Below are 442679 nucleotides of genomic sequence, written 5' to 3'. Positions count from 1 at the left end.
ACTCAGGGAACTTATGTGCGATAAAATAGTTCCGGGGGGAACTCCCAAAAGTTGCGCAAGGAGGGTACACTTTGGCCGAGATATCGCTTGATCCTTCGATCATCCCCCACATCATGGAGGGGGGACTGTCCATCGCGCGCACCCGCACAGTCGACCAGCTCGACCGCAGCGCCCCGTACGACGGCGCCTGGAACGGGCTCAACAACTGCGGGCCTGCCTGCGTGGCGATGGTGCTCTATTATACACACGGACGCATGTTCTATCCAGATGCGATCGTCGACGAGATGCGCGGCGAGGATCACCTGGGCTACACCTCCGTGGCCGACATAGTCCGCTACCTCGACGGCCATGGCGTGCCGGCCTCCGCCGCCTGGGTCGACACCTTCGACCGCTTCCGCCAGGTCCTCAGGCAGCAGGTCGCCCTGGGCCACCTGACGATCGCGCTGTTCTACGCCGACTTCGCCCACGATCAGGGAGGCCACTTCATGGTCTGCTACGGCGTGGACGATCCCGGGGCGGACACCCGCTGGCTGAACCCCTGGAAGGGGGTGAGGCTATCGCTCGGCTGGCTGGAGGCTTGGGAGAACTTCCGCAGCTGGATGGTGCTCACCCACAGGGGCTACCACGCCGGCTACAGGGTCTTCGCAGAGCGCTGGCAGGCGCGTACCATCTCGGCCCGCGTCAACCTGCGCACGGGCCCCTGCAGGTCCCACAAGGTGATAGACGTCCTGCCGCCGGGCACGGCGATCCACCTCATGCAGTACACAGACGACGGCGAGGCGATCGAAGGGGGCTATCCCCCTACGCGCTGGCACTTCGGCACCCCGCTCATCGGCAACAGGGCCCTGCGGGGCTGGGTGGCCGATGCCGTCCTCGAGCAGCAAAGCTTTATTTCCACCAGGGAGGGTCAAAGATGAGCATCAAGGTCACCCAGAAGGTATGGCGAGCCGCCGACAGGCTCAGAGGCAACGACATGCTCCTGCTGCTGGCGCTGGCCGACTATGCCAACGACCACGGCGAGTGCTGGCCAAGCGTGCGCACGCTCGCCGCCCGCATGGGCCTCTGCGAGCGCACCATCTACAAGCTCATCTCCCGCGCCGTCCGGGCGGGCTACATCACCGTCGTGTCCGGGGGAGGCAAGGGCCGCAGCAACCGCTACAGGCTCATGCTGGAGGTCATCGCCGGTGAGCACGAGGCACAGGCCACAAACCCTGAACGCTCAGACAGGGTTTCCGGCGTCCAAACCCTGAACGCCCAGACAGGGTTTACCTCTCCAAACCCTGAACACTCGGACAGGGTTTGCAGTCCTCAAACCCTGAACGCTGGGACACCAAACCCTGAACGATCGGACACTCAAACCCTGAACGCGTGTGCAGGGAAACCGTCAAATATTAACCGTCAAAATAACCGTCAAGATATTAACCCCCCTTACCCCCCACAGCAAGCTGTGAGGGCTACCACCTCCTCCCAGCAACAGGTCGGCAGACCCACCCAGTTGGAGGCAGCCCGTAACCAGGAAAATATGCCCGCCGGCCGGCGCGAGCACGGGCCGCTGGTGGTGGCGCTGCACAACCTGCTGGAGGAGCACCTGCCGCGGATCGCCCAGCACCTGCACGGCCGGCCCGCTTGGTGGCGCGACGACCACACGCTCGTCCTGGAGGTGGCCACAACCTGGGCGGCAAGCCTGGTCACCAGCGACATCCGCCGCGAGCTCGCCGCGCTCGTCAGCTGGCACTCAGGCAGGCAGGTCCAGGTGGAGGTGACGAGTCCCGGTGGGGGCATGGAGCTGGCTCCCGCGGAGTACCTGCGGATGCGCGTGCAGCAGCGGTGGCGCGAGCTGGGGCTCGCCCCCGCCTAGGGGCGCCCATCCCGGAGAGCCGACGCCGGGACACTCCCCGCAGGCACCGAGATAGGCTCTCAGGTGCCGGCCAGCCGGGGCAACAGGCCCGCCAGGCAGGCTGAGCCCACAGGGCGGGGCCCCGCACGACCCGCGGGAAAGTGCCCTCCCGAGATGCGCACCCGCACGAGGCGGCTCCGACGCCCCTCTGCCGCCAGCGTGGGCCGGGAGCGCTCCTTCCAGGGTCTCCGGGCTCGGGCAGATATTCCCGAATTCCCGACTCTTAAGCAATCGGGAATTCGGGAATTGGGGGCGGGGCCTTCCTGAGACCTCGGAGGTTCCCAGGGTAGGGGCTATACATGCTCACCACTGCATAGTGGGGGCGCTTCCCTGAGGAGCGTCACCTCGGGGCCTTCCCCGGTGCGTGGAGAGGGTGACATACTTCCATATCCAGGGGAGACGGGCATATGGTGAGGGCGATCCCTTTGGGAAGGGAGGTTGGGAGTGGCTATTGATTTGCGCTTTTGGTCTGCGCGGCAGGCTGTGTGGCCTCCCTGGGAGCATCGGGCATGAGGGCTGCCAGGAGCAGGAGAACGATCGCCACGGTCGCCAGCAGGGCTGCACCCAAGCGGGAGTAGTCCCACAGGTTGCGGTAGAAGGTCCAGTCATCGGGGATGGTGGTGGGCGTCCACGAGGCGATGCGGGAGTTGATCGGCCGGTTCACGAAGAAGTAGATGAGCAACATGCCGAGGAAGCAGAGCGCGCCGATCACCGTCTGCACGAGGGCGCGTGGGCGCTTGCGCAGCGGCAGCAGGAGCAGCAGGCAGGTGATCAGGCCGAGCAGCTCGGCGGTCACTCCTACCAGGGCAAAACCACCATAGAACGATTGTTGTACGGCCAGCCACTGGGTGCTATCTAACCCTCTCTTGCCGGGGATCTCCAGCGTGTGGGCGAGCGCGAGGCCGAAGGCGATCGCGGCGGATAGGAGGTTAATGAAACGGATCCAGTTGACGAAGCGCAGCAGGTTCTCTCTCAATCGATAGTCCCTCCAGGTAGTAGCTGTATAGCAGAGATTATACGCTTGATGGTGGTTTTTTGCAGCAGGTGAGGGGTGGCCGGCACCAGCCGGCCACGCTGTTGAGGGGTAATGGTGTGGTTGTGGGGGGTTACTTCACGCTAGGTGTTGGGTCAGGGCCGGGTCGGCGCAGCATTGACTTCACCTCCGACCATGAACCTGATGCGCTCGCAGATGTTGGTGACTCGATCGGCTATCCTCTCCAGGTTGTGGCTCACCCACAGCAGGCGGGTGGCCCGCTGGATCGTCCGGGGATCGGCCAGCATGAACGCCAGCAGCTCGTGGTACACCTGATCGTACAGGCGGTCGATCTCGTCGTCTTCTCCCCATATCTCCTGTGCCTGCGTGAGGTCTTGATTGACGAACGCCTCCAGGCTGCGGCGGAGCATGCTGCAGGCCTGCTCGGCCATCTTCGGAATGGTGACCAGTGGCTTGAGCGGAGGCTCGCTGGCTATGTCGATGCTGATCTTGGCGATGCCCTCGGCGTAGTCGCCCATCCTCTCCAGCTCGGAGGAGATGTTGAGGACGGCAGCTATCTTGCGGAGGTCGCCTGCCAGGGGCTGCTGGGTGGCAATGAGCAGCAGGGCGTCCCGCTCGACCGCCTCCCGCTGGGCGTCCAGCAGGTCATCCTCCTCTATCACCTGGCGGGCGAGCTGGACGTCTCCCGTCTTGAGGGCCTCCACAGAGCGGGTGATCGCCTTCTCGACCATGCTGCCGAGGGTCAGCATGGAGTCCTGCAGGGCGTTGAGTTCGCGTTCAAAGTGCTCTCTGGGCATGTCGTCTCCTCAGCTGGCTTAGCCTTTCTCTCAGGATAGCACCCTGCCTTAATGGCTACCTGATGCGGTCATTAAGATTGCATAAAGCTCCTACCACACCAGCGAGTAGGTGGAGAAACTGCGGGTGCGGGCACCGCTCCGCCTCTCGAACGGCCCCCATATGGCGTAGGTGACCGCCCGGGCGCCCGCGGGTCCGTTGGGCAGGTCGCCCCTCTCCCCCTGCTGGTTGACGAAGAGCACGCGCCCGCTGGGATCGAAGCAGGCGCCGCAGAACTCCGAGTCGTTGGTGAGCGTGCGTGCGAAGTCGTAGATCTCGCCGTAGGGAGTGAGCCCGCGGATGTACTGCTCCCCAGGGCTGTCCTCGCAGAGGAAGATATCTCCCGTCTGGGGGACGACCACCATGTTGTCGGGGTTCTCCAGCGTCTCCGGTCGGGTGGACTCGTAGATCAGGGTGAGCTTCTCCCTGCGGGGATCGTACTCCCACACCTGGCCCAGGTTCTGGCTGCCGCCGGTGGTGCAGTCGAAGTAGATCTTGCCGTCGCCCACCCACATGCCCTCCTGGCGGTCGAAGTAGGCCGCCCCCTTGTCCTGGGCCTGTATGCGGGTGGGGATGAAGCCCGGCATGCGATCCTTGCGGCTGTCGGTGTCGTCCTCATGGTCGGGGTCGTCGATCGGCACCCACTCGACGTCGTAGGGCACGCCCACGATCCTGCCGGTGTCCATGTTGGCGTGGTGCTCTCCCTTGATCTTGAGCGCCTCCAGGCGGCCACAGCTGCTGGCGAGGTCGCCCGGCCTGCGCGGCCTCCTGCTGGGGATGTAGCGGTAGAAGCAGGCACCTATCTCGCCCAGCACAGGGTCAGGCTCAATGCTGCGGTCCTCGGTGAGGTAGAGGATGCCCGCGTGCCAGGCGGCAGCCTCATGCACCAGCCTGCCGGCGGCGGGTATGGGGACCGCCTCGACGGGCCCGCTGGCGCGCGCATCTATCTCGAAGATATAGCCATGCTTCCTGCCGCCCGCGCCTCGCTTGACGACCTCCTCGCAGGTGATCCAGCTGCCCCAGGGGGTGACGCCTCCCGCGCAGTTGGTGGAGGTGCCGCCGAGCACCGCGAAGCTCTCCACGACTCGGGGCTCCCTGCGACCATCCAGCTCCACCACCAGCTTGGTGCAGCCGCCGTACATCTGGGCGTCGTACTCCAGCTCCGGTGGCACCACTACTTTCGCTTCTCCGGGCCTCTCTCGATTCTCATGGTTGCGTATCAGGGCGATTCTTCTGCCGCCGTGCCCCCTCAGCGGGAAGGCTCCCATCGCATCGAAGATGCCAGGGGTCAGGCGGCCATCGGACATGGGCATCCCCTGCCAGGATATGATGGCGTAGTCGAATCCCCTCGGCAGCGCGAGGTCTCCCCTGGGCTCCAGAGGACCGTAGCCGGTCACCCTGGGCGGCGTCTGCCCGAGCGCGACGCGGAGGCCGAACGCCCCTATGGGGCTGGACATAGCGAGCGCTGCTGCGCCCGCGAGACCTGCTCCCAGGAACTCTCTACGGTTGATCCGCCTGCGCTCACGACCTTCGGTATGCTTCTCAATGGCCATTTGGCTAACTCCTCCCCCGTAACTTCAGGCTTGCTCCCTGCTGGATCGGAGGCAGATCCCTCGAGGTAGGGCAGAGTGCGCTGCAACAGCTTGCAGGTCCCCTGTAGCGTGGTCACGTTCCCGTTCTGCCGCATCCTCGGGCTCCTCCTTTCTCCGTCACCCTCATGATAGCCGGCATCCCTAAATGGGAGTACAGCCGGAGTTAACGGCAGCTTAAGGGTAACATTAACGCTCGCATCACGCAGCCCCGACGGCCGGCAGGGTGAAGGTGAACCTGGCGCCCTTGCCCATGCCCTCGGACTCCGCCCAGATGCGCCCTCTGTGAGCGAGCACCAGGTGCTTGGCGATGGCCAGCCCCAGGCCGGTGCCACCCGCGGACCGGGCGCGGTCGACCTTGAAGAAGCGTTCGAAAAGCCTGTCCAGCAGCTCGGGCTCTATCCCCACACCCGTGTCCTGCACCGTCACTGCCACCTCTCTGTCAAGGGAATAGACGCGGACGGTGATCCTGCCGCCGGGCGGTGTGAACTTGATGGCGTTGTGCACGAGGTTGATCACCACCTGCTGGATGCGCTCAGGGTCAGCCAGTGCGAGGATCTCAGGCTGCTCCACGGTGACCTCTAGGTCTACGCCTTGTCGTTCCGCCTGGGGCCGCAGCCTCTCGGCGCCCGCGCGCACCACCTCCACCAGGTTGACGGGGTGTATCCTGAGCTCCACCTTGCCGGATTCTATCCTAGAGAGCTCCAGCAGCTCCTCGATCAGCTGTGCGAGCTTGTCGACCTCGACGTGCATCCTTGCGAGGAAGTCCCGCGCCACCTCCTCATCCTCCAGCGCGCCTTCCTCGAGCGTCTCCACCAGCGACTTGAGCGCCGCCACCGGCGTGCGCAGCTCGTGGGAGACGTTGGCCACGAACTCCTGGCGGATCGTCTCCGCCCTTCGCAGCTCGGTGACGTCCCTCAGCAGCAGGAGCACCTGGGAGCCCGTACCGTTCTCTCCGGGGATGGGCGACGCCAGCGCATCTATCAGGCGCCTGTTGCCGTCGCTTCCCAGCTCTAGCAGGCGGGGCAGCCTGACCGGTCCCTGCATCTCCAGCGCCCTGCGGACGAGCCCCGCCAGCTCGTGGTCGCGGATCACCGCCATCACCGACCTGCCGCGGACGTCCTGTTCGCGCACGTCCAGCAGCTGCTCGGCCGCCCTGTTCATCGCCTGCACCTCCCCGCGGGCGTTGGTAATCAGGAGGCTGTCGGCCATGTAGCTGAGGACCGCGGACATCCTCTCCCTCTCACGATTGATCGTGCTGATGTAGGAGTCGAGGCTCTGAGCCATCTCGTTGAAGGCGCTGGCCAGCTCGGAGGTCTCATCGCGGCCATCGATCTCGATACGCTGGTGCAGCTGGCCTGCGGCCATGGAGCGCGCGGCGCTCGTCAGCCGCGCGATGTTGGAGGTGGTCGCCCTGGCCACCACGAGCGCCAGGAGGATCGCCAGCACGATCGCGATCGCCGTGGCTGCCCCCACCACCGTCACCACCCGGTTGAGGGATGCCTGCACGTCGCTGGTGGGCATCGCGACCCGGGCCACCCCCAGGGTGTCCCCGCCGCTCCCGATGGGGACCGCCACGTAGAGCAGGTCCCTGTCGAGCGTCCGGCTATGGCGCATGCTCTCCCCGAAGCCGCTGGCGAGCGCCTGCCGCACCTCAGGACGGGACAGGTGGTTGTCCATGGTGTTGGGGTCGTGGTCGGTATCCCCGAGCACGCGGCCGGTGCGATCGATGATGGTGATCCTGACGTCGGCGGCCCTGCCGACCCGCTTGGCGAAGGCGTCGATCTGGGAGGCGTCACCGCGCTGCAGCTGCGGGGCCACCTGCTGGGCGATGATGAGCGCCTGGCTGCGCAGGTCCATCTCCAGCTGGTGGAGCTGCTCCTGCCGCAGGTAGTACGCCAGGTAGACGCCCAGCGCCAGCAGCGCCACGGCGATCAGCAGGACGTAGCTTGCGGCGATCCGCCACTGGATGCGCGTGAACACGCGGGGCCTCCGGCGCTACCCTGAGAACCGATAGCCCACCCCGCGCACGGTCTCTATGCGCTTGGGGTCGGAGGGGTCGTCCTCGATCTTCTCCCGCAGGTTGCGGATGTGCACCGGCACAGTGCGCACATCCAGCGCCTCATCGTACCCCCACACCTCCTCCAGTAGCCGCTCGGCGGAGAAGACTATCCCCTTGTTCATCACCAGGAAGGTCAGCAGATCGAACTCCCGTGGAGTCAGCTGAATCACCTTGCCCCCGCGCTTGACCTGGTGCATCGCGGGGTCGATCTCCAGGTCGCCGGACACCAGCTTCTGGCGCCTGCTCTCCTGCTGCTGGCTGGAGATCTCGGCCATGATGAGACTGCGACGCCGCAGCAGCGCCTTGATACGCGCCAGCAGCTCTCGCATGCTAAAGGGCTTCGTGAGGTAGTCATCAGCCCCCAGCTCCAGCCCGACGATGCGGTCCACCTCATCGGTCTTGGCCGTCAGCATGATGATCGGCACCGAGCTGCGCTGCCGCAGCCGCCTGCACACCTCCAGGCCGTCTATCTCCGGCAGGAGGATATCCAGCACCACGATGTCGGGGTTCTCCTCGGCCAGCTCCAACGCCCTCTTGCCGTTCTCGGCGGTCAGCACCTTGTAGCCTTCGCGGCGGAGGTTGTAGGCGATCGTCGTCAGGAGGGTGGACTCGTCCTCCACAAGCAGCACTGTCGTCACTTCCCGCTCCTCTCAGAGCTGTTCTCACGAACATATTAGCATGTAAACGTTCTATAAGCGAGAATCTTGATCCCACCCCCATCCAGCTAGGAGCCAGCTAGGAGCGTACTAGGCGGCGGGGGTGATGATATCCACGACACATAGTACGGAGAACACATCGATGACAGCCATACTCTCTCACATCCTTCGGGCCCACAGGGGCCGCTGGCTGCTGCTGGCGACCATGTGGATGGTGCTCATGCTGGCCCTACCCGCAAGCGGCCAGGCCGCCATCTCCACAGGCAGATACGCCAGCACCACGGCAGCGCTCAACCTCCGGTCGGGCCCCAGCACATCCTACCCAGTACTGCAGTTGATCCCCTGTGGCATGGAGCCATACGTCCTCTCGGGGCCCTACAACACCTACTGGTACAAGGTGCGCTACACGGGTCTGATCGGCTACGTCCACGGCAACTACCTCGCACAGGGCAGCGCCGTAAGCACCCACCTCTGCGAGGGGGCGAACGCCGTGGCCGCCTTCACCGCCAGGGTGAGGACCGGCCCGTCGACAGGCTACCCCGTCAGGATATCTGTGCCCCAGGGGAAGCAGGTACGGGTGATCTCCGGCCCCTACAGCGGCGGATGGTACAGAGTAAGCTATCAGGGCGTGACGGGCTATGCCTACGGTGGTCTGCTCCGCCAGGGGGAAGCCGTCAGCGTGACGAAGCTTGCCACCTCTCGCAAGGTGGTGGCACTCACCTTCGATGCCGGCTCCGATCGCGGGTACGCCGCCCAGATACTGAACACGCTGAAGTCCTATGGCGTGAAGGCCAGCTTCGGCGTCACTGGCAAGTGGGCGCAGGCCAATCCCGACCTCATCAAGCGCATGGTCAACGAGGGGCACACAGTCTTCAACCACACCTACAGCCACGGGTCGCTCACCGGCTACTCCACGGGCGCCGCACCCCTGACGTACTCCCAGCGTGCAAGTGAGATCCAGAGGACCGAGAGGATAATCAATGAGATATCCGGCAGGAGCACCCGACCCTTCTTCCGCCCACCCTACGGCGACTACGATCGATCTGTCCTAGTCGACCTCCGCACCCTGGGCTACAAGCTCAATCTCATGTGGACGGTGGACTCCCTGGGATGGAAAGGACTCAGCAAGCAGGAGATAGTCCAGAGGGTGCTGGACGGCACCGAGCCCGGGGCCATCTACCTCTTCCACGTAGGATCCCAGTCGCAGGACGCCGCAGCGCTCCCGGCGATCATCCAGAACCTGCAAGCAAGAGGCTACACCTTCACCACCTTCGACGCCTTCTATCGCTAGGCAACACCATCAGCGCACCACACGCCCAACGGGCGGGCAGCTCCTGAAGATACAGGAGCTGCCCGCCCCATCCAGCTCCACTCCCACCTATTCGGTCCCTCAGCCCCCACGCACCCCGCATCAACCCTCTGGCCCCCGCCTCCCTGGAGCACCCCCACCCCATACCCATAACCCTGCTCCCAGAAGACCCAAACATCCCACCTCCACGGTGAGTGCTCCTTACACCTCTTTACGCCACCCATCTCCACGCCACACACCGCGGCGCGCTCCACCACATACCACCCCACCTTCCTAACCTCCCATTCTCACGCCACATCTCCCAAAGCCTCCTGCTAACCCCTCATGGATCCACTCCGCAGCTGCAATCCCACAACCTCACTGCCCCCTGCAAGCGTGGAGAGTGCGTCTGGGGCAATCAAGCCCTTTGGAGAGCTGTCCACTGCCCCGTGCAAGTGTGGAGAGAACCTTTCCAGGGCAGCGCCCTTCTTCCCGAATTCCCGATCTCTTAACAATCGGGAAATCGGGAATTCGCAGGGCAGGGGTTAGCTTGAAGGGGCCTGGGGTGGATGGCCTGTCAGGACTATTTGTAAGGGGCTCTGGAGGAATGCAGGTGGTGCCAATGGTGCCTACTGGGAAGGGAGCAGCTGCGTCCTCTGATGCATGGTGGCATGCGGTCCTGAGGCTTGAAGCCCCTGTGTGTGCACAGATAGAGATTTATGGTAAATTCCCGATTTCCCGATTGCTTAAGAACCGGGAAATCGGGAATTGGGTGGTGTGGGGTTGGTGAGTCAGGTGAGGGGAGTGCCTTGTGCCTGCGAAAGGGCTGGGTGGAAGGGGGTGTCTATCAGGGGAGGCCAGGCTGGCTCTTCTTGAGGGCTTTCCCGTCCAGGGGTTATCTGCCGGTGGGTGGTGACGTTGGGTGCCAGGGGTGGATTTATGCCTGTTCGACAGGGTACGGGCACGCAAGAGTGCTGTATGTAGAGGCTAGCTGTGCGTCACAGGCTCAAAGGGTTTGTTCTCGGGGTGCATCAGGGCGCTGTACGTAGGGCCTTTGTGGTGGGGTGAGTGGTGGCTTACTGCACCTGCTATGGCCTGGCATGTGTGGCCCGCCTCCCCGCGTGGACACATGCAGAGTGCGGCGGGCTGTTATCTGAGTGGCTGGTGGGGTGGTTGTCCCGTCCTTCTGGGGCTATGGTGTGTAGCCCGGGGTGGTACCTTCGCGCTCGTCGGGCACCTCCTGCGGGGCCTCTTCCTGCTCCTCCCGGACCTCCTTCTCCTCGGCCACTCGGTCGGCTATCCCACGGTTGGGATCCTCCGGTGGTTGATGGGGGTCTATGCCCCGGTCGTCTCCCAGGCCGGTGCCAGGGTCGTCGCCAGGACTGCTGCTGGCGGCTCCTGGGGATTCCCCTCTGCGGCCCACGTCGGCGTCGCTGCCCCTGCCATAGCCGGAGATCTGGCCGGAGTGTGGTCCTGTGCCAGGACTGCTGCCCCTGCCCGCTTCGCCCAGTCCGCTGGATGTGTCGTCCGTCATCTTCGTCCTCCTTCGATCTGTGCCCCTGTAGTTGGCAAGAAGGATGCCAGCGTCGACAGTCTGCCAGTGGTGTACGAGAGTATGGCCGTGGCGACGAACGCCGCTAGGGTACGTATGGCGCTCGGATCCTGCTGAAACACGGCTACTTACCTCCTTCCTGTCTACTGCGTTTGGCAAATATCTCCTGTTCCAGTCGACAGTTCTTCCCCTGATCATTCGAAGTGCCTGCGCGCCAGTGGAAGGAATCCAGCTCTACCCTGCTGAATATCCAGAGGGTGAGGCTGCCTCATCTTCCCGGTTGCGCTCCGGGCGATCTCACCGCCGACTTGGCGCACAAACGGACCAGTGCCAGGTCGAACGCCATACATTGATCCTGGGATAGCAGAACCTCAAGGTGACGCTGAACTCTTCCCGGTGCCGGCCAATTGGGTCCTCTGTGAGCGTGGGGGTATGATCCACTCACTCTCGATAACTCCCCCTAGAGCACCCAGCCAAAATGCCATTCTCAGGGGATTCTGCGCTTGACCCGCCTGCCTAGTCGTAGTAGATCACTCGAGGGCCCAGCTACCCGAGGACACCCCAGCTCGATCCGGATCTGCGCCGTGAATCCTGGGGTCTTGAGCTGCGGCATTCTCACCACCCCTAATGCCTGTCATCTCTTCTTATCTACCGTGTAGTGCAGGTGTGTAACTCCGACACCTGGCGTCACTCTCGGGGTGCCCAGGCTGATTGGAGCGTTGGCGAGGTGGTCAAAGAGCCGTACTCCGGCGCCAAGCAGCACTGCCACAAGATCGATGTGGATCTCGTCGAGCAGGCCAGCGTTCAACAGCTGTTGAATAGTATCAGCGCCGTGGACCCCCACGGACTTCCCATCGGCAGCCGCTTTGGCTTGCTTCACGGCGCTCTCGAGGCCGTCGGTCACGAAGTGCACCGTGGAGTTGGGGCGTGGCCATCCGGCAGGGATGTGGTGGGTCAGGACGAACGCTGGCCCCCAGGCGTGATTCCCACCCCAGCCGTCAGCAGTCTCGAATGTACGCCGCCCTGTGAGCACGGCACCAAGTTCCGATGTGAGATCGAGGTACTGCCCGGCACTTGCCTCAGACATCTTGAGCCTCATGGGATCCGAACCCCCGGTTTGAACTTCGGTATCTCCCGAGGCCGTGTACCATCCCATCACCTCCGCCACGCTACCGTTGCAGTCGGCGACGTAGCCATCCAGCGACATGGACATGATTGCGATCAACTTTGACATTGTAACCTCCTTGCTGGCTGAGGGGTATAACCTGCTATGACAGGGCGCTCCCTGCCAGCTACCGGAGCTGTTCAGCCAGCGCAACGATGATGCCCTCGGGGCCGCGGATGTAGCAGAGCCTGTACATGTCCTCGTACTGCACGATTTCGCCGATGAGCTCGGCACCGAGTGCGCGCAGGCGAGCGAGGACACCCTCGAGGTCGTCGACGGCGAACATGATGCGATGGAGCCCCAGCGTGTTCACAGGTAAGTTGGCGGGGCCGTTGCTAACCGCCTCTGGCGTGTGGAACTTGTCCAGCTCGATCCTTCCGTGGCCGTCGGGCGTTCGCAGCATCACGATGTCACAGCGGACGTTCTCAAGTCCCACGACGCGGTCCACCCAGGGTCCCCCGACCGAGGTCTCGCCCTCCAGCTCCATGCCAAGCGCGATGAAGAAGTTCTTTGCCGCCTCGAGGTCATCGACCACTATAAGAACGTTATCCATCCGGAGGAGTGCCATAACTTTTCTCTCCCTTGCTCTGGACAGGCACGGTATCGATTACCGCTTGCAGAGCGGATAGTCCCTGGGGCTAGGGGTTCCGGGGAACACCGTCTGCCACGGGCTGCCATGAAGTATACCGTCCGTGCCCTTCACTATCCAGCCCGAGCAGGGCTGCTTCCAGGGGCTGCAAGATTCTCCAGAGGTGAGCTTATCCTGTGATGGTGGGTGGGGCTTCGAGCTCCAGGTTGGCCAGCCTGCAGAGGTGCATCTGGAAGGCTTCCCTGCCCCGTGCGACGGTGACAGGCGGGGCAAGGATGATGGCTGCCAGGCGGGAGAGGGTGGGATGCGAAGCGCCCTGCGGGGTTGTCCTTGTGCCCTTCGTGCCGCAGGTTTCACCACCTCCCCGTGTGGCCTGTGTGCGGGGAGGCTGCGGATCGTGGCCGCTCGGGATCACGGCTGCCTGGGTGGGGAGCTGCCGGCTTGTTGCGATGGCGTAACCGGATGGTGCGAAAACGCATATAATGATATCAGGGGAGGTCCATGGAGGATGCAGATAGCGGGACATTAGCGGGGACGGAGGGGGCTGGGGCCCTGTACGTCCAGCTGCTCGGCGAGTTCCGGGTGGCGGTGGGTTCGAGGGTGATCGAGCGCTCGGCATGGAGGCTGCGGAAGGCCTCGGCGCTCATCAAGCTGCTGGCGATTGCCCGGGGGCAACGCCTGCACCGCGAGCAGGTGGTGGACCTGCTGTGGCCCGACCTGGACCTTGAGGCGGGGATGAATAACCTGCACTACGTGCTCGGGAAGGCGCGGCGGGTCCTGGAGCCCGATGCCGGGGACTTCCACTTCCTGCGTTTCGATGGCGAGTGGCTGGTGCTGTCGCCCCTGGCTCCCGTGAGGGTGGACGTGGGGGAGTTCGAGCGCGCAGCGAGGCTCGCCCACAGCAGCGGTGATCCCGCGAGCTACTTCTCCGCGATAGCGCTGTACACGGGCGAGCTCCTCCCTGAGGACCGCTACGAGGAATGGGTGGAGGAGCGTCGGCGGGCGCTGCAGGAGGTGTACCTGCGGCTGCATATGGAGCTTGCGGGGCTGTATGAGTCCCGCGGGGAGTACGCCCACGCGCTGGATGTGCTGAGGCGGGCGGTGGAGCTGGAGCCCACGTTGGAGGCTGCGCACGCGGGGATCATGCGGCTGCTGGCTCTGCTAGGGCGCCCGCAGGAGGCGCTGCGGCAGTACGAGGCGCTGCGGGCTGCCCTCGCGCGCGAGCTGGACGCATCTCCACAGCCCTCCACGACCCGCCTTCGAGAGGAGATTCTCCAGGGGCACCTGGAGAGGGAGTTGCCATCAGTGGTATTGGCGCCAACGCACAACCTGCCCTCGCAGCTTGCCAGCTTCGTCGGCAGGACGCGCGAGATCGAGGAGCTGGAGAGACTGCTTGCCGGTGCTCGCCTGCTGACGCTGACGGGCGTGGGCGGCAGTGGGAAGACCCGGCTGGCCGTGGAGGTCTCCAGGCGCCTCGTGGGGACCTATCCCGACGGCGTGTGGCTGGTGGAGCTGGCGGGGGTCGCCTCCCCTGAGCTGGTGCCCAACGCTGTGGCCTCCGTACTCGGGGTGAGGGAGCTGTACACGACGCCGATGGAAGCCCTGATCGAGGCGCTGCGATCGCATGTCCTGCTGCTCGTGCTGGATAACTGTGAGCACCTGGTGGAGGCGTGTGCCGAGCTGGTGAGGGAGCTGCTGGTGGCATGCGGCGGCGTCAGGGTGCTGGCCACCAGTCGGCAGGCGCTGAGGGTGGAGGGAGAGGTCGTGTGGAGGGTGCCCGCGATGTCTCTGCCGGCCACGGGGAAGGACTCCCCACCGGAGGAGATGCTCGCATCGGAGGCGGTGCAGCTGTTCGTCCAGAGGGCACGTACGAGGGCTCCCGACTTTGAGCTGACGGAGGCCAATGCCGCCGGGGTGCTCGAGATCTGCCAACGCCTGGAGGGACTGCCCCTGGCGCTGGAGATCGCCGCGGCGCAGGTGAGTTTCCTCTCGGTGGAGCAGCTTGCTGAGCACCTGGACGAGGCGCTGGGGACGCTCTCGGGGGAGAGCAGGACCCCCCGCCACGAGACGATTAGGGCGGCGATGGACTGGAGCTACGAGCGCCTGGGTCCCGCCGAGCGCGCCCTTTTCCAGCAGATGGCCGTCTTCGCCGGCGGTGCCACGCTGCAGGCCATCAGCTCCGTGGCGGGAATGCCCCTGCCGGTGGTCATCTCCCTGCTGGCCTCGCTGGTCGACAGGTCGATGGTGGCTGCCGAGTCCGTGGGCACGAGGATGCGCTACAGGCTGATTGAGCCGGTGCGCCGGTACGCCCTGCGCCTCCTGCAGGATGCGGGCGGGGCAGAGGCGGTGCGCCGAAGCCACGCGCAGTACTACCTCTCGCTCGCCGAGAGGGCTTGCGGGGAGCTCGGAGGGCAGCAACAGGTGAGCGCTCTCACGGAGCTGGACAGGGAGTACACCAACCTGCAGGCGGTGCTGTCCTGGGCACTGGATGGCTCAAGTTCCGAGGATGTCTCCCTGGGGGCGGTGCTTGCGGGCTGCCTGTGGCCGTTCTGGGACACCCGTGGCCGCCTGCAGGAGGCGCAGAGGTGGCTGAGCGCCGCGCTGGCGATCGATGGTCTGCCGCCTGCGGTGCGGGCGCGCCTGCTTGCCGGCGCTGGCATGATCTCCCGGAGCCGGGGGGAGTACGACGTCGCCATGAGGTACTTCGAAGAGGAGCTGGCGCTGTCCAGAGACACGGGAGATGCTCCCGGGGTGGCGCTGGCGCTCAACAACCTCGGGCTCATCGCCCTCGACCAGGGGCGCTACGATGATGCCAGGGCAGCGCTGCTGGAGGGGCTTGCAGGCTGGCGGATGGTGGGCGACCCGCGGGGCTCGTCCATCTCCCTCAACAGGCTGGGGCTGGTGGCGCTGTATCAGGAGGAGTACCAGCAGGCAGAGATATGCCTGACGGAGTGCCTTCGCCTGCGCCGGGCTCACGGCAGCGTGGAGGGGATGGCCGTGACGATGAACAACCTGGGGCTGGTCGCGCTGCACGCGGGGGCACACGAGCGCGCCGCCCAGCTGCTGGGGCAGGCGCTGACCCTCTACCAGCAGCTGGGTAACTCCTCGGGGATAGCCGTGGTACTAAACAACCTCGGGCGCCTGGCTGTCACCAAAAATGCCAGCGACAGGGCCGTGCAGCTGTGCCGCGACAGCCTGCGCCTGCTCCAGGAGATGGGCGACCTGCACGATATCGCGGAATGCCTCGAGGTGATGGCCGCCGCGGAGGCTCGCCGACAAGAGATCACCCGAGCAGCCCGGCTGCTCGGGGCTGCCTCTGCCCTGCGCAAGTCCATCGGTGCACCCTTGCCTCCTGTGGAGCACCCCATGCACGACAGCACTCTCCTGGAGGTTTCCAATGCGTTGGGGGAGACACGTACCCTGCTGGAATGTACGATAGGGCAGGAGATGACCTTAGGAGAGGTGCTTGCGTACGCGCTGGAGAGCGCCCCCTCCCGCTGACTACCGCCTATGCGCTAGCGACTTCCAGCCCCCTCGGAGAGCCGTTACGAAGCGCCTGCGCCTCGGATGCGCCAAGGATCTTTGTCGTGCCGCCCAGCTCAGACTGCGAGCCCTTCGTCCCAAGGCACAAGGCTGCCATGGTCCAAGGGCTCCCCCAGGCTAACCCCGCTCAACACCACGGGCTAGAGCCCTCTCCACGAGACGAAGAGGACATGCAGCCCCTGGCGCAGCTTGCACTTGTCTGGCAGGTGCCAGGAGTTGCCTTGTCCGGCGGCCGGCTTGACATCCACCTCGAGCTCGCCATCCGGGGGCGAGCTGCCGGAGTCTCCGGAGCACCTACAGACGAGAGTCCCGCAAGGAGGGTATAATTGCCTTGTGGCACAAGCTTGACCTGCCACGTTCCTGGGTGCTACCTTTACTTGATATGCAGTTTCCAGAGTTCGTCTACCGACTTCACAAGCAGTTTACCGAGGCAGGACATGAGCTGTACGCCGTTGGCGGGTGCGTGCGCGACTCCCTCCTGGGAAAGGAAGTCCAGGAGCTGGACTTCGCCACTTCCGCGCATCCCGAGGAGATAAAGCGCCTGCTTGCGCCCCTCCGCCCGGACAGCGTCTACACCGTGGGGGAGCGCTTCGGCACGATCGGCGCCATATTCGGTCCTTACAGGGTGGAGATCACCACCTACAGGGGGGAGTGGTACTCGCCCGACTCCCGCAAGCCCGAGGTAACCTTCGGCATCTCGCTGGAGGAGGACCTGTCGCGCAGGGACTTCACCGTCAACGCCATCGCCATGGACATCCCCAGCGGGAGGTTGATCGACCCCTTCGGCGGCGTAGAGGACCTGCATTCCAAGGTAATCCGCGCCGTGGGCGATCCCGATGCCCGCTTCCGGGACGACCCTCTGCGGCTGATGCGGGCCGTGCGCTTCGCCGCCAACCTGGGCTTCAAGATAGAGCCCCGCACCGCCGAGGCCATCCGCAGGCACGCCGCACAGATCTGCAAGATCAGCATCGAGAGGGTGCGCGACGAGCTCACCCGCATGCTCACCGGCCCCGCACCGGACGTGGCCATTGCCGCGCTCGTCGACCTGGGCCTCATGCAGTACATAGTCCCGGAGGTGGTGGAGCTCAAGCAGGTATCCACCGGCGGCGGCAAGCACAAGGACATCTTCATCCACACCCTCAAGGTGGTCAGGAACACGCCACCGGACCTAGTCATCCGCTGGGCAGCACTGCTGCACGACATCGCCAAGCCCCGCACGTTCGGCATCCGTGACGGCAAGGTACACTTCGACCACCACGAGACGATCGGGGCAAAGATGGCCGAGGAGATCCTCTCGCGCCTGCACTACGACAGGCAGACGATCGAGGCCGTCGCCAAGGTGGTCAGGATGCACACCCAGGCCAACAGCTACGACCCCGAGGTATGGACCGACGGGGCGGTGCGCCGGCTGGTGCGCGAGGCGGGTGATGAGCTGGAGCCGCTGTTGGCGCTCTCCCAGGCCGACATCACATCCTACAGGCGCCAGAAGGTGGAGGCGGGAGTCCAGCGCGTGCGGGAGCTGCGGGAGCGCATCCAGCGCCTCGAGGAGGAGGCCGCCATCCGCGAGCTGCGACCACCCCTGGACGGCAACGACCTCATGCGCATCTTCGGCCGAGGCCCCGGCCCATGGATCAAGCCGCTGAAGAACTACCTGCTGGACCTCGTCATCGACGGCCAGCTGGCCCCGGACGACCGGCAGACCGCCGAGCGCCTCGTGCGCGAGAAGTACCAGGAGCTGTACGGCAGCGAGACCCTGACATCAACTTCGGAGACCAGGCAGACATGACGACAGAGCTCATCTTTGGCGAACGCATCGGCAGAACCGCAAGCATCCGGCTGACAGTGTCCGGCGTGCTGTTCGACTCCCAGGGGCGCATCCTCCTCATCCGCAGGGCGGACAACGGCTGGTGGGCGCTCCCCGGGGGAGGGATGGAGCCCGGCGAGAGGGTGGTCGAGGCCGTGGTGCGAGAGCTCGAGGAGGAGATAGGTGTCCACGTGCGCCCCGTCAACCTCTTCGGCATCTACTCCGACCCCAACGTCATCATCTCCTACGACAACGGCGCCAGGAAGTACCACGTCGTCAGTATAGGCTTCCTCTGCGAGCCGATGTATGGCCAGCTCAGTCCTGGCCCCGAGGTGCTGGAGATCGCCTACTTCGACCCCGAGCAGCTGCCGGAGAACACCGCGCAGACCCACATCGAGCGCATCCGCGATGCCGTGGCCTTTGGCGGCAGCATCTTCGTGCGCTAGCTTGCAGCCCGCCCGCAGAGGGTCTATAATTACCCCAGATATTTCGGTGTTCGCCGAAATAGTGCAGGGACAGGCAGGGATGCAGGCACATGCCTATAGATGCAGTCTTCAAGGCACTAGCAGATCCCACGCGTCGGGAGATCCTGAGGCTGCTGGGGCAACGGGACATGACCGCCGGGGAGATCGCCGCGGCGTTCGACCGCTCGCCCTCCACGATCTCCGAGCACCTTGGCGTGCTGCGCGACGCAGGCCTGGTGGTCACCGAGCGCAGCGGCACCAGCATCGTCTACAGCCTCAACACGGCGGCCCACGAGGAGCTTCTGGCGGCGGTGATGCGCCTGCTGCACATCGGCGAGCAGGTCGAGGAGTCAAGAGATGGTAGTACCCCTTAGAAAGGACTGGCCACACCTGACGATCATAGCGCTCATGCTCGTGGGCTCCCTCATCGTGTGGCCCTTCGCCCCACAGCGCGTGCCCATCCACTGGGACATCTCGGGCAGGCCGGACGAGTACGCGAGCAAGCTCCCGGGACTATTCCTCCTGCCGGCGGTAGCGCTGGGCATCTACCTGCTGATGGTGCTGCTGCCCAACATCGATCCTGGCAGGGCCAACTACAGGCAGTTCACCACGCCGTACTACATCATCCGTCTGGTGATCCTCCTGATGATGGGGGTAGTCCACGCCATCGTCCTGCTGTGGGCGCTGGGACTGGAGGTCAACATGGTGCGGGTGCTGGCGATCGCCCTCGGGCTGGCGATGGCGCTGCTGGGCAACCTCATGGGGAAGATCCGCCCCAACTGGTTCGTGGGGGTACGTACGCCCTGGACGCTAGCCAGCAAACGCTCCTGGGTGAGGACCCACAGGATGGCGGGTCTCACGATGACCCCGCTGGGCCTGCTGATAGCCCTTGCGGGTGTGATAGCTCCCTATGGCTGGCTCGTGCTTGGGGCGATCCTCCTGCTGGTGGCGGACGTCATCTGGCTGACGCTCTACTCCTACCTGGTGTGGCGAAGCGACCCCGAGAGGATCTCCTCCATCCACACCACACCAGAGTAGCCCGTCCCGAACAGCGCCAGATTCTAGCGAATCGCTCTACGCATATCAGCGGCGGAGGCCAACCCTGCAGGAGCACCCAGCCCCCGCATATAGAGCTTCAGTAGGCGCGGCCCTGCACAGCTAGCACATCGTGCCCCTCGATGCGCCTCCCAAGGGCCCTTCAGAGAAGTCCGCACCCAAGACTCTCAGCATCAAACTCCACCATCAGGCCGTCCGGCGCGCTCGCGACACTTGCTAGCCGGTCACGGGACAAGCCAAACTCCCTCACCCAATGCACCTGCAGCTGTAAGAACTCCACCTCCGGACATGCAGGGCACACAGTCCTCATTTATTTGTTTCAATCCCTTATAGGTAGGCTACGAACTGAGTCGTTTTTCTCCGAAATAGATTTTCATAGGTCGTTTCAATGTCCTCATGTCCACTCCCTGCCTCCTCCCCTTGCCGCACATCAGCTCCAGGAGTCTTCCCCTCAAGTCGGTGGTGGGGCAAGGAGGGAGGTGCGACCTCGTGAGCCGGCAGCCGGGAAGGCACTCCACAGACGTGACCTGCGAGGACAGTACTTATGTGCAATTCCCGATTTCCCGATTACTTAAGAACCGGGAATTCGGGAATTTACCATAATGCTGTAGATGAGTGATACCCCGCACCATGGTGGTAGCATCGCCTGAGGGAAGTCCTCATGATCCTGCGCTCAGGCATCCGTCTGTGGCGTTGTTTCCTGCGGAGCAATCCCAGGGTGTAGTTGCGGGCAAGGGGCACCTCTGGTCCTGCCAGGCTTCCGTCCATCGTGGGACAGGCGGCCTCCTCTGGCCCCGATACCTCACTCCCGGGCCACACGCAGGCCTTGATATATCTACTTCTAATTACTCCTCAGCGCAGGGTCACCTCCAGCCCCCAGGCCCCATGCATCCCTCTCACGACGGACCCCTCCGAAGTAATTCCCGATTTCCCGATTGTTAAGGGACCGGGAAATCGGGAATTTACCATAAATGCTACCCTCTTCAACCACCCCAACTCCATCCCCAAACCCTCCAGGCCCACTCCCCTCCCCAACCGGTCCCTCTCCAGCAGGGGGGTGGCCCTTGTCCTCCCACTACCTCAGTCGGCCACCCTCCCTCATCCTCTCCAACTCCATCCCCAACCCACCTCTCTAAATCCCTCCATGACCCAACCCATATCCAAGTTCCCTGGACACCACCCAGCGTTCCCCTCTCCAGTGGTGGGAGAGGGGCCAGGGGAGAGGGGGCCTTAGGACATGTCAGGACACCTCAGAGCTCCCATATGTTCTCCACAACCTCCCTGGATGGCACCATGGTGCAGCTTTGTGGGGGTGGTGAGGTCATGGAGAGGCAGGAACACCCTAGACGATCATGGATCGTCTGGGGACCCAGGAGGAGGGGATACCCCTTACACCACTGCGTGGTGGAAGAGGAGTGGGGAGGGGGCAGTGTGTCGACCTCCAATCCTGTAGTACCCCCGGGAGGTCGACACACCCCCTGCCTGCCCCTAACTCCGCATAATACCTGCACTTACCTCCACCACCCCCCTCACATCCCCTCTTTTTCCCCTTATTACCCTCTTGCATTTTCCCCGCATCCCGCTTATACTTTCCTTAGTTCGTAGCCTACCTATAAGGGATTGAAACTAGAAATTCGCTTGCTAAACTATTGACAAACTATTTGTTCGTAGCCTACCTATAAGGGATTGAAACCCAACCAAAACTGAATAGGGAATATCCTTGGAAACGGTTCGTAGCCTACCTATAAGGGATTGAAACTATCGTGATAGGTATCCTATCAAGCAGTCTTGTTCGGTTCGTAGCCTACCTATAAGGGATTGAAACATTCCTGCCCATGCTGCCACAGATTGGTACAGTGTTCGTTCGTAGCCTACCTATAAGGGATTGAAACCTGGTACGGGTATCGCGTGTTGGCTATTCAGTTTTGAGTTCGTAGCCTACCTATAAGGGATTGAAACACAGCCTGCGCTCGATCTCCTGGAAAATACGGTCGGGTTCGTAGCCTACCTATAAGGGATTGAAACGGTACTCCGCTATCCACTCCTGCACCCGGCGAGCCTGTTCGTAGCCTACCTATAAGGGATTGAAACGCCAGCATGTCCCCGAGCTCCTGCAGCCGCTGCGCCGTTCGTAGCCTACCTATAAGGGATTGAAACCCGGCCAGGTGGCGCAGCTGCTCGGCGTGCACGAGTCGTTCGTAGCCTACCTATAAGGGATTGAAACCGGTGGCGGTCTTCCCTGTGCCTGGCGGGCCCCAGAGGTTCGTAGCCTACCTATAAGGGATTGAAACATAGGTAGAGATCCCCAATATTGGAGAGCGCCCTGGGTTCGTAGCCTACCTATAAGGGATTGAAACTCCTGCACGGACAGCAGAGCGGAATAGAGGGAATACGTTCGTAGCCTACCTATAAGGGATTGAAACTTTCTGACCACTGTCGGACATCTGAGGAGGTGAAGCGTTCGTAGCCTACCTATAAGGGATTGAAACGCGTAACTAGTGCCTCTCCGCATATATCACAACGAGTTCGTAGCCTACCTATAAGGGATTGAAACCAAGGGAAAGGGTCCGTGAACTTCTACGGACCCAGGAGGTTCGTAGCCTACCTATAAGGGATTGAAACTTTTGAGCCTCCTGATTGTGTGATACCTCTATGATAGTTCGTAGCCTACCTATAAGGGATTGAAACAGGGGAACTAGCACATATGTACTAGGGGCTATTTTGTTCGTAGCCTACCTATAAGGGATTGAAACGGCTCCACCGACCTTCGGGAACTCCCTGAGGTCGGTGGTTCGTAGCCTACCTATAAGGGATTGAAACAGGGGAACTAGCACATATGTACTAGGGGCTATTTTGTTCGTAGCCTACCTATAAGGGATTGAAACAGGGGTACCCTACAACCACTTGTATATTGTGCTGAGGGTTCGTAGCCTACCTATAAGGGATTGAAACGATTTTTTTCCAAAAAATTCTCCAAAATTCGCTCGAGTTCGTAGCCTACCTATAAGGGATTGAAACTTCCGGCATCTGTCGCAGCGGGCGCAGCTCGAACTCCAGTTCGTAGCCTACCTATAAGGGATTGAAACGGTCCAGGATGGAATCTTCCGGGTTGTATTTGCGGGGAGTTCGTAGCCTACCTATAAGGGATTGAAACGAAGCCAGCACCACGTCCCAAGCCGCCTCCACCTCGGGTTCGTAGCCTACCTATAAGGGATTGAAACTACTCGACATAACCGTACTCCCCGCGCGTGAAATATGGTTCGTAGCCTACCTATAAGGGATTGAAACCTGATAGCCTACCGTAGAATCCCGAGACAAAAAATTAGTTCGTAGCCTACCTATAAGGGATTGAAACATGGAGCGAGCCCTATGGATCGACTGAGCACCAGTAGCGTTCGTAGCCTACCTATAAGGGATTGAAACTTTGCCCACTCCTTTCTTTTTATGTGCATTTAGGAAAGTTCGTAGCCTACCTATAAGGGATTGAAACTACCTATCACAAATACTTTCGGTACCCTTATCTCACTGTTCGTAGCCTACCTATAAGGGATTGAAACTTTTTCTGCTCCTTTGTAACTATATAATGTCCGGATGTTCGTAGCCTACCTATAAGGGATTGAAACTGGGGCTCACCTCCTTCTCCCGCGAGATTTGCCAACCTGGTTCGTAGCCTACCTATAAGGGATTGAAACTAGTTGGGGTCGACTGTTTCTAGGTCTGTGATAAACGTTCGTAGCCTACCTATAAGGGATTGAAACACGAAAATTTTCTGTCGCGGGGTAATTTCCATTTGCCGTTCGTAGCCTACCTATAAGGGATTGAAACTCGATGATCGATGGCCTCCACGGCGATGAAGGGTCTTGTTCGTAGCCTACCTATAAGGGATTGAAACCTTTATCTTCGACTGTGAACATTGGGATGAGTGGGAAGTTCGTAGCCTACCTATAAGGGATTGAAACGTCGCGCGTAGTTTGCGCGCACAAGGTATACCATTTGGTTCGTAGCCTACCTATAAGGGATTGAAACCACGAAGAGCGCTTTGAGGTCTCCTACTCTGATGAAGGTTCGTAGCCTACCTATAAGGGATTGAAACGCCTATCAAGCCGGGCCCTCCGAGATGTACCAGATACCAGTTCGTAGCCTACCTATAAGGGATTGAAACGGGTTCAAGGTTGCCAGGGGGACGACGTCCCCGAGGTTCGTAGCCTACCTATAAGGGATTGAAACCTCCTTTCACGGTGCGCCAACTCGTGCGCGAGACCAGTTCGTAGCCTACCTATAAGGGATTGAAACCAGGTACCGAATTCAGCCCCTCGTGTGACACGAGTTGTTCGTAGCCTACCTATAAGGGATTGAAACTCTCACACCTCCCGTCTGTATGTGATGCTATAATCCGTTCGTAGCCTACCTATAAGGGATTGAAACCCGAACGGGGCGAAGTATACTACAGCCCCGACGGTCGGTTCGTAGCCTACCTATAAGGGATTGAAACCCACCCACGTGCATATCGTAACGCTTGCCGGTCACGTTCGTAGCCTACCTATAAGGGATTGAAACTACAGAGGCCTCCTCGAGGGGCTCGACACGGATAAAGGTTCGTAGCCTACCTATAAGGGATTGAAACGCCTACCATCAACCGTAACCGCCATTATGTTTTCTGGTTCGTAGCCTACCTATAAGGGATTGAAACTTACTTAACAAGCAATAAAAGTGCAAGTGTTCTAAAGTTCGTAGCCTACCTATAAGGGATTGAAACTGCCTAGCTTTTCTTTAGCAGCTTCTCCGGGGGTGCGTTCGTAGCCTACCTATAAGGGATTGAAACTGCAACATGACGGATGGATACATACTATTGGCATCAAGTTCGTAGCCTACCTATAAGGGATTGAAACCTCGGGGTCGAAACCCCCCTCGGCGCATATGTGGATGTTCGTAGCCTACCTATAAGGGATTGAAACGTGATTCCAGCAATTGCAAGAAGCGTTCCGATTGGTAGTTCGTAGCCTACCTATAAGGGATTGAAACTGATTGTTTCAACGCTTAGTGGAAAGGAGGTTCGTGTTCGTAGCCTACCTATAAGGGATTGAAACCTGACCGGGGCGAAGTATACTACAGCCCCGATGGTAGTTCGTAGCCTACCTATAAGGGATTGAAACGCAGCTGTTCGCTGAGAACCTCTACCACGTACTGAGGTTCGTAGCCTACCTATAAGGGATTGAAACCCACGTCCGCCTGCACGCCTCCATCCAGAGGCGTGTAGTTCGTAGCCTACCTATAAGGGATTGAAACTTCTCCTTCTCCTGTAATGTTCTAGATCCCCATTTTGTTCGTAGCCTACCTATAAGGGATTGAAACGGCGCTCTCCGTGTCCGGGTCCACGAACACATAATTCGAGTTCGTAGCCTACCTATAAGGGATTGAAACGAAACAATGATGGAAGCAACAACGCCCTTGTGTACAGTTCGTAGCCTACCTATAAGGGATTGAAACAAAGCCTTGGCGAAACTCTGTGCATCGATTCTGATCCGTTCGTAGCCTACCTATAAGGGATTGAAACACAGGTGCGTGCGTGCGGCCCAGAGGGGATAGCGCGTTCGTAGCCTACCTATAAGGGATTGAAACGTTAGATTTCGACGTCTATATCGTAGCATGCTACCAGTTCGTAGCCTACCTATAAGGGATTGAAACCATGCTGGAAGACGCGTGAGTGTAGAACATGTGTTCGTTCGTAGCCTACCTATAAGGGATTGAAACCCGTGACCACATAGAGGTCACCCACCCGCTCCTGGGACGTTCGTAGCCTACCTATAAGGGATTGAAACCGGGCATAGCGTAGGAGGTGAGGTAGATGCCGGTCATGGTTCGTAGCCTACCTATAAGGGATTGAAACTGAAAGCGAGACGTTTGACCCTGCCAATCCAGAGCACGTTCGTAGCCTACCTATAAGGGGTGTTCGTAGCCTACCTATAAGGGATTGAAACACGGCTGCAGGGTCGTCATAGTCGAGATCAACGCCAAGTTCGTAGCCTACCTATAAGGGATTGAAACGGCGCTCTCCGTGTCCGTCTCCGGGTCCACGAATTCGTTCGTAGCCTACCTATAAGGGATTGAAACGCGGTCTGTATGAGCACAAAATAATCGGCGTTGGCTGTTCGTAGCCTACCTATAAGGGATTGAAACATAGGTTGCCAAGGAATTTTCCATGCCAATAGGTTGGTTCGTAGCCTACCTATAAGGGATTGAAACCTCTTATCTTGCGGATTGTACGCAGCCACCAAACCAGGTTCGTAGCCTACCTATAAGGGATTGAAACTTTTTAGCCTCCTGATTGTGTGATACCTCTATGATAGTTCGTAGCCTACCTATAAGGGATTGAAACGGGTTGTGGCGATGGACATTCGTTCGTAGCCTACCTAGTTCGTAGCCTACCTATAAGGGATTGAAACGGATGACGCCGGTGGTCTGTATATCACTGATCTTGAGTTCGTAGCCTACCTATAAGGGATTGAAACCTCCGATACATCACCGGCGCGCGTGTATCCGGCATCGTTCGTAGCCTACCTATAAGGGATTGAAACCAAGGTTGCGGGCACAAAAAAAGAGGGAGTAGGTAACGTTCGTAGCCTACCTATAAGGGATTGAAACGGGAGACGTCGTCTCCCTGGTAGCCCTGAACCCTGAAGTTCGTAGCCTACCTATAAGGGATTGAAACCCAGGTGCAGCAGCACCGTGCTGTCCTTGCCCCAGGGTTCGTAGCCTACCTATAAGGGATTGAAACCCATCCCTACAGCCGAGACCAATCACAAGCCCACACGTTCGTAGCCTACCTATAAGGGATTGAAACGGGGTGTGCAGAGATGGTCAACACCGAGCGTAGGCCGGTTCGTAGCCTACCTATAAGGGATTGAAACGCCGCACCCTGTGCATGTTGCAATCCACGTGGACCCGTTCGTAGCCTACCTATAAGGGATTGAAACGGGGTGGGGCTACAACCCCCCTGAGGCCAGCACTAGGGTTCGTAGCCTACCTATAAGGGATTGAAACCCTCCTGTGAAATTCATGATAGCCTACCGTAGAATCGTTCGTAGCCTACCTATAAGGGATTGAAACCCTCCTCGCACCGCGGGCAGGGCACATCGCCTCCCAGGTTCGTAGCCTACCTATAAGGGATTGAAACCGGAAGGAGGTAACGATGACGACCGACACACACCCGGTTCGTAGCCTACCTATAAGGGATTGAAACTGTTCGATTACTATGCTGTTGTAAACGAAACGGGAGGTTCGTAGCCTACCTATAAGGGATTGAAACGGTTGCCACCTGAAAACAACAGGTTGGTGAGGCTCTGGTTCGTAGCCTACCTATAAGGGATTGAAACTGATCGCGCTCAATTCCGCCACGCCGGACCGTCCCTGTTCGTAGCCTACCTATAAGGGATTGAAACGCCCTTCTCGAGGTGCGTGACGAGCACGGCGTTATACAGTTCGTAGCCTACCTATAAGGGATTGAAACAAAGCCTTGGCGAAACTCTGTGCATCGATTCTGATCCGTTCGTAGCCTACCTATAAGGGATTGAAACCGCTGCTGCTGGACTACCACATGTGCCTCGTGATCGTTCGTAGCCTACCTATAAGGGATTGAAACGGAGCTCCACTGGATCAGGCAGGTCCAGGGAGCGGACCGTTCGTAGCCTACCTATAAGGGATTGAAACCCCGGCAATTTACCGTGAGAAAAAGGGCGGTTTACCGTTCGTAGCCTACCTATAAGGGATTGAAACGCAGCAGGCGGAGTTGGAAAGCATCTATTTTTCCGAGTTCGTAGCCTACCTATAAGGGATTGAAACAGGCCCCCTGGCGGCTATTCTTCTTCGAGGAACAGCCGTTCGTAGCCTACCTATAAGGGATTGAAACGGGAGAGGTTGCAGTTTGAGGCACTGAATGCGGTCAGTTCGTAGCCTACCTATAAGGGATTGAAACTTGGCTGGTACTATGATGCCAAGTCCGGCAAGTGCGGTTCGTAGCCTACCTATAAGGGATTGAAACGCCTGCACGAAGTAGGTGGGATTATCCTGTGCCCCTGTTCGTAGCCTACCTATAAGGGATTGAAACTCCCCTTCGTGCTTGGTCTGGACTGGCCTGATTAGGGTTCGTAGCCTACCTATAAGGGATTGAAACGGTACTGGCGGGCCTGGTGCTCGCGCCACCGCTCAGGTTCGTAGCCTACCTATAAGGGATTGAAACCTGGATATGCCGGTAATAGATCCCTACATGGTAGTCCCGTTCGTAGCCTACCTATAAGGGATTGAAACCCGCCTCCACGGCCTTCTTGGGTACCTCAACCACAGGTTCGTAGCCTACCTATAAGGGATTGAAACCCTGCCAAGCCGGCACCCAAGCTGCCGCTTCCTCCCGTTCGTAGCCTACCTATAAGGGATTGAAACCAGCATGGTAGCCAATGCCGATTATTTTGTGCTCATAGTTCGTAGCCTACCTATAAGGGATTGAAACGGGAGTGGGGAATTAGATGGCTACTATGGAGTTTACGTTCGTAGCCTACCTATAAGGGATTGAAACTAGAAATAGGGGCACAGGATAATCCCGCCTACTTCGGTTCGTAGCCTACCTATAAGGGATTGAAACTCCGGTGCACCGGATATCGCTTGTGCCAGTACTCCGGTTCGTAGCCTACCTATAAGGGATTGAAACTCTGTCTACCTCCATTCAGTGTGTTGTTGTTGCATTGGTTCGTAGCCTACCTATAAGGGATTGAAACAAATTGGCAAAACACATCTGGACATTATATAGTTACAGTTCGTAGCCTACCTATAAGGGATTGAAACTGTTCGATTACTATGCTGTTGTAAACGAAACGGGAGGTTCGTAGCCTACCTATAAGGGATTGAAACGGTTGCCACCTGAAAACAACAGGTTGGTGAGGCTCTGGTTCGTAGCCTACCTATAAGGGATTGAAACTGATCGCGCTCAATTCCGCCACGCCGGACCGTCCCTGTTCGTAGCCTACCTATAAGGGATTGAAACTTGTCCCGTGAGCCCCCGTCGAACCCACTTCTCGATGCGTTCGTAGCCTACCTATAAGGGATTGAAACCCGTACACATACAGCACGTCGTCAGGAGAGCGCGCAGGTTCGTAGCCTACCTATAAGGGATTGAAACATCGCCTTCTGGATGGCCTCCCGAGCATTCGAGATGCGTTCGTAGCCTACCTATAAGGGATTGAAACCGCTGCTGCTGGACTACCACATGTGCCTCGTGATCGTTCGTAGCCTACCTATAAGGGATTGAAACGGAGCTCCACTGGATCAGGCAGGTCCAGGGAGCGGACCGTTCGTAGCCTACCTATAAGGGATTGAAACCCCGGCAATTTACCGTGAGAAAAAGGGCGGTTTACCGTTCGTAGCCTACCTATAAGGGATTGAAACTCCGGTGCACCGGATATCGCTTGTGCCAGTACTCCGGTTCGTAGCCTACCTATAAGGGATTGAAACTCTGTCTACCTCCATTCAGTGTGTTGTTGTTGCATTGGTTCGTAGCCTACCTATAAGGGATTGAAACAAATTGGCAAAACACATCTGGACATTATATAGTTACAGTTCGTAGCCTACCTATAAGGGATTGAAACTAGTATCGCGGCATCCTGCTGCGATAGCTTTCATTCGGTTCGTAGCCTACCTATAAGGGATTGAAACCCCACTATGAGGAGGTGTGAGATGGACCGTGAGCAGAGTTCGTAGCCTACCTATAAGGGATTGAAACGCCGCGAAAACATTTCGGGCAAGGCGCAGGTCGTACCTGTTCGTAGCCTACCTATAAGGGATTGAAACTTGTTGGGATCGACCGTGATATGGTCAGTAAGGAACAAAGTTCGTAGCCTACCTATAAGGGATTGAAACCTCCTTCCAAAAGGTGTTCAGGAAAGCGCCACTTAGGGTTCGTAGCCTACCTATAAGGGATTGAAACTCAGTGACCGTACCAGCGTTAGCACCGCTGAACGTGGTTCGTAGCCTACCTATAAGGGATTGAAACCCGTAAACGCCCCACTGCCTGCCCACATACTCGACCAGTTCGTAGCCTACCTATAAGGGATTGAAACTTCAAACTTATGTTTCTCTGCGGCAGCACGCTGATAGTTCGTAGCCTACCTATAAGGGATTGAAACGCGCCCAGGCCGGCACCAGCGTCAGTGATGGCGTCTGTTCGTAGCCTACCTATAAGGGATTGAAACCATAACTGCTCATAGGCTTCCTTCAATGCCAGTACGTGTTCGTAGCCTACCTATAAGGGATTGAAACGGAACCGCCCGGACCAGTACCATAGTTCCAGACAGCAGGTTCGTAGCCTACCTATAAGGGATTGAAACCCAATTTCGACACTAATCTAGTCCCACTTCATCTTGCGTTCGTAGCCTACCTATAAGGGATTGAAACTGGATGTTGGGAGTCTGCGCAGAGTACCAGAGCGATGTTCGTAGCCTACCTATAAGGGATTGAAACCAAATTCCACGTCCTGCATGCCTTCTGCCAAATATGCGTTCGTAGCCTACCTATAAGGGATTGAAACCCATTTCTCTACCTCCTTCGTGTTCTGGGTATAGTGGTTCGTAGCCTACCTATAAGGGATTGAAACGCATGCAGCAGCCAAGGCAACATGCCGACACTAACAAGTTCGTAGCCTACCTATAAGGGATTGAAACGGTTAAAATTTGGTTAGAATTTCTCTATCCCTTGCGCGTTCGTAGCCTACCTATAAGGGATTGAAACCACGTACATTCCGGACGTGGGTGACTGGCGCGGGCTGTTCGTAGCCTACCTATAAGGGATTGAAACCCGATGCGGGATTATCTTATTGATGATCCTTTTCTGCGTTCGTAGCCTACCTATAAGGGATTGAAACAAGGCGGAGTCGACGTAGAGCTCGGCGCGCAGCAGCTGGTTCGTAGCCTACCTATAAGGGATTGAAACTACCACTGCCGGCGCACCACCATCGTGCGCCTCGCCGTTCGTAGCCTACCTATAAGGGATTGAAACCGATCCCGATGCTCCGAGGTGGACCCTGTTCTGGCAGGTTCGTAGCCTACCTATAAGGGATTGAAACCGCCGTACAGACGGAAAAAGGCGTCAGATTTGTCCCAGTTCGTAGCCTACCTATAAGGGATTGAAACGGGTCTCAGGTTCGATGACCATAGCGTATCTCCTCGAGTTCGTAGCCTACCTATAAGGGATTGAAACCGCCCGCCCCGCCATCCGTGATCGCGCCGAACGCCGTTCGTAGCCTACCTATAAGGGATTGAAACGTATTCCAGCCAGCTGGCTGGCACGCCATATCGGCGGTTCGTAGCCTACCTATAAGGGATTGAAACTACTCCTCCCGAATATGCTCCCAACACTCAGGGCATAGTTCATAGCCTGCATATAAGGGGTCGAGGCATGTATCCGAGCTATCCCCGCCCTTCGGGGTGTAGGGTGTCAGTTCGTGGCCTACCTGTGGAGGTGTTTGCGGGTGGGCCGGTGTGTCTCCCATGCTTGGAGAAGGTGGTGGCCTGAGATGGAGGGGATAACACCGTGCCTGCCTGCGCACCTGCGGGAGCGTGGCAGCCGCATCTCCCATAACCAGCCATTACGGCCTGGTCGGGACCGAGGGTTGCTGTACTAGTGGGCAAAGACCGCAAGCTGCCAGCGAGAGATGAGGCGCTTGAAGCACGGATTCGCCGCACCGGTGACAAAAAGTCCCGCTGCAAAGAGCGTCGTCGCCACCTATTTCAGGTAGAAGCTCGCGGTGGCCCAGGGCCCCATCCCGTAGCGGTCCTTGGCCCTGACCCTCCAGTAGTAGCGCATGCCCCTCGTCAGCGGCCGGGAAGAGGGCGTCGTCCAGTTAGTGGAGGTGATCTCCCTCGAGAGCAGTACCGTTCCGAAGCCTGAGGATCTCGACACCTGCACCTCGTAGGTCGTGGCCGAAGGCGAGTCTCCCCAGCGCAGGGTGGGCGTGGGGTCGGTGATGGTGGTGGCCGATGGCCAGAGACTCGTGGGCCTGCCCGGTAGTTGCGCAAGGGGGGCATACAGCGTCCATCGCCTCACCTCGGTGGCGGTGCCAGCAGCACTGCGGATGGTGATGTGCCTGAGTGTCCCTTCGGCGCTGCTGCCGCCCGACAGGGAGGCTCCCAGGTAGATGTACTCCCCTACCCCCGAGAGCTGACCTGTGCCATTGCCCCCGGAGAGTCCCCCGCGGACGCCATCCAGGTAGATCGCCATCGCGCCGTTGCTCCAGGTGGCTGCGATCTCGCTATAGCCTGGCCAATAGCGCTTGCCTGGCATGTTGGCATCACCGACGTTCATCCCCACCCACTTGGTGCGACCGTAGCGATCAGTGATCACCAGACGCAGTACGTTGGTCGAAGTCTTCTCGATACGCAGCCGGTTGCGGGTCGATGAGCCCCCGGTATCGAGCAGGACGTGGGCACGACCGTCGTTGCCGGGCCATTGGTGGCCGATCGCCAGGGTTATGGTGCCGGCGGAGAGGTTTATATGCCCACTGCTGCGCACCCGCAGGTACTTCCCTGGTTCCACCATAAGCTCAGAAGAGTAGGGCAGGTCGTGGGTGACGAAGCGACTGGCCTTCAGCTGCTGACCTATCAACCTGGCCATCTCCCTGTTTGCGGGCACGTCCTCCAGGTCCACGTGCGACTGCTCCCGCCCGGATGTGAAGTGCCAGGCGTACCAGATGAGCCCGTCCACCCCGCGAAGCCCTGCCTCCGGGCCTGCCCTCAGCCAGTCGTTCACCTGCCGATACAGCTGGTGGGGCTCGGGCCGGTCGTTGGGGTCGATGTTCAGGGCGTGGGCCTGCGCGAAGGCCCAGATCGGCGTCCGCTTGCCCGTCTGGGCGTCCACTCGGTCGACCACTCGGCGGGCGTGCACATACTGCCTGCTGATGGTGTCGTAGCCATAGGAGTCCGGCAGGACGGGGTATACATCCAGCGCGACGATGTCCGCCACGTTCGGGCCATAGGGGTTGAGGGGCTGGCCCAGCGCACCATCGCTTATCCCATCGTGGTTGCTGTCGGCCACGTTGAACCTCTGGTTGAAGACCGCCATCACGGGGATATTGGGGAACACCGATTTATGTAACCTGTAGGCCGCCTGCAGCTCCGTCAGGGGCACTCGATCCCCCATCGGCTCAAGGTAGGTGATGAAGGCGTACACCTGCGCTCGCAGCTCGGGGTGCTCCCTGAAGACCTGCTGGAAGCGCGCCAGCGACTCCCGTGTGCGGGTGGTGTCCATCTCGCCAGTGGTGTCTACCGCCAGCGAGCGCACGATGAGCTTCAGGCCATATTTACGGGCATAAGTCAGGTTGCGGGTGATCTTGTCCACACCCACCTTGCCGGTGCTCAGCGATACCCCTACGTTATACACCCCCTCGCTGGCGATGTCGGCCATGAGCGCCGCGGGGTCGACGTCCCCCGCGTCCGTGTAGTTCATGTCACGGTCGGCATCCGTCTCGTCGATGCCGTACACCCCGTAGGGGAAGCCACCGAGCCTTGGATCGCTCCTGCCCTCAACAGAGGTGAGGACCCTGCGCCCGAACGCTACCGCCCACTTGCTGGTGAGCTCCACATCACCCAGGAGGTAGCCCAAGCCCCGGGAATCAACATAGTGCTTGCTGCCGCCATCCACTACAAGGAGCACCTCTCCGGACGCCGCGGACGCTCTCCCACTCCACATGGGCAAGCACAGCAGCGCAAGCAGCAACACCAATACAGACCTGCGGATGTTCAGAAAACTACCTCCGGAAGATATAGCCAGTCAGGTACTATCTTAAGGGAAGCGCACAGGAGCGACCATAGCCAATAGGTACTACCAGGAGCCTGCAACGGTACCATAGACCTTATGTCGAGTTGCTCCCAGGATGTTGAGGCGGGAATGTTTCCCGCCTCTAAGATTACTTTCCAACCATCCCACCACCACCCGCATTGGGCATGCGGGGAAGACTCTCCTGATCAGCGCCTTTGTAGATTATAATCACGGTTCTAATATCAGGCGGCTCATCTCTCAGTACGTGCCTGTAAGCTTCTACCCATCCATCTGCGTAAGAATCAATATTCCTTGCAGTAGCATCCACAATGGACAGACGCTTATTCAAAAGATCGTAGTGCATATGATACCCACTATACCTTGTGCTACAGTACTGCTCCCAAGTAGCAACCCTACGACCTATAGATGGCCACATAGCTTGACGCTTATAGTCAAAGGCTTTAGGGTTGTCAGCGCAATGTAAATCTATCACTTGCTTCTTACCGGTGTACAAATCCATAATTACTACCCTGCCGTAGTACAGAAAACCACTAGATCTAATCCAAATCACATATCTTCCAGAAATATCAGGCATCCATTCATAACCAGTAATCGTGAGCAATCTGCCCCTGCCAGTTCTAAGATCATAGTAATATATCTCACCTGAGGTGTTTTTATGATTAGCATGAGGAGCCATAATCAGGGACCATACAGCCCGATTATCATCTATAGCAACACCATGGGCATATCGAGGCCAAGTGTAGCTTCTAATAAGTTGGTCCTTGCCACTTGCCAGGTCCACTATATGGATCTCACTACTGGGGGCATTTGGGTCGCCTTTGACTATCCTATATATCGCTTTGCCCTGAGATATGTCGTACAACGGGGACACGATTTGAGGGTATCCAGGGACGTGGCTAGCTGCAAGGAGGCGTTTGCTTCCCGTTAGGAGATCAACTACAAATATCCGTGGTTTTTTCGGATTGCCTTCACCCGATTGGTGGGGATTCAGTAACTCTTCTCTATATATGACCCATCTACCATCTGACTTAGGAGTGGATATAACATCATACTTTTGCTCACGCCTCGCAATCACGTATTCTCTCTGAGTGCGAAGATCGTATAGCTTAACAGTTCCATCCTCGTTGCTCGGATAAAGAATAAAAGGTCCAAATATCGAGAAATGCGAATTGTTAACACTGGACCATAGAACTACGTGGTCGCAAGTAGTTCTTCTCACTTCTACTATATGCTTGACTACCGAAGGAAACTTTGAGGAAGGTCGTACACCTGGGAGCTTAGAGATATACAGGTGATCGCCCCTGACATGGGGCGCTCTTAGCTATGCTTGTGCTGGGTGCCAGCGCCCCAGCCCCCAGCACAAGCACCATCAGTATCACGATTAACCTGTTCATAATGTCACCTACCATATGAGGTCATAATTATTCGATGAGCAGCTACCAACCCCATTCTTGTAACGTATCAGGTAGGCAAATCCCCGGAGGTAATAGCTGAACTGCTTTGTGTTGTCTGGTAACATGTGAAACGTATCCCTGTAGTATAGAGAAGCTGAGACATCGGTGCCGTCAAATGTCCCATCATAGCCGTTGATGGTGATGTAATGGCCAGTAGAATAATAGCCTTTCCAGGAAGGTAGTTGGTAAGAATCCTCCTCCCCATTGCCATCGGGGTCCAGCAGCACCATGACGGGCAGATTGTGGCCCGCGATATCGTACTTCACCCGCGGCCCAGGTCTCGCGCGGTGGCGTTGATGGTATCATCATCCAGGTGATAGGCAACATAGTAATTAGCATAAGGTAGATTGGGCAAGTGGTCGTTGAGCACGTCACGTATGGGTACCAGACATGTGCCCGAACTGCTGCCACATGCACCGGTGCCCTCCCAATCAGCAATGGTGTATTGGCTTACGTTCACACCCTTGTATCGCAGGATCTCCTGTGTAGCAGCTGGGCCACAGTAGTTACTACAGACTTGCCTGATGCCAGGCACACCACTAAGGATCTTGCTCGAGGGGTAGCCTCCACCGCCGCCTCCTCCCACTGCCTGCAGGTCAACCTCTTTCCTACTAGCTACCTGCTGCTGGATTGATTCTCTAGGGTCAGGGATGCTTATCTTGCCCCCGTCGCCCGAGAAATCTTCACCCGCTGCACGTGCGCCGAACACGAAGCCTGCTCCCAGCCACAGACTGAGGACCAAAAGGGTCGCAAAGAAACCTTTCAGAAGGGGGGTAGAACCTACTCATCATTTTATCCTCCTTGTTAGATATCTTGGTTTTAGAGTAAATATAGCTCGAGTATATGCTCGCCAGGAACGCTTGTCAATACCTATTTATCTTAAGTAACAAAGCCATTTATTGATCTTTGACCTATTACTATGACAATAGTTGTCCAGACAAAGTGTCTCCCCCCCCCCTGCTATCCCAAGGCATTACGTGTGTCTTGAAGCTCACTTGCATGTGCACGAGCACTAACTCCCGGCCGTCCGCTTTGCAGGTCACGAGATCGCACACATGCATCCCGCCAAACCGATCCCACCATCTCAATCTGGGAACTATACGAGCTTCGGACGCATTAAAGAGCTGGAAGGCGCTTTCTGGCCGAGGCGATGTTGTGCTGGGTGGTGGCATATGAGGATCTGGCGATGGTTGCTTGTGGCTTGCGTGGTGGTGGTTGGCGCGGTGGCGTCCCTCTGGCTGCTGTGGCCAGGCCAGGAGAAGGTGCTGGCGTGGGTTAATCCCTCGGCGGGGAGGTACCTCGAGGGCGCCCCGCTGGAGGTGAGGGCGCCACAGGGCACGTACGAGGTGCGCTTCGAGGTGGACGGGCGCACGGTCGGCGTGTCGGACCAGAGGGATCCAGAGGGCAGGTTCATCCTGTGCTGGCACCCGGAGGGGGCCTTGGGCGGGGAGCATCGCTTCGCGGCGGTGGCGATACGCGCCGACGGTTGGGAGATAGGCTATGACGCCGCAAGGGCTGAGGTCGTCCCACGCCCCGGAGGCCACATCCCCCGCTTCAGCCACGTGTACCTGATAGTCTTCGAGAACAGGAACCTCCACGATATCATCGGGAACCCCAAGCTGCCGTACCTCAACTCGCTGGCGGCCCACTACGGCCTCGCGGTGAACTACTACGCCGTGGCCCACCCCTCGGAGCCCAACTACCTGGCGCTGTGGTCGGGCTCCACCCAGGGGGTGCATAACGACCTCGACTACACGTTCCAGGCTCCCCACCTGGGGGATGAGCTGGAGGCCTCTGGCAGGACGTGGCGCGTGTTCGCCGAGAACGTGCGAGTGCGCGACCCCAGGACGGGCGCTCCCGTCTGCGGCAGGGCGCCCTTCTATCACGATCCGGATGATGAGCCGGGGCTGTACGTGCGCTCGCATGAGCCTGCCATCTCGTTTGCGGACGTCTCCGGAGATAGGTCCAGCTGCCTCCAGCACATCACGGACTTCCGAAGCTTTGACCCCTCGGCAGCGAGCTTCGAGCTCATCGTGCCCAACATGTGCAACGACATGCACAGCTGCTCCGAGATGCACGGCGATGCCTGGCTGCGAGGGTGGTTGCCCTCCCACATCCTCAATACACCCACTTGGCAGAGGACGAACTCCGTGATCTTCATCACCTGGGACGAGGGTACGACGCCCGCGCACGGGGGCGGACAGGTCCCATTGATCGTGATCTCCCACCGCACACCCGCTGGGTACGAGTCGTGCAGGCTCTACGACCACTACGCGTTGCTCAGGACGATAGAGCAGTCCTGGCGACTGCCCTGCCTTGGGGAGTCCTGCAGGGCCCGGGGACTTGCGGAGTTCTTCCGGTAGGGGGTTCCCGGGCGCCGATCTCACCTGCCGGCACGCGGCCGCAGCTACCGCCCAGGATGCCGGCCACCGCGCCGGGGAGTTGCCCCCGCCTCAGGATCCAAGCCAGTCTTGCAGGCGGGCGCGCAGCTGGCCCGATAGCTGCGACTCCCTGACCTTGCCGCGCTCCAGGAGGCTGAGGTAGCCCTGGGAGATGCCGAGCTCCTCGGCAGCCTGCATCTGCGACAGGCCCTTGGCCTTCCTGGCGCGCTTGATGCGCTCTCCCAGGGAGTCCGGCAGCGGCTCCTGCTCGATCACGCGCCTGCGCTCCAGGGGCTGATAGGTATCCTTGACCGGGTCAGGGGGCTCGATGAGGACGGTCGCCTGCAGCCAGTCGAGGATCCAGCCCTTTCTGCCCGCAAGCTGCTCGTCCCAGCGGTCGTACTGCCAGGCGGCGATGACGCCATCCCGCTGGAGGGTGTCCAGGCACTTCTCCAGGCGATCCCGGGTCCTGGCGGGGTTGCGCGTGTCCACCCGCTCGCCCACGGCCTCGATGAGCGTCTCCACCCTGTAGGGCCTGAGGTAGTCGGCGTTGCGGGCCTTCACCCTCCACTGCCAGGAGAGGTAGCGCGCCAGCCTCTTCTCCCAGCGCTGCCTGTAGGGATCGTACTTCAGCGCCTTGGCCGACAGCAGCGCCGTCTGCTGGCCGGGACCCATCAGGAAGTGGGCGAACACCTTCCCCGGGCGGAAGATGAACTTGCGCACTTGCATGTAGCCGTCCAGACGCACCTGCCCCATCCTGTCGGTGATGACGAAGGGCCGACTCTGGACCGTCTGCTTGATGGTGCGGCTGCGACCTCCCCTGGCGCCCTCCTCGTACACCTCGATCTCTGCCATGTCCAGCCAGAGGTTCTGGATGTGAGAAAGTGCCTTGAGCATCTCGGCGCGCTGCTCGGGCTCGTAGCCCCCGCGCCGGCCCTGCCCGCCCCGCTTGGGCTTGATGCCCCGCATCGCCAGCAAGCCGTCGATATCGGCCACAGCATCGTCCTGCGGGGACCGCGCCTGATATAGCCAGAGCGCCGAGAGCGCGTCCAGCACGTCGGCGTCGAGGTCCGACAGCTCTTCGCGCTGCCTCCACATAGCCTTCGTCCAGGCCTCCTCTTCCTCGGGCGGCAGCAGCGGCTGCTGGTCGATCACCGTGGGCCGGAGCTGCGCAAGGCCACGAGCGTTGCCCTTCTCCAGTGCGGCCGTTGGCCAGGGCGTGCCTTCGGCACGGCGGAAGGTGTTCTTGTAGAGCGCCTCGCGCAGCGCGTGGTAGTGCGCCGCGCTCAGGACGGTAAGGTGGCCGTCCTTGAGCATCGGCGCGAGCGCCTCCCTCAGCTCCCTGCCCGAAGCCTCGATGCGCACTACCCTCTCCGAATCGTCTCGCACGGGATCCTCGCTCATGCTCGCTCCTTATTAACCTTATTAAAAGGTAAGCCGGGCAGCGCCAAGTAGCAAGCGTCGCCCCAAACCAGGACTCCGGCCGCCATGAGCCCACAAGCAAGCATGCATGCAAGCATGCTAGATATCACCCCGGCGCAGCTGCTGCTTGCGCAGCGCGTACCGCGCCAGGAGGCTATCCGGCCCCTCGCGCTCGTACTCCAGCAGCAGCGCGCGCAGCGCCAGGCGCACCACCTCCTGCTTTGAGACCTTGATCCCGAACTCCTTCCCGAGCGCATAGGTCGCGTCCGTCAGAAGGCGCATGTCGGTGTCGGTGAACCTGAAGGCGTTCGTGATGGTCGCCGCCTCCGAGAGGTCCTTCCACAGGGCGTGCAGCACATCCGCGTGGTCGGTACGAGGCAGCTTGCTCCCATGCACGCTTGAGGGCAAGCCGTCCTCCGCATCCTCACCGCCCCGTGAGCCACCGAGGCGGTCTCCAGACTCCACCCCCCTCTCGCTCCAAGGCTCCCCCTGGCCAGCGGCAGGATGATGCCCCTCATCACGGACAGGGGCGGGCGAGGTAGCGGCGACAATCCCCTGGGACGCATCGGACGGAGGCTGGGAGCCCACCGCTCCATCGCGCGACCCAGCATCCTGCTTGCTTGCAAGCATGCTTGCATACTCGCCTGCTTGCGCGCTTGCTTGGTCGCCAGCATGCATGCCAGCATCCCTGCTAGCTTGTAGGCTTTCGCCCGCGCCCGGCACAGCGCCCCGAGTGGCAGCATCGGAGCGAGCAGCCGGCTCAAGCTTGCTTGCATACTCGGGAGCATACCCGCTTGCATGCTCCCCTTCACGCTCGCTAGCAGGCTTATCTGCTTGCTTGCTAGCATGCTTGCTTGCGAGCTCACGAGCAAGCCCGCTTGCCTGCTTGCTATCAGGTAGAGCTGTGCTTTCATCTCGAGCATCGGTGGCGCTTTCATCTCCCTGGGAAGGTTGGCGGGCCTCCAGAACCGGCGCCCTGCCGCCTCCCTCCAGCGCTTCCGTCCCCTCAGTCGTCTCCGTAAGCTGGTCTGCCTGATCGCTTGGCTGCTTCTGTGCTTGCTTGTGAGTTTGCGCGCTTGCTTCCTTGGCTGCTTGCATGCTAGCATGCTTGCTTGCTGGTTCGGTTGGCTCGGTCCCGTCCTCGGGCCTGGGCCTTATCTCGGATGGGTTCAGGTGCTCGAAGAAGATGTCTGAGCCCTTGCCCCTGATGGATACTCGCTGGTTTCTAGGCATCGGCTATCTCCTTTGCTAGCTTCATATATGATTGCGCGGCGTCGTGTGAGGGGTCGTAGTCCACCACCGAGAGCCCGGCTGCGGGCGACTCCTTTAGGCGGACGCTGTCCTTGATCGTGATGTCGAACACCTGCCCAGGGAAGTTGTCCTGGAGCTCGGCCAGCACCTCCCGCGCGTGCAGCGTGCGCGCGTCGTACATCGTGGGCAGGATCCCCGTGATCCTCAGCCCCGGGTTGAGCCTCTCCTGGACCCTCGACAGGGTGCGCAGCAGCAGCGCCAGCCCCCTGGTGGCCAGGTACTCGCACTGCAGGGGGATCAGCACCTCGTCGGCAGCGGCGAGCGCGTTGATCGTGAGCAGCCCCAGGCTAGGGGGGCAGTCTATGAGGATGTACCCATAGCGCTCGCGCAGGGGAGTAAGGATATCCCTGAGGATGAGCTCGCGGAGGGTCATGTTCACCAGCTCGATCTCGGCCGCCGAGAGGTCTATGTTGGCCGGCAGCAGGTCCACCCCCGAGCGGGTGTGCTGCAGCACGCTGTCGGGGTCGAGCTTGGGGTCCAGCAGCAGGTCGTAGATGCTGGCCTCCAGCTGCGCCACGGGCACCCCCGTGCTCGCGGTGAGCGCCGCCTGCGGGTCCATATCCACCAGCAGCACCCGGTGGCCCAGCCGAGCGAGGGCTACCCCCAGGTTGAAGGTCGTGGTGGTCTTGCCGACCCCTCCCTTCTGGTTGGCCACGGCGATCACCCTGGCCAGAGCCTGCGGGGGAGGGGCTGCCTTGCCTGCGGTCATGGTCACTGTCATGCAAGCCTCCTGTGTTGCCTGTGTATAAGGGCGTCAGATGTAAGTCTGCTTACAGGCAACACAGAATGCAAGCATGCAAGCATGCTTGTAAAACAGCTTTAACCCCCAGTGGCGCTCTGCCTAGGAGAGGATCGTCCTGAGGGACTCCGCGAAGGAGCTCAGGCCGTTGAGGATGTACTGGATGGCGATGGCGGCCAGCAGCATGCCCAGCACTCGGGAGAGCACGAGCGTGCCGGTGGTGCCCATGCGCTTCTGTATGGGGAACGCCAGGCTCATCGATACCCAGGTGCAGAACATGACGATCGCCACGGCGGCGGCCACCGCCAGCTGCCTGGAGGCGTGACCCTGGGCGCTGTCCATCAGCAGGATCACCGTGGTGATCGTCCCGGGGCCGGCTATCAGGGGGATCGCCAGGGGGAAGACGCTGATGTCCTCGCGCGTCCTGGCCTCCCGCGCCTCGCGACCGGTCTCCCTGGCGCCCGACTCCCGCCCGAAGAGCATGTCTATCGACACCAGGAACAGCAGGGCACCCCCGGCGATGCTGAAGGCCTCAGGCGTTATCCCCAGGAACTCCAGCAGCGGCTTGCCGAACAGCGCGAACACGGCCACCACGCCGGTGGCTATCAGGGTGGCCCTCGTCACCACCCTGCGCCTGACCGCCGGGCTCAGGTGGGCCGTCAGCCCCACCACGATGGGCGCCATGCCTATCGGGTCAACTATGGTGAACAGCGCTACCAGCGCCTTGAGAAAGAAGTTCATAGCCCTCCAGCTCGGTCGATCTCATCCTACAAAGTATACAGGCTGATCACACCCCCGCGGGAAATTATTAAGAGGTGAAACTTTTTAGCCACTGAAGTGTTATTCTTTATGTAGCACTAGATAGCTTACGAGATCGGAGGGCACCGTTGAGAGTCACCAGCATAGGCCACGCAGGCTTCTTCATAGAGACCAGGCACGGGACCATCCTGACCGACCCGTGGTTCAACCCGGCGTACTTCGCCTCGTGGTTTCCTTTCCCCAGCAACGAGCACATAGATCCTGCTGCCATCGGCAGCCCGGACTACCTATATATCTCGCACATGCACCACGACCACATGGACCCGGAGTTCCTTCGACGGCACGTCTCCAAGGACGCCGTGGTGCTCCTGCCGGACTACCCGCTGGACCTGCTGGAGAGGGAGCTGAGGGCGATGGGCTTTCGGCACTTCGTGCGCACACGGAACTACGAGCCGGTAGAGCTGGATGGCCTGCGGATCATGATAGCCGCCGCCGTGGCGCCCACCGACGGCCCGCTGGGAGACTCGGCCCTCATGGTCGACGACGGCGAGGTGCGCATCCTGGACCAGAACGACTCCCGCCCGCTGGACCTCGAGAGGCTGGCCAGCTTCGGCCCCTACGACCTGCACATGCTGCAGTTCTCGGGCGCCATATGGTACCCTATGGTGTACAAGCTGCCTCAGAAGATGAAGGAGGCGCTGGGACGGAAGAAGCGCATCAACGGCATGGACAGGGCACTGCGGTACATCGAGCTGCTCGGCGCCCGATGGGTGGTGCCGTCCGCGGGGCCACCGTGCTTCCTGGACGATGACCTGTTCGGCCTCAACGACTTCGACCGCGACCCCGCCAACACCTTCCCCGACGCGGCGGTCTTCCTCGACTACATGGCGGAGCACGGGCACGGCAACGGCCTGCTGGTGATCCCCGGCAGCACGGTCGAGATCTCGCCCGCGAGCTGCACCCTGACGCACCCGTTTCCAGAGGACGAGGTGAGGGCGATCTTCGAGGACAAGCGGTTGTACCTGGAGGCGTACAAGGCCCGGCAGCAGCCCAGGATCGACGCCATCAAGTCCTCCTGGAGGAGGGGAGAGGTGGACCTCGTGGCGGCGCTGCGGGAGTGGTTTGAGCCGCTGCTCGAGCAGGCCGACATGACCTGCGTGGGCGTCAACGGCCGCGTGCTGCTCGACTGCGGCGACGAGGGCATCGTGCTGGACTTCCAGCACCGGAAGGTCTACAGGTGGCAGGGAGAGGAGTGGGAGTACCGCATGGCGTTCGATCGGGCCCTGCTGGAAGAGTGCGTGCGCCAGCACTACGAGGACTGGGTCAACGAGCTGTTCCTCTCCTGCAGGTTCGAGGCCGAGCGCAAGGGCCCGTACAACGAGTACGTCTACAACTTCTTCAAATGCCTCAGCCAAGAGAGGTTGCAGTACGCCGAGGGCTGGTACGCTGAGCAGACCCAGGACCAGCAGCTGTGGGAGTGCGAGGGCTACCTCGTGCAGCGTCGTTGTCCCCACCTGAAGGCCGATCTCACCAGGTTCGGCGAGGTCCACGACGGCATCCTCACCTGCAGGCTCCACGGCTGGCAGTTCGACCTGGCGACCGGCCGGTGCCTGACATCCCCCGACAGACACCTCTTCACACAGCCGGTCGAGAGGGAGGAGGTAGCCCAGGGTGGAGTGCAGCGACCAGCTGAACATAAAGCTAGCTGAGTGGGTGATAGCCTCCCTGCGACCCCTCAGGGAGCCCAACGCGATCTCGGCCATCTCCGTGCAAGCCTTCTGGTGCAGGCGCAGGTTCGAGCTCACCGTTCGCAGGCGTGGCCCACGGGACCACACCATCTACACCTGGAGCGTGGTGGAGGTGGACGCTGAGGGCAACCCCCTGGAGCAGGGGCTCATGGCCGATTCCGCCTCACGGACCTTCAACTCGCCGGAAGACGCCTACTGGGACGCCTCGGAGACCGTGCAGGTTGCGATCTCCCAGCCGTGACGAAAACTACACCTTCGGGGAGTACACTTCTCCACCTCATACCCCTATAGTGGTGGCAGGGAACAGAGGGAGGTGGAGCTACGTGTACCGGTGCGAGCTGTGCCGCGATCGCGGCCTCATAGGCGGGGACATCCCCTGCACGTGCGAGCAGGGCAGAAGATACCTCGGGAAAGGCGAGGATCAGCCATCGGCCACCGAGGATGACCCGCAGCCTATCAACCACATGGAAGACCCCAACACCCTACTGGGGAGGGTAGGGGGTTGGAGTAGCTAGGTCGATCTGGGAGGCGAACTTGTTGTCTATCGCCAGGCGTATCTGCCTGGGGGTCATCCCCTGATCAAGCATCTGCATCACGTCACGCGTGACCTCGAGGCACACCCCTCAGGTGGGAGCCATGCTGTCGAACACCACGGTGCCGTCGGGATTGACCGCCTGGATGTAGCAGTCGCGGTTGTTCCTGTGGCCATCCGACTGACCGCAGCCACAGAAGCAGGGCATGTAGCGCATGATCTCCCCGTGCTGTACCTGGAACTCGTACAGCTTGCGGACCTCGGGCCCCGCCGCGAGCACGAAGTCGGGCCACACCACCTTGGAGAGATCGCCGTTGGGCTCGTTCGCCGGCTGGTAGGCGGCAAAGCGGGAGGAGAAATCCTTCTGGCCTCCGCCCCCGCAGGCGGCAAGCCCAAGGCCGACCGCCCCCGCTAGCATCACCTTTATAGCTTGCCTTCTACTTATCCGACCCTCTATCTTCACCTTGCAGCATCACCATTAATTACTCCAGCATGTACCGATTAAGGCTACCAGCCCGGGACCGGATCCGCAAGCAATCCAGACACAGCCCTCAAATATAGTCCAGCCAGACTGTAAATGACCCAAATAGTCCACTCGGACTATAAATAGACTCCGAAGGATTGCATAAACAGTCTGATTGGACTATATTTGAGGCATGAGAGGCACGCGATCTGAGCAGACCCGCCACAGGATACTGGCAGCCGCCAGGGAGTTCGTGCTCCTGGAAGGTGCCCACAAGCTCACACTGGACGCCGTGGTCCAGCAGGCAGGGGTGAGCAAGGGCAGCTTGCTGTACCACTTCCCCACAAAAGAATCCCTGATACAAGCCATGCTGGAGGAGATGCTTGAGGAGCTGGATAGAGAGGTGACCTCCAGGGCGGGCCAGCAGCCTACACGCAGAGAGCTGCTGCTGGCTTACATGGACGCGCTGTTCGAGGCCTCTACCCCGCAGCGCCGGGAGCACACTACCCCGATGTTGGCCGCGGCGGCCAACGCCCCCCAGCTACTGGGGCTGGTGACCGAATGGCTACGACGATGGGAGGAGCGGTTGACGTCGGCGGGCGCGCTCCCGCCGGCAGCCAGGCTGGCCCTGCGAGCCGCCCACGGTTGCTGGCTGGCCGCGACCCTCGGCCTGCAGGATGCAGGGCGCGCAGAGGACCTGCCGGAGGTAGCCAGGGCCCTTCTGGCCCTAGCGATGGAGGGCTGAGTTTCACATGAAACCACACGACATAAAGGGCATCGCCCACCCGGTAATTATTAGTAATAACCTGTTGTCGGGGTTATATTGTGCATGTATCGGGGTTATGACGTGCACAAGTCGAGGTGATCGGGTGTGTAACTGTGGGCAGGGCGACTTTCGTCCAGATGCCGTCAGGGCTTGCGAGGCAGGTGGTGCTCAGCGCACCCTAACTATTAATAAGTTAACCCCGCACCAGCAGCCCGGGCAGGCAGGCGCCCGATGGTAACATCTAAGTTGAAGTAGAGTAAGCTGCAGGAGCGCACGAAGGGGGTCCAATGCCAAAAAGACAAGACAACAACGGCCTGCCCGAGATAGATTGGTCCAGGTTCGAGGGGATAACCGCGCCCACCTATACCCAGACGCCCGACGCGGTGTTCGATTGGATCATGCCCTACCTGACGGGGGCGGAGCTCAAGGTGTTGCTGTACATAATCAGGCGCACCTTCGGCTTCAAGAAGGAGGCCGATGCCATCAGCATCGAGCAGCTCTGCAACGGCATAGTCACGCGCGACGGCAGGCGGCTGGACCTGGGCACAGGGCTCAAGAGGGCCACCGTGCTGGAGGCATTGCGCTCCCTGCGAGAGAAGAACCTGATAATAGCCCAGCAGCAGCGCGACCCCCTCACAGGCTCCAAGCCCACCGTGTACAGCCTGAACCTGCGGCAGGACTACTCCCACTCCGGGGTGTACTCCAGCATACCCCGGAGTATGGAAGAACATACTCCCCAGGATGCTCCACCGTACCCCGGAGTTCAAAAGGGTGCACCCCAGGGTCTGCCAGAGCAGGATAGGGGAGTATGCCAGGAGGAGCCAAACGGGTATGCTCAGGCATACCCACAACAAACAGCACAAGAAACAGTTAAACAAAAGACAGCAGAGGAATTAAAGCTCATATCCGAGCTCATTAAATACGGGGTGTCCCCGTCCACCGCTCAGGAGCTCGTGGAGGAGTTCGATGCCGAGCACATCTCCCAACAGATAGAGATGCTGCCCCACAGGCGCCCCAAGGATCCCGCGGCCGTGCTGGTGAAGGCCATCAGACAGTCTTGGGGCCCGCCCTCCGGCTACCGGCGATCTGCCCCCGCGGACGCCTCCAGTGGGGAGGCGGGCATCACGGGAGAGGCTCCTGCCGGCGAAGCTGACCAGTACGCGGCCCTCTGGGCCAGGGTGACGGACCTGCTGGCGCAGCACCTCGGCAGGCCTACCTGCAACATGCTGTTCTCGAGGGCACGGATCCTCTCGGCGGAGGGGGATAGGATCTGCGTCCTGTTGGCCGAGCCGTGGCACCGAACGCAGATCAAGCCCGAGCATGTGATGGCCGTGGAGACGGTGCTCGCGATGCTGCTGGGCAGGAGGGTGAAGGTGGAGTTCACGGCCTAGGCTCCCATGTGGGCGGCGCTTCCCAGCCAACGCGCGGGCGCTCGGCCGTGAGTTGCTATATTGCTAGCTTGCAAGCTAGCGCATCCAGGTGCAAGACACGCCGACAGGGAGGCTTTGGGGTGTGCCTCCCTGTCGTGCTCGTGGTGCTCTCTGCTGGTTGGTCTGCCCTAGTCGCCCACCGCCCAGACGCCGTTCTGCAGCGTGTGGTCCCTGTCCTGCACCTTCTCGCGGTACATGTGCAGGTCGGCCCTGCGGACGAGCTCCTCTGCTGACACCTCCGCGGGCGAGCCCAGCGCGTAGCCTATGCTTGCGCTGAGCGCTACGTCCCGGTCGTGCAGCCTGATGGGAGCGCTGAGCCTGCGCACCAGCCTCTGGGCGATCTCCGCCAGCTGCTCCTCGCTCGTGATGTCGCTGAGCAGGATGGCGAACTCATCGCCACCGTACCTGGAGACCATGTCCTCCGGGCGCACCGACAGCCTCAGCCTCTCCGCGGCCACCCTCAGTACCTGGTCGCCGGTCTCGTGCCCGTACATGTCGTTGACCTGCTTGAAGCCGTTGAGGTCCAGGAAGAGGATACCGACCGGGTGGCCGTGCCTGCGCCCGTGGGAGAGCGCCCTGTTGAGGCTGTCCATGAACATGGCCCTGTTGGGCAGGTCCGTCAGGGGATCGTGCAGCGCCTGGTGCTCCAGGATGTGCTCCGACTCCCTGAGGGCCTGCACTTCCCGCCGGAGCTTGAGGTTATCCCTCCACATGAAAGCGCATCCCGCAAGCGACAGCGCCGCCATGAGCGTGCGGGCGTTCTCCGAGGGCGTCTTGCCCAGAACCAGCTCTCTGAGATGTCTCAATTCCTTGCTCATTTCCATAGCCTAAATGATACTCCTTGCGATCCTGTTTTGTAAGAGTTGACCATTCGTGGATCTCCTATAGGCTTTCTCAACCTTCCACACACATCATAAACACTGCCCGTTGCGAGAATGTTATCAGCAAATTGTTGGAGGATAGAGCTTTGCGCGTGCTCGTTACAGGTTGTGCCGGTTTCGTGGGTTCCCACCTCGCCCGCAGGCTGCTCGCCGAGGGACACCACGTGGTGGGGGTGGACAACTTCACCAACTACTACCCTCGCCATATCAAGGCATCCAACATAGCTGATATGTTGGCCGATCCCCGATTCGAGTTCCACGAGCTCGACCTGGTCACAGCGAACCTCCTGCCTCTGCTTGCAGATGTTGAGATAGTCTACCATCAGGCGGCCCAGGCCGGGGTGCGCGCCAGCTGGGGCGCGCAGTTTGAATCTTACCTCAGGAACAACGTGTTGGCTACCCAGCGGCTGCTGGAGCTGCTGAAGGCTCTGCCCATCAGGAAGTTCGTCTACGCCTCATCGTCGTCCGTGTACGGCGACGCCGAGTCCTACCCCACGCACGAGGATATGGTCCCCAGGCCGGTGTCTCCCTACGGAGTCACGAAGCTCGCGGCGGAACAGCTGACCTACCTCTATTGGAAGAACTACGGCGTGCCCACCATAGCCCTGAGGTACTTCACCGTCTATGGCCCTGGCCAGCGCCCCGACATGGCCTTCCATAAATTCATCGCCTCGGCGCTGCACGGCAGGCCAATCCAGGTGTACGGCGACGGCCACCAGACGAGGGATTTCACCTTCATCTCCGACGTGGTCGAGGCCAACATCGCCGCTGGCCTGTGCGAGGCTGCGGGGATAGCGGTCAACGTCGGTGGCGGCAGCAGGGTGACCGTCAGGCAGGTGCTGGCGATCCTGCAGGAGATCCTCGGCAGGGAGCTGCTGGTCGAGTACACAGCTCCCCAACACGGTGATGTGCGCCACACCGCCGCGGACATCGCCCTGGCCAACAGGGTGCTGGGCTACGAGCCCAGGGTGTCCCTGAGGGAGGGCCTCGAGGCGGAGGTCCGCTGGCTGGAGGCGCAGCTAGCCCTGGTGAGGGTGGCCTAGCATGAAGCCAGACGTAGAGCACATGAGCGATGGCAGGCCTGCCTATGAGCTGCCCAAGCCCAGTTGGATCAAGGCCAGGATACCCAGTGGCCCCAACTACCAGGAGCTCAAGGGGTTGATGAGGGGTTTGGGGCTGCACACGGTGTGCGAGGAGGCGCACTGTCCCAACATAGGGGACTGCTGGGAGAGGCGCACAGCCACCTTCATGATCCTGGGCAGGGTGTGCACACGCTCCTGTGGGTTCTGTGCGGTGGAGACTGGCAGGCCTCCAGAGTACGACCTGCTGGAGCCTGGCAGGGTGGCGATGGCCGTCTCCAGATTGGGGCTCAGGCATGTGGTGGTGACCTCCGTGGCCAGGGATGAGCTACCTGATGGGGGAGCTGAGATCTTTGCTCGCACCATCAGGGCCATCCACAGGAGGGTACCTGGTTGCTCGGTGGAGGTGCTGATCCCGGACTTTCGGGGGCAGGAGGATGCGATCAGGAAGGTGGTGGAGGCAGGGCCAGAGATCATCAACCACAACGTGGAGACTGTGCCGAGGTTGCACAGGCGTGTGAGGCCACAGGCCAAGTACGAGCGGAGTCTGAGGGTGTTGGAGCTGGCAGGGGAGCTTGGGGGAGAGGTGTTGACCAAGAGTGGGTTGATGGTGGGTTTGGGGGAGAGCAGGCAGGAGCTGAGGGATGTGATGAGGGATCTCAGGAGTGTGGGAGTGGAGATATTGACGGTGGGGCAGTATCTGAGACCTTCCAGGGAGCATCTGCCTGTGGAGAAGTACTACACTCCCCAGGAGTTTGAGGAGCTCAAGCAGGAGGCTTTGGAGCTGGGGTTCAAGCATGTGGAGTCAGGTCCCCTGGTGCGCTCCTCCTACCACGCCGATCAGCAGGTATCCTCCCTCCTGCAAAAAGCCGTCTGATCTTCACAATGGGCCAGCGGGTGTGCGAGCGGTAGGCCGCGGGGCGGCACGGCGCCGAGCCACCTTTCTCAACACCAACTCAACGCGAGCGCAATCTTTCCCGAATTGGTGGAGATTACCTTCTAAGCATGGAATCATCCCAGAACATCCCAAGAACGAGGTGCACGAGGTGAAGATAAGTGATGCGGTGGTGTCAGCCCACATAGATGATGAGGTGGTGTTGCTGCACCTGCAGACCGGCACGTACTTTGGCCTGGACGCTGTGGGCAGCAGGATATGGTCCCTCCTGGAGGAGGGTAAGCGCCCCGAGGAGATCGTGGACGCTATCTGCGCCGAGTACTCGGTGGACCGCCCCACAGTGGAGAGAGACCTGCGGGACTTCCTGCGCGCGCTGGCCAACAAGGAGCTGCTGGAGGGCTACGCTGATGAAGCTTAGGCTTGCAGACCTGCAGCTGATAGCCAAAGCTTGGAGCGACCTGATCCTCATCGACCGGCGGCTCAGCCACGAAGGGCTGGACCCTATACTGATCAAGATCGAGAGCGAGGCTGCTCCTCCTCAAGACGTGTCACGGGAGCACCTGCGGCTGGCTCGCAGGTACGCTAGAAGGATCGCCCTCGCCGCTCACATCTGCCCGGTGGGCGCAAGGTGCCTGCACCGGTCGCTGGTGCTGCATATGTGGCTGCGGAGGCAGGGCCTGCCCAGCCGCCTGCGCTTTGGGGTGTGGAAGGCGGAGGAAGATCTCCGCGCCCATGCGTGGGTGGAGCTGGCGGGCGTGCCCGTCAACGACGACAGGAGGTCCTTGCAGGGCATAAGCCCGATGACGAGCCCCAGGCGGGTCGACCGGGAGGCGGCGTATGATCTCTGATACCGGCGTCGTCACCCTGTATCGCCCGTACGTGGTGCACGGCCTGCGGGTGCGCAGCCAGCTGGAGCTGCCCATTCCCGAGGCGGTGGGCGGCCTCGAGGAGCCCGATCTCACCGTGCGCCTGCAGCCCGCGCCCGCGCCGGAGCACGGTGAGCGCATGGTAGCCTGGGCCCCCTGCGAGATCCACGGCGTAGACACTACCGTGCACAGGGGCGACTCGGGCACCTGGATCTGGCAGCGCTCGGTGGCCACCTGCCACGTGCACCCCGACCTGCGGGTGGTCGACATCTACCCCGAGGAGGGAGCGGATCTCGAGGCCATGGCCCTGCTGGCTATGGGCCCTGTGTGCACATACATCCTGCTGCGCATGGGCGTCCCAGTGCTGCACGCCACGGCCGTAGTGATCGGGGGGCGCGCCCTGGCCTTCGCAGGCTCCCAGGGGCAGGGGAAGTCCACTATGGCCTCCTTCCTGCTTGCGAGGGGCGCTCAGCTCCTTACCGACGACAGTCTGCCGCTGCGGCAGGTGGATGGGCGGGTGTTGGGGGAGCCCAGCATGCCCTTGATGAAGCTCTGGCCGGAGACCGCCCGCTATGCCCTGGGACTCTTCGCGGAGCTTCCCCACCTGCTGTGTGGCTACGAGAAGCGGAGGCTGCTGCTGACTGATCGCTGGGAGTTGGTGGATCGCGCCGTGCCGATCGACGTCGTCTACCTGCTGCGCAGGTGCGACGTGAGCACTTGTCATAATGTGCAGATATCCGTCCTGCCACCTCAAGAGGCCTTCACGGAGATCCTGAGGCACGTAGCCAACAGGGCTTACCTGCTGCCGGCGGAGGAGGCCAGGCTGGTGCCCACCCTGGCGGCCCTGAGCTCCCACGGGCGGGTGAGGTGGCTGACCTACCCCAGCGGCTTCGAGCATGCCGACCTGGTCTACCGTTCGATAGTGAACGATGCGGAGGTGGAGGGGTGAGCGGCATCGCCGTGGCATTAGATCTTCGTGGCGGACTCAGGGCATCGGCTGCGGTGGGCGTGATGCTGGGCGCTATGCGCTACCGGGCGCTGGACGGCGTAGCCTCGGCCTCCCGCGGGGAAGTGGCGATGGGCATAGCCAGGCTGATAGTCACCCCCCAGGAAGCGGTGGAGTCTCAGCCGCTTGCCAGCCCCCGCACAGGCTGCATGCTGGTCGCGGACGCCAGGCTGGACGCCCGGCGCGAGCTGATGGCCCTGTTGGGCGTGCCGCCCTCGCAGGACCCGTCCGACGCCGAGCTGGTACTGCTGGCCTACGAGGAGTGGGGGTTGGAGGCCTTCCCCAAGCTGCTGGGGGACTTCGCGGTGGTCATCTGGGACCCGCGCGAGCGCAGGCTGCTGTGCGCCCGCGACACCAGCGGGCAGAGGCAGCTGTTCTACGCCCTGCACGACGGCGTGTTCTACGCCGCCTCCGAGATCCACCCCATCATCCGGGCCTCCGATATACCCGTGGAGCCCAACGAGGACCGCATCAGGAACTTCCTCTCCCCCATGGAGATGTTCACCAACGAGAAGCAGTACGCCGACACCTTCTATAAGGGCGTTCACTCGGTGGAGGCTGGGGGCGTGGTGGTGGTGATGTCCTCGGGGGTGCGCGGGGAGCGCTACTGGGAGCTTGGGGGTGTGAGGGAGATCCGGTACAGGCGGGAGGAGGAGTATGCGGAGCACTTGTGGGAGGTGTTCTCGCGGTGTGTGGGGGACAGGCTGAGGTGCGTAGGGCCCGTGGGGGTGCTGCTCAGCGGTGGCCTGGACTCCTCCTCCATCGCCTGCACCGCGCAGGCCCTCGCCACGAGGGGCGAGCTCCCCGCGTTCCCCGGCATCCGGGGCTTCACTTCCCTCTTTGAGGGCATGTCCTGCGACGAGAGGGAGTTCGTCGAGGTGATCAGGGATACTTGTGGCGTGCCCGTGGATTTCGTGCGCAGCGACAGCTACGCCGGCAGGCTGGATCTGGCCCCCACAGGCTTCAGGGAGTCACCCAACATGAGCATATCCGAGCCGAGGAACCAGCTGTTCGGGCGGATCACCCGTGCGGGGGTGCGCCTGCTGCTCAGTGGGCAGGTGGGAGATAGCATAGTGTACGGGAGCCATCTGGTGTTCGACTCGCTGCTGCGCAAGGGGCAGTGGCGTGAGATGCTCTTCCGGATGCGGACCTACCGTCGCCTCTCGCAGGATTCCTGGCGGAACATCCTGGTGCTGCACACGCTCCTGCCGCTCCTGCCGCTGAGGCTGCACAGGAGGTTGCTGGCCGTGCACGTGCGTCGGCAGTACCTCCGCAGGTGGGACAGGTTCCTGCCGACATGGATCCACCCCGTGATCAGGGATGACCTGGTGTCGAGGTCACTCGACAGGTCCCTGCAGCTGACGGCGACCCGCCTCTTCTCCTCCCCCGCGCGGGAAGAGGAGCGGCGGCTGCTGTACCCACCGGAGGTGCTGCGCTTCCCGTCGCCCTGGCCGGTGGAGCAGTCCCTGCCCTACGCGGACAGGCGGCTGCACGAGTACCTGCTGGGGGTGCCCCCGGAGGTGAAGTACCGACCGCATCCCGAGACGGACGAGTTCTACGCGGGCTCCAAGCGGCTGCTGCGGCAGGCGATGCGGGGCATCCTGCCGGAGCCCATCCGCACCCGCACCTCCAAGACGGTGTTTGCCGACGTGCTGCCGGCGGAGCTCGCCTCGAGCTGGCGCTCGTACGAGGCCGCGTTCGGTCCCGGCGGCACCCCCAGGATCGCCGAGCGCGGGTACGTGGATCCACGGCTCTTCTGGGAGAGGCTCGTGGCGCTGCGGGACGGCCGCAGTGGAACCGATGCGGTCTACCTCATGCAGCTCGTGGGGCTAGAGACGTGGCTGCGATCGCTGGAGCAGCCACGAGAGAGGCTTACCGTCGTGCAGGAGGTGGCGGTCACATGAACCTCACGCCGATCTTTGGCCCAGCTATCCGCACCGGACAGGGGCAAGGATCGTTTCTTCCCTGGTGTCGAGCGTGCCGCGGCACCGGACCAAGCATATCTGGCACGGAAGGGAGGTGAGCAGGATGAAGGAGTACAGGAGCCCCGAGCTCAAGGAGTACGGCAGGGTAGAAGATAGAACCGCTGGCGCAACCGGCAACAAGCCCGATTACGTCGTCTCCAACAATCAGTTGGTCATAGACAACAACAACCCTACGTGCACCAACAACGTGCCGTACGGCGCGTGCGTGCGCTTCTAAGCGTAACTACTGGCGTCCGGTGCGGGTGACTCGGCAAGGTCAACCGGCCTTGCCGAGGTCTCATCTTTGGGTGCTGGCATCGCCGGGGGGAGGCTGAGCACTGGGGCGGGTGCTCGCGCGCATGGCCTGGCACCTCTACGGCATCCAAAGGAGCTCTGTCCATCCCTGCCGTCCGACACCTTACCTCAACTGCTGCTCCACCTATCCTGCAGGTACGCCCACTATGCTTGCTCTCAAGAGCCTATAGCAGGAGAATTCTTATTGATTAGATACCACGCCCGTGATGACCAACCCGGAAGCTTCCCCCAGGGGTCGGACCTGTACGCCATGTACGGTCTCCTGGTACGCAGCGACGTGCCCTTGCCCATAGCTCCCGTTCGAGGGGAGCCCCGACCGGAGCCGGAGCTGGAGATGGTCCTTGCGAGCGACGGCGGAGGGCTAGCTCCCCTCGAGGGCCCAGTGCTCGCCGAGATGCGCTGCTATGGCCGTTGTCACGAGGGCCGCGTGGCCACGCGCCTGCACCAGGGCGAGGATGGCCTCTGGCTCTGGCATGACACGGTCGGGACGTTCCACCTGCTCCCCGAGCGGAGACGAGTAGAGGTCTACCCCGAGAGGGATGTCCCCGCCGATATCCTGGGGCACGTCCTGCTTGGCCAGGTCGGGGTGTTCGCCGTCCAGAGGCTGGGGCGTCCGGTGCTCCACGCGGGCGCGGTCATCACCGATCGGGGCGCGGCGGTGTTCCTGGGGGACAAGGGGCAGGGGAAGACGACCATGCTCAGCGCCTTCATGGTCAGGGGGCACGCTGTGCTCACCGACGACGCCCTGCCCTTGGGGGTCTCGTCCTCCGGGGTCCTGGGTTTCCCGGGCGTACCGGTAGTCAGGCTCTGGCGGCACACTGCCGTCAGGGTGCTCGGCGGGGAGGAGGGCCTGCACGCGCTGATACCTGGCTACGATAAGCACCTGCTCAGCCTGGAAGGTACAGGAGCATTCAGCGAGCTCCCCACGAGCGTAAGGGCCATCTATCTGCTCGACAGGTACGATCCAGGGCGATGGCGCAGCGACGATGTGGTGATCACGCCCCTGCAGGGCAGGGCGGCTCTGGTTGCACTCACCCAGCACACGGCGCTGCGAGCGCTCCTGCAGCCCGAGGATGCGGCCCAGTTGTTGCCTGTCTACAGCGAGGTCGTCCGCCGGGTGCCAGTGAGGCTGCTCAGCTATCCCAGCGGGTTCGAGCATCAGGACAAAGTGTACGCAGCGCTCCTACGGGATCTGGAGGGTGAGGCATGAGCGGCGTGGTAGCGATCTTCCGACGCGATGGTGGGGCTCCAGACCATTTGGAGGCGTGCGCGATGCTTGCCGCTGCGCCCTATAGAGGACCAGATGGCGTGCAGATCAGGTTCCTTGGAGAGGTAGTGCTGGGACACGCGAGAATGGTAGTGACTCCCGAAGATCAGCTGGATCTGCAGCCCCTGGTGAGTCCTCGCACTGGGTGTGCGATCTCGGCCGACCTGCGGTTGGATAACAGGCGGGAGCTGCTTGACATGCTATCCGTGCTCACGCCGACCGCGATCAGCGATGCCGAGCTGGTCCTGCTAGCCTATGAGGAGTGGGGGTTGGAGGCCTTCCCCAGGCTGCTGGGCGACTTCGCGGTAGTCATCTGGGACCCGCGCGAGCGCAGGCTGCTGTGCGCCCGCGACACCAGTGGGCGCAGGGAACTGTACTACAGGGTGGATGGCAGCGTATTCTATGCCGCCTCTGAGATCCAGCAGCTGCTGCAGGCCCCGCGAGTGCCCGTGCTGCCCAACGAGGAGAAGATCCGCACCTTCCTGTTGCCATCCAGCGTGCTCTCCAGCGAGAAGCAGGAGGCTGCAACTTATTATCAGGATGTGTGGTCCGTAGAGGCGGGATGTGTGTTAGTGGTGACGCCCTCCGAGGTACGCAGGGAGCGCTACTGGGAGCTTGGGGGTGTGAGGGAGATCCGGTACAGGCGGGAGGAGGAGTATGCGGAGCACTTGTGGGAGGTGTTCTCGCGGTGTGTGGGGGACAGGTTGAGGTCTGTGGGGCCTGTGGGGGTGCTGCTCAGTGGTGGCCTGGACTCCTCCTCCATCGCCTGCACCGCACAGACGCTGTACACGGCGGGCAGAGTGCAGGGCGGGGGTATAGCGACCTTCAGCACGGTCTATGACGATCTGGAGTGCGACGAGAGGCCTCTTATCGAGGCTATACAGAAGATGTATGGCATAGATGCCCACTATGTCCCGCCCGGTGGTTATGCCGGCAGGCTGCAGCCCCAGCCGATGGGCTTTCAGGTGGCGCCGAACATGGGCATGAGCGAGGGTTGGGACCTTATCATGGGGACCGTCACCTCGGCAGGGGTGCGGCTGCTCCTGACCGGAGATATAGCCGATGCTTGCATTGCGGGCTCTCCTTTGGTGTTCGACTCCCTCATCCGCCATGGGAAGGTAGGAGACCTGCTGCTGTACCTGCGGACCTATAGAAGGACACATAGTGATCCTTGGCGCCGTATCCTGCTACTATACTGCCTGGCGCCTCTGCTCCCGATGTCCCTCCAGCGACGGATCATATTGGGGCACCTGCGTCGCTCCGCTCCCAAGTCGCCGGAGAGGCTGCTGCCTGACTGGATGCCGCAGGCGCTAAGGGTTGAGCTAGGTACCAGGCAGATCGAGGCAATGTTCGAATCTGAACGCCGCAGGCATTTCTCCTCGCCCGCTAGGCAGGAGGAATATGACCTGCTGTACCCGCCACCGCTAGAGGTACATCCTGTACCTTGGAGCGTGCAGGTAGCACAGCCCTATGCGGACAGGCGGCTGCACGAGTATCTGTTGAGGGTGCCGCCGGAGGTGAAGTATCGGCCGCATCCCGAGACGGACGAGTTCTACGCGGGCTCCAAGCGGCTGCTGCGGGGGGCGATGCGGGGCATCCTGCCGGAGACCATCCGCACCCGCACCTCCAAGACTCACTTTGCCTCAGCCTTTGAGCGAGAGCTGGAGCTCAACTGGCATCACTACAAGGCAGTGTTCGGTCCCGGTGGCACCCCCAGGATCGCCGAGCGCGGGTACGTGGTACAGGAGAGGTTCTGGCAGAGGCTCCAAGCGATGAGGGCGGGCGAGCGAGGCCCCGACTTCCTCTACGTGATGTACATCATAGGGCTGGAAACATGGCTGCGAGCCCTTGAGCTCCCAAGACCGCAGTTGGTGACGGTCCCTCCACCTTGGCAGGACCGAGCCATGCTGGGGGCTGGGCCGAGGTGAGCCTGTGGAGGACGGTGTGATGTGTACGAGGCCAGAGTTAGACGAGCTCGATGAGGCCCGCAGGCTGTACGGGGAGCACAGGTACGTCGAAGCTGAGGAAGCCTGTCGCCGCGCCCTGCTGCACCGAGGTTCCAGGCCGCAGGCACTGCACCTGCTGGGGCGCATCATGCACAGGACGGGTAAACTGGAGCTTGCGGAGGGCTTCCTCCGAGAGGCGTTGAGCTGCGATCCGGGTAGCCCTTCCATACACTGCAGCCTGGGGAAGGTGCTGTACGACTTGGGTAGGCTCCCAGATTCCCTGGCATCGTTTGAGCAGGCGATAGCGCTAGACCCAGAGTGTGGCGAGGCCCACTGCGCACTGGGAGGCGCCTTGCAGGAGGTGGGAAGATTCGCTGAGGCCGAGCAACACTGTCGCAGATCCTTGGCGCTCGAATTCGAACGCCCCAGGTCGTACTTCTTCCTGGCGAACGCCCTATGCTCACTGGGCAGGCTACTGGAGGCCAGAGAGTGTTTCCGAGCCGCCCTGGCGCTCGATCCGAGCTACTCCGACGCTCACTGGACGCTGGCGACCGTGTACCGTGTCAAGGGCAGAACCGCGGAGGCGCTGAGAGTGCTGGAGTGCGGCAGCGCCCTCGCCCCCGACAACCCCGAGATCCCCTTTATCCTCGAGGCACTAAAGGGGAGCTACGCCCCGTCGCGGGCGCCGGACGGCTTCATCGTCCATCACTTCGACAGGTTCGCCTCCAGCTTTGATGCCCAGCTGCGCGAGGTGCTGAGGTACCGCGCGCCCGAGCTGGTGGTCGGTGTGGCGACGCGCTGGCTCGGCGCGAGGGCATGGCAGCTGGATGTGCTGGATGCTGGCTGTGGCACGGGGCTCTGTGGACCTCTACTGCGCCCTGTTGCCCGCAGGCTGGTGGGAGTTGATCTGTCCAGGGGTATGCTGGAGAGGGCCAGGGAGCGTGGGGTCTACGACGAGCTGATATGCGCCGAGCTCACGCAGTGCCTCGCCGGCACGTACGAGCTCTACGACCTGATAGTAATGGCAGACGTGCTGGTCTACTTCGGTGATCTCCTGCCCGTACTCAGCAGCGCATCCAGGGCTATCAGGGCTGGAGGTGTGGTGGCTGCGTCCTTCGAGCGCGCCGACTCCGGCAACTACGTCCTCCACGCGGCAGGCAGGTATGCGCACAGCGAGGGCTACCTGCGGGAGGCCTCCACCCGGGCTGGATTGGTGCTGCTCGAGCTGGAGGCGTGCACGCTTCGGCTGGAGAGGGGCGAGCCCGTACGAGGGTACATCGCTGTCCTGCGAAAGCCCTCTTTGGAGGCTTGAGGCAGGAGTTCTCAGATCGCATGCGGCTGCTATCAACTCTCAACTTAACCTCAATATTAAGGATACGCCACGGGCATATCCTGCTGATAACCTGTATCAGGTACATCCTCACAATGTCTTGCGCCAGTTGATGCACGATATTGGGGGTGAATGTGGATCTGGGCGGGCGAGGCTCCGCTGCTGCGCACCCGGCAGGCAGCTCGCCCTTCTGACTGGCATCCTTCCTTGAGCGGGAGGGATGCCATAGAAACGTCGCTCAAAAGGAGACAAAGTAGATGACCAAGACGTATACAGCACCCACACTAGTGGAGTACGGCGGCCTAACGAGGTTGACGCTGGGCCAGCACGGTAACCTTCCTGACTACAACGTCAAAGGACAGGTTGTTGCCAACAATAACTGCTCCCTGCCAGAGGAAGGCCCAGGGAGCAGCGGCAACTCTAATCCTTTCGTCTGCCTGACCGGCTCGGTGTAAGTTGGTCCCGGGGATCTGGTGCGCGTTGGCGGGGATATGACTCCCCGTCAATGATCCCTTAACTGGACAGTAAGCATGGGAGTTTGAGTCTGGATGAGATACCTGCTTCGATATCTGTCGGAGAACCGCAAACTGTGGAGGGTGTGGCTGCCACTACTCGTGCTCTCGGCGTGCACACCGCTGCTTGCCATCTCCATCCCAGTCGTGGAGAAGCGGCTGATCGACGGCGTGCTCCTGGCGCGCAGGATGGATCTCCTGCCGGGCACGCTGGCCCTCTACGGTCTGCTGTGGCTGCTCACATCGGTCATCGGGCTGATCGCCGGCCCCATGCAGGTGTACCTGAACGAGCGCCTGAGCATGGATCTGCGCCAGAGGCTGTTCGCGCAGTGCGAGAGGCTCTCCCTGGCGTTCGCCCGGAGGGAGCACACCGGTCGCACGCTGGCGCTCTTCGTCAACGATGCCCCCAGTCTCGCCTCCCTGTTCAGCAGCACCCTGCTGGGTGGGGTCTCCAGCCTGATAGCGATAGTCGTGGGCATATTTGTGATGTTCCGCCTGAACTGGCAGCTCTCTTTGGCAGCCGGGATCATCCCGCCGATAGTGGCGATCCTGGCCGCGATCGTTACCCGCCCGCTGCGGCCCGCGGCCAGGCGGGCGCAGGAGAAGGCTGCGGAGCTCACCGAACGGCTGCAGGAGAACCTAGCGGGGCTGCGCGAGGTGGTGGCGTTCGGGCGCGGGAGGCTGCAACATACGCTGTTGAGCACCACCCTCATGGAGCTGCTGCGGCTGCGCATGCGCGTGGCCTATATAGACACGGCCATAGGGGCTGGGCAGAGCGTCTTCTCCCTCACGGTGTCGCTCGTCATCGTGGGCTACGGCGGCTACCTGGTGCTGCGTGGCGAGACGACCATCGGCACGCTCGTGGCGATCCGCACGCTCTTCACCTACGTCTTCCAGCCAGCGGGACAGCTCGTGGGCCTCGCGAGCAGCATCCAGAAGGGGTTGGGGTCGGCTGACCGCATCTATGCCTTCCTGGACCGCGAGCCACAGGTGAAGGATCTGGCGGGCAGCCGGGCGAGCTGTGAGATGGTGGGCGAGGTGGCCTTCGAAGGCGTGAGCTTCGGGTACAGCTCCGACAGTCGAGTCCTGCACGACGTGTCGTTCGTGGCTCGGGCCGGGGAGACCGTCGCCCTGGTCGGGCCCAGCGGGGCCGGCAAGAGCACGCTGGTGAGCCTCATCGCGCGCTTCTACGACCCTCAGGAGGGGCGCGTGCTGATCGACGGTCGAGACATCCGAGAACTCCCGCTGGACGAGCTGCGCTCCAGGATAGCTATAGTCTTCCAGGATACGTTCCTGTTCGCCACCACGGTGCGCGAGAACATAGCCTTCGGGAGGGAGGGAGCTACGGAGGAGGAGATCATCGCCGCGGCGAAGGCCGCCAATGCCTGGGAGTTCATCCAGCAGCTACCTGACGGGCTGGATACCCTCGTGGGGGAGCGCGGCGTGCGATTCTCGGAGGGCCAGAAGCAGCGGCTGGCGATCGCCCGCGCCCTGCTGCGCAAGCCGCTCATCCTGATCCTCGACGAGCCCACCTCGGCGCTGGATGCCCGCTCGGAGCATCTGCTGCAGGAGGCTCTGGAGAACCTGATGCGCGGGTGCACCGCGTTCGTGATAGCTCACCGCCTGGCGACCGTCCAGCGGGCGGACAGGATCCTCGTGATGGAGGGAGGGCGCATCGTCGAGCAAGGCACCCATCACGAGCTGCTCGAGCAGGGAGGCCTCTACCAAGAGCTGTTCGACCTGCAGTTCGCCCCGCGAGTGGACGGGCAACGTCTGCCCGCCGCGCTAACTTGAGCCGGGGCCACGGATGACGACCCGGGACGCAGCCACGATCAAGGCACTGCTCTCGCATGCCCACGAAGCGCAGCGGTCGGGGGATGTCCTGGCATCCGAGCGGGCCTGCTGGCGCGTGCTGCAGATCGCCCCGGACAACTCCGAGGCCCTGCACCTGCTTGGGCTGTTGCACGGCGAGTGCGGCAATTACGGGCTGGCCGCTACCCTCCTGAGGAGGGCCGTCGCCCTGGACCCGGGCGAGGCCAGCTATCATTACAACCTGGGCAACGTGCTCGTCGCCTCGGGACAGGTAGAGCGGGGGATAACCAGCTTACACCACGCGCTCGAGCTGCGTCCCGACTACCACAGGGCACACAGTGGGCTGTACGTAGCCCTCCATTACAGCGCGCTCTATGATCCTCGGGCCCGCCACATCCTGGCTCTCGACTGGGCCCGCAGGTACGCCGATCCCCTTACTCCCGTCCCTGCCACGCCTGTCGACCCTGACCCCCACAGAAGGCTGCGCATAGGGTACGTGTCGGGTGAGCTGCGCTGCCATCCGGTTGGCTACTTCCTCGAGCCGGTGATCGAGGCGCACGATCGTACGGCTTACGAGGTGTATTGCTACAGCAACGATCCCCGGTCGGATGCTCTCACGGACAGGCTGCGCGCGTTGTCGGATAGGTGGCGAGACGTGTGGCCCCTGACGGACGCAGAGCTCTGCGAGCTGGTTCGGCGTGATGGCATCGACATCCTGGTCGACCTCAGCTGGCACCTGGGGATGCATCGCCTGTTCGCCTTCGCGCGGCGGCCTGCGCCGGTACAGGTGACCTGGCTGGCGGCCATCAACACGACGGGGATGAGGGCCATGGACTACCTAGTAGGCGATCAGCACCTGTGCCCTCCAGGTAGCGACGAGCTCTACACGGAAAGGTTAGTCAGGCTCTCGCGCTTCTACCTGCCCTGCAACCCACCGCCCGATCTCCCGGGATGGGCACCCGCCGATCCGTTGGGGAGGGGATTCCCCGTATTTGGCTGCTTCAACAGGCTGTCCAAGATCGGCCCGGAGGTGCTTGACCTCTGGGCGAAGATCTTGCTCGCTCTGCCCCGCGCTCGCCTGCGCCTGATAGCCACAGGCTTACAAGATCCCGTGACCAGCTCGCGCCTCATGAGGGCTCTGGAAGGTCGTGGTGTGGCTGGCGAGCGCCTGGAGCTGCTTAGTCCGATGCCAAGGACCGACCTACTGGCTACCTACAACGACATAGACGTTGCCCTGGACACCCTGCCGTACAGCGGCTGCACGACGAGCCTCGAGGCTCTCTGGATGGGGGTACCGGTCGTCACCCTGGAGGGAGCGGACATGGCGGGCCGCGCCACCTCCTCCCTGCTGAGGTGGGCTGGGCTGCAAGAGCTTGTGTCCAGGACTCAGGAGGAGTATATAGATATAGCGCTGGGGCTCGGGAGGGACCTGGGCACCCTGGCGCGCCTGAGGGAGCATCTACGAAGGTGGCTGAGGTCTGTGAGCATGAGCGACCAGGGGTCGTTCACTGCGGAGCTGGAGGATGCGTACCGGCGCATGTGGCGAGACGCATGCCAGACCGCGGCTGGGAGGCAAGGAGCCTGATGAGCTGGTGGCCGCGGGCTGCAAAGGTCGCGCTCGCCTGCGTGCTGCTGCTCCTGACTGTCGTGGGCATCACCGGCCCGGGCAAATTCCTCCCCCAGTACGCGGAGGGGAGGCTCCTGCTCTCGCTCTCCCCCACGCACGGCCTGACCGAGCTGGACGTCCTGGCGTTCGAGCTAGCGATGGGGGCGACTTACCTACTCTATAGCGCTCTCTTTCCCCTTAGGTTGAAGGATACCTCCCAGGCAGATCGCCAGCCCCACCACCGCTACCCACCCAAGGTAGAGGTCGAAGGCGATCACGCCCGCCTTGGAGGGGAACGTCAGCCTCGAGGCGATCAGGAGGAGCGCTACCAGCGCCCCCACAGCCCCCAGTAGGCGGGATGCTCCCCGCTCGCCCAGCATCAGGAGGGCCAGCGCGCCCGTGAACAGGCCGTACAGCGGCCAGCTGGTGGCCCACAGCAGGTAGGCCTCCCACAGGAGCGTGCGGGCGACCTCCACCTGTATGCCCCGCTCGGAGCGGGCCACGACGGCCGCCGTTACCCAGGCAGCTTCGCCCACCAGATGGATGCAGGTCGCTACCAGCGCGCTCGCCATGCCCACCCACAGGAGGGCCGTCCTCGGAGGGGGCTCCTGCCTGTACGCGTGCCAGAGCCCGGCAAGGAAAGGTGGGAAGAGCAGGTAACTTAGGAGGGAGAGGTAGCTCCCAAGGGTGCTCAGCTTGCTGAGGCTGGCGTAGAAGAAAGCGATCTGCACTGCCGTCGCCTGTAGCGAGGGCTCCTGTCTGGGTCCAGCGCGCTCCAGGATGCTCCCGACAAACAACAACAGGGCATAGGCGGTACCACAGCCAGCTGCCCATCGCGCCCATCTTGGGGGCATACCTCACCCCTGCTAGGTATTAGGAGGTGCTTCGCCTCTCCGCAAGGGCATTATAGCCCAAAGCGCGGCAGCGGGACCACGAGAGGCTACCTAACGCGATGCGCAGTTGCATAGAGGATAATCTCAACGAAACATCAACCTGGGCTAAACCCATTCGGCCGACTCGCGCATTATCATGAATGCAACAACTTGAATAAGCTCTTGGAGAAGGCACATGGAGTACAGGGACGAGGATAAAGCCACAGGATTAAGTCGCAGGCGCTTCCTGCGTGGGGCTGCAGCCGCCACCGGCGCTACGATGGCTGGTGCCTATATCAAGCCGGCGATAACGGGGATACGCATGCCCTCAGCGCTGGCGGTATCGCCTCTGCCGAGCCCGTCGCCCAGTGGGTCGGCCCCGCCGTCACCCAGCCCCAGCGGCTCGCCATCACCGTCACCGAGTCCCTCGGTGTCGCCCAGCCCGTCACCCTCGCCGAGTGCTAGCCCCAGCCCCTCGCCGAGTCCGTCGACCTCGCCATCGCCCAGTCCATCACCCAGCCCGTCGGTGAGTCCTTCTCCAAGCCCATCACCGTCGCCGAGCTCGTCGCCTAGTCCATCGCCGTCGCCGAGCGGCTCGCCGAGCCCCTCGCCTTCGGTGACGCCATCGCCCAGCCCATCTGTAAGTCCATCGCCTTCGCCATCGGGCAGTCCAAGTCCGATGCCGTCACCGAGCCCGTCGGGCAGCCCATTCCCGTCCCCCAGTCCTTCCGTGGGACCATCGCCCAGCCCGTCGGGCTCACCCAGTCCGTCACCGAGCGTGAGTCCTCTGCCGAGTCCCTCACCGAGGCCATCGGCGAGCCCCTCGCCTAGTCCTTCAGGGTCTCCGCTGCCCTCGCCGCTACCCAGCGTCAGCCCGTCGCCCTCACCAGGAGGTGGTGCGCCGCCGGGCGGTGGGATCGGAGTGCCCTCACCCAAGCCATCGCCCAGCCCGTCACCGATCATCCCGAGGCTGCCCAGTGCCGGTGCCGGCGGGGCGCTGGTCTTCCCGGCGCTCGTCTATTACATACTTGCGACCGGCAAGGGGATAGACATGCTGCTGCAGCGCAGATCCCAGCGAGATCAGCATCAGACGGAGGGTGCACCTGAGCAGGATTCTCAACAAAACCTCAACGAGGATTAAACTCCCCTGCCGGGCGATTGCTCTACCATAGTGTAATGCCTGGATGATCACTTATCTAAGGAGGAAGACATGGAGGATAAACCTGGCATCAACGACGTCAACTTGACTCGTAGGCGGTTCCTGAGGGGCACCGCCGTGGCCACGGGCATAGTGACGGCCGGCGTCTACGTCAAGCCAAGCGTTAAGGGGGTGAGGCTGCCCTCGGTGCTGGCGGTATCGCCTCTGCCGAGCCCGTCGCCCAGTGGGTCGGCCCCGCCGTCACCCAGCCCCAGCGGCTCGCCATCACCGTCACCGAGTCCCTCGGTGTCGCCCAGCCCGTCACCCTCGCCGAGTGCTAGCCCCAGCCCCTCGCCTTCAGTGACGCCCTCACCCAGCCCGTCGGTGAGTCCTTCTCCAAGCCCATCACCGTCACCTAGTCCATCACCTTCGCCGAGTCCTAGCGCCAGCCCCAGCCCCTCGCCTGGGAACGCCTGTAGCCTCTCGCTCTCGGCCGAGGCTTCCTGCTCGCAGGGGACCATCACCGGCAGCGTGTGCGTGACGAACGACAGCGATGATGATGGCTCCTGCAAGATCAAGGGTGTGACGGTGTACGTGGAGGAGAAGCCGAAGAAGGGTGGCTTTGGCTCCTGCGGCGAACCTAACAACTCGGTCGTCACCCTGAACGGCACGACCGGAGGAAACAACCCCTTGGTGCCGGGGACTATCATTCCTGGACCTCAAGGAGCCACTACCTGCTTCACGCTGTCGATAAGCAGCTCGAGCATCAAGGCCAAGAACAAGTACAAGGTGCACATAGTAGTCAGCTACGGCGAGCACCACAACTTCCCTGGTGGGAGGACAACCCAGACATGCGTCTCGGTCGAGTGCTAGCCGTGACCCCTGATGCCGTGCCGACGCGCCGCGAGGGCGTGTCGGCACACAGCCTCGATGAGGACCTGGTGCTCTATCCAGACGGGGGAGATCAGGCATTCCTGCTCAACGCCACCGCCGCCCGGGTGTGGCAGCTGCTGGACGGGCGGACATCGCTGCTGGCAGCGTCCACGCGGATAGCGGACGAGTACGGTGTCGATCCGGATGAGGCCCTGGGCGATGTCCTCGAGCTGGCGGAGTACCTCCGGGATGCCGGCCTGATACTCACGGACGGATGCGTGCGGGGGGCGGAGGGATGACTTCTCATGCAAGCCAGGTTAGCTGCAGGCCCTCCACCATCGAGCTCGAGTACGACGCCTGTGGCTTCCACGCCAGGATAGCCGGCCCCTGGGAGTTGCTCTCCCCTCTGCGCGGGATCCTGCCCGTGCGGGCTACCCGCCAGCTCAGTGGCACCCTGCCCCACGCCAGTTACGAGATAGGTTGCGCAGATGGAGATGGGCTCTGTCTGATCTTCAGAGATGGCGCGTTGCTGCAGCGCCTCGAGCTCGAAGACTTGTCGGCCTTCATGGAATGGCAGGTGGTGAACGATGCCGTGGAGCATGTAGGCCGTTGGAAGCTCCTCCTGCACGCGGGGGCGCTCGCCAGGGGTGATATGGGGCTGCTCCTGCCGGCGCCCTCCGGAGGTGGCAAGAGCACGCTGACGGTCGCCCTGCTCGAGGAGGGCTTCCGCCTGTGCTCCGATGAGCTGGCGGTGGTGGACCCCTGCACCCTGGAGCTCGCAGCCTTCCCCCGCAACCCGTGCATCAAGACGGGCTCCTGGGACCTCCTGAGGTCACGTGTGCCGTGGGCGGAAGGCGCAGCCGTCACGACGCAGCTCTGGGGCCGGACGCTCAGGTACCTGGACGTGCCCGAGCCCCTGTGGGCCAGCACCCCCGTGGTGGTGAGGCACGTGGTGGTACCGCGCTACGTGCCGATGGCCTCTCCCAGCCTCGAGAGCGCCAGCAAGAGCGAGGTGCTCAGCCTGCTGCTCTCGCAGTCCTTCAGTGCTCGTGCCCTGGGGGCGATCGGCGTGGCCGCGGCCGCCAGGTTGCTTGAGGGCACGGAGTGCTACACGCTGCGCTACAGCGACCTGCGCGATGCTGTTGCATTGATAAGAATCATCGGCGGGTGCTAACTCAACCTCTTCGTAACCTTCTCGCAATAGAGGCTTCACACCCTGCCTCTAACATCATCCTTAGTTCACACAACCCCTTGCTGTTGTGCAGGGTCCCGAGGAGATCTGATATGCAGGAAGCATTGGAGCTGCCCTTACTCGAGCGGAGTGACCTGAGGCTTTACGCCATCTGCAAGCGCGCGCTTGACCTGGTGGGCGCGGTCCTGATGCTCGTGCTGCTGTCGCCGGTGATGTTCATCTGCGCCGTCCTCATCAAGCTGGACTCTCCTGGGCCCGTGCTCTTTCGCCAGCAGCGCGTCGGCCAGGGCGGCAGGCTCTTCACCTGCCTCAAGTTCCGCACGATGTACGTGGACGCCGACCAGTCCCTGCACAAGCAATACGTGCTGGCGCTGATGGCTGCCGAGGGGGATGATAGCCTGCGCGATGAGCATGGCCTCTACAAGCTGCCTAACGACCCCAGGGTCACCAGGATCGGCAGGTGGCTGCGACGCACCAGCCTCGATGAGCTACCCCAGCTGTGGAACGTGCTGCGAGGGGAGATGAGCCTCGTGGGGCCAAGGCCCCCCATCCCATACGAGGTGGAGCAGTACAAGCCGGAACAGCTTGGAAGGCTTACCGTCAAGCCGGGCATCACCGGCCTATGGCAGGTCAAGGGCCGCAACAGGACTACCTTCGAGCAGATGGTGGCCCTGGACCTAGAGTACGTACGCAGGCGAGGGCTCATGCTGGACCTGTGGATCCTGCTCATGACCCTGCCGGTGGTCCTGCTGGCCAGGGATTGCAGGTAGCTTGGATTCTGTCCGAAGGGAGAGAGGTTATGGAGGGAGACCTGAAAGTTGGTATCGTAGGCTTCGGTTACTGGGGGCCCAAACTCGTTAGAAACTTCGCTGAGATGTCCGGGGTCATCCTGGAGTGGGTAGTGGATCTGGATGAGGCCAAGTTGGGCAAGGTGCACAGGGACTACCCAGGCGTCAAGGTCACGACAAGCGTGGGCGAGATGCTCGCCTCAGATGTCGATGCCGTGGTGATCGCCACCCCCATACGTACCCACTACAAGTTGGCCAGGCAGTCCCTGCTCGTCGGCAAGCACGTCATGGTGGAGAAGCCCCTGACCGATAGGTCCGAGCACGCCGAGGAACTGGTGTCCATCGCCGATCGCCTGGGCCTGGTCCTCATGGTGGGCCACACCTTCGTGTACAACGGGGCCATCCAGGCGCTGCGGGAGATCATCGCCAGTGGCGAGCTGGGCGACATCTACTACGTGGATTCCGCCAGGCTCAACCTGGGGCTGTTCCAGCCCGACATCAACGTGCTGTGGGACCTGGCGCCTCATGACGTGTCCATCCTGCGGTACATCCTGGGCATGGAGCCGCTGTCGGTGAGCGCCCACGGCAGCGCCCACGTGCGCCCCGGGGTGCACGACGTGGTGTACGCGGAGTTCGCTTTCCCGCACAACATACTGGCCCACGTGCACCTGAGCTGGCTGGACCCCTGCAAGGTAAGGCGCGTCACCGTGGTCGGTAGCAGGAAGATGGTCGTGTGCAACGACGTAGCGGACGTAGAGAAGATACGCATCTACGACAAGGGCGTCGAGCGTACCTACGTGACCGACAAGTTCAGCGACTTCCACTTGGAGTACAGGTACGGGGGCGTGCACATCCCGTACGTGCCCTTCCGAGAGCCGCTGGCCGTGCAGTGCGAGCACTTCGTGAGCTCCATCCGCCACGGTACCACCCCCACGACGGACGGCAGGGAGGGCCTGCAGGTGGTCCGCATCCTCGAGCAGGCCGATCGCTCCCTGCAGGAGGGGGGCGTCAGGAAGCCCCTGATGGGCCTCCTCGATGGCTCGCGCCTAGTGGGAGCCGGCAAGGACGGCATGGCCGTATCGGGGGTGGCACATGGCCACTGAGGTGATCCTGCCCAAGCTCGGCATGAACATGGAGTCGGCCAGGATACTGCGCTGGCTCAAGCGCGAGGGCGACCACGTGGTGACGGGTGAGCCTCTGGCCGAGATCGAGACCGACAAGGTCAACGTCGAGCTGGAGGCGGAGGCGGCAGGTGTCCTGCGCAAGATCCTGGTACCGGAAGGCGAATACGCCGACGTCAACCAGATCGTGGCCGTCATAGCCGCCCCGGAAGAGGATATCTCCGAGATCCTGGCGCGCGCCACCATCTCCCCGCAGGGCGCAGGGGCCCACGTGGAGCAGGTGTACGAGTCCTGGCACCACGCTCCACAGGACAGTCCCTCGGAGGAGGCCCCGCGCAAGCTGGACCCTCGCGCCATAAGGGAGAGGTTGAGGCAGCGGGGAGCCCTCCCCGCCACGCCCGCGCCGGAACCCTCGCGCACCCGCATCGTCATCTACGGTGCTGGCCTGGGGGCCAAGCAGCTGCTCGAGGTCACCCGCCACCTGGACACCATCGAGGTCGTGGGGCTCATAGACGATAACCCGGACATGCGGGGCGGGGAAGCTGGAGGCTACAGGGTGCTCGGTGGGTTCGATGAGCTGGCCCGCATAGCCGCTTCGGGTGAGGTGGATGGCGTGGCCCTGTCCTTCCATTCCGAGGTGAGGCGCAGGGTGCACAGGCGCATCGCCCAGGAGATAGGTCTGCGGATCATCCCCCTGGTGGATCCCAGGGCCATAGTCGGCATGGGCGTGACCATAGGGGACGGTGCGCTGGTGGAGGCCGGCGCAGTGGTGGGCCCCGGGACGACGATAGGCGAGGGGGTGATAGTCGACGTGGGGGCGGTGGTGGCCCACGACTGCTACCTGGGGGACTTCTCCCACCTCTCCCCGGGCTGCGTGCTCTCCGGAGTGGTCTCCCTGAGGGAGAACGTCCTGGTGGGGGTGGGAGCGGCCATCAACTCCACCGTGAACGTTGGGCGCAACGTGATCATAGCTCCCGGCGCTGCGGTGATGAACGACGTGCCGGACGACGTGGTGGTCAGCGGGGTGCCGGCCAAAGTGATCGGCGAGAGCCGTAGAGGAGAAGCGTGATGAAGGACGAACTTATCGGCTACTACCAGCAGATGCTGCGCATCAGGAAGTGTGAGGAGAAGATCGGCTGGCTGTTCAGCCGCGGCCTGACCATGGGCACCGCCCACCTCTCCATAGGGCAGGAGGCGAGCGCCGTGGGCGTGATCGCGGCCTCCCGGCCCGAGGACTACGTGGTGAGCACCCACCGAGGCCATGGCCACCTGATAGCCAAGGGGGCCGACCCAGCCAGGCTCATCGCCGAGATATGCGGGCGCGAGACGGGCTTCTGCCGTGGCAAGGGAGGCTCCCAGCACATCGCGGTGAAGGAGATCAACTTCCTGGGCACCAACGGTATAACCGGGGGAGGCATCCCCGTGGCGACGGGCGCGGCCCTCACCGCCAAGTACAGGCGCACCGGGCAGGTGGTGCTGTGCTTCTTCGGCGACGGCGCAGCCAACCAAGGCACCTTCCACGAGTCGCTCAACATGGCCTCCGTGTGGAAGCTCCCGATAGTCTACGTGTGCGAGAACAACGGCTACGCGATGTTCACTCCCAGCTGTGACGTCACGAGCGTGCGGGACGTAGCGGTCAGGGCGGCAGCCTACAACATACCGGGCGTCACGGCCGACGGCATGGACGTGAGGGTCGTCCGGGACGTGGCCGCGGTCGCCATCAACCGAGCGCGCTCCGGCGGGGGGCCCACGCTCCTGGAGCTGAAGACCTACAGGTTCTGCGGTCACTCCAAGAGCGACAACGGCACCAAGTACCGCCCTCGTGAGGAGATCGAGGAGTGGTCCAGGCGCGACCCGATAGCTAACCTCCGGCGCGACCTGCTGGAGATGGGCGTGCCCGAGATGCTGCTGATCGATATCGAACGGGAGGTGCAACAGGAGATGGATCTCGCGGTGGAGCACGCCCTCGCGGCGCGCTACGCCGAGGAGGAGGCCCTCGAGGGAGTGTACGCTGCAGCCGAGCCCGCGACCTCAGCTCGCAGGGTCGGCGTGCTGACGGGAGCGGCCCGATGGTAGCCCCGGCCACCATGGAGATGTCCTATAAGGATGCGCTGTACGAGGTGCTGCGCAGCGAGATGGAGGCCGACGACTCGGTCGTCCTCATAGGCGAGGACTTCGCCAACGGCGGTGCCTTCGGGGTAGCCGGCGACCTCCTGGAGAGGTTCGGCCCCGAGAGGGTCATCCGCACGCCCATCTCCGAGAACTCCTACGTGGGCGTCGGGGTGGGCGCGGCCATGACGGGCCTCCGCCCGGTGGTGGAGATCATGTTCATGGACTTCATCACCCTGGCGATGGACCAGCTGGTCAACCACGCGGCCAAGATCCACTACATGTACGCCGGCCAGTACTCGGTGCCCATAGTCGTGCGCACGCCGGCCGGCGCGGGTAGGGGCTACGGCGCCAGCCACTCGCAGAGCCTGGAGTCCTGGCTCATCCAGGTGCCCGGGCTGAAGGTGGTGGCTCCCAGCAGCCCGGCGGATGCCGGCGGCCTGCTCCGCAGCGCCATATGGGATCCCAACCCGGTCGTGTTCATAGAGAACAAGCTGCTGTACCCCAAGAAGGGTCCTGTGCCCGAGGGCATACCGCCGGTGCCGCTGGGCACCGCCAAGGTGCTCAGGAAGGGCGAGGACGTGACGATCGCGACCTATGGTCGGATGGTAGAGCACGCCCTCGAGGCCGCGGCTGTCCTCGAGCCCGAGGGCGTGAGCTGCGAGGTGATCGACCTGCGCACCCTCAAACCCCTGGACGTCACCACGCTGTCCCGCTCCTTTGGGCGCACCCACCGGCTCGTGTGCGTGGAGGAAGGCACGGGCGGGGTGGGCGCTGAGGTGTGCTCCCGCCTGGCGGAGACCGCCGGGGCGCTTGGGGGGAGGATGATCCGCGTGGCCGCCAAGGACAGCCCCATACCGTCCGCGGGACCGCTGGAGGCGCGGGTCGTGCCGCAGCTTGAGGACATCATTGAGGGCTGCCTGAGCAGCCTAGAGGGTTAGCCAGAAAGGAAGGAATTATATGGAGCTTGATACAGTGATAGCAGTACCATTCGTTGATCTGCGAGCTCAATACCAGTCCCTAGAGGCAGAGGTCCTGGAGGCGATCAGGGACGCCCTGGAGAGCATGGAGCTGCTCCTGGGGCCGAACGTGCACGCCTTCGAGCAGGAGTTCGCCGACTACTGCGGTGTCAGGCACGCTATCGGCGTCGCCAACGGCACGGATGCGCTCTATCTGGCGCTGAGAGCCTGTGGCGTGGGCCCGGGAGACGAGGTGATCACCGTCTCCCACACCTTCATAGCCACCGTCGAGGCCATAGTCAACGTGGGCGCGATCCCGGTGTTCGTGGACGTGGATCCGGACACCTACACCATGGACCCCTCCAAGATCGAGGCCGCCATCACGCCACGCACGCGGGCGATACTGCCCGTACACCTCTACGGCCAACCGGCGGACATGGACGCCATCCTGCCCATAGCCCATCGGCACGGCCTGGCGGTGATCGAGGACGCGTGCCAGGCCCACGGCGCCACCATCAGGGGGCGCAGGGTCGGCAGCTTCGGTGACGCCGCGGCCTTCAGCTTCTACATGGGGAAGAACCTCGGCGCCTACGGCGATGCGGGTGCCGTCACCACCAACTCGCAGGCGCTGGCTGAGTGCGTGCGCAGGCTACGGGACCACGGGTCGGTGCGCAAGTACGAGCACGTGGAGATGGGGGTCAACTCCCGCCTGGACGAGATCCAGGCGGCCGTGCTCAGGGTAAAGCTCAAATACCTCGATGACTGGAACGCGCGCAGGCGCGCCCACGCGGAGGCGTACGCGCGCGTGCTGAGCGAACTGCCAGTGGTCCTGCCGACGGTGCGTCCCGGTGTGGAGCATGTCTGGCACCTCTACGTGATCCAGGTCGATGAGCGGGACAGGGTGCGCGAGGTGCTCGCTCGCAGGGGGGTGTCCACCGGCATCCACTACCCCATCCCCGTGCACCTCCAGAAGGCCGCCAAGGGCGTGGGGAGGCTGGCCGGCGACCTGGCAGTGACCGAGCAGGTGGCCAGGAGGATACTCTCCCTGCCGATGTTTCCAGAGATGAGTGGAGTGCAGGTGGCCTACGTTGCGGACTGCCTGCGCAGAGTTGTAGCCCAGGAGGTAAGCACAGTTGTCCAGTAGTACCTATCCCTATGATTACATACCCCTCATGCCTCCCACTAACCAGGGAAGGGACCCGTACGTGGAGTTCATCACCAGGTGGTGGTGGCTGCTGCTTATAGGAGCCATCCTCGGGGGGCTGGCGGCTATGGCCTACCTGCGTTACGGCCCTGTGCCCTACCAGAGCACGGCCTACATCCAAGTGCAGCAGACTGGTGCTACCCTCACCAGCGATGTCAACCAGAGCCAGCAGGCGGCCGAGAACTTCGCGGCCGAGTTGTCCTCCCCCTACGTCCTTGAGCAGGTCAGCAAGGACCTGGGAGTCAAGGGGATCGCGATGTCGCAGGCGCGGCTCCAGGTGGCTCTGCAGAGCGGTAAGGTCGACGTATCGACCGTGCGCAACTCCAACTTCGTACGCGTCGTCGTGAAGGACCCCGACCCCAACAGGGCCAGGACGATCGCCAACTCCTTCAGCGCGGTGGCCGTCAGGGTCGTGAACGAGCGCGCCAGGGAGAACCTCGACTCCAGGATGCAGGAGCTGCAGGACCAGATCAACTTCACCCGGGACAAGCTGCTCAACGCCCAGCTGCAGAGGAAGCAGCAGGACCTGCAGCAGCAGATAGCCGATGCACAGAGCAGGCTGCTGCAGCTACAGATGTCCTACCAGGAAGAGTTGCAAAGGCAGCGCGAGGCCGACAGAGGCAACCCCTCCGCTGGGACGGACACCACTCTGCAGCAGCTCAGGCAACAGTGGCAGCACACGTTGATCCAGCAGATAACGAGCATCCAGAAGAACATCGATGACCTGAACACGCAGCTGCGAGACGTGCAGGTGCAGATCCAGAAACTACCTAGCAACACGGATCCTACCGTGTCCACAGCCCTGGCCGACGCTTACAGCCAGCAGCTGCAGAGCCTGACTAACCAGTATGCTCAGCTGCAGCTTGACGCACACAACGCCGTCTCACCCCTCGTGCAGTACGGCGACGCCTCGACGCCAATAGTCGCCACGAGCAAGAAGAAAATGCTTCTCTTGGGCCTGGCCGGAGGCGTATTACTCATGGCGGGGCTAGCGTTCCTGATAGACAGCATCAGGCGTAGGCGCAAGCGGCAGCATGGGGACGAGGACGACGTGGACGTCGACAAGCTGATCCAGGCGCTAGAGAGGGCCGGCGTGCCTCGTGAGGCGCTCAACGGCAGCGCCGCCGTGAAGGCGGAGGAAAGATGACCCTGGCGACCGAAGCCCTCAGGGGGCGCCGAGCCTCAGGAATGAACCTGAGGCTGATCCTGCTGATGGTCGTCCTGGCGGCGATGGCCATCAGCCTGGTGCTGCCCATCCCCGGCAAGCAGCAGGGCAGCCTGGTGCTTGGCCTGTGCCTAGCCTCCATCCTGCTGGTTCTCAATTCCCCCGCGTGGGCGGCCATGCCCGTACTGCTCACGGAGATGACCCTCTCCTCCTACTACGTAGGTGATCTGGGCATGAGCCTCAGGCTGCTAGTGGTGCTGCTGGGGTTCATCGTGTCGCTGCCCATGCTCAGGCGAGTGTCTCTCTCGGATCCCCTCTGCCGCAGGGTGCTGCTGCCGGCGCTGCTGCTGCTCGTGATCGCCACTGCGGTCAATGCCCTCTACTCCGAGTCCGACTACGTGATCAAGTACGCCCGCTACCAGACGACCCAGCTCCTGGCGATGGTGCTGATCATAGCGGTTGTCGCCACCGTGCGGGACGTGAAGAAGCTGGCGACGGCGCTCTGCCTCATCACGGTGGTGGTCTCGATAGCCTCTATCTTGCAGCACTACGCACCCAGCATTGCTCCCTACGGCTTGGGTGATGCCAACACCGTGCGGGATTGGAAAGGTAGATCGATCGGGTTCAGCTCCAGCCCCGTGACGCTGGCCAACCAGATAGCCTTTGTCGTCATGCCTCTCATGGGTGTGTTCTTCTCGAGCGCGGTTGGAGTCGGCAGGAGGAGGATCCTCGCCCTGTTTGGGATACTGCTGCTGGTAGGAGGACTGAACTTCTCGTACACCCGCTCGGCCTTCTTCGCGCTCGCGCCCGCCACGGTCGCTCTGGCACTGTGCCTGAAGGGCAGGGTTCGGATAGCGCTCCTGGCGATGGTGCTGCTGGCGGTGGTGGCATTCCAGCTGCTGAGGGGCACAGGACTGATAGGTTCCAGGTACTACAAGACGGCCGAGGACGATCGCAGCGCCGCCTCCCATCAGGCGCTCTGGGACGTGGGCTTCGCCATAGCGATGGACCACCCGATACTCGGCATAGGGCACGAGCACTTCGAGGAGGTCTCGGCCCAGTACGTCGATGAGCTCAACACTAGCGCCGACGCTGCCGGGGGGACCAGCGCCGTGGGCAAGGAGAGACCTCACAACGACTTCCTCAGCGTGTGGACCTCCTGGGGCATATTCGCCCTGCTGGCCTACCTGGCGCTCTTCTGGGGGATGATCCGGAACTACATGTCAGCCCTGGGCCACTCCGACAGGCTGATCAGCGGCCTGGCTGCGGGCTGCGTAGGGGGAGTCGTGCTCTATGCCGTCAACTCCGCCTACCATAACTACATGGACAGCAGCTCGGTGCTCTGGATCTATGCGGGCTTCTCTGTGGTGCTGGCGCGTCTTGCGCGCCTGGACAGCCTGTCGAGGCTGTACGCCGCCTACCTGGCCAGGCAGCGCAGCCAGCAAGAACCCTTGGGGAGGTGAAGATGTACACGATCCTGTATCCCGTCAACGAGCTGAAGATAGGCGGGGCGGAACAGCAGCTGCTGGAGCTGGTGAGGGGGCTCGATAAGTCCAGGTTCCATCCCATAGTCGCTCCCCTCTACCCGGGAGGAGCACTGGAGCCGGAATTCAGGGCGGTCGAGGGGGCGGAGGTGATCGACCTCCACCGCGGAGGCAAGTACGACCTGTCCCCCCTGTGGCGTATAGCCAGGATATTGGTGGAGCGCAGGGTGGATATCGTGCAGCCCTTCCTGACTCCCTCCACCTTCTTCGGGTTGTTGCCCGCCTTCCTCGTGGGCGTCAGGGTAAAGATCGTTACCGAGAGGTGCGGAGTCCGCCGGCGACGGGGAGCGGGCTACAGGACCTACCGCGCGCTCGAGGACGCTATGAGCCGTTACGCCGACGTGCTGATCCCCAACAGCGAGGCGGGCAGGCAACTGCTGATCGAGCGAGGGCTGCCCGCCTCCCGCATCAGGGTGATCTACAACGGCATCAACCTCGAACGCCTCTCCCCCAACCCATCCGAGGTCGCCGCCATAAGGCGGCAGCTAGGGGCCGGCCCGGGCTCCAAGGTGGTGGGGATGCTGGCCAGCCTCACGCCGGCCAAGGGGCAAGATGTTCTCCTGCGGGCCGCCGGCGCCCTCTCGGAGGGCCGTCCGGAGCTCAGGTACGCCCTGGTGGGCGATGGCCCCCTGCGTGGTGAGCTCGAGGCGCTCGCCCACAGGCTAGGGCTGTCCGATCGGGTGGTCTTCTTTGGGTACCGCCGTAACGTGGCGGACTTCCTGGGAGCCTTTGACCTGCTGGTATCCGCCTCCAGGGACAACGAGGGCTGCTCCAACTCCGTGCTAGAGGCGATGGCGCTGGGGCGACCCGTCGTGGCCACCGACGTCGGCGGGAACAGGGAGCTGATCCGCGACGGGGTGACGGGCTACCTGGTGGAGCCCGACGATCCCGCGTCCCTGGCCGCGAAGCTGTCGTGGCTCCTGGGGCACTGGGCGGAGGCCACCGAGCTGGCCGAACGGACGCAGCGGATGGTGAGGGAGTCCTTCAGCCTCCAGCACATGGTCAGGCAGTACGAGGAGATCTACATGCAGCTCATGGCGCGCAAGGGGGCGCCCACGGCTGCGACTTTCGCCCGCAACCTGAGCGTCGGGGACGATGCGTAAGCTGCTGCTCGTCGCCCTGGCCGGCTGTGTCGCGCAGCTCATAGATGGTTCCCTGGGCATGGCGTACGGAGTGACGTCCACCACCCTGCTGCTGGTGGTGGGGATGTCGCCCGTCCTGGCCAGCGCCAGCGTCCATCTGGCCGAGATCGGCACCACCCTGATCTCCGGGCTGTCCCATGCCAAGTTCGGCAACGTCGACTGGCACGTGGCCAGGAGGATAGCCCTGCCAGGGGCGGTGGGGGCTTTGTCGGGCGCCCTGCTGCTTGGCAGGCTGCCTGTACACCTAGCCAAGATCTGGGTGTCCGCTTTCCTGTTCTGCCTGGGATGCTATCTAATTCTCAGGTTCCTGCTGGGCAGGGGTATCCCGCACGGGGCTGATCCCTCCACCAGGACCCTGGTGGTCACAGGCGGCGTGGCGGGGTTCCTGGACGCCATGGGGGGAGGTGGGTGGGGTCCGGTGGCCACCCCCACCCTGATGGTGGCCTCCCGCATGCACCCCAGCAAGGTGGTGGGGACGGTGGACACGAGCGAGTTCCTGGTGTCCTGTGCTGCCAGCCTGGGATTTCTGCTGACCATTAGCTCAGGAGGCATAGCCTTCCCCATCGTTGCCTGCTTGCTCCTGGGCGGGGCGATCGCCGCCCCCGTCGCGGCCTGGCTCGTGAGGCATATGCATCCCAGCTTGTTGGGGGTAGCTGTAGGGGGCCTGATCCTGCTATCCAATGCCCATACGATGCTCGAGACCTTCAGGCTGCCTGGTGTTGCCGCCCTGACCGCCTACCTGCTGGTAGGGGGCTTGTGGCTGGTCGCCCTGGCCGTGGCGTCTTGCGCTGTGCTGGTGGAGAGGTTCTACTCCAACCTGCAGCGAGGCCTCGAGATCTGAACGCGAGCTCAGCTTACCATCAGGTGGGCGGCTGGCATGGGCTCTCCCGGGGAGTACGCGTCCAGCTCGAACTCCTCCAGCAGGCTCATTACTCGCATCTCATCCTCCGGAGATACCTTCTCTCGCCACTTGCGCACCAGCCAGTGACGCCTCTCGGCATCTCGGCTCTCCAGCACCTGTTGCGTCGCCTGGTCTGACTTGTACTTCACGTGTGAGGGCTTGTCGATCCACCTCAGCATCCGATCTGGATAGGGGAGCCCCAGTCGGGAGCAGACATACTCCACGATCCTCTGGGGCTCCTCCACCATCTGCTCGTAGGAGATGACCACCCAGTCATCCTGCCTGTGGCGCAGCGGCACGCTCGTCTGCAGGCACCATGAGAGCACCCCGCACTCGAGCTTATCGCCGTGCCTGATGACCTTCTCGGCCGCCGCAAGCTGCCTGGCAGTGAAGTGGTCGGCGTACTCCGTGCGCAGCATGGGCAGCAGCGTGGGATAGGACTCTCTGGATAGCGCGACCGCTATGGGGTGCCGGATGAGGTAAATTATCCTGCCGTTGAATTTGTCCGCAAACCAACGCAGCCTGTGCTCGCAGCCATGAATCATCTTGAACACTATGCGACGCGTCACCGGCCGGTAGTACCTGGATACAGGGTTGGGGTCCATGAAGTGCAGAGACCCCCGACAGAAGCCATCGAAATACGCCGCGATGGTCGGCATGTCGGCCGACCTGTAGAGCTGCACCCACTCGGTCAACCCCGAATGGGCACGCACGAACGGGTTGCGCAGGTCCAGGGGTTCATCACAGGTCTTGAACCCGGGTTGGGTCTGCACCAGCTCCATCAACCAGGTGGAGCCGCTGCGGGGCAGCGAGAACAGGAATATGTTGTGGCTGCCGTCCGGTCGGTGGATGCTCAGGAAGCTCTTGGCCACCTTCCGCGCCCTCGAGCGCAGGTTCGGTGATCCACGATCTGGATGGATAGTCGATTGCAGGTACGGCCTATCGGCCGCGGCCGTCCTCAGGTCCGTGCTGGTCAACTTGCATACCCCCTTGTGAGCTGTCTTCCTTAGGGTATGCCCTTGCTGTTGAGGATAAGGTAGGTTTTGGTGGTTAAAACCCTGAGATCTGGGCTCCCGCCTCCTCCACGGGCGCGAGCTCCTGCAGGAGCACCTCCTTCAGCTTGCGCCTGTCCCTGAGCACCTCCTCCGGGTATCGGCAGCATCGGCCCAGGGCGCGCTCGATGTACTCGTCCGTGCTGCATATGTGCCGCGCTGGTAAGCCCGCCACCACGGTGTTGGGCGGTACGGATCGCGTGACGGCGGCTCCCGCGCCCACTATGGCCCTCCTGCCTATGCGTATCCCAGGCATGAGGATGGCCCTGGCGCCGATGAAGCAGTCGTCCTCTATATCTATCCGCCCAAAGCGCATCAAGCCCCTGTACTCGGGTTGCCTTCTGAACACCCAGGTGGCGCCGTCGTGCGTGAGGAAAGCCACATCGTGGGAGATGGTGACGTTGTTCCCTATGCTTATCAGGTAGGGCTCGCTGCCGAACCTGGGCTTCCCCATGATGCGCACGTTCTTGCCCATCCGCAGTCCCTGCCTGACGGCGCTGCTACCATCCACCTGTTCCTTAGGGATGCAAGCCTCCGAAGCACGGCCACACCTCCGCTGTCCGTACCTGTGTATGATCTTTCAGTCTAGTAATGTGTGGTTTACAAAAGGTATAGATAGTTGTGGGGGTTGGTTGCGATCGATTGCCGGTGGGTGGGCCCTGACACGGTGGTGGCTGAACCCTTTCTCAACCTGTCGTAGACCTCTGGATAACTGGCTGCAACTAATATGACACTGGATTGTGGAAAACTCGCAGCAAGGAGTGCAAATGGCTGTTGATGAGCTCGTGCCTGTGTCGGTTGCGGAGGCGGCAAAGGGTAGGTCCCCCAGAATGGTGATGATCAAGCCCACCAGTGGTTGGCACCTGATCGACCTGCGGGAGATGTGGAACTACAGGGAACTCATATATTTCCTGACCTGGCGAGAGGTCAAGGTCAGGTACAAGCAGACGGCGATCGGCGCCGCCTGGGCGGTGTTGCAGCCCCTGGCGATGATGATCGTGTTCCTGCTGTTCTTCAATAAGCTGGCGAAAGTGGATTCGGGGAACGTGCCCTATCCGGTGTTCGCCTACGCGGGACTCATGCCATGGCAGCTGTTCTCCAGGGCGATCACCAGCGCGGCCTCCAGCCTGGTCAACGATCGGCGCTTGATCACCAAGGTCTACTTCCCTCGCATCATCGTGCCCTCCGCCACGGTGCTCGCGGGCATGGTGGACTTCGCGGTCTCCACCGGCTTGCTAGTGGTGCTCATGGTCATCTACGGGGTGACTCCGGGCACTAGCCTGCTGCTGGTCCCGCTTGTGCTGGTGCTCATGCTGGTCACGGCTCTGGGGGTGGGCTTCTGGCTGTCGGCGCTCAACGCGGAGTACCGCGATGTGGCCTACACGATGCCCTTCCTCAATCAGTTCTGGCTGTTCATCACGCCGGTGGTTTACCCCACCAGCCTAGTACCCGAGCAGTGGCGCCTGCTGTATGGGCTCAACCCCATGGCTGGGGTCGTGGAGGGGTTCCGTTGGGCGGTCACGGGCGTCGGTCCATTGCCCTGGCAGTTGATGGCGATGTCGGCCGTCGTGGGTGGAGCGATCTTCCTGAGCGGCATGGCATGGTTTCGCCGGTGCGAGCGCACCTTCGTTGATGTTATAGGATCTGGAGGTTAGATCAGGTGGGAGAGTTGGCTATTCAGGCCCATGGACTGGGCAAGAGGTACTTTATAGGTGAGAGGCAGCGGTACAAAGCCCTAAGGGATACCCTTGCGCAGAGTATGTCTATTCCCATCAGGGCCATCGGCACCCTCGCTGGTCGAGCTCGAGGCTCCGTTGGGAGCAAGTATCGCCCGGAGTTCTGGGCCATAAGGGATGTATCGTTCGAGATCAAACAAGGCGAGGTTGTCGGTATAGTCGGCCGCAACGGTGCGGGCAAGAGCACGCTGCTCAAAGTGCTCTCCAGGATCACGGAGCCCACGGCGGGCTATGCCATGATCCACGGGCGCGTGGGCTCATTGCTCGAGGTGGGCACGGGCTTCCATCCCGAGCTCACCGGCAGGGAGAACATATACCTCAACGGGGCGGTCCTGGGCATGCCGAAGTCCGAGATCGAGCGGAAGTTCGATGAGATCGTGGAGTTCGCCGAGGTCTCCAAGTTCCTGGATACTCCTGTCAAGCACTACTCCAGCGGCATGTACCTGCGGCTGGCGTTCGCGGTGGCTGCTCACCTAGAGCCTGAGATCCTGCTGGTGGATGAGGTATTGGCCGTGGGTGATGCGGCCTTCCAGAAGAAGTGCCTCGGCAAGATGAGCGATGTGGCGAGGGCAGGGCGTACCGTGCTCTTCGTCAGCCACAACATGGAGGCGATACTCAACCTCTGCCAGCGCACCATCCTGCTGGAGAGTGGCACGGTGTCCGCCGATGGTGACACCCGGCAGGTGATAGAAGGTTATCTAAAGGCCGTTATGGAGAGCGCGTCCATCCCGCTTGCGGAGCGCACGGATCGCAAGGGCAACCAGAGGCTGAAGTTCACCGGAGTTACCGTGGTGGACGCGGTCACCGGGGAACCTCTCCCCCAGCCCATGACCGGCCAGGCCATCAAGCTGCTGCTGCACTACCGATCCTCGGATGGCAGGCCGCTGCGCAACGTGCACGTCTCGATGCCCATCCACGGCATGTACGACGAGAAGCTGTTCCACCTGGCCTCCAACACCAGCGGGAGCGACTTCGAAGAGGTACCACCGGAAGGGACATTCGAGTGCTTCATCCCCCGTCTGCCGCTTCAGCCCGGCAGGTACACCTTCAACGTGTACTCAAGGGTGGGGTCAGACTTGGCCGACTGGGTGCAGGGGGCTGGCATCCTCGACGTCGCGCCGGGAGATTTCTTTGGATCCGGGCGCCTCCCACCGGCCAATCAGGGGTCGGTGCTGGTCGAGCATCGTTGGCAGGTGTCCGCGCCGGAGCGGCTGTTCGTGCTCAGCGGCGATCCCGGCCTGTAGGCTCTGCCGCCGCTAGCTGCCGTGGATCTGCCTGTACTCCTCGTACCCGATACCCAGGAAGCCCGTGATTATCTCACAGGCCGTGGCCATCCACGTCAGCCTCTTGATCGCCCTGACCTTGCCCTGCAGCAGCAGCGATGGCGCTAGCTTGAGGCTCTCCCTCAGCAAAGTGAAGCCCGCTCCCATCACCAGGCTGCGCATGCTCCGCCTGAGGTTGGGGGGCAGCGCCTTCTCGCACCGTACCCTCGTGTTGCCTATGCGGTAGGCCCTCCTGATCACCCAGGAAAAGTTGCTCCGGCTTGGAGGTATGGACTCCCAGACCACGCTGCGCTCGCACCATACGATCTTGGATCCAGTCCTCTTCAGCCTCAGAGAGAGCAGGGTATCGGAGCCTCCGGTCAGGGCGAAACGAGGATCGAACGGCCCCTCCACTCCCGCGAGCACTTGCCTCCTGATGAGCACGTTGGCGGTGTGCGCCGAGCGGATCTCCTCCCCGGTTTTGGCCCACCTCTTCTCAAAGAACCCGCCGTCGACGACCCAGGCAGGCGGCTTGCCCTCGAACTCTGGGATGACGGAGCCTGCGACGACGTCGGCGTTGTGGAGTCTCTGGGTTTCCAGCAGCTCATCCAGCCAGAAGGGGTCGGCGTACTCGTCGTCATCGATGAAGGCGATGAAGTCACAGTCTTTGGCCAGGGAGACTGCGCGGTTGCGGGCGTAGGAGATGCCTCTGATGGGCTCGACGTCGTAGGTGATGGGCCATTTGGAGAGGGTTTGGAGTTGTTGGACGATGGGTTGAGCGGAGGCTGAGGGGTCGTTATCGACGACGAAGATGGAGATGTGGGGTGTGGAGGAGAGTCTGAACTGGAGGAGTTGGAGGGACTGGAGGCATCTGTGGAGGCCTTTGGGTCTCTTGTAGGTGATCACGCACACCCCAACGGTAGCAGCAGCGGCTGCTCGCCCGGTGTCAAGAAGCATCTTGCAACTTGCATTAGCCGACATATGTACACCTTCGAACATAATATCATGCTTCTGTGTACGATATCAGTGTACATGTAGACGGTTAAGATTGTGTTGAGATATATATTAATACAGAGTGGTATTTACTTACTGCTACGGTGTGTTGTTGGGCGGCTGCCTATCGTATTCGCGATATCTATGGCCCAGGAGTCCCGCTAGGATACCAATGCTCGTGAGAAGCCTGCCAAGGATCTTGAGCCTGGTTGCAGTATCTGGAACGATCAGCCGAGGTGTATGCGGTAGGGTCAGTACTAGGGAAAGCAGTGCTTTGGCTGCAACTCTGTGCATTCCTTTACGTATGTTGGGGGGAAGCAGGGCCTCGCACACGGCTATAGTATTGCCCTCTCTGTACTTTCTTTGCAGGTACCACTTAGCAGTCGTGCGTTCCAAGGGGATGTGATCCATCACCAGGGCTTCATCACACCATACAAGCTTGCACCCTCGTCTGGATAGCTGCAAAGTCAATAATCGATCTGAACCACCGGTGTTTGCTAGCCTTTGGTCGAAAGGACCTGGGATCTCGAACAGCTTTGAGGTACGCACCAGGCAGTTGCAGGTGCTCGCCCAATCTATGCGCTCGCCTGTAGGCATCCTGCGTTTATGGAACAGCCTGCTCGTCAAGGCCCACTCAGGAGCCTGAGGATCGAGCACCGGCAATGCAGGCCCGGCCACAAGATCCGCCTCGAATCTCCTCTGCGCCTCCAGCAGATGTACTAGCCAATCCCTGTGAACGGTCTCGTCGTCGTCGATGAAGGCTATAAAGGTGCAGCTTGCCGCTAATCGTGCTGCCTTGTTGCGGGCAAAGGGTATGCCCTTCCTGGGTTCGATGCAGTAATGGAGGGGGAAGGTTAGGATTGGGCTTAGGGTTTCCACTACGCGCTTTGCTGATGCAGTTGGGTCGTTGTCCACCACGAATACCTCTATCTCCGCATCTTGGGGGATGCGGGCTTCTCCTAAGCTCCGGAGGCATCTCTCCAGAGCTTGAGGGCGCCTATACGTTGCTATGCAGATCCCTACCTTCATCTCCTTGTGGTTATCTCAGGTAGCTTGCTCGTTCGGAAACTTAAGCCGTTTGTCAAGGACCTTAGTCTCCTGGTGACCCCCAAAGGAGAGATGCTGATAGCCAGCATCCTGAGAGATGGTGCTAGGTATCCCCACTTGTGTGCAGTCAGTACTAGGCGCAATGCATCTATGGCGTACGCTCTGCTCTCAGCGTTTTGCCCGCTTATCCAGGCCATGTGCGATGCACGCAACTGCAGGTTGACTCTTATGCTGGGGTGCAGCTTGCCATGTCTTCGTGCTACCTCTGGATCACTGAGTAGCTCTCTTAACACCTGAGTATGTGTTGCTAGCATAGTCTTGGCTAATTTCTTACCTGTGATGCTGTCTGCATGCACTCTGTAGATAGCTATGGGTGTGTCGACGTAGCCGACCTTGTAATGCCTGGCTATCCGAAGCCACAGCTCCCAATCTTGTCCGGTCGGCAGGTCCGCCCTGAAAGCTCCCACCGTCTCCAGAGCCGCTCTCCTCACCAGGGTGGTGGATGTGGTCATATAGCTGTAGAACAGCAGCTTGGCCATCTCGTCCAACCCGGCGCGCACGTAGTCTCCCCCTGGCCAGGGGGATCTGCGCACCCCTATGGGGTTGCCTCCCTCGTCCACCTTGATCGCCTGCCCGTACACCAGCCCGATGTCCGGGTCGGCATCCATGATCTCCGCCTGCAGCCTTAGCCCCTCCCCCGCTATCAGGCAGTCGTCGGAGTCCAGGAACCTCAGATACCTCCCGTTGGCGGCCATTATGCCCGTGTTCCTTGCGGCACCAGCACCCTGGTTCTCCTGCCTGATGTAGCGTGCTGAGGGAAGCGCGGACTCCACCACAGCCCTTATGTCCTCGGTGGAACCGTCATCGACTACTATGACCTCCCAGTCCTCCTCCATGATGTCTCCTAGCGACTCCAGGCATGCCCGAAGGTAGCGAGCGCGATTGAAGCACGGGATTATTACCGATATAGATGGTGCAATGGGCATTGAGCGGTTGTTCCACCTCCTCGCACGTGTTCCCTGGGCTATTCTCGGCACTCGGCATTGAGCATAGGTTGAGATTTGGTTCACTTTGGGGGTTGCGGGAAAGCGATGGTGCTCAACGCGATCTTTACTTGGACTCAACGGGCCCTAGACTGCCGAGGACTAAACTGACCGTGTAATCCCCAAAGGGAGGCTGAGTTGACCGTAACTAACACAGGCAAGCCCAAGGTGTGCGTGATCAGCGAGGATCTGTCCGGCCCACCGGACGAGGGCGTGAAGAAGTTCACCTGGGAGATCAGCAGGGCGCTGGCGGAGATGACCGAGATCAGGGTGATATCCACGAAGGGTCCCGTCCAGCTGCCGGGAGTGCGGCTTGTGCCCACGAGCAAGACCTTCCTGAGCTATCGACTGCGGAGGGAGCTGGCTGCCTTCGGGCCCGACCTCATCCTGTACGCTGCCAGGGGATCGGCCACCTTCTTCTCGATACTCAGGGCCAGGTTGCTGCAGACCTACAGCCCCCGGGCCAGGGTAGCGATGCTCGCCCTGCAGACCAGGTACCACAGACCATGGCAGCGACCGGTGCTCAGGCTGCTGGCGCCGGGGCCGCTTTGCGCCCAATCGCAACCCAACAAGATCTATCTCGAGGGGCTGGGACTCGATTGCATGCTGCTGCCCAGCGGCATCGACACCCACACCTTCGCCCCCCTGCCGGAGCCTGCCAGGTCGGAGCTAAGGGGCATCTACGGCCTGGACGCGTCCAGGCCGGTCGTGCTCCACGTGGGCCACCTGGTGAGGGGAAGAAGGGTGGAGGTGCTCGGGGATCTGGCGCGCCGGGGGTTGCAGGCGGTGCTGGTGGTCAGCTCCAGCATGGCCCAGGACGATGAGCTGGGCAGGGAGCTGGAGGCGGCGGGCGTAAAGCTGATAAGGGACTACGTGCCTCGGGTCGAGAGCCTCTACCAGATGGCCGACTGCTACCTCTTCCCCGTGGAGTCGACGGACAACGCTATAGAGGTGCCGCTGTCGGTGCTGGAGGCCATGTCGTGCGACCTGCCCGTGGCCACCACCAAGTTCGGCGGCCTGGTGGAGCTGTTCGGCGAAGGCCCCCACCAGGCACTGAGGTTCTGCAGCTCCAGGGAGGAGCTGCTGCAGGCGACGATCCAGCTCGCGGCCGAGAGGCCGGGGGGCAACAGGGCGCTGGTGGACAGGTACTCTTGGTCCCGCATAGCGGAGATGTTGCTGGAGCGCTGCCTGCACCGGGGCGCCGAGGCAGGCGTTCAAAATCGATCAGGGCAAGCATTGCAGGAGGTGAGAGAAGCATGAGCGGTGGAACCGCGTTGGTCACAGGTGGCTGTGGGTTCGTGGGCCGGCACGTGGTAAGCCGGCTGCTAGCTGAGGGATGGGATGTGTGGGTGATCGATAACACCTCCACGGGCAAGCCTCCGGAAGGGTGGGTCCCGGCGGTGCGCACGATCCGTCGGACCGATGGCGCTGCGACCTACGTCTGTCCGGGCGGTGCCAGCTTGACCTTCATCCCGGGCGATGTCCGACAGGTGCTGAGGGCAGCGATCGATGCCCGTATGCTGCCTCCCTTTAACCTGGTGTGCCATCTGGCCGCCGTGGTGGGAGGCAGGATGAAGATAGATGGAGACCCGCTCGCGGTGGCCACCGACCTCTCCATAGACGCCGAGTTCTTCAACTGGGCGATAAGGGCCAATCCCGATCGGGTGCTGTACGCCAGCTCGAGCGCGGCCTACCCTGTAGACCTGCAGGAGAGCGAGGGGCACGTGGCCCTGAGGGAGGACATGATCGACTTCGAGCGGGGGCGCCTGGGCATGCCCGACATGACCTATGGCTGGGCCAAGCTCACGGGTGAGTACCTCGCCAGGATCGCAGCCCAGAAGTACGGCCTGCATGTGGCCTGCGTCAGGCCGTTCTCGGGGTACGGCGAGGATCAGGATGAGTCCTACCCTGTGCCCGCCATCGCCGCGAGGGCAGCCCGCAGGGAGGATCCACTGACCGTGTGGGGCTCCGGCCAACAGGGCAGGGACTTCGTGCACATCGATGACTGCGTGGAGGCCATGCTCAGGGCCGTGGAGGTCATAAGCGACGGCAGCGCGGTGAACATAGGCTCCGGCAAGCTCACCACTTTCCTGGAGGTTGCCGCGATGTTCGCGCGCCTGGAAGGCTACGAGCCCGAGATCAAGCCCCTGGTGGACAAGCCCGTGGGGGTGCAGGCGCGCTACGCCGACCCGTCCCGGGCAAGGCAGCTGTTGGGCTGGGCTCCCTCCATCAGCCTTGAAGAGGGCTTTAGGAGGGTGCTCGAGGCCGCAAGGCGGCGCCATGCCTCCCCCCTGGAGGTCGTCTAGATGATCGCGCTGACCCTCCCGAGCAGCAAGCTATCGAGAGAGCTGGAGGTGTTCGCCAGCCTGCACGCCCACGGAGAGCTGGCCCCACCCCCGGATGATCTCTCGGTGCAGCCCCTGGTGCGGTGGCTGCGCAGGAACAAGTACCCGCTGCTGGCCCTGTCCCACCGTGCCCCCAGCTGGTTGCGCGAGGATCCCGACTTCCTGGATGCCCTCTGTGAGGAGAGGGCCTGGTACGATACCCAGCGCGGGGAGTTCGAGCTCGCGCGCCTCGCCTGGCTGGAGCGGGGCGTCAGCTGCCTGATGATCAAGTCGGCCGGTAGCTACCCGTCCTTCCCGCACACCAGCGACAACATAGACGTCCTGTTCAGGCCGGAGGAGGCCTACGTCGCCCGAGAGGTGCTCAGGCAGATGGGGTACGTGGAGGTGCGCAACGTCGAGGAGCCCGGCAAGTACCTATTCCGCAGGTTTCACGACGGCAGGTGCGTCTCGGCCATACACGTGCACGAGCGCATAGCCTGGTTCGTGGGCTTCCTCGATGACGCCCTCGTCTGGGAGAGGATGAGGCCCACGACGGATGATCCCGGCGTGAACGTGCCTTCCCCCGAGGACGCCATCCTGATCAACCTGGCCCACGCCTGTTACGAGAACAAGGAGCTGCGCCTGGTGGATGTGATGAGGGTGCGGCACGCCCTCGAGTCCGCGCCTCAGATCGACTGGGGCTACATGCTGGACGTGGCGGGCCGCCGCGGCTGGAAGGAAGGCCTGGCCTTCATGCTACTGGTGTCCTCCTGGGTGGAGCACGCCATGTTCGGTCACAGCTTGGTGCCCCCTGGCCAGCTCGAGCGGTTCGAGCAGGTAGCACGGGCGCGCCCGCTCGTCTGGAGGCGGCTGGAGGCGATCAGGTCCTCGGCGAGCGTCGATCTGCCCCTGGATCTCTCCTACCCGTTCTGCAAGGTGCTGTACTACGGCAAGATAATGTCCGATCTCGAACGCTCCCCCAGGGAGAAGGTCGGAGACACCCTGCTCACGCTCCTGTGGGGACTCAAGCTGAAGTCCGGCATAAGGCCACAGGCGGGGATGGTGGTCAGCTTCAGCGGGATCGATGGCTCCGGCAAGACGGCCCACGCCAGGGCTCTGGCCGAGGCGTTCTCCCTGTGCGAGCTGCAGGCCAGGTACTTCTGGTGCCGGGGAGGTTCCACCGGCCTGCTGGCCCTGGCCTCCCGGGCCAGGGCGCTGCTCCGCAGGAATCGGCGCGCCTCCAACCCGGACGCCGTGCTCCGCAGGCGCAGGGAGCTGGCCCACCCGCTGCTTAGATGGGGGTGGACCTGGGGGGTGGCGCTGGACCAGGTACTCAGCTACCTGGTGGGCGTGCACCTGCGGGCCAGGACTGGCAAGATAGTGGTGTGCGATCGCTACATCTACGATGCTGCCGTGGAGGTGCTCGCCTCCCTGCCCAAGGAGGACCGCATGACCAGGGCCGCGATCGCCTTCATGCTCAGGGTCGTCCCCAGGCCTGATCTGGGCTACCTGCTCGACCTGGAACCCTCCGATGCCCGGGCACGTAAGCCCGAAGAACCCTGGCACAGCGAGCTGGATGCGGAGCGCCGGCTGTATCTGGAGCTGGCGGACAGGTTCGGCCTGCGGGTAGTGCCGGGCCGCGGGGATTTCGCCGACCTGAACGATCCCATCATCCGGGAGGCTTTCCAGATCTACATGGGCAGGTTCGAGACCTGGCTCAACGCCCTGTTCGTATCCAACCCCAGTCAGAGGAACGTGCCCGACCCAGTGTGGCGGAGGAGGAATGCTCGATGAGAGTGCTGGTGGTGACCAACATGTACCCCACGGAGGACATGCCCTCCTTCGGCACCTTCGTGCACGACCAGGTGGAGTCGCTCAGGGAACTGGGCGTGGACGTGGACGTCCTGTACTTCAACGGGCGCAAGAGCACCTGGAATTACCTGTGGGCTTTCCCCAGGTTCTGGTACAGGCTGCTGCGGCGCAGATACGATCTCATCCACGCGCACTACGTCCTGGCAGGCGTGGTGGCCCGCGCGCAGTGGGGATACAAGGTGGTGCTCACCCACCACGGTCCGGAGGTGCTGGGTCAACCCCCCTGGCAGGCGCCGCTGTGCAGGATCATGACGCCGCTCTTCGATGAGGTCATCCACGTTACCGAGGAGGTGAGGAGCACCCTTGGGGACGCGGACGGGTGGGTCATCCCCTGTGGCGTGGACCTGAAGGTCTTCCACCCCATGCCCAGGAGCGAGGCGCGGGAGCGTGCGGGCCTGCCACAGGGTGTGCCGCTCGTGCTGTGGGCCGGGGACTACTGGCGCCCCGAGAAGAGGTTCGACCTCGTGGAGAGGTCCATGGAGCACGTCAAGACCTACCTGCCGGAGGCCGAGCTCGTGCTGCTCACCGGCAAGCCCCACGATCTGGTGCCGATCTACATGAACGCCTGCGATGCGCTGGTGCTCACCTCAGACCTGGAGGGCTCCCCCATGGTCGTCAAGGAGGCGATGGCGTGCAACCTGCCAGTGGTCTCCGTGAGGGTCGGAGACGTGCCCGAGGTGGTCAGCGGGACCGAGGGCTGCTACCTGGTGGAGCGCGACCCGCAGCTCATAGCGGATGCGCTGGTGAAGGTGCTCGTAAGTCCAAGGCGTACCAATGGCAGGGAGCACATAGGGCACCTGTCGCGGGAGCACGTGGCCCTGCAGGTGCTGCAGGTGTACAGGCACGCCCTGGGCGTGAGAGAAACCGTTGAGAGGTATCCAGTACATGAGAGGTAGAGCTCGCAGGTCGATCTGCATAGTGCGCCACAACTACTATCCCGACACGCACGTGCGCAGGGATGCTGAGGCCCTGGCCCAGGCCGGGTATGAGGTGACGGTCATAGTCCTCCGACGCAAGGGGCAGCCGGCCAGGGAGGAGATCAACGGGGTGCGGGTGCTCCGCATGCCGGTCGAGCACCGTAGGGGCTCTCCCCTGCGCTACTTATGGGAGTACACCTCGTTCGCGCTGCTGGCCTTCCTGCAGGTGTCTTGGCTGCACCTCATCAAGGGGTTCGACGTGGTCGAGGTGGACAACATGCCCGACATCCTGATCTTCACCGCGCTCGTGCCCAAGCTCACCGGCACGCCGATCGTGTTCTACGTGTTCGACAACATGCCCGAGTTGCTGGCTTACCTGAAGGGACTGCCCGCCGACCACCCGGTGGTGCGGGCGCTCGGGGCCCTGGAGAGCGTGACCTACAAGCTCGCGGATCAGGTGATAGTTACCCAGGAGCTGCCCAGGAGGCTGGCGCTCTCGCGGGGAGCCGACCCCTCCAGGCTCACGGTCGTGCTGAACTCCGCCGACGATGCGGTGTTCAAGCCTCCCGAGGCCGCGAGGAAGGACCGGGACGTCTTTCGTATCGTGACCCATGGTTCCATCCTGGAGAGGTACGGCATCCAGACCCTGATCGATGCGTTGCCCATCTTCCTGGAGAGCGTGCCGAACGCCGAGCTCCAGATCTTTGGCAAGGGGGAGTACGAGCACCGCCTGCGGGAGCAGGTGGCCGGGCTGGGGCTGGAGGGCAGGGTTATCTTCCGCGGCTTCGTCGAGCTGGAAGAGCTGCTGTCCACGTTGGCGACGGCCGATGTGGGGTACGTGGGCATGCTGAACGACCTCGTGCTGCCCAACAAGCTGATGGAGTACGTGGCGCTGGGCGTGCCGGTCGTGATATCCCGCTGGGAGACCTTCGAGCGCTACTTCCCGGAGGGTGCTGTGGCGTACTTCCGACCCGGCGATCCCCAGGATCTGGCCCGGGTGCTGGTGGGGCTGCATCGTGACCCCGAGCGCAGGGCGAGCATGGTCAAGCGGGCTTCTGAGCTATATGCCCGCTACAGATGGTCGGAGCAGAAGAAGGTCTACCTGGGCGTGTACGAGGGGCTGCTGGCGGGTAGTGAGAGCGCCCCGGCCCTGGACGTGGCGAGGGAGGTCGATGCCAGCTGACTCCTACAAGTTGACCCCCGAGGAGCGCCTGCTGCTCCTGCTGGCCAGCGCCGAGCCCGGCAGCCGGGCCGATGAGCAGGCAGCCCACCTGCTGTCGCAGCCTTTCGACTGGCCGCGCCTGCTCGCCATAGCCCACAGCCAGGATGTGGTCCCGGTCCTGCCGTACAGCCCGCTGTGGAGCGCGGTGAGAGCCTGCGCGCCCCCGGAGGTGCTGTCCAACATCCAGGAGCGCAGGCTGCTGGTGATGATGGCCAACATGTCCGCGGCCGCCGAGCTGGACAGGATAGAGCGAGCGCTGCAGGATGAGGGGGTGGCGGTGATCCCGCTCAAGGGCGTGAGCCTGCTCAGGCGGCTCTACCCGGGGCTGGATGCCCGCAGGTGCGGGGATATAGACCTCCTGGTGAAGCCGGGGGACAGGGAGAGGGCCTGCGAGATCCTGCGCGCCATGGGATACTCTCCTCTCGGAGAACCCAGGCCTGGCCAGCTCTCGCATCCCTTCCACGGTGTGCCGCTAGCCAGGGCATCGGCACACGGCGGACATGTGGTGGAGCTGCACTGGAACCTCACAGACCCAAGCTTCGTGCCCGTGGACCTGGAGAGACTGTGGGCGAGGGCCCAGCAGACCCGCGAGCCTCGCGGCGAGATGAGCCTGCCATCGGAGGAGCTGCTCGTCTTCCTGGCGTTGCACCTGCCAAAGCACGACACGGGGCTCCTCAGGCTGCTGGTGGATATCGACCGGCTGGTCAGGCAGGAGCGTCCCGACTGGCAGCTGGTGGAGCGCATAGCCCGGCGCTGGCGAGCCCAGACCCTCCTGTTCTTCGCCCTGTCCCATGCCAGGGAACTCCTGGGTACGCCCGTGCCGGACGGGGTCACGCGCTCCCTGTCTCCGGGGACTTTCAGGAGGGCGGTGGTGCGCGGGCTCGCGGGGCCCCTATGGGTCCTGCGACCTCCAGCCGTGGACAACCTCCGAGCCAACCAGTTTCGCCTGGCCTACTGCCTCATGCTGCAGCCCGCGGGCAGGGTCCTGAGGGCCTACCGCACCTACCTGTGTGCCGGCGGAGGAGGCGCTGGCGGCGCGCTGCTGGGCCTTGCCCGGGGGCTCGCCTGGCCACTGGTCATAGGGTACAGCTGCCTCAGGCGCGGGCCAGGCCATGAGGGAGCCTCTCCCTGAACCGCGGGGGCGGAGCTCAGCTCGCCCGGGTGCCACCTTCGCTCAACCTTCCCTATCCCCAAAATCAACATCGGGGACACGCCCCCAAGGTACAATCGGGAGATGGAGGCGGTCAAAAGCTAGGAGGTCGATGTTTGAGCTACTATCGCCCACGAGGGTTCCGCTTGCTCGCGATCCTGGTGCTGGGCCTTGTATTGGCCCTGACGGGATGTTCGCTGGGCAGGCACGGGGAACCTCGCAGCCGCCCCACGCCCACGGTACGGGCGAGCACGCAGGCGGCAGCTACCCCGACCGCTGCCCAGCCTCTGCCCACCCCCACACCCTCCGGGGGGCCTTCATCTAGCAGCTCCACAGGCTCCATCCGGTTGCAGGGGATGAGGCTCCAGCCCACCTACAACAGCGTGGCGGTGGAGCTGCCTTTTGATGGGGATGCCGACGGCAACGCGCGTGTGCAGCTGCAGTTCCGGAGCGGCGACTCGCCTTGGCGGGATGCCCTGCCCCCCTGGCGCGTGCAGGGTGAGGCTTTCTATGGATCCATCCTCCTGCTGGCCCCCGGGACCAAGTACGAGATCAAGGCTTCCGTGGAGGACCCCGACGGGGTGGTGGGGCGGGCGGTCGTCTCTCAGGAGGTGACCACCTGGCCGGAGGACAACCCTGCGCCCGCGGACCTCAGGCCGACCTACTTCGTGCGCGCCGACGGCAGCGACGAGGCCGATGGCCGATCGCCCACCTCCGCCTGGCGCACCCTGGAGAAGGCCTTCGAGGACGCCCCACCAGGAGCTGTGGTGCAGGTGGGGCCCGGATCGTACGCCCCTCCGGCTGTGGAGAGGGACAAGCCCCTGACGCTTGTGGCGCAGTATCCCGCGGTGGACGATGACCGCAATCCGATCAACGAGGGCAAGCGCGCGATCATAGAGCCCGCGGTGATAGCCTTCCCCCGAGGGAGCGGGGGTGAGCATGAGGCCCCCTGGCGCAGAGTGACCCTTAAAGGCCCCGCGACCGGGCAGTCATTCTCCATATGGGCCTGGAAGGGCGCGCCGGTGGAGGGCGTGGTCCAGATGGCCTTTGCCCCCTCGCGCGACTCCCCCCTGCGCCGGGTGGCCAAGTGGGATATCAAGGACGGCGCCTCCGAGGGCTTCACGATGGAGGCTCCTGAGGGCTGGACGGAGATCCTCTACACCAACCGCTCTTACAACTACGGGTTCGCGGCCTTCGGGAGTGACGTCTACCTGCGGTTGCCCGGCGACGTGGACCCTAACACGCAGTATGTGTGGCTCAAGGGCTCCACGGGCGAGCTCAATGGCGACACGGTGTTCGATGCCGACAACGTGCACCTGTCAGGGTTCGAGGTCAGGCTCTCCGATGTGGTGTTCGACCCCAACGCCGACCACGGCATGGTGGATCACAACCTGTTCCAGGGCGCCAGCGTGGTCTACCGAGCGGCTCAGAAGCCTCGCTACAGGTATCCCACTCACCACGTGGTCGAGCGTAACCTCTTCGAGGACCAGGGCACCTGGTCCGACGATCCCTCGATGCCCGCCATCCCCTGGCCCTTCATCAAGGGGGCCCTGCTGCTCAGGGACGGCAAGAGTAGTTGGAGCAGGATAGGGGCCGAGGCCGAGACGACCGCCGTGTGGGGGAGGGGTGGCGCCAATGCCCTGGTCGTCCGGTACAACACCATCAGGGGCTACTTTAACGGCGTCTCCCCCGGCTACCAGAAGGACTACGACCGCTACGCCGGCTACAACCAGGACGTCCACGATAACCTCATCTCCCAGATAGCGGACGATGCGATCGAGATCGACGGGCCATCCATCAACTTCAAGGCTTGGCGCAACAGGATAGAGCACGCCTCGGTGGCGCTCTCCACAGCTCCGCTGAGCGATGGCCCGGCCTACTTCTTCCGTAACCAGGTGTGGCAGCTGGGCAACGATGGCGTGGGGGCCGACCTCACCGGCAACAAGGGGGTCGGCGTCACGGGGTTCAAGTACTCCGGCACCAGCTCCGGTCCGGGCCTGATATACGTGGTGCACAACACCTTTTGGACGAACAGGCCGGAGGCCAACGGTGGGGCCCAGTTCGGAAGCGGCGGGGGCAGCCAGGAGCACTTCTGGCTGCGCAACAACCTGTTCGTGGCCACCAGGTACGCCTTCTCGGCGCCCGGCAACTCCAGCACCTCCATGGCGGGCAAGATCACCAAGGGCACCACGAGCGATATCAAGGGCACGCGGGACGACGAGATCTATCAGCAAGGGAGGTACGGGGATTTCGACTACCACATCCCAGTGCCCAACGGCGAGTACAAGGTGGTGCTGAAGTTCGCCGAGACCTTCCACTCAGAGCCCGGGCAGAGGCTCTTCGACGTGTACCTGGAAGGGGAACGGGTGCTGCACCGCTTCGACATAGCGCAGGTAGCGGGACCCCTGACGGCAGTCGACCGCAGCTTTGAGACCGAGGTGAAGGATAAGTCGCTCGACATAACTTTCAAGAGCCTGGTGGACAACGCCCTCCTGTCGGGTCTGGAAGCTATCGGTGAGGGCGGCAGGGTGATCAGGATAGATGCCGGTAGCGAGAGCCCTCACAAGGATGCATTGGGAGCGATCTGGTCGCCGGACGAGTACTACGGAGAGCATGAGCAGACCGGGAAGTGGAACGAGGACTACGACTACTTCGCGACCACCGATACCACTCGGGGGCTGGGGTACGGAGGCAACCGGTACACGAAGGATGTGGGCGCCTACAGGCGGGACAGCGGTCAGGGGGAACACACCAACCTCTCGGGCAGCTTCATCCAGCTGCCAGACATCCCGGGAGCCCCAAGGGGCGACCTCTCTCTCCCGGATGATTCCCCCCTGGTCGACGCCGGGGTTCCCGTCCCCAACATCTCTGACCTGCGGGGCAGGACCTATCTGGGAAGTGCGCCCGATATAGGCGCCCTGGAGAAGCGGTAGCTAGGGTATAACCGGCCTCGAGGGTGCTACCAGGGGGCTGCTTGACAATAAGTGGAACGGTGTCACAATCCACTTGACGGAACGACAAGTACGGGTTTGGCAGGTAGAGCCAGGCATGGTGGGCGTCGAGGTGGAGAGATGAGGGTCAACCCGAGAGCTATCGAAGCATCCCATCATTTGGGCCTAAGGCGAGTGTCGTGGCGCGCGTGGCTCCTCCTGGCTCTGGCGGTGGTGCTGGCTGCTCTGGCGATGTTGGCTGCCAGAGATCTGTACTCCAGGGGCGAAGGCACCCGGCAGCCAGCGACGATATATCAGTCCGGCTCCCTTGCTGCCTCCACCCCCGAGGAGAGGGTGGCCCTTGCGGATCTGATCGTCCTGGGAGTGGTGGGAGAGCCCTACGCCAGCAGATGGAACACCCCTGACGGCCAGTTCCCGAATGGGATAGCAAGCGTACAGGATTTGCCTGCCGGGCAGTACACCATCTTCACCGACTATCCGGTGAGGGTCGAGAGTGTGCTCTATGGGCAGGAGTCCGCCGCAACCGTGAGGGTGCGCGTCAGCGGTGGGCAGGTGGGCGGCGATAGGATGCTGTCCGCTGAGGGGCCCGATCTGCGGGCTGGAGAGAGGGTGGTGTTGTTGCTTGCGCAAGATGAAAACCCGATGACGAGGGACGTAGGTCCCGGGCACTACATCGTGCTCTGGGGGGCCTTGGGTAAATATCAAGTGGAAGGAGGGGAGGCGGTGTCGCCCGACCACAGGCTGCCCCTCTCGGAGATGGCCGAGTTTATCAGGGAGGCCAAGCGCTAGAGCGCCCTGCGATGGATCTGAGGCAGTCGCCTCGGTGCCTGGGGCGACGCCTCCCAGCTCCCTGTGGGTGATGCTGAAGGATCATGCCTGACAGCGAGCGTGTTATCCGTCAGCCCGTCCGCCCGCCTGAGAGGAGCGGCCCGTCGACAGCGTAATCAAGCCCCACAGGCTCACGATCGCCCACACCCCCTCCAGCAGGATGAAGCCGTACTGCCTCTCGGCCACGGCCACGACCGTGAGCAGCAGAGATCCCAGGAGGTTGAGCCCCTGATAGGCGACGCTCGTCCTGTCCAGCCACCGGAACTGGTTGGCGGCAAAGGCCAGGAGTATAGCTACGGCGCCGACCACGGAAACGACCTGCAGCATGATGCCTCCTTATCGTCGATGCCTCGGATGCAGCATTGATGACAGCCGATCGGATAGACGTTGATAATCGATCACCACAACCCCCATAATACCAGCTGGTAGGTTAGCATGATGGCCAATGTGCCAGGGAGGAGGAGATTACTTGGAAGCTGTCGTAGGAGCCTTGAGAGCCGTTCCAGCCCTGCCCGTCAGGGCCGTTGAGCCCAGCGTGTCCTTTTACCGCGATGTGCTGGGCTTTGCATGCCCTCACTCCGAGGAGGGGTTTGCCATACTGCGATGGGGCGACGTCGAGATACATCTGTGGGCTGCCACCGACGAGAGCTGGCGAGCTCGCACCGACGGCTACCCAGTCCTGTCGGGCGCGGAGTCGTTCATCGCCGGGACGGCCAGCTGCAGGGTCGAGGTAACAGGGGTCGATGCGCTCTATGATCGCCTGCTACCTCTGGGCGTCGTGCACCCCAACGGCCGTCTCGAAGACAAGCCCTGGGGGACGCGCGAGTTCGCGGTGCTCGACCCAGATAACAACCTCCTGACCTTCTTCGAGCGTCGATAAGCGCAGCTGCTTGCGCGTCGATCGCAGCGATCGCGTCAGGTCACCCCGCCCCCATCTCTGCAGCAGCGGGTATCACCTCGCGCCCCATGATCTCGATCGGCCTGATCCGATCCACCCCTACGACCCAACCGAACACCATCTCGATCCCCATGCCGGCCAGCCAGCGAAGCTGAGCCAGCAGCTCGTCTACCTTTGAGCCATCTGGGCCGACGTCGAACCGGAAGGGAGCTGTCTTCTCGATCGCGCTGTAGTCCCGCCCTTCCCGCTCGCAGAGGCGGCGCAGCAGGTCCAGCTTGCGGGGGACATCAGGGGATGGCGGCAGGTTGCAGGCATCGGCGTACCTGGCAACGAGGGGCAGCGTCCTCCGTTCCCCACCGCCAGCAATCATGATCGGTGGGTGGGGCCTGCTGAGGCTCTGCGGTGCGTTGATGGCGCGCCCGAGCTGCACGTGCCTGCCCTGGAAGGGCCTCCCGTCACCGCGCTCGCCCTCCCACATCCTCAGGCACACCTGCACAGTCTCCTCCAGCAGCTCGAACCGCTCGGGGAGAGATGGGAAGGGCAGTCCCAACCCCAAAGCCTCCTGTGGATAGTTCCCCACGCCTATACCAAGCATGGCCCTCCCTCCTGAGAGCACGTCGAGCGTCGTCACCATCTTGGCGAGCAAGCCAGGATGCCTGTACGTAGCAGCAGTCACCAGGGTCAGGAGCCGCACGCGGTGTGTATGGGCGGCGATGAACCCAAGCGTGGTGTAGGCCTCGATCTGGCTGGCCTCGATGCCACCGGTATATTGGCTGCCCCACACGTGATCCGATACGCTGATGGCTTCAAAGCCGGCGGCCTCCGCCGCTGCCACTATCTCCGCCAGCCTCGATCCCAGTTGGGCAGCCCCTCCCTCCCAATCGGTTGCTGGTATGTGTAGCCCCAGCTTCATGGCGAGACCTCCAGACTGTTGTCTCTGGCCCGCAAGGCCAAACCTAGCCCCCAGGCTAGCACGACCAGAATCGCTACGTGATAGGCCACATCCGGTACGGTGCGTGGGCCCACACCCATGGCGATCATGGACATGCCGATAAGCGTCCCGAGTAGCGCAAAACCCTGGGCAGCGATCGCTGCCTGCCGAGCTAGCGCAGGTTGGAGCCAGGTGATCAATAGCCCGAGCAGGAGCACGGCGCCTATTATGCTCTCGGCAACGGGGGCTCTTGGATGCTCGTAGCCTGGAAATATCGCCCCGAAGTGGACGAGCGCGGCAAGCAGGAAGCTCACCCCCTCGACTAGTAGGAACCTCCGGATCCTCTTCCTCAATGATAGGTCCCTCCTTTGCATCTTGGTGTGGAGCATTATACCATATAAACGGATAAATTTTCTCCATTTATGGCCTGTGAATCCGCTGAGTATTGTGCTATGTTGCTGGAGATGTTAGGTATCCATGGAGGTAGGAATGAGCGGCGAATCTCATAGGGGCCACAGGGCCGAACCCGCGGGGACTTGGGAGCGTGCTCGCAGGTTGCGCGCGGATGCGCGCCGCAACCTGGAGCGCATCCTCGATGCGGCGAGGGAGGTGTTTGCCGAGCTAGGGCCTTATGCACCACTGGATGAGGTGGTGCGACGTGCTGGGGTAGGGGCAGGTACTCTCTACCGGAGGTTTCCGGACCGCCAGTCGCTGTTGCGCGCGGTTGCCATGGACACCTGGGCCCGCCTGATCGATGAGGCTGATCGAGCTCTGGCCGAAGAGGTCAACGCCTTTGATGCCCTCTCGCGCTACATGCATCGCGCGGTCGACCTACGCGTTGGTGCGGTAATGCCTTCCCTAATGGGTGCGATGCCTATGGATGGTGAGATGCAGTCAGCGGCATCACGGTCGGCGGAAGCCGCCCAGCAACTGCTGACTGCAGCCTGGGAGGAGGGATCGCTGCGCAGGGACGTCACCTTTGGAGACATCGGCCTGTTGCTCATCCGCATGAGCCGCCCTATGCCTAGCCCCTTTCCACGCGAGCTGGACAACGCCCTTGCCCACCGACACCTAGAGCTATGTATCGAAGGTCTGCGAGCTATCAACGCCAACCGCCCTCTGGCAGGCCCCACTATGACATTGGAGGATCTGCGCTCTCTGCCTTCCGACGCATCGCGCACCTCCCCGGAGATCGAACACCCCCATCGTCAACAGCAATAGCGCTCCCCAGTAGACTAGAATGAAAGGCAGGAGTTATGACCTCATTGTCCTGTTCCCAACACTAAAGTGCAGGAATTAGTGAGCTACCACACCTTACATCCGGCGAAATCACCGCTAATATACACTGCGTTCATTCCCGTGGTAGATCTGTAGTAAGGTGGCCAGCAACTGTTTGTTATAAGCGTCTTTTGAGTACAGGTATTGACAAGTGGGGGGTAGATATATACTTAGAATGCCCAGTTATATTGCGGGCCGACGCACAGGATTAGGTAAGCAACTGGTTACTGCAGCGGAGGGCCAACATGTGTCAGTTAACATGCGTACTGACACATATCGAGCTCAAACATGTGTGGCTTGCCCCCTACATATGGTGGCGTTTTCGACGTATACACCGCCTGCTCACAGATACTCCTGGGCTGATTCGATCCACTATACTCTTCCAGTCGCCGCGTTGTATCTTCTTTATGTCCTTTCGAGAATTCGCGTGGATTAACTTCCGGCTGCCTGAGGCTCCCAGGAGCGTGCCCAAGATTATGGTGGGTTAAGTTAGATCACCGCCTCGCCGCGGGATTATATGGGGCTGTGTTGGGGTTGGGAGTTACTACACGGGTTCTGTTCGCAACGTTTCCGGTCCTGATAGCATGGCTGCTGCTCTATAGCACGTCTTCAGACGGCCTCCTGGTTCTTGGGACCTACGGGACAGCCAGATCGCTTGCCGTGCTCGCCACAGCACTACCAGCCATACTTGATGCGAACGCTTGGCAGGTAGATGCCTGGATCGAGGAATACATTACATACTATCACGCACGCACGTCCTAAAACTGACCAGTGGATGCAGCTTGATAATGTTGCTGGCATTATGGCTGCTCTGGCAGCATAGCTGAGGGAGCTGAGGGAATGCGAGTGACCAACACGTCGCGCGATCGTCCCATCGGTGGTGTGTTACGTCTCCTCGTCCTTGTTGTGTGCCTGCTGGCCGCCTGCCGAGGATCTCCCGTCACCACCGGGAAGACCACGCCGCTCACCCCGTCCCCCACCGCTTCAATCAGTCCCCAGCCTGTCCCGGCAGCTACCCCAACCTCTTATCTCCCTGCCGAGGGCACGGTGACCGCATCCGCTACCCAGGAAAGTCAGGCAAGGACCCGCCAGATACAGAGGGTGAGGATGGTTTTGCCCCCTGCAGGGGATGGTTCGCTCCCACCGCAATGCGGCCCGGAGCGAATCGTGCACACGGTCACCGGCTTTCTCGACGCCGTCAATACCGGCAATCAGGCGGGGATACGGCGGTTCCTGGACCTGCGGGGCCTGGAGACCTATGTGGTAGTAGGGATAGTTGAGACCGGAAGGAGCAGAGGCAAGCAGGCCACGGAGATCAACCCCCGCGATGCCAGCAAGGTAGTCGCCTACCTCGAGCACAGGCATGAGCGCAAGGAGGAGATGCATCTGCACTACCTTGCCATTACGCACTCTATTATGAAAAGGCAGCCATCCGTGGCGATTACCTACGATCTCACCCGCACGGCCAACGACCTCAAGCTCAAAGGGAACTCCTCTGCCGGGAAGGGCCTGGTGGATTGCAAGGAGGAGAAGATCTTCAGGTGGGTGCAGGACGGCAACTCTTATCTCGACCTGCCGGCTGGAGCAGTGTACGGCTGCTGCTTTGAATACCCCCATACAGGCACGCCAGAGGCGACCTTGCGCGTCCAGCGCTAGCAACTCCCGCCAACCCCCGCGGCCCCGATACCCTCCCAGCATAGGACTGGTCGCACGATGACATCAGGCTGGTGGAGCCCATAGAGCGGGTGGTGGCAGCCTCCAGGAGCGCTACGACGTGGGCGGCACCTGGCAGCATACCCTCTACCTCGGCGGCAGGGAGGCGTAGACCTGATGAGCCATGGGGCACGAGTTCGCGCCTAGGGCTGTTATGAAGCTTGGGCATGCATGGCCACCTGTTATCCCTGACTTATACGGAGATGCCGAAGGCTCCCAGGAGGGTGATCAGCAGGTAGGCACAGGATAGGAGGATCACGAAGAAAACCGTAGCCCAGGCCAGGAGGTTGTAGAAGGTGCCGTTCACGTACTCCCCCCATCACGTGGCGATTGTTGACCAGTCTGGGCAGGGAGACGAGCACCACGGGCAGGAGCAGGCCGTTGAGCACCTGTGTGAACACGAGCAGGCCTATCACGTTCAGCCCAGGAACGAGTGCCACGATCACCCCCACGACCAGCAGCGCAGTGAACAGGCCATGGAACACGGGAGCCTCCTGGAACGTCCTGGAGATGCCCCTGTAGTGGACGGGGGGAGGTGCTGAGGCTAAATCGGCGGCAGATGGCGCAAAGACTGCTCAGTCTGCCCTCTCCCGCTATCTGGGAGAGGGCAGGGGGTGAGAGTATCCCCTACATGCGGGAAGGACTGATGAGGGGGTAGACGATACGGGACCATGCCCCTACGCTCGCCCGAGAATGTGTTGCGTGGCCTCGGCAGCCCACTGATCGAATATTGGTCCCTGGAAGTCTGGAAAGATCCGGCATTGTGCCTCCACCGCCCAGTGCAGCCGCAGGAACCAGAAGATGCCTATGGTGGTCCTATCTACATAGGGACGGGCATCTATGCCTTACCCTGTCAGGAGCGCGACCAGGTCAACGTCGGCAGGAGCAACTACTGGGCGCTGCCAGTCCACGACCCGATAGCCGATGGGAGTGACGAACACCTGCTCTCCGTCCAGGTCTCCGTGAACCACGCGAGGCTCATCGCTGACGGTAGCCAGCACGACAGAGCTCTCGGCCCAAGCGCGCAGGGCGTTTACGGCCTCTGTATCCACCCTGGAGAACCGTCCCGCGGCCACGAGTCGATCGAGGTCTCGGAGGGTGCCCTCCGCCACGACCTGCCAGCGGTCGGGAGAGCCTATATCCAGGTATACCGGCAGGTCACCCTTGATCTGGCCTATCTGCTCGACCAGGCGCCTGCCATGCTCGACGAGCTCGGGCTCGCTGCTGGCTACATCGCCCAGCAATGGGGCATCGATCCATTCGATGACGATGGTCGTGCACCCGCGCAGGGTGCCCAGCATCCGGCAGGCAGGGAGCAGAGGAGAGACGTGCGAGCGTAAAACTCTGGCTCGACGGTGGGAGGCAGCTGGGACTTGTAGAGCAGCCGCATCCCATCCTCAAGGATCAGGCGCTGTACCCAGGAGAGGGGCCACTCATGAATGGTCGTGCGCTCGGTGATGCTACTGCCTATGAGCGTGACCAGTTCGTCATCGGAATGCGCCAGAAGATCATCAAAGAACGGGTGGGTGATCATGGCGTCATTGTAGCATCACAGGTGAACACCTGATAGGAGGCTCTGATTGGGGCGCGCAGAGCTCACCCTCGTGACTGTTGGCAGGAGTTCTACTGAGCTCCTGTGCAGCGTTCCTGACTGGAAGGCGGTGACCCAGCAGCCTGCTGGCGACGCTTGAGTAGCATATGGCACTGGGCGGAACGGCCCTACCGCTCCTTTATCGGATCGGGTAGAGAGTTCATAACGAATTCTAAACCCATTCGATGTTGACTTATCGTATACTCTATGCAATTCAAGGTAGGAGTTGCCATGATGAAGGTTTACCTAGTCATTATCGCCATGTTGGTAGTGGCAGCCCTTGGTGGCGCTCGCCCCGCTGCGGCACAGGGGCCGTGCACGGATATAGGCGCTCCGGGCCACTCGGATTACGCGATGGCTCACATCGTGCCGCTTGCACACGAGGGCATGCTTGGCGCCGGTGGCCACATACCGGGAGAGCACCACGGCTACAGCCTCTGCAATCCTTCCGGCAAGTAGAGAACTCACCACCTTGCCCAGTAACCCTATGCCGAATCTGCCCACCCCGGCGCTGCTGAAGTCCGGGTGGGCAGATCGTAGTTACCTGTTGGGCCACAGGGAGCTCCTCTATGGTCCGTTGCATGTCCCCCGATCACAGCACAGGGTGAGGGCTATCCATGCTGTCCGAACGCCTGCTAGCTTCCTGCCCTGCTGATCCCTGTGCATTGAACATCAGAGACGGAATGGACTTGTGCCCGAAGGATTTGACCGCTGGCTGGTGGTGTATGCCCAACCTCAAGGCCTGTACCTGCACGTAAATCCTGGAGTTACTCCCAAGAATCGTCCCGGCTTAGTGGCTAATCACGGTGTTCTCAGGTGGTCGCTCGGGATGATCTGCTTGGGCGTGCTCGGTGAGGAGTACAGCAGCCTGATGATCGATCTCCCTGTGCCCTCGTAGTACTCCAGCCTGATCTGGTACCAGGTGCCCGCAGTGAGGCTGATGCTCCCCTTGTTCTCCGTCTCGGCGTGGTTCGTCCAGTTGTTGACCAGCAGCTTGCCGTTCACCCACAGCCTGACGCCGTCGTTGCTCCGAGTGTAGAAGGTGTAGGTTTCTGAACGATCGGCCTTCACCATGCCCGTCCAGCGCACGGAGTAAGTATCAGGGTCTATGGAGGGGTCTGGCGAGCCATAGTCCCAGTTGAAGTCCACCACAGGGTCCACCCGCGTCAGTACCAGATCGGTCAGGTCGCTGTTGTTGAAGTACTCGCCAAGCAGTCCACCAGCGGAAGGATTCGAGGACACCGTGAAAGCCCACGAATAGTCGGCACCCAGCCTGTTGCCCGCCAGGTCCCTGATGTCGCCCGTGGCCCTGGCTGTATAGGTGCTGCCGGCTTCCAGCGGCGCATCTGGCTGCAGGGCGGCGATCTTGAGGGCATCGTCGTAGCTCACTTGGGCGGGAACGGGCAGGCTGCTTCCCGATTTCATCAGGTAGAACGTGCTGCCATTTATGCTCGCGGGATCTGCCCTCTCGGAGAGGGCGATAGAGACCTTCGTGTTCGTGGGCACTTCGTTGGCTCCGTTGACAGGCGTGGTACCCGTGATGGTGGGAGGGGTAGCATCGATGGTCCAGGACCTGGAGGCGGGAGATGGATCCTGATTGCCTGCCTGGTCCACTGCCTTGACCTGGAAGGTGTGGCTGCCATCCTGCAGGCCAGAGTAAGCCACAGGGGATGAGCAGGGGGAGAAGGCCGAGCCATCCAGGGAGCACAGGAAGGAGGAGTTGTCCTCGGAGGATGTGAACTGGAATGTGGCCGAAGTCTGGTTGGTCAGCCCTGTTGGCCCAGCCGTGATCGTCGTCTCGGGCCCTGCGCTGCCGCAGCTACCAGTTGTGTACATAAAGCTGTCCTGCAGGACTGGTGGGCTGCCATCACCCCTTACGCCGTAGCCTTCGACCCTCATGGTACCGTCTGCCGAGAAGCGTATTCGCAGGAAGTGGTGCATCGTGTTGTCGCGGTAGGCTGTCCACGACGGCGGAGGGTTGGTGCCGAACTGGGAGAAGGAGCCGTTCTTGTTGCTCTCCTTGCCTCCGGGGCTGGATTTCACCCAGGTCACGCCATCCGACATCGTGTAGCAATCCTTGGCCATGGACGTCGGGGTGTTCGAATTTGGAACATCGACCAAAGGGTAGGTCCGCTCGTAGGCCTGGTCGTGCGAGCTCACGGCGATCTTGACTACTAGCCTCTCGAACAGTGGTCCCAACTGTGCTCTCAGTGCGAGGTTCGAGGGGTGGTTGCGCCCATCGGCGAAGGGCGATACGTGGTAGAACGGCACGATCCACCTCTGCCCCGCGGCCTTTGCTGCCAGGATATCCTGTTCGATCCACTGCAGCTGCCCGTCGGACAGCCCATTAGAGTTCTCGACCGCGTATATCGACACGAAATGTACGTCCCCTATATCGAAGGAGTAGTTCTGCCTGTTGCTGTAGCCGTTTGGGGTAGCGAACCTGGCAGCCCAGTAGGAGTAACCCTCCCCCAGGAGGGTCTCATGGTTGCCATAAGTGGGCATCATTGGTATCTTGGCGCCTATGCGCTGCATCTGATTGAACCATGCATCTATGGAATTATCCAGGGAGCCGAACCTATTGTCAGTGCTGTAGTAAGCGTAGTCACCACCAAGCAATACCACGTCGGGATGCATCCTCGCTATCTCGTCTATTACCTGCTGCGTGCCGCTGGCGAGCCCATCCTCCCTGCCTATCAGCCCGGTATCGGCAACGTAGATCACGTCCAGGTCCGCTGGTCCCCTGAGTGGGGCAGTGTGGGTGGTGTAGGTCTCGCTCCAGGTGGAGCCGTCCAGCATTACCCTGTATTCGTAGCTCGTCGAAGGCGTGAGCAAGGATAGCGTTACCTCGTGCAGGGTGCCGCGTGTCCCTGAGGTACGGAGCGATCCGGAGGCTTGCTGCCAGGTGGTGGTTCCGGCCTGCCTGTACTGCACCAGCGAGGGTATGGACGTGTCGAAGGTGCGCCATACAATCGTCATAGTTCTGGAGGGATCACCCATCCAGGAGAGGTGTATCTGCTCCCCTACTGTAATGGTTACCCTAAGGGACGCGGGTTTATAGTTTGGGGCAGTTGCTAGTACCGTGGACGTATATATGCCTGGCTGCAGCCCTTGCGTGTTGGCCGCCAGGGAGATAGTTGCCAGAGTCGTGCCAGTGGTCGGCTGGAGGCTAAGCCAGAAGGCATCATAGGATAGCGTGTAGCTGGCCGGTGGGTTCCCACCTGTGAGGGCTACCTGCTGTGTTGCCGTGCCGCCACTGCCCACGGACCAGACGACGGCGCTCCTGTCGAACTGCAGCTGTGGGGCGGAGTTTATCACGTTGAAGGTCGCTGTGATCTTCTGGGTGCTGCCGTTGCTGAGCTTGATGAGGGCGGTAACGGAGTGCTGCCCGTCGGCAAGCAGCGTCGTGTTGTAGGGAGAGGCGGTGGATACCGTTCCCCCGTTGAGGTCGTAGGGCGCGGTCTTCTCTACTCGATAGGGTGTCCCGAGAGCGTCGGGGTCATCTATGTAGAAGCTGACCGTGGAGACCCCATCGCTCGGGGACGTGAAGATGTATGTGTTCCCGTACACGCTCTGTCCCTGCAGCGGTTGTGCGTTGGATCTATCGCTGCTGGAGCTGAAGAGCAGCACGTAGGTCGTGGCGGACAGCGTGCCGCTCCCGCCCCCAGCTATGTAAGCGCTGGCGAGCGCCAGCATCACGGCGATGAGCATCCACCACAGGGATCTTGTGCGTTGCACTTCGGCGCCTCCAGCTACTCAGTGATCTCCAGCGCGGATACCAATGGATAGTTCACCACGCTTGTCAGGTCTACGTCCAACCTCCCGTCGGACACCTCCACCTTGAACGTCCTGTCCAGAGCGGTCTTGGGGGCCACTGTCTGCAATATGTCGAAGTTGCTCAGGACCCTGCTCCCCTCGATGTTGACGTTGAACACCCGCTGACCTGCTCTGGTCCAGTACGTCTCTGCGAACTTCAACCTCACTGTGTATGTACCATTGGGCACTTGGAACCGGTAGCTAAACGGTGCCCCGCTCCTGCCCTTCTGGTAGAGCCTGTCGTCGTTTGTGCCAGCTATGTCAGAGGTGGTGCCCTTCGTGACGCTCCCGCCGGTGTACCCGGTGTCTGCCGACCAGACGTTGCCGCCCGTGTCCGTGTAGCTCGATGTATTGCCCGAGTCCACACGTATGGGCACAAAGGCGGTGGCCGATGCCGTCGTGAAGCTCCACGTCCTGTCGGTGGCCAGCGGGTTGCCTATCGCGTCCGTTATCCCACCTGCGCCTCCCTTGACCGTCACCACGTAGGTCGTGTTCGGCTCCAGGTTGGCCGTCGGATCGAGAGTGACCTTGAAGCTATCGTTATCGTAGGATAGGGTCCCCTGCACCTTGTTGGTCTCTCCTTGCTTGGTCAGGTAGACGCTGGTATCCTGCACGCTGCCTGGGGCCAGGGCTTCCGAGAAGCTGATCACCACGTTGGTGTGCACCGCTACTCCGTTTGGTCCATCGACCGGCGTGGTACCCGTGATGGTGGGAGGGGTAGCATCGATGATCCAGGCCCTAGAGGCGGGAGATGGATCCTGATTGCCTGCCTGGTCCACTGCCTTGACCTGGAAGGTGTGGCTGCCATCCTGCAGGCCAGAATAGGCCACAGGGGATGAGCATGGGGAGAAGGGGGAGCCGTCCAGGGAGCACAGGAAGGAGGAGTTGTCCTCGGAGGATGTGAACTGGAATGTGGCCGAAGTCTGGTTGGTCAGACCTGTTGGCCCAGCCGTGATCGTCGTCTCGGGCGGAGTGTTGTCTACCGATGTAACGGTGAAGCTCCAGCTATAGTTAGCAGCCAGGCTGTTGCCTGCCATGTCCTTCACGGTTGCCATGATCGTTGCTGTGTAGATAGCTCCTTCCTTCAGGTTAGATGCTGGGACAAGCGTGGCACGTGCGTTGGCCTGGTCGTAGCTCACGGTCGCACTCAGGTGCGTGGTTGTGCCCTCTTTGACTAGATAGAAAGAGTTGGCGTTGATCGTGACGGGGTCCATGGGTTCCGAGAAGACGGCCTGTACGTTGGTCGTTACCGGCACGTCAGTGGTACCATGTGCAGGACTCGTGCTTGCTACCTGTGGTCTGGTGGTATCCACGACCCAGGTGCGGCCGGCGGGAGTCTGGTCCGTGCCATTGGTTGGGCTTATGGCCCTCACCTCGAAGGTATGCGAGCCGTCCGCCAGCCCTGACAAGGTCACCGGAGAACTGCACGCCGTAAAGGGCGCACCGTCCAGTCTGCATTCGAAGGTTGCACTCGGGTCGTTGCTGGAGAACGAGAAGGTCGCAGAGCTGTTCGCTACGATCCCCGTTGGGCCAGCATTTATGGAGGTATCCACGTTAGTGTTGATCGTGTTGAACGCGAACGCCTCGTTCACGTTGGTGAAAGCCGCGCCGCCCTGGGGTCCTCCACCGGCCACGTAGATGGTGTTGTTGATGGTGCCGGCGACAGCACCGTGCCTCGGAGTGAGCATGGGCGTGAGCGTGAGCCAGGTGTTGGTAGCAGGATCGTACTCCTCGTTCTGTGGGAAGGCACCGCCCGTGCTCGTTATCTCGCCTCCCATCACCTGGATGCGGCCCTTGAGGATGCCCGTCACCATCGTCCTGCGTGCGGTGGGCATGGGTGCTATGGCTGCCCATGTATTTGTGGCAGGGTCGTATACCTCTGCTGACGCCAGGATGTTCGCGGGAGTACTGCCGTCCGCATTTCTGGTGCGCCCTCCGAAGACGTACAGCTTACCGCCCAGCGTGGCCGTGCCGGGGTTGTCTCGCCGCGTGCTCATCGGAGCGCCCGTGCTCCAGGTGTTGGTGGCTGGGTCGTAGATCTCGAGGGTGGCGAGTGACGCGCCGTTGGAGTCCATCCCACCTACCACGTAGATCTTGCCGTTGATCTGCTGGGCTCCTGCTCCACCTCTTGCCGTGGGCATGGACGCAATAGTAGACCAGGTGTTCGTATTAGGGTTGTACATGTACGAGAAGTTTACCGCCCCGGAGAACGGATCTGTTGAGCCTCCGAAGACGTACATTTTGCCGTTGTATGCCGCTACCCCAGGGTTCTCCACTCCTGGCCCTGGCATGTCTTGGCCTGTGGTCCAACTATCGGTGATGGGATCGTAGATGTACAGTTTGGTTTGGTGGCCACCGGAAGAGGTCTTGCCTCCAACCACGTACAGCTTGCCGTTTATGACCGTGCCTCCAGCATCCAGCAGGGACACGGGCAGTGGCTGCCTCGTGGTCCATGACCCCGGGTTGGATGGTATGAGGGCCGTGACCTTGCTGCCGCCGAACTCGCCCACATATATCGTGCCGTCAGGTCCCTGGGTGATCGGTAGCGGGTCATCAAAGCCCGCTGCAAGCTGCTTCTTCTCGACGACGGACAGGCCATCGGAGCTCAGCCTTACTCTGGTTATATCGTCTCCCACGGAGTAGTTGGTGATGAGTAACTCTCCTTTGAGAGCCCCGTTGAAAGCTTCTCCCCTGTACTCGATGATGCCGTCGGCAGACTTGTTCTTGCCCAGCACGTAGAACGGTTGGGCGTAGTTTGGCAGTGGGGCTACCCCTTGATAGGAGCCATCCTTGAAGACACACTCGTTCCTGTAGGGATTGGGGTGGCCATAGTACTTGCCAGGTAGTAGCCTCTGCAGATTATCTGGCTGTTCCCCTGGGTTGTTCGTTTGCGGGTTACCGAACCCCTCACACGGTGGCGTGGGGGATGGTGGGTAGGTGCCCACCACACCGAGCCCGTTATCGGGCCCGTATATGGATCCATTGGAGTGGAACGTGAAGTCGTACATGTTCCTTAGCCCGCTGGAGTACAGGAACACATCACAGGGTGATGGCCCGTAGGTGTTTTCTGGTGTGGCACACGTGCCGTCGAACCCTGGGGCCTTCACGTCGGCCACGAGGAAAGCGGCCGAGAGCGGCTGCTCCGCTCTGGTGCCGAACTCGGTGTTGGCCGTGTTGGGAGCGCCAGCCCCAGTGTTGCCGCCCTGTGCTATGTACAGCTTACCGTCAGGTCCGAAGTGTATCGAGTTCACCGCGTGGTTGGCTATGGCTCGCGGTAGCCCCGTGATGACGTCCTGCCTGTTCGTGAACCCTGGACCCCAGAGCTTGGTCACCATGCTCGAGTTGAGCACGCCGTTGTTCAAGTCTGGGCTCGAGTGGGAGACCCACAGGATCACGTTATCTGGGGTTGAGGCGGGATCTACCGTTATGCCGAGCGTGAGCCTGGAACCGAGAGTGGTTATTACCTGGTCTGACACCACGTGCTTGTCGTCATCCAGCGTGATGGCATGTATCTTCCCAAGCAGTTCCGTCACGTACAGGCGATTATCCGGCCCCCATACCATCGATGTCGGGAAGGGCACTGGGAAGGATACCCGATCGAAGGTTAGGTTGCTATCGGGTGGGCTCCCGATCCCATCCGCGGTTACCGAGAAGTCATCGAATTTGTAGGTGAGTGGGGATGGCCCCTTGCGGTGTGTGGCGTATATCCCACCGAAGCTCCTGGTACCGATCCGTGGGTCGATGCCGGCAGCATCGAAGCTGAAGAACTCAGCGGGCGCCGTAAACGTGCCAAACAGCACCTGCGAGTTGTTGTTGATCTGGTAGTAGGCCTTCACGGTCTGGTCGCCGGGGTTGGCCCGCAGGGTAAACGTGATCTTTGCGTTCGCCAGGCTCATGGCGCTGGTGGTCTTGGAGGATTGAGTAGTGCCGCCTACCTCTATCAGGTACTGGATGCGCAGACCCTTGGGTGTGGACAGAACTCCCAGCTTGAGGTAGTTGTCCTCGTTGTTGCCGAACCACAATCCCGCCTGCTCGTAATTTCCGCTCCCAAGAGGAGGATTAATTACGGTGGTCTTGAGGACAGATATCTGGCTGGGCGCATCTATGCCCACGCCGAGGGCATTGTCCTGGGAGTTGGCTGTCCCGGAGTTGATACCCTTGGTCGTGAGGATATTGAGCGTCCCCGTGCCGCTGGTATCTACGGTCAGGTTCTGGGGTATATACCCCGTGCCCTTGCTAGGCTGGTCCACGTAGGTGAAGCCTGTGCCCACGCCGTTCTTGTCCAGTATCTTGCCCTCGTCCCCACTGAAGTCCAGGTTATAGGGCAGCTCTACGAGTATCTGTGAGCAGTCGAGGGGGTAGCAGCTGGAGCTGGATGTGACCGCTTGTGTGGATGCCTGGAGTGCTTTGATCTGTCGGGACGAGGCGTTCCCCTTGGTAACCGTTAGCTCGATACTCACCTCCCCAGCTCTGTATCCGGGCGCGGTGGCCCTCAGCGTCGCCCTGTAGTTGCCGGGAGCTAGCTTGCCCGCGTTCAGGGAGATCACCCTCTCCTGCGGGGCCTTCCCCCTCAGCCTCTGTGGGTCCGGGAATGCTGGTTCAAGCCGCATCCAGTCAACGCTCTTGCTCAAGGAGTATCTGACGGGCCTGTTATCTGATGAGAGCACGTTCAGTGGTATCGATGTCTTACCTCCCTTGGGAAGCTCCAGGCTTATCCGCTGGGGTGTGATCAGGAGGGCTCGCGGGCCGTTGTACACTACAAAGGACTTGGTCATAGTTTGTACCGAGCCGTCCTTGCCTTCGAACGCCGCGGTGATGGTGTGTGTACCGTTGGCCAGCTTGCTCGTGTCCAGGGGCAAGGCTTTGTTGCCGTTGTCGCCTACGAGGTCGTAGGGAGGACGCGCGTCCACGCGCAGGGGGCGTACTCCCCACGGGACCAGGTCGCTCGATCGGCTGGGCACGTCGAGGAAGAAGTAGGCTCTGTTGACGTTGCGAGCTTGGGCAAATACGTAGACCTTGCCTGATAGCACCGAGCCTTCCTCGAGCGGTGCTGAGCGCCTGCGGTCACCCCTGTGGCCGAAGAACAAGGCGGGTGAAGATGCACGCACACCCAGGGTCTCCGTGGGCTTGTTCCCCGCTGCGTAGGAATGGCTCGACATAACATATGGTGCCAAACCACTAGTTAAGATTATTAGCGCTACGATCAAGGATCTTAGGACCTTCATTCCCACTCTCCGCTTTTCTATAAGGAAATCCCCGTTGTTCAATCGATATAGCCTAGCCCCTCCAAGTGTTAGAAGCATTACTCAAAGGTTGAGGGAGGGTATCGATATGGTCTAGTAGTAATTTCCTATTGTGACACCTGATGACGAGGCATATACTCGTGAGAGCTACAAGTTATGTTTATAGGGCCTCTCACCACATCTAGGCCCTTATATGGAGGGATGTCTATGTCTAGGATAATCCGTGTGCTCTTGCTGCCCTTGGTGCTGGTCATGGCCTCGGCGCAGCTGCCCGCCAACCCTGGCGGAGCGCAGGCCGCCGGGACGGTGACGGGCACCATGCGCAAGTGGCAGCCGGTGACCGTGAGCTTTAGCGGCCCCTATGCCTACGAGCTGGATAGCTCCCCGAATCCGTTTCTGGACTACAGGCTCCAGGTGACTTTTCGCGGCCCCTCGGGGCAGACTTACAACGTCCCTGGATACTTCGATGGGGACGGCAAAGGTGGAGGCAGGGGAAGCATCTGGCGGGTCAAGTTCCTGCCAGATCAGGCCGGTACGTGGTACTACAAGGCCTCGTTCAGAAAGGGCACAAACATAGCTATCGACCTGAATCCCTCGTCCGGGACCCCCACAGGTTTCGATGGGGCTTCAGGGTCGTTCGTTGTAGGCGACGTGGATGCCTCTGCCCCGGCCTTCTTCAGGTGGGGTAGGTTGCAGTACGTTGGGGGTTATTACCTCAAGTTCAAAGAAGGCCCTTACTGGATCAAGGGAGGTACCGACAGCCCTGAGACCTTCCTGGGATACGATGGCTTCGACAACACCCCATCAGGCCCCTACGGGATATTGGATTTTGCTGCCCATGTTCGAGATTGGACGACCGGCGATCCCGTCCTCAACACCGATGGGGCGGATGCTGGGAAGGGGGTGATAGGCGCCTTGAACTACCTGGGGAACCAACATGTCAACTCAGTGTACTTCCTGGTGATGAACATCGGTGGCGATGGGAGGAACGTTTGGCCTTACGCTGGCAAGGTCAATCCCGCCGGTAGCTCATCTGACGATAACACCCATATCGATATCAGCAAGATGAGGCAATGGGATACGGTCTTCCTGCATGCACAGAAGAAGGGGATCTACCTGCACTTCGTCCTCAACGAGGCGGAGACGGCCAACAAGAAGGAGCTGGATGGGGCTACCCTCGGAGTGGAGAGGAAGCTCTTCTACCGCGAGCTGGTCGCCAGGTTCGGCTACCTGCCCGCTATCCAATGGAACATCTCAGAGGAGTACAACCTCGACTACAACCTGGGGGCCACCCGGGTCAAGGAGTTCGCCGGATACATACAGCAGGTGGACCCTTACGATCACCCCATCACTGTGCATAACTACGGCACCGATCTGGACTCGGTGTGGGGGCCGTTTCTGGACGACTCCCGCTTTAGCGTGACATCCTTCCAGCTGGAATCGGGTCCCGGCACGTACGATGAGGTGGTGGAGTCCTGGAGGCGAAAGTCCAGGGATGCTGGCAGGCCGATCCCGATAGCTCTCGACGAGTTGAACGCGGTCTCCACTTCCTCGAGCTCGATAGCTACCCAGCGCAAAGCCGTTATCTGGCCGGTGTACCTCTCCGGCGGGAACCTGGAGCATTATCTGGGAGGTCCCACCACGGACAAGACCTTGGACGACTTCAGGCAGTACGAGACCCTCTGGAGGTACACCTGGTACGCCCGCAAGTTCATGCAGGACAATCTGCCTTTCTGGCAGATGGAGCCTGCGGACGGGCTTCTGAGCAGCGAATCCACGTCCTACGGTGGGGGGCAGGTGCTGGCCAAGAAGGGCGAGGTGTACGCCATATACCTGCCCGATGCCAACCCCAGCGGCAAGCTGGACCTCTCTGGTGCTTCGGGAACGTTCGTACAGCGCTGGTATAACCCACGCACGGGAAGCTTCGAGGGTACTGCCAGGACGCTGACCGCTGGGAGCGCAGTGAGCCTTGGTGCTCCCCCTAGCTCTCCGGATGACGACTGGGTGGTGCTCATCCAGAAGGCGCAGGCGGGGACCGATACGCAGCCCCCTTCAGCTCCCAGCAATCTTACGGTTACCTCTAAGACCTCTAGCTCCGTGTCCCTCAAGTGGGATGCCTCAACGGACAACGTAGCGGTTGGGGGCTACGCGATATACGCCAACGGCTCCCAGGTCGGTACCACCAGCAGCACCAGCTACACGGTGACGAATCTGTCTCCGTCCACGACCTATACCTTTGTGGTAAAGGCTTACGATGCTGCTGGCAACCTGTCCGCGGGGAGCAATCAGGTGAGTGTTCAGACCTTGTCTGCTAGCACCACCCCTTCGTTAGCCGTCACCAAGTTCGTGCTGATCAACGCCGATACGGATCAGCCCATAACGGAGCTGAAGGATGGCATGACGCTCTCTCTGTCGCAGCTACCGACTAGGCACCTCAACATCAGGGCGGATACCAGCCCATCGGTGGTGGGGAGCGTGAGGTTTGGGCTGAACTCGAACCTGGATTACAGGTTGGAGAGGAATCCTCCGTATGCGCTGGCCGGGGATTCGTCCGGGGACTACCGTTCGTGGACGCCTGCGACCGGAACGTACCAGGTGACCGCCACGCCCTACACAAGCTCTGATGGTTCGGGCACGCCGGGCAGCGCCTTGACGATCAAGATCAACGTGATCAATTAGGGGCTAACCTGGATGTAGTACCTAATATCTAATCGCGTTGGTACTAAATTGCTATTATGTTAGCTGCTTGAATGCAATAAACTTGTCGTAACTTTACAGGCCCAGAAAAAGGCAAACCTGTCGCGAGGCAGGGGCGCAAAGCCACGGAGCTCTCGAAGCTAGCCGGGCTGCCTGGGAGGCCTCCAAGCGGATCTGCCGCACCTTCTTCCATGGCCCTCCCAGAGCGCGCAAGAACTGTGAGTGAGGTGATGTATGAGAAGGTATATCTGTGCTTTCTTGGCTGTGATCCTGCTCCTCTGGCCCGTGGCTACCAGGCATGCCACGGTGCAGAGCGCGGACGGAGATGCGGTGTCGGTGCAGTCCATGCGCCTCACCGCCACATACAACAGCATAGGCGTAGAGGTGAAGTTCAGCGGCGACAACAACGGCAACTCCACGGCCGAGGTGTACTATCGACGAGCCGGCTCGGACGCCTGGCTGAGGGCTCTGCCCCTCTGGAGGACCGCCGCGAGCTCCGGCAGCGCCTTCTATGGCTCCGTGGTGCTGCTCGAGCCGGGCACTGGCTATCAGGTAAAGGTCGATGTCGCGGACCCCGATGGCGTGTTGGGTACCGACCCTCTGGTGGATAGCGTAACCACCAGCCCCGACAACGTAAGGCCGGCATCGGAGCTGTCTCCTAGCTACTTCGTACGGGCCGATGGCAACGACGCCAACGATGGCCGGAGCAGGTCCACCGCCTGGAGGACCCTGAGCAAGGCGTTCGCGAGCGCGCCAGCCGGGGCGGTGGTCGAGGTTGGGCCGGGCACCTATCCTACCCCCTCGCTCACGCGGAGCCAGCCGATCACCCTCGTGGCGCAGTACCCAGCGGTGGATGACTCCGGCCAGCCCATCAACGCCGGGCAGAGAACGGCCATCTCGGCACAGGCGGTGGCATTGCCAGCGGGCAGTGCCGGCCCCTGGCAATCAGCACCATGGAAGGAAGTCAGCTTGACCGGTCCCGTGACCGGCAAGACCTTCAAGGTATGGAAGTGGGCCGGGGCCCCGGTCAGCGGGGCTGACTACCTGGCGATAGCTCAGCGCCCCGGGGATGTGCCCTTCTTGGTGGCCTACTGGAGCAAGAAGAGTGGTACCTACAACGGTTACTCTATGTCCACCCCTGAGGGCTGGGCCGAGGTGCTGTACCAGAACCTGTCTTACAACTACGGGTTCACCAGCTTTGGCGACGACGTCTACCTCCGCCTGCCGGGAGATGCCAACCCCAACAACTACTGGGCTTGGCTGGGCACTACTACCCTGACTTTCTCGGGCCCAGACATCAGGTTGTCCGGCTTCGAGCTCAGGATACCCGAGGTCAAGTTCTTCACGGACGCCGCACGCAACGGCGTTTTCGATCACAACCTGGTGCTCGGTGGCCAGTTGAGATATCAAGGGGAGCAGGGTACCCCCTCTCAGTACCCGCAGGACCACACCGTGCAATACAATCGCTTTGAGGTCAAGGGCCTGTGGGGGCAGGACGCGGTCCCCTGGAACTTCATCAAGGGAGTGCTCAAGATGCCTTTCGGCTCCGCCTGGGGTCGAGTAGGTGAGGTTATGGAGATCACGGCCATCTGGGGACGTGGCGGTGCTCAGCGGTTGGTGGTCCGACATAACGTGATCGATGGTTACTTCAACGGGGTGGGAGATTACAACGCCGACTACGATCGCTACGGCATGCAGGACACGGATATACATGACAACCTCGTCAGGCACATATCGGACGATGCGTTCGAGCCCGAACAGAGCGTGATCAACTGGAGGATATGGAACAACAGGGTGGAGTACGCTTCCGTGGCCCTGTCCACGGGCCCGGTGAACTACGGCCCTATATACTTGTTCCGCAACCAGGTATGGCAGCTGGGCAACGATGGCGTGGGCGCCGATAACTCTGGCAGCAAGGGCGTGGGTGTAACGGGCTTCAAATACTCTGGGGAGGACAGTGTGCCCTCCAGGGTGTGGGTGGTGAACAACACCTTCTGGACGAGCAGGCCCGATGCCAACGGCGGCGCTCAGTTCGCGGGAGGTGGCAGCTCCCCGGAGCGCTTCTGGCTACGCAACAACATCTTCAGGACGACGCGATATGCCTGGAGCGCGCCGTGCCTCAGCGCTTGGAACGAGGACTACGACCACTTCGCCACCACCGACACCTCTCGCGGCGTGGCCTTCTGCGGCACCAGGTACACCACCAACCTGTCGGCCTACAGGTCGGCAACGGGGGCGGACCACACCAACGTCGCGGGCAACTTCGTCACCGCTTCGGTGGTGGACGATGCGCTGGTGGATCCCTATGCTGGGGACCTCGCGCTGAGGCAGGGGGCACCATTCATCGACGCCGGCGTGGTGGTCCCCAACATCACCGAGCGTTACTCCGGCGATGCTCCGGACCTGGGAGCGGTGGAGTACGGCTCAGGTGGGGACGCTCCCCCGGTGCCCTCGCCCACCCCTACTCAGGAGCCGTCGCCTTCCCCCACGGCTACTCCCACCCCCACAAGCAGCCCCACGCCCTCGCCCGACGGCAGCAGGACCATGCCTGCCGGGAGCGTCAGCATCGAGGGCGGCGCTCAGTACACGAGCTCTCCCACGGTGAGCGTGGCCCTGGCCGATACTGGGGCGGCTGTTGTCCGGCTATCCAACTCGCCTGAGACCATCGGTGGGGTGCTTGTGGCTGGCAAGACCGTCTCCTATGCCCCGACCGTCACCTGGTCCCTGGTGGACTCGGCCTATGGGGGCGCCTCTGGAGATGGCGTGCATAAGGTGTACGCGCAGTGGGGCGACGGCAACGGCCACTGGTCGAGCGTGGCGAGCGACGACATACTCCTGGACACCACCAGCCCCTCAGGCTCGGTGACGATAGCCCCTGACGGTACCTCGGATGGCGCGGACTACGTCAATAGCAGGAGCGTCAAGCTGGCGATCTCGGCCAGCGACCCATCACCGGCTTCTGGCGTCAAGCTCATGCGCTTCAGCAACGATGGCAGCAGCTGGTCCTCCTGGGAGCCCTACGCTTCTACCAAGTCCTGGACCCTCTCGAGCAAGAACGGCACCAAGACCGTGTACGCCCAGTTCCGGGACGCCGCGGGTAACGTGAGCGCCTCAGCAAGGGACAGCGTGATGCTGGATACGTCAGCCCCCAAGGTCAGAGGGCACGTTGGCGCACTCTTCACAGGCACGACGGTACGCCTTAATACTGCTTCCGGCCAGACTGACTACTCAGTAATGGGCAAGCTGAGCGTGGTCTTTCAGGACGACGCCAGCGGCGTGGCCCACTTCTCGGTGGCGCGCAAGGTGGGTAGGGGGGCCTACGTGACCCTCTCTCAGGCGCGCGTGCGAGGCCTCAAGATCCCTCTCGTGCTGAGCGACAGGCTAGCCCTGGTACCGGGCAAAACTTATCGCTTCCGCGTCATCGTCCGCGACAGGGCGGGCAACACCACCACCAAGTACCTCGGGCCCATCACCTGCACGGCGTTCCAGGAGAGCAGCTGGCGCGTGGGGATCAGGGGATCGTCCGAGATCAACAGGGACCGGAGGGCGTACGCCCTCCGCCTCAAGAACGTGCGATCCGAGGGCGCTGGCATAAGGTTCGTGTTCAGCGGACGCAAGGTGGCGTGGGTGGCTACCCGCGGTCCCAGCTACGGTACTGCCAGAGTCTTCCTAGATGGAGCCCAGGTGGGCAGAGTCAACCTCAGGTCGGAGCGGACCGCTCGCAGGTATATCGTGTTCGCGCGCTCGGTGACACCCGGCAGGCAGCACGTGTTGGAGGTGCGGCCACTGCCGGGCAGGTCCCTGCGCGCGAACGTGGACGCCTTCGTCGTGTACAGGTAGACCGGCGCCTGGGTGCTGTGGGGCACCCAGGCGTCATCGCCCCAGCTAGGGAGCGACTTCTCGCCTCCCTGGCTTGACGCCCATGAGGTCGTACCTCGTGCTTCTCATGAGCGATTGCAAATGGTTGCACGAGTCGCGAAGGAACCTCTATATTAAATGAAAACGACGAAAACGCTCAGGGCTATGCAGGGGGTTAGGAGGTACTTGTTTGAACTATCCGCTGACGCTCTCCTTTAAGCTACTATCTATAGGCCCTCAGGTGAGGGTGACTGACGCTACCGGATCCCTCGTGGCGTACGTCAAGCAGAAGGCGTTCAAGTTGAAGGAGGACATCACGATCTTCGCCGACGAGGGGCAGTCCCTCCCCCTTTACAGGGTACAGGCCGACCGCATCCTGGACTTCAACGCCGTCTACAGCATAACCGACCTCAGGAGCGGCAGGCAGTTGGGCGCAGTGCAGAGAGAAGGCGGCAGGTCCATCTGGAGGGCCACATACAGGATCCTGGATGCCAACGGTGTGCAGGTGGGGGAGATCCACGAGCAGAACCCTTGGGTGAAGCTGCTTGATGGCCTGCTCGAGGAGGTGCCGGTGATAGGGATGTTCACGGGCTACTTCCTCAATCCATCGTATGTGCTGGAGGTCTCGGGACGGCCCGCGCTGAGGATACGGAAGAGGCCGGCTCTCTTTGAGGGGAGGTTCCTTGTGGAGGCCGTAGATGGCCTGCCCAGGGAGTACGATGAGCTGCTGCTGCCCAGCCTCGTGACGACGGTGCTGCTCGAGAGGAGCAGGGGGTAGACCCCCTGCTCTATTCACAGTCCTACAGCACGGTCCACCCGCCATCGGCGACGATGATCGCGCCGTTGATGAAGCTGGCCTCGTCGGAGGCGAGGAAGAGCGCCAGGTTGGCTATCTCCTCCGGCTGCCCGATCTTGCCGTGGGCTGCCGAGAGCTTCTGCACCATCTCGGTGACCTTGAGGTTGGGCGTGGCGCTGCCCATGCCGATCGCCGTGGCCACCGCCCCCGGGCATATGGCGTTGCACCTGATCCCCTGATCCCAGTACTCTGCCGCCACGCTCCTGGTGAGCCCCACCAGCCCGTGCTTGGATATGGTGTAGGCGGCGCCAGCTCGGCCTCCGAACAGCCCTGCCACAGAGGCGGTGTTGACTATGGAGCCTCCACCCCTCTCCAGCATGCTCGGCAGCACGGCCCGGGTGAGGTAGATGGGTCCGAAGAGGTTAACCCCCAGCACCCTGTGCAGGAGCTCGTCGGAGGTATCGCCCAGGGGCTGCATGCCGTCCATGATACCGGCGTTGTTGCACAGCACATCTATGCGCCCCTCCTGGCTCAGCACCTCCTGCACCATGTGGGCGACCTGCTCCTCGTTGGAGACATCGACCACTACGCCCCTGGCGCTATGCCCCTTCGCATTGATGCCCTCGACGGTGGAGGTCACCCGCTCCTCGATCACATCCGAGACTATGACATGGGCTCCCTCGGCGGCGAACCTCTCGGCCATGGCTTTGCCCATGCCCGAGCCAGCCCCCGTGATGAGTGCTATCTTGTCCTGTAAGCGCGACATCTATATACCTCCTTATAGCATTCGAGACGGAATGTAGCACAAAATCAGCGGCCCGACAATACTCTTAAGTAGTATTATTGTTAGCCTTTCTAAGTAAAGAGATGTAGACCTCGTCGCTGACGCGTTGCGGGGGCGACGCGACCTGCCCGGGCAAGCCCGCGCACGCTGCGGCATGGGCGCTGCCAGCCCGGAAGGGTGTGACCGTATCGGCTGCCTACTGATCGACCATCTCCAAGAGCCTGCAGACCGTGCGCCAGTTGCGCGCCGTGCCGGGTACGCCGAGCGCCCTCTCGATGCTCGCGAAGAGCTTGGACCTCCCCACGCCGTTGGGGGCGTGGAAGTAGAAGGTCCTCCCTCTGAGGGTGAAGCGCTCGCCAGCCTGTCGGAGGCGTTCGAGCTTGACCAAGTCCGGGTGCTCGGGCACTGAGCTCAGGAAGGTCAGGTGTAGCGTCGTGGGTGCTGACTCGGCCTCAGGATATGGATTGGAGGCCACCGCTTCCCTGAGCTCTTCCGGTGTCAGGATGATCACCCTGGGCGCAAAGCCGTATCGCTCGTTGATGGCGCTGCTGATCTCCTCGGCGATCTCACCGGTGGAGGCCCGGTCGCTTCGGAAGATGGCGTTGCCGCTCTGGATGTAGGTCCTTACGTCCCGCAGCCCCAGCTCCAACATGATCTCTGCCAGCCCCTGCATTGGTAGCGTGTACTTGCCTCCAAGCCCTCTCAGAAGTGCGATGTACGTGCGCATGGGTCGATACTCCCTATCCTTCATTAGAACGTCTTGGTGTGTGGTCCCACCTGCAATCGCATGACATGGCGACGTGTGCCCGCGCGTCCCACCTCCTGGAACCCCGCGTCCTTGAACACCGACACGCCCCCATGAAGCGGTAGCTTGGGGAGTCGGGGTCCACGGGATAGGCTTCCGCGATCGAGGCCCCACGTGCGCGGGCGTGCTCGACGGCTGCCTCGATCATCCGGTGCGTGATGCCTCGGCCGCGCAATCGCCTGACGGCGAAGAAGCAGGTGATGGACCATATGCCTCGTCCAGGGCGCTATCGCCAACCAGCCAGCGGAAGGTCGTTCTGGGGGCTACCGAGTACCAAGCCACCGGCACACCATCCAGGTACCCCAGCAAGCCCACAGGCACGCCGGAGGCCACTCGTTGGGCCATCGCCGCCTTGCGGCTTGGACCATCGGTGCGCCGGGCTTCATCGCGATTCGCCCTCCAGGCCATGCACCAGCAGTATTTGGGTCCTCCACGGTTCTCGAACAAGCGCTCGAAGTCACTCCACCGGCTGGCATCCACCTCATAAAACTCGATGCAGGCTATGTCGTCTCCGTCGCTCATCTCTCCCCCTGGGGCTTGGTGGGCGCACCTGGTTATATGGGTGAAATTATACCCTCCAGAGCTGCGAAGGCATAGCCCCTTGGCCTGCCGGCTCCACCCCGATGCTGCCCCTGGCCGGGGTGCGCCGGCGCGTGGGGCAGATCCCCGGCCAGGGCTGTGCACGAAGGGATGTTGGCGAACGATACTTATGATGCCCATCAGGGCTATACCTGATGGGCATCGCAGGCTGCACCGCCAGTTGGGCGTTTCTTCCGCACCAGGGCCGTATCGCTTGTTGCCGAGGCCGAGCCCACACCTGGGCGAGGGGGCTCAGCTCTGCCCCGTCGGGTTCGTCGAGACCTGCCAGAGCACGCCGAACTTGTCCGTCACCATGCCGTACAGCGGGCTCCAGAAGGTCTCCTGCAGGGGCATCTCCACCTGACCACCCTCCTGCAGCCTCCCGAACACCTCCCTGGCCGTCTGAGCATCGCTCACGCTGATGACTATGGTCACCTGTGATCCGAGCTGGTACGGCATACCCGGGAAGTTATCGGAGAGCATGAGGTCCGAGTTGCCTACTCTCAGGTGGGCGTGCAGCAGGCGGCCCTTTGCGTCCTCAGGCACTCGATGCGCCGGATCTTCGGGCTCGGGCATATCTCCGAAATTCGAAACACTAACGACCTCCGCGCCCAGCGCGTGCTTGTAGGACTCCACCGCCTCGTGTCCGTTACCGTTCAGAACGAGGTAAGGGTTGATATCCTGGATTACGGCAGATACCTCCTGTGATTTCTTTGGCCCTGATCATACCTGATAGGTGAGAACGACCACGCCTGAGCTAAAGCTCTTGACCTCCCTGAGCCTCAGGGACTTAGTCCCGCTTCCGCCCTGGAAGAGCTGTTTCCCGCTCCCTACGACGATCGGAAAGACCATCAGCCGGTACTCATCGATGAGGTCTTGCTGCATCAGCGTGCGCACGAGCTCGCCGCTGCCGTAGATCAGCACATCCTGCCCGGGCTGCTGCTTCAGCTTCTGCACCTCTGCCGATATGTTCTCCCTGATCAGCCTGGAGTTGTTCCACTCAAGTGGTTCCTCCAGGGTCGTCGAGACGACGTACTTGGGCAGGCTGTTCATCCTGTCAGCGAAGCCCGCCTCATCGGTCATGGATGGCCAGGCGGCCGCAAAGCCCTGATAGGTCACCCTGCCCAGCAGGAGGGCATCGCTTGAGAACAGCTCATCCAGCTTGAACCTGGCTGATTCCTCGCTCCAGAACTGGAAGGACCATTTATCTGGGGATTCCATGACCCCATCCAGCGTCAGGTACATCGATGCTATCACTCTTCTCATCAATCGCTCCAATTTTTGGGGTCTCAGGCTAAGCCCCTGAGTCCTCGGTCGGCTGCAGGGGACCAGCGAGTTCTCCCTGTTATATCGGGTCTTCCCGTCGCTGCGCTCACGCCATCTAGGGTCGCTGTCGGAAGCACCCTGTTCGAGCGCTTTGATCTCCACCACTCATGAGTGATCAAGTGGCTCTATCCTAGCATGCCGATGTGCCGGTATGCAAGATATCTCCGTGGATGGCTGTTTGGGGTGCGCACGCCAAGGCGTGGTCTCCCCCGGCACCTGATCACCCCGCCGACCTCGGCCTATCCCCAGCATCTGGTGGGAGATAGGGTGCGCCTGCACGGCAGGTGGTAACCCTTGCTGCGACCGGTAGCCTCCGGTGATCCCTGCTCTGCGCGTCGGGACGCCCGTTGGCCACCGAGCGGCTGCTCCGCTGATAGGAGGGCCCTAGCCGATGGATGCCATCAGGTTAGCCATCTCGAGTGCGGATACCGCCGCCTCGTAGCCTTTGTTCCCTGCCTTGCCGCCGGCTCTATCCAGCGCCTGCTCGAGGCTGTCCGTGGTGAGCACGCCGAATATGGTCGGCACCCCGGTGTCCAGCCCTACCCTCGACACCCCCGAGGTCACCGCGGACACCACCGCCTCGTAGTGGCTCGTCTCGCCGCGTATGACGGCTCCAAGGCAGATCACCGCCGCGAAATCCCCTGTGCGCGCGAGCCTGCTCGCGGTGATCGGGATCTCGAATGCCCCAGGCACCCAGGCCACGCTTATCCTCTGCGCCTCCACGCCGTGCTGCCGAAGGGCGTCCAGGGCGCCCTCCAGCAGCCTCCGGGTCACGAGCTCGTTGAACTTGGAGACCACTACGGCAAACCTATAGCCTCTGTCGACTCTCCGGATGTCGTAAGTATGGGTCATCGCTGCTCTCCGATGGGGGGATGTAGCTGTAGCCAGTGCCCCAGCTTCAGCTTCTTCGTCTGCAGGTACCTCAGGTTGTGCCTCCGAGGGGGTACCTCCAGGGGTACCCTCTCTACCACCTCGATGCCGTGGGCGCGCAGGCCCTCGATCTTGCGTGGGTTGTTCGTCAGTAGCCTGACGGAGCTCACCCCCAGATCTCGCAGGATCTCCGCGGCCACGGCGTAGTCCCGCTCGTCGGGCTGGAATCCCAGGTGCTCGTTGGCCTCCACGGTATCCAGCCCCTCGTCCTGGAGGGCGTAAGCCCTCAGCTTGTTCAGCAGCCCTATGCCCCGACCCTCCTGCCGCAGGTACAGCAGGATGCCGCCCTGGGCAGCTATCATCTGCAGGGCCCGATCGAGCTGGGGGCCACAGTCGCACCTCTCGGAGCCCAGCACGTCGCCGGTGAAGCATTCGGAGTGCAGGCGGACCAGGGGGGAGCTTCCTGGGTCGCCGTGGATGAGCGCCAGGTGGGGCTCCCTGGAATCCGGCGCCGTGTAGGCCACAAGGGTGAACTCACCGTGGCTCGTGGGCAGCTTCACCGGGCGCACTTTTCCCAGCGTGCCCTCGCTCTCGGCCGCCCGGGCGTCGGCCACCTCCTGAACCGTCACCAGCATCAGGTTGTGCCTGTGGGCGAACTCCTCCAGCTCTTCTCCCCACGCCATCCTGCCGTTGGGAGCCATGATCTCGCAGATCGCGGCCACCGGCTGCAGCCCAGCCATGACCATCAGGTCCACGGCGGCCTCGGTGTGTCCCCGTCGCTCCAGCACTCCTCCCTCCCTGGCTCTCAAGGGGAACACGTGCCCCGGCATGATGAAGTCGCCGGGCGTGGAGCTCGGATCCGCCAGGAGCCTTATGGTGTGGGCTCGGTCGTAGGCCGAGATGCCCGTGGTGATGCCGCTGGCGGCGTCCACGGGCACGCCGAAAGCGGTGCCGTGCGCCGAGGTGTTATTCTCGGGCGAGACCATCGGGGGGATACCTAGCTGGTCCATCCTCCTGCCGTGCATGGCCACGCAGATCAACCCACACGCCTCGCGGGCCATGAAGTTGATCGCCGCGGGTGTGGCATGCTGTGCCGCGAGCACGAGGTCGGCCTCGCGCTCGCGCGATTCGTCGTCCACTACGACCACGAACCTGCCCGCGCGCAGCTCATCGAGTGCCTGCTGGATCTTGCTGCCCGTCATGCCCTTGCCTCCGACCACTGGTGCTGCAGCAGTCGCTCGACGTACTTGCCGAGCATGTCCACCTCCAGGTTGACCAGTTCTCCCACCTGCTTGCGGGCAAGCGTGACCTTCTGCTGGGTGTGGTACACGAGCGAGACGGTGAAGGCATCCTTCAGTGCGTCCACGACCGTCAGGCTTACGCCGTCTACCGCGATGCACCCCTTGGGCACGACGTAGCGGGCGAGATCCCTGGGGAGCCCGATCTTCAGCCAGAGCGCGCCCCCATCGGGACACCTATCCAGGATGGTGCCCGTGGCGTCGACGTGGCCCTGGACGAAGTGGCCTCCCACCCGGCCGTCGAAGCGGAGCGAGCGCTCGAGGTTCACCTCATCGCCCAACTGCAAGCCGCCCAGGTTGGTGCGCCGCAGCGTCTCGGGCATGAGACCCACGGTGAAGGAGCCCTCGTCCAGAGCGTCGACCGTCAGGCAGACGCCGTTGACCGCGATGCTGTCTCCCAACTGGGTGCCCTCCAGCACTCGCTGGCAGGCCACACGCAGCCGGAGGGGCTCCTTCAGGTGCAGCTCCAACACCCTGCCAGTTTCCTCCACTATGCCTGAGAACATGTTGCCTCCTTATGCATGGCCTGTGGGCATAGGGGGCTATAAAAAGGAGTCCCGAGAACCTGATGGCTCCCGGGACATGGATATGCGACTCAAAGCCCCTCATGAGGGGGAGCGAGTCGGACCTTCTCCCATCCGGACTCTTACCGTCGGCCCTGGAATCTCACCAGGTCCACCCCTGTTGCAGGGGGTCGCGGGCTCTACCGCCGGTCGGGAATTGCACCCTGCCCCGAAGGCCGTATATGTTTTTCTGTATTATAGACGAAAGCTGGCTGTACAGCCTAATGCGCCGATAAGGACTCCTGCACCCTCCCGGGGCATGCTACCTGGCCACATGGGAAAGGGTTCTCATCCCTCCCGCTCCCGTCTGCGGCATATTGGGCAGCTGCTCGCCGTTGGGTGGTCCGAAGCTGTACCACGCGCTGAACAGGGGGTTGTCGCCAGGCAGTCGCTTGCCCTTGTAGAAGAACTGGGCATTGCCCGAAGGCTTTATGCGCGCGAACCCAAAGCCGACCGGGGTATCGGCCTCCAGCTTGTGCCTGGCCACGTAGACGGTGCCGTTGCCCTTACACGGCTGCGCGGATCCTCCGCTCCCCACAGCCCGGAGCCTCCTCTGGGCTCTACTTTGCCGCAGAGCAGGATTTCCAGCGACTCGCCGAAGCCAAACCCGTAGCTCACGTAGAAAGCCTCACCTGGGGGCACTCTGCCGTACAGCGTCAGCTTGAACGTCACGGGCACCAGGGAGAAGTCGTACTCAGCCCATATGGTGACGTCATTGTTGATGGTTTGAGTGCCGGTGTGAAAGGTGTAGGTTCCCCCACCGGGCAATATGCGCTGGAAGCTGAAGCCAATCCTTGAGCCGGCTGGGACCGTAAGGCCGACCCGGTAGCTAGCACCACCCTCGCACGCAGCGGCCCTCCTCCGGTTGTAACTGCCACAGAGCATCAGCGTGCGGGTTGTCTAGGGGCCTGATCCCCGTACGAGCACGCGGAAAGCCTCGTGCTCCCGATCCATAACCCTGCCATGTATGGTAAGTTGGAAGGTGACTTTGGCTTCCCCCTGGGTCTGGGCGCGTGTCGTGATCCGGGGAGCGAGCAACGTCCCCAGCGCTATGGCCATCAGGCAGATCGTTGCCAGCATGAATTTAGACATAAGCTCCTCCTAATGATCTTTATAGAGAAAACGTCTTATGGCCACAATGGTTACAGCTGACGATGCGTGCCAGCTCTTGGAAGTGCTCCGCCTGCTCTGGCCCTGTGAGCACCCCACCCATCGGGAGCGTGACAAAGGCCAGGAGCGCCTGGGGCTTCTCAGGTAGATGAGGGGGGCGTCCGCCTCCCGGGAGCTCGGGCGGCAAGCATGGCTGGATTGTGCTGGTGGACTCTTGCCGGAGATGAAGGGCAGCTCTGGACCTGCTAGGGGCCGGATGAGGTCTGGTGGGCGGGAGTTGGGAGGCTCCCGCCCGGGTACGAGGGGATGTGGGGTAAAGGGAGGTTGGTATTCTTGGTTAGAACCTTCCGGACTGGACGAACGGGATGATGCCGCCGGCACGCACGATCTCCAGCACGAACTCCGGCAGCGGCTCCACCTGGAAGGTGCGTCCATCCGCAAGGGTGATCTGGCCGGTGGCGAGGTCGACGTCTATCTCGTCACCGTCCTCGACCGCCCCATGTAGCTCGTCGCACACGAGTATGGGGAGGCCGATGTTGATGGCGTTACGGAAGAATATACGGGCAAAGGAACGCGCGATCACCGCCTTGGCGCCGGAGGCCTGGATGGCGATGGGGGCGTGCTCGCGCGAAGACCCCATCCCGAAGTTCTTGCCGGCGACTATCACATCGCCTGGGCGGACGTTCTCTGCGTAGTCCGGCCTGTACTCGATGAACGCGGCCTTCGCCAGCTGCTGGCGGTCGGTCGTCACGTTGTACCTGCCGGGGATGATCTCGTCCGTGGATACGTTGTCGCCTACTTTCCATACTCTGCTCATCAGTCCAGGCTCCTCGGGTCAGTGATGTAGCCGGTGATGGCTGAAGCCGCCGCCGTCGCGGGGCTCGCCAGGTAGATCTCGGCGGTGGGGTCGCCCATCCTGCCGGAGAAGTTACGGTTCTGCGTCGTGATGGCCCGCTCGCCCGCGGCCAGCACTCCCTGGTGGCGGCCTATGCATGGGCCACAGCCGGTGTTGGTGACGACAGCGCCGGCCTCGATCAGCGTCTGGATGTAGCCCCTGGCCATGGCCTCCAGCGCCACCCTGGTGGAGGCCGGAGTGACGACCATGCGGGTGCTGGGGTGGATCTTCCTGCCCTTGAGGATGCGGGCGGCTATCTCGATGTCGTCCAGCCTGCCGTTGGTGCAGGTGCCTATGAACACCTGGTCGATCTTCACCTTGCGCATCTCAGCCGCGGGGGCAAGGTGCTCCGGATCTGGTGGCACGGCCACCATCGGCTCTATGGACGAGGCGTCTATCTCCACCACGCGGCTGTAGACTGGATCGCGTGGGGTGATGCGCTCGTAGGGATCCCGGGCGCGACCTCGCAGGTACTCATCCACCGTATCGTCGGGCTCCACGAGGCCGGTCTTCCCGCCCATCTCCACCGCCATGTTGGCCAGCGTCATGCGCTCGGAGATGCTCATCCTGCGCACCGCAGGGCCGCCGTACTCCACGGCCATGTAGGTGGCGCCGTCCACGCCTATCGTGCCCACCATCGCCAACGCGAGGTCCTTGGCGTAGACGTGATGGCCCAGCTCGCCCTTGACCTCGAAGCGGATCGTCTCGGGCACCCGCAGCCAGGTCTTGCCGGTCGCCAGGGCCACGGCGATATCGGTGGAGCCCATGCCCGTGCCGAAGGCTCCCAGGGCCCCGTAGGTGCAGGTGTGGGAGTCGGCGCCAACTATCACGGCTCCGGGGGTAACGAACCCGCGCTCGACCATCACCTGGTGACAGATGCCCTCCTGCAGGAAGTTGGTGATGCCCTGCTCGCGCACCCACTCGCGGATCATCTTCTGGAGGGTGGCGGCCTGCACGGTGGCCGCGGGGATGATGTGGTCGAACACGATCACCGTACGGTTGGGATCGAATAGTGGCCGGCCGATCTTGCGAAAGCTCTCGATCGCCAGCGGAGCCGTCTGGTCGTGCGCCAGCACGTAGTCCACCGGCACGATGACTATCTCGCCGGCGCGCACCTGCCTGCCGACCTTGCGGCTGAGGATCTCTTCGCTTAGAGTGCCCATGCACGCACACCTCCCTGGTTAGTTGCACAGGAGCGCGAGCGCTCTGCCCACTCGCGCAGTATCTGGTCTACTTGCTCGGTAGTTAGTGGGGCCTCGTCCGCCAACCTCTTGATCTCCCTTGTCGCGGCCCTCAGCTCCGCCTCGGAGAGGGAGAGCCCCAAGGTACGGGCCCTGTGGGCTATAGCGTTCCAGCCCGTAAGCCTGTGGCCCAGCTCCACACGGCGGGTGAGGCCGAAGTCCTCGGGGTTGATCGCCTCGTAGGATGAGGGGTTGGAGAGGACGGCCTTGGTGTGTATGCCCGCCTTGTGAGCGAAAGCCGTCTCGCCCGTCAGGTAGTTGTTGAATGGGATCTGCACGCCCGTGTACTGGGAGATCAGGCTATCCAGCTGGGGCAGCATGCGCAGGTTGTACCTGCTGACCAGGCCGCGGTCGGTGGCGTACAGCCTGGCTATGAAGCCTCCCAGGGGGGTGATGCCGTTGCGCTCGCCTATGCCCAGCACGGTGGTGTCGATGTGGGTGGCTCCTGCCTGGAGCGCTGCGTAGGCGTTGGCGATCGCGCAGCCGGAGTCGTTGTGCCCGTGGAACTCGATGTCCGCGCTCACCACGCCCCGCACGCGGCTGACCAGCTCGTGCACTCCCAGCGGGTCGGCCACCCCGACGGTATCGGCGATACCCACCCGGTCGACGCCCATGGCGTCCACAGCGGCGTACACCCTCAGCAGGATGTCTATGGGGGTGCGGAAGGCGTCCTCGCAGGAGAAGCGCACCTCCAGGCCGTGATCTTGCAGGAAGGAGATGACGCCTCTTGCCGACTCTATGATCTCGTCGATGGATTTGCCGTGGGAGTGGGTCCTCAGCTGCTCGGAGGTCGCGAACAGCAGGTTGACCCCGTCCACGCCGGTTTCCACGGCCTGTTGGACGTCCGCCATGGTGCAGCGGCAGTGGACCAGTATGCGCGCCCGCAAACCCAGGTTGGCGATCCTGCGGGCATCCTCAAAGGACGCCGGCGAGGCCGCGGGGTTGGTGAGCTCGATGTACTCCACGCCGAAGGCATCCAGGGCGCGCGCTATCTCTATCTTCTGCTCGGTGGTGAAGTGGGCGTGCACGAATTGCTCGCCCTCGCGCAACGTCGAATCTACTATGTAGAAGTTGTCCAACGGCATATGCTTGCCTCCTTCCTGAGTACCTGACTCGTACGCGGGGACGAGGCCTATAAAAAATCTCCCGTCCCCGACGGATCTGCCGGGGACGGGAGATCGTTGCTTCCCGTGGTACCACCCCTGTTCGTCGCCACCTCACGATGACGACCTCACGAAGTACTCCACCCTAGAGCAGGGCTTCATACTCCCAGCCTGGTAACGGTGGCTGACACCGGCTCGGCCTACTGACGCCTGGGCATTCTGGCCCATCGAGGTTCAGCCTGCAGCTCCGGGGGCTTTTTCACCGAGGTTCGAGCACCGCATCCCAGCAACGCGGCTCTCTGTAGCCCTACATCTCGGCTACTCGTCCCCATCGACGCTTTTAGGGTCGATGTGTTTGTTGACTTGAATATAGCAAGGTTGAAAGGGGAAGTCAAGCCCCAAAACGCAAATTCGTGAAGAAATTCGCCCATCTGCCTGCGTTTTTGGGTCGGATTCTGTCCCTCTCCTCGCCACCGACCGCCTGTTGCACTATATTATAGGTATGAGCTCGAGAGATCCCGCAGAGTCTGGCAGGGGCAGGCCCAGGGCTCCCCTCTCACGCATTTGGGAGGATTGGACCTGCCTGATATGGATGGTAGTGTTCAGCGTGATCATCATCGTCATCCTGACGATTAACGACTACTGCACGCGCAGGGAGTTGGAGAACCTGTTCCCTGTGCAGCGCACGCCCACGCAGGAGAGCTCTTTCGTACGATACAGCTACGACCTGTGGAGGTAAGCTTCGTGTATAAATGTGATCGTTGTGACCAGCCCCTGACAAAGGCAAACCTCAGGGCAGGGGGCTTCTACGTCCTTCTCGAGAAGTCTCAGAAGGGGGTATTCGCCTCTCCGCCCCAGTCCGACGTGTCGGCCTATGTATGCCCCAGCTGCGGCAGGGTGCAGCTGTACGCCGACAGCCCAGAAGCCTTTCGTTCCAGCTGAGGAGTTATACGTTGGACACCTGGGAGGATGCCGAAGCGTACGAGCGCTATATGGGCAGGTGGAGTCGCAGGATCGCCCGGGAGTTCGTGCGTTGGCTTCGCCCTCCCAGCGGCGCCCGCTGGCTGGATGTGGGCTGTGGGACCGGCGCCCTCTCGGAAGCGATCGTCCAGATTGCCGCACCCTCTTACCTGGTGGGGGTGGACCCATCGCCGGGGTTGTTAGAGCACGCGCGCAAGAGCCTGCATGCTCCCATGGTTACCTTCGAGCTCGCATCGGCGGAAGACTTGCCATTTGAGGATGGGACCTTCGATGTGGCAGTGTCCGGCCTGGTGATCAACCTGCTGGCCGACCCGCTGCAGGGCGTGCGCGAGATGGCGCGAGTCGTCAGCAAAGGGGGATTGGTGGGATTGTATGTGTGGGACTATGCTGAGGGCATGCAGTTCCTGCGGTACTTCTGGGATGCTGCCAGGACAGTTGATCCCTCTGCGCGGGAGCTGGATGAGGCTGTACGCTTTCCGGTATGCGATCCAGTTGCCCTTCAGGAGCTGTTGAGAGGAGCCCATCTCCAGGAGTTGCTGGTGGACTCGTTGGAGATAGAGACCACCTTCTCGAGTTTTGACGACTACTGGCAGCCGTTTCTGGGAGGGCAGGGCCCAGCTCCAGGCTATGTGCGCTCCCTGGAGGCTGGGATCAGGGAGGAGCTGAGGCTGCGGCTGCTGAACACCCTGCCGATAGCTGCTGATGGATCCATCCCGCTGCGTGCCAGGGCTTGGTGTGCTAGAGGGCTCGTCCAGGCTTCTTAGCCTGCCATGAGACTGGGAGCCTGGTGGGGCTTCCGCTTCCGGGTGATCTACTGTCAAGTATCCTCCAGCTAGGTTGTTACAGGGCAGGGAGCTCTCCCCCTGCCCTGCTGCATCCGAGGGCGTCACCTACCTATGGGCCATGCCCCCTGCACCCGTCTGGGGCATCCTGGGCACAGCCTGCTCGGCCTCCGGGAACCTGTACCAGGCGCTGAGGGTGGTATCGCCAGTGATGGTCTTTTCCCCCATGGCGAACGTTTGCCAGTCGTCACGATCGTTGTAGTTCTCTGGGTCCCTTACGAAGTAATACCGTATCTTGCTCCATCTCTCGAACACGCTGGCAAACACCCTGTGGGTAGATCTGTACACTGTGCCGTGGCCCCGACACTCCACACCACTGTCCCCTCCACAAAGCACAATGGGAACAGGAGTATCTCCTGGCCTGCCAGGATAGTCGTAGATGAAGAGGAAGGTCTCTCCGGGGGGCACATCTCCATAGAGGGTGAGTTCGCGAGTGATCTTGTAGCGTGCCTCCTCCTGCTGAGCGGTGGCTGGAGCGAACACCACCAGTGCCATGAACAGTGCTAACCATATGCTGATGAGCCTCATCTTGTATCCTCCTTAGCTATTGGACTTTGCATCTGCCTGGTATGCCAGTCGACCCATAACCCCACAGCATGGGCCAGTCGTAGGGAAGCCAGCTCCAGATCAGCCAGCTCCTCTGGTACTATGTAGAGAGCCGTAGTGACCTCTCCACATCTGCCCTCGTAGCAGTAGAGCTCCTGAGGTGTGCTCCAGAAAGAGTGGCCGTTGGGCAAGGCAACCTTGTCACTAGAAACAACGAAGACGAAGACTCGATAGTTACTGGGGGAAGTCACAAGGGCAGAGGAGGCCGGGGCCATACCGTCCTGCCAATCGAAGCCAGGCATACCTGCCCTGGGTGGGCCAGGACAACCTACATCCACCACTGGGGCATGCGTCCCAAGCCCTGACCTATAGAAGTCTGGATGGTCCTGGATGCGTGCCAGCGACTTGCGAACGAAGGAGCTTAGTTGATCGTTAGTCACCTGCGGATGGTAGGATTGCACGCATATGCGGAGCCTGTCTCTATTGGATGTAAGCAGGATAGAATTTGTCCTGGATACTTCAGTATGTCCAATGCCCATCCTATGTATCGCTAACGTCCATACGAGCGCTGCGATTATAGACAGCATGATGGTTACCCAGATGCCTGATCTGTTGTATGAAGCCGTAGCCTGCATCTTGATCCCCCTAAGGTTTATTGATTAGTTCCCACACGGTATCTCTATCCCAGTCAGAAGGGTACCTGTAGGCGTAGTTGCCGGGGCAGTAGGGGTAGGGTGTGTGCATCACGCTACGGTCCGTACATGGTTCATATCTACCTGTGTATGTATTATAGATGGGGTCCATTAGTCCTAGGGCATGGCCGGTCTCATGGCTTACCATGTGCCGCCGCTTCCACTCTGTCCCGTCGTTATCGTAGATGCTGTCTCTGGAGTGGATGATTCTATAAGCTCGACTATCTACATGGTTGCCTATGTATACTGGCCCAAGATCGATTGCGCATTCAGTAGCGTCGTCGTAGCCATAGGAATAACAAGTGCTTTGGGCGTTAGCATCGGTCTTGACCCTATACCTAAGCTCAATGTCTTGCATCTCGGTAGAGCTGAGCTGGTCGCAGTATCTATCCTCCATCTGGAAGTGGAGGTGGTTAGTACCTGTTCTCTGGTGCCAATCGAGTTCGGGTTTATCGTAGCGTAGGGTATTGATAATCCGCGCTTGCACGTAGTTATGGGTGACTATGCCGTCGCCGACATCGCTTTGGGCGCACGCGTGTTCACCCCCCCCCGACTCCGTCATAATGAATAGACCATAGGTGATATTGGCCACCGGGATAGGGGTGGTCGGCATTGGCCTTGCCCACAGCCGACAGTGATAACCCCAGGATAATTAGGAATCCCAAGAGAGCATTAGAAGTGGACAGCCATGATCTGGGTAAGTACCTGCTCATAAATCCCCCTCCTGTGTGAAGTTAGTAAAGAATAACGACCATGGCTCAGATTATATACAGCACGCCGCTGGATTGCAACACTTATTTACAAGTAATATAGCGAGCATTATGGTCTTCATAGGGAAGTCCTGTAGACAAGCCTGGTAGCTGGATGAGGTCTGGATGGTCCTGGAGGGACTCAAAGGGCTTCGCCCTACGCTTAGGGGAGCGGTATGGTCCTGAAGGATCCCAGGGGTCGAGCTGTGGTGGTGTATCTGGCGGGCAAGAAGCCCTTGGCCATGTATTGGCGTGCCGGAGGTGAGAGGGTCGTGCTAGTGGTCAGGGGAGGCCAGATAGAGCGCGTACCTGATAGGTATCTCAAGCGCACCGGTGCGGATTACTCCGTGCTCACAGAGGTGGAACACCGCTCTGACCCTCGGTGGTTGAGGCCCATGGACTACTGTATCTCGTGCAGGCAATGCCTTGCAGGCGACCTGCTCTGTGTGCTGTTTGCTGCCTGTTGCTTCGGAGGTTTTGCATTCTGTTGCCCTGTGGGCCTGGGGCAATGCGCGTCGGCGGCTATATGCTCGGTAGCCTCTGGGTGTGATTGTGCCAGTTGCTTCTAAGTGGCCAGGCTATAGGGGGCGCATACGGGCCGCGGTCACCGAATAGCTGGGAGGGTTTCTCTATGACCAGCGGAGACCTGCTGTTTATTCTTCCGATCCTGTTGTTGCTGGGGATGGCGGCCTTCCTGCTGCTTACGCGTGTGGGTAGGCGGTGATCAGCCTCCGGCGGCCTGGCCACGCACCTTCTTGTACACCAGCTCCGCGGCGGTTACATCCTCTACCGCCAGCCCAAGCGACTTGAACAGGGTGATCTCATCCCGGGACTGCCTGCCCGGCTTGCTACCGGCGATCACCTCCCCGAGCTCGGCGAAGAAGTGTCCGGCGGCTATCACGTCGCCTGATTCCCGCATGGCGGCCTCGGATGAGTCTACGTAGATGCACGCCCTGCGGAGCAGCTCGTCGTCGAGCTCTCGCCAGTCCGGCCTGGGTGCTCCCACGGCGTTGATGTGGGTGCCGGGGGACAGCCACTCGCCGCGGAGCACGGGCGTGCGTGAGGTCGTGGCGGTCACCACCACGTCGGCCCCGCGGACCGCCTCCTCCGCGGATGCCGCGGCGGTCACGCCGTGCCGTCGCGCGAACTCCGGGGCGCTCCTTGGGCTCCACACCCGCACCTCTCGGAAGTGGCGTACCAACCTGAGAGCTTCCAGGTGGCTGCGGGCCTGCACCCCCGCGCCGATCAGCGCCAGCACGGAGGCATCCTCCCGCGCCAGGTAGTGCGTGGCCACCGCCGAGACCGCTGCCGTCCGGGCCTCGGTGATGTACGTGCCATCCATGCTGAGAAGCGGCTCGCCTGTCTCGGGGCGGAACAGTATGACTACCGCGTGATGAGTAGGTAGATCCTTGTTCTGAGGGTAGAGGGTGACCAGCTTGACGCCGAGGGCCGATCCCGTGTAGGCGGGCATCACCCCCAGGAAGCCCTCGTGGTCGGTTACCGGCAGCATCAGGCGGGTGGGCTGCACGACCCTGCCGGCGGAGAAGGCAGCCAACGCCCTCTCCATGGCGGGGATGAGCTCCTGCATGCTCAGCAGTTGCCTGACCTCGCTTTCGGTGACATCCAGCTGCATCCTGCTCCCTCCACAGTCCTCGTGCTAGCCGCCGGAGTAGGCCCTCCGCAGCTCTTCGATATCCAGCTTGGACATGCTTAGGAAGGCTTGCGTAACCCTCGCTACCTTCTCCTCGTCGGGGTCCTCCAGCATCCCGAACAGCTCCGCGGGCACTACCTGCCAGCATAGGCCGTACCTGTCCTTGAGCCAGCCGCAAGGCCCCTTCTCGCCCCCATCTGCCGAGAGCCCCTCCCAGTAGTGGTCAACCTCCTGTTGGGACCGGCACTCTACGATGAAGGAGATGGCTTCGTTGAACCCAAACCCATGCTCTATGGGGCTGTCCATGGCCGCAAACCAGGTGTCCCCAAGGCGAAAATCGGAGAACATCACCAGCTCATCGGCTCCTCCGCCGGTCTCCTCCGGAGGCGAGAACTCTAGCTGGCCCACCTCCGAGTCGGGGAACACGGACCTGTAGAACTCTCCTGCCTCCAGTGCTCTGCCCTTGTTCACGTCGGTGAACAACAGGCTGGGCACCAGGAATGGCCTGGGATCGCCCTCCGGGTTGGAGAGTATCAGCTGCCAGGATACTCCGTAGCGATCCTGTACCCAACCGTAGCGCTTGCTGAAGGGGTACTCATCCAAAGGCATTAGTATCTGGCCACCATCCTGCAACGCCTGCCAAGTCTCGTCGAGCCGGGCGCGGGCCTGCTCGTCCCGGGACGGGTCGAAGTTTACTATGAAGGATACCGAGGGGTTGAACTTGAACAAGGGACCTGCGCTGATTGCCTGGAAGGTCTGCCCAGCGAGCTCGAACATGACGGTGTCGGTATCTCCAGAGGGCGTATCATGGATGGTGCCCACGTGCAGCGTGCGCGACTGCGGGAACAGAGAGGTGTAGAACTCCGCCGCCTCCAAAGCCTCTTTGTCGAACCATAGATGAGGAATGATCCTAGGTCTTGCCTGCATATTCCTATCCCCAACTCCCGATACGGGACATATTTGTGGTCATATTACCAGGGGGCGAGCAGGATGTACAGCTCTCTGGTCCAGGGCTCACACACCCTTAGGGGCTGTGCCGATGATCTTCACTGCCGACTTCTCGTTGGCGGAGATCTCCACCGGCAGCACCACGTACCTGAACTGGCGATGTTCCTGGGGCTCCCTGAGCCTTTCTATGAGGATCTCCGCCGCCGAGATACCCATCTCCCTGGAGGGCAGGATAGCATTGGTTGACATAATAGGCATAGGGGTGTAGGGCCCAACGTGGTCCATGCCAGCTATCTCCACCTCCTCGCCCACGTGGACGCCGATCGCGGCCAGGTCGGTGGCCACCATCGTGGCTACGTAGCCGTTGACGCCCACGAACACCGTAGGGTGATAGGGGGCATTGAGCCATGTACGTAGCAGGTCGTAGCGCTCCTCGGGCCGTAGGCGCTCGTAGCAGAAGAGACGGGATATCTCTGGTACAATTGGTACGTTGTGGCGCAGCAGGGCCTCCTTGTACCCCGCCATGCGGTCGCGGACGCTGGTACAGTTCGTCTCACCCCAGATGGTGGCGATGTGCTTGTGACCTCGGTCTATCAGGTGCTTTGTCAGGCGGTAGCCTATGCCGAAGTTGTCGGGCACCACGATGTCAGTGGCCACCGCCGGGTAGTATCTGTCGACCATGACGACTGGGAACCCCTGGCGGACGTACTCCTCTACGATCCCCTGGTTCTGATCACCGTCGGTTGGGAACAGGATGATGCCTCCCGCACCTGCCTCCCTGGCTCTCCGGAGGTTCATCGCTTCCCTCTCTGACGATCCGGAGGAGTCGAAGAGGATCATGTGGTAGTTGGAGCGATGACATACGGCCTCAACGCCTCGGATGACCTCCACGACGTGACCGCCCCCAATCTGCGAGAAGACGCAGGCAATGAGCCTACCATTGGGCGTGACCTGTGGGAGGGGTGTGGGCTCGGCTTTAGGCTCCTGCCTCTCGGCGACGAAGGTGCCCTTACCTTGTTTGCGCACCAGGTAGCCCTCACGCTCGAGGTCATTGAGGACCCTGACGGCAGTGGTGGCGCTGACCTTGAAGCGCTCCCTCAGCTCCTTCTCCGTTAGAAACCTATCGCCGGGCTTGAAGCGTCCACTCTCTAACTCTTCAAGGAGGATCTTCTTTATCTTGTAGTATCTTGGGGTCCCATCTTCCATATAATATGTGCTCCATCCGAACGCTTTATTAACACAGATTATACTATCCCAGTTAGCAACTTATTAGTGTTAACCTATCACCCCGCCAGTATATGTGTTAACTCTATCATTAACCTAGGTATTATACGCCTCTGGCAACATATAACTTAATATATTGACACTGAAAATAATCTGCTCTAATATAATGCCACATCGCTAAAACGATGCCTTAAATTTCCGATGAGTAGGAGAGTGTGGCTTATGTCCAACGCAGACGAAGTCCGAAGTCCCAATGATCCCAGGCTGACCCGCCGGCAGCTCATAGAAGCGATGCTGGCCTCCGGTGGCGTGCTGGCCGCTGGCCCTCTGCTGGCCGCCTGCGGTGGGGGCACCCAGGCTACCCCGACACCCCCAAGTGGTCAAGCTCCTGCAGCGAGCGCCCCGCCTGCTTCGGCCAGCAGCCCGAGCCCAAGCCCGACCGCCTGCGCTACCTGTCCCTCCCCTGGAGCCTCCCCAGGCGTGACTCCCACCGCTGGGGAGAAGCAGGCTGAGGAGGTGCCGCCCCAGCAGCCACAGAGGGGAGGCACCATTCCTACCCCCAGGGAGCAGACGGTCGTCGTAGACCAGGCTCCATTCACCATCTTCGACAGCTTCAACCCATTCATTCCCAACGGTTGGCAGTACAACGGAGGGGCGCAGCAGATCCTCGTGGAAAACCTCTTCTACTGGTTGCCTACTGGCGAGATCAAGCCCTGGCTGGGCAAGGAGTGGAAGTACAACTCCGACTACTCCGAGCTGACCCTTACCCTCAACCCCAAGGTGAAGTGGAACGATGGTCAACCCTTCACATCGGAGGACGTCAAATACAGCCTGGAGATCCAGCAGGATCCGGCGTTATTCGGTAGCGGCATCAAGGAGTTTGATAGCGTTGAGACTCCTGACGAGCATACAGTGGTGATCAAGCTCACCAAGCCGAATCCTCGCTACCACCAGCGTTTCATCTGTGGTATTATCGGCTCCTTCATCGTGGTGCCCAAGCATATATGGTTCAAGCACAATCCCAAGACCTTCAAGAACAACCCGCCGGTCTTCACTGGCCCCTACGTTCTGGACAGGGCTATACCATCGCAGCTGATGTTCGTGTGGAAGAAGAACCCCAACTACTGGAACAAGGACGAGTTTGATCCCGCTCCTCAGTACGTGGTGTACCGCACAGCGCCCGTGCCGGACTCGGAGGTCCAGGAGTTCAAGCGGGGCACGGTGGATGTGGCTTCGTTCGACTACACGCACGCGATGGCCGTCAAGAACGGCGGCTACCAGAACATCATCATTACCACGAAGTTCAGGGATCCATGCCCGCGCGGCATTCACGTCAACTGCGATCCCTCCAAGCCGCTGCTGTCGGACCCGCGGGCGCGCTGGGCAATCTCCTACCTCATAGACAGGCAGAAGATAGGTACGGCCGTGTGGTTCGTGCCCACCCCGCCCGCGCAGTATCCTTGGGCGGACTACGAGTCCAACAAGAAGTGGTCCAACGACTCTATAGCTTCCAAGTATCAGCTGACCTACGATCCCAAGAAGGCGGAGCAGCTGTTCGATGAGCTGGGTGCGAAGAAGGACTCCAGCGGCAGGCGTATGTACAAGGGCAAGCAGGTAGAGATCAACATCATCACCCCGGTAGCCGTAGGGCAGCCCGAGTACGTGATCGGCCAACTGCTCTCGCAGGAGCTACAGAAGATCGGGATCAAGTCGAGCGTGAGGGCGCTCTCTGGCAGCGTGTTCAGTGACAAGCAGAGCAAGGGACAGTACGACCTGCTCTCGCTATGGATCTGCGGAGAGCTGTTTGATCCCGCCCAGTTCTACTCCCAGTTCGACAACCGACAGTATAAGCCGATCGGCAAGGATGCCTCTTCGGATCAGGTGAGGCTCAAGGACCAGAAGTTTCAGGAGCTGATCCTCAAGCTCAACAACGCTAATCCCGACGATCCGAAGAACAAGCCGCTATACGACCAGGCGCTGGAGCGGTTCTACCAGCTCCTGCCGGTCATCCCGATCATCCAGACCACTTATCCGAAGGTGTACAACACCACCTACTGGACAGGCTGGCCCACCGATGACAACGTGTACACGGTGCCCCTGGAGTGGTGGGGCCAGTTCATGTTCGTGATCGGCAACCTGAAGCCGGCCAAGAGTTCGTAGGGGTTATCCGGGGAGCGACGACGGTCGCTCCCTGCACCTAAAGAGCAAGGAGTAGTGTATATGGCACAGGCAGCTTCCCATGGAGGAACGGGAATAATCTCCTTCTGCCGTAGCTTTGTTGTAAATCATCCACTGGCGGCCTACGCGGTGCGCAGGTTCGGGGTGTACCTGCTGACGCTCTGGGGCTCCATCACGATCACCTTCTTCTTCTTCAGGCTGATCCCCGGCAACCCCATCGACGCCTACATCCAGAACCTGCAGACGATGCAGCAGAACTACAGCGTGCAGGCCAGCGAAGCTACCGTGCAGTACTACAAGGAGGCGTTCGGCCTCAACGGCAGCCTCCTGGAGCAGTACGTGCGTTATATGAACCAGCTGGTGTTGCATCAGAACTTCGGCCCCTCTTTGATCAACTATCCCAACCCTGCTCAGGTGGTGATCGCCCGTGCTCTACCCTGGACGATAGGGTTGCTGGGGATCTCGACCGTGATCATGTGGATCATAGGGGTGGTGCTGGGGGCGATACTCGGCTGGAAGCGCGACAAGCCGATCTCGGGCTTCGTGACCTACCTGGCGATCGCCTTCTCGCACATCCCATACTACTTCATCGCGCTGATCCTGGTGTTCCTGCTTTCCTACAGGCTGGGTTGGCTGCCATCCACCGCAGCCTACGACCCCGGCTACAGGATAGGCTTCACACCTGAGTTCATCACCAGCGTGATCAAGCACGCCATACTCCCCTCGCTATCCATCATTGTGATAGGTGTGGCCAACTGGATGGTGAGCACGCGCATGCTCATCGTGCCGATGCTGGGGGAGGACTTCCTGACGTTCGCCGAGGCCAAGGGGCTCAGGCCGGGATACATTCTGACAAGGTACGCGCTGCGCAACTGCTGGCTCCCACAGGTGATCGGCCTTGGCATCGGCCTGGGCAGCATCTTCAACGGGAACGTGCTCGTCGAGCAGCTGTTCAACTACCCAGGAGTGGGCAACCTGTTCGTCCAGGCCACTGCCCAGCTCGACTACAACACGATGATGGGGGTAGTGATCCTGGCTATATTTGGGGTGCTCACCGCCAACCTCATACTGGACCTGTTGCTGCCGGCGATAGACCCCAGAGTGAAGTACTGGAGGTAGTGGGATGCGCGGTGTGAGAGGCATATGGAACAGCAGCAACAAGCTCAAGATAGGGCTGCTGATCATCCTGTTCTTCGTGGTCGTGGCGGTGCTCAACGAGCCCATCGTACGCATGATAGGCCGAGGTAAGGACCCGATAGAGACCGCGGCGTATATACCCTGGCAGCTACCTAACAGGACGAACTGGCTGGGCACAGATCGCTACGGTCGCGACATCTTGGCGCTTGCGGTCAAGGGCCTGGCGGCGTCGCTGCAGGTAGGCGCGGTGGCGGGCCTGATCTCGACTTTCATAGGGGTGTTGGTGGCGTTCCTTGCGGGCTACAAAGGAGGTAGGGTGGACAGCATCCTCTCGGGGGTGGCGGACATGTTCCTGGTGGTGCCCAGCCTTCCCATCCTGATAGTGCTCTCGGCCTACGCGACCAACCTCAACCTGTTCACTATAGGCCTGATCCTGGCGATATTCAGCTGGGCGCTGGCGGCGCGCGTCATCCGCTCGCAGGTGCTCAGCCTGCGCACCAGGCCCTATGTGGAGCTGGCGAAGGTCAACAACATGGGTGATCTGGAGATCATCTTCCAGGAGCTCGTGCCCAACCTGTTGCCGTTCATCGCCGTGGGCTTCGCCAATGCGGTGCTCGGCTCGATCTTCGCCCTGGTTGGGCTGGAGGTGATAGGTCTGGGCCCCAGCAACGTCATAGACCTGGGACTAATGCTCAACTGGGCGATAGGCTGGGGCACGCTGAGCCTGGGGATGTGGCCGCTGTTCGTCACCCCTATCTTCATCCTTGGCATGCTGTTCTTCGCGGTGAACTTGATCAACATAGGACTCGAGGAGACTTACAACCCGCGCCTGCGGAAGGTGGCGGGAGCTTAGAGGGAGAGGTAGTTTGCATGACGCAGGAATCCATAGCTAGAGAAAGGGCCAGGAGCGCGGAGGGCGAACCGCTGCTGGAGGTGCGCGACCTGCGGGTCTATTACCGCACCGTCGCAGGGTTATCCAAGGCGGTGGACGGCGTGGACCTGGAGGTGCGCAGAGGCGAGATCCTGGGGATAGCGGGCGAGTCGGGCTCGGGCAAGAGCACGCTCACCACCGCGCTGCTGCGATTGACGAAGCCCCCTGGCTTCATAGCTGGGGGCAGCGTGATCTTCCACCCCAGAGAAGGGGCACCGGTGGACCTCATGAAGCTGAGCGACTCGCAGGTGAGGGAGTACCGTTGGCGGAACCTCTCCTACCTGCCCCAGGGCTCGATGAACTCGCTCAACCCGGTGATGAAGATCGAGGACCAGTTCGTCGACGTTATCACCCAGCACAGCGACATCCCCGCCAGGAAGGCCAGGGAGATGGTACCGAGCCTGCTCGAGCAGGTGGGATTGGATCTCCACGTGGCGCGCATGTACCCCCACGAGCTCTCGGGTGGCATGAAACAGAGGGTGATCATCGCGATGTCGGTGGCGCTCAACTCGGACCTCGTGGTCGCCGACGAGCCCACGACGGCGCTCGACGTGCACATCCAGCGGGTGGTGATCCAGACGCTGGCATCGCTGCGCGACGAGTTCGGCATGACGGTGATCCTGGTGACGCACGACATGGCCGTGCACGCTGAGCTGGCGGACAGGGTCGCTGTGATGTACGCGGGTAAGATCGTGGAGGTGAGCGACGTCCACCAGATATTCAAGGATCCCAAGCATCCTTACACCCAGGGGCTCATCGCCTCGATCCCCAAGATCGGTGGCGAGCGCAGGCGGCTGTCCGGCATAGGGGGTAACGCCCCCAGCCCGCTCAACTGGCCACCTGGGTGCCGGTTCCACCCCAGATGCCCCTATGTGATGGACGCCTGCCGCCAGCAGGAACCCCCTCTGCTCCCGTTGGTGAACGGGCACCAGCGTCCTCCGGTGGTTGCCTGCCACCTGTACACCCAGCAGCAAGTATCAGGAGGTAGCGATGACAGACGGTCGTGAGCACAGGATAGAGGTGCAGCACGTGACTCAGGAGTTCAGGGGCGCGGCCTTCCGATCAACCGGTGGGAAGCTGATCGCGGTCAACGACGTGACGTTCGCGCTCACGGACAACCCGCCGCAGATCATCAACCTTGTGGGGCAGAGCGGCAGCGGCAAGAGCACGCTGGCGCGGATCATTCTGGGATTGCAGAAGCCCACCAGCGGCACCGTCACATTCAACGGCAAGGACATCTATCGGCTGAGCAGGCGCGATCGCGCGGAGTTCCTGCGCATGGTGCAGCCAGTCTTTCAGGACCCTTACGGCATCTTCAACCCCTTCTACAGGGTGGACAGGGTGCTGTGGAAGCCGATCAAGAAGTTTGGATTGGCCAAGAGCAGGTCACAGGGTTTGGAGCTCATAGAGCGCTCGCTGCGAGCTGTCGACCTGCGCCCGGAGGACGTGCTTGGGAGGTATCCTCACCAGCTATCTGGGGGACAGCGCCAGAGGGTGATGCTGGCGCGCATCCACATGCTGCAGCCGCGCTTCATAATTGCCGACGAGCCGGTGTCGATGCTGGATGCGGCGGTGAGGGTAGCGTTCCTCAACCTGCTGATAGACTTCCGAGACAAGTACGGCATGACCACGCTCTTCATCACGCACGATCTCTCGACCTCGTACTACGTCGGCGGTGAGATCATGGTGATGCACAAGGGCCGCATCGTTGAGAGCGGCCGGGTGGATGACGTGCTGCTCCACCCGCAGCACCCGTACACCCGTACGCTGCTGGCCTCCGTCCCCGTGCCTGATCCCGATGCTCGGTGGCGGGACAAGGCAGAGGTCGCGATCGAGGAGGAAGAGGTCGTAGTCGAGTCCCCCAACATGGAGGTACCTAACCCGTGAGAGGTACGAGGATCTACCAAGATTGGTCCCCCTAGAGCTTATAAGGAGTTGACACATGCCTTACGAGATGAGCCGAAGAGAGTTCCTGCAGATAGGTAGCCTACTCGGGGCGTCGTTGTTGGCTTCGTCCTATTGGCAAGCTGCCGGCGCCTCTTACAGAGGTGGGCAACCCCACCGATGGGTGCGCTCACGAGAGCTACCTTCCTTCAAGCGGCCCCATCACCTGGACTACATAGATGCGACCGACGTTGACCCCGATGTGCAGCTCGTGCTCACGACGATGCAGGGGGCGGTCGCACAGGAGAGGCCAGCTATCTACGTGTGGTTCCCCACCAACGAACCCAATCACGCTTGGATCGACACTTTGGGAGTGCCCTATACGGAACACACGGATCCTTGGGAGGTCATTCGCAAGCACAGCTCGAAGGTCAAAGGGGTCATAGTCTACGATCCAGGGCTGATGGACACGATCAACGTGGCCACTACGCTCGCCGGCCTGCAGCGTGCAGTGGTGGCTTCTCCCCAGATCGCTCAGGAGCTCTCCGGTGAGCCCTACAACCTGCCGATCATCGACGACCTCAGGGGGAGGTTCACAAGCAAGCTCGAGGCCTACCAATGGCAGTACGACCACCTTTGGCCACGGTGCAACCACGACGTGCTGACGGGTATAAGCCCGTCCCAGAGAAGGAGCCTGCCGCCAGGGATACCTCCCTACTACACAACCCTGGCGCAGGTAACGACTCACGTCCACGACTCATCCAACCGCGGGGTGTACGAGTTTGATCTCACCCCATTCCTGGGGGGTGAAGCGGTATACCTGCGCTTCGACGACGCCTTCACGGACGATGGCTGGGGGCCCTCGGTCCAGCACGTCACGGTCATAGCCGACGGCCAGACGATAGCCGACTTCCAGCCGTTTACCGATGCTGAGGCGCAGTACCTGTACGACTCTGATGGCTCCTCACGCGACGGTAGTCACCGCTTCGCGGACGGCAACCGCTACTTCGTGTACCGATTCGTGCCACCGCAAGGCACCACATCGCTCACCGCGCGCGTGGAGATGTGGAACGAGTACAAGGTATCCGCCACGAGCACTACTCCACCCACCTCGGATGTGCTCCTGCCGTTCCCGCGGTTCAGGGACTACATCGTGGCCGCACGCACCATGGTGTTCTGGCTCGATCCGAACGTGGACGCGGAGCGCGAGCTGTTCGTGCGCATCATGAGCGAGGTCGATCCCTACACCCCGTACATGGGGTGGTTCGCCCAGGACGTCGCGGGCGAGTTCAGTGGTACCCAGCTCTGCTCGGAGCACAGCGTGTACGTGCTCGCCGCCGACTTCTTCGACAACGGCACGGTGTTTGGTGCCGTGAGGGCCCCTATGCCCCCACGCCGACCGCCCACCAAGCCCACGCTGGAGAATAAGATCTACGTCGCGCTCGTGATGTCCGAGGGCGACAATATCCAGTACGACCAGCACAGGATGCGCCAGCTATGGGATGACCCCAACAGGGGTAAGATCCCCATCAACTGGACGGTCAACCCTATACTGTTCGAGGCCGCGCCGACGATCATCGGCTATTACCTGCGCACGGCCACCGATAACGATCTCCTCATGGCCGGACCCTCTGGTGCGGGCTACATCAATCCCACCCCTTGGCCAGATGATACCTTCCGGATATACACCCACGCGACCTATCGGTACATGCATCGCCTGGGGATGAACACCGTGTACGTGCTCAACAGAGTGAACGGCAGGTCGGTGGAGCTATCGGCCTCCGAGCGGCGGGCGTACATCGAGGACGTTAAGCCCGAGGGCATCATGCTCAACTGGGACGCGCGCACGGCGATGCAGCTACTCGATGGCACGACGCCCCAGGGCACGGTCCGCGGCACGGGCAATGCAGCGGACGTGCTGCGGGCGATAACGGAAGAGTCTCAGGGTTGGGACGGTAGCTCTCCCCTGTTCCTCTCAATAGGCGTGCTAGCATGGAACGTCACACCCACGGACCTGGTGAACACGCTCTCGACGCTTGGTCCTGAGTACCAGATAGTGCGAGCGGACCACTTCTTCGAGCTCGCCAGGCAGTACTACCAGTCAAGGGGCTAAACCTCCCCTCCTGCATCTCTACTGGGCACAGGCCACGGCCTGTGCCCAGTAGCTTAATCTCCCCTTAATGTTCGCCTACGCAAGGGCCCGGGCTGGTGGGCAAATTCAGATCCCGTTTAGCGCTGCTTCAGATCTCCTTAATCTTCCCATTAACGTCGGCCTGTACATTGGGTGTGGGTAAAGGGAGGTGATTCTCCCGAGCAGAAAACATGTGTGGAGGTAATATGTTAGCTGGTCTCTATAAGCGTCTGTCCTTCATTGGTGTGGTTTTGACCTTCATCCTGCTGTTCACCGTGGCTTGTGGCTCCCAGAACAGCACCCCGACGCAGGGGACGAGCAGCCCAAGCCCATCACCCAGTACGGGCGCAAGCAGCCCTAGCCCGTCACCCAGCGCTGCGGGTAGCCCAAGTCCGAGTCCCACGCAGGCAGCTGCCAGTCCATCGGCGTCGCCCACGACCGCAGCCAGCCCGTCAGCGTCTCCTGTCGCTAGCCCAACCCCGGAGATGATGCCGACGCCGACGGAGACCTCCGGCTCGGGTGGCGTCAGCGGGAATGTGTCGCTCACCGGCGCGGGCTCAACCTTCGTAGCCCCGTTCTTCTCGAACGCCTTTCAGGAGTATTCCAAGCAGCATCCCAACATCAAGGTGAACTACCAGGCGATCGGTAGCGGCGGGGGCATCGAACAGTTCACGGCGCAGACCGTGGACTTCGCCGCCAGCGACGTGCCTATGAACGAGGACGAGCTCGCCGCCGCCAAGCAGGCCAACGGCGAGGTGATAGAGTTCCCGGTCGCGCTGGGGGCGATCACGCTGGCGTACAACATCCCGGGCGTGGACAAGGGGCTCAAGCTCACCCCCGAAGCGGTCGCCGGCATCTTCCTGGGCAAGATCACCAAGTGGAACGACCCGGCCATAGCTAAGGCCAACCCTGGTGTCAAGTTGCCCGACAGGGACATAGTGGTGGTACACAGGGCCGATAGCAGCGGCACGACGTACATCTTCACCGACTACCTGTCGCACATCAGCAGCGAGTGGAAGAACGGGCCAGGCACAAGCAAGGAGGTCGACTGGCCAGTGGGTCTGGGTGCTCAGGGCAACTCGGGTGTGGCCTCGCAGATCCGCAACACGCCGGGCTCCATAGGCTATGTTGAGCTAGCGTACGTGCTGGAGAGCAAGATGGACTACGCTTACATCCAGAACAAGGCAGGAAAGTTCGTGGAGCCCACTCTGGAGGCCACGACTGCCGCAGCCAGCCAGTTCCCACAGGTGAGTCCAGAGAAGTTCTCCATAGTGAACGCTCCAGGCGCCAAGAGCTACCCGATAGCGGGCTACACCTGGGCGATAGTCTGGCAGCAGTACTCCGATGCCAACAAGGCCGCCGCTATCAAGGAGCTGATGGGTTGGGTGGTGACGGACGCGCAGGAGTCGGTCGCCAAGAAGCTGAACTATGCGCCGCTGCCTCAGAACGCGCAGCAGCTGGCTCAGCAGAGCCTGGACAAGGTCAAGTAGCGCAAGCAAACGCATATCGAGGACGGGAGGTGCGTCGCCGACGTACTTCCCGCTCGGTGTTTGTGGAGGTAATGGAGTGGCTGTAGGAGTTCGTAAAGAGGCAAGAAGTATAACCAGGACCAGGAGCTGGAGGCCCTCGGGAGACGCCTGTTTCCAGGCACTGGTGCTCGCGGCAGCGATGACCATCCTGGTGATCACCATGCTCTTCCTGTTGGAGCTCGCCCGCCAGGCGTATCCTGCTTTCGCCACCTACGGCTGGGGTTTCCTGTTTGGCACCGAGTGGAGCCGTGGGAGGCGGGAGTTCGGTGCCCTGCCGTTCATCTACGGCACGGTGGTCAGCTCGGCCATAGCTTTGGCGGTGGGAGGGCTAGTGGGCCTGGGGATGGCTATATTTCTAACAGAGCTCGCGCCGAGGTGGCTGCGTGCGCCGCTGTCGTACATGGCAGAGCTCCTGGCGGCCATCCCCAGCGTGGTGTATGGCTTCTGGGGGCTCCAGGTGGTGGTGCCCTGGATGGCCCACACGGTGCAGCCCAGGCTGCAGGAATCGCTCGGCTTCATCCCGCTCTTCGAGGGCGCTCCCTACGGAGTAGGGATGTTGACCGCCGGGCTCGTGCTCGGGGTCATGATACTGCCCACCGTGGCGGCGGTCTCCAAGGACGTGATCTCTGCCGTGCCGCAGTCCCAGCGAGAGGGTATGCTGGCCCTCGGGGCGACCAGGTGGGAGACGATCAGCCGGGTGGTGCTGCCCTACGCCCGAGCCGGTATCACGGGTGCCCTCATCCTGGGCCTTGGCAGGGCTTTCGGGGAGACGATAGCTACCACTATGCTCATAGGCAACAACCCGCAGATACGGGGCTCCCTGTTCGCGCCCGCGTCCACCATGGCCTCGATAATAGCCAGCCAGTTCAACGAGTCCACCGGGGCCCTGCGAGCGGCGCTGGTCGCCATAGCCCTGCTGCTGTTTGCCCTCACTCTTCTGGTGAACATGGGGGCGCAGCTGCTGATCCACAGGATGAACAAGGCCAGGGAGGTGTAGGATGGTCTTCAGGGTACCTCTCAGGCGCAAGCTCACGGACACCGCTGCGCGGGGTCTGATATGTATCTCGGCGTTTGTGGCCGTCCTGCCGCTGGTGCTCATCCTAGCGTACCTGGCGGTCAGGGGTGTGCCGGCGTTGAGCTGGGAGTTCTTCGCTCGCAACCCTATGCCCCTGGGATCCCCCGGAGGGGGCATGCTAAACGCGATCGTCGGGACTTTGATCATAGTCGGACTGGCATCGCTAATGTCCGTGCCCCTTGGGGTGCTTACCGGGATGTACCTTGGGGAGTACGGTGTGGGCACCTTCGCGCGCACCGTGCGTTTCCTAAGTGACAGCCTGGCGGGCATCCCATCTATAGCCGCTGGCATATTTGCTTACTCATTCATCGTCACGGCCATGGGGCACTTCTCGGCCCTGGCCGGTAGCGTCGCCCTGGCCATACTCATCCTGCCGGTGGTGATCAGGACGACCGAGGATGCGCTGCGGATGGTGCCGGGGGATATCAGGGAGGCGGCGTACGCCTTGGGGATAACCCGCTGGCGGAGCACTCTGAGGATCGTCTTGCCGGCCGCCAGGGCACCGATCGTGACCGGCGCGCTGCTGGGGATAGCCAGGGCCAGCGGCGAGACGGCGCCGCTGCTCTTTACGGCCTTCGGTACCCCGTTCCTCACCTTCGATCCCTCTCAGCCGATGAGCGCGCTCCCCCTCCAGATATACGTGTACGCCACCTCGCCCTACGAGGTGAACTGGAACCTGGCGTGGGCGGCAGCGCTGACGCTGGTGACGATCGTGTTGATCCTGAACGTGTTAGCCAGGGTGATCTCAGCAAAGTCAAGGTCTCTGTAGGAGGAAAGAGTTGGAAGAGCAAGCACGCAGTAGGACGATGAGCTTATGGCACAGGGAAGCGGGCGTGACCGAGGAGCCCACTCAGGCGGTGATGGTCGCCGAGAAGGTCTCCGCGTGGTACGGCTCCCGGCTAGCTATCAAGGACGTGACACTGACCATATGGAAGCACCGGGTGACGGCCTTCATAGGCCCCAGCGGCTGTGGGAAGAGCACCTTCCTGCGCACCCTTAACAGGATGCATGAGCTCCTGCCGGGCGCGCGCGTCGAGGGGCGGATACTATTCGGCGACCAGGACATCTACGACCCGGATGTGGACCCGGTGGCGCTGCGGCGCCGGGTCGGCATGGTGTTCCAGCGGCCCAATCCATTTCCCACGATGTCGATCTTCGACAACGTGGCCGCTGGCCTCAGGTTGACGGGCTTAAGGAACAGGGCGATCCTAGAGGAGCGCGTGGAGAACAGCCTGCGGCAGGCGGCGCTGTGGGAGGAGGTGAAGGACAGCCTGCGCAAGCCAGCCACGGCCCTCTCCGGCGGTCAGCAGCAAAGGCTCTGCATCGCCCGGGCGCTTGCCGTCGAACCCGACGTGATCCTGATGGACGAGCCCACGAGCTCTCTGGACCCCATATCTACCCAGAAGATCGAGGACACCATAACGGAGCTCAAGGAGCACTACACCATCGTGATAGTCACGCACAACCTTCAGCAGGCGGCCCGCATCTCGGACTACACGGGGCTGTTCCTGATCCGCAGACAGGGGGATCCTGGCGAGCTGTGGGAGATGGCCCCCACCGAGAAGCTGTTCTCGATGCCCTCCCGTCCCGAGACCGAGAGCTACATAACCGGCCGTTTCGGGTGATTATATTCCAGGCCCTGCACCCATCGCCGTGACGTACCTAATGGGCATTGCCATCTCCTGGCAATCTTCGGGATGGCATGCATCCGTTTTGCCTCCTGAGCTCGTATGCTAGGGTGAAGAATTAGGGAGGAGGTTATCCTATGTTACGGTCTTTAGCGATGCTGCTTGGTCTATGCTTGGTGCTGGTTTTCTCGACGTACGCTGGGGCGCAATCCGGGGTGACGGTGAAGGTCGTGCACAACGAGGAGTACGGTGATATCCTGGCGGACTCCAAGGGCATGACCCTCTATATGTTCGTGCCCGACAAGCCCAACGAGAGCGTCTGCTACGGCTCGTGCGCCCAGGCCTGGCCGCCGTTGATCCTGGAGTCCGGCCAGCCGGTTGCGGGCGAGGGGGTCATCGCCAGGCTAGGCATAACCACCCGCAGGGATGGTAGCAGGCAGGTGACTGTCAACGGTATGCCGCTGTACTACTTCGCCGGTGACAAGAAGCCCGGCGATGCCAACGGCCAGGGCCTGAACAACGTGTGGTGGGTCCTGTCCGCCTCGGGCCAGCCGATCAAGGCTGAAGAACAGGCTCCGAGCCAGGCTCCTGCCGCGGGTGGCGGTGGGATGTCCGGTTACGGCTCGACGTCCAAGGCTCCGATGGCGGCCCTGGCGCTCCTGGGGCTCGCAACTGTCGGGCTGGCGTATAGGGCTCGCCGCTGGGCCCGCTGAGCATGTATCTTAGACTCCGTTGAGATCCAAGGGGTGGCAGGACCGGGTGTGCCGGTCCTGCTATGACCGGGTAACCTGCGAAGTCACCACGCAGGCGCCGACCTGCCTGCTTCTTCGGTCCCTGGGCGGCTGCCTCGCCGTGGATGGTGCTTGCTCTCGATGTGCTGGCGGTGTATCCTTTAGCCAATAAGTCAGGGCGCGACTGCGAGCAGCAAGGAGGCTTCGGCATGGAAGAAGTAGTGTACGACAAGCGAGAGCAGCTGGAGAAGATATCGCCCTTCGTGCGTCCCCAGGAGCAGCTGCGGGCGGTGTTTGACATGAAGGGGGGAGGCACAGGCTTCCTCGCCATCACCGACAAGAGGCTGATATTCTACGACAAGGCTTTCCTTGGCAGACGCAAGGCCGTGGTCACGATCCCCCTCTCCAAGGTTACTCGAGTGGCATCCGAGGACGACAGGGGCACGTTCCTGTCGCCCAAGCTTTTTGTGAGCAGCCGGCTGACGGTGTGCGTGGGCAGTGAGTGCTACGAGTTCGAGTTCAGGGGCGCGGACAAGGCCCACCTGGCGTACGAGTTGATCATCGACGGCCTGCTGTAGGTTTCACCTTTGACCCGTAGCCCTCATAGTGGTATCCTGCGACTACCCTAAGTTCTTTCCAGTCAGGAGGTAGTCCGTTGACCAGAGAGCGCAGAGGGCTGCAGACCCGCCTGATACACGCTGATGAGGAGTTGAACGACAGCTCCGCCATCTCCCCGCCCATCTACCAGACCAGCACCTATAGACTCTCGTCGCCTGAGGAGGGCGCAAGGTTGGGGGCAGAGATCGCTCCCGCCAAGTTCTACACCCGCTACGGCTCCCCAAACACCAAGCAGGTGGAGAGGGTACTTGCCGATCTAGAGGGGGCCGAGGCCGCGCTAGCGACGGGCAGCGGGATGGCCGCCATCACCGTGGCCCTAATGTCCAACCTGCAGGCTGGCGATCACGTCGTTGCCCAGCGCACACACTACACAGCTACGATCACCCTCCTGGCGGAGGTGCTGCCTCGGTACGGGGTGGAGGTTACACAGGTGGACCAGCGCCGCCCGGAGGAGTTCGAGCGGGCGATACGCCATAACACTCGCGTGGTATACACCGAGAGCCCGACCAATCCCACGCTGGATGTAACGGACCTGCGGTTCGCTGCCGAGCTGGCGCACGCCCACGGTGCGATAGCGATCACCGACAACACGTTCGCGTCTTCTTACAACCAGCAACCGATAGCCTTGGGGTACGACCTGGTGGTGCACTCCGCTACGAAGTACCTGGGAGGACACTCCGACGTCACGGCTGGGGTGGTGGCCGGCAGGAGGGATCTGGTGGAGCGAGCCTGGGAGTACCTGAGGGTGTACGGCCCCGTGCTGCATCCCTTCGAGGCTTGGCTGCTGCTCAGGGGGCTGCGCACGTACGGCCTGCGCATGCGCGAGCACAACCGCAACGCCATGGAGGTGGCGCGCTTCCTGGAGGGGCATCCTGCAGTGGAGAGGGTCTACTACCCGGGGCTGCCCTCACACCCGCAGCACGAGCTGGCTCGCAGGCAGATGCCTGGCGGGTTCGGCGGCATGCTCTCCTTCGAGCTCAAGGGGGGCTACGATGCCGCTTACAGAGCTATTGGGCGCACCAGGGTGTGCGCTTTGGGAGTCAGCCTGGGTGGTGTAGAGACGCTGATCACCCATCCAGCCTCGATGGTCTACGCCCACAACTCCGAGGCGGAGCTCAGAGCAGCCGGCATATCGCCCGGCCTCGTGCGCCTCTCTGTGGGGCTGGAGGACGTGGAGGACATCATCGAGGACCTGGAGCAGGCGCTGTCATAGCTCGGAGGCCAAGCCCAGCCCCACCTACAGCGTGGGTTCTATGTCTGGTTAGATGCCCCGTTAGTTGAGCACCAGCTGTGTGGTCCCTCTGATGCTGCGTCTCGTATCGATCTTTGTTCATAGGCTCGGCTAGGTGCTTCCGAGAGCGTGGGGATCTGCTCTGCGGATCTCATGCGCTGACAGGTGAGGGCAGGTTGGGGCTTGATCTCAGAGCATGTCCCACAAGCCCGCTTCCATAGAGGGCGAGGTGGTCGTCGAGCGGCCAGAGGGGCGCCGGCGTTGGGGCCACATGGCCGCTGGTCCCGGAGGCCGGGCGATCGGTGTCGCCGTTGCAGGTGTGTGGAGACCACAGCCCCACGTCGTGGGTGCGAGCGTACCGCTCGGCGGCGCGGAACTCATCCCTGTATTTGTAGGGCTCGTCGTAGGTGTACTCGTGGGCGTACCCTTGGCGGATCATCCAGAGGTTGAAGAGGGTGTGGTCGACCCACACGTAGGCCAGCAGCCTGCCGTAGCGATCGCGCTTGCCCTGCGTGGGGTCTTCTTCTAGGTACACCTGCTTGCCCTCGAGCATCCTCTTGGCAGCAGCGCTGGCCTCGCGCCCGAAGCACTCCACTGGTTTCCTGGGGTCCACCGTCTCCGGCGTATCGATACCGATCAGGCGGACGGTCTCCTCCTCCCCGTTGATGATTACCCGGATGGTGTCGCCGTCCACGACCCTAGCGACCTTATATGGGCCTTCCAGATTCTTGAATGGTGTGCTAGTTTGCATGGGGGAAAACGAGGGTGTTGAGTGCGTTGCTACGCCAACGACCGCTGTCCTGCTTGTGACCTGTTTAGCCTGTTCAGATGTCGGTGTCAGCATTAAGCCTATCACAATGCCTACCAGTAGGCAGAGGCATGAGAACAGGAGGATAGCGCCGCCGGCGAGCAAGAAGCGTCTGTCCATGGCCCTCCTTCCTTATGGGAACTTATCGCATAGCAATGTGGTCAGTCTACATAAAATGTGTCTGTTGGCGCTTTGTGCGTGTACAATAGCAACAACAGTAGAAGTGTAGCATGAACTTAGATCGACGCCAACAACCGTATCACACTGTTCACAGTGATCGTGGATGCGCCCCCGGCAAGTGCTGGTGGGTGTGGTGGCTGTGCCTCTCGATCCTACTGGTGGCCTGCTCCATAGGCCGTGGGGAGCAGGCTTCAAGGGATCGACCTCAGAGGGCTGCCACAGCGAGTGCTGGCCTGATCGAGGCCTCTGCGCTTGCCACGCAGACGCCAGCACCCAGCGGGAAGTACTATCCAGTGGTCGATGTGCTGAAGGGAGATGCCCTCCGTGTGCGGGTTGATGGCCGGGTGGAAGTGGTGCATCTGATAGGGGTGCAGGCGCCATCTCCCGACCAGTGCTATGGCGACAAGGCGCAGGAGGCCCTCCGGAGCGCAGCAGGCGAGGAGGTCAAGCTTGAGACCGACTCGTCCCTGGGAGTGCGCGACAGCTTAGGAGAGATGATGGCCTACGTGTGGAACTCTAGGGGGGAGATGGTGAACGTGTGGATGCTCAGCCATGGCTACGCGCGTGTCAAGGATGAGGGCAGCAGCATGCTGACCTTTGGTCAGGAGCTGCAAGCCGCCATGGATGGGGCGCGCGAGAACAGGGTGGGTATATGGGACAAAGGAGCCTGTCCCACTCCAGGAGCACGCCTGCCGTACGACTACTCTGGAGAGAACGTGCAGAGCAGGCCCGTGCCAGCGACTATGATGTACGTGGACGGGACCTCTGGGGGCTACGTGGGAGCGAACCTCAGGCTGGAGCCTACGACCAGGTCCAAGCTGCTGATGCTGATCCCCAACGGTGAGGCGGTCTCGGTACTCAGCAACAAGATCCCTGGCCCCGATGGCGATAGGTGGTACAAGGTGCGCTACGGCAATCTGAAGGGCTGGATAAGGAGCGACCTGTTGGTGCGGGACGTCCCAGGAGGGCCCCCCTCCAGGCGGATGCTGGTGGATGCCTCTCCGCAGGGGTACGCTGGGGCCAATCTGCGGGCGAAGCCCTCGATGCAGGCGCCGGTGATCACCCTGATACCGAACAGGAAGCTCGTGTTGGCCTCGCCGAGAACGGTGCTGGGCATAGACGGCTACTACTGGTACGGCGTGCGCTATGGGCGATTTACTGGATGGGTAAGATCCGACCTCCTGCTTCCGCCCCCTAACTAGATCCGATGGCCACCCTGGTATGCTCACGCCTGCCGTGTACCTCTAGCATGGCCTGGAGAGAGTCGTAGATGCTCAGCCCCTTGGGATGCTCCTCCCACTCGATGACCACCCTGCCGGAGGGCAGCACTACCCCCAAAGCCACTATGGTCTCCTCTCCGTCTGGTTGCTGGCGCACTAGCGCGATGGGCGTAATCCCTTCCACCCTGATCTCAGCCACTGGCAGAGCCTCGCCCGCGGCCTGGACCAGCTCCACCCTGGTGCCTCCACCTAGGGTTCTGCGGATGGAGCTCATGTGGTTGTAGACGGTATGGGTACTTATCCCTAAGCGCTTGGCGATCTCTTTGTCCGTCAGCCCCTGGGCCACCAGGCTCAGCACTTGTCTCTGTCTGCGTGTGAGGGCCATCAGGAAGCCCTACACCGCACTAGGCGGTGCGGCTCCTCTTATGGTAGCGCTATGTTCAGCCACGGCTCTTACTCCTCGTGTCGCACCCCACGACACTACCACAGGGTAATACTTCCGTATGTGTTTGAGGATGTGAGAAGATGTAGAAATGTTTGAGGATCCTGCAGCAGGATATCCCCCCGTAGGTATCATGGTACAGGGACAACACCCTACCTCTTGTGCTGCACCCTGCAAGCTCAACTACCTGCCTGCCATGCCTCCGGCGCCTGTTTGGGGCATCTTGGGCATGAACTCTTCATGCGCCTCGGGGAACCTGTACCAGGCCCTGACCCTGGTATCATGCGTTAATCGCATCGTCTTGCTGAAGAAAGCTCCAAAGCTATCGTTCAAATTACCTTTTCGAGCCCTCCAGAAGCCGAAAATTATCGTTCTGCCCCTTGGGATTTCGGTCTTGTATCGATAGGTGGTCCCATGTCCCTTACAGGGTCGGACTGGGAAAGATTGTACATTATCGCCACACAGGCCGTAGGGCCAGGGAGTAATACCTAGTGGGCGCACGTAGTCCCATCCTATCCAGAAGGCTGAATCTTTCTGGGCATCGCCGTAGATGGTAAGCTCGAAGGTGATGTTTACGTAGTTGTCTTTATGCTCTTTGGCCTGTGCTGGCACTGCCATGACTAGCACCAGTAGCAATGCTGTCCAGATTCTAAGCGCCTTCATGACTATACCTCCTACTTGAAAGGATTGGGCGTGCTGGGATCAGGATCCAACCCCACAGCTAGAGTCAACAATCTCTCCAGACGCGCTGGCAAGGTAAGATCCTCCGGTGTCAGGTATAGAGCTGTAGTGACCTCCCCACAGGCATCGCCTCCCTGTGGGCACCACGTCTCCTGTGGATATTCTCGATATCCATTGGCCTTTGCTACCACCTCCTTTTCAACCAGGAACACGAACACCCTATATTGACTGGGATCTGTCACCACATCGGACTGACCTGGTATCATGCCGGTCTCCAGGTCGAAGTTGGGATCAAGCATTCTGGCCGGCCCCGGGCAGCTGATATCGATTCTGGGTTCGGCTACTGCCAATCCAGCGCTAACGAAGTGTGGATGGGCCTTCAACTGCATCATGGCATCCTGGATGTCGCGCCTAAGGTCATCATCGCTTATAGCCGCGGTCTTTGAATCTACACATATCGCTAGACCCGACCGATTAGAGCTCAAGAGCAACGAATCCACGCTCGTGGGAGAAGCCCCCTGACTTATCCTATGGACTGCAAGACCCCAAGAAGCTGCGGCCAGCACGCCCAGTACCAGGGCTATCAGCGATCTCATCTTGAAGCTACTTATGGAGCGCATCACCTATCTCCTTTACGGCGTGCTGTCGTTGATCGATATCCAGTTGACCTTCCTGCGGTCGGCCTCCTGGGGCTGGCGAAACCATGAATTGTTGGGGCAATACGGGGCCGGGAAGTGCATGATGCTATCGTTTGAACAGGGAGCGTAGCTACCGTCAGGCTGCCTGAGCGGGTCGGCGAGGCCAAGGGCGTGACCGGTCTCGTGGTTAACGAATGCTCTGCGGACGGTTACGCCGTCTGGGCTGCCGTAGTATGGAGCATCATTGGCATCGTCCAGGAGCTCGCTCCACATCCAGATATCGAAGTAGCGGTAGTCGGTGTGGGCGGTGCCGGGCGTCTGGTTGTTGTAGACCCAGACCGGATCTCTCCACAAAGCACATGCGTAGACTGATCCAACAGAACGACATGCGTCCCTAACATCATCCAGGCTGCGGCTGCGATATCTAAAGGGGGTATTTTCGTAAGCAATAGGATCGTTGGTAGCTAACCAACTGCAGCTCTGCGGCCACATGTAAAACGAGATCAAATCGTTGCCTTGGGGAAACCATGTATCGTCCTTAGGGAGATGCCAATCTAGGTCTGGATTGTCGTACTTGAGAGCGTTGATTATCCTTCTGCGCACGGCGGTGTCATCTAGTTCGGTCGTATCTCCGGCACAAGCGTATTCCAGGACACCAACTGGTCTGTGAATGGACTCCACGTGTTTCCAGGGATCAAAAGCATGGTTGGCTTGGGCTGGGCGGTCTAGTGCTATCCAAAGTCCTGCGCACGCTAGCAATATAAGCCCTAAGTATACCCCCCCCCATAATCCAGGCAAGTGCTCGCTCATACTCCCCCCTTAGGAAGCGATTGATATATGAGCTTATTATACACATCGCGTCCTACGATTACAATAGCTATGTGTGCATTGAATATGGCTAGCATTGTGTTCGGGATAGCGAGCGTTGGGAATGAGCGGTAGGAGTTTGCAGGTTGCCGCTATGGGAAGGGGTCCTTAGTCCCTGCAGGCGGATACCACTTGGGACGCCGCCCTGGTTATACCCTCCCAATCGCCCTCGGAGACCTTCCTAGGGTTCACTAGGTTGCTACCGAGCGCGACGGTGTAAGCGCCGGCCTCCAGGTACTGCCGGCAGTTGTGGGCGTCTACGCCGCCCGTGGGTACCAATCGCAGCATCGGCAGTGGGGCGAGCACATCCTTGATGTAGGCGGGGCCGAAGGTGCGTGCCGGGAAGACCTTGATGAAGTCCGCTCCCGCCTGCCAGGCTGAGAGGATCTCGGTAGGAGTGAGCGCGCCGCACATCACCGGCACGCCGTACCTGCGGCCACAGTCGATTACCTCCGGTGCAAGCACGGGCGTGACGAGGAACTGCGCGCCTGCAAGGATGGCGCTGCGGGCGCTCTCGGCGTCGAGCACGGTGCCGGCACCCACGATCATGTGGTCGCCTAGGTGCTCCCGCACATTCTCCACGGCATCGAGCGCCTTGCGGTTGGTGAGGGTGAACTCGACGATCCCAACGCCTCCCGCGAGCAGCGCCCTGCTCAGCTCGACGCTCGCGGAGAGATCGTCCAGCCTGACGATCGCTATGGGCTCCCTGGGAGGTATGAGCGTCACGAGGCCTCCTCCTCGGCCTGAGGTAGGCGCTCCCTGATGCGCCTGCAGAGCAGGACTGGGTTATCGCTGATGATGCCATCCACCTCGCGGCTCACCATGCGGGACATCTCGCGCTCGGAGTTGACGGTGTAGGTGGTAACTGCTAGCCCCAGCGAGTGGGCGATAGCTACTATCCTCCGGCTTACGGTGACATGGTGCATGCAGATTCCCCCAGCGTACTCCGTGACCTCCTCGAACCTGCGCCTCCAGAGGGGAGCTCGGGGTCCCCACAGTTGGAAGCAGCGCTGCCTGCCCACCAGGGAGGCCATGCGGCGCACGCAGCCGACGTCGAAGGACTGAAAGATCGCGTCTTCGGGCGCCACCTTGGCCACCTGCTCCTCTATGCCCGGGTAGAGCTCGGGGTTCTTGAGTTCGATGATCAGCCTGCATCTCTCGCGGGTGATCTCGATCGCCTCCTCCAGGGTGGGCACCTCGAAGTAGTACCTAGGCCAGGTTGGGCGCACCTCCGGTGAGTAGAACCATGAACCGGCGTCCAACAGCTTGATCTGCCTGAGAGTACGGTCGCCCACCATGCCTTCGCCATCTGTGGTCCTCTCCAAATGGGCGTCGTGGATGCATACCAGCTGGCCGTCCTTCGTGCGCTGCACGTCCAGCTCGATGGCATCCACACCGATCTCGACGGCGGTGATGAAGGCCGCCAACGTGTTCTCCGGGGCCAGCGCCGACGCACCCCTGTGGGCGATGGCCATCGTGCTGGAGAGGGTGAGCTCCTGCTCCTGCCCTACTACAAAGCCCCTCTCCCACCAGCTGCCGGGATTCCATAGGTACATCGTGATCTCTCCAGCTCGTACTACCTTTATTATGGATGCTGCGGGGAAAATAAGCTAGCCCCTTTTGATAAGCACCTCCGTGTGTCGTGCCTCGGGATAAAGGTCCTGCAGTAGCCGCCAGGCCTCGGCTTCGAGCTCGAGATGCGTCCCTTCGGGCACAGGGGCAAACAGGGTGACCTCGAGGCGAACGCGCTTGCTGCTGGCTGTGATCTGCCACGTGCCCGCGACGAAGCCATCCACCAGCACGCTAGGCATAATCCTGCCCACGGTCCGCACTATCGCCTTCCTGTAGCTCTCAGGCAGTATCCTGCTCCGGTCGACATGCCCTAGCAGGGCGCTGTCCCACTCCGGTAGCAGCCGCAACGGGGCAGGGACGTCGCCAGGCAAGATCTCCGCCTCCTCAAGATCCATCAGCTTTTTGCCTGATTTGTCCACGTACTCAACCAGTTCGGGCCGAAGCTTCTCCAGCACCCCCCTCATACCTGTCATGCCCGTCCAGTACTCGAGATCCTGCCGTGAGGCCGGTCCGTACGCCTGCAGGTAGCGCCTCGCTAGGGAGGCCAAGGCCCCGTCATCTTCCTGGGGGGACCTGCCCAACCACTCGGAGGCCAATACGTACTTGGGGTTATTGGAATAGCCCCAGAGCTTGTCCTCGGGGATCTGCACCAGTGGTAGGTGAGTGCGGGCTGCGTAGGTAGCAGCTTCGGGTGAGCAGGAGAGGGGGTGTTGGCCGAAGTGGGCCTTGAGCTCGGCGAAGGTGTGTGGGACAGCCATGAACTCCTCGCCGAGTAGACGGATACCTTCGAGATTTATCTCCTTCCAGCTACTGCTGAAGAACCCTCGTAATGCTTTACTCATGGCCGGCTGGAGGGCAGAACGGAACCGTAGGTAGTCCTCCGACAGCAGCGTGTGCAGGGTGGCCCTCATCGCCGTGGCCCGGACCACCCTGTGGTTCTTCGCCAGGGAGTTGAGACTATCTGGAGTATAGTCCGCGACCCTGCTCCAGAGCGCTAGGTGGGGAGATTGGGGCACCTGCGATTGGAGGGCCACCAACCTCCGGAGAACTCTATCCACCGAGTCGCTCGAGCGTGCGAGCAGGAGCTGCCTGGCGAGCAGCGTGCGGTTGAGTTCGCGGGTCGATAGCTTCCTATTGGCCAACGATGGCTCCTTGGTGCTGTGCTTACAGGATGCCAGAACCAGAGGGCAGCTTTCAACCCTGCTGTTCCTCCTGCTGCACGGCGCTCAGCACCCGCTCCACGAACTGCTTCTCAGGCAGGGCTCCCTCGAACTCCACCTGGTCGTTGATCACTATCTTGGGTACACCGCGAATGTTGTACTTGTTGATGAGCTCTGGGTATTCGCTCACCTCCACGGCATCGGCGGTGATGCGCTCGCTCGCCATCGCCAACCTGTGGGCCAAACTGGCCGCTCTTGGACAGTAGGGTCAAGTGGGGGTGGTGAACACCTGTATGTGCAGGTCTTCCTGCAGCTCCCCCAGCTTCCGCAGGGTGTCCTCGGAGAGCCCTAGCTCGCCGCTGGAGGCGTCCACGATATCCTGCAGGAGGACCGAGAACTCATAGCCGGATGGCGCACCAAAGAACCGCACCCTCCCCTTTACTTTGCCGTCCAGCAGGATCGCCGGGATGCGCTCGATCCCCATGCTCTCGGCCTCCTGCCTGTCGGTCAGGAAGTCCTTGACCTCCAGCGAGATCTTGTCGCTGAGGCTGGCCACCTCTTCTAGGAGCTCACGTGTCTCCCGGCAGGTGGCGCATTCGTGTCCCGGCAGCACGAGAGGCGACTCGTGCTGGGTGAAGAGCTGTATGCTGACTGGCTCCTTGAGCCTCTCCTCGAAGGTCTTGCGCACCTTCTCCTTGTCTCTGTCCGATAGCACTGCCATAGGTACCTCCTAACGATGGTTGTAGAACTCCAGCTGCCAGCGCCATTCCGAACGGTCATCGGCGTGCCACCAACTGACCAGCTTGCCGATCTCTCCCCCAGGAAGGATCACCAGCCTGCCAAGGTCCTCTTCGCTGGGCCATACGTCTTCCCTGCGGACGTCCTGGCCCTGGATCGTGAGGCGCGCCATGGGGGAGTCGTCGGTAGCCGGTAGATCCTGCCCTCGCGCTACGAGCTTACCTGAGTCGGTGAACATCTCGACAGTGAGGACTTCTGGTGGAGAGTGCACTACTATTGCGAGAGTTCCACCGAGGTAGAGGTCTTGAGCCCTGAATCTGCCGCGGGCGAAGTACAGTCCCCTAGCCCCAGCCGATGGGTACCACAAGTTGACCACGTAGTGCTCATCAGAGTGCATCGGTCACCTCCACTCTCTACTGTAAACGTACTGTAGTGTCCTGATCGTGCCAGGGCTGTAGGTCCTTGAGCATGCGCTCATATTCCTCGCGGCTGATCTCCCCGCGAGCGTACCTGAGGCGGAGGATGCGCAGCGCCTCGTCCTCCTGATGCTCGGGCCTGCTGCCCAGCGACCTCCCCAGCCATATCACTAGGAGGAACGCTCCCAAGATCACCAGTACCAAGATCACCGCGTACAGCAACATCACCCAGGGAGAGAACCTGCCCCCGGGGGCAGTCGCGGGCATGCCGGTCCCCCACATCATACCTGCCATAGTGAGCATGGGCAGCAGGAAGAGCAGCACCAACAGGAGCAAACCTATCATGGCGGCTATAAGTACGGCCCTAACGGTCTCGTTCATTCCGCTTCCTCCGAACGTTCCTGGGAGCATCTCCAGCAAAGCTCGGGCCACGACGGCCCGCTAGATCGCCTCCAGCGCCCGCTGCAGTCTCTCCCTCACCTCGCTGGCTATGGCCTCGAGGCTGGGGTTGTGGACCAAGCCCAGGACAGCCTCTGGGTCCATGGCCTCCACCACGCTCCCGCCGTCGCTCTGGTAGACGACGACGTTGCAGGGCAGCAGCAGTCCCAGATCGATCTCGGCCTCGAGCGCCCTCTCCGCCATCTCGGGGTTGCAGGCTCCCAGGATGACGTAGGGTCGGAAGTCCACACCTCGCTTCTCCTTCATCGTCTGTCGCACGTCTATCTCGCTGATCACGCCGAAGCCCTGTTCCTTGAGGGCCTCCCTCGTCCTGGCGACGGCCTCTTCGTAGGGCATATCCAACTTGCGTCCGAAGCCATAGCTCAGTGTCCTCTCCATCTTGCACACCTCCTTACACGGTCGTAGTGCTCTTGGGCTCCTCCACGGGATTGCCCGTGGCCTTCCAGGCATCGAAACCCCCTTTGATGTCCATCACGGGCGCGCGCGTCCTCCCAGCGAGGATGCTGGACGCTATCGCCGAGCGGGTACCGCTGGCACAGTACACGAGGAGGGGTTTGTCCGTGGGTATCTCTTCGAGATGCTCCTCCAGGTAGCCCAGCGGTAAGTGGATGCTGCCCGGCACGTACCCCTTCTCTCGCTCGCTGTCCCAGCGCACGTCGACCACGCACACGCCGTCCCCGAGGAGCTGCCCAGCCTCCTCGGGCGTGAGACGCCTGTAGGTGGCCAACTTCCTACCCTCGCCTGCCCAACGGTCTATCACGGCTGGAGTCCAGTAGCCCCGCAGGTTGTCCAGTCCGATCAGCCTCAGGAGCTGCGTGGCGTGCTCCAGCTTCTCCCTGTCGATCACGAGCGCTATGGGCCGATCGTATGGGAGAAGCCACCCCGCCCAGGTGAGGAAAGATGCCCCCAGGGGGATGTTGATCGTGCCGGGGATGAACCCCTGACTGTAGACGTCTGCCGGCCGGGTGTCCACAACCAATCCCTGACGGAGCATTACCTCGATGTCGCCGTAGGCCAGAGGCGCAGGCGCTGGTAGCTTGCTGGCTATCGCCGGGCCTTCCTTGTTGACCCGCTTCATCTGCGCGAAGTAGCGCGGCGGATCGGGCTGCCCCTCGAGCACCCGGCGGATGAACTCCTCAGGGTCTTGGGTGCTGAAAGCCCAGTTGTACAGCTTCTCGTAGCCCAGCGTGCTCTGGGGCACTCCCCCCAGTGCCCTACCACAGGCGCTGCCCGCACCGTGCGCAGGCCATATCTGCAGGTGGTCGGGCAGGGTCCTGAAGCGCTGGATGGAGTCGAAAAGCTGCCTAGCGCCCTGCTCCATGGTGCCGGTTATGCCGGCTGCCTTCTCCAGCAGGTCGGGCCTGCCGACGTCCCCCACGAATAGGAAGTCCCCAGTGAACGCACCCAGCGGCTCGCTCCCGCGTGCCTTGTCCGTAACGATGAAGCTGATATGCTCGGGGGTGTGCCCCGGCGTATGCATCACCTCGACTCGCACGCTGCCCAGCTCAAAGGCGTCGCCCTCGCGCACCAGCACCGCGCCCGCCTCCGCGGCGTAGGGGTATTTCCACTCGCTGGGCCCCTCATCCGAGAGATACAGACGTGCCCCCGTGACCTCGGCCAGCTCTCGTGAGCCCGACACAAAGTCCGCGTGGATGTGCGTCTCGGTGACGGCGGTGATGCGCAGCCCCAGCCTCTCGGCCAGCTCTAGGTATTGCTCCACGTGCCTGTTGGGGTCCACGATGAGCGCCTCTCCAGACTCGGGGCACCCCACCAGGTAGCTGGCCTGCGCCAGCTGGTCGTTGTATAGCATTCTCAGGATCATGATCTACCTCCTCTTGTCCCCATATCCCCGTCGTTGTGGGTAAATGATACTGCTTTCGTCGGCTCTTGAGAGGGCCACCCTGTTCCCGAGAGGGTGGACAGTACCCTCTCACGGCGGAGCCTCTCCAACAGGATCTCCCGCGTCAGCTTGCAGGCTTCCAGGATCTTGCGGTTCGCCAGCGAGTAGTAGACGCTGTTGCCGCTACGCCGGGCGACCACTAACCCCCGTTCCCGCATGAGCGCCAGGTGCTGGGAGATGTTGCTCTGGCGCAGCCCCGTCAGCTCCACGAGGTCCTTCACGCTGCGCTCACCCTCGCCCAATAGGTAGAGCAGCTCAAGGCGCGTGGGATCGGCCAGCGTCTGACAGATCTGTGCCTGCATCTGCAGCAGGAGCTTTCTAAGCTCTTCTCCTTCTATCTCCATAAGACCTCCTTCCAGGGAATCATATAAATGCTGCGCAGTTTCGGTACAGCAGGTACACAGCCAGCAGTGCTAGCAGCAGCGCAAATCCCCTTGTGGCGAGTCTCGGGGGTATGAGTGCTGCGAGCCTGCCCCCGACCAATCCTCCGGCGATGCTGCCCACAAGGAAAGGTAATGTCACTCCCCAGGCCACCGTACCCAAGCCCAGGTGCCCCACCACGCCCCAAGCAGCCTGCAACGCTATCGCCAGGAGGGATGTCCCCACGGCGAGCTTCATCGGCAGATCCGCGGCGAGCACCATTGCTGGCAGGATCACGAAACCTCCGCCCACCCCAAAGAACCCGGTTAGCACCCCCACAGCCCCACCGGTCACGCCCAGCCTCACAGCTCGATCCTGGCACTTGAATTCGTTCTCTTTGTCTACTGGCAGCCGCTTGCGGGACATGCCGAAGGCGGCCGCCAGCATCAGCAGCGCGAACAGGCACATCAAAGCCTGACCCGATACCAGCCTGTTGAGCCAGGCCCCTAGGAGGGCGCTGGCCCCTCCGATGCCGCCGAAGATCAGCCCCGCACAGGGGCTCGTCCTGCCCATGCGCAACTGCTGGACGGCTGCTACCGCTGCCGTCCATCCCACTACCAGCAGGGAAGTGGTGGTGGCACTGTGCGGGTCCTCCCCAAGCACGTAGACCAACAGCGGTACGGCCAAGATGGAGCCTCCCCCGCCCATAGCGCCAAGCATCAATCCGACGCCGCCTCCCAAAACTATCGCCAGCAGGGTGGTATGCACGGCCTACCTCCCTGAGACCACGCTGTAGCCATTCGCTTTCCAAGCCTTGATTCCTCCCCTGATGCTCGCTACTTGCTCATAGCCTGCTCGCTGCAAGATCTCAGCAGCTACCTTGCTCCTGCGGCCGCTGGCGCAAAGGGTGAACACCGGCAGCTTTGGGGAGAGCTCGTGAGCTCGGCTGGCGAGCTCTCCCAGCGGGATGTGCCTTGACCCCGGCACGTGCTCCTGCAGCCATTCGTGGGGCTCCCTCACATCCACGACCTGCGCCTCTCCGACCCTCAGCTTGACCGCGGCCTCACTTGCCTCTACCTCATCTACATTCGATCTCCACCACTGCCAGGGCATAGGCACCTCCTATCAGATATGACTATTATCAGTATATACGAATATACGAATATTGCAAATTCTTTAGCGATTATTGGATTGTAAAAAATAGTAAATTATAGTTGTAATTAGTTTAGAATAATGCTAAATTAGAAGCGTGAGATATGATGAGGAGGGAAAGGTTGGCAACTGGAGTACTAAGCAAGCTTGGGCTGAGCGGCACCGAGGTCACCCACTCGGGCTACAGCAAGGACTTCGTGCTGAAGGTGGTGCAGCCCAGCCTCGTGGGGTTGATGGACGGCGCCGTCTCGACGCTCGCACCCATCTTCGCCACCGCCTTCGCGACCCGCAGCCCGCACGTCACGTTCCTCGTGGGAGCCGCGGCGGCGGTGGGTGCCGGCATCAGCATGGGCTTCTCTGAAGGTTTGTCTGATGATGGTACGCTCACCGGCAGGGGGCACCCCTTCGTAAGGGGCTTGATAACGGGTGTGGCCACCTTCCTGGGGGGTATCCTGCATACGCTACCGTTCCTTATACCCCACGTATGGGCGGCACTTTATCTGGCGTTCTTGGTGGTAGGCCTGGAGCTGATTGCTATCGCCTACATCCGCTACCGATACTTCCAGATGAGCTTCTGGAAGTCGGTGCTGCAGGTGGTGTTGGGCGGAGCTCTGGTGTTCGCCTCCGGCGTGCTCATAGGCAGCTCGTAGCGGTTGGGCCTCGCGCTAGCGCGAGGCCCAACTTTTCTTTAGCTCCCGTTAATGCAGGGCTAATCGGGCCCTTAAGTCATGCTGGTATGCTGCCCCTGGAGGCACGCAGCATGGTGGAGAACGGCAAGACGCTGATCCTGGGGCTGGTGGATGAGGTCCTCAACCGCAGGCGCATAGATCGGCTCGAGCGCTACTTCTCGCCCGATGTAGTGCAGAGGGACCTGCCGCCCGGGCAGCCCGAGGGCCTGGAGGGCGTGAGGGAGGCTATCACCCGCGCCTTCAGATCCTTCCCCGTGCTGAGGGTGGAGGTCGTGGATCTGCTGGAGGACGGGGACACCGTGTCCTACAGGACGCTGATCCGGGCTGTGACGCCAGCTGGCAGGAGGGTGCAGCTGCGGGGGTACGCGGTCGACAGGATAAGCAGCGGCAGGATAGTTGAGCACTGGGAGTCGGTGACCCTGGATCCTTAGCAAGGGTGGACGCGCGCTGAGGGGAGAGACCGTGAGGTCTCTCCCCTCAGCTGTAGGGAGGGGGTATGTCTCTAGCTCTCTTGCCTACGTTCGGTGAGCTTTTTGGTCGCGAGGGCCACGGCCGCCGCGGCAGTGCCCACGCCCAGCGCGCTCAGCAGTCCCCTGGATTCATCGCCTGCCATGCCGCCGGCACCGGTGTTGGGCATGCCCGACAGCAGCGGTGACACGACCTTGAGCACCTGCTCCTTCGTGCGCACGCCGCCGTTATCGTAGGTGGCGAAGGCGAAGGGCACGGCGTATTCATAGGATTCGCTCTCTATGCCCATCTTGAGCTCCACCAACCGCCAGGCGGTGGCATGGTAGGCCTCCACGGAGTGGATCTGCACCGCGGCGGTGAGGTAGGGGCTACCCTGCAGGTTGGTCACCTGGCCGATGTAGGCCGATACTCCTACGTCCTCCACGGTGCGCAGGAAGGATATGGCCTCGGCCTCGCTCTTGAACTTGGGCCAGTTGTAGCTGGGCTGCCTCTTGACCGGCGTGCCGCCCGCGTCCATGATCACTTTCTCCAGCAGCACCACGTGTTGGTGCTCATGGTAGGCGTACTCCTCGGCGTAGGCCTGCGCCTGACCGGTGAGGATGCCGGCCTTGACTATGTCGTGGTAGAGCGCGTCCTCCAGGTGCTCGAGGGTGAGTGCGTAGTTGAGTACGTCCAGGTACTTGTCGCTCATCTTCTTCCTCCTAGCTGATAATGGGGGCTATCTGCTTCTTGACTGTGGGCACGTCGTAGGACGGACCCAGGAAGTCCTGATAGCCTCCCGCGGGGTTGGTGTCGTTGAACCAGCGGAACGCACCGTGGTGGCGAGCCTCCACCTGCTCTATCTGGGCGGCCGCGAACAGGTAGTCGGCGTTCTTGATCAGGTGAGCCGCCCCTGTGTAGGCCCCCACGCCGACTCCCTCGAGGGTCTCGGCGATCTTGAGGATGCCGGCTGCGCTGCTGGTATCGCCCACCGCCTCGAACTTGTAGTTGGACAGCGGCCCCACCGGCTTGCCGCCCGCAGCTTTGATCGCCTTGGTGAGGAAGTCCACGTGTGCTATCTCGTGGTCGCGTACGGCCGTGGCCACCACCAGGGAGTCCCCGGACAGGCGGGCGTACTTGCCGCTGACCACCCACTTGTAGAAGGTCGCCTCGAGGTGCTCGAGGGTAAGTGCGAAGTTGAGTATGTCCAGGTCGCTCGCGCCCTGCAGCAGGTTCATCGCGTAAGCTCTGCCGTTGGCGATCGGGCTGCCACCCGCAGCCATGACGGCCACCAGCCCCGCGGCCACGGCGCCGCTGGTCTTGAGGAAGTCGCGTCGCGAGAAACCTCTGCGCTCGGTCTCCATGTTGCCCATGGTCTGTTCTCCTTTCCCGATGATGTGTAGGTTGCGTCGTTGTGGGGATTGGGCCCTTTCCCTCGACACTAGCTATACGCACAAGGTGGGAGCGCAGATTTAGTTATCTGCAAATTCTCTCAACTTGCCCCTCAGTGCCTGGGCGAACCTCTCGGGCTCGTCCACGCTGAGGTGGAGCGTCTCGACCGGGGGAGTCCGGCGCAGGGCTCGTCGGAAGCTGGTCGGGGAGGCTAGCCTCAGCCTGACGTCCGCCCTGCCCCCCAGCAGCTGCCAGGCGGAGCGCCCGGAGGGGTCCACGTAGAGGCCCTCTCGCCTCCCCTTGACCTCGAACCTGCCGACCTCCAACTGCGCCACGTCGTCGTACCGCACGGCGCCCTCGAGGAAGATGCCGGACCTGACGAGGAGTCGGTCGTCCTCGAGCACATGAGGCAGCATCACGAGGGAGGCGTGCAAGCCCAGCACCCATATCAGGCCGTAGATGCTCAGCAACAGGAGCGTCCAGCGCAGCCACCCCCGGGGTACGAATAGCTCGGCTAACACCACCTCCACCGGCAGCTCGATCACGACCAGGAGGAGCAACCATGGGATGAAGGACCTGCGATGGTAGCTGAAGTACTGAGGTCCCCTGGGGCGTCGGCCCAGCAGCCAGCCCAGCAGGTGGGCCCACATCCTGATCTCCAGCACGATCGCTCTGGCCGCGAGGTCCGGCATAGCTATCCCCAGGGTCTCCTCCAGGGCTACCCACCAGGGGGTGCCCAAGGCCCTGCTGCGGAACCTGCGTATCCCGGCCCATAACCCATACAGAGCCAGTAGGCTCGCCGCAAGCTCCACAGCCACCACCACGGCTACGGCCTGCTCGAGCTGCAGCACGTCGAGGCTCACGAGCGCGAGCTCCACGAGGATCAGCATCGGCAGCAACAGCTTGTGTGCCTGCTTCAAGCTCATCTCCGGATGCCGCAATTATACCGCGTCCTCGCCTTTGGCCTTGACAGATGGTGAAGGGCTGGCGTACAATGCGGCACTTGCTCTGCATGAGAAGATACTTCAGGTTGCACCCTCCATGTCCTTCCGGGGGCAGGCTTCGTCCTGCGCGTTTCTATCCATCCTAGATTGCTAGCTCTAAATACGATGTCTGATGGAGGGGATCGTTGTCTGCTTACAGGTTGTACCTAATCTACAGCGGCGCTCTCGCCCTGCTGATTACGGGGATCTACTCGCTGTCCAACGTGTACAGGCTAGAGGTGGCGCACCTGAACCCGCTCCAGCTCGTGCTAGTGGGCACCGCCCTGGAGGGCACCTACTTCGCCCTCAATCTCCCCACCGGCGTGATTGCCGACACCTACAGCCGGAAGCTATCGGTCATCCTGGGCCCCTGCCTGTTCGGCGTGGGTGCGGTCCTGGAGGGGCTGCTGCCCGTGTTCGGGTGGATCATCGTCTGCCAGGTGGTACAGGGTGCCGCCTACACCTTCATAGAGGGCGCGCTCGAGTCCTGGGTGACGGACGAGGTGGGTGAGGAGATGTCCGGACACGCCTTCCTGCACGCCGGCCAGGTGGAGGCTGCCGCGTCCTTCGTGGGCATACTGCTGGGCGTGGGGCTATCGAGCCTGGAGCTGCGCCTGCCGTTCCTGCTCGGGGGCGCGCTCTTGCTATCGCTGGGGGTGGCCTTGGTCTGGCTGATGCGTGAGAGCTCGCCTCCCTACAGCACCAGGCGGGCACAGGTAGGGCTCCAAGGCTATCTAGGGGCGGGGCTTCGAGATATGTCGGATACGCTGCACGGCGGCATGAGGGTGGTGCGCACCCGGGCGCTGGCGGGCACTATACTGCTGGTGGCGGCCATGATGGGGGGCTTCAGCGAGGGCTTCGATCGGTTATGGCAGCCACACTTCATCCAGGACATAGGGCTGCCCTCCGTGGGAGGCCTCGATAGGCTGGTGTGGCTGGGGCTGGCGATGGCCGTCAACCCGCTGCTGGCCTCCCTGGTGCTCCGCAGCGTGCGCTCGAGCCTCTCGGATACATCGCCCAGGACCATCATAGGGCTGCTCATGGGCACCGATGTCGTGGTCATGCTGGGCGCTCTGGCCTTCGCGCTGGCGCCGAACTTCACGGTGGGGCTGTTGGCCTACTGGGTGATGACCGTTGCCAGGAGGGTGCATCAGCCACTGTACCTTGCGTGGATCAACCAGGGCATCGAGGGCAGGGTGAGGGCCACGGTGATCTCGGTCAGCGGGCAGGTGGACTCTCTGGGGCAGTTCGTGCTGGGGCCGCTGGTGGGCGGTCTGGCGACGCTGCTCTCCCTGCGGGTTGGGCTGGCGCTGTCGAGCTGCTTCCTCGCTCCATTGGTCGCGCTGTACGCTCGCTCCCTTGGCAAGGTCAGGGTCGATGTGGCGAGCACCGTGGAGTAGCCGTTGTGACAGACTAGCTGTCACAAACCTCTGGTAGGGTGATGAGAGATCTTGGAAAGGAGGTCGTTATGGGGGCCGTCCTTACCGTTGGGGTGCCGGCCGCGCTGGAGCCGGCACAGCGATCCGAGCTGGTGGCGCGCCTGCGACCCATGCTCGGGGGCATCCCCTGCCGGGTGGAGGTGCGTTGCGACCCCTACAGCTGGCGGGTGGAGGTGGAGGGTTTCGGTGCCCCGAGGCTGGAGCGACCGGTCTTCCTGGCCAGGATCGCCATCGAGGTCCGCAAGTACCTGAGGGAGCTGGGCGCCCATCCAGCCTGCAGGGGCGACCCTCGTGACCTGCCCGAGCCGGAGTCCGCCTACCTGCTGTTGCTGTCGGGTCGCGGTCGCTTTAGATCCCGCTACGCGGAGTACAGCCTGCTCACGAAGACTTTGCACGTCTACAGGCCCCTCTCCCCAGGCGAGGAGGCGCAGCTGAGGGCCGCGCTCACGGAGTCCCACAACAGGGGGCTGGCCCTCAGGACCGTCGAGGAGCTGGGGGCGCGCAGGTACGACGAGTCTCCGCCTGCTCGGAGGGAGCTGGAGGGCATCCTGGCCGAGGTGTACGCCGTGGTGGGGGAGCATCCGGAGGTCGTCGTCTGGGGCGACGAGCTGATGACGCTGGGGGGAGAGTACCTATCGGATGGTGCGTACTAGGAGAGCGCCGCCAGCGCCCTTATGGCCTCCAGGTGCTCGGCGTAGTGGTCGCAGGTGTTGCCCAGTACGTACTCCGCCAGGCAGGCGTCGCTGTCCTCGTACGGGCGATACTCGAACAGATCCTCCTCCGTGAGCTCGCTCAGTCTGTCCATCAGCCGGGCGTGGGTGTGCCGGAAGTCCTGCAGGACCTCCGCCAGCGGGCGATCCTTGTTGGCGGCGTAGATGGCCCTGTTGGCGGCGTCCGTACCGCTCTCGTAGTCCTGCTCGTCTATTCCCATGGCTTGGTGCCGGGGCGCGCCCTCGATCAGGGCGATGAGGCTCTTCTCCCAGGCGCAGATGTGCGCGATGTGGTCCTTGATGCTCCATGCGCCGTAGGCTGGGGGCATCACCAAGCTCTCGTAAGGCAGGCTGTCCACCAGCTTGTGCAGGGACTCCCAGCCCACCTGTACTTGCTCCAGGATGATCTCCTTACGACCCATCGGTCCCTCCTTCGGTCGCCGGTGTTGTGGGCGCCGGCAACAAGTATATACTTATATTACTATGGATGCACTGGCTCGGCTGCACTCCGAGATCCTGGCCTGCAGGCGCTGCGAGCTCGAGGGGCTGCTGCCCCACCCTCGGCCGGTGGCTTATGGCCACATGGGAGCACGCGTGATGGTCATAGGGCAGGCCCCGGGGGTGCGCACGATGATCGCCGGGAGGCCGTTCTCCGGCCCTGGGGGTAAGCTACTGCGCGGCTGGATAGCCAGGGCCGGCATACCGCTGGAGGAGCAGGACAGGCGGGTGTACTTCACCTCCCTTACTCGCTGCTACCCCGGGAAGGCCCCCAAAGGCAAGGGCGACAGGAAGCCCTCGGCTCGGGAGGTGGAGCTGTGCTCACCGTTCCTCCAAAGGGAGATCGAGCTGATAGACCCCGTGTTGGTCCTGCTGGTGGGCTCGATGGCGATAGAGCGCTTCCTGGGCAGGATGCCTCTGGCGGAGGCCGTGGGGCAGCTGTTCTCCCGAGACGGCAGGTGGTGGCTCCCGCTGCCACATCCCTCGGGCGTCAGCAGGTGGCTGAACCATCCCGAGCATCGCGCGCTGGTGGAGGAAGCTCTGGAGAGGATGAGGGAGCTGCTGTCCTCCCTCGGGCTGTAGGGGCGACCCATGGTCAAGAAGTTGCTCCCAGCCCTGCTGGTGATCCTGGTGCTGGCGCTGTGGACTCGCCCCGGCCGGGTGGCGCTCAAAACCACCGGCATAGCCTTCGAGGTCTTCCCCAACTCGCCCGTGTACCCCATGCGCACCTTCACTCGGCCCCCTACCGTGGTGCGGACGAAGTTCCCTGTGGGCAGCGCCTCCTGGGACGCCTGGGTATACCGCCCGGCTGGACACGGTCGCTTCGGGGCGCTGGTATTCTATATAGGCATCGGGCCGGAGCACCAGAACCCACATGTGGTGCGCCTATCCAGGGCGCTGGCGCGGGCAGGCGTGGTGGTGATGGTGCCGGTGTCGCCCAACCTCTCCGCGTTCAGGGTCCGCCCGGGCGAGGAGGAGGGAGCGGTGGCGGCCTTCGAATGGCTCAGGAAGCGGCCCTACGTCGACCCCGACAGGGTAGGGTTCTTCGGCATCAGCGTAGGGGGCTCGATGACGGCCATAGCGGCCTCCGACCCGCGCATCTCCCGGGACGTGCGCCTGATCGATCTGTTCGGGGCCTACTACGACGCCCGCACGCTGCTCGCGGCGCTGGTCACCCACAGGATCGAGGTCGGCGGCCAGTGGCGTGAGTGGCAGCCCTCGCCGGTGCCGCTGCAGGTGCTGAGGACCGAGCTGCTGTCCTACCTCTCGGAGGGGGACAGACGGGCCATCCAGCCTCTGCTGGACGGCAAGGTGCGCACGGTGCCGCCCGGGCTAAGTCCCGAGGGCAGGGCTACCGCGCTCATGTTGCTGGAGCGGGACCCCTCCAGGATGCCCAACAGGATAGCCGCCCTCCCCCCTGCCATGCGGGATTATCTGAGACGGATCTCTCCCTCCACCTACGTGGGCGGCCTGAGGGCCGAACTCTTCCTGATGCACGACCGCCGAGACAACATCATCCCCTGGACGGAGACCCTGGAGTTCTGGGAGGCGGCCCGCCCCGCTCGGGGCAAGCACCTGACCATCCTGGACATCTTCAGGCACGTGGAGCCCCAGGGAGGCAATCCCCTCAGGCTGGTGTGGGAGGGCGGCAAGCTGTGGTGGCACATCTACCGGGTGATCTACATCCTGGGGTGACAAGCTTCGAGAGATGTGCATAATAATGTAGTTGGCGGCTGTTAGTGGGAGCTGGCGGATGAGCAGGCCCAAGATCCTCATCGTGGACGACAACCCCGTCGCCCTGAGCCTGATGCGGGACACGCTGGAGCTCGAGGAGTCCTACGAGGTGCTCACGACGAGCGACCCGCGAGAGGTCCTGCAGCTCTGTCGAGAGCAACTTCCAGATCTAGTGCTGATGGACCTGCAGATGCCCAAGATGGACGGCTACGAGGTCACCCGCCGCCTCAAAGCCGACGCCCGCACCCGCGATATCCCGGTGGTGGCCCTGACGGCCTCGCGGCTGAGCGTGGAGGATATGGGCCGTGCCATGGAGGCAGGCTGCGCCGGCTACCTGCAGAAGCCCGTGCCCAGGTCCCTGCTGCTCGAGGCCGTGCAGAGGTACCTGCGCAGGCAAACCACCAGGTAGTTCCTCAACCCCTCAATTGTGTGCATGCTATTGTACGCATTTATGGTATTAGGTTAGAATATTGGACAAAAAGTCACAGGCTTTTGCACAGGAGGGAGAGAGGTGTTGAGGATAGAGAGGGTAAGGTTTGAGAGGAGTCTGGGAGGTTTTGGGCTTGGGAGCAGTAGGCCCAGGTTGTCGTGGAGGGTGGAGACGGATCTCAGGGACTGGATGCAGGCGGGGTATGAGGTGGAGCTGTACGATGGGGATGGGGAGCTGGTGGGGAGCACCGGCAGGGTGGAGTCTGGGGAGTCGGTGTGGGTGGCTTGGCCTTTTGAGCCCCTGGAGTCCAGGCAGAGGGCCGGGGTGAGGGTCAGGGTGTGGGGAGAGGATGGTTCGGAGTCGGACTGGAGCGAGCTGGCGTGGCTGGAGGTGGGGCTGCTTGCCCGTGAGGATTGGCAGGGGGTGTTCATCACTCCCGACTGGGAGGAGGACACGAGCGTGGCCAATCCCTGTCCCTACCTGCGCAAGACCTTCCAGGTGGCAGGGGATGTCAGGCGAGCCAGGCTGTACGTGACGGGGCTTGGGGTGTACGAGGTGGAGCTCAACGGGCGGCGTGTGGGGGATCACGTGCTGTCTCCTGGATGGACGAGCTACAGGCACAGGATGCTGTACGAGACGTTCGACGTCACGGGGCTGTTGCGCGAGGGTGCCAACTGCATGGGAGCGATATTGGGGGATGGCTGGTACCGAGGCAGGCTGGGTTTTGGGGGAGGCAGGCGGAACCTGTATGGGGAGAGGTTGGGGTTGTTGGCGCAGCTGGAGGTGGAGTATGGGGATGGGAGCAGGCAGGTGGTGGTCACGGATGGTTCGTGGCGTGCCAGCAGGGGGCCCATCCTGGAGTCCGGCATCTACGATGGGGAGGTGTACGATGCCCGGTTGGAGATGGATGGGTGGTCGACCGCGGAGTACGATGACTCCGGGTGGGCCGGCACGAGGGAGCTGGCGTGGCCGACGGAGGTTTTGGAGCCTTTGGAGGTGCCCGTGCGGCGGACGCAGGAGGTGGGCTCGCGGGAGATAATGCGGTCGCCCTCAGGCAAGACGATCGTGGACTTTGGGCAGAACCTGGTGGGGCGGGTGAGGCTGAGGGTGAGAGGGCCCAGGGGGCAGAGGGTGAGGTTGAGGCATGCGGAGGTGTTGGAGGGAGGGGAGCTGTGCACGCGGACGCTGCGGACGGCCCGTGCCACGGACGAGTACGTGCTGCGTGGGGAGGGGGAGGAGGAGTGGGAGCCGCGGTTCACCTTTCACGGTTTTCGGTATGTGGAGGTGGAGGGGTGGCCTGGGGAGCTGAGGGCTGAGGATCTGGTGGCGGTGGTGTGCCACTCGGACATGGAGCGGATAGGGTGGTTTGGGTGCTCGGATCCGCTGGTGGAGCGGCTGCACGAGAACGTGGTGTGGAGCATGCGGGGCAACTTCCTGCACATCCCGACGGACTGTCCACAGAGGGACGAGCGGCTGGGGTGGACAGGGGACATCCAGGTGTTCTCGCCGACGGCGTGTTTTCTGTACGACACGGCTGGTTTTCTGGCGTCGTGGCTGAGGGACGTGGCGTTGGATCAGGACGAGAGCGGGGCGGTGCCGTTTGTGGTGCCGAATGCGCTTGGGGGGCAGGTGATACCCGCTGCCGCGTGGGGGGATGCGGCGGTGGTGGTGCCGTGGGTGCTGTACCAGCGGTACGGGGACGTGGGGGTGTTGGAGGCGCAGTGGGAGAGCATGCGTGGGTGGGTGGACTGTGTGGAGAGGTTGGCTGGGGAAAAGAGGCTGTGGGATAGGGGCTTCCAGTTTGGGGACTGGCTGGATCCTGCGGCTCCCCCGGAGGATCCGGCGGCGGCCAGGACGGCGGCGGAGATCGTGGCGACGGCGTACTTTGCGCGGTCGGCGGAGCTGGTGGGGCGAGCTGGGGAGGTGCTGGGCAAGTGGGAGGAGAGCCGGAGGTATCTGGGTTTGGCGCAGGAGGTGAGGGAGGCGTTTGCTGGGGAGTACGTGACGCCGCATGGGCGTGTGATGAGCGATGCGCAGACGGCGTACTCGCTGGCGATCTGCTTTGGGCTGTTGCCGGAGGCCGAGCAGCGGCGGCGAGCTGGGGAGAGGCTGGCGGAGCTGGTGAGAAGGGAGGGGTACAGGATAGGGACTGGTTTTGTGGGCACGCCGCTGATCTGCGATGCGTTGTGTGAGAGTGGGCACGTGGAGGAGGCGTACAGGCTGCTGCTGAGTCGGGAGTGTCCGTCGTGGCTGTATCCTGTGACGATGGGTGCGACGACGATCTGGGAGAGGTGGGACAGCCTGAGGCCTGATGGGAGTGTCAATCCTGGGGAGATGACGTCGTTCAACCACTACGCGTTGGGTGCGGTGGCGGACTGGCTGCACAGGCGGGTGTGTGGGCTGGCGGCTGGGGAGGCTGGGTACCGTGTGCTGGAGGTGAGGCCGGTGGTGTGGAGGGGCTTGGAGTACGCGTGGGCCCGGCACATGACGCCGTACGGGCTGGCGGAGAGCGGGTGGAAGTTGGAGGGGGAGGAGCTGGAGGTGAGGGTGGTGGTGCCTGCCGGGTGCAGGGCGAGGGTGAGCCTGCCCGGGGGAGGGGAGCAGGAGGTGGGCAGCGGGGAGCATGTGTGGAGGTACAGCTACCGGTTGCCTCGTGGGCCCAGGGTGACGCTGGACAGTGCTGTGAGGGAGGTGAGGGAGGACGAGGAGGCCTGGGAGGTGGTCACTCGATACCTGCCCGAGCTGCTGTCGATGCCCGCCAGGAGGCTGGAGAGGATGGGGAGCTTGAGGGACTTGCTGGCCAGTGCCCTGGCGTTCGGCGACAGGCTCCAGCGCCTGGAGAGGGAGCTGGCCAGGCTCAACAGCGAGCGCGGCTACTAGAGGGGCTGCCTAGGAGAACAGCCAGACCGCAAGCAGCCCCCCAATCAGCACGTTGGCCAGTACGGTGACCGTGAAGATGCGGATGGCGGGCCCACCCACCTCTCGCATCTCCTGGAAGCGGGTGCCCAGCCCTATACCCAGGAACGTCAAGGTGAATAGCCAGGTACGGGCGGCGTTGAGGTTGCCTGTGAAGTCGGCGGCGAACTCCTGCCCGTACCTGCCCTGCCACCAAGTGGACAGCAGGGAGGCCACCAGGAACGCCAGCACGAACTTGGGGAACCTGGCCCACAGCCTGGAGAAAGCCGAGCCTCCCTGCTCCTCGGCGCTCCAGCGGGTCACAGCTATCCCGCCCAGCAGGAGGCAGACCACGCTGATGAGCACATCCCTGCTGAGCTTCACCAGGGAGAAAGCCTTCACGGCCTCCTCGCCCAGGATCGCTGCCGCGGCTGCGCCCGAAGCATCAGCCAGCTCCGAGCCCCCTATCCACGCGCCGCCCACGGTCTGCGAGAGCCCCAAGAAGTGCACCAGCAGGGGCAGCACGAAGATCAGCACCAGGCCGTACAGCACCACGAGCGACACCACATATCCCACCTGTCGTGATTTCGCCCGCACGGTGTTGCCCACCGCTATCGCCGCGGAAACCCCGCACACGGATGCCCCCGCGCCGATCACCGACAAGTATATGGGATCGACCCCCAGGCGCGACCCCACCAGGAAGGTCACCAGGAAGCCGGCAGCTACTATCAGCAGCGCCTCCAGGAAAGCCTTGGGCCCGCTCTTGGCGACGATCGAGAAGGGCAGGTTGGCGCCGAGCAGCACGATCGAGGTCTTGATGAACAGCTCGGTGCGCCCCGATGCCGCCCGCAGCCAGCCCGGCAGCTGCAGGACGTTGCCCAGGACAAGTCCTATCACGAGCGCCCAGAATGGATACTCGAGCCCATATTTCTTGAGCGCTTGCTGGCTGCCCACCACCAGCACGATGAGGGCCAGCAGGAACAGCAGCGTGAAGCCAGCGATGTAGCGACCTAGATCCCCTCCCAAGCTGTGCACAGCTATCCCGGTAAGCACTAATAATGACGCCCACAGCAGCAGGTACTCCCCCCAGTGGCTTGCCAGGTTCGACAGCAGCGGGTTTTGTGGCCAAGGCTGTGGGATAGCGTGCTGCAGGAAGTCCAGTGGCCGGCCTAAGACGTACGCTAGCCACACGATCACCACCAGGAATAACCCCAGGATAACGGACCACCAGTCCTCGGAAAGCCCCTTACGCGCCAGAGTTGACATGCCGTGCCTCCTTGTCAAATACACTAGAGATTAGATAATTACTACTAAAAAAGTAGACAATCGCAGGTTAGCACCCGCCTCGTAGCCGAAGCAACGGCTTCTGCCGTGCTTTGCCTTATACATGTCCCGAGGTTTATGAGAATTCGTGATAGCCGAGTATGGTAGCGGCCTGGCGGGGGTGGTATACTCGAACTGTCCCCTAAAGCTACGGAGGGCCCTATGAGGTACTCTATAGAATCCAGCGGCGAGGCGATAATCCTGCGGGTGCATCCGGACGAGTGGGCGCCAGGGCCCGAGCAGAGGGAGATCCCGGAGGAGCTGGCAGCCCGCTACGTGGACCTGGAGAAGCTGGTGACCTGCTGGCACTGGGTGTACTTCTCCCCGCAGCGCCAGGTGCTAGCTTACCGGGAGCTACAGGAGCTGCTTGCGAGCGACCCCGACCCCACCATCGACTACTACCCGGCGGCGTATCAGCACCTGCACACGTAGGAGGCTAGCTGAGCACTCCCAGCTCCCGCAGGCGTATGCGCGTCGTGGACAGGGATGTCCCGAAGATGTCGGTCAGCACCCCGAGATCTGGGCCGTGCTCCCTCACGGCAAGCAGGAAGGCGCGCGTGGGCATGAGCAGTCTGGAGGCGAACACGTCCGCCTGCCTCTCGGCCGACCGATAGGGCTCCAGCCGCATCCTCCTGGTCAGCACGTTGCCGAGCCGTCGGTAGTCCGCCAGGTGCATCACAGCGTGACCTATCTCGTGGGCGGTGGTGAATCGCGCCCTCGGGCCCTCCTCCAACAGGCTGGCGTACGTCTTGGGGGAGAGCACCAGCCTGGGCGGAGACAGGGGGGTGTCGAACAGCACGTAGGCCTCGATCCCGGGAGGGGTGTCCCCCACGGCGAAGAGCACGCCCTGAGCTCGGGGCAGGTACTCCTGCGCTATCTTGAGCACGTTCACCCTGCCCGGGACGACGAGCCTCTCTGGGCAACACTCGCGCAGGATCTGCGTGGCTATCCCCTCTATCTCTTGCCAGGAACGGGGCGAAGCCCCCAATAGCCTCATGTTCACCGCCTGTAGACAGGTTTACTCCATATTATAAACCAGCTTATGTTAGCTGTGGACCAGGGTCGCCACGCACTCGATGTGGTGGGTCTGGGGGAACATGTCCACCGGGGTGACCTCTACCAGCTGGTAGCCACCATCGCACAGCTTGCGCAGGTCGCGCGCCAGGCTGCCCGGATCGCAGGAGACGTAGACCACCCTAGCTGGGGCCAGCGACACCACGGCCTGGAGAGCCTTGGGGTGGCACCCCACTCTGGGGGGGTCCAGGATCAGCACCTCCGGCTGCTCGGCCATCTCCCCGAGCACCTCCTCGGTCTTGCCCCGGACGTACTCTATGTTGGGCACGCCCTCGATGTTGACCATGGCGTCCGCCACGGCCGCGGCCGACTCCTCTATGGCGATCACCCGGCGCGCCCTGGGTGCGAGCAGCACGGCGAACGTGCCCACGCCGGCATAGGCATCCACCACGACCTCTTCTCCCCTCAGCTGGCACCTCTCGATCACTAGCTGGGCCATCCTCTCCGCCTGCAGCGTGTTGGTCTGGAAGAAGGAGGAGTCGGATATGCGGAACCTGTGCCCCAGCAGCTCCTCGTGGTAGAACCGCTGGCCGGAGGGGATGGAGGGCTCCACGGCGTTGAGGTCGGGGAACACCAGGTATTCGCCCGTGTGGACTCCGTAGCGCACCTGCACCTGATGGTGCCCCGCCGCCTTGCCCTGGAAGGTTCGGAGCGCCTCGTTGATCCAGGGGTGCAGGATGAGGCACCGCTCTATCTGCATGAACCTTCGACCGCTACCGGGCCTGGACACATAGCCCAGCCTGCCCTCCTCATCGATCGAGAAGCGCGCGTGGTTCCTGTAGCCGTAGGGCTGGGGCGAGGGCAATGTGGCCGTCACTGGGGGAGATTCGAACCCACCGCGCTTGGCGAGCTGGTCGATGACCAACTTCCTCTTGAGCTCCAGCTGGTGCTCGTAAGCTATATGCTGCCATTGGCATCCACCGCAGGTGCCGAAGTAGGGGCATGGAGGGTCCACCCTGTTGGGGGAGGCCGTGAGCACCTCCCGCACGCTGCCGGTGGAGTACCTGCGCTTCTTCTGCTCCGGCTGGACCAGCACCTCCTCGCCGGGGATGCCGAAGTCCACGAACCACGTGCGGGAGTCCTGGTGGCCCACCGCGGACCCCTCGGCGCCCATATCCGTCAGCGTCAGCTGCAACAGGTCTTGTCGTGCTTGCTCCGATACCATGGCCTTCAAGTTTATCCGCGCCCGCAAGGCAGCGTCAAGATCGCAGCAAAAAGGTATTGACAAGGGCGAGCAGAGTGGTTATTATCTGTGTAAACCTTTTCATGAAAACGTTTACAGTGCAGGAGGAAAGGTAGATGTCGACGTACAATGGTGTCTCGCGCAGGAAGTTTCTCAAGATGTCCTCGGCCGTAGGGTTGGCGATCGCCTTGGGCGGTGGGTTGTCAGCCTGTGGATCTCCGAGCGCGCCCACTCCCAGCGCCACACAGGTGGGTGGAGGGGCTACCTCGGGTGGATCCAGCCCCGTCAGGCTCGACTTCTGGGACATGGTCTGGGGACCGCCCGAGTACATCCAGACGGCGAAGGATCTCGTCAAGCAGTTCAACGATGAACACAAGAGCATCCAGGTAAATTACCGCTCGATCCCCTGGAACAACTGGTATCAGACCTTTACCACTGCCATCGGTGCTGGCACAGCCCCGGATATCAGCACCGGCGCTGGTTATCAGGCAGTGCAGTTCTATGACTCGGGAGCTATTCTCCCCGTGGATGAGGTGATCGAGGAGTGGCGCAAGAGCGGTGAGCTTGAGGACTTCGTTCCCGGCTCCGTGGATATCCTCAAGTACGATGGCCACTACGTGGCGTTGCCTTGGGCGATCGATATCCGTATCCCTTGGTACCGCACGGATATGTTTGAGAAAGCTGGCGTGAAGGAGCCCACTAACTGGGATGAGCTCCGCGCCGCTCTCAAGCAGCTTACCGGTAACGGCAAGTACGGCATGGTGGCATCCAACGATACAGGCGGCACGCATTACCTGTACTTCTTCATCCTGAACAATGGGGGTGGGATATTCACGAAGGACAGGAAGCTAGACTGGATGAACCCCCGCAACGTGGAGGCGATCAAGTATCTGTCATCGCTTGTCAAGGATGGCTCGGTGTCGCCTGCGAGTGCGGGCTACTCCGGAGACGATGCCAGTAAGGCGTTCGGTAGGGGGGAGGCCGCTCTCAAGATCGATGGTCCGGGCTTTGACCAGGGGTTCCCAGCCGACACCGCTAAGAAGATGGCCATCCTACCTCCTATCAAGGGTCCTCACGGTGACCTGGGTACGGTTTACTGGATCAACAACATCATGCTGTACAAGCAAACTAAGGATCCAGAGGCCACCATGGAGTTCCTCAAGTGGTGGTCCAAGAATCAGAAGCCGCTGTGGACTAAGGGCCACAACGGACAGCTGCCGGCCCGCAAGTCGTTTGCCTCGGATCCCTACTTCAAGAACGATCCCAGGCTTAGCTTCATCAACGATAAATGGGTGCCGGTCGGCAAGACCGTCGCCACCCATGCTCCTTCCATCTTCCCCCAGCTCAACGCTGTGGAGGGTCAGGGGGTCATGCAGACGCTGATACAGGACATCTTGCAGGGGAAGGACCCCGTCGAGTCCATGCAGAAAGCCGAGCCTCAGCTCAAGGCGATAATGGGAGAGTCCTAGCTCAGCAGGGGAGGGGCAACCTTGCCCCTCCCTACAGGTTACTAGAGCTTCAGGGGAGTGCAGGCTATGAGTACCTCAGTTACCAAGCAGGAGGTTTCCACCCTCCTATCTTCCAGAAGGCGAGGCAGGTTGGAGTCTTTGCCCTACCTGCTGGTGTTGCCTTCGTTAGCTCTGATCTGCCTTATAGAGCTATACCCGTTCGTCACCGGGTTCTACTACAGCTTGAAGAGCGGCTCTTTGTTGAACACCGGTGAGTTCGTTGGGCTAGGAAACTACATCAGGCTGTGGTCCATGCCCGACTTCATACACGCTTTGTACTTCAGCGCCCTGTTTGCTTTCTTTGCGGTCTTCGGTAGCTACCTGGTGGGCCTGGGCCTGGCGCTGGTGCTTGCTCGCGACGTGCCCGGTAAGGGCTTCTTCAGGGTGGCCTTGCTCATACCATGGATCATCCCATCGATAGTATCGATCACGAGCTGGCGCTGGCTAATACAGGACCAGCATGGGTCCGTGAACGTCTTCTTGTTGTGGTTTGGTCTGGGCCCCTACTACTTCCTGAGCTCTGAGCACCTGGCGATGCTCTCGGTGATCGTCATCAAGATCTGGCGGAGCTTTCCTTTCATGATGGTGTCACTGATAGCTGCTCTGCAGACGATAGATCAATCTCTGTACGAGGCCGCGGCGATAGACGGTGCAGGTAGGTGGGCCACCTTCAGGTACGTCACTCTGCCGCACATCAAGACCATATCCGTCGTGATGTGGATCCTCATGACCATCTGGAGCGTGAACGACTTCGATACCCCCTGGCTGCTCACTCAGGGAGGTCCTTCCAACGCGACAGAGAACTTGATAGTCCTGGCCTATCGCTATACGTTCGCGGGCAATATGGTGGGTATAGGCACAGCGATAGCGTTCACCATGCTGGTGATATTGGCTGTACTATCCATCCTGATACTGAGATATCAGGAGAGGGAGGATTGATGATGAGGCACAAGAACCGCAGCAGGTGGCTTACGGTAGCCTTGCTGGTGTTGATAACGTTCGTGGTGAACTATCCGATCATCACTATGGTGCTGAACTCGCTGCGAACAACGGACGAGATCCTGTCCTCAAGCAGCATAATACCGGAGCACGTAACGCTACAGAACTACATCAACCTGAACTCCCGTACCAGTTACTGGACGTTCTTCCGGAACAGCCTGATTGTGGCGGGCGTGCAGACCGTGCTGAGCATCATTTTGGCCTCCATGGCCGGCTACGCCCTGTCCAGGTTTCGCTCTCCCATCCTCCGGGGGTATTCTCGCTTGTTGCTGATGGCCCAGATGTTTCCCCTCATTATGGCCCTTATCCCCCTCTTCATACTGTTTCGAAACCTGGGGTTGGTAGATACCTACTGGTCGGTGATTCTGTTGTATACTACAGCCAACCTGCCGTTCGCTACTTGGATGTTCAGAGCGTTCTTTGATTCGATTCCTAGGGAGCTCGAGGAAGCCGCACAGGTGGACGGCTGCTCGAGGATGGGGGTGTTTACCAGGGTGGTGCTGCCGCTCTCGGGACCTGGGACGGCTGCGGTGGCTATATTCACGTTCCTGTTCTCTTATAACGAGTACCTTATAGCCAGTATATTCCTCCGGGACACGTCGAAGATGACCATCCCGGTCGGCATCCAGCTGTTCCAGCAGCAGTATACTTCTGACTGGGGGAGCCTGATGGCGTCGGCCACCCTGGCCATGCTGCCCACCCTCGTGCTCTTCCCGTTCGTGCAGAGGTATATGATATACGGGGCGGTGGCTGGCTCCGTGAAGGGGTGATCCGAAGTCTACGTAGAAAGGAGATGAGTTGGGTATGAGCAAGGTGAGGGTTGGTTTGATAGGCCTGGGGGAGGTGGCCCAGATCATCCACCTGCCCGTGCTGGAGAGCCTGGCGGACAGGTACGAGGTGCGGGCGATCTGCGATGTGTCCCAGGGCTTGGTGAAGGCTATGGGAGACAGGTACGGCGTGGAGGGGAGGTACACCGACTACAGAGAGCTGGTGCGGCGGGATGACCTGGATGCGGTGATGGTGCTCAGCAGCGATGAGTACCACACGGATGCGGTGCTCGCGGCGCTGCGCGAGGGCAAGCACGTGTTCGTGGAGAAGCCGATGTGCCTGACGCTGCGGGAGGCTGAGCAGATCATCCAGGAGAGGGACCGCAGCAGCAGGCAGGTCATGGTGGGGTACATGCGCAGGTACGCCCCGGCCTTCCTGGAGGGCTGCCAGAGGGTGAGGCAGCTGGATAGCATAGAGTACGTACGGGTGAGGGACATCATAGGTGAGAACAGGTTGATCATCGAGCAGTCCTCCAGGGTCCTCAGGTACGATGACGTGCCCCGCGAGCTGGTGGAGGATCGGAGACGCAGGGGCGAGGAGATGGTGAGCGAGGCCGTGGGCGAGGGCTGGCGGGAGCTGTACGGCACCTACAGGCTGCTCTGCGGGCTGTCCAGCCACGATCTCTCGGCGATGAGGGAGCTGGTGGGGATGCCCAAGAGGGTCGTTGGCGCCGCCAGCTGGAGAGGCGGCCGGAGGATAGTGGCGACGCTGGAGTTCGAGGGCTACGTGGGCATGTTCGAGACCATGGTGGACGAGCAGAGGAGGTTCGACGCCCACCTCGAGGTGTACGGGCCAAGGGAGAGCATCAGGGTGCAGTACGACACGCCCTACATCCGTCACCTGCCCACCAGGCTGATCCTCTGCAAGACGGAGGGGGATGAGTACAGGGAGGAGGTGGTAAGGCCCACCTTCAAGGACCCTTACACCTGTGAGATGGAGTACTTCTATGAGGTGGTCAGGCGCAACGAGACCCCCAAGACCTCTCCAGAGGACTTCTGCCAGGACCTGCAACTCTTCCAGCAGATCATCCAGGCCATAAGGCAGGGAGGCGCTTGCTAGCTCCACATCCTGTATATTTGCTAGAGATCATATATGCGGGGTGTGGGCTTTGACTACGATTCACGACGTCGCCCGAAGGGCAGGAGTATCGATAGCTACCGTCTCCAGGGTCATCAATAATGTGCAGCCGATAGATCCCGAGACGGCACAGAGGGTGAGGGCAGCGATCGAGGAGCTGGACTACCACCCGAACTACGTGGCGCGGGGCCTGCGGAGGAGGAGCACCCGCAGCCTCGGCCTCATCGTGTCGGACAACTCCAACCCGTTCTTCGCCGAGGTCGCCCGCGCCGTGGAGGATGCGGGCTACGAGGCGGGCTACAGCGTGATCCTGTGTAACTCCGACCTGTCAACCGAGAAGCAGGAGAGGTACATAGACGTGCTGATCTCCAGGCGGGTGGACGGCATAGTGCTGATGTCGGCTCCCGGTTCCGACGTGAAGGCGCTGGTGGAGCGCATCTCCCACGCCGACATCCCCCTGGTGATCGCCAACAACGAGGTGCCCGACCTGGGAGTGGATGAGGTGCAGGTCGCCTTCCACGAGGGCGGCTACACCGCCGGCAGGTACCTGCTGGATCTTGGTCACAGGTCGATAGCTTACATAGGGTTCTTCTCCGAGCAGGTAAGGGGGCACACCGCGAGGGCTCAGGGGTTCATGCGTGCCCTGTCGGAGGCGGGGATCGAGCTGGCCTCCTCGCGCATCGCCTACGGCAGGGGCAGGTACCAGGACGGCAGGGCTGCGGCGGCGGAGCTCCTGGGCAGGGGAGTGCAGATGACCGCGGTGTTCGTGTTCGACGACCTGATGGCGATGGGGGTGATCAAGGAGCTGCAGGCCAGGGGGCTGTCGGTTCCTGGGGATGTATCGGTGGTGGGCTTCGACAACATCGTGTACTCGGAGGCCACCACCCCGGCCATCACGACGGTAGCCCAGCCCATAGCTCGGATAGGACACGAATGCGTGCGCCTGTTGCTGGAGAGGATAGAGCATCCGGAGATGGAGCCTCGCCAGGTCCTGCTACCCACCGAGCTGGTGGAGCGCGAGAGCTGCCGGCGGCTCGACTAAGGGAGGCGTCCCCTCGCCCGCATCGCCCGGGCGTGCTCGGACAGGACCGCCGCGGTGCTGCTGGGGTAGACCACCCTGAAGCCGTCGTAGTCGGGGTACAGGGTGCCGTCGTCCTGGATGCCCGTGAGCAGCCAGAACTGATCGCCGCTGCCCGCTTCCTCGTACACTATCTGGGTCCATGTGCGGTACACCTCGTCGCGCGTGGCCTTGTCGCGGTAGCCGAACTCCTCCAGCACCACCGGCTTCCTGCCGCGCGCGTCCCTGATGTGGTCGCGTATCCAGTCGGAGCACCAGTCTAGGTCCTTCCCCCAGTGGTCGGGGTAGAGGTGGAACGTGGCGTAGTCCACGTTCGGCAGCTCCAGGAGGGACTCCCAGTCTACTCCCTGGGAGCCGTTGCGCGTCCAGTCCGTCCTGCCGGTCTGCCGGTAGAAGCCCTCATCGCCTACCGCCACTAGGTGGTGCCTGTCCAGGCGCTTGATGAAGGTGCTCATCTCATCGACCCACTTGCGGAGAGTCAGCCCTGAGACGTCGGACTGGCAGCGCGGCTCGTTGGCCAGCTCCCAGGCCATGATCGTAGGGTCGTCCATGTAGCGCACGCCCGTGTAGCGGTTGCGCCTCCGCAGGAAGTGCTCGACGTAGGCCTTGTAGGCTATCCTGATCTCTGGGTTGGTGTAGAACTCGTCGTGGCTGGAGCCACCGAACCATCGTACGTACTGCTCCATGCCCCCGAAGTCGGGCCAGTTGTTGGTGAGGGCTATCACCAGCTTGAGGCCATAGCGCCGCGCCCGCCACACCGTGTAGTCTATGCGCTCGTAGCCTTCCTCCGGGTAGGTGTAGGGCTCGGGTTGCAGGACGAAGCCGTCCGCGGGCTGGCCGTCGATGAACCCCCAGCACCTCAGCAAGCTGAGCCCCATGGCGGCGGCATCGTGCAGGACGTCGTCTATCATCCGGTGGCTCTTGTAATGCATGTAGTAGTTGTTGGTGCCGGCGAAGTAGAAGGGCCTGCCTCCAAGGAAGAAGCGGTCGCCAACCACCCGCACGAAGCCTCTACCCCTACCCAGTTGGTGGCCTCGCCTGGCCCGGCCGCTCCCGACCGGGAGCAGCGCGCCGGCTCCCAGGAACGCAGCTCCCGCGATGAACTCTCTCCTGCCGATCTTCCTGTTCATCATCGCCTTGCCTCCCTTGGGTTCGCGGTTGACTGGCAGCAATTATCGCGCCAACGTCTGCTCGCTGCTCCTATCTGTTGCAGGCAATTATCTTGGGGTCGCCGTGCACGAGCTCTCCACCCTTGATCGTGGCCAACACCCGGAGGCCTTCGCTCCCCTCGCGCAGCACCACCAGGTCGGCAGGAGCTCCCGGGCGCAGCGTGCCCAGGGGCCAGAGGCCGAGCAGCTCGGCGGGCAGGGTGGAGGCCCTGCGCCAGGCGTCCGCACGGGCGCACAGGCCGACGGCCACCAGGTGGTTGATCGCCTGCAGCTGCGTGCGGGTCGCCCCCGCCAGGAGCGAGGGGTTGCTCGCCAGCTGCAGCCTCCCGTCGGGCGTCAGGAGCACATCTCCTCCCACGCTGCTCGTGTACCTGCCGGGCGGCAGGCCGGCCAGCGGGGCGAGGTCGCTCACGAGCACGGCCCTGCGGCCCTTCGCCCTCAGCAACACCTTGATGAAGGCGTCCGGCAGGTGGAGGCCATCTGCTATGAAGCTGGCCCACAGCTCGTCGCAGGCCAGCTGCTCCCAGATGTAGTTCGGGTGCCTAGGGAGCATCGGGTGAGCGCCGTTGCCCAGGTGGGTCGACAGGCGAGCGCCAGCCGCGACCGCCCGCTGGATCTGCTCGGGGGAGGCCGAGGTGTGCCCTATGGCCACGATTACCCCATCAGCGGCGCACCTGGCTATGAACTCCTGGGAGCCCGGCCACTCCGGGGAGAGGGTGTGGAGCCTGATGGCTCCCTCGGCGGCCCGCTGCCAGCGGGCGAACGCCTCCCAGTCGGGAGGGCGGACCCAGCGAGGGTCGTGGGCCCCCCTTGGTCCCTCCTCGGGAGATATGAACGGGCCCTCCAGGTGCACCCCGATGAGGGCTCCCGCGAACGGCCCGGGAGTCGCCCTGGCCCTGGCTATCACCGCCAGCAGTTGCTCCAGCGCGTCGTCCGAGTTCGTGATGACCGTGGGCAGGAAGGACGTTACGCCCCAAGCCGCCAGCTGCCCAGCCAGGGCGTGCAGGTCGTCGGGGGTGAGGTCGGGGGAGTTGAGGTCGATCCCCCCGTAGCCGTTGACCTGCAGGTCCACCAGCCCGGGCGCGATGAGCAGCTCCTCGGGCGCCCCCTCCGTGGGGGAGAGGGCAACGATCCTGCCATGCGCGATCTCGAGCTCCACTCCCCGTCCCCACAGCAGGTGCACACCGCGCAGCCTGTCTACCCGCATCCCCTCAGCCTCCCCACGAGCCTGTGTCCAGGTACAGGATGCTGTTCGGATGCCGCCGCAGGATCGATGCGGGGCAGCTGGGAGACACCTCCCCCCACAGCGCCCTCTGGACCGCTTGCCTCTTCCTGTGGCCCGGCACCACGCAGAAGATCCTGCGGGCGGCCATCAGCGCCGGTACCGTGAGCGTGAGCGCCCTCTCGGGGACCTCCGGGAGGCTGGCGAACGTGCCGTCGTTGACCTGCTGCTGCCTGCTCTCGGGGTCGAGACGCACCACCTTCATCAGCCGCGAGTCCTGGAAGTCGGCCTCGCCCGGCTCGTTGAAGGCGATGTGCCCGTTCTCCCCTATCCCCATGCAGGCTATATCTATGGGGGACTCGGCGATGAGCTGGGAGTAGCGGCGGCATTCCTCCGCGGGGTGAGCTGAGCCGTCTATCAGGTGGACCTCGCCGGGCCGCACGATCGCCAGCAGCTCCCGGCACAGCAGCCCTCCGAGGCTGCCCGGCGATCCCGCGGACAGCCCCACGTACTCGTCCATGTGGAAGGCCACCACCCTGTCCCAGTCTATCCCCTGGGCCCGCGAGAGCTCCCTCCACATCTCCCGCTGCGACGGGGCGGACGCGAACACCACCCTCGCCCTGGCCTGGCGGGCGAGCAGCGCTCTCAGCTCGCTCGCCACCGCCCTGCCGGCCGCTATCCCCAGCTGCCTCTCGTCCTTGTACACCAGGACCCGCAGGGCGTCCACGGTCAGCGACCTGATGGGCCTGGGATCCTCACCGATGACCATAAGACCTCCAGCTCGCCTCGTACGCCCTTAGTATAACCCCACCGACGGCGTGACGTATAATGGAGGGACCATGGAAGACCCCTGCAAATCCCTGCCAGCTGAGTTCCTGCGCAGGCTCGAGCGGATAGTGCCCGACCACCGATACCCGGAGGTGCTGGAGGCCCTGTGCGAGCCCAGGGTGGTTGCCCTGCGAGTCAATCCTCTCAGGGCGGATCGACGGGAAGTGGTGGCGGAGCTTGAGGCCGAGGGATTCGCCCTCGAGCCGGTGAGCTGGTACGCGGACGCCTTCATCCTCAGGACCGGGACTAAGCGCGAGCTGATGGCCACCGCGGCCTACGCCGAGGGGAAGATCTACCTGCAGGACCTCGCGAGCATGGTGCCCGTGCTGGTGCTCGCTCCCAGGCCAGGGGAAAGGGTGCTGGATCTGGCTGCGGCTCCCGGGAGCAAGACCACCCAGATGGCCGCGCTGATGGGCAACTCTGGGGAGATCGTGGCCAACGACGTGAGCCCCGCTCGGAGGTTCAAGCTGGTGGCCAACCTGCGGCAACAGGGCGTGAGCATAGCCAGGGTGACAGCCATCCGGGGGGAGGTGCTGTGGCGGTCGTATCCCGAGGAGTTCGATCGCACGCTGCTCGATGCTCCCTGCAGCATGGAGGGGATGTTCAATTGCTCGGATCCTGCCACCTACGAGCACTGGTCGCCCCGCAAGGTCAAGGTGCTGGCCCGAAGGCAGGCGCACCTGCTCAGGTCCGCCGTCTCTGCCACCAGGGTGGGAGGGGTGATAGTCTACTCCACCTGCACCCTCTCCCCGGAGGAGAACGAGGGGGTAGTGGATTGGCTGCTCCACAAGGAGGGAGACGCGGTCGAGCTGGAGCCCGTGGAGCTGCCGGGGCTGGAGCTGTGGCCGGGGCTGGCGAGTTGGCAGGGGAGAAGCTTCGATCCCAGGGTGTCTCTCACCGCCAGGATATTGCCCTCGCGCCTCATGGAGGGATTCTTCGTAGCCAGGATCAGGAAGGTGAGGTCGAACCTGCCAGCTCGGGGGGCCTAGGAGCGCCAGACGAGGTAGTCCCTCACAACCTCCCCAATGACCCTCATCGACTCGGTGGCCCACGGGTGCCGTGGGCTGGGGCTGCCCTCTATGGTGATGAGGGCCTTCCACAGCGTCCATCCCATGCCCCTTAGCCAGGTGCCGTCGTCCAACCCCATGGCGGAGACAAAGGCCTCCCGGCTGTCCCCGGAGAATAAGGTCCAGGCTACGGCCAGGTCGCAGGCCGGATCCCCTACCGCTGAGCAGCCGAAGTCTATGACGGCGTGCAGCACGCCGTGCCTGACGATCAGGTTCTGGGCCGTCACGTCGCCGTGCACCCATACCGGCTCGTGTGGCCAGCGGGTAGCGACCGCTGCCTCCCAGATCTCGGTCACTAGTTGGCCCTCCACCAAGTTGCCCAGGGCGGCTACTGCCCGCCGTGTCTCGTGACCGTACACCTCCAGGTGTCCGCCCCGATACCAGCTATGGGGTCCGGCCAGCGGGCCGCCGGTGGTGTCCGCCGCCTGCAGCGCTCGGAGGAAACCGGCCAGGTCGAGCGCGAGCTGCGCCATGCTCGCTACCTTCCCAGTGGTGGCGGGCTCGCCCGCTATCCAGCGGTAGATTGACCAGTGCCAGGGGTAGCCCTCGCCGGGCGCGCCCATGGCCACGGGCTGAGGTATCTCCAGCGGCAGCTGGGGTGCCAGCTTGGGCAACCACTCCTGCTCCTTGGGCACCTGGGGTGCGTAGCCCTCGCCGCTGGGCATGCGGATGAGTAGGTCATCTCCCAGCCGGAACGTGCGGTTGTCCCAGCCACTCTGCCTCACCGGCCGCACCGGTAGCTCCGCCCACTGCGGGAACTGTGAGCGCACCAGCTTCTGAGCCAGCTCCGGGGTGATGTCCTCTCTAGATATGGTGAGATCCTGCGCCCTGCCTAGCTGCATATGTAGCATTGTAGCAGCCTGCGGGGATGCGGCGCATCACGACCCCAACCAACGCTTACAGTAGCTATCCAGGTCGTACTTCCTGCGTATACCCTCGGCGCTCATGTAGCGTATCTTCCCAAAGACCGGACGCTCCTTCCATGGGTGGTCGTGCAGGCCGCCGATGGACCAGAGTATGCCCGCGTAGCCGTTGGGGTCCCCGCCGTCCACGGAGTACTTATCGTTGAGGTACACGCACATCTCCACCGCCTCCTCAGGGGAGCGGGACCACTCTAGCATCTTCTTCGCCCAGTACATGCGCATGTAGCCGTGGATCTTGCCGACCCTTCGAAGCTGCGTCTGGGCTGCGTTCCATGCCCGATCGTGTGTCCTGGCCTCCTCCCATTCCTGGAGGCTGTAGGTGAACTCTCTGGGATCTTCCCTATGCGCCTCCAGCGTCTGCCGCCCCCATTCCGGAGCCCCTTGCAGGCTCTTGTAGTGGGGGTTGTGCAGGCAGAAGTTGTCCGAGAGCTCCTTGCGGACTATCATCTCTTCCAGCAGCGCGTTCATGCCATCGTAGGCCGAGGGCTGGCCCGAGTGCTCGGCCAGCTTGGCCCTCTCCAGCAACAGGGGTGGCCGTCCAACGGCCTCGATCACCTGCAGCGCCACCCGTAGGCTGGAGATATGCCCGAGGTGCAGCCAGGGACTGAGGTCGCTCTGGAAATCCCGCCCGACGTCGTTGCGCAGCAGCGCGTAGTACTCCAGCTTCTCGTCGATGAACTTCTGCAGGTGTCGCCGGGCGGCCTTCTCTCCAGGGGGGTGTGCTATCCGGATGCCGCAGGCCGGCAAGCCGTGCACTATGTCCCTAGCCTGCTCGAAGCTCAGCGTCTCCAGGTGATCGGCGAGGCTGTAGGGGTGGCGGACGATTCGGGGAGGAGCCTCTAGGTATCGCCCCAGCAGCTTGTGCACCTTGGACCTCATGGTGTGGGCGGCCACCTCCTGCTTGTCGGACACCTCCCAGGCGGGGATCACGTTGTGGGCGTCTACGACGTGTGTGGACCCCTCGAACTCCCTTGCCAGCAGCTCGGCACGGGCGCGTGCCCCGCGCAGGGGGCTGAAGTCCAGGTAGACGCTGGCGGCATCCAGCTCTCGCAGAGTTGCCAGGGTGGTTCTGGAGGGCGAACCCTGCCGCAGTACCCAAGCTATGCCCAGCTCCTGCAGCCTGCGAGATACCTCCTCCAGCCCGTCCAGCATGAACAGGAAGTGCTCGCGAGACCTGCCACCGGGGCGTTCCCGCAGGACGAACAGCACCACGAGCGGTAGCCTGCGCTCCAGGGCCTCCCGCTGCGCCAGCAGGAGCGCGAAGTTGTCATCCACCCTCTGGTCGCGGCTCATCACGTAGACCATGCAAGAGCCCTTCCTGGGCTTTTGAGCGAGCGTCATGCACCTGGTAGCAAGTGTTGCGTCATCCACTACCTAGAGGTTATACGAGCCGGCTCAGGATAGCAAATGCCCGCCTACTGCTGCAAGCTCCTGAGGCGCTCCAGCTCAGCGCTCACGCGCGCCATCTCCTCGCCGCCGGACATCATGGCCTCGAGCTGTGCTGGGTCTACCTCTCGCCGTGTGTACGTCCCCATGCTCCGACCCCGGTTGAGGATGGTGAAGCGGTCCCCAACCGCGTAGGCGTGGTGCACGTTGTGGGTGATGAACACTATCCCCACCCCTCGTTGCCTGGCCTGGACTATGTAGCGGAGCACGATCTCCGCCTCGCGCACGCCCAGCGCCGAGGTGGGCTCGTCCAGCAGGAGCACCCGAGCTCCGAAGTGTATGGCTCGGGCTATCGCAAGTGATTGCCGCTCTCCGCCAGAGAGCGTGCCCACCGGCTGGGACGGGTCTCTGATGCTTATGCCTATCTTCTCCAGCTCCTCCCGGGCGACCCTGTCGGCGTACCTGAAGTCGAACCATCTGATCGGCCCGAAGCCCTTGGTGGGCTCCCTACCCAGGAAGAAGTTGCGCGTGATGCTCATCAGGGGCACCACCGCGAGGTCCTGGTACACGGTGGCTATGCCCTTGGACAGGGCATCTCGGGGCGAGCCCAGGCGCACTTCCTGCCCGTCGAGCAGCAGCCTGCCCTCGTCGGGTTGGTGCACTCCCGAGAGGATCTTGATCAGGGTGGACTTGCCTGCGCCGTTGTCTCCCAGTAGGCACATCACCTCTCCAGCCGCGACCTGCATCGAGACCTCCTGCAGTGCCGTCACGGATCCGAAGTACTTGGATACCCTGTCGACCTCCATGATGGCTTGCGAGCTCATCAGTGTGCCTCCGAAGCTGCCCATCTGCGCACGAACCGGTTGAACAGCACGGCCCCAACGAGCATGGCCCCTAGGAACACCTGGAACCAGTCGGTGTTGATGCCGGTGAAGAATATCCCCTGGCTGACCATCCCGAAGATGAGGGCTCCCAGCGCCGCTCCCACCGCGGATCCATAACCCCCCGTCAGGAGGGTACCTCCTATCACGCTGGCGGCTATCGCCTGGAACTCCAGGCTGGTGCCCCGTAGGACGTCGGCCGACCCGTACCTCAGCACCTGGATAATAGCCAGCAGCGCCGCGGACGTCGAGGTGGCCATGAACAGAGCGATCTTGACCCTGGCCACGGGCACGCCCACGTTGCGGGCAGCCACGGGGTCGCCACCGGAGCCGAATATCCAGTTACCGAAGGGGGTGCGTTGTAGCACCCAGGTGGCGGCGAGGGTCACGATCAGCCACCAGAAGATCGAGGCGGGTACACCCCAGGGCGTGCCGGTGAAAGCTTTGACCAGGGAGTTGCTTCCCACCTCCGCAGACACGCCGGAGACGACGGTCACGCCCGTCAGCAGCCTGGTGAAGCCCAGGGTAGCTCCCCTCAGCACGAACATGGTGCCCAGGGTTATGATGAAGGACGGCAGGCCGGTCCTGATCACCAGGTAGCCGTTGATGTAGCCGAGGAGCATGGCCACTCCCAGGGTGACGAGCAGCGCCGCCCACAGAGGCCAGCCGTACTTGGTGACGAGGATGGCCAGCAGCACGCCGGATGCGCCCACCATAGCCCCCACGGACAGGTCGAACTCCCCTGCGATCATCAGCAGCGCCACGGGCACGGTCACCAGCCCCAGTTGTGCTGCCACCTCCAGGTAGTTGAGGGTGCCCTCTCTGGTGAGGAACCCCCTGTTGCCCGCCACCAGCGAGAAGATGGCGAACACGAGCACGAGGCCGGCCACCGCTCCCAGCTCCGGCCTGGCCATGACCCTGCGAGCGATGCGTAGCCCGTGAGCGTATCTCTCGACCTGCTTGGTGGTTGCCTCCATGCCCCTACCTTATGCCCTGCTTGCTGAGCTCGATGACTCTTGCGGCGTTCTCCTTCGTGACGAACGCCGGGCCGGTCATCACCTGCCCCGTGGGGATTACCTGGTACTCGGCGTACTTGGTAAGGAACACGATCGGCAGGTACCCCTGCAGGTACTGCTGCTGATCTATCGCGAACAGCATCTTGCCGTCGGCTATCGCTTGCAGCACATCCGGTGACAGGTCGAAGGTGGCCAGCTTGATCTTGTCGTTGGGCCCGCCGGAGCCCAGCGCGGCCAGGGTGGGCGTGGATCCCAGCGGTCCCAGCGTCAGGATGCCGTTGATGCCCGGGTTCTGGGCTATGGCGGTCTTGATCTTGTTCTGGGCATCGGTGGGGTTGGACACCTCCACCCCGACGACCTTGACGTTGCCTCCGAGCCCTTTCTTGAAGCCGTCGCAGCGCTGGTCAAGGCCCACGTTGCCTACCTCGTGGTTGATGCAGAGCGCGGATGTAACCCCTGCCTTCTTCATCTGCTCGCCGGCGCCTACCCCCGCCTCGAACTCCGACTGCCCTATATGCACCAGCGCTCCGAACTGTTTGCTGACGTCGGCTCCGGAGTTGATGGACACCACGGGTATGCCGGCCTGGACGGCCTTGGTGATGGAGTCCCGCAGCGCGTCAGCGTCGGGGATGGACACCACCAGCCCGTCGGGCTTGGAAGCCACCACGGCGTCTATGAGCTGGCTCATCTTGACCATGTCGAAGGTCTCGGGAGCCCTGTACTCCACCTTCACGCCCATCTCCTTGGCGGCGTCGTCCACTCCTCGCTTCACCACCGACCAAAACGGGTCCGCGGCCGTGCCGTGTGTGACCACCACTATGCGTATGTTGCTGCGGCTCTTCCCCGTGCTGGGTTGGCTGGCCGGGGTGTTGGTGCTGGAGGTGATCGTGGTCGAGATCGCGGATGGTGTCCCGCTCACCCCTCCTCCGCAGCCGGCCAGCACGAGCATGGCGATCAGACATAGGATGCCGTATAGCTTGCGCTTCTTCAATGCCTTACCTCCCTCTGCGTCCGAAGTTATAACCCCTCGCGGCGGGTATGATAACACCTCACGGGATATTGTCAATAGCCGTAGCGTCTGTACCTTCCCAGGGGTAGCCGTTGCAAAAACCCGCCCCTTTGATCCATACTTTTGGAGGGATTCATCGTCTCTCATCATCAATCTCTAGGAGGTGTGCATGTTGTCTCAAGCTATAGCACCCAGAAGGACCCTCGTGGACGCCCTGCTCCAGGGCAGCAGCCTCCTCTATCACCTGTTGGTGGTGGTGGCCGGCAGCCTGTTGATGGCGGCGCTCGCGCAGGTCTCGATCCCGCTGCCCTTCACGCCCGTGCCCATAACGGGGCAGACGTACGGCGTGCTGTTGATAGGTACGCTGCTGGGCAGCCGCAGGGGAGCCCTGAGCATGCTGCTCTACATAATAGAGGGAGGCATGGGCCTGCCCTTCTTTGCTCAGGGGGCTTCGGGCTGGGCGAAGCTGCTGGGGCCGACCGGGGGCTACCTGGTGGGCTTCGTCCTGGCGGCCTACGTCATCGGCTGGATGGCCGAGCGTGGGATGGACCGCAGGATGTGGACCGCGCTGGTGCCGATGTTGGTCGGCGAGGTGATCATCTTCGCCTGCGGTGTGTCCTGGCTGGCGCACTTCGTGGGCTGGGATAAGGCCCTGCCGCTGGGGCTCTACCCGTTCATCCCGGGCGATGTCATCAAGACCCTGTTGGCGGCGCTGACCCTGCCAGCGGGCTGGAAGCTGCTTGGTCTCTGGGGGCGGGAGTAGCTCCCGCCCTACCTCTTGCTGGGGTCGTACCTCTCGCCGCGGGCGTTGACCCTCACGAACGGGGGCTCGACCCCCTGCTCCACCAGCTTGCCGTACCTGTGGGGGCGGCGGAAGGCGTTGTTCCACACCTCGCGCTCCCGATACTCCCGGATCTCGTCCAGGTCGAACTGCGCCAGGTACACCCCCTCGGCCTCGCCCGCCAGGACCACCGTCGTGTCCTGGGATCGCCCATGCGCATCGAAGGCCACAGGATGGTAGGCACACGAGTGCCCGTTCATCTGCGGGGCCGCGTAGTTGGCCATCGCCACGGCGACCGAGTTCTCGAACGCCCTCACCTTGAACTGTGACAGCCTGTGCTCCTCCAGGTCGCAGGCGTTGGGGGTGAGGATCACCTCGGCGCCCTCGATCATCAGGATGCGCGCGCTCTCGGGAAACTCCCGGTCGTAGCAGATCATGGCTCCCAGCCTGACCTCACCCTCCCTCGTCTCGAGGTCGCATGCGTAGAAGCCCTCGCCAGGGGTGGTGCACCACTCGGGGAGCCCGAAGTCGCAGGTGTGCACCTTCGCGTAGGTCATCAGGATCTCGCCTCGTCGGTCTATGATCGACACGACGTTGCGGGGGGCGGGCTCCCATGCCTGCAGGTAGGTGAGCGCTATCGCCATGTCGAGCTCCTTGGCCAACTGCCTGAAGTGCCGCACGAAGGGGGAGTCCTCCGTCACCGCCAGCGACTGCCAGCGCCTTATGTGCTCCGCCAGCGCCTCCTCGGGATCCTGGCTGCCCGCCGTCCAATAGCGGGGTGCCCTCCACACGTCGTGCATGACGTTGACCTGCTGCTGGCCTTGGGGCAGCGGGGGACGGCTGAAGGTGTAGCCGATGTTCCACATCTCGGGGAAGAGGGCCAGGTCTGCTCCCATGGCCGCGGCCCGTCGGCAGAAATCCTCGCCCTTGCGCAGGTTGCCCTCCTGGTCCTCCCCGCAGGATGCCATCTGCAGCAGCGCTACTCTCAGGTACATAGCTTCTTCACCATCCTCTCGCGATCCATTCCTCCAGGTAGGGGCGCTCGTTGCCTATGGTGGTGGGGTCGCCGTGGCCAGGCAGCACCTGCGTATCGTCGGGCAGCACGAACAGCTTGTCCTGGATGGAAGCGATGATCTGGTCGAACCTGCGCCTGTCCCCGTAGGTGTTGCCGGGACCTCCGGGGAATAGGGTGTCGCCGGAGAGCAGGTAGCCCGGCGCGTAGAAGCAGACGCTGCCCGGGGTGTGCCCCGGGGTGTGGATCACCCTGAGCGAGAGCGCCCCCACCTCGATCTCCATGCCGTCCTGCAGCTCGATGTCCGGCTTCACCGGCAGCCGGGAGGCGTCCAAGGGGTGCGCGGCCACGGGCACGCCCAGCAGGCGAGCCAGGTCCTCGAGCGCGTCCACGTGGTCCTGGTCGCCGTGGGTGATGAGGATGGAGGACACCTGTACGCCGGTAGCCTCCCGGGCTATGCGGGAGGCGTCGTCCGAGGCGTCCACTACGACGCCCCTGCGCGTCTCCCGGTCCACCACGATGTACACGTTGTTGTCCAGCGGTCCTAGGCGGATGCACCTCACGTCGATCTCCGGCATACAGGTTCCTCTCAGTGCGTGTTTGTGTGTAGTATAGATTATCTCTTTGTCGGAGGTGCAAGAGTCATGCCCACCAACACCTTCCTGGAGGAGGAGATCTACAGCCAGCCCAAGGTGCTCTCCTCACTGCTGGAGTGGGAGCTGGAGAGGGTCGAGGGGATCACGGGCGAGATACCCGAGTTCAACTACGTGGTCATAGCCGCCAGGGGATCGTCCGACCACGCCGCCACGTACGCACAGTACGTGTGGAGCTCGCTCGCGGGCTTCCCCGTGGCCCTGGCCACCCCATCCCTGTACACGCTGTACCAGACGCCCCCCAGGCTGGACGGCGCGCTGGTGGTGGGGGTGTCGCAATCCGGGCAGTCGCCTGACATAGTGGCGGTGCTCGAGGAGGGCAGGCGGCAGGGCCGCCCCACGCTGGCGATCACCAACGCCCCGGACTCGCCGCTGGCGAACACTGCCGACTGGGTGATCCCCATCCACGCCGGACCCGAGAGGAGCGTGGCGGCGACCAAGACCTACACGGCCCAACTGCTGGTGATGGCGCTGCTGGGGGCGCTCTGGAGCGGCAGCCGGACGCACCTGGAGGAGGTCAAGCAGATACCGGCCGCTGTGGCGAGAGCGCTGGAGATCTCCGACGAGGTGTCGCGCCGTGCCGAGCGCTACAGGTTCATGGAGCAGTGCGTGGTGATCGGCAGGGGCTTCAACTACGCTACGGCGTTCGAGCTCGCCCTCAAGCTCAAGGAGCTGACCTACGTGATGGCCACGGCTTACTCCTCGGCAGACTTCCGCCACGGCCCGATAGCGACCGTCCACCAGGGTCTGCCGGTGATAATGATCATGCCCTCTGGCCGGGCGTTCGGCGATGTGCTGGAGCTGGCGCGGGACCTGCACTCCTACGGCGCCGAGCTGCTGGTGATCTCGGACTCGAAGGACGCCAAGGGGTTGGCCAACGTGTACTGCCCGCTGCCCGAAGGCGTGCCCGAGTGGCTGAGCCCGATAGTCTCCATCCTGCCGGGGCAGCTGCTGTCGCTGCACCTGGCACAGGTGAAGGGTCTGGACCCGGACTCCCCAAGGGGCCTGACCAAGGTCACGCGCACCAGGTGATCAGCCCTGCTGGCGGGATCGCATCTCCAGCTCGCGCAGGTAGAAGATCACCTCCTCTATGGCTCCCAGGGGGTCGAAGCGCGCGGTGCCGCCGTCGTCCGTGCTCACCTCCCCGGAGTGCAGCGCTCCCTGGCGGATGGCCCTCACGGCGAACTCTAAGGTGTCGGCGAGCTCCCATAGCTCGGGCAGTTGGTCTCTGGCCATCTTCTTGCTCCATGTAGCTGTTACAGCTTCATGATACTACAGGCGTGCTTTTTGAGGTATCATGGAATAGTAACTATAAATTAGTGACTAATATATAAGAAGTGAGTGTTGGCATGGAGATAGGGATATACACTTTTGGCGAGCGGACCGTTGACCCCGAGACGGGCCAGCTTATATCTCCCCAGGAGCGCATGCGGCGCCTGCTGGAGGAGGTGGAGCTGGCTGACCAGGTGGGTTTGGACGTGTTCGGGGTGGGGGAGCACCATCGGCCGGACTACATCGTCTCCGCGCCCGCGGTGGTGCTGGCGGCCGCGGCGGCCCGCACCCGGCGCATCCGGCTGACCAGCGCCGTGAACGTCCTGAGCTCGGACGATCCGGTGAGGGTGTTCGAGCAGTTCGCGACGCTTGACCTGGTGTCTGGAGGCAGGGCCGAGATCATGGTGGGTAGGGGTTCGTTCGTGGAGTCCTTCCCCCTGTTTGGGTACGACCTGCGGGACTACGATGCCCTGTTTGAGGAGAAGCTGGACCTGCTGCTGCGCCTTCGGAGCTCCGAGAGGGTCACCTGGCGCGGGAAGTTCAGGCCACCCCTGGAGGACCTGGGGGTGTACCCGAGGCCGGTGCAGGATCCTATCCCCGTGTGGGTCGCGGTGGGTGGCACCCCCCAATCGGCCGTGAGGGCGGGCATGCTGGGGCTGCCGATGGCGCTGGGGATCATCGGGGGCATGCCGGAGAGGTTCGCGCCCCTGGTGGAGCTGCACAGGATGGCCGCCAGGCGCGCTGGGCACCCGACGCCCAGGCTCAGCATCAACTCCCACGGCTTCCTGGCGGATAGCTCGCAGGCCGCGGCGGAGATAGCCTTCCCCGCCTTCAAGGCCCAGATGGACCGCATAGGCCGTGAGAGGGGATGGCCGCCGATGACCCGCGAGCAGTTCGAGTTCTCGCGGTCCCTGCGCGGGGCGGACTTCGTGGGGAGCCCCCAGGAGGTGGCCGAGAAGATCCTCTTCCAGCACGAGATCTTCGGGCACGATCGCTTTCTCCTGCAGCTCACGGTGGGCACCCTGCCTCACAGGCAGGTGCTGCGGGCGATCGAGCTGCTGGGCACCGAGGTGGCTCCGGTGGTGCGCCGTGAGCTGGCGGGGAAGAGCCCTGCCCAGCCCTCCGGCGTCCCAGGGGAGGGCTAGGAGTAGATCGCGCCGATCACGTAGGGCACTACCTCGGGCACGCCGTGGGCTATGATGGGCGCGAGCACTCCGCCGGAGAGCTCGCGCAGGTACCCCAGCAGCAGCCCCGCCGCGAAGGTCCAGAGCGCCCAGGCCCATCGCGATGGGTCCGCGGCGACCAGGGGGTGAGCTAGCCCAAACAGCAGCGCGGCGGCGAGCAGCCCCGGGCCAAAGCTGACCTTCCCCAGGCACCAGGGCCTGCCCCAGATCTCGTTCAACCTGCCCTGGACGTAGCCCCTGAAGAACACCTCCTCGCCGATCCCCACGAACGCCAGGGGGTAGAGCACCGCTCCTGCCAGGGGGGTGAAGCGCCACGCCAGCGCCATGACCCCTGCTGAGGTCAGCATGACGCCGACCACGAGCAGCAGGGCCCGAGCGCTCCCTGCCAGCGGAGGCTGGGGACTGTATACCCTCAGAAGCAGCCACAGGAGCGGGGCGCTGACCGCGTACGTGACGCATAGGATCAGCGATCCGAGCAACGCCTGGGGTGATGATCCCAGGAGTATGATGATCGGGAAGGCCACCCCGTAGGCTGGGCCAAAGATGAGCAGCGAGGTGAGCCCCAGGTCCAACTGAGGCATCGGCCGGGAGAGCGAGACGCCAGGGACCCGGAAACCCCTCCCCATGAGCACGCCCGCCAACCCCGGCAGGAGCACCAGCAGCAGGAGCTGCGGCAGTACCGGATATCCCAGCGTGCGTACCTGCCAAAGGTTGATCCCCTCCCAGCGCCTCATAAGCCACGCTAGCGCCACCACCAGGGCGAAGAGCAGGGCCACCTCGGCGGTGGCCAACCACCTCTCCCCTCCTCTCGCCATGCAAGCACCTCCCAGCAGGATTCATTGCATGATAGCAGAAGCCTGTTTCTAACGGAATTCTTACCTTCTAGGATGGAACCTTCAGCCTCGTTTCGAGTCGTATCTATCGGTGACATTTTTCGCTGGAGGTTGTATGCATGCGGCGAATGGTTTTGCTGTTGTTGGTCGTCTCGATGCTCATCACCGGCTGCAGCGGTCCCTGGCACCACGTCAGCCGCAACAACGGCAGGTCCCGGAAGGAGGGCGAGGTCGAGCAGGAGGAGCCCCAGGCTATCTCCACCGGCATAGCCGCGGGGTCGGGCAGGAGAGGTAAGCTGAAGAGGGAGCCGGTATTCGCGCGTCCCACCGAGCAGCCTCCCACCGCCGTGGCTTCTGCCCCCAGTAATCCCATAGTGCGGGAGAACAGGCTGCCCGGCACTCAGAGCTGGAAGCTCTCGCACCTGGACGCCGTCAGCGAGCGCGAGCTGGGTATAGGTCCCTCCGTGAGTGCCAAGGTGGCCGACGACGTCCACAAGCAGATCAAGGGCTACGCCTCCGCCACCAGCGTCAACCTGGGACAGGACATCACCTTCTACGTCACCACCAACCCGCCGCAGCCCTTCACCATCACGGTGTACAGGATCGGCTGGTACGACGGCAAGGGGGGCAGGTTGGTAGCTCACTCGGGCAAGCTGCAGGGGAGGTCACAGCCTGAGTGCCCCTTGGATGCTCGCACCGGGCTGATCGAGTGCCACTGGCAGCCTTCGTGGAGGCTTCACGTGCCCACCAGCTGGGTGAGCGGCTACTACCTGGCCAAGCTCACCAACTCCCAGGGCTACGATAACTACGTACCGTTCGTGGTGCGGGATGACGCCAGCCACTCCGATCTGCTGGTGCAGGCGCCCTTCACCACTTACGAGGCGTACAACGACTACCCTCGCGACCATCGCACCGGCAAGAGCCTCTACGAGTTCAACAGCTACGGCCCCAACACCATCTCCGGCACCACCAGGGCCGTGGAGGTGTCTTTCGACAGGCCGTTCGATTCCACGGGCGCCGACCACTTCCTGCAGTGGGACGTGTACTTCATCACCTGGGTCGAGAGGATGGGATACGACGTCACCTACTCCACAGACGTGGACACCCAGGAGAGGGGCGACCTGCTGGAGCACCACAAAGCCTTCATCAGCATAGGGCACGACGAGTACTGGTCCCGCCGGATGCGGGAGAACGTGCAGAGGGCCAGGGATGCGGGCGTGAACCTGGCGTTCTTCGGAGGCAACGACGTCTTCAGGCACATCCGCTTTGCTCCCTCCAGCTCCGGCGTGCTCGACAGGATAATCGTGTGCTACAAGAGCGCCAGGCTAGATCCCGTCAAGGGCAAGGGCAGCACGGTCAACTGGCCCAACCCGCCGGTCAGCGAGCCCGAGCAGACGCTCATAGGGCTCAACTACGGTGGTATGGACAAAGGGGGAGCGGACTACGTGGTAACTCATGCTGACGACTGGGTTTACGCCGGCACCGGCTTGCACGACGGGGACAGGGTGCGCGGCCTCGTGGGCTACGAGTACGACACCTTCGACCCCCATGCGCCCATGCCGCCTCATCGCTCGTACACCCTGCTGGCGGACTCTCCCATAGTCAAAGATGGGAAGGTGGTGGGGCACGGCAACACCAGCATCTACCAGGCGCCCAGCGGTGCGTGGGTGTTCGATGCCGGCTCCATATGGTGGGGTTGGGGACTGGACAAGCCCGGGGTGGCCGATCCCCGCATCGAGCGCATGACGGCCAACATCCTCAACCGTTTCGCCGCCTCTCGCGCACGCTGAGGGCTGGTATAATGGCATCTCAATCTGACGGGAGGTACGATATGCCGATCAAGCTGGGGTGGTGGGGATAGCCACCCGGGATATGGCTGCTTCTCTGGCTTTCTACCGCTTGCTGGGGCTACCCCTGCCCGAGGGGCAGCCCCTGGAGCCGCACGTGGAGCTGGACCTAGGGGGTGTATACCTCTGCTGGGACTCGATCGAGCTCCTGCGGGAGGTCTACCAGGGCTGGGAGGAGCCTCGAGGCCACAGGATAGAGTTGGCCTTCGAGTGCTCCTCCCCGGACGAGGTCGATCAGCTCTACGAGCGCGTCGTCTCCGGCGGCTATGAGGGTCACAGGGAGCCATGGGATGCCTTCTGGGGCCAGAGGTACGCCGTGCTCCGGGACCCGGACGGCAACCTGATCAGCCTGTACGCTGCAATGTAAAACACCTCACCTACCGGTGGTGAAGCGCACCTGCCCCCTGACGGGCCTGCCCCACCGATCGTACACCTGGTAGTACAGGGTGTACCAGGTGTTGGGGCTAAGAGCGTTGACCGGTCGCAACGAGACGCTGGTGGTGTAGGGATCGGTGGGCTCCACCACGTCTATCGCCACGTTGGTGCCGTCGGATCTCCTCAGGCCGAGCCCCACGGCCTGCCAGTAGCTGCCAACGGCGCTGTTGGGGACCAGGGTGTAGCTCCGCAGCCCCCTCTCGAAGTAGAGCTTGATGGTGGGGGTGAGCGCCACACCAGTGCTGCCGTTGGCTGGGGAGCTGCTCCTCAGGTTGCCCTGAGGGGGCTGGGTGGTGAACGACCAGGTGTAGCTGAAGCTGCGCTCGTCGCTGGTGCTGCCGGTGGGCGAGTAGAAGCCTCTGAAGGTCACGCGGTAGGTGGTGCTGTGGTCGAGCGGGTCCTTGGGGATGAAGCTCAGGCTGGTAGACCACCTGTGGAAGTCGTCGTTCTGCGGGCTCAGCCTGTAGCCTGGGATGGCCTTGCCGTCGCTGACGCGCACCATCTGGATGGAGGTGTAGCGCACCGTGCCCCTGTACCAGGTGATCGACACGGGGTAGCCGGTGGGGAAATCTCCCCCAAACTGTGCCACCGGGTTGGGGGACTCGCCGTTCAAGTAGGTGCCCACCCCCCGCTGGTTGGGCCTTGGCCATCGCACCATTGGTCCCGTCCGCGAGTAGTCGGTGCCGAAGTCCATCACCTGCGCGGATTCGCCAGCCTTGTAGTACACGCCGTAGCCTATGTTCTCCGTGCGGGGGCTGATGATCGCGAAGCGGTGGTAGATCGCTGCCATCCACCACTGTACGGCGTTGTCCACCCCCACGTACGTGCGCGTGCCCACAGCTCCCTCGGAGCTCCAGCGGATGTTCTCGGAGATGGACGAGTTGCTGTAGCCGAACAGCCTGGCTCGGCCGTAAGGGCTGTAGGCCACGTAGTAAGGGCTGTTCTTTTGGGTCTCGTAGTGGTCCATCTCGCCGGTCTCCAGCATGTACACCGCGTGCTTGCGGGCGGCGGTGTTGAGGGCGGTAGTGGCGGTGACTGCTGGCAACCCCACGGATTGCCTGTAGCGGTTGACCTCGCTCACAGCCCGAGCCTGCTCGTCAGCTATCGATACCCCGGCGAGGGCGGCGCGGGGTGCCAGGAGAGCCAGGAGCGCCAGGCAGAGCGACAAGCACAGATATACCCTGTTGATCATCAGACATCCCTCCATGTATAACGAGCCTCTTAGGTGCATCGAGGCACAAATAAAAACTTATATATCGCATTATCGCACAAACTGCACATAACTACTATACGTAAACATCATGAAACTTGACTTAATATCTCGTATCGAAGGATGAAGGAATGTTAATGCTGTCGTAGGGTGTTGAGCTCCCGCTCAGGCGTTGGGATATAATGGTGCTATGTCTGCGCACAGTCAACGATCCAGCCGCGCCGGCAGCGATGGGGACTTAGCGGCCCTGGAGCAGGCTCCCTACGCGGAGCCCGCGATTGCCTCCCCCTCGCTCGAGGAGCGCAGCACGGTACAGGCCCCGCAGGGGACTTTTGCTTCGCTGCATCTGCCCGAATATCGCTTGTTCTTCTTCGCCGCGCTCATCAGCAACTCGGGGATGTGGATGCAGTCGGTGGCCCAGGGCTGGCTGGTGGTGACGCTCTCGAGGTCCGAGTTCTACGTGGGCCTGGTGGGCTTCTGCGCCACGGTACCCAACCTCTTCCTGTCGCTGCTTGGGGGTGTGCTGGCGGACAGGGTGGACAAGCGCTGGCTGCTGATCGTTAGCCAGGTGCTGTTGGGGGTGATTGCGGGGGCGTTGGGCCTGCTGATATTCGTGGGGCGCATCCAGCTATGGCACCTGATGCTGCTGTCCTTCCTGTCGGGGGTGGTGGGGGCGCTGACCAATCCCGCATTTCAGGCGATAGTGCCCGAGATCGTGGGCAAGCGGTACCTGATGAACGCCATAGCCTTGAACTCGGCGCAGTTCAACCTCACGAGGATCCTGGGCCCCACTATAGGGGGAGCCCTTCTGAACCTGCTGGGCACGGCCGCGATGTACTTCGCCAACGCCCTCAGCTACTTTGTGTTCGCCCTGGCCATGTACGTCATCCGCCCGAAGTACCCACCGCAGCACCGGGCGGCGTACTCCGATGGGATCGTCAACTCCCTCCTGGCTGCGTGGAGGTACGTGTGGTCCCACGGGCTGATGCGCGTGGTGGTGCTGCTGGCTGTGGTGCAGACCGTATTCCTCTTCCCATACACCACGCTGCTGCCGGTGTTCGCCAAGGAGGTGCTGCACGCGGGTGCGATGGGCTACAGCATGTTCCTGACGGCGATGGGGGTGGGGGCGTTCATCGCCGCGCTGATGCTGGCCAGCATCGGGGACACCCCCCACAAGGGCAGGTTGATGATCACGGCGCAGCTGGTGTTCGCCGCCGCGGTGACGGTGTTTGCTGTCTCCAGGTGGCTACCGCTCTCGATGCTGGCGCTGCCCTTCGCTGGCTGGGGCATGGTGACCTACATGGCCACGGGCAACACCCTGCTGCAGGCGATAGTCACCGACGACATGCGGGGCAGGGTGATGAGCATCTGGGTGCTGGCGGGCCTGGGGATGATGCCGGTGGGGAACCTGCTAGCCGGAGCGCTGGCGGCGTGGCTCACCCCCACCATCGCGCTCGTGCTCGGGGCGATAGTCACGGTGATCCTGACGCTCCTTGCCGTCCGGTGGGAGCCTTCTATGATGCGCCCTCAGGTGTTCACTCCTGAGAGCTAGCTGCCTCCTGGCCCCTGGAGAGCTGCAGGTACTTCTGTATCTGGGAGAGCAGCGAGTCCAGGTCGAAGGGCTTGGGGATCACGCCGGCGCAGCCCATCTCCAGAGCCTGCTCCTTGCTGACCGTGTAGGCGGTGAACACTACGGTGGTGACCCTCGGCCCCGCGCGCTCACATCCCAGGCGCAGGCTGTCGATCGCCGCCTGGGGGTCGTCTCCCTCGGAATCCAGCAGGAAGAGGTCGGCGCCGTGGAGCTCGATGTGCTCCAGCGCCTCGGTTAGGCTCTCCGGGACCACGACCTCGTAGCCCTCCTCCCGGAGCACCATGCTCACGAACTCCCGAATATCGGGGTTGTCCTCAAACAGCACTATCTTCGCGGACAAAACCTTCCCCCAGCACGGCCCTCGCGGAAAAACAGCAAATCCTATATCATGGAGAAAGCAACACCAACAAACACAGCTTGATGGCTATGTTCTTGCTGTGTAATCTCGAGTAGCCTGGTATTAGAGATACTCAATGTATAAAAAAGTACACTCTAGTTCTAAATAGTACAGGAAAGGCCGCGGCCTGTCAATACGCTTTGGTCACGATTAGTTGGAAGTGAGCTGATGGAGAGTCCGGAGAAGGATCTGCTAGGGGTAGAAGAGGTGGCCCAGTACCTGGGGGTGCGCCCTGTGACCATCTACCGGTGGTGCAGGGAGGGGCGGCTGCCGTGCGTGAAGCTGGGGAAGGTGTGGCGCATACGCCGCTCCTCCCTCGAGGAGTTCATCCGCGGCAGGGAGCAGGCGCGCACGCTCACGGGATTCCTCAACTCCTTCATCCGCACCCCCGATAGGCTGGTCGCGGTGGTGGGCAGCCAGGAGCTGATGCACAGGGTCGACGCTGCCTTCTTCCAGGTGGGGGAGGCTCGGGGGGCGTTCCTAGCCAAGTTCTACGTAGGTGAGGACATCAACGCCGACCAGCTCCGTGCCGCCTATACGCGCTTCGGCCTGGACGTCCGTCGGCTCGAGCATGAGGGCAGGATGATCTTCGTGCGGGAGCTCGACCCGCTGCACGGACGGGCCAGCACGCTCAAGCGCGTGATAGACGAGAAGAGCGAGCTGGGCATGCCCATCTGGGGCAGCTTTGACTGGACGGAGGATGTGGACCTCGACACCGCCCTCAGGCAGCAGGAGGACCTGTCCAGGTCCACCGGCAACAGGGAGCTGGTGCTCAAGACCGCCGTGCTGTCGGAGGTGGTGGAGTCCTGGCCGGCTCGGGACAGGCTGCGCATGGAGGAGGCTTTCGACGGGGTGATATGGGCCACCGATGATCATGTCCACCTCACGCGCATAGTGCCCCTACCCCATGAGTAAATATCCTCGTCAGGCACCAATAGATCTTATGGAGCGTGACAGGGTACGGGGTGATGTCGAGGCATTGCTGCTGCATGCTTGCAAAGGCTCCGAAGTAAGACTACGTGGCTCTCTTGCCCAGGGCGTGGCCGATGCGTATAGCGACATAGACCTACTGTGGGTGGTGCCTGATGAAAGATTCGATCAATGCTTGGCTATGCTCCCATCTATCCTGTGGCGCGTTCATCCGGTCGAATCCCTGAGATATGATCCTGACTTGCAGCGCTCGCGCAAGCGCCGGTTAGTATTCGTTCGCTTTGCAGGCTTGCCGCTCTTCTGGAGGCTGGACCTCGAGGTGCGAGCGACCTCTGTTGCGGGCGATGAGAGTTACGACCTGGGAAACCCCGAGGCTAGGGGAGAAGACTGGGACTATGTCGAGAGTGCACTAGCCAACGCTGTGGCGGCTATAAAGGCAGAGCTGAGAGGTAGACATTCCGAGGCAGCCCATCTATTGGCCAATGGATTTCAGAAGGTGGGCCTGACCCCTCCCCAGGAGGCGGACTTGGGCCCTGCGCTGCGCACACTACTTGACCATGTGGAACGGACATCACCTAGGCACACGGCGCTTACGCGTGCCGTACGCATCCTGGCAGAGGATAGGTGCTGGTGAGAGCCCTGTGAGGACTGCCGAGACATATAATTGCTTGCTAAGTATCTTGTGGATCTCCCCGCATAATGCCTTCTACCAGGTGTGACCTTGGCGTCTAGCTGTGTACATCTGCCCATCTTGTGGCAAGGTCCTCACGCTAGACATCCAGCAGCATGTACCAGGTGTACTTAGTCCTGTCTATAAAGGGATGGACGAACTGATTTTGGTAGTTGCCCCTGATCTAGGCACAAAGGTGTTCATCCGGCTCCAGTTTGACTATTCCAAGAATTCTCTAGTCCTTGCCAAGGAAGGATGTATCTAAGGCATTCCGAGATCCTAAAAAGTTAACTTCTGACATATAGATCAGGGACTTTTTTCGTATGTTGCGTGGAAGGGTTTAAGTAAGTATGTTGGCCAACACATAGCTGGGGATTAGAGCATCTAATCCCCAGCTATGTAGGTCTAGTTAGTGGCCTCGGAAGGCCTCCTCGAGCCATTCGGCGACCACATCGGGGACGACCTTGGCGTCCACCAGCATGGCTCCCTCGGCCTCCGCTTCCAGCCACTGCCCGACGGCCTCCAGGTCCTCGAGCTTGCGCACGGTCACGCCTCGGATGCCCACGGCCTCGGCCAACGGCGCGAAGTCGAAGTCCGGGAAGCGGACGATGTCCAGCGGCGCGCCCTCGGGACCGAAGTGGTGCACCTCGGCGCCGTAGGCGGAGTCGTTGTAGATCACGATCAACATGTGCAGCCCCAGGCGCGCGACGGTCTCCAGCTCGGAGAGCCCCATCAGCGCGCCGCCGTCCCCCAGAGCGGCCACGGTGAGCCTGTCGGGACGGGCGATGGCGGCGCCTATCGCCGTAGCCAGGCCCAGGCCGACGGATTGGTAGGCTTGGGTGAACACGAAGCCCTGGGCGTCCGGCACCCGGATGTACATCGCGGGGTAGCCCATGAAGTGGCCGGAGTCGGTGACCAGCACCTTCTCCTCGGGCAGCATCTCGTCGAGCGCGCGGGATAGGGTGCGAGGGTCGATCTGCAGCTCGCTGCTGCGGTCCTCGTACGGGGCCCGCTGCCAGCAGCCCTCGGCCAGCTTCCTGGCGACCTCATCGGTCCTCCATCCCTGGCGAGAGATGTCGTGCCCCAGGAGCTCTCGCAGGAGCTCGAGGGCGGTCTGGCGGGCGTCGCCCAGCACTGCGATGTCCACCCTGTGGTGGTAGCCCAGTGCCTGGGGTTCATGGTCGACCTGCACGACCGTAGCTCCCGGGTTGATGAGCTTGCCGTGCCGGGTGGTCCACATGTTGAGCGAGGCGCCGAAGGCCAGCACGAGGTCGGCGCTAGCGATGAGCTCGGCGGCAGCTGGCGAGGCGAAGCCTCCCGAGATGCCCACGTACCAGGGGTTGCCGGCGAACAGGCCGTTGGCCGCCGCGGACGTAGCCATTAATGCCCCCACCTGCTCTCCAAGCGCCTCCAGCGCGTCCCTCGCTCCGGAGATCACGGCCCCTCGGCCGGCGATGATCAGCGGCCTCTGGGCGGCCTCCAGCGCGTAGAGGGTCCTCGTCACGGCCTCCCCTGAGGGTCGGGCCGGATAGATCGGCGCGATCGGTGGGATGCTCACCTTCCCCTCGAAGGGGGCTGACTGCACGTCCAGGGGCAGCATGAGCACCACAGGGCGCCTCTCCACCTGTGCCCTCCACCAGGCGCGCACCGTGTCCTCCACCACCGTGGCGGGGCCGTGCACCCGCTCAGCGATGGCGCCCACGGAGCGCACGAGACCCTCCTGATCTATCTTGAAATTCGAGTGGACGGCCGCTCCCGCCGTGTCCGCCGCGAGCAGCAGCAGGGGGGTGCGGCTCTTGACGGCCTCGGTCAGGCCCGTCATCGTGTTGGTCAGCCCGGGACCCTGGTGGACGGTGCACACTCCCACCAGTCCTGTGAGGCGGGCCCAGGCGTCGGCCATGGTGATGGCGCCACCCTCGTGGCGGGCCGGGATGAACTGGGCACCCCACTCGCAGAGGGCGTTGCTCACGTGGAAGTTCCCGCTGCCGATGAGACCGAAAAAGACCTTCACTCCTAGATAGGTCAGTGTCTCAGCTACCGCGTCGTAGATCTTTCTCTCCACCTGACTACCTCTCCACCAGCGCAAGCACTCGAGCAGGGCTTCCGGTCCCACCTACTATCGGCAGCGGTGCGACGATCAGCAGCGCGCCCTTCGGGGGCAGCTTGGACAGGTTGGCCAGCTGTGTGAGGCCGTACTTGCCCGCGCCCAACAGGAAGGCGTGGCAGGGGAAAGGCGGGTCGAACGACCCCGCCAGGCCCGCGTCGGTGCCCACGGTCTCCACGCCTATGCCCACGATCGGCACCTCCTCCGCGAGCCACTTGGCGCACTCCACCGATACCCCGGGGGTGTGGGAGCCGCTCTCATCGACGTTGAGGAACGCCTTGGGGTCTCCTGCCCTGGCGTCCCAGCCGGTGCGGAACAGTAACCAGGAGCCCCGGGGTATGGGGCCGTGCTCCTGCTGCCACTGTTGGATGTGCTCTACCTCAAGGAGGAAGTCGGGGTTCTCGGCGCACTCCTTGCTCTTATCTATCACCACGGCAGGAGCCACCAGGTGGTGTACCGGCACCTGCGACACGTCCAGGCCGTCCTTGCCGGTGATCCAGTGTATGGGCGCGTCGAAGTGCGTGCCCACGTGCTCCCCCAGCGAGAGGTCGTGCCAGAACCATGCCGGGCCCTTGTCATCGTACCTGCTGACCACCCGTCGTGTGAAGCTCTGGGTGTTGGCAAAAGGTGGGGGCAGCTGGATGACCGGTGTGTTCTCCGAGAGGGGCGAGGTGAGATCGATCACCTCCACGCTCCCCCCTGACAGGCTATCGACAAGCTGTTGCAGTAAGGACATACCATCCTCCTAGAAGGTGTTGATGCTAGAGGGCATGATAGAGATGCATCGGTATGGTGTCAAGAGCTGTCCAGGATGGCGGAGGCTAGTACCCCAGGAGATCCTGTAGCTCCCTCTCGGACTGCTTGCTGAGGGGCACCATCGTGCCCGCCGGGTCGTCCAGCTGCAGGGTGAAGCTGTTGCGGGTGTACTGCACGACGGACCTGACCCGCTGCAGGTTCACCAGGTAGGCCCTGTGGGCCCTGAAGAAGCCTCTGCCGGCCAGGCGCCGCTCCAGCTCCTGCAGCGTCATCTGGGTGTACGCCTCGTCGGTGTCCGTGCGCAGGATGGTCTGCCCCTCCTGCGTGGTGATGTACAGCACGTCCGCGGGGTCCAAGAAGACGATGTGGTCGCCCCTGCGCCCAGGTATCCTGTAGGGGACGTGCTGCTCACCGACCGCGTTCGAGGCGTTGGCTCGGGCCACCACCCTGCCGCCCGCGAGCTCCACCACCTGGGTGCAGAGCTTGCCCGCCCAGGAGACGTCCTCCTCCGCTATGACCGTTATGCCCCCCTCTGCGGCTCGCTGCCTCAGCAGCTGGGACAGCAACTCCCTGGTGTCGAAGTCGGTGCGCAGCGAGGGCTGGTCCAGGAGCAGCAGCTTCGGCCTTATCGACAGGGCGCGGGCGATCGCCACGCGCCGCCTGCGGCTGGCGGGGAGTTTGCCCACCTGTGTGTTGGCCTGGTCGTCCAGCCCCAGCAGCCCTATGGCCTCCATCGCCTGCCGGGGCGGGGCAGCGTGCAGCCTGCAGGTCATGAGCACGTTGGCCCTCACGCTCAGGCGATCGTACAGGAGGTCTTCCTCGAACACGATGCCGATCTTGGACCGGGCGCTCGGGGAGCGGTGCACGTCCTCGCCATCGAGCAATACCTTGCCCCTGCTGGGGGGCACCAGCCCCCCCAGCAGGTGTATGAGCAGGGTCTTGCCGCTGCCTCCGGGCCCGGTCACGGCCAGCACCTCACCGTCGGCGAGCTGCAGGGAGTCGATCGCCAGCACGGTGCGGCCTCCATCTATCTTCTCGAGCTGTGCCACGCAGAGCATCTGCTTCCCCAGGGCGTTAGTGCATTATTCTAGCACAGCCTCGGAGCCGCTCCTCTCACCGTCCTACGTGAGCCTCTCGTGCCCCGGATAGAGCCTTTCGGCGCTCCTTTGTGGCTCCAGCATCTTGGGAGTCCTACACTAGCGGTAGTAACAGCGTTGGGAGGTGGCTAATGGAGGCAGATCTCGCTATACGTGTAAGGGGCGTGGTGCGCTGCTTCGGCACAAATCGCGCCCTGGACGGCGTCAGCTTCGAGGTGCGTCGGGGGGAGATATTCGGTCTATTGGGCCCGAACGGGGCCGGCAAGACCACCACCATCCGGGTGCTCACCGGCCAGATAGCTCCGCAAGCCGGGGAGGCGCTGGTGGCCGGTTGTGACGTAGTGCGCGACCGGACACTGCTGCAGCGTCGGATAGGGGTGGTGTTCGAGGAGCAGCTGCTCTACGAGCGCCTGTCGGCTCGGATGAACCTCGAGTTCGCCTGCGGCCTGTACGGGGTCGATCCCAGCAGGGTGGACGAGGTGCTGGAGCTGGTGGGCCTGAGGGACCGCGCCAAGGATAAGGTCTCGAGCTTCTCCAGCGGCATGAGGCAGAGGCTGATGATAGCGCGGGCGCTGATCCATCGTCCGGAGGTACTCTTCCTGGACGAGCCCAGCAGGGGTTTGGATCCAGCTGCGGCCGCGGTGGTGCACGCAGCCGTGCTCGAGCTCAAAAGGTCGGGCACCACCATCCTGCTCACCACTCACTACATGGAGGAAGCCGAGAAGCTGTGCGATCGCCTGGGGTTCATAGTGAGGGGGCGCGTGGTGGCCGTCGGCACGCCCCTCGAGCTGCGCCTGCGGCACGCACAGCCTCGGATGCGGGTGCTGCTGGACGAGGACCTCAAGGAGCGGGTGTTGGACCTGGACAATCCAGGGCAGGTGGGCCAGCTGATGAGCTGGATAGCTGGGGGGCGCGTGCGGTCGGCGCACACGATGGAGGACTCCATGGCGGATGTGTTCCTGCGGGTGGCTGGTGCTAAGCTAGAATGATCGATCCGGAGGTGTGGGTATGAACTCGCGCGCGATCCTGGCGATAGCCAGAAAGGACGTCCTGGAGGTGCTGCTCAACAAGCAGCTGCTGATAGTGGTGCTGATGATACCGATCATGTCGGCCTTCTTCCTGTTCATGGGCAGGATTATAGGTCGGGAGACTGTGACTAACTTGCTGGTGTACGACCCGGATTACAAGGGTGCCGATGCGGGCCTCGTGGGCGTGGTGTCTCAGGGGTTTGGCGACGTCAAGGTGACGCTCGCGGACTCGCCAGAGGATGTCGCCAGGGCGTTTGGCCCGGACCGCGACGGCTCCTACGCGGTCGGCCTGGTGGTGCCAGGGGGCTTTGAGGAGTCCCTGCGCGCCGGAGAGCGCCCGATCGTCCGTCTCTACCTGAACGGGGATGAGGTGGGGGAGTCCCGGGCACAGCTCCTGCAGGCCGCCCTAGTGAACTACGCGAGGGGTCTGCTGGCGCCGGATCCCGTCCGGATAGAGGCTCAGGTGGTCAACCCTCCGCGCTCCAGCCCCGTGGCGGACATCAACAAGTTCTACCTGGTCACCGCCCTTGCCTTCTCCTTCGTGCTGGGGTCCATGCTGGCGCCCTGGCTGCTGGTGGAGGAGGTCGAGAAGAAGACCATCAAGGTGCTGATGGTATCACCGGCTTCGTGGTGGGATATAGTGCTGGCCAAGGCGCTCGTGGCGGGCACCTACCAGTTGGCCATGTCCCTCCTGGTGCCGGTCATCATGTGGCAGGAGGTCGCGCACCTGCCGTGGTTGCTGCTGTTCATCCTGGGTGGCACGCTCTTCAGCGTGGCCCTTGGGCTGCTGATAGGCGGCATCCTGCGCTCGCAAGGGGCGGTGCAGGCGTTCTCCGGGATGAGCGTCTTCGCCTACATGCTACCGGTGTTCCTGGCCAACCCGCTGCTACCCACAGCTCAGGGGGACCTCGGGCGCTGGATCCGGGTACTGCCAACCTACTGGCTGACGGACGGCATCTCGGCCTCCGTGCTGCAGAGTCCGTCGGGGGGCGCCCGCCTGGTGGTGGATCTCCTGATCTCGCTGGGGTTTGCCCTATTGTTCGGGGTGGCCGCCGTGCGCTACATGAGGCGACAGGCGGAGGTGGCCGCTGCGCTGTAAGCGGCCACCTACAAGACGGCCTCGGCATCGCGCGCCAATATATTGACAAACGTCGATATTTGGGCTAGCATGACCTAAGCGAGGACGTTATGGAGCACGCGGCTACTGGGCAGGACGATCGGGAGTGCATCTGCGTGGGGGGTGATCCCCAGAGCTTGCTGGAGCGGGAGGAGCTCGAGCAGGAGGCATCCCTGCTGCGCGCCCTGGCCGACCCCACCCGCCTGGGCATACTCAAGCTCTTGGCGGCAAGCGACCGACCGGTGTGCGTCTGCGAGCTGGTCGACAGGTTCCCCTTAGGGCAGCCCACCATCTCGCACCACCTGGGCGTGCTGCGCAAGGCCGGGCTCGTGAGCGCCTACAGGCAGGGCACGTGGATGTACTACCAGATCCAGCGGTCCAGGGTGAGGGACGCCCTCGCATGCCTGGGGGAGCTCGTATCCGTGGACGAGTGAGGCGCATTTTGTGGCTCCCTATATCGATGTTTATCGATATAGTGTCCGTGTTTGGAGCTCCCGTGACTACTACTGAAAGGAGGTGCGCCATGTACGATAGCTGTTGTGACGACGGCTGTTGCGGCGGATGCTGCCCGCCCTGCTGCTAGGCACGCGCTCGCTGCCGGGCCCGCGGACGCGCGCCATTAGAGGAAAAGCGTCCGCGGGCCTTAGCTGCTGGACGGGGGGTTTTCCTGCTATCATCTAGAGAAGGTGCGTCCTGTGATAGGAGGGTCGTTGGATGGATCCTGGCTTCATAGACCGGTTGGGAGGGCTGAGGGGGGCGATCGGACTCCTGGTCCTGATAGTGGGCCTTGGAGCCCTGCTGGGGATAACCATCTCTCTAGGGCTCAGCAAGTGGTATCCGGGCATCAGGTCCGGGGGAGGGGAGCTCGTGACCGTCATCATCACCTGCTTGCTGGTGACCCTGTGGGTGCTGGGAGCAGTGAGAAGATAGATTAGGAGGGTGCTCTTGGGCGAAGGTGTAGTACTATTTCTGCTTGCGATGTTCCTGGGTTACGTGTATGCCTTCGTCGGGGGGTTCACCGATGCCGCCAACGCGATCGCGACGTCGGTGGGCACCAGGGTGCTCTCTCCCAGGGCCGCGGTCATCATGGCTGGCGTCTGCAACCTGCTGGGAGGCATGACCGGCACGGCCGTGGCGGTGACTATAGGTAGGGGTATAGTGGATCCGGACGTGCTGACGCTGCTGACGGTGGTGGCCGCGTTGGGAGGGGCTATGTCCTGGAGCCTCATCACCTATCGCTTCGGGATACCCGTGAGCGAGACGCACGGCCTGGTTGGCGGGTTGGTGGGGGCCGGCGTGGCGACCGCTGGGCTGGACGTGGTGCAGTGGCAGGGGGTGACGAAGGTGCTGCTGGCCATCTTCACCTCCCCCAGCCTGGGTTTCATCGGCGGGATGCTGCTCATCACGCTGATCTACTGGCTCTGCAGGGGCATGGGAAGAAGGCAGGCCAACAGGCTCTTTGGCCATCTGCAGAGGCTATCGGCGGCGTACATGGCCTTCAGCCATGGGAGGAACGATGCGCAGAAGCCCATGGGCGTGCTCGCGCTGGCGATGACGTTGCACTTCGGCTGGGAGGAGCTGGTCGTGCCGCTGTGGGTGGCGGCGTCCGCCGCCACGGTGGCTGCGATAGGTACGGCTTATGGCGGCTGGCGCATCATACGCACCATCGGTATCAAGATGGTGGACCTCAAACCAGTTGAGGGCTTCGCCGCGGAGGTGTCCGGGGCTTCCGTCATCCAGGTGGCCTCGGAGCTGGGCATCCCCATCAGCACCACGCACGCGATCACCTCGTCGATAGTCGGCGTGGGCGTCACGCGCAGGACCACCGCGGTCAGTTGGGGGCTCGCGGGCAATATCATGCTCTCCTGGATGCTGACCGTGCCGGCCACGATGGTGCTAGGGTGGCTGTACCTGGTGGTGTTGCGATCGCTGCTGAGCTAAGGAGGAGAGACATGTCTGAACGTCGATCTAGGGTCCTGTTCCTGTGCACTCACAACTCGGCGCGCTCCCAGATGGCCGAGGGTTGGCTGCGCCATCTGGCTGGAGACAGGTTCGAGGTCCACAGTGCCGGCACGCAGGCGACCCGCGTGCAGCCCCTGGCGATAGAGGCCATGAGGGAGGTGGGAGTGGACATATCGGGACAAGAGAGCAAGACGCTGGATCGCTACCTAGGGGAGAGGTGGGACTACGTGATCACGGTGTGCGATCGAGCCAGGGAGGCATGTCCCTTCTTTCCGGGGGCTGCGCGGAGGCTGCACTGGTCCATCCCCGATCCCTCGCAAGCTGGTGGGAGCCAGCAGGAGAGGATGAGGGCCTACAGGCTGGCCAGGGACATGCTCAGGGAGAAGATAGAGTCCGAGCTCCTGGCTGGGTCGGAGGGCTAGGAGCCCACCTCCCAGCCCTGCCGGGGAGCCTGGGGTGGGAGGTGGGCTGCCTGTGGGGTCATCCTCTTTCCGGGGAGTCCTCAGCTGTCAGCCTGGGTTGTCCGGGGCGTGGGAAGTGGGCATCGGCGTCGTCCAGCACCAGCACCCAGTCGGGCCCCCCTCCTGGTGGGGAGAAGGCCACGTGGGGGCCCTTGGGCATGACGCCTATGTGCTGGGCGGTGCCCCTGCGGGGGTCATACCACCAGGCGCTCACCCTCTCCCCTTGCAGGGGGCTCAGATCGATGTCCACGGTCCTGCCGGAGGGGATGTACACCATGAGGTAGGAGCCGTGGGCATCGCGGGTGGCCCTGACATGGTGGGTGCCCTCGCCCACCTCCGAGAGGATGACGGACTGGTCCGGGATGCGTGAGAGGTAGGGTCTGGACAGCATGAGCCAGCGGGCATGTTGCACCTGGGAGGCTCCCGGCAGGTGGAGGGCCTCGTACCAGGAGCGTCTGGTCGCCAGCATGGGGTTTCTTCCCGGCAGCCACATCTGCCACACGGGGTTGCAGCCGTAGGTGTGGCCGTGAGCTCCTGCAAACAGCGCCCAGTAGAGGGACTTGCGCACATCGTAGTCGTCCAGGTAGCCCTCCTCCAGCTTGAACTGGGAGGCCATGTCCTCGTAGCCTGGCTCGGCATCCATGCAGGGTCTGGTGGGGGAGAGGGCGTAGTCGCGCTCGATCCAGCGCCAGTTGCCGATGTTGCGGATGTGGCCGCTCTGGCACATGTGCAGGTCGAGCCACTCTTCCTCGTGCAGGTAGTCGGAGGAGGAGTGCTGTCCCCAGGTGTGGAAGCCCATCAGGTGGTTGCCCCCATCGCCCTCCCGCAGCCCCTGCGCCATGGCGCGCAGGATCAGCCTGTGAGTCTCCGACTCCACGGGGCGATCGCCTCCCAGGATCCAGATGATGGGGGCGTCCTTGTAGCGCTGTCCGAGCCACTTGCCATAATTGCGCGCGTTCTCTGGGGTAAAGATCTCCGGGCCTACCCCCCACTTCCTGTTCCACTTATCTCCCCAGGTGGGCAACATGCCTATATGGATGCCCAGCGAGGCGGCCAGGTCTACTATCGCGTCCACGTGCTTGAAGTAGGCCTCGTTAGGGCGTGAGGGATCGTGATCGATCAGGGGCAGGTCGCCGTTGGGGTTGGGGACGGTGAGTCCATCCAGCTCGGCGAGGACCACTGCCTGGATGACGGTGAAGCCCTTGGCCGCTCGGTCCCGTAGGTACATCTCGGCCTCATGCAGTGTGCAGCGGTGGAAGAGTTCCCAGGCGGTATCTCCCAGGTAGAAGAAGGGTGTGCTGTCTGGGTGCACCAGGAACCTGTGGTTGTGACTTACTCTGATCAACAGCTTGACCTCCCAAGGTGTTTATTGTCTGCCGAGCAGCTCTGCGTAGCAACTGAGCTGCTGCTCGAGGGGACGATCGTACCTGATGGTCACCACTGCGTAGCCCAGGTCCCGCAGCTGGGCCCTTACTTGGGCGTCCTTGTGGGCCTGCTGGGGCTCGTCATGATGTGGCCCATCAACGAACACGCATATCCCAGGTATCCCCTCGCGGTCGTAGTAGAAGTCCGCCTGGACGTAGACGTCGCCGGGAGGCCTGTACTGCGCGTGGTTGGGCAGCCTGAAGCCATGTTCGTACAGGTAGGTAAGGAACTCCTCCTCCAGCTCGGAGTCCGCTACCTGCAGCAGCTGCCTGTACTGCTCTTCCCGGGACACGGCGCCCACGGGCTCGACCGTGCTGCCCGCGAGCGCCAGGAGGGTCTGGCGCACCTCCCTACGGTCCAGCAGGTGGTGATACTGCTGGTTGCCGTAGCTCAGCAGGCAGTCGTAGCACGCCAGGGCACAGCGCTCGACCCACTCCGGCTTCTCATCTCCCGTATCTGGGTCGTAGTGGCATATCTCCAGCGCCAGCCTGGCAACCGCTTGCAGATCCTCCTGCGAGCTCAGCAGGCGCTCCCACACACATGCTCCAACGTCGGAGGGGTCGTACAGCAGGATCTTGGAGTGCTCCTGCTGCCCAATGAAGCTCAGCCCTAGCTCGTCCTCCTCCAGCTCGTAGTGGATCTGTATGGCTCGGTGAAGGACCGTGCCCAGCGTGTACATCCAGACCTCGTTCGCGTCCTCCTGTGCCGAGGGAGCCACCAGGAGGATGTCGCTGGTGCTGCGCACATACGGGTGCACGCCGGTGATCAAGTTGCCCCTCTGCTTGCTCTGGTGACCGTTGTCGTCGGGTGGCTGCCACTCACCGGAGAGGCTATCTATCCTGAAGCCCTGCTCCCTTCTCCGCGGGGTGGATCCCATATTGACTCTGTAGATCTCGCCCTGCGGGATGTGCTGTAGCTCCAGGAGGGTATTGCCGTCCCTGTCCTTCACGATGAACCTCTGCGGTCGTTTGCCCTCGGCGACCTGGTAGTAGGTCTCCATGTGGAAGTTTCGCCTGACCCTGTACTCCTCTGAGGAGCTTATGCGGCCCTCGGGCACCGTGCGCACGGCGGGCTGCTCCATGAAGCGATCGATGAGCTGCGAGCTGGTGCCGTCCAGGAGGTTGTCGCATTGCTGGCACACCTGCCTGGTTTCCACCTCCGTGTCGTACAGGTAGCCACAGGCCTTGCAGACCAGGGCCCTGCTGATGTACCTCTCTATGCCTCCTGCAGGTACAAAGCAGTATCTCACCCTGTGCTTCTTCCCCTCATGGTAGATGAAGGTGAGCGGTCCAAACTCGGTGATCCCCAGGCTCTTGCGCCTCTCTATGACCTGGACCTTGTCCTCGGTGCGTACGATGGCCCGCAGCGGCAGGTTGGGGAAGCTGTAGGATGGGATGAAGCCCTCGGAGGCCAGGTATCTGTAGGGGTAGAACTCGGACATGCCTTCCTCTTCGGTCTCCCCGAGCAGTAGGTCGATCTCGCGAGCGGCCTCGGTCTGCTGCCTGGTCAGCTTATCCCTCTCCTCCTTGCTGAGCCTTGGGACGCTTTGTTTGGTGAGAGCCTCCTGCAGCTGTCTCTGGGCCGCGCCGTACAGCTCCCTCCAGCGGTCGAAAGCCCTGTCGAACGCCTGGGGGGAGTTGATCACGATGTTCCGTATCCAGTCCTCTCCGAACCACTCCGGAGGTGCATCCGGAGTGCGCTCCACCACGTCCTTGGCTGTGCGCACTATCTCCTCCAGGAGGTTCCTCGTGAGACGCTCTATGTCCGCCCACAGCTGCGCTTGGATGGGATAACCCTCCTGCTCTATACTGAGCACGTCGCCTATGCTCCTGCCCAAGCCCACCTGTATCGTGCTCAGCCATATGGAATGGATGTGCGCCTCGATAAGCTTCTGGTTCGAGAGGTCGATCCTCGGGGGCAGCACCGCGCCGTGGATCATCCTGTCCTTCCTACGGAAGAAGAAGGCATCGTGCGGATTGCCCTCGCTGCTGAACGTGAGGATGAGGGCTGGCTTGCCGCCCCGACCGGCGCGTCCGCTGCGCTGGGCGTAGTTGGCGGGGGTGGGGGGCACGTTGCGCATGTGCACCGCCGACAGGTCCGCTATATCTATACCCAGCTCCATGGTGGGCGAGCAGTACAGGATGGGCAGCTCTCCCTTCCGGAACTGGTCCTCCCTCTGGCGCCTCCGCTCCAGATCCACCTGGCCGGTATGTTCGCCGGCACGGATGTTCTTCATGTGCCTGGCGCGCTGCCTGTACATGTAGGTGAAGTAGTCGGAGGAGCGCTCCTTGAGGTGCTCCGTGCGCACCTTGTGCACGGATTTCTGGTTGATGGGATTGGGTGCCGGTGGGGTGCCATCGCCGGGCTCCCACACGAGCTGGTCTAGGTTGAGCATGATGCCCCAGGGCTCACCCCCTGACTTGAGGACGTAAAACAGGCTGCCGTCCAGCCGGAGGCACAGCTGTTTGATTATCTCATCGAGCTCCCCGATCCCCAGGTGATTGCCCAGCGTGCTGCGGAGGTACCTGCCCACCTTAGAGCGCGCGCCCAGGCCTATGGTTGTCCTGCCGTCTTCCTCGAACCTGGGTACCTGGGCCCCTGGCAGCAGGGCAGTCCTGGATGTAAGGTAAATATCCTCGGGGGTCAGCGCCCAGTTGTCCTTGAGGTACTCCGCGGTGCGGCGGCAGAGATTGCTGCGCAGCCATTCACGTTGGAGGTGTTCGGAGCGGATGACCAACCTCTGGCGCAGGTAATCCAGGACGTGGCGCAGCACCTCCTGCCGGCGCTCGGGTGTCGCTTCCTCGAAGAAGGGTAGACCCTTCCAAGTTGGTTCATCCAAGCTGAGGGCCTCGAGGTCTCTGTAGGTGACCTTAGCTAGCCCGCACTGCTCCAGGTTGGGCAGGGACAAGCGCCAACCTGATCGCAGGTCGGTGAGCGCCAGGTACTGCAGCAGGTCGGTCATCGCCTCGCGAGCCCTGTAGTAGGGAACCGTCGTTTGGGTCTCGCTCCTCATGAACTCCTCCGGCTGGAGGTCCAGGGCCTCGAAGATCTGCTTACCAAGCTCCCAAGCCTCCAGACGCCCATGCTGCTCCAGCGCCCTCAGCAAGGCCCCGCGCACTGTGACCAGCTGGGCGAAGTCGTTGAGGTGACCTGCCTGCAGCGAAGCATCCTGACGGACGTCTGTGAAGCTGAGGATCTTGCGAGCCTCTGGAGCCTCTCCCAGGTCGGCCATGTCGAGCACGGCGTCGCTCGTGAGGATGGTGGTGGCTGTGGACCTCCCCACCTGGCTCAGGGTGGACAGCTTCGCGAAGTCGCCCTCCCTGGGGTCGAACGTGGTCATGCAGCGCAGGCACAGGACGAATGGTCTGGGCACGTACCAGCAGGCTATAGCATCATCGATCCTTTCCCACTCGTGGGCCATGCCGCTGGGGTGCACCCATATCTCCCGAGGCCGGTATTTTTTGTAGCTGGGTTTGAGCCGTACCCCGCGGGTCTCTTCCTCGAGCCACTCATCGGGCAGATCCTCCTCACGCCCGTTCCACAGCTCTGCATCCGCTATGGCGACATAACCTTCCTCGCTGTCCTCTTCCTCCTCGCTGGTGATCGGCAGCAGCCTCGGCGAGCGCTGCCTGAGCTCGAGCTCACCATCGGCGCTCGAGGACAGCTTGGTGACCATGTAGTACTCCTGGCCGCACTCCCGGCAGAAGACCATGGGGAACAGGGCCACCTGCGGGTCCCTCGGGGATCTTTGCTGGCCATCGAAAGTGAGGTGCTGCAGCCTGGTGCTGGGAGGCATTATAGGGCCGTAGAGCGTCTTGCCGGATGATATGAACTGGTGTAGGCGAAACGCGAGCACGGGGTCGCCCGACGGGGTCTGCGCGCTGCTGCCGGCGTCCAGCAGCGCCTTGAGCTGCCTGTTGCACTGATCTTCGGGCAGCCCCGAGCTCCTGCTCAGCTCCTGTAGGCCATCCTGATAGCTCCTGGGCTCGCGCCGTACGAGCCAGCCGTCCTCTTCCTCCCTGATGCCGAAGGCGTGCTCCACCCAGGCGGTGAGGGGATGGGCGCGCACGGCGCTCTCTTCCGCCGAGGGGGTGGGGGACAGCACCGCATCTGCCAGCTCCTGCTGGGTGCGAGGTACCGAAGAGAGGGCTATGCGCTGCAGCCTCTCTTCTATCACCGCGTCCTGCCCTAGTTCGACGCCGAAGATGCGGGCCCCTGTCCTGGCTATCTGTTCCCTGCGCTCGGCGCGGCTGCCGCTGGTGGTCAGCGTGGCGGAGGTGCCTATGAACGTGATGTCCCTCGCGCTCTTGGACCTCAGCCGTCGCAGCAGCATAGCCACGTCCGCCCCCTGTCTACCGCGGTAGTAGTGGAGCTCATCCACCACTATAAACCGCAATCGAGATGTGGCTTGCTTGAGCATGGGCCTCTCCTGCGGCCGCAGCAGCATGTACTCCAGCATCACGTAGTTGGTCAGCAGGATGTGGGGCGGGTCGTTGATGATGTTGTTGCGGTCCTCATCGCTCTCCTGCCCCGTATACCTGGCGAAGGTCACGGGGCATCCTTGCCAACGCTCCTGGAAGCGCCTGAGAGCCTCCAGCTGGCTGTTCACCAGGGCGTTTATGGGATAGACGATCACGGCTCTCACCGAGCGCTCCTGGGGATCGTGCCTGAAGATGTGGTCCACTATGGGCACGAGGTAGGTCATGGACTTCCCGGAGCCCGTGCCGGTGCTCACCACGTAGGACTCCCCCCTGGCTGCTTTGTGGACCGCTGCCTCCTGATGGTGATACAGCCTGAGTTGGGGACCAAAGAATCGTGCCGTCTCCCAGGTGATGACCCCCTGCTGGGCCAGCTCCTCCAGGGTGTGGGCAGGCTCGTACGAGGGATTGAGCTGCAGGACCGCATCGGGCCACACCAGTCCCTTGTCGAGCTCCTGCTGGACGAACTGCTCGATCCCCGCGTCGTGGATCTTGATCAGGCTTCTGTAGTAGCGCTGGTAGTCATCGACTATCTGGTCCCTTAGCGCAAAGATGTCCATGCACCTTCCCCCAAGCTTAGAGCAGATGATTACTCATTATAAGACCTCTATTGGGATCAAAGAAGTACGTTGGGGAAGGAACTACTTCAATGTCAGCAGGGCATCGATATCCACCCTGTTCCCCTTAGAGCGTATATCATGTGTTCCAAGTACCCTGATCTCGATCGAATGGCTGCCTAGTTCGTCCCAGCTCCATGCGTAGACTATAGAAGGGCCACGCAGCTGGCTTGAGTAGAGGTTCACAACTGCTACTCTTACTCCGTCCAGGTACACAGCCGCCTTCCCCCTGTTTGGCCCCTTAGTTGCTATCCAGGCAACATCCGTACCCCAAAAGCGCATCACCATAGCAGCACCTCTAGTGCTCGCATATCTCGAGGTGCTGCCCTTGCTCCAGGTTCGGATATATCTGATGTTGGCACTGCCATCCTCTATCCTTCGTGCCATAAACGTAGTGCCGTAGGCATAAGCTCCTGCGTTGCCTGCGTGATCTATAGCCCGTACTCTAAACCTGTAGTGCTTTCCGCTGGACCCGGTAAATGGTAGGCTCCGGCCACTGGTTGTGTCCACGCTCTGCCACTTACCGTCGTTGACGCTCACCTGCACGATGTATCTATCGACCCCGCTTGCGGGTGCAGGGTCGGTAGCCTCTCTCCATCCAACCTTGAACGGCACGCCACTGGCAGCTGGCGTGTTGCGCACAAATCCCACCCACGGACGATAGGTATAGGGAGGCATGCTGTCTAGGAGTATACTGTCCTTGGTTGTAAGGACATTACCCGCACGATCCCGATACTGGACGTAGACAGTCCTAGTCCCCTGCCCCTTGATAAGTGTCCACTTAATGCTCATTGATCCTGAGAACTGCCTCCACTTGGACCATGTGCGTGCGTTGTTGGAGAAGCGTACTCTGTATGCTCCAGATCCTGGGGAGGGATCTCGGGCAGTAGCTGATAAGAGGACATACCTGCTCTTGGTGTACTTATCTCCCGAGTTGATATGGATAGCGCCGATGGGCGCCTTTGTGTCCAGGAATATCTGATCACTGTAAATGTTGGACCAATTGCCTAGTTTGTCCATCCATTGCACGTACACTGTACGCTTACCATTGATATTGGACCCTCCATAAGCTGTATTGGTCAATGACCATTGCATGTTGGGAGAGTACCCAGAGGTTTTGGCATAGGCAAGCAAGCCGTTCTTGGAGTCTGGGATATTAGAGACCCTGACAAGCGCCACTCCTGCTGGGTCAGTGGCGGCCAGGGCGATGGATACGGTTGTAAATTTGGTGTAACCTCGTCCGTCGGCTATAACTACTCGCCCTATGGGAGCAGTTCTGTCTGGAGGGGCAGGAATGTGAGCGCTGTCGAGCACTTGTGCTTTCTCGCTATCGGACATGTATCTGGCACTTTCCTCGCCGGGGGTACGATTGTAGCTTGCCAGCGTGGCCAGAGGTGCCTTCCATGCGAACCTGGGTCCTAGACCTTCCCGGGTGGGGTACCAGTAGAGGTTGTGGTAGCCACGGTTGTTGTTGGCTGGGTTGAATAGGTCGCCATCGAAGGAATCGCTCCATCCCGAGGCTGTGGGATTGTTCTTGTTGGAGTCTGATATGATCCAGTTGTCGTGGATGTATATGTCGAACATATGGTTCCAGTTGGGATCGTGCCATGCGGAGCCTCGACGATCCTGCCGCTTTACCCATATACCAGCCCTGTTCCACGCCACGGTATTGTGGTATACCTCCACCCGCTTGCTGTTATGTACCAATATGCCTGCTCCCCATCCCCACCCTATGTGGCTCCAGCCATTGCTCCACACCACGTTGTCGTAGATCTTGGCCGAGGAACTCAGCTCATACCATATACCTTGCCACTTATTATCGTGCACGCGATTGCCGACTATAGTCACGTTCTGGCAGTCCAGATCACACCATATACCAGGGGAGTTGTTGGAGTACACGTTGTTGTTACGGATGACTGAGTTCAACAGGATCACCGTCTTCATCCCAGCAGCGACCTGTTGAGGATGGAACATCTCGGTGTTATTGTCGTGGATGCGGTTACCCTCTATTGTCGAGTTAGAGATCTGTCTGGCTCCCAGTCCCATCTTGCCACAGAAGGCGATCTCGTTGTTCACCACCCTGTGGCCCGAGCCCCTATATAGCATGACGGCTGCATTGTGGGCATACAGCAGCTTATTGTTCTCTAGGGTCCACCAAGAGTGTGAGTTGTTGGCTATTGCCCCCAGACCATCGTTTGAGGCAGAGTGGCGCATTACGAACCCACGGATGGTGACATGATCGGCCTTACCCACGACCCACTGTGTGCGTGTGGTTACCTCTATCGTGTGTCCTACTGGATCATCCGCTATGAATATCTTGCCACCGCTGACCTTGAACTGCCCCTTCTGAGGAGTCTGCGTTGGTGCTACTTGAAGGAGAGGCTTGCCGTCATAGAATACCTGGTGTGGCCAGGCGCATCTTTGGTAGCCGGGACTGCACCAGCCTTCCTGTGGAAAATCTGGGGCCCCACCGTGTACCCATAGTGAGCCTACCCTCTGCCATCCAGTCCAGACATCGCTACCCCTGATCTCGGCCCCAGGCTCTGCCTCTAGAGTTAAAGGTTTATCGATCACCACAGTCTCCCGGTAGATGCACGGGGGTACGTGTACTACAGCTCCTGGCGCGGCACGATCTATCAGCTCTTGTAGGGGCTGGCTGCAGTCCGCAGCATGCGTTACCTGGTGGTTGCTGAGGAGCGCTAAGAGCACGATCGCAGCTAAAAGTAATCCCCCAGCTAACACATAGGGCAAACGACCATGACAATAGCGGTACAAGAGTATCTGTTCTCCTATCAGGGCAATAATAAATGTCTGTCTATTGGCATAGACGATACTATTATCTACAGTAGCGTCCAAGATGTCAAGCTGTTGCGATGGTTTTCGGGCTAAATAGACAGAGACTTGATTCCCACCATCAGCATGTACCTTATTAGGGTTTAGTATGCACAGCATGACATAGCATTGTGCTCAAGAGTGAAGTTCACGGGATGTAATTTACGGGTTGCCATGGCCCTGCAAAGACACTGAGATTTGTGGATTGAGTACTCCTTATGGGATAATCAATGTAATCCTCTTGTTGAGATGTTTGGAGGCGTGCGGTGGGTATGACCGAGGTGATGAGCGGCCGGCGGGGGCACCTGCGGGAGGTCGCCCGCCTGTTCTTCAAGCTGGGGTGCATCGCGTTCGGGGGGCCTGCGGCCCACATAGCGATGATGCGGGACGAGGTGGTGGTGCGGCGAAGGTGGCTGACCGATCAAGAGTTCTTGGACCTGCTGGGGGCCACCAACCTCATACCTGGCCCCAACTCCACGGAGATGGCGATCCACCTGGGGTACAGGCGAGCCGGCTGGCCGGGGCTGATAGTAGGGGGAGCGGCCTTCATACTCCCGGCGATGCTGATGGTGCTGGCGATAGCCTGGGCCTACGTGCGCTGGGGCAGCACCCCGCAAGCAACATGGTTGCTGTACGGCATCAAGCCGGTGATCATCGCTGTGGTGCTGCAGGCGCTGTGGGGGCTCGCACGTACAGCAATCAGGAGCCCTCTGCTGGCAGTGTTGGGCGCCGCGGTGGTAGCGCTGTACATGCTGGGGGGCAACGAGATAGCCCTCATGTTTGGCGCGGGCTTGCTCGTGATGGTGATCGAGAACTCCCGGCGGCTGTGGAGCATGCGCGGGGCGACGCTCGGGGTGATACCTCTCGTCTGGCTGCCAACGGTTGCCTCCCAGGCAACGGCCTTCAGCTTGGCGGGATTGTTCCTCACCTTCCTCAAGATAGGTGCTGTGCTCTACGGCAGCGGCTACGTGCTGCTGGCTTTCCTGCGTAACGACTTCGTGGAGCGCCTGGGTTGGCTCACCAACGCTCAGCTGCTGGATGCCGTGGCCGTGGGACAGGTAACTCCAGGCCCGGTGTTCACCACCGCCACCTTCATCGGCTACGTGCTGGGAGGAGTGCCTGGGGCGTTGTTGGCCACCGTGGGCATATTCCTACCGGGGTTCGTGTTCGTGGCCCTGACCAACCCGGTCATTCCCAAGCTGCGCAGCTCTCCTTGGATGCAGGGGCTGCTCGATGGGGTGAACGTAGCTGCCGTGGGCTTGATGGCGGCCGTTGCCTGGGAGCTTGGGAGGTCCGCCGTGATCGACCCCTTGACTGCCTTGCTGGCGCTGGTGGCCGCGCTGCTGCTGATCCGCTGGCGGGTGAACTCCGCGTGGCTGGTGTTGGGTGGTGGCTTGGTGGGGCTGGCCACCCACTTGCTGGGTGTGTCCTAGCTTGTCCCCCGTAGCCGCTGCACCTATGCGCTATATCCTGCCGGCATCGACGTCCAGGATGAACGCTATCAGCCCGTAGCAGTAGGTCTCCTGATCGTCGTACATCGCCATGTGGCTGCCGTTAGGGCAGTGCAGGTACCGTGCGCGGGGGATTTGGTCGGCCATCCACCTCATGTGCTTGGGATCCATCGTGTCGTGCTCGGCGCCTATGACGAGCGTGGGCACCTCTATCCTCCCCAGATCCGCCGTGCGGTCCCACCTCTCGAGCTTGCCGCTAGCCCCCAGCTCGCTCGGGCCCTGCATAGGCACGTATATCTTGGGGTTGATGTGCGCGAACGCCCGGTTGACAGGGTCGGGCCAATCCTCCAGGGGCATGCGGAGGATGTGGTACACGTAGTGATGCTGCATCAACAGCTCCATGTACCGCGGGTTCTCGTAGTCTCCCTCCGACTCGTAACGTTGGATCTCTGCCAGCGCCTCCTGATCCATCGCCGGCATGAGCACGTTGTGGGCGTAATCGTTGTACGCAGGGATGGAGGCCATCATGTTGGAGATGATGAGCCCTTTGATGTGTTGCTGGTAGCGGAGGGCGTACTCCATAGCGAGGATGCCTCCCCAGGAGTGCCCCAAAAGGTAGAAGTTGTCCCTGTCCAGCCCGAGGGCCCTCCTCACCTGCTCCACCTCCTCCACGAAGCGAGGGATCTCCCACAGATCGGGGTCGTCCGGCTGGTCGCTGTAGAAAGATCCCAGTTGATCGTAGTAGTAGTACTCGATGCCGGCGGCGGGCAGGTAGGAGTCGAAAGCCTCGAAGTACTCGTGCGTAGCTCCTGGCCCCCCGTGGAGCAGGAGCAGGCGCATCGAGGGGGAGTTGCCGACCCGCTTGGTCCAGACCTTGAAGCTGCCCTTGGGGGTGTCTATGGGAATCAACCTGACGCCCCCGGAGAGGACGTCGTCCCTGCCTCTGTAGTCCAGGTATGGGGTTATGGGCTGGATATCTGCCATCTGCCTAGGTCTCCTTACCGATGAAGATTGTAGGTCATGATATCATGGAATCGTGGGAGTTGTAAGCTGTGAAGGGGGTTGCGTATGGCGATAGGTGAGGAGAGAGTCCGAGTGCTTGGATGGGAGGGTTGCCTCAACGTCAGGGATCTGGGAGGTTACGCCAGCCGCTATGGCGGGGAGACCCGTTGGGGAGCCGTGATCAGGGCGGACAACCTCGCTCGCCTGACGGAGGCGGGCAGGAGGGACCTGCTAGCACACGGGGTGCGCACGGTGATAGATCTGCGCATGCCCGAGGAGGTCAGGCTACACCCCAACCCGTTCGCCAAGGAAGGCGAGCACGGGGTGAGGTACCACAACATATCCTTCCTGGATCCCGCGGTGCCCAAGGAGGACTTCACCACGTTAGCCAACGACTACAAGTGGATGCTGGACACCTTCAGCGCCTCGGTCGCCGAGGTGATGAGGGTGATCGCCTCTGCGCCCGAAGGGGCCGTGCTGTTCCACTGCATGGGCGGTAAGGACCGCACAGGCCTGATCTCCGCGCTCCTGCTGGAGGTGGCGGGCGTGGACCGAGAGACGATAGCCGCCGACTACGCACTCACGCAGGAGTGCCTCAGGCCGGAGTGGGAGGCGTGGCTGGAGAGCGAGCCCGACAAGCGGGAGGAGCGGGAGCGCGAGCTGGCCAAGTACATGCCCACCAAGGAGGTCATGCTCGAGGTCCTGGAGTATCTGGACGAGCGCTACGGCGGGCCGATAGAGTACCTGCGGCGTGCGGGCGTCTCCGAAGAGGAGCTCGAGCGCATCCGCGCCAGGCTCGTGCCGATCGAGGATTGAGTTCTTTCATTTATGGCTATTCTTTACCTGATCCGCCACGGCCATACAGAGCCCTCTGGCCCTGATGCCGCTACCTGGGGTCTATCGGCGAGAGGGCGGGATCAGGCTGGGCGGCTCGCCCTTGCTCCGTTCTGGGAGTCGGTAGGCTGCGTCTGGTCCAGCCCGGAGGAGAAGGCGCTGTGGACGGTGCAGCCAGCGGTCGAGCGCTACGGACTCAAGCTCCACACAGACCCGCGGCTTGCAGAGGTCCGGCGTGGCTCTGAGTGGATCGAGGACTACGAAGGTGCCGTGCGGGAGTACCTTTCAGGAAATGGTCCGGAGCGGTGGGAGCCCGTGGAGGCTGCCAGAGAGAGGGTGCTTGAGTGTATCCAGGAGATCGAGTGCTCGGGGCAGCGCGTGGCCGTGGTCTCCCACGGGCTGCTCCTGACGCTGTATCTTGCGGCCCTGGACGGGACAGACCCTTTCGAGCTGTGGCGCGGGATAGGCTTCGGGAGAGTAGCTGTCGTCGAGGACGGCCGCCTCATCACCCACTTCTCCGACCCGCTCGAGGTGAGTTAACCATGACTATACCGTAACTGCTTCTACATTTAGGGAACGTAACAACTAAGTGCCAAATCCTGGCAACAGTAGCCTTTACTCCTGTCACCACGCAGATAGATTTTGCTGGCAGGCCCAAGTAAGCCCGTAGGGTTTTCTCTCCTATATGCCAAGTTGTTGCTGGGTTTTGGGTGGTCTATGCCTTGCGTCCTGGGTGCGTGCTCCAAGGCATAGCGATTTATGACTGGTTTTTGCCTTGTAGGCAGAGACACTTTCCAGAAACGGTGGGGACGGAGAACTAAGGCTTTGCATAAAACATAATAGATAGGCGAGCAGGCTATGTTCGAGCTTGTCTGTGGTGCTTGTCCAGGTAAGGATTGGGGTTTCCTCTACTGGGTTGTCACTTAATGTCACAAAATACCAGCCTGCTGATGGCGTGGATGCGGCTCGTAGATGTAAGACACAAGGATTTTGGGTATTGACAATCCCGTAGGGGTAGATATAATTCTCCACGTAAATTGTTTGTTGCATAACCAAACAAATAGCGTTTTCCTCACTAACTTATTAATAGTGATTAACTTATTCACATAAGGGAGGTGGTGACTAGGGGCTGTCGTGGCTCGGCTTTGTACCCGGTAGCTTTGAGATAGATACGATCAGCAAACAGGAGGTAGATATAGATGCAGGAGGATAATAGAAATCCCAAGCTAACTAGACGGGAGCTGCTACGTAGAGCTTCCGTGGCGGCGGTCGTAGCGGGGCCCCTGGCCAGCGTGCTGGCTGCATGTGGGCAGTCCGCTGGCTCCACCCCCACGGCTGCCGTGGGTGGAGCCTCACCCTCACCATCGCCCTCCCAGGCGGCGGCATCAGCTAGCCCGTCACCTACGCAAGCGGCGGCATCAGCCAGCCCCTCGCCTTCACCATCCAAGCCAGCTGCCTCGCCGACGCCTGCTGAGATCACTACAGGTAGTGGCTCAGTGCAGATCGACTGGTGGCATATCACGACCTCTGGCGAGGGCAAGGATAACTGGACCAAGCAGGCGCAGCTGTTTACCAAGCAGCATCCCAACGTCTCCATCAAGATCACGATCCTCGAGAACCAGGCCTTCAAGAACAAGTTGGCCACCGTGATGCAGTCCGGCAGCCCGCCAGACGTCTTCCAGAGCTGGGGTGGTGGAGTGCTGGGCGAGTATGCTCGCGCTGGCCTCGTCAAGGACATCACCGCCGATCTCCAGCAAAATGGCTGGGGCGACTCCTTCCTGCAGGGGCCGCTGGACCTGTACAAGATCGATGGCAAGTACTACGGCGTCCCCTGGCAGGCTGGCATGGTGGGCTTCTGGTACAACAAGGAGCTGTTCGACAAGGCGGGTATCAAGCAGCTGCCCACCACCTGGGACGAGCTCCTGGACGTGGTCAAGCAGCTGAAGGCTGCGGGCATTACGCCGATAGCTTTGGGCGAGAAGGATAGCTGGACTGGTGCCTTCTGGTGGGAGTACCTGGCACTGCGCGTGGGTGGTAAGGAAGCGTTCGAGAAGGCATATAACCGCCAGGGGTCGTTTGCCGATGAGCCGTTCGTTGAGGCGGGCAAGTTGCTCAAGCAGCTGGTCGACCTCAAGCCGTTCCAGACGGGCTTCCTGGGTGCTAGCTACAGCGACCATCAGGCGTTGATGGCCAACGAAAAGGCCGCAATGGAGCTGATGGGGCAGTGGGCTTTGATAGTCGACTCAGGGCTGGCGAAGAAGCCGGAGGAGTTCGAGAAGAAGCTGGATTGGTTCCCGTTCCCGGAGGTCAAGGGAGGCGCTGGCAAACCCACCGATGCGCTGGGAGGGGCCGATGGCTTCGCTATTGGCAAGGATGCTCCTCCGGAGACGATCGATTTCGTTCGTTTCCTGACCAGGCCTGAGCTGCAGAAGCAGATGGGTGCTACCGGTCTGGCCTCGCTTCCCACGGTCAAAGCGGCGGCATCGTCTGTCAAGCAGCCGGCTCTGAGGAAGATCCAGCAGGCCCTGAGCAAGGCTACCTACTACCAGCTGTACTACGATCAGTTCCTGCCGCCAGCTACCGGAGCGGCGGTTAACGATAACACGCAGCGGTTGTTCGCTGGCACAGCCTCTCCGGAGGACGTGGCCAAGGCCATAGAGCAGGTCGCTGCCACGGAGCTGGGTTAGATCTTAAGATAGGCGCCCGGGAACTCCCGGGCGCCCTTTTGGGAGGAGATTACATGAGCTCAGGAGCTACCAAGTCCGCTGTGGCCTACGGTGTGCGTGCTAGGAGTATTCGGTGGAGCAAGCTGTTAGTAGTGCTGGGTTTTCTGGTGCCACCGGCCGTTATATACATCTGGCTGGTTCTTTTGCCCATGGCCCAGGCGGTGTTCTATAGCCTGTACAGGTGGAACGGCCTGGGCCCTTTGCAACACTTCGTGGGGCTGGGCAACTATGAGCTTATCCTGCGGGACAGGGTATTCATATCTGCCTTGGGGCATAACCTGATCATAGTCGCGCTATCGATATGTATCCAGCTGCCCTTGGCGCTGGCGCTGGCGCTGCTGCTCCGGGGTGGGGTGCCAGGTAGGGCAGCCTTCCGAATGATATTCTTCCTGCCTTACGTCCTCTCGGAGGTCGTCACCGGCGTGATATGGTCCTTCATCTATAACCCTCAGAACGGGTTGATGAACGCCCTGCTAGGGGCGGTGATCCCGGGCTTCAAGCCCATAGGATGGTTAGGAGATCCAGGTATCGTCCTCTACGCCCTGTTCGTGGTGATCACCTGGAAGTACTTTGGTCTGCACTTCATCCTGTACACGGCCGGACTGCAGGACATACCCTCGGAGCTGGAGGAGGCAGCTGAGATCGATGGCGCCAGCACCTGGCGGAAGCTGCGCTATGTCACCATCCCGCTGCTGGGTAGGACGATCCGCCTGAGCGTTTTCCTCTCGGTGCTGGGCTCGCTGCAGATATTCGACCTTATATGGGTGATGACGACAGGCGGTCCCGTCAACGCCAGCGAGACGATGGCCACTTATCTATATAAGTTTGGCTTCCAGAGATTTGCCATAGGTTACGGCTCGGCTGTGGCCGTGGTGCTGTTCGTGATCTGTCTGGCGTTCGCGATCTTCTATCAGCGCCAGATAATGAGCAGGGATTACTCCTAAGGAGGTGTGTGGTGGCAAGTGTTAGCTATTCCCCGCCTGCTTCCAGGCAGGCGCTCAAGTTCATCAGGTTCGGGCTCTGCTTGTTCGTTGCATTACTGGTGCTGGTCCCGCTGGTGACCGCGGCACTAGGGGGTCTCAAGACGAACGCTGAGTTGTTCGCCAACCCGTTCGGGCTACCGTCCACTCCCCAATGGTCCAACTACCGTTCGGTGCTTTCCGAGCCCACCTTCTGGCAGGAGCTGCGCAATAGCACGATCGTCATGCTGCTGACGGCCATCGGTGTGCTGGTGCTGTCCAGCATGCCAGCTTTCGTCTTCTCGCGTCTCCAGTTTCCAGGCAGGGAGCTGCTGTTTGGGTTCTTCACCTTGGGCTTGCTCTTCCCTATAGCCGTGGCGATCCTGCCTCTCTACATCACCCTTCGTCAGTTTCACTTGATAGACACCCTGTGGGCGGTGGTGTTGCCCCAGGTAGCGTTCGGGTTGCCCAGCAACATAGTCATCCTGCGAGGGTTTTTTGCCGCTGTACCCAAGGAGCTCGAGGAGGCGGCCTTTATCGACGGTGTGGGGTATGTAGGCTTCTTCTTGCGCATCCTCCTCCCGCTGGTGCGGCCGGCCCTGGCTGCAGTGTTCGTGCTGACGTTGGTTGCTAGCTGGAACAACTTCTTCCTGCCTCTGCTCGTGCTCAACAGCCAGCAGAACTACACCCTGCCGCTGGGGATCATGCAGTTCCAGGGCCAGCACAGCACAGATTGGGCGATGGTGCTGGCTTTCGTGACTCTGTCGCTAGTGCCTACGATCATCTTCTACCTATTCGCCGAGCGGCACATAGTCTCTGGGCTGACAGCTGGGGCTGTCAAGGGATGATGACTTGCGGTAGGCAGGCATTATAATTGTCCTAAGCTGCTCGCAGGAGTGCAGACTCAACACAGCGAAGGGGGTGGAGGATATTGCCTACGGGTAAGCATACGGGTGATCAGGCCCTGGTGAGGGAGCTGAACCTCTCGATAGTCCTCAACGTCCTACGGGAGCATTCACCCCTCTCCAGGGCATCCTTGGCGGCCATTACCGGCCTCAACAGGGCCACCGTATCCAGCCTCATCAACGAGCTCACCCGCGCAGGACTTGTGTGGGAGGTGGGCATAGAGGCCACGGATGATGTGGGACGGCCGGGCAGGCTGCTGGAGCTGGATCCGCATGCTGGACGGATCATTGGGATGGAAGTGGGGGTGGATTTCATAGCTTTGGCCATTGCTGACTTCAGCTCACAAATCATATGGAAGCGCTGGGTTGAGCTCACAGATGGCAAGTCGCCGGAGGAGGTGCTCGGGCTAGCTGCGGACCTCATACAAGAGGGTGTAGAGCTTACCGACAAGGAATACGGGCAGGTGCTCGGGCTGGGCGTGGGTGTGCCCGGGCTGGTGGATGTGCCCAGAGGCCACCTGTTATTTGCGCCCAACTTGGGATGGCGGGACGTACCTGTTCGATCGATGTTCGAGGAGCGCTTCCCGTTCACCGTGTACGTGGAGAACGAGGCGAACATGGCGGCACTGGGTGAGAGCTACTTCGGGGTCGCTCGCGGCTACAACTGCGTGCTCTACATAAGCGCTGGAGTAGGGGTGGGCGGGGGGATCGTGCTTGGCGGCCAGATCATGCGCGGTGCGATGGGCTTCTCGGGCGAGGTCGGCCATATGACGATGGTCGAAGACGGTCCCATATGTGGGTGCGGTAACAGGGGTTGCTGGGAGACCCTGGCTAGCGAGAGTGCTCTCGTGCGCCGGATGCTTGAGGCGCTGCGGCGTGCAGGCGAGACCCCGAGTTGGGCTCGGGATGATCACCTCACGGTGCCTACGGTGCTCGAGGCCGCCCGCGCAGGCGATCGCCTGGCGCGGGGGGTGCTCAACGAGGTCGCTCGGGACGTGGGGCTTGGTATAGCCAACCTGGTGAACGTGCTCAATCCTGAGATCGTAGTGCTGGGTGGGATGCTGAGCATGGGGGGAGATCTCATGCTCCCGACCATACGGGAGACCTTGGAGCATCGCGGGCTCAGGTGGCTGGTGCAGCCCCTGCGCTTGGAGCTGGCAGCGCTGGGCAGGGAGTCTTGCGTCCTCGGAGGCATCGCTACCGTGTACGACAGGGTCCTCAGCCAGCCTGTGGAAGCTATTCCCAAGGTAGCTCAGGGACGCCGCCGTACTTCTATTCCCTAGCTTCCACGAGGTGAGCCTTCGCGCCTCTATTGCCCCATTGACATAATAGCTGTCACGGGGGTGGTGGACAATAGAAATTAGGGTAGGGGTTACTCCACCCAGGGCTTTATAGGGAGGTGTGTTATGTGGGGGCGCGAGGACGATCTAGTGATCATGCACGAGCCTCAGGGCGTGTTGACGCTTACCTTGATCGGAGGCATAACCGATGACTTCCAGCTCCTGCTGCTCCAGCACATGGTGATAGATTACCTGAAGGACTACAACATCCGCGTTAAGGTGAACGTCGATCGTAACTACAGCGTGCTCCAGCAGGTAGCCATAGAGACCCAGGGCTTTGATTTTGTGGACACGGACGAGTTTTGGTGGTACTTGCGCGATGTGCTGTGTGACCTGGGCGTGGTCCCGCCTTACTGGGGCAGGCCTCTCATGTAGGCTATTCCCCCTGGGATGTCGCCGGTGAAGTGCGATGGTGCAGCCCCATCTATCGGGCTGCACCATCCTCTAGGTTATGCCGATAGCGGTTTTTACCAAATCCTTGAAGAAGCCTATATCTTGATCCTCGGGCGTGCCCACCACAAGGGCGCGATCCAGCAGGTGGTTCATCTCCTGGCAAGAGGTCTCCGGCAGGAGGGCGCATGCGTGGCAGGCCGCCAGGTTGAAGCTAGGCAGCCCCAAGACGTCGCCACCTACCGACTCCATGCATACAGGATCTGAGGAGCACCATGTGGCCTCCTCCAGCGCGCGCAGGAATATTCCCTCGAGCTTCTGGGGAAGTCCCATGCGCACCAATCCTCCCAACGTTCCCTTGACATCCCCCTCAGAGGTATATATGAGTATGCCAGCCATGTCACCCTCGCTGTATATCCTCTCGTGCAGGGATGTGAGGCTGTAGCCGGATTCGAATGCCAGGCGGCGCATGAGCAGATGGGCCAGGGTGTGCAGGAGCACGTGCCTGGGATGGGCGTGTCGTTTGAGGAAGGACATGCCTCGGAATCTGCGGAGGTTAGCCTTGATCCGCTCTACCCTCTGACCGACAGTCTCTGCCGACTCCCACTGTTGCAACCTGCCGCTGTTGAGCGCGAGGAATATGCCCTCACCGTAGCTGACGTCGGCCGGCAGCCACCTATTCTCTGGATCAGGGGGGTTGCGCCAGAGCATGCTGGGGTCGAATTCGATCTCCAAGGACTCGTAGCGGCTGAAGCCTACGAACACTCGGGTGACCCTGAGCTTCTTGACCAACACCACGCTCTCGAGGTACTCGGCTACCTTCGCATCGTAGGCGTCCAGATCCATCTTTTCGGTGATGAGCTCCTGAGCCTTTGCTGATGGGTTTTTCCTGCTCTTGGCGCTGCTGAGGACCTGGTACTCAGACTGCAGCAGGCTTGCCTCTCCACTGGGCTCGGGCTTGGTGTCCGGCTGCCCAGTGTTCATCTCCTGAATGATCTGCTCAAGGACTGCGTCTATATCCTCGTCCGTGTATGGTTCGAGGGGATCAGGTCGGTGATGCCTTCTCAGCAGCTGCGCGCTGGGTCTCAGATTCGCACGCAGCAGGGTCTCTATGGTCCTTATATAAGAGGGGGATTCCAGCAGCCGGCGTAGATGGTCTGTATCCGTGTCCTTGGGGATGAAGAGCGAGGCGATGGTGTTAGGAAAGTAGACGTTGGTGGAGGTGCGCATGGAAAGGGACATGTCTTCGCCACACCCACTGGTAGGGACTCCATCCCCCAGCCATGGCTTGTGACCCCGGCACGTGTAGCCTTTACCAGGTTCCACGTCCATGTCGCTTGTGTCCTGTATATCCTGCTTACTGCCCAAGATGCTTATACTACGACGGGTGACGTCTGATCCCACCAGCCCATAGAGGGTGCGTTTCTTGCCGCACCCCTCGCAACTGATCTCTATGGAACCTAGAGAGAACCCCGTGCCAGTGGCGTACATCTTAAGCGGCCCTTGGCAGGTGGGATGCAAAGTCCTGTGCACCCACTCCACGAAAGGGAAGTCCTCCATATGTCCTTTGGGGCACACGGCGACCATTGGCACCTGGTAAAGCCGGCATGGACCGTAATTGTTCTTTGGACATTTGTGATCCCTGTCCCGTGAGGAGTCGGTTAGTTTGCGCTTGACCAGCTTATTGCATAGGATGCATCTATGCCACCTTGGGAAGCGCAGCGCCGGTATGCTGATGTATAGGTTGTCACCCCCTCCCTTGCGAAAATCGGGGGGCAGACGGAAGTGGCTGACCCCTAACAAGCGCTCCAGCCTCCACTCCCGGACCACGAACTCATCCTCTTTGAGCTCGCCGTCTCGGCTCTCGTACCAGTGGTCCAGGCCGGCGATCAGCAGGGATGTACCGTCCGGGGCTGTGATCATACCGCCCACGCCAGAAGTCGTGATGAGTTGTCTTCTTCGTATGGGTGCCTCGTTCACTGGTTGACCTCCAAGATGTTCGATCCACTGAGCTCTTAGTCTTTGATGTAGCTGTATGTGATCTTTAATCTACACTCAGCATCAACGCTGCGCATCGACTGCTGTACCTCCCAGGAGATGCTGGCTATCTCGGGATCGATGTACTCTCCGGCACGGTACATGAGTCCCAGATCGTCCTTCTTTACCTCCCAGTGCTCGGGTTCCCAGGCCCGCCACTGCCTGAGGCGCATCTCCAGGATCTTCTCCAGGGCAGGCAGCTCATCTGGGTCCACCGACCTAACCCGCTCCCGCACAAGTGACCGGAAGCTGGCTATGAGGTCCTCAGGCACAGGCGAAGGAGGCTGGTCGATCCTGCTGTACTGCCGCACATAGGCCACGAGTGCGGCGTGAAGCGACCGCTCCATCGCCGGCTGGGAGAACGGCGTGAGCGTCATCGGCTCTATCTGGGCGTACAGGCGCTCGTGGTAGGCACGGAAGTGCTCGAAGTGCGAGCGATCCCTCGGACGTGCCTGATTATATAAGATCACGACCAGGCCTGGTTGGTCTCGCCAGCGGCGCCCCACACGTCCGGTCACCTGAATGTACTGGGCCGTGGCCTTGGGTTGGCAGACCACTGCCATGAGCGACAGCCGCTCTACGTCGATCCCCACCTCGATTATGTTGGAGGCCAGGCAGGCATCCAGGGCACGGACCCCATCGCTCCTCTCGTCCGCAGGACTGTATCTTCTGGCCAGCTCCTCGAGCGCTTGAGGGACCTGGTCGTTACGGATGCGGCTGGTGAGCTCGATGACTCTGTTGCGGTAGATGAACCGTGTGCTGTTTTCCCGGCCGCGGCGCCTGTTCATCGCCCTCATGTACTCTCCGATCCTGTAGTCGAACAGGGACAGACCGGTTCCCAGCTCCCTTAGGCTGTTGTAGAAGATCATCAGGGTCCACCAGGGATCTCGCTTGTCTTCAGGCAGTTCGTAACTTGCCTGCAGCAGCGAGCCAAAGGTTCGCACGCTGGTGGTGACCAGGGACCTGGTGCCTGGGGAGAACACTCCCACGTACATCCTGCCGGGGGCCAGGCTGCCATCATCCATTCTATCTATGCTGCTGAAGAATGACTCGTTCACCTCCAGCCCGGGTGACGGAAACAGGGTCACCCGATCGCGGTTGTACAGCGCTTTGATCTGCTCCTTGTGGCGGCGTACCGTCGCTGTGGAGCTTATGATCTTGGGCTTGATGGGTTGGGCGCCGCGCCTGTCGGTGCAGAGGTCTTCTATCACGGCCTCGAAGAGTCCCACCATGGACCCGAGGGGACCGGATATGAGGTGGAGCTCGTCCTGGATGATAAGCCCTGGTGGAGATAGAATCCTCTGGCCTTGATCGTCCAACCCAAATAGGGTCCTGGCTTCTGGGCGCCAAGCCAGCATGGCGAACTTATCTACTGTGCCTATCACGAGCGATGGGCGAAACTCGTAGATGTCCTCATCGATGACGTAGATTGGCAGCCTGTCCGAGAACTCGCAGCTCTTATCTGGACAGCAGAAGGCTACGGTATTGCCTATCCTCTCGTAACCCAGCACTCGCCTGGTGTTATTCCCTCTCCTCCTGCTGGAGTTACCTCGATCTATGGGCCCCATTTGTGCGCCGCACCAGGGGCATTTCTGCAGGAGGAAGGGATTCTCGGTGCTTTTGTCAGATCTTTGCAGTTGACCTAAGCTACTAACGGCGTCCTTACGGGTGTTGGGGGTTGTGCTTTGGCCAAGCCAGATACCTATGGAGAAGGGTTCTTGCCCCAGCTCTGCGGGGTTCTCCCTGCGGATCTTCTCCATGGCGAGGATGAGGCTCGAAGCACGCTGGAACTGCTGAGTGGTGAGCAGCCTCAGGGTATAGCGCATGATCACGTGCACCCCACAATCCTCTGGGTCCCTGAGCCGGCGTAGGAAGAGCGAGAACGCCGTCAGCCCGAGGTAAGCTTCGGTCTTGCCTCCGCCAGTGGGGAACCATATCAGCTCCACCGTCTCGCGATCGGGGTGGTTCCCCTCGGCGATGGAGCGCAGATTCATCAGGATAAAAGCTGCCTGGAAGGGGCGCCACCTCCCTATACCCCTTCCTGGCGATGCGGGATCCGGGGGGACGTACTCACCCCTGAATTGCAGGCGGTTATCCTCGGTGATGGTGGCCGCGCGAGTCGGCCTGCGGGACGTTATCTGCTGGAGGAGCATGGCGCGGTTGGCGAGCTGGAAGGCCCTTCTGGCCATGGTGTTCTCCTGCAGGTAGCGTAGACCTTCTCGCATGCGAGCCAGGCAGCGCTCGCATTCCTCCATGTGCCTGTAGGCTGCCTCCTGGTATGTGTCCTCCAGCGTCTCGATCTCCCGCTTGCGATCTGCGATCCATCTGGCGTAGAGGTCGAGCATCCTCTCCAGCGAGCGCAGCCCGTCGTCGCCTGGTACCAGTCCCGCCAGCGGCGCCATAGGTATCTCCAGCAGCGAGCCGTCTTCCAGCCGGATGTCGGGGGTGACGCTCGGCACCTCCACCTTGGGCATGCACTCGGCCATGACCTTGCGCGCTCGCTCGCCTGAGGGGTCCAGCTCCCAGTCGGCAGCGCAGCCGTGCCCCACACCGAAGATTTGGTGCTTGCGGTACAGTAGCCTAATGGACTCCTCCTCATCGTCGACCATCGATTGCAGCTCTCTGGAGGGGTAGGGCAGTATGCCCGAATCACCATCTCCCCGCACCTCGACCTCTAAGCTTGACTGGAAGAGGCACCTCTCGGACTTGTAGCGCCTGTATTCATCGCTGCCGGGGTGATCGTAAGGAGTGTTATTGACTAGCGACACGGTCAGCAGGTACTGGTCGTCCCGCATAGGGCGCGAGGTAACGAGCACCTCGAGCTCGAGGCCATGGGTCTCGCTTGCGGCTGGTACCAATTTGTGGATACCCCTTTGAGCTATGTCCTCAGGTCCGGCCTCGGCCAACAGCGTGACCGGTCGCCTGAGGTACATGGCACGTTGTTGGCCCATCACTTGGGCTTCCAGGAAGGAGTACTGCCCCCCGGTAACAGTGACCACCAGGCGGGAGCCGCGGCGGAGCCTCGCCAGTAAGCTGATGCCCATGCTCGAGGGTTGTCTGTATCTCGAGAGAGATATATCGCCTTCTTCATCCTCTTCGAGGGGGTCGCTCGACACCTGGTCCATATCTCCCCTGCTACTGCTGTCATGGTTCCGGCTCTGTGGAGGAGTTGCCTCCGAAGTAGCCCACTCCTCCGCAGCTTCCTCCAGCTCCTGCTCTACTTCATCCCTGGGCATGTCCCTTGGGAAGAGCACTCCCACGCTGTAGCGTACCAGTGGCGGGTCGCGCCACAGGATCTCCTCGCCGGTGCCCTGCTGTACCCAGGGCCCAGCGGCTTCCTCCCAGGACTGAAAGGAGATCGGCTGGTTGATGTCCAGAGGAGCACCATAGGGGGCAGGTCCCATTAGCCCTCTGCGCAGGAAGTCGTACAGCTTGTCCCTGGCTTCCCTGCCGGTCATCTGCCGGTTGCGTGTGGGATCATACAGTTGATATGGCTCCATCGCTCCCTCCAGCTAGTTTACTCGAGATCTATCAACCTGCCGATCTGTGCTTCAGGCACCTCCTCGGATCTCCGGTCTACCTCTATCACCCGGAAGGCGCCCATCCGGAAGTCCTGGTACTCCGGCAGATTGAACTCCATGTAGCCCTTGTCCAGCAGGGCGGACAGGTCCATCGATGCCACATGCTGAAGCAGCATCTTGCGCAGCTTGTGCCCGGCCTCCTGGTGAGCGTGCCTGATCCTGGTCATCATCTCCCACAGCTCATCGGCCTCAGGCCCGAACCCCAGGTATCGCATCACGCTTACAAAGTGCTGCTTGTCGTTGTGACGTATGAAACGTTCGGAAGCCCAGTTGCGGACGTTCGTGGGGGTGGATATCTCGCATCCCGACTCCTTAATTCTTTCGGCGACCCAAGTGTGCCCGTACACTTTGATCCGTTCGCGCAGCTTCTCCTTCCACCTGCGCTGTGCCTGCCGCAGCACCTCGGCGTCCGAGCCGAGCAGCTCATTGGCGACGGGCAAGATATAATCCCTCTCTTTAGAGTCGATGCGTAGCAAGAGAAAAGTTCCTGGCTCTACGCTCGTGGATGGAATCCTTTGGACGCGTTCATCCCCTTCTTCCCTGGGATCGATGATGAACACCCTGGCGTTGTCGTCGTCCTCCAGAAGAGTTGCCCGCTCCCCTTCAAGGTATACTGCGAACGCGGGCACCTCTTGTTCGTATCGCTCGTCGGTGCCCGACCTTCGTGCTATTTCCACGACGCTTCTGCTGGGGAGCTCAGGCTCGATCTCCACGTACTCCTCCTGGGGCTCATCCGGCAGCAGTTGAGGCTTCTCCCTGCTGCCTCTGCTGAGCCGCGTGAACGATCGGTCTTCCTCCCAACTATCTCTTTGGAAGGTGTAGCGCAGTAGATGGATCTCCCTGGCTCTCGGAGCCGTGAATATATAATCCTGCTCCCTCAGCTCATACCAGGATGCCGTGCCCAGCACGCACAGGACATCGAAGGCTGTGGGATCTCGAAGCCTCTCCGGGGATACGACCCTTATCTCGGATGTTTGTTGATATCTGCGCAGCTCCTCAGCGATAGAGTCCTGCATCTTTGTCTCGCTTGTAACCAGGGCGATATCCCCCTGTTCCCGCTCGGCTATCTCCAGGATCTTCTCCAGCAGGGGGTTATCCCTGCGGGCTACCAGATCTTCCAGATGTTGTATCACCTCCAGCGCCATATCAGCGGGAGTAGAGTAGCGGATCTCGGGGGACTCGAATGCCTCTTGCAAGGCTGCAAGCGTCGCACGCCCACCCAGGGCCTCGTGGTGGAACGGCAGGGGTAAGGCGAGGCACCTGTGGTAGTAGCCTCTTGCCCGGCGCACGAATTCCCTCCATGCCAAGCTGTCATACTGGTCACCCACAGCGCGCATCAACCGCCTCAAGCTGCGTGCGTAGTCCCGTAGCGGCTGGTAGGCGATCCGGTAGCGATGTATCCTGGCTTGTCCCGCCAGCTCGTAGACGCGGTTAACATCTGTAAGCCTTGCTATCATCTTCGCACCTCGAAAGCGACTAGCTCCACGCCCTGAGGTATGTGTGGTATCCTTAGCTTCTCCGCGTCGCCCACGCGGGTGCTGTCCAGGGCATCTACCTCTTGGGCGGCGTCTCTGTACCCTCGTTCTGTGCGATCCAGGAGGATCAGCCATGGTAGCCCGGTAAACTCTCCCCTGCGCTGGATGAACCCCTTGGCACCGTCAAAGATCACGACTGGAGCGTGTCGCAAGCTCTCCTGAGGAACCCTGCCGTTATCCCTCAACCTCTCAGAGACTATGTGCGTGCGATAGGCACCCCAGTCTACTAACCACTCCTTTACCCTCAGGATGTCGTTGACCTCTACCTCAATATTCGCTGACTGGTAGGGGCGTATGCGGAGTCCGGATTCTGGCCGGATCTCGTTCTTCTGAGCAACGATGATGCAGTCCAGGCGAGCGCGCCCAAGGAAGTCTGTCAGGTCCGGCAGATCGAGTACTGCGCTCAGAGCTGGGTTACGGTTAGCTTTGCCCCGACCCTGCTTGCCTATCTTCTCCTTGAGGACGATCCTGGAGGCTATCTGGGGGGTGATCTTGCGCACGCCTTCCTTGCCGAGGTCGATGTGCAGCCGGCGCACCTCTCCGTCCTGGCTACGCCCGGTCAGGTAGCCCTGGATGCGCTTCCCGGCCTCCCTGTACTCCACAGGTATCCGGTCGCCTTTGCCGGCCAGGGCCCACAGCTGCTCGAAGTACTCTTCGTTGTCGGCGATGGTGTTGATCCTGGCGCGCGAACGCACCACCCCAACGGCCGCAAACATCGCCGCGTAGCTTCTGGCAGGCAGAGAGACCGCGACTACCGGTACGCGGTCCCGGACTTCGTAACAAGCGATCTCTTGCCCCAGCTCCAGGAAGAACTGTGCCCATTCCGGCATGTGCACACATACACCGTCTTCCAACAGCTGCCAGGAACCGGGATCAGCACCCTTGATAACGATTTCACTCTGAGCTGCTTTCCTTCCCCCTCCTGCAATCCTCATGGCTGCACCCCGTGACCATTGAGCTGGATTGTAGCACGATTTATAAAGCATGCAAATACCTGCCCTTGCATTTTGCTCCCAGATGTAGTCGGGACCTCTATATACCATAATAGGTTGACACTATGACAGCTATCCTGTCACTTCCTGACAAGGGTTCGGTAAAATCTCCTCCGCGGACGGGCGAGGGGTGGTGAGTGCAGGCCGGATGTGGTCTAAGGTGCCCTGATTGCCGAATGCGGTAGGGGCAGGGTCCAGGCCTCGCGGCTGACCCGCCCATCCGCGAAGCCTGGTGGCCAACTGCCCTGGAGAGGTGATCTGCCCGCGCCCTCGAGACCCCAGCTCCCGACCGCCTGCTCCCACCTGCTACACGTAAGCCAGGGCAGATACGGAGCGCCCCGCGATCGCTCAAGGGGCTAGATGAGAGATTTTCCACGAATTTTGACGTGTTGTGACACGGTAGCTGACAACGTCCATCCCTATAGTTGTTACTGGGACTGGGTGAGGGGTCCGCGGCGGGCTCGATCCCCTGGCCGGCCATCGGGTACCGTCGCGGCCCCTATCCCCGGCCCTTGTATCCCGGATGGGTCACATCGAGCGTTTGGAAGGAGTGCAATCATGAAGAAGATCGTATCAGCTCTGGCCATACTCCTAGTGCTGCTGTGTATGGTGGTCGTGGGGATATCTGCCCTGGCGACCGGTGGCACAGGGGGCAACGACGGCACCAAGGAGACCAACACCAACGGAGACAGTAACCCCTTGGTGGACGTCCCTTCGGACAAGCACACGGTCAAGTACGTGGCGAAGTCCAACAAGCCCGCGAGCGTGCTCTACACCAACCCCACAGGTGGCGATTCCGAGGAGGACTTCACCGACTCCTGGACGAAGGAGATCACCATCGACGCCAACGATACCGATAATATGCTCAGCCTGAGCGTCACCTCCATGGCGAACGGCAGAGCGACGGTGTCCTGCGAGCTGTGGGTGGACGGCAAGAAGGTGGACAGCAAGACCTCTACCGGCAAGGACTTCGTGCAGGCGGTGTGCGTCGAGCCTTTCCTGCCGTAGCTGTGGCCCCGGTGCTCTAGGGCTTCCCCAAGCGCCGGGGCCAAGTCGATACTCATCTGCTAATTGCACATTATTTCTAATGCCATATACTGCAATACTATGCTAATATAAGTCGTGTTGAGGGAAAGGGGCACCACTTCTACGTTGCGCTCGTAACCCTCCTGGAGGGGACGTAGTTAACGCTATGAAGGGTGGCATCCCCGCACCCGACGGAGAGCCCGGCGTCTATCCTCCCCGCAACAGATTTCAAACATCCCTGAGCCGGGCTTCTCTGTGCCCAAAAGGGGGCGGCCACCTTCGGTGGATCTCTTTTTTCGGGACTGGGCGTGAAGGTGGCCGCCCCCATGGCAGACTAGCACACCTGTGGTGCTGTTCTCAAGCGCCTTCCCGGACTGCGCGCCGATCCCAGGGGTGGGTGAGGGAGGGGTCGGCGGGTGGCGGATGGAGGCGGGTGGTGTAGGGTGCGTCCGTCTGCATGCAGCGCTCCATCTCGTCATAGATCTCCAGGATGACGCGCTTCGTGCGGTACTCGCCGTGCTGCTCCATGTCCCTGCGCCTGACGATCGGGAAGGTCTCCATAATGTAGTCGACGTCCTCGCGCCGGATGCCGTAGAGGTGGAAGTAGGCGGCGTCGAGCTCGCACCGCAGGATGAAGCGCCGCTCCTTGTCCCACCGGAAGGGTGGGCAGTCGTACCCCATGTCCTGGGCGAACGGTCGCAGGTCCCACGCCGTGTACACCAGCTCCATCACCCTGGGGGTGATCCACTCGGCCAGCGTGACCCCCCCGTCCCACGGCGCCTGCCTCTCATAGGTAGAGGGCGGCAGCACGGGGAATTGATTTAGCAAAGTAAAAGTCAAATGTGTACCGCCAACTTTCTGTCGAGCAACGTAATCAAACAGGAAGCTGTTCGTGTTAGCAAGGTAAGAGGTTAGTTTGGTGGTGTTTTCAGTTTTTGAAGTCATAACTAAGGGAGCTGTGTTCCCCACTGCGACCCGGGGGATGAAGCTGAAGATGGCGGTGCGCTCGTTAGTAGAGTTAGTGATATCTCGAAATGCTACCAGCCAGCGGTAAGGCCAGCGGCCGGAGAGCCGCTTGGATACCTCGGAGGCGGCGACCCAGTATTGAGGTATGACGACGAAGTTGGGGTCAGCCAGCTCATCAGGTGTAGAGTTTCGTTCGGCGCCATCCTTTTTAGTCTTGGCCATACGCTTAGAGTGAGCACTAGCGGGCATGGGCTGGTAGGTGGCCCAGCGGTGGTTGAACTGTTGTAACATCTTGCCCTCGTAGAGCGGCAGGTAGACATCGTCGCTCTCCCAGTTCTCGGCAGGGCGGGCGGGTGTTGCCTCCTCTTCTTGCCCGCCCTCCTCCGAGGTGAGGGGGGCGTGTGGGCTGTTGTCAGCCTGTGTGGTCCCGGTGGTGCTTGCCTGGGCGGATAGGGCGGGCTCGTTACCGGCGGCGCTCATCGTGGCCGTACTGCCTGGTTCGGTGCCGCTGTTGCTTCCGACATGCTGGGTTGGCCTGTTGTTGGTCGATGCGTTCCCGATATCCTCGGTGTCCGGGCCTGCACTCCTCGCGGCTGTGTTGGCCGCTATTGGTCGGCTGGGGGTGTGACCGTCCTCACTTCGGCCAGGCAGAGGTGCGGCCTGTGAGAGGCGTTGAGACAGCTTTGCCCTTATCTTCCTGACCACCGTGGGCAGGGAGTGCTCGACCTCTTCGGGGGAGACCCGAATCACCTGCAGCCCGTGGCGCTCCAGCCAGCGTTGGCGCTCCAGTGCCACCTCACGTCGCTCCCCAGGTATTGGCCCATCGACCTCGATAGCTAGCCTGGCCTCGGGGCAGTAGAACTCCAGGATAAACGGTCCAAAGGGGTGCTGGCGACGGAACCTGTAGCCGTCTACCTGCAGGCCGCGCAGCACATGCCAAAGGAGCTCCTTGCTGCGGGTAGAAGCTCGGCGGAATTCGCGGGCGCGAGGCGTGGGCACACCCTCTCTCCCCAGCCACATCGGATGAGAAGAGCTGTGGGAGGACCGATCGCCTCTTCTCCCGAGGGACGGAGGTGCGATTTGACCCTCAAATCCCCCGTTGCGGGCGGAGATGTAGCCGTGCGAGCTATGGTTGTGGGGCTCATGTCCGCTTCTGGGCTCGGGGGACGTTTGGTTTTTACCTTCCTCCCCCATGGGTTGCGTGGCGGCTGTCGGGCGAGCGGGATCCCCGTGTCCTGATGGGGAGGCGGGTGCCGGGCCATCGCTGCCATCACCCTCAGGGCGAGGGGTCGGGTGCGAGGCCCTTCTCACGAACACGTTGCCCACGAGGGTGTACCCCGCGGCCTCCAGCTCCCCCCGCGTGCGGAAGAGGTGGGAGTCGTTGGACATGTCGAACATGCGCAGGAAGCTAACTCCCCATGGATTCTCCTCCGGGGGGCCTTCTCTGACGAGCACGGGCACGCGCCTGTAGATATCGAGTGTGAGCTCGGCGTCGCGACGGGAGCGGAAGATAGGGCAGGTGCGGGTGTTGGGGTTGATCAGCGAGATCTCCTCGGGCGTGAGGATGAAGCGCTTGTCGGCCGCCGGGGCCGCCGGTGCGCCGCTGGCCCCTTGCGAGGGTGTGCCCCTTGCGGCCAGGACCTCGGGCGACCCGCCCTCCAGCTCCTCGACGCTGTGCAGGAAGAAGGCGAACTCCGCGGCGCTCGACCGCTGCCCGTCACCCCCGAGCGTGAGCAGGCAGAACTTGTAGCGATCATCTACGGCAGGGAATATGCCCTTGTTCTCGAAGTCGTACAGGCTGGCGAGGCGGCCGGTGCGCACGAGCTCCGCGAAGAAGTGCTTGTTGGTGTCGTCGGTGGCGATGCCCGTGGGCACGATCAGTCCGGCTCTACCCTTTGGCGACATTAGTTGCAGGAAGTTTTCGGCGAAGACGCTGTAGGTGTTGACGTCGCCGCGCCCACAGAGGGGGAAGCGCCCGCTTAGGCGCACGAATTTGCTCTGTGCCTCGGAGGCATGCAATGCCCGATCGTACTCCCTGGCCAGCTCGGGGTTGGTCTGCGGCAGCTGCTTGATGAGCTTATTGCGCTCGGCCTTGTTGCGCGCCTTGGCTATTTGAAGGTCGCGGGAGGCGAAGAACTCCTGCTGCTGGAGCTTGAGGCGCTCCCACGGGGGGTTACCGAGGACGACGTCGAAGCCGCCGCGGTCGAACACCTCTGGGAACTCGAGCGGCCAGTGGAAGAAAGGGTGCTCCTGCGAGTACGCGATGGCCTGCCCCTCCACCTGCGGATCCTTGCCGGACCTCTCCAGCGCCGCCCAGACGTTTGTGGTGGTGGACACGGGCTCGCCGCTGCGCAGGGGCGCGAAGAAGGCGTAGGTCCACAGGTCGCACGCCACTTTCAGGTCCCACCACCTGGTGCTGGGCTTGCGGAGGTTGCTGTAGCACTGCTCCTTGCGGCGCACTTCCTCAGGCGTACTCTCGGCAAGGGTCGACAGCTGCGCAAAATCCCTGGCGATATCGGTGATGTCCGGCACGCTGCTCGCCCCCCACAGGGTAGACTGGAGCCTCTCCTCCTTGTTGCGCTTCCTGATGGCGGAGGCGATGGCCTTGCTGTCGCCCTCCACGGCCTCGTAGGCTCCGTCGGGCACGCCCTCGACCAGCGCCTGAATGTCGAAGATGCCCACGAGGGAGTCGCCGCACTTGATGTGGTTGTCCAGGAAGCTGAGGGGCATGCCGGTGTTGTAGCCCTCGATCCACAGCGCGACCTTGCAGAGGTCCACCGCCAGGGGGTTCTTATCGACGGCGTAGATGCACTCGCGGATCACGTCGCGCAGGGCCTGGCGGTAGGCCTGTGGCGAGGGCTCTTCCTCGCCGGTACGGACGCGCGCGAGCTCCCGGGCGATGCGCCTGGCGGCCGCTAGCAGGAAGTGTCCCGAGCCCGAGGCAGGGTCGCACACGCGTAAGTTGAGCAGCGCCTCTTCCTGCCTCTGCCTGTCATGCCCAGCTTCCTTCAGTCGCTGCTCTATGACCGGCTCGAGGGCTGTCTTGATGAGCTGGCGCACTAGAGAGGGCGGTGTGTAGTAAGAGCCGGTCTGCTTGCGCTCGGAGCCCATCACCAGCTCGAAGCTACAGATGACGCCTGCGCTGGCCTCGATCCTCGCGGGGGAGGACTCGCCTGCTTTGCGCTCCGGGGGCGTCACGGCGCCCTGCGCGTCCGTGCCGGCGGGCGTGATCTCCACCCTGGGGTGGTAGTCCAGCAGGCTCTCGTAGACGGAGCCCAGCTCCTCGACGTCCAGCCAAGCGAAGTTGACCCTGCGGTAGGTGCCCTCGTCCTGGAAGAGGGTGAGGCTGGCGATGGCATCCAGCAGGTCCTGGTTGGTGCAGACCGCCCGCTCGATGTGGGCACAGGCGTTGGGACCGAAGAGCTCGCCGTTGAGGGCGGACATGCCCAGCTTGCGCGCCCGCTCGTCGTCGCGCAGGAGCTCGAAGGTCCGCATGAGGCCGTGCCAGAGGTCGCAGTAGGTATCGCCGGCGTGGTGCGCCTCGCTGCGGGCGCGCAGGCGGGAGGCGCTGTAGTGCTGGAGGTACACCTCGTGGAGGCGCCGGGTGCGCTCGTCCTCGGCCGGCGGCAGCAGGAGCCTCCTCTCCTCCACCACGAAGAGGAAGAGCAGCCGGTAGATCAGCCTGAGCAGCTCGCGGTAGTAGCCCACGGGGGAGAGCTCTCCGGAGACCATGGCCTCTCGCAGGGCAACGCTCTCGGGGTGTGCCAGGAGCGCACGCCCCAGGATGCCCAGGGCGCGCTCCACCCCCTCTCGCAGGCGCTCGCGGACCCTGCCGCCCTCCTCTATGCCCTGCTGGTAGTAGCGCTCCAGCAGGCACTCGTTGGGAGGCGAGCCCGGCCTTGGGAAGCGCGTGCTGTGGAGCAGCCTGTACAGCAGGACGAACTCGCTGTACAGCTCTCCACGGACCATCGCCTCCAGGTCGAACTCCAGGTACACGGGGTGCGATACGAGCGCGGAGTCGCGCAGCAGGCGGAGCCTGAGGCCGTTGGTCACGATGCCCCAGAGGGCGTCCGAGCGGTTGAGGTACTCCTGCACGGTGGAGTGGGGGCTACGGCGCTCGCGGCCGACGAGGCGCTGGTCCAGCTGCTGGTGGCAGCCCACTATATGGATGGGGACGTCGCCGTAGAAGTGGGAGATGTTGTACGTCTCCTGCCCGACGGCCGTGGCGGCCTGCACGTACCTGACCTCTGCAAACCCCAGCAGCTCCAGGACGGGCAGCACCCAGCTCTCGCGGGTCACGCTGGTGTGGCTCGTGCCGGAGGCGTGCTGGAGCCTGCGCTGGAAGGACTCCCAGTAGGTACGCATGTCGTTGAACGCGGCCTGCATGTCGGCCAGCAGCGCCGACAGGTCTTGGCAGCCGAAGTCGGCCGGCTTCTGGCCCTCGAGCGTCGCGCCGGCCTGCGGCACGAGCCGGTCCAGCAGGTCGGATGGGAAGAGTCCGCCCTCGATCGTGATCGTGGTGTAGGCCATCAGGCATCACCTCCTGGTACCAGTGCGTAGATCGCAAGGACGTCCGGCGGCTCCTGGGGCTCCACCTGCAGCTCGGTGTCGCCACCCACCAGGCTGTTCAGCCGCCTGTTCGACCGGATGATCTCCTCGCGCCGGCCCTCGAGCACCTCGCGGTACCAGTCCGGGTGGGCCCGGAAGCCCTCGAGCAGCTCGTCGATGTGTTCCTGGCGCTCGACAAGGGGCATCTCCCGGCGGGTGAAGTTCTCGGGGTCGGCGAAGGCCTCGAGCAGCCGCCTGCCCTCCACCACGTGTGGGGATAAGGGCGAGGGGCGCCCCCCCTGCAGCCGGATCGCCAGCGGCAGCACCTCCTCGGCGTACTGCTCGACCACGTCCCGCATGAGGTAGCGGACCCTGAGGATCACCAGGAAGGTGCGGCGCTCCACCAGCCGGGTGTAGGCGGCGGAGGTGCGCGCGAAGTCGTGGTCGTCCTGCATGGCGCGGCCCAGCACCTCGCGGCAGAGGGTCTCGATGATGGGGTGGGTGCGCCCGATGTACTCGGCGGTGCTGTCCCGCTGGCGGTCGAACACGACCCGCAGCGGCCACTTGGAGTACCCCAGCGGCGTCAGCCTGTCGCGGAGCTCCCCGGGGTCGAGCTCGAAGGCGCCGGCCCTGCCCCTGGGGTGGAGGTAGCCGCGGAAGCGCGGGGCCACCGTCTGGAGAAACCGCTCGAGCGTCTTGGGAGTGCCCAGGACGGAGTCCACAGCCTCCAGCTGCTGCTGGATCTCGTCGGGCTGGATCGTCTCCTGGCTGAACAGGGGACGCTGGCTCTCGGCGGAGCGGTCCCACGCCTGGTGGAAGCTCTGCACGTCGTCCGACTCCAGGCTGAGGGGCAGCTGCCCGGGGCTGCGGCGGTTGAGCCTGGTGAACATCAGCTGCGAGATGAGCGACTCCAGCAGGCGCTCGGAGTAGGCGGGGGCGGGCACCGAGATGCCCAGCTGCTCCCGGATCTTCCGCGCCTTGCGGACGAGCACCCTCATGACGGTGAGGTCGACGGGGTTGTTCTCGCCGCTGATCGTCACCGCGCGCACCTCGTCGCGCTGCTGGCCGAAGCGGTCGACCCTGCCCTCCCGCTGCTCGAGGCGGTTGGGGTTCCAGGGCAGGTCGTAGTGCACGACGGCGTCGAAGTGGTCCTGCAGGTTGATGCCCTCGCTGAGGCAGTCGGTGGCGACGAGCACCCTGCGGGGGGCCTGCGCCAGCTGGGCGATCCTCTCCTTGCGCTGGTCCTCGCTGAGCTCGCCGGTGACCGCCTCCACCTGCAGGTCCTCGAACTCCCCCCGGAGCAGGGGCTCCAGGTGCTCCTTGAGGTAGTTGGCGGTGTGGATGAAGTAGCAGAACACGATGGGCTGGAAGCCGTCGCGCAGGAGCTCGCGCAGGGTGTCCGCCAGGCAGGCGAGCTTGGCATCGGCTTCGGGACCCTCGAGCCTCCGGGCCCTGTCGATGAAGCGGCTCACCCTTTGCCGGAGGGTGCTGTCCTGGGCCGTGCCCATGTCACCGCCGGCGACCGTGAGGTAGTCGCTGGCCTCCTCCTGCTCGAGGCTCTCGAACACGGCGGGCCGGTACGACTGGTCCACCGCCTCCACGAGCTGGTCCTCGGCCTGGTTCATGAGCTGCCCGAGCCTGTTCTCCCGGTGTGCCTCCAGCGCGGCGACCGCCGCCCTGGGGCTGGATAGGATGCAGCGCAGCAGGGAGAGAGCCCCCCAGTAGCGCATCCTCTGCTGGTACCTGCCGAGGGCCGGCTGCTCGGAGAGGAGCTCCCGGCAGTAGCTCCACACCTCGTCGAAGAACCCCAGGTACCTTTCGGTGAGCAGGTAGGTCTTCTCGATGCTCTGCCGCTGCGGGAAGCGGGTCTCCGTGCCCAGCCACTGCCTGAGGTCCGCCCGACGGCGCTGAATGAAGTGGCGGTGGAGCGCGTCGTACGGCAGGGGCTGGTCGAGCTCGGCGTCGAACCTGGGGTCCAGCAGGCCCAGCAGCGACCTGAAGCTGCCCTCTATGCCGCTGTGCGGCGTCGCGGTCACCAGCACCAGGTGGCGGTCGGCCCGCCTGGCCAGCGCCGACAGCAGGCTGTAGCGCTGTTGCTGCTGGGAGGAGCCCCGCTCCCCCGGGCGGGTGGCGATGTGCGCCTCGTCGACGATGATCAGCTCCGGGGCATCGCGCACGAAGGTCTCCCTGTACCGGTCGCCCTTGAGGAAGTCGATGCTCGCTACCAGGAAGGGGTAGTGCTTGAAGATCGACACGTCCGTGCGCGGCAGGTTGCGCTCCAGCCTGCCGATCGTCGAGGGCTGCACGACCTCGGCGTGGATGGAGAACTTCTCTGCGAGCTCGGTCTGCCACTGGCTGCAGAGGTGCGCGGGGCACAGCACCGCCAGGCGCCGTATGATGCCCCTGTCGAGGAGCTCGCGGGCGATGAGCGCGGCCTCGATCGTCTTGCCCACGCCCACGTCGTCAGCTATCAGGAGGCGCACCACCCGCTGGCGGAGCGCCATCACCAGCGGTACGAACTGGTAGGGCCTGGGGACGAACGACAACCTGCCGAGCGACCGGAACGGCACGGCGCCCGAGCGGATGATCATCCGGGCGGCGTCGGCGATCGCCAGCGCCGCGAAGACGTTGCCCGGGCGCTCCGGGCTGGGGGCGGGGAAGCTGGACTGCCTGACATCATCCCCCTCCAGCGGCAGGAACACCCCGATGGACTCCTCATCGCTGCCCACCAGCGGCCTGAGCATCAGCAGGTCGTCGTGGTCGCTGGGCAGGACTATCCAGTCGCGGTCCCTGGCGCGCACGATGGTGCCTACGGGGTACGCCGAGCTCGACATAACAATACCTCCGCCTGTACATCATGTAGAGTGTGGTACACAATATACCACACTCAGCTGTGGGGTATGGCGGCGGGGCTCACCATTCGGAGCTGGGCTGGAAGCGCACGGGGATGACCTGCACGTCCATCCGCCCGAAGCGCTCCACCAGCCTGGGGAGCGCGCCCTCCTGGCAGAGGAAGAGCATGCAGCCGCCCCCTCCGGCGCCGCAAGCCTTCCAGCCGATCGCGCCGGCGTGGTGGGCGGCCTCGGCGAGGCGGTCCATCTCGGGCGTCACGAGCCCCCTGTCGAGGCGGAGCGAGAGCTCGTACGTCTCGGTCATCACGCGCGCCAGCTCCTCGAACCGGGCGTCCAGGAGCGCCTGGCGGGCGACGGGCACCAGGTCGCGCATGCGGCAGAGCACCTCGTGCTTGTCGCGGTCGCCGCTGCGGAAGGCCTCCCACACCCGCTCGTGGAGGTCGCCCGAGGCGTGGGCCTGACCCGTGTAGGCCAGCAGGAGCCTTCCCTCCAGCTCGGCCCTGACCTCCAGCGGGATGTCCAGCTGCTCCACCTCCGCCGGCTCGTCCTCGGGCCCGAAGCGCAGGTAGTTGAAGCCTCCCAGGGCGGCGGCGTACTGGTCCTGCTTGCCGCCCTCCACGCCGAGCAGCTTCTCGAGCCGGTAAGCGTCCTCGGCCAGCTGGACGGCGGTGAGCTCGCGCCCCATCAGCCGGTAGGTCATCGCCAGCCAGGCCACGTCCACCGATGCCGAAGTCCCCAGCCCCGTGCCGGGCGGCAGGTCCAGGCTGTACCGCAGGTCCAGCTGCGTGCCCCGCCACCTGGCCTCGCCCTCCACGCAGGGGAGCACGGCGGCGTTGAGCACCTCGCCCCCCTCCTGGCTGGAGAAGTAGTGGACGTCGGTCCACCCGCCCGCGAAGTCCACCCGCACTGGGATCCTCACCCTGATAGCTTCATCCTCTGACATCCTCTTATCCTCCGGAAGGTTCTGACTCGCCATTAGCAGGAGTCGCGCCAAGCCCGCGGGCATGAGAAAGGGCCCCCTTGCGGGAGGCCCTTGAGCGGGGAGGTAGTAGCCATGCGGGCTTGGTGCCCACGGTTGGTGTTCTCTATTCCCTCACGGCACCTGCCGTTAGGTCGGATATGAACTGCTGGCTGCCCAGCAGGAATATCACGATCAGGGGTAAGGTAGCAAGTAGCGTGCCCGCCATCACCATGCTGTAGTCGGTGTTGTAGATGCCGTTGAGCTGCGAGAGCGCCACCTGCAGGGTGATGTGCTCGGGGTTGATCAGCACCACCAGGGGCCAGAAGTAGTCGTTCCAGGTGTAGATGAAGCTGAAGATGCCCAGGAAAGCCAGCGCCGGCCGCAGCGCCGGCAGGCCCACGTGCCACCACAGGCGGAAGTGCCCGCAGCCGTCCAGCCTGCCCGCCTCTAGCAGCTCGTCGTGCACGGCCTCCTGCGCGTACTGGCGGATCCAGAAGATGCCGAAGGCGTTGGCCGCCCCCGGGATGATCAGCGCCTTGAGGGAACCCACCCAGCCCAGGGTCGCCATGATGGCGAACATCGGCACCGTGGAGAGCTGGCCGGGCACCATGAACGTCGCCAGCAGGATGAGGAACAGGATGTTCTTGCCCGGGAAGTCGAACTTCGCGAAGGTGAAGCCGGCGAGCGAGTCGAACACCAGCAGCAGGATGGTGGTGACCACCGACACGATCAGAGTATTAATGAAGGAGTCCAGGAAGTTGATGCTCTGGAACACGTGCTGGACGTTGGTCACCAGCTGGTCCCCGAAGGTGAGCTTCGGGGGGTAGCGGAAGATGTCGCCCGTGGTGTTGGTCGACATGACCACCAGCCAGTAGAACGGGAATATGGAGATCACCACCCCCAGCAGGAGGAGGATGTGGATGATCGAGCTCGTGAAGTAGCGCTTTGCCATGGCCGCCTCCTATCTCAGACCTACCGTGCCGGCCCTCTGGACCACCCGCCAGTTGAAGGCCGAGAAGAGCACGATGATGACGAACAGCCCCCAGCCGATCGCCGCGCCGTAGCCGAACATGTTCTGGGTGAACGCCTGCTGGTAGAGGTACAGCACCATCGTCAGTCCCGACTGGCCGGGACCACCGCCGTTGCCCACCAGCACCTGAGGCTCAGTGAAGAGCTGCATGCCGCCGATGGTGGAGGTGATCACCGTGAAGAGGATCACCGGCCGCAGCATCGGCAGGGTGATGTGGTAGAAGATCTGTGGACCAGTAGCGCCGTCGACCCTGGCGGCCTCGTACAGCGCTGAGGGGATGGCCTGCAGCCCTGCTAGATAGATGATCGCATTGTAGCCGGTCCATCTCCAGATTACCATGGAGGCTATCGCGATCTTGATGCCCCAGGCGTTGTTCAGCCACTGCACCGTGGGCAGCCCCACGGCCTGCAGCGCGGCGTTGAGGAGGCCGGCGTTGTTGCCGAAGATCGAGCCGAAGATGATCGCGATCGCGACGATCGAGGTCACGTTCGGGATGAAGTACGCCGCCCGGTAGAAGCCCTTGCCCCTGATCGGCCAGTTGAGCAGGAACGCCAGGACCAGGGCGAGCACGAGCATCGGGATCGTCGAGATGATCCAGATGACGAAGGTGTTGACTATCGACTGCCAGAAGTTGGGGTCAGTCACGAGGTAGCGGAAGTTCTCCAGCCCCACGAACCGCATCTCCCCTATGCCGTCCCAGCTGTGGAAGGACAGGTAGAGGGAGAAGAATATCGGGAACAGCCCGAACACCGCGAACAGGATGTAGAAGGGGGCGATGGCGATGTACATCGGCACGTACGTGCTCCAGGTCCGCCAGGACTTCCTGCCCGCCTCCTTCTCCTTGGTGGCCACTCCTACTGTGCTCATTTCCATGCACCTCTCAGCTGTAGTCTCTTCTGTATCTCGTGCAGGGCGTCCTCCCAGGCCCGCTCGGGGTCTTTCCCCTGGGTGGCGACGTTGGTGAGCTCCTTGGCGTAGATGGGGTTGATGATGTTGTACTCCGTCCCCAGGTAGAAGGGCTTCACCTGGCGGGCGGACTCGCTGAAGATGGGGTTCGTGTTCTGCCCGCCGAAGAACTCCTCTGGGTGGTTCATCTCGGGGCGGTTGTAGATGCTGGGTGTGGAGGGGTAGAGGTCTATCTCCACGTAAGCCTTGAGCTGGTTCTCGGGGTTCTGCACCCAGCTGATGATGTCGAACGCCAGCTGCGGATCTTTGCAGTAGCGGGTGATCGACAGGAAGGAGCCACCGCTGTTGCCCGCTCCGCCCGGCGCGGGGCACACCCGCCACAGACCGGTGGTGTCTGGAGCAGCGTCCTTGAGGATGAGCTTCATCCACACCGCACCGTGGAAGGTGATGAACCTGCCGGTGTCGGCGGAGGCGTTCCAGTCGGTGGAGTAGCGGGCTGAGTTGGCCAGGAGCCCCTTCCTGTGGGCGGTGACCGCCAGGTCCCAGGCGCGCTTGACGTGGGCCTGGTCGCCGATGAAGTGCCCGCTCTTGTCTTGGTACCAATCGGCACCCTGAGCCATCACGTGCTGGAAGATCTGCGTGATCTCGTCGGCGAGGGACACCCTCTGGGGCAGCTTGGACTTGAGGAACTCGCCCAGCTCGAAGTACTCCTCCCAGGTCTTGATCCGCTCGTAGAGCTGGTCAGGATCGGTGGGTACTCCGGCCTTCCGCAGGATGTCCTCGCGGTAGAAGAGCGCTATGGGGCCGATGTCCATCGGGAAGCCTATCATCTTGCCCTCAGGGGTGATGCCCTGCAACCACTTCCACTCCAGGTAATCGGACTTCACCTCGTTGGCCCCCACGCTCTGGAGGTCCACGAACTGGTCGGCGTCCGGGAAGTAGGTCGCGATGTCCACGTTGATGCCGGCGATGTCGGGGACGTACGACTTGCCGGCGAAGGTGATCAGCAGCTTCGATCGGTAGTCGCCGCCGATCTTCTGCGGCACGAGGTTGGCCTTGGGGAAGCGCTTGTTCACCTGCTCGAGGATGTTGTCGTCGATCGAGCGGTTCCAGTACCACAGGTTGAGGGTGGTACGGCCGCCTCCCGTGCCTCCCTGCGTCTGGGTGCCGCAGCCCATCGACGCCAGCGCGCACCCCACCAGGCCGGCAGCGGCCCTGGCCAGGAAGTCGCGCCGTGATAGGACCTTCGGCATCTCAACACTCCTTTCTCTGCATATATCCTATATACAGGTAACGCGGAGTTTAGTGTATATCTACTTTAGTTTTGAGTCAACACGTGTCGTGGTGCTGGCTAGATATTTGACCTGCTGGCCGGGATGGGAGTAACATGCGAGTACGATGAGGGACAGGCTGCTGGTGACAGTCTACAGACCACTGGCCGTGGCCGTGCTGTTCGGCTGCATAGTGGTCTCCATAGTGCAGCTCATCGAGCTGCTCCAGCCCCAGTGGCGCGGGGGCTACCTGGTGGTGATCTCGGCGCTGGCGGCGCTGGAGGCGCAGGTCTCCTATCGGCTGATAAGGGAGCGGCTCCCCCGGAGCTACCCCACCCTGCGCTATCGCCTGATGGAGCTGGTGGGACTGTTCCTCGTGCTGCAGCTGGCGGAGGGCCTCAACGAGGGTAGCGCCAACCCCTTGGCGGGCATCCCCGACTTCAGCCCCCCGGCGCTGGTGGCTTACGGGGTGGTCGTGGCGTGCTGGCTCGGGGGCACGCTCACCGCCAGGGATCTGGAGGCGTTGGGGGAGACGCCCGAGAGGTCCGCCACCTACGTGCCCCCGGAGGAGCGGCTGGCCTCGCGCTTCCTCTTCGGGGCGGTCATCCTGCTCATCTTCGCCGGGATGACCCATCTGGGGCTGCGCAGCCTGTTCCAGCTCTCGCGGCCGCCGGTGGGCGGGGTCATCCTGAACGTGCTGGTGTACTTCCTGTTGGGCTTCCTGATGCTGGGGCAGATCAGGTACTCCACGCTGCGCGCCCACTGGGAACAGGTGGGCGCCAGGGTCCAGCCGGCGCTGGGCTCCCGCTGGCTGCGGTACAGCCTGCTCTTCCTGGTGTCGGTGCTCCTGTTGGTGGCCCTGCTGCCGACCACCTACACGATGGGGCTGCTGGAGACGCTCGCCCTCGTCCTCAATGCCATCATCTGGACGATAGGCGCCATCTGGTTCCTGATATCGCTGCCCTTCCTATGGGTGATAGCGCACCTCTTCGGCGGCGGGCGGACGGGAGATAATCCCCCTCCCCCGCGCGAGCTGCCCGAGTTCATGCGCCGGCCTCAGGACGGGGGCTTCAGCTGGCCCGGTTTCCTGAACTCCCTGATCTTCTGGGCGATAGTGGCGGCGATCCTGGTCTACGTGCTGCGGGCGTACCTGCGCACTCGCCCGGACCTGCTGGCGCCGCTGGCCCGCCTGCGCCTCCTCGAGGTGCTGCGCGCCTGGTGGCGGTCGCTGTGGGCCCGGATCACCGGCGCAGCGTCCAGCGCTTCCCGACGGCTCGCCGAGCGGTTCAGGGCCGCGGGCCGCACCCTCGGAGGCGTTGCCCGCGGCGAGAGGATAGACCCCAGCAGGTTGGACCCCAGGGGGAGGGTGAGGTACTACTACCTGCGGATGCTGGAGGTGGCCGAGGGCGCGGGGCATCCCCGCCGGCGCTCGCAGACGCCCTACGACTTCGAGCGCACCCTCAGGCCGGAGGTGCCCGAGGCCGAGCCCGCGCTGGACGACCTCACCTCGGAGTTCGTGCGCGCTCGCTACAGCCGGCAACCCCTCTCCGAGGAGGAGGCCGAGCGCGCCAGGGCCGATGTAGAACGCATCCAGGAGGAGCTCAGACGCAAGCAGGAAGCCCGTGATACCGATCAAAGCTCTCCAAGGAGGTGAAGTTGTACGGTCCCATAAACCCCAAAGCTCCCTTCATCTGGCACGGCGGTGACTACAACCCCGAGCAATGGCCCCCTGAGGTGTGGGTGGAGGATGTGCGTCTCATGCAGGAGGCCCACTACAACGTCCCCACCGTCGGGGTGTTCAGCTGGGTGTCCCTCCAGCCCGACGAGCACACCTGGGACTTCGAGTGGCTGGATAGGGTGCTGGAGATGCTGCACGCCTCGGGCAGGTACTTCGTGCTGGCGACGCCCACGGCGGCGCAGCCCGCCTGGATGTCGCAGCGCTACCCCGACGTGCTGCGCGCGGACAACACCGGCCGCAGGCACCACCACGGCCGCAGGGTCAACTACTGCCCCAACTCCCCCAACTACCGGCGGTTCATCCGCGAGGTGGCGAGCCGGCTCGCGCAGCGCTACGGTGGGCATCCCGGCCTGCTGGCCTGGCACGTCTCCAACGAGTACGGCGGCACCTGCATGTGCGAAGTGTGCGCGGAGGCGTTCAGGGCCTGGCTGCGGAGGCGCTACGGCAGCCTCGAGGAGGTCAACCGCAGCTGGTGGACCCGGTTCTGGGGACATACCTACACCGACTGGTCGCAGATCACACCGCCTTACGCCAACGGCGAGAACCTGACGCACGGCCTGACGATCGACTACAAGCGTTTCCAGAGCGAGGCTATGCTCGAGTGCTTCAAGATCGAGCGCGACGCCATCCGGGAGCATTCCCCGGACGTGCCCGTCACCACCAACCTCATGGGCACCTACCCGCTGCTGGACTACCGCGAGTGGGCTAAGGAGATGGACGTGGTCTCCTGGGACTGCTACCCATGGCCCACGGCCGATCCCGGCGACATCGCCTTCCTGCACGACCTCAACAGGGGGTTGAAGGACGGCAGGCCCTTCATCCTCATGGAGCAGACGCCCAGTAGCCAGAACTGGCAGCCGGTCAACCAGCTCAAGCGGCCGGGAGTCCTCAGGCTGTGGAGCTACCTGGCGGTGGCCCACGGGGCGGAGACGGTGATGTACTTCCAATGGCGCCGCGGCAGGGGTGGTTGCGAGAAGTTCCATGGGGCCGTGGTGGAGCACCACGGCAGGACGGACGCCCGCGTGTTCCGGGAGGTCTCGGAGCTGGGCGCCGAGCTCGAGCGCCTAGGTGATGCGACCATCGGGGCCGCCACGCCCGCCAGGGTGGCCGTGATGTTCGACTGGAACAACTGGTGGGCGATAGACGACGCTGTGGGGCCCGTCCGGGAGAAGAGGTACGTCGAGACCGTGCGCCAGCACTACCGGGCGATCTGGCGGAAGAACGTGCCCGTGGACGTGGTCTTCAGCGACTCGGACCTGTCCCGCTACGACCTGGTGATAGCCCCGATGCTGTACATGGTGAAGCCCGGCGTGGCCGAGCGGATAGAGGGCTTCGTGCGCGGCGGGGGCGTGTTCGTGGCCACCCAGTTCTCGGGCGTGGCCGACGAGCACGACCTGGCGTTCGAGGGCTATCCCGGGCCGCTGCGGAGGGTGCTGGGCATCTGGGTGGAGGAGATAGATGCCCTGTATGAGGGTCAGGTCAACCACATCGTGATGGCCGACGGCACGGGCACCTACGAGTGTGGCCGCATGTGCGACATCGTGCGGACGGAGACCGCCAGGGTCGTGGCCACCTACGGCGAGGACTTCTACGCCGGCACGCCGGTGGTGACCGAGAACCGCTTCGGCGAGGGGAGGGCCTACTACATCGCCAGCCACCCGGAGGACCGCTTCCTGGACGAGTTCTACGGCCTGCTGCTGCTCGAGCAGGGAGTCCAGCCCGTGATGGAGACCCCCGCAGGGGTGGAGGCGGCGCTGCGGGAGAAGGACGGCGCGCGCCTGGTGTTCCTGCTCAACCACAACCCGGAGGAGGTGACCGTTCGCCTGCCCGAGGGCGAGGCCTTCCTGGAGCTGTTGAGCGGCGAGGAGCTCCGGGGAGAGATCGTGATGGCCGCCTACGACGTGCGGATCCTCCGGGCCGACGCCTGAGGGCGGGGCCGTGGGCACCCCTTACGTGGGCACCTCCGGCTACGTGTACAGGGATTGGCGCGGCAGGTTCTATCCGCAGTCCCTGCCGCAGCGGGAGTGGCTCGGGTTCTACGCCGAGCGCTTCGACACCGTGGAGATCAACGCCACCTTCTACGGCAGGTTCTCGCGCGGGGTGTTCGAGCGCTGGGGCGAGTCCACCCCCGAGCGCTTTCGCTTCGCGCTCAAGGGCCCGAGGCTGATCACGCACGTGCGGCGCCTGCGGGAGGTGGAGGCTCCCCTGGAGGCTTTTCTCTTCGGAGCCAGGGGTTTGGGAAGCAAGCTGGGGGTGGTCCTGTGGCAGTTCCCGGCCTCCATGCGCGCCGACGAGGAGCACGTGGAGAGGCTCGCGGCCTTCTGTCGGCTGCTGCCGAGGGGTCTGAGGTACGCTTTTGAGTTTCGACACGATTCCTGGCTCGCGGAGGGGGCCCTCGAGCCGCTGCGGGCGCTGGAGGCGTCGCTGGTGCTCAACGACTCCCCTCACCTCCCATCCTGGCGGATCGAGATGGGCGGCTTTACCTACATCAGGATGCACGGCCCGGGAGAGCTGTACGCTTCGCGGTACACCGAGGAGCAGCTGCGGTCCTGGGCTGACTGGATCAGGGAGCGCCTCCGCGAGCGGGATGTCTACGTCTACTTCAACAACGACGTGCGCGCCTACGCGGTCGAGAACGCCGCGACCCTGCGGGGCCTGCTCTAGCGTATCCGGAGGTCCTCGGCGGAGTACTCTATGCCCTTGGGCTGGATCACCACCCTGCGCGGCCCCTCGATCACCCTGCCCGCCACCAGGGCATCAACGCCCTGCTGGGAGGCCAGGCGCACCAGCTCGTCGGCCTGCGCCGGCGGCAGGAAGATCGCAAAGCCAGCTCCCATGTTGAACAGCGCGTAGGCCTCGGCCTCCGGGATGCGTCCCTCGCGACAGATGAACTCAAGTACTGGGGGTACCGTGGGCACCTCTTCCAGGAGGTAGGTCAGGTCCTGGGGGGCGCGCATCAGCTTGCGCCAGCCGTGGCCGGTGATGTGCACCATGTAGTGGATCTCTAGCCCTGCCTGCTGGGCGCCCTCTACCACGCGCGAGTAGAGGGGGGCGGGGTCCAGGAGGGCGTCACCGAAGTACCTGCCGTCTTCCATGGGGGTGAGGTAGCCGTCGGGCAGCTCGGCGGCGAGCTTGCGCGCCAGGCTCAGCCCGTTGGTGTGTATCCCCGTGCTGGCCAGCAGCACGATCGCGTCTCCCTCCCGCAGCTTGTCCGAGGTCACCAGCCGGCTCTTGGGGCGCACGATCCCCACCGCCGAGCCCGCGAGGTCTATCGCGTCCGTGCGGATGATGCCCCCGAGGGCCGGCGACTCCCCGCCACCCCAGGAGGCCCCGGCCTCCAAGCAGGCCCGCGCCCAGCCGCGCACCAGGTCCGAGGCCCTCTCCTCGTCCGCGAACCACTCCGAGGCCCCCACCGCGAAGTAGGCGTGCACCACCAGCGGGGTGGCGCCGACGGCGACGAGGTCGTTGACGATCGCGGCCACGGCGTCCTGAGCGATGCGGTCGTAGGAGGACCTGCCTAGGTGGGGCCTCATCGCGTCCGCTACGAGGCTCTTCGTGCCCAGGCACTCCAGCACCGTGGCGATGTAGTGGTCTCCGGCATCCACTACGTAGGCGGTCTCCCCTCGACTCTCGGGGATCTCGCTCATGCCCAACCGTGACAGAAGCCCGCCCGTGCGGCCGGCCTCCGCGAGCGCCAACCGCTTCACCCTGTCCAGCACATCGTAGTCCACGCCAGCGGAGGCGTACCTGTCTTGCTTGTCCACTCTTTCCTACCCCTTTCGCGGTCTCTCCTAGAGATGATACACGATAGGGGTAGCAGGTGGGGGGCGACGTAAAACCTTTCATCTCTGGGGATAGCTTGCCCCTTGAGCCTACAATGGGAGAAAATCGTTGCCAGATCTAGACATGGGAAACGATTTCAGAGATAATTGTACTTGGCGGGGAGATCCCTTCTACCTGCCGTGCGGGGGGCGGTGCCCAGGTGCCCAGCATCGCCCCCCTATCCAGCGATCACATCCTCTCGGAGGGATCGTGGCCGGCCTCCGGGTGGTCCTGTATGGTGCCCCTCCAGCCACCGGTCTCCACGCCGCGGCTCTCTATGAACTCCTTGAAGCGCTTGAGATCGCCTTCCACCCTGCGGTCCACCGCGCCGACCATGCTGCCTATGTTCTCCACCAAGCCCTCGGGCTCGTACTCCAGCTGCAGAGTCACTCGGGTGGTGTTGTCGTCAATGTAGTGGAAGGTCACCACGCCGGCGTTGCGCGCGCCCGTGGTGCTGGTCCAGGCCACGCGCTCGTCCGGAATCTGCTCGGTGATCTCGGCGTCCCACTCCTCCTCCTTGCCGCCTATCTCGGCGCGCCAGTGGAGGCGCTTGTCATCCAGCTGCCTCACTTCCTTGACGCCCTCCATGAACCTGGGGAACTCCTCGAACTGGGTCCACTGATTGTAGGCGGTGCGCACCGGCACGTTCACGTCTATGCTCTTGATTACGGTAGCCATCTTTACTGCCTCCTATATAACGTCACGGCTTGCTATCGCAAGACCCGTTCCACCCTGCTCACTTACATCCCCTCGCCAGCAGGTCGCTCACATCTCGCACCAAGTCAGCGATCTCGAACGGCTTCGGTAGGACGTGTAGGCATGGGTCCGCGATCGGCTCAACCTCCTCCAGGTCCAGGATGGCCGCGGTGCAGATGATGACCGGTAGCTGCCGGGTCTCCGCGTTGGCCCTGATTGTGCGTACCAGCCCCAAACCGTTCTCGTTCCCCAGCCTTATGTCGGTTATGAGCAGGTCAGGTGCCTGGGCCTGCAGCGCTGCCAGGGCATCGGCTGCTCGCTCGAAGCTCAGCACCTCGTACCCCTGCTCCGACAGCACATCCTCCAGCAGCTGCCTGAAGTCCTCCAGGTCGTCCACCACGAATATCTTTCCCCTGTGCATGCTACCCCCTGGTCGCGCTCCCGGCGCAGATAGAGTCTGAGACATTATATCTACAGCGCGATAGTCCTTCCATCCGTGCCAGTTTTCCTGCATCCTCTTATTAGATATCTCTGATGGGGGCATAGAGGTTATGGAGAGGGTGGACGGCCTAGAGCTGGAGCAGGACCTGCGGTTTCAGCGGCGAGAGTGGCTGGTGGAGTACGCTGGGAGGCTGCTGTTGCTCGTGGCCTTCCTGGCGGGGCTGCTCGGTATCCTGGGCGGAGGGCCGCTGAGCTGGGGGCAGGCCAGGTCCGCTGACGGCCGGCTGCTGGTCCGCTACCCTCGTTTCGCTCGGTTGGAGACGCCCGCGCGGATGTCCCTTGAGGTGGACGGCAGCGCCACGCGGGATGGGCGATTCAGCCTGGCGCTGCCGCGCTCCTACCTGGACGAGGTGGACATCTCCAACATAGTGCCCCTGCCGTCCAGCGCCAGGAGCGAGGAGGGCTACACGGTCTTCGAGTTCCAGGTGGGCAGAGGCGTGACGCGCCCCGAGGTGATCTTCAGCTTCCAGTTCGACAGGGCGGGGGTAGCTTCGGGTGAGGTGCTCCTCAATGAGGGCAGCCGCGTGAGCCTCAAGCAGATAGTATGGCCATAGTGGGAGGGTAGTATGAACTCTATACTCAGGGGACTGGCGGTGTACCTCTTCCTGCTGGTGATCTTTCGGATCAACGGCAAGCGATCGCTCGCGCAGATCACCACCTTCGACGCGGTGCTCCTGCTGATCATCTCCGAAGCGATCCAGCAGGCGATGATCGACGGGGACAACTCCTTGACCAACGCCTTCCTCATCGTGCTGACGCTGGTGGGCACGGATCTCGTGCTCTCCTTCCTCACCCTGCGCTTTCGCGCCCTGGATAAGCTGGTGAACGATGTGCCCCTCGTGCTGGTGGAGAACGGAGTGGTGCACCACGACCGGCTGAGGCGCGCCAGGGTCAGCCTGGATGACGTGCTGGAGAACGCCCGCACCATCCACGGGCTGGAGCGGATGGAGCAGATCAAGTACGCGGTGCTCGAGAGGGACGGTCACATATCCATCATCCCCAGCTGGGTGCCCTGGGTCACCGCCAGGGCCACGACGGAGGGCTCGCGATAGGGGTCAGTCCCTTGAGGGCAGCAGACACCGCAGCAGGGCGGCCGCCACGACCATCACCCCCAGGCCAGCTATCGCCAGCCCCATACCCAGCCACCACTTGCCCCAGAGCGACCTGCCGATGTAGGTGATGAAGAAGGCCTCGGCCAACATCCCCGACCTCCAGATAGTGCCCCAAGGGCTCACCCCCAGCCGCCGTCCGAGGAGCGCACCTAGCCCTATGCTGACCAGGGAGATCGCGAACGCCATGCTGGCCACCGATGCCGGCAGCTCCAGCCCCACCAACCAGAGCAGCACCGGCAGATAGGCCACGAGCAGGACGACCCTGAGGTCGCTGGCCCCCTCCAGGGGGAAGAGCTGCCGGTGGAGACCCGCTCGAAAGCACCCCTTGCGCATCCTAGCCTCCCAAGATGCTATAAGAAAGTTTTATAGCCTGCCTAAGTTTCAATACTAATACTTTAGCGTTTGATCTTCCATCTTTGGAGGCCAGGTTGTAAACTCTCAACTAAGTTGACTGACACAGTAGAGAATCTCGCGATCTGGAGGTTGTAAGTTGCGCAAGTTGTTGATACTGGCCATAGTGGGGTTGGCCGCGCAGTTGGTCGACGGCTCCCTGGGTATGGCCTACGGTGTGACCTCGACCACGTTGCTGGTGCTGGCTGGGATAGCGCCAGCCTTTGCCTCCGCCAGCGTGCACCTTGCGGAGGTGGGGACTACGCTGGTGTCGGGCCTCTCGCACTGGAAGCTGGGCAACGTCAGCTGGTCGGCAGTAGGCTGGCTAGCTGTGCCGGGGGCCGTAGGGGCCTTCTGCGGGGCTGTGGTGCTCAGCTCGGTGTCTGCTGAGGCCGCCAAGCCCTGGATAGCTTTGTTCCTTTTCCTCCTGGGGACCTATATCCTGATCCGTTTTGCCTTCCTGGGCCAGAGCACTCCTCAGATAAAGAAGCAGCTCACCCCGAAGTTCCTGGTCCCCCTTGGGGCGTTGGCCGGCTTCCTGGATGCGGCCGGTGGCGGTGGCTGGGGACCAATATCCACCCCCACCATATTGGCCTCAGGTAGGCTCGATCCCCGCCGCACTGTGGGCACGGTGGACACGAGCGAGTTTCTGGTGGCGATAGCCGCCAGCGCCGGCTTCCTAGTGTCCCTGGATCGCAGCCAGATAGCCCTGCAGCTCGTGCTGGCGCTGCTGATAGGGGGTATGATCGCCGCTCCGATCGCGGCCTGGCTGGTGCGAAAGATGCACCCGCGCGTGCTCGGGTCCGCAGTGGGAGGGCTCATCCTGCTGACCAACGCCCGCACGCTGCTGACATCCTTGGATGCCAGCCAATCCATCGCCGCCACCGCCTACGGCGTGATCGGCGTGGTGTGGTTGGCAGCATGTGTCACAGCCTTCGTTGCCTCTCGTCAGGAGTCGGGTGAGAGGCACGTGGAGATCTCGAGAGAGTACGAGTACTCGAGCTAGGTAGAGGATCCATCGAGTGGGTCGGGGGATATCCCCCGACCCACTTGTCCCTGTTAGAGCTTTATCCCAGGGTCGCCGTCCTCGCTAGTCAGGGTGATCAAGGTGGATATGGGAGATTCCGGCCTGCTTACGGTATCCACCACCCTGTAGTCCGCTTGCCATACTTCTCTGGTGATCCTGCAACGCACGTAGCCTCTGGAGTTGTTGTACATTACCTGGTGTGGATCGTCCTGCGTACCGCCCAGCACCATCTCCCGCTTGGTGGGGGTACCTCCAGAACTGATGGACGTACCCACGTACTCCGCTCCCAGTGTCTGGGAGTTGGGGTCGGCGAAGTCGGCCTTGACCTCATAGGCGTAGTTGCGGTGCACGTCCCCGGTGATGATTATCGGATTAGATGGCCTGCGCGTTCGGAGGAAATCCAGCAGCCTGTCGCGGTCTGACTTGTAGCCATCCCACTGATCTCCGTTGCCCACGTAGTTCATCCCCGGTCCTGGTAGGTTGTCCCGCTGCGAGAAGATGATCTGCTGAGCGAGGACGTTCCAGGTCGCTCGGGAGCTGTCCAGTGATTGCATTAGCCATTGCAGCTGCTCCTCCCCTAGGATGGTTCTTGTTGGGTCGGTCGCGGATCGACAGTAGCCTTCGACCATTGCTTCGCCTGCGCAGCTAGTCTGCCTGTCCCTGTACTGGCGCGTGTCCAGCACATGCAGCTTCAACAAGTCTCCAAAGGATAGCTGCCTGTACAGCCTTAGACTGGGACCCTCTGGAGAGGGTACCCGTAGCGGCATATGTTCCCAGTAGGCTCTATAGGCAGCGGCCCTGCGGACCAGGAACTCCTCTGGAGACACGCTTGGATAGTCCTCGGAGTACTCGCTGGCGTAGTTGTTCTCTACCTCGTGGTCGTCCCAGGTCACTATCCATGGGAAGGCAGCATGAGCCGCCTGTAGCTGGGGATCTGACTTGTACAATGCGTGCCTTATCCTGTAGGATGCCAGTTCCTGGGGCTCGAGAGCGACTTCCGCCGGCAGGCTCAAACCCCTTGGGGCGCGCAGTACGTTCTCGTAGATGTAGTCGCCCAAATGCACCACGAAGTGCAGATCCTCCCTGGCCATGTGGCCGTATGCAGGATAGTACGAGTGAAACTCCTGGCAGGAGGCAAAGGCGAAAGCTAAGCGATTGATCTGCGATCCACGAGAAGGAGCGGTACGCGTCCTGCCTAGGGGGCTCTCCTCCTTGCCTGCCATAAAGCGATAGTAATACTCGCGGTCGGGACTGAGACCCTGCACGTCAACGTGCACCGAGTGGGCATACTCCGGCCTGGCGATGGCAGTACCTCTCCTGACCACTCTCTGCATATGGGCATCTGCATACACCTCCCACCTGACAGGTATTGGGCGAGGGGGCATGCCTCCGTCGGGTGCCAGGGGATCTGGGGCCAGCCTGGTCCACAAGACGACCGAGCTCTCCAAAGGGTCTCCTGAGGCTATCCCCAGAGTGAACGGGTAGCTGCCACGTGGGGGTTGTACCGGTCGTGTTTGGGAGATGGGACCGGCGGAGAGGGCTATCCCTGCTAACCACCCCGTGGAAAGCAAGAACCGGCGCCTGCTTGTGGCCAGCCTGATCGTATGCGCTACCTCTCTAGCGAACACCACGTTACCTCCTAAGAGCTTGCTCTACTTGGGAGGATAGAGCGGGTGCATTAAGATCGGCTTAAGGCCAGGCAATCGCGTGACTAGCTTTGCCTATAGATTGTCCTGTGTGGTATCTTGGCCGGGACTCCTCTTCTCCACTACGTGCCGCATGAGGTAGGCATTGGGTACTATGTACGTCCTACCATCGCGCGCGCTGATAACTGTGAATGTGTAGCTGATCTTTTGCACGCGACCCACGTATCCCTCTACGGCTATCTCATCGCCCTTGGATACCTCCTGAGAGATGTACCTTCCGGCGGCTATATTCTCCGACATGGTGCGCAGGCCCAGCCCTAGCGCCAGGGCTACCGTGAGCACGACTCCGCCCAGTGCTACCACCATCAGCACGACGATGACGGTGACATCTATCCCGAGCATCGTGGCAGCCAGCAGGGCAGCTACGAACAACACAAAACCCTGTACGGCCCCTTGCAGCCACCTACTGCCTGATACTCCGAACCCTAGCAGGGTTCTGTCTGCCATCTCGGCAAGGACTCGCGCGATGGCGATCCCCAGCACCAATAGTAGCGCTGCGGCCAGCACCCTGGGTACGTAGAGCAGCAGCTGGCTCAGGGTATCTGATATAAACTGCGCGCCCAGAGGCCCCAGAGCTAGCAGGAAAGCCAGCCCCAACAGGAGGTAAAAGGCGATCGCCCCCACCGTGCTGGAGGGGCTACGCCCCACAACGCCCAGTACCTCCGCGATGCCCAGGCGCTGACATAGACGGTCGAACTGCGCTCGCCGCAGCATGAACACGAGTAGCCGTCGGATGACCAGGGCGACGATCACCCCGATGATGAACACCAGGAGCGCTACGGTCACCCGTGGGATGTAGTTTACGAGGACCTCCCTCAGGTCTGCCATGGTGATCATCGGCTCAACCCCAGCATGGCGAGGATAGCCCTTGCGTAGGAGGCTACTACCCCCCCACACAGCTGCAGCATGCCGCGTAAGTACGATGCCAACTGTACCCTCCTCTCGATTGATCTGCTCAGGTCGGGGGCTGTCACCCCCTGTTTGGAGATATCCTCCAGGGCAGAGTGCAGGCGGACATAAGCCTCCAGCGTGGCCCTCAGCTCAGGGCTGTGCTCCAGCTCGAGCTCAAGCGAAGCCCTCTCCTCCTCGCTTAGCTCTCCCCAGACGTATCTTTGGAGGATCATGTCCCATTCCATCGCTCTATGATCTCCTTCAGCTTCTGTCTGCCCCTGTAGACCCACACGCGGGCTGTGCCCTCCTGCACCTCCAGATAGTCTGCGATCTGCGCGTAATCTACCCCTTCCAGATCCTTGAGCACCAATGCTATTCTATGGTTTCTTGGCAGCTCCTGAATAGCCCTCTCTACTAGCTGTAGTCTCTCCGAGCGGAGCGTGTTGGTCTCTGGATCCTGTGTATCGGGATGGTGCCACTCCTCTATCTCTGTGATAGGGTGGCGACGTCGACGCTCGTTTAGGCAGATGTTGACCGCGATGCGCATTAGCCAGCTGCGAAACTTATCGTTGCTTTCTAGCTGTTTGAGACGATCGTACGCCCGCAGGAACACCTCCTGGGATGCGTCTTCGGCATTGTGGTGGTTGCCCAGCACACGGTAGCAGAGACGGTACACGTCCTGCTGGTAGAGCCGTACGAGCGCCGAGAAGGCTTCCTTGTCGCCATCACGTGCTGCTCTCACCAGCTCCATCTCTGCCAAGAGTTCTCTGGTACCCTCAGGATTCTCCAACTGTGAGGTGCCTTCCTCCCCAACAATAGATCACACCGATTCTTAGCAAGAAGTGCACCAGCATGGCACATTACCTGCTATATAGCGGGTGGTCGCTGGAGCGGCCGGAGATAAAGTCTAGAGGCTGTAACAAACAGCCCGTAGCATTGTCTTATATATCGGAACAATAAGGAGGCGAAAGGAATGGGAATCATATCTTGGATCGTTATAGGGCTTATTGCAGGCGTACTCGCCAAGTGGATCATGCCAGGTGACGACCCGGGCGGCATTATAGTCACGATCATTATCGGCATCATAGGAGCGGTGATCGGTGGCTGGATAGCCAACCTATTCGGCCAGGAGGGCGTGACCGGCATTAACCTCTGGTCCATTCTTGTAGCTGTCGTGGGGTCGATAGTACTCCTCGCGCTCTACAGATTGGTAGTTCGTGGCCGTAGCGTCTAGACAAATAAACATCACGTGTTGTAAGGAAAGGAGATTATAGATGTCCAACACACAGGAGAGGTCTATCACGGAGAGCACCAGCCCGCTGCAGACCGAGCGCGGCAAGACCACCATTGAAGACGTGGTGGTGGCCAAGATAGCCGGCATGGCCGCGCAGGAGGTAGAGGGCGTGCATATGGGAGGCGGCGCCTCCAGGGCCATAGGTGGCTTGGTTGAAAGGGCTACCGGCTCCCCCAGCGTGACCAGGGGTGTGCACGTCGAGGTGGGCGAGCAGGAAGCCGCCATAGACCTGAACCTCGCCGTCGACTACGGGATAGCTATCCCCGCCGTAGCGGAGGCGGTGCGCAGGAACATCATCAACCGCGTGGAGAACCTTGTGGGACTGAAGGTGACCGAGGTCAACATAACCGTCAACGATGTGATCCTGCCACAGCCTCAGCAGTCAGAGGAGGAAGCAGAGACGCAGAGAGTGCGGTAAGGAGAGCCCAAGTTGGATGAGATAACTTTGGCGAGGGCGGTGGCTGAAGCCGCCCTCGCGGTCCATGGGGTTAGTTCGCTTGGAAAGGGCACCTACGCCGAGGCCGCCACGTACGGGGCCGGAGAGAAGGTCCAGGGTGTGGTGGTGACTCCCTCGGACGTGAGGGTGCACGTCATAGCTGCCTACCCGGATGGCGTGCCCGTGCCCCTATTGGTGGAGCGGGTAAGGGCGGCGGTCACCCCCTTGGTGGGCGATCGTCGGCTGACCATCGTGGTGGAGGACCTGGAGGGGGTACCTGAAGTTGAACGCTCTCAATAGACTGCTTATGGTGCTGCTGTCGGCGGCACTGCTTGTGGGGGGTATCATAGTATTTATCTATAGCTTGGGGCTCTTCGGCTACGACCTGCAATCGCTGTGGGAGGGAGCCCAGCTGAGTGCATGGCGCGACTCCATCGTGCAGCTGGTATCCCAGCTGGAGCAGGGCAGGGCTCCCGCGGCCACCGTGGCGGTGCTCGTGCTGGTGTTGCTGGTGTGCCTGGTGCTGCTCGTGCTCGAGCTGCGGCCGGCTCGCCCTGCCTGTGCGAGGCTGACCGAGGACGTCTGCCTCCATCCCAGGGTGGTGGATGCTGGCGCTGAGCAGGTGTTGGAGTCCGATGCCGCGGTGCTGGACTCCAGACGCGGGGTCAAGCTCTACCGGCGGGGGGGAGTGGGGCTAAGGGCCTTGGCGCTGGTCAGGCGGGGTGAGGACCTATCGCAGGTGAGGGCCAGGCTGGATGCAAACCTGCGCAGGTCGCTCGTGGAGTCCTGGGGCGTGCCCTTGCGGAAGATGTCCTTGGATTGCAGGGAGATAGATCCCAGAAGGGCGAAGGTGAGGGTAAAGTGAACGCTTTCAATAGAGTAGTCATCCTGCTCCTCGCGCTGCTCGTGGGCGCGGCGTCCCTGTTGCTGCTGCTGGTGAACTTCGGGGTTATCTCCCCGTCGGATCTCAATTACTACACAGGCTACAGATCGGCCGTGGATGCGTTCTCTCGCCTATCCCCTCAGGGCGTGTCACCGGCGAGCAGGGCCATCATCGCGATCGTGGCGCTGGTGGTGGCTGTGATAGGCCTGGCCCTGCTGCTGCGTGAGCTGTCCGTGGTGCGTAACCCACGTGAAGTGGTCGTGGACGACACTCCTGGGCGGGAGTTGAGGATATCCTCGGGCGCTGTGGCCAAACTGGCGGGTCAAGCGGCGCGCGCTGCCGGGGCGAGTTCGCCGCGCGTGAGCCTGCGGTGGCACCGAGGAGCTTTTGAAGTCCGCTGTGATGTGGCCTGCCCTATGGGCATCAAGCTTGCGGACTACGGTGAGGGGATCAAGACGCGCGTCACACAGGAGCTGCAGCTGCAGCGAGTGCCTGTGCGGCGAGTGCTTGTCGTGCTGTCGGAAGTTAGCAAGAAGCGATAAGGAGTACCAGATGGTGATCAATGCGAAGTACTTGGGAGCCTTGGTGGGCGCCCTGATCGTCCTGCTCATACTGTGGCTGGGCTGGGGGGCCACCGCGCTCATCATCCTCGGCGGTATAGTGGGCTACCTGGTGGGGATGTATATCGAGGGCGAGCTCGACCTCTCCAGCCTCCAGCGCCGTAGACAGTACTAGGCTTGCACAGCTGCCAGCGCGTGTGCTAACCTAGAGCCCAGATACGTTAACCCAGCCAACAACTCAATAGAGGCGCGGCTGCTGCGTGGGGCGCCGCGCCTCCGCGGGCAAACCGCAGGCACCGTACCCGCAACGGGTGAGCCTTGCCCTTCTCCCACGATCCCCAAGCCCTGTGTACAGCTACATATCTGCCTGCGCGCGAGGTGGTGCAAAGCTCTCGCGGACGCTTCATACTGCCGTATTTGATGCACGCATATTTGGGAAAGGAGGGCTTACGAGTGACCGTTGTGCACCAAGTACTCGAGCGGGCGCTGGATGGGAGCCTGCCGTCTACGGAGGAGGCGCTGCTGCTGGCCGACTATGACAACCTGGTGACCCTCATGCAGGTCGCGGCGGCGATGAGGGATTCCACCCACGCCAACAGGGTCTCCTACTCCCGCAAGGTGTTCATCCCGCTAACCCACCTCTGTCGAGATGTCTGTCACTACTGCACCTTTGCCTGGTCCCCCCGCAGGGTGGAGAGGGCCTACATGACCCCCGAGGAGGTGCTGGAGGTGGCCAGGGCCGGCGCCAGGGCCGGCTGCAAGGAGGCGCTGTTTACCTTGGGGGATAAACCCGAGCTGCGCTACAGAGTTGCCCGCGAGGAGCTGGATAGGCTCGGGTACTCAAGCACCATCGACTACCTGGCGGCGATGTGCGATCTCGTGCTGCGCGAGACGGGCTTGCTGCCGCACGCCAACCCCGGGGTGATGACCCGGGAGGAGATCGCCCTGCTCCGGGGCGTGACCGTGTCCCAGGGCATCATGCTGGAGACCGTCTCCGAGCGCCTGTCCCGCAAGGGCGGCCCTCACTACGGCTCGCCGGACAAGCACCCACAGGTGCGCCTGGCGACGATCGAGGCCGCTGGCGAGCTGGCCGTGCCCTTCACCTCCGGCATCCTGATAGGGATAGGTGAGACTCGCAGGGAGAGGATAGAGTCGCTGTTGGCGCTGCGCGCTCTGCACCAGCGCTACGGGCACATCCAGGAGGTGATAGTGCAGAACTTCAGGGCCAAGCCGGGCACGCGGATGGCTAACGCGCCCGAGCCATCCCTGGAGGATCTGCTGTGGACGGTGGCCGTCGCTCGCATCCTCCTGGGGCCGGAGATGAACGTGCAGGCGCCGCCCAACCTGAGCCCTGGTACCTACGGCCGGCTGATCGAGGCCGGCATCAACGACTGGGGAGGGGTATCGCCCGTGACGCCCGATCACGTCAACCCGGAGGCTCCCTGGCCGCACCTGCGGGAGCTGGCCCAGAGGACGGAGGAGGCGGGCAAGGAGCTCGTGGAGAGGTTGGCGATCTATCCCGAATATGTGCGCGAGTCCTCCAGGTGGGTGGATCCAAGGGTGCTGCCCAAGCTCCTGCACCACGCCGACAGCGAGGGTTATGCCCGGACTGATGACTGGTCACCCGGCAGCTCGGGCGACCTGCCCGTGGTGCACGGCGGAGGCGAGGTGTCGGGAGAGCTCCTGGCGATCATCGACGACGCCATGGCCGGTCGAGACCTGGGGGAGCAGGAGTTGGTGCGTCTCTTTGGCGCCAGGGGCAAGGAGTTCCGTGTGGTGTGCGAGGCCGCCGACGAGCTGCGGCGCCGGGCGTCCGGTGACGTGGTGACCTACGTCGTCAATCGGAACATCAACTACACCAACATCTGCTACTTCCGGTGCAAGTTCTGCGCCTTCTCCAAGGGGAAGCTCTCGGAGAACCTGCGGGGTGCACCCTACGACCTGCCACTGGAGGAGATCGTGCGGCGGGCCCGCGAGGCCTGGGACAGGGGGGCCACCGAGGTGTGCATGCAGGGGGGCATCCATCCCGAGTACACGGGTGATACCTACCTGCGCATATGCCGGGCGGTGAAGGAGGCCGTGCCCGGCATACACATCCACGCCTTCTCCCCACTGGAGGTGTGGCAGGGGGCACAGACCCTGGGGATGGGAGTGCGGGAGTTTCTATCCGAGCTGAGGGCCGCCGGCCTGGGTACCCTGCCGGGCACGGCTGCCGAGATCCTCGACGACGAGATCAGGGCGATCATCTGCCCGGACAAGATCCGGACGGAGCAGTGGCTGGAGGTGATACGTCAGGCGCACTCGCTCGGCATCCGCACCACCGCCACCATCATGTACGGGCACGTGGAGAGCCCGGTGCACTGGGCGCGGCACCTCCTGCGGATCAAGGGGTTGCAGAGGGAGACCGGGGGCTTCACCGAGTTCGTGCCGCTGCCCTTCGTCCACATGGAGGCTCCGATGTTCTGGAAGGGGATGGCCCGGCGTGGGCCGACCTTCAGGGAGGCTGTGCTCATGCACGCGGTCGCCCGCCTCGTGCTCTATCCCGAGATCACGAACATCCAGACCTCCTGGGTGAAGATGGGGGTTGAGGGGGTGAAGCTCTGCCTGCGGTCGGGAGCCAACGACCTGGGGGGCACGCTCATGAACGAGAGCATCACCCGCGCCGCCGGTGGCGAGAACGGGCAGGAGCTGCCGCCGGAGAGGATGGAGGAGATCATAACCTCCATAGGGAGGGAGCCCAGGCAGAGGACTACGCTGTACGGCGATGTGCCTGAGGAGCGGCGCAGGGCGTCGTTCGGCGCTCCTCCACTGCTGCCGCTCGTGCAGCCTCCCGTCAAGCGGTACGCGCGCAGATGAAGAAGCTGGTGTGGGAGCTAGTCCCACACCAGCGTGCCGGCGTTCTGGTACTCGGTGACGCGGGTCTCGAAGAAGTTCTTCTCCTTGGGCAGGTCCATCGTCTCGCTCATCCAGGGGAACGGGTTGCGGGAGCGGTACTGCACCGGCAGCTCGATGCGCTCCAGCCTCCTGTCGGCGATGTACTGCACGTACTCGCGGAAGAGGTCCGCGTTGAGCCCCAACACGCCGTTGGGCAGGCACTCGCGGGCGTAGGCGATCTCGTACTCGACCGCCTGACGGATCATCCCCACGAGGTCGCGGCGCAGCTCCTCCGTCCAGGCTTCGGGATTCTCCTCCTTGATAGTGTTGATGAGGTCGATGCCGAAGTTGAGGTGCACGGTCTCGTCCCGCAGGATGTACTGGAACTGCTCGCCGATGCCCGTCATGCGGTTCTGGCGGTGGAAGGACAGGATCATGACGAAGCCGCTGTAGAAGAAGATGCCCTCCATGATCACGTAGAAGCCCACGAGGTTGCGGATGAAGTCCTGGATGCCCTCGAGGGTCTCCGTGGTGAAGTCGGGATCGAGCACCCGCTCTGTGAGGGACATCACGAACTCGTCCTTTCCTTTGATGGAGTCCACTTCGCGGTACATGTTGAACACCTCGCGGCCGTCCAGGCCCAGCGACTCCACTATATAGTGGAAGGCATGGGTGTGGATGGCCTCCTCGAAGGCCTGGCGCAGCAGGTACTGCCGGGCCTCAGGGTTGGTAATATGCTTGAAGATCGCCAGGACGATGTTGTTGCCGACCAGGCTCTCACCGGTGCTGAAGAAGCCCAGGTTGCGCATGATCACCAGTCTCTCGTCCGGCGTGAGGGCGTTGGAGCGCCACAGCTCGATGTCCTTGTGCATCGGCACCTCGGTGGGCATCCAGTGGTTGGCGCAGCCATTGAGATAGTGCTCCCAAGCCCAGGCGTACTTGAGGGGCCAAAGCTGGTTGACGTCCACGGCCTTGCAGTTGATCAGCCTCTTGTCCTCCACGCGTATCCTCTGGCTCAGGTCGTACATGCCTCCTCTGTCTGGTGTGCAGCAAGCGCTCATCTAGATATCCTCCTTCTCTGTAGTTATGTTCCCTGTGGATTACTGACAGGCCTCGCAGTCCTCGCCCAGCTGGCAGGTGCTCCCCTCGCGCACGATCCGCACGCGGCTGGAGGCCGATCGGGATCTCATCCAGCGGGGCTGCACCCCGAAGCGGTTGATATCCATGCTGGCCTTCTCCACGTTGGTGGCGCCGACGGCCCGCAGGTAGTAGGTGGTCTTGAGCCCCTTCCTCCAGGCGGCGAAGTAGATCTCGTGGAGCTTCTTGCCGCTGGGCTCCGCAACGTAGATGTTGAGGGATTGCCCCATATCCACCCACTTCTGCCTGCGGCTGGCGCACTCGATGAGCCACAGCGGGTCGATCTCGTGCGCCGTCAGGTAGAGGTGCTTGACCTCGTCCGGGATCTCCTCTATCGGCAGGATGGAGCCGTCGTAGTACTTGATCCTGTCGAGCATCTCCTGGCTCCACAGCCCCAGCCGCTTGAGGTCCTCCACCAGGTACGGGTTGACGATGGTGAAGTCCCCGGATAGGTTCGACTTGACGAACAGGTTGCGGTAGTGGGGCTCGATCGACTGGGAGACGCCGGCGATGTTGGAGATGGTGGCGGTGGGAGCTATTGCCATGATCTGCGAGTTCCGCACGCCCCATCGGGCCACCGCCTCGCGCACCGGCCCCCAGTCTAGCCTGGCCGTGCGGTCCATCTCGAGATCGCCCCCGCGCTCGCGCTCCAGCAACTCGATCGTGTCGATCGGCAGCAGACCGCGACTCCACTTGGAGCCCTGATAGGATGGGTATCGGCCGCGCTCGGCCGCAAGCTCGCTCGAGGCCATGATGGCGTGCCAGGAGATCAGCTCCATCGTCTGGTCGGAGAACTCCACGGCCTGCGGGCTGGCGTAGGGGATGCGCAGCGCGAGCAGCGCGTCGTGGAATCCCATGATGCCCAGCCCGATCGGTCGATGCCTGAGGTTGGACCTCCTGGCCTCGGGCGTGGGGTAGAAGTTGATGTCTATCACGTTGTCCAGCATGCGCACGGCGGTCCTGACCGTCTCCGCCAGCTTCGCCTCGTCCAGGCCGTCGCCCGACAGATGCTCCACCAGGTTGATCGACCCCAGGTTGCATACCGCCGTCTCCTCGCGGCTGGTGGGCAGGAGGATCTCGGTGCACAGGTTGGAGGAGTGGATCACCCCGACGTGGTCCTGCGCCGACCGGATGTTGGAGGGGTCCTTGAAAGCTATCCAGGGGTGTCCGGTCTCCCATAGCATGGAGAGCATCTTCCGCCAGAGCATCTTGGCGTCCACCCTCTTGTGTTGCCGGAGCTTGCCCTCCTCTGCCATGCGCTCGTATTCCACGTACCGTCGCTCGAACGCCCTCCCGTACAGCTCATGGAGGTCTGGCACCTCGTTGGGGGAGAAGAGGGTCCAGGTACCTCCCTCCTGGACGCGCCGCATGAAGAGGTCGGGCACCCAGCTGGCGGTGTGCATATCGTGCGTGCGCCGACGCTCATCGCCCGTGTTCTTGCGCAGCTCGAGAAACTCCTCGAAGTCCAGATGCCAGGGCTCGAGGTAGCAGCACACCGCGCCCTTGCGCTTGCCTCCCTGGTTGACGGCCACGGCCGTATCGTTGACGATCTTGAGGAAGGGGATGACCCCCTGGCTCTTGCCGTGCGTGCCCCTGATGAGGGCGCCCGTGGCCCGCACTCGCGTCCAGTCGTTGCCCAGGCCACCGGCCCACTTGGAGAGCTTGGCGTTGTCCCCTATGACCTTGAAGATGTGCTCCAGGTCGTCCTCCACGGTGGACAGGTAGCATGAGCTGAGCTGTGGATGAGGCGTACCGCTGTTGAACAGGGTGGGCGTGGCGCTGACGAAGCGCAGCGAGGACAGCAGGTCGTAGAACTGGGCCGCGCGGGCGTTGGGATCGTCCTCCCGCAGCGCCAGCCCCATCGCGACCCTCATCCAGAAGTACTGCGGGGCTTCCAGGCGCCTGCCCTCGACATCCAGCAGGTAGCGATCGTACAGGGTCTGCAGCCCTATGTAGCGCAGCTTCTCGTCCCTCTCGGGCCTGAGGGCGGAGGCCAAGCGCGCCAGATCGAACCTGGCCAGCTCCTCCGAGAGCCTGCCAGCGGAGATGCAGGCGTGCACGTATCGCGGGAACATCTCCCTGTACGTGGCCGCCAGCTCCGCCTCCGAGGGTACCCACCCCCAGGACTCCTGGTAGATCTGCTCCAGCATCAGGCGCGATGCCACCTTGTCGTATGCGGGATCGCGCTCGATGCGCGCCCGGGCCGCCAGGATCATCGCGGACCTGATCTGCTCGGGGGTCACGCGGTCGTACAAGGATCGCACCACCTCGTTCGCCAGCTCATCGGGATCGCATTCCGGTAGTCCCCGGCAGGCATGCTGTAGGTGTCGTCGTACGCGATCCGGATCCAGCGGCACCAGGCCGCCTTCCGGAGATACCACCCTGACTCGTTGAGTCTCCAGCTCCCTGATTGCAGTCGACATCTCCTTACTCCTTGCTAGATTTGTGGGAGAGCCGACCCGGGGGCCTGGAGAGGTAGGACGAGGCAAGAGCAGCGGGAGAGAACAGCACCAGGCATGCTGCTCCACCATGGCATCTTTCCTCGGTCCGCCTCACCCTCGAAGGTCGGCACCGCAACCACGCACCGCGTGGACCGTCGGCAGGTCTTCGGACTTGCGGGCCGATGGCCTACTCGCCGCGGCTTCCCAGGAGGACCTCCCAGTGCCGTACTGCGGCTTTCGTTCCCGCTCACCGCTGCGGGGCAGTCCCGGATTCTCACCGGATTCCCTCTTGCCTCGCTGGCCGTACCAGCGAACCGACGGTAATTACAATATATTGAGGTATGTGACAGTTGTCAATACTACATATGGGATTTTTATATCCGGAGGTACCCCTCGATGAGGAGGTCACGCCCGACCTGGGTCACGCGGACATCGGCCAGCTCGAGAGCGGAGGCCATGTCGGCCACGCCGCGACCACCCACCGGCGCGGGGGCGCCCTCGCCACCGATCAGCTTGGGAGCTACGAACGCCACTATCTTGTCGGCCAGGCCCACATCCAGCAGGGCGCCGTGCAGCGTTCCCCCGCCTTCGACCAGCGCGGTGTTGACTCCCGTGTCCCCCAGGTACCTCAGGAGCGCCTCCAGGGGCACCCTGCCGTCCTCCGGGGCGAACACCGCCACCTCCGCGCCAGCATCCTGCCAGGCCAGCCTCCTGTCCTCGGGGGCCAGGGTGGTGCAAGCTACGAGCGTCCTCCCCGGGGTGTCCCGCCGGAGCATGGCGGCCCTGGCGGGAGTCCTGCCGCGGCTGTCGACCACCACACGCAGGGGGTGGTGCGGGCCGCCGTAGCCGCACAGCTCGGGTGGGAGGCGGGTGGTGAGCAGCGGGTCGTCGGCGAGGACCGTGCCCACGCCCACCATGATGGCGTCCGCCCTGTCCCGCAGCCTGTGCGCGCAAGTCCGGGCCTCCTCGCCGGTGATCCACTTGGAGCTGCCGGTGCGGGTGGCTATGCGCCCGTCGAGCGTCATGGCGTACTTGAGGGTCACAAACGGCAGGCCGGTCCTCACCCTCTTGAAGAAGCCCTCGTTGATCCGCGTGGCCTCGCGCTCGCAAAGCCCGAGGTGCACCTCTATGCCGGCCTCCCTGAGCTGCGCCACACCCCTGCCGTGCACCTTGGGGTTGGGATCGAGGGTGGCGGCATGCACCTCCCGCACGCCCGCCCGGATGATCGCCTCCGTGCAGGGAGGGGTTCTTCCCCAGTGAGAGCAAGGCTCGAGGGTGACGTAGAGGATGGCTCCCCTGGCTGCTTCCCCAGCCTCTGCCAGCGCCACCACCTCGGCGTGGGGCCCGCCGGGCGGCTGGGTGGCGCCCTTGCCGATCACCAGGCCGTCCCTCACGACCACGGCGCCCACCGCCGGGTTGGGCCAAGTGCGCCCGAGGGCGCTCTCGGCGAGCTCCAGCGCCCTGCGCATGGCCTCCTCGTGCGTGCTCGTGGTTGCCAGCTTCTCCTGCATGCTACATAATGGTAACATGTAAGCTGTACAACTTTCCCGAAGGAGCAAGGCATGAAGGCGTTCTTGGGTTCGATCATCGGTGGCGTGTTGCTGATAGTCCTCACCCTGGTGGTGGGGTTCGCGACGGGCAGGGACCTGCATACTCTAGCGGGCGTGGTGATGCTTGTGGGCACGCTGGGGTTCTACTACGGAGGAGTCTTCGGCAGCCTCTTCGAGGAACCCACCAACTGATCCTTGCTTTCGTTGACGTTTGGGTGTAACCTTGTGTAACAAACGTCAACGTCTTTTGTGGAAGGGGAACGCCTCTTGAGGATCAGGGTCAAGCTCTACCCCGAAGAGCACGATGAGCTTGTGTTGCCCCTGCACTACAACCACGCGGTGCAGGGGTTCGTCTACAGCAACCTGGATGCCGGTCTGGCGCGCTGGGTGCACGACGAGGGCCACGCCTATTTCCGCCGCAACTTCAAGATGTTCACCTTCGCGCGCCTCGGGGGCAGGTACCGCATACACCAGGGCCGCATCAGCTTCCTAGAGGGGGTGACGATCCGCATAGCTGCGGTGGACGCGGACCTGCTCGCCTCCATCGCCGAGCACCTGCTCAAGCGGCCGCAGGTACGCCTGGGCAACGAGGTCTGCCGGGTGGACGAGGTGGCGGTGGAGCCCAAGCCCGAGGTGGGTCAGGAGGACAGGTTGGTGGTGAGGGCAGCCTCCCCCATCACCGTGTACAGCACCCTTACAACCATCAGGGGTAGCAGGAAGACCTACTATTACTCGCCCTATGAGGACGAGTGGAGCCAGGGCATCATCTCCAACCTGGCCAGGAAGGCCAAGTCCCTGTGCTGGCAGACCGACCCGGAGCGGGACCTCGAGGGCTCGTATCTCAAGCCCCTGCGCGTGACCACCCGCGACATGAGCGTGGTCAACTACAAGGGCAACATCATCAAGGGATGGCTGGGCATCTACGAGCTCCGGCTCCCGGAGCCCTACTTCTGGCTGGCCTACGATGCCGGCCTGGGCGCCAAGAACGCCCAGGGCTTCGGCATGTTCGACGTCCTACGGCCGCGGCAGGTGATGGAGGAGCCGGAGGTATGTTCTCACAATGCAAACTGAGGCAGGTATCTGGCATGGGTCTCGAGCAGCTCGTCCAACATGGCGCGGGCTGCCTCCACGTCCTGCACTAGTGGGTCGGCTAGCATAGCCTGCAACGCCAGCTCCCGGTCTCCCGTAAGGGCGGCATCCACGGTGAGCTCCTGTTGATGGATGCGCGCGCTCAGCACCGCGGCGATGCCCTCCGGCAGCTCCCCCACGGCCACGCCGCGCACCCCGTAGCCGCTGACGACCCCCGGTACCTCCACGATCCCCTCCGGCGGCAGGTTGGGTATCAGCCCCTCGTTGGGCACGTTCACCGCGAGCTCGTGCTGCGGCCGATCGCGCAGGATGGCCTCCATGATGCTGACGGCCCTCTCGCCCTCCCGAGCCTCGTCCAGGAGGGAAGGGTCTATGGGCGCGGTGCCCTCCGCCTCGGCGCGTAGGTGGTCCCACAGAGAGCCCTTGCCCGCGAGGATGTCGTTGGTCAGGTCCAGCCCAGGCTGGAGGCCGTAGGCCAGCTGCCCGCCCTCCACGCGCAGGAAGTAGGGGAAGAACTCCGCCACGTGGCGATCCCCCGGCGACGGGTACAGCCCGTAGACCTCCATCAGGGTGGCGCTCACGCGCTGCAGGCCGCCGTAGGGGTCACGGCTTGCCCAGCGCTCGGGCTCGCGCAGCCTCTGAGCGACCAGGTGCCGAAAGCGGGGGTACACGTCCTCCCCTCGGTAGCGCATGTCCAGCACCCACGACAGATGGTTCACCCCGGCGGCCACGAGGTGCAGCTCGTCCGGGGGCACTCCCAGATCCTGGGCGATGGCCCGGCGGGTGTGCAGGATGCCGTGGCAGAGCCCCACGCACCTGATGGACGTGGCCTTGCGCACGGCGCGGACGTTGACGCTCAGGGGGTTGGTGTAGTTCAGGAGCCACGCTTGGGGGCACAGCTCCTCCATGTCGCGCGCGATGGCCACCAACTCCGGTACGTGGCGCAGCGCTCGCGACACCCCTCCAGGCCCCACGGAGTCGCCCACCGTCTGGTAGATGCCGTACCGCTCGGGGATGCGCAGGTCCCGCTCCCACGCCCGCGCGCCCCCAACGGCGATAGTCGTGGTCACGAAGTCCGCCCCCGGCAGCGCCTGGCGGCGGTCCGTGGTGCCCTCGACCCGCAGCGCCACCCCTTTCTGGTCTGCCAGGCGGCGGGCGAGCTTCACCATCACCTCCACGGCGCGCGGGTCGATGTCCACCAGCACCACCTCGGCATCGTGCAACGACTCCGAGCGGGTCAGGTCAGCGATTAGCCCGGGTGTGAACACCGTGCTGCCCGCGCCTATGATGACTATCTTGGGTTTGGCCATGCATCTCCTCCTCTCACTTTATGCCCGTCAGCACAAAGGCGTTGACGATGTATCTCTGAAAGATGCCGAAGACGACGAACACCGGCAGCACCATCATCGTCGCCGAGGCCATCACCAGGTCGTACCGCTGCGCGTGGGCGCTGTTGAAGAAGCTCAACGCCAGGGGCAGCGTCATCTTGTTCAGGTCGTTGACCACCACCAACGGCCACAGGTAGTCGTTCCAGGATCCCAGGAAGGTGAATATGCCCAGCGCGGCCAGCGGCGGGCCCACCAGCGGCACGATCACCCGGGAGTAGATGGAGAACTCGGAGGCGCCGTCCATCCGCGCCGCCTCGATCAGGTCGTTGGGGATGTTGGCTATGAACTGGCGCAGCAGGAACACCCCAAAGGCGCTCACCATCCCGGGCACTATCAGGGCCCACAGGGTGTTGAGCAGGTGCAGGTAGTCCGCTATGAGGTACATGGGGATGAGCAGCACCGAGAACGGCACCATCATTGTGCTCAGCAGGAGCACGAACAGCAGCCCCTTGCCAGGGAAGTCGAACTTGGCGAAGATGTAGCCGGCGATCGAGCTCGTGAACAGCGTGATCAGGGTGACCGACGAGGCCACGACGATGCTGTTGCGGAACCAGGTGAGGTAGGGTGCCGATCGCAGCACCTCGCGGAAGCTGTCCAGCGAGGGGTGCTCGGGGATGAGCGTCGGCGGTATCTGGATGATCTCGGCGGAGGTCTTGAAGGCGTTGGAGAGCATGAGGAAGAAGGGCATGGCGAACACCAGGGCCAACAGGGTGAGCACCAGGTACAGCGCGAGGTCGCCGGCCTTGAGGCGCCTGCGGGCCCGGGCGACGACGTGCTCTCGCTCCGCCAGCGCCGCGGTCTGAGTGGTTCTAACCGTCATATCAGTACTCCCATCTCGCGCGCAGCAGCCTGAGCTGCACGAGCGTGATCAGCAGGATGATGAGCATCAATACCACGGACATGGCCGAGGCGTAGCCCATCTGGAAGTCCTGGAAGCCCTTGAGGTAGATGTAGAGCACCAGCGTCTCGCTGGCGTGGATGGGCCCGCCGCCGGTCATGACCTGGACGTGTGTGAACTCCTGCAGGTAGGAGATCATCGTCAGCACGAGCACGAAGGCCAGCGTGCGCTGCAGCAGCGGCAGGGTGATGTACCGGAAGCGCGCCCAGGCGCCGGCGCCGTCCACCTTGGCGGCGTCGTAGAACTCCTCGGGTATGCCCTGCAGGCCGGCGAGGAACACGATGATGTTGTACCCCAGGTCCTGCCACAGCGCCGCCACCATCACTGCCCACAGCGCCGTGCTCGGGTCCGCTAGCCAGGCCCTCGTGGGCAGCCCGAGGGCGCTCAGGAAGGTGTTGAGCCACCCCGCCATGGGGTCGTAGATGGGCTGCCAGATAAGGGACACGATCACCGCCGAGGTGATCGTGGGCATGAAGAAGGAGGCTCGAAAGAGCGCTCGCAGCCTGGAGATCCTGTTGAGCCCTATGGCGATCGGCAGCGAGGTCACGATGTTGAGGGGCACTGCCACCAGGGCGAACTTCAGCGTGTTCCCCAGGGCGTTGAGGAAGAACGGGTCCTTGGTGAAGGCGAAGGTGTAGTTGCGCAGCCCCACGAACGGCACCGTGGGCGACAGCTGGTTGTACCTGTGCAGGCTGAGCCATATCACCATCGCTATGGGCAGGAACGAGAAGACCACGAACAGCAGCATGATCGGGGTCAGCCAGGTGGCGACGAACACCATCCGCCTGGAGTGACCGGGCGGCCGGCTGCGGACCCTTCTGGCGCCGAGTTGTCTAGTGATCACCATGGCTCCACCTCCCCTAGGGCCCCACGTGCTCATCGATCATGGCGTTGATCTTCTTCTCGGCGTCCTTGAGGGCGTCCTCCGGCGACATCTTGCCCAGCTCGACGGAGGTGAAGGCGTCGTGCACGTACTGCCAGAAGCGATCCCTGTCCTGCACGGGCCCCACCCACTGGCCATACTGCAGCACCTCGAAGGAGGTCTTCATCTGGGGAGCGTTCTGCAGGATCTTCTTGTCGTCCTTGAGCTCCTTGAGGGAGGGGATCGTGAACGTCAGGATGTTCCAGTCGCGCAGGTTCTCCGGCTGGTGGATGAACTCGATGAACTTCCAGGCGGCCTCCTTGATCTCGGGCTTGGCCTTGGCGTTGACCACCTCTCCCCAGCCGGACTCGGCCGCGAACTTGGGCTCGGTGCCGGCGTAGGGGGGCATGGGCACGTAGTCGAACTTGAACTGGGGGAACTGCTCCTTCGCCACCGCTATGACCCAGGGGCCCCGCATGGCCATCCCTGCCTTGCCGCGGAAGAAGATCTCGTAGGAGTCGCCCGTGTAGGCCTGCTCGCTGTCCACCTTGTACTTGGTGACGAGGGCCGTCTCGTCGGCCCAGGCCTTCTTGGCGGCCTCCGTGGAGAAGTCGACGTGCACGCCGTCCTTGGCCCAGTAGGTCGCTCCCTGCTGCAGGATCATCGACAGGAACAGGAAGGTGATGCTGTCGTTGTTGGTGAAGGCGAAGCCCACCTGCTGGATCTTCCCCTTCTGGTCCCTCTTCGTCAGGCGCTGGGCGTCCGAGATGAGCTCCGCCCAGGTCTGCGGGTAGGCCTTGATGTTGGCCTCCTGGAACAGCTTGGGGTTGGCCAGCATGCCGCCGTTCTCCAGGTTGTACTCGTTGGGCATGCCGTAGTACTTGCCCTCCCACTTGTAGGCGCCCAGCGCCGCGGGCCAGAACCTGTCCTCCATCGAGCCCGCGATGTCGGGCGGCACGGGCTCCAGGAGGCCGTTCTTGGCGTAGTCCGTCACCCAGGTGCCGAACATCTGCTGCATATCTGCCACGGTACCGGATCTATAACCCGCCTGCAGCTTGCGGATGAACACGTCGTACGGAAAATACTGATACACGATGTGGATGTTGGAATTTGCCTGCTCGAATCTGCGGATCATCTCCTTATTAGCGGCGACGAACGCCGGGTTGTTGTGGGTCCACCACGTGACGTTGGTCTTGCCGGCGATGGGGGTGGACACCGACACCCCTTTGGCCTCGACCGTAGCGGTCAGGCTGGCCGGGGGCAGCGTGGGCTGGGCGCCTCCCCCGGGCGCGCCGCAGCCCGCCAGCGACAGCCCCGCCAGCGCCGCGGCCTGTAGGAACCGCCTCCGGGTTAGGACTTGCTTGGGAATGCGTCCCTGTGACATCTTGCTCCTCCTGCACTTTATAGTCTCTAGGTTCTGCCAAGACGGTCCTCGTGCCCTATAGACATCACCTCCGTGCCTAGACGACGTCGACCTTTATGCCCTGCTCCCGCAGCGCGGCGATGTCGTCCTGCGGGGCGGCCTTGTCCGTGATCACCCTGCGTATCCTCCTGATCGGGGCTACCCGGATGGTGGCCACCCTGCCGAACTTGGTGTGATCGGCCAACACGATCACCTCCCGGGAGGCGTCCATCAGCGCCCTATCCACCTGCACCTCGGCCATGTCGTCCGCCGAGAGGCCGTAGTCGGCGTGGATGGCGGGGGTGCCCATGAAGAGCTTATCCGCCCGTATGTTCTCCAGCGCCTCCTCCGTCAGCACGCCCAGCAGGCTGAGGTGGCCGTGCCGCAGGACGCCCCCCAGGACGATCACGGTGATGTTGGGGTAGGAGGCCAGCAGAGTGGCTATGTTGAGCGCGCTGGTGATCACCGTAAGGTCCCGCTTGTCCGCCAGGTAGGGGATCATCTCGGCGGTGGTCGTGCCGCCCGATACCATGATGGAGTCGCCGTCATCGACGTACTGCGCGGCGGCCCTCCCGATGCGCCTCTTCTCCTCCACCTGCAGGGCGGCGCGGCTGAGGAGAGGGGGCTCCGGGAAGCCTTGGGTGTGCCTCATCCTGCGGGGCACGCCCCCGCCGTGGGCCCGCTCGATCAGCCCCTTCCTGCTGAGTAGCAGGAGGTCGCGCCGGATGGTCGCCTCGCTCACGCCGAACTGCCTGCTCAGCTCGGCCACGGTGGCGCCGTTGTTCTCCTCGATGAAGCTGACTATCTGTTGCCGTCGCTCCGCATCCAGCATCCTGGCCCCACCTCTCATCCTGAGGTGAGGTAATACTACTACTGCCAAGCGCAAATGTCAATATTTGATCGCTCGAATATGATCGTAGATGCTCTTTTATGATCGTTTGTGGTGCGCGGGCCAAAATATGTGGGGGGAGGCGATCGCCTCCCCCCACGCGCAGGGGGTAGGAGTAGTGGGTGATGTCAAGATACCTCATAGGAGGGGCTGCGCTTGGGCCGCTCCTCCTCTTCCTCCTCGTCGGAGTAGTAGAATTCCCCGGTCTCGACCACGGGCGCGGCCTGGTGGCTGCGCCGGAGCGGGAGCTCGGGCAGGAAGAGGGTAACTACGGTGGATACGAGCACCGCGACTGCGGCCACCAGGAATATGCCGGTGATCGCCGAGGAGAGCGATACCTTGATCGACTCCATCAGCTGCCGCAGGATCGCCTCGCCCTGCGGGCCCAGCTGCGCGAACGCTCGCTGCATCGCCTGCCTAGCCTCGGGGCTGACCAGCACCTGCGGGTTGTCCAGCGCCTTCAGCCTGTCGGCGGGCACGATCTGGGTCAGCTGCCTAGGCAGGTTGGTCTGCAGGGCGTCCTGGAACCGGTTGTTGAGCAGCGAGCCGTAGATCGCCACGCCTATCGTGCCGCCTATGGCCCGGAAGAACTGGAGCGAGCTGGTGCCCACGCCCAGCATCTTGTAGGGCAGGGCGTTCTGCACCGCCATGGTGAACACGGGCATCGTGACGCCCAGCCCGAGGCCCGTGATGACCATGTTGCGGACCACCAGGGCGTTGGTGGCGGAGGCATCCATCCTCGATAGCAGGTAGAGGCCTCCGGTCATGACCAGCAGCCCCACGATGGTGATCACCTTGTACTTGCCGGTGCGCGATATGATCTGCCCGGACACGATGCTGGAGAAGATGAGCGCGAACATCATCGGCATCAGGATCGTGCCGCTGCTGGTGGCGGAGGTCCCGATGACTCCCTGCACGAACAGGGGGATGTACATGATGGCGCCGAACATCCCCGCGGAGGTGATGAAGGTCGAGATGACCGAGACCGTGAATGTGCGGTTGCGGAACAGGGAGAGCGGTATCACCGGCTCCTGGGCCCTGGTCTCAAGCCAGATGAACCCCAGGATCATGACCGCGGAGAACGCCAGCAGCCCGATTATCCGGCTGGAGCCCCAGGGGTACTCCGTGCCCGCCCAGGAGAACGCGATCAGCATCGGCACCACGCCGAAGATCAGCGCCAGCACTCCCCAGTAGTCGATCGAGCGCTCGTGACCGTGGGGCCTGATGTTGGGGAAGAACAGGAACAGCGTGCCCAGCGCCAGCACCCCTATCGGCACGTTCACGTAGAACACCCAGCGCCAATTCAGGTTATCGGTGATCCAGCCGCCGAGCGTCGGCCCCACTATGCTGGCCAGGCCGAACACGGCGCTGAACACTCCCTGGATCTTGCCTCTCTCCGCGGGCGGGAACAGGTCCCCCACCACCGTGAAGGCTATGGCCTGCATCACGCCTGCCCCCACTCCCTGCAGTCCCCGGAACAGGATGAGCTGGGTCATGGTCTGGCTGAGGCCGCAGAGCCAGGAGGCGACCAGGAACAGCGCCACTCCCCCCAGGTAGAACCACTTGCGGCCGTAGATATCCGACAGCTTGCCGAATATCGGCACCATCGTGGTGGAGGTCACCATGTAGGCGGTGAACACCCAGGCGTAGTGGTTGAAGCCCCTCAGCTCGGCTATCACCCTGGGCATCGCGGTGCCGACGACCGTCTGGTCCAACGCCGACAGCAGCATCGCCAGCAGCAGCCCCGCTAGGGTGAGGTAGACCTGCCTGCGCGGCAGCTCGCTCAGGCTTGTGGCCTTGGGTGCAGCAACGGTGGTTTGCGCCATGTATCTATCCCTCCTTCTTACTCAACTGATCGATCCGGTTCGCGGTGCGTCAGGTAAGCCTCCTTGAGGCCCGCCGCGCACTCGTCCATCTTCTGCAGTATGCGCCTAAGCTCCTCCTGCTCGTCCGCCTCCAGGCAGGCGATCACGTCGCCTATGGCGCCCAACACCCTCTCCCTGCCCGACTCCAGGAGCCGTTGACCCTTGTCGGTCAGCGACAGGTAGACCGCCCTGCGGTCGTCGCTGCCCCTCTCGCGGTGCACTAGCCCATGCTCCACCAGGGTGTCCACCATGCTGGTGGCAGCTGGCAGGGAGACGAACATCTTGCGCGCTAGGTCGCTGGGCTGCCTGCAACCATAGGCTATGGCCCCCAACGCGAACAGCTGCTGGATGCTCAACCCCAGCTGCTGGCTCTCCTGCCTCAGCGTGTGGGAGAGCACCCACCGGAGGTGGAACAGCAGCGAGAAGAGCAGCTCGGCGCATTGCTGTTGTGTCGCATGCATCCTTATCACCTTTCGTTCCCGGTAATTAAGATATTTTAATTATTAACTACGTTTAGTATATTACATCCTAATTGTTTGTCAAGGAACTTTTGCCCACATCATAGGGTTTTATCCTTGGAGGTGGCTAGATGGGGAAATACTTGGCGTCTCCTGGCTGGCGCAGGGCGTTGATATCCGGGCTGTTGGCCCTGATGGTGGTGTTGGGGCTGCACCTCGACGCTCGGCGGGTCCACAGCATGCACCCTCGCCCCAACGTCGTGCTGATCGTCACGGACGATCAGCGGGTGGGCACGCTGGGGGTTATGCCTCGTACTCGCTACTGGCTGGTGCGCGGGGGCACGTACTTCAGCCACGCCTACGTCACCACGCCGCTGTGCTGTCCTTCCCGGAGCTCGATCTTCACCGGCCTCTACGCCCACAACCACCACGTCGTGCAGAACGTGTACGGCGACAGGCTCCCTCAGCAGCTCACGATCCAGCACTACCTCCAGCGCGCCGGCTACGTGACGGCGATCTTCGGCAAGTACCTCAACTACTGGGACGTGTACCGGGCTCCTCCCTACTTCGACCGATGGGGGATACAGGAGCCCGTACATGTCAACGCGCTCTTCAACGAGCAGGGCAGGGTGGAGCGCGTGCCGGGGTACTCCACGGACCACGTCGCGGACGACGCCGTGGAGTTCATCCGCGAGAGGGCAGCAGCCGGCAACGGGCGCCCATTCTTCCTATACGTTGCCCCCCACGTGCCGCACGCCCCGTTCCAACCTCCGGAGAGGTACGCGGACGCGCCTGTGCCTCCCTTCCGTGGTGATCCTGCCACATGTGAGCGGGACATATCCGACAAGCCTCCCTTCGTGCGCAGGTTGGAGCGTACCCACCGCGTGGAGCACTACCAGCTGCCTCCGGACGACCGAGGGCGCATGCGTTGGTCGAGTGCGCAGCGGCAGCGCTACTTCACACAGATCATCCCCACCCAGCAGGAGAGGATGCTCATGGCCGCCGATGACCTAGTGAACAGGGTGATGAGCACGCTGCACAGCACGGGGCTGGACCGCAACACCCTGGTGATCTACATCTCGGACAACGGCTTCCTCTGGGGCGAGCACGGGCTGGTGTCCAAGTCCTGGCCCTACACGCAGTCCGTGCAGGTGCCCATGATGATGCGCTGGCCCGGGCACGTGCCCGCCGGTGCGGTGGACGATCGCCTAGTGGCCAACATAGACATAGCTCCCACGATAGCGCAGGCCACCGGCGTCCAGATTGATGCGCCGATGGACGGCCACTCCCTGCTGGACAGGCGCTTCCGTCGGTCGGCGCTGCTTCTGGAGCACTGGTCCCCCACCTGGTCGTCGCTGATCACCCCCGGCTACCAGTACGTGGAGTACTACCACGACTGGGGACTGCGGCACATGACGTTCAGGGAGTACTACGACCTGCGTAGAGATCCCTGGGAGCTGCACAACCTGCTGAGCGGGATAGCCACTAGCCAGGGCTTACCCCTGGAGAGGCTCCACCAGCAGCTGCGGGAGTACGAGGGCTGTCGGGCCTTCACCTGCCCATAGGGGTGGAAATCCTCGGCCGATTGTGACATATTTGTACTCGAATCCATACGACGCGTCGTGATGGCGCATGGGAGGGAGGCATGGATGCTAGGCTGGTAGGCGACGAGGACGCCGGGGTGGGGTCCCCGGTGGTGACCATGAGGGGGGTGCGCAAGCTCTACGGCAGCGTGGAGGCGCTGCGTGGGATCGACCTCGACGTGCGTCCCGGGGAGCTCCTGGCGATGCTGGGCCCCAACGGTGCGGGCAAGACGACCGCGATCAACATCATGCTCGGTCTGCGGAGGGCGACCGAGGGCGAGGTCAGGTTGTTCGGTGGTGATCCCCGGGACTGGAGGTGCCGGCTGCGGGTGGGGGCGACCCCTCAGAACATAGGCTTCCCAGGGGAGCTGAAGGTGAGGGAAGTATTGGAGCTCGTGCGGGCGCACTACCCCAGGCCTATGACCGCTGAGGAGGCCATGGCCAGGTTCGGGCTGGAGGACGTGGCGGGCAGGCGCACGAGCGCCCTCAGCGGCGGCCAGCGGCGCAGGTTGGCGGTGGCGCTGGCCTTCGTGGGCAACCCGGAGGTGGTCTTTCTGGACGAGCCCACGACCGGGCTGGACGTCGAGTCCCGGCGATCTCTGTGGGACGCCACCCGCGAGTTCGTCTCCCAGGGGAGGACGGTGGTGCTCACCACCCACTACCTGGAGGAGGCCGAGGCGTTGGCCACCCGGGTGGTGGTGATCAACGAGGGCAAGGTGGTGGCGGAGGGCCGGGTCGACGAGATCAAGGCGATCGTTGGCGTGCGCCGGGTGCGCTTCGAGGCTCCCTCGCTGCCGGCGCTGCCGGAGGTCGTCAGCGTCCACCAGGAGGGCTGCACCTACACCGTCTACACGAAGGACTCGGATGCCCTGGTGAGGGCGCTGGTCACCTCGGGCGTGAGCTTCGCCAACCTGGAGGTGCTGGCTGTTAGCCTCGAGGAGGCATTCATCGCGATCACGGAGGGTAGCAGATGAGGTTGCTGTGGGCGCACACTCGATCGATGGTCCTGCTGTACCTGCGGACGCCGGAGTACATCACCGGTACCTTGCTCCTGCCGCTGGTGCTGTTCCTCTTCTTCGCGGTGCCTAACGCCGATAGCTCCAGCGCGGCCAACTTCGTCCTGGGCTCCTTCATGGTGTTCGCCGTGCTGGGGGTAGCGATCTTCCAGTTCGGGGTGGGGATCGCTACCGAGCGCAGCACGCCCTGGGAGGTCTACCTGCGCACCCTGCCTTTGCCCATGAGCGTGCGCACGGCCGCCCGCTTCCTCAACTCCTTCCTGTTCGCGCTGCTGACCGGGCTGGCGGTGCTCGTGCTCGCTCTCCTCACCACGCCGGTGTCGATGGGGGCAGGGCAGTGGGCGCGCTTCGCGGTCGCGATCCTGCTGGGGCTGGTGCCGTTCACGCTGCTCGGCATAGCCATAGGGTACTCCACGGGGCCCAGGGCCGCGATAGCGGTCGCCAACATGCTTTGGCTGCCGCTGTCCTTCCTGGGCGGGCTGTGGGTGCCCCCGGACGCGCTGCCGAGCGCTGCCGCCAAGGTGTCGCCCTACCTGCCGACCAGGCGCTGGGGCAACATCGTGTGGGACGTGGTGCGGGGTGATCCCTGGAGGCTCCAGGACTGGCTGTGGCTGCTGGGTTACACCCTGCTGTTCCTCGTCGTGGCGCTCTGGTTCTACCGTCGGGACGAGGGCCAGAACTACGTGTAGGAGGGGAGCATGCCTAGGCTCAGGGTGCTGGTTACGGGCGCCACAGGCTACATAGCCAAGCAGCTGCTGCCGGCCTTCAGGGAGAGGTACGAGCTGACCTTGATCGATCTGCGCACGCACGACGCCGAGGGCCGCCCGGTCAAAGGCGTCCAGGTAGTGGACCTGCTGCGCGAGAGGGAGGAGGCGCTGGCCCTGCTCTTCCAGAGCGTGGACGTGGTGGTGCACCTGGCCTACGTCCGCCCGGAGGGCTCGGATCCCCGGGTCCAGTACGAGGTCGAGCGCACGAACGTGGACATGATGCAGAGGGTGTACCAGCTGTCTCTGGACAACGGTGTCCGCAGAGTCGTGGCTGCCAGTACCAACCAGGCCGCCAAGTGGTACGAACAGCCCTGGTCGCGCGGCCTACGCGACACGGTCAGCCCAGAGGACTACCCTAGGCCGGACAGCTTCTATGGTTGGGCCAAGGCTGCCTACGAGTCGCTGGGCTTCGTGTACGCGTGTGGGGCCCTAGGTAGGAAGTTGGAGGTGGTGCAGATCCGCATAGTGGCCCCTAGGGAGATCCGTGCGCGGGACTACGCCGACAAGCCGCTGTTCCGGTACCTGCGCGACCTGGCGGGCTACGTCTCCCCGCGGGACCTCCAGCAGCTCTTCTGCAGGTCCATAGAGACCCCCAACATAGAGGACGAGCACGGCGTGCCCTTCCACATCTTCTACGGCGTCTCCAACAACGCCCGCAAGTTCTGGAGCATAGTCAACGCCCGCAGGGTGGTCGGCTACGACCCCCAGGACGACTCCGAGGTGCTGTACGCCGACGAGATCAGGCAGATGCTGGGCTCGGGCGAGCGTGCGGGCGGACAGTAGCGGATGCCTGGGGTTGAGCTCTGCCCGGAGGGGAGCGGGATCAAGTGCTGGTGCGGGGCCTCGATGGCCCGCGGCCGCCATCGGGCTAGGACGGGGCCATCCGGCGGGCTTCTCTGTGGGTAGAGGGGCCCGCCTCGGCTCTACCCCCGGTTACGCCGCTCTCGTGATCGTGGGCGTGTGCGCCCGCAACGTGGGGGCCCCGTGCGCTACATCTTGACCCTGAGGACCGGGGGTGAGCTTGTGGTGCGCGTGGAGCGCCCACCCTCCCTGGCGGGAGGGAGAGCGACGTGGGCGTCGAGCTCATGAGGGGCTGCCTCTCGAGGTAGCGCATCTTGGGTGCGTACTCTGTGGGAGGTTGCTCGGCGCGTTGGCCTCGGCCTCTGGCACCGAGCCCGCCTCGTATGTATGATAGAGAGCTAGTGGGAGGCGGGGTGACGGTTTGTGCCGCCGAGTGCCCTGGGCTATCCTAACTTAGATATCTTTGTGAAGGGGGTGGTACATTGCCTGATAAGATCAAAGCTGTGCTTGTGGGTTGTGGAGGGATAAGCCGGGCTTGGCTGGGCGCCCTGTCCCAGATGCCCGAGGTGGAGGTGGTGGGGCTGGTGGACGTCGTGGAGGAGGCCGCGCACAACAGGGCGGAGGAGTTCAACTTGGGGTCGGCCTTCATCGGCAGCAACCTGGAGTCCGTGCTGGCGGCCACGGCGCCCGACGTGGTGTTCAACTGCACGATCCCCGAGGCACACGTGGAGGTGACGCTGGAGGCCCTGAGCCATGGCTGCCACGTTCTCACCGAGAAGCCCCTGGCGGACACGCTGCAGGGGGCGCGGAGGCTGGTGGAGGCGGCGGCGTCCTCCGGCAAGATGCTGGCGGTGATGCAGAACTACAGGTACAACCGCGGCGTGCGTGCCCTCAAGGGCTTCCTGGATGAGGGCGTCATAGGCAGTCCTCACACCGTGAACGTAGACTTCTACATAGGCGCCCACTTCGGGGGCTTTCGCGACCACATGCGTCACGTGCTGCTGGTGGACATGGCGATCCACATCTTCGACATGGCGCGCTTCATCACGGGCGCCGACCCTGTGTCGGTCTACTGCAAGGAGTGGAACCCGGAGGGCTCATGGTACGACCACGGTGCCTCGGCGGTGGCGGTGTTCGAGCTCTCGGGTGGCCTCGTGTTCAACTTCAGGGGCAGCTGGTGCGCGGAGGGCCTCAACACCTCATGGTCGGGCCAATGGCGGGTGATAGGGCCCAAGGGCAGCGTGTCTTGGGACGGCGAGGACGGCTTCCGCGCCCAGGTGGTGAAGGCCACGGGCGGATTCCTCTCAGAGCTGGAGGACGTGCAGGTGCCCCCGTACGAGGGCGACAAGGTAGGGGGGCATGCAGGACTCATCCGCGACTTCGTGCAGGCGGTGCTCTCCGGCGGGCAGGTGGACACCGTGGCCTCGGACAACATCCGCAGCCTGGCGATGGTGTTCGCGGCCGTCGACAGCGCCGAGCGACGCCTGCCGGTGGACATAACTATCTAGAGTGGAGGTGACGTCTTGCCTGAAGATCTGAGGATAGAGGACCTAGTGGGACAGGTGGTGGCGGTGGGCTTCCCGGGGCACGCACCCACGCCCGAGGTGCTGCAGCTCATCCAGCGCTACCGGGTGGGCAACGTGATCCTGTTCTCGCGGAACGTGCGGGACGTCCAGCAGCTGAGGGAGCTGACGGCCACCCTCCAGCGCGCGGCGTTCGATGCAGGGCACAGGCAGCCCCTGCTGATCATGATCGACCAGGAGAACGGCGTGGTGCGACGCCTGGGCCAGGGGGCCAGCGTCCTGCCCGGCAGCATGGCGCTCGGGGCCGCTGGGGATCCCGAGTGCGCCCGGCAGGTGGCGCTCACCACTGGCAGGGAGCTGCGCGCGCTCGGCGTCAACATGAACCTGGCGCCCGTGGCGGACGTCAACAACAACCCGGCCAACCCCGTCATAGGTGTGAGGTCCTTTGGGGAGGACCCACAGGCCGTGGGCGACATGGTCGCGGCCGCGGTTGAGGGCTACGCGGAGGCGGGCGTGATCTCCTGCCTCAAGCACTTCCCAGGGCACGGGGACACCGCGGTGGACTCGCACCTGGCGCTGCCCGTAGTGCCCCACGACAGGGCCAGGCTGGAGAGCGTGGAGCTGCCCCCGTTCAGGAGGGGCATAGAGGCCGGTACGGACTCGATCATGGTGGCACACTTGCACCTGCCGGCGATCATGGCGAACGAGGCGCCCTCCACGGTATCGCCCGAGGTCATAGATGGCCTCCTGCGGGGGGAGCTGGGCTTCGGTGGGCTGGTGATCACCGACTGCCTGGAGATGAGGGCCGTGTCGGAGACCATAGGCACTGAGAGGTCGGCCGTCCTGGCGATCGCCTCCGGGGCCGACGTCGCGCTCGTCTCCCACCGGCACGACAGGCAGGTGGGCGCGGTGCGCGCCCTGTACGCTGCGCTGCGGGAGGGCGCGCTCTCCGAGGACAGGCTGCAAGAGGCCGCCGACAGGGTGATGTGCCTCAAGGAGCGCCTCTCGTGGCGGGAGGCCCTGGGGGGCGGCGTCCCGGACTGGGTGGGAGGTGAGGAGCACGCTCGCCTCGCGCAGCGGGTCTACGAGGCTAGTGTGACGCTGGTCAGGGACGACTGGGGGCTGCTGCCCCTGGATGCCTCCGCTCTCGAGAGGGTGGCCGTGCTGTACCCTGCCAGGGAGGAGGTCACCTGGGCTGAGGACAACAGGTTCCCCCAGGGCTTCGCGGCGGCCGCGGTGGCCAGGAGGGGAGTCTCGGTGGAGGGCATGCCCGTGCCCGCCGCCCACGACGCAGAGACGCGGGCGGCCATCCTGCGGCAGGTGGAGGGCGCGGACCTGGTGATCTACGCCACGCTCAACGCCCACCTCTACCCCGACCAGGCGGCGCTCATGAGGGAGCTGCTGGAGGCGCAGGTGAGGGTGATAGGCATCGCCGTCCGCAACCCCTACGACCTGCTGGCGTTCCCCGCCCTGGGGACCTACCTGGCCACCTACGAGTACACGCCCGGCGCGGTGGAGGCGGCCGTGCGGGTGATGTTCGGGGAGGTGGAGCCCAGGGGCAGGCTGCCGGTCAGCTTGCCCGGCCTGTACCCCCGCGGGCACGGCCTCAAGCGCGGGGGGCGCGGGAGGTGAACCCAGGGTTGGTCAGGAGCGGCATCGAGAGGGCCTACGCCATCCTGGACGAGGCCGTGGCGGCCGGGCTGATCCCAGGAGCCGTGGCGCTGGTGGGGGTGGACCGGGGCTGGCTGGAGCCGCACGTCGTGGGCCATGCGGTCGACCTGCCGCACGAGCGCGTGCCGATGCGCGCGGACACGATCTTCGACCTGGCGTCCCTCACCAAGGTGGTGGCCACCCTGCCGGCCATGCTCCTGCTGGTCAGTGAGGGCGTGGCCGACCTGCAGGCTCCCGCGGCGGAGGTGTTCGAGGAGTGGGCCGACGACCCCAGCAAGGGGGGGATAACGCTCCTGCACCTGCTGACGCACACCTCGGGGCTGCCGGCCCACGTCAAGCTGTACGAGCACGGTTGGCCTCCCCAGGAGATCCTCCAGCAGGTGCTCGCCACCCCGTTGGTGCACCCGCCCGGCGTCAAGGTGATCTACAGCGACCTGGGATACATCCTGCTCGGGGAATGGGTGCGCAGGGTGACCGGCCAGGATCTGGGGGAATGGACCCGCGTCCGCCTCTACGAGCCCCTGGGCATGAGGGATACCATGTTCTCGCCGCCGCCGGAGCTCCGGGACAGGATCGCGGCGTGCGAGTACAGGGATTACCTTGGGGGCTACCAGCGCGGGCAGGTGAACGACGACAACGCCTGGGCGCTGGGCGGGGTGAGCGGGCACGCGGGGCTCTTCTCGACCGCCCAGGACCTGGCGCGTTACCTGGACGCCTGCTGGCTGCCCTGGACCGAGGGAGGGTTCTTCCCCAAGCCGTTGGTGGCCGCGGCCCTGCGGGACTACACCGCGGGGCTTGGGGGGCACAGGGGGCTGGGCTGGGTGCTGAAGGGGGACCCTTACGACAACAGCGGGCAGCTGACCTCGCCACGGGCCTTCGGGCACACCGGCTACACGGGCACCAGCCTGTGGGTGGATCCCGAGTACCGGCTGAAGGTGGTGCTGCTCACCAACAGGGTGCACGCCACGCTGCGCCCAGGGATCGTCTCCCTGCGCCGGCGCTTCCACAACGCCGTGGTGTGCGCCCTCGCGTGACTTGGTACCCTGTGGCGACTAGCCCTATAATGAGCACATACCGCTGCATAGGGAGGGAGAAGTGATCAGGATAGGCATCATAGGTGCTGGCACCATGGCCAACTACCATGCGCGCATCCTCTCGCAGGAGCCGGATGCGCAGATAGTCGCGGTGGCCTCCACCAGCCCGGAGAGGGCCAGGGCGCTCGCCGAGAGCGTGGGGGCGCAGGTGGAGGAGTCCCCGCGTGGGCTGCTGCAGAGGGATGACCTGGAGGCCGTGGTCGTGGCTACCCCTACGCCGTACCACAGGGAGTACGTGGAGCTGGCGGCCTCGGCAGGGCTGCACGTCTTCTGCGAGAAGCCACTCGCCCGCACCCTGGAGGACGGCGAGGCGATGGTGGACGCCGTCACCAAGGCGGGTGTCAAGCTTGGTGTGGGCCACGTCGTGCGCTGGTTCCCGGAGTACTACCAGGCAAGGGAGTTGGTCCAGCAGGGGGCCTTGGGCACCGTTGGCACGGTGAGGACCATCCGGGTGAATGCCTTTCCCAGGGGCACTCGCAACTGGTATGCCGACTACGGCCTCAGCGGGGGGGTCATCCTCGACATGTCCATCCACGACATCGACTGGCTCCTGTGGACCTTCGGCCCGGTCAGAAGGGTCTACGCCCAGCTGACCAGCGACAGCCCCGAGCGCATGGTGGGGATGGTCTCGCTGCGGCACGAGAGCGGCGCGATCTCCTACGTGGAGGGTAGCTGGGCCCACATGGGCTTCGCCACCTCCCTGGAGGTGGCCGGGAGCGAGGCTCTGCTGACGACCGACAGCGCGTCCACCAGGCCGCTTGAGCTGCAGCTCAAGCGGCCCGAGGGGGAGCGCCCGGCGGTGGAGGTGCCTGTGAGGATGCCCGCCCGCAGGGGGCCCTACGAGGAGCAGGACCACGCCTGGGTGCGCTGGCTGCTTGGTGGGCCCGAGCCCAGGTGCAGCGGCCAGGATGCCCTGGCTTCCCTGAGGGTCGGGCTAGCCGCCCTGGAATCGGCACAGAGGGATGTGCCAGTAACGCTGTGAGGAGGTCTTGAGGTGAGCGCTAACGCCAAGATAAGAGTAGCCATATTGTCCGCGGCCCACCTGCACGCCGACTCCTACGCCCGGGTGCTGGGTGGTCGCGAGGACGCCGAGCTGGTGTGCCTGTGGGACGACGACCCGGCGCGAGGCCAGGCCAAGGCCGAGGAGTACCACACGCGGTACGAGCCCGACCTGGAGAGGGCGCTGGGGGCCTGCGATGGGGTGGTGATCTGTGCGGAGAACTCCCGGCACAGGGAGCTCGCCCTGGCGGCCGCCTCCGCCGGGGTGCACGTGCTGTGCGAGAAGCCGCTGGCCACCTCTCCGGGGGACGCTCGCGAGATGGTCGACTCCTGCCGCAGGGCCGGCGTGCTGCTGGGGACCGCCTTTCCGGTCCGCCACGCCACGGCCTCTTTTGAGTTGAGGGCCGCCCTGGAGGGGGGCAAGCTGGGCGAGCTGGTATCCATCAGGGGTACCAACCGAGGCACGATGCCTGGGGGCTGGTTCGTGCAGCCCGAGCTCTCGGGGGGTGGGGCCGTCACGGATCACACCGTGCACGTCGTGGACCTGGTGCGCTTCGTGACAGGGCGTGAGTTCGAGTCCGTGTATGCCGAGGCGGATACACGCTTCTACGAGGACTTGGGAGTGGAGGACTGTGGCCTGCTAGTGATGCGCCTGGAAGGCGGGGTGGTGGTTACCCTAGACCCTAGCTGGTCCCGGCCCAATAAGGCGTTTCCCACTTGGGGAGATGTTACTCTGCAGGTGGTCGGCACGGAGGGCATCGCCGACTTCAACTACACGGCGCAGCACAGCAAATTCTACAGCAACTCCCGAGTGCGTGCCGCCGAGTTGCCCTGGGGTGAGGACGGAGATGCTCTAATGATCGAGGACTTCCTTGCTGCCATCAGGGAGGGACGTACGCCGCTGGCCAGTGGTGAGGATGGCCTGCGTGCGGTGGAGGTTGTACACGCAGCTTATGAATCGGTCCGTAGTGCCCAGGTATCGAGGGTGCAGCACGTCTAGCTAGGCTGGAACCTTTCGCCTCCTAGGGGGAGTTAATTAGCCAGCGAGCTTTTGAATCCCCGTGGAGGCTGCGTATGTCCCGGAGGAGTCTGCAGTACTGGTTGTGCTGGCTCATGCTCTCGCCCGCGTGGTTGATGGTGATGCTGGTGTGCTGCGTGCTGTACCTGCTGGGGATCTACGACGACGGTGAGATGATGCGCTCCCGTTGGTAGTACCGTCAGTAACCGCTCTGACGGAGACGGTTGTATAGCTCCTGTGTCTCCGGCATGGGGTCCATCCCCAATTCCCGCTGGAGGTTGGAGGCGCATAGCTTGTAGGCACGTATGGCGGCTATCCTATCGCCCTTCTCGGCGTACGCTCTGATTAGTAGCCTGTAGGACTCCTCCCTGCACGGGTCCATCTCAACCGTGCGCCAGGCGAGCTTGATCACCTCGTCGTACTCCCCATCCTGCAGCAGCAGCAAGGAGAGGTGGGAGGAGGCATCGAAGAACAGCTCCCTCAGCCTCTCTCGCTCCAGCAATGTCCAATCGTCGTACAGGCTCTCCGGCAGGTAGTCGCCTTTGTAGAGATCTATAGCCCTACGCAACAGCTCGATCGCCTCGTCCCTGCCGTGCAGGCCTTGACGGTAGGCCGCCTTGCCCTGTCGCACCAGCTCCTCGAACTCCTCGGTATCCACCACCACGTCGGCCGACATGTCCAGTCCATAGGCTTCGTTTCTGCGCACGATATAGTATGGGGGGGCGCCTTTCGGCCTATGCGGCTCCAGCACCTTGGTCAGTATGCTCAGGCTGAATCTGAAGTTGTTATCGGCCGCTGCAGGCTCCATATCCGGCCATAGCAGCTCGAGCAGCCTCTCCTTGGGGAACATCTGTCCTCTATGAGAGGCCAGGAACTGCAGCAGGATCCTAGTCTTGGTGCTTCGCCACTCCCTCTCGCCCACGACCTCATCCCCTCGGAGCACCCTGAAGCCTCCAAGCATCTGGATGTACAGGGTGTAGGGGGGGCGAGATATCATGTGTCGCAGGGCCTCCTCAGCCAGGGAGCGTAGCTTGGAGGCCGAGGTGGCCGACTTCGCGGCGTCGTCGATCAACGAGCCCAGGAGCATGCCCCCCTGCTGGGATTCGTCGGCGGCGTCGCCCAGCAGCCAGTTGTGGGCGTCTCCCAGGACATCGCTTCCCATGGTCAGGAGGGCGCGCTTGGCCGCCTCGGCTGTGCCCGCGTTGCCCAAGGCGCTGACCAGGAGCGGCAGGGCGAAGTACCTCTCACGGGAGAGCAGTGCCCAGTACCCGCCCTCCTCCACGACCTTCAGCATGGGCTCTACCTCGCCCTCCAGATAGGCCAGCAACAGCAGGCTGTGTGCCTGATGGTATCTATCTCCGCAGGACCGGAACCACTCCAGGCAAGCCGAAGCCATGGCAATTGCTTCCTCCCGCCGATTCATCATAGCCAGAATCGACGCCGTTTCGAGGAGGCACACCTGCCGGAACCACTCGTGACCTATGCGCTCGGCGGTCGTCGCCGCCTGCTGGGCGTAGCCCTCGGCGCCCTTGGGGTCTCCGAGCAGGCGATGGAGGGAGCTGAGCCCGAGCAGCGCTTCTACCGCAAGGTGACGATTAGTCTCCAGGATAGACATCCTGTTGAGCACATCACTGTAAAGCTCCTTCGCCGCGCGCTTGTCCCGGTCGCTGCCATACCGCAGGGTATGGGCTCTCACTACCAGGGCGTCGATTGTCTCAGCCTGGTTGCCCAGGCGGCTTGCGAGGTTATAGTTGGCGTCCGCAAGTTGCCTGGCGCGCGCGTAGTCCCCCTGCATGTAAAGCACCGTGGCTAGGGTGGCGTTGGCACTAGCTATATAGACGTCTGCATCCAGCTCGGTGGCTATCTGGCGGGCCTTCGAGGCGGCCTCGAGAGCTCTTGGGAAGTCGCCTCGCCGTAGGTATACCACCTGCGCGAGGTTGTTCCAGACGTGGAACTGGCCGTCCGCGTCCTCCCCCAGCTCGTACAGCTCGAGGGCGTCGCGCAGCCGCCGCTCGGCGCTGCCCAGCAGCCCCGAGGCGGCGTCGCTGATCCCCAGCATCATGACGACCTCCGCCCTAGTGGAGATGTCCTCGGGCTCGAGCAGGGAGAGCACGCGGAAGTAGGTGTCGCCGGCGCGCGAGATCTGTCCCTTCTCACGGTAGATGCTGGCCCTCCCCAGCAGCGCCCTGGACACCCAGTTGCCATCTCCCTCCTCCTCGAACCGCCTGGCGGCCTCGCCGTACAGCTCGAAGGCGGTGTGCAGCTTGCCCATGGCCTGCAGCGCCCTGGCTTTGTAGTAGGTCAGCTCAGGGTAATCCTCCAGCCTGGGGGCAGGGATGCTCTCGATCGCGCGTAATAGGCGCGAGTAATGCCCCTCGCGCAGCCAGCGCGGCGCCCATCTGGCGAGCATGCTGTAGATCTCGTCGTAGTCCTCGCCCAGCAGCCAGAGCTCCAGGGCGTGCTCCGGCTCGCCCTTAGTATCGTAGTACCTGGCAGCCCGGCGCGCCACCTCCGCCACGCGTGCCCCGGCGGCACGCGCCTGCCTTAGGAGGTAGTCCCTCACCAGCGGGTGATACCTGAGCTTGTCCTCTCCCAGCCTGGAGACGAACAGCCCGCGCTCCTCCAGGTCCTCCAGCATCTGCTGGCTGTCGTTGCGCCCGAGCACCTTGTCCAGCAGCGCAGGCTCCAGCGTCGGCAGCGGGCTGGATTCTAGCATGAAGCTTACGACCTCCGAGGGTTGCTTGCTTATCACCTCCTGTGCGAGGTACTCGTACAGCTCGCTGCCCCTGTAGGCGAGCTTGGCGCGCAGGTCGCTCAGGGTAGCACCCGAGGCCAGGTACTGGGCCACTATCCTGACCCCCAGGGGCCAGCCCTCGGTCAGCTCATATACGGTCTCGAGGTCGTCTGTGCCCAGGTGCACGCCCTCGGCCCTAAGTAGCTGCGCCACGTCCTCCCGTGAGAACCTGAAGATCTCGGAGTCCAGCCGGAGCAGCCTGCCGCTAGCCCTGAGCTTGGGGATGCAGGGCAGGTGGACGCGCGTCCTCGAGGCCAGGGTGAAGACCACCTGCTGGGGGGAGTAGGTGATGAGGGAGTCCAGCAGGCGCAGCACCTCTCTCTGGTCACGGACGCAATCGAAGTCGTCCAGCACGAGGGCGAAGCCCGCCGAGCCTTGCATGGCGTGGATGATGCCGAGCAGGGCCCTGTCGAGGTCCGAGCCCTGCAGCCACGCCGATGGATCCTCGCCCTCCCCGAGAACACAGCAGGTGCCCATGGCCGCCACCAGGTGCTGCAGGAACACGCTGGGATCCTCGTCGGCGCTGGAGAGCGTGTACCACACGGTCCTCGGGTGCCGCTGAGCGAAGAGGGACAGAGTGGTGGTCTTGCCGTAGCCCGGCGGTGCGGTCAGCAGGCTGAGCTTGTGCCTTTGCATGCGCGCGAACCAAGCCACGAGCGCCCTGCGATGGATAATTCCCGACTTCTGAGCCGGCGCGCTAAGCTTGGAGCGTATTATCCAGGGCGCGGCCATACATCCCCTCCCATGATCTATGACCGATTATACTATAGTTTACGATAAAAGGTTTAGATTGGATGCATCAAAGCCTTGATTTCTCGTACTGCAGGGTGGGCTCCAGGCCCTCCCGAAGCTCGCGGGGAGAGAACCCGAGCTCCCGCCCGGCCTTCGCGCTGTTCCCCAGGTAGGTGGTGCCTGCGATGGTCCGTAGCGTCTCGGAGGCCAGCAGCGGCGGGAGCGGCACCACCCGCTCCAGGCCCGAGGCGAGCACGGAGGCCATCGAGATGAGCCTTGGGGGCACCTCCAGCTTGGGGGCCGGCACACCGGTGAGCTCGGAGGCCACCCGCAGCACCTCCCGCAGCGAGACCCCGGGGCCGGCCAGGATGTAGCTCTCCCCCTCCCTGCCTCGCTCCATGGCCGAGATGTGGCCCTCGACCACGTCGTCGACGTAGGTCCAGGAGTAAGTCACGCCTCCAGGCACGGCCAGCAACACGCCTCGCAGGTACAGCCGCAGGAGGGTGTGCACGAGGCTGGTGTCCCCTGGACCGTAGACGACGCCGGGCATGACGATCACCAGCGGCAGCCCCCGGGCGATCATCGGCAGTGCTACTTCGTAGTGAGCGATCCACTTGGTGCGCTCGTACTCGTTGAGGAACGGCCCCTCGTGCCTGTAGGACTCGTCTGGTATGTGGCCCTTGGTGTCCGAGAAGACCGCTATGCTGCTGGTGTACACCCCGCGAGGTATCCCGAGCTCGGCCATGGCCTCCAGCACTTGGCGAGTGCCCTCGACGTTGGTCCTGTAGAGGGCCTGCTTGTCGCGATCCCCTATCTTATAGCGCGCGGCCACGTGGAACACGCCGTCCACGTCCCGCATGGCCGCCACCACCGCGGATCTGTCGGTGATGTCTCCGTGCCTCACCTCAGCCCCTAGCTCCCGCAGGGCACCGCTCTTCCTGGGATTGCGTACCAGCGCCACCACCTCGTGGCCGCGCTGCAGTAGCTCCCAGACTAGCTTCGAACCTATGAACCCGGTGGCACCGGTCACCAGGTACCTCATCTCACCCCTTGAGCTCGTGTGCTACAGTAGATTGCAGATCTTCTAACTCAGTATAACGGTGCAGCGAGATAACGCATAGGGAGATGGACATGCAGAGACTCTGGAGTGGATGGCGATCCGAGTACGTCACGGGCAACGCGAGCAGCGACGGGTGCATCTTCTGTAGGTTTCCCCAGGAGGAGCGCGATGAGGGGAACCTGCTGCTCCACAGGGGAGACATGGCGTACATCATCCTCAACCGCTTCCCTTACAACCCGGGCCACGTCATGGTCGTGCCGTACGAGCACATCGGCCGGATGGCCGACCTCCCGCCCCAGACCATGCTGGAGATGATGAGGCTGGTGCAGCTGTGCGTCGGGGCGCTGGAGAGGGGATTTGGGGCCCAGGGATTCAACATCGGGATGAACTTGGGCAGGTGCGCTGGCGCGGGGGTGCCCGATCACCTGCACATCCACGTCGTGCCTCGGTGGGTGGGCGACGTCAACTTCATGCCGTCCCTGGCGGACGTGAAGGTGATCCCCGAGAGGCTGGAGGAGAGCTACCACAAGCTCAAGGAGGCGCTGGCCGATGAGCTCAGGGGCGCGGGAGCCGAAGGGTAACCCCCAGCTGCTGAGGATCATAAGGCGCGAGATAGCCGAGCGCGGCAGGATCACCTTCGAGCGCTTTATGGATCTGGCGCTGTACCATCCAGCCCACGGCTACTACTCGGCGGGAGGACCGAGGATAGGGCCGGAGGGCGACTACTACACCAGCACCGACGTCTCCCCCCTGTTCGGGGCCACCCTCGGGAGGCAGGTGGTGGAGATGTGGGAGCTGCTGGGCCGCCCGGACCCCTTCCACGTCGTGGAGCACGGCGCGGGCAAGGGCCTGCTCGCGGCCGACCTGCTTGGGTGGGCTGGCGCCGCCCACCCCGAGTTCTACCGTGCCGTCCGCTACCTCATCGTGGAGGTGTCGCCAGCCGCAAGGGAGCGGCAGCGGGAGCACCTATGGAGGCTGCCGGTTAGCTGGGCCGACGACGCGGACCTCGAAGAGGACAGCATCATCGGCGTGTGCCTGTCCAACGAGCTCGCCGACGCTCTGCCGTTCCACCGCATCAGGATGACGGGTGCGGGGATCGATGAGCTGTGGGTGGTGGATGATGGGCTGGCGCTCGGCCTGGCGCCGGGGGAGCCGTCCGATAGGCGCCTGGAGGCCTACGTCGAGCGTTGGGGGAGGGCGCTGCGGCCCGGGCAGCAGGCGGAGGCCAACCTGCGCGCGATCGATTGGGCGAGGAGGGTCGTGCGATCCCTGAGGCGGGGGTTCTTCCTCACGATCGACTACGGTGGTAGGGCGGAGGAGGTGCACGGCCCCGACCATCCGGACGGCACCCTGACCTGCTACTACCGCCACACCCAGAACCGCGATCCCCTGCGGCGCGTGGGAGAGCAGGACATCACCGCCCACGTCAACTTCAGCGCGCTGGCGGAGACGGTGCGCGAGGCTGGGGGCGAGGTCACGGGGTACACCACGCAGGGCTACTTCCTGGCGGCGCTGGGGATCGGAGAGGCCGTGGAGTGGGCCCTGCGCAGGGCGAAGAGCACGCGAGAGTTCGAGCAAGTCAGGGCGCAGGTGGAGGAGCTCGTCAGGCCGGATGGCCTGGGCGGCTTCAAGGTGCTCGTGGCCCACAAAGGGCTGATGTCGCCCGTGCTGCGGGGTCTGTCTCTCCTGTCCGAGGAGATCTAGCGCAGCGGGCCCACGCTGTCCCATCCGGCGATCTCGGCCTCGGGCAGCTCGAGCAGGGTCACCACCGCGAAGGTCAGCACCCTGCACCCCTCCTCCAGGTGCCCGCCCAACGTCCGCTCGGTGTTGGCCACAGTGATGTGTGCATGTACCCTGCTTGCTATCACGAGTCCAGTGACCGCTAGGATGTCGTAGGGGCCCTCGCCTTGAAAGAACTTATCCACTGTAGGTAGCTCCGGCTTGCCCACCACGTGCGCCCGGAAGCGTCGGAGAGATCCCACACCACTGACTATGGCAGCCTGTCGCAGCCCCGCCGCCTCAACGGCGCCGCGCAGCCCCACCAGCAGGTCCTCGTCGGGATCAAACCTGACCAGCACTACCTTGCCGGCCGAGGTCGTTGACACCCGCATCTACCTATCCTCCATCTCGTCTAGGTATCGCCTCAGCCGCCTGAGCCTGACCACGAAGGCGGCGTGCAGCCCCTCGGCCGTCTCCCGGATCGTCCTGCGGTTGTTGGTGTAGGGGTCCTGACGGGTAGCCTCGTCGACCTGCGAGATCCACTCCTGGGGGATCTCCCCGGCGCCGCGGAGGGCGCCCGCCAGGCCGCCGGCGATGGCCGCCAGGCAGTCGGTGTCCCGTCCGAAGTTGACCGCGCACAGGATGGCCTTCCGGGGATCACCGTGCGTGGCCGCGAATATAGCTAGCCCCTTCGTGACCACCTCGCTGGCGTAGGAGGCGCCGTAGGGGATGTGCTCCCCGCCGTGGTAATGCCGGTAGAACGCCTCTCTCAGGGCTTGGGGCTCCCTGTGCGTCGTGCCCAGCTCCAGCGCCCACTCCAGCTGTTGCCCTATGTAGTCGTACATCGACCTCAGCCCCCGCGAGTCCCGGTAGAGTGCGTACCTCTGGGTCACCTCGAGCACCGACTCCACGGTGGCCTCCTCCCTGCAGGCCTCCGCGACGGCGGCGTTGTACAGCGCCCCCCACCTCAGGGCTGCGCTGCCGTCGGGGGCATAGACCCGGCCGACCTCGAAGGTGTCCCTGGCGGCCGACTCGGGATCACCCGCGTTGATCAGCCCTATGGGGTGGGAGGACCTGGCCACGGTCACCAGCTCTCCGAACGGCACCAGTCTGCCAAGCTCTGTGGGCTCTACGCCTGCCCTGGCCCACTCGAGGAGAGAGATATCGAACTTCTCCATCTTGAACAGCATCTTGGCGGGGCTGAGGTCGCGCAGCCAGGTGTTCACCAGGTCGTAGCAGTCGATGCGGTCCTGCTTGTCGATGATCGCCGTGGCGATCAGCTTCTGCCGCTCTATGCCGTCCTCGGTGGTGCCCGGAGGGCGCTCCCAATCGGTGTGGGTGATATTGTGCTTGTACAGGAGCATGCGGTCGAGCGTGCCGTAGCGTCGCTCGATCTCCTCAAAGGACCAACCCTCCACTGGTGCACCCATGGCGGAGCCCACCCATGAGCCGGCGATACACCCTATAAACTTGTCCATCAGGTTGGCCATCTTTCCTTGCCTCTCTTTACTACTTATATGCATAGATGATACTAATAAGCCTCTGAAAGGTCCAGATTAGCTTTGTGGGACGCATTGCTGCGACAAGTTTTCCAAGGTGAGAGGGTTTGTGTCTTTGTTGCACTGAAGGCTATAATCATCAACGTGAATAGGAGCCCTTCGTTCTCTCTAAGATATGGTCTGGATGCTCCCTACGTCGTGGCCTGCATCTTGGCCGTGGGGACCTTGCTGCTAGGTGTTGCTGCCTACTTCTGGGTGAGTGCCCCTGCATATTTCAACCCGTGGGAGCTGCTATGGCCACTATCCTTCTTGCTAGTGGGTGGCTGGATGCTGCTCTACTCGGGATGCATCAAGCTGCGCCATCGTTACACATTGCTGCGGTTGGCCGATGTGAGAGCTGGTGACAAGGTGTTGGACGTGGGTACGGGGCTGGGGCTGCTGGCCGTGGCCGCGGCCATGCTCGGGGCTGATGTCGTGGCTCTCGATATGTGGTCGGTCTGGGATCTGAGCGGCAACGGCAGAGCCGGACTGGAGAGAAATGCCCGTGAGGAGGGCGTACAGCTAAGGGTGGTGGAGGGTGATGCCCGTAGCCTACCATTTCCAGATAGTACGTTCGATGCCGTGGTATCGAACTTCGTGGTGCATAACATCAGGGGCAGGGAAGACAGGAAAAGGGCCGTGGCCGAGATGTGGAGAGCGTTGCGACCGGGTGGCATCCTCTTGATCTCTGACATCCACCACGTGGGCGAGTACGCGCAGCAGCTACGCCCCTACGCTGAGAGCCTGTGCATCTGGAGATACTTCCATACCTTCCCATTCTCGCAGGTGCTGGTAGCGCGTAAGCCCCAGTAGCCACGTCTTGGCTAAACCCGGTAGTACGAAGCTCATGCTTGCCCCTCCCTTAAGACCCTGCTTGCAAGCGGGCGTAGCTACGGCAGCAAGATGCCCAGCCGCTCGTACTGCTCGGGGGGCGCCGAGAGCTCCTGCAGGGCGTTGATGAGGAGCGTGCGCATGGCGGCCTCCTCGCTCGCCCCTTGTCCGGCCAGGTTCTCCTGCTGCTCCGGATCGCTTTCGATATCGAACAGGAGGGGAGAGCCGTGCCTGCTCGTCGATCTGGCGGTGTAGCGCCACACCGGCGAATCGGTGTAGGGCAGGAACCTGCCGGCCGTGGCGTGCAGCTTGGGCCTCGGGGGGGCGAACCAGTCTATGGGCTCGATCATCATCGTGGAGTAGCAGGTCGCCTCCACGTCCTCCCTGCAGGGGTGCAGGTAGGTGTAGCGGCCGTCGGTCACGTTCACGGTTGAGCCCCAGTAGCCGTAGATCGCCCACTCCCTGTGCTCCCGGACGCTTCCCAGGAGCAGCGGCATCAGGCTGCGGCTGTGCGTGCTCCCGGGCACTTCCAGCCCCAGGGCATCCAGCATCGTCGCGTACAGGTCCACCGCGGAGGTGAGGGCGTTCACCCTACCACCCATGAGGGGGCTATGGGGGTGCCAGATGAACAGCGGGGTGTGGGCCAGGACGTCGTACATCGGGGCGTTGGGCTTGCCGACCTACCCATGTTCCCCCAGGAAGTGCCCGTGGTCCGTGGTGAGGATGAGCAGGGTGTTCGCCCACAGCCCCTGCCGGTCCATCTCGTCTAGCAGCACGCCCAGCCACCTGTCCACCATGGTGAGCTTGCCAGCGTATTGGGCGCGCACGAAAGCCAGCTGCCTGTCCGTGAGCCGACTGCTCCCCTCATCGACCCTGCCGTACCTGGGCCAGAGGATCAGCTCCGGGTCCGTGGGGTCCTCATCGGTGTACATCGAGGCGTAGGGCTCGGGGCAGTGGAAGGGCTCGTGCACGTCGAAGCTGTCTATCACCAGCAGCCAGGGTTGCTGCTGGCCGTTCTCCCGCAGCCACTCCGCCGCCCTGGAGAACACCTTGGCGGGGAAGAAGTCCTCCTCGGTGCGGAATCCCGCGACGTTGCGGGCGTAGGCCGCGCGGTTGAGGAAGCCCGTGTCCTCCGGCTGGTCGGCGAGTATCTGGCGGAGGAAGTTGGGGTCGGGCCTGCGGGGCGTCGTGCGCCAGGTGTCGTACTCGTGCCCGCGGATCAGCTCGTATCCCATGTAGTCCTCGTAGTACCCGTGGCTACCGTGCTGGAAGTAGTGGTAGTGGTCGGTCACCAGCTGGGGCACGACCCCTCCTCGCCTGGCCACGCGCGCCAGGGGCTCGTCGAAGGGTTCCATCGGTCCCCAGGGCCTCCACAGGAACTCCTGCACGCCGGCGAAGAACTCCCTTCTCGCGGGCATGCAGGGGAGGCTGCCGGCGAAGTGCCGCTCGAACACCGCGGCGCGGGCGGCGAGGCGATCTATGTTGGGCGTGCGCACCTCCATCTCCACCTTGCCTCCGTACGCCCGTAGGAAGTGGCGGTTCAGGCTGTCCACCGTGATGAATATGCAGTTCACTTCCGACCTCCAGAGCGGTTTGCCTGTATGGTAAACGGCCTTGGCCCCCGACGTCTAGTGGCAAGGGTCGAAGCCTCTCCGAGATCGAGGTAAAATGAACCAGACACCAGCAGGAGGAGCCATCGCCCATGAGGCTGTACAACACCTTGACTCGCCGTGTGGAGGAGGTCGTGCCGGTGGAGCCCGGGAGGATCAGGATGTACACCTGTGGCCCCACCGTCTATCGCTACATCCACATAGGCAACCTGCGATCCTTCTGTACCGCGGACTGGATAAGGCGGGCGCTCCTGCGGGAGGGCTACGAGGTGATCCACGTGAAGAACATCACCGACGTAGGGCACATGCGACAGGAGCTGCTGGACCAGGGGGAGGATAAGCTCGAGGCCGAGGCCAGGAGGGTGGGGCGCACCCCGGGGGAGATCGCGGAGTTCTACACCCGCGCCTTCATGCGCGACGAGGCGAGGATGAACATCCTGCCGGCTTCGGTCTTCCCGCGGGCCACGCAGCACGTGGGAGAGATGATCGAGATCGTGCGCGAGCTGGAGCGGCAGGGATACGCCTACCGGGCGGGCGGCAACGTCTACTTCGACGTGGCGCGCCTGCCGCAGTACGGGCAGCTCTCGGGCAACAGCCTGCCGGAGCTCACCTCCTCCCAGGAGGATGCGACCGCCGACAAGAGGAGCCCACTGGACTTCGCGCTCTGGAAGGAGGCGGAGCCCGGCAGGTTGATGGCCTGGGACAGCCCCTGGGGCAGGGGGTTCCCCGGGTGGCATATCGAGTGCACCGCCATGGCGATCAAGTACCTCGGTACCGAGATCGACATCCACACCGGTGGGGTAGACAACATCTTCCCCCATCACGAGAACGAGCGGGCGCAGAGCGAGGCGTACGTCGGCCACAGGTGGGTGAGGCACTGGGTGCACACCCAGCACCTGCTGACCGACGGCCTGAAGATGTCCAAGTCCATGAGCAACGACTACACCCTGGACGACATCGTGGCCCGGGGCTTCGAGCCCCTGGCGCTGCGCTACCTCTTCACCACGGCGCACTACAGGACCCGCCTGAACTTCACCTTCCGGGCGCTGGCGGGCGCGCAGACCTCCCTGCGCAGGCTCAGGATGGCCGCCCTGGCAGCCAGGGATGAGGCCGTTGCTCCTCCCGATGAGGAGGCCATGCGGCCCTGGCGCGAGGCCTTCGACCGCTCGCTGAGGGACGACCTGAACCTCCCGGCTGCCATGGCCGTGGTATGGGACGTGGTGCGCCGCTCCGGCCTGGGACCTGCGGAGAGGGCGGCGCTGCTGGCGGAGTTCGACGAGGTGCTCGGGCTCGACGTGTTCGCTGAGCCCGATTCTGGGTTGCTCCTGGAGCCTCGGCAGGACGTGCGCGAGCTGCTGGCTCTGCGTGCGGAGGTCAGGGCAAGGGGAGACTACGCCCTGGCAGACGCGCTGCGCTCCGACCTGGAGGCGCGCGGGGTCGAGCTGCGCGACACCCGGCAGGGCACTCGCGCCTACAGGCTCAGGATCAACCGCCTGCCGCACGTGTTCACCAGCTCGGCCGAGGTGCCCAGCCGCGTGGGCGAGCCCGACCGCTACGAGTGGTCGGTGAACCTCATAGCCCGCAACAACAGGGAGGACCTGGAGAGGTGCCTGCGCAGCCTGGCGCGCCACCTGCACGGCAGGAGCTTGGAGGTCGTAGTGGTCGACAGCGGCTCCACCGATGACACCCTGGGGCTGATGCTCGAGCTGTACCACCGAGGCTACTGGGAGGAGGAGGGCGTCAGGGTACCCCTCAAGGTGCTCTTTGCGGACCACAACATCGGGTTCGCCGCCTCCCGCAACGCCACGATGCGCGCCTCGGAGGGGTGGTACGTAGTCTGGCTGGATACCTCCGTGGAGCTCGCGGGCGATGTGTGGACCCCGCTTGAGGAGGCCCTGGCCGATAGGTCGGTCGGGGTGGCTGGGCCGTTTGGCCTGGTGACGGAGGACCTCCGGGAGTTCGAGCGGACTCCTGGACCGGATGCGGACGCTATGGAGGGGTATCTGTTCGCCTTCAGGCGTGCGCTACTGGAGGAGGTGGGGCTGCTGGACAACGAGAAGTTCAGGTTCTACCGCCTGGCGGACGTGTACTACAGCTTCTTCTTCAAGGCTGCGGGGCTGCGCGTCGTAGTGGTGCCGGAGGTTGAGCGGCGCATCATCCTACACCCCCATCGGGAATGGTACAGCCTACTGCCAGAGGAACGTCAGACCAAGAGCAAGCACAACTACGACTTGTTCAGAGCTAGATGGCATCATGGTGAGAGCCTGCTAGTGGCCAGAGATGGACAGGTGGAGCGCTGGCTGGAGCACGATCACCCCAGGCACGTGGATGCCGACCACTTCCATCCACCGGAGGAGCTGCCCCCTCCAGGTGTGCCTCATGTGCATCCCCATCGGCACCTGCCGGATCACCAACATAATCATCCCCACTACCATTTTCAAGGAGATTAGGCGTAAAAATAGGTGGGCGGCTCTACCGCCCACCTATACTGGTGCAAGTTCGTTACTGGGCGACCATGGCCTCGGTCTTCAGTTCCTTCCTTACCACGTTGGCCAGGGCGCGGATGAACAGGGGCATGGTGTTGAACACCTCTATGCGATAGAACTTCAGCCCCTCGGACTCGGCCTCCTCGCGGGCGGCCACGTCTATGTCGTATAGGATCTCGAGGTGGTCCGCCAAGAACTGGACGGGCACCACGAGCACGCTGCTATGGCCTGCCTGGCGGATGCCCGGGAGCACGTCCTTGAGGTCCGGCTTGAGCCACTCCTCTGGGGTGTGCCCGGCGCTCTGGTAGGCGAACATCCACCGGTCGTCCGCCAGGCCTAGCTTGTCGGCCACGGCTCGGGCGGTCTCCATGAGCTGGTCGATGTAGAAGGGCTCCCTGTCCACTACGCTCTTGGGCAGGCTGTGGGCGGTGAGCACTATCGGCACGGTGTCGCGCTCTGAGGCGGGGACCCTCTCCAGGGCCTCTCTGACTCGCTGTGCAAGCGCTTCTATGAAGTCGGGCTCGGTGTGCCACGGCCCGGCGATCGTGACCTGCACATCGCTCGGGAGTTCCCTTAGCGCCTCCTCGATCGCCCTGTGGTAGCCGCCCATGATTATTGGCGAGTACTGCGGGGACATGATGATCGCCACTATCCGGCGAGCACCCTGCTCCACCAAGCTGCGCAGCCCGTCGGCTATCCACGGGGGAGTATGCCTCATGCCCACCTCGGCTACGAAGCGCGTCCCCTCCCTGGCCTCCGCCTGCAGGAGATCCCGCAGCGCCTCGGCCTGCTGGCGGGTGATCTCTATGAGGGGGGATCCGCCTACCAGCCGGTAGCGGCGCTGAAACTCCTCGATCAGCTCCTGGGGCGCCTTGCCGTGGTAGACGTGGTTCATGTAGGCGGGCACGTCCTCCGGCGTCCTGGCGGCGCCGTAGCTCATGAGCAGCACACCTATGGTCTCCGGTTGTTCTATGGTCATACGCCTTCCTCCTTTGATCTACTCGTGCTCTCGTGCACGAGGTCCACCAACATCCTCAGCTTGCCCGGGTCCGTGTCGGGCAGCACGCCGTGCCCCAGGTTGAACACGTGTCCGGGGCGGCCGTTCGCCCTGCGCAGGATATCCAGCGCCTTCTTCTCCACGTAGTGCCACGGGGCGAGCATGGCCGCCGGGTCGAGGTTGCCCTGGATGCCCCTGTCGTGGCCGATGCGCTCCCAGGCCTCGTCCAGCCTGACCCGCCAGTCCACGCTCACCAGGTCTGGCCCCGCCTCTGCCATGAGCTCCAGCAGGGAGGCAGCGCCTGTGCCGAAGTGGATCGTCGGCACACCCAGTGCCTTGACCTCGGAGAAGATGCGCCTGGAGTAGGGCAGCACGTACTCGGCGTACTCGTCGGGGCCCAGGATGCCCACCCAGCTGTCGAACAGCTGGATGACCTGTGCGCCGGCCTGTACCTGCCCTCGCAGGTAGCGGACTATCACCTCCGTGACCTTGGCCATGAGGCCGTGCCACAGCTCGGGCTCGCCGTACATCATCCGCTTGGCGTGGGCGTAGTCCCTGGAGGGCCTGCCCTCGATCATGTAGCAGGCGAGGGTGAAGGGCGAGCCAGCGAAGCCTATCAGCGCGGCCCTGCCCGCGAGCTCCCGCCGCACGATCCGGATCGCCTCGAAGACGAACGGGGTAGCCTCCTCGGCCTCCACGATCCTGATCGCCTCGATATCCGCCCTGGTGCGGATCGGGTGGGGGATGATGGGCCCGATCTCGGGCTCTATGAAGAACTCCACGCCCATGCCCCCCAGCGGCAGCATGATGTCGGCGAACATCACGGCCGCGTCCACCCCCAGCGCGTCCACGGGCATGAGCGTCACCTGCGCGCAGAGCTCGGGGGTCTTGGCGAGCGTGAGGATGTCGTACTTGCGCCGCAGCTCACGGTACTCGGCAAGGCATCGGCCTGCCTGCCGCATGAACCAGACGGGGGTGGAGTCGGTGGGCTGGCGCCTGCAGGCGGCCAGCATCCTGGCCTCGCCGCTCATAGGGCGAGCAGACAGATCTTGAGCTATCACTAGCAGCACTCTCCATGAGGGAATGTGTTCACACTATATGCTACCTTATAACCGCCGCCACCGCCAAAGAACCCCACGTGGTCAGCCCGTGACCGTGGTGCTGCTCGTCGACACCCGTCGCTGCGCACGTTGGCGGCGCGCGATCTCGTCGCAGAGCTTGCGCGGGGAAGGCACGTGGCGGAAGAAGAAGTTCTCGGTGTCCCCAGCGGTCTGCAGCCTGAGGTCTCCGTACTGCAGGAGGTACGCCAGGGGCGACTTGATGACGTACGACATGTCCTGGAGGCTGCTGATGGGGGCGCTCTTGGTCTCCTCGCGCAGCCCCAGCGGAGATACCTTGTGCTCGACTATCTTCTCATCGTCGATGGTTATCTCATGGTTGCTCCAGGAGTCTATCAGCCAGCCGGCCCACAGCAGGCTCATGCACAGGCCGGCGATGCCTACCACGAGGTAGCCGCTCCACCAGCCGGCGAGCCCCGCGACCGCCAGCAGCAACAAGGGGCGCAACAGCTCGGAGGCCAGCGCCACCGGGTGGCTGTGGATCACCAGCGGAGGCAGGGTCTCCCCACCCGCATTGATGGGGCTGATGGGGGTGCTCTCGGCGGCCCGGATGAGCGAACCCAGGCGCGCGGCTATGTGGTGTGGGCGGGTGATCCACGTGACCTGGAGGGCTCCCTCGGAGCGGGTATCCAGCAGGAGATCACCGCTGCGCACCAGCCTCTGTAGCCATCTGCTGCTCGCGCTGACGTTCTGCAGCCCCCTGAGCGGGGATTGCCAGTGCTTCTCCTTGAAGCCGGGCACGTGCTCCACCCACAGCACGCGGCTGTTGGTGACGATCAGCGCCTTACCGCTCCAGTCGAGCCAAACGTAGGCTCCCCACGCGATCGCCACCAGCGCGACCACCGCCAACAGCCACAGGGGTAGCTGTCCCTTGCCCAGGTACAGATCGTAGCCCCAGGATGAGAGGGTGGCTAGCAGCACGAGCAGGATGGGCGGCACGAGCGCCCGCACCAGGCACAGCGCGTGCTTGTGCGCCAGCAGCTGGATCCTCTCTCCGGGCTGTAGGTAGCGTCTTATTTCCATCCTGATATAAGGATAGATGCCGGCTGGCCCCGAGGCAAGCTGGGTTAAGCAAAGTTGCATATCCAGACTAAGCCAAATGGCTTATGGTACCTGCAGGGGCTTTGTGCTAACCTCAGATTGGACAGCGGAATTATATGACATCCCTCATAGATATGGAGGAGCAGGAGTGGCGGACTGCTCCTCCCGCTGTTTTAGGCGGGAGGTGTACGGTAGATTCCTTGGGAGGGGCCTCCGCGCCGACGGGTGAGGAGGGGGCACCCGTCGGCGCTGGCCTCCCGGCCTGGGGGAGCCGGGAGTCAAGGAGGGGGGAATGAGTTGGGATCCGCTATTATTATAGCAACACTCGACATAACATGCAAACTCAATTCCAGGTATCTCCGAGGTAGCGCACCTGGATCTCGCCCTCGAGGCCCTCGGCGACCACCACCTGCTCGTCCTCGGGCAACAGGTCGAGGGCGTTGTCGCTCCAGGTGACGTCCCCCTCGGCCTCGAGGAGCACGCCCTTGAGGGGCCTTGTGGCGCGCAGCCTCAGCCTCTGCCCGTCGACCGCTACATCCAGCCCGCCCTTGGGCAGGTGCAGGTACTTGAGGGGCTCCGGCCATGAGGCCGCCCTGGCGATCACGCTCCCGCCGGCCAGCAGGCGGAGGCCCACCACGGTGGTGCGGAAGGCGTGCACGTGGGCCTCCCCCAGCTCCACGCTGCCGTACGCGGGGGCGTTGACCTCCAGGGAAGTCTGCAGGATCTTCTCCCCCTGCAGGGACCACTGGGTGACCTCCAGCTGCCCGGAGAACGGCTCGCCCGTGAGGTTGGAGCACCACAGCTGCAGCCTGGAGCCCTCCCGGCTGTAGCCTATGGTGATGGGCGCGAGCTCCCGCCGCACCACGTAGTAGGCGGCCTTGGGCCGGAGGTAGTAGTCCGCCACCGCCCAGCTCGTGACCGGCCAGCAGTCGTTGAGCTGCCAGACGAGCGCGCCGCTGCAGCCGTACCTCCCCCTGCCCCTCCACTCCCTGCGCCACCCGCGGATCCCGGCCGCCAGGGCCTCGGCCTGCACCAGCTGCGTGGCGTACACCGCTTCCGCCAGGCCACACGGCGCGCGCAGGTTGTCCGAGAGGTAGACCGCTATCCTCCTGGGGCCGTCCTGGGCTTTGTTGTGGTGGTCGAGCGTCCGGCTCTCTGGGTAGCGCTCGGAAGGAGGAGCGAAAGCCTCGATGGTGCGCCGGGAGGGCAGGGCCTGCATCCCGAACTCGCTCACGAAGCGCGACCTGAAGCTGGGATACCGCTGGTAGGGCGCCAGCTGGCCGTGCCACACCTCCCACACGTGGCGGTCGCCCTGCGTGGGGTCGTTGGGGTCCGCGCCCGCGTACGGGCTGCCCGGCCAGTACGGACGGCTCGGATCCAGCCTGGCGCACACCTCGGGGAGCACGCGCTCGTAGATCATGCGGCCAGGAAAGGTGTCCCGGGCCTCCTCCGGCGAGATGTCGGGGTCGTAGGCACCAATGGATTGTGCCACCTGGTAGTCCTCGTTGTTGCCGCACCAAATCACTATGGAAGGGTGCACATGGAGCCGAGTGATGGCCGACTCCGCCTCCCTGCGGACGCTCTGGAGGAACTCCTCATGGGCAGGGTACATCCCGCAGGCGAACATGAAGTCCTGCCAGACGAGCAGTCCCAGCTCATCGCACAGCTCGTAGAAGGCATCGGCCTCGTAGATCCCGCCGCCCCATACGCGCAGCATGGTGGCGTTGCCCTCCGCGGCCAACCTCAGCCAGCGCTCGTACCTCCGGCGGTCCACCCGCGTGGTGAAGGAGTCCGCGGGTATCCAGTTGTACCCTCCACAGAACAGGGGCACGTTGTTGATCTCGAAGGTGAAGCTGCTACCCTCCTCCCCCTTCACCGGCTCCTGCAGGAGCCGCAGTCGGCGGAAGCCCGTGCGCAGGGTGCGGCTGGCGAGCGTGGCCTCGCCCTCGCGCACGCTCACCTGCAGGGTGTACAGCTGCTGTGGGCCGTGACCTCGTGGCCACCACAGGTGTGGGAACTGCAGGTCGAACTCGTGCTCGATGTGGTTGCGCGCCACTATCAGGTCGGTGTGCGCTGGGTGCCCCTCGGGATCCAGCAGGCGCACAAGCACCTCGCGGCCCTCCAGGTCCCCCTCCAGCCCAAGGTACAGCCTGACCGCCGCCGAGGATAGGTCCGGGGCCACCTCGTGCAGGATCCTCACGGTGTCTATCCTGGCGCTGTAGCCCTCCAGCCTGATCTCTCGCCAGGGGCCGATCGCCAGCAGCGTCGGCCCCCAGTCCCACCCGTAGTGGTAGCCCGCCTTGCGAACGTACACGCGGCTGGGATCGCCGTTCCAGGCCCTCATCTCGCCGTGCTGCTCCTGGAGCCTACGCCCCGCCCGCAGTGGCGACTCGAACAGTATCCACAGCTCGTTGCTCCCCTCCCGGAGGATCTCCCGGACCGCCGCCCTGTGGGGCACGAACTGGTTGTCGCTGTGGAGCACCTCCTGCCCGTTGAGCCATACGGTGGCGAACGTGTCCAGCCCGTCGCAGCAGAGATCCACGTAGGGCATGCGCAGCAGCTCGTCGTCCACCTCGAAGGTGCACCTGTACAGCCAGTCGGCGTCGCCCACCCACTGGACCTCGAGCTCCGCCAGCCCGACGAACGGGTCCGGTATGACGCCCTCGCGCATCAGGTCCTGGTGGACGTAGCCAGGGACGGTCGCGGGTATCCAGCCCTTGTGGGATGCAAGGTCCTCCTCCAGCGTTGCCCTCGGAGAACGCTGCCTCAGTTGCCAGTTGTCAGATAGCACCTGTGCGATCATCTTCAACCTCTTGGAGTGTGTTCGTCTTGGCTACAAACTACAGTATATACAAATCGTTGCCGCGCGCTGCCGAGCAAGCTCTTGGTGCTACCCCATGTGCCTCCACCAATGGGTGATCCAGGGCGTGTGGATGCCGCGCCCGTGCAGGGCCGCGATCAGCACCCTGCGGACCTCCTCCACGGCTCGCACGAGGGGGTGCTCCTTGTGAGGCAGGGGTTGAGGGGCGGAGCCGTTGGGCAACCACCGCAGGCAGGCGTCCGCGGCCTGCGCTACGGCGGCCCCGGTGGGGAACCTGGTGGCCACCGCGTGCAGCCACTTGTCGTAGGGCGCCGGCACCCCGTCCACGGCCAGCGCGCACCTGTGGGCCTGACGCAGGGCCTCTGTGGTGGCCCAGAGCAGCGCCCACCCGTCGCCGCGCTCGGCAGCGTTGTCCATGACCCTGCTTGCCTGTCGGAAGGCCACATAGGTCGATCGGCATCGCTGCAGCCACGCTTCCTCTCTCAAGGGGTAGTGCTGCGAGAGGAGCCCGGCTACTTCGATCGGGTCGTGCAGGGCGCAAGCCGTGGCCGCCAGCCACAGGGCCGAGTCCTCACCCCTTGCCAGCTCCTCGGCCAGCGATTCCACGGTCCGCAGGGTGTAGTGCCCGCCGCGGCCGCCCCGCAGCTTGAGCTCTACGAATAGATCTTCCTCCGCGCCCACGATCCCTAGCTCCCGATGGGAGCGCTTGAGCTCCTCGACCAGCTGCTCCCGGCACACCAACTGCAGATCCACGTCCGAGACCTCGTCCACCACGCCGAGCGCGGCCGAGCCCACCAGCAGTAGGCTGACGTCCGCGGCGTGGGCGGAGAGCGGCTCCCTGCCCAGCATCTGGCGCACCTGCCATGCGATCTCGCTCAGCAGGGATGCCCAGTCCTCGTCCCCTGCGGTGGCCATCAGCCCAGACAGTGGCCCTCGCCATAGCCCTTGCAAAGTCAATTCGCTCACCTCCAAGGTTATTGATCCCGCCGGATACGGGTCCGGCGGGGCTTATCCAGGTGCGCCTGTTGGGCGCGCAGCCTGTCCTCGGCTCCCGAGAAGAGGTGCTTGCCTCGAGGATACTCCAGCAGCAGGTAGGAGTAGAACAGCCCCAGCCACTGCTCGAAAGCCAGGGACGTCGGGGTCGCATCGGGCCGAAGGTCCAACCTCTTCCACAGGCGGTCGACTCCGCTCCTGGCAAAGAGCGGGCCGAGCGTCTCCTTGAGGGACGGCCGCCACGCCGTGAAACCGTAGGTGACGAAATCCCGATACACCTGCCGCATCCCAGACGGCAAGGGATCCGCCTCCCTGCGGAGCAACCGCAGCATGACCACCTCGACGCCGGGGTGCGGATGGAAGTCCTCGCGCCGGAAGCGATAGGTGATCGAGGGCACAAAGTCCGCCTTCAGCAGCACCGAGGAGAGCGTCTCACGGGGAGTGCCCAGGTACCTCCAAGCAGCCTCCTGCTGCACAATTAAATATGTATCCTCCGGCGGGCGTGGCGCGCCGGTGAGCTTCTGCACGATCTGCGCCGTGATGCTGAAGGGTGGGTTGGAGAACACCTTGTAACGGCTCCTGGGCAGATCGTGCTCCAGGAAATCCCCCTCCAGGACGAGCACGTTCGGCAGGTCGGCGAGCTCGGTCCGCAGCCGCGCCACCAGAGAGGGGTCTTTCTCGATCGCCACCACCTCCCGGCAGCGACGGGCCAATCGCTCGGTGATGATCCCGCGACCTGGTCCGATCTCGTAGACGATGTCTTCAGGACCTATATCGGAGCTTTGGAGCAGGTAGTCGACGAGCTGGCGACTTCGCAGGAAGTTTTGGGACAGAAAGCTGTGAGCTTGAGACCGTTGCTGCTCCCCGCGCCCGCGGCCCTGGTACGGGCCCTGGTTACCCAGCGGATTACCCCTGCCATAGTCCCTTACCTCCCTGCAAAGTGCGTTACTGAATTGCCAGCTACAAGACCTCCCCATTATAAGGGCAAGCCTCGTCCTGGGCAAGCCCTGTGGTGGGTTGCATGCTCAGGGCGCAGTATGGATAATGTCGCTGTATGCCGGCACATCCCGATCAGGAGGACCTCGTCCGCCAAGTGATGGCCGCGGGCGTGCGCGACCCGCGGGTGCTCGAAGCGCTGCGCAGGGTGCCCAGGGCCGGGTTCGTGCCCCCGTACCTGGTGGAGCGCGCTTACTACGATGAGCCCCTGCCGATCCCGCACGGGCAGGTGACCACGCAGCCATCCCTCGTCGCCAAGATGATCGAGGCGCTCGAGCTGAAGGGTTCGGAGAAGGTGCTCGAGGTGGGTACGGGCTACGGTTTCCAGACGGCGCTGCTGGCCTACTTGTCCAGGTGCGTGTGGAGCATGGAGCGCTGGCCCGATATCGCGGAGGTGGCGAGGGCCAACCTGGCGAGGCAGGGCGTTGGGAACGCCCAGGTCGTGGTGGGGGACGGCACTCTGGGGCTCCCCGAGCACTCCCCGTTCGATGCGATCCTCGTCTCCGCCGCGTTCCCGGCGGTACCCCCGCCCCTCGTGGAGCAGCTGGCCGTCGGCGGCAGGCTTGTGCAGCCCATAGGCCCCGGCGGCCAGGAGGAGGTCGCTTTGTTCGAGCAGAGGCCGGAGGGGCTGGTGCGCCGGCGCACGGTCATCGGGGCTCACTTCGTCCGGCTGTACGGGAGGTACGGCTTCCCTCCAGAGCGGTCGGGTAATGGGGCTCGTTAGTTGGGGCAGCTTCCGCCCGGGGCGACTATGCTGTACGTGGCCCGCGCGCCGGCCTTAGCATCGTGGCGAGCACGATGCCGACTAGCTGGAGGGACCAGGGAACCCTCCAGCCAGCTTACGCCGTTGGGCTATCTGCTGGGGACCTGCCTGCGCAGGAGCTGCGCGTTGAGCGCTACGGCTATGGTGCTGAGCGACATCAGCAGGGCTCCCAACGCCGGGGGGAGCACCAGTCCCCAGGGAGCCAGCACGCCCGCGGCCAGCGGCAGGGCTACCAGGTTGTACCCCGCGGCCCAGGCCAGGTTCTGCACCATCTTCCTGTAGCTGGCTCGGCTCAGCGTTATGACCCTGGCCACGTCCCGGGGGTCGTCCCGCACCAGCACGATCGCCGCCGAGGCGCGGGCCACGTCCGTGCCCGCACCTATCGCTATACCCACGTCGGCCTGCGCCAGCGCGGGGGCGTCGTTGACCCCATCGCCCACCATGGCGACCACCAGCCCCTGCGATCGCAGCTCGAGGATCTTCTCGTGCTTGTGCTCGGGCAGCACCCCTGCGAAGTACTCCGCTATCCCCAGCTGGGAGGCTACCCACCGGGCCACCGCCTCGGAGTCCCCAGTCAGCATGGAGACCTTTACCCCCATCCCGGTGAGGGTCTTCACGGCCTCGAAGCTCTCGGGGCGCACGACGTCGGCCAGTGAGAAGGCTGCCACGGGCTCGTCGTCCACCACCAGGTAGACCACGGTCTGCCCGTGCCCACCCCACTCCTTGGCCTTGGCCGATAACTCCTCAGGCAGGGCGATCCCCGCCTGCTCGAGCAGCCCTGGGCCTCCCACCTGTACCTGGCGACCATCCACCCTGGCGCTGACGCCCCTGCCCGGGAGGGCACGAAAGTCCTCCGCGCGCTGCAGGGGCAGCCCCCTGTCTCTGGCCGCGGCCACCAGGGCCCTCGCCACGGCGTGCTCGCTCTCCTGCTCGACGGATGCCGCCAGCGAGAGCGCCGCCTCCGCATCGAAGCCCTGCACCGTGGTCATGTCGACCAGTCCCTGACGTCCCAGGGTCAGGGTCCCGGTCTTGTCGAACACGACCACGTCCACGTTCCTGGCCCGCTCGAGCGCAGCCCTGTCCCGGACCAGGATGCCGCTGCGGGCCGCCATCGTGGTGGATATCGCCACCACCAGGGGGATGGCCAGCCCCAGCGCATGGGGGCACGCGATGACCAATGTTGAGACCACCCTCTCGATGGTGTAGTTGTCCAACCCCCTGACCGACAGCCAGATCGCGAACGTGATAACGGCCACCGCCACCGCGACGATCGTCAGCCAGTAGGCAGCCCTGTCGGCGAGCACCTGCGCCCTGCCCTTGCTCGCCTGTGCCTCGCGCACCAGCCTCATGATCCCGGAGAGGACCGTATCCTCGCCCACGCGGGTGACCCTCACCCGCAGGGCTCCGTCGCCCACGTTGACCGTGCCGGCGACCACCTCATCTCCCTCCTCCTTGTGCACCGGCCTGGACTCGCCGGTGATCATGCTCTCGTCGAGGGAGCTGCGGCCGCCCTCGACTTGGCCGTCGGCCGGCACGCGGGCCCCCGGGCGCACCAGGACCAGGTCCCCCACGCGCAGCTCCGCTACGGGCACCTCCTCGGTCTCCTCGCCCACCAGACGCTCGGCCGTATCGGGCAGCAGCTTCGCCAGCTCCTCCAGCGCGCTCTGCGCCCTGCCTATGGCCCTCATCTCCATCCAGTGGCCAAGGAGCATGATCGTGACGAGGGTGGCGAGCTCGAAATAGAAGGGCATCCCGCGCAGGATCCCAAAGGTGACCGCGAGGCTGTAGAAGTAGGCGGTGGTTATGGCGAGCGCCACCAGCGTCATCATGCCTGGACGCCCCTGACCGACCTCCGAGACCGCTCCCCTCAGGAAGACCCAGCCGCAGTACCAGTAGATGACGCTGGACAGGACGGGCGCCAGCCAGCTAGATCCCGTAAACGTGGGTGCGGAGTATCCCAGGATGTGCTGCAGAAGGTCGGAGTAGAGCAGCACGGGGATCGTGAGGATCAGCGATACCCAGAAGACCCGGGCAAAGGCGGCCTCCGAGTGGCCTGCGTGCGCATCGTGCGTGCCGCGCCCGTGCTCCGCACCTCCATGTGGGTGCCCCTCGTGCCTCATCTCATGATGGGTGTGTCCAGATGCTTGGTGTGTGTCATGTGCGTGGTGAGCCATCCGTAACTCCTCTCCCGGCACTAGGGTAACCTATGGCCTCCAACTCGGCCTCTATCTTCTCCAGGGAGGTGACGGAGGGATCGAACTGGACGGTGACCCGCTTCGAGTCCAGGTCCACCGAGACGCCTTCGACGCCCTCTAGGCTCCTCAGCGCCCTATCCACCCTGCTCACGCAGTGGCTGCAGGACATGTCGGGTACGATCAGGACTTCGGTGTGCTTGCTTGTCATCTTGACGCCTCCTCACAATATACTCATTACCAGTATGCTGTATAATACTAGCACACGAGTCAAGTTATGGGGTAAAACTATAAGGTATGGAGAGAACATCCAGTTATGCCGACCATAGGGAAGAGCTCGTCAGGAGGCTCAACCGCATAGAGGGGCAGGTGCGGGGCACCGGAGGATGATCGAGGAAGATCGCTACTGCCTCGATGTCGTCCAGCAGATAAGCGCCATGAACGCTGCCGCCCAGGAGGTGGCGCTGATCGTGCTCGAGGACCACCTGCGCAAGTGCGTGGCGGAGGCCGTCGAGGGCGAGGGCAGGGAGGCCGCGATCAGGGAGATGATCCGCGTCCTGCGCAAGACCGTGAGGGCTTGAGCCGTGAGAGCTGTGGATAGGCACCTTGGTCTCGGCCTGCTGTTCTGCGCACTGCTGGCGCTGGCCCTGCACTCCACGCACCTGCCGATGACGGTGGAGCACGTGCTCGACCACTCATCAGCGCACACCGTGGTGGACGCCGGGCACGACGGCCAGGTCTGGGCTGGGCAGCACCCACGGGATGCCTGTGCTGCCGGCATCAGCGCGGACCTGGCCAGGAAGGCAGCCGCCGTAGCCGTGATGCCCCAGGCGCGCACGCAGCTGTACCGTGTCGTTCCCAGTCCGCCGATGGGGCACATAGCGCAGTTGGATGCCGGGCAGTCGCGTGACAAGCTACGAGCTGCCATGCAGGTGTTTCGCATTTAGTAGTCCTCCCCATCGCAGCCGGGCATACAGCATGTGAGCTATAGAAGGGAGGACTAACTGTGAGGATCCTAAAGTTGCTATCCGTGACGATGCTGCTCCTGCTGGTGGCGTGCGGGGGCGGAGCCTCTCCGGGGGCTACCCCGTCACCGACCACTGGGCAGGGAGCGGCAGGCAGTGAGATGCCTATGACCCCTGTGCCCACCGAGGCGCACGGGATGATGCCGCCCATGGACGGAGGTCACGGGGGAGAGGCCCACATGCCCTTCGACCAGATGTTCATCATTGGCATGACGGCGCACCATCAGTCGGCCATCGACATGGCCAAGATCGCGCTGCAGAGGGCTGAGCACCCGGAGGTCAAGCAGCTCGCAAGGGAGATCATCAAGGCCCAGCAGGCCGAGATCGACCAGATGCGCGATTGGTACAGGCAGTGGTACGGCGCAAGCCAGGTCCCGCGGCCTGATGAGGACATGATGGGATCCATGCCCGGGATGCACGGGGAGGGCATGATGGGCACCGATCTGGATGAGCTGCGGCGGGCCAAGCCTTTCGATAAGGCCTTCATAGATGCCATGATCCCTCACCACCAGGGGGCGGTCTCGATGGCGCGGATGGCGCTGCGCAGAGCCGAGCACCCGGAGGTGAGGAAGATGGCGCAGAACATAATCGAGACCCAGCAGGCCGAGATCGACCAGATGCGCCGCTGGCGCAAGGCATGGTACGGCGCTCCCTGATCCATTCACCGCAGGCGGGGAAGACCCCGCCTGCCAACTACGCCGCGACCCGGCGCTGGTGATGACCCCTTACTCCACCTCGCGCATGGCCCTGGCGGCCAGCCCAAGGAGGGCGAAGATGTAGAGCACGAGCACCAGGAAGTTCAGCCAGACATCCCCGAGGGATCCACCGGGCAGGATCATCTCCTGAATCACTTTGTTGGCGTAGCGGAGGGGGAACGCCCTGCCCAGCCAGTCCGCCCACGTCGGGAGCCGATCCGGATCCACCAGCAGCCCAGATAGGAAGGCCGAGGGAACGATGATCATCGGCACGAACGGGAAGACCTGCCCCTCGTGGCGGGCGAAAGTTGAGATGAAGATGCCCAGCATCACCGAGGCGATCGCCAGCAGCCATATCACCACGAACAGCACCAGCAGCGTGCCGGCGCTGTAGCTGAGGCCGAACAACAGGAGCGCCTCCGAGAGCGCCGCGACCGCCTGCAGCGTGGCCAGCCCTAAGTAGCCCAGCAGGTAGCCGCCGATGATCTCGTGCCTCTGGTAGCCGTTGATGAACATCCGCTCCATGGTCCCCGCCGTCCGCTCCTGCACCAGCACGATGGCGCTGAGCAGGAACGCCAGGAAGTGCACGAGGAACGCCGCGATCGGCACCGCGTAGCGGGCGACGTCGAATCCCGGGGGCATGGTGTCGAAGAAGAGCTTCAGGAAGTACACTATCACGAGCGGGGCGATTATCGAGAGCCCGAGCAGCCGCCTGTCGTGCGCCAGCTGCGCGAGCACCCTGCGGGCCACCAGTGATGTCCTCCTCATTGTGCCACCTCCTGCCAAAGCGAGAGGATCACTTCCTCCAGGGAGGCCGGGCTCACGCTCACGGCCTCCACGCTGGGCCTGAGGCCGTACGGCCTCAGCGCCTCGGCCAGGTCCTCGGGGGTGCCCCCTATGAGCACCTCGTGCGTGCGCCCTTGCTCCCGCACGCGGAGGTGGGCCCTGCCGTGCTCCACGAGCTGGCGCGGCGGGGCGTCTGCTATCACCTTGCCCTGCAGGAGAATCGCCAGGCGATCGCACAGCATCGCCTCGTCCATCAGGTGCGTGCTGATGAGGACCGTGGTGCCCTCTGAGGTCAGCCGACGGAACAGCTCCCAGAACCTGGCCCTCAGGTGCGGGTCCACCCCTGCGGTCGGCTCGTCGAGGAACAGCACGCGCGGGCTATGGACCAGCGCCGCGGCCAGGGACACCCGGTTCTTCATGCCTCCGGATAGAGTGTGCACGGGATCATCGGCCCTGCCGGTCAGGTCGGTGAGCTCCAACACCTCCTCGACCCTCTTATCCAGGCCGTGGCTCATGTGCGCGCCGCCGAAGAAGGCGATGTTGCCGCGTGCCGACAGGTCCTCGTAGAGGGCGGGCGACTGCGGCATGTAGCCTATCTGCTGGCGAAGCTGCCGGCGCTGCCTGAGGGGGTCAAGCCCGAGCACGCGCACGCTGCCCCCGCTGGGGCGCAGCGCCCCCACGAGCGCCTTGATGAGCGTGGTCTTGCCCGCGCCGTTGGGCCCGAGCAAACCGAAGAGGCAGCCCTCTGGCACGGCCAGGTCGATCCCCCGCAGCGCTTCCGTGCGGCCGTAGAGCTTGGTCAACCCTTGTACCTCAATCGCCGTCATCTCCTGCCTCCTGTGGATGAGGTCTAAGGCCATCCAGGAAAGTCTCGATCATGGTGGCGACGTACTCCTCGTCCGTGGGGCCGTGCTCCCGCAGCTGCGGGAGCAGCACATGGGACAGCCCCATGGGGAACAGCATGCCCAGGAAGGCTCTCGCGCTCGCGCGCACGTCGTGGGGCCGCAGCCTCCCGAGCTGCACCTGGCGCTCCAGGTACGTCTCGAGGAACCGCAACACCCTCATGGGGCCGCGGGCCACCACCGGGTCGAACAGCTTTGGGTGACGCGGGGCCTCCCCCAGGAGCAGTCGGGCCAGCCTGATCGTCACCGGGCGGGACACGAACTCCCCGTAGGCGTCCGCCACCTTGCGGAGCAGGGCGTCCGGTGGGAGGTCCAGGAGCGCCTCCGGATCCCGGAAGGACTGCAGGAAGGACAGCTGGCTCTCCACTGCGGAGGCGAACAGCTCCTCCTTGCCTCCCGGAAAGTACCAGTAGATGAGGGCCGGGGACTGCAAGCTGGCGCGCTCGGCGATGCCCTTGATGGTGGCGCCATGGAAACCCTTCTCAGAGAACTCCTCGAACGCCGCGCGCAGGATCTGTTGCCTGCGATCCTCACCTTCCATGCCTCCCTCCTGGCCGAGTGGTGCCACGGCCATTATACTGTTGATTGAACGTTCATTCAAGAGCTGCGGAGATGGATTCTTCCCGGGGCCGTCCGCGCGGTCGGCCCTAGATCGGTGCCTTGCCCGGTTGGTGATGCGGGAGCAAGGTTCGCGTGAGGTGCGGCAGCCGCTGCACCGTTTGAGGGGTGCGCGAGCGATGGGTACCCTGGTTGACCACCCCAGTCCCGAGACGTCCCACGGCGTCCATATCTCTTGAATGCCCGTTGGCTGCGCTGCCTATGGGCTCGGCTGTCGTCGCTGGCCTGCCGGGGAGGTGTGCCTGTACGGTGTTGGAGGCGTTCTCCTAGGGAGTCATGGGAGGATGCTTGCTCCGTCCGTGGGACGGCTGGATGGGCTGCGTCGCGGGCTCACCCTGCGCCTGAGGCTGCTGCCTGTCCCCGACTGGCCGGAGTGCTCCCCGTGTCCAGGCGCATCAACCCCAACGACTCCCCGGACGTCTCCCAACCTATGGAGCTGCTACGACCACGCGTCAGCCCCACTTCAACTACCTATGGACCGAAACCTCGAGAGGCCCATGTGCCGCCGGCATCAGCTCTGTGCCAGGGCCAGGCCTCGAGGGCTTCCAGGTCTTCTCCTGAATCGTCGAGTGAGAGAGCGTCCTCTAAGGTGCCCTCTATCTTGGGTACCAAAGCGAGCGGCTGCGGGACAGAGGACTCCGCGCCGCCATAGCCCGCCCGCGCCCCTAGGAAGCAATCGTTGGGCGTCGCTGGGCATCTCCGTAGGATGCCCAGCACTCGGCCTCTGATCTCCACCGGTAGACTACCCTCCGGCGGCAGGAAGGACTGGCCATCCTGGGTGATGGCTTGCCGCTGCATCTCTGGATGGGCCACCTTGCCGCGGCGAGCTGCGACCTCACTCCGGGAGTGCCGTATCTCGATCGCAGGCGGGATGAAACACCCTGGCGTGGACCTCGAACGCCGCAGGTACGATCGCTGAGACGTACACCCCAAAGCCCCGGGGCCCATCACCCCACAGGGATCGAGACGCGGCGGTATTCACGGGGCCAAGCTAGCATCCACCTCGACGCGCAGCATGGCCTTAAGGGTACATCGCGAGCAGCAAGGTCGTCCGTTTGGGGTATTGACAACAGCCTCTTTTGGGTTTATAAGAGCTATAACAGTATTGGTATATACATCATGACATCATAAAGTACGGAGAGGTGCGTTGTATCGCAGGGCCCCGGTGCCGTTGTACTACCAGCTGAAAGAGCTCATCCGCGACAAGATCCGCTCCGGGGAGTGGGCGGAGGGCATGCGGCTCCCTTCGGAGAGGGAGCTGTGCGAGCAGTACGGGGTGAGCCGGATGACTGTCCGGCAGTCCATCACCGACCTCGTTCACGAGGGGCTATTGTACAGGGAGCAGGGCAGGGGCACGTTTGTGCGCAGGGCTCGCATCAACCAGCAGCTGGACAGGCTCACCAGCTTCACCGAGGACATGCTTAACAGGGGGCAGACGCCTAACGCCAGGGTGTTGTCCGCCGGTATGTGCGAGGCCGATTCCATGGTGGCCGAGAGGCTCCAGTTGCCCCCGGGACAGGAAGTGTTCCGGCTCTACCGCCTGCGGACCTCTGACGGGGAACCGCTGGCGTTGGAGCTCACCCACATCTACTTTCCGGGGTGCGAGAGGCTTTTAGAGGAGGATCTCGAACACAACTCGCTGTACGTGCTGCTCGAAACTAAATACGGGATAGCCCTGGTGGAGGCCTTGCAGGAGGTGGAGGCCGGACTGGCCGGCAAGGAGGAGGCGAACCTGCTTAGGATATCCCCGGGGTCTCCGGTGCTGCTGACCCGTAGGACCACGTACACCGACCACGGTCATCCAGTGGAGTACGCTGTGTCGACCTACAGAGGCGACAGATACACTTTCTGTACCCGTCTTACCAGGGAATGGAGGTGAGGTATATAGGTCTAAGGGCTTGAGAACAGCACCCAGTAAAGATCAGGCAGGAGGAGCAAGATGAGTCACTACAGGATAAATCGCAGGCGTTTTCTGCAGGCATCGGCGGCGGCGTTGCCGGCGCTGATCGCGGCCTGCGGGGGCGCTGGCACATCTACCCCCACAGCCCCACAGGCCAAGCCAGCCATCACCCCCACGGCCGCGCCCCACGTAAGCGGCCCCAGCGGAGCCAGCGTCACGTTGACGGTGCTGACGCATTGGGGGGACCAGAGCTTGCTGAAGGCGCTGACTCCTTGGTTCGAGGAGTGCGCCCGCAAGGTAAACGTCCGCATCGTGCACCAGACGGTCGCCTTCGACCAGCTGCTGACGAAGATCATGACCGGCAGGCTGGGAGGCCAGTCCGTAGACATCTATCATTTCTATAACCTGTGGCTGCCGGACTTCGTGGGCAGCGACCTCCTGGCGCCCCCTCCGGTGGACGTAGTCGACGACATCAAGAGCAGCTACGGCCAAGGCTCCGTGGAGGGCGTGACCTACAACGGGCAGGTCTGGGGATATCCCACGGAGGTCGACTCCTATCAGCTGATATACAACAAGCGCATCTTCGATGAGGCCGGCGTGGACGAGGTGCCCAAGACCTGGGACGACGTCAGGGCCGCGGCGAAGCGGTGCACCAAGAAGGACTCGAACGGCAAGATATCCCAGGCCGGATTCATGCTCATAAAGGGCTGGGACTCAGGGGTGGTGCACCCCTGGCTCTCCTTGCTGTGGTCCAACGGCGGCGAGTTCGTCTCGAAGGACTACTCGCGAGCCCTGTTCAACCAGCAGCCCGGTGTGCAGACCCTCGGGTTCGAGATGGACCTGATCAACGACGGTTCGGTCAACCTGGGCTTTGGGCTGGAGGACTTCGTTTCCGGCAAAGCTGCCATGACGATCATGGCCAACTGGTGGGGGGCATCCCTCCGAGCATCCTCTCTGGGCATCAAGAGCTTTGGCTCTGCACCCATCCCGTACAACGACGGCCATGAGTCGGTGGCGCTGCAGTACAACTGGCTGTGGGGGGTTGACAAGAACAGCCCACACGCGGACATTGCCTGGAAGTTCATCGAATGCCTCAACAGTCCCAGGAACGGTAAGGCCTCGCCCATGGGGGAGTACCTTACCACCGGGCTGAACGCCTTACCCAGCCAGTTGTCCGACCAAAAGGCCCTGGCCAACAGGATCAACGACCCGTTCATCAAGCCGTTCGTAGATGCCCTCCGCAACGCGCGTACCGAGCCGATCATACCTGGCGCTCAGGAGATCAAGACGTCTCTGCAGAAACAGATAGAGGCGGCCTGGTACAAGCAGAAGTCACCCAAGGAGGCGCTGGATACGGCGGCTCAGGAGGCCGACCGCATCTTGAAAGAGAAGAGGCAGTAGCAGCCCATGCGCACGATCAGTGCCACAAAGGAAGCAGCACGTGAGAGGCGCGCGCACCGCAGGGTGCTCGGCAGGAAGGCGGTAGCGGGCTACCTATTCATAGCCCCCTCCATCGCCTTCCTGTTGGTCTTCGCTCTCATCCCCTTCCTGTTCACCATCTACGTGAGCCTGCACGACTGGAACATGCTGGTCCCCCTGAGCAGAGCGCGCTTTCTGGGGTTCGAGAACTACCGCTATCTGTTGTTCGAGGATCCCCTGTTCTGGCAGACGTTCAGGAACAGCGTCGTGTTCGCCTTGGGCAACGTTGTGCTGACCATGGCGCTGTCCCTGGCGGTGGCGCTGCTGCTCAACTCCCGCCTGCGGCTGAGGGCTCTCTGGAGGTCGGCCTTCTTCATGCCCTACGTTACCTCTTCTGTGGCCATCGCCATCGTGTGGTCTAACCTCTATCACCCCACGTATGGGCTGTTCAACGGTGTCCTCCAGTTCTTGGGGTTGCCGACGCTGGATTTCACGAACAGCCCAAGCCAGGCGATGCCCAGCCTTATCGCTACCTCCATTTGGCACGAGTTGGGATACTACATGATCATCTTCCTGGCGGGGCTGCAGAGCATTCCTGGCGAGGTGTACGATGCCGCCAAGGTGGACGGGGCTGGTAGCTGGCAGCAGTTCTGGAGGATCACCTTGCCGCTGCTTCGCCCCACGATCCTGTTCGTCGCCGTGATCATCACGCTGTCGTCCCTGCAGGTGTTCGACCTGCCTTTCATCCTTACCAACGGCGGGCCCGTCAACTCGACGAACACGCTGGTGCTGTACATGTACCAGACGGCATTTCAGTTCCTGCGCATGGGACGAGCTACAGCTATGGCGATCCTGCTGTTCGTCGTCGTGTTTGCCATGACCTTGATCCAGCTACGCCTGTTGAGGGAGAGAGAATGAGCGCACAACTCAGGCCATCGAGCGCGTTCCTGAACGCTCTGAAGTACTTGGTGCTATCGGTGGGGGCGTTTCTCATGCTGCTGCCGTTCATCTGGATGATCCTGGCCTCGCTGATGACCTCCGCGGAGGTCATGGCTCGTCCCCTGGTGTGGTTCCCGCACAGCCCGCAGCTTGAGAACTACATCCGGCTGCGAGAGGTCCTGCCCCTCGGCAGGATGTACTTCAACAGCCTCTTCGTGGCCCTGACCACCACCTTGGGCATACTGCTCACCAGCTCGCTCTCCGGGTACGGCTTCGCCAAGTTTCAATTTCCGGGGCGCGATCTCCTTTTCGTCTTGGTGCTGGCCACCATCATGATCCCCTTCTTCGTCGTGCTCATCCCTGTGTTCTACATAGTGAAGGAGCTCGGTTGGGTGAACTCGTACTGGGGACTGATAGTACCGAACATCGTGACCGCCTTCGGCATATTCCTGATGCGCCAGTACATGCTGAGCCTGCCGGAGGAGCTGCTGGATGCGGCTAGGATAGACGGCGCGTCGGAGTTCCGGATCTACTGGCAGATCGCCGTCCCTCTGAGCGCTCCGGCGCTGAGCGCGCTGGGCATACTGGCTTTCGTCTACCAATGGAACAACTTCCTCTGGCCGCTCGTGGTGGTGAGGTCCTCGGACATGTGGACGATCCCGCTGGGGCTCAACAGCCTGAAGGTCTACGCCAGCAGCCCACAGGTGATCAACCTGCAGATGGCGGGCTCCGCGCTGGCGATCGTCCCGGTGGTGCTGGTGTTCCTGGCGCTGCAGCGGTACTTCGTGCAAGGTATAGCTATGACTGGTATGAAGGGGTGAGGATCCATGGATAAAGCATACATCTCCGTTCGGCCCTATCGGGCCACCGATGAGGAAGCCCTGCTCAGGGTGTGGAACTCGGCGCTGGTGGTGGACCCCATCAACCCCGCTACCTGGCGCTCCAAGGTGCTGCTCGATCCTAACTTCGATCCGGAGGGCTGCCTGGTAGCCGAGTGCGAAGGACAGCTAAGGGGCTTCGTCCTGTCGCTCAGACGGCGGGTACCGTTCTTCAACGACGGCCTCCAGCCGGAGCAGGCCTGGATCACGGCCTTCGGGGTCGAGCCGGATTGGCAAGGCAGGGGTATCGGGCGCAGGCTGCTGGATGAGGCGCTGCAGCGGCTGAGGAGCCTGGGGGCGAGGACCGTCGCGATCTCGCCGTACGTGCCCAACTACTTCACCCCCGGCGTCGATGTGCACGCCTACGGGAGGGCGGTGGAGTGGCTGCTGCGCGATAGCTGGGAGGTCGTGGAGCGTCCCCTCAGCATGCGCGCCGAGCTCACGGGCTTCCAGATACCGGCCCACATCCAGGAGGTGGAGGAGAGGCTGCGCGGCGAGGGGGTGGTGGTGAGGGAGGTCGAACCTGGGGACATAGTGCCTGTGCTGGCGTTCGTCCAGCAGCACTTCACCTGGGACTGGCACCGTGAGGCCTCGGGGGTGCTGGGAGACCTGTTTGCCGGTGACCCTCGCACGGTGGGGATGGTGGTGGCCTTCCTGGAGGAAGAGGTCGTGGGGTACGCCCAACACAGGGCTGAGCGCTTTGGCCCCTTTGGGGTGAACCCTGACCTCAGGAGCCGTGGCATAGGCAGGGTGTTGCTCGCGCACATGCTCCTGGAGATGCGGAAGAAGGGTTATCACGCTGCATGGTTCCTCTGGACCGGCGACTATGCGGCGAAGCTATACTCGCAGTGTGGTTTTCATGAGGTGAGGCGATTTGCCGTGCTCAAGAAAGATCTGTAGGAGGTGAGTTGTGGAGTCGCACAAGTGCATCATGGTAGTAGGGGCCCACGCTGCCGATGCCGAGATCATGGGCGGAGCTGCCGTGCTGTTGCACGTCCGCGCGGGTTGGCGAGCGGTGCTGGTCCATATGACGGGAGGTGAGAAGGGCAGCCCCACCCTGACGCCGGAGGAGTACCTCCAGATCAAGCGCGAGGAGGCGCAGCGGGCCGCCGAGATCCTGGGGGCCGAGTGCGTCATGCTCCCCTATCCGGACGGCGAGCTACCAGTCAATGAGGAGGCGCAGTGGATGGTGGCCGACCTCATTCGCAAGCATCGGCCGTCCGTGATCCTCACCCACTGGAGGGGGAGCTTCCACAGGGATCACAACAACACCCACGATAACGTGATGGCCTCGCTGTTCTTTGCAGGGCTGAAGGCGTTCAAGCGGGAATATCCCGAACACTCGCCGTCCCGGGTGTACTTCGCGGAGAACTGGGAGGATATGGAGGGCTTCAGGCCCGAGGTGTACCTGGACGTCACCGAGGTATGGGACCGGTACCTGGAGGCCATCCACGCCTACAGCCTCTTCCGGGGTGAGGTGGTATCCTTCAGGTACGAGCAGTGGTACGACGGGGCCAGCCGCATGCGGGGGGCGGAGGCGGGCTGCGAGCGCGCCGTGGCGCTCATGCGTCCTGCCAGCTACTACAGCGTCAGGCAGCGTATGGGTCTCCTCACAGAGTAAGTGGGGAGGGAGCAGCCGCCTAGCGCTGAGATCAAGCTGCCTCAATGGTGACCTGGCCGCCGACGACACATTCCCCGGAGCGCTCGGCTGCCTGTGGGGCCAAGTAGCTGGCCCATCTCTCGGCTCTCACTATGTATAACCTAGGCGGCCTCTGGTGTGGGTCGGGCCATGCTGTCCAACTTGGTTGCACACTACGGGGGGGCTGCCTCGATGCATCGTCCTGTGGATGTACGAACCTTCTAGTAAAGAAGGATTTGTCTCGAGTATGTGCCTCGAGCGCGCCCCCGATCTACCGCAGCATGCCGAGATATGGGGGCGGATCGGCCTTGGCCTCTTGAGAAGCGTTACCCATGGGGTCAGCGCTCTCTGTGAGGCGCGCGGGCTCCGGAGCGAAGGAGACTGGGTATCCTTGTGGGTGTCCAGCGCACCGCAGTACTACCCCAGCGGGTGGCTGAGAACCACACCTTGGGGTGTGTCGGGCCGCGATCTCCCCGTACTACCATGAGGGTGCAAAGCTCGCAGCTGGAGGCAAGATCATGAGGGTGCTAGTACCGCTGGATGGCTCTGATCTCTCGGAGAAGGCGATCCCTTGGGGCAAACTCTTGGCGAAGGGGCCATCCGGCGGCCTGGTCCTGCTGAGGGCGGTCTCGCCGCATATGTCGGCGGGGAACCTGCTCGAGGCGTTCAACGCTGCTGAGCGATACCTGGACGAGAAGGCATCCCAGCTGAGGGATGCTAGTACGAAGGTCGAGGCGACCGTCCACATAGGGGAGCCGGTGGAGGTGATCGTGCGCGCGTCGATCCTGGAGGGAGCCGACCTGATCGTGATGACCACGCACGGGCGGACGGGTGTGGGCAGATGGTTGTACGGCAGCGTCGCCGAGGGCGTGCTCGCTCGCGCTCGATCACCGGTGATGCTGGTCCGAGGGTGGACTGATGAGTCGATGGCGCCGACCGAGGTCGCCACCATCTTGGTGCCCCTGGACGGCACGGACTTCGCCGAGGCCGCCTTGCCCCTTGCTAGAGAGATCGCGAGGATGCTTCCGGCCAAGTTGGTGCTGTTCAGAGTGGCCAGCGCGAGAGCGCAGCAGGGGGCGGTCCTGACCGAAACAGCCCCTGATACCTTCCGCTACTCAGAGGCCCCCGAAGAGGTGGCGCGGCTGGAGGCCGAGAGCTACCTCCAAAGGGTTGCCAGCGATTGCGGGCGGCACGGGGTGGACGCCGAGGTGGACGTGGCCCTCGGCGATCCGGGGAGGGAGATATGCCGGGCGGAGCGTGGCCACGGGGCGGGGCTGGTGGTGATGACCACGCACGCTCGTACCGGCCTCGAGCGGCTGGTGCTGGGCAGCGTGGCGACCGAGGTGCTGCGCTGCGGCGCCGCCCCGTTGGTGCTGCTTGCCAGGCGTCCTTAGGCGCGGGCTGAGGGTGACAAGGGAGGGAAATGTCGTGGATGCGGATCGTGACGTAAAGGTGGCCGTGGTGTACTACTCCAGGTTCGGCTCGGTGGCCGCGATGGCCCAGGCGGTGGCGGAGGGCTGCAGGCGAGTGCCAGGCGCTGAGGTCCTGCTGTATCGCATAGGCGAGGAGCCGCCGCCGGAGCTGGCAGACCTGCGAGCCGCTGATGCCCTCGTAGTGGGCACCCCGGCGTACTTCGGCAACGCGGCATCGCCGGCGCTCTCTTTCTTCGAGACCCTGCTCTCTGGGCAGGTAGGCGCCAAAGTCGAGGGCCGGGCACCTTGGTGGCACCAGATGTTCCAGGACAAGGTGGGGGCAGCCTTCGTCAGCTGCGGCGCGGAGCACGCCGGCAGCGAGCATGCCCTGCAGGCCGTGCTCAGGCTCATGATGCACCTGGGGATGGTCGTGGTGACCCCAGGGCTACCGGAACCTATGTTCGTGGAGCATAGGTCCCCTTACGGCGCTGTGGCGGTCGCTGGTCCGGGCGGCGACCGACCTCCGAACCTGACGGAGCTGGATGCCGCCAGGGAGCTGGGGGAGAGGGTCGCCACGGTGGCCATGTGGCTGCGGCTGGGGCGGATCGCCGCGATGACGCCCTAGCCGCTGGCCTGGAGGAGCGTGGGTCGGGGCCTCGCCAGGGACCGCTCTCGAGATCTACCCTAAGGAGAAATCAGATGATGTCCAACACTCACGAACCCACTACACTGAGGAGGATTGTGGTGCCGCTCGACGGCTCCGAGCTCGCTGAGCAGGCGCTGCCGTATGCCCAGGTCCTGGCGGAGCGCAGCGGCGCGGAGATCTTGCTGGTGCGGGTGGTGCCTGCCGAATGGCCTGGTGGCCCCGCGGAGGCGCGAGAACACCTCCTTGAGGTCCAAGAGGCGCGCAGCTACCTAGGCGAGATAGCCGGCAGGATCGAGGCCCGGGGGGTGAGGGCGCTGAGGTCCGTGCTGCAGGGGGTGCCGGCCGCGCGGATCGCCGCGGAGGCGCAGGACGCCGACCTGATCGTGATGACCACGCACGGCCGCAGCGGCGTGTTTCGGTTCCTGTACGGCAGCGTCGCCGAGGGCGTGCTCGCGCGGGCGAAGGTGCCCGTGATGCTGGTCCGGGCATGGATACATAACCCCGACGTCGATAGGCTCGGCCAGGCCCCCGTGCTGCTGGTACCCCTGGACGGCTCGGCGTTTGCCGAGGCCGCCATCCCATTCGCGGCGCTGCTGGCCGATACCTTGGGGGGAGAGATGGTGCTGGTGCGGGCCGTGTATCCCCCCACCCTCACGCTCGCCAATGAGTGGATGGCGACCTCCTACCTCCAGGAGGAGCTGGAGGTGCGGGAGGAGGGCGCCCGGAGCTACCTGGAGGCGGTGGCTCGTAGGTGGTCCGGCGGCAGGAGGCCGCGCACGTACGTGGGCGTCGGGGCGCCGGTCGAGGTGATAGATGACGCGGCCCGCGAGGTGGGGGCGGCGTTGGTGGTGATGGCCACGCATGGCAGGGGCGCAACCACTCGGCTGTTGCTGGGCAGCGTGGCGCACTCGGTGCTCCTCAGGGGCACAGCTCCCCTGGTGCTTGTCCGCCCGACGGGCGGTGCCGTGGAGGGGGCGGGCACAGGCAGCGCCGCCGCAGTGGGTGAGGAGGGCGGCCATCCTAAGGGGTAGGGCAAGACTGCCCCCTAGGTAGCGCGGAACAACCCCATGGAGTGTTCTGGCTGAGGGCTCGAAGGGCTATGCTGAGAACTGGAAACGGCTCTAATAACCTAACGGGAGGTACTTACGATGAGAGTTGCTATGGCAGACCCCACACAGATTCCGGAGCCCAGCATCACTCGGTTCTTGTTCGCCGACTCCAGGATGGCGATCTTCTGGCTGGTGGTGAGGCTCTATGTGGGTTACGAGTGGCTGCGAGCTGGGTGGGAGAAGATCGTTGACCCATCTGGAGTCTGGGTGGGCTCCAAGGCCGGGGCGGCGGTGGCGGGATTTGCCAAGGGGGCGCTGGCCAAGACGGGCGGCGAGCACCCCGACGTGCAGGGGTGGTACGCCTGGTTCCTGCGAGAGCTGGTGATCCCCCATGCCGCGCTGTTCAGCTACCTGGTGGCGTGGGGGGAGGTGCTGGTGGGCATCGCGCTGATCCTGGGGGTGCTCACGGGGATAGCGGCCTTCTTCGGTGCCGTGATGAACGCCAACTACCTGCTGGCGGGCGCGGTCTCCACCAACCCCATCCTGCTCATCGGGGCCATAGGGCTCATGCTCGCCTGGAGGATAGCGGGGTACATCGGTCTCGACAGGTACGTCCTGCCCCTGGTCGGGGTGCCGGGGCACGCGGGACCGATGGCCGAGAGGATCCTCCATCGCCATGCCTCTCCGGCGGTCACGCCTCGGTAGGCATGCGCTCCAGATCTCTGCCGGCCGGCTCTTGCCGGCCGGCCCTTAGCTTGCGCAGACGGCAGCGGATTGAGGCCCTCGTCCTCTAGGAGAGCGGGCGGGTGGGGTCGTGCTGCTTGCTCTTGAGGTGGTGGAGCTTCCTCCGAGTCAGCCGGCACTGGCTGGCCTGGGGGCAGGGCCTGCTGTGGGCTTGGGTAGGTAGGCGCCCGAAGCCGTGCCCTGAGGCACTTGATGAGAGGAGCTCGAATCATGAGGGTTCAACATTTGGAGAGGAAGCTGCTGGCTTTGCTGGACGGCTTCTTGGGGCTCACAGCCCTCGGAGGAGTCCTCGGCCTGCTGCTGGGATACACGCCCCCTATCGACAGGCTCCAGGGCTCGCTGTTTGCCAGCTACACCATTCCGGGCTTGGCGCTGATGCTGCTTGTAGGTGGTAGCGCGATGGTGGCTACGTGGCTGCAATCCAAACGCCACCCGCTGGGTCTACAGATATCTCTCGTGTCCGGCCTAATGCTCATGGCTTTTGAGGCCGTGGAGCTGCTAGTCGTCGGCTACACTTGGCTTCTGGGGTGCTACGTTGCCGTTGGGCTCGCGATCGTTGCCCTGTCCCTGCGACAGCAGTTCCGGCACCCCAAGGAAGGCCGCCGTGTGTGAGCGGGGGATGGGCGAGCGCCAGCTCTCGGATTTGAGCGAGCGGGAGGCGCGTAGGAGGCTCAGGGAGGTCGGCCCCAACGAACCTGTGCAGGGGAGGCGCGTCGGGGCCGTCGGCCGGCTGCTGGCGCCTCTGGCCAACCCTTTGTCGCTCCTCCTGCTGACCGCGGCCGGGGCTTCGGCGCTCGTTGGCGAACAGGTCAACGCCGCCATCATCGTGGCTATGGTGATGCTCTCCAGCGCCCTCAGCTACCTGCAGATCCACCGCTCGCAGCGGGCGATCGAGCGGCTGAGGGCCCAAGCCGTGCCCACCGCCAAGGTGCTGCGTGATGGAACCTGGCGGGTCGTCCCACGCCGCGAGGTAGTACCGGGGGATCTGGTGAGGCTCGTGGCGGGGGATCCCGTGCCAGCCGACGGCTGGCTGCTGGTGTCCGAGGGGCTGCAGGTACAGGAGTCCGTGCTGACCGGCGAGTCCCTGCCGGTGGAGAAGCCGCCAGGCAGGGACTCGCGCGTCTACCTGGGCACGTACGTGGTGAGCGGCAGCGGCGTCGTGCGCGTCACCGCCACGGGGGCGCGCACGCAGTTCGGGGAGATCGCGGCCAGGCTATCCGAGCGACAGCCTGAGACCGAGTTCGAGCGAGGGCTGCGGACGTTCAGCGTCCTCATCCTGAGGGTGATCGTGTTCTTGGTGGGGTTCGTGCTAATGGCCAGCCTCATGCGGAGGCGCGACCCTCTGGAGGCGCTGCTCTTCTCCGTTGCCCTGGCGGTGGGGCTCACACCCGAGTTCCTGCCCATGGTCACGACGATCGCCCTCGCCCACGGCGCCATGAGGATGGCCAGTCACCGCGTGATCGTCAAGCACCTGCCGGCGATCCAAAACCTCGGGAGCATCGACGTGCTGTGCAGCGACAAGACGGGCACGCTCACCACCGGGGAGATGCGGCTGGTGGAGCACCTGGATGCCCTGGGCTCGCCGAGCGACAGGGTGTTGGAGCTGGCCCTCCTCAACAGCTACTACTCTGCAGGAGCAGACAACCCACTGGATGCCGCCATCCTCGCCCACGTAAAAGCCCCAGCCCCCAGTTACATCAAGGTGAGGGAGCTGCCGTTCGATTTCGATCGACGTAGGTTGTCGGTGATGTTGGAGGGCAGTGAGGGGTACCTGTTGGTCACGAAGGGGGCTCCGGAGAGCGTGCTCCCCATCTGCTCCAGCTACGAGGCGGGCGGTGAGGTCCTCCCCCTGGACGAAGCGGCGCGGGAGCGCTGCCTGCAGGCCCCAGAGCGCCTGGGCGCTCTGGGCCACAGGGTGCTGGCTGTGGCCTACAAGCTGATGGATCAGCCCTCTCAGCTAGCCGAGTCGAAGCTGGTGCTGGCGGGGTTCCTAGCCTTCCTCGATCCCCCGCTGGACGACGCCGGGAGCTCGATCGCCGCGCTGGCGGCGGACGGGGTGAAGGTCAAGATCCTCACCGGGGATAGCGAGCTGGTGGCCAGGCACGTCTGTGCCAGCGTGGGCGTGGATGCCTCGCGCGTCGTCCTAGGGGCGCAGGTGGACGCACTCGATGACGCCGGCTTGGGACGGCTCGCCGAGGATGTCCAGGTGTTCGCCCGCGTGTCGCCCGCCCAAAAGAGCCGCATCATCCTGGCGCTGCGTGGCAGGGGCCACGTGGTGGGCTACCTGGGGGACGGCATCAACGATGCTCCGGCCCTGCGGAACGCCGACGTGGGGATCTCGGCCGCCAAGGGGGCGGAGGTGGCCAAGGATGCGGCCGACGTCGTGCTATCAGAGCGCAGCCTGCGAGTTCTCCACGAAGGGATCGTGCACGGTCGCAGGGCCTTCGGCAACGTCATGAAGTACATCTTGATGGGCACCAGCTCAAACTTCGGGAACGTGATCAGCATGGCCGCCGCGGCCGTGCTGTTGCCCTTCCTGCCCCTGCTGCCCACACAGGTGCTGCTGAACAACTTCCTGTACGATCTCGCGCAGGTCAGCATACCCACCGATAACGTGGATCCGACCTTCGTGCGCAAGCCGAGGCGGTGGGACTTGGGCTTGGTCCGGGAGTTCATGCTGGTCATGGGGCCCGTGAGCTCAGGCTTCGACCTACTCACCTTCGCCGTCCTGCTCAAGCTGTTCCACTCTTCGGAGAGTATGTTCCACACGGGTTGGTTCGTGGAGTCCCTAGCGACCCAGACCTTGGTCGTGCTCGTGATCCGGACGTTCGGCAACCCCCTCGCGTCGCTGCCCAGCAAACCGCTGGCGGCGACGGTCGCGTCGGTGGTCCTCCTGGGCATGGCGCTGCCCTACTCTCCCCTGGCCGGCAAGCTAGGCTTCGTGCCGTTGCCCGCCGGCTACCTGCTGATCCTGGCGTGTCTCGTGGCGGCGTACCTGATCGTGACGGAGCTGGTCAAGCGCTGGCTGTATTCGCGGCACCTGGGTCGGCCGCGGAATTCAACCCTGCAGGGGCAACCTGACCGTGAAGGTCGAGCCTGATCCCTCCTTGCTGTCCACCTCGATCGTCCCGCCGTGTTGCTCTACTATCTGCTTGGCGCTGGCCAGGCCCATCCCGGTGCCGCCGGAGCTGCCCTTGGCGTTGCTCGCCCGGTAGAAGCGGTCGAACACGCGCCGCAGCTCCGCCGCAGGTATGCCGATGCCGTGGTCCCGCACCGTCAACACGCCTACCCCGCTGTTGGCGTCCCCCTCCAAGCGGACGCTGACCTCTACGTCCCCTCCCTCGGGGCTGTACTTGATGGCGTTGGACAGCAGGTTGGCGACCACCCGCTGCAGGCGGGCGGCGTCCCACATACCGATGGGCTCCGGTTGGTCGATCCTGAGCCGCAGCTGGTGCCCCCGAGCGGTCTTCCTGAAGTCCTCGACGGCCTGCAGGGCGATCTCCGCCAGCGATACCGGGCGCCGCGCAAGCTCCAGCTCCTGGCCGCTCTGCAGGCGGGCTATGTCCAGGAGCTCCTGGACCTGGTCGGCCATCTGGTGGATGGTACGCTCCATATTGCCCAGTATGGCCTTGAGGCCTGGATCCTCGTCCCGGCCACTGGTTGTGAGCTGCAGCCTGAGGGCCTGGAGGTACGTACCGGCGGTGGCCAGGGGGGTCTTGAGGTCGTGAGTGATCATGGCCAGGAAGTCGTTCCTGGTCTTGATCGCATCCTGCAGTTCCTGATAGAGATGGGCGTTGTCCAGCGCCACGCCGGCGCGCCGGCCGAGCTCCTCCCCCAGCGCCAGCTCCTCCTCCTTGTATCTGTCGAGCTCACTGGAGAGGAGCAGTATAGTGCCCAGCACCCGATCTCTAGCCACGAGTGGTGCGCAGAGGTACGAGCGCGGCGCGAGTGCCTCCAACAGGCGCAGTTGGCTAGAAGATCCTCCCAACCCGGCCTCGTCGGGCCGGGAAGACAGGCAAGCGCGGCCGGTGCGCAGCACCCTCCACACTGGGTGGTCGCTGCCCGGCTCGGCAGCGTACTCGCCCAGCGCCTCCTGGAGGCGCGCTTCCAGATCGCTGTCCTTGTGGCTGATCGCCACCCTCTGGAGGCGGCCATCGCCCCCCAGCACATCCACGATGCAGCAGTCAGCTAGCCTGGGCACCGGCAGGCGAGCCGTCACCTGCAGCACGGTGTCGCGGTCGATGGCGGAGGCGAGCAACCTGCTGGCCTCCGAGAGGAATCGCAAGCCCTCCTCCAGACGCTTGCGAGGTGTGATGTCTCGCACCGCGGCCGACACGAGCAGGCCATGCTCCGTGTCCAGTGGGCTGAGGCTGATCTCCACGGGGAATTCCGTGCCATCCTTGCGCCTCGCCCAGAGCTCCAGCCCTATCCCCATGGGCCTGGTACGGGGCGCTCGGTAGTACTCTTGGCGGTGGTGCCGGTGGATCTCTCTCAGCTGCTCGGGCAGCAGGATCTCGATCGTCTGCCCGAGCAGCTCCTCCCTGGGGTACCCGAAGAGCTGCTCGGTCCGCGAGTTGGCGAAGAGGATCAATCCCTCGCAGTCGACCGTGAGGATCGCATCGGGCGCCATCTCCAGTAGCTGCCTGAGAACGCCCTCATCTAGGCGATGGTTGTGGGCATCTGTTCTCATCTCCCCTCCTCCCCCAAAGCTTGCTGGTGCGGTCATTATACCATCGGTTGCGCAGCGGGCGTGAGCCAGGACTACCCTAAGGGGTAAGGCTGGCTCCGCCAAGACCACCCTTAGGTGTGTGGTGCCCAGGCAGCCCACGCGCTATCCTGGGCTTAGGCGAGATAGGAGGTGCGGTGATGAAGGTGCTCGTAGCGTACGCCAGCCGATTGGGCTCGACGGCGGAGGTCGCCGAGTTCATGGGGGAGGAACTGCGACGCCTGGGAGCGGAGGTGGACGTGATGCCGGTGGGCGAGGTGCGGAGGGTAGCTCCCTACGACGCCGTGCTGGTCGGCAGCGGCGTCCGCCACATGCACTGGTTGCCCGAGGCCACGGAGTTCGTGAGGGTGTATCAGGACGAGCTATCTAGGAAGCCCGTTGCTCTGTTCCTCCTGAGCATGGTCATGAGCACGGATACGGCGCAACACCGTCAGGAGGCCATGCGGATGCTGGAGGATGTGCGCCAGATGGTGCGGCCGGTGGCCGTGGGACTCTTCGGCGGGGAGGTGGCTGGCAGGATGGTACCTTTCATGTCGCGGCAGCAGGTTGGGCTGCCGCGCTCGGAGGAGCACGACTTCCGCGATTGGGAGGCCATGCGCTCCTGGGTGCAGCAAGTATATCGGCAGCTCGCGAGGCTCAGCGGCCATAGCGCTGCCGACAAGGAGGTGAAAGATGAATAGGGATGACGCCAACGTGTGGGTCTACGTGCTCGTCGGCTCCGTCGCCCTGCTGTTGCTCATGCCCCTGATGGGCATGGGCACGATGATGGGGTGGGGAGGCTGGATGCACAACTGGGGTTGGGGATGGGCCGTGGGCGCGGTGCTGATGCTCCTCTTCTGGGGAGCCCTGGTCCTGGGGGGTGTGGGTCTAGTCCGATCCCTGTCCCGACGCCAGGATGACGCCGCGCTGCGCATGTTGCGCGAGCGCTACGCCCGCGGGGAGATCGACCGCGAGGAATACGAAGAGTGTAGGCGTGTGCTGACCGAGGATGCGGATCGCTAGCGTTAGAGAGGAAGGTGGTTGGGATGCGGACCCTGCTGGTGCCCTTGGATGGTTCCAGCCTGGCCGAGCAGGCCTTGGCCTATGCCGAGGTGCTGGCTTCTAGGCTAGAGGCGAAGTTGCTGCTGGTGAGGATTGCCGAGCTTGACGATCGACGCGAGGCGTACCTGACCGAGAGGGACGAGGAGGCTCATCACGCCGCCGCGGAGTACGTGGGGGCACTGGCGGAGGAGGTGTCCCAACGTGGAGTCCCAGCCCGGGGCGTGGTGCGGTGCGGGAGGGCGGCGGCATGGATCCTGGAGGAGGCGAGGCTGCGCCAGGCGGATATGATTGTTATGACCGCCCACGGGATGGGCTGCGCGGGTTCGGCCGCGTACGGCCGGGTCGCTAGCGAGGTGTTGTCGCGTGCCCAGGTGCCCGTGCTGCTGGTGCCCACCGACCCCTCGAAATCCGTGGCGTTGTTGGCCCAAAAACACCCCAGGATCCTCGTGCCTTTGGATGGGTCGTTGGCTGCCGAAGAGGCATTGGTCGTGGCCAAGGCCCTAGCAGATCGGTTGGGGGCTGAGCTATGGCTGTCAACGGCCTACCCTCGACAGGAGGATGTATCGAGACGACAGATGGTGCTTAGCAGGATCGAGGCACTAAGCTACCTGGCGCAGCTTCGGCTCCATCTAGCTCTGGAGGGCTACAGAGCCCGGATAGAGGTGCGTCCGGGACCGCCGGCCGAGGTCATAAGTGAGGTCTATCATCACAGAGATGCGGCGCTGGTGGTGATGGCCACGCACAGCCGCATCGGGCGAGACTGGCTGCCGACTGGGAGCGTGCCGTCTCGGCTCATCGGGGATGGTACTATGCCGCTGCTCCTGGTACGGCCCCGCAGGTTCGGGTGGACCAACTATCTGTATCTACCGAGCTCCGACTGCCGATTGGAGCTGGATGGCTCCGGGCGCGCGCTCGTCTGGGCGGCGCTCAGAGCGCTGTCCCAAGCTATCCCGGACGGCGAAGAGGATGCTCGTAATATCCTACGGGATCTGGAGCGGACACTGCTATCCTCCGAAGGATAGCGTACGTCTCCTCCAAGGAGGTATCCAGGATGAGTTTCTTCCCAACAACTATCCTGCTGGCCACGGACGGCTCTCCCGACTCCAGGCTCGCCATGGTGGCGGCCGCGGATCTGGCCGGCAGGACAGGGTCCAAGCTGCACCTGATCCATGTCGAGAGGCCCAAGCGCCTGGCAACGCACCCCTTTGGGGTGGACGCCGGGTTCGAGGGGGCGGAGGAGAGCTCTTGGGAGCTGCTGCTGGGAGAGGCACGGGAGGTGGAGCGGTGCGGGGCCCCCGTAGCGGACATCCACTTCGTGGAGGGCAGGCCGTCCCAGGAGATCGTCAAGCTCGCGCTCGAGCTGTCGGCCGGGCTTGTGGCGATGGGTAGCCGCGGGCTCGGCCGCCTCCAGCGGCTGGTGCTGGGCAGCGTATCCGAAGGAGTTGTGCAGCGCGCTCCGTGCCCCGTGCTGGTCATGCGCGGTGGAGAGGCGGCCTGGCCCCCTCGGTGGGTTGTGGTAGGGGAGGATTTCTCCCCCGAGGCCGAGAGGGCTGCCGAGATCGCCTGCGAGCTTGCCAAGCTCTACTCAGTCAGCGCGACGTTGCTGTGGGCCTACCCCCCGCCACCTGGGGACGAGGCAGGTATGCCTCCGGCACGGGAGGAGCTGCTGAGGCTCGCGCTGCAGCACCTCAACGATCGGGCTTTTGACCTACAGGGGGTGGCTGGCCGTAGGCCGGAGATCCGGCTGGAGGCGGGTGACGCGGCGGAGGTGCTGGTGCGAGCCTCCGAGGAGTTATCGGGGCGGGCGCTCATCGCCGTGGGCCGCAGGGGACTGGATGCTGCCCAGCCTCCCGATCTCGGCAGCACCTCGATCAAGGTGCTGCACGCTGCTCCCGGTCCGGTCCTGATATGCCCTTCCAAGGAGGCGCCTCAGCCGTGAGGTGTTGTCCGAGAGGGGTGGTCGTTTACGGCCTGCCGGACGGTGGTCTCTCTCGGGAGGAGGCTCCGCATGGCTAGCCCCGGCGAGCTGCGCGAGACGGTGCGTGACGCGGCCTCCCGCTACATCAGAGATCTGGTGTACGGAGCCAACGATGGTATCGTCACCACCTTCGCCGTCGTAGCCGGCTCCGCTGGCGCCGATCTCCCGCCCTACGTGGTCCTGATACTGGGGCTGGCCAACCTGCTCGCCGACGGCTTCTCGATGGGCGCGAGCAGCTACCTCGCCATCCGCTCGGAGTCGGCCACTCTGGAGGCGAGCGGCCGGGAACCGGACGACAGCTCGCCGTTGCGGCACGCTCTGGCAACGTTTGGAGCCTTCGTCGTGGTGGGAGCCCTCCCGCTCATCGCCTTCCTGGCGCCGGTAGCGCCCCCGCACCACTTCGCGCTCACCGCAGCGCTCGCGCTGACCACCATGTTCGCGTTTGGGGCCACACGTAGCTGGGTGACGAAGCGGTCGTGGTGGCGGAGTGGGCTGGAGATGTTCCTCATAGGCGCCGCCGCGTCTGCGGTGGCTTACGCCACGGGCGCCCTTGTGGCGGTCCTGAGCGGCGCGTAAGGTGTGGCTCCGCGCGGAGCCACACCCCTGATTCTTAGGCCTCGGGAGCGCAGCGGGCTGCGGTGCACCCCTGGCCGCACATACGGTTCATGGGGGCGGTGGGTCCCCACCGCCCCCATGAACCGGGAAGACGACCGTACGGTTAGGTTACCTCTCGGGCTCGCACGCTCGTGGGCTGGCCCTCGCCCCACAGCGGCCGGATGCGCGGGATGATCCATCGATCCAGCCCCCACCAGCCGGCCGGTCGCCAGCCTATGATCAGCACTAGCTCTAGCGCGAGCATGATGGGGTTGGTGGAGACCGCGCCCGCCAGCAGGAAGTTGGCGTTCATGAACCCGCCGACGAGGGCCGCAACCCCCGTGAGCACCCCCAGGATCAGCGCGATGCCCACCAGCACCTCCCCCCACGCCACCAGGTAGCTGAACAGCGTGGCGTTGGGCAGCACCAGCTCTCGCAGGAACCAGGCGTACCACCCCTGCACGTCGGGGTGCTCGCCACTCGTCTTGGCCAGCGCCCCCTGCACGAACCCCCGTAGAGCTGCCCCGGCCTGACTGCCGGTCCAGGCAGGGCTGTTCACCTTATCCCACCCGGACGAGAGCCAGAGGTAACCCAGGTAGATGCGGATGGGCAGGAGGAGCACCGCCGCGTTGTACCCGTGGCGGAGGAACTGGTACCACCTCCATTCGCGATGGGGAAGATCGTCAGGGCTGGGCGTGTAGTCCCCCGGCTTGTAGGCGCTCGCTAGCACCCAGGTAGTGGCTATGAAGAGGATCAGACCGACCACCAGCGCCGCGAACGCCAGCCCTTGATCGGCTCCCCTCAGGCCACTGTAGTAGAGCAGCAGACCTCCTATAATGGCGGCTACCAACGCCCCCCACATCAAGTTCTGCTTGCTGTCACGCATAGCTTTACCTCCTTTATCTGCAGTCTAGATGTGGGATATCTCACATCTGCTAGCCTAAGTGTACGCAGGGTAATCCAAGAGGAACAACACCCCAATAGGTGGTTTCGTCCCACACCTTGGGGTGGCTCCTTTGGGCGCAGCCCCGGCTAGGGGGCCGTGCCCGGGCTGCGCAGCCCCATGATGAGATCCCGACCTCGCAGTCACCCGGATCGCCCTGCCTCCTGACCTGGTTGGCTTGCCGATGGGTCATGGTGTACGTCTTTGGGGCGAGGTCCGCGGCACTCTTTGCGAGTACGTCATCGTCGGAGTGACGCGTTGTGGCGCTACCTCCTGCCTCCAGCCATGAATCGTCCACCCCGGGACCAGCAAGTACGGCGACCAGAGCGCGAGTCCAGCTAATGCCACCTTTTGGGGTAGCAGCCAGACTACCCGCTTATGTTCCACCAACCACCCCACGTCGCGGTCCGCATAAGAGGCGAGGGGTGTACTATTGGGGGAGAGCGAAAGGAGGCAAGATGGGTGAGGAGTGAACGTATGTGGGGGCTCGGGCTGATCCTGCTGGGCACGTGTGTGGCGGCCAGCTCGCTGCTGGGACCGCTCGTCCTGGAGGTGATCAGGTTCCGGGTATCAGCCAGTGCAGAGACACAATTGGTGGGCGGCGAGATAGTGTCGCTCCTGATCGTGGCTCCTATGGCCATAACTGCCGGGCTACTGGCGATCAGAGGGCACGATCTGGCTCCTCCCCTCGCGCTTGCTCCAAGCTTGTATGCCCTGTACCTGGCCTTCTCGCTGGTCCTGGGTGTCGACTACGCAAGGTATCCGGGCAACAACGAGCGGTTCTTCCCCCTGTACTGGGCGATCACCGTGCTGGCTGCCTCCAGCGCCCTGGCAGCTTGGGCGAGGCTGTCGCGGCGGGAGATACCCGAGCCGGGGACCCGACTAAGGTGGACGACCTCGGGCGTGCTCATACTCCTGGGAGTCCTGCTGGGGTTGACCTGGAGCAAGTCCATTTGGGATGTGCTCTCGGGCTCGAACATTAGCCAGGAGTACCTGGGCGACCCCAACACCTACTGGGTCATTAGGCTGCTGGATACGGCCTTCGTCATCCCGGCGGCATTGGCCGCTGGCATGGGCCTTCTCATGCGCAGGCGATCTGCTACCAGAGCGGTGTACGGCCTGCTGGGGTTCCTGATGTGCGAAGCTGGCGCAGTGGCCGGGATGGCAGCAGCGATGGCGATCAGGAGAGATCCCTTTGCCAGTGTACCTTTCCTCGTGATCACGGCCATAGGCACCGTGGCTCTGGCCGTGCTGGCCGCTTGCTGGCTTCTGCTATATGCGACTCATACGAGGGACGTTGCGGATGCTGCGGTGATCCGGCAAGCGGCGTGACGATAATAGATGCTTGGAGGGAGATCATGGAGACACGCAGACTGTACCGCTCTAGGGAGGATCGAATGCTATCAGGTGTGGCTGGTGGGATAGCCGAGTACTTCGGAGTGGACCCTACGCTAGTTCGGCTGGCGCTGTTCTTTGGGCTGCTGTTCACCACAGGACCATTGGCTCCCCTGGTGTACCTCATCCTGGTCTGGATCATCCCTAAGAGACCCATCAGCGAGTAGGCACAACGAGGGATACGAGGAGGAGTTGACATGAAGGTACTGGTGGCCTTTGCCAGCAAGCATGGCAGCACCCGGGAGGTCGCACAGGCGATTGCCGATGAGCTGCGGGCACAAGGTGTGGAGACCGACCTCCATGAGGCCAGTAATGTCGGGGAGATCGCCGGGTACGACGGCGTGATCCTTGGGAGTGCCGTGTATATGGGTCGGTGGTTGGAGCAGGCGCGGGAGCTAGTCGCTCGACACGCCATAGAGCTGGCAGAGCGACCTGTTTGGCTGTTCTCCAGCGGGCCCATAGGAGGCAAGCCATTGCCGGAGGAGGCGGTAGATGTGTCCGAGATTATGGAGACCACCAGGGCACGTGCCCACCAGGTGTTGGCTGGCAAGCTGGATAAGCACAAACTGGGCTTTGGGGAGAGAGCAGTCGTGTTGGCGCTAAGAGTCCCAGAGGGAGACTTCCGTGACTGGGAGCTCACCCGGCAGTGGGCACGGGGGATCGCTACCGGGCTCCATGCGCTAGTTGGCCGTCACCCTGATGGCTAACGTACCGAGGTGTTTGTTGGCGTACCACTGCTGCTGTGGCCGCGAGTTGATGGTTGGAGTTCATGTCCCAGCTCTTTACCTGCGCGGGCTTCATCGGGGCTTGATGCAGAGCTAAGGAGGATCATCATGACCGGCGATGCGGAAGCACTGGTCTGTCAAAAACATACAATTACGCGTGGGTACAGTCCTCGGGACGTGCCGGTCAGGGTATCCGGCGCGGTCGTGGGCCTCTCGTTGCTGGTCGCTCTGCTTGCGGCCGTTGCGACGGCAATCGGGTTGCTGTGGCAAGGCGAGGGGAGATCTTACCTCTACGAGACGCTGCGGGGACAGACGGCCGAGATTCACGGGCGAGGTCTCTACCGCTACGACACGCTTTTCCAGGGCGCGGGAAACATGGGTACCGACCTCACCTCGCTGCTGGGTATACCGTTGCTCCTGGCCTCGCTGACTCTCTATCGTCGCGGATCTCTGCGCGGTGGGTTGCTGCTCCTTGGGGCGCTCATCTACTTCCTCTACGTCTACGCAAGCTACGCGCTCAACGTCGCCTACCACAAGCTGTGCCTGTTGTAGGTCGCGCTTTTCTCGGCAAGTCTCTGGACGCTGCTCCTGGCCTTCAGGTCTATCGATCCGCAGGTGCTGGGGACCCATTGCTCGGTCCACATGCCGCGCCGCGTGCCAGCCCTCTTCCTGTTGGCAAGCGGCATGGTGACCCTAGCCATATGGCTTATAGAGCCAGTATCCTCGCTCATCCAGCACGAGTCACCCCAAGACTGGGATACCTAGACTACCCTGTTCACCAACGCGCTGGACATGGCGGTCATTGTGCCCGCAGTGGCCTGCGCTGGCGTCCTGATATGGCAACGCAGCCCCATGGGTTACCTGATGGCACTGCCGCTGCTCGTGCTGGAGATATTCCTGGCACCGATGATCGGCCTTCAGACGCTGCAGCAGGTGCGGTCGGGAGTCAGATTCAGCACGGGTGAGGTCATGGGCCCGATAGTGGGCTTTGGAACGTTCGCCGTGCTTGCCACCGTGATCGTGATCCACATAATAAGCAACATCCTGGAGAAGCTCCCCGCACGAAGGATCAGCCGCTGATAACTTGCTATGATGGACCAAAAGCACTGTGTATGGAGAAGGCTGATGGCGCAGGAAGTGGAGCGATATCGGCACAACTGGCAGGATGAAGTGGACAGCGCGGCGCTGTACAGGGCACTGTCGAGGGCGGAGCGTAACCAGCAGCTGGCCGAGGTGTACAGGAGGCTGGCGGATACGGAGCAGGCACATGCCGAGTTTTGGGCACGCAAGCTGCAGGCAGCAGGGGTGCCAGTACCGCCAGCGCGCCCGGGCTGGCGGACGCGCGTGCTGATGCGCCTGGCTTACTGGCTGGGCCCCCAGGCGGTGCTGCCGACGATCGCCGACATGGAGCGGGCGGACAGTCATGGTTACTCGGGGCAGGTGGAGACCATCGGCACCGGTATGTCGGGCGAGGAGCTCTCCCACGCGCGGATCCTGCGCACGATCTCCGCTGGGGGACTACAGGGACCGGCGCTTGCGCAGCTGGAGGGTCGGCACCGGGCGGCAGGAGGGAACGCGCTGCGCGCGGCAGTGCTGGGAGCCAACGACGGCCTCGTCTCTAACCTCAGCCTCGTGATGGGTGTCGCGGGTGCGGAGCTCTCGGGTCGATCCATACTGATCACGGGGCTTGCGGGGCTGCTGGCGGGTGCGGGCTCGATGGCGATGGGCGAGTGGCTCTCCGTGCAGAGCGCGCGCGAGCTGTACCAGCGGCAGATCCAGATCGAGGCCGCGGAGCTGCGGGAGATACCGCAGGAGGAAGAGGAGGAGCTGCGTTTGATCTACCAGGCCAAGGGCCTTCCCGAGCAGGAGGCCCGTGACCTAGCTAGCAGGCTGCTGGCGGACCAGGGGGCGGCGCTGGATACCCTCTCCCGCGAGGAGCTGGGTATAGATCCGGAAGAGCTAGGTGGGTCCGCATGGGTGGCGGCGGGTACGTCCTTCTTCCTGTTCGCGCTCGGCGCTATCGTGCCGGTCGTGCCGTTCATGTGGCTCTCTGGGATCATGGCCGTGGGAGCCAGCCTGGTGCTCAGCACGCTTGCGCTGTTCCTCATCGGTGCGGCGATCACGCTGCTGACCGGACGCAACGCGGCCCACTCGGGACTACGGCAGGTGCTGATCGGGCTGGCCGCAGCGCTGCTCACCTACGGCGTCGGGCGGCTGATAGGGGTGACCATCTCGGGATGAGGTGCCGCGCGATGCGGGCAGCGACCGCCCCACAGGTTAGGGCAGGACCACCCTTATGGGTGTGGTGCAGGTCATGGGATGTTGTTACCCTAGCTTAACATATCTATAGTGGAAGGTTGGTTGATGAGGTACTCGATCGAGCTAGGGCGGGACCGGCAGGTGATAGTCTTGAGGGTGCAGGGGGAGGATTGGGTGCCACAGGGGGGGCAAGTGGAGCTCTCGGAGCTGGAGGTCGCCAGGTACGTCGATGTGGAGAAGCTCGCGCGATCCTGGCGTTGGGTGGAGTTCGAGCCGCGGAGGCTCGCCTACGGCTACCACCAACTGCTGTCTGTGCTCCTGGACGCTAGATCACCGTATCGAGCAGACGTCGCCGGGCCGTACTATAATCTAGGGTGTGAGAGTGCGTCTAACGCTTGCTAGGTTGAAGTGGGTCACGGTGATCGCGCCGATCCTGTTCATAGGTCTGCTGGAGCTCATCCGGCGCGCCCTAGGGGATGCCTTCATATCCTCCTGGGCGGGCTACCTGTTGCTCGGGGGGATGCTGCTCCTGGGGGCGCTGCTCTTCTCCGAGGCGGTGTTCAGGTACGTCGAGCACCTGCAAGAGCAGCTGAGGCATCAGAACAGCGAGCTGCTGGCCCTGCACGAGGCAGGGCTGGACATCTCGGGGGAGCTCGAGCTGGAGAAAGTGCTGCAGCGGATCGTGGACCGAGCCCGCCAGCTCGTGGGCGCGCGCTACGGAGCCCTATCGGTGCTGGGAGAGGATGGGGAGGTGGAGTACTTCGTGACCTCGGGGATCACCCCCGAGGAGCGCGAGAGGATAGGCCCGCCCCCTCGAGGGCATGGCCTCCTGGGGATCGTGCTGGAGGAGGGCCGTAGCCTTCGCCTACGCGATCTCACGCAGCACCCTTGCTCGGTGGGGTTCCCCCTCAACCATCCGCCCATGCGATCCCTCCTGGCCGTGCCGATAGAGGCGCGGGGTAGGATATTGGGCAGCCTGTACCTGACGGAGAAGGAGGGAGCCCAGGAGTTCACCGAGGAGGACGAGCGGATCCTGTCCAGGTTCGCTACCCAGGCAGCGCTGGCGATCGAGAACGCTCGCCTGCACCGTCAGGTGCTGGAGCTGGCCATATCGCAGGAGAGGGCGCGCATAGCCCGCGAGATGCACGATGGCCTGGCCCAGGTGCTGGGCTACGTGAACCTGAAGACGCAGGCCGTGCGCACCCTACTGGAGGCGGGGCAGCTGGAGCGTGTGGAGCAGGAGCTGGAGCGCATGGAACAGGCAGCGCGCGAGGCCTATACCGATCTGCGGGAGAACATCCTGGCGCTGCGAACATCCCCTGACGCCCAGCGGGGCTTCCTCGAGACGCTGAGGGCGTATCTCGAGCAGTGGGAAGACCAAAGCAACATCCAGGCCGAGCTGGAGGTACACGTCTCCGAGGAGGGTCTGGGGCTACCCTCGGGGGCCGATCTGCAGCTGCTGCGCATCGTGCAGGAGGCGCTGGCCAACGTGCGCAAGCACTCGGGCGCGTCTCGCGTCAGGGTAACTCTGCGGGAGCAGGATGGCTGGCTGGAGGTGTCGGTAGAGGACAACGGCGTGGGGTTCGATCCCGGATCTCCCTCCCGTGGGGACTTCCCCAAGTTCGGACTCTCGACGATGCGGGAGCGCGCCGAGAGCATAGGGGGCAAGCTGGAGATAGATGCTGCTCAGGGCAGGGGCACCAGGGTCGTAGCGCGGTTCCCCCTGCGGTCCAGAGTAACTGCTAGGAGGTAGGGTATGCGAGTGCTGATAGCTGATGATCACGCCCTGTTTCGCGACAGCCTGCGCACGTTGCTGGAGGCGCGGGGCGTGGAGGTGGTAGGTGAGGCGGAGACGGGGAAGGAGGCCGTGGAGCTGGCGCGCGAGCTGCGGCCCGACGTGGTGCTGATGGACCTAAAGATGCCTGGGATGGACGGCCTGGCGGCCACGCGGATGATCAGCGCCGAGATGCCCGAGGTGAAGGTGGTGGTCCTGACGGCATCTGAGGACGACGAGGACCTCTTCGAGGCGGTCAAGTCGGGCGCGCTGGGTTACATGTTCAAAGATGTGCGCTCGGACCAGTTCTTCGAGCTGCTGGAGGCCGCTTCCAGGGGGGAGCCTGCCTTCACCCCGGGACTGGCTCGGAAGCTCCTGCGCGAGATGAGCAAGCCGGCTGGGCGCGCGGAGCGGGAGCCCGAGGTGCTTACCGAGAGGGAGCAGGAGATCCTCGAGCTGCTTGTGCAGGGAGTGACATCGAACAAGGAGCTCGCGGAGAGGCTGATACTCTCCGAGAACACCGTCAAGTACCACCTGCGCAACATCCTGGACAAGCTGCACCTCCAGAACCGCACGCAGGTCGTGGCCTATGCCCTCCAGCACGGCCTAGTGCGCCGTCGTCCCGACGGTCAGGAATGAAGCGTGTCCATGCCTTCAATCGCGCCGCAGGTGCTGTGGACGCGTAAGCACTATGGGGACCTGGCTCCGCAAGAGCATGGCGTGCGCCACGCTGCCGAGCACCAAGCGGCTGGCACCCGTGCGCCCGTGGGTCGCCATGACTACGAGCGCCGCCTCGCACTCCGAGGCCACGGCCTCGATGACGCCAACTGGGCCTCCCACCTTCACGTAGATCTCGGTCTCTCGTCCTTCCGAGGCTAGTCGCCGAGCTATCTCCGCCAGGTACGCCTCGGCTTCCTGCTCTCTGGTTTCCAACTCCTCCGCCAGGTAGGAGGCCACCATCCACTCCTGCGCGAGCGTGGCGGATGGAGGATACACCGCGCGCACGAGCGCCAGCTCGCCGCCCAGTGCGTCGGCCAATCGCCTGGCCACCGGTAAGGCCTCCTCTGCAAAGGCCGACCCGTCCAAAGGCACCAAGATCCGCGGTGCGTGCGCCAAGGCTTCCCATCGTGGCTGCATCTGCCACGCTCTGACCATCAGGATGGGCACGGTCGATCGGGTCAAGACCCCTTCAGCGACGCTGCCGTACAGCCACCTGCCTATACCGGTTCTCCCGTGCGTGGCCATCACGATCAGGTCGGCTTGCCGTAGCTGAGCCTCCTCGGCTATCCACCGCACAGCGTCGCCCAGCGGCACGGAGGTCTCCACCTGGATCTCCCCAGCGGCCAGCCGGCTGGCGACCTCTGCCAGGTACTCATTGGCCTCGTGCACCTCTCTTAGATGCGCCTCGATCGGGTCGGGCACCCCACGGGGCTCGGGCACGGCGCGCAGCAAGATCACGCCGGCGCCGCTCCGACGCGCCAACGCTTCGGCGTACGGCAGCGCCTGCTCAGCGGCTAGCGAGCCGTCCAGCGGCACGAGCAGCTTCCTGATGGGCTCTGTGTTTAGGGCTTCCATGATCTCCTCCTACGTCTTGATCGTTGGGTTGGAACCTAAGGGGACTTATTAGCTTGCCCCTGCGCTCGGGATATCTGGTCCAGCAGGCGAGCTACGCGCGCCCTTGCCTCCTGGTCATCGGCTGGCAGCGTGCGCGCGTACGCTGCCAGCGCTGTCCTGATCAGCGAGGCGTCATCGGCGCCTAGCTGCAGGCTCAGCCGGGGCCTGTCGGCCGGAACGTGGGCCTCGCCATCCTGCGGCGAGGCCGCCGTGGCCGCGCGTGGGGGTACCATCACCAACGGCGTTGCGCCGACGTGCAGCACCTCCTCGGCCGTGCTACCCAGCAGCAGGCGCTTGATCCCGGTGAACCCGTGGGTGCTCATCACCATGAGCCCTATGTCCCGCCTTCGGGCGGCGTCCGCCAGCGTCTTGCCGACCGTCTCGCCCACCTCGGACACGCACACCTCCACCATCACGCTCCTGCCGCGCTCCGCCATCTGCCTGGCGAGGCCCTCCAGGTAGCTCTGGGCCTCGGCCGCGCCCGCCTGGATCTCCGACTCCAGCAGCGGCCAGACCGCCCTGTCGGGGCCGAACACCAGGTCGGGAGCCGGCACCGCCCGCACGAGCGCCAGCTCGCCGTGCAGGACATCCGCGAGCCTCTCGGCCACCGGCAGGGCCCGTTCGGCGAACGGCGAGCCGTCCAGCGGCACCATGATGCGGGGGTGGTCGGCGATGCGGTCGGCGACGGTGGGATCCTGCCAGGCCCTGGCCAGCAACACCGGCACCTCCGCCAGGCGCAGCACGCCCTCGGCGACGCTGCCGTACAGCCACCTGCCCACACCCGTCCGCCCGTGCGTGGTCATCACGATCAGGTCGGCCCCACGCCGTCGTGCCTCCAGCGATATCGCCTCGGCCGCACCGCCCTCGAGGATCTCGACCTGGGGGACCACCCCACTCCGCCCGAGCTCCTCGGCGACCTGCTGCAGGTAAGCCTGAGCGTCCGACCTGGCGTCGCCTTGTGCCGGGTCCTCCCAGACCACCCTGACCAACAGGACGCGTGCTCCCGTAGCCTGGGCCAGGGCGCGAGCGTAGGGCAGCGCTCGCTCACCGACCTCCGAGCCATCGAGAGGTACCAGTAGGCTCTCGATCATCCCTTCCGCCTGTGCATGCTTGCGTGAGTCCATCGCTCGCTCCTTTCTCGCTGTGCCTCTGTCTCCAAAAGCCGCCATAGAGCCACCCTCCCCCTCCTCAGCGCTCTCCCATGAGCACGGTTGGGTCTCCCTGCCCGCGCACGGCAGCAAGCTCCGCTGGGTCCAGCAGCTCCTCGGGCGCGATCTCGAGCCCCTCGGCGATCGCGACCAGGGCGTGAGCCCAGGTGCAGCGGTTGGCAAACAGCATCCCGTCGATGCTGAGCGTCCCGCCTCGGTTGATATAACCCAGCGCACGCGTGCGTCCAGGGCCCGTGTCCAGGGGACGCACCGTTCCCAGGAAAGGCTCCGGCCTCATGTGTACGAGGAAGAGCCGGGTCGCGGCCTTGGGAGGGAAGAGCGTCACCACGGTCTCCGGGGACGCCACGTGGGTCGCCTCGATGCTATCCCGGGGCGTCCGGAACCTCCCAGGCTCAAGGATGTACACGACCGAGTGAGGGATACCCCTGGCCTCGAGCCTCCTCGAGGCCAGCAGGGCTTGCTCCAGCTGGTAGGCTCCCACCGCCCCCAGCAGCACCTCCTCGTCGCCTTTGCCCCGGAGGCGCCAAGCCCCATGCTCGATCAGCGCCGCGGCCTCATCCGGCTCAAACCGGACGGGCACGGGGTTCTTGGGCACGACGACGGCCCAGATCTGCCCTTGGGTCCCGTACGCCGCTCTCAGGGTCGCGCTGGCCGTGTTCCAATCAGCTGGGAACACCACACGGGAGACGTCGGACATCTCTCCCATTAGGGCCTCGGCCAGCGTGGGGTCCTGGTGGGATTGCTCGTTCTTGGCGTTCTCCCAGGTATGGGACGTCAGCACCACCGGCACCGATAGCCAGCCAGGGTCGTAGCCGGCTTCCCTCTGGTGACGGGCGAAGATCAGCTCTTGGCGGATGGCGCCCAGCATCTTGACGGCGAACGCCTCGTAGGTCACCACCAGGTTGATGCCGCCCTTGTTGGCGAGCGCCGCGGACACCACGGCCTCCTCGTTGAGCGCGGTGATCACCTTGCCGTCCACGGCCTCGGGCACGTGGGGCTCTGGGTCGGTCACGCGGTGCTTTAGCATCTCCAGGGTGGCGTGCATGCGGTTGCTGCGCATCTCATCTGGGTTGCCCACCCTCGGGCGCAGCTCCGGATTGGCGCGGAGGACCCGACAGAAGTAGGCGTCGATGCCGGCCATCGGAGTGACCCGCGCCTCGGGCGAGGGGTCCCGCCACTCCGGCTCCGGGAGATCAGGGGCGAGCACGTGACGTTTGGCCAGCGGGTTGTCCCTCTCTCGCGGCCTGTGGGCGAGCTCGTGGTTGTTCAAGATACTGACAGCGCGCTCGATCTCCGGCAAGGGCACCCAGAGCCTGCGCGCCCCGGCGTTGAACTCCGAGCGTGCCTCGAAATCGAACGCCGGGATAGCCCCGAGGGGCAGGTTGTGCGCGAGGTTGGTGCCCTCCCCCGGGAAGCCATAGCCCTTGATGGTCTCGGCTATGGCGTAGGGCAGCGGGACGGGATAGCGTATCTCACCCTCTCGGACCGCGCCGGCGAGGGCCGTGAGCCTCTCCTCCATCTCCAGGATGGCCCAGGCGAACGCCGCAGGGTCCCTGCCATCTATGTCCAAGGGATCGAAGCCGTTGAGGCGCAAGTGTTCTCGGAACCACTCGACACCTCCCTGCTGGGCCATAGTCGTGCGCTGGTCGATCCTGCGGCCGTTGGCTATCATGATGGGGCACACCAGGCCACAGTCCTCGGCCCGCCACCAGCGCGGCGCCCAGTCGCTGCCGCGCTGCTCCTCGAAGGAGCCATCGGAGAGGAACGCCACCAAGCGCTCCCCCGGCAGGGGCATGTGCACGTACTGGAGCTCGGCAAACCCCAGGTAGCCACCCTCCATGAGTCCCCCGGCTGTGTGCGCGTTCACGTGGCTGCCACGCGGCGACTCCGGCCGGCCATCCGGCGTGATGGTGTAGGCGTAGAAGTCACGCACGAAGCGGGTCAAGCCCGCATCCGAGAGATCGTAGCGCTCGGCGTGGGCGTGGGACATGTTGCCCACGAGCAGGTTTACCGAGTCGATGGCGGCCACGCAATGTCCCTGTCCCATCAGCCAGGCACGAGTCACTCGGGAGATGGCATTGGCTGCCAGGTAGCCCACGTAGGCCGGCACCATGTTGAGCGATCCCCCGGTGTGACCCTCAGGGTTGGGCTTGAAGTCGGCCGCGTGCAGGTCGCGGCCATCGGTGTACACGTTGCGCGCGTAGGTCGAGTGGACCACGAGCCACATGCCTGCGCTCGTGATCCTGTCCGCTGCTGCCAGTATCCGGTAGACCTCCTCGGGCGCTGTCACCACCCCGCGGGCGTGCAGCAGCTGTGCCATCTCCCAGACGCGGACCTGCGTGAGATCTGTGTGCTCTATCACCCCGTAACCGGCGGCCCAACCTGCGAAATCCGGGCTCTTCTGCCGGTACAGAGCTGCCATCTCCTGAACCCTGATGGCTTCTGGGGCATAGCGTCGCTGCGTCATCTACATCTGACCTCCCTCATCTCCAATCTTTGAGACCACCCTGATGGCCTCCTCGGCCAGTACCGCGGCCTCGTCCACGGGGACGACCCACACGTCCAGGCTATCCGCTAGGCTGATGCGGTGTTCGCCAGAGGTGGCCGCCGCGTTGGCCTCGGGGTCCAGCGCTATCCCGCACCACTCCATATCGCGCAGGATCGCCTGGCGCACCTGCGGGGCGTGCTCCCCCACACCTCCTCCGAACAAGATGCCGTCTGCGCCTGCCAGCACCGCCATGTAGGCCCCGACGTACTTGCGGGCCCGGTAGCAGTAGAGCTCCACCGCCAGCCTGGCCTCGGGACTGTCGGAGCTCAGGAGCACGCGCATGTCCCCACTGAGCCCGGACAGCCCGAGCAGCCCGGAGTGGTTGTTGAGCAGGTCGTCGAGCTCGTTGGGCCCCCACCCAAGCGCCCTCTGGAGGTACACCATCGCCCCGGGATCTACGTCGCCCGGGCGGGTGGCCATGACGAGCCCCTCCAACGGGGAGAACCCCATGGAGGTATCCAGAGGTCCCCCGCGGGCTATGGCCGTTGCCGAGCAGCCGGCGCCGAGCTGAAGGGATATGACCCTACCCCCGTCCTCTAGATCCGGGCGCAGCTGACGCCACCGCCGCCACATCGCCTGATGGGCGATCCCGTGGAAGCCGTACCTCCGGATCCCAAGCTCCCTGCAGGTCTCCAGGGGCAGCGCGTAAGCCCTGGCCACTGCCGGCAGATGGCAGTAGAAGGCGGTGTCGAACACGGCCACCTGGGGGACTCTGTCCCCCAACACTCGGCGGCACGCCCTGATCCACTGCAGCGCCGGAGGATTGTGCAGGGGGGCAAGCGGCGCCAGGCGCTCGATCTCTCCCTCAACGCCCGCGTCTATCAGGCGGGAGGAGGTCATGTGCTCGCCCCCGTGCACCACCCTGTGCGCGACAGCGTCCACCTCAGAGGGAGCCTGCGCCAAGAACGACTCAAGCCAGGCGACGACGATCTGCGTGCCCTCGTACTTCACCTCGGCAATCCGCCTGATAACCGCTCCATCGCCCTCGCACAGTCCTAGGCGCAGGGACGAGCTGCCGGCGTTCACGGTCAGCACGCGCATGCGCTCACCTCCCGCGTTGGGTGGGGCTCGGATGGGCCGTCCCCCACCGAGAGGTAGTTGCCGGAGAGGACCACGGTAGCTGCATCGTGCATGCTCCAAGTACCTTGCATCGCTGGTACCATGGTAGCCCAGGAAGATGCTTGCCAACACATCCTCCCGGATAGTCGTGGCGATCTCTGGGGGTGGTGTCCCAGCCACCCATCGGGGTGGGAGTCCAGCCTTGGCATCATCTCCGGCTAGTCCCGGCATGCCGGATCACCTTCTCGAGCTCAAGGGCCACGAGGATGATGGAGCTAGCTGCCAAGCTCAACAGCAGGTCCATCGCCGGCAGCCCCACCGTCCCAAGCACCGCCTGCAGGGGGCTGGCGTAGACCGCCATTACCTGCAGGAGCACGGTCAGGACCACCGCCCCCAGCAGGTAGGGGTTGGACCTCGGGCCGAGGGTGAGCAGCAGCTTGCGTTCGGAGCGGGCGGCCAGCACGTGGGCCATCTGGGACAAAGTTAGGGTCATGAAGACCATGCTCTGCCACTGGGGAGCACCATGCCACCAGTAGATCGCGCCAAGGGCTAGGGAGATAACCCCCATCAAGAGGCTGGTCCAGACGATGCGGGGGGCGAGTCCTCCTCCGAGGATATGTTCGTCTGGGCTGCGGGGTGGTCGCTCCATCACGTCCGGCTCGGCGGGCTCCAAGCCGAGCGCGAGGGCGGGCAGGCCGTCGGTTACCAGGTTGATCCACAGGATCTGCAGGGACAGCAGCGGCAGCGGCATGCCGATCAACGGCCCAAGGAGCATGACGAAGAGCTCTGCCACGTTGCTGGCCAGCAGGTAGCGCACGAACTTGCGTATGTTGTCGTAGATCGCTCGACCCTCCTCCACGGCCGCTACTATCGTGCTGAAGTTGTCGTCCAAGAGCACGATCTCCGCCGCCTCTTTGGCGACGTCCGTGCCCTTGAGCCCCATCGCCACGCCGACGTCCGCTGCCTTGAGCGCTGGGGCGTCGTTGACGCCGTCACCGGTCATCGCGACCACGTGCCCTCGCCGCTGGAGCGCTTGGATTATCTTCAGCTTGTGCAGAGGGGATACGCGGGCATATACGGACACCTGCTCCACCACGCTCGCGAGGTGGTCGATGCCCATCACCTCCAGCTCCTTCCCGGTCAGCACATGGGCGTCGGTGGCGATGTCCAGAGCCTGGGCGACGCGCAGGGCGGTGAGGGGATGGTCTCCGGTGATCATGATCGGCCGTATCCCCGCGCGCCTGCATCGGGCGACGGCTGCGTACGCCTCCGGACGAGGTGGATCCATCATGCCGATCATGCCGACGAAGGTGAGCGCCTGCTCGATGGGGGCGTCCATCGGGGGTAGGGACTCCAGCGGCCTGTAGGCGATGCCGAGGACGCGCTCCCCGCCTCGAGCTATCGCATCTTGTGCCTCCAGCAGCTCCCTACGGCGGGCGTCATCCATCGGTACCGACCGGCCGTCGACCCAGAGGTAGCTGGACACCTGCAGGACGCTGTCCACGGCCCCCTTAGTGAACGCCAGGTAGGGGCTGTGGGGTGAGGGTAGGTGCTTGCCCCACCAAGGCGCCTGGGGCTTATCGGCCACGAGGTCGTGCCTCACCTGGTGCACGGTCGTCATCCGCTTGCGTTCCGAATCGAACGGCACCTCCGCAACCCGCGGCAGGTACCGCTCCAGCTCGAACTTCAGCAAGCCCCACCGGGCGGCAGCCACCACGATCGCCGCCTCGGTGGGATCCCCTACCACCCGGGGGTCAGCCTCCGCGGCCTCCTCAGGCGGCAGCCAGGCGTCGCTGCATAGGGCGCCGCCTAACAGGAGAAGTCCTATCCCGGGCCTATCGGCCTGGCTGCGGGCGGCACCGCTCGGGGATGCAGGTGGGGGTGTCCTCGCCCCCGGCACCTCCAGGACCGTCACCCTCATCTTGTTCTCCGTGAGCGTGCCCGTTTTGTCGGTGCAGATCGTGGTGACCGCGCCGAGCGTCTCCACGGCCGTCAACACGCGGATCAGGGCTCGGCGCCTCAGCATCCTCTGAGCGCCCAGCGCCAGGGCGATCGTCACCACGGCCGGCAGCCCCTCCGGCACGGCGGCGACGGCGAGGCTCACGGCCGTCAAAAAGACCAGCCGCCAGTCCTCGCCGCGGAGCAGGCCGAGCGCAAAGATGACCAGGGCGAGGACCACGGCGACGCCCGCCAGCAACCTGCCGAGGTGGTTGAGCCTCACCTGTAAGGGCGTGGGCTGCGCCCTCACCGAGCCCAGCAGCGCCGCCACGGTGCCGAGCTCGGTGTTCATCCCGGTCTCGGTGACCACCGCCGTGCCGCGGCCGTAGGCGACGAAGGTGCCAGCGTACACCATGTTGCGTCGGTCGCCAAGCGGCAGGTCACCGGTGAGCGCGGCTACCTGCTTTTCCACAGGCTCCGACTCACCGGTGAGCGCGGCCTCCTGCACGCGCAGATTGGAGCACTCCAGCAGCCTACCGTCCGCGGGGACGATGTTGCCCGCCTCCAGCAGCACCACGTCTCCGGGGACGAGCTGCCCAGCCGGCAGCTCCAGCACCCGCCCCTCACGCCGTACCCTCACCACGGGCGCCGACAGCTGCCTGAGCGCAGACATAGCCCGCTCCGCCCTGTACTCCTGCCAGAAACCTAGGGAGGCGTTGAGCAGGAGGATTACGGCGATCGCCGCGGCATCGACGAGGTCGCCCAGGGCTAGAGATACGGCGGATGCCCCCGCCAGGACGAGGACCAGCGTGCTCCTCAACTGCGCGGCCAGAAGCTCGACCGGTCGCCTGGAGCTGCGATCGGGCAGCAGGTTAGGGCCATACCTGTGTAGGCGCCTGGCCGCCTCGAGGTCGCTGAGCCCTTGATTGGGGTCGACCCTCAGCTGCTCAAGCACGCGGTCGACGTCGAGCTTATACCAGTCGTGCGATCCTGCAGCGGCGCTACTTGCGCTCGACACCGCCGCTCCCTCCCAACGGTGGGTGCTGGTGCCTCGGGCGCGCAGCGGCCCCCTCGGTACCGCGCCCGAGGCGCTCCCGTACCAGCCTGGCCGCATCCCTGGCTAGCGCCTCCGGGTTCGCTTGGGTACCCACCAGCTCGTAGCCCGCAACCTCGGTAGGGATCAGTATCCGGCCGCCGGCGTACCTGGCAGCGGCCTCTGCTACCGCCGCCTCCAGCAATGCCCCCAGCGTCAAGATGAGGACATCCGCTCCAGCAAGAGCCGACGATGTAGCCTCGAGCTCCCTCGTCCCGGAGACCCTCACCTCGGCGCCCGGCAGCTCGTGCCGCAGACAGTCGGCTATCGCCTGCTGCAGGGGCGGATCCGCCACGACGGCGACTATGGTGCCGCGGCCGATATCCACTACGGTCCTGCCTGTCCTGCGCACCAGCACAGCGTGATGGGCCGCAATGGCGGCAGCGACGAGGAAGTACCCGAGCCAGCGACTGAGGTCAATGGCCGGGTTAGGTGGTGGTGCTCCCAGGACGAACTGCAGTATGACTCTCAGGAGCATGACTCCGGTAACGATCGTCGCGGAGATGCCGAACAGGAGCGCCCCGTACAGGTAGATGCGGCGGGCGAGCGTCCGCTCCTCCGCGGGCGATCTGCGGACCAAGCTCTCGATGGCTCGCGCGGCGACGGCGTAGATCGGCAGCGCCACGGACGATAGGGCCAGATACGTGCTGAGCGGCTCGCGCCAGCCAGCACCGATCGCGTTCGAGGTCAGGACCATCTGCAGCAGCGTGTACACCAGGCCTCCGAGCCCAAAGAAGAGCGCACCGAGCCCTACAGCTGCCGTCAGGTACCAGATCACCCTCCTGGCCGTATCCGGTCGTGCCGGGATATCCGCCAGCAACGCCTCCTCGGCAAGCTGTCGCCGATGGTAGGCCCAGATCGGCACCGCGACCAGGATCGTCGCGATCGCAAGTGTGTAGTCTTCCAGCACCGATGCCCAGCCCATGCCACCGAACGCGACGAGCAGGACGGCGCGCAGGAGCGAGGCGAACGCTCCCAGAGCGGCAGCCGCCGTTAGGGTGATCACTACCGCCGCGTACACCTGCCTCAAGGTCGACCGTGCCTCGTCCTCGCGCAGCGGCCCAGGCCGGCGGACGAGCTGCCGCGCCCACAGGTGGTGAGGCAGCCAGACCGCCAGTCCGGCCACTAGCCCTGCAACCATCCAGCCAAACGGAGGCGCTTGGCCTATCGCTGGCACCAGCCAAACCCGCAGGAGCTGGCTGATAAGGTTGGTCGCGCCCAAAGCCGCCGTCGCCAGGCCAAACGCCTGGACGACCACTAAGTACCAGCGTCGGAGCGTCGCGGGAGCATCGGCAGCCTCTACCACAGCCCTGTCAGCTCCCATGACTCGCCAATGGTACGCCCATATCGCGCCATAGATCAGGAGAGAGGCGATGGCCCGAGGGATCCAGCCGGGTGTCAAATCAAGCCCGGACGGTCTCAGGACTCCTCCGATCAAATCCTGGCTCGAGAACAGCAGCACGAGCATCGAGACGGCCAGCACCGCGTAACCGTACAGCCTGCGCACCGGCGAGTGCCGCTCCTCCGAACGATCTGCACCCCTCTGAGCCAATGACCAGTGGAAGCCCCACAGCGGGAACCCTACTATGAGCAGCGCAACGGCTAGGCTCAGCCGCTGCACCTCCTCTTCCGGGCTGCCAACCACGCTAGCCGATAGCCGCTCGAGCAGCACGGAGAGCACACCCCGAGCTCCAACCGCCGCCAGCTGCAGGCCGAGGAACGCTGCGGCGTAGACGTATAGACGTCTTACGACGGCGATGCTCAGCCGCTCGCGGGTGATGACCCAGATAAGCAGCACCGGTGCCAATACTGCAAGGCCGGGCGCGAGCACTCCTATTACGTTTGACCCAAACATGCTGTAACTCCTCCTGCAGTAGCCTTCCCGGGCGGTATCACTTGGTCACCGGCAATTCCTTAGGTACCAAGAGAAACGCCCCACCCGTGATCTTCCATGTGCCCGCCTCGCGTCGCAGGTACACGTCACGACGCTCAGTCCACTCCTCAGGACCGAACGGCCCAACGGGACCAAAGCGCGTTATGGCCACCTCCACCCTGGCGCCGTCGTCTTGCACCTTGGACATGCCCACCTGGATCCTGCTGCCGCGGAGTTCTGACCCAAGCTGCTCCAGATCGTCGGCGGAGATGCGCCTCTTGGCATCTTGGGATAGATAGCTGTAGGCGCGGTCGAAGTCTCCGTTGTAGGCAGCCAGGTAGAACCGCTGTACCACTCCCTCTGGGGTGGTGGGCGGCGCTAGCTGGGGGCCCCATCGAGAAGGGATCGCGAGGGCGAGCAGGCCGAGCAGGATCAGGGCGCCCCCTCCCAGGATGAGGATCAGCAGGCCGGCATCGGCCCGCTGCACGCGCGTCCTGAGTTTATAGGCCATCGCCATACCTCCGTCGAACCTCACTCCCATTATGCCCACGGATACGCTGGAGCACCCCACCCCAAGGGGTGATTGATCCGTCGACAACGGGTAGTGGCCGTGTTATAATAGAGGCCATCCTCCGGGCGGCGGCCCGTGGTAGCATGGTGCAGAGGAGGATGGAGATGCAGAGGCGCGAGCTGCCTGCTGCAGCGCTGGCGGTGTTGGCCACCCTGGTGCTGCTGGTGCTCATCTACATCGGATCGCGCGGGCTGCGGGACTTCGACTCCGCGCTGATCGGGTACGCGGTGGCCACGGTGTTCGCCCTGGCGGCGATCGTCTACCGATACACGCTCTGGCTCACGCGACCTCCCACCTGGCGGTACTTCAAGGCGGGCTGGACGACGTTCCTCTCCTGGCGGAACTTCCGCCGCTACACGACGTTGATCCCGATCGCCTGGTGGCGCGATATCTTCGGGCAGACGTTCATCCGCCGACGCAGCCGGCAGCGGTGGATCATGCACATGTCGATCTTCTGGGGGGTAGTGATCTCCTGCCTCATCACCTTCCCGCTCACCTTCGGCTGGATCAGGTTCACCTTCGTGCCGCCTGACCACTACCAGCTGTGGTTCTTTGGCTTCCCGGTGTTCACCTTCCCCACGAGGGCGGGCACGGGCTTCGCGCTGTTCCACGCCCTGGACTTCACTGCGCTGCTGCTGATCATAGGGGTGGGCATCGCCCTGTGGCGCCGCACCACCGACGTGGGGCTGAGGACCACCCAGCGCTTCGGGTTCGACCTGGTGCCGCTCGTGCTGCTGTTCGCCATCGCCATAACGGGGCTGGCGCTGACGGCGTCCTCCCTGTGGTGGCACGGCAAGTTCTACTGGTTCATATCGCTGGCCCACCAGGTGACGGTGGTGGCGTGGCTCCTGTCGATCCCGTTCGGCAAGTTCTTCCACATCGTCCAGCGGCCCGCGAGCATAGGCGTGACGCTCTACCAGACGGTGAGCCACGACGTGGAGCACTACGGTAGGTCGCGGGCCGAGCCGGGACGATGCCGGCGCTGCGGCGAGGAGCTGCCGTCCCAGCAGTTCATCGGGGACCTGCGGGCCACGCTGGGCGAGCTGGGACAGGACTACGACCTGGGCGGCGATAGGGGGTGGCTGCAGGAGTACTGCCCCACCTGCAAGAGGGTGCTCCGCGGCCAGGCGTACTATGGCGGGGTTGGCAGGAGGTTCCTCTGATGAGCGTGAACAAGGACGTGTTCTTCCCGGGGCGCGACTTCAACTACGACTTCCAGTCGACGGGCGAGCCACCGATGGGCTGGGAGGAGGCCGATCGCCTGCCGGACGAGCTCGTCCCCACCCACTGCTGCTTCTGCGGAGTGCAGTGCGGGATGCACCTGCGGGTCACCGACGGGCAGGTGACGGGCGTGGAGCCGCGGGACTTCCCCCACAACAGGGGGAAGCTCTGCCCCAAGGGCGTCGTGGCCTACCAGCAGGTGAACCACTCCGACCGCCTGACGTACCCCATGATCCGCAGGGGAGGCAAGGGGAGCAGGCTCGAGAGGGCGAGCTGGGACGAGGCGCTGGACTACGTGGTGGCTCGCTGGCGCGAGATCCAGGCGCGCCACGGCAGGGACGCGGTCGCGGTGTACAGCGGCTCGTCGATGACGAACGAGAAGTGCTACCTCGTGGGGAAGTTCGCGCGCGTGGCGTTGGGGACGCGCCACGTGGACTACAACGGCAGGCTGTGCATGTCCTCGGCGGCGGTGGCCTACGCCCGCGCCTTCGGCATAGACCGCGCGCCGCTGCCGATGACGGACATCCCGCTGGCGGACTGCCTGCTCGTGGTGGGCTCCAACGTCGCCGAGTGCTTCCCGGTGATGATGCAGTGGCTGTGGAGGGCAAGGGACAAGGGCGCCAGCCTGATCGTGCTGGACCCACGAGAGACCGCCACCGCCCGCACGGCCGACCTGTGGTTGCCCGTGCGGCCTGGCACCGATATCGCTGTCCTGAACGCTATGCTCCGCCAGATAGTCCACGATGGCCTCGTTGACGAGGAGTACATCCAGCGACGCACGGTCGGCTGGGAGGCGGTGAGGGAGGTGGTGGAGAGGTACACGCCGGAGCTGGCCGAGCGGATCTCCGGCGTGCCGGCCGAGCGGATCGTCGCGGCGGCGCGGCTCTACGGGAGGGCGCCCACCTCGCTGGTGATGCACGCGCGCGGGATCGAGCACAGCACCCACGGGGTGGACAACTGCCTGGCCTGCATCAACCTGGCGCTGGCGCGCGGCCAGGTCGGCAAGCCGGGGGGCGGCAGCATGATGCTGACCGGACAGGGCAATGGCCAGGGGGGACGCGAGGTGGGGCAGAAGGCGAACCAGCTGCCGGGCTACCGTCACATCGATGTGCCCGAGGACCGGGAGTACATCGCCCGCGTGTGGGGCATTCCCGTGGAGGAGATGCCGTGGGAGGGGGCGGCCGCGACCGAGATGGTGGGGCTGATGGCGAAGGGGGAGATCAAGAGCTGCCTGGTGATCTGCTCCAACCTGATGGTCTCGCTGCCGAACGTCGAGGTGGTGGGGCGGGCGCTCCGCAACCTCGACCCGTTGGTGGTGATCGACTTCTTCATGTCCGAGACGGCGGAGCAGGCGGACGTGGTGCTGCCGGGCTCGGTGTGGTGCGAGGACGAGGGCACGACCACGAACCTCGAGGGGAGGGTGGTGAAGCTCAACCGGGCCGCTGACCCGCCTGGGGAGGCGCGGCGGGATGTCGACATAATTATCGACCTGGCCCGTCGCCTCGGTAGGGGTGAGTTCTTCCGCTACAGCTCCACCCGCGACATCTGGGATGAGCTGCGGGTGGCGACGAGGGGAGGGGTGTCCGATTACTACGGCATCACCTGGGAGAAGATCGAGTCGCAGGGCGGGGTGTTCTGGCCCTGCCCGAGCGAGGACCACCCCGGCACGCCGCGGCTGTTCACCGAGCGTTTTGGGCACCCGGACGGCAGGGCGCGCTTCCACCCCGTGGAGTACACCCCTCCGGCCGAGGAGCCCGGGGGAGCTTATCCCCTGCGGCTGACGACGGGCAGGGTGGTGTACCACTACCTGAGCGGCAACCAGACCAGGCGGCTGGGCTTCCTGCGCTCGCAGGCTCCGGAGCCCTGGGTCGAGATCCACCCTCAAGTGGCCGAGCGGCTGGGCATCACCGACGGCGAGCGCGTGCGAGTGCGCACGCCCAGGGGCTCGATGGAGCTGAGGGTGCTCGTCGTGCCGACGATCCGGCCTGACACGATCTTCATCCCGTTCCACTACGGGCACGAGCAGGCGGTCAACCAGCTCACCAACCCGGCCGTGGAGCCCACGGTGAAGATCCCAGAGTACAAGGTGTGCGCCGCCGCCGTCGAGAGGCTCGACTCCCCACGCGGCCCGACGGCGGATGGTGCGGTGCGGCACTTCACGCCGGAGAGCGCGCCGAGGATGTTCCCTTACGACACAGGGGAGTCCCGCAGCGAGCCGGAGAAGCGGGCGAAGACTTACTAGGGAGGGACGCGGTGGCGGTCATCAAGACGATGTTCGTGGATCCTTCCAGGTGCATCGGCTGCCGAGCGTGCGAGGCGGCCTGCCGGGAGTGCGACTCGCACAAGGGAGAGAGCATGATCATGGTGGACTTCATCGACCGGGGGCTCAGCACGGCCACCCAGCCGACCATCTGCATGCACTGCGAGGACCCCGTGGCCCCCTGCGCGCAGGTCTGCCCGGTGATGGCGATCCTGATCACGCCAGAGGGCGTCGTGCAGATGGCTGACCCCTCGCGCTGCATCGCCTGCCGGAACTGCGTGTACGCCTGCCCGTTCGGCGTGCCGAAGATGGACCTGGAGAGTAGGTTGATGAAGAAGTGCAACCTGTGTTACGATCGGACCTCGCAGGGCCTGCAGCCTTGGTGCGCCCAGGCCTGCCCCACGGACGCGTTGTGGTACGGCAGCTACGAGGAGTTCGTGGCCGAGCGGCGGGGCCGCGCCGTGAACCTCACGCTCTTTGGATCCCAAGGGGTGAGGACGAGGATCTACCACATCCTGCCCGAGGATCGGCCGGCCCTCGACTTGGGGCTGCTGGAGAGGGGCGACCTCGCGGCGACTGGGATGGGGAGGGAGAAGCCGTGGGTGCTGTGATCGGGCGCGACCCAAGGTCCCAGGAGACTCGTGCGCGGGGGGACCGCTGGCGCTCGGAGTTCCCGTACCACTGGGACGCCGACGACCTGGTGTCGCGCCGCGAGCTGCTGTTCTTCGCCGTCTACACCTCTGGAGCGCTGTTCGTGAGCACCCTGCTGTTGGCGGTGCTCGGCCTGCTGCAGAGGCCCAGGCGGCACGCCCCGAAGCTGATCGCCAGGGTCGGCGACCTACAGGAGGGGCGCGCCATCTACTTCAACTACCCGGGGCCGGACGACCAGGCGATGCTCCTCTACCTGCCCGGAGGCACGCTGGTGGCCTACAGCCAGCGCTGCACCCATCTGTCGTGCGCGGTGTACTACCAGGCAGATCGTCGGCGGCTGTACTGCCCGTGCCACGACGGGGTCTTCGACCCGGCCACGGGGGAGCCCGTAGCGGGGCCGCCGCCCAGGCGGCTACCGCGCATCAAGCTGCGGCGCCGGGGCGACGCCATCTACGCTGTGGGGGTGGAGGTGTGAGCGACGAGAGCACCCACCAGACAGCCGTAGCTGCCGAGTCGCACGCCGTGGAGCCGGGCGAGGGCCCGCCGCCAGGCCAAGGGCCGTTGGTGCTGCTGGCCCTCTCGATAGGCATGATCCTGATGGGCATCCAGCTGTGGCTGCTGACGGTGGCGCTGGACCTGTACTTGGGGGGCAGCGGCAGGGATGTGTGGCAGCTGGCGATAGTGTCCGGCGCGATCTTCCTGGGAGGGCTGGGGGTTATCTGGCTCATCCGGCGGCGGCCGCGGGTCAGGCGGCGAGGGGGCTCTTAGCCTATGGGCGGGCGAGTGCGCGCGCTGGTGCTGAGCACCTTGGCGTTCACGACCTGCTTCGCTGTCTGGGGTCTGATCTCGCCCTTGGCGCCCACCTTCCGGGAACTCTACGGCCTCTCGGGGGCGCAGGCGGGCCTGCTGGTAGCCCTGCCGGTGCTGCTGGGCTCGCTGCTGCGCCTTCCCCTGGGGATCCTGGCCGATCGCTACGGGGGCAGGCTCGTGTTCACCCTGCTCCTCCTTGGCCTGCTCCTGCCGGTGGGGCTGGCCGGAATGACATCCTCCTACGCGACCCTGCTGGCCGTGAGCCTTATGCTGGGCGTGGCTGGAGCCTCCTTCGCGGTGGGAGCGCCGTTCGTCGCCGCTTGGTGGCCTCCCGATCGGCAGGGACTCGCGCTCGGTGTGTACGGGATGGGCAACTTCGGTACCGCGATCTCCAGCTTCCTGGCGCCCAAGCTGGCCGACAGCCTCGGTTGGCGCACGACCTTCTGGGTGCACTTGCCGGTCCTGGTCGTCATGGCTGCCCTCTTTTGGCTGCTGGGCCGCGATGCCCCTGGTCGGGTCGTTCGCGTGCCCTCTCTCCGGGAGCGCCTGTCCGTGTTCCGCCGCCGGCCTATCTCCTGGGTGCTGGCCCTCTTCTACTTCGTCACCTTTGGAGGGTTCGTCGCCATCAGCGTGTACCTCCCGATTCTGCTGGTGAGCGAGTACGGGCTGTCGAGGCCGGACGCGGGCACCAGGACCGCGGGGTTCGTCGCGGTGGCGACGCTGGCGCGCCCCATCGGTGGGTACCTCGCCGACAGGGTGGGGGGCGCCCCGATCCTGAACGCGACGTTCCTGGTGGTGGCCGCGTTCGCCGTCGTGCTCGCCTTCCTGCCCGGCATGCCGATCCTCACCGTCGCCTTCCTGGGCATAGCTGGGATGCTTGGGCTCGGCAACGGCGCGGTGTTCAAGCTGGTGAGCAGCTACTTCCCGGCCGAGACGGGTACCGTGACAGGCCTCGTGGGCGCAGCCGGCGGATTGGGCGGGTTCTTCCCCCCGCTCGTCATGGGGGTGGTCCACGACGTCGCGGGCTCCTACGCGATCGCCTTCATGCTGCTCTCGGAGTTCGCGCTGCTGTGCCTGGTGGTCAACATCCTCGTGATCCAGCACCGCGCCTCCCTCCTGACGCCGGAGGAGGGCGAGGGCTCGTCGTGATGGGGGCACGTCGATAGATGGACGCACCCATCTACCCCGTCCGTGCCTCGATGCCCTGGTGGCCCTGCAAGTGTTGCCTGGGCTGCGGGGTGAGCAGCAGGGGCGTCCTGGGCTCCCCGGCCCCCGGCTCTCCTCGCGGGTGATTACGAACCGTAGCCTTGGGGTGCGATCCTACTGGATGGGCTCAGGGGAGATCGCCGATCTCCCCTGAGCTAACGGGGCGCGCCCTGCCTTGCCGGCCTGGCTGGGCGTTAGCCTCCTAGTCCCGCACCATGGTGGCGCGTGTTATCTCCTGGTCGGTGAAGATGTCGGTGTCGTCCCTGCTGCGGGTGGAGAACTCCGACACTATCGCCCCCTCGGGCCCCGCCTGGAACCAGTGGAGGGTGTTGGGGGGGATGGTGTGCTGCTCCCCTGGATGCAGCTCGATCTCGTGCCACACGGTGTAGGTGTGCTCCCTGCCCTGTGGGGGCCTGGCCTTGGGGGAGGGGGTGGGCTCCCCCTCCAAGTACAGGTACACCAGCCCACGCCTGCACCTGAAGGTCTCCTCCTTGCCCGGATCATCCCCCACCGGGGGATGCCTGTGCTCGGGACAGGTCTGGTGGGGGAAGAGTACCAGCTCCTTGGCACACACCCTCTCGGTGTTGATGTAGGTCACCAGCTGCAACCCCGTGTGCTCCAGGTCTCCCAGCCCGAAGTCGGCCACCTCTATCTGGGCACGCTCCTGTGGGGTGAGGACTATGCCCGCCTCCTCCAGCATCTGCGCCGCCCTCTCCTGCGCCCTCCTGTACTCCTCCCTGCTCAGCATCTCCATACCTCCTAAAGGGATTGGTCACCTGTTGGTCACGTCGTCCGGGCCGCGCCACACGCCCGGGGTGCGGGTCTCGGCCCAGCCCGGGCCCGGGCTGCGACGCTGCCTGGGCCAGCCCGCGCGCACTCGGGCCTCGATCTCCTGCCAGCTTGGGATCCCGCTAGTGGCGTCCGGGGCCTCCACGCTGCAGGCTCCCACCGCGCACGCCGCGGTGAGCGCCTCCTCCGGGGGCAAGCCCCGCAGCAACGCCATCAACAGCCCCGCCATGGTGGCGTCTCCGGCCCCCGTGGTCCCCACCACCTGGACCTCGAACACGTTGGCCCACAGCTCCCTGCACGCCCACTCCCCCCTGGCCGTCAGCGCGGGCCCGGCGCGCCCGAGCCTCTCCTCTCCAGCCGTCCGCAGGTACAGTCCCCGCTCGCCCAGCTTCACCCCGGCGATCGCCGCGCCCATCTCCAGCAGCCTCGCCCCGACGCCGCGGACGCGCTCCGGGGTCACCACTCCTTGGGGCTGCCCGAGCATCAGGAGGATCTCGCCGATCGAGGGCACGCACACGTCTGTCCAGGGGAGCGCCCTCTCCAGGATCGAGGGCCAGTCCGCCCTGCCCGCCGGGCTATCGGGGTCGGGGTACGCCATGTCCAGCGACGTCGTGAGCCCCAGCTCCTTGGCCCTCCGCAGCAGTTCCTCCAGCTCCCTGCCCCCGTCCTCGTACATCGCGCGCATGATGGGGGGATAGCCGAAGTGCAGCAGCCGCGCCCCCGCCAGGGCATCGGACGGCAGGTCCCTGCTCGTGAAGGTGTCGTTGGTGCCGGGGTAGTGCAGCACCACGCGGTCGATCTGCGGGGGGTTGAGGATCACGCTGTAGGACGTGTGCTCCCCAGGGCTGGGCAGCAGCCTGACCTCCATGTGCCGCCCGCGCCTCTCCAGCAGCTCGCGCACGAGCTGGCCAAACTCGTCCTGCCCCACCTTGCCCACCAGGCGGGTCCTGACGCCCAACCTGCCCAGCGCCAGCCCCGTGTTGGGCATGCAGCCGCCGGTGGCGATGCCCGCGGGCCCCACGTGTGTGATGGTGCCCGGCAGCAGCTCCAGGCCAGAGCGGTGCGTCCACTCCGGTATGATATCCAGGCAGGTGTGGCCCGCCACCACGGCCTCCGCGCGCATCCCGGCCTACCCTCCTGCCCCCACAGGCACCACCGCAGAGGTGCGATGCGACTCCAGCGCGGCGGTGAACAGGCTGTGGCTCACCCCCGCCTCCTGGGGGGTGGCGCACCTGAAGCCCCCGATCATCTCCTCTCCGTGCGCCAGCTCGTCCAGGAACGCCGCCCACATCTGCAGGATCGCGTCGGGGAAGCCGAACTCGAAGATGCCTCCTGTCACGGTCCGGTACACGCTCTCGTGGCCCAGGTCCAGCGACTGCCAGGCCTGCTCGCCGCCGGGCCGGTACTCCAGGAAGCGCAGCGTCCTGGGGCGCTTGGTGCTGAACGCGAGCGAGCGCTCCGTCCCCATGACCTCCAGGTACCACGTATTGGTCTCCCCGGGCGATATGCGCTTGGTCTCCAGGATCATCGGGAAGCTCTGGTCCTCCGCCTCCACCTCCGTGGCCAGGATGGCGTTGTCCCAGGTGTCGCAGGGCACCATCCGTCCCTGCTGGTCGGGCCGCTCGGGCACGATGTTGGAGAGCAGCGCCCGCACGTTCTTGGGCAGCCAGCCGAAGCGCGCGGGCAGGTGGACCACGTGCATGCCGAGGTCTCCCATGCAGCCGTACTCGCCGTTCGTATCGGCCCTCCGCTTCCAGTTGATGGGCTTGTTGGGGTCCAGGTCGCTGGAGTGGAGGAAGCCCGCGCGGACCTCTATGATCCTGCCCAGGCGCCCCTGCTGCACCGCTTGCACGATCCTCTGGGCTCCTGGGTAGAAGGGGAACTCCGAGGAGACCCTCACCAGCACCTCGGGGTGCGCCCGCACGGCGCGCATGATGCGCTCGTAGGCTGGCAGGTCGATCCCGAACGGCTTCTCGCCCAGCAGGTGCTTGCCAGCCTCGATGGCATCCACGTACACCTGAGCGTGCAGGTTGTGCGGGATCGCGCAGTACACCGCCTCCACCTCGTCGCTGGCCAGCAGCTCTCGGTAGTCGTGGGTGTAGAGCGCGACGGACGGGAAGCGCTCCCTGTACCAGGCGAAGGCCGCGGGGTCGACGTCGCACACGGCAACTATCTCGGGGGCGACGTCCAGGTCCAGCAGGGCAGGCCAGCGGGCGGAGGCGACCGCGAACTCGCGCCCCATCAGCCCCGCCCCTATGATCCCGAAGCGGACCCTACGCCTGGGCATGGGCGGCCTCCCTTATCGCCCGCATCGCCTGCTCGGGCCCGGCGCCCTCGTGGACGACCATCATGAGCGCCCGCACCATCGCTCGGGGGTGCGGGTGCTGGATGACGTTGCGGCCGTAGACTATCCCCTGCGCCCCCTGCCGCATCAGGGCGTGCGTCCGCCGCAGGACCTCCTCGTCCGGTACCCGGCCACCGCCCCTGACCAGCACGGGCGCCTCCCCCGCCGCCTGGACCACCCGCCAGTAATCCGCTGGGTCATCGGTGGGATCGGCCTTGATGACGTCGGCCCCCAGCTCCACCGCCTGCCGGACAAGCGGCACTATCTTCTCGGGGTCCCCGTCCACCATGTAGCCGCCCGCCACCTCGTTGGGCCTCATCACCAGCGGCTCAACCATCAGCGGCATGCCGTACCGCTCGCACTCGGGCTTGAGGCGCGCCACGTTGCGCAGGCACTCGTGGTACAGCTCCGGCTGGCCGGGTATCTGGAAGAGGTTGACGACCACGCAGGCCGCGTCCAGCCGCAGCGCCTGCTCGAGGGGAGATTCGATCAGCTGGCTGAACAGGTGGCGAGGGAGCACCCTGCCGTACACGTTGGCCACGTCGGTGCGCAGCACGAGCGCGGGCTTCTGCTTGCCGGGGATCTCCTGCAGCAGCCTGGCCTGTCCTGGGGAGAGCTGGATGGCGTCGGGGCCCGCCTCGACCAAGGTCGTGACTGCCCTCCGCATGTCCTCGATGCCCTCCAGGAAGGTCCCCTCGTTGAAGAAGCCGTGGTCTACCGCCACGTCGAAGCACTTGCCGTCCGGCGCAAACAGCCTGTTGAGTCTGGGATTGGGGCTCACCTACCTCTCCTCCTTCCCACGTGAGATCTCGCTCATGGTCCCACCCCCGACAGCGCGAACAGGTGCAGGTTCGGCTCGGAGGGGAAGCTCACCGCTTGCAGCGTGCGGCCCGGGTCCACGGGCACCTCGGTGTAGTATATACCACACGGGGGCTGGGCGTCACCGGAGGGGCTGTGCCTGTGATCGAACCAGATCACGGCCTCCTCTCCGTAGTGCGCTCCCGCGCACCAGTCGCTCACCTGCAGCGGCACGGCCTCCCGTTCTCCGCCCGCGTACGTCAGCTTGACCGTCCCCGACCTGTCCCCGTTGGTGGCGTTCACCAGCATCGCCAGCGCCTTGTAGCTGCCCGCGGGCACGCTCACCGTCTGGCCATCCACCGCCACCTCGTTCCTGGCGCCGTCCGCCACATCTGGCGTCTGGAAGAGCACGCCCATGTAGCGGACCCGCTGGTTCCCGGGGAAGGTGTCGGCCGGCAGCAGGAAGCCGCTGTAGTCCAGGTCCCCGTCACCGGGGTTGCTGTCGTACGAGAAGCCGTCACCGTTGTAGTACGGGGAGAGGTCCACGATCGTGCTTGGGCGGTTCGGGTCGTACTGCTTGACCACCAGGCTGATCGGCCTGGTGTAGGTGTCCCCGCCGAGGGTGACCCTTGCATAGGCGGTGGCCGTGCCGAGGGCGGCATCCACCGGCGCCGTCAGCGTGAAGGCGTACTCCCGTGTCTGGTGGGCGTCCAGCGAGAGCGCCTGCGGGGCGGAGGGGCTCCAGCTGGCGGGGCCCTCCAGCGCGACCGTGCCATCGATCGGGGTGGAGAGGGCGTTGGTGAGCCTCAGGGTGAACTGGCGAGTCTCGCCCGGTGCGAAGTAGGTGTAGTCCGGCACCGGGACTATCCGTACCGGGCGGAGCACCTGCACGCGCACCGGGATGGAGTGGGTGGATCGGCCGTCACCCAACGCCACTTGGGCGTAGAACGCCAGCGGCCCATCCGTCACGGTGTCGGCCTTGACGCTCCAGGTCACGCTCGTGGAGTCGCCGGTCTCGAGGTTGGCGAAGCGTGGGTTGCCCGAGACTGCCATAACGGTCCAGTTCGGCGGGAGCCCGCGCAGGCCGATCTCCCCGCTGATGGGGTCGGGCGTCGAGTTGAGGAGCGTCGCGGTCACCTCGAACGTGCCGTGGAGGGGTACCTCGCCGGCCGTGGAGGTCAGCCCGAGCCAGGGCGCTGACGCCCTGGCTGCGTCGTCCAGCGTCAGGGAGACCGCCGCGCCGGGTGGGAGCCTCAGCGTGTAGTTGAACCTACGGGCTGTGCCCTCCACCGCCTCCGCGTCGACCACCCCCTGCGTGTCCCCGAGGAGGAGGGAGGCAGTGAACACCCGCCTCACGCCATCGCGCGGGAGCACAAAGGAGAACCGGGTCACCTGGTCCCCCGAGGCGCTTTGCGGTCGCCAGTACACCAGGTTGATCTTCCGCCCGTCCTCCGAGCGCGTCGCGACGTAGTGCTCGGGGCCCGCCCCGCCCGAGGGCGAGCTGGCCGTCACCCGCAGCGTCCTACCGGAGGCGTCGCGGAACAGCCAGTACGGCCAGTAGTTGCCCGGGAACACGGAGCCATCGCCGTGGATCAGCCCGAACGTGTACCAGCCCTCACGGTACTCGTACAGGCAGAACTGGTGCCAGCCCAGGAGGGTGTCGGCGTAGTCGAGGAGCGCGAACTGCCTGTCGAGCATGTACTGGAGCTTGGCCGCGTCGTCGGTGATGAACTGCTCCGACTCGGTGACCATGAGCTTGGGGTGGTGGTGGGAGGTGTGCGAGGCGATGTAGTCGCGCCACAGCTCGATGTCCGAGCGGATCTTGGCGACGGAGTCGCCGTAGGAGTGGTACACGAAGAAGTCCATCTCCTCCCCGACGGCATCGACGAAGCGCTGGCCGTACTCGTAGTAGCCTGGGGCTCCCGGCGAGTACACCGGGCCGCCCACCATCACCCCGGGGAAGCGCGCGTGGATGGTGCGGGCCACCACCCTGAAGAGCTCGAAGTACTGCTCGTCCGTGCCGCTCCAGAACTGGTCCAGGTTCGGCTCGTTCCAGATCTCGACGTACTTCACCCTCAGCTTGTAGTTCGGGTCGGAGCCATCCCCGTTGTAGTGCTCGATCACCTTGGAGGCTATGTCTGCCCACGCCTGAGGGTCGGTCGGCGGCTCGTTCAGCGCCCCAGTGCGGGTGAGCCAAGGCGTGTTGTACGCCAGCAGCAGCACCGGCTCCATCCCCTTGCCGGTGACCTCCCTGAAGTAGGCGTCGTCCGTGTTGTCCACGAACCGGAACATCCTGTCGGGGTAGAAGGTGCCGGGCTCGGGGGAGGTCTGGTCGATCATCGTCTCGATGCGTTGTTGGGTCCCGGCCGGATGCAGCATGGCGTACGTGTCCTGCGCTATGGGCTGTGCGGACACCTTGAGCTGTGCGTACCCCGTCACGCTAAACAGCGCCCTGTTGAATGCTCCGGTCGCGGTGTTGGTGTCGACCGTGATCTCGCGGTAGTGTGTGGCCGTCGCAGCCGGGATCGTCCCGCGGAGGCCTGCTACCGCGACAAGCCCGATCATGAGCACCGCTGTGAGTATAGCCCTTACGTCAGATGCCTTGACCATAGCACACCTCCCAAGCCGGCCCCTCAGTCGAACACCGTAAGGATCGCGAACCTTCCTGGCGCTCCCAGCGGCCTGACGGCCATCGCGTTCGCACCCTCCCGGACGTACTGGCTTACGTCTATCGTCGTGTCCCCCTCGAGCGCGATACGGTAGGTATCTCGGCCCGTGGACCTCTTGGTGCTCAGGGTGAGCACCTGCCCACCGCTGAAGCGCACCTCCATTGCCGTGACGCCGTGGTTGTGCACGATGAGCTGGGCCGTGCCCCCGCCTAAGGTGAAGGCGATCGTGTCCGCGAGGGGTTTGCCGCGGTCGCGCTCGACGCGCAACGCCGCTTGGCCGATCGATTCGACGAAGGTCCAGGTGGAGAAGAGCGATGGATTCCACGCGTTGCCCACCCCTGGGGTCCACGAGATCCAGCCCTCGCGCCCTCCACCGTCGTCGTCGTTCACGAGGAAGGTGAATCCCGTCCGTGAACTCGGCGCGGGTCGCAGAGGTGCTAACTCAGCCAGCGGGATGGCCAGCTCGTAAGTTACATCTCCGTTCTCGCCGCGCACCGCAGCAAGTCGTGCCAAGTCCACGTATCCGAAGCCTCCACCGCCGCTCCAGCGGAACACCTCTGGTCCGTCCGGGGTGAGCGCGATGCCCCATTCCTGATCGTCCTCATCCTGGTAAGTCGTCTTGTCATTGAGGGTGTCGAAGAACAGCTGCACGCTGTCCCCCATCCAGATGTTGCCGTCGGTGTTTGGTTGGCTGAACGTATCGTCCGTCACTTTTGCTGCAAAGTAGAGGTAATCATCGTCCCACATGGTCCAGGCGGTGGCGGACAGGTCTTGCGGAGTCCAGCCGGGGATGCCAACCACCTTGTCCGCCGTGTCCGCATGCACGGGAGCTGCGCGGGTCCAGTCGGAGAGATCCCCATCGATCGTGGGGGTGCCGTGGACTACCGCTGTCACAAACAGGTTCTCGGTAGCCGACACTCTGCCGCCGTTGTCGAGCGCTGCTGTGGCGGTGACGGCGTAGGTGTTGTCGTCGCGCGTGACCACCTCCTCCAAGCGATAGGTGAGCGTTGCTTCCTCCCCCGGGGCGAGCGGCCCGAAAGCCAGGCTGTTGTCTTGTACCTCCCAACCCGGAGGTAGCGACAGCGTGACGGTCCCGGACTGCGGCACGTTCACCCTGTTGGTCACCGTTACCTCTAGCGGCGGGAGCGTGGTCGGCAGGTCACCCAACTGGGAGATGTCGATGCCGAGGGGCGTGATCCCGCTCACCGCGCCCCGCTCGATCATCGCCTGCATCTGGTTGGCTGTTACGCCCTCGCCAACCAGGAACACCGGGCGACCGGTAAGGCTGATCGTGAGGTGGTCGCCGCTGTGCTCGCCGGTCGGGTTGTTCATCAGATCGAGCGCCGAGAGGTGCATGCCCTGGGTGTCGATCGTGAGCTCGCCATCCTCGGCGACGCTCCACACCACCCCGACTGACCTGCCACCTCCCTCGAAGACGTACGCCCGGAGCGCCGAGCCCATCGGCACCTCGCCCATAGGCCTCGTGCCCTCCAGCAGGTGGGTGAGCGTGGAGTAGGCCACGTACGAGATCTTCGGGGTCAGATCGGGATGTACGATGCCCCAGCCAGGGGGCTCGGAGCCGTAGTTGAAGGTGAATATGAAGTTGCGCTCTGATCCTGCCGCGAGCGTCTGGACGCTCGCCCGCACTATGTAGCTGGCCTGCTCCCACTCGGAGACCCCCCCGGTGGTGTCCCAGCCCATCTCGGTGATCCAGATCGCTACGTCCTGCCCACCGTGGCGGTCTAGGAAGTCCCGTGTGTCCCGCACGCTCCGCACGAAGCTGCCCGCCTCGGGACTGGTTGGACCCGGATAGAGGTGGATCGCTAGCGCATCGTAGGCCTCTATGCCCGCCACCTCGATCACCGTCTGGTCGAACTCTGGCCCTCCACTGGAGACGACCACTGTTGCCTGTGGATCGGCGCTACGGATCGCCTCGGACGCCGCCCTCACGAGTTGACCGAACTGCTCAGCCGTACCGAACCAGAAGGTAGGGGGCTCGTTCCACACCTCCCAGTATCGGATGCCGTAGCCATCGCTCCACCCCTCCTGCTGGGCCAGCACTCCCCCCGGCTTGTAACGGCTCACGGTCTGGTACACGTAGTTGGCGTAGTTGCGCACTGCCGTATCGAAATCCACCTCGCCCTCCTGCCCTCCATAGCCGTAGGGCACGGACCAGGGGGCGAAGTAGTCCAGCAGCCCCATGATGAGCACCCCCTGCCTGTGCGCCTCCTCCACGGAGGGATCGAACACCTCCCAGTGGAACTCTCCCTGGCGGGGCTCGACGCTCTCCCAAAAGATCTCCTCGCGCGTGAAGGCGATGTTCGCCCTGTGGACCAGCTCAAGGGAGTTCCGCGCCTGCTGCTCTCCGAAGCGGATGCCGATGAAGGCGCCGCCCCCTCCTATGCCCCATGGGGACTCGGGTCGCGTACCCTCGATCGGCGCCGCCACTATGGCGAGGGTGGTGCTCGCGCTGGCCACCACCTCGGTGCCGGCCCGCAGCTCGAAGCTCGCCGAGTAGTACCCGTGCGCTGAGGGGCTCACGCTCACCGTGCGCTGGACCTCGCCGCCGGGCGGCAGGCTCAGGGATTCCGATCCTTGCCGGACGCTCTGGCCGTACGCGTTTTGGATGGCGTACTCCAGGGTATAGCTGCCCCCCTGGCCGCCCTGATCTCTGACGGTTGCCGTGAGCTCCGCAGCCTCGCCGTCCACGAAGACGTTGCCCACCCGATCGGATCCGAGGCTGAGGTTAGGTGGGCCTGGATCCACGCGGATGAAGTCGAACCTCGCGCGCGCCCTGCCGCTGTACAACCCCACACCGTCCTCCCCGAGCTGCGTGGTGAACTCCGCGGTGACCATCCAGCCAGCGGGCTCGGGCGAGCCCACCTCCCAGGCCTTTCCCTGCACTCGGCCGCCCGAGATCGACATCTTCAACAGGTAGGCGTGGTCGGGTGCGTAATCGAACGGCACCTGGGCCCTCCAGGCGATCCCCTCCTCCAGCAGCGAGAGCGTCCCATCGTGCAGGATGAGGCTCCACTTCGTGTCCGTGTTCGATGGTGTGTGTCCGCCGCGCACGTGGGCGGAGATACCGATCCGGTGGTCCGTGACGTAGGCGAGAGGAGTCACCTGCGTCGTAATGACCACGTTCGTCCCGATGCCGTCCACCCAGGCGTAGTCCGGCTCGGGCGCATCTTCGAACCCGCCATCACCGGTGTAGTACCCATCCTGCACCTGCCACGTGCCCCCCTCGACTACCCATCGAGGGCTGGGAGTCGAGAAGTCGTCGTAGAACAACGCCTCAACAGCTCGTGCTGGGATGGCCCCTTGGGAGCCAAGCAGCGTGGCCACCATGGCCGCCACCGCCAACAGCCTACCTATATGTTTACCTCTCATATCGTCCTCCTCCGCATGCGCGTCGCCATCTGCCGACTCCCGCACCCTTGCCGCTCAGCCCGTTAGCCCCGTGAAGGCAATCCCCCGCACCAGCTGCCTCTGGAACAGCAGGGCTACGAGGATCGGGGGCAGGGCGGTGATGAGCAGCGCCGCCATCATCGCGTTCCACTGCACGTTGGACGTGTTCAGGTAATAGAGGGCCACGGACACCGGCTGCTTGTTCGGGTCCTGGATCACCAGCAGGGGCCACAGGAAGTCGTTCCACGAGCCGGTGAAGGTGAAGATCCCCACCACCGCGAGCACCGGCCTGGAGAGGGGCAGGATGATCCGCCAGAAGATCTGCAGGGTGGAGGCGCCGTCCACGCGCGCCGCCTCCACCAGCTCGTTGGGGATCTCGTCGAAGAAGCCCTTGAAGAGGAAGATGTTGAAGGCGCTGGCGGCCGCGGGCAGCCAGATGGCCCAGTAGGTGTTGAACAGGCTGATGTGCAGGATCGGCAGGGACCTGATGTTCAGGAACTGCGGAATGAGGTACGCCACGCTGGGCACCATCAGGGTGCTCAGGAAGGCGAGCAGCACCACGCGGCCGAGGGCTGGGCGCAGCTTGGACAGGGCGTAGCCGGCCATGCTGCTCACCGTGATCTGCAGGAGCAACGTGCCGAGCGCGATGACCAGCGTGTTCCTGAAGTACTTGGGGAAGGGGAAGACCTCCCATATGAGCTTGAAGTTCGCGGGATTCCAGGACTGGGGGACCAGGCTGGGGGGGAACTTGTAGATCTCCGCCGTCGGCTTGAAGGCGTTCGTGAACATCCAGTAGAGGGGGAAGAGGGCCGTGGCCAGCGCCCCCAGGAGCACCAGCAGGATGGCGGCGTACAGCAGGCGGTAGCGCCAGGTCCGCAGATCCATCGGCGAGATGAGCGAGCGCTCGTGCGCCTCCCCCCTAGCTGCGCGGACCTCCTCCACGGGCGCCGCGGGAGCTCTCATCGGTGTGGCCATGGTGCTTCCCCTCCTACAGTTGTTGTAGCCTGCGCGTCAGGACGAAGTACGCGATCGAGAACACCACCAGCACGACGAACAGCATCAGCCCCAGGGCCGTGGCCGCGCCGAAGTTGGAGTACGCGAAGGCGTACTGGTAGATCAGGAGCATCACCGTGAGGGTGGCGTTGTTGGGTCCTCCCCCCGTCATGACGAACGGCTCCGTGAACACCTGCATCGTGCCGATGATCTGCAGGATCAGCATGATCAGCATCACGCCGCGGAGCTGCGGCAGGGTGATGTACCTCATCCGCTGGAGCACGGTGGCCCCGTCTATCTCGGCCGCCTCGTAGAGGTGGGCCGGGATGCCCTGCAGGGCCGCCAGGTAGATCAGCGTCGTCGCGCCCGCGTAGGTCCAGGTGGACATGATGACGAGGCTCGGCATGGCCAGCTTCGGGTCCTGATACCACCCCAGCTGGGGCAGGCCCAGGCTCTGCAGCACGCCGTTCAGCAGCCCGTTGCCCGGGTCGTAGATCCACTTCCACAGGAGCACGACGACCACCAGGGGCATGATGGACGGCAGGTAGAACCCGACCCGGAAGAGGGCCTGGCCACGCCGCACCTCGTTGACCAGGATCGCGAGCACCACCGGCACGAAGAAGCCGATCACCAACCCCAGCCCGGCGAAGTACAGGGTGTTGCGCCAAGCGATCGGGAGCAGGGGGTCGCTCAGCACGTACCGGAAGTTGGCCAACCCCACCCACCTGGCCTCCCCCCCCAGCGTGACCTGCTGGAGCGCCACGGTGAACCCCTTCAGGATGGGGTACCAGCTGAAGAGCGCGAACACGAGGAGCGCGGGGAGCAGGAAGGCGTAGGCCGTGGCCTGCTCCAGCACCTTCCTCCTAATGTGCGCCCACGTCGCTCCCCGAGCCATGGTCCTGGGGCTGGCCTTTGCCGCGCGCATGCACCCGCCTCCGCTACTGGGCCTTGTCCAGGAACCTCGTCTGGAACTCCCTGGCCGCCCGCCCGAGCAGCGCCCTGGGATCGGCGTTCTTGTCCGTCAGCACGGCCTGGACCACCGGATCCAACAGGGCGTACAGCGCCTGGGCCTCTATGGGCGGCTCGGGACGGGCGTACCGACCGGCCTCCTGGACGTACAGCCGGTAGTTCTGCGTGGGCACGTTCGTGTACCTGCTGATGATCTGTTGGAGCTTGCGCTGGTACTCCCCTCGCATGAGGGGTATATCGGGCAGCCCCACCAGCTTGCCCGCCATGGCGGCGGCCTGGGTGTTGAACAAGACCTCGTTGAGGTCGAACTCCTCCCAGATGGCGAACCAGAATGCGGCCTCCCTGGCCTCGGGGCTGCTCTTGGCGTTGATGAAGCGCACGGCGCCCCCGGTCTGCTCCGCACGCCCGGCCGGGCCGGCCGGGAGGGGAGCCATGCCGAAGTCCTCCAGCTTGCCCCCGTGCTGGCTCACGACTATGTCGATCCAACCGGGCGAGAAGATCGCTATCGCGAGCTGCTCCGACGCCAGCATCGGGAATATGTCATCCGCCTTCAGGAGGGTGTTGCGCGGCAGGACGTCGTACCGCCACCGGAGGTCGTGGTAGAACTGCAGCGCCCGAGCGGCCTGCGGCGAATCGAACACCGCCCTCCACTTGCCGTTGACCTGCTTCTCGAAGTCCCCCCCGGCCTGCCAGACGAAGTTCAGCAGCTGCCACCCGCCCTGGTTGCCGGTGGTCAGCACGGCGAACCCGGCCCGGTTCTTGCTGCGGTCGGTCAGCTTCTGCGCGTCCGACGCCAGCTCATCCCAGGTCCGCGGGGGCTTCTCGGGGTCCAACCCAGCCTGCTTGAAGAGCGCCCGGTTGTACACCAGGCCCATGACGTAGCCCCCGGCCGGGATGCCGTATATGCGCCCGTCCAGCCCCGTCACGATCTTGAGCATCCCTGGGTTCCAGTCCTGGAAGTACTGCCAGCTCTGCATCAGGTCGGTGATGTCCGCCACGACCTTCTGGGAGATCAGCTTCTGGACCTCGGTGAACGGCACGAGCCACAGGTCACCAGCGGTACCTCCTTGGATCCTCGCGGGAAAGGTGGAGGGATCCCAGGCGTACGTGTCGCTGACTATCTTGACGTTGGGGTACAGCTTGTTGAACCTGGCTATCTTGTCCCGCCAGAGCTGGTAGGCCGCGCGGTCCTCGGGTCGCGGGGTGTTCTCCACGCGGATCGACACCGTCTTGCCCCCCGCTATCTGCTTGGGCAGGCCTATCGAGCCCTGGGTGCCGCTGGGGGCCGCGGTGGGGGTGACCACGGGGGCCGCGGTGGGCGAGGGCGAGCTGGGGGTCGTGGGCGAGGGTGAGGGCGAGCTCGGGGGCGATGGCGAAGGTGAGGCGGCGGCCGTGGGTGAGGGCGAAGCGCCCGTGCCCGCCGGGGTGGGCGTGGTGCCGGCCGCACCTCCGCAGGCCTCCAGCGTCGTCAGGACGGTGGCCAAGCCCGCGATCTGGATGAATCGTCTCCGGCTGATAAGGCTGTCTCGCATCGTGGTTCCTCCATCGTTGTAAGGTGTGTGCCCTGCAAAGCGCGGGTGTTGTAGGACCTTGAAGATCGCTGCTCCGCTCGGACCACCTCCTTCTTCCGCCCGATCAGCTGCCTCTATGCGCTCGGTTGTTGACTATCATAAGCCTCTATGCTAACGTTGTCAATACCCTAGAGAAAGATCAAGACGGGAGGAGGTAGCAGGCATGACCGTGGTGCACATGATCGGCAACGCGCACATCGACCCCATCTGGCTGTGGCCGTGGCAGGCGGGGGTGGACGAGGCCCTGGGCACCTTCCGCTCGGCCGCCGACCGGTGCGACGAGTACCCGGAGTTCATCTTCACTCGGGGGGAGGCCTGGCTCTATCGCTGGGTGGAGCGGCTGGACCCCGACCTGTTCGAGCGGGTGAGGGGGCTGGTCCGGCGGGGCCAGTGGCACGTCACCGGCGGGCAGTTCGTCCAGCCCGACTCCAACCTGCCGACGGAGGCCGGCTGGCGGAGGCAGATCGAGCACGGCCGCAGGTACTTTCGGGAGCGGTTCGGGGTGGTCCCCCGCGTGGCCTACCAGGTGGACTCCTTCGGCCACCCGGCGACGTTGCCGGACATCCTGGCGGACGAGGGGTACGTGGGGTTCGTGTTCCACCGCCCGAGCCCGCAGCAGCAGCCCCTGCCGGCCCAGACCTTCCGGTGGAGGGGGCCGAAGGGCGGCGAGGTCGTCGGGTTCAGGATAGTGCCCTCGTACACCTTCTACGAGGAGGACCTCTACGAGCGGATCATGATGGCGGTGGAGGCCTCCGGTGACCTGGGGCACACGATGTGCTTCTACGGCGTGGGCAACCACGGCGGAGGGCCCACCAAGGCGCAGATAGAGTACATCTTGGAACACCGCGACGCGTGGGAGGGGATAGAGCTGCGGTTCAGCACGCCGGAGGCGTTCTTCGAGGCCGTGGCCGGCGAGAGGGAGCGCCTGCCGGTCGTGACGGAGGAGCTGCAGCACACCTTCCCCGGCTGCTACAGCGTGATGCACGACATCAAGCAGCGGCAGCGCCGGACCGAGCACCTCCTGGAGGCGTCGCGGGGGGCGGTCGAGCGGCTGGTGCGGGAGCCCTCGCGGGCGCGGGAGCTGGGGGGGAGGCTGGAGGCCGCGTGGGAGGACCTGCTGCTGACGGAGTTCCACGACGTGCTGGCGGGCACGGCCGCCCCGCAGTGCTGGGGGGCGGTGAGGGCGATGCAGGGGAGGGCGCAGATCGCCGGCGAGGAGGTCGTGCTGGAGGCCACCAGGCTGTGGGCGCGCCGCCAGCTGCCGCCGGTCAACGCGCACCAGCTGGTGGTGGTCAACCTCGATGCCGCTCCCTGGGAGGGGTACGTGGAGGCCGAGCCCTGGCTGGACTTCCAGCCGTGGGGGGACAGGTGGCTGAGCGACCCAGATGGCCGCCCTGTGGACGTGCAGCGGGTGCAGCCCGGCGCCCCGGGCGCCACGCGCGTGGTGTTCCCGGTCGAGCTGGCGCCGACCTCCGGGCTCCAGCTGCTGGTGCGGGACGGCCCTGCCCCCGGCAAGGAGGTGCGGACCGACCTGGCGGTTGCTGAGGGATACCTGGAGAACGCCCACCTGCGGGTGGAGGTGGGAGGGTCCGGGGTGGTGGGGCTGAGCAGCCGCGGCAGGCCCCTGCTGGAGGGTATAGGGCTGCACCTGCGCGCCGACCACACGGATACCTGGACCTTCCACACCGACCGGTTCGAGGAGCCGGTGGAGGCGGAGCTGGGGGGCCTGCGATGGGCGATCGAGGAGAGCGGGCCGCTGCGCGCCAGGCTGCGCGCCGAGGGCTGGCTGGGGCGATCGCGCGTGAGGTGGACGCTCAGCCTCCACCGAGGCGATCCACGGCTCCACATGCGGCTGGAGGTGCTCTTTGCCGAGCGGTTCAGGGCGCTGCAGATGCCGATCCACCTGGCCGGCGCCGTGCGCCGCTGGACCGACGGCCAGGCGGGGGGAGCGGTGGAGAGGACGCCTGGGCCCGTCGAGTGGCCGGTGCAGGGGTGGTCCAGGGTGGAGCTCGAGGGAGCGCAGCTGGCGCTGGTCACGCAGGACGCGTACAGCCTGAGCCTGCACGGGGCGCGCTGGCAGTGGACGCTGCTGCGCAGCCCCAAGATGGCGTGGATGGGGCAGGACCCCGAGGTGTACGGCGGCAGGGACGACCACACCGACCAGGGCGAGCACACCTTCGAGTTCTGCCTGTGGGTCGGCGACGCCCTCGGGGACGAGGAGCTGCACGTAGCGGCCAGGCAGCAGGCGCTCCCCCCCGTGGTGTTAGATAGGTACGAGGGGATGGGCAGGCCCCTGTAGCCGCCACCCGTTGACAAGCCCGCGGGCATGCGTTAACATAACCTCGCTAGGTTCTCTGAAGAGAACCTAGTTCATATACATGAACACAAGGAGCGATGGAGGCTACGGGAGGAGGTGTGCCATGAGCGGGAGCAGGGTGAGTCGGAGGCGTTTCCTGAGGGTGCTTGGGGCCACGGCCGTGGTGGGCTCGCTGTACGCCTGCGGGCGGGGGCCGACGCCTGGGGGCAGCCCCGCGCCCACCCCTAGCATTCGCCCCGCCCCGACCGTGCCCACCACGCCGATCAGCGTGTTCCCGACGGCCGTGCCCACCGCCGCCGCCTCGGCGGCGCCGACCGCGCCCGTGAGCGGGGGCAGGGTGACGGGGGAGATCGAGTTCTCGTACTACAACTGGGGGCCCGCGAGCATCCAGTACTTCAAGGAGATGGCCGCGGCCTTCATGAAGGAGTACCCGGGCACCCGCATCAGGCTCACGCTGCCGCCAGGAGACCAATATACCACCAAGCTGAAGATCCTGCTGGCCACCGGCACGGGTCCCGACATCATCACCACCACCGACATCACCTACAAGCTCTTCAAGGAGGGCCGGCTGCTGGACCTCACCGCCCGCGTGGAGGCCGACCCCATCCTGCTGGATGGGTCGAAGTTCATCCAGGCCGGCTGGGACATCTACCGCTTCGGGACCGGCCACATCTACGGCCTCTACTCCGGTGCGGACACCCACCTGCTGTACTACAACAGGGACCTGTTCGACAAGGCGGGCGTCAAGTATCCCGGCGCGGACTGGACCTGGGACGACTTCGTGGACGCCGCCAAGGAGCTCACGCTGCGCAAAGGGGAGAAGGTGGTCCAGTTCGGCACGGCGCTCGGCATCCTGGTGGCCTACTGGGGATGGGCCAACCTGGTGTGGATGGAGGGAGGGGACATAGTCGACAGGCGGCCGTTCTACAGCAGGCTCACCCTGAACAACCTCCCGGTGCTCAAGGTGCTGCAGTTCATCCAGGACCTGATGTACAAGTACAAGGTCGCCCCCACCCCGGAGCAGGCCAGCGCCCTGGGGGAGGCGGGCTCCTTCGAGAGCGGCAAGGTCGCCATGCTGCTCGACGGTGGCTGGAGCATCCAGTCGCGCAAGGCTATAAAGGCCTTCAGGTGGGACGTGCAGATGATGCCCAGGGGGCCCAAGGGCTTCATAGGGGCGTTCTGGCCGGGCACGCCGATGCAGATCAACGCCAGGACGAGGAACCCCGACCTGTGCTGGGAGTTCGTCCGCTGGTTCGCGGCCAGCAAGGAGGCGCAGACGCTGATAGCCAAGCAGCTGATCCAGGTGCCCGCGAGGCTGGACGTGGCGTTCTCCTCCGTCTTCCTGCGACAGCCGGGGATGCCCCCGCACGGCGACGTCTGGGTCAAGTCGCTGGAGCGCGCCAGGCCGGCGGACATCCAGCACCCCAACCAGCAGGAGATGATGGACAAGGTGTGGAACCCCAACTGGGACAAGTTCATCCGCAACCGGATGACGCCGCAGGAGTTCGCCGTGACCGTGGAGAGGGACGGGAACAAGGTGCTGCAATCCGGCTAGCTATCGGTGTTGGGAGGTGGGTATGGCCAGGATCGGTAGGGCCAGCAGCGGGTCTCGCCGCATATCTCTGAGGTTGCGTGAGGCGGTGGAGGGCTACCTGTTCATGGCGCCGGCGGTGCTGGGCTTCCTGTTGTTCACGCTCTTCCCGATGCTGGCCTCCTTCGCCCTCAGCTTCACCGACTACGACCTGCTCTCTCCCCCTAGGTGGGTGGGGTTGGCCAACTACCTGCAGATGGTGCGCGACCCCTTCTTCTGGCAGTCGCTCAAGGTCACCACGATCTACGCCGCGGCCGGGCTGCCCCTCGGGCTGACCCTGGCGCTGGCGGTGGCCATCCTGATGAACCAGAAGGTGCCCGCCCTGGCGCTGTGGCGCACCGTGTACCTCCTGCCCTCGGTGATCTCGGGGGTGGCGGTGGCGATCCTGTGGAGGTGGTTGTTCAACCCGGAGTTCGGCCTGCTGAACGTGCTGTTGGGCTACCTGGGCATCAAGGGTCCTGACTGGCTGGGCAGCACCACTTGGGCGCTGCCCTCCTTGATCATCATGGGGCTGTGGGGCATCGGGGGGAGCATGCTGATCTACCTCTCCGGGCTGCAGGGCATCCCCACGGAGCTGTACGAGGCCGCGGAGATCGACGGCGCGGGGCGCCTCGCCAAGCTGTGGTACGTCACGATCCCCATGATCTCCCCCGTCATCCTGTTCAACCTCGTCATAGGGCTGATAGGCGCCTTCCAGTACTTCACGGAGGCCTACGTGCTGACCGGGGGAGGGCCGGAGAACTCCACGCTGTTCTACATGCTCTACCTCTACCGCAACGCGTTCAACTACTTCAAGATGGGGTACGCCTCGGCGCTGGCCTGGACCCTGTTCATGCTCGTCCTCCTGCTCACGATAGCGGTGTTCAGGACCACGCCGATGTGGGTGTACTACGAGGGCGAGAGGAGGGGCAGGTGATGGCCAGGGTGTCGCAGCTGCAGGCCGTGCTGACCGCTCGGGAGCGCCTAGCCACGCGCAGGTGGAGGCGTCGCCTCGAGACGGCGGCCTCCCTGCTGATCATCCTGGTGGGCGCGGTGATCATCATGATCCCCCTGGCGTGGATGGTCTCCACCTCCCTCAAGAGGCCCTTGGACGTCTACCTCTTCCCGCCCAAATGGGTCCCGGTGCCCCCGCAGTGGGGCAACTACGCGGAGGTGTTCAGCGCCGTGCCCTTCGGCCGCTACATGCTGAACAGCGCCTTCGTGTCGGGGATGGTGGTCCTGGGCAGCGTGCTGTCCTCCTCCCTGGCGGCCTACAGCTTCGCGCGCCTGCGCTCGCCGGGCCGCGACCTGATCTTCATGGTGCTGCTCTCCACCCTGATGCTGCCCGGCGCGGTGACGATCGTGCCGACGTTCATCGTCTTCCAGAAGCTGGGTTGGATCAACACCTTCAAGCCCCTGATAGTCCCGGCGTTCTTCGGCAACGCCTTCTTCATCTTCCTGCTGCGCCAGTTCTTCCTGACGATCCCGCTGGAGCTGGAGGACGCGGCCCGCATAGACGGCGCCTCCGCCCTGCAGATCTTCTGGCGGGTCATCCTGCCCCTCTCCAGGCCGGCCATCATAACCGTGGCGATCTTCGCGTTCATCGGCTCCTGGAACGACTTCTTCACACCCCTGATCTACATCAACTCCGAGGACATGTACACAGTCGCCCTGGGCATCGCCAACTTCCAGGGGAGCGCCCGGGTGGGCCCCCAGATGCACCTGCTGATGGCGGCGTCGTTCATCGCCACCCTGCCGGTCCTGCTGGTGTTCTTCCTGGCGCAGCGCCTCTTCATCCAGGGGATAGTCTTCACCGGCATCAAGGGCTAGGAGGTGAGGGCTCTTTGGAGGGCTCGGAGCATGCCGAAGCCCAGCCTGGTGTCCGGCAGGAGGTAATGGCCCTCCGTCCACTCGTTCCAGGAGCCGATCAGCAGCACCTTGGGACCTCCCCTCCCCTGCAGGAACTCCACCCCAGCGCGCACGAACCCCTCGAAGACCTCGGGCGTCTCCCCCACCACCGGCCTCGTCCGCCAGCTGCGCGGGTGCTCCAGGTCCCGCGGCAGCAGGTGCCTGGGAGTGTCGTCGCAGCCGGGGCTGACGCACGGCCAGTAGGGCAGCGCCGACAGCCCGGCCTGCTTGGGCCACACCCGCTCCACCACCTCCCGGACGGCGTCCTCGTACCTGGGCAGGTTGTCCGAGATCGGCAGCCTGCTGGCCCCCACCGCCACCGAGTTGTACAGCCCGTAGCTGTCCACGCCCACGGCCAGCACCTCCCCCAGCGCCCGCAGCACCCCGGGCTCCTGGCAGACCGCGTGGAAGTGGATGCCAGGCAGGCCCAACCTGAGGGCCAGCTCCCTCAACCCCTCCAGCAGCCTCCTCGTGCCCTCCAACCCCAGCTCCCCCACCAGCAGCGACACGTCCCACAACCCCACCACCGGCCTGCCCTCCACCCGCCAGTACCAGGGATGCCCACAGTACCTGCTCAGGATGTAGCTCAGGCTCCGCCAGATCTCCACTCCATGGGGAGCATCGTACACCAGCTCGTACGCCCCAAGCTCCCCATCCTCCCACTCCCCCAACCACCCCTGCGAGGCCCTCGCCCCGGCCGTGGGGAACCAGTAGGCCCACGGATGGTTGGTCCACATCACCGCAAACCTCATCCCCCCACCATCCCCCACCCCCAACAAACCCTCCTCCAAAGCCTCATGCAGCACTGGCCCTCCCCCATACCAGTACCAGTCGAAGATGAACACATCTATCCCGGCAGCCCTCGCCAGCTGGATGTACCTGTGCCAGGTGCTGGGCTCCCGCTCGTCCAGCTCCCCAAGCAGGGGCGTCCTGGGCTGGGGATGCCCCTCAAACCACGGCCTGGCTCCCCGCAGCAGCACGTACTCCGTCCACCCAGGCCCGTACAGCACGTCGTTGAGCGCGCTGCGGTGATAGTGCGGAAACACGTAACAGCCTACTTCCATACATCCCTCCTCATCAGCTTGATCAAGCGCTGCGAAGAGCCATGCGACAGATGGTAGCCATCTCTTCCCAGTACCGATCCAGAGTGTCCTCTACCACGTTTACGCTGAGGATGTGACCGAACTCCGGCTGCTCGTGCCGCACAGGCAGAAAGCCCTCCTCGTAGACGCCGGTGCTCCCTGTGCCATGTGGCCAAGTAGACGCCGGTGCTCCCTGTGCCATGTGGCCAAAGACGCGCGCATAGCGAGTAAGTAGCTCTGGCAACCTATAGCGTACCGAGACTCCCAAGAGGCTCTGGTTCATTGGGAGCAGAGCGAGCAGGGCATCGTACCATCCCTCGCCAGCGATCAATATGTGGGGGAAGCGCTCCCTCAGGCTCGCCACCAGCTCTCGATAGCCTGCGTAGACGTCATACCTGGGATCGTTGAACCAAGCCGACGACGCATCCAGGAACACGGCGTCAACCCCATAACGTGCTACCGTGCGTCTGATCTCCTCGATCAGGTGCTGCCGGAAGCTGGGCTCTCCAGGGTTCAAGAAGACTTGGTCGTCCTCCTCGTGCCTATCCGTGTCCCAGTCGGGGGCGTTGATGAGCTTGACCACCCTGCCGGTGCGATTCAAGAACGCGGCCCTCTCCCATCCTGGATAGAGGCGGGCGTTCGCGCCCGTCGCTCCGAACATCGGCATCACCTTGACCCCCAACCTGTGCGCTACGGATATAAAACGCTCAAAGGCGCCGCTTCCTCCCAACGACTCACCCGGAGCGTACAGAGGATACGAGAAGTAGTACCGCCCAGACCATCCCGGTACAAAGCACAGTACATGGCGACCAGCAATAAGCCTGGTGAGCTGTTCCAGGACATAGGCCATCTTGTCAAACGTATTGAATACATGACCCGTCCAATGTTGTCCATGCAGGTAAACCACCAGCTTTATGTCCCTCGCCCAGCCGGGCACGTCCTGCCTGTCCTCCCACCTACGCAACCCATACGAGCCCTCAAGGAACTCAAGGTGAGCCCTAAAATCGGCCTCCAGATCGGCCAAACCACTCAAGAAGCTTATCTTGATCTCAGGACTAGTGAAGTGGGAACACCACCTGAGTGCGCTCTCTTCACAGATGACCTCCACTTCTGGAAGGTGTAGGTATGGGGGCACATGCGCGTATAGGCGCTTAGCTCTGACCTCAGGATCCCTGACGCTGATGGAGATCGCGCCTTGAGCCTCCCCAATGCATGCCCACGGGGTCAGCCACTCCGGTCCGGGGTAGCGCCAGAGAACGGGAGAGCCTGACCTAGGCCAGAGACTCTCTCCCTGGGGGAGGGTGGGGTGCCAGAGTCCCTCTCTTTGGACCTCTGTGGGGAGGTTACGCAACAGTAGCTTGATCGCCTTCACGGGCTCATCGTGCCAGGCGCTGATGCGCAGCGTCACGCTGCGCCCACGCACGCTGACCACAGCCTCGACCTGTCCTTCGCTGCGCCCCTGCTGCCCACCCCAGCTGAGGCGATTACAGCTCACACGCAGCCCGTCTCCCTCGGCTACAACCTCGGTGTGCTCGGGTGCAAGCCCGTAGAGGTTACCGGTGGTAAATATCTGCACGCCCCAGGCCATGCCACGGTCGTCGCCAGGGATCGAAAAGAACGGATCTTGAGGATCATAGCTCAGCTCCGTCACGTCCATCCATCTCCTCCGCTTGATGCCCGATCTGCCCGCCCTCGCCAGTGCCGACCCGGCTCGTGGCGAGGGCGGCGACCTCCGCCGCTACCGCTCGGGCTCCACATGCCCATCCAGGCCCACGTGGGCCACGCCCTTGCCTCCCTCGTGCACCACCGCCAGCAGCTCGCACTCCACCTGCGCGCCGGGGTGCAGCACCCTGTGCGTGCCCCGCCTCAGGCCCTCGTTCACGCTGATCGGGTACCCGGTGCACGGCTCCAACACGAGCACCTGCAGGCCCCGCCATCCGCCGTAGCTGGCGAACAGCCAGCAGGAGGAGAGCACCTCGGGGTCGAAGGCCAGCGCGAAGCTCAACCCCTCCCGAGCGTGGGTCACGGCGCACCAGCCGGCCTCGAGCCTCGTCGCGTACTGAAACTCGCACACGCCGGAGACCGGGGGCAGGGCCCGGCGCATGTCGTGCAGCTCCCCCCGCTCCCCCTCCAGGTACGGCCACCGGTAGGCCAGCCCGGTGCGGCCGCCCCGGCTGCGCCCGAACTCCTCGAGGTACATCTCCGTGGCGGGGAGATCTATCCTGCAGTGCTCGTCGACCCCCACCGCGACGTGCACCTTCCACAGGAAGGGCTGCGGCTCCCTCCCCAGGTTCGTCAGCCTGTAGCGACATCGCAGGGTGGGCTCACCGGCCCTAAGGGTGATCCACCTCTCCAGCCGCGTGGCGCTGATCGGCGTCTCCACCTGCAGCCTCACGGTCGCGGCGTCCCCGCTCGCCGCCTCCACGCCGCACTCCCAGGGCAGCGCCCACACCTCGCCATGGTCCGGCATCCTCTCCCCGTTGAGCTCCTCCGGGAGGTCGTTGGGGTACAGCTCGTCCCAGCCCCCGAAGAACACGTCGTCGTACACCGAGTGGAGGGGTACCTCGCGCGGCTTCAGCCTGGGGTGGTGCCAGAGGAGGTACCGCGATCGCGGCCGGTACTCGATCTGCCAGATCTTCCCGCCCAGCTCCGGCAGGAGCACCACCCTCAGCAGCTCGTTCTCCAGGACGACCGCCCGCAGGTCCCGCAGCTTCCAGTCCGTGGACACGCTCACGCCCATCCAGCCACCTCCTACGCGACCCTGTACCGCTGCACCACCGACTCGTCCACCTCCACCCCCAGCCCTGGACGCTCCGGCAGCAGCACGTGGCCGTCGACGAGCTCCAAGGGCTCGCTCACGAGGTCGCGCGCGATCGGGGAGGTGGAGACGGTGTACTCGATCATGGCGCCGCCCGGGATGCAGGCAGCCAGGTGGGCGCTCGCCGCCACGAGTATCCCGCTCTTGAAGGCGTGGGGCACGAGCTGCCTGTGCCGGGCGTGCACCACCTGCGCGATGCGCCTGCCCTCGGTCAGCCCGCCGCACCTGCCCAGGTCCGGCTGGACGACGTCGACGTGTCCCTCGTTGATCAGCCTCCGAAAGGCCTCGGCCCCGCTCTCCTGCTCCCCCGCCGCGATGTACATGCGCGTGCGGTCGGCCAGCTGCCTGTAGCCCTCCAGGTCGTCGGGGGCCAGCGGCTCCTCCAGCCAATAGACGCCGTACCGCTCGTACACCTCCGCCATCCGCAGCGCCCCCTTGAGGTCCCACGCCATGCCGGCGTCGATCATCACGTCCACGTCCTCCCCGACCGCCGAGCGGATGGCCTGGACGAGCTCCTCGTCCAGCCTTCGGCTGCGCCCTATCGGCCCCCACCCGAACTTCACAGCCGTGTACCCGGCAGCCGCGTACTGCTCAGCGAGCCTGCCCGCCTCGACCGGGGTCTCCGGCATGATCGCGCTCGCGTACGCCCGCAGCCTGTGGCGCCGGGCTCCCCCCAGGAGCTCGCTCACCGATAGGCCTGTGGCCTTGCCCAGGATGTCCCACAGCGCCAGGTCTATCCCGCTCATGGCGTGCATGGCGGGCCCGCCGCGGCCAAAGTAGATCGTCGCCCTGTACATCCTCTCCCACAGCCTGTCGATCTCGAGGGGGTTCTCGCCGAGCAGCACGTGCTTGAGCCCCATCGCGACCGAGTGCGACACCGGCGCCTCTATCGCCGCCCTCGCCACGAGCGGGGAGGAGTCCACCTCGCCCACCCCCGTGATCCCCTCGTCCGTGTGGACCCTCACCAGGAGGGTGTCCTGCGTGCCGTCCGCCCGCGAGGGGTCCACCTCGGGCAGCCGCAGGTAGATCGCCTCGACGTCCGTGATCCTCATAGTCACCTCCCTCCACAGCTCCCGTCAGAACGTCACGGATAACCCCCCGTCCACGGGGATCACCGCGCCCGTGATGTAGCTGGCCTCCTCGGAGGCCAGGAAGAGCGCGACGGCGGCCACCTCCTCCGGCTGACCCGCCCGCGCCAGCGGGATCTTCCTGCGCCCCACGTAGACCGACCGGAACCAGTCGGTCTCCAGCTCGTTCACCCCATCCACGACCGACATGCTGGTGTCGATGAACCCGGGGGCTATCCCGTTCACCAGTATCCCATGGGGTGCGAGCTCCACCGCCAGGCTCCGCGTCAGCTGGTCCAGCCCTCCCTTGGAGACGTCGTACGCGGTGGCCAGCGGCTCCGCCCGCTGGGCGTGGATGGAGGAGATGTTGATGATCCTGCCCCCCCGCCCGGCCGCGAGCATCCACCGCACGGCGGCCCTGGCGCAGTGCACGGCCCCGCACAGGTTCACCCGCAGCACCTCCTCCCAGGACTCTCGGGGCATGTCGACGAAGCTGCCGGGGCGGAAGATCCCCGCGTTGTTCACCAGGACGTCCAGCCGGCCGTACGCCTCGAGCGCCCTGCCGACCAGCGCCTCGGCCTCCTCCCGACGGGAGACGTCGGCGGGGACGGCCAGCGCCCTGCCCCCGGCGCCCGTGATGGCGTCGGCCGCGGCATCGACCTCGTCCCGCGTGCGCGCCGCCAGCACCACCGCGCAGCCCTCCCGGGCGAACAGCTCCGCTATGGCCCGGCCGATGCCGCGGCCGGCCCCAGTGACGATCGCTACCTTGCCCTCAAGACGCACCTTGCACCTCCTGTCCTACGTACGCCAGCAGCACCTCCACGCCGTACGGCGGCAGCTCGACCTCCGCTGGGCGAGCGTCCCCCGTCCAGGGATCCTGGTACGCCCTGCCAGCTGGCAGGGCGAGCCGGGCCTCCTGCGCCGCGTGGTTGAGCACGAAGTACAGCGCTCGGCCCCCTCCGGCCCGCACCACCAGCTCGCCCCCCGCAGGCACGGACGGACCCCGCGCAACGCCCGCGCCGCGGAGCGCCTCGAGGAGGACGCCCGCGACCACCTCCTCGCCCATGCAGCCCAGGTAGTAGGCCCTCCCGGCGCCCAGCTGGCGACGCACGGCGGCCGGCGATCCCGGCCACGGCCCGTCCGCGTACAGCAGCAGCGGCTCCGCGCCCGCGGGGGCGAGCAGCTCGCACCAGGCCCGGGCCGAGAGCCTGCCGTCGCCGTGCGCCCAGCGCAGGGTCCTGGCCTCTCCCCCGGGCAGCCCCTCGAACTCCTCCACCGTCGCGCCCACCAGCTCGCCCAGGGGGCCGGGCAACGGCCCCCTGGGCCAAGCGTTGTGCTCGTCCTTCGACCCCGAGCGCGGCCCCAACAGGAGCGTGCCCCCCGCCTCGACGTATCCCCTCAGCCGCTCCGCGAGGCTGGCGGTGGCCAGATAGAGCGAGGGGGCCACGAGCAGGCGGTAATCCCGCAGGCGGTCGTCCGACGGCGAGAGCACGTCCACCTGGAGGTCGGCACGCCGCAGCGCCAGGTACCACTCCTCCGGGTACCTCCAAGGGTCGGCCAGCTCGGGCACCTGGGGCTGGAGGGCCAGCGCCCAGTGGTCCTCGTAGCTCCACAGGAGCGCGACGTCGCCGCGAGGCTCGGTGCCCCGGAGCAGAGGGGCGAGCTGCTGCAGCTCGCGCGCCGCCCGCTCGACCTCCGCCAGCGAGCGCGTCCGCCTGCCGTCGGGGGTGAGGAGGGAGGCTATGTACTGCTCGGAGCCTCCCCTGGCCTGCCTCCAGGGGAAGTACAGCACGACCTCGGCCCCGTGCGCGACCGCCTGGTAGGTCCACAGCCTCAGCGCCCCCGCGGGAGGTGCCCTGTGCTCCAGCCTCCCCACCTGCTGCTCCAGCACCCAGTAGCCGGCGCGCTTCAACCCCCGCACCACGTCGTGCCCGAGCGCGAGGCGGTGGGGTAGCCCCCCTATCCACCCGGGGTAGACGTCCCACGCCGCGACGTCCAGCGGGCCGAAGAGCCGGTGGTAATCGATGTGCGCCGCCATGCCTGGGATGTTGTGCGTCAGGCGCCTCCCCGGAGAGCGCCGCCGGAGGATCTCGGCCTGCCGCTCGAGGTACCGGCAGGCCAGCTCCGACTGGAACCGCACGTAGTCCAGCAGCAGGCCCGGGTTCTGGCGGCCGACGCGCACGGTGGCCAGCGGCGCTGGCACCTGCCCCCAGCGGGTGTACCCCTGACCGAGGAACGCTGTCCCCCACGCCTCGTTGAGCGCCGACACGTCACCATACCTGCGCTCCAGCCAATTGTGAAAGCTCGATCTGCACCGCTGACAGTAACAGGTAGTGGCAGGGAGCTCGTTGTCCAGCTGCCAGCCGATCACGGCCGGGTGCCTCCCGTACCGCCGCCCCAGCTCGTCCACCAGCAGCTCGGTCCGCGCCCACAGCAGCTGGCTGCTCAGGCAGGCGGTTCCCCAGGAGCCGTAGGCCGCCCGCACGCCGCGATCATCGACCGGCATCACCTCCGGATCGGCTTCGACGAGCCAGGGGGGCAGCGTTGCTGTGGGCGTGCCCAGCACCACGGCGAGCCCGTACCCACGGCACAGCTCCAGCACCTCGTCCAGCCACTCACAGCGGAAGCGGCCGGGCTCGGGCTCCAAGCCCGACCAGATGAGCTCCCCTATCCGCACGGTGTCCAGGCCGGCCTCGCGGATGCGCGCCAGGTCAGCCTCCCACTCAGAGGGATCGACCTGCTCTGGATAGTAACAAACACCTAGGAGGAGGTCCAAGGCTCTCATCTCCTGGCCTCCAGGAAGATCACCTCGCTCCCTCCATCCGGCAGGTCCAGGTGCAGGCCCATCTCCATCAGCTGGCCCCCGTCGGCCTCCCAGCTGCGACCACTCGCCGTCTCCAGGAGGTACGTCACCTGTGGGTCCAGCCCTCGCAGCCGCGCGCGCACCATGGGCGCCCCGCGGGGCCTGAACAGCAGCACGACGCCACGGTCCGCGGAAGGCTGGTGGAGCTGCAGTCCATCCCACCCGTCGCCGTCCGGGCATCGTAAGTGGTGGACGCGCGCATCGCGGAACAACGGCCTGATCCGCTTGTACAGGGCGATGTTCCGCCGGGCGATCTCAATCTCCAATGGCCCCCAGTCGGCAGCTCGATCCATCAAGATCCAGGGACCTCCAAGCATGCAGGAGCGGCAAGCGTAGTCCGTAGGGTGCTCCTGCATATAGCTGGCGCAGTAGCGTGGGGGAAAGGGGTAGCTAGCGCCGTACAGCGCTCGCCTGCGCCCTAGGGAGTCCAGCAGCGCAGCCCCATCCGTAGTGATCGAGGTATCGTGCAGCTTGGTCATGGCGTACGTCATAATTCGCCCGCCGCCCTGGCAGTTCTCGACCACGAGCTGTGGGTGCGCGTGCCGCAGGTCGCGCAGTACCTGATTGTACCCTTGAGCGCTGTGGTAGCCTGAGGGGTCGGGCGGATGGGAGTGTGCGGGATGTCGGCAAGGGGTGATCAGCTCAAAGTCGTGGACTAGGTAGTCCAGCTCATACTCCCGCACCACCCGCAGCACCTGCTGCGTGACCCACTCCCTTACCCGCGGCTCGGCCAGGCACAGCGCGCGCGTGCCGAAGCTCCCCCAATCGTCCGGCCACGCCGCCCACTCTGGGTGCTCCAGCAGTACCTGACTCCGTGGGGAGGCGTTGGCGAACGCCATCCACGCGCCGAACAGCATGCCGTGCGCGTGCACGCGCCGTCCCAGCTCTTCCAGCTTCGGCATTCTGGCCGGCACCGACATCCAGTCGCCCACGTCCCGCGCCCATCCGTAGTCCGCTACGAACACCTCTGCACCCACCTCGGTCGCCACCTCGAGACAGTGGAGGGTCACATCTGGCGTGAGGTCCCAAGCGTAGCCCCAAGTGTTGAAGATCACGTAGGGGAAACGGTCGTCAGGCAGCGCAGGAGAGAGGTACCGCTCCACGAGCGCGTGCGTGATGTGCGCTGCGGCATCCCACTCGCCGGCGAACACTCCCAAGAAAACCTCGGGGCTCCTCCATACCCCCCCAGGCTCCAACTGGACGTGCAAGGGCTCTATTGGGGCGGCCGTGAGTCGCACACCCTGCTCCAGCGGTAGGGGCGAACGCCATGTGCGCGCCCCAGGCACCCGGCTAACATCTATTAGGCGGATCTCAGCCGCGCCATCGTACTCCAGCCCAAACACCAGGCCAAACCCATCCCGCCTTCTGAGAGCAGCCCAACTACAAGCCTGTTGGTACGCCCCCACTGTCAGCCGCAGGGCATCCCCTGCAGTCATGACCTGCTGGCGCACCCCGAAACTGACGTCCCCGGGATCCCACCGGTCCCATCTATGACCAGCGAAGGCTTCAACGTAGAGCAGCTCTAGAGAGGAATCATGCAGGTCATGTTCTAGTAGCAGGTCTAGGAAGTGGTATTGCTCGACCTCCACCATATCATCGCCACCGTTGTGCAGCTCAACCCACCTTCTGATTATCGATAGGTCGGGGGGTAGCCACAGGGACTCCACTAGGACCAGCCTTCCACGCGCAAAAGATACCTGGAGCGTGACGGCCCCGTGCTCCTCCTGACAGCTCCAGTCTAGTAGGCGCCAGCCCTGCGATGACCCTGGCAGCGTGGCCAAATAGGTCAACGGCGCCAGCCCTGACCATCTAGCCCCAAGCTTGCTATCCCACAGGGTTGCTAGGCACAGCCCATGGGGGAACGCCCGTAGTTCCACCGTCACGCGCTCGTTGTGCAGCTTCCAGGTGGGGGGGCTGCCAGGGACGAAATCGCATAGGGTGCGCCCCTCCCCTCGCATCATCCCCCTCCTCCGCCGGTGTCGTCGGCCCAGCCCGGCCCGTCGGCGGGCTCCAAGAGTACCACCTCGGAGGCGCGCACCATGCCGTTGGCGTCGAGCACGGGCCTCTGCCCCCGCGCGGGCAGCTCGACCTCCAGCCCCTTGGCCATCAGCTCCCGCCCGCTTAGTGAGAAGCTAGCTCGGTCGCCCTCAAACGACACCTTGTACAGGGTGTCGGCTCTGAGCCCATGAATAGGGATGGTGCGGCAATTGATCTCTCCACCCAAACAGAACACAAAGATGACAGCTGAGTCCGTCACTTCATCGTACGAACCAATGGCATCCCAACCATCCCAGCCGTGTCCTACACGCTCCAGCGGTTGTGGTTCCAATAGGTGCAGCACCTTTCCACGAGCAACTCTTTGCCGGATGCGCTTGTAGAGCGCTATCTGCCTCTGGAGGGACCTCCACTCCTCCGACCCCTCCTGCAGCTGGTGGAGGTGGGTCATCAGGATCATCGGGCCGCCGAGCAGGTGGCTGCGGTACTCGTAGTCCCCCAGCCCCGCGCCGACGTAGCGTCCGGGGGCCGGCTGGTCGCATACGTAGTGGGCCAGGTAGCGCGGGGGGAGCACGTGCGAGATCCGCCAGGTGTGCACGCGCTCGTACAGCGCCCCGGCGGCATCCGCCCCTATGGACGTGACGTGCTGCCGCACTATCTTGAAGGTCGGCAGGCTCAGGCCGTTGTCGCAGTGCTCGATGAGCACGTGGGGGCGCAGCTCCCGCAGCCTGTCCATGAGCCAGTCGAACCCCTCGACTACCGTCACGTAGTCGTTGGTGGCGTGCAGGGGCTGCACCCGTGGGTTGCACCAACCCCAAAGGCGGTGGTCGGTGAGAAAGTAATCGAGCTTGTTATCATCTATGATCTGCAGGAGCTTGTCTAGCATCCACTCTCTAGTTGCTGGATTGCCAAGGGTAACGGCGTACACCTCTCCCTCCCTGCGGTACGCCCACTGCCCGGGGCCGTTGACCCAATCGGGGTGCAGCTTGTACATCTGCGAGAGCGAGGAGGCGTTGCCGAAGCTGAGGTGGGCGCCAAACAGCATGCCTCGCGCGTGGGCGGCGTCTGCCAGCGGCGCCAGCCCACGGGGGAACCTATCCGCCAGGGGACGCCAGTCGGGATCCTCCCAGCCGAAGTCCACGACGAAGAGCTCCACCCCCAGCCGCTGGCAGACGTCCAGGCAGCGCAGCATCGACTCCTCATCTATGTCAGGGCCGTACCCCCAGCTGTTGAAGGCCACGTACGGGAACCTGGGGTCCTCCACGCGCCGCGCCAGGACGTCCTCCACGTACCTTTGGCACCTGTACGCCAGCTCGTCCAGGTCGCCCTCGGCCAGCCCGACGAAGCCCGGGGGGCCCGCGAGGGAGGCTCCCGGCTCCAGGCGGTACCCGGGGCGCAGGCAGCACTCCACCCACACCGCCCCGTCGCCGTACATGTCCCCGAAGGCGCACGTGGCCCGTGCGTTCGACTCCCAACCCACGTACATCCCAGGGCCGCCGCCCGGCGTCACCAACCCCAGCCACGTGGCCTCCCGGCGATACCCCGACTGCACGGCGTCCTTCACCCCGGGCCCCAGCTCCACCCACCGCCACGTGTACCAGTCGGCCCACATGCCTCGGCGGGCGCGCTCGCGCCCCAAGCCGCAGTAAGCCCTGAGCGATCCGGCTGGGGGGCGAAGGGCGTAGGTGACCACCGGCAGGCGGGTGATCACGATCGGGGTCTCTCCCTTGTTGGTCAGCTCAAACCACTGCCGCAGCGTCGCGTGGCGCGGGTGGCATTGGAGGTGCCACAGCACCTCCAGCGGCGTGCCGGTGGGCAGCAGGCGCACCACGGCCTCGCCGACGGTACCGTCGGCGAGGCTGGAGACCTCGGGCCCCTCCACCGCGTGCGGGTCCTCCGAGGACACCGTCACGGTCCGGCCGGTGCCCGCCAGCTCGCGGTAGGCCAGCTCGTAGAGGGGGGAGCGTACAGCCGTGTCCAGCCAGTCAACTCCGTCTCCAGACATACGCAGGGCCTTGCATGTCACCGCGCCCTGCTCTCCCACACGCCACTCAGCGTGGATTAGATCATTATCCAATATCAGAGAGCGCGTCGCTTCGTCAAATCTAATCACCGATTCTTGCACCTCCCACATCACGTCTTGCTTGCAAGAGCAGTCACAGCAGCTTGTTGGCCTTCTCGTCTATAGTCTTGGCCGCCTGCTCGGGTGTGATCTTGTTGTTCCAAAGCTGGTCTAGCACAGGCCCGAAGACCTCGAACACTATCTGCTGGTTGTTGGTTGTGTACAGGTCTCCAAGCTTTGCTTCGGAGGAGGTCACAGCGTCTAGCACTAGGCGGTAGCCTTGGGGCTGCCCCTCGAGCGACTCCTTAGACAACCGAGCGGAGTTAAGTATCGGGATCCAGTCATGCTGCTTGGCCATGGTCATCTGGAAGTCGGTGGCCGACCACCTGGCCCACTCAAAAGCAGCGTCCGGCACCTTGGACTTCTTGGAGATCACCCACCCCCCAAGCCAGTAGGGAGTCACACGCTTGCCATTCCACTTGGGCCAGGGTACCATGCCCCACTTAAAGGATGCTTGAGATAGAGGGGACATGTCCCAGCTGCCGCCGAAGAACATAGCGGTCCTGCCGGCCTGGAATGGCCCCACGTTCTGGGAGATGCTCGCGCGCTGGGCAGCGTTGGGCGCGACGTGCTCCTTCCAGATCAGATCCTGTACGAACTGCAAGGCCTTGATATTGACAGGATCCTGCATCTGGAACTTCGTGGGCTCGACGATCTTGTCGAAGAAAGCCGAGCCTTGATCCCACGATAGCACCTGCAGACCCCACCACACCTGTAGCACACCTGGATCCACTCCCCACTGCACAACTTTGTTGCCCTGCCGTATAGTGAGCTTCTGGGCGGTGGCAAGGAAGTCATCCCAAGTCCAGCTTTCATCGGGGTACTTTATGCCGGCCTGATCGAACATCTTCTGGTTGTAGTACAGCGCAACCGTCTGGATGTTCTCAGGCACTGCGTACATGTGGCTACCGTCAAGGCGCCAAACCTCAAACAACTTGGTGGGATACTTATCCTTGTCGAACATACCAGCCTTGTCCAGGTAGGGCTGCACGTCTAACAGCATGCCCTTCTTGAAATGACCATAGGCTTGCACGTCCCAGAAGTACACGTCATAGGGTCGATTGGCGGAGTACGCTAGAGGAATCTTCTGCCAGTACTGGTCGTACGGGAGTAGCTGGAAGTTGACCTTATATCTGCCCTTGTGCGTATCATTGAAGGTCTGTGCCCGCTGCTTGAAGTTCCTGTCGGTCGTGGGCGACACCTGCCACATTAGTGCCGAGAACTCCTCTAGCGTCGCCTGTGTGGGCTGCGACGTGACTCGCTGGCTCCCAGCCCCCCCGCACGCCCAGAGCGAGCCCGTCGCGGCGGCAACGCCCACCATCCGGATAAACTGCCTACGGTTATAACTACGGTTCGTCATGCGATCCTCCTGCACCTAACATCTCCTGACCGAAGTCTGCGCCTGCTTAGCCCGAGATCTTGCGCCGATCCATCACCCCCCTCGCGACCTGCATGCCGCAGCTCAGCCCTTGATCCCCGTCATGACTATCCCCTGCACGAAGTAGCGCTGCGCCAACAGGAAGAGCGCCACGGGGGGCACGATCGCCAGGGTGGTGGCCGCCATCAGCAGGTGCATCTGGGGGCCTATCCGCGGCGACCCCTGAAACTGGGACAGCGCCACCGCGATCGTCCACTTCGTGTCATCGGTGAGGTAGATGAGTGGGCCAAAGAAGTCGTTGTAGGTCCACACAAAGGTAAACAGCGCCACCGTCGCCAAGGCGGGGGTGGTCAGGGGCAGCATGATGTTCCACCATATACGGTAGTAGCTGGCGCCGTCGATCTTGGCCGCGTCCTCTAGGTCCTTCGGGATCGTCCTGTAGAACTGGCGCAGCAGGAACACGAAGTAGGCGTTGCCGAAGAACGCCGGGACTATTAGGGGCTTGAAGGTGTTGATCCACCCCAGCTTGTTGAACCCCAGGTACGTGGGCACTAGGGTGACCGTGGAGGGCAGCATCATGGTCGCCAGCAGCCCCAGGAAGATCAGGTCGCGTCCGGGGGCCCGCAGGCGCGCGAAGCCGTAGGCGCTGAAGGAGCACGACAGGAGGGTGCCCACGAGCACGGAGGCGACGATGATGAAGGTGTTGCGAGCGTACGTCAGGAACGGCACCAGGTCCAGGACCTCCCGGAAGTTCTGGAAACGCGGCGGGCGGGGGATCCACACCGGTGGGAAGATGTAGGTTTGGCTGGCCGGTTTGAGCGCCGTGGATACCATCCAGAAGAAGGGGACCAAGATGAACAGGGCTCCGGCCGCCAGGATCGCCGACGACACGAGCAGGGGTATCTTCCGCCTCGCCTGCTCCCATGCCCCCCCGACCGACGTGACGAACGCGCGCAGTCCCATCAGCTCTCCTCCACCTCGTAGAATACCCAGCGCGAGGACGACCTCAGCACCAGCAGCGTCAGCAGCAGCACGATCACGAACATCACCCAGGCGATCGCCGAGGCGTAGCCCATCTTCAGGTACTGAAAGGCGTTGTTGTAGAGGTAGACCGACAGTAGCAGGGTGGCGTTGTTCGGCCCTCCGCCGGTCAGCACGTAGGCCTCGGCAAAGACCTGCAGGGACCCGATTATCCCCAACACCAGGTTGAAGAAGGTTACGTGGGAGATGAGCGGGAGGGTCACGTGGCGGAACTTACCCCAGGTGCCGGCTCCGTCGATCTCCGCCGCCTCGTACAGCTCCGTGGGGATGCCCTGCAGGCCGGCCAGGTAGATCAGCATGGTGCCGCCGAAGCCCCACAAGCTGGTGATGATCAGCGCGGGCAGCGCCCACCTCTCGCTGAGCAGCCACTGCGGTCCCTGGACGCCTACCTTGCCCAGCAGCACGTTGATGATCCCGTAGTCGGCGTTGAACATCCAGCGCCACAACATGGCCACCGCGACCCCGGATATGACGGTCGGCAGGTAGTACACTGTGCGGAGGAAGTAGACGCCCCGGAAGCGCTGATTGAGCAGCAGCGCCAGCAGCAGCCCCAGCGCTAGCGTCGCCGGCACACTAACCGCCGAGTAGAGTGACGTGACCTTGAGAGCCTGCCAGAACAGGTCGTCATGTAGCAGGTCCTGGTAGTTCTGTAGGCCGATCCACTTTGGGGGGGAAACTACGTCGTACTGCGTGAAGCTCAGGAGCAGGGAGGCGATCATGGGCCCCAGCGAGAAGAGCAGCAGGCCCAGAACCGATGGTGCCATGAAGATGTAGCAGTGCAGGGCCTCGCGCTGGGCTATTCCCAGGTGCCAAGGGCGCGCCAGCTGTGGGCGAGCCTGCAACCGCACACCTAACCTGTCGCTTCGTCCACCCACCCAGCACCTCCAGCTATGTGCCTCGGCCGGATCCCACCATCCGGTCGACCTCTCTCCCCCGCTCGACGCCGGCGTCGGCCCTCTTGCCCGCGGGCAGGTACCCCAGCCGCGTGGAGAGCTCGGCCGCCCCCTCCCGCACCAGCCGCAGCAGCTCCGGCAGCCGAGCCTCCGTGAAGTTGACGCGCGGGACGGAGATGCTCATCGCGGCGACCATCCTGCCGCCGGCGTCGTAGACGGGCGCCGCCACGCAGCACAACCCCGCCGTGGACTCCTCGTGGTCCAGCGCGTACCCGCGCGCCCTGGTCTCCTCCAGCTCGCGGTAGAAGGCCTCGGGGTCGGTGATGGTGTTCTCCGTGAGCTTCGGCAGCGGCCTCGACCTGGGGTAGCGCCTTAGCAGCTCGTCGCGGCTCAGGCCGGACAGCAGCATCTTGCCCACCGCGGTGCCGTGGGCGGGGAACCTCTTGCCTACCGCCGAGACCATCCTTATCAGGTTGTTGCCCTCCTCCTTGGCCACGTAGATCACATCCTGCCCATCCAAGGTGGCCAGGTGGGTGGTCTCCCCACAGCGCCTGGATATCTGGCGGATGATCTCCTGCCCCTCCCTTATGAGGTCGACGCTGCGCATGTAGGCGCTGCCCACCTCGAACGTCCGCGGCCCCAGGCGATAGGTGCCGGCCTGGAAGCCCTGCGCCAGGTAGCCTCGCCCCAGCAGGGTCCTGATCAGGGCGTGGGCGCTGCTCTTGGGGATGCGCAGGGCCCGGCAGATCTGCGTCAGCGTCAGCCCCTCCTCGTGCTCCGCGAGCAGCTCCAACAGGTCCAGGACGCGCGCGGCCGACTTCACTTGTCCCGTCGATGCATCTCCCTGATTCATTATACCGAACCCTGTTCTTGACATTGAACTCAGCAGCTCTATAATAGCAGCTGTAACCCTGGCTGTCAACACATCTCGGAGGTCGGCAAGTGGAGACCGTGCACCCCTTTGACCTGCAGGCCCGCGCGCGGCTCGGCGCCAGGGCCCTGACCGCCCTCCTGGACGCCTCCCGGGACGGGCTCATGTACTTCCTGGCATCCTGGCGCGCCCGCCCGCCCCGCGCCGACCACTGCCTGTGGGACTGCGGGGACGGCACAGGCAGGCATGTAGACGCCCTAACGCTGGCGCACATCATGGCTGGGAGGGACCCCCTGGAGGCCGAGGGGGCGGAGTCCCGGTTGGAGGGCTGGATGTTCAGGCTGCTCGACCCGGCCGGGCTGTCGTGGCTGCCGCCGGAGCCGTGGGCCGAGCCTTGGGGGAGGGACCTGCTGATGGCCGGATGGAGGGAGGGCGAGCGCGTCGCCGAGATCAACTGGGCGCAGCGGGGCACGCTGCAGGGGCTGACGACCAGGTTCCTGGCGACCGGCGATGAGCGGTACCTGCGGGCCGCGCGCCGGCTGGTCGATGGCCTGCTAGCGGTCGCGCTGCGGCACCCCCGGGGGCTGTTCTTCCCCGAGGGCTACTACAGGGAGGGCGGCTGGCGCTGCCGTCAGCCCGGGTTGTGCCCGGGCATCGACGAGTACAACGCGGCCCCGATCGTGCCCGCCGTGCGGCTGTACGAGGCCACGGGGTACGAGCCGGCCCTCCGGCTAGCCAGTGGCCTCGCCGAGTTCGCCCTGTACCACACCAGCGGGTACCTCCCGGACGGCCGCTTTCGCTGGCCCGCGGGGGAGCTGGAGGCGCACTTCCACACCAGGTCCAACTTCATCCTGGGCGTGCTCAAGCTGGGGCTGGTGCTGGACCGCAGGGAGTACGTGAGCTGGGCCAGGCAGAGCTACGAGCACGCCAAGACCTGGGGCACCGAGTTCGGCTGGTTCCCCGAGGGGCTGGGCCAGCGCCACGGGGAGATCTGCTGTACCACCGACATGATCGAGATAGCGCTGCTGCTTGGCAGGCACGTGGACCGACGCTACTACGCCGACGCGGAGCGCTTCGGGCGCAACCACCTGCTGGAGAGCCAGCTGCTGTCCCTGGAGCGGCTGCGCGCAGCGGTGGCGGCGCTGCCCCCGAGCGACGAGCCTCCGCCCTGGCAGGGGCGCTACTCCCGCTCGGAGGGCGTCGTCGAGAGCCAAGTGGGGGGGTTCGCCTCCCGCCCGACGCTGAACGACGCCTTCCACCCCGACGCCGCGGCGCTCATGCAGTGCTGCAACGCCGCCGGGGTGAGGGCTCTCTACGACCTGTGGAGGCACGCTGTGGAGGAGGCGCCCGGGAGGGCCATCGTCCACCTACGCTTCAGCGTCGAGACGCCGGGGGTGAGGGTGCTGAGCTACGAGCCCTCGGAGGGGAGGTTGGACGTCCTCAGCCGGGGCGCTGGGGAGGTGGAGATCAGACTGCCCCAGGGGGTCGGCGAGGCGGTGGCCCTGGTGCGGGATGAGCGGGGCCACCTCGTGCGTGGGCAGGCCCTGACAGGCGAGGCCGGCTACGTCCGCCTCCGGCTGGAGGAGGGGCAGACGGCCGAGGTGCGCTACCCGCTGCCGGCGCGGACCGCCCACTACGAGGTCGGGGCGGAGGGCGGGCGCGCCTGGTGCGTTGGCCACTGGCGCGGCGAGACCCTCGTGCGGGTGGAGCCGGAGGGCTCCTTCCACCCGCTCTACGGCCGAGCGTCGGACCTGGAGCCGGCGCAGCCCACGCCCGCTTGGGGGAAGCCCATAGAGTCTCTGTAGCCAGAAAAGAGGAGGGGTGTATGGAGGTAGGCTGTTACGTGTTTCCGCACTATCACCGCAGCGCGCTCAACGACGTGCTGTACGGGCCTGGGTGGACGGAGTACGTGCTGCTGCGGGGAGCCAGGCCGTGGTTTGAGGGGCATCCCCAGCCCAGGACGCCCCTGCTTGGGGAGCTGGACGAGCGGGAGCCCAGCACCTGGCGCAGGTACATCCAGCTGGCGAGGGCTGCCGGGATAGATGTGTTCATCTTCGACTGGTACTGGTATGGGGGAGGGCCAGTGCTGCATGAGGCTTTGGAGGAGGGTTTGTTGGGGGTGGGGGATGGTGGGGGGATGAGGTTTGCGGTGATGTGGACCAACCATCCGTGGGCCTACTGGTTCCCCACGGCCGGGGCGAGGGCCTCGCAGGGGTGGTTGGGGGAGTGGGAGGATGGGGAGCTTGGGGCGTACGAGCTGGTGTACGATGCTCCCCATGGAGTGGAGATCTGGCGGAGCCTGAGCTACATCCTGAGCAGGTACTGTGGGCATCCCTGGTACTGGCGGGTGGAGGGCAGGCCGGTGGTGGGGTTGTGGGACGTGTCGCTGCTGGTGGGGGAGCTGGGGTTGGAGGGCACGAGGAGGCTGCTGGAGGGGTTGAGGGAGCTGGCCCTCAGGTTGGGCCTGCCTGGCATCCACTTCCACGCGGTCTGCCAGGAGCCCGGGGTGCTGCGGGCGCTGGGGGAGGTGCTGGCCGTGGGCGTGGACAGCTACGGGCTGTACAACTCGGTGGCGGTGGGGGCCAGCAGGCTGCCGATCTCGGACAACCTGCCCAGGTACGAGGACGCCGTCCGGGAGGTGGTGGAGCGGGTGTGGCCCAAGCAGGCCGGGCTGTCGGCGCTGCCCTACTGGCCGTGCGTCAGCCCCGGCTGCGACGACACTCCCAGGCACCTGCTGCCGCGGGACCTGGAGCACCCGCGCAGCTGGCGGACGAGGCCGGTGGTGGGGGAGACGCCCGAGGTCTTCGAGGGGTTCGTGCGCGCTGGGGTGGAGTTCCTGCAGGGGAGGGGAGGTCCCAGGGTGCTGCTGATCGGCTCCTGGAACGAGTGGACGGAGGGCCATTACCTCCTGCCGGACACCAGGCTGGGCTTCGGCATGCTCCGAGCCCTCCAAAGAGCCCTCACCTCCTAGCCCTTGATGCCGGTGAAGACTATCCCCTGGATGAAGAGGCGCTGCGCCAGGAAGAAGAGCAGGACGCACGGCAGGAGGAAGAGCAGGGTGCCGGCCATCTGGATGGTGATGTCGGTTGGCTCCGCCCTGGCGGCCCGCAGGAAGTTGATCCCGAGCGCCAGGGTGTACTTGTCAATGTCGCTCAGGTACACGAGCGGGCCGAGGAAGTCGTTCCAGTTGGCGACGAACGAGAACACCGCCACGGTGGCCAGCGCGGGCTTGGCGAGCGGCAGCAGGATCTGCCAGTAGATGCGGAACTCGGAGGCGCCGTCGATCTTCGCCGCATCGTCCAGCTCGCTGCTGATCGTCATGAAGAACTGGCGCAGGAGGAACACGTAGAACGCCGGCCCGCAGAAGGCCGGCACGATCAGCGGCAGGAAGGTGTTCACCCAGCCGATCTCCCTGAACAGCATGAAGGTCGGGATGATGGTCACGGGGTAGGGGATCATCATGGTGGCCAGCACCAGCAGGAAGAGCACGTCCCGGCCGGGAAACCTGAAGCGGGCGAAGCCGTAAGCCACCAGCGAGGAGGAGAGCACCTCCCCCACCAGCGCCAGCCCGGTCACCATCACGCTGTTGCGCAGGAAGGTGAAGAAGGGGATGAGGTGGAGCACCGCCGGGAAGTTGGAGAGCGTTAGGCGGTCCGGGACCCACTGCGGGGGATAGGAGTAGGCCGTGCCGGGCGGCTTGAGCGCCGTGGACAGCATCCACAGGAACGGCAGGGCCATCACCAGGCCGAGCAGCAGCAGGGTGGCGTAGGTGCTGGCGGCCAGCAGGAGCCTTGCCAGGGGGGAGCGCCTGGCTCGCGGCTGCTGCTTGGTCCTGTCGGCCGCCTGAGTCGTGATCATCGTCCCCTCAGAGCCCCTTCGTAGTGGACGTAAGCTCGGGACAGCCTCAGGATGAGGATCGTGAGCCCGATGATGAGCAGGAACAGCACCCAGGCCAGCGCGGAGGCGTAGCCCATCTCGAACCAGTGGAAGGCGTTCTCGTACAGGTACAGGACGTAGAAGAGCGTGGCGTAGTTGGGGCCGCCGCCCGTCAGCACGTAGGCGTAGGTGAAAGTCTGGAACGAGGAGATGACCCCGGTGATGACGTTGAACAGGATGACGGGGGAGATCATGGGGATCGTGACGTACCACAGCTTGGCGAGGCGCCCCGCGCCGTCGATCTCCGCGGCCTCGTACAGGGCCCTGGGCACCCCCTGCAGCGCCGCGAGGAAGATGACGATCGCCCCGCCGATGCCCCAGAAGCTCATGATGATCAGCGCGGGCAGCGCCCACTCCGGACTGGCCAGCCAATCGGGGCCACGCACGCCGAAGATGGAGAGCACGTAGTTCACCACGCCGAAGTTGGGGTCGAACATCCACCCCCAGATCACGGCGGTGCCCACGCCCGCCAGCACCGTGGGGAGGTAGAACAGCGTCCGGAAGAAGGAGATGCCGAACACGGCCCTGTTGAGCAGGACCGCTACAAGCAGCGCCGCCACCACCCCGAGCGGGACGCTGACGGCCGTGTAGGTGGCGGTCACCTTGAGCGACTGGAAGAACAGGGGGTCGGTGGCCAGCCGCCGGTAGTTGGCCAGCCCCACGAACCGCGGCGGGCGCAGCAGGGACCAGTCCGTCAGGCTGATGCCCACCGAGGCGAGGATGGGGCCCAGCTGGAAGACGAGGAAGCCGACGAGCCAGGGGGAGATGAAGAGGTAGCCGAACAGCACCTCCCTGCGCGAGGCCGTCAGGATGCCGCGGTGGCTGCGTGCCCGCCTCATCGCAGCCCCACCCCACGCGAGATGACGTGCCCTACCATCGGACCTTCGCCTCCCTCGCCGGCGGCTCGGCGCTCGCCGGCGGCTCGTACCCTCGCCCGACCTCCGGCCTCAGGTAGGTCGGGTACCGAGCCCCCGCGGGGGATATGGAGGTGACGGTGCCCCCTCTCCACCCGACCACGTACTCCCTGCCCACTATCCGCTCGACGCGCTCACCGGAGGGCTGGGGATAGGTGACGACGAACGTCTGGCCCTCGCGGGCGACGCCGAGGTCGAGGTACCTGCCCCGCCAGGCCACCGCTCGGGGCTGTCCGTCGACCGTGAGGCGGACCTGCCGCCCATCTGCCCACTCCGGCAGGCGCAGGTAGTAGCGCTCGGGCAGGTGCGCCCGCAGGCGCAGCTCCCCCCTGTGGGGCTCGTGGCTCACGAGGCTGGCCCACGGGGTGTGGCGGCTGACCGCCAGGTGCACGTGGACGCCCTCGGCATCCCTGCTCATCACCGCGTCCCACACCAGGCAGCAGGCGCGCACCCCCGCGGGGGTGCAGCAGCCCTCGAGGACCCCCTCTGGGTCGCCAAGCAGCGCGTTGGGGAGGGCGGCGCTGTCGAAGCTGCCGCGCAGCATGGCCCTCACCCGGTCCTCCGCCGACACCGTCGGCGGGAGGATGCGCTCCACCTCCCTTATCTGGTTCTCGAGGAGCTGGTTGCGGGCGAACCGCTCCATGTCGTCCCAGTGGTCGCCCAGCCCAGCCTGGGACAGCTTGATCGCCAGCTCGACGAGGTCGGCGAGGGCGCACGTCTCGCAGGTGCGGGCGTAGGGAGTGCTGCTGGGGTCGAGGCCTAGCCCGTCCGGTATCCAGCCGAAGGCGGTGGTGTGCCGCCGGGCGTGGGCGTACACCCTGTGGCACCAGCCGGCCAGCTCCTCGTCCCCCACCGCCAGGGCGTACCTCAGCACCCCCAGCGTCGCGGGCAGGATGCCCCCGCTGTGCGTGTGCCCGCGGAAGGTCCCGTCCCAGGCGATCGCCCCGCTGTGGTAGGCGAAGTGCCTCGCCAGCTTGCCGGCCAGAGCCAGGGCCTCCCGGCTGCCCGTGGCCTCGTAGTACCTGACCATCCCGATGAGCTGCTGCGCGGCGTAGCCCGGCGCCGAGCCGTTCCAGAGCCCGCCCTCGAGCCACCGACCCTCCCGCCACACGTCCTTGGGGTAGAAGCAGTGGTCTGCCCGCTGCACGGCGATCCGTGACAGGCCGGAGATGAGTGCGGCGATCTTGGCCTCGACCTCGGACGAGCCGGTCAGCAGGTACCAGCTCACGAGGCCCAGGAGCACGCGTCCCTGACAGAACATGTCGGCGGCGTAGCTGGACCACGGGGACTCGGCGTTGTAGAACAGGCCGTCGCGCGGGTTGGCGCGGGCCAGCAGGAACTCGCGCAGCGCCTCCTCGGCCTCCCCCCATCCGCGGCCGAGCACCTGCCCTGCCAGGGCGAGCGCGTCCACGCACCGCCCCGACAGGTCGCAGTAGTCCCAGCTGGCGTGCTCAGCCCGAGGGGGCGAGCTCCGGAGGTTGACGAGGAAGTAGGGCTCGTGCTGGCGGGCGGCGTCCAGCCTAGCCAGGATGCTGTTGACGCCGAGCTCGATCGTCTCCTCCAGGAAGTACCCCGTCGGCACGCCCATCGCTACCTCCACCCAAGCTACCGCCTCTGGAGCTCGGCGTTCACCCGCGGGCAGACCTTGGCCGTTGCCTGGGAGGCCTGCTCCCGCCCGGAGAACACCAGGTCCAGCTCGGACTGGATGATCGTCGAGATCTTGTCCCACTTCGCCCCCGCCCCGGGGATGTGGGCGTACTTGGCCTCCTCGATGTAGATCCCGTAGCCCTTCTTCTCCTTCTCGGGCGTGAGCCACTGGGAATAGAGGGGCTTGTAGGAGGGCACGGAGGAGATCACTTCCAGCCGGAGCTTCTCCCCCTCCGTGGCGAAGTACTTGACGTACTCCCACGCCGTGCGCTGCATCTTCGACTGGGGCGAGATGGCCCAGGTGAGGTTCATGAGGTAGGTGGCCCGCTGCCCGGTGAGCCCCTTGGGCACGAGCGCGAAGCCGTACCTGAGCCTGGGGTTCTGGTCGAAGCCGGACGGCTCCCATCCGGCCCCGAGGTACATCGCCACCTTCCCCGTCTTGAACGCGTTGGCGGGCCCGCCCAGCATCTTCAGCGTGGTCGCCGTCGGGGCCACCTTGTACCTGGTCAGCATATCGGCCCAGAACTGGATCGCCTGGGTGGCCTTGGGGTCCGTGAGCGCGCACGCGGTCTGATCCTTGTTGAAGACGTCGGCCCCGTTGGCCCAGATCCAGTACAGCCAGGTGGGGTAGAAGCTGTAGTCGAAGGCTATCCCCCACTGGGTGACCTTGCCCCCCTGGGTCACGGTCAGGCGCCTGGCCGCCTCCAGCACGTCTCGCCAGTCCCAGGAGCTGTCCGGGGGTTTTACCCCCGCCCTGGCGAACAGGTCCTTGTTGTAGAAGAGGGCCGCGGGATAGGGCACGTACTCGATCGGCAGCGAGTAGACCTTGCCGTTCCAGCTGTTGACCTCCAGTATGCGGGGGTCGAAGTCCGCCTTGCTTATGGTCGGGTCGGACTGCAGGTAGGGATCCAGATCCAGGAGCTGGCCGGCCTGCGCGTACGGCTGGACGTAGCCCTCCCACATATCGAAGACGTCCGGAGGGTTGCCCGCCGCGATCATGGTCTGCAGCTTCTCGAAGTAGTTGGTGCCGGCCGGCAGCGTCTCCTGCTTGACCGTGACCCCCGGATGCCGCGCCTCGAAGGCGCGGTTGATCCTGTCCCGGATCTTCAGGTCCTCCTCACCGCCGGGGCAGCACACGAACACCCGCAGCACCCCCCGCTCGTAGGCCTCCTGCTTGCCCGACGGTGAGGTGGGGGCGGCGGGCGGACGCGACCCGCACGCGGCCAGGGCCGCGCCCACCACGCAAGCCAGCAGGACCCTGAGTAGGCGACCTCCTATGCCTCCCATCTCCCTCTCTCCGCTTGTTCATGCTTATGAACCTAATTCTCGGTTACGAACCTTGATGGTAATCTTATTGTACTCTGCGTGCCGGCCCTGTCAAGATGTGCGCGCCGCCCGCAGATATTGTGGGGCAGCGCTTGATTTCGCCCGAAAGGGGTTTATAATACGTATTACTAATACGTATTACCAAAAGGAGGGTGCGCTCGGAGAGGTGTCTTCTCGCAACCGCCCCACACAGCAGGACGTCGCCCGCCTGGCGGGGGTGTCTCAGACCACGGTATCCCTGGTGCTCAGCGGTCCGGGGGCCTCGCTCGTGCCCGAGGAGACCCGTCGTCGGGTGCTGGAGGCCGCGGAGCGCCTGGGGTACGTCCCCGACAGCAACGCCCGCGGCCTCCGCATGCGCAAGACCTTCACCATCGCCAGCATCATCCCCGATATCACCAACCCCTTCTATCCTGAGGTGGAGCGAGGGATACAGGACGTCGCCGATCAGCAGGGCTACGACCTCATCGTGTACAACACGGACGGCCTGGAGGAGAAGGAGCGCAAGTGCCTGCGCTCGGTGCTCCAGAGGAGGGTGGATGGCGTGGTGGGCGTCTTCTTCCACCTGGGGGCCAACGACCTGAGGCCCTTGCTGGAGAGAGGGGTGCACGTGGTGCGCCTGGAGCCCCGGGCCCAGGAGACCGGCCCCTGGCCCTTGGACAACCTCTATGTGGACAGCGTCGCCGCCGCCAGGGCCGCCACCGAGTACCTGCTCGCCCGCGGCTATTGGCCCATCGCGATGCTCTCCGCGGACACGGGTCCCGGCCCGCTGCGGCTGCGAGGGTATCTGGAGGCGCTGAGCGCGCACGGCTTGGGGGTGGAGGCCGACCTACTGGAGCGCTCCGACTTCACGGAGCAGGGCGGCTACGAGGCGACCAGGCGGCTGCTCGGGCGCCGGCGCCCCAGGGCGATCTTCGCGGCCAACGACCTGATGGCGATGGGCGCCCTGCTGGCCCTCAGGGAGGCCGGGCTGCAGGTGCCGGACGAGGTGGCGGTCATGGGGTTCGACGACATCCCGACGGCCAAGATGGTCAACCCTCCGCTGACCACCGTCAAGCTGTTCCAGGAGCAGCTCGGCAGGAGGGCCGCGGCGATGTTGTTCGAGCGGATGCGGGGGGAAGGCCCAGCCATGGGCCGCTCCGAGGAGATGCCTTTCGAGCTCGTGGTGAGGTGCTCCGCGTGATGAGGGGGTGATGGGATGTAGGCTAGACCTCTGTAGGCACGGCACAGGATCATGTCGAAACATTGGAACTCTAGGTGCAGGAGGCAGTAACTATGGGGAACACACGCGACCACAGGATCACGCGACGCGATCTCTTGAGGTGGGTGGGCGCCGGCGCGGGGGCGCTGGCCGTAGGAGGGTTGGTGCAGGCCTGCGGAGGGGCGGCGGGGACCACGCCCAGCCCCACCGCTGCGCCCGGCGCCTCCCCGAGCCCCACCCCCACCGCCCCAAGCGCCGCCCCGACGCAGGCGCCGCCCACGCCGACCCAGGCCACGGGGTACACCGGCCCCGCTGCGACCATCACTATGTGGTTCGATACGACCGGCGGCGCCCAGGGGGCCAAGTGCGTTGTGGCATCGGCCATAGATCCCTTCAACAGCAGCCAAGCCAAGGTGAAGGTCGAGCCAACCTTCAGGGCGAACTCCTGGGATGCAACGCGCACCGCGCTGGCAGGTGGTGGAGGCCCGGACCTGGTGGGCACGCCTGGACCCTCGTTCGCGGTGGCGTTGGCCGCGGCCAACCAACTGGCGCCGCTAGATGAGTACATCACTCGCTACGGCTGGCGAGCTCGGTACCTCTCCTGGGCCCTCCCCCTGGGCATGGTCAACAGCAAGATCTACAGCCTGCCCAACGAGATGGAGACGCTCGTGCTGTACTACAACAAGACGCTGTTCGCGCAGCACGGCTGGAAACCCCCACGCACCATGGACGAGCTGATGAGGCTCTGCCAGCAGATCGAGTCCAAGGGTATAATCCCCTTCGCTCACGGGAACGCCGACTGGCGGCCCGCCAACGAGTGGTTCGTGGGCGAGTTCCTCAACCACGTGGCGGGTCCCGATGCGGTGTACCAGGCGCTCCTCGGCCAGAAGCGCTGGGATGACCCGGAGTTCGTCCGAGCCATAGATCTACTGCTGCAGATGCAGAAGAACGGCTGGTTCATGGGAGGGCTGGCCAGGTACTACACCACCAACACCAACACACGCCTGGCTGCCTTCGGCGACGGCAAGGCAGCCATGGACCTGGAAGGGACTTGGGTGATCGCCGACCTGAAGAACTACTTCGGTAAGGCGGCGCACAACGAGAACGACTGGGGCTGGGTGCCGGTGCCTTCCTCATCCGGTCGGGAGATCTACGACCTGGCGATAGGCTCAACCCTCTCGATCAACGCGCACTCCAAGAGTCCCGATGCCGTGGCCTACTTCCTGGACTACTTCTTCTCTCCCGAGGTGGATGCGCGTGTGGTGACCCACTGCGGGGTCGAGCCCGCCCCGATCAAGATCAAGGCCAGCCAGCTCAAGGGGATGGATCCGCGCCAGATACAGATCTTCGAGCACCTGGTGCAGGCTTCGAATCAGGGCAGCTACGGCTACACCACCTGGACCTTCTGGCCGCCAGCGGCCGAGAACTGGCTCATCGAGAAGATCGAGGATGTGTGGGCCGGCAAGATGACGGTGAAGGAGTACCTCGAGGGGCACCAGAAGGTGTTCGATCAGGAGAGGCGAGAGGGCAAGGTTCCCCCCATACCCAAGCGGTAAGGGGGCGGCCACAAAAGAGCATGGAGAGGAGCGAAGGATGGGAAGTCAGACGCAGGAGCGGGTACTGAGTCAGGGGCGCGCCGTGGTTGGTGGGGCGTCCTGGCGTCGGCGCAGGTTGGTGCTGCCGTGGCTGTTCGTGCTGCCCGCGCTCGGCCTCAACCTGGTGGTGATGACCGGCCCAGCCGTGGGCGCCATCTACTACTCCTTCACCGACTGGTCGGGCGTGGGGCAGGCCCACTTCGTGGGGCTCGACAACTACCGACGGATGCTGGAGACGTCCTCGGGCTTCTGGTCGGCCCTCGCGCACAACCTGCTGTACATGGGCTTCTTCCTGACGGTGCCGATGGTCATGGCCCTGGTGGCCTCCAGCCTGCTGGCCCCGATCCGCCGGGGGGCCATGCTCTACCGCATAGGGCTGTTCCTGCCCTACGTGCTCCCCAGCGTCGTCACCGCCTTCATCTGGCAGTCCTTGATGGATCCTGACCTCGGGCTGGGCGCCCTCGTGGCCAGGTGGACGGGCTTCCGGGGGCTGGCCCAGCCCTTTCTGGGCCAGCCGAGCACGGCTCTGCCCGCGATCGCCTTTGTAGACAACTGGCACTGGTGGGGCTTCCTCATGGTGCTGTTCCTGACGGCGATGCAGGGCATCCCCGCCGACCTGTACGAGACGGCTAGGATCGAGGGGGCCAATCGGTGGCAGGAGTTCTGGTACGTCACCCTCCCCGGCATCAGGCCCACCGTCGCGCTGATGATCCTGATGACCTCGATCTGGTCGTTCTTGGTGTTCGATTACGTGTGGATCCTCACGCAGGGTGGACCCGCTGGCGCATCCGAGGTGCTGGCGACTCTGGTGTACAAGGCGGCGTTCCAGAACTTCCAGGCGGGCTACGCCGCCGCCATAGGGCTGACGATGAGCCTGTTGGCTGGCGTGGTGATCACGATCTTCGTGGTGCTGCGCTGGCGGGGTTGGGAGATCTAGCGGATGAGGAGAAAGGAGCTTGCGCTATGCTTAGAGCCGGCAGGATCTTGAGACTGTTACCGAACTACTTGGTGCTGACCCTGCTGCTGGCGTTCGCGCTGGGGCCGTTGGTGGTTCTGGTGTTCAACTCCCTCAAGTCGGCGGCGGAGATAGGGCGCGATCCCCTGGGCCCTCCCTCCGAGGCGCTGTGGAGCAACTACCTGCGCGCCTGGGAGATAGGGCGGTTCAGCGTCACCACCCGCAACAGCCTGATCCTGGTGGCCGGCACGGTCGCGGGGGTGCTGTTGCTCGGTGGTATGGCGGCCTACAGCCTGGCCAGGATGAACCTGAGGGGTGCCGGGGTCGTGATGCTGTACCTGCTGGTCACGACCACCCTGCCCATCCAGCTCTTCCTGGTGCCGCTGTTCTTCCTGTGGCGGCACCTAGGGCTGGTGGACAACCTCCTGGGCCTGATCATCATCTACGTGGCCGTCAACTGCCCCTTCGCGATCTTCCTGCTGAGGGCCTACATGCTGCACATACCCACGGACTTCGAGGACGCGGCCAGGGTGGACGGCGCGGGGGAGTGGCAGGTGTTCACGAGGATCATAGTGCCCCTCTCCTGGCCCGGGTTCCTCACGGTGGGGCTGGTGGTCGCCCTCTCGGTCTGGAACGAATTCCTGCTGGCCCTGACTTTCCTGACGGACGAGAGCCACTTCACGGTCGTGACCAGCTACTACAACTTCACCACGCAGTTCAGCCGCGACTGGAGCCTGACGAGCGCTGCGGCCGTCATGATGATCTTTCCCATCGTGGTGACGTTCCTGCTGCTGCAGCGGCGATTCGTGGAGGGCCTGACGTCAGGCGGGCTCAAGATGTAGATCGGGAGGTGACAGATGGTCGTACCTGAGGACTACCTGGAGAGGGTGTACGCCGGCGTGCTGGGCAAGCTGATCGGGGTGTACCTGGGCAGGCCGTTCGAGGGCTGGTCCCACGAGCGCATACAGCGCGAGCTGGGGGAGGTCTGGTACTACGTGCACGAGAGGCTGGGCAGACCCCTGGTCGTCACCGACGACGACCTGTCGGGCACCTTCACCTTCGTCCGGGCCTTGGAGGACTACGGCCCGGACTTCACGCCGGCGGAGGCCGGCCGCACCTGGCTCAACTACGTCATCAAGGAGCGCACGACGCTCTGGTGGGGCGGCATGGGCAACTCCACCGAGCACACGGCCTTCCTACGCCTCCTGGCCGGCGTGCCGGCGCCCCGCAGCGGCTCGGCCGAGCTCAACGGTCGGGTCGTGGCCGAGCAGATAGGGGCCCAGATCTTCGTCGATTGCTGGGGCATGGTCTGCCCCGGCGATCCCGAGCGCGCCGCGGACCTGGCCCGCAGGGCCGCCAGCGTGAGCCACGACGGCGAGGCGCTGCACGCCGCGGCGGTGATCGCCGCCCTGGAGGCACAGGCCTTTGTGGAGCGCGACCTGGGACGGCTGCTGGACGTGGCCTCCTCCCTCATCCCCCGCGACTCGACGATCCACCGGGTGATCCAGGACGTCCGCAGCTGGAGGGAGGCGGAGCCCGATTGGCGGCGCGCTAGGGAGCTCGTCGAGGCCAGGTACGGCTACGGGCTTTTTGCCGGCAACTGCCACGTGGTGCCCAACCACGCCCTGGTCATCCTGGCGCTCCTGTATGGCGAGGGCGACTTCCAAAGGTCCCTGATGATCGTCAACACCTGTGGCTGGGACACGGACTGCAACTCGGGCAACCTGGGCTGCATCCTGGGGATCAGAAACGGCCTGGCTGGCCTGGACGCAGGTCCCGATTGGCGCGGGCCGGTGCGCGACAGGTTGTTTGTGGTCAGCGCCGCTCCCGGGGAGGCCATCACGGACGCGGTGCGGCAGGCCTACAGGATAGCCAACCTGGGCAGGAGGTTGGCCGGCCTGCAGCCGATCGTCCCCAAGGGAGGGGCCCGGTACCACTTCGAGCTGCCCGGTGCCCAGCAGGGCTTCGAGGCGGAAGACTCGCCGGACGCCAGGGGGGTGGCGGAGCTCGAGAACGTGGCGGGGCACAGCGCTCATGGGGGCAGGAGCCTGGCCATCCACCTGCGCCATCTGGCGCCCGGCAGGGCGGCGAGGGTGATCGCGCCGACCTTCATCCAGCCCCACGAGAAGGAGATGCCCGGCTACTCCCTGTGCTCGACGCCCACGCTCTACCCGGGGCAAACGGTCCGCGCTCGGTTGGAGGCCGATGCTCGCAACACCGGGCCGGTGTGGGTGCGACCCTTGGTGAGGCACTACTCGGGGGGCGATCAGCTGGCGACGCTGCTCGGGGACCCAGCCCTCCTGCCTCCCGGGGAAGCCGCGGAGATCGGCTGGTGCGTGCCGCCCACCGACAGCCAGCCCATCGCCCAGGTGGGGCTCGAGGTCACCGCCGAGCGCCCTTGTGGGGGCTCGATCTACTTGGACTACTTGACCTGGGATGGCGAGCCCGAGCTGCTGTTGACCCTCCCTCAGGGGGGTGGGATGTGGCAGAGGGCATGGCTCAGCGCCGCCGACCAGTTCGGTCGCTGGTGGGACCACCCCTTTAGGGTCAGCCAGGGCGAGGGCACCGGCCTGGTGGCGCACGGGACGCTGGAGTGGCGGGACTACCGGGTGGAGGCCAAGGTGACGGTGCACATGGCCCGGGCGGCGGGGATAGCGGCGCGAGTGGGAGGCCTTAGGCGCTACTACGCCCTGCTGCTGTGCGATGATGGCATGGCTCGCCTCGTCAGGTGCGCCGACGACTGGCGCGTGCTGGCCGAGGCCCCCTTGGCGTGGGCCACGCACCGACCCTACGAGCTCTCCCTGGAGGTACGGGGGGCGCGGCTGCGCTGCTGGGTGGCCGGGAGCTTGCTGTGCGACGTGGAGGATGAGGAGCACCTCCTGGAGCGTGGGGCAGTGGGGCTGCTGTGCCAGGAGGGCACGATGTCGGCGGAATGGGTTAGGGTGAGTCCCGCCCGTGGTGAGCCCTAGATCTCCTCGGTGTGCTGCCTCGGCTGTGGGGCCGCTAGCGGCGTGCCTCGCTGCCCCTGTTGGCACGTACCTGCGCTCTGCCAGCTGCACCAAATGCCCGGGTCGCAAGCTCGACCCCATAAGCCCAGGACGCACGGGGGAGGGGCACGGGAGGCTGCCATGCTGGCGGTTAGCGGCCACCGCGACCTCGCGTCCCCACAGGTGGTGATGTGGGGGAATTACGGCGGACGCGCGGCTGGCCTTCAGCGGCCTGTGGTGCTGGCCTGGGATGCAGCTGCCAAACCGTCGAGCGCTCGTCGCAGCATCTGCGCCCGCGCCGGACCTCCCTTGCAGTCCCTGGGTGGGCATCTGAGAGCCCGCCCGGCCGTCCTGGCGCCGCGATATCTTCCCGTTGGCGTTGGGTGTGGAGCCGGCTTAGAGCCAGAACCCGTGCTGGGGATCGCCCCGTGGCCGTCCACGGGAAGGCAGTTGGGGGCTCCTCCGGCGGTCGTACCTAGCTTGGCGTGAGCCTATGTGGGAGACCGCGAGCAAGCTGCCACGCCCCAGCTCGTTGGATCGCTGGGCGCCCGCAGCATGGGGTTGACCCTGGCCCTAGATGGCGGACGGGCTGCCCGGCCAGCAGGTCGTGAGGCTCCGCGGGCTCGCGGTCCCAGCCTCGGCCGGCGGTCATCCCGGGCCAGGCGACGACCCAGCTGGCGGCCGGGGAGCCTGGTGGGCTCGGCGACCGCCGCTATGTGCCTGCCGCCTACTAAGTCCATCCGCACTATCCCGCTCTCGAGCAGCTCCAGGCAATCGTACTCTGACAGGATGCCCTCCGCCATCCAGTTGTAGTTCTCCACGGCGAAGAGCGTCCGCCGATTTTGCTCGACATAATATATTCAAAGATCTTTGCCTGACTTCCTACCAGGGGCGGTCAGCCTAGCCCGTACACCCTCGATCACGGTCCTCGGCTATAGCTGGGGGACTCCATGGTGAAGGACAGACCTCCTCTACCAGGGCCATCAATTTGTGCGCTGGCAAGCTTCCGAGCATGAGCTGCAGCCACTGTTAGGGCTTGTCCGGGTGCTCAACCGAGAAGAGTCCGTAGGTGGAGCCTCGGCCATCGAGGAGCAGGATCGTTGTCGATTGTACCACGTACAGGGTGTACACCTGCGCATCCCTCAGCCAGCTGATGCTACAGTATCTTGGTCAACATCCACCATCCCCGAGCTCTTAGGCGATGTGCTTGGGCGGTACTCCCAGCAGGCGCGGCACTGCCCATCCTCGCACCTCCCGGGAGGATGTGACAAACAATCCCCAAATACGACCGGTGTCCGGCAGCCAGGTCCACCGACCTACCGCACACTTCAATAGATAAGTACCCATTGGCATCGTAGCTGGCTTGAACTCAACCTCTCGCCACCCGGACGTAGGTGTCCCCGAGTCGGCTCAGATCAGCACTGAACAATCTCGTCGTGGCCTCTGGATCACCTCTCTTTACGCCAGTGTCTACCTATCGGACACCCTAGAGGGTATTGGCACTTGTTGCGTCACCCGTATTCCCTCCTTCTGTCGGCTCCAATAGGGACTGCCATGCCCTAGCTACTTGAGCGCTCCGCTCAGCAGGCCGCTCACGTAGTACCGCTGCAGCACGAGAAAGAGCAGCACGCAGGGTATGGCGCTCACCACTACCCCTGCCTGCAGTACCCCCCAGTCAATGGTCCCGAACTGCCCGGATTGCAGGATGGAGAGGGTGACCGGCAGCGTCATCCTGTCCTGGTCGGTGACCAGGATGAGGGCAGCGAAGAAGTCGTTCCAGGCGGCGAAGAAAGCAAACAGCGCGGTCGTGACCACGCCGGGCAAGGCGATCGGCAGCATCACCCGCGTGAGTGATAACAGGGTGGAGCAGCCGTCCAGGAGGGCAGCCTCCTGGATCTCCCTGGGAATGGTTCCGAAGGCGTTGCGCATCAGGTACAGACCGAACGGCAGCTGGTAGGTGATATAGACCAGTGCCAACCCGACCAACGAGTTCTGCAGGTGGAGTGCTCGCATCACCAGGTAGAGAGGGGTGATGATCGCCTGGAAGGGGATCATGAACGTGACCAGCAGGCCGAAGAACCACACACCATTGCCCGGGAAGTTGAGCCTGGCGAAGCTGTAGCCCCCCAAGGTGCTCACCAACACCACGCCCCCTACTGTGGCAAGGGACACGTACAGGCTGTTGAGGATGTGCTGCGAGATGTTGATGCTGGCCACCTCGCCCCCCATGCGCCTGAAAGAATCCAGCGACCAGCTATGTGGCCACAGGGTAGGGGGTATGGCCGCGGCCTCGGCCGGGCTCTTGAAGGCTTGCGTCACCATGAGGTACAGGGGCAGTAAGAACAGGACACCCAACAGGATGCAGACTACCCACCAAGCTAGAGTAGCTTGATGCATGGTCTTGAGCGGCATAACCTTCATCGCCAACACCTCACAGTTCCACCGATCTATGGATGAGCCGCAGCTGCACGAAGCTGACCAGCGCCAGCACAACCATGAGCAGGATCGACAGCGCGGCGGCGTAGCCCAACTGGAAGTTGATGAACGCGGTATGGTAGATCCAGTAGACAGCGGTGATGGTGGAGTTGGAGGGCCCTCCGCCGGTGATGATGTAGAACTGATCGAACGCGAGCAGGGAGCCCGCCACCGAGAACACGAGCACCAACGCCAGCGTCGATCTGAGCAGGGGCAGGGTGACTAGCCAGAACACCTGCCGACCGCTAGCGCCGTCCACGCGCGCCGCCTCCTCCAGCTCGATGGGGATGGAGTGCATCCCAGACATCAGGAGTATCATCTGCATGCCTGACGTCTTCCAGGTCACCATCGCGATCACCACTGCCAGCGCACTGGTGGTGCCGGCAAGCCACTGAGGGGGCTGCTGCACCAATCCCAGCAGCTGCAGGATGCGGCCCAGGGGGCCGGCGTCAGGCTGCACTAACCAGACCCAGAGGTAGCTGGCCGAGGCAAACCCTATTGGCACGGGCAGGAAGTAGAGTGTACGAAACAGCCCCACTCCCCTCCGGTGGCCCTTGACGAGCATCGCCAAGGCGAAGCCCACAACGATCAGGATGGGGGTGATCACCAGCGTGTACACGCAGGTGAAGTACACAGCATGCAGGAAGTTAGGGTCTCCCAGCGCGCGCCCGTAGTTGGCCAAGCCGGTGAAACGACGGGCACCGAGGATGGGCCAGTCGTAGAGGGACATCCAGAACGTCATCCCCAAGGGTATGAAGAAGAACAGCCCAATGAGGATCGTGGCTGGCAGCACGTACAAGATGCCTTCTACCGATCGACGCCAGCGCCAGCTACTGGATACGCTCTGAGACCCAATACGCTCGCGGGTGGCGACTTCGCGGGCCGGGGCCATGCTCAGCTCCCCGCAGTTATGGCCATAGCCCGCTGCTGGGCAGCTCGCTGGGCCCCTTGGATGTCCCCTCTAAACACCGCATCCTGAATCATCTTGATCCATGGTCCGTTGTTGTCGTTGAAGAGGGCGTTGTACACGGTGCTATAGGGAGTACGACCCTCCAACATCGCCTGGGCCAAGGCCTTGTACTTAGGATTCAGAGGCTCGTAGATGCTCTTGTAGAGATCAGTACGAATGGGTACAATTCCCTTGCGAGCTAGAACGGCCTGTGCCTCCTCCCCGGTAGCCCACTGAATGAACTCCCAGGCCTCGTCCTTGTGCTTGGATGCTTTAGGTATGGCGATCTCATCGCCACCCGCAAAGGAAGCGTAGCCACCGGTCCTGCCCGGAATAGGAGTCACATCCCACTCGAAGTTCTTGGCGCTGCTTAGAGTAGGGATGAAGAACGCTCCAGAGGGATAGATGCCAATTTTCCCACCTGCGAACGCTGGCCCGCTGTTGGTGCCCTGATCAGTCTGCGCAAGCTTCGGGATGAGGTCACCCTCCCACATGCGACGGTAGAAGGTAAGTGCTTGGGTAATGATTGGTGAGTCGAATGTGGGCGAGCCTTTGCTTGTCAGTACGTCGCCTCCACTAGCCCAGATATAGGGCATGAAGGTGAAGGCGTTGTAACCCGCGCTTGCGCCGGCAAACACATAGCCATAGTATTCACCTCCCAGAGATCTGATCTTGCGGGCGTATTCCTCGACGTCCTCCCATGTCCTGGGAGGCCGCTTGGGATCTAGTCCCGCTCGCCTAAAGAGGGTGACGTTGTAGAAGAGCACCGAGGCCTCAGCGGTGAACGGTAAAGCATAGATCCTGCCTTTGTAAGTAGCCAACCTCATGTGGGACGAGCTCAGGCCGGACTTGTACGTCAGGGCGTTTACCTTGTCGGTGATGTCCTATAGGGCGCCCACTGAGGCAAAGTACGGTAGGTAGACCAGGTCGATCGAGGCAATGTCCGGTCCAGTGCCTCCCGCCGCTGCCGTGCCGAACTTCTGGACAAAGTTGGCGGCCGGAATGAGGTTGACCCTAACCTGGAAATCTTTGTGGGTGTGGTTGAAGGCCTCGACCAGGTCACCTATGAACGTCTTCTGACTGTCCCTGGCCCATAGCGTGATCTCGGTAGTGGCCGGTGCCCTACCAGTCATGTGCGTATTGGCCGGACTGGCCATCGGTGAGCGGCCTTGGGTAGTGGATCCTCTCTGGCGGCCGCAGGCCCACAGGAGTGGGGCAGCGATCAGTGCTCCCCCAATGCGGGTCGTGCGACGTAGAAACTCCCTACGGCTAACATTCGTCTTTGTCCTTTCGTCTTTTGCTGCCATCTCTCTAGATCCTCCTACGAACGAGCAACCAATACAAGGACCTCTCTGCTGGCTTGGCATGCAGCCGGTCATAAATCCTAACCAAAACATTATAGAACGATTTATGTTTAAAAACTATCATCAATCAGAAAATATATCAATATATCTTGGTAAACGTTTTCCGGTAGTTTCTGGTTGTGCGTATCACCCCTGCATAAGTGCGAGGAAAGTTACATCGCTTCAGCGATGGGCACATACCTAATGTGATCGGTGGAGTTCAGGAGCCTGACGCGCACTTGCCCCCCTGCCACCTCAAGCAGGTTGAGCGCACATAGGTCCTGTCCAAGCCGCTCCCTGTAAGCGCGGATCGGTATCTCCAGGTAATGACACAGGAGGATGCGGTTGACCGTCCTGTGCGCCACCACCAGCACCGCGCCCGCCCGGTGGCTGGCGAACACGTGGTGCAGCGCCGCCAGCGCTCGCTGGGCGACCTCGTAGGCGCCCTCGCCTCCCTCCGGGGCTACGGCAGCCGGATCCTCGCACCACCGCAGGTAGCGGTCGGGGGAGGCGCGGCGGACGTCTTCCCGGGTGCGCCCCTCCCAGCGCCCGAAATCCATCTCCACCAGGCCTTCCAGCGCCTCCACCGGCAGGCCCTGGGAGCGCGCCACGGCCTCCGCCGTGGCCAGCGCCCGGCGCAGCGGGCTGGCGTACACGGCGACCAGGGGCTCGGCCGCCAGGCGTCGCGCCAGCGCCTCGGCCTGAGCGTAGCCCCGCTCGGACAGCTCCAGATCGGTCCGTCCGCAGAAGCGGTCCTCGTCTCCCCACACCGTTTGTCCATGCCTGGCAAGCCACACTCGCAACATAGGCCCTCCTAGATGTAGCCTCTTTGCCGCAGCGCCTCCAGGAAGCGCTGGTACTGCTCGCCGTAGCCAGCCTCAAGCCTTGGATCCGGGTCAAAGGAGGCTGCGGGCCGGGCCATGGTGCGTGTGGCCTCCTCCAGCCCGCGGTGCACCGTCGCGCCGGCCGCCAGCACGGCTGCCCCGTAGGCCGCGCCGGTGTGCCTGGCCACCAACACCGGCCTGCCCAGCACGCTGGCCCTGATTGCACACCAGGTCCTGCTGTGGGCACCGCCGCCCGCAGTCAAGATGCCTCCTTCCATCGTCGCCCCGAGGGAAGCCAGCAGCTCGTACGCCAGCCGCTCGAGAAAGCTCACCCCCTCCAACGTAGTCGCATACAGGACCTCTTCATCAAGCACGATCCCCTCACAGAAGCCGCGCGCGTGAGAGCACACGAAGGGGAACCTCTCCCCCTGTCGCCTCAGGGGATAGCAGATCAAGCCCGTGGGGATCCTGCTGGCCGCAGCCGCGTCTAGCTCAGGCAGCCGCGCTCGAGCCCAGAGCTCGAGCGCCTCCCCGCCGGTGTTGGAGGCAGCACCAGGCAACCACCAGCCCAGTGGATGGCGATGGTGATAGATCCTGCCTGCCGGATCGCGGAGCAGCTGCCTGGACACGCCCTTGATGACCATCGTGGTCCCAAGCACGGTCAGCCACTCACCCGGGCTCACCGATCCAGCGGCCAACTGGCTTGCGCACCCATCAGTCATGCCAGCTACAACAATGACGTCTCGGGGCAGCCCCAGTGCCTCCGATACTGACTGCCGGAGGGTGCCAAGGGGCGTGCCAGGGGCAACTACCTGCGGCAGCCGCTCCAGGGGCAGCTCGAGCAGCCGCGCCACCTCGGCGGGCCAGCGCAGCTCCGCCACGTCGTAGCCGCTCTTCAGCGCCTGGGTCCAGTCCGTCACGCCCATCACGCCGCTCAGTCTCTCCAGAAGGTAGTCGGCCGCGTGCGCTATCCGGCCGCAGCGCCACAGGTCGGGGCGGTGCCGTCGCAGCCACAGCAGCTTCGGTAGCCCCCAGGACGGGTGGAAGCGGTAGCCCAGCCTGGCGCACTGCCCGGCGAGGGCCTCGTTGAGCTCGGCTGCCTCCGCCTGCGCCCTGCCGTCCGAGTACATGATCGCCGGCAGCAACGGCTCGCCCTCGGCGTCCACCAAGAGCACGGTACCGGAGGTGGCCGCCACGCTGATAGCCCTCACGTTCACCCTATGGGCTCTCCTGGCCAGCGCCCGCAGGCAGGCCATCGCCTCCCGCCACCACTGCCCGGGATCCTGCTCGAACAGGACTCCCTCCCGCCGCGCCTCCAAGGGACGCTCGGCGCTGGCCAGCAGGCGACCCTCGGCGTCCACCAGGCAGGCCCGGACCCCTCCCGTGCCCACGTCCAGCCCGATGCAGGCCTCCACGCCGCCCCTCCTCACAGGGCACGCCCGCTCTCGGGGTCGAACACGTGGAGGGCCTCCTCCGGGAAGGTCACGTCCACCTGCTGCCCCTCCTCGAAGTAGTCCTCGGCCCCCATGACCACGATGAGCGTGGCCTGGCCCGCCTCGACGGTGACGTGCGTCTCCTCGCCGATCCACTCCACGAAGGTGATCCTGCCAGGCAGGTGGTAGGGATCGCAAGCTGGCTTAGGCGTGGCGATCGCCATGTCCTGGGGGCGGATGCCGAGGACGAACTCCTGACCCAGGCGATCGCGAAGGCTCGCTCGGAGGCGGTGGGGTGGCGGGAGGCAGATGGCGCCGTCCTGGCTCCTGAAGGCCAGCTCGCCGTTCACCGAGGTCAGCGCGCACCGCACGAAGTTCGTGGGAGGTTCGCCCACGAAGTCCGCGACGAAGATCGTCGCGGGTCGGTTGTATAGTTCGTTACGGTCACCGAACTGCTCCACCACGCCATTGTTCATTACCGCGATCCTGTCTGCTAGGGCTATCGCCTCCAGCTGGTCGTGGGTGACGATGATCGTGGTGGTGGAGATCTCCTGCAGCAGCTCCTTGAGGTGGAGCCGCATCTGGAAGCGGAGCCTGGGATCCAGGTGCGACATCGGCTCGTCCAGCAGCAGCACGGAGGCGTTGCGCACCAGCGCCCGCGCCAGGGAAACGCGCTGCTGCTCCCCGCCGGACAGCTGCGCCGGCTTGAGGTCCAGGATCGGGCCCAGCTGCAGCATCTCCGCCACGCGCTCGACCCTGCGCCGCCTCTCATCCGGGGGCACCCGGCGGGCCTTCAGCGGGAACTCGATGTTCTCTCGCACCGTGAGGGGTGGGTAGAGCGCATAGGACTCGAAGGCCATCGCCACGTCGCGCTGGCTGGGCTCCAGCCCGTTGATCAAACGGTCGCCTATGTATATCCGCCCCGAGGTGATCGTCTCCAGCCCCGCGATCATGCGCAGGGTCGAGGTCTTGCCGCAGCCCGAGGGCCCCAGGAGGGCGACGAACTCCCCGTCCTGGATCGCCAGGTCGATGCCCTTGACGGCCTCCACGGCGCGGCCCCGGGACCGATACACCTTTCGGACCTGCTCAAGCCTTAGCTCCGCCATCTCTAGCTCCTTGTGGTGTGGTGATGCGAGGGTGCAAGATGTTGAGTTGGGACTCCCGGTCGAAGAGGTACAAGGCGTCCTCCGGGTAGTCCAGCAGGACCCTGCTGCCGGGCTCGAATCTGGCGTTGGGGGGCACGAGCACGTTGAGCACCTGGCCGTTGGCGCGGGCCCGCAGCACGCCGTGCGTGCCCAGGGGCTCGAACACCAGCACCTCGGCATCGAAGGCGGTGCCCGCGCCCAGGTCGCCCAGCTGGAGGTCCTGCGGGCGCAGCCCCACCCAGACCTCCGTGCCGGCGGTGGGCAGCGGCTCGCCCGTCGCCAGCTGGTGGGTGGTCCCCAGTGCGGTCTCCACCCGCAGACGACCGTTGGCGGCGGTCAGGGTGCCCTCGAGGATGTTCATCTCCGGCTGGCCGAAGGAGAGGGCGACGAAGAGGTTGCGCGGGGCGTAGTACACCTCCCTCGGCGTGCCCACCTGGTGCAGGCGGCCGTGGTCGAGCACGCCCACGCGATCGCCCAGCGACAGCGCCTCGACGTAGTCGTGGGTCACGTAGATGATGGTGTTGTTGAGCATCGTGGACATCCGGTGTAGCTCGCCGCGCATGTAGTGTCGGACCTTGGCGTCCACGTGGCTGAGAGGCTCATCGAACAGGTAGACGTCGGCCGGCCGCACTATGGCCCGGGCCAACGCCGTGCGCTGCCTCTGGCCCTGGCTGATCTCGGCCGGCTTGTGCCCCAGCACGTGCTCGATGCCCAGCAACCTCGCTGCCCAGCGCACCCGCTCGTCGATCTCGGCTCTCGACATGCGCCTGTCTGGAGCCCGCAGTGGGAACGCGATATTATCGTAGACCGAGTAGTGCGGGTACAGCGCGTAGGACTCGAAGGTCATGGCGACGTTGCGGGCATCGGGCTCCAGCAGATCCACCCGGCGCCCACCTATGTGGACCTCGCCGCTATCCGGGTGCTCGGCACCCGCTATGAGCTTGAGGGTCGTGGTCTTCCCCGCCCCCGAGGGGCCGTAGAGCACGAAGAACTCCCGGTCCTCCACCTCCAGGCAGAGGTCGTCGACGGCCCGGACCCTCCCGTAACTCTTGACCAAGTGCTCCAACCTGACTCTAGGCATAGCTCTCTCCTAACCCTTGATAGCGCCCATGCTCAGCCCCCTGACCAGGAAGCGCTGCGCGTACACCGCCAGCAGCAGGATCGGCACCACGGAGATGACCAGCGCGGCGGCTATCACGCCGTATTGTATGCCGGAGGCGGTCATGAAGGACAGCATGGCGACGGTCACCGGCTGCACGTCGCTGGAGCCCAGCACCAGCGCGAAGATGAAGTTGTTCCAGGCGTAGATGAAGGCCAGCAGGGCCGCCGCCACCACCCCGGGCTTGACCAGCGGCAGCGACACGTGCCAGAAGCTGCGCCACCAGCCGTAGCCATCCAGGCGAGCGGCGAACTCCAGCTCGGGCGAGACGTCCTCGAAGTAGCCCCTGACTATCCAGACGATGAAGGGGAGGGTGATCAGCTGGTAGGCCAGGATCAGGCCCCAGTAGGTGTTGTACAGCCCCACCGACCGGTAGATCTGCAGCAGGGGGATGAGGATCAGCAGCGCCGGTGCGAAGCGGAAGCTCAGCAGGGTGAACGCCCAGTTATCGGCGCCGCGGAATCGATAGCGTGCGAGGGCGTAAGCTGCCGGTATCCCGGCGACCAGCGAGAGCCCCACCGCGCCGCAGCTGACGATCAGGCTGTTGATGAAGTTGTGTAGATAGTCTACCTTCAGGGTGCCCACGCCACCGCCCAGCTGCCCCAGCACCAGGGCCTTGTAGTTGGCCAGGGTGGGGGAGAAGGCGAACTGGGGTGGATAGGTCAGTATCTGCTGGTTCGTCATGAAGGACATCGCCACCACCCAGTACAGGGGCAGCAGGAAGAAGAGGTAGATGGCTATCAACACCAGGTGGGCCAACCATTTACGCATGCCTTCGCCTCCTTGCTATACTCTTGCCTCGAGCTCAAGCGCCCCGCAGGTGGGCGCGCGCCCTGTTCCAGTACCTCACCATCACGTAGCTGATGGCGTACGTGATGACCCACAGCACCAGGATGAGCGCCGCCGACTCGCTCAGCCGCAGGAAGGTGAACGCCTCCAGGTAGGCGCGCAGCTGGAAGGTCATCAGGGTGTCTCCTGGCCCGCCTTGAGTCATCGCGTAGATGATGTCGAACTGCTGCAGGGAGTCCAGGATGCGGAACATCACGGCTATGAGGATGTAGGGCATCAACATCGGCAGGGTCAGCGTCCGGAAGGTGAACCAGGCCCCGGCGCCGTCCAGCCGCGCGGCCTCGAACGGCTGCTGCGGCAGCGAGCGCAGCCCGGCCAACAGCAGCAGGGCGATGAACGGCGTGAAGATCCAGACGTCGACCAGCACCACGGTGAGCAGCGCCGTGCGGGGGCTGGATCCCCAGGGGAAGTACCTCTGCCCGATGAAGCTCATGAAGAAGTTGACGAACCCGAACTGGGGGTTGGTCTCCAGCTTCCAGATCAGGCTGCCGATGGCGGGCGCCACCATCAGCGGGAGGATGAGCAGGGGCCTGAGGATCTTCGTGAGCAGCGAGTCCCTGTTCAGCAGGAACGCCAGCAGCATCCCCAGCAGCAGCTCGATGGCCACCGCCAGGAGGGTGTACTCCAGGGTGACCGCCACCGTGTGGAGGAAGTCCGGATCCGTGAAGATCTTCTGGTAGTTGCGCAGGCCCACGAAGGGCCTGCTCCAGGGCTGGCTGAGCACGTAGTGGTGCAGCGAGTACCAGACGCTCTGGGCGAAGGGGTACAGCACCCAGATCGTCAGCACGATGGACGGCGCCACCAGGAGATAGGGCCTCCACCGCGCGCGGGCCGCCGTGGTCGGGGTGGGCGGGGCGGCCGCCACCGCCACCCCCTCCTGCAGGTTAGTCGTAGCCACTCTGCGAGCCATGATGCCTCCTTTCCCCTAGCCCTACTGGGTGATGCCCGCGTCGGCCATCTTCTTGTTGATGCTCTCCGCCAGCTCGTCCAGGGAGGCCTTGACGTCGGCCCCGCTGGTCACCATCTTCTGCAGGGTGGCCGCCCAGTCGGTAGTCACGTCGAAGAAGAGGGGCTGGGGGGTGAAGTAGATCTTGGAGTTGGGTATGAGCTGGTTGAAGGACTCCAGATAGCCGGGGTACTTCTGCTTCAGCTTGGCCACCACCTTGGGATGGTTGGCCACCGAGTGCCTGACCGGGTCGACCTGGTCGCCCTCCACGGCGCCCTTCAGCAGGTGCGCCTTGCCGGTGGCCCACTGCAGGAAGTACCAGGTGGCCTCCTTGTGGTTGGAGAAGTTGCTCATGGCCAGGGACCATATCCAGACGTTGGCGTAGGCCTTGGGATCGTCCGGGTTGGCCGCCACGGGCGCCCAGCCGATGTGCCCGGCCGCCTTCGTCCCCCTATTTTGGAAGTAGCCCAGGATGTCGGCGTCGTAGATCATGGCGGACTTGCCGGCTCCCAGGTCGTTGCCCACCTCGTACCAGGTGTACTGGGTCCAGGTCGGGGGACCTCCCTTCTTGATCATCTGCACCCACAGCTTCGTCATCTCAACGGCCTGTGGGCTGTTCATCGCCGCCTTGAGGTGGTCGTCGAAGTCACGGGCGTGGTAGCAGGTGTAGGCCGACAGGAAGCCAGGGTGGATCGTGGCCCAGGAGCGCGAGCCCCGCACGCCGATGCCGTACATGTTGGCCTCCTTCTTGGAGATGTACTCGGCCGTCTCGATGATCTCCGGCAGGGTGCGCGGCACCTGCAGCTTGTGCTTGGCGAACACCTGCTTGTTGTAGGAGAGGCAGTTGAGCTCGAAGCCGAAGGGCAGGGCCCACTGCTTGGCGTCGCCCTGGCCCGGGGCCTCTCCCGGCTTGCCGCTCCAGGAGTCGCTGTGGAGGATGTTGGGGATGAAGTCCTGCACGTCGAAGTCGGGGTTGGTGAGGTTCTCGTCCTGGATGTACTGGCGCAGGTCCACCAGCCAGTTGGCCGGGCCGTACACCCAGGTCTGGTAGGCACCGGTCATCAGCGCGTCGTACTGGCTGGAGCGGCTGGAGAGGGCGGTCGTGACCTTGTCGAAGTAGACGTCCTCCGGGAATATATCGTAGGTAACGCGGATGCCCGTCAGGTCGGTGAAGGTCTGCAGGTCGGCCACCAGGGCGTCCGCGTAGGGATGCTTGTTGAGCAACAGCTTGAGGGATGTGCCCTTGTACTTCTGCCAATCGAACGCGTTGGACCCCAGGTGCTGGGAGCTCACCACGGTGGGCGTGGGCAAGCTCGTGCCGGGGCTGGAGGCCGCCTGCTGGCTGCTGGGCGTGGGCGTGCTGCCCGTGTTGGCGCCGCAGGCGGCCAGCACGCTGGCCGTGCCCGCCAGGGCGGTCCACTTAAGGAACTGTCGACGAGAGATAGCTGCCGGGTTATGCTGTGGTTTCTCCATCACTTGATGCTCCTCCTGCGTGCTAGGTATGGGTTAGGATCACCTGACTGTTGGCCGTAGTCCATCGTCTGCCCTGACTGACCACCTCCCTCGTTCTTCACATTTTCACAGTTTTCATGTGAAAATAACATCGGTTAGCCCTATGTTAACACACTCCCCGCGCGCTTGCAAGCCCCTGCCGGGGAGATTGGGCCCCTATAAGCCCCATTCGGGCCCACCAGGGCCCGTCCGGGTGTTGCAAAACGCCGCGGTTCGTGTTAAGATTCCGTGTGATGATAACATACAAAGTCACAGAATCGAGGTGAGAGCGTGAACGACAACGACGGAGAGCGCCCGGAGGAAGAGCACTTGGTGGCCCTGGACGGCCTCCGAGACAGGGAGGCGGCCAGCGAGCGGTCCCTGGCCCCCAGCCTGCGCCAGGAGCAGATCGCCGAGTACGTCATCCAGCACGGGCAGGTGAGCGCCAAGAAGCTGGCCGAGATGTTCAACGTCAGCCTGATGACGATCCACAGGGACCTCGACGAGCTGGAGCGACAGGGGATCCTCCGCAAGCTGCGGGGCTACGCCACCACGCAGCCGTCCAGCGTGTTCGAGAGCAACGTCCGGTACAGGCTCACCACCGCCCAGGCCGAGAAGGAGGCGATAGCCCGCAGGGCGGTCGAGCTGATCGAGCCCGGACAGGTCGTGATGCTGGACGACTCCACGTCGGCCCTGCACCTGGCCAGGCTCCTGCCCCAGCTGGTGCCCTTGACGGTGATCACCAACTTCCTAGCAATCATCAAGGAGCTGGCGCCGGTCAAGGGCCTCCGGCTGATAGCGCTGGGAGGAGAGTACACGCCCAGCCACGACTCCTTCAACGGCATCGTATGCACCAGCGCGATCGAGTCCCTACGGGCGGATATCTTCTTCGGCTCCGTGAGCGCGATCGCCGACGGCATCGCCTTCCATCAGGAGCAGGAGATCGTCGTCGTCAAGCAGGCGATGATGCGCTCCTCCAAGACCAAGGTGCTGCTGGCGGACCACAACAAGTTCCACCGCACGGCCCTGCACAAGCTGGCGCCCCTGGAGGCGTTCGACCTGGTGATCCTGGACAGCGGCGTGGACCCCGACATCCCGGCAGAGCTCCGCAAGGAGGGCATTCACTTCGAGATCGTGGAGGTGGCAGGTGGCTGACAAGCGGTTGCGGGCGGTGGTGTGCGATATGGACGGCGTGCTGGTGGACACCGAGCATCTGTGGGAGGAGATGTGGGTGCGCTACTGCTCCAGCCACGGCGTGACGTGGACGCGGCAGGACACGCTGAGCGTGCAGGGCATGAACCTGCACGAGTGGTCCAGCTACCTCTCCGCCAAGCTCGGGGGAGAGCTCCCCGCCGCCGCGGTCGCGCACGGGGTGGTCTCCGGGATGCACGAGGCGCTGGAGGACGGCCGGGTGGAGATGCTCCCCGGGGTGCGTGAGTGCCTCCAGGAGCTGGCCGAGCGCGGGGTGCCCTTGGCCGTGGCCTCCTCGGCGCCCAAGGCCCTCATCCAGGCCATCCTGGAGCACAACGGCCTGGCCCAGTGCTTCCGGGCCGTGACCTCCAGCGAGGAGGTCCCCAGGGGCAAGCCCTGGCCGGACGTCTACCTGGAGGCGGCGGCCCGCCTGGGAGTGGCCCCGGAGGAGTGCGTGGCGGTCGAGGACTCCAACAACGGCATCCGGGCTGCCGCGCGCGCCGGCCTGCTGGTCATCGCGCTGCCCAACCGGAAGTACCCGCCCGACCAGGCGGTGCTCTCCCTGGCCCGCTACGTGGCCGATTCCTTCTGGCAAGTCAAGGACCTGATCCTGCAGCTGCTGTGCGCTGCACCTGGGTCGCCCACATTTTCCAACCAAGGAGGTCAAGCGTGACGCACATCTACAACGACCCGCGAGGATTCAAGGAGGACATGATCGAGGGGTTCGTCCGCGCCCACCGAGACCGCGTGCGCCGGGTGCCCAACGCCTCCGCCGTGATGAGCAGCCGCGCGCCCGTCAAGGGCAAGGTGGCGCTGATCATCGGCGGAGGCTCCGGGCACTACCCGGCCTTCTGCGGGCTCGTGGGTGAGGGCCTGGCCGACGCCGCGGTGATCGGCGACATCTTCACGAGTCCCTCGGCCGAGCAGGTCTATCGCTGCACCAAGGCCGTGGAGGGCGGCGCCGGCGTGGTCTACTCCTTCGGGAACTACAGCGGCGACGTCATGCACTTCGGCCTGGCGGAGATGCGGTGCGAGAGCGAGGGCATCGACGTGCGCACCGTCCTGGTCACCGACGACGTCGCCTCGGCCCCTCCCGAGCAGAGGGAGGACAGGCGAGGCATCGCCGGCGACCTCTACGTGTTCAAGGTCGCGGGCGCCAGCGCCCACAGGGGCGATCCCCTGGACGAGGTAGAGCGGCTGGCACGGAAGGCCAACGACCACACCCGCACGGTCGGGGTGGCCTTCGGGGGATGCACGCTGCCCGGCAAGTCGGAGCCGCTGTTCAGGGTGGACCCTGGGAGGATGGAGTTCGGGCTGGGCATCCACGGCGAGCCCGGGGTGTCGACCTCCGAGCTGCTGCCGGCGCCTGAGCTGGCCCGGCTGCTGGTGGGCAAGCTCCTCGAGGAGGCACCTCCCGATGCCGATGGCACCGTGGCCCTCATGCTCAACGGCCTGGGCAGCACCAAGTACGAGGAGCTGTTCGTCCTGTACAGGTACGTCTCCGAGCTGGTGGAGCGCGCGGGGCTCCGGATACATCACCCGCTCGTAGGGGAGTACGTGACCTCCCTCGACATGGCCGGATGCTCGTTGACCTTCCTGTGGCTGGACGAGGAGCTGCGGGAGCTGCACGATGCCCCCGCCCGTACCCCCGCAATGATCTGGGAGGTGAAGAGATGAGCGAGGACGGCAAGTGGGTGCGCGCGGCCCTCAAGCGCGCGCTGACCGTGTTGGAATCCAAGGAGGATGAGCTTGGGAGGCTGGACGCTGCCGCCGGCGACGGCGACCACGGCGCGGGCATGGTGCGCGGGCTGACGGCCGCCGTGGAGGCCGCTGTGGCCGATGAGCCTGGGGAGGCCCTCATGCAGGCGGGCACGGCGTTCGCGGACGCCGCGGGCGGCGCCTCGGGCGCCATCTACGGGGTGCTGCTGGTCGCCCTGGGCAAGCGGCTGGCGGCCTCGGGACGGGTCGATCCCCCGCAGTTCGTGCAGGGGCTGCGCGACGCCATCGAGGCCATCCAGCAGCTGGGCAAGGCCCAACCGGGGGACAAAACCCTGCTGGACGCGCTGGTGCCGTTCGTCGAGGCCCTGGAAGAGGGCGTGCGCGGCGGCCAGGACCTGCGATCTGCCTGGAGGCAGGCGCTGCCCGTGGCGGAGGAGGCGGCGCGGGCCACGGCCGGCCTGGTGGCCCGCAAGGGCCGGTCCTCCAGGCTGGGTGCGCGGGGGCTGGGCCATCCGGACCCCGGCGCCGTGTCGCTGACGTACATCTTGCGGGCCGTCGAGCCGGCGCTGCCCGCGTAGGACATTGGAGGTGGAATGTATGGCAAGGCGTTATGTGGTAGGTGTAGGGGCCGATGGGCTGGGAGCCGAGCTGAAGAACCTCATCCGAGACAGGCTGCGGGACCATCCCAGGGTGGCCGAGGTGGTGGACTTCGGGGTGGGCGATCCCTCCGACAGCTGCGAGTACCCCCGCGTGGGGATCCAGGTGGCGGAGGCGGTGGCCAGCGGAGCCATCGATCGCGCCGTCTTGGTGTGCGGGACCGGCATAGGGATGGCGATATCCGCCAACAAGGTGCGTGGGGTCAGGGCGACGGTGGCGTACGATCCCTACTCGGTCGAGAGGTCGGTCCTGTCCAACAACTGCCAGGTGCTCTGCCTAGGCGCAAGGGTGGTGGGACCGGAGTTGGCCTGGTATGTGGTCCGTCAGTGGCTCACGTACGAGTTCGACCCCAGCTCCCCGTCGGCGCACAAGATCCAGCTGATATGCGATTACGAGCAGGGGCACCTGACCAATTCCGGAGGCGATAGCTGATGTCTGCTAGAACGGTACTGCTATTGGGAGATAAGTTCGTCCGGTGTGCCCTGCTGGAGGAGGCCTTGCGGGAGGAGGTGGGTAAGCAGGTGAGCACGACGGCCGTGGAGCTCTCCTGGCCCATTGAGCCCTTCGGTCGTGTCGCGGAGGTGGACGAGGCCTCGGGCAGTGAAGAGGACGTGCTCGCTCATATCCAAGGTAAGGAGATCGTCGTTACGGAAATGGCCCCTCTGACGGCCCGCGTGTTCGCTGCGGCCGACTCCCTGCGATTGGTGGTCGTCACAAGGGGCGGACCTGTCAACGTCAACCTGGAGGCCGCTACGCGCCACGGCGTGGTGGTGTGCAACATCCCCGGGAGGAACGCGCAGGCCGCCGCGGAGTACGCCCTCGGGATGATCCTGGCCGCCGTCCGGAGGATCGCGGAGGCGCACTCCAGCCTCGTGGGCGGCCGCTGGCGGGGAGACCTGTACGCCTACGAGGAGGCCGGCTTCGAGCTCGGGGGCAGCACCGTGGGGCTGGTGGGCTTCGGCGCGATAGGCCGCATAGTGGCCAGGGCGCTGACCGCGCTGGGCGCCCAAGTGCTGGTGCACGACCCGTACGTGACGGACGAGGAGGTGCGCGCGGTCGGGGCGGCGAGGACCTCCCTGGAGGAGCTGCTCCGGAGCTCCAGGGTCGTGAGCCTGCACGCGCGGCTGACCTCGGAGACAGCAGGGCTCATAGGACGGCATGAGATCCAGCTGATGCCCAGGGGCTCGGCCCTCGTGAACACCGCCAGGGGAGGACTGCTGGACTACTCGGCGCTCATCGAGGCGCTGGAGAGCGGTCACCTGTGGGCAGCCGCACTGGATGTATTCCCTGAGGAGCCTTTACCCCCGGATTCGCCGCTGCTTACAATGCCCAGGGTAGTGGTCTCGCCCCACATCGCCGGAGCTACAAGGGAGACCGCCAAGCGGGCGGCTAGGCTCGCCGCCGTGCAAGTGGGCCGCTACCTGCGAGGCGAGACTCTGCAGCATGTGCTGAACCCCGAGGTGATGGAGATAAGGCATGCTGATCGGCGTTGATGCAGGCACATCCGTGGTCAAGGCGGTGGCGTTTTCGGAGCAAGGCGAAGTGTTGGGCATAGAGGCGGAATCAAACAGGGTGCTGTCGCCTGCCCCGGGGCTGTTCGAGCAGGACCAGGCGGAGCTGATCTCGAAGGTCGGGCAGGTAGTATCCCGACTAACCTCCCGGCTGCCGCACCGGGTAGAGGTCATCGGCATCACTGCTCAAGGTGACGGCCTGTGGCTCCTTGATCGCAACGGCGATCCTCTAGGCCACGCCATATTATGGCTGGACTCGAGGGCTATCCCGGTAGTCGAGCGATGGCTCGAGGAGGGCGTGGTCGAGGCCGTGGCCCGCAGGCATGGCAACGTGCTCTTTCCCGGGGCGTCCGCCTCGATCCTGGCCTACCTGGACCGGCACGAGCCCGAGAGGCTGGCGGCGGCGGGGGCGGCGCTGTACTGCAAGGACGTGCTGGTCCACGCCCTCACGGGCGCGGTGGCCACCGACCCCTCGGACGCCTCCCTGCCCTTCTTGGACGTCCGCAGCCGGCGCTACGACGAGGACATTGTGCGCCTCTGTGGCCTGAGCGCCTGGCGACACCTGCTGCCGCCGGTGGATCCCCTGCCGGGGCCGCTGCGGGCCCTGAACCGGAAGGGAGCCGCCCTCCTTGGCCTACCGCAGGGCACGCCGGTGCATGCTGGCCCCTTCGACCTGCCGGCGTGTGCGCTGGGGCTGGGACTGAGGCGCGATGTCGGTGAGGCACTTGTCATCCTAGGCACTACGCTGGCCTGCGAGGTGGTCGTGGATAGTCCCCCAAGTCCTACGTGCCTGGGCGGTATGACGCTGTGCTTTGTGGACCCCGACCGGTGGCTGCGGGCCATGCCAGCCATGGTGGGCACCGCCTGCCTGGACTGGTTGACGCGTTTGCTCGGGCTCCGCCCGCAGGACCTGGACTCACACCTCGACGCCTCGCCCATCGGCGCCAGGGGCGTGATGGTCCTGCCGCACCTCTCTCCTGGTGGGGAGCGGGCTCCCGTGCTGGACATGAGGGCCAGGGGGGTGCTCGCGGGCCTCCACCTGCACGTGGAGCGCGCCGATCTGGTGCGGGCGCTCTGCGAGGGCATAGCCTGCACGGCGCGCCACTGCCTGGAGAGCGCTGGGTGGTCCGGAGGGCCGATCTACCTCTGCGGGGGAGGGGCTCGGTCCCAGCGCCTGTGCCAGCTGCTGGCGGACGTGCTGGGCCATCCCGTGCTGGTGCCCAGGGTGCAGGAGGCGGGTGCCAGGGGAGCGGCCATCGCGGCCGGCATAGCCCTGGGCGGCATCTCGTTTGATGAGTGGCGCGTGTCGATCGATGTGGTGGAGCCGAACGAGGACTGTAGACAGCACTACCTTCAGTTGTATGAGCAGCACCTAAGGCTGGAGGAAACCTGTAGGGAACTGTCCAAGATGTGGAGTAGTACCGCTATAGACTAGGCGCCAGCGCATAACTTTCACCGCGGATCACTGGCGGCCCCAACACGTTTTTGCCAGAAGCTGCCAACATGTCGCCCCCTGCTGTGCCTGGTCTTCCCCATTGCCCAACCGCCGTCCATGTCCGTAGGTCGATTGTAGTGGCTCCGTCGCACGGACCTCAAGCTCACACGACGGTGTTCGTAGTCCGGACCCAAACTAGCACATCCATGTGTGCCCAGGGCAAGAACACCCTCTATTCCCACGGTGACACTCTTGTAGGATCCATAGCTGCCATCCTCAGATTGGGAATGACCTCCTGGGAGGCGAGGTGGTTGTAGGTGCTGTAAGTGGATCAAGTAGCGAGCGAGGAAATGATATAGGTGGGAAGGCTGTAGCGGTCCCTTCGGATGGGCCTGGAGTCTCAGGACTTCTAGGAGAAGTGAGGATAGGCAATGACTGGACTACGGCTGCCGGCGGCTGAATCCCCAACATGGAGGAGGGCCCATGATGGACGTTGGGGTTTACCCTATATTCTCCGTACGTAACCTCACGGGGCAACGCCTCCAGTCGGTGGCTGCCATGGGCACGGTTCGGCAGCTGCATGGCCTTACCGACTGTGATTCGTTGGTCTTTACCTTCCTGTTACAAGACGGTACTCCTGGTGTTATTGAAGCAGGATTCACCTATCTCTCTTCCTTGATTGAGCTTGAAGGCTCCCATGGACGCCTCACCATTGAGGGGCACATCACCCAGGCGGTACAGGGAAGAGTTATCATGGAACGGTGGTTACAGGACGGAGGCACACTGCTGAGCGGCTAGTGCATGAGGTGCAACCGGAAGGATTACCACATTTCTATAACTACATGGCAGAGGTGACCCACTTCGCCGAGTGTATCCTGCTGGGGAGGGAGCCTATAGCCTCGGGACGTACATGCCTTGCGGACATGCAGGTGCTAGATGCCGTACGTGAGTCCCTGCGTCTCGGGACAAGGATCCAGGTGCGCTATTGATCTATGCCTCGCCATCGAGGATGTCCTCCGGCGGCCGTTAGGCGATGAGCTAGTACGGGCGGTTGCGACCATGCCTTGGAAGGCCGCTGGATCCACAGCGGGGATGATCTTGCATCTCATTAGCGGCTGCTGGGTGCCCGAGTCGCTGAGACAGCTGCCCGTGCGCCTCTCGCCCCTGGACCCGTCTGTAACCGGAGGTAACGCAGAGCGCCACGTCTCTGGGAACCCTCGGGCATGTGCCGCACCTCCTCAAGCACATCGCGCCGATCGGGCCATGCTCTGCAGATGGGGGGTTTTGAAGGTGGTCCCGTGACCCGCCACACCTTAAGCTTATGGCGCAGACACAACATCTCTGTGGCCAGCCCTTCGGGCAGATGAGGGCGGTGGTTACTCCCCTTACCAGCGCGTGACTTCGTCGATCTCGTGATCCATACCGACTGAGAGCGAGGCTGTAGAGGATCGCGAGCCAACAAACTGCCGCGCACAGCGTCCCCTATGGTCTGGATGCCGCTTGGGCAGCCGGCAAGGCATGTTTCGCCTGCGCTGGCGTCGTGCCGTCCAGCCTTGCTAGGACACCCCTGAGCTGGATGTGCCCGCATTCCCTGGGCACTACTCCAACAACACCGGCTCGATGCCAGCGTACTCGCACCACTTCATCAGCTCGGGCACATAGTCGCCGTAGACAGCATGGATGTGGTTTGTCGGGAACTCCTCCAGAAACCGCTCCACTCTACATTCCAAGGATGCGAAGGCGTGGGGCCAATTCGGCTGCACCTCGCGCACGATGCGTTGCTCCAACTGCTCATCAAAGCGCACGAACTCGGCCCGCAGGATGTGCATGCGGTAGGACCCGTCTAACCGGCTCAGCCTGGCCAGCGTCACGCGGCCCGGAGCCGCTAGATGGAACACCGACGCACCGCCGGCTGGGAAGTAGAAGCCCTGTGGCCTGAGTTCCACTTGCCTGAGGTTGACCTCTAGATCGCTGGTGTGGCCCGCGAAGTATGTAGGATGCTGTCCTGAGTTGACGAGATCGACAATGCCTAGGTCGCTGTAGTAGTGGCGAACGTCCGCAAACAGCACGGGACTGCCAGCTATATGCTTGAGCACCTCCATAGTGAGCGCGCCGTCCATGTCGGCCTCCGTGGCGCACACCACCGGCTCCTTCGGGCCGTCCCAGTCGTAAGGATCGTTCAAGAAAGCCTCGGCCACGTCCATCGTGGCGAACCTCTCGGTGAGCTCGGGCTGTCCCTTAATGCCCAAGAAGTCCAGATCACGCTGCTCAATGAGCTCGAGGCAGGCGTAGTAGGCGGCTATCTGCCGCTCGAGCAGCTGCGGAGTCAGCTGCCGCCCATCGTAGTGCACCTTGGCCACCTTGGACTCAAGCCACTCCCTGGCACTGGTTATCCTTTGGGAGGCATCGGCGAGCAAGCGCTCGCTGCGCACCACGAGCTCGTACTGGTCGATGTGCTCTACGTCCACGCCGAAGAGCTTGGCCCATTGGTCGGTGTTGCTAACGGCGGTGTTGATGCCGATCGAGCGACCGCCGATCAACCCATAGGTCTCCCCGCGCAGGGCATGCAGGGCATGGGCAGCGCGGATGGCTGCCAACAGCTGGCGAGACACCTGCTCGTCCTGGACGTCCCCGAACACCCTCGTGGGGACCACGCCGATCTGCTCGAGCGCTCCTGCCGCGGCCAGGAGCGCGACCATGCCTGGTTTGGAGGGGTTGATCTGGCCGAGCAGTAGGATCGGGCGTGGGGCAAAGTGGCTGGCCACTACGCTGAACTGTGGAAAGGCCCACACGGCGTAGTTGAAGATAGTGCACTCCACACCCGCCTCCGCCAGCCGGCGTGCCTGGCTGCGGGCGGTCTCGTTACTCCACACAAGATCGCCTGCCACGACCTACAGTCCCATGCCCGCCAGCGCGCCGGTCAACCTTGCCTGAAACCTCAGGTTCTCCTCCACCTGAGGAGCGTGGGCGTACTCCCGACCGTCGCTGAACGTCAGCACACCTACCTTGGGTCTCCTTCTCTCTGCCACCTCAGCCTCCTAGCATGCTAACTGCCCAGCCTCCTTACCGAGCTGCGCGGGATCACCCGTGTCGGCAGCGTCCACCGCATATTATCCTCCCTCCAGTCGCCGCTCTCGATCAGCGCCAGCAGGCGCTCAAGGGCGACCCTGCCCATCTCCTCGCAGGGCACTCTGACGGTGGTTAGGGGTGGGCTGACCGTCCTAGCCAGCTCGATATCGTCGAAGCCCACCACCGAGATCTGCCCGGGCACGGATATGCCACGCTCATTCAAGGCTCGGTAAACCCCTATAGCCGTCTTATCGCTGACGGCGAAGATCGCGGTCGGCGGCTCCTCAAGGTCCAGCAGCATCAGCGTCTCTCCGTACCCTTTCTCCTCGCCGTGCGACACCCTGGGGGGGATGAGCTCGGGGGGTGGCGCCAGGCCAGCCTGCTGCATGGCGAGCAGGTAGCCAGCCAACCGCTCTCCCAGCGTCCAGTACTTGGATGGGCCACGGACGAACCCGATGCGTCTGTGGCCCTGCTCCAAGAGGTGCTTGGTCATGGCGTAGGCGCCTCCGAAGTTGTCGGGCACGACCGTGGGCACCTCCAAGCCAGGCACGTAGTGATCTACCATCACGAGGGGCAGACCCGTCGCCAGCGCGGCCCGGAT

399 protein-coding genes, 5 pseudogenes, 1 CRISPR repeat array, 3 riboswitches and 1 other annotated feature (1 of these 409 only partly in view) are annotated in these 442679 nt (G+C 63.7%); of the genes and pseudogenes, 205 read left to right on the top strand and 199 right to left on the bottom strand.

Translation table 11 applies throughout. The features are described from left to right. The first annotated feature begins 113 nt into the window (after positions 1–113). A complete protein-coding gene (locus TTER_RS14420; RefSeq protein ID WP_277422790.1) occupies positions 114–917 on the top strand; it encodes a C39 family peptidase in 804 nt (267 codons plus the stop codon). Further along, complete coding sequence (locus TTER_RS14415) at positions 914–1858, top strand: helix-turn-helix domain-containing protein (RefSeq protein ID WP_012876784.1); 945 nt, start codon at positions 914–916, stop codon at positions 1856–1858. Before TTER_RS14420 ends, TTER_RS14415 begins: the two co-directional genes overlap by 4 nt. 487 nt (positions 1859–2345) lie before the next feature. On the opposite strand, the gene TTER_RS14410 is transcribed toward TTER_RS14415, so the two are convergent. From TTER_RS14410 to TTER_RS14390, 6 genes are all read right to left on the bottom strand, one after another. Further along, positions 2346–2873: a DUF1772 domain-containing protein gene (locus TTER_RS14410; RefSeq protein ID WP_012876783.1), complete on the bottom strand. Its 528-nt coding sequence runs from the start codon at positions 2871–2873 to the stop codon at positions 2346–2348. Positions 2874–3025: 152 nt separating this feature from the next. Continuing rightward, positions 3026–3688 (bottom strand): phosphate signaling complex protein PhoU, encoded by a 663-nt coding sequence (phoU, locus tag TTER_RS14405; RefSeq protein ID WP_012876782.1) that lies wholly within the window; start codon positions 3686–3688, stop codon positions 3026–3028. A 90-nt stretch (positions 3689–3778) separates the two neighbouring features. Next, the gene (locus TTER_RS14400; RefSeq protein ID WP_169302715.1) at positions 3779–5122 is read right to left on the bottom strand and encodes an alkaline phosphatase PhoX; all 1344 of its coding nucleotides are present in this window, start codon (positions 5120–5122) and stop codon (positions 3779–3781) included. 44 nt (positions 5123–5166) lie between these two features. Next, the gene (locus tag TTER_RS15940) at positions 5167–5412 is read right to left on the bottom strand and encodes a hypothetical protein (RefSeq protein WP_169302714.1); all 246 of its coding nucleotides are present in this window, start codon (positions 5410–5412) and stop codon (positions 5167–5169) included. Between the two features lie 103 nt (positions 5413–5515). After that, positions 5516–7297, bottom strand: a complete 1782-nt coding sequence (locus TTER_RS14395) for an ATP-binding protein (RefSeq protein ID WP_012876780.1) — start codon at positions 7295–7297, stop codon at positions 5516–5518. Between the two features lie 15 nt (positions 7298–7312). Next, positions 7313–8014: a response regulator transcription factor gene (locus TTER_RS14390; protein ID WP_012876779.1), complete on the bottom strand. Its 702-nt coding sequence runs from the start codon at positions 8012–8014 to the stop codon at positions 7313–7315. Between the two features lie 160 nt (positions 8015–8174). On the opposite strand from TTER_RS14390, the gene TTER_RS15185 reads away from it, so the two are divergent. Continuing rightward, positions 8175–9323: a polysaccharide deacetylase family protein gene (locus TTER_RS15185; protein ID WP_012876778.1), complete on the top strand. Its 1149-nt coding sequence runs from the start codon at positions 8175–8177 to the stop codon at positions 9321–9323. Here TTER_RS15185 and TTER_RS14380 read toward each other — a convergent pair. From TTER_RS14380 to TTER_RS14360, 5 genes are all read right to left on the bottom strand, one after another. Then, positions 9320–9610 carry a hypothetical protein gene (locus TTER_RS14380; protein ID WP_012876777.1) on the bottom strand — a complete coding sequence of 97 codons (291 nt, stop codon included), beginning with the start codon at positions 9608–9610 and terminating at the stop codon, positions 9320–9322. The genes TTER_RS15185 and TTER_RS14380 overlap by 4 nt on opposite strands. 902 nt (positions 9611–10512) lie before the next feature. Then, positions 10513–10854 carry a hypothetical protein gene (locus TTER_RS14370; RefSeq protein WP_012876775.1) on the bottom strand — a complete coding sequence of 114 codons (342 nt, stop codon included), beginning with the start codon at positions 10852–10854 and terminating at the stop codon, positions 10513–10515. Next, positions 10851–10994 (bottom strand): hypothetical protein, encoded by a 144-nt coding sequence (locus TTER_RS15935; RefSeq protein WP_012876774.1) that lies wholly within the window; start codon positions 10992–10994, stop codon positions 10851–10853. The genes TTER_RS14370 and TTER_RS15935 overlap by 4 nt, the downstream gene beginning before the upstream one ends. A gap of 512 nt (positions 10995–11506) precedes the next feature. Next, positions 11507–12106, bottom strand: coding sequence for a dihydrofolate reductase family protein (locus tag TTER_RS14365; RefSeq protein WP_012876773.1), 600 nt, complete (start codon positions 12104–12106; stop codon positions 11507–11509). A 58-nt stretch (positions 12107–12164) separates the two neighbouring features. Further along, positions 12165–12605, bottom strand: a complete 441-nt coding sequence (locus TTER_RS14360) for a VOC family protein (RefSeq protein WP_012876772.1) — start codon at positions 12603–12605, stop codon at positions 12165–12167. A gap of 124 nt (positions 12606–12729) precedes the next feature. On the opposite strand from TTER_RS14360, the gene TTER_RS14355 reads away from it, so the two are divergent. The 7 genes from TTER_RS14355 to TTER_RS14325 all read left to right on the top strand — a co-directional run bounded on the left by TTER_RS14355 (position 12730) and on the right by TTER_RS14325 (position 19475). Next, positions 12730–13155: a hypothetical protein gene (locus tag TTER_RS14355; protein ID WP_041425364.1), complete on the top strand. Its 426-nt coding sequence runs from the start codon at positions 12730–12732 to the stop codon at positions 13153–13155. Then, entirely contained in the window at positions 13128–16127 is a 3000-nt protein-coding gene (locus TTER_RS15180) for an ATP-binding protein (protein ID WP_012876771.1), read from the top strand. Before TTER_RS14355 ends, TTER_RS15180 begins: the two co-directional genes overlap by 28 nt. 86 nt (positions 16128–16213) lie before the next feature. Beyond that, positions 16214–16495: a hypothetical protein gene (locus TTER_RS14345; RefSeq protein WP_148212040.1), complete on the top strand. Its 282-nt coding sequence runs from the start codon at positions 16214–16216 to the stop codon at positions 16493–16495. Positions 16496–16500: 5 nt separating this feature from the next. Continuing rightward, on the top strand, positions 16501–17955 hold the full coding sequence (locus tag TTER_RS14340) for a CCA tRNA nucleotidyltransferase (protein ID WP_012876769.1): 1455 nt from the start codon (positions 16501–16503) through the stop codon (positions 17953–17955). Further along, the gene (locus TTER_RS14335) at positions 17952–18419 is read left to right on the top strand and encodes an NUDIX domain-containing protein (RefSeq protein ID WP_012876768.1); all 468 of its coding nucleotides are present in this window, start codon (positions 17952–17954) and stop codon (positions 18417–18419) included. Before TTER_RS14340 ends, TTER_RS14335 begins: the two co-directional genes overlap by 4 nt. An 89-nt stretch (positions 18420–18508) precedes the next feature. Then, positions 18509–18811: an autorepressor SdpR family transcription factor gene (locus TTER_RS14330; protein WP_012876767.1), complete on the top strand. Its 303-nt coding sequence runs from the start codon at positions 18509–18511 to the stop codon at positions 18809–18811. After that, positions 18795–19475 carry an SdpI family protein gene (locus TTER_RS14325; RefSeq protein ID WP_012876766.1) on the top strand — a complete coding sequence of 227 codons (681 nt, stop codon included), beginning with the start codon at positions 18795–18797 and terminating at the stop codon, positions 19473–19475. Before TTER_RS14330 ends, TTER_RS14325 begins: the two co-directional genes overlap by 17 nt. A 612-nt stretch (positions 19476–20087) precedes the next feature. Here the strand turns inward: TTER_RS14325 and TTER_RS15930 are convergent. From TTER_RS15930 to TTER_RS14300, 5 genes are all read right to left on the bottom strand, one after another. Next, positions 20088–20261, bottom strand: coding sequence for a hypothetical protein (locus TTER_RS15930; RefSeq protein ID WP_169302713.1), 174 nt, complete (start codon positions 20259–20261; stop codon positions 20088–20090). Between the two features lie 829 nt (positions 20262–21090). Then, positions 21091–30865: a CRISPR direct-repeat array (repeat unit 30 nt; unit sequence GTTCGTAGCCTACCTATAAGGGATTGAAAC). A 394-nt stretch (positions 30866–31259) separates the two neighbouring features. Then, entirely contained in the window at positions 31260–33254 is a 1995-nt protein-coding gene (locus TTER_RS14315) for a hypothetical protein (RefSeq protein WP_012876764.1), read from the bottom strand. Positions 33255–33438: 184 nt separating this feature from the next. After that, the gene (locus tag TTER_RS14310) at positions 33439–34530 is read right to left on the bottom strand and encodes a TolB family protein (protein WP_012876763.1); all 1092 of its coding nucleotides are present in this window, start codon (positions 34528–34530) and stop codon (positions 33439–33441) included. A 183-nt stretch (positions 34531–34713) separates the two neighbouring features. Next, on the bottom strand, positions 34714–35031 hold the full coding sequence (locus tag TTER_RS14305; protein ID WP_012876762.1) for a hypothetical protein: 318 nt from the start codon (positions 35029–35031) through the stop codon (positions 34714–34716). Then, complete coding sequence (locus TTER_RS14300) at positions 35028–35474, bottom strand: C39 family peptidase (protein WP_012876761.1); 447 nt, start codon at positions 35472–35474, stop codon at positions 35028–35030. Before TTER_RS14300 ends, TTER_RS14305 begins: the two co-directional genes overlap by 4 nt. A gap of 463 nt (positions 35475–35937) precedes the next feature. Between TTER_RS14300 and TTER_RS14295 the strand changes: the two genes are divergently transcribed. Beyond that, complete coding sequence (locus TTER_RS14295) at positions 35938–37128, top strand: alkaline phosphatase family protein (protein ID WP_012876760.1); 1191 nt, start codon at positions 35938–35940, stop codon at positions 37126–37128. 90 nt (positions 37129–37218) lie between these two features. On the opposite strand, the gene TTER_RS14290 is transcribed toward TTER_RS14295, so the two are convergent. The 4 genes from TTER_RS14290 to TTER_RS14275 form a co-directional block, all read right to left on the bottom strand. Further along, on the bottom strand, positions 37219–38550 hold the full coding sequence (locus TTER_RS14290) for a helix-turn-helix domain-containing protein (RefSeq protein ID WP_012876759.1): 1332 nt from the start codon (positions 38548–38550) through the stop codon (positions 37219–37221). A gap of 117 nt (positions 38551–38667) precedes the next feature. Further along, positions 38668–39801 (bottom strand): hypothetical protein, encoded by a 1134-nt coding sequence (locus TTER_RS14285; protein ID WP_012876758.1) that lies wholly within the window; start codon positions 39799–39801, stop codon positions 38668–38670. Then, positions 39794–40600: a ParA family protein gene (locus tag TTER_RS14280; protein WP_012876757.1), complete on the bottom strand. Its 807-nt coding sequence runs from the start codon at positions 40598–40600 to the stop codon at positions 39794–39796. The genes TTER_RS14285 and TTER_RS14280 overlap by 8 nt, the downstream gene beginning before the upstream one ends. Positions 40601–40720: 120 nt before the next feature. Continuing rightward, positions 40721–41359, bottom strand: coding sequence for a MarC family protein (locus TTER_RS14275; RefSeq protein ID WP_012876756.1), 639 nt, complete (start codon positions 41357–41359; stop codon positions 40721–40723). Positions 41360–41505: 146 nt separating this feature from the next. Here TTER_RS14275 and TTER_RS14270 point away from each other — a divergent pair, with 146 nt between their 5' ends. Genes TTER_RS14270 through TTER_RS14260 form a run of 3 tightly spaced genes read left to right on the top strand, consistent with a single transcriptional unit; the run spans position 41506 to position 43640 of the window. Next, positions 41506–43086, top strand: coding sequence for a Rieske 2Fe-2S domain-containing protein (locus TTER_RS14270; RefSeq protein WP_012876755.1), 1581 nt, complete (start codon positions 41506–41508; stop codon positions 43084–43086). Further along, complete coding sequence (locus TTER_RS14265) at positions 43049–43366, top strand: hypothetical protein (RefSeq protein ID WP_041425359.1); 318 nt, start codon at positions 43049–43051, stop codon at positions 43364–43366. Before TTER_RS14270 ends, TTER_RS14265 begins: the two co-directional genes overlap by 38 nt. Beyond that, positions 43347–43640, top strand: a complete 294-nt coding sequence (locus tag TTER_RS14260; protein ID WP_012876753.1) for a hypothetical protein — start codon at positions 43347–43349, stop codon at positions 43638–43640. The genes TTER_RS14265 and TTER_RS14260 overlap by 20 nt, the downstream gene beginning before the upstream one ends. Here TTER_RS14260 and TTER_RS14255 read toward each other — a convergent pair. Further along, positions 43608–44075: a PCYCGC motif-containing (lipo)protein gene (locus tag TTER_RS14255; protein WP_277422789.1), complete on the bottom strand. Its 468-nt coding sequence runs from the start codon at positions 44073–44075 to the stop codon at positions 43608–43610. The genes TTER_RS14260 and TTER_RS14255 overlap by 33 nt on opposite strands. Positions 44076–44313: 238 nt before the next feature. Here TTER_RS14255 and TTER_RS16240 point away from each other — a divergent pair, with 238 nt between their 5' ends. Beyond that, entirely contained in the window at positions 44314–44865 is a 552-nt protein-coding gene (locus TTER_RS16240; protein ID WP_012876751.1) for a TetR/AcrR family transcriptional regulator, read from the top strand. 308 nt (positions 44866–45173) lie between these two features. Next, positions 45174–46277, top strand: coding sequence for a replication protein (locus TTER_RS14245; RefSeq protein ID WP_012876749.1), 1104 nt, complete (start codon positions 45174–45176; stop codon positions 46275–46277). 167 nt (positions 46278–46444) lie between these two features. Here the strand turns inward: TTER_RS14245 and TTER_RS14240 are convergent, their stop codons facing one another. Next, positions 46445–47140, bottom strand: a complete 696-nt coding sequence (locus tag TTER_RS14240; protein ID WP_012876748.1) for a GGDEF domain-containing protein — start codon at positions 47138–47140, stop codon at positions 46445–46447. A 143-nt stretch (positions 47141–47283) separates the two neighbouring features. On the opposite strand from TTER_RS14240, the gene TTER_RS14235 reads away from it, so the two are divergent. The 13 genes from TTER_RS14235 to TTER_RS14175 all read left to right on the top strand — a co-directional run bounded on the left by TTER_RS14235 (position 47284) and on the right by TTER_RS14175 (position 61774). Beyond that, positions 47284–48240 (top strand): NAD-dependent epimerase/dehydratase family protein, encoded by a 957-nt coding sequence (locus TTER_RS14235; RefSeq protein ID WP_012876747.1) that lies wholly within the window; start codon positions 47284–47286, stop codon positions 48238–48240. A 1-nt stretch (position 48241) separates the two neighbouring features. Next, positions 48242–49153 carry a lipoyl synthase gene (gene lipA, locus TTER_RS14230; protein WP_012874053.1) on the top strand — a complete coding sequence of 304 codons (912 nt, stop codon included), beginning with the start codon at positions 48242–48244 and terminating at the stop codon, positions 49151–49153. A gap of 22 nt (positions 49154–49175) precedes the next feature. Continuing rightward, on the top strand, positions 49176–49589 hold the full coding sequence (locus TTER_RS15510) for a PqqD family protein (protein ID WP_169302711.1): 414 nt from the start codon (positions 49176–49178) through the stop codon (positions 49587–49589). Continuing rightward, positions 49579–50019: a lasso peptide biosynthesis B2 protein gene (locus tag TTER_RS14220; RefSeq protein ID WP_012876745.1), complete on the top strand. Its 441-nt coding sequence runs from the start codon at positions 49579–49581 to the stop codon at positions 50017–50019. Before TTER_RS15510 ends, TTER_RS14220 begins: the two co-directional genes overlap by 11 nt. Then, complete coding sequence (locus TTER_RS14215) at positions 50009–50986, top strand: HPr kinase (protein ID WP_012876744.1); 978 nt, start codon at positions 50009–50011, stop codon at positions 50984–50986. The genes TTER_RS14220 and TTER_RS14215 overlap by 11 nt, the downstream gene beginning before the upstream one ends. Next, positions 50905–52947, top strand: a complete 2043-nt coding sequence (locus tag TTER_RS14205; protein WP_241215264.1) for an asparagine synthase-related protein — start codon at positions 50905–50907, stop codon at positions 52945–52947. Before TTER_RS14215 ends, TTER_RS14205 begins: the two co-directional genes overlap by 82 nt. A gap of 124 nt (positions 52948–53071) precedes the next feature. Further along, positions 53072–53245, top strand: coding sequence for a hypothetical protein (locus tag TTER_RS15925; protein WP_012876742.1), 174 nt, complete (start codon positions 53072–53074; stop codon positions 53243–53245). 66 nt (positions 53246–53311) lie between these two features. Next, positions 53312–54532 (top strand): hypothetical protein, encoded by a 1221-nt coding sequence (locus TTER_RS15170; protein WP_206536550.1) that lies wholly within the window; start codon positions 53312–53314, stop codon positions 54530–54532. Further along, positions 54529–56517, top strand: a complete 1989-nt coding sequence (locus tag TTER_RS14195) for an asparagine synthase-related protein (protein WP_012876740.1) — start codon at positions 54529–54531, stop codon at positions 56515–56517. Before TTER_RS15170 ends, TTER_RS14195 begins: the two co-directional genes overlap by 4 nt. 19 nt (positions 56518–56536) lie before the next feature. Then, positions 56537–57847, top strand: a complete 1311-nt coding sequence (locus tag TTER_RS14190; protein WP_012876739.1) for a tetratricopeptide repeat protein — start codon at positions 56537–56539, stop codon at positions 57845–57847. Positions 57848–58122: 275 nt separating this feature from the next. Continuing rightward, on the top strand, positions 58123–58320 hold the full coding sequence (locus tag TTER_RS14185; RefSeq protein ID WP_012876738.1) for a lasso RiPP family leader peptide-containing protein: 198 nt from the start codon (positions 58123–58125) through the stop codon (positions 58318–58320). A 93-nt stretch (positions 58321–58413) separates the two neighbouring features. Next, the gene (locus tag TTER_RS14180; RefSeq protein ID WP_012876737.1) at positions 58414–60171 is read left to right on the top strand and encodes an ABC transporter ATP-binding protein; all 1758 of its coding nucleotides are present in this window, start codon (positions 58414–58416) and stop codon (positions 60169–60171) included. Positions 60172–60184: 13 nt separating this feature from the next. After that, on the top strand, positions 60185–61774 hold the full coding sequence (locus TTER_RS14175) for an O-linked N-acetylglucosamine transferase, SPINDLY family protein (RefSeq protein ID WP_012876736.1): 1590 nt from the start codon (positions 60185–60187) through the stop codon (positions 61772–61774). A gap of 194 nt (positions 61775–61968) precedes the next feature. Here TTER_RS14175 and TTER_RS14170 read toward each other — a convergent pair whose 3' ends face one another. Next, on the bottom strand, positions 61969–62649 hold the full coding sequence (locus TTER_RS14170) for a hypothetical protein (protein ID WP_012876735.1): 681 nt from the start codon (positions 62647–62649) through the stop codon (positions 61969–61971). A 309-nt stretch (positions 62650–62958) separates the two neighbouring features. Further along, positions 62959–63603, bottom strand: a complete 645-nt coding sequence (locus tag TTER_RS15970; protein WP_174259466.1) for a hypothetical protein — start codon at positions 63601–63603, stop codon at positions 62959–62961. Here TTER_RS15970 and TTER_RS15915 point away from each other — a divergent pair. From TTER_RS15915 to TTER_RS14100, 14 genes are all read left to right on the top strand, one after another. After that, on the top strand, positions 63590–63808 hold the full coding sequence (locus tag TTER_RS15915) for a hypothetical protein (protein WP_169302674.1): 219 nt from the start codon (positions 63590–63592) through the stop codon (positions 63806–63808). The two genes, TTER_RS15970 and TTER_RS15915, sit on opposite strands and share 14 nt — an antisense overlap. A gap of 69 nt (positions 63809–63877) precedes the next feature. Then, entirely contained in the window at positions 63878–64678 is an 801-nt protein-coding gene (locus TTER_RS15980; protein WP_179943789.1) for a hypothetical protein, read from the top strand. A gap of 38 nt (positions 64679–64716) precedes the next feature. Next, on the top strand, positions 64717–64977 hold the full coding sequence (locus TTER_RS14155; protein WP_169302710.1) for a PqqD family protein: 261 nt from the start codon (positions 64717–64719) through the stop codon (positions 64975–64977). Then, positions 64974–65852: an HPr kinase gene (locus TTER_RS14150; protein ID WP_012876731.1), complete on the top strand. Its 879-nt coding sequence runs from the start codon at positions 64974–64976 to the stop codon at positions 65850–65852. Before TTER_RS14155 ends, TTER_RS14150 begins: the two co-directional genes overlap by 4 nt. A gap of 110 nt (positions 65853–65962) precedes the next feature. Beyond that, positions 65963–66640: a sugar transferase gene (locus tag TTER_RS14145; protein ID WP_012876730.1), complete on the top strand. Its 678-nt coding sequence runs from the start codon at positions 65963–65965 to the stop codon at positions 66638–66640. Positions 66641–66669: 29 nt separating this feature from the next. Beyond that, a complete protein-coding gene (locus TTER_RS14140; protein WP_012876729.1) occupies positions 66670–67761 on the top strand; it encodes a Gfo/Idh/MocA family protein in 1092 nt (363 codons plus the stop codon). Beyond that, the gene (locus tag TTER_RS14135) at positions 67751–68848 is read left to right on the top strand and encodes a NeuD/PglB/VioB family sugar acetyltransferase (RefSeq protein WP_012876728.1); all 1098 of its coding nucleotides are present in this window, start codon (positions 67751–67753) and stop codon (positions 68846–68848) included. The genes TTER_RS14140 and TTER_RS14135 overlap by 11 nt, the downstream gene beginning before the upstream one ends. Further along, on the top strand, positions 68848–69855 hold the full coding sequence (locus TTER_RS14130; RefSeq protein ID WP_012876727.1) for a thiamine pyrophosphate-dependent dehydrogenase E1 component subunit alpha: 1008 nt from the start codon (positions 68848–68850) through the stop codon (positions 69853–69855). The genes TTER_RS14135 and TTER_RS14130 overlap by 1 nt, the downstream gene beginning before the upstream one ends. Further along, positions 69849–70829 (top strand): alpha-ketoacid dehydrogenase subunit beta, encoded by a 981-nt coding sequence (locus TTER_RS14125; RefSeq protein ID WP_012876726.1) that lies wholly within the window; start codon positions 69849–69851, stop codon positions 70827–70829. Before TTER_RS14130 ends, TTER_RS14125 begins: the two co-directional genes overlap by 7 nt. A 19-nt stretch (positions 70830–70848) precedes the next feature. Beyond that, on the top strand, positions 70849–71991 hold the full coding sequence (locus tag TTER_RS14120; RefSeq protein WP_012876725.1) for a DegT/DnrJ/EryC1/StrS family aminotransferase: 1143 nt from the start codon (positions 70849–70851) through the stop codon (positions 71989–71991). Then, entirely contained in the window at positions 71981–73198 is a 1218-nt protein-coding gene (locus TTER_RS14115) for a Wzz/FepE/Etk N-terminal domain-containing protein (RefSeq protein WP_012876724.1), read from the top strand. The genes TTER_RS14120 and TTER_RS14115 overlap by 11 nt, the downstream gene beginning before the upstream one ends. Continuing rightward, positions 73195–74679 carry an O-antigen ligase family protein gene (locus TTER_RS14110; protein ID WP_012876723.1) on the top strand — a complete coding sequence of 495 codons (1485 nt, stop codon included), beginning with the start codon at positions 73195–73197 and terminating at the stop codon, positions 74677–74679. The genes TTER_RS14115 and TTER_RS14110 overlap by 4 nt, the downstream gene beginning before the upstream one ends. A gap of 2 nt (positions 74680–74681) precedes the next feature. Next, positions 74682–75863, top strand: a complete 1182-nt coding sequence (locus tag TTER_RS14105) for a glycosyltransferase (protein WP_012876722.1) — start codon at positions 74682–74684, stop codon at positions 75861–75863. After that, a complete protein-coding gene (locus TTER_RS14100) occupies positions 75856–76743 on the top strand; it encodes a sulfite exporter TauE/SafE family protein (protein WP_012876721.1) in 888 nt (295 codons plus the stop codon). Before TTER_RS14105 ends, TTER_RS14100 begins: the two co-directional genes overlap by 8 nt. Before the next feature lie 8 nt (positions 76744–76751). Here the strand turns inward: TTER_RS14100 and TTER_RS14095 are convergent, their stop codons facing one another. Together TTER_RS14095 and TTER_RS14090 are read right to left on the bottom strand one after the other, a co-directional pair. Further along, positions 76752–77780, bottom strand: coding sequence for a sulfotransferase family protein (locus TTER_RS14095; RefSeq protein WP_012876720.1), 1029 nt, complete (start codon positions 77778–77780; stop codon positions 76752–76754). A gap of 73 nt (positions 77781–77853) precedes the next feature. Continuing rightward, positions 77854–78366 carry an acyltransferase gene (locus TTER_RS14090; protein WP_049823085.1) on the bottom strand — a complete coding sequence of 171 codons (513 nt, stop codon included), beginning with the start codon at positions 78364–78366 and terminating at the stop codon, positions 77854–77856. Positions 78367–78622: 256 nt separating this feature from the next. Here TTER_RS14090 and TTER_RS14085 point away from each other — a divergent pair, with 256 nt between their 5' ends. Next, the gene (locus tag TTER_RS14085; RefSeq protein ID WP_012876718.1) at positions 78623–79510 is read left to right on the top strand and encodes an ABC transporter permease; all 888 of its coding nucleotides are present in this window, start codon (positions 78623–78625) and stop codon (positions 79508–79510) included. Between the two features lie 5 nt (positions 79511–79515). Next, entirely contained in the window at positions 79516–80835 is a 1320-nt protein-coding gene (locus TTER_RS14080; protein WP_012876717.1) for an ABC transporter ATP-binding protein, read from the top strand. Positions 80836–80847: 12 nt separating this feature from the next. On the opposite strand, the gene TTER_RS14075 is transcribed toward TTER_RS14080, so the two are convergent. The 3 genes from TTER_RS14075 to TTER_RS15160 form a co-directional block, all read right to left on the bottom strand. Then, positions 80848–81759, bottom strand: a complete 912-nt coding sequence (locus TTER_RS14075) for a glycosyltransferase family 2 protein (RefSeq protein ID WP_169302709.1) — start codon at positions 81757–81759, stop codon at positions 80848–80850. Between the two features lie 186 nt (positions 81760–81945). Further along, positions 81946–82875: a glycosyltransferase family 2 protein gene (locus TTER_RS14070; RefSeq protein ID WP_012876715.1), complete on the bottom strand. Its 930-nt coding sequence runs from the start codon at positions 82873–82875 to the stop codon at positions 81946–81948. Continuing rightward, positions 82872–83879, bottom strand: coding sequence for a glycosyltransferase family 2 protein (locus tag TTER_RS15160; RefSeq protein ID WP_012876714.1), 1008 nt, complete (start codon positions 83877–83879; stop codon positions 82872–82874). The genes TTER_RS14070 and TTER_RS15160 overlap by 4 nt, the downstream gene beginning before the upstream one ends. Before the next feature lie 195 nt (positions 83880–84074). Between TTER_RS15160 and TTER_RS14060 the strand changes: the two genes are divergently transcribed. The 8 genes from TTER_RS14060 to TTER_RS14020 all read left to right on the top strand — a co-directional run bounded on the left by TTER_RS14060 (position 84075) and on the right by TTER_RS14020 (position 95161). After that, entirely contained in the window at positions 84075–85196 is a 1122-nt protein-coding gene (locus TTER_RS14060) for a glycosyltransferase (RefSeq protein ID WP_012876713.1), read from the top strand. After that, positions 85193–86242, top strand: a complete 1050-nt coding sequence (locus TTER_RS14055) for an NAD-dependent epimerase/dehydratase family protein (protein ID WP_012876712.1) — start codon at positions 85193–85195, stop codon at positions 86240–86242. Before TTER_RS14060 ends, TTER_RS14055 begins: the two co-directional genes overlap by 4 nt. Further along, positions 86243–88054 carry a nucleotidyltransferase family protein gene (locus tag TTER_RS14050; protein ID WP_012876711.1) on the top strand — a complete coding sequence of 604 codons (1812 nt, stop codon included), beginning with the start codon at positions 86243–86245 and terminating at the stop codon, positions 88052–88054. Continuing rightward, on the top strand, positions 88051–89028 hold the full coding sequence (locus TTER_RS14045) for a glycosyltransferase (RefSeq protein WP_012876710.1): 978 nt from the start codon (positions 88051–88053) through the stop codon (positions 89026–89028). Before TTER_RS14050 ends, TTER_RS14045 begins: the two co-directional genes overlap by 4 nt. After that, on the top strand, positions 89018–90232 hold the full coding sequence (locus TTER_RS14040; RefSeq protein WP_012876709.1) for a glycosyltransferase family 4 protein: 1215 nt from the start codon (positions 89018–89020) through the stop codon (positions 90230–90232). The genes TTER_RS14045 and TTER_RS14040 overlap by 11 nt, the downstream gene beginning before the upstream one ends. Next, positions 90222–91403, top strand: a complete 1182-nt coding sequence (locus TTER_RS14035) for a nucleotidyltransferase domain-containing protein (protein ID WP_012876708.1) — start codon at positions 90222–90224, stop codon at positions 91401–91403. The genes TTER_RS14040 and TTER_RS14035 overlap by 11 nt, the downstream gene beginning before the upstream one ends. A 134-nt stretch (positions 91404–91537) precedes the next feature. Continuing rightward, a complete protein-coding gene (locus tag TTER_RS14025) occupies positions 91538–94354 on the top strand; it encodes a malectin domain-containing carbohydrate-binding protein (RefSeq protein WP_012876707.1) in 2817 nt (938 codons plus the stop codon). 96 nt (positions 94355–94450) lie between these two features. Further along, positions 94451–95161, top strand: a complete 711-nt coding sequence (locus TTER_RS14020; RefSeq protein WP_169302708.1) for a hypothetical protein — start codon at positions 94451–94453, stop codon at positions 95159–95161. 102 nt (positions 95162–95263) lie between these two features. On the opposite strand, the gene TTER_RS14015 is transcribed toward TTER_RS14020, so the two are convergent. Continuing rightward, complete coding sequence (locus TTER_RS14015; RefSeq protein WP_012876705.1) at positions 95264–95527, bottom strand: CBU_0592 family membrane protein; 264 nt, start codon at positions 95525–95527, stop codon at positions 95264–95266. A 163-nt stretch (positions 95528–95690) separates the two neighbouring features. Here TTER_RS14015 and TTER_RS14010 point away from each other — a divergent pair, with 163 nt between their 5' ends. Further along, positions 95691–96080, top strand: coding sequence for a bleomycin resistance protein (locus tag TTER_RS14010; RefSeq protein WP_041425733.1), 390 nt, complete (start codon positions 95691–95693; stop codon positions 96078–96080). Positions 96081–96120: 40 nt separating this feature from the next. Here TTER_RS14010 and TTER_RS14005 read toward each other — a convergent pair whose 3' ends face one another. Both TTER_RS14005 and TTER_RS14000 read right to left on the bottom strand, forming a co-directional pair. Continuing rightward, complete coding sequence (locus tag TTER_RS14005) at positions 96121–97011, bottom strand: TIGR03560 family F420-dependent LLM class oxidoreductase (RefSeq protein WP_012876703.1); 891 nt, start codon at positions 97009–97011, stop codon at positions 96121–96123. Beyond that, positions 97008–97382, bottom strand: coding sequence for a hypothetical protein (locus TTER_RS14000; protein ID WP_012876702.1), 375 nt, complete (start codon positions 97380–97382; stop codon positions 97008–97010). Before TTER_RS14000 ends, TTER_RS14005 begins: the two co-directional genes overlap by 4 nt. 136 nt (positions 97383–97518) lie before the next feature. Between TTER_RS14000 and TTER_RS13995 the strand changes: the two genes are divergently transcribed. The 3 genes from TTER_RS13995 (at position 97519) to TTER_RS13985 (ending at position 99963) form a co-directional block, all read left to right on the top strand. Then, positions 97519–98250: a TetR/AcrR family transcriptional regulator gene (locus TTER_RS13995; protein WP_012876701.1), complete on the top strand. Its 732-nt coding sequence runs from the start codon at positions 97519–97521 to the stop codon at positions 98248–98250. Positions 98251–98841: 591 nt separating this feature from the next. Then, positions 98842–99069, top strand: coding sequence for a hypothetical protein (locus TTER_RS13990; protein ID WP_169302707.1), 228 nt, complete (start codon positions 98842–98844; stop codon positions 99067–99069). A 78-nt stretch (positions 99070–99147) separates the two neighbouring features. Further along, on the top strand, positions 99148–99963 hold the full coding sequence (locus tag TTER_RS13985) for a hypothetical protein (RefSeq protein ID WP_012876699.1): 816 nt from the start codon (positions 99148–99150) through the stop codon (positions 99961–99963). A gap of 239 nt (positions 99964–100202) precedes the next feature. Here TTER_RS13985 and TTER_RS13980 read toward each other — a convergent pair whose 3' ends face one another. Both TTER_RS13980 and TTER_RS13975 read right to left on the bottom strand, forming a co-directional pair. Beyond that, complete coding sequence (locus tag TTER_RS13980; protein WP_041425343.1) at positions 100203–100505, bottom strand: divalent metal cation transporter; 303 nt, start codon at positions 100503–100505, stop codon at positions 100203–100205. Between the two features lie 360 nt (positions 100506–100865). Beyond that, positions 100866–101369: pseudogene (locus tag TTER_RS13975) on the bottom strand (phosphotransferase); the annotation flags it as partial. Positions 101370–101455: 86 nt separating this feature from the next. Here TTER_RS13975 and TTER_RS16235 point away from each other — a divergent pair. Both TTER_RS16235 and TTER_RS13970 read left to right on the top strand, forming a co-directional pair. Beyond that, positions 101456–101587, top strand: a complete 132-nt coding sequence (locus TTER_RS16235; protein ID WP_012876697.1) for a hypothetical protein — start codon at positions 101456–101458, stop codon at positions 101585–101587. 258 nt (positions 101588–101845) lie between these two features. Then, positions 101846–102070: a hypothetical protein gene (locus TTER_RS13970; RefSeq protein ID WP_041425341.1), complete on the top strand. Its 225-nt coding sequence runs from the start codon at positions 101846–101848 to the stop codon at positions 102068–102070. A gap of 342 nt (positions 102071–102412) precedes the next feature. Here the strand turns inward: TTER_RS13970 and TTER_RS13965 are convergent, their stop codons facing one another. Next, positions 102413–105349, bottom strand: a complete 2937-nt coding sequence (locus tag TTER_RS13965; RefSeq protein WP_012876694.1) for a PA14 domain-containing protein — start codon at positions 105347–105349, stop codon at positions 102413–102415. A 14-nt stretch (positions 105350–105363) separates the two neighbouring features. Continuing rightward, complete coding sequence (locus TTER_RS15155; RefSeq protein WP_012876693.1) at positions 105364–110652, bottom strand: Ig-like domain-containing protein; 5289 nt, start codon at positions 110650–110652, stop codon at positions 105364–105366. A gap of 225 nt (positions 110653–110877) precedes the next feature. Between TTER_RS15155 and TTER_RS13955 the strand changes: the two genes are divergently transcribed. The 3 genes from TTER_RS13955 (at position 110878) to TTER_RS13945 (ending at position 118003) form a co-directional block, all read left to right on the top strand. Continuing rightward, a complete protein-coding gene (locus tag TTER_RS13955; protein WP_012876692.1) occupies positions 110878–113349 on the top strand; it encodes a DUF5060 domain-containing protein in 2472 nt (823 codons plus the stop codon). Positions 113350–113449: 100 nt separating this feature from the next. Then, positions 113450–113524, top strand: a riboswitch (cyclic di-GMP riboswitch). Between the two features lie 77 nt (positions 113525–113601). Beyond that, positions 113602–117207 carry a DUF1565 domain-containing protein gene (locus TTER_RS13950; protein WP_012876691.1) on the top strand — a complete coding sequence of 1202 codons (3606 nt, stop codon included), beginning with the start codon at positions 113602–113604 and terminating at the stop codon, positions 117205–117207. 208 nt (positions 117208–117415) lie between these two features. Beyond that, positions 117416–118003 carry an LURP-one-related family protein gene (locus TTER_RS13945; protein ID WP_012876690.1) on the top strand — a complete coding sequence of 196 codons (588 nt, stop codon included), beginning with the start codon at positions 117416–117418 and terminating at the stop codon, positions 118001–118003. Between the two features lie 22 nt (positions 118004–118025). Here the strand turns inward: TTER_RS13945 and TTER_RS13940 are convergent, their stop codons facing one another. From TTER_RS13940 to lysS, 13 genes and pseudogenes are all read right to left on the bottom strand, one after another. After that, complete coding sequence (locus TTER_RS13940; RefSeq protein WP_012876689.1) at positions 118026–118787, bottom strand: SDR family NAD(P)-dependent oxidoreductase; 762 nt, start codon at positions 118785–118787, stop codon at positions 118026–118028. A gap of 214 nt (positions 118788–119001) precedes the next feature. After that, complete coding sequence (locus tag TTER_RS13935) at positions 119002–119532, bottom strand: DUF1697 domain-containing protein (RefSeq protein ID WP_012876688.1); 531 nt, start codon at positions 119530–119532, stop codon at positions 119002–119004. Positions 119533–119555: 23 nt separating this feature from the next. Next, positions 119556–120132, bottom strand: a pseudogene (locus TTER_RS13930) (GNAT family N-acetyltransferase). A 309-nt stretch (positions 120133–120441) separates the two neighbouring features. Then, positions 120442–120876 (bottom strand): VOC family protein, encoded by a 435-nt coding sequence (locus TTER_RS13925; protein ID WP_012876687.1) that lies wholly within the window; start codon positions 120874–120876, stop codon positions 120442–120444. A gap of 36 nt (positions 120877–120912) precedes the next feature. After that, entirely contained in the window at positions 120913–121455 is a 543-nt protein-coding gene (locus tag TTER_RS13920) for a dihydrofolate reductase family protein (RefSeq protein ID WP_012876686.1), read from the bottom strand. 444 nt (positions 121456–121899) lie between these two features. Further along, positions 121900–122367: a 6,7-dimethyl-8-ribityllumazine synthase gene (gene ribH, locus TTER_RS13915; protein WP_012876685.1), complete on the bottom strand. Its 468-nt coding sequence runs from the start codon at positions 122365–122367 to the stop codon at positions 121900–121902. Next, positions 122364–123587: a bifunctional 3,4-dihydroxy-2-butanone-4-phosphate synthase/GTP cyclohydrolase II gene (locus TTER_RS13910; protein WP_012876684.1), complete on the bottom strand. Its 1224-nt coding sequence runs from the start codon at positions 123585–123587 to the stop codon at positions 122364–122366. Before TTER_RS13910 ends, ribH begins: the two co-directional genes overlap by 4 nt. Beyond that, complete coding sequence (locus tag TTER_RS13905; protein WP_012876683.1) at positions 123584–124189, bottom strand: riboflavin synthase; 606 nt, start codon at positions 124187–124189, stop codon at positions 123584–123586. The genes TTER_RS13910 and TTER_RS13905 overlap by 4 nt, the downstream gene beginning before the upstream one ends. 116 nt (positions 124190–124305) lie before the next feature. Next, positions 124306–124427, bottom strand: a riboswitch (FMN riboswitch). 81 nt (positions 124428–124508) lie between these two features. Continuing rightward, positions 124509–124784: a hypothetical protein gene (locus TTER_RS13900; protein ID WP_012876682.1), complete on the bottom strand. Its 276-nt coding sequence runs from the start codon at positions 124782–124784 to the stop codon at positions 124509–124511. 362 nt (positions 124785–125146) lie between these two features. Further along, on the bottom strand, positions 125147–125338 hold the full coding sequence (locus TTER_RS13895; protein ID WP_012876681.1) for a hypothetical protein: 192 nt from the start codon (positions 125336–125338) through the stop codon (positions 125147–125149). A 355-nt stretch (positions 125339–125693) separates the two neighbouring features. Beyond that, positions 125694–126173: a 3-isopropylmalate dehydratase small subunit gene (locus tag TTER_RS13890; protein WP_012876680.1), complete on the bottom strand. Its 480-nt coding sequence runs from the start codon at positions 126171–126173 to the stop codon at positions 125694–125696. Beyond that, positions 126173–127414, bottom strand: a complete 1242-nt coding sequence (locus TTER_RS13885; RefSeq protein ID WP_012876679.1) for a 3-isopropylmalate dehydratase large subunit — start codon at positions 127412–127414, stop codon at positions 126173–126175. Before TTER_RS13885 ends, TTER_RS13890 begins: the two co-directional genes overlap by 1 nt. Then, positions 127402–128577, bottom strand: a complete 1176-nt coding sequence (gene lysS / locus TTER_RS13880) for a homocitrate synthase (protein WP_012876678.1) — start codon at positions 128575–128577, stop codon at positions 127402–127404. The genes TTER_RS13885 and lysS overlap by 13 nt, the downstream gene beginning before the upstream one ends. 78 nt (positions 128578–128655) lie before the next feature. Then, positions 128656–128939, bottom strand: a binding site (T-box leader). A gap of 158 nt (positions 128940–129097) precedes the next feature. Between lysS and TTER_RS13875 the strand changes: the two genes are divergently transcribed. Genes TTER_RS13875 through TTER_RS13865 form a run of 3 tightly spaced genes read left to right on the top strand, consistent with a single transcriptional unit; the run spans position 129098 to position 130340 of the window. Next, on the top strand, positions 129098–129334 hold the full coding sequence (locus TTER_RS13875; RefSeq protein ID WP_012876677.1) for a hypothetical protein: 237 nt from the start codon (positions 129098–129100) through the stop codon (positions 129332–129334). A 5-nt stretch (positions 129335–129339) separates the two neighbouring features. After that, positions 129340–129537 carry a hypothetical protein gene (locus TTER_RS15910; protein WP_012876676.1) on the top strand — a complete coding sequence of 66 codons (198 nt, stop codon included), beginning with the start codon at positions 129340–129342 and terminating at the stop codon, positions 129535–129537. 11 nt (positions 129538–129548) lie between these two features. Next, on the top strand, positions 129549–130340 hold the full coding sequence (locus tag TTER_RS13865; protein ID WP_012876675.1) for a class I SAM-dependent methyltransferase: 792 nt from the start codon (positions 129549–129551) through the stop codon (positions 130338–130340). 126 nt (positions 130341–130466) lie between these two features. Here TTER_RS13865 and TTER_RS13860 read toward each other — a convergent pair whose 3' ends face one another. Genes TTER_RS13860 through TTER_RS13850 form a run of 3 tightly spaced genes read right to left on the bottom strand, consistent with a single transcriptional unit; the run spans position 130467 to position 132269 of the window. Next, entirely contained in the window at positions 130467–130946 is a 480-nt protein-coding gene (locus TTER_RS13860; protein WP_012876674.1) for a hypothetical protein, read from the bottom strand. Beyond that, complete coding sequence (locus TTER_RS13855) at positions 130943–131599, bottom strand: hypothetical protein (protein WP_012876673.1); 657 nt, start codon at positions 131597–131599, stop codon at positions 130943–130945. Before TTER_RS13855 ends, TTER_RS13860 begins: the two co-directional genes overlap by 4 nt. 10 nt (positions 131600–131609) lie before the next feature. Further along, entirely contained in the window at positions 131610–132269 is a 660-nt protein-coding gene (locus tag TTER_RS13850; RefSeq protein ID WP_041425337.1) for a zinc metalloprotease, read from the bottom strand. Between the two features lie 312 nt (positions 132270–132581). Between TTER_RS13850 and TTER_RS13845 the strand changes: the two genes are divergently transcribed. Beyond that, positions 132582–132974, top strand: a complete 393-nt coding sequence (locus TTER_RS13845) for a hypothetical protein (RefSeq protein ID WP_012876670.1) — start codon at positions 132582–132584, stop codon at positions 132972–132974. Between the two features lie 155 nt (positions 132975–133129). Here TTER_RS13845 and TTER_RS13840 read toward each other — a convergent pair whose 3' ends face one another. The 3 genes from TTER_RS13840 to TTER_RS13830 all read right to left on the bottom strand — a co-directional run bounded on the left by TTER_RS13840 (position 133130) and on the right by TTER_RS13830 (position 136210). Then, positions 133130–134038, bottom strand: coding sequence for an ornithine cyclodeaminase family protein (locus TTER_RS13840; RefSeq protein ID WP_012876669.1), 909 nt, complete (start codon positions 134036–134038; stop codon positions 133130–133132). Positions 134039–134062: 24 nt separating this feature from the next. Further along, positions 134063–134983 carry a VOC family protein gene (locus TTER_RS13835; RefSeq protein WP_012876668.1) on the bottom strand — a complete coding sequence of 307 codons (921 nt, stop codon included), beginning with the start codon at positions 134981–134983 and terminating at the stop codon, positions 134063–134065. A gap of 87 nt (positions 134984–135070) precedes the next feature. Further along, complete coding sequence (locus tag TTER_RS13830) at positions 135071–136210, bottom strand: GntR family transcriptional regulator (protein ID WP_012876667.1); 1140 nt, start codon at positions 136208–136210, stop codon at positions 135071–135073. A 240-nt stretch (positions 136211–136450) separates the two neighbouring features. On the opposite strand from TTER_RS13830, the gene TTER_RS13825 reads away from it, so the two are divergent. The 13 genes from TTER_RS13825 (at position 136451) to TTER_RS13760 (ending at position 151283) form a co-directional block, all read left to right on the top strand. Beyond that, positions 136451–138388, top strand: a complete 1938-nt coding sequence (locus tag TTER_RS13825; RefSeq protein ID WP_012876666.1) for an ABC transporter substrate-binding protein — start codon at positions 136451–136453, stop codon at positions 138386–138388. Between the two features lie 60 nt (positions 138389–138448). Further along, the gene (locus tag TTER_RS13820) at positions 138449–139525 is read left to right on the top strand and encodes an ABC transporter permease (protein WP_012876665.1); all 1077 of its coding nucleotides are present in this window, start codon (positions 138449–138451) and stop codon (positions 139523–139525) included. A gap of 4 nt (positions 139526–139529) precedes the next feature. Beyond that, complete coding sequence (locus TTER_RS13815; RefSeq protein WP_012876664.1) at positions 139530–140396, top strand: ABC transporter permease; 867 nt, start codon at positions 139530–139532, stop codon at positions 140394–140396. Between the two features lie 17 nt (positions 140397–140413). Further along, positions 140414–141481: an ABC transporter ATP-binding protein gene (locus TTER_RS13810; RefSeq protein WP_012876663.1), complete on the top strand. Its 1068-nt coding sequence runs from the start codon at positions 140414–140416 to the stop codon at positions 141479–141481. After that, positions 141465–142361 carry an ABC transporter ATP-binding protein gene (locus TTER_RS13805; protein ID WP_012876662.1) on the top strand — a complete coding sequence of 299 codons (897 nt, stop codon included), beginning with the start codon at positions 141465–141467 and terminating at the stop codon, positions 142359–142361. The genes TTER_RS13810 and TTER_RS13805 overlap by 17 nt, the downstream gene beginning before the upstream one ends. A gap of 55 nt (positions 142362–142416) precedes the next feature. Continuing rightward, entirely contained in the window at positions 142417–144471 is a 2055-nt protein-coding gene (locus tag TTER_RS13800) for a GxGYxYP domain-containing protein (RefSeq protein WP_012876661.1), read from the top strand. Positions 144472–144695: 224 nt separating this feature from the next. Further along, positions 144696–145979: a phosphate ABC transporter substrate-binding protein PstS gene (gene pstS / locus TTER_RS13790; protein ID WP_012876660.1), complete on the top strand. Its 1284-nt coding sequence runs from the start codon at positions 144696–144698 to the stop codon at positions 145977–145979. Positions 145980–146055: 76 nt separating this feature from the next. Continuing rightward, on the top strand, positions 146056–147015 hold the full coding sequence (gene pstC / locus TTER_RS13785; RefSeq protein ID WP_012876659.1) for a phosphate ABC transporter permease subunit PstC: 960 nt from the start codon (positions 146056–146058) through the stop codon (positions 147013–147015). A 1-nt stretch (position 147016) separates the two neighbouring features. Beyond that, positions 147017–147862: a phosphate ABC transporter permease PstA gene (gene pstA / locus TTER_RS13780; protein ID WP_012876658.1), complete on the top strand. Its 846-nt coding sequence runs from the start codon at positions 147017–147019 to the stop codon at positions 147860–147862. A gap of 91 nt (positions 147863–147953) precedes the next feature. Beyond that, positions 147954–148718: a phosphate ABC transporter ATP-binding protein PstB gene (pstB, locus tag TTER_RS13775; protein WP_041425725.1), complete on the top strand. Its 765-nt coding sequence runs from the start codon at positions 147954–147956 to the stop codon at positions 148716–148718. Between the two features lie 140 nt (positions 148719–148858). Continuing rightward, complete coding sequence (locus TTER_RS15490; RefSeq protein ID WP_012876656.1) at positions 148859–149434, top strand: COG4315 family predicted lipoprotein; 576 nt, start codon at positions 148859–148861, stop codon at positions 149432–149434. Positions 149435–149661: 227 nt separating this feature from the next. Continuing rightward, positions 149662–150030, top strand: a complete 369-nt coding sequence (locus TTER_RS13765) for a PH domain-containing protein (RefSeq protein ID WP_012876655.1) — start codon at positions 149662–149664, stop codon at positions 150028–150030. 77 nt (positions 150031–150107) lie between these two features. Next, complete coding sequence (locus TTER_RS13760) at positions 150108–151283, top strand: trans-sulfuration enzyme family protein (protein WP_012876654.1); 1176 nt, start codon at positions 150108–150110, stop codon at positions 151281–151283. Positions 151284–151452: 169 nt separating this feature from the next. Here the strand turns inward: TTER_RS13760 and TTER_RS15150 are convergent, their stop codons facing one another. Next, positions 151453–152145 carry a thermonuclease family protein gene (locus tag TTER_RS15150; protein WP_241215260.1) on the bottom strand — a complete coding sequence of 231 codons (693 nt, stop codon included), beginning with the start codon at positions 152143–152145 and terminating at the stop codon, positions 151453–151455. Positions 152146–152339: 194 nt separating this feature from the next. Between TTER_RS15150 and TTER_RS13750 the strand changes: the two genes are divergently transcribed. After that, complete coding sequence (locus TTER_RS13750) at positions 152340–153491, top strand: SH3 domain-containing protein (protein ID WP_012876652.1); 1152 nt, start codon at positions 152340–152342, stop codon at positions 153489–153491. On the opposite strand, the gene TTER_RS13745 is transcribed toward TTER_RS13750, so the two are convergent. From TTER_RS13745 to TTER_RS13675, 15 genes are all read right to left on the bottom strand, one after another. Then, positions 153484–153894 carry a helix-turn-helix domain-containing protein gene (locus tag TTER_RS13745; RefSeq protein ID WP_041425332.1) on the bottom strand — a complete coding sequence of 137 codons (411 nt, stop codon included), beginning with the start codon at positions 153892–153894 and terminating at the stop codon, positions 153484–153486. The genes TTER_RS13750 and TTER_RS13745 overlap by 8 nt on opposite strands. A gap of 240 nt (positions 153895–154134) precedes the next feature. Further along, on the bottom strand, positions 154135–154614 hold the full coding sequence (locus TTER_RS13740; protein ID WP_012876651.1) for a hypothetical protein: 480 nt from the start codon (positions 154612–154614) through the stop codon (positions 154135–154137). Positions 154615–154625: 11 nt separating this feature from the next. After that, on the bottom strand, positions 154626–155252 hold the full coding sequence (locus tag TTER_RS13735) for a hypothetical protein (protein ID WP_012876650.1): 627 nt from the start codon (positions 155250–155252) through the stop codon (positions 154626–154628). Between the two features lie 12 nt (positions 155253–155264). Further along, positions 155265–156080, bottom strand: a complete 816-nt coding sequence (locus TTER_RS13730; RefSeq protein WP_012876649.1) for a hypothetical protein — start codon at positions 156078–156080, stop codon at positions 155265–155267. A gap of 165 nt (positions 156081–156245) precedes the next feature. Further along, positions 156246–156863: a bifunctional 4-hydroxy-2-oxoglutarate aldolase/2-dehydro-3-deoxy-phosphogluconate aldolase gene (locus tag TTER_RS13725; RefSeq protein ID WP_012876648.1), complete on the bottom strand. Its 618-nt coding sequence runs from the start codon at positions 156861–156863 to the stop codon at positions 156246–156248. Further along, positions 156860–157693: a glycerophosphodiester phosphodiesterase gene (locus TTER_RS13720; protein WP_012876647.1), complete on the bottom strand. Its 834-nt coding sequence runs from the start codon at positions 157691–157693 to the stop codon at positions 156860–156862. The genes TTER_RS13725 and TTER_RS13720 overlap by 4 nt, the downstream gene beginning before the upstream one ends. A gap of 54 nt (positions 157694–157747) precedes the next feature. Then, the gene (locus TTER_RS13715; protein ID WP_012876646.1) at positions 157748–158851 is read right to left on the bottom strand and encodes a winged helix DNA-binding domain-containing protein; all 1104 of its coding nucleotides are present in this window, start codon (positions 158849–158851) and stop codon (positions 157748–157750) included. A gap of 52 nt (positions 158852–158903) precedes the next feature. Further along, positions 158904–159590 (bottom strand): protein disulfide oxidoreductase, encoded by a 687-nt coding sequence (pdo, locus tag TTER_RS13710; protein WP_012876786.1) that lies wholly within the window; start codon positions 159588–159590, stop codon positions 158904–158906. A 9-nt stretch (positions 159591–159599) separates the two neighbouring features. Next, positions 159600–160004, bottom strand: coding sequence for a DUF7712 family protein (locus tag TTER_RS13705; RefSeq protein ID WP_012876645.1), 405 nt, complete (start codon positions 160002–160004; stop codon positions 159600–159602). Between the two features lie 16 nt (positions 160005–160020). Beyond that, complete coding sequence (locus TTER_RS13700; RefSeq protein WP_012876644.1) at positions 160021–160404, bottom strand: SHOCT domain-containing protein; 384 nt, start codon at positions 160402–160404, stop codon at positions 160021–160023. Positions 160405–160464: 60 nt separating this feature from the next. Next, complete coding sequence (locus TTER_RS13695; RefSeq protein ID WP_012876643.1) at positions 160465–160860, bottom strand: DUF302 domain-containing protein; 396 nt, start codon at positions 160858–160860, stop codon at positions 160465–160467. Positions 160861–160873: 13 nt separating this feature from the next. Then, positions 160874–162304, bottom strand: coding sequence for an MBL fold metallo-hydrolase (locus tag TTER_RS13690; protein ID WP_012876642.1), 1431 nt, complete (start codon positions 162302–162304; stop codon positions 160874–160876). After that, entirely contained in the window at positions 162301–162726 is a 426-nt protein-coding gene (locus TTER_RS13685) for an ArsR/SmtB family transcription factor (protein WP_012876641.1), read from the bottom strand. Before TTER_RS13685 ends, TTER_RS13690 begins: the two co-directional genes overlap by 4 nt. Before the next feature lie 19 nt (positions 162727–162745). Continuing rightward, positions 162746–163510 (bottom strand): sulfite exporter TauE/SafE family protein, encoded by a 765-nt coding sequence (locus tag TTER_RS13680; protein WP_012876640.1) that lies wholly within the window; start codon positions 163508–163510, stop codon positions 162746–162748. A 3-nt stretch (positions 163511–163513) separates the two neighbouring features. Beyond that, positions 163514–163855 (bottom strand): rhodanese-like domain-containing protein, encoded by a 342-nt coding sequence (locus TTER_RS13675; protein ID WP_012876639.1) that lies wholly within the window; start codon positions 163853–163855, stop codon positions 163514–163516. A 284-nt stretch (positions 163856–164139) separates the two neighbouring features. Here TTER_RS13675 and TTER_RS13670 point away from each other — a divergent pair. Continuing rightward, positions 164140–164544, top strand: a pseudogene (locus TTER_RS13670) (VIT1/CCC1 transporter family protein); the annotation flags it as partial. A gap of 110 nt (positions 164545–164654) precedes the next feature. After that, a complete protein-coding gene (locus TTER_RS13665; RefSeq protein WP_012876637.1) occupies positions 164655–165014 on the top strand; it encodes an ester cyclase in 360 nt (119 codons plus the stop codon). Positions 165015–165085: 71 nt separating this feature from the next. Here the strand turns inward: TTER_RS13665 and TTER_RS15145 are convergent, their stop codons facing one another. The 3 genes from TTER_RS15145 to TTER_RS13650 all read right to left on the bottom strand — a co-directional run bounded on the left by TTER_RS15145 (position 165086) and on the right by TTER_RS13650 (position 167342). Then, a complete protein-coding gene (locus TTER_RS15145) occupies positions 165086–165742 on the bottom strand; it encodes a ferritin-like domain-containing protein (RefSeq protein ID WP_012876636.1) in 657 nt (218 codons plus the stop codon). A gap of 10 nt (positions 165743–165752) precedes the next feature. Then, positions 165753–166403, bottom strand: a complete 651-nt coding sequence (locus TTER_RS13655; protein ID WP_012876635.1) for a ferritin-like domain-containing protein — start codon at positions 166401–166403, stop codon at positions 165753–165755. Between the two features lie 99 nt (positions 166404–166502). Continuing rightward, on the bottom strand, positions 166503–167342 hold the full coding sequence (locus tag TTER_RS13650; protein ID WP_012876634.1) for a hypothetical protein: 840 nt from the start codon (positions 167340–167342) through the stop codon (positions 166503–166505). Positions 167343–167551: 209 nt separating this feature from the next. On the opposite strand from TTER_RS13650, the gene TTER_RS13645 reads away from it, so the two are divergent. Both TTER_RS13645 and TTER_RS13640 read left to right on the top strand, forming a co-directional pair. Continuing rightward, complete coding sequence (locus TTER_RS13645; RefSeq protein ID WP_012876633.1) at positions 167552–168805, top strand: MFS transporter; 1254 nt, start codon at positions 167552–167554, stop codon at positions 168803–168805. A gap of 68 nt (positions 168806–168873) precedes the next feature. Continuing rightward, complete coding sequence (locus TTER_RS13640; RefSeq protein ID WP_012876632.1) at positions 168874–169497, top strand: hypothetical protein; 624 nt, start codon at positions 168874–168876, stop codon at positions 169495–169497. On the opposite strand, the gene TTER_RS13635 is transcribed toward TTER_RS13640, so the two are convergent. After that, positions 169494–169976, bottom strand: a complete 483-nt coding sequence (locus tag TTER_RS13635) for a ClbS/DfsB family four-helix bundle protein (protein ID WP_012876631.1) — start codon at positions 169974–169976, stop codon at positions 169494–169496. The two genes, TTER_RS13640 and TTER_RS13635, sit on opposite strands and share 4 nt — an antisense overlap. Positions 169977–170037: 61 nt before the next feature. On the opposite strand from TTER_RS13635, the gene TTER_RS13630 reads away from it, so the two are divergent. The 4 genes from TTER_RS13630 (at position 170038) to TTER_RS13615 (ending at position 175096) form a co-directional block, all read left to right on the top strand. After that, entirely contained in the window at positions 170038–170634 is a 597-nt protein-coding gene (locus TTER_RS13630) for a uracil-DNA glycosylase family protein (protein ID WP_012876630.1), read from the top strand. A gap of 9 nt (positions 170635–170643) precedes the next feature. Then, the gene (locus TTER_RS13625; RefSeq protein WP_012876629.1) at positions 170644–171747 is read left to right on the top strand and encodes an alpha/beta hydrolase family protein; all 1104 of its coding nucleotides are present in this window, start codon (positions 170644–170646) and stop codon (positions 171745–171747) included. A gap of 58 nt (positions 171748–171805) precedes the next feature. Next, entirely contained in the window at positions 171806–172195 is a 390-nt protein-coding gene (locus tag TTER_RS13620) for a response regulator (protein WP_012876628.1), read from the top strand. Between the two features lie 105 nt (positions 172196–172300). Continuing rightward, entirely contained in the window at positions 172301–175096 is a 2796-nt protein-coding gene (locus TTER_RS13615; protein WP_012876627.1) for an alpha-L-rhamnosidase, read from the top strand. A gap of 9 nt (positions 175097–175105) precedes the next feature. Here the strand turns inward: TTER_RS13615 and TTER_RS13610 are convergent, their stop codons facing one another. Then, complete coding sequence (locus TTER_RS13610; RefSeq protein ID WP_012876626.1) at positions 175106–176377, bottom strand: YeiH family protein; 1272 nt, start codon at positions 176375–176377, stop codon at positions 175106–175108. Between the two features lie 219 nt (positions 176378–176596). On the opposite strand from TTER_RS13610, the gene TTER_RS13605 reads away from it, so the two are divergent. Next, positions 176597–176866 carry a hypothetical protein gene (locus tag TTER_RS13605; protein ID WP_012876625.1) on the top strand — a complete coding sequence of 90 codons (270 nt, stop codon included), beginning with the start codon at positions 176597–176599 and terminating at the stop codon, positions 176864–176866. A gap of 4 nt (positions 176867–176870) precedes the next feature. Here the strand turns inward: TTER_RS13605 and TTER_RS13600 are convergent, their stop codons facing one another. Both TTER_RS13600 and rlmD read right to left on the bottom strand, forming a co-directional pair. Beyond that, positions 176871–177431: an ImmA/IrrE family metallo-endopeptidase gene (locus TTER_RS13600; RefSeq protein WP_012876624.1), complete on the bottom strand. Its 561-nt coding sequence runs from the start codon at positions 177429–177431 to the stop codon at positions 176871–176873. A 48-nt stretch (positions 177432–177479) separates the two neighbouring features. Then, on the bottom strand, positions 177480–178673 hold the full coding sequence (gene rlmD, locus TTER_RS13595; RefSeq protein ID WP_012876623.1) for a 23S rRNA (uracil(1939)-C(5))-methyltransferase RlmD: 1194 nt from the start codon (positions 178671–178673) through the stop codon (positions 177480–177482). A gap of 134 nt (positions 178674–178807) precedes the next feature. Between rlmD and TTER_RS13590 the strand changes: the two genes are divergently transcribed. The 5 genes from TTER_RS13590 to TTER_RS13570 all read left to right on the top strand — a co-directional run bounded on the left by TTER_RS13590 (position 178808) and on the right by TTER_RS13570 (position 184145). After that, entirely contained in the window at positions 178808–180160 is a 1353-nt protein-coding gene (locus TTER_RS13590) for an ABC transporter substrate-binding protein (RefSeq protein WP_012876622.1), read from the top strand. A gap of 66 nt (positions 180161–180226) precedes the next feature. Further along, positions 180227–181138 (top strand): carbohydrate ABC transporter permease, encoded by a 912-nt coding sequence (locus TTER_RS13585; RefSeq protein ID WP_012876621.1) that lies wholly within the window; start codon positions 180227–180229, stop codon positions 181136–181138. Beyond that, positions 181138–181968 (top strand): carbohydrate ABC transporter permease, encoded by an 831-nt coding sequence (locus tag TTER_RS13580; protein WP_049823081.1) that lies wholly within the window; start codon positions 181138–181140, stop codon positions 181966–181968. The genes TTER_RS13585 and TTER_RS13580 overlap by 1 nt, the downstream gene beginning before the upstream one ends. Positions 181969–182002: 34 nt before the next feature. Further along, entirely contained in the window at positions 182003–183085 is a 1083-nt protein-coding gene (locus TTER_RS13575) for a Gfo/Idh/MocA family protein (protein WP_041425329.1), read from the top strand. A 40-nt stretch (positions 183086–183125) separates the two neighbouring features. Next, positions 183126–184145, top strand: coding sequence for a LacI family DNA-binding transcriptional regulator (locus tag TTER_RS13570; protein ID WP_012876618.1), 1020 nt, complete (start codon positions 183126–183128; stop codon positions 184143–184145). Here the strand turns inward: TTER_RS13570 and TTER_RS13565 are convergent. The 3 genes from TTER_RS13565 to TTER_RS13555 all read right to left on the bottom strand — a co-directional run bounded on the left by TTER_RS13565 (position 184142) and on the right by TTER_RS13555 (position 187341). Next, positions 184142–185314: a glycoside hydrolase 5 family protein gene (locus TTER_RS13565; protein WP_012876617.1), complete on the bottom strand. Its 1173-nt coding sequence runs from the start codon at positions 185312–185314 to the stop codon at positions 184142–184144. The two genes, TTER_RS13570 and TTER_RS13565, sit on opposite strands and share 4 nt — an antisense overlap. A gap of 67 nt (positions 185315–185381) precedes the next feature. After that, a complete protein-coding gene (locus TTER_RS13560) occupies positions 185382–186557 on the bottom strand; it encodes an N-acetylglucosamine-6-phosphate deacetylase (protein ID WP_012876616.1) in 1176 nt (391 codons plus the stop codon). A 4-nt stretch (positions 186558–186561) separates the two neighbouring features. Further along, the gene (locus TTER_RS13555) at positions 186562–187341 is read right to left on the bottom strand and encodes a glucosamine-6-phosphate deaminase (protein ID WP_012876615.1); all 780 of its coding nucleotides are present in this window, start codon (positions 187339–187341) and stop codon (positions 186562–186564) included. Between the two features lie 70 nt (positions 187342–187411). Between TTER_RS13555 and TTER_RS13550 the strand changes: the two genes are divergently transcribed. After that, positions 187412–188389: an RsmB/NOP family class I SAM-dependent RNA methyltransferase gene (locus TTER_RS13550; protein WP_012876614.1), complete on the top strand. Its 978-nt coding sequence runs from the start codon at positions 187412–187414 to the stop codon at positions 188387–188389. On the opposite strand, the gene TTER_RS13545 is transcribed toward TTER_RS13550, so the two are convergent. From TTER_RS13545 to TTER_RS13525, 5 genes are all read right to left on the bottom strand, one after another. Beyond that, entirely contained in the window at positions 188386–189318 is a 933-nt protein-coding gene (locus TTER_RS13545) for an aminoglycoside phosphotransferase family protein (protein WP_012876613.1), read from the bottom strand. The genes TTER_RS13550 and TTER_RS13545 overlap by 4 nt on opposite strands. 27 nt (positions 189319–189345) lie before the next feature. After that, complete coding sequence (locus tag TTER_RS13540) at positions 189346–190695, bottom strand: deoxyribodipyrimidine photo-lyase (protein WP_012876612.1); 1350 nt, start codon at positions 190693–190695, stop codon at positions 189346–189348. A 110-nt stretch (positions 190696–190805) separates the two neighbouring features. Next, positions 190806–191600, bottom strand: a complete 795-nt coding sequence (locus TTER_RS13535) for an ATP-binding cassette domain-containing protein (RefSeq protein ID WP_012876611.1) — start codon at positions 191598–191600, stop codon at positions 190806–190808. Further along, complete coding sequence (locus TTER_RS13530) at positions 191600–192634, bottom strand: ABC transporter permease (protein ID WP_012876610.1); 1035 nt, start codon at positions 192632–192634, stop codon at positions 191600–191602. Before TTER_RS13530 ends, TTER_RS13535 begins: the two co-directional genes overlap by 1 nt. A gap of 4 nt (positions 192635–192638) precedes the next feature. Beyond that, positions 192639–193664, bottom strand: a complete 1026-nt coding sequence (locus tag TTER_RS13525) for a sugar ABC transporter substrate-binding protein (protein WP_012876609.1) — start codon at positions 193662–193664, stop codon at positions 192639–192641. A gap of 187 nt (positions 193665–193851) precedes the next feature. Between TTER_RS13525 and TTER_RS13520 the strand changes: the two genes are divergently transcribed. Then, on the top strand, positions 193852–194445 hold the full coding sequence (locus TTER_RS13520; RefSeq protein ID WP_012876608.1) for a biotin transporter BioY: 594 nt from the start codon (positions 193852–193854) through the stop codon (positions 194443–194445). Between the two features lie 8 nt (positions 194446–194453). Here the strand turns inward: TTER_RS13520 and TTER_RS13515 are convergent, their stop codons facing one another. Together TTER_RS13515 and TTER_RS13510 are read right to left on the bottom strand one after the other, a co-directional pair. Further along, positions 194454–195458, bottom strand: a complete 1005-nt coding sequence (locus tag TTER_RS13515) for a carbon-nitrogen hydrolase family protein (protein ID WP_012876607.1) — start codon at positions 195456–195458, stop codon at positions 194454–194456. A 7-nt stretch (positions 195459–195465) separates the two neighbouring features. After that, entirely contained in the window at positions 195466–196038 is a 573-nt protein-coding gene (locus TTER_RS13510; protein WP_241215258.1) for an MBL fold metallo-hydrolase, read from the bottom strand. A gap of 39 nt (positions 196039–196077) precedes the next feature. On the opposite strand from TTER_RS13510, the gene TTER_RS13505 reads away from it, so the two are divergent. After that, a complete protein-coding gene (locus TTER_RS13505) occupies positions 196078–197160 on the top strand; it encodes an SIS domain-containing protein (protein WP_241215257.1) in 1083 nt (360 codons plus the stop codon). On the opposite strand, the gene TTER_RS13500 is transcribed toward TTER_RS13505, so the two are convergent. After that, positions 197161–197364, bottom strand: coding sequence for a hypothetical protein (locus tag TTER_RS13500; protein ID WP_012876604.1), 204 nt, complete (start codon positions 197362–197364; stop codon positions 197161–197163). Between the two features lie 113 nt (positions 197365–197477). Here TTER_RS13500 and TTER_RS13495 point away from each other — a divergent pair, with 113 nt between their 5' ends. Continuing rightward, positions 197478–198545, top strand: coding sequence for an LLM class flavin-dependent oxidoreductase (locus TTER_RS13495; protein ID WP_012876603.1), 1068 nt, complete (start codon positions 197478–197480; stop codon positions 198543–198545). Here the strand turns inward: TTER_RS13495 and TTER_RS15140 are convergent. After that, entirely contained in the window at positions 198542–199399 is an 858-nt protein-coding gene (locus TTER_RS15140; protein ID WP_012876602.1) for a CPBP family intramembrane glutamic endopeptidase, read from the bottom strand. The two genes, TTER_RS13495 and TTER_RS15140, sit on opposite strands and share 4 nt — an antisense overlap. A 137-nt stretch (positions 199400–199536) precedes the next feature. Between TTER_RS15140 and TTER_RS13485 the strand changes: the two genes are divergently transcribed. Then, entirely contained in the window at positions 199537–201207 is a 1671-nt protein-coding gene (locus TTER_RS13485; protein ID WP_012876601.1) for a N,N-dimethylformamidase beta subunit family domain-containing protein, read from the top strand. A 58-nt stretch (positions 201208–201265) separates the two neighbouring features. Further along, positions 201266–201631, top strand: coding sequence for a VOC family protein (locus TTER_RS13480; protein WP_012876600.1), 366 nt, complete (start codon positions 201266–201268; stop codon positions 201629–201631). Positions 201632–201637: 6 nt separating this feature from the next. Here the strand turns inward: TTER_RS13480 and TTER_RS13475 are convergent, their stop codons facing one another. Continuing rightward, entirely contained in the window at positions 201638–202891 is a 1254-nt protein-coding gene (locus TTER_RS13475) for an Ig-like domain-containing protein (protein ID WP_012876599.1), read from the bottom strand. 208 nt (positions 202892–203099) lie between these two features. Between TTER_RS13475 and TTER_RS13470 the strand changes: the two genes are divergently transcribed. Further along, a complete protein-coding gene (locus TTER_RS13470) occupies positions 203100–204461 on the top strand; it encodes an MFS transporter (RefSeq protein ID WP_012876598.1) in 1362 nt (453 codons plus the stop codon). Here the strand turns inward: TTER_RS13470 and TTER_RS13465 are convergent. After that, positions 204445–204840, bottom strand: a complete 396-nt coding sequence (locus tag TTER_RS13465; RefSeq protein WP_012876597.1) for a response regulator — start codon at positions 204838–204840, stop codon at positions 204445–204447. The two genes, TTER_RS13470 and TTER_RS13465, sit on opposite strands and share 17 nt — an antisense overlap. 225 nt (positions 204841–205065) lie before the next feature. Between TTER_RS13465 and TTER_RS13460 the strand changes: the two genes are divergently transcribed. Together TTER_RS13460 and TTER_RS13455 are read left to right on the top strand one after the other, a co-directional pair. After that, on the top strand, positions 205066–205812 hold the full coding sequence (locus TTER_RS13460; RefSeq protein WP_012876596.1) for a helix-turn-helix domain-containing protein: 747 nt from the start codon (positions 205066–205068) through the stop codon (positions 205810–205812). Next, positions 205805–206461: a nucleotidyltransferase domain-containing protein gene (locus TTER_RS13455; protein ID WP_148212034.1), complete on the top strand. Its 657-nt coding sequence runs from the start codon at positions 205805–205807 to the stop codon at positions 206459–206461. Before TTER_RS13460 ends, TTER_RS13455 begins: the two co-directional genes overlap by 8 nt. A 445-nt stretch (positions 206462–206906) precedes the next feature. Here the strand turns inward: TTER_RS13455 and TTER_RS13450 are convergent, their stop codons facing one another. From TTER_RS13450 to TTER_RS15135, 3 genes are all read right to left on the bottom strand, one after another. Next, positions 206907–208559 (bottom strand): thiamine pyrophosphate-binding protein, encoded by a 1653-nt coding sequence (locus TTER_RS13450; RefSeq protein WP_012876594.1) that lies wholly within the window; start codon positions 208557–208559, stop codon positions 206907–206909. A gap of 4 nt (positions 208560–208563) precedes the next feature. Beyond that, positions 208564–209337 (bottom strand): cyclase family protein, encoded by a 774-nt coding sequence (locus TTER_RS13445; protein ID WP_012876593.1) that lies wholly within the window; start codon positions 209335–209337, stop codon positions 208564–208566. 85 nt (positions 209338–209422) lie between these two features. Next, positions 209423–210415 (bottom strand): ATP-binding cassette domain-containing protein, encoded by a 993-nt coding sequence (locus TTER_RS15135; protein ID WP_012876592.1) that lies wholly within the window; start codon positions 210413–210415, stop codon positions 209423–209425. Between the two features lie 170 nt (positions 210416–210585). On the opposite strand from TTER_RS15135, the gene TTER_RS13435 reads away from it, so the two are divergent. The 3 genes from TTER_RS13435 to TTER_RS13425 all read left to right on the top strand — a co-directional run bounded on the left by TTER_RS13435 (position 210586) and on the right by TTER_RS13425 (position 213033). Then, positions 210586–211443: an ABC transporter ATP-binding protein gene (locus tag TTER_RS13435; protein WP_012876591.1), complete on the top strand. Its 858-nt coding sequence runs from the start codon at positions 210586–210588 to the stop codon at positions 211441–211443. Positions 211444–211462: 19 nt separating this feature from the next. Continuing rightward, positions 211463–212581 (top strand): ABC transporter permease, encoded by a 1119-nt coding sequence (locus TTER_RS13430; protein ID WP_012876590.1) that lies wholly within the window; start codon positions 211463–211465, stop codon positions 212579–212581. Positions 212582–212670: 89 nt separating this feature from the next. Further along, positions 212671–213033, top strand: coding sequence for an ArsR/SmtB family transcription factor (locus tag TTER_RS13425; protein WP_012876589.1), 363 nt, complete (start codon positions 212671–212673; stop codon positions 213031–213033). Between the two features lie 69 nt (positions 213034–213102). Here the strand turns inward: TTER_RS13425 and TTER_RS15905 are convergent, their stop codons facing one another. Next, the gene (locus TTER_RS15905; RefSeq protein WP_169302706.1) at positions 213103–213276 is read right to left on the bottom strand and encodes a hypothetical protein; all 174 of its coding nucleotides are present in this window, start codon (positions 213274–213276) and stop codon (positions 213103–213105) included. 37 nt (positions 213277–213313) lie between these two features. Between TTER_RS15905 and TTER_RS13420 the strand changes: the two genes are divergently transcribed. From TTER_RS13420 to TTER_RS13410, 3 genes are read left to right on the top strand one after another with little or no spacing between them, the layout of a single operon-like run. After that, positions 213314–213529, top strand: a complete 216-nt coding sequence (locus TTER_RS13420; protein ID WP_012876588.1) for a hypothetical protein — start codon at positions 213314–213316, stop codon at positions 213527–213529. Between the two features lie 15 nt (positions 213530–213544). After that, complete coding sequence (locus TTER_RS13415) at positions 213545–214540, top strand: inorganic phosphate transporter (protein ID WP_012876587.1); 996 nt, start codon at positions 213545–213547, stop codon at positions 214538–214540. An 11-nt stretch (positions 214541–214551) separates the two neighbouring features. Further along, positions 214552–214983: an arsenate reductase ArsC gene (locus tag TTER_RS13410; RefSeq protein WP_012876586.1), complete on the top strand. Its 432-nt coding sequence runs from the start codon at positions 214552–214554 to the stop codon at positions 214981–214983. A gap of 58 nt (positions 214984–215041) precedes the next feature. Here the strand turns inward: TTER_RS13410 and TTER_RS13405 are convergent, their stop codons facing one another. The 3 genes from TTER_RS13405 to TTER_RS13395 form a co-directional block, all read right to left on the bottom strand. Continuing rightward, complete coding sequence (locus TTER_RS13405; RefSeq protein WP_012876585.1) at positions 215042–216367, bottom strand: glycoside hydrolase family 140 protein; 1326 nt, start codon at positions 216365–216367, stop codon at positions 215042–215044. A 21-nt stretch (positions 216368–216388) separates the two neighbouring features. Then, positions 216389–221485, bottom strand: a complete 5097-nt coding sequence (locus tag TTER_RS13400) for a DEAD/DEAH box helicase (protein ID WP_012876584.1) — start codon at positions 221483–221485, stop codon at positions 216389–216391. A gap of 81 nt (positions 221486–221566) precedes the next feature. Further along, positions 221567–224494 (bottom strand): right-handed parallel beta-helix repeat-containing protein, encoded by a 2928-nt coding sequence (locus TTER_RS13395; RefSeq protein WP_012876583.1) that lies wholly within the window; start codon positions 224492–224494, stop codon positions 221567–221569. A gap of 152 nt (positions 224495–224646) precedes the next feature. Between TTER_RS13395 and chrA the strand changes: the two genes are divergently transcribed. Further along, positions 224647–225807, top strand: coding sequence for a chromate efflux transporter (gene chrA, locus TTER_RS13390; RefSeq protein ID WP_012876582.1), 1161 nt, complete (start codon positions 224647–224649; stop codon positions 225805–225807). Positions 225808–225837: 30 nt separating this feature from the next. Here the strand turns inward: chrA and TTER_RS13385 are convergent, their stop codons facing one another. Next, positions 225838–226809 carry a proline iminopeptidase-family hydrolase gene (locus TTER_RS13385; RefSeq protein WP_012876581.1) on the bottom strand — a complete coding sequence of 324 codons (972 nt, stop codon included), beginning with the start codon at positions 226807–226809 and terminating at the stop codon, positions 225838–225840. Positions 226810–226893: 84 nt separating this feature from the next. On the opposite strand from TTER_RS13385, the gene TTER_RS13380 reads away from it, so the two are divergent. The 7 genes from TTER_RS13380 to TTER_RS13350 all read left to right on the top strand — a co-directional run bounded on the left by TTER_RS13380 (position 226894) and on the right by TTER_RS13350 (position 233966). Then, positions 226894–227643 (top strand): tyrosine-protein phosphatase, encoded by a 750-nt coding sequence (locus tag TTER_RS13380; protein ID WP_012876580.1) that lies wholly within the window; start codon positions 226894–226896, stop codon positions 227641–227643. 12 nt (positions 227644–227655) lie between these two features. Beyond that, positions 227656–228201 carry a histidine phosphatase family protein gene (locus TTER_RS15130; RefSeq protein ID WP_012876579.1) on the top strand — a complete coding sequence of 182 codons (546 nt, stop codon included), beginning with the start codon at positions 227656–227658 and terminating at the stop codon, positions 228199–228201. Positions 228202–228860: 659 nt separating this feature from the next. Beyond that, on the top strand, positions 228861–230348 hold the full coding sequence (locus TTER_RS13370) for an extracellular solute-binding protein (RefSeq protein WP_012876578.1): 1488 nt from the start codon (positions 228861–228863) through the stop codon (positions 230346–230348). A gap of 53 nt (positions 230349–230401) precedes the next feature. Further along, a complete protein-coding gene (locus TTER_RS13365; protein WP_012876577.1) occupies positions 230402–231331 on the top strand; it encodes a carbohydrate ABC transporter permease in 930 nt (309 codons plus the stop codon). A gap of 11 nt (positions 231332–231342) precedes the next feature. Further along, positions 231343–232194: a carbohydrate ABC transporter permease gene (locus TTER_RS13360; RefSeq protein ID WP_012876576.1), complete on the top strand. Its 852-nt coding sequence runs from the start codon at positions 231343–231345 to the stop codon at positions 232192–232194. A gap of 83 nt (positions 232195–232277) precedes the next feature. Beyond that, the gene (locus TTER_RS13355; protein WP_012876575.1) at positions 232278–233534 is read left to right on the top strand and encodes an ROK family transcriptional regulator; all 1257 of its coding nucleotides are present in this window, start codon (positions 232278–232280) and stop codon (positions 233532–233534) included. A 123-nt stretch (positions 233535–233657) separates the two neighbouring features. Further along, a complete protein-coding gene (locus TTER_RS13350) occupies positions 233658–233966 on the top strand; it encodes a hypothetical protein (RefSeq protein WP_012876574.1) in 309 nt (102 codons plus the stop codon). Positions 233967–234035: 69 nt separating this feature from the next. Here TTER_RS13350 and drmB read toward each other — a convergent pair whose 3' ends face one another. From drmB to TTER_RS13330, 4 genes are read right to left on the bottom strand one after another with little or no spacing between them, the layout of a single operon-like run. Beyond that, a complete protein-coding gene (gene drmB, locus TTER_RS13345) occupies positions 234036–235961 on the bottom strand; it encodes a DUF1998 domain-containing protein (RefSeq protein ID WP_012876573.1) in 1926 nt (641 codons plus the stop codon). 35 nt (positions 235962–235996) lie between these two features. Beyond that, entirely contained in the window at positions 235997–239518 is a 3522-nt protein-coding gene (locus tag TTER_RS13340; RefSeq protein ID WP_012876572.1) for a helicase-related protein, read from the bottom strand. A gap of 17 nt (positions 239519–239535) precedes the next feature. Further along, positions 239536–241056, bottom strand: coding sequence for a hypothetical protein (locus TTER_RS13335; protein ID WP_012876571.1), 1521 nt, complete (start codon positions 241054–241056; stop codon positions 239536–239538). After that, positions 241053–242069: a hypothetical protein gene (locus tag TTER_RS13330; RefSeq protein ID WP_041425319.1), complete on the bottom strand. Its 1017-nt coding sequence runs from the start codon at positions 242067–242069 to the stop codon at positions 241053–241055. The genes TTER_RS13335 and TTER_RS13330 overlap by 4 nt, the downstream gene beginning before the upstream one ends. Positions 242070–242684: 615 nt before the next feature. On the opposite strand from TTER_RS13330, the gene TTER_RS13325 reads away from it, so the two are divergent. Next, entirely contained in the window at positions 242685–243134 is a 450-nt protein-coding gene (locus tag TTER_RS13325) for a hypothetical protein (protein ID WP_012876569.1), read from the top strand. A 375-nt stretch (positions 243135–243509) separates the two neighbouring features. On the opposite strand, the gene TTER_RS15125 is transcribed toward TTER_RS13325, so the two are convergent. The 6 genes from TTER_RS15125 to TTER_RS13295 form a co-directional block, all read right to left on the bottom strand. After that, the gene (locus TTER_RS15125) at positions 243510–248648 is read right to left on the bottom strand and encodes a DUF559 domain-containing protein (protein WP_012876568.1); all 5139 of its coding nucleotides are present in this window, start codon (positions 248646–248648) and stop codon (positions 243510–243512) included. After that, complete coding sequence (locus TTER_RS13315) at positions 248648–251500, bottom strand: helicase-related protein (RefSeq protein ID WP_012876567.1); 2853 nt, start codon at positions 251498–251500, stop codon at positions 248648–248650. Before TTER_RS13315 ends, TTER_RS15125 begins: the two co-directional genes overlap by 1 nt. Positions 251501–251579: 79 nt before the next feature. Further along, positions 251580–252461 carry a GHMP family kinase ATP-binding protein gene (locus TTER_RS13310; RefSeq protein ID WP_012876566.1) on the bottom strand — a complete coding sequence of 294 codons (882 nt, stop codon included), beginning with the start codon at positions 252459–252461 and terminating at the stop codon, positions 251580–251582. A 142-nt stretch (positions 252462–252603) separates the two neighbouring features. Continuing rightward, a complete protein-coding gene (locus TTER_RS13305; protein ID WP_012876565.1) occupies positions 252604–253431 on the bottom strand; it encodes a carbohydrate ABC transporter permease in 828 nt (275 codons plus the stop codon). 9 nt (positions 253432–253440) lie between these two features. After that, complete coding sequence (locus TTER_RS13300; protein ID WP_012876564.1) at positions 253441–254376, bottom strand: carbohydrate ABC transporter permease; 936 nt, start codon at positions 254374–254376, stop codon at positions 253441–253443. After that, the gene (locus TTER_RS13295) at positions 254373–255668 is read right to left on the bottom strand and encodes an extracellular solute-binding protein (RefSeq protein WP_012876563.1); all 1296 of its coding nucleotides are present in this window, start codon (positions 255666–255668) and stop codon (positions 254373–254375) included. Before TTER_RS13295 ends, TTER_RS13300 begins: the two co-directional genes overlap by 4 nt. Before the next feature lie 145 nt (positions 255669–255813). Here TTER_RS13295 and TTER_RS13290 point away from each other — a divergent pair, with 145 nt between their 5' ends. From TTER_RS13290 to TTER_RS13280, 3 genes are read left to right on the top strand one after another with little or no spacing between them, the layout of a single operon-like run. Continuing rightward, entirely contained in the window at positions 255814–257340 is a 1527-nt protein-coding gene (locus TTER_RS13290; protein WP_012876562.1) for a DUF4129 domain-containing protein, read from the top strand. A gap of 2 nt (positions 257341–257342) precedes the next feature. Beyond that, the gene (locus TTER_RS13285) at positions 257343–259352 is read left to right on the top strand and encodes a beta-galactosidase (protein ID WP_012876561.1); all 2010 of its coding nucleotides are present in this window, start codon (positions 257343–257345) and stop codon (positions 259350–259352) included. A gap of 10 nt (positions 259353–259362) precedes the next feature. Continuing rightward, entirely contained in the window at positions 259363–260088 is a 726-nt protein-coding gene (locus TTER_RS13280) for a DUF72 domain-containing protein (RefSeq protein WP_012876560.1), read from the top strand. Here the strand turns inward: TTER_RS13280 and TTER_RS13275 are convergent. From TTER_RS13275 to TTER_RS13265, 3 genes are all read right to left on the bottom strand, one after another. Then, positions 260085–261071, bottom strand: coding sequence for an AIR synthase related protein (locus TTER_RS13275; protein ID WP_148212069.1), 987 nt, complete (start codon positions 261069–261071; stop codon positions 260085–260087). The two genes, TTER_RS13280 and TTER_RS13275, sit on opposite strands and share 4 nt — an antisense overlap. Positions 261072–261435: 364 nt before the next feature. Further along, a complete protein-coding gene (locus TTER_RS13270; RefSeq protein WP_012876558.1) occupies positions 261436–261924 on the bottom strand; it encodes an SRPBCC family protein in 489 nt (162 codons plus the stop codon). Between the two features lie 58 nt (positions 261925–261982). Continuing rightward, positions 261983–262363 carry a response regulator gene (locus TTER_RS13265; protein WP_012876557.1) on the bottom strand — a complete coding sequence of 127 codons (381 nt, stop codon included), beginning with the start codon at positions 262361–262363 and terminating at the stop codon, positions 261983–261985. Positions 262364–262493: 130 nt separating this feature from the next. Between TTER_RS13265 and TTER_RS15120 the strand changes: the two genes are divergently transcribed. Both TTER_RS15120 and TTER_RS13255 read left to right on the top strand, forming a co-directional pair. Then, positions 262494–262997 carry a hypothetical protein gene (locus TTER_RS15120; protein ID WP_012876556.1) on the top strand — a complete coding sequence of 168 codons (504 nt, stop codon included), beginning with the start codon at positions 262494–262496 and terminating at the stop codon, positions 262995–262997. A gap of 12 nt (positions 262998–263009) precedes the next feature. Further along, complete coding sequence (locus tag TTER_RS13255) at positions 263010–263495, top strand: DUF421 domain-containing protein (RefSeq protein WP_012876555.1); 486 nt, start codon at positions 263010–263012, stop codon at positions 263493–263495. A gap of 3 nt (positions 263496–263498) precedes the next feature. Here TTER_RS13255 and TTER_RS13250 read toward each other — a convergent pair whose 3' ends face one another. After that, positions 263499–263888: a hypothetical protein gene (locus TTER_RS13250; protein WP_012876554.1), complete on the bottom strand. Its 390-nt coding sequence runs from the start codon at positions 263886–263888 to the stop codon at positions 263499–263501. A 157-nt stretch (positions 263889–264045) separates the two neighbouring features. Here TTER_RS13250 and TTER_RS13245 point away from each other — a divergent pair, with 157 nt between their 5' ends. Then, entirely contained in the window at positions 264046–264951 is a 906-nt protein-coding gene (locus TTER_RS13245; RefSeq protein ID WP_012876553.1) for a sulfite exporter TauE/SafE family protein, read from the top strand. A 53-nt stretch (positions 264952–265004) separates the two neighbouring features. Here TTER_RS13245 and TTER_RS13240 read toward each other — a convergent pair whose 3' ends face one another. The 4 genes from TTER_RS13240 to TTER_RS13225 form a co-directional block, all read right to left on the bottom strand. After that, on the bottom strand, positions 265005–266600 hold the full coding sequence (locus TTER_RS13240; RefSeq protein WP_012876552.1) for an alkaline phosphatase D family protein: 1596 nt from the start codon (positions 266598–266600) through the stop codon (positions 265005–265007). A gap of 93 nt (positions 266601–266693) precedes the next feature. Then, on the bottom strand, positions 266694–267515 hold the full coding sequence (locus TTER_RS13235) for a mechanosensitive ion channel family protein (RefSeq protein WP_012876551.1): 822 nt from the start codon (positions 267513–267515) through the stop codon (positions 266694–266696). Next, entirely contained in the window at positions 267512–267814 is a 303-nt protein-coding gene (locus TTER_RS13230) for an anti-sigma factor family protein (RefSeq protein ID WP_012876550.1), read from the bottom strand. Before TTER_RS13230 ends, TTER_RS13235 begins: the two co-directional genes overlap by 4 nt. Then, positions 267799–268359, bottom strand: coding sequence for an RNA polymerase sigma factor (locus TTER_RS13225; protein WP_012876549.1), 561 nt, complete (start codon positions 268357–268359; stop codon positions 267799–267801). Before TTER_RS13225 ends, TTER_RS13230 begins: the two co-directional genes overlap by 16 nt. A 183-nt stretch (positions 268360–268542) precedes the next feature. On the opposite strand from TTER_RS13225, the gene TTER_RS13220 reads away from it, so the two are divergent. From TTER_RS13220 to cofH, 7 genes are all read left to right on the top strand, one after another. Continuing rightward, entirely contained in the window at positions 268543–268803 is a 261-nt protein-coding gene (locus TTER_RS13220) for a GlsB/YeaQ/YmgE family stress response membrane protein (RefSeq protein ID WP_012876548.1), read from the top strand. Positions 268804–268843: 40 nt separating this feature from the next. After that, positions 268844–269281 carry an Asp23/Gls24 family envelope stress response protein gene (locus tag TTER_RS13215; RefSeq protein ID WP_012876547.1) on the top strand — a complete coding sequence of 146 codons (438 nt, stop codon included), beginning with the start codon at positions 268844–268846 and terminating at the stop codon, positions 269279–269281. A gap of 12 nt (positions 269282–269293) precedes the next feature. Next, the gene (locus tag TTER_RS13210) at positions 269294–269599 is read left to right on the top strand and encodes a hypothetical protein (protein WP_012876546.1); all 306 of its coding nucleotides are present in this window, start codon (positions 269294–269296) and stop codon (positions 269597–269599) included. After that, positions 269583–270164: a hypothetical protein gene (locus tag TTER_RS13205; RefSeq protein WP_012876545.1), complete on the top strand. Its 582-nt coding sequence runs from the start codon at positions 269583–269585 to the stop codon at positions 270162–270164. The genes TTER_RS13210 and TTER_RS13205 overlap by 17 nt, the downstream gene beginning before the upstream one ends. Further along, the gene (locus TTER_RS13200) at positions 270161–270724 is read left to right on the top strand and encodes a hypothetical protein (protein WP_012876544.1); all 564 of its coding nucleotides are present in this window, start codon (positions 270161–270163) and stop codon (positions 270722–270724) included. Before TTER_RS13205 ends, TTER_RS13200 begins: the two co-directional genes overlap by 4 nt. A 10-nt stretch (positions 270725–270734) precedes the next feature. Then, on the top strand, positions 270735–270917 hold the full coding sequence (locus TTER_RS13195) for a DUF2273 domain-containing protein (RefSeq protein WP_012876543.1): 183 nt from the start codon (positions 270735–270737) through the stop codon (positions 270915–270917). A gap of 278 nt (positions 270918–271195) precedes the next feature. Beyond that, positions 271196–273598 (top strand): 5-amino-6-(D-ribitylamino)uracil--L-tyrosine 4-hydroxyphenyl transferase CofH, encoded by a 2403-nt coding sequence (gene cofH, locus TTER_RS13190; protein ID WP_012876542.1) that lies wholly within the window; start codon positions 271196–271198, stop codon positions 273596–273598. A gap of 17 nt (positions 273599–273615) precedes the next feature. Here cofH and TTER_RS13185 read toward each other — a convergent pair whose 3' ends face one another. The 3 genes from TTER_RS13185 to ribD all read right to left on the bottom strand — a co-directional run bounded on the left by TTER_RS13185 (position 273616) and on the right by ribD (position 278705). Then, a complete protein-coding gene (locus tag TTER_RS13185; RefSeq protein WP_012876541.1) occupies positions 273616–274677 on the bottom strand; it encodes a ribonucleotide-diphosphate reductase subunit beta in 1062 nt (353 codons plus the stop codon). A 39-nt stretch (positions 274678–274716) separates the two neighbouring features. After that, positions 274717–277176, bottom strand: coding sequence for a ribonucleoside-diphosphate reductase subunit alpha (locus TTER_RS13180; RefSeq protein ID WP_012876540.1), 2460 nt, complete (start codon positions 277174–277176; stop codon positions 274717–274719). 158 nt (positions 277177–277334) lie between these two features. Then, positions 277335–277528, bottom strand: a riboswitch (cobalamin riboswitch). A gap of 40 nt (positions 277529–277568) precedes the next feature. Continuing rightward, positions 277569–278705, bottom strand: a complete 1137-nt coding sequence (gene ribD / locus TTER_RS13175) for a bifunctional diaminohydroxyphosphoribosylaminopyrimidine deaminase/5-amino-6-(5-phosphoribosylamino)uracil reductase RibD (protein ID WP_049823078.1) — start codon at positions 278703–278705, stop codon at positions 277569–277571. A 51-nt stretch (positions 278706–278756) separates the two neighbouring features. Here ribD and TTER_RS13170 point away from each other — a divergent pair, with 51 nt between their 5' ends. After that, entirely contained in the window at positions 278757–278936 is a 180-nt protein-coding gene (locus tag TTER_RS13170; protein WP_012876538.1) for a hypothetical protein, read from the top strand. 75 nt (positions 278937–279011) lie between these two features. Next, positions 279012–279815 (top strand): CRISPR-associated endoribonuclease Cas6, encoded by an 804-nt coding sequence (gene cas6, locus TTER_RS13165; protein WP_012876537.1) that lies wholly within the window; start codon positions 279012–279014, stop codon positions 279813–279815. On the opposite strand, the gene TTER_RS13160 is transcribed toward cas6, so the two are convergent. From TTER_RS13160 to TTER_RS15115, 7 genes are all read right to left on the bottom strand, one after another. Further along, positions 279800–281143, bottom strand: coding sequence for a family 4 glycosyl hydrolase (locus TTER_RS13160; RefSeq protein WP_012876536.1), 1344 nt, complete (start codon positions 281141–281143; stop codon positions 279800–279802). The two genes, cas6 and TTER_RS13160, sit on opposite strands and share 16 nt — an antisense overlap. Before the next feature lie 13 nt (positions 281144–281156). Next, positions 281157–282041: a carbohydrate ABC transporter permease gene (locus TTER_RS13155; RefSeq protein WP_012876535.1), complete on the bottom strand. Its 885-nt coding sequence runs from the start codon at positions 282039–282041 to the stop codon at positions 281157–281159. A gap of 1 nt (position 282042) precedes the next feature. Further along, positions 282043–282966 carry a carbohydrate ABC transporter permease gene (locus TTER_RS13150; protein WP_012876534.1) on the bottom strand — a complete coding sequence of 308 codons (924 nt, stop codon included), beginning with the start codon at positions 282964–282966 and terminating at the stop codon, positions 282043–282045. Between the two features lie 13 nt (positions 282967–282979). Continuing rightward, positions 282980–284365, bottom strand: a complete 1386-nt coding sequence (locus TTER_RS13145; RefSeq protein ID WP_012876533.1) for an ABC transporter substrate-binding protein — start codon at positions 284363–284365, stop codon at positions 282980–282982. 76 nt (positions 284366–284441) lie between these two features. Beyond that, on the bottom strand, positions 284442–285215 hold the full coding sequence (locus tag TTER_RS13140) for a DeoR/GlpR family DNA-binding transcription regulator (RefSeq protein ID WP_012876532.1): 774 nt from the start codon (positions 285213–285215) through the stop codon (positions 284442–284444). Positions 285216–285400: 185 nt separating this feature from the next. Next, positions 285401–287098, bottom strand: a complete 1698-nt coding sequence (locus TTER_RS13135; protein WP_012876531.1) for an MDR family MFS transporter — start codon at positions 287096–287098, stop codon at positions 285401–285403. 17 nt (positions 287099–287115) lie between these two features. Then, entirely contained in the window at positions 287116–287598 is a 483-nt protein-coding gene (locus TTER_RS15115) for a MarR family winged helix-turn-helix transcriptional regulator (RefSeq protein WP_012876530.1), read from the bottom strand. Between the two features lie 128 nt (positions 287599–287726). Between TTER_RS15115 and TTER_RS13125 the strand changes: the two genes are divergently transcribed. From TTER_RS13125 to TTER_RS15680, 10 genes are all read left to right on the top strand, one after another. Next, on the top strand, positions 287727–289160 hold the full coding sequence (locus tag TTER_RS13125) for a sulfatase family protein (protein WP_012876529.1): 1434 nt from the start codon (positions 287727–287729) through the stop codon (positions 289158–289160). Positions 289161–289240: 80 nt separating this feature from the next. Continuing rightward, positions 289241–290152 carry an ABC transporter ATP-binding protein gene (locus TTER_RS13120; protein WP_012876528.1) on the top strand — a complete coding sequence of 304 codons (912 nt, stop codon included), beginning with the start codon at positions 289241–289243 and terminating at the stop codon, positions 290150–290152. Continuing rightward, positions 290149–290883, top strand: coding sequence for an ABC transporter permease (locus TTER_RS13115; protein ID WP_012876527.1), 735 nt, complete (start codon positions 290149–290151; stop codon positions 290881–290883). Before TTER_RS13120 ends, TTER_RS13115 begins: the two co-directional genes overlap by 4 nt. 9 nt (positions 290884–290892) lie before the next feature. Beyond that, complete coding sequence (locus TTER_RS13110) at positions 290893–291744, top strand: NAD-dependent epimerase/dehydratase family protein (RefSeq protein ID WP_012876526.1); 852 nt, start codon at positions 290893–290895, stop codon at positions 291742–291744. Between the two features lie 500 nt (positions 291745–292244). After that, complete coding sequence (locus TTER_RS13105) at positions 292245–293270, top strand: Gfo/Idh/MocA family protein (protein WP_012876525.1); 1026 nt, start codon at positions 292245–292247, stop codon at positions 293268–293270. A gap of 15 nt (positions 293271–293285) precedes the next feature. Next, on the top strand, positions 293286–294917 hold the full coding sequence (locus TTER_RS13100) for a glycoside hydrolase family 3 protein (RefSeq protein WP_012876524.1): 1632 nt from the start codon (positions 293286–293288) through the stop codon (positions 294915–294917). Further along, entirely contained in the window at positions 294914–295990 is a 1077-nt protein-coding gene (locus TTER_RS13095) for a serine hydrolase (protein ID WP_041425315.1), read from the top strand. The genes TTER_RS13100 and TTER_RS13095 overlap by 4 nt, the downstream gene beginning before the upstream one ends. Before the next feature lie 61 nt (positions 295991–296051). Then, positions 296052–297032 (top strand): Gfo/Idh/MocA family protein, encoded by a 981-nt coding sequence (locus TTER_RS13090; RefSeq protein ID WP_012876522.1) that lies wholly within the window; start codon positions 296052–296054, stop codon positions 297030–297032. Between the two features lie 12 nt (positions 297033–297044). Further along, on the top strand, positions 297045–298049 hold the full coding sequence (locus TTER_RS13085; protein ID WP_012876521.1) for a Gfo/Idh/MocA family protein: 1005 nt from the start codon (positions 297045–297047) through the stop codon (positions 298047–298049). A gap of 74 nt (positions 298050–298123) precedes the next feature. After that, the gene (locus TTER_RS15680; RefSeq protein ID WP_012876520.1) at positions 298124–298261 is read left to right on the top strand and encodes a hypothetical protein; all 138 of its coding nucleotides are present in this window, start codon (positions 298124–298126) and stop codon (positions 298259–298261) included. A 5-nt stretch (positions 298262–298266) separates the two neighbouring features. Here TTER_RS15680 and TTER_RS13080 read toward each other — a convergent pair whose 3' ends face one another. Both TTER_RS13080 and TTER_RS13075 read right to left on the bottom strand, forming a co-directional pair. Then, a complete protein-coding gene (locus TTER_RS13080) occupies positions 298267–301593 on the bottom strand; it encodes a BTAD domain-containing putative transcriptional regulator (protein ID WP_012876519.1) in 3327 nt (1108 codons plus the stop codon). 67 nt (positions 301594–301660) lie between these two features. Then, a complete protein-coding gene (locus TTER_RS13075; RefSeq protein WP_012876518.1) occupies positions 301661–302635 on the bottom strand; it encodes an NAD-dependent epimerase/dehydratase family protein in 975 nt (324 codons plus the stop codon). Positions 302636–302724: 89 nt separating this feature from the next. Between TTER_RS13075 and TTER_RS13070 the strand changes: the two genes are divergently transcribed. Beyond that, positions 302725–303234 (top strand): HIT family protein, encoded by a 510-nt coding sequence (locus TTER_RS13070; protein WP_012876517.1) that lies wholly within the window; start codon positions 302725–302727, stop codon positions 303232–303234. On the opposite strand, the gene TTER_RS16165 is transcribed toward TTER_RS13070, so the two are convergent. Continuing rightward, on the bottom strand, positions 303209–303544 hold the full coding sequence (locus TTER_RS16165) for a hypothetical protein (RefSeq protein WP_241215307.1): 336 nt from the start codon (positions 303542–303544) through the stop codon (positions 303209–303211). The genes TTER_RS13070 and TTER_RS16165 overlap by 26 nt on opposite strands. Between TTER_RS16165 and TTER_RS13065 the strand changes: the two genes are divergently transcribed. Beyond that, positions 303440–304357 (top strand): class I SAM-dependent methyltransferase, encoded by a 918-nt coding sequence (locus tag TTER_RS13065; RefSeq protein WP_241215299.1) that lies wholly within the window; start codon positions 303440–303442, stop codon positions 304355–304357. The genes TTER_RS16165 and TTER_RS13065 overlap by 105 nt on opposite strands. On the opposite strand, the gene TTER_RS13060 is transcribed toward TTER_RS13065, so the two are convergent. Both TTER_RS13060 and TTER_RS13055 read right to left on the bottom strand, forming a co-directional pair. After that, entirely contained in the window at positions 304354–304764 is a 411-nt protein-coding gene (locus TTER_RS13060) for a PPC domain-containing DNA-binding protein (protein ID WP_012876515.1), read from the bottom strand. The genes TTER_RS13065 and TTER_RS13060 overlap by 4 nt on opposite strands. Continuing rightward, positions 304765–305862, bottom strand: coding sequence for an ADP-ribosylglycohydrolase family protein (locus TTER_RS13055; protein WP_012876514.1), 1098 nt, complete (start codon positions 305860–305862; stop codon positions 304765–304767). 153 nt (positions 305863–306015) lie between these two features. On the opposite strand from TTER_RS13055, the gene TTER_RS13050 reads away from it, so the two are divergent. Continuing rightward, positions 306016–306723 (top strand): class I SAM-dependent methyltransferase, encoded by a 708-nt coding sequence (locus TTER_RS13050; RefSeq protein WP_041425682.1) that lies wholly within the window; start codon positions 306016–306018, stop codon positions 306721–306723. A 77-nt stretch (positions 306724–306800) separates the two neighbouring features. On the opposite strand, the gene TTER_RS15110 is transcribed toward TTER_RS13050, so the two are convergent. Further along, complete coding sequence (locus tag TTER_RS15110) at positions 306801–307400, bottom strand: sulfatase/phosphatase domain-containing protein (RefSeq protein ID WP_049823077.1); 600 nt, start codon at positions 307398–307400, stop codon at positions 306801–306803. Positions 307401–307421: 21 nt separating this feature from the next. Next, the gene (locus TTER_RS15105; RefSeq protein ID WP_049823076.1) at positions 307422–308315 is read right to left on the bottom strand and encodes a sulfatase; all 894 of its coding nucleotides are present in this window, start codon (positions 308313–308315) and stop codon (positions 307422–307424) included. Between the two features lie 128 nt (positions 308316–308443). Here TTER_RS15105 and cysS point away from each other — a divergent pair, with 128 nt between their 5' ends. After that, a complete protein-coding gene (gene cysS / locus TTER_RS15100; protein ID WP_012876512.1) occupies positions 308444–310801 on the top strand; it encodes a cysteine--tRNA ligase in 2358 nt (785 codons plus the stop codon). A gap of 52 nt (positions 310802–310853) precedes the next feature. Here cysS and hemH read toward each other — a convergent pair whose 3' ends face one another. The 6 genes from hemH to erm all read right to left on the bottom strand — a co-directional run bounded on the left by hemH (position 310854) and on the right by erm (position 318784). After that, complete coding sequence (gene hemH / locus TTER_RS13035; protein WP_012876511.1) at positions 310854–311816, bottom strand: ferrochelatase; 963 nt, start codon at positions 311814–311816, stop codon at positions 310854–310856. After that, the gene (gene hemE / locus TTER_RS13030) at positions 311813–312895 is read right to left on the bottom strand and encodes a uroporphyrinogen decarboxylase (protein WP_012876510.1); all 1083 of its coding nucleotides are present in this window, start codon (positions 312893–312895) and stop codon (positions 311813–311815) included. The genes hemH and hemE overlap by 4 nt, the downstream gene beginning before the upstream one ends. An 81-nt stretch (positions 312896–312976) precedes the next feature. Further along, on the bottom strand, positions 312977–313975 hold the full coding sequence (locus tag TTER_RS13025) for a YdbT family protein (protein WP_012876509.1): 999 nt from the start codon (positions 313973–313975) through the stop codon (positions 312977–312979). Between the two features lie 361 nt (positions 313976–314336). Continuing rightward, positions 314337–316796: a beta-mannosidase gene (locus TTER_RS13020; protein WP_012876508.1), complete on the bottom strand. Its 2460-nt coding sequence runs from the start codon at positions 316794–316796 to the stop codon at positions 314337–314339. A gap of 87 nt (positions 316797–316883) precedes the next feature. Then, entirely contained in the window at positions 316884–317771 is an 888-nt protein-coding gene (locus tag TTER_RS13015; RefSeq protein WP_012876507.1) for a hypothetical protein, read from the bottom strand. 17 nt (positions 317772–317788) lie between these two features. Continuing rightward, positions 317789–318784, bottom strand: coding sequence for a 23S ribosomal RNA methyltransferase Erm (gene erm, locus TTER_RS13010; protein WP_012876506.1), 996 nt, complete (start codon positions 318782–318784; stop codon positions 317789–317791). Positions 318785–318861: 77 nt separating this feature from the next. Between erm and TTER_RS13005 the strand changes: the two genes are divergently transcribed. Next, positions 318862–319527, top strand: a complete 666-nt coding sequence (locus tag TTER_RS13005) for a protein-L-isoaspartate(D-aspartate) O-methyltransferase (RefSeq protein WP_012876505.1) — start codon at positions 318862–318864, stop codon at positions 319525–319527. A gap of 128 nt (positions 319528–319655) precedes the next feature. Here TTER_RS13005 and TTER_RS13000 read toward each other — a convergent pair whose 3' ends face one another. Then, complete coding sequence (locus TTER_RS13000; protein WP_012876504.1) at positions 319656–321740, bottom strand: heavy metal translocating P-type ATPase; 2085 nt, start codon at positions 321738–321740, stop codon at positions 319656–319658. Next, entirely contained in the window at positions 321721–321969 is a 249-nt protein-coding gene (locus TTER_RS12995) for a heavy-metal-associated domain-containing protein (protein WP_012876503.1), read from the bottom strand. Before TTER_RS12995 ends, TTER_RS13000 begins: the two co-directional genes overlap by 20 nt. Positions 321970–322195: 226 nt before the next feature. Here TTER_RS12995 and TTER_RS16160 point away from each other — a divergent pair, with 226 nt between their 5' ends. Genes TTER_RS16160 through TTER_RS12980 form a run of 3 tightly spaced genes read left to right on the top strand, consistent with a single transcriptional unit; the run spans position 322196 to position 323439 of the window. Beyond that, a complete protein-coding gene (locus tag TTER_RS16160; RefSeq protein WP_241215256.1) occupies positions 322196–322339 on the top strand; it encodes a metal-sensing transcriptional repressor in 144 nt (47 codons plus the stop codon). A 3-nt stretch (positions 322340–322342) separates the two neighbouring features. Continuing rightward, entirely contained in the window at positions 322343–322705 is a 363-nt protein-coding gene (locus TTER_RS12985; protein ID WP_012876501.1) for a hypothetical protein, read from the top strand. Positions 322706–322764: 59 nt separating this feature from the next. Beyond that, on the top strand, positions 322765–323439 hold the full coding sequence (locus TTER_RS12980) for a DUF305 domain-containing protein (RefSeq protein ID WP_012876500.1): 675 nt from the start codon (positions 322765–322767) through the stop codon (positions 323437–323439). A gap of 69 nt (positions 323440–323508) precedes the next feature. On the opposite strand, the gene TTER_RS12975 is transcribed toward TTER_RS12980, so the two are convergent. The 5 genes from TTER_RS12975 to TTER_RS15900 form a co-directional block, all read right to left on the bottom strand. Next, entirely contained in the window at positions 323509–324246 is a 738-nt protein-coding gene (locus TTER_RS12975; RefSeq protein ID WP_012876499.1) for an ABC transporter permease, read from the bottom strand. Further along, positions 324243–325124, bottom strand: coding sequence for an ABC transporter ATP-binding protein (locus TTER_RS12970; RefSeq protein ID WP_241215255.1), 882 nt, complete (start codon positions 325122–325124; stop codon positions 324243–324245). The genes TTER_RS12975 and TTER_RS12970 overlap by 4 nt, the downstream gene beginning before the upstream one ends. Continuing rightward, positions 325078–325707, bottom strand: coding sequence for a TetR/AcrR family transcriptional regulator (locus TTER_RS12965; RefSeq protein ID WP_012876497.1), 630 nt, complete (start codon positions 325705–325707; stop codon positions 325078–325080). The genes TTER_RS12970 and TTER_RS12965 overlap by 47 nt, the downstream gene beginning before the upstream one ends. Positions 325708–326255: 548 nt before the next feature. Beyond that, the gene (locus TTER_RS12960; RefSeq protein WP_012876496.1) at positions 326256–326582 is read right to left on the bottom strand and encodes a hypothetical protein; all 327 of its coding nucleotides are present in this window, start codon (positions 326580–326582) and stop codon (positions 326256–326258) included. A gap of 37 nt (positions 326583–326619) precedes the next feature. Beyond that, positions 326620–326766, bottom strand: coding sequence for a hypothetical protein (locus TTER_RS15900; RefSeq protein WP_169302705.1), 147 nt, complete (start codon positions 326764–326766; stop codon positions 326620–326622). A gap of 183 nt (positions 326767–326949) precedes the next feature. Here TTER_RS15900 and TTER_RS12955 point away from each other — a divergent pair, with 183 nt between their 5' ends. From TTER_RS12955 to mgtA, 12 genes are all read left to right on the top strand, one after another. Next, positions 326950–327663 (top strand): GntR family transcriptional regulator, encoded by a 714-nt coding sequence (locus TTER_RS12955; RefSeq protein ID WP_241215295.1) that lies wholly within the window; start codon positions 326950–326952, stop codon positions 327661–327663. 60 nt (positions 327664–327723) lie between these two features. Further along, a complete protein-coding gene (locus tag TTER_RS12950; protein WP_012876494.1) occupies positions 327724–329085 on the top strand; it encodes an ABC transporter substrate-binding protein in 1362 nt (453 codons plus the stop codon). Between the two features lie 6 nt (positions 329086–329091). Continuing rightward, complete coding sequence (locus TTER_RS12945; RefSeq protein ID WP_012876493.1) at positions 329092–330021, top strand: carbohydrate ABC transporter permease; 930 nt, start codon at positions 329092–329094, stop codon at positions 330019–330021. After that, on the top strand, positions 330018–330863 hold the full coding sequence (locus tag TTER_RS12940) for a carbohydrate ABC transporter permease (RefSeq protein ID WP_012876492.1): 846 nt from the start codon (positions 330018–330020) through the stop codon (positions 330861–330863). Before TTER_RS12945 ends, TTER_RS12940 begins: the two co-directional genes overlap by 4 nt. Positions 330864–330869: 6 nt before the next feature. Beyond that, a complete protein-coding gene (locus tag TTER_RS12935; RefSeq protein ID WP_012876491.1) occupies positions 330870–331820 on the top strand; it encodes a GNAT family N-acetyltransferase in 951 nt (316 codons plus the stop codon). Positions 331821–331830: 10 nt separating this feature from the next. Then, positions 331831–332541: a PIG-L deacetylase family protein gene (locus TTER_RS12930; protein WP_012876490.1), complete on the top strand. Its 711-nt coding sequence runs from the start codon at positions 331831–331833 to the stop codon at positions 332539–332541. 470 nt (positions 332542–333011) lie between these two features. Beyond that, positions 333012–333953 (top strand): universal stress protein, encoded by a 942-nt coding sequence (locus TTER_RS12925; protein WP_148212028.1) that lies wholly within the window; start codon positions 333012–333014, stop codon positions 333951–333953. Positions 333954–333987: 34 nt separating this feature from the next. Further along, on the top strand, positions 333988–334596 hold the full coding sequence (locus tag TTER_RS12920) for an NAD(P)H-dependent oxidoreductase (protein WP_012876488.1): 609 nt from the start codon (positions 333988–333990) through the stop codon (positions 334594–334596). 74 nt (positions 334597–334670) lie between these two features. Beyond that, positions 334671–335648, top strand: coding sequence for a universal stress protein (locus TTER_RS12915; protein ID WP_012876487.1), 978 nt, complete (start codon positions 334671–334673; stop codon positions 335646–335648). Between the two features lie 117 nt (positions 335649–335765). After that, a complete protein-coding gene (locus TTER_RS12910) occupies positions 335766–336371 on the top strand; it encodes a DoxX family protein (protein ID WP_148212027.1) in 606 nt (201 codons plus the stop codon). A gap of 249 nt (positions 336372–336620) precedes the next feature. Then, on the top strand, positions 336621–337022 hold the full coding sequence (locus tag TTER_RS12905; RefSeq protein ID WP_012876485.1) for a hypothetical protein: 402 nt from the start codon (positions 336621–336623) through the stop codon (positions 337020–337022). A 7-nt stretch (positions 337023–337029) separates the two neighbouring features. Further along, a complete protein-coding gene (mgtA, locus tag TTER_RS12900) occupies positions 337030–339510 on the top strand; it encodes a magnesium-translocating P-type ATPase (protein WP_012876484.1) in 2481 nt (826 codons plus the stop codon). Here the strand turns inward: mgtA and TTER_RS12895 are convergent. Then, positions 339469–341100 (bottom strand): sensor histidine kinase, encoded by a 1632-nt coding sequence (locus TTER_RS12895; protein ID WP_012876483.1) that lies wholly within the window; start codon positions 341098–341100, stop codon positions 339469–339471. The genes mgtA and TTER_RS12895 overlap by 42 nt on opposite strands. Positions 341101–341276: 176 nt before the next feature. Between TTER_RS12895 and TTER_RS12890 the strand changes: the two genes are divergently transcribed. The 5 genes from TTER_RS12890 (at position 341277) to TTER_RS12870 (ending at position 344731) form a co-directional block, all read left to right on the top strand. Next, a complete protein-coding gene (locus TTER_RS12890; RefSeq protein WP_012876482.1) occupies positions 341277–341816 on the top strand; it encodes a flavodoxin domain-containing protein in 540 nt (179 codons plus the stop codon). Further along, positions 341809–342138, top strand: coding sequence for an SHOCT domain-containing protein (locus tag TTER_RS12885; protein WP_012876481.1), 330 nt, complete (start codon positions 341809–341811; stop codon positions 342136–342138). The genes TTER_RS12890 and TTER_RS12885 overlap by 8 nt, the downstream gene beginning before the upstream one ends. Positions 342139–342161: 23 nt before the next feature. Continuing rightward, positions 342162–343199: a universal stress protein gene (locus TTER_RS12880; protein WP_012876480.1), complete on the top strand. Its 1038-nt coding sequence runs from the start codon at positions 342162–342164 to the stop codon at positions 343197–343199. A gap of 29 nt (positions 343200–343228) precedes the next feature. Beyond that, a complete protein-coding gene (locus TTER_RS12875) occupies positions 343229–344116 on the top strand; it encodes a universal stress protein (RefSeq protein ID WP_012876479.1) in 888 nt (295 codons plus the stop codon). 69 nt (positions 344117–344185) lie between these two features. Beyond that, the gene (locus TTER_RS12870) at positions 344186–344731 is read left to right on the top strand and encodes a VIT1/CCC1 transporter family protein (RefSeq protein ID WP_012876478.1); all 546 of its coding nucleotides are present in this window, start codon (positions 344186–344188) and stop codon (positions 344729–344731) included. A 142-nt stretch (positions 344732–344873) separates the two neighbouring features. Here the strand turns inward: TTER_RS12870 and TTER_RS12865 are convergent, their stop codons facing one another. Next, the gene (locus TTER_RS12865) at positions 344874–345635 is read right to left on the bottom strand and encodes a DoxX family protein (protein WP_012876477.1); all 762 of its coding nucleotides are present in this window, start codon (positions 345633–345635) and stop codon (positions 344874–344876) included. Positions 345636–346154: 519 nt separating this feature from the next. Here TTER_RS12865 and TTER_RS12860 point away from each other — a divergent pair. From TTER_RS12860 to TTER_RS12845, 4 genes are all read left to right on the top strand, one after another. Next, the gene (locus TTER_RS12860) at positions 346155–347024 is read left to right on the top strand and encodes a hypothetical protein (protein WP_148212025.1); all 870 of its coding nucleotides are present in this window, start codon (positions 346155–346157) and stop codon (positions 347022–347024) included. 26 nt (positions 347025–347050) lie between these two features. Beyond that, on the top strand, positions 347051–347254 hold the full coding sequence (locus TTER_RS12855; protein WP_012876475.1) for a PspC domain-containing protein: 204 nt from the start codon (positions 347051–347053) through the stop codon (positions 347252–347254). Positions 347255–347284: 30 nt separating this feature from the next. Next, on the top strand, positions 347285–347794 hold the full coding sequence (locus TTER_RS12850) for a flavodoxin domain-containing protein (protein WP_012876474.1): 510 nt from the start codon (positions 347285–347287) through the stop codon (positions 347792–347794). Between the two features lie 126 nt (positions 347795–347920). After that, a complete protein-coding gene (locus TTER_RS12845; protein WP_012876473.1) occupies positions 347921–348364 on the top strand; it encodes a hypothetical protein in 444 nt (147 codons plus the stop codon). On the opposite strand, the gene TTER_RS15675 is transcribed toward TTER_RS12845, so the two are convergent. Then, positions 348340–348543, bottom strand: coding sequence for a hypothetical protein (locus TTER_RS15675; protein WP_148212024.1), 204 nt, complete (start codon positions 348541–348543; stop codon positions 348340–348342). The genes TTER_RS12845 and TTER_RS15675 overlap by 25 nt on opposite strands. A 73-nt stretch (positions 348544–348616) precedes the next feature. Between TTER_RS15675 and TTER_RS12840 the strand changes: the two genes are divergently transcribed. From TTER_RS12840 to TTER_RS12820, 5 genes are all read left to right on the top strand, one after another. Further along, positions 348617–348892, top strand: a complete 276-nt coding sequence (locus tag TTER_RS12840) for a hypothetical protein (RefSeq protein ID WP_012876472.1) — start codon at positions 348617–348619, stop codon at positions 348890–348892. Between the two features lie 9 nt (positions 348893–348901). Next, complete coding sequence (locus tag TTER_RS12835; protein ID WP_241215254.1) at positions 348902–350053, top strand: VIT1/CCC1 transporter family protein; 1152 nt, start codon at positions 348902–348904, stop codon at positions 350051–350053. Between the two features lie 123 nt (positions 350054–350176). After that, positions 350177–350473 (top strand): hypothetical protein, encoded by a 297-nt coding sequence (locus TTER_RS12830; RefSeq protein ID WP_012876470.1) that lies wholly within the window; start codon positions 350177–350179, stop codon positions 350471–350473. After that, positions 350454–351824, top strand: a complete 1371-nt coding sequence (locus TTER_RS12825; RefSeq protein WP_012876469.1) for a GAF domain-containing sensor histidine kinase — start codon at positions 350454–350456, stop codon at positions 351822–351824. The genes TTER_RS12830 and TTER_RS12825 overlap by 20 nt, the downstream gene beginning before the upstream one ends. Before the next feature lie 3 nt (positions 351825–351827). Continuing rightward, the gene (locus tag TTER_RS12820; RefSeq protein ID WP_012876468.1) at positions 351828–352484 is read left to right on the top strand and encodes a response regulator; all 657 of its coding nucleotides are present in this window, start codon (positions 351828–351830) and stop codon (positions 352482–352484) included. 15 nt (positions 352485–352499) lie between these two features. On the opposite strand, the gene TTER_RS12815 is transcribed toward TTER_RS12820, so the two are convergent. From TTER_RS12815 to TTER_RS12785, 7 genes are read right to left on the bottom strand one after another with little or no spacing between them, the layout of a single operon-like run. Further along, on the bottom strand, positions 352500–353420 hold the full coding sequence (locus TTER_RS12815) for a universal stress protein (RefSeq protein ID WP_012876467.1): 921 nt from the start codon (positions 353418–353420) through the stop codon (positions 352500–352502). Between the two features lie 35 nt (positions 353421–353455). Continuing rightward, on the bottom strand, positions 353456–354700 hold the full coding sequence (locus TTER_RS12810) for a universal stress protein (protein ID WP_241215253.1): 1245 nt from the start codon (positions 354698–354700) through the stop codon (positions 353456–353458). Further along, on the bottom strand, positions 354648–357095 hold the full coding sequence (locus TTER_RS12805) for a phosphoketolase family protein (protein WP_012876465.1): 2448 nt from the start codon (positions 357093–357095) through the stop codon (positions 354648–354650). Before TTER_RS12805 ends, TTER_RS12810 begins: the two co-directional genes overlap by 53 nt. After that, entirely contained in the window at positions 357096–358466 is a 1371-nt protein-coding gene (locus tag TTER_RS12800) for an acetate/propionate family kinase (RefSeq protein WP_241215252.1), read from the bottom strand. Further along, positions 358444–361191: a cation-translocating P-type ATPase gene (locus tag TTER_RS16230; RefSeq protein WP_012876463.1), complete on the bottom strand. Its 2748-nt coding sequence runs from the start codon at positions 361189–361191 to the stop codon at positions 358444–358446. The genes TTER_RS12800 and TTER_RS16230 overlap by 23 nt, the downstream gene beginning before the upstream one ends. Further along, positions 361175–363121 (bottom strand): DUF5671 domain-containing protein, encoded by a 1947-nt coding sequence (locus TTER_RS12790; RefSeq protein WP_012876462.1) that lies wholly within the window; start codon positions 363119–363121, stop codon positions 361175–361177. Before TTER_RS12790 ends, TTER_RS16230 begins: the two co-directional genes overlap by 17 nt. 37 nt (positions 363122–363158) lie before the next feature. Further along, entirely contained in the window at positions 363159–363650 is a 492-nt protein-coding gene (locus TTER_RS12785) for a hypothetical protein (RefSeq protein WP_012876461.1), read from the bottom strand. Positions 363651–363814: 164 nt separating this feature from the next. On the opposite strand from TTER_RS12785, the gene TTER_RS12780 reads away from it, so the two are divergent. Genes TTER_RS12780 through TTER_RS12755 form a run of 6 tightly spaced genes read left to right on the top strand, consistent with a single transcriptional unit; the run spans position 363815 to position 369801 of the window. Continuing rightward, positions 363815–364873: a major facilitator transporter gene (locus TTER_RS12780; protein WP_012876460.1), complete on the top strand. Its 1059-nt coding sequence runs from the start codon at positions 363815–363817 to the stop codon at positions 364871–364873. Further along, positions 364873–367173, top strand: a complete 2301-nt coding sequence (locus TTER_RS12775) for a molybdopterin oxidoreductase family protein (protein WP_012876459.1) — start codon at positions 364873–364875, stop codon at positions 367171–367173. The genes TTER_RS12780 and TTER_RS12775 overlap by 1 nt, the downstream gene beginning before the upstream one ends. A 29-nt stretch (positions 367174–367202) precedes the next feature. Further along, entirely contained in the window at positions 367203–367802 is a 600-nt protein-coding gene (locus TTER_RS12770) for a 4Fe-4S dicluster domain-containing protein (protein WP_083769021.1), read from the top strand. Next, positions 367790–368317 carry a Rieske 2Fe-2S domain-containing protein gene (locus TTER_RS16455; protein WP_012876457.1) on the top strand — a complete coding sequence of 176 codons (528 nt, stop codon included), beginning with the start codon at positions 367790–367792 and terminating at the stop codon, positions 368315–368317. The genes TTER_RS12770 and TTER_RS16455 overlap by 13 nt, the downstream gene beginning before the upstream one ends. Next, on the top strand, positions 368314–368610 hold the full coding sequence (locus TTER_RS12760; protein WP_012876456.1) for a DUF6755 family protein: 297 nt from the start codon (positions 368314–368316) through the stop codon (positions 368608–368610). The genes TTER_RS16455 and TTER_RS12760 overlap by 4 nt, the downstream gene beginning before the upstream one ends. A 3-nt stretch (positions 368611–368613) precedes the next feature. Continuing rightward, positions 368614–369801: an MFS transporter gene (locus TTER_RS12755; RefSeq protein WP_012876455.1), complete on the top strand. Its 1188-nt coding sequence runs from the start codon at positions 368614–368616 to the stop codon at positions 369799–369801. Positions 369802–370060: 259 nt separating this feature from the next. On the opposite strand, the gene TTER_RS12750 is transcribed toward TTER_RS12755, so the two are convergent. The 9 genes from TTER_RS12750 to TTER_RS12710 are packed head-to-tail and all read right to left on the bottom strand — an operon-like array spanning position 370061 to position 383054. Continuing rightward, a complete protein-coding gene (locus TTER_RS12750; RefSeq protein WP_012876454.1) occupies positions 370061–370606 on the bottom strand; it encodes a D-lyxose/D-mannose family sugar isomerase in 546 nt (181 codons plus the stop codon). Positions 370607–370630: 24 nt separating this feature from the next. Further along, complete coding sequence (locus tag TTER_RS12745; RefSeq protein WP_012876453.1) at positions 370631–371770, bottom strand: carbohydrate kinase family protein; 1140 nt, start codon at positions 371768–371770, stop codon at positions 370631–370633. A 6-nt stretch (positions 371771–371776) separates the two neighbouring features. Further along, positions 371777–372934 (bottom strand): Gfo/Idh/MocA family protein, encoded by a 1158-nt coding sequence (locus tag TTER_RS12740; RefSeq protein WP_012876452.1) that lies wholly within the window; start codon positions 372932–372934, stop codon positions 371777–371779. After that, the gene (locus TTER_RS12735; RefSeq protein WP_012876451.1) at positions 372921–373772 is read right to left on the bottom strand and encodes a class I fructose-bisphosphate aldolase; all 852 of its coding nucleotides are present in this window, start codon (positions 373770–373772) and stop codon (positions 372921–372923) included. The genes TTER_RS12740 and TTER_RS12735 overlap by 14 nt, the downstream gene beginning before the upstream one ends. A gap of 32 nt (positions 373773–373804) precedes the next feature. Continuing rightward, positions 373805–376399 (bottom strand): GH39 family glycosyl hydrolase, encoded by a 2595-nt coding sequence (locus tag TTER_RS12730; RefSeq protein ID WP_012876450.1) that lies wholly within the window; start codon positions 376397–376399, stop codon positions 373805–373807. Between the two features lie 23 nt (positions 376400–376422). Then, a complete protein-coding gene (locus TTER_RS12725; RefSeq protein WP_012876449.1) occupies positions 376423–379848 on the bottom strand; it encodes a sugar-binding protein in 3426 nt (1141 codons plus the stop codon). A 54-nt stretch (positions 379849–379902) separates the two neighbouring features. Next, positions 379903–380841 (bottom strand): carbohydrate ABC transporter permease, encoded by a 939-nt coding sequence (locus TTER_RS12720; RefSeq protein ID WP_012876448.1) that lies wholly within the window; start codon positions 380839–380841, stop codon positions 379903–379905. 13 nt (positions 380842–380854) lie between these two features. Continuing rightward, positions 380855–381784, bottom strand: coding sequence for a carbohydrate ABC transporter permease (locus TTER_RS12715; protein WP_012876447.1), 930 nt, complete (start codon positions 381782–381784; stop codon positions 380855–380857). A 13-nt stretch (positions 381785–381797) separates the two neighbouring features. Beyond that, on the bottom strand, positions 381798–383054 hold the full coding sequence (locus tag TTER_RS12710) for an ABC transporter substrate-binding protein (RefSeq protein ID WP_041425308.1): 1257 nt from the start codon (positions 383052–383054) through the stop codon (positions 381798–381800). A gap of 4 nt (positions 383055–383058) precedes the next feature. On the opposite strand from TTER_RS12710, the gene TTER_RS15095 reads away from it, so the two are divergent. From TTER_RS15095 to TTER_RS12685, 5 genes are all read left to right on the top strand, one after another. Next, a complete protein-coding gene (locus tag TTER_RS15095) occupies positions 383059–383382 on the top strand; it encodes a hypothetical protein (RefSeq protein WP_169302703.1) in 324 nt (107 codons plus the stop codon). Between the two features lie 180 nt (positions 383383–383562). Then, positions 383563–385698 carry an alpha-mannosidase gene (locus TTER_RS15090; protein WP_012876445.1) on the top strand — a complete coding sequence of 712 codons (2136 nt, stop codon included), beginning with the start codon at positions 383563–383565 and terminating at the stop codon, positions 385696–385698. Between the two features lie 121 nt (positions 385699–385819). Next, positions 385820–387271: an ABC transporter substrate-binding protein gene (locus TTER_RS15085; protein WP_012876444.1), complete on the top strand. Its 1452-nt coding sequence runs from the start codon at positions 385820–385822 to the stop codon at positions 387269–387271. Between the two features lie 22 nt (positions 387272–387293). Beyond that, positions 387294–388223 (top strand): carbohydrate ABC transporter permease, encoded by a 930-nt coding sequence (locus TTER_RS12690; protein WP_012876443.1) that lies wholly within the window; start codon positions 387294–387296, stop codon positions 388221–388223. After that, positions 388223–389116: a carbohydrate ABC transporter permease gene (locus TTER_RS12685; protein WP_012876442.1), complete on the top strand. Its 894-nt coding sequence runs from the start codon at positions 388223–388225 to the stop codon at positions 389114–389116. Before TTER_RS12690 ends, TTER_RS12685 begins: the two co-directional genes overlap by 1 nt. Here TTER_RS12685 and TTER_RS12680 read toward each other — a convergent pair. The 12 genes from TTER_RS12680 to TTER_RS12625 all read right to left on the bottom strand — a co-directional run bounded on the left by TTER_RS12680 (position 389113) and on the right by TTER_RS12625 (position 405306). Continuing rightward, a complete protein-coding gene (locus tag TTER_RS12680) occupies positions 389113–390258 on the bottom strand; it encodes a glycoside hydrolase family 99-like domain-containing protein (RefSeq protein WP_012876441.1) in 1146 nt (381 codons plus the stop codon). The two genes, TTER_RS12685 and TTER_RS12680, sit on opposite strands and share 4 nt — an antisense overlap. Positions 390259–390280: 22 nt before the next feature. Continuing rightward, a complete protein-coding gene (locus tag TTER_RS12675; protein WP_012876440.1) occupies positions 390281–391933 on the bottom strand; it encodes a hypothetical protein in 1653 nt (550 codons plus the stop codon). An 81-nt stretch (positions 391934–392014) separates the two neighbouring features. Beyond that, a complete protein-coding gene (locus TTER_RS12670; RefSeq protein WP_012876439.1) occupies positions 392015–393016 on the bottom strand; it encodes an aldose epimerase family protein in 1002 nt (333 codons plus the stop codon). Between the two features lie 11 nt (positions 393017–393027). Further along, on the bottom strand, positions 393028–394146 hold the full coding sequence (locus tag TTER_RS12665) for a mandelate racemase/muconate lactonizing enzyme family protein (RefSeq protein ID WP_012876438.1): 1119 nt from the start codon (positions 394144–394146) through the stop codon (positions 393028–393030). 24 nt (positions 394147–394170) lie between these two features. Further along, complete coding sequence (locus tag TTER_RS12660; protein ID WP_012876437.1) at positions 394171–394944, bottom strand: SDR family NAD(P)-dependent oxidoreductase; 774 nt, start codon at positions 394942–394944, stop codon at positions 394171–394173. Further along, positions 394934–396946 (bottom strand): beta-galactosidase, encoded by a 2013-nt coding sequence (locus tag TTER_RS15670; RefSeq protein ID WP_012876436.1) that lies wholly within the window; start codon positions 396944–396946, stop codon positions 394934–394936. Before TTER_RS15670 ends, TTER_RS12660 begins: the two co-directional genes overlap by 11 nt. Beyond that, on the bottom strand, positions 396943–398985 hold the full coding sequence (locus TTER_RS12650; protein WP_083768991.1) for an alpha-galactosidase: 2043 nt from the start codon (positions 398983–398985) through the stop codon (positions 396943–396945). Before TTER_RS12650 ends, TTER_RS15670 begins: the two co-directional genes overlap by 4 nt. Continuing rightward, a complete protein-coding gene (locus TTER_RS12645; RefSeq protein WP_169302702.1) occupies positions 398982–401132 on the bottom strand; it encodes a glycoside hydrolase family 36 protein in 2151 nt (716 codons plus the stop codon). The genes TTER_RS12650 and TTER_RS12645 overlap by 4 nt, the downstream gene beginning before the upstream one ends. Positions 401133–401175: 43 nt before the next feature. Then, positions 401176–402501 (bottom strand): ABC transporter substrate-binding protein, encoded by a 1326-nt coding sequence (locus TTER_RS12640; protein WP_012876433.1) that lies wholly within the window; start codon positions 402499–402501, stop codon positions 401176–401178. 102 nt (positions 402502–402603) lie between these two features. Further along, on the bottom strand, positions 402604–403410 hold the full coding sequence (locus tag TTER_RS12635) for a carbohydrate ABC transporter permease (protein ID WP_241215251.1): 807 nt from the start codon (positions 403408–403410) through the stop codon (positions 402604–402606). A gap of 71 nt (positions 403411–403481) precedes the next feature. Continuing rightward, positions 403482–404435: a carbohydrate ABC transporter permease gene (locus TTER_RS12630; RefSeq protein ID WP_012876431.1), complete on the bottom strand. Its 954-nt coding sequence runs from the start codon at positions 404433–404435 to the stop codon at positions 403482–403484. A 13-nt stretch (positions 404436–404448) separates the two neighbouring features. Continuing rightward, positions 404449–405306 carry an IclR family transcriptional regulator gene (locus tag TTER_RS12625; protein ID WP_148212020.1) on the bottom strand — a complete coding sequence of 286 codons (858 nt, stop codon included), beginning with the start codon at positions 405304–405306 and terminating at the stop codon, positions 404449–404451. Positions 405307–405395: 89 nt separating this feature from the next. Here TTER_RS12625 and TTER_RS12620 point away from each other — a divergent pair, with 89 nt between their 5' ends. After that, a complete protein-coding gene (locus TTER_RS12620) occupies positions 405396–407129 on the top strand; it encodes a hypothetical protein (protein ID WP_012876429.1) in 1734 nt (577 codons plus the stop codon). A 20-nt stretch (positions 407130–407149) separates the two neighbouring features. Further along, positions 407150–408295, top strand: a complete 1146-nt coding sequence (locus tag TTER_RS15080; RefSeq protein WP_012876428.1) for a glycoside hydrolase family 99-like domain-containing protein — start codon at positions 407150–407152, stop codon at positions 408293–408295. Here the strand turns inward: TTER_RS15080 and TTER_RS12610 are convergent. From TTER_RS12610 to TTER_RS12595, 4 genes are read right to left on the bottom strand one after another with little or no spacing between them, the layout of a single operon-like run. Then, positions 408292–409182: a carbohydrate ABC transporter permease gene (locus TTER_RS12610; protein WP_012876427.1), complete on the bottom strand. Its 891-nt coding sequence runs from the start codon at positions 409180–409182 to the stop codon at positions 408292–408294. The genes TTER_RS15080 and TTER_RS12610 overlap by 4 nt on opposite strands. Then, positions 409179–410099, bottom strand: a complete 921-nt coding sequence (locus tag TTER_RS12605; RefSeq protein ID WP_012876426.1) for a carbohydrate ABC transporter permease — start codon at positions 410097–410099, stop codon at positions 409179–409181. The genes TTER_RS12610 and TTER_RS12605 overlap by 4 nt, the downstream gene beginning before the upstream one ends. Positions 410100–410130: 31 nt before the next feature. Further along, a complete protein-coding gene (locus TTER_RS12600; protein WP_012876425.1) occupies positions 410131–411762 on the bottom strand; it encodes a glycoside hydrolase family protein in 1632 nt (543 codons plus the stop codon). A gap of 17 nt (positions 411763–411779) precedes the next feature. Then, positions 411780–412973, bottom strand: coding sequence for an ABC transporter substrate-binding protein (locus TTER_RS12595; protein WP_169302701.1), 1194 nt, complete (start codon positions 412971–412973; stop codon positions 411780–411782). Between the two features lie 22 nt (positions 412974–412995). Between TTER_RS12595 and TTER_RS12590 the strand changes: the two genes are divergently transcribed. The 4 genes from TTER_RS12590 to TTER_RS12575 all read left to right on the top strand — a co-directional run bounded on the left by TTER_RS12590 (position 412996) and on the right by TTER_RS12575 (position 417737). After that, positions 412996–414327, top strand: a complete 1332-nt coding sequence (locus TTER_RS12590) for a LacI family DNA-binding transcriptional regulator (protein ID WP_241215250.1) — start codon at positions 412996–412998, stop codon at positions 414325–414327. A 92-nt stretch (positions 414328–414419) separates the two neighbouring features. Continuing rightward, positions 414420–415901, top strand: coding sequence for an ABC transporter substrate-binding protein (locus TTER_RS12585; RefSeq protein ID WP_012876422.1), 1482 nt, complete (start codon positions 414420–414422; stop codon positions 415899–415901). A 37-nt stretch (positions 415902–415938) separates the two neighbouring features. After that, the gene (locus TTER_RS12580; RefSeq protein ID WP_012876421.1) at positions 415939–416877 is read left to right on the top strand and encodes a carbohydrate ABC transporter permease; all 939 of its coding nucleotides are present in this window, start codon (positions 415939–415941) and stop codon (positions 416875–416877) included. 26 nt (positions 416878–416903) lie between these two features. Then, positions 416904–417737 carry a carbohydrate ABC transporter permease gene (locus TTER_RS12575; RefSeq protein ID WP_012876420.1) on the top strand — a complete coding sequence of 278 codons (834 nt, stop codon included), beginning with the start codon at positions 416904–416906 and terminating at the stop codon, positions 417735–417737. On the opposite strand, the gene TTER_RS16135 is transcribed toward TTER_RS12575, so the two are convergent. Then, a complete protein-coding gene (locus TTER_RS16135; RefSeq protein WP_241215306.1) occupies positions 417717–417896 on the bottom strand; it encodes a hypothetical protein in 180 nt (59 codons plus the stop codon). The genes TTER_RS12575 and TTER_RS16135 overlap by 21 nt on opposite strands. Here TTER_RS16135 and TTER_RS12570 point away from each other — a divergent pair. After that, positions 417816–419864, top strand: coding sequence for an ADP-ribosylglycohydrolase family protein (locus tag TTER_RS12570; protein WP_338132001.1), 2049 nt, complete (start codon positions 417816–417818; stop codon positions 419862–419864). The genes TTER_RS16135 and TTER_RS12570 overlap by 81 nt on opposite strands. A 159-nt stretch (positions 419865–420023) precedes the next feature. After that, positions 420024–420371 (top strand): hypothetical protein, encoded by a 348-nt coding sequence (locus TTER_RS12565; RefSeq protein WP_012876418.1) that lies wholly within the window; start codon positions 420024–420026, stop codon positions 420369–420371. Between the two features lie 2 nt (positions 420372–420373). Here TTER_RS12565 and TTER_RS12560 read toward each other — a convergent pair whose 3' ends face one another. After that, positions 420374–420703 carry a hypothetical protein gene (locus tag TTER_RS12560; protein ID WP_148212019.1) on the bottom strand — a complete coding sequence of 110 codons (330 nt, stop codon included), beginning with the start codon at positions 420701–420703 and terminating at the stop codon, positions 420374–420376. 169 nt (positions 420704–420872) lie between these two features. Here TTER_RS12560 and TTER_RS15665 point away from each other — a divergent pair, with 169 nt between their 5' ends. Continuing rightward, a complete protein-coding gene (locus tag TTER_RS15665; RefSeq protein ID WP_148212018.1) occupies positions 420873–421217 on the top strand; it encodes a hypothetical protein in 345 nt (114 codons plus the stop codon). Positions 421218–421445: 228 nt separating this feature from the next. Here TTER_RS15665 and TTER_RS12555 read toward each other — a convergent pair whose 3' ends face one another. The 11 genes from TTER_RS12555 to TTER_RS12510 all read right to left on the bottom strand — a co-directional run bounded on the left by TTER_RS12555 (position 421446) and on the right by TTER_RS12510 (position 432478). After that, entirely contained in the window at positions 421446–422303 is an 858-nt protein-coding gene (locus TTER_RS12555) for a carbohydrate ABC transporter permease (protein ID WP_012876417.1), read from the bottom strand. A gap of 10 nt (positions 422304–422313) precedes the next feature. Next, positions 422314–423249: a carbohydrate ABC transporter permease gene (locus tag TTER_RS12550; RefSeq protein ID WP_012876416.1), complete on the bottom strand. Its 936-nt coding sequence runs from the start codon at positions 423247–423249 to the stop codon at positions 422314–422316. A 2-nt stretch (positions 423250–423251) separates the two neighbouring features. After that, complete coding sequence (locus tag TTER_RS12545; RefSeq protein ID WP_049823074.1) at positions 423252–424127, bottom strand: ABC transporter substrate-binding protein; 876 nt, start codon at positions 424125–424127, stop codon at positions 423252–423254. Between the two features lie 63 nt (positions 424128–424190). Further along, positions 424191–424613 (bottom strand): type 2 periplasmic-binding domain-containing protein, encoded by a 423-nt coding sequence (locus TTER_RS15075; RefSeq protein WP_049823073.1) that lies wholly within the window; start codon positions 424611–424613, stop codon positions 424191–424193. Positions 424614–424822: 209 nt separating this feature from the next. Further along, complete coding sequence (locus TTER_RS12540; RefSeq protein WP_012876415.1) at positions 424823–425455, bottom strand: histidine phosphatase family protein; 633 nt, start codon at positions 425453–425455, stop codon at positions 424823–424825. Between the two features lie 8 nt (positions 425456–425463). Then, entirely contained in the window at positions 425464–426888 is a 1425-nt protein-coding gene (locus TTER_RS12535; RefSeq protein WP_012876414.1) for an FGGY-family carbohydrate kinase, read from the bottom strand. A gap of 11 nt (positions 426889–426899) precedes the next feature. Continuing rightward, positions 426900–428012: an ABC transporter ATP-binding protein gene (locus TTER_RS12530; RefSeq protein ID WP_012876413.1), complete on the bottom strand. Its 1113-nt coding sequence runs from the start codon at positions 428010–428012 to the stop codon at positions 426900–426902. Beyond that, positions 427993–429132 (bottom strand): ABC transporter ATP-binding protein, encoded by a 1140-nt coding sequence (locus TTER_RS12525; protein ID WP_012876412.1) that lies wholly within the window; start codon positions 429130–429132, stop codon positions 427993–427995. Before TTER_RS12525 ends, TTER_RS12530 begins: the two co-directional genes overlap by 20 nt. A 9-nt stretch (positions 429133–429141) precedes the next feature. Continuing rightward, entirely contained in the window at positions 429142–429981 is an 840-nt protein-coding gene (locus TTER_RS12520) for a carbohydrate ABC transporter permease (RefSeq protein WP_012876411.1), read from the bottom strand. A gap of 34 nt (positions 429982–430015) precedes the next feature. Then, entirely contained in the window at positions 430016–430969 is a 954-nt protein-coding gene (locus TTER_RS12515) for a carbohydrate ABC transporter permease (RefSeq protein ID WP_012876410.1), read from the bottom strand. A gap of 21 nt (positions 430970–430990) precedes the next feature. Beyond that, positions 430991–432478: an ABC transporter substrate-binding protein gene (locus TTER_RS12510; RefSeq protein WP_012876409.1), complete on the bottom strand. Its 1488-nt coding sequence runs from the start codon at positions 432476–432478 to the stop codon at positions 430991–430993. A gap of 309 nt (positions 432479–432787) precedes the next feature. Between TTER_RS12510 and TTER_RS12505 the strand changes: the two genes are divergently transcribed. The 8 genes and pseudogenes from TTER_RS12505 (at position 432788) to TTER_RS12470 (ending at position 439807) form a co-directional block, all read left to right on the top strand. Beyond that, positions 432788–433651, top strand: coding sequence for a DeoR/GlpR family DNA-binding transcription regulator (locus TTER_RS12505; protein ID WP_012876407.1), 864 nt, complete (start codon positions 432788–432790; stop codon positions 433649–433651). After that, on the top strand, positions 433644–434360 hold the full coding sequence (locus tag TTER_RS12500; RefSeq protein ID WP_012876406.1) for an HAD family hydrolase: 717 nt from the start codon (positions 433644–433646) through the stop codon (positions 434358–434360). Before TTER_RS12505 ends, TTER_RS12500 begins: the two co-directional genes overlap by 8 nt. Before the next feature lie 38 nt (positions 434361–434398). Continuing rightward, positions 434399–435984: pseudogene (dhaL, locus tag TTER_RS16450) on the top strand (dihydroxyacetone kinase subunit DhaL). 19 nt (positions 435985–436003) lie between these two features. Further along, positions 436004–436495, top strand: a complete 492-nt coding sequence (locus TTER_RS12485) for an RpiB/LacA/LacB family sugar-phosphate isomerase (protein ID WP_012876403.1) — start codon at positions 436004–436006, stop codon at positions 436493–436495. Then, entirely contained in the window at positions 436495–437556 is a 1062-nt protein-coding gene (locus TTER_RS12480; RefSeq protein ID WP_012876402.1) for a 2-hydroxyacid dehydrogenase, read from the top strand. Before TTER_RS12485 ends, TTER_RS12480 begins: the two co-directional genes overlap by 1 nt. Beyond that, positions 437540–439009: an FGGY-family carbohydrate kinase gene (locus TTER_RS12475; RefSeq protein WP_012876401.1), complete on the top strand. Its 1470-nt coding sequence runs from the start codon at positions 437540–437542 to the stop codon at positions 439007–439009. Before TTER_RS12480 ends, TTER_RS12475 begins: the two co-directional genes overlap by 17 nt. A gap of 307 nt (positions 439010–439316) precedes the next feature. After that, on the top strand, positions 439317–439469 hold the full coding sequence (locus TTER_RS15895) for a hypothetical protein (protein WP_012876400.1): 153 nt from the start codon (positions 439317–439319) through the stop codon (positions 439467–439469). Between the two features lie 23 nt (positions 439470–439492). Continuing rightward, positions 439493–439807: a Gfo/Idh/MocA family protein gene (locus TTER_RS12470; RefSeq protein ID WP_041425297.1), complete on the top strand. Its 315-nt coding sequence runs from the start codon at positions 439493–439495 to the stop codon at positions 439805–439807. Between the two features lie 134 nt (positions 439808–439941). On the opposite strand, the gene TTER_RS15890 is transcribed toward TTER_RS12470, so the two are convergent. The 3 genes and pseudogenes from TTER_RS15890 to TTER_RS12455 all read right to left on the bottom strand — a co-directional run. Further along, positions 439942–440118 carry a hypothetical protein gene (locus tag TTER_RS15890; protein WP_169302700.1) on the bottom strand — a complete coding sequence of 59 codons (177 nt, stop codon included), beginning with the start codon at positions 440116–440118 and terminating at the stop codon, positions 439942–439944. A 489-nt stretch (positions 440119–440607) separates the two neighbouring features. After that, positions 440608–442038 (bottom strand): annotated as a pseudogene (locus TTER_RS12460) (L-fucose/L-arabinose isomerase family protein). A 17-nt stretch (positions 442039–442055) separates the two neighbouring features. Beyond that, positions 442056–442679, bottom strand: partial view of a LacI family DNA-binding transcriptional regulator gene (locus TTER_RS12455; RefSeq protein WP_012876399.1) — the 3' portion only. The gene runs 399 nt beyond the window's last position; the window shows 624 of its 1023 coding nt (coding positions 400–1023); the start codon falls outside the window, past its right edge; its stop codon occupies positions 442056–442058.

The sequence above is a fragment of the Thermobaculum terrenum ATCC BAA-798 genome, from assembly GCF_000025005.1.
GTDB classification, from domain to species: Bacteria; Chloroflexota; Chloroflexia; order Thermobaculales; family Thermobaculaceae; genus Thermobaculum; species Thermobaculum terrenum.
This window is presented reverse-complemented; position numbering and strand designations above follow the sequence as displayed.

Excerpts from the sequence above, each read along its gene's own strand:
- TTER_RS14420 (WP_277422790.1), top strand. The coding sequence starts at position 114 with ATGGAGGGGGGACTGTCCATCGCGCGCACCCGCACAGTCGACCAGCTC.
- TTER_RS14415 (WP_012876784.1), top strand. The coding sequence starts at position 914 with ATGAGCATCAAGGTCACCCAGAAGGTATGGCGAGCCGCCGACAGGCTC.
- phoU (WP_012876782.1), bottom strand. The coding sequence starts at position 3,688 with ATGCCCAGAGAGCACTTTGAACGCGAACTCAACGCCCTGCAGGACTCC.
- TTER_RS15940 (WP_169302714.1), bottom strand. The coding sequence starts at position 5,412 with ATGCGGCAGAACGGGAACGTGACCACGCTACAGGGGACCTGCAAGCTG.
- TTER_RS15185 (WP_012876778.1), top strand. The coding sequence starts at position 8,175 with ATGACAGCCATACTCTCTCACATCCTTCGGGCCCACAGGGGCCGCTGG.
- TTER_RS14370 (WP_012876775.1), bottom strand. The coding sequence starts at position 10,854 with ATGACGGACGACACATCCAGCGGACTGGGCGAAGCGGGCAGGGGCAGC.
- TTER_RS14365 (WP_012876773.1), bottom strand. The coding sequence starts at position 12,106 with ATGTCAAAGTTGATCGCAATCATGTCCATGTCGCTGGATGGCTACGTC.
- TTER_RS14360 (WP_012876772.1), bottom strand. The coding sequence starts at position 12,605 with ATGGCACTCCTCCGGATGGATAACGTTCTTATAGTGGTCGATGACCTC.
- TTER_RS15180 (WP_012876771.1), top strand. The coding sequence starts at position 13,128 with ATGGAGGATGCAGATAGCGGGACATTAGCGGGGACGGAGGGGGCTGGG.
- TTER_RS14335 (WP_012876768.1), top strand. The coding sequence starts at position 17,952 with ATGACGACAGAGCTCATCTTTGGCGAACGCATCGGCAGAACCGCAAGC.
- TTER_RS14330 (WP_012876767.1), top strand. The coding sequence starts at position 18,509 with ATGCCTATAGATGCAGTCTTCAAGGCACTAGCAGATCCCACGCGTCGG.
- TTER_RS14325 (WP_012876766.1), top strand. The coding sequence starts at position 18,795 with ATGGTAGTACCCCTTAGAAAGGACTGGCCACACCTGACGATCATAGCG.
- TTER_RS15930 (WP_169302713.1), bottom strand. The coding sequence starts at position 20,261 with ATGGACGGAAGCCTGGCAGGACCAGAGGTGCCCCTTGCCCGCAACTAC.
- TTER_RS14295 (WP_012876760.1), top strand. The coding sequence starts at position 35,938 with ATGAGGATCTGGCGATGGTTGCTTGTGGCTTGCGTGGTGGTGGTTGGC.
- TTER_RS14290 (WP_012876759.1), bottom strand. The coding sequence starts at position 38,550 with ATGAGCGAGGATCCCGTGCGAGACGATTCGGAGAGGGTAGTGCGCATC.
- TTER_RS14285 (WP_012876758.1), bottom strand. The coding sequence starts at position 39,801 with ATGCCTAGAAACCAGCGAGTATCCATCAGGGGCAAGGGCTCAGACATC.
- TTER_RS14280 (WP_012876757.1), bottom strand. The coding sequence starts at position 40,600 with ATGACAGTGACCATGACCGCAGGCAAGGCAGCCCCTCCCCCGCAGGCT.
- TTER_RS14275 (WP_012876756.1), bottom strand. The coding sequence starts at position 41,359 with ATGAACTTCTTTCTCAAGGCGCTGGTAGCGCTGTTCACCATAGTTGAC.
- TTER_RS16240 (WP_012876751.1), top strand. The coding sequence starts at position 44,314 with ATGAGAGGCACGCGATCTGAGCAGACCCGCCACAGGATACTGGCAGCC.
- TTER_RS14245 (WP_012876749.1), top strand. The coding sequence starts at position 45,174 with ATGCCAAAAAGACAAGACAACAACGGCCTGCCCGAGATAGATTGGTCC.
- TTER_RS14240 (WP_012876748.1), bottom strand. The coding sequence starts at position 47,140 with ATGGAAATGAGCAAGGAATTGAGACATCTCAGAGAGCTGGTTCTGGGC.
- lipA (WP_012874053.1), top strand. The coding sequence starts at position 48,242 with ATGAAGCCAGACGTAGAGCACATGAGCGATGGCAGGCCTGCCTATGAG.
- TTER_RS14220 (WP_012876745.1), top strand. The coding sequence starts at position 49,579 with ATGAAGCTTAGGCTTGCAGACCTGCAGCTGATAGCCAAAGCTTGGAGC.
- TTER_RS14215 (WP_012876744.1), top strand. The coding sequence starts at position 50,009 with ATGATCTCTGATACCGGCGTCGTCACCCTGTATCGCCCGTACGTGGTG.
- TTER_RS15925 (WP_012876742.1), top strand. The coding sequence starts at position 53,072 with ATGAAGGAGTACAGGAGCCCCGAGCTCAAGGAGTACGGCAGGGTAGAA.
- TTER_RS14195 (WP_012876740.1), top strand. The coding sequence starts at position 54,529 with ATGAGCGGCGTGGTAGCGATCTTCCGACGCGATGGTGGGGCTCCAGAC.
- TTER_RS14190 (WP_012876739.1), top strand. The coding sequence starts at position 56,537 with ATGTGTACGAGGCCAGAGTTAGACGAGCTCGATGAGGCCCGCAGGCTG.
- TTER_RS14185 (WP_012876738.1), top strand. The coding sequence starts at position 58,123 with ATGACCAAGACGTATACAGCACCCACACTAGTGGAGTACGGCGGCCTA.
- TTER_RS14180 (WP_012876737.1), top strand. The coding sequence starts at position 58,414 with ATGAGATACCTGCTTCGATATCTGTCGGAGAACCGCAAACTGTGGAGG.
- TTER_RS14175 (WP_012876736.1), top strand. The coding sequence starts at position 60,185 with ATGACGACCCGGGACGCAGCCACGATCAAGGCACTGCTCTCGCATGCC.
- TTER_RS14170 (WP_012876735.1), bottom strand. The coding sequence starts at position 62,649 with ATGCCCCCAAGATGGGCGCGATGGGCAGCTGGCTGTGGTACCGCCTAT.
- TTER_RS15980 (WP_179943789.1), top strand. The coding sequence starts at position 63,878 with ATGGAGGATAAACCTGGCATCAACGACGTCAACTTGACTCGTAGGCGG.
- TTER_RS14150 (WP_012876731.1), top strand. The coding sequence starts at position 64,974 with ATGACTTCTCATGCAAGCCAGGTTAGCTGCAGGCCCTCCACCATCGAG.
- TTER_RS14145 (WP_012876730.1), top strand. The coding sequence starts at position 65,963 with ATGCAGGAAGCATTGGAGCTGCCCTTACTCGAGCGGAGTGACCTGAGG.
- TTER_RS14140 (WP_012876729.1), top strand. The coding sequence starts at position 66,670 with ATGGAGGGAGACCTGAAAGTTGGTATCGTAGGCTTCGGTTACTGGGGG.
- TTER_RS14135 (WP_012876728.1), top strand. The coding sequence starts at position 67,751 with ATGGCCACTGAGGTGATCCTGCCCAAGCTCGGCATGAACATGGAGTCG.
- TTER_RS14130 (WP_012876727.1), top strand. The coding sequence starts at position 68,848 with ATGAAGGACGAACTTATCGGCTACTACCAGCAGATGCTGCGCATCAGG.
- TTER_RS14125 (WP_012876726.1), top strand. The coding sequence starts at position 69,849 with ATGGTAGCCCCGGCCACCATGGAGATGTCCTATAAGGATGCGCTGTAC.
- TTER_RS14120 (WP_012876725.1), top strand. The coding sequence starts at position 70,849 with ATGGAGCTTGATACAGTGATAGCAGTACCATTCGTTGATCTGCGAGCT.
- TTER_RS14110 (WP_012876723.1), top strand. The coding sequence starts at position 73,195 with ATGACCCTGGCGACCGAAGCCCTCAGGGGGCGCCGAGCCTCAGGAATG.
- TTER_RS14105 (WP_012876722.1), top strand. The coding sequence starts at position 74,682 with ATGTACACGATCCTGTATCCCGTCAACGAGCTGAAGATAGGCGGGGCG.
- TTER_RS14100 (WP_012876721.1), top strand. The coding sequence starts at position 75,856 with ATGCGTAAGCTGCTGCTCGTCGCCCTGGCCGGCTGTGTCGCGCAGCTC.
- TTER_RS14085 (WP_012876718.1), top strand. The coding sequence starts at position 78,623 with ATGGCTGTTGATGAGCTCGTGCCTGTGTCGGTTGCGGAGGCGGCAAAG.
- TTER_RS14070 (WP_012876715.1), bottom strand. The coding sequence starts at position 82,875 with ATGAAGGTAGGGATCTGCATAGCAACGTATAGGCGCCCTCAAGCTCTG.
- TTER_RS15160 (WP_012876714.1), bottom strand. The coding sequence starts at position 83,879 with ATGCCCATTGCACCATCTATATCGGTAATAATCCCGTGCTTCAATCGC.
- TTER_RS14055 (WP_012876712.1), top strand. The coding sequence starts at position 85,193 with ATGAGCGGTGGAACCGCGTTGGTCACAGGTGGCTGTGGGTTCGTGGGC.
- TTER_RS14050 (WP_012876711.1), top strand. The coding sequence starts at position 86,243 with ATGATCGCGCTGACCCTCCCGAGCAGCAAGCTATCGAGAGAGCTGGAG.
- TTER_RS14045 (WP_012876710.1), top strand. The coding sequence starts at position 88,051 with ATGAGAGTGCTGGTGGTGACCAACATGTACCCCACGGAGGACATGCCC.
- TTER_RS14040 (WP_012876709.1), top strand. The coding sequence starts at position 89,018 with ATGAGAGGTAGAGCTCGCAGGTCGATCTGCATAGTGCGCCACAACTAC.
- TTER_RS14035 (WP_012876708.1), top strand. The coding sequence starts at position 90,222 with ATGCCAGCTGACTCCTACAAGTTGACCCCCGAGGAGCGCCTGCTGCTC.
- TTER_RS14015 (WP_012876705.1), bottom strand. The coding sequence starts at position 95,527 with ATGCTGCAGGTCGTTTCCGTGGTCGGCGCCGTAGCTATACTCCTGGCC.
- TTER_RS14005 (WP_012876703.1), bottom strand. The coding sequence starts at position 97,011 with ATGAAGCTGGGGCTACACATACCAGCAACCGATTGGGAGGGAGGGGCT.
- TTER_RS13995 (WP_012876701.1), top strand. The coding sequence starts at position 97,519 with ATGAGCGGCGAATCTCATAGGGGCCACAGGGCCGAACCCGCGGGGACT.
- TTER_RS13985 (WP_012876699.1), top strand. The coding sequence starts at position 99,148 with ATGCGAGTGACCAACACGTCGCGCGATCGTCCCATCGGTGGTGTGTTA.
- TTER_RS16235 (WP_012876697.1), top strand. The coding sequence starts at position 101,456 with ATGAATGGTCGTGCGCTCGGTGATGCTACTGCCTATGAGCGTGACCAG.
- TTER_RS13970 (WP_041425341.1), top strand. The coding sequence starts at position 101,846 with ATGAAGGTTTACCTAGTCATTATCGCCATGTTGGTAGTGGCAGCCCTT.
- TTER_RS15155 (WP_012876693.1), bottom strand. The coding sequence starts at position 110,652 with ATGAAGGTCCTAAGATCCTTGATCGTAGCGCTAATAATCTTAACTAGT.
- TTER_RS13955 (WP_012876692.1), top strand. The coding sequence starts at position 110,878 with ATGTCTAGGATAATCCGTGTGCTCTTGCTGCCCTTGGTGCTGGTCATG.
- TTER_RS13950 (WP_012876691.1), top strand. The coding sequence starts at position 113,602 with ATGAGAAGGTATATCTGTGCTTTCTTGGCTGTGATCCTGCTCCTCTGG.
- TTER_RS13940 (WP_012876689.1), bottom strand. The coding sequence starts at position 118,787 with ATGTCGCGCTTACAGGACAAGATAGCACTCATCACGGGGGCTGGCTCG.
- TTER_RS13935 (WP_012876688.1), bottom strand. The coding sequence starts at position 119,532 with ATGCGCACGTACATCGCACTTCTGAGAGGGCTTGGAGGCAAGTACACG.
- TTER_RS13920 (WP_012876686.1), bottom strand. The coding sequence starts at position 121,455 with ATGAGAAGAGTGATAGCATCGATGTACCTGACGCTGGATGGGGTCATG.
- ribH (WP_012876685.1), bottom strand. The coding sequence starts at position 122,367 with ATGACCCATACTTACGACATCCGGAGAGTCGACAGAGGCTATAGGTTT.
- TTER_RS13910 (WP_012876684.1), bottom strand. The coding sequence starts at position 123,587 with ATGACGGGCAGCAAGATCCAGCAGGCACTCGATGAGCTGCGCGCGGGC.
- TTER_RS13905 (WP_012876683.1), bottom strand. The coding sequence starts at position 124,189 with ATGTTCTCAGGCATAGTGGAGGAAACTGGCAGGGTGTTGGAGCTGCAC.
- TTER_RS13895 (WP_012876681.1), bottom strand. The coding sequence starts at position 125,338 with ATGTCTAAATTCATGCTGGCAACGATCTGCCTGATGGCCATAGCGCTG.
- TTER_RS13890 (WP_012876680.1), bottom strand. The coding sequence starts at position 126,173 with ATGAGCAGAGTATGGAAAGTAGGCGACAACGTATCCACGGACGAGATC.
- TTER_RS13885 (WP_012876679.1), bottom strand. The coding sequence starts at position 127,414 with ATGGGCACTCTAAGCGAAGAGATCCTCAGCCGCAAGGTCGGCAGGCAG.
- lysS (WP_012876678.1), bottom strand. The coding sequence starts at position 128,577 with ATGCCGTTGGACAACTTCTACATAGTAGATTCGACGTTGCGCGAGGGC.
- TTER_RS13875 (WP_012876677.1), top strand. The coding sequence starts at position 129,098 with ATGAGCTCGAGAGATCCCGCAGAGTCTGGCAGGGGCAGGCCCAGGGCT.
- TTER_RS13860 (WP_012876674.1), bottom strand. The coding sequence starts at position 130,946 with ATGAGGCTCATCAGCATATGGTTAGCACTGTTCATGGCACTGGTGGTG.
- TTER_RS13855 (WP_012876673.1), bottom strand. The coding sequence starts at position 131,599 with ATGCAGGCTACGGCTTCATACAACAGATCAGGCATCTGGGTAACCATC.
- TTER_RS13850 (WP_041425337.1), bottom strand. The coding sequence starts at position 132,269 with ATGCCGACCACCCCTATCCCGGTGGCCAATATCACCTATGGTCTATTC.
- TTER_RS13845 (WP_012876670.1), top strand. The coding sequence starts at position 132,582 with ATGGTCCTGAAGGATCCCAGGGGTCGAGCTGTGGTGGTGTATCTGGCG.
- TTER_RS13840 (WP_012876669.1), bottom strand. The coding sequence starts at position 134,038 with ATGCAGCTGGATGTCACCGAAAGCGAGGTCAGGCAACTGCTGAGCATG.
- TTER_RS13835 (WP_012876668.1), bottom strand. The coding sequence starts at position 134,983 with ATGCAGGCAAGACCTAGGATCATTCCTCATCTATGGTTCGACAAAGAG.
- TTER_RS13830 (WP_012876667.1), bottom strand. The coding sequence starts at position 136,210 with ATGGAAGATGGGACCCCAAGATACTACAAGATAAAGAAGATCCTCCTT.
- TTER_RS13825 (WP_012876666.1), top strand. The coding sequence starts at position 136,451 with ATGTCCAACGCAGACGAAGTCCGAAGTCCCAATGATCCCAGGCTGACC.
- TTER_RS13820 (WP_012876665.1), top strand. The coding sequence starts at position 138,449 with ATGGCACAGGCAGCTTCCCATGGAGGAACGGGAATAATCTCCTTCTGC.
- TTER_RS13815 (WP_012876664.1), top strand. The coding sequence starts at position 139,530 with ATGCGCGGTGTGAGAGGCATATGGAACAGCAGCAACAAGCTCAAGATA.
- TTER_RS13810 (WP_012876663.1), top strand. The coding sequence starts at position 140,414 with ATGACGCAGGAATCCATAGCTAGAGAAAGGGCCAGGAGCGCGGAGGGC.
- TTER_RS13805 (WP_012876662.1), top strand. The coding sequence starts at position 141,465 with ATGACAGACGGTCGTGAGCACAGGATAGAGGTGCAGCACGTGACTCAG.
- TTER_RS13800 (WP_012876661.1), top strand. The coding sequence starts at position 142,417 with ATGCCTTACGAGATGAGCCGAAGAGAGTTCCTGCAGATAGGTAGCCTA.
- pstS (WP_012876660.1), top strand. The coding sequence starts at position 144,696 with ATGTTAGCTGGTCTCTATAAGCGTCTGTCCTTCATTGGTGTGGTTTTG.
- pstA (WP_012876658.1), top strand. The coding sequence starts at position 147,017 with ATGGTCTTCAGGGTACCTCTCAGGCGCAAGCTCACGGACACCGCTGCG.
- pstB (WP_041425725.1), top strand. The coding sequence starts at position 147,954 with ATGGTCGCCGAGAAGGTCTCCGCGTGGTACGGCTCCCGGCTAGCTATC.
- TTER_RS15490 (WP_012876656.1), top strand. The coding sequence starts at position 148,859 with ATGTTACGGTCTTTAGCGATGCTGCTTGGTCTATGCTTGGTGCTGGTT.
- TTER_RS13765 (WP_012876655.1), top strand. The coding sequence starts at position 149,662 with ATGGAAGAAGTAGTGTACGACAAGCGAGAGCAGCTGGAGAAGATATCG.
- TTER_RS15150 (WP_241215260.1), bottom strand. The coding sequence starts at position 152,145 with ATGCTGACACCGACATCTGAACAGGCTAAACAGGTCACAAGCAGGACA.
- TTER_RS13750 (WP_012876652.1), top strand. The coding sequence starts at position 152,340 with ATGAACTTAGATCGACGCCAACAACCGTATCACACTGTTCACAGTGAT.
- TTER_RS13745 (WP_041425332.1), bottom strand. The coding sequence starts at position 153,894 with ATGGCCCTCACACGCAGACAGAGACAAGTGCTGAGCCTGGTGGCCCAG.
- TTER_RS13740 (WP_012876651.1), bottom strand. The coding sequence starts at position 154,614 with ATGAAGGCGCTTAGAATCTGGACAGCATTGCTACTGGTGCTAGTCATG.
- TTER_RS13735 (WP_012876650.1), bottom strand. The coding sequence starts at position 155,252 with ATGCGCTCCATAAGTAGCTTCAAGATGAGATCGCTGATAGCCCTGGTA.
- TTER_RS13730 (WP_012876649.1), bottom strand. The coding sequence starts at position 156,080 with ATGAGCGAGCACTTGCCTGGATTATGGGGGGGGGTATACTTAGGGCTT.
- TTER_RS13720 (WP_012876647.1), bottom strand. The coding sequence starts at position 157,693 with ATGTACCTATGGAATCCCGGCAGCTGGTGGGAGAGGGGCTTTGTAGTA.
- TTER_RS13705 (WP_012876645.1), bottom strand. The coding sequence starts at position 160,004 with ATGCACTCTGATGAGCACTACGTGGTCAACTTGTGGTACCCATCGGCT.
- TTER_RS13700 (WP_012876644.1), bottom strand. The coding sequence starts at position 160,404 with ATGAACGAGACCGTTAGGGCCGTACTTATAGCCGCCATGATAGGTTTG.
- TTER_RS13695 (WP_012876643.1), bottom strand. The coding sequence starts at position 160,860 with ATGGAGAGGACACTGAGCTATGGCTTCGGACGCAAGTTGGATATGCCC.
- TTER_RS13690 (WP_012876642.1), bottom strand. The coding sequence starts at position 162,304 with ATGATCCTGAGAATGCTATACAACGACCAGCTGGCGCAGGCCAGCTAC.
- TTER_RS13685 (WP_012876641.1), bottom strand. The coding sequence starts at position 162,726 with ATGGAGATAGAAGGAGAAGAGCTTAGAAAGCTCCTGCTGCAGATGCAG.
- TTER_RS13675 (WP_012876639.1), bottom strand. The coding sequence starts at position 163,855 with ATGCCCTGGCAGTGGTGGAGATCGAATGTAGATGAGGTAGAGGCAAGT.
- TTER_RS13665 (WP_012876637.1), top strand. The coding sequence starts at position 164,655 with ATGGTGGAGAACGGCAAGACGCTGATCCTGGGGCTGGTGGATGAGGTC.
- TTER_RS15145 (WP_012876636.1), bottom strand. The coding sequence starts at position 165,742 with ATGAGCGACAAGTACCTGGACGTACTCAACTACGCACTCACCCTCGAG.
- TTER_RS13655 (WP_012876635.1), bottom strand. The coding sequence starts at position 166,403 with ATGGGCAACATGGAGACCGAGCGCAGAGGTTTCTCGCGACGCGACTTC.
- TTER_RS13640 (WP_012876632.1), top strand. The coding sequence starts at position 168,874 with ATGGGGGCCGTCCTTACCGTTGGGGTGCCGGCCGCGCTGGAGCCGGCA.
- TTER_RS13635 (WP_012876631.1), bottom strand. The coding sequence starts at position 169,976 with ATGGGTCGTAAGGAGATCATCCTGGAGCAAGTACAGGTGGGCTGGGAG.
- TTER_RS13630 (WP_012876630.1), top strand. The coding sequence starts at position 170,038 with ATGGATGCACTGGCTCGGCTGCACTCCGAGATCCTGGCCTGCAGGCGC.
- TTER_RS13625 (WP_012876629.1), top strand. The coding sequence starts at position 170,644 with ATGGTCAAGAAGTTGCTCCCAGCCCTGCTGGTGATCCTGGTGCTGGCG.
- TTER_RS13620 (WP_012876628.1), top strand. The coding sequence starts at position 171,806 with ATGAGCAGGCCCAAGATCCTCATCGTGGACGACAACCCCGTCGCCCTG.
- TTER_RS13610 (WP_012876626.1), bottom strand. The coding sequence starts at position 176,377 with ATGTCAACTCTGGCGCGTAAGGGGCTTTCCGAGGACTGGTGGTCCGTT.
- TTER_RS13605 (WP_012876625.1), top strand. The coding sequence starts at position 176,597 with ATGAGGTACTCTATAGAATCCAGCGGCGAGGCGATAATCCTGCGGGTG.
- TTER_RS13600 (WP_012876624.1), bottom strand. The coding sequence starts at position 177,431 with ATGAGGCTATTGGGGGCTTCGCCCCGTTCCTGGCAAGAGATAGAGGGG.
- rlmD (WP_012876623.1), bottom strand. The coding sequence starts at position 178,673 with ATGGTATCGGAGCAAGCACGACAAGACCTGTTGCAGCTGACGCTGACG.
- TTER_RS13590 (WP_012876622.1), top strand. The coding sequence starts at position 178,808 with ATGTCGACGTACAATGGTGTCTCGCGCAGGAAGTTTCTCAAGATGTCC.
- TTER_RS13585 (WP_012876621.1), top strand. The coding sequence starts at position 180,227 with ATGAGTACCTCAGTTACCAAGCAGGAGGTTTCCACCCTCCTATCTTCC.
- TTER_RS13580 (WP_049823081.1), top strand. The coding sequence starts at position 181,138 with ATGATGAGGCACAAGAACCGCAGCAGGTGGCTTACGGTAGCCTTGCTG.
- TTER_RS13575 (WP_041425329.1), top strand. The coding sequence starts at position 182,003 with ATGAGCAAGGTGAGGGTTGGTTTGATAGGCCTGGGGGAGGTGGCCCAG.
- TTER_RS13565 (WP_012876617.1), bottom strand. The coding sequence starts at position 185,314 with ATGATGAACAGGAAGATCGGCAGGAGAGAGTTCATCGCGGGAGCTGCG.
- TTER_RS13560 (WP_012876616.1), bottom strand. The coding sequence starts at position 186,557 with ATGCGGGTAGACAGGCTGCGCGGTGTGCACCTGCTGTGGGGACGGGGA.
- TTER_RS13555 (WP_012876615.1), bottom strand. The coding sequence starts at position 187,341 with ATGGTCATCGGTGAGGATCCCAGGCCCATCAGGTCGCTGACCGTGGAC.
- TTER_RS13550 (WP_012876614.1), top strand. The coding sequence starts at position 187,412 with ATGGAAGACCCCTGCAAATCCCTGCCAGCTGAGTTCCTGCGCAGGCTC.
- TTER_RS13545 (WP_012876613.1), bottom strand. The coding sequence starts at position 189,318 with ATGCTACATATGCAGCTAGGCAGGGCGCAGGATCTCACCATATCTAGA.
- TTER_RS13540 (WP_012876612.1), bottom strand. The coding sequence starts at position 190,695 with ATGGTCTACGTGATGAGCCGCGACCAGAGGGTGGATGACAACTTCGCG.
- TTER_RS13535 (WP_012876611.1), bottom strand. The coding sequence starts at position 191,600 with ATGAGCTCGCAAGCCATCATGGAGGTCGACAGGGTATCCAAGTACTTC.
- TTER_RS13530 (WP_012876610.1), bottom strand. The coding sequence starts at position 192,634 with ATGGAGGCAACCACCAAGCAGGTCGAGAGATACGCTCACGGGCTACGC.
- TTER_RS13520 (WP_012876608.1), top strand. The coding sequence starts at position 193,852 with ATGTTGTCTCAAGCTATAGCACCCAGAAGGACCCTCGTGGACGCCCTG.
- TTER_RS13515 (WP_012876607.1), bottom strand. The coding sequence starts at position 195,458 with ATGTACCTGAGAGTAGCGCTGCTGCAGATGGCATCCTGCGGGGAGGAC.
- TTER_RS13500 (WP_012876604.1), bottom strand. The coding sequence starts at position 197,364 with ATGGCCAGAGACCAACTGCCCGAGCTATGGGAGCTCGCCGACACCTTA.
- TTER_RS13495 (WP_012876603.1), top strand. The coding sequence starts at position 197,478 with ATGGAGATAGGGATATACACTTTTGGCGAGCGGACCGTTGACCCCGAG.
- TTER_RS15140 (WP_012876602.1), bottom strand. The coding sequence starts at position 199,399 with ATGGCGAGAGGAGGGGAGAGGTGGTTGGCCACCGCCGAGGTGGCCCTG.
- TTER_RS13485 (WP_012876601.1), top strand. The coding sequence starts at position 199,537 with ATGCGGCGAATGGTTTTGCTGTTGTTGGTCGTCTCGATGCTCATCACC.
- TTER_RS13475 (WP_012876599.1), bottom strand. The coding sequence starts at position 202,891 with ATGATCAACAGGGTATATCTGTGCTTGTCGCTCTGCCTGGCGCTCCTG.
- TTER_RS13470 (WP_012876598.1), top strand. The coding sequence starts at position 203,100 with ATGTCTGCGCACAGTCAACGATCCAGCCGCGCCGGCAGCGATGGGGAC.
- TTER_RS13460 (WP_012876596.1), top strand. The coding sequence starts at position 205,066 with ATGGAGAGTCCGGAGAAGGATCTGCTAGGGGTAGAAGAGGTGGCCCAG.
- TTER_RS13455 (WP_148212034.1), top strand. The coding sequence starts at position 205,805 with ATGAGTAAATATCCTCGTCAGGCACCAATAGATCTTATGGAGCGTGAC.
- TTER_RS13445 (WP_012876593.1), bottom strand. The coding sequence starts at position 209,337 with ATGTCCTTACTGCAACAGCTTGTCGATAGCCTGTCAGGGGGGAGCGTG.
- TTER_RS15135 (WP_012876592.1), bottom strand. The coding sequence starts at position 210,415 with ATGCTCTGCGTGGCACAGCTCGAGAAGATAGATGGAGGCCGCACCGTG.
- TTER_RS13435 (WP_012876591.1), top strand. The coding sequence starts at position 210,586 with ATGGAGGCAGATCTCGCTATACGTGTAAGGGGCGTGGTGCGCTGCTTC.
- TTER_RS13430 (WP_012876590.1), top strand. The coding sequence starts at position 211,463 with ATGAACTCGCGCGCGATCCTGGCGATAGCCAGAAAGGACGTCCTGGAG.
- TTER_RS13425 (WP_012876589.1), top strand. The coding sequence starts at position 212,671 with ATGGAGCACGCGGCTACTGGGCAGGACGATCGGGAGTGCATCTGCGTG.
- TTER_RS15905 (WP_169302706.1), bottom strand. The coding sequence starts at position 213,276 with ATGATAGCAGGAAAACCCCCCGTCCAGCAGCTAAGGCCCGCGGACGCT.
- TTER_RS13420 (WP_012876588.1), top strand. The coding sequence starts at position 213,314 with ATGGATCCTGGCTTCATAGACCGGTTGGGAGGGCTGAGGGGGGCGATC.
- TTER_RS13410 (WP_012876586.1), top strand. The coding sequence starts at position 214,552 with ATGTCTGAACGTCGATCTAGGGTCCTGTTCCTGTGCACTCACAACTCG.
- TTER_RS13400 (WP_012876584.1), bottom strand. The coding sequence starts at position 221,485 with ATGGACATCTTTGCGCTAAGGGACCAGATAGTCGATGACTACCAGCGC.
- TTER_RS13395 (WP_012876583.1), bottom strand. The coding sequence starts at position 224,494 with ATGCTGTGCATACTAAACCCTAATAAGGTACATGCTGATGGTGGGAAT.
- chrA (WP_012876582.1), top strand. The coding sequence starts at position 224,647 with ATGACCGAGGTGATGAGCGGCCGGCGGGGGCACCTGCGGGAGGTCGCC.
- TTER_RS13385 (WP_012876581.1), bottom strand. The coding sequence starts at position 226,809 with ATGGCAGATATCCAGCCCATAACCCCATACCTGGACTACAGAGGCAGG.
- TTER_RS13380 (WP_012876580.1), top strand. The coding sequence starts at position 226,894 with ATGGCGATAGGTGAGGAGAGAGTCCGAGTGCTTGGATGGGAGGGTTGC.
- TTER_RS15130 (WP_012876579.1), top strand. The coding sequence starts at position 227,656 with ATGGCTATTCTTTACCTGATCCGCCACGGCCATACAGAGCCCTCTGGC.
- TTER_RS13370 (WP_012876578.1), top strand. The coding sequence starts at position 228,861 with ATGCAGGAGGATAATAGAAATCCCAAGCTAACTAGACGGGAGCTGCTA.
- TTER_RS13365 (WP_012876577.1), top strand. The coding sequence starts at position 230,402 with ATGAGCTCAGGAGCTACCAAGTCCGCTGTGGCCTACGGTGTGCGTGCT.
- TTER_RS13350 (WP_012876574.1), top strand. The coding sequence starts at position 233,658 with ATGTGGGGGCGCGAGGACGATCTAGTGATCATGCACGAGCCTCAGGGC.
- TTER_RS13340 (WP_012876572.1), bottom strand. The coding sequence starts at position 239,518 with ATGGAGCCATATCAACTGTATGATCCCACACGCAACCGGCAGATGACC.
- TTER_RS13335 (WP_012876571.1), bottom strand. The coding sequence starts at position 241,056 with ATGATAGCAAGGCTTACAGATGTTAACCGCGTCTACGAGCTGGCGGGA.
- TTER_RS13330 (WP_041425319.1), bottom strand. The coding sequence starts at position 242,069 with ATGAGGATTGCAGGAGGGGGAAGGAAAGCAGCTCAGAGTGAAATCGTT.
- TTER_RS13325 (WP_012876569.1), top strand. The coding sequence starts at position 242,685 with ATGAAGAAGATCGTATCAGCTCTGGCCATACTCCTAGTGCTGCTGTGT.
- TTER_RS15125 (WP_012876568.1), bottom strand. The coding sequence starts at position 248,648 with ATGGCCTACACCACGATCACGATCGAGGGCGGACTCTTCCCATCCGAC.
- TTER_RS13315 (WP_012876567.1), bottom strand. The coding sequence starts at position 251,500 with ATGTCGAGCTCGGCGTACCCCGTAGGCACCATCGTGCGCGCCAGGGAC.
- TTER_RS13310 (WP_012876566.1), bottom strand. The coding sequence starts at position 252,461 with ATGTCAGAGGATGAAGCTATCAGGGTGAGGATCCCAGTGCGGGTGGAC.
- TTER_RS13305 (WP_012876565.1), bottom strand. The coding sequence starts at position 253,431 with ATGGCAAAGCGCTACTTCACGAGCTCGATCATCCACATCCTCCTCCTG.
- TTER_RS13300 (WP_012876564.1), bottom strand. The coding sequence starts at position 254,376 with ATGAGCACAGTAGGAGTGGCCACCAAGGAGAAGGAGGCGGGCAGGAAG.
- TTER_RS13295 (WP_012876563.1), bottom strand. The coding sequence starts at position 255,668 with ATGCCGAAGGTCCTATCACGGCGCGACTTCCTGGCCAGGGCCGCTGCC.
- TTER_RS13290 (WP_012876562.1), top strand. The coding sequence starts at position 255,814 with ATGAGGGACAGGCTGCTGGTGACAGTCTACAGACCACTGGCCGTGGCC.
- TTER_RS13275 (WP_148212069.1), bottom strand. The coding sequence starts at position 261,071 with ATGAGCGAGATCCCCGAGAGTCGAGGGGAGACCGCCTACGTAGTGGAT.
- TTER_RS13270 (WP_012876558.1), bottom strand. The coding sequence starts at position 261,924 with ATGGCTACCGTAATCAAGAGCATAGACGTGAACGTGCCGGTGCGCACC.
- TTER_RS13265 (WP_012876557.1), bottom strand. The coding sequence starts at position 262,363 with ATGCACAGGGGAAAGATATTCGTGGTGGACGACCTGGAGGACTTCAGG.
- TTER_RS15120 (WP_012876556.1), top strand. The coding sequence starts at position 262,494 with ATGGAGAGGGTGGACGGCCTAGAGCTGGAGCAGGACCTGCGGTTTCAG.
- TTER_RS13255 (WP_012876555.1), top strand. The coding sequence starts at position 263,010 with ATGAACTCTATACTCAGGGGACTGGCGGTGTACCTCTTCCTGCTGGTG.
- TTER_RS13250 (WP_012876554.1), bottom strand. The coding sequence starts at position 263,888 with ATGCGCAAGGGGTGCTTTCGAGCGGGTCTCCACCGGCAGCTCTTCCCC.
- TTER_RS13235 (WP_012876551.1), bottom strand. The coding sequence starts at position 267,515 with ATGATCACCATGGCAGACCTGAGGGAGGTCCTCGTAAACTACATCCCA.
- TTER_RS13230 (WP_012876550.1), bottom strand. The coding sequence starts at position 267,814 with ATGGAATGGGACATGATCCTCCAAAGATACGTCTGGGGAGAGCTAAGC.
- TTER_RS13220 (WP_012876548.1), top strand. The coding sequence starts at position 268,543 with ATGGGAATCATATCTTGGATCGTTATAGGGCTTATTGCAGGCGTACTC.
- TTER_RS13215 (WP_012876547.1), top strand. The coding sequence starts at position 268,844 with ATGTCCAACACACAGGAGAGGTCTATCACGGAGAGCACCAGCCCGCTG.
- TTER_RS13195 (WP_012876543.1), top strand. The coding sequence starts at position 270,735 with ATGGTGATCAATGCGAAGTACTTGGGAGCCTTGGTGGGCGCCCTGATC.
- TTER_RS13185 (WP_012876541.1), bottom strand. The coding sequence starts at position 274,677 with ATGAGCGCTTGCTGCACACCAGACAGAGGAGGCATGTACGACCTGAGC.
- TTER_RS13180 (WP_012876540.1), bottom strand. The coding sequence starts at position 277,176 with ATGTCGACTGCAATCAGGGAGCTGGAGACTCAACGAGTCAGGGTGGTA.
- ribD (WP_049823078.1), bottom strand. The coding sequence starts at position 278,705 with ATGCAGGAGAAGCTGGCAACCACGAGCACGCACGAGGAGGCCATGCGC.
- TTER_RS13170 (WP_012876538.1), top strand. The coding sequence starts at position 278,757 with ATGAAGGCGTTCTTGGGTTCGATCATCGGTGGCGTGTTGCTGATAGTC.
- TTER_RS13160 (WP_012876536.1), bottom strand. The coding sequence starts at position 281,143 with ATGGCCAAACCCAAGATAGTCATCATAGGCGCGGGCAGCACGGTGTTC.
- TTER_RS13155 (WP_012876535.1), bottom strand. The coding sequence starts at position 282,041 with ATGACGGTTAGAACCACTCAGACCGCGGCGCTGGCGGAGCGAGAGCAC.
- TTER_RS13150 (WP_012876534.1), bottom strand. The coding sequence starts at position 282,966 with ATGGTGATCACTAGACAACTCGGCGCCAGAAGGGTCCGCAGCCGGCCG.
- TTER_RS13145 (WP_012876533.1), bottom strand. The coding sequence starts at position 284,365 with ATGTCACAGGGACGCATTCCCAAGCAAGTCCTAACCCGGAGGCGGTTC.
- TTER_RS13140 (WP_012876532.1), bottom strand. The coding sequence starts at position 285,215 with ATGCTGGATGCGGAGCGACGGCAACAGATAGTCAGCTTCATCGAGGAG.
- TTER_RS13135 (WP_012876531.1), bottom strand. The coding sequence starts at position 287,098 with ATGGCGCAAACCACCGTTGCTGCACCCAAGGCCACAAGCCTGAGCGAG.
- TTER_RS15115 (WP_012876530.1), bottom strand. The coding sequence starts at position 287,598 with ATGCATGCGACACAACAGCAATGCGCCGAGCTGCTCTTCTCGCTGCTG.
- TTER_RS13125 (WP_012876529.1), top strand. The coding sequence starts at position 287,727 with ATGGGGAAATACTTGGCGTCTCCTGGCTGGCGCAGGGCGTTGATATCC.
- TTER_RS13120 (WP_012876528.1), top strand. The coding sequence starts at position 289,241 with ATGGATGCTAGGCTGGTAGGCGACGAGGACGCCGGGGTGGGGTCCCCG.
- TTER_RS13115 (WP_012876527.1), top strand. The coding sequence starts at position 290,149 with ATGAGGTTGCTGTGGGCGCACACTCGATCGATGGTCCTGCTGTACCTG.
- TTER_RS13110 (WP_012876526.1), top strand. The coding sequence starts at position 290,893 with ATGCCTAGGCTCAGGGTGCTGGTTACGGGCGCCACAGGCTACATAGCC.
- TTER_RS15680 (WP_012876520.1), top strand. The coding sequence starts at position 298,124 with ATGTCCCGGAGGAGTCTGCAGTACTGGTTGTGCTGGCTCATGCTCTCG.
- TTER_RS13080 (WP_012876519.1), bottom strand. The coding sequence starts at position 301,593 with ATGGCCGCGCCCTGGATAATACGCTCCAAGCTTAGCGCGCCGGCTCAG.
- TTER_RS13075 (WP_012876518.1), bottom strand. The coding sequence starts at position 302,635 with ATGAGGTACCTGGTGACCGGTGCCACCGGGTTCATAGGTTCGAAGCTA.
- TTER_RS13070 (WP_012876517.1), top strand. The coding sequence starts at position 302,725 with ATGCAGAGACTCTGGAGTGGATGGCGATCCGAGTACGTCACGGGCAAC.
- TTER_RS13065 (WP_241215299.1), top strand. The coding sequence starts at position 303,440 with ATGTGGGAGCTGCTGGGCCGCCCGGACCCCTTCCACGTCGTGGAGCAC.
- TTER_RS13060 (WP_012876515.1), bottom strand. The coding sequence starts at position 304,764 with ATGCGGGTGTCAACGACCTCGGCCGGCAAGGTAGTGCTGGTCAGGTTT.
- TTER_RS13055 (WP_012876514.1), bottom strand. The coding sequence starts at position 305,862 with ATGGCCAACCTGATGGACAAGTTTATAGGGTGTATCGCCGGCTCATGG.
- TTER_RS15110 (WP_049823077.1), bottom strand. The coding sequence starts at position 307,400 with ATGTACGACGTCCTGGCCCACACCCCGCTGTTCATCTGGCACCCCCAT.
- cysS (WP_012876512.1), top strand. The coding sequence starts at position 308,444 with ATGAGGCTGTACAACACCTTGACTCGCCGTGTGGAGGAGGTCGTGCCG.
- hemH (WP_012876511.1), bottom strand. The coding sequence starts at position 311,816 with ATGACCATAGAACAACCGGAGACCATAGGTGTGCTGCTCATGAGCTAC.
- TTER_RS13025 (WP_012876509.1), bottom strand. The coding sequence starts at position 313,975 with ATGGAAATAAGACGCTACCTACAGCCCGGAGAGAGGATCCAGCTGCTG.
- TTER_RS13020 (WP_012876508.1), bottom strand. The coding sequence starts at position 316,796 with ATGATCGCACAGGTGCTATCTGACAACTGGCAACTGAGGCAGCGTTCT.
- erm (WP_012876506.1), bottom strand. The coding sequence starts at position 318,784 with ATGGGGAGGTCTTGTAGCTGGCAATTCAGTAACGCACTTTGCAGGGAG.
- TTER_RS13005 (WP_012876505.1), top strand. The coding sequence starts at position 318,862 with ATGCCGGCACATCCCGATCAGGAGGACCTCGTCCGCCAAGTGATGGCC.
- TTER_RS13000 (WP_012876504.1), bottom strand. The coding sequence starts at position 321,740 with ATGGCTCACCACGCACATGACACACACCAAGCATCTGGACACACCCAT.
- TTER_RS12995 (WP_012876503.1), bottom strand. The coding sequence starts at position 321,969 with ATGACAAGCAAGCACACCGAAGTCCTGATCGTACCCGACATGTCCTGC.
- TTER_RS16160 (WP_241215256.1), top strand. The coding sequence starts at position 322,196 with ATGAACGCTGCCGCCCAGGAGGTGGCGCTGATCGTGCTCGAGGACCAC.
- TTER_RS12975 (WP_012876499.1), bottom strand. The coding sequence starts at position 324,246 with ATGAGGAGGACATCACTGGTGGCCCGCAGGGTGCTCGCGCAGCTGGCG.
- TTER_RS12970 (WP_241215255.1), bottom strand. The coding sequence starts at position 325,124 with ATGGCCTTAGACCTCATCCACAGGAGGCAGGAGATGACGGCGATTGAG.
- TTER_RS12965 (WP_012876497.1), bottom strand. The coding sequence starts at position 325,707 with ATGGAAGGTGAGGATCGCAGGCAACAGATCCTGCGCGCGGCGTTCGAG.
- TTER_RS12960 (WP_012876496.1), bottom strand. The coding sequence starts at position 326,582 with ATGCAGCGGCAAGCCATCACCCAGGATGGCCAGTCCTTCCTGCCGCCG.
- TTER_RS12950 (WP_012876494.1), top strand. The coding sequence starts at position 327,724 with ATGAGTCACTACAGGATAAATCGCAGGCGTTTTCTGCAGGCATCGGCG.
- TTER_RS12945 (WP_012876493.1), top strand. The coding sequence starts at position 329,092 with ATGCGCACGATCAGTGCCACAAAGGAAGCAGCACGTGAGAGGCGCGCG.
- TTER_RS12940 (WP_012876492.1), top strand. The coding sequence starts at position 330,018 with ATGAGCGCACAACTCAGGCCATCGAGCGCGTTCCTGAACGCTCTGAAG.
- TTER_RS12935 (WP_012876491.1), top strand. The coding sequence starts at position 330,870 with ATGGATAAAGCATACATCTCCGTTCGGCCCTATCGGGCCACCGATGAG.
- TTER_RS12915 (WP_012876487.1), top strand. The coding sequence starts at position 334,671 with ATGATGTCCAACACTCACGAACCCACTACACTGAGGAGGATTGTGGTG.
- TTER_RS12910 (WP_148212027.1), top strand. The coding sequence starts at position 335,766 with ATGAGAGTTGCTATGGCAGACCCCACACAGATTCCGGAGCCCAGCATC.
- TTER_RS12905 (WP_012876485.1), top strand. The coding sequence starts at position 336,621 with ATGAGGGTTCAACATTTGGAGAGGAAGCTGCTGGCTTTGCTGGACGGC.
- mgtA (WP_012876484.1), top strand. The coding sequence starts at position 337,030 with ATGGGCGAGCGCCAGCTCTCGGATTTGAGCGAGCGGGAGGCGCGTAGG.
- TTER_RS12895 (WP_012876483.1), bottom strand. The coding sequence starts at position 341,100 with ATGAGAACAGATGCCCACAACCATCGCCTAGATGAGGGCGTTCTCAGG.
- TTER_RS12890 (WP_012876482.1), top strand. The coding sequence starts at position 341,277 with ATGAAGGTGCTCGTAGCGTACGCCAGCCGATTGGGCTCGACGGCGGAG.
- TTER_RS12885 (WP_012876481.1), top strand. The coding sequence starts at position 341,809 with ATGAATAGGGATGACGCCAACGTGTGGGTCTACGTGCTCGTCGGCTCC.
- TTER_RS12880 (WP_012876480.1), top strand. The coding sequence starts at position 342,162 with ATGCGGACCCTGCTGGTGCCCTTGGATGGTTCCAGCCTGGCCGAGCAG.
- TTER_RS12875 (WP_012876479.1), top strand. The coding sequence starts at position 343,229 with ATGAGTTTCTTCCCAACAACTATCCTGCTGGCCACGGACGGCTCTCCC.
- TTER_RS12870 (WP_012876478.1), top strand. The coding sequence starts at position 344,186 with ATGGCTAGCCCCGGCGAGCTGCGCGAGACGGTGCGTGACGCGGCCTCC.
- TTER_RS12865 (WP_012876477.1), bottom strand. The coding sequence starts at position 345,635 with ATGCGTGACAGCAAGCAGAACTTGATGTGGGGGGCGTTGGTAGCCGCC.
- TTER_RS12855 (WP_012876475.1), top strand. The coding sequence starts at position 347,051 with ATGGAGACACGCAGACTGTACCGCTCTAGGGAGGATCGAATGCTATCA.
- TTER_RS12850 (WP_012876474.1), top strand. The coding sequence starts at position 347,285 with ATGAAGGTACTGGTGGCCTTTGCCAGCAAGCATGGCAGCACCCGGGAG.
- TTER_RS12845 (WP_012876473.1), top strand. The coding sequence starts at position 347,921 with ATGACCGGCGATGCGGAAGCACTGGTCTGTCAAAAACATACAATTACG.
- TTER_RS15675 (WP_148212024.1), bottom strand. The coding sequence starts at position 348,543 with ATGAGCGAGGATACTGGCTCTATAAGCCATATGGCTAGGGTCACCATG.
- TTER_RS12835 (WP_241215254.1), top strand. The coding sequence starts at position 348,902 with ATGATGGACCAAAAGCACTGTGTATGGAGAAGGCTGATGGCGCAGGAA.
- TTER_RS12830 (WP_012876470.1), top strand. The coding sequence starts at position 350,177 with ATGAGGTACTCGATCGAGCTAGGGCGGGACCGGCAGGTGATAGTCTTG.
- TTER_RS12820 (WP_012876468.1), top strand. The coding sequence starts at position 351,828 with ATGCGAGTGCTGATAGCTGATGATCACGCCCTGTTTCGCGACAGCCTG.
- TTER_RS12815 (WP_012876467.1), bottom strand. The coding sequence starts at position 353,420 with ATGGAAGCCCTAAACACAGAGCCCATCAGGAAGCTGCTCGTGCCGCTG.
- TTER_RS12805 (WP_012876465.1), bottom strand. The coding sequence starts at position 357,095 with ATGACGCAGCGACGCTATGCCCCAGAAGCCATCAGGGTTCAGGAGATG.
- TTER_RS12800 (WP_241215252.1), bottom strand. The coding sequence starts at position 358,466 with ATGCCGGGACTAGCCGGAGATGATGCCAAGGCTGGACTCCCACCCCGA.
- TTER_RS12790 (WP_012876462.1), bottom strand. The coding sequence starts at position 363,121 with ATGTTTGGGTCAAACGTAATAGGAGTGCTCGCGCCCGGCCTTGCAGTA.
- TTER_RS12785 (WP_012876461.1), bottom strand. The coding sequence starts at position 363,650 with ATGGCCTATAAACTCAGGACGCGCGTGCAGCGGGCCGATGCCGGCCTG.
- TTER_RS12780 (WP_012876460.1), top strand. The coding sequence starts at position 363,815 with ATGCAGAGGCGCGAGCTGCCTGCTGCAGCGCTGGCGGTGTTGGCCACC.
- TTER_RS12775 (WP_012876459.1), top strand. The coding sequence starts at position 364,873 with ATGAGCGTGAACAAGGACGTGTTCTTCCCGGGGCGCGACTTCAACTAC.
- TTER_RS12770 (WP_083769021.1), top strand. The coding sequence starts at position 367,203 with ATGTTCGTGGATCCTTCCAGGTGCATCGGCTGCCGAGCGTGCGAGGCG.
- TTER_RS12755 (WP_012876455.1), top strand. The coding sequence starts at position 368,614 with ATGGGCGGGCGAGTGCGCGCGCTGGTGCTGAGCACCTTGGCGTTCACG.
- TTER_RS12750 (WP_012876454.1), bottom strand. The coding sequence starts at position 370,606 with ATGCTGAGCAGGGAGGAGTACAGGAGGGCGCAGGAGAGGGCGGCGCAG.
- TTER_RS12745 (WP_012876453.1), bottom strand. The coding sequence starts at position 371,770 with ATGCGCGCGGAGGCCGTGGTGGCGGGCCACACCTGCCTGGATATCATA.
- TTER_RS12740 (WP_012876452.1), bottom strand. The coding sequence starts at position 372,934 with ATGCCCAGGCGTAGGGTCCGCTTCGGGATCATAGGGGCGGGGCTGATG.
- TTER_RS12730 (WP_012876450.1), bottom strand. The coding sequence starts at position 376,399 with ATGGTCAAGGCATCTGACGTAAGGGCTATACTCACAGCGGTGCTCATG.
- TTER_RS12725 (WP_012876449.1), bottom strand. The coding sequence starts at position 379,848 with ATGAGAGGTAAACATATAGGTAGGCTGTTGGCGGTGGCGGCCATGGTG.
- TTER_RS12720 (WP_012876448.1), bottom strand. The coding sequence starts at position 380,841 with ATGGCCACACCGATGAGAGCTCCCGCGGCGCCCGTGGAGGAGGTCCGC.
- TTER_RS12715 (WP_012876447.1), bottom strand. The coding sequence starts at position 381,784 with ATGCGCGCGGCAAAGGCCAGCCCCAGGACCATGGCTCGGGGAGCGACG.
- TTER_RS15090 (WP_012876445.1), top strand. The coding sequence starts at position 383,563 with ATGACCGTGGTGCACATGATCGGCAACGCGCACATCGACCCCATCTGG.
- TTER_RS15085 (WP_012876444.1), top strand. The coding sequence starts at position 385,820 with ATGAGCGGGAGCAGGGTGAGTCGGAGGCGTTTCCTGAGGGTGCTTGGG.
- TTER_RS12690 (WP_012876443.1), top strand. The coding sequence starts at position 387,294 with ATGGCCAGGATCGGTAGGGCCAGCAGCGGGTCTCGCCGCATATCTCTG.
- TTER_RS12685 (WP_012876442.1), top strand. The coding sequence starts at position 388,223 with ATGGCCAGGGTGTCGCAGCTGCAGGCCGTGCTGACCGCTCGGGAGCGC.
- TTER_RS12680 (WP_012876441.1), bottom strand. The coding sequence starts at position 390,258 with ATGGAAGTAGGCTGTTACGTGTTTCCGCACTATCACCGCAGCGCGCTC.
- TTER_RS12675 (WP_012876440.1), bottom strand. The coding sequence starts at position 391,933 with ATGGACGTGACGGAGCTGAGCTATGATCCTCAAGATCCGTTCTTTTCG.
- TTER_RS12670 (WP_012876439.1), bottom strand. The coding sequence starts at position 393,016 with ATGGGCGTGAGCGTGTCCACGGACTGGAAGCTGCGGGACCTGCGGGCG.
- TTER_RS12665 (WP_012876438.1), bottom strand. The coding sequence starts at position 394,146 with ATGAGGATCACGGACGTCGAGGCGATCTACCTGCGGCTGCCCGAGGTG.
- TTER_RS15670 (WP_012876436.1), bottom strand. The coding sequence starts at position 396,946 with ATGAGAGCCTTGGACCTCCTCCTAGGTGTTTGTTACTATCCAGAGCAG.
- TTER_RS12650 (WP_083768991.1), bottom strand. The coding sequence starts at position 398,985 with ATGATGCGAGGGGAGGGGCGCACCCTATGCGATTTCGTCCCTGGCAGC.
- TTER_RS12640 (WP_012876433.1), bottom strand. The coding sequence starts at position 402,501 with ATGACGAACCGTAGTTATAACCGTAGGCAGTTTATCCGGATGGTGGGC.
- TTER_RS12625 (WP_148212020.1), bottom strand. The coding sequence starts at position 405,306 with ATGAATCAGGGAGATGCATCGACGGGACAAGTGAAGTCGGCCGCGCGC.
- TTER_RS15080 (WP_012876428.1), top strand. The coding sequence starts at position 407,150 with ATGGAGGTAGGCTGTTACGTGTTTCCGCACTATCACCGCAGCGCGCTC.
- TTER_RS12610 (WP_012876427.1), bottom strand. The coding sequence starts at position 409,182 with ATGATCACGACTCAGGCGGCCGACAGGACCAAGCAGCAGCCGCGAGCC.
- TTER_RS12605 (WP_012876426.1), bottom strand. The coding sequence starts at position 410,099 with ATGAGGCGGGCACGCAGCCACCGCGGCATCCTGACGGCCTCGCGCAGG.
- TTER_RS12600 (WP_012876425.1), bottom strand. The coding sequence starts at position 411,762 with ATGGGCGTGCCGACGGGGTACTTCCTGGAGGAGACGATCGAGCTCGGC.
- TTER_RS12585 (WP_012876422.1), top strand. The coding sequence starts at position 414,420 with ATGGGGAACACACGCGACCACAGGATCACGCGACGCGATCTCTTGAGG.
- TTER_RS12580 (WP_012876421.1), top strand. The coding sequence starts at position 415,939 with ATGGGAAGTCAGACGCAGGAGCGGGTACTGAGTCAGGGGCGCGCCGTG.
- TTER_RS12575 (WP_012876420.1), top strand. The coding sequence starts at position 416,904 with ATGCTTAGAGCCGGCAGGATCTTGAGACTGTTACCGAACTACTTGGTG.
- TTER_RS12565 (WP_012876418.1), top strand. The coding sequence starts at position 420,024 with ATGCTGGCGGTTAGCGGCCACCGCGACCTCGCGTCCCCACAGGTGGTG.
- TTER_RS12555 (WP_012876417.1), bottom strand. The coding sequence starts at position 422,303 with ATGAAGGTTATGCCGCTCAAGACCATGCATCAAGCTACTCTAGCTTGG.
- TTER_RS12550 (WP_012876416.1), bottom strand. The coding sequence starts at position 423,249 with ATGGCCCCGGCCCGCGAAGTCGCCACCCGCGAGCGTATTGGGTCTCAG.
- TTER_RS15075 (WP_049823073.1), bottom strand. The coding sequence starts at position 424,613 with ATGGCAGCAAAAGACGAAAGGACAAAGACGAATGTTAGCCGTAGGGAG.
- TTER_RS12540 (WP_012876415.1), bottom strand. The coding sequence starts at position 425,455 with ATGTTGCGAGTGTGGCTTGCCAGGCATGGACAAACGGTGTGGGGAGAC.
- TTER_RS12530 (WP_012876413.1), bottom strand. The coding sequence starts at position 428,012 with ATGGCGGAGCTAAGGCTTGAGCAGGTCCGAAAGGTGTATCGGTCCCGG.
- TTER_RS12525 (WP_012876412.1), bottom strand. The coding sequence starts at position 429,132 with ATGCCTAGAGTCAGGTTGGAGCACTTGGTCAAGAGTTACGGGAGGGTC.
- TTER_RS12520 (WP_012876411.1), bottom strand. The coding sequence starts at position 429,981 with ATGCGTAAATGGTTGGCCCACCTGGTGTTGATAGCCATCTACCTCTTC.
- TTER_RS12515 (WP_012876410.1), bottom strand. The coding sequence starts at position 430,969 with ATGGCTCGCAGAGTGGCTACGACTAACCTGCAGGAGGGGGTGGCGGTG.
- TTER_RS12510 (WP_012876409.1), bottom strand. The coding sequence starts at position 432,478 with ATGGAGAAACCACAGCATAACCCGGCAGCTATCTCTCGTCGACAGTTC.
- TTER_RS12485 (WP_012876403.1), top strand. The coding sequence starts at position 436,004 with ATGGCAAGGCGTTATGTGGTAGGTGTAGGGGCCGATGGGCTGGGAGCC.
- TTER_RS12480 (WP_012876402.1), top strand. The coding sequence starts at position 436,495 with ATGTCTGCTAGAACGGTACTGCTATTGGGAGATAAGTTCGTCCGGTGT.
- TTER_RS12475 (WP_012876401.1), top strand. The coding sequence starts at position 437,540 with ATGCTGATCGGCGTTGATGCAGGCACATCCGTGGTCAAGGCGGTGGCG.
- TTER_RS12470 (WP_041425297.1), top strand. The coding sequence starts at position 439,493 with ATGATGGACGTTGGGGTTTACCCTATATTCTCCGTACGTAACCTCACG.
- TTER_RS15890 (WP_169302700.1), bottom strand. The coding sequence starts at position 440,118 with ATGAGATGCAAGATCATCCCCGCTGTGGATCCAGCGGCCTTCCAAGGC.